The 458832-nt window shown below is 56.8% G+C and carries 418 protein-coding genes, 9 tRNA genes, 1 other RNA gene, 13 pseudogenes and 1 riboswitch (2 of these 442 running past the window's edge); of the genes and pseudogenes, 171 read left to right on the top strand and 270 right to left on the bottom strand.

Translation table 11 applies throughout. The features are described from left to right. Both prfA and hemA read right to left on the bottom strand, forming a co-directional pair. Positions 1 to 877: the 5' portion of a peptide chain release factor 1 gene (prfA, locus tag ACLHDD_RS05040; RefSeq protein ID WP_427103193.1), read on the bottom strand. 206 nt of this gene lie to the left of the window's left edge; 877 of the gene's 1083 nt are visible here — the first part of the coding sequence; it begins with the start codon at positions 875 to 877; the stop codon falls past the left edge of the window. Between the two features lie 42 nt (positions 878 to 919). Further along, positions 920 to 2176, bottom strand: a complete 1257-nt coding sequence (gene hemA, locus ACLHDD_RS05035; protein WP_427103192.1) for a glutamyl-tRNA reductase — start codon at positions 2174 to 2176, stop codon at positions 920 to 922. Positions 2177 to 2392: 216 nt separating this feature from the next. Here hemA and lolB point away from each other — a divergent pair, with 216 nt between their 5' ends. From lolB to ACLHDD_RS05015, 4 genes are all read left to right on the top strand, one after another. After that, a complete protein-coding gene (gene lolB / locus ACLHDD_RS05030) occupies positions 2393 to 3016 on the top strand; it encodes a lipoprotein insertase outer membrane protein LolB (RefSeq protein WP_427103191.1) in 624 nt (207 codons plus the stop codon). Next, entirely contained in the window at positions 3013 to 3870 is an 858-nt protein-coding gene (gene ispE, locus ACLHDD_RS05025; protein WP_427103190.1) for a 4-(cytidine 5'-diphospho)-2-C-methyl-D-erythritol kinase, read from the top strand. Before lolB ends, ispE begins: the two co-directional genes overlap by 4 nt. Before the next feature lie 136 nt (positions 3871 to 4006). After that, positions 4007 to 4954: a ribose-phosphate diphosphokinase gene (prs, locus tag ACLHDD_RS05020; protein WP_111140256.1), complete on the top strand. Its 948-nt coding sequence runs from the start codon at positions 4007 to 4009 to the stop codon at positions 4952 to 4954. A 208-nt stretch (positions 4955 to 5162) separates the two neighbouring features. Next, entirely contained in the window at positions 5163 to 6314 is a 1152-nt protein-coding gene (locus tag ACLHDD_RS05015; protein ID WP_427103189.1) for a GGDEF domain-containing protein, read from the top strand. Here ACLHDD_RS05015 and ychH read toward each other — a convergent pair. Then, the gene (gene ychH / locus ACLHDD_RS05010; protein ID WP_427103188.1) at positions 6311 to 6586 is read right to left on the bottom strand and encodes a stress-induced protein YchH; all 276 of its coding nucleotides are present in this window, start codon (positions 6584 to 6586) and stop codon (positions 6311 to 6313) included. The genes ACLHDD_RS05015 and ychH overlap by 4 nt on opposite strands. A 255-nt stretch (positions 6587 to 6841) precedes the next feature. Between ychH and pth the strand changes: the two genes are divergently transcribed. The 5 genes and pseudogenes from pth (at position 6842) to ACLHDD_RS04985 (ending at position 11380) form a co-directional block, all read left to right on the top strand. After that, on the top strand, positions 6842 to 7429 hold the full coding sequence (pth, locus tag ACLHDD_RS05005; RefSeq protein WP_111140259.1) for an aminoacyl-tRNA hydrolase: 588 nt from the start codon (positions 6842 to 6844) through the stop codon (positions 7427 to 7429). Positions 7430 to 7535: 106 nt separating this feature from the next. Beyond that, complete coding sequence (gene ychF / locus ACLHDD_RS05000) at positions 7536 to 8627, top strand: redox-regulated ATPase YchF (protein ID WP_427103187.1); 1092 nt, start codon at positions 7536 to 7538, stop codon at positions 8625 to 8627. A 202-nt stretch (positions 8628 to 8829) separates the two neighbouring features. After that, positions 8830 to 9243: pseudogene (locus tag ACLHDD_RS04995) on the top strand (tyrosine-type recombinase/integrase); the annotation flags it as partial. A gap of 323 nt (positions 9244 to 9566) precedes the next feature. Next, positions 9567 to 10715, top strand: a complete 1149-nt coding sequence (locus ACLHDD_RS04990) for an AAA family ATPase (protein WP_427103186.1) — start codon at positions 9567 to 9569, stop codon at positions 10713 to 10715. Further along, positions 10697 to 11380, top strand: a complete 684-nt coding sequence (locus ACLHDD_RS04985) for a hypothetical protein (RefSeq protein ID WP_427103185.1) — start codon at positions 10697 to 10699, stop codon at positions 11378 to 11380. The genes ACLHDD_RS04990 and ACLHDD_RS04985 overlap by 19 nt, the downstream gene beginning before the upstream one ends. Before the next feature lie 88 nt (positions 11381 to 11468). On the opposite strand, the pseudogene ACLHDD_RS04980 reads toward ACLHDD_RS04985, so the two are convergent. From ACLHDD_RS04980 to exaC, 4 genes and pseudogenes are all read right to left on the bottom strand, one after another. After that, a pseudogene (locus ACLHDD_RS04980) lies at positions 11469 to 12445 on the bottom strand (tyrosine-type recombinase/integrase); the annotation flags it as partial. Positions 12446 to 13156: 711 nt separating this feature from the next. After that, positions 13157 to 16525 (bottom strand): invasin domain 3-containing protein, encoded by a 3369-nt coding sequence (locus tag ACLHDD_RS04975; protein ID WP_427103184.1) that lies wholly within the window; start codon positions 16523 to 16525, stop codon positions 13157 to 13159. Between the two features lie 8 nt (positions 16526 to 16533). Next, positions 16534 to 17925, bottom strand: a complete 1392-nt coding sequence (locus ACLHDD_RS04970) for an inverse autotransporter beta domain-containing protein (RefSeq protein ID WP_427103183.1) — start codon at positions 17923 to 17925, stop codon at positions 16534 to 16536. Between the two features lie 2006 nt (positions 17926 to 19931). Beyond that, a complete protein-coding gene (gene exaC / locus ACLHDD_RS04965) occupies positions 19932 to 21452 on the bottom strand; it encodes an acetaldehyde dehydrogenase ExaC (protein ID WP_427103182.1) in 1521 nt (506 codons plus the stop codon). A 232-nt stretch (positions 21453 to 21684) separates the two neighbouring features. Here exaC and ACLHDD_RS04960 point away from each other — a divergent pair, with 232 nt between their 5' ends. Beyond that, positions 21685 to 22248: a class I SAM-dependent methyltransferase gene (locus ACLHDD_RS04960; protein ID WP_427103181.1), complete on the top strand. Its 564-nt coding sequence runs from the start codon at positions 21685 to 21687 to the stop codon at positions 22246 to 22248. Here the strand turns inward: ACLHDD_RS04960 and ACLHDD_RS04955 are convergent. Beyond that, complete coding sequence (locus ACLHDD_RS04955; RefSeq protein WP_427103180.1) at positions 22236 to 22964, bottom strand: glutamine amidotransferase; 729 nt, start codon at positions 22962 to 22964, stop codon at positions 22236 to 22238. The two genes, ACLHDD_RS04960 and ACLHDD_RS04955, sit on opposite strands and share 13 nt — an antisense overlap. 171 nt (positions 22965 to 23135) lie before the next feature. Between ACLHDD_RS04955 and ACLHDD_RS04950 the strand changes: the two genes are divergently transcribed. Next, entirely contained in the window at positions 23136 to 24020 is an 885-nt protein-coding gene (locus ACLHDD_RS04950; protein ID WP_427103179.1) for a DMT family transporter, read from the top strand. Between the two features lie 46 nt (positions 24021 to 24066). Next, entirely contained in the window at positions 24067 to 25446 is a 1380-nt protein-coding gene (locus ACLHDD_RS04945; protein ID WP_427103178.1) for a CoA transferase, read from the top strand. Position 25447: 1 nt separating this feature from the next. Here the strand turns inward: ACLHDD_RS04945 and ACLHDD_RS04940 are convergent, their stop codons facing one another. From ACLHDD_RS04940 to ghrA, 3 genes are read right to left on the bottom strand one after another with little or no spacing between them, the layout of a single operon-like run. Then, positions 25448 to 26014, bottom strand: coding sequence for a TorD/DmsD family molecular chaperone (locus ACLHDD_RS04940; RefSeq protein WP_427103177.1), 567 nt, complete (start codon positions 26012 to 26014; stop codon positions 25448 to 25450). A 28-nt stretch (positions 26015 to 26042) separates the two neighbouring features. Then, positions 26043 to 26780 carry a phosphatase gene (locus tag ACLHDD_RS04935; protein ID WP_427103176.1) on the bottom strand — a complete coding sequence of 246 codons (738 nt, stop codon included), beginning with the start codon at positions 26778 to 26780 and terminating at the stop codon, positions 26043 to 26045. Positions 26781 to 26819: 39 nt separating this feature from the next. Continuing rightward, the gene (gene ghrA, locus ACLHDD_RS04930) at positions 26820 to 27761 is read right to left on the bottom strand and encodes a glyoxylate/hydroxypyruvate reductase GhrA (protein WP_427103175.1); all 942 of its coding nucleotides are present in this window, start codon (positions 27759 to 27761) and stop codon (positions 26820 to 26822) included. A 209-nt stretch (positions 27762 to 27970) separates the two neighbouring features. Between ghrA and treA the strand changes: the two genes are divergently transcribed. Next, on the top strand, positions 27971 to 29656 hold the full coding sequence (treA, locus tag ACLHDD_RS04925; protein ID WP_427103174.1) for an alpha,alpha-trehalase TreA: 1686 nt from the start codon (positions 27971 to 27973) through the stop codon (positions 29654 to 29656). Between the two features lie 192 nt (positions 29657 to 29848). Beyond that, positions 29849 to 31948 (top strand): TonB-dependent siderophore receptor, encoded by a 2100-nt coding sequence (locus tag ACLHDD_RS04920; RefSeq protein ID WP_427103173.1) that lies wholly within the window; start codon positions 29849 to 29851, stop codon positions 31946 to 31948. 66 nt (positions 31949 to 32014) lie between these two features. Here ACLHDD_RS04920 and ACLHDD_RS04915 read toward each other — a convergent pair whose 3' ends face one another. Next, positions 32015 to 32263 (bottom strand): GlsB/YeaQ/YmgE family stress response membrane protein, encoded by a 249-nt coding sequence (locus tag ACLHDD_RS04915; protein WP_009090782.1) that lies wholly within the window; start codon positions 32261 to 32263, stop codon positions 32015 to 32017. A gap of 207 nt (positions 32264 to 32470) precedes the next feature. On the opposite strand from ACLHDD_RS04915, the gene ACLHDD_RS04910 reads away from it, so the two are divergent. Then, positions 32471 to 33205 carry a flagellar brake protein gene (locus tag ACLHDD_RS04910; RefSeq protein ID WP_427103172.1) on the top strand — a complete coding sequence of 245 codons (735 nt, stop codon included), beginning with the start codon at positions 32471 to 32473 and terminating at the stop codon, positions 33203 to 33205. Positions 33206 to 33300: 95 nt separating this feature from the next. After that, positions 33301 to 34431 carry a mechanosensitive ion channel family protein gene (locus tag ACLHDD_RS04905; RefSeq protein WP_427103171.1) on the top strand — a complete coding sequence of 377 codons (1131 nt, stop codon included), beginning with the start codon at positions 33301 to 33303 and terminating at the stop codon, positions 34429 to 34431. A gap of 164 nt (positions 34432 to 34595) precedes the next feature. On the opposite strand, the gene ACLHDD_RS04900 is transcribed toward ACLHDD_RS04905, so the two are convergent. The 3 genes from ACLHDD_RS04900 to ACLHDD_RS04890 are packed head-to-tail and all read right to left on the bottom strand — an operon-like array spanning position 34596 to position 37853. Then, positions 34596 to 36083, bottom strand: coding sequence for an FGGY family carbohydrate kinase (locus ACLHDD_RS04900; RefSeq protein WP_427103170.1), 1488 nt, complete (start codon positions 36081 to 36083; stop codon positions 34596 to 34598). Next, a complete protein-coding gene (locus tag ACLHDD_RS04895; protein WP_427103169.1) occupies positions 36083 to 37030 on the bottom strand; it encodes a transketolase family protein in 948 nt (315 codons plus the stop codon). Before ACLHDD_RS04895 ends, ACLHDD_RS04900 begins: the two co-directional genes overlap by 1 nt. Next, complete coding sequence (locus ACLHDD_RS04890; RefSeq protein WP_427103168.1) at positions 37023 to 37853, bottom strand: transketolase; 831 nt, start codon at positions 37851 to 37853, stop codon at positions 37023 to 37025. Before ACLHDD_RS04890 ends, ACLHDD_RS04895 begins: the two co-directional genes overlap by 8 nt. Before the next feature lie 557 nt (positions 37854 to 38410). On the opposite strand from ACLHDD_RS04890, the pseudogene ACLHDD_RS04885 reads away from it, so the two are divergent. Continuing rightward, positions 38411 to 39366, top strand: a pseudogene (locus ACLHDD_RS04885) (sugar-binding transcriptional regulator). Between the two features lie 9 nt (positions 39367 to 39375). On the opposite strand, the gene emtA reads toward ACLHDD_RS04885, so the two are convergent. After that, entirely contained in the window at positions 39376 to 40005 is a 630-nt protein-coding gene (emtA, locus tag ACLHDD_RS04880; RefSeq protein ID WP_111138705.1) for a membrane-bound lytic murein transglycosylase EmtA, read from the bottom strand. A 164-nt stretch (positions 40006 to 40169) separates the two neighbouring features. Between emtA and ldcA the strand changes: the two genes are divergently transcribed. Continuing rightward, positions 40170 to 41093, top strand: a complete 924-nt coding sequence (gene ldcA / locus ACLHDD_RS04875) for a muramoyltetrapeptide carboxypeptidase (RefSeq protein WP_427103167.1) — start codon at positions 40170 to 40172, stop codon at positions 41091 to 41093. A 22-nt stretch (positions 41094 to 41115) separates the two neighbouring features. Further along, positions 41116 to 41778, top strand: coding sequence for an MBL fold metallo-hydrolase (locus tag ACLHDD_RS04870; RefSeq protein WP_427103166.1), 663 nt, complete (start codon positions 41116 to 41118; stop codon positions 41776 to 41778). On the opposite strand, the gene ACLHDD_RS04865 is transcribed toward ACLHDD_RS04870, so the two are convergent. The 3 genes from ACLHDD_RS04865 to ACLHDD_RS04855 form a co-directional block, all read right to left on the bottom strand. Next, complete coding sequence (locus ACLHDD_RS04865) at positions 41779 to 42192, bottom strand: GNAT family N-acetyltransferase (protein WP_427103165.1); 414 nt, start codon at positions 42190 to 42192, stop codon at positions 41779 to 41781. Positions 42193 to 42204: 12 nt separating this feature from the next. Beyond that, positions 42205 to 42588, bottom strand: coding sequence for a hypothetical protein (locus ACLHDD_RS04860; RefSeq protein ID WP_427103164.1), 384 nt, complete (start codon positions 42586 to 42588; stop codon positions 42205 to 42207). Between the two features lie 185 nt (positions 42589 to 42773). Continuing rightward, positions 42774 to 42953 (bottom strand): hypothetical protein, encoded by a 180-nt coding sequence (locus ACLHDD_RS04855; RefSeq protein WP_427105171.1) that lies wholly within the window; start codon positions 42951 to 42953, stop codon positions 42774 to 42776. 212 nt (positions 42954 to 43165) lie between these two features. Here ACLHDD_RS04855 and ACLHDD_RS04850 point away from each other — a divergent pair, with 212 nt between their 5' ends. The 7 genes from ACLHDD_RS04850 (at position 43166) to ACLHDD_RS04820 (ending at position 47838) form a co-directional block, all read left to right on the top strand. After that, positions 43166 to 43495 (top strand): hypothetical protein, encoded by a 330-nt coding sequence (locus ACLHDD_RS04850; RefSeq protein ID WP_427103163.1) that lies wholly within the window; start codon positions 43166 to 43168, stop codon positions 43493 to 43495. Between the two features lie 61 nt (positions 43496 to 43556). Next, a complete protein-coding gene (locus ACLHDD_RS04845; RefSeq protein ID WP_427103162.1) occupies positions 43557 to 44114 on the top strand; it encodes a hypothetical protein in 558 nt (185 codons plus the stop codon). A gap of 23 nt (positions 44115 to 44137) precedes the next feature. After that, the gene (locus tag ACLHDD_RS04840) at positions 44138 to 45148 is read left to right on the top strand and encodes a Ppx/GppA phosphatase family protein (RefSeq protein ID WP_427103161.1); all 1011 of its coding nucleotides are present in this window, start codon (positions 44138 to 44140) and stop codon (positions 45146 to 45148) included. Positions 45149 to 45500: 352 nt separating this feature from the next. Then, positions 45501 to 45749, top strand: a complete 249-nt coding sequence (locus ACLHDD_RS04835; protein WP_111138696.1) for a DUF883 family protein — start codon at positions 45501 to 45503, stop codon at positions 45747 to 45749. Positions 45750 to 45909: 160 nt separating this feature from the next. After that, positions 45910 to 46080, top strand: a complete 171-nt coding sequence (locus ACLHDD_RS04830; RefSeq protein WP_167498249.1) for a hypothetical protein — start codon at positions 45910 to 45912, stop codon at positions 46078 to 46080. A gap of 358 nt (positions 46081 to 46438) precedes the next feature. Beyond that, positions 46439 to 47500 carry a glycosyltransferase family 9 protein gene (locus ACLHDD_RS04825; protein ID WP_427103160.1) on the top strand — a complete coding sequence of 354 codons (1062 nt, stop codon included), beginning with the start codon at positions 46439 to 46441 and terminating at the stop codon, positions 47498 to 47500. Next, positions 47500 to 47838, top strand: coding sequence for a DUF1493 family protein (locus tag ACLHDD_RS04820; RefSeq protein WP_427103159.1), 339 nt, complete (start codon positions 47500 to 47502; stop codon positions 47836 to 47838). Before ACLHDD_RS04825 ends, ACLHDD_RS04820 begins: the two co-directional genes overlap by 1 nt. Here the strand turns inward: ACLHDD_RS04820 and ACLHDD_RS04815 are convergent. Next, positions 47769 to 48839 carry a glycosyltransferase family 9 protein gene (locus ACLHDD_RS04815; protein ID WP_427103158.1) on the bottom strand — a complete coding sequence of 357 codons (1071 nt, stop codon included), beginning with the start codon at positions 48837 to 48839 and terminating at the stop codon, positions 47769 to 47771. The genes ACLHDD_RS04820 and ACLHDD_RS04815 overlap by 70 nt on opposite strands. A gap of 532 nt (positions 48840 to 49371) precedes the next feature. Between ACLHDD_RS04815 and ACLHDD_RS04810 the strand changes: the two genes are divergently transcribed. Together ACLHDD_RS04810 and ACLHDD_RS04805 are read left to right on the top strand one after the other, a co-directional pair. Beyond that, complete coding sequence (locus tag ACLHDD_RS04810) at positions 49372 to 49701, top strand: hypothetical protein (protein WP_427103157.1); 330 nt, start codon at positions 49372 to 49374, stop codon at positions 49699 to 49701. A 205-nt stretch (positions 49702 to 49906) separates the two neighbouring features. After that, positions 49907 to 50251, top strand: a complete 345-nt coding sequence (locus ACLHDD_RS04805; protein ID WP_427103156.1) for a helix-turn-helix domain-containing protein — start codon at positions 49907 to 49909, stop codon at positions 50249 to 50251. Here the strand turns inward: ACLHDD_RS04805 and ACLHDD_RS04800 are convergent. The 3 genes from ACLHDD_RS04800 to icd form a co-directional block, all read right to left on the bottom strand. Next, positions 50241 to 51293: a LacI family DNA-binding transcriptional regulator gene (locus ACLHDD_RS04800; protein WP_427103155.1), complete on the bottom strand. Its 1053-nt coding sequence runs from the start codon at positions 51291 to 51293 to the stop codon at positions 50241 to 50243. The genes ACLHDD_RS04805 and ACLHDD_RS04800 overlap by 11 nt on opposite strands. Positions 51294 to 51332: 39 nt before the next feature. Beyond that, a complete protein-coding gene (locus tag ACLHDD_RS04795) occupies positions 51333 to 52028 on the bottom strand; it encodes a TetR/AcrR family transcriptional regulator (RefSeq protein WP_427103154.1) in 696 nt (231 codons plus the stop codon). Between the two features lie 1868 nt (positions 52029 to 53896). Continuing rightward, positions 53897 to 55147, bottom strand: coding sequence for an NADP-dependent isocitrate dehydrogenase (gene icd / locus ACLHDD_RS04790; RefSeq protein ID WP_427103153.1), 1251 nt, complete (start codon positions 55145 to 55147; stop codon positions 53897 to 53899). Between the two features lie 104 nt (positions 55148 to 55251). Between icd and rluE the strand changes: the two genes are divergently transcribed. The 8 genes from rluE (at position 55252) to ACLHDD_RS04750 (ending at position 63101) form a co-directional block, all read left to right on the top strand. Beyond that, positions 55252 to 55914 carry a 23S rRNA pseudouridine(2457) synthase RluE gene (gene rluE, locus ACLHDD_RS04785; RefSeq protein ID WP_313652217.1) on the top strand — a complete coding sequence of 221 codons (663 nt, stop codon included), beginning with the start codon at positions 55252 to 55254 and terminating at the stop codon, positions 55912 to 55914. 41 nt (positions 55915 to 55955) lie between these two features. Further along, the gene (locus tag ACLHDD_RS04780) at positions 55956 to 56429 is read left to right on the top strand and encodes an NUDIX domain-containing protein (protein WP_427103152.1); all 474 of its coding nucleotides are present in this window, start codon (positions 55956 to 55958) and stop codon (positions 56427 to 56429) included. Positions 56430 to 56471: 42 nt separating this feature from the next. Then, a complete protein-coding gene (gene mnmA, locus ACLHDD_RS04775) occupies positions 56472 to 57584 on the top strand; it encodes a tRNA 2-thiouridine(34) synthase MnmA (protein ID WP_427103151.1) in 1113 nt (370 codons plus the stop codon). A gap of 42 nt (positions 57585 to 57626) precedes the next feature. Beyond that, the gene (gene hflD, locus ACLHDD_RS04770) at positions 57627 to 58268 is read left to right on the top strand and encodes a high frequency lysogenization protein HflD (RefSeq protein WP_293769549.1); all 642 of its coding nucleotides are present in this window, start codon (positions 57627 to 57629) and stop codon (positions 58266 to 58268) included. 44 nt (positions 58269 to 58312) lie between these two features. Continuing rightward, positions 58313 to 59683 carry an adenylosuccinate lyase gene (gene purB / locus ACLHDD_RS04765; protein ID WP_427103150.1) on the top strand — a complete coding sequence of 457 codons (1371 nt, stop codon included), beginning with the start codon at positions 58313 to 58315 and terminating at the stop codon, positions 59681 to 59683. A gap of 104 nt (positions 59684 to 59787) precedes the next feature. Beyond that, entirely contained in the window at positions 59788 to 60456 is a 669-nt protein-coding gene (phoP, locus tag ACLHDD_RS04760) for a two-component system response regulator PhoP (RefSeq protein ID WP_313652229.1), read from the top strand. 2 nt (positions 60457 to 60458) lie between these two features. After that, complete coding sequence (gene phoQ, locus ACLHDD_RS04755; protein ID WP_427103149.1) at positions 60459 to 61919, top strand: two-component system sensor histidine kinase PhoQ; 1461 nt, start codon at positions 60459 to 60461, stop codon at positions 61917 to 61919. Positions 61920 to 61976: 57 nt separating this feature from the next. After that, entirely contained in the window at positions 61977 to 63101 is a 1125-nt protein-coding gene (locus ACLHDD_RS04750; protein ID WP_427103148.1) for a JmjC domain-containing protein, read from the top strand. A gap of 66 nt (positions 63102 to 63167) precedes the next feature. Here the strand turns inward: ACLHDD_RS04750 and pepT are convergent, their stop codons facing one another. Next, a complete protein-coding gene (pepT, locus tag ACLHDD_RS04745; protein WP_427103147.1) occupies positions 63168 to 64397 on the bottom strand; it encodes a peptidase T in 1230 nt (409 codons plus the stop codon). 313 nt (positions 64398 to 64710) lie between these two features. Here pepT and potA point away from each other — a divergent pair, with 313 nt between their 5' ends. From potA to potD, 4 genes are read left to right on the top strand one after another with little or no spacing between them, the layout of a single operon-like run. Next, positions 64711 to 65826, top strand: a complete 1116-nt coding sequence (gene potA / locus ACLHDD_RS04740; protein ID WP_427103146.1) for a spermidine/putrescine ABC transporter ATP-binding protein PotA — start codon at positions 64711 to 64713, stop codon at positions 65824 to 65826. Further along, entirely contained in the window at positions 65819 to 66670 is an 852-nt protein-coding gene (gene potB / locus ACLHDD_RS04735) for a spermidine/putrescine ABC transporter permease PotB (RefSeq protein WP_427105170.1), read from the top strand. Before potA ends, potB begins: the two co-directional genes overlap by 8 nt. Continuing rightward, positions 66667 to 67440 carry a spermidine/putrescine ABC transporter permease PotC gene (gene potC / locus ACLHDD_RS04730; protein WP_427103145.1) on the top strand — a complete coding sequence of 258 codons (774 nt, stop codon included), beginning with the start codon at positions 66667 to 66669 and terminating at the stop codon, positions 67438 to 67440. The genes potB and potC overlap by 4 nt, the downstream gene beginning before the upstream one ends. Before the next feature lie 11 nt (positions 67441 to 67451). Beyond that, positions 67452 to 68495: a spermidine/putrescine ABC transporter substrate-binding protein PotD gene (gene potD / locus ACLHDD_RS04725; protein WP_427103144.1), complete on the top strand. Its 1044-nt coding sequence runs from the start codon at positions 67452 to 67454 to the stop codon at positions 68493 to 68495. A 137-nt stretch (positions 68496 to 68632) separates the two neighbouring features. Here the strand turns inward: potD and cobB are convergent, their stop codons facing one another. From cobB to lolC, 4 genes are all read right to left on the bottom strand, one after another. Beyond that, a complete protein-coding gene (gene cobB, locus ACLHDD_RS04720; protein ID WP_427103143.1) occupies positions 68633 to 69466 on the bottom strand; it encodes a Sir2 family NAD+-dependent deacetylase in 834 nt (277 codons plus the stop codon). Between the two features lie 146 nt (positions 69467 to 69612). Further along, positions 69613 to 70857 (bottom strand): lipoprotein-releasing ABC transporter permease subunit LolE, encoded by a 1245-nt coding sequence (gene lolE / locus ACLHDD_RS04715; protein WP_427103142.1) that lies wholly within the window; start codon positions 70855 to 70857, stop codon positions 69613 to 69615. Next, the gene (gene lolD / locus ACLHDD_RS04710; protein ID WP_427103141.1) at positions 70857 to 71561 is read right to left on the bottom strand and encodes a lipoprotein-releasing ABC transporter ATP-binding protein LolD; all 705 of its coding nucleotides are present in this window, start codon (positions 71559 to 71561) and stop codon (positions 70857 to 70859) included. Before lolD ends, lolE begins: the two co-directional genes overlap by 1 nt. After that, positions 71554 to 72753: a lipoprotein-releasing ABC transporter permease subunit LolC gene (lolC, locus tag ACLHDD_RS04705; RefSeq protein WP_427103140.1), complete on the bottom strand. Its 1200-nt coding sequence runs from the start codon at positions 72751 to 72753 to the stop codon at positions 71554 to 71556. Before lolC ends, lolD begins: the two co-directional genes overlap by 8 nt. Positions 72754 to 73001: 248 nt before the next feature. On the opposite strand from lolC, the gene ACLHDD_RS04700 reads away from it, so the two are divergent. Then, entirely contained in the window at positions 73002 to 73211 is a 210-nt protein-coding gene (locus ACLHDD_RS04700; RefSeq protein ID WP_427103139.1) for a hypothetical protein, read from the top strand. 225 nt (positions 73212 to 73436) lie between these two features. Then, positions 73437 to 76880, top strand: a complete 3444-nt coding sequence (gene mfd / locus ACLHDD_RS04695; protein WP_427103138.1) for a transcription-repair coupling factor — start codon at positions 73437 to 73439, stop codon at positions 76878 to 76880. Positions 76881 to 77005: 125 nt separating this feature from the next. On the opposite strand, the gene ACLHDD_RS04690 is transcribed toward mfd, so the two are convergent. From ACLHDD_RS04690 to hinT, 12 genes and pseudogenes are all read right to left on the bottom strand, one after another. After that, complete coding sequence (locus tag ACLHDD_RS04690; protein WP_313652257.1) at positions 77006 to 77548, bottom strand: glycine zipper 2TM domain-containing protein; 543 nt, start codon at positions 77546 to 77548, stop codon at positions 77006 to 77008. A gap of 407 nt (positions 77549 to 77955) precedes the next feature. Then, positions 77956 to 78495 (bottom strand): hypothetical protein, encoded by a 540-nt coding sequence (locus ACLHDD_RS04685; protein WP_427103137.1) that lies wholly within the window; start codon positions 78493 to 78495, stop codon positions 77956 to 77958. A 114-nt stretch (positions 78496 to 78609) separates the two neighbouring features. Continuing rightward, positions 78610 to 79104 carry a DUF2569 domain-containing protein gene (locus tag ACLHDD_RS04680; protein WP_427103136.1) on the bottom strand — a complete coding sequence of 165 codons (495 nt, stop codon included), beginning with the start codon at positions 79102 to 79104 and terminating at the stop codon, positions 78610 to 78612. Positions 79105 to 79312: 208 nt separating this feature from the next. Beyond that, positions 79313 to 79879 (bottom strand): Ail/Lom family outer membrane beta-barrel protein, encoded by a 567-nt coding sequence (locus tag ACLHDD_RS04675; RefSeq protein WP_427103135.1) that lies wholly within the window; start codon positions 79877 to 79879, stop codon positions 79313 to 79315. Positions 79880 to 80509: 630 nt separating this feature from the next. Beyond that, a pseudogene (locus ACLHDD_RS04670) lies at positions 80510 to 80866 on the bottom strand (hemagglutinin repeat-containing protein); the annotation flags it as partial. Between the two features lie 137 nt (positions 80867 to 81003). Then, positions 81004 to 82308 carry an NAD(P)/FAD-dependent oxidoreductase gene (locus ACLHDD_RS04665; RefSeq protein WP_427103134.1) on the bottom strand — a complete coding sequence of 435 codons (1305 nt, stop codon included), beginning with the start codon at positions 82306 to 82308 and terminating at the stop codon, positions 81004 to 81006. A 212-nt stretch (positions 82309 to 82520) separates the two neighbouring features. Then, positions 82521 to 83060, bottom strand: a pseudogene (locus tag ACLHDD_RS04660) (YqiA/YcfP family alpha/beta fold hydrolase). A gap of 40 nt (positions 83061 to 83100) precedes the next feature. Continuing rightward, on the bottom strand, positions 83101 to 84141 hold the full coding sequence (nagZ, locus tag ACLHDD_RS04655; protein WP_427103133.1) for a beta-N-acetylhexosaminidase: 1041 nt from the start codon (positions 84139 to 84141) through the stop codon (positions 83101 to 83103). A gap of 38 nt (positions 84142 to 84179) precedes the next feature. Continuing rightward, the gene (gene thiK, locus ACLHDD_RS04650; RefSeq protein WP_427105169.1) at positions 84180 to 84962 is read right to left on the bottom strand and encodes a thiamine kinase; all 783 of its coding nucleotides are present in this window, start codon (positions 84960 to 84962) and stop codon (positions 84180 to 84182) included. 16 nt (positions 84963 to 84978) lie between these two features. Continuing rightward, complete coding sequence (gene lpoB, locus ACLHDD_RS04645; RefSeq protein WP_427103132.1) at positions 84979 to 85578, bottom strand: penicillin-binding protein activator LpoB; 600 nt, start codon at positions 85576 to 85578, stop codon at positions 84979 to 84981. An 11-nt stretch (positions 85579 to 85589) separates the two neighbouring features. Next, positions 85590 to 85958 carry a YcfL family protein gene (locus tag ACLHDD_RS04640; RefSeq protein ID WP_313652279.1) on the bottom strand — a complete coding sequence of 123 codons (369 nt, stop codon included), beginning with the start codon at positions 85956 to 85958 and terminating at the stop codon, positions 85590 to 85592. Positions 85959 to 85976: 18 nt separating this feature from the next. Continuing rightward, positions 85977 to 86327 (bottom strand): purine nucleoside phosphoramidase, encoded by a 351-nt coding sequence (hinT, locus tag ACLHDD_RS04635; protein ID WP_313652281.1) that lies wholly within the window; start codon positions 86325 to 86327, stop codon positions 85977 to 85979. Between the two features lie 350 nt (positions 86328 to 86677). On the opposite strand from hinT, the pseudogene ACLHDD_RS04630 reads away from it, so the two are divergent. Further along, positions 86678 to 86864, top strand: a pseudogene (locus ACLHDD_RS04630) (MFS transporter); the annotation flags it as partial. A 110-nt stretch (positions 86865 to 86974) separates the two neighbouring features. On the opposite strand, the gene ptsG reads toward ACLHDD_RS04630, so the two are convergent. The 14 genes from ptsG to yceD form a co-directional block, all read right to left on the bottom strand. Continuing rightward, positions 86975 to 88411: a PTS glucose transporter subunit IIBC gene (gene ptsG, locus ACLHDD_RS04625; RefSeq protein ID WP_427103131.1), complete on the bottom strand. Its 1437-nt coding sequence runs from the start codon at positions 88409 to 88411 to the stop codon at positions 86975 to 86977. 288 nt (positions 88412 to 88699) lie between these two features. Beyond that, the gene (locus ACLHDD_RS04620) at positions 88700 to 89491 is read right to left on the bottom strand and encodes a metal-dependent hydrolase (protein WP_427103130.1); all 792 of its coding nucleotides are present in this window, start codon (positions 89489 to 89491) and stop codon (positions 88700 to 88702) included. A gap of 18 nt (positions 89492 to 89509) precedes the next feature. Further along, entirely contained in the window at positions 89510 to 90499 is a 990-nt protein-coding gene (gene holB, locus ACLHDD_RS04615) for a DNA polymerase III subunit delta' (RefSeq protein ID WP_427103129.1), read from the bottom strand. Beyond that, complete coding sequence (gene tmk, locus ACLHDD_RS04610; RefSeq protein WP_427103128.1) at positions 90499 to 91131, bottom strand: dTMP kinase; 633 nt, start codon at positions 91129 to 91131, stop codon at positions 90499 to 90501. The genes holB and tmk overlap by 1 nt, the downstream gene beginning before the upstream one ends. Further along, positions 91121 to 92140, bottom strand: a complete 1020-nt coding sequence (yceG, locus tag ACLHDD_RS04605) for a cell division protein YceG (protein WP_427103127.1) — start codon at positions 92138 to 92140, stop codon at positions 91121 to 91123. Before yceG ends, tmk begins: the two co-directional genes overlap by 11 nt. Further along, positions 92137 to 92952, bottom strand: coding sequence for an aminodeoxychorismate lyase (gene pabC / locus ACLHDD_RS04600; RefSeq protein ID WP_427103126.1), 816 nt, complete (start codon positions 92950 to 92952; stop codon positions 92137 to 92139). The genes yceG and pabC overlap by 4 nt, the downstream gene beginning before the upstream one ends. Before the next feature lie 91 nt (positions 92953 to 93043). Beyond that, positions 93044 to 94285: a beta-ketoacyl-ACP synthase II gene (gene fabF / locus ACLHDD_RS04595; protein ID WP_427103125.1), complete on the bottom strand. Its 1242-nt coding sequence runs from the start codon at positions 94283 to 94285 to the stop codon at positions 93044 to 93046. An 86-nt stretch (positions 94286 to 94371) separates the two neighbouring features. Next, positions 94372 to 94608, bottom strand: coding sequence for an acyl carrier protein (gene acpP / locus ACLHDD_RS04590; RefSeq protein ID WP_003849865.1), 237 nt, complete (start codon positions 94606 to 94608; stop codon positions 94372 to 94374). A gap of 154 nt (positions 94609 to 94762) precedes the next feature. Then, on the bottom strand, positions 94763 to 95497 hold the full coding sequence (gene fabG / locus ACLHDD_RS04585; protein ID WP_313652303.1) for a 3-oxoacyl-ACP reductase FabG: 735 nt from the start codon (positions 95495 to 95497) through the stop codon (positions 94763 to 94765). Between the two features lie 10 nt (positions 95498 to 95507). Continuing rightward, positions 95508 to 96440, bottom strand: coding sequence for an ACP S-malonyltransferase (gene fabD, locus ACLHDD_RS04580; RefSeq protein ID WP_427103124.1), 933 nt, complete (start codon positions 96438 to 96440; stop codon positions 95508 to 95510). A gap of 16 nt (positions 96441 to 96456) precedes the next feature. After that, positions 96457 to 97410 (bottom strand): beta-ketoacyl-ACP synthase III, encoded by a 954-nt coding sequence (locus tag ACLHDD_RS04575; protein ID WP_427103123.1) that lies wholly within the window; start codon positions 97408 to 97410, stop codon positions 96457 to 96459. After that, positions 97411 to 98451: a phosphate acyltransferase PlsX gene (gene plsX / locus ACLHDD_RS04570; RefSeq protein ID WP_427103122.1), complete on the bottom strand. Its 1041-nt coding sequence runs from the start codon at positions 98449 to 98451 to the stop codon at positions 97411 to 97413. It abuts the gene before it with no gap. Between the two features lie 25 nt (positions 98452 to 98476). Then, positions 98477 to 98647, bottom strand: a complete 171-nt coding sequence (gene rpmF / locus ACLHDD_RS04565) for a 50S ribosomal protein L32 (RefSeq protein WP_003849870.1) — start codon at positions 98645 to 98647, stop codon at positions 98477 to 98479. 14 nt (positions 98648 to 98661) lie between these two features. Then, the gene (gene yceD, locus ACLHDD_RS04560) at positions 98662 to 99183 is read right to left on the bottom strand and encodes a 23S rRNA accumulation protein YceD (protein WP_313652311.1); all 522 of its coding nucleotides are present in this window, start codon (positions 99181 to 99183) and stop codon (positions 98662 to 98664) included. Between the two features lie 140 nt (positions 99184 to 99323). Here yceD and ACLHDD_RS04555 point away from each other — a divergent pair, with 140 nt between their 5' ends. Further along, the gene (locus ACLHDD_RS04555) at positions 99324 to 99911 is read left to right on the top strand and encodes a Maf family protein (RefSeq protein ID WP_427103121.1); all 588 of its coding nucleotides are present in this window, start codon (positions 99324 to 99326) and stop codon (positions 99909 to 99911) included. Positions 99912 to 99922: 11 nt separating this feature from the next. On the opposite strand, the gene rluC is transcribed toward ACLHDD_RS04555, so the two are convergent. Further along, complete coding sequence (gene rluC, locus ACLHDD_RS04550) at positions 99923 to 100879, bottom strand: 23S rRNA pseudouridine(955/2504/2580) synthase RluC (RefSeq protein WP_427103120.1); 957 nt, start codon at positions 100877 to 100879, stop codon at positions 99923 to 99925. Positions 100880 to 101452: 573 nt separating this feature from the next. Here rluC and rne point away from each other — a divergent pair. Beyond that, on the top strand, positions 101453 to 104851 hold the full coding sequence (gene rne, locus ACLHDD_RS04545; protein ID WP_427103119.1) for a ribonuclease E: 3399 nt from the start codon (positions 101453 to 101455) through the stop codon (positions 104849 to 104851). Between the two features lie 294 nt (positions 104852 to 105145). Here rne and flgL read toward each other — a convergent pair whose 3' ends face one another. The 11 genes and pseudogenes from flgL to flgB all read right to left on the bottom strand — a co-directional run bounded on the left by flgL (position 105146) and on the right by flgB (position 115113). After that, positions 105146 to 106111 carry a flagellar hook-associated protein FlgL gene (gene flgL, locus ACLHDD_RS04540; RefSeq protein WP_427103118.1) on the bottom strand — a complete coding sequence of 322 codons (966 nt, stop codon included), beginning with the start codon at positions 106109 to 106111 and terminating at the stop codon, positions 105146 to 105148. 14 nt (positions 106112 to 106125) lie between these two features. Further along, a pseudogene (gene flgK, locus ACLHDD_RS04535) lies at positions 106126 to 107774 on the bottom strand (flagellar hook-associated protein FlgK). A gap of 123 nt (positions 107775 to 107897) precedes the next feature. Further along, positions 107898 to 108857, bottom strand: coding sequence for a flagellar assembly peptidoglycan hydrolase FlgJ (gene flgJ, locus ACLHDD_RS04530; RefSeq protein WP_427103117.1), 960 nt, complete (start codon positions 108855 to 108857; stop codon positions 107898 to 107900). Next, positions 108857 to 109966 carry a flagellar basal body P-ring protein FlgI gene (locus ACLHDD_RS04525; protein WP_427103116.1) on the bottom strand — a complete coding sequence of 370 codons (1110 nt, stop codon included), beginning with the start codon at positions 109964 to 109966 and terminating at the stop codon, positions 108857 to 108859. Before ACLHDD_RS04525 ends, flgJ begins: the two co-directional genes overlap by 1 nt. Positions 109967 to 109975: 9 nt before the next feature. Next, entirely contained in the window at positions 109976 to 110686 is a 711-nt protein-coding gene (locus tag ACLHDD_RS04520; protein ID WP_111138635.1) for a flagellar basal body L-ring protein FlgH, read from the bottom strand. A 60-nt stretch (positions 110687 to 110746) separates the two neighbouring features. Next, positions 110747 to 111529 (bottom strand): flagellar basal-body rod protein FlgG, encoded by a 783-nt coding sequence (flgG, locus tag ACLHDD_RS04515; RefSeq protein ID WP_313652331.1) that lies wholly within the window; start codon positions 111527 to 111529, stop codon positions 110747 to 110749. Between the two features lie 17 nt (positions 111530 to 111546). Continuing rightward, on the bottom strand, positions 111547 to 112302 hold the full coding sequence (locus ACLHDD_RS04510; RefSeq protein ID WP_427103115.1) for a flagellar basal body rod protein FlgF: 756 nt from the start codon (positions 112300 to 112302) through the stop codon (positions 111547 to 111549). 20 nt (positions 112303 to 112322) lie between these two features. Then, entirely contained in the window at positions 112323 to 113579 is a 1257-nt protein-coding gene (flgE, locus tag ACLHDD_RS04505; protein ID WP_427103114.1) for a flagellar hook protein FlgE, read from the bottom strand. 26 nt (positions 113580 to 113605) lie between these two features. Continuing rightward, entirely contained in the window at positions 113606 to 114280 is a 675-nt protein-coding gene (flgD, locus tag ACLHDD_RS04500) for a flagellar hook assembly protein FlgD (RefSeq protein WP_427103113.1), read from the bottom strand. Between the two features lie 12 nt (positions 114281 to 114292). Next, positions 114293 to 114697, bottom strand: a complete 405-nt coding sequence (gene flgC / locus ACLHDD_RS04495; protein ID WP_427103112.1) for a flagellar basal body rod protein FlgC — start codon at positions 114695 to 114697, stop codon at positions 114293 to 114295. A gap of 2 nt (positions 114698 to 114699) precedes the next feature. After that, positions 114700 to 115113, bottom strand: coding sequence for a flagellar basal body rod protein FlgB (gene flgB, locus ACLHDD_RS04490; RefSeq protein ID WP_427103111.1), 414 nt, complete (start codon positions 115111 to 115113; stop codon positions 114700 to 114702). Positions 115114 to 115267: 154 nt separating this feature from the next. On the opposite strand from flgB, the gene flgA reads away from it, so the two are divergent. The 3 genes from flgA to flgN all read left to right on the top strand — a co-directional run bounded on the left by flgA (position 115268) and on the right by flgN (position 116771). Then, positions 115268 to 115927, top strand: a complete 660-nt coding sequence (flgA, locus tag ACLHDD_RS04485; RefSeq protein ID WP_427103110.1) for a flagellar basal body P-ring formation chaperone FlgA — start codon at positions 115268 to 115270, stop codon at positions 115925 to 115927. Positions 115928 to 116031: 104 nt separating this feature from the next. Next, a complete protein-coding gene (gene flgM, locus ACLHDD_RS04480; protein ID WP_427103109.1) occupies positions 116032 to 116334 on the top strand; it encodes a flagellar biosynthesis anti-sigma factor FlgM in 303 nt (100 codons plus the stop codon). Positions 116335 to 116339: 5 nt separating this feature from the next. Beyond that, on the top strand, positions 116340 to 116771 hold the full coding sequence (gene flgN / locus ACLHDD_RS04475; protein WP_427103108.1) for a flagellar export chaperone FlgN: 432 nt from the start codon (positions 116340 to 116342) through the stop codon (positions 116769 to 116771). A 62-nt stretch (positions 116772 to 116833) separates the two neighbouring features. Here flgN and murJ read toward each other — a convergent pair whose 3' ends face one another. The 4 genes from murJ to rimJ form a co-directional block, all read right to left on the bottom strand. Then, positions 116834 to 118372, bottom strand: a complete 1539-nt coding sequence (murJ, locus tag ACLHDD_RS04470) for a murein biosynthesis integral membrane protein MurJ (RefSeq protein WP_427103107.1) — start codon at positions 118370 to 118372, stop codon at positions 116834 to 116836. A gap of 121 nt (positions 118373 to 118493) precedes the next feature. After that, entirely contained in the window at positions 118494 to 119414 is a 921-nt protein-coding gene (locus ACLHDD_RS04465; RefSeq protein ID WP_427103106.1) for a Gfo/Idh/MocA family protein, read from the bottom strand. A 1-nt stretch (position 119415) separates the two neighbouring features. After that, positions 119416 to 120054: a YceH family protein gene (locus tag ACLHDD_RS04460; RefSeq protein ID WP_427103105.1), complete on the bottom strand. Its 639-nt coding sequence runs from the start codon at positions 120052 to 120054 to the stop codon at positions 119416 to 119418. A gap of 13 nt (positions 120055 to 120067) precedes the next feature. Next, positions 120068 to 120661 (bottom strand): ribosomal protein S5-alanine N-acetyltransferase, encoded by a 594-nt coding sequence (rimJ, locus tag ACLHDD_RS04455; protein WP_427103104.1) that lies wholly within the window; start codon positions 120659 to 120661, stop codon positions 120068 to 120070. 276 nt (positions 120662 to 120937) lie between these two features. Here rimJ and grxB point away from each other — a divergent pair, with 276 nt between their 5' ends. The 9 genes from grxB (at position 120938) to ACLHDD_RS04410 (ending at position 127312) form a co-directional block, all read left to right on the top strand. Then, positions 120938 to 121585 (top strand): glutaredoxin 2, encoded by a 648-nt coding sequence (gene grxB, locus ACLHDD_RS04450; protein WP_427103103.1) that lies wholly within the window; start codon positions 120938 to 120940, stop codon positions 121583 to 121585. A 113-nt stretch (positions 121586 to 121698) separates the two neighbouring features. Beyond that, the gene (locus ACLHDD_RS04445; protein ID WP_427103102.1) at positions 121699 to 122262 is read left to right on the top strand and encodes a lipoprotein; all 564 of its coding nucleotides are present in this window, start codon (positions 121699 to 121701) and stop codon (positions 122260 to 122262) included. A gap of 134 nt (positions 122263 to 122396) precedes the next feature. Further along, positions 122397 to 123440, top strand: a complete 1044-nt coding sequence (gene pyrC / locus ACLHDD_RS04440; protein WP_427103101.1) for a dihydroorotase — start codon at positions 122397 to 122399, stop codon at positions 123438 to 123440. A 62-nt stretch (positions 123441 to 123502) separates the two neighbouring features. Then, positions 123503 to 123748, top strand: coding sequence for a DNA damage-inducible protein I (gene dinI, locus ACLHDD_RS04435; protein ID WP_111138619.1), 246 nt, complete (start codon positions 123503 to 123505; stop codon positions 123746 to 123748). Positions 123749 to 123893: 145 nt separating this feature from the next. Then, a complete protein-coding gene (locus ACLHDD_RS04430; protein ID WP_427103100.1) occupies positions 123894 to 124166 on the top strand; it encodes a hypothetical protein in 273 nt (90 codons plus the stop codon). Positions 124167 to 124406: 240 nt separating this feature from the next. Further along, positions 124407 to 124658 (top strand): biofilm formation regulator BssS, encoded by a 252-nt coding sequence (gene bssS / locus ACLHDD_RS04425; protein WP_128085674.1) that lies wholly within the window; start codon positions 124407 to 124409, stop codon positions 124656 to 124658. A 94-nt stretch (positions 124659 to 124752) separates the two neighbouring features. Then, complete coding sequence (gene solA, locus ACLHDD_RS04420) at positions 124753 to 125865, top strand: N-methyl-L-tryptophan oxidase (protein ID WP_427103099.1); 1113 nt, start codon at positions 124753 to 124755, stop codon at positions 125863 to 125865. A gap of 294 nt (positions 125866 to 126159) precedes the next feature. Further along, complete coding sequence (locus ACLHDD_RS04415; protein ID WP_427103098.1) at positions 126160 to 126735, top strand: cytochrome b; 576 nt, start codon at positions 126160 to 126162, stop codon at positions 126733 to 126735. A 1-nt stretch (position 126736) separates the two neighbouring features. Continuing rightward, a complete protein-coding gene (locus tag ACLHDD_RS04410) occupies positions 126737 to 127312 on the top strand; it encodes a YceI family protein (protein ID WP_427103097.1) in 576 nt (191 codons plus the stop codon). A 39-nt stretch (positions 127313 to 127351) separates the two neighbouring features. Here the strand turns inward: ACLHDD_RS04410 and ACLHDD_RS04405 are convergent, their stop codons facing one another. After that, entirely contained in the window at positions 127352 to 128401 is a 1050-nt protein-coding gene (locus ACLHDD_RS04405) for a rhodanese-related sulfurtransferase (protein WP_427103096.1), read from the bottom strand. Positions 128402 to 128654: 253 nt separating this feature from the next. Here ACLHDD_RS04405 and ACLHDD_RS04400 point away from each other — a divergent pair, with 253 nt between their 5' ends. The 3 genes from ACLHDD_RS04400 (at position 128655) to ACLHDD_RS04390 (ending at position 130919) form a co-directional block, all read left to right on the top strand. Continuing rightward, positions 128655 to 129578 (top strand): Kdo(2)-lipid IV(A) acyltransferase, encoded by a 924-nt coding sequence (locus tag ACLHDD_RS04400; protein ID WP_427103095.1) that lies wholly within the window; start codon positions 128655 to 128657, stop codon positions 129576 to 129578. Positions 129579 to 130119: 541 nt separating this feature from the next. After that, on the top strand, positions 130120 to 130386 hold the full coding sequence (locus ACLHDD_RS04395; protein ID WP_427103094.1) for a hypothetical protein: 267 nt from the start codon (positions 130120 to 130122) through the stop codon (positions 130384 to 130386). A gap of 131 nt (positions 130387 to 130517) precedes the next feature. Beyond that, complete coding sequence (locus ACLHDD_RS04390; RefSeq protein WP_111138610.1) at positions 130518 to 130919, top strand: MysB family protein; 402 nt, start codon at positions 130518 to 130520, stop codon at positions 130917 to 130919. On the opposite strand, the gene ACLHDD_RS04385 is transcribed toward ACLHDD_RS04390, so the two are convergent. The 3 genes from ACLHDD_RS04385 to ACLHDD_RS04375 all read right to left on the bottom strand — a co-directional run bounded on the left by ACLHDD_RS04385 (position 130910) and on the right by ACLHDD_RS04375 (position 135352). Next, entirely contained in the window at positions 130910 to 131152 is a 243-nt protein-coding gene (locus ACLHDD_RS04385; protein WP_427103093.1) for a YceK/YidQ family lipoprotein, read from the bottom strand. The two genes, ACLHDD_RS04390 and ACLHDD_RS04385, sit on opposite strands and share 10 nt — an antisense overlap. A 122-nt stretch (positions 131153 to 131274) precedes the next feature. Further along, positions 131275 to 133824, bottom strand: a complete 2550-nt coding sequence (mdoH, locus tag ACLHDD_RS04380; protein ID WP_427103092.1) for a glucans biosynthesis glucosyltransferase MdoH — start codon at positions 133822 to 133824, stop codon at positions 131275 to 131277. Then, positions 133817 to 135352, bottom strand: a complete 1536-nt coding sequence (locus ACLHDD_RS04375) for a glucan biosynthesis protein G (protein ID WP_427105168.1) — start codon at positions 135350 to 135352, stop codon at positions 133817 to 133819. The genes mdoH and ACLHDD_RS04375 overlap by 8 nt, the downstream gene beginning before the upstream one ends. A gap of 267 nt (positions 135353 to 135619) precedes the next feature. Between ACLHDD_RS04375 and mdoC the strand changes: the two genes are divergently transcribed. Then, complete coding sequence (gene mdoC, locus ACLHDD_RS04370; RefSeq protein WP_427103091.1) at positions 135620 to 136762, top strand: glucans biosynthesis protein MdoC; 1143 nt, start codon at positions 135620 to 135622, stop codon at positions 136760 to 136762. A 245-nt stretch (positions 136763 to 137007) separates the two neighbouring features. Here the strand turns inward: mdoC and ACLHDD_RS04365 are convergent, their stop codons facing one another. Beyond that, a complete protein-coding gene (locus tag ACLHDD_RS04365; RefSeq protein ID WP_427103090.1) occupies positions 137008 to 138468 on the bottom strand; it encodes a phospholipase D family protein in 1461 nt (486 codons plus the stop codon). A gap of 151 nt (positions 138469 to 138619) precedes the next feature. On the opposite strand from ACLHDD_RS04365, the gene ACLHDD_RS04360 reads away from it, so the two are divergent. Further along, positions 138620 to 139783 (top strand): beta-glucosidase, encoded by a 1164-nt coding sequence (locus ACLHDD_RS04360; protein WP_427103089.1) that lies wholly within the window; start codon positions 138620 to 138622, stop codon positions 139781 to 139783. Here ACLHDD_RS04360 and ACLHDD_RS04355 read toward each other — a convergent pair. From ACLHDD_RS04355 to ACLHDD_RS04245, 23 genes are all read right to left on the bottom strand, one after another. Then, positions 139771 to 139944, bottom strand: coding sequence for a hypothetical protein (locus tag ACLHDD_RS04355; protein WP_427103088.1), 174 nt, complete (start codon positions 139942 to 139944; stop codon positions 139771 to 139773). The genes ACLHDD_RS04360 and ACLHDD_RS04355 overlap by 13 nt on opposite strands. Positions 139945 to 139981: 37 nt before the next feature. Next, positions 139982 to 140125 carry a hypothetical protein gene (locus tag ACLHDD_RS04350; protein WP_313652383.1) on the bottom strand — a complete coding sequence of 48 codons (144 nt, stop codon included), beginning with the start codon at positions 140123 to 140125 and terminating at the stop codon, positions 139982 to 139984. Positions 140126 to 140255: 130 nt separating this feature from the next. Beyond that, positions 140256 to 141488, bottom strand: coding sequence for a beta-ketoacyl-ACP synthase (locus ACLHDD_RS04345; RefSeq protein WP_427105167.1), 1233 nt, complete (start codon positions 141486 to 141488; stop codon positions 140256 to 140258). Further along, positions 141488 to 142219, bottom strand: coding sequence for a 3-ketoacyl-ACP reductase FabG2 (locus ACLHDD_RS04340; RefSeq protein ID WP_427103087.1), 732 nt, complete (start codon positions 142217 to 142219; stop codon positions 141488 to 141490). The genes ACLHDD_RS04345 and ACLHDD_RS04340 overlap by 1 nt, the downstream gene beginning before the upstream one ends. Beyond that, complete coding sequence (locus tag ACLHDD_RS04335; RefSeq protein ID WP_427103086.1) at positions 142216 to 142692, bottom strand: 3-hydroxy-fatty acyl-ACP dehydratase; 477 nt, start codon at positions 142690 to 142692, stop codon at positions 142216 to 142218. Before ACLHDD_RS04335 ends, ACLHDD_RS04340 begins: the two co-directional genes overlap by 4 nt. After that, complete coding sequence (locus tag ACLHDD_RS04330) at positions 142689 to 143843, bottom strand: beta-ketoacyl-[acyl-carrier-protein] synthase family protein (protein ID WP_427103085.1); 1155 nt, start codon at positions 143841 to 143843, stop codon at positions 142689 to 142691. Before ACLHDD_RS04330 ends, ACLHDD_RS04335 begins: the two co-directional genes overlap by 4 nt. Next, complete coding sequence (locus tag ACLHDD_RS04325) at positions 143840 to 144412, bottom strand: DUF3261 domain-containing protein (RefSeq protein WP_427103084.1); 573 nt, start codon at positions 144410 to 144412, stop codon at positions 143840 to 143842. Before ACLHDD_RS04325 ends, ACLHDD_RS04330 begins: the two co-directional genes overlap by 4 nt. After that, positions 144409 to 146715: an MMPL family transporter gene (locus tag ACLHDD_RS04320; RefSeq protein ID WP_427103083.1), complete on the bottom strand. Its 2307-nt coding sequence runs from the start codon at positions 146713 to 146715 to the stop codon at positions 144409 to 144411. Before ACLHDD_RS04320 ends, ACLHDD_RS04325 begins: the two co-directional genes overlap by 4 nt. Next, entirely contained in the window at positions 146702 to 147310 is a 609-nt protein-coding gene (locus ACLHDD_RS04315; RefSeq protein ID WP_427103082.1) for an outer membrane lipoprotein carrier protein LolA, read from the bottom strand. The genes ACLHDD_RS04320 and ACLHDD_RS04315 overlap by 14 nt, the downstream gene beginning before the upstream one ends. After that, complete coding sequence (locus tag ACLHDD_RS04310; protein WP_427103081.1) at positions 147304 to 147717, bottom strand: acyl-CoA thioesterase; 414 nt, start codon at positions 147715 to 147717, stop codon at positions 147304 to 147306. The genes ACLHDD_RS04315 and ACLHDD_RS04310 overlap by 7 nt, the downstream gene beginning before the upstream one ends. Next, complete coding sequence (locus ACLHDD_RS04305) at positions 147710 to 149419, bottom strand: glycosyltransferase family 2 protein (RefSeq protein ID WP_427103080.1); 1710 nt, start codon at positions 149417 to 149419, stop codon at positions 147710 to 147712. Before ACLHDD_RS04305 ends, ACLHDD_RS04310 begins: the two co-directional genes overlap by 8 nt. Continuing rightward, positions 149413 to 149760 carry a hydroxymyristoyl-ACP dehydratase gene (locus ACLHDD_RS04300; protein ID WP_427103079.1) on the bottom strand — a complete coding sequence of 116 codons (348 nt, stop codon included), beginning with the start codon at positions 149758 to 149760 and terminating at the stop codon, positions 149413 to 149415. The genes ACLHDD_RS04305 and ACLHDD_RS04300 overlap by 7 nt, the downstream gene beginning before the upstream one ends. Then, complete coding sequence (locus ACLHDD_RS04295) at positions 149747 to 151066, bottom strand: AMP-binding protein (protein WP_427103078.1); 1320 nt, start codon at positions 151064 to 151066, stop codon at positions 149747 to 149749. The genes ACLHDD_RS04300 and ACLHDD_RS04295 overlap by 14 nt, the downstream gene beginning before the upstream one ends. Further along, positions 151063 to 151626, bottom strand: a complete 564-nt coding sequence (locus ACLHDD_RS04290; protein ID WP_427103077.1) for a hypothetical protein — start codon at positions 151624 to 151626, stop codon at positions 151063 to 151065. The genes ACLHDD_RS04295 and ACLHDD_RS04290 overlap by 4 nt, the downstream gene beginning before the upstream one ends. A 7-nt stretch (positions 151627 to 151633) precedes the next feature. After that, a complete protein-coding gene (locus tag ACLHDD_RS04285; RefSeq protein WP_427103076.1) occupies positions 151634 to 151888 on the bottom strand; it encodes an acyl carrier protein in 255 nt (84 codons plus the stop codon). Between the two features lie 13 nt (positions 151889 to 151901). Then, positions 151902 to 152159, bottom strand: a complete 258-nt coding sequence (locus tag ACLHDD_RS04280) for a phosphopantetheine-binding protein (protein ID WP_427103075.1) — start codon at positions 152157 to 152159, stop codon at positions 151902 to 151904. A 13-nt stretch (positions 152160 to 152172) separates the two neighbouring features. After that, positions 152173 to 152973 (bottom strand): lysophospholipid acyltransferase family protein, encoded by an 801-nt coding sequence (locus ACLHDD_RS04275; RefSeq protein ID WP_427103074.1) that lies wholly within the window; start codon positions 152971 to 152973, stop codon positions 152173 to 152175. After that, a complete protein-coding gene (locus ACLHDD_RS04270; RefSeq protein ID WP_427103073.1) occupies positions 152966 to 153697 on the bottom strand; it encodes a beta-ketoacyl synthase chain length factor in 732 nt (243 codons plus the stop codon). The genes ACLHDD_RS04275 and ACLHDD_RS04270 overlap by 8 nt, the downstream gene beginning before the upstream one ends. Before the next feature lie 228 nt (positions 153698 to 153925). Beyond that, the gene (locus ACLHDD_RS04265; RefSeq protein ID WP_427105166.1) at positions 153926 to 154312 is read right to left on the bottom strand and encodes a hypothetical protein; all 387 of its coding nucleotides are present in this window, start codon (positions 154310 to 154312) and stop codon (positions 153926 to 153928) included. A 268-nt stretch (positions 154313 to 154580) separates the two neighbouring features. Next, positions 154581 to 155963, bottom strand: coding sequence for an efflux transporter outer membrane subunit (locus ACLHDD_RS04260; RefSeq protein ID WP_427103072.1), 1383 nt, complete (start codon positions 155961 to 155963; stop codon positions 154581 to 154583). Further along, positions 155960 to 157054, bottom strand: coding sequence for an HlyD family secretion protein (locus ACLHDD_RS04255; RefSeq protein ID WP_427103071.1), 1095 nt, complete (start codon positions 157052 to 157054; stop codon positions 155960 to 155962). The genes ACLHDD_RS04260 and ACLHDD_RS04255 overlap by 4 nt, the downstream gene beginning before the upstream one ends. Then, the gene (locus ACLHDD_RS04250) at positions 157051 to 158736 is read right to left on the bottom strand and encodes an MFS transporter (protein WP_427103070.1); all 1686 of its coding nucleotides are present in this window, start codon (positions 158734 to 158736) and stop codon (positions 157051 to 157053) included. Before ACLHDD_RS04250 ends, ACLHDD_RS04255 begins: the two co-directional genes overlap by 4 nt. 2 nt (positions 158737 to 158738) lie before the next feature. Further along, complete coding sequence (locus tag ACLHDD_RS04245) at positions 158739 to 159170, bottom strand: MarR family winged helix-turn-helix transcriptional regulator (protein ID WP_427103069.1); 432 nt, start codon at positions 159168 to 159170, stop codon at positions 158739 to 158741. Positions 159171 to 159315: 145 nt separating this feature from the next. On the opposite strand from ACLHDD_RS04245, the gene ACLHDD_RS04240 reads away from it, so the two are divergent. The 4 genes and pseudogenes from ACLHDD_RS04240 to ACLHDD_RS04225 all read left to right on the top strand — a co-directional run bounded on the left by ACLHDD_RS04240 (position 159316) and on the right by ACLHDD_RS04225 (position 162913). Next, positions 159316 to 160164 (top strand): AraC family transcriptional regulator, encoded by an 849-nt coding sequence (locus tag ACLHDD_RS04240; protein ID WP_427103068.1) that lies wholly within the window; start codon positions 159316 to 159318, stop codon positions 160162 to 160164. 42 nt (positions 160165 to 160206) lie between these two features. Continuing rightward, entirely contained in the window at positions 160207 to 160611 is a 405-nt protein-coding gene (locus ACLHDD_RS04235; RefSeq protein ID WP_427103067.1) for a DUF2000 family protein, read from the top strand. 395 nt (positions 160612 to 161006) lie between these two features. Continuing rightward, the gene (locus ACLHDD_RS04230) at positions 161007 to 161267 is read left to right on the top strand and encodes a biofilm/acid-resistance regulator YmgB/AriR (RefSeq protein ID WP_427103066.1); all 261 of its coding nucleotides are present in this window, start codon (positions 161007 to 161009) and stop codon (positions 161265 to 161267) included. Between the two features lie 141 nt (positions 161268 to 161408). Further along, positions 161409 to 162913 (top strand): annotated as a pseudogene (locus tag ACLHDD_RS04225) (SulP family inorganic anion transporter). A 38-nt stretch (positions 162914 to 162951) separates the two neighbouring features. Here ACLHDD_RS04225 and ACLHDD_RS04220 read toward each other — a convergent pair. The 3 genes from ACLHDD_RS04220 to ACLHDD_RS04210 form a co-directional block, all read right to left on the bottom strand. Further along, the gene (locus tag ACLHDD_RS04220; protein ID WP_128084417.1) at positions 162952 to 163149 is read right to left on the bottom strand and encodes a DUF6404 family protein; all 198 of its coding nucleotides are present in this window, start codon (positions 163147 to 163149) and stop codon (positions 162952 to 162954) included. Positions 163150 to 163391: 242 nt separating this feature from the next. Next, positions 163392 to 163586: a hypothetical protein gene (locus ACLHDD_RS04215; RefSeq protein WP_427103065.1), complete on the bottom strand. Its 195-nt coding sequence runs from the start codon at positions 163584 to 163586 to the stop codon at positions 163392 to 163394. Positions 163587 to 163937: 351 nt separating this feature from the next. Then, positions 163938 to 164013: transfer RNA gene (locus ACLHDD_RS04210), tRNA-Leu, on the bottom strand. Between the two features lie 209 nt (positions 164014 to 164222). Here ACLHDD_RS04210 and ACLHDD_RS04205 point away from each other — a divergent pair. Continuing rightward, entirely contained in the window at positions 164223 to 164444 is a 222-nt protein-coding gene (locus tag ACLHDD_RS04205; protein WP_427103064.1) for a hypothetical protein, read from the top strand. 152 nt (positions 164445 to 164596) lie between these two features. On the opposite strand, the gene ACLHDD_RS04200 is transcribed toward ACLHDD_RS04205, so the two are convergent. The 6 genes from ACLHDD_RS04200 to uvrY all read right to left on the bottom strand — a co-directional run bounded on the left by ACLHDD_RS04200 (position 164597) and on the right by uvrY (position 168138). Then, positions 164597 to 164683: transfer RNA gene (locus ACLHDD_RS04200), tRNA-Leu, on the bottom strand. A gap of 10 nt (positions 164684 to 164693) precedes the next feature. Beyond that, positions 164694 to 164767, bottom strand: a tRNA-Cys gene (locus ACLHDD_RS04195). Between the two features lie 40 nt (positions 164768 to 164807). Continuing rightward, positions 164808 to 164883: transfer RNA gene (locus ACLHDD_RS04190), tRNA-Gly, on the bottom strand. Positions 164884 to 165035: 152 nt separating this feature from the next. Beyond that, positions 165036 to 165584: a CDP-diacylglycerol--glycerol-3-phosphate 3-phosphatidyltransferase gene (gene pgsA / locus ACLHDD_RS04185; RefSeq protein ID WP_427103063.1), complete on the bottom strand. Its 549-nt coding sequence runs from the start codon at positions 165582 to 165584 to the stop codon at positions 165036 to 165038. A gap of 69 nt (positions 165585 to 165653) precedes the next feature. Further along, entirely contained in the window at positions 165654 to 167486 is a 1833-nt protein-coding gene (uvrC, locus tag ACLHDD_RS04180) for an excinuclease ABC subunit UvrC (RefSeq protein WP_427103062.1), read from the bottom strand. After that, the gene (gene uvrY / locus ACLHDD_RS04175) at positions 167479 to 168138 is read right to left on the bottom strand and encodes a UvrY/SirA/GacA family response regulator transcription factor (protein ID WP_427103061.1); all 660 of its coding nucleotides are present in this window, start codon (positions 168136 to 168138) and stop codon (positions 167479 to 167481) included. The genes uvrC and uvrY overlap by 8 nt, the downstream gene beginning before the upstream one ends. Positions 168139 to 168568: 430 nt before the next feature. On the opposite strand from uvrY, the gene ACLHDD_RS04170 reads away from it, so the two are divergent. Then, positions 168569 to 168793, top strand: a complete 225-nt coding sequence (locus ACLHDD_RS04170; protein WP_313652416.1) for a DUF2594 family protein — start codon at positions 168569 to 168571, stop codon at positions 168791 to 168793. Between the two features lie 30 nt (positions 168794 to 168823). Here the strand turns inward: ACLHDD_RS04170 and ACLHDD_RS04165 are convergent, their stop codons facing one another. From ACLHDD_RS04165 to ACLHDD_RS04155, 3 genes are all read right to left on the bottom strand, one after another. After that, positions 168824 to 169435: an autoinducer synthase gene (locus tag ACLHDD_RS04165; protein ID WP_427103060.1), complete on the bottom strand. Its 612-nt coding sequence runs from the start codon at positions 169433 to 169435 to the stop codon at positions 168824 to 168826. Positions 169436 to 169555: 120 nt separating this feature from the next. Beyond that, the gene (gene sdiA / locus ACLHDD_RS04160; RefSeq protein WP_427103059.1) at positions 169556 to 170278 is read right to left on the bottom strand and encodes a transcriptional regulator SdiA; all 723 of its coding nucleotides are present in this window, start codon (positions 170276 to 170278) and stop codon (positions 169556 to 169558) included. A 1152-nt stretch (positions 170279 to 171430) separates the two neighbouring features. Continuing rightward, on the bottom strand, positions 171431 to 172126 hold the full coding sequence (locus ACLHDD_RS04155; RefSeq protein WP_427103058.1) for an extensin family protein: 696 nt from the start codon (positions 172124 to 172126) through the stop codon (positions 171431 to 171433). A 284-nt stretch (positions 172127 to 172410) separates the two neighbouring features. Between ACLHDD_RS04155 and cycA the strand changes: the two genes are divergently transcribed. Next, entirely contained in the window at positions 172411 to 173805 is a 1395-nt protein-coding gene (gene cycA, locus ACLHDD_RS04150; protein ID WP_427103057.1) for a D-serine/D-alanine/glycine transporter, read from the top strand. 45 nt (positions 173806 to 173850) lie between these two features. Here the strand turns inward: cycA and ACLHDD_RS04145 are convergent, their stop codons facing one another. Both ACLHDD_RS04145 and rutR read right to left on the bottom strand, forming a co-directional pair. Further along, entirely contained in the window at positions 173851 to 174825 is a 975-nt protein-coding gene (locus ACLHDD_RS04145; protein WP_427103056.1) for a metal-dependent hydrolase, read from the bottom strand. A gap of 39 nt (positions 174826 to 174864) precedes the next feature. Then, a complete protein-coding gene (rutR, locus tag ACLHDD_RS04140) occupies positions 174865 to 175500 on the bottom strand; it encodes an HTH-type transcriptional regulator RutR (RefSeq protein WP_427103055.1) in 636 nt (211 codons plus the stop codon). A 306-nt stretch (positions 175501 to 175806) separates the two neighbouring features. Here rutR and rutA point away from each other — a divergent pair, with 306 nt between their 5' ends. Genes rutA through rutG form a run of 6 tightly spaced genes read left to right on the top strand, consistent with a single transcriptional unit; the run spans position 175807 to position 180743 of the window. Next, the gene (gene rutA, locus ACLHDD_RS04135) at positions 175807 to 176898 is read left to right on the top strand and encodes a pyrimidine utilization protein A (RefSeq protein ID WP_427103054.1); all 1092 of its coding nucleotides are present in this window, start codon (positions 175807 to 175809) and stop codon (positions 176896 to 176898) included. Then, complete coding sequence (rutB, locus tag ACLHDD_RS04130; RefSeq protein ID WP_427105165.1) at positions 176898 to 177611, top strand: pyrimidine utilization protein B; 714 nt, start codon at positions 176898 to 176900, stop codon at positions 177609 to 177611. The genes rutA and rutB overlap by 1 nt, the downstream gene beginning before the upstream one ends. A 20-nt stretch (positions 177612 to 177631) precedes the next feature. Further along, positions 177632 to 178027, top strand: coding sequence for a pyrimidine utilization protein C (gene rutC / locus ACLHDD_RS04125; RefSeq protein WP_427103053.1), 396 nt, complete (start codon positions 177632 to 177634; stop codon positions 178025 to 178027). After that, positions 178027 to 178812 (top strand): pyrimidine utilization protein D, encoded by a 786-nt coding sequence (gene rutD, locus ACLHDD_RS04120; protein WP_427103052.1) that lies wholly within the window; start codon positions 178027 to 178029, stop codon positions 178810 to 178812. The genes rutC and rutD overlap by 1 nt, the downstream gene beginning before the upstream one ends. 40 nt (positions 178813 to 178852) lie before the next feature. After that, on the top strand, positions 178853 to 179368 hold the full coding sequence (gene rutF, locus ACLHDD_RS04115) for an NADH-dependent FMN reductase RutF (RefSeq protein WP_427103051.1): 516 nt from the start codon (positions 178853 to 178855) through the stop codon (positions 179366 to 179368). 46 nt (positions 179369 to 179414) lie between these two features. Next, positions 179415 to 180743 (top strand): pyrimidine utilization transport protein G, encoded by a 1329-nt coding sequence (rutG, locus tag ACLHDD_RS04110; RefSeq protein WP_427103050.1) that lies wholly within the window; start codon positions 179415 to 179417, stop codon positions 180741 to 180743. On the opposite strand, the gene ACLHDD_RS04105 is transcribed toward rutG, so the two are convergent. Both ACLHDD_RS04105 and ACLHDD_RS04100 read right to left on the bottom strand, forming a co-directional pair. Beyond that, positions 180744 to 181658 carry a DMT family transporter gene (locus tag ACLHDD_RS04105; protein ID WP_427103049.1) on the bottom strand — a complete coding sequence of 305 codons (915 nt, stop codon included), beginning with the start codon at positions 181656 to 181658 and terminating at the stop codon, positions 180744 to 180746. A gap of 96 nt (positions 181659 to 181754) precedes the next feature. After that, the gene (locus ACLHDD_RS04100) at positions 181755 to 181928 is read right to left on the bottom strand and encodes a general stress protein (protein ID WP_427103048.1); all 174 of its coding nucleotides are present in this window, start codon (positions 181926 to 181928) and stop codon (positions 181755 to 181757) included. A 299-nt stretch (positions 181929 to 182227) separates the two neighbouring features. Between ACLHDD_RS04100 and wrbA the strand changes: the two genes are divergently transcribed. Genes wrbA through ACLHDD_RS04085 form a run of 3 tightly spaced genes read left to right on the top strand, consistent with a single transcriptional unit; the run spans position 182228 to position 184506 of the window. After that, the gene (gene wrbA / locus ACLHDD_RS04095; RefSeq protein ID WP_427103047.1) at positions 182228 to 182827 is read left to right on the top strand and encodes an NAD(P)H:quinone oxidoreductase; all 600 of its coding nucleotides are present in this window, start codon (positions 182228 to 182230) and stop codon (positions 182825 to 182827) included. A gap of 20 nt (positions 182828 to 182847) precedes the next feature. Beyond that, on the top strand, positions 182848 to 183078 hold the full coding sequence (locus ACLHDD_RS04090) for a YccJ family protein (protein ID WP_427103046.1): 231 nt from the start codon (positions 182848 to 182850) through the stop codon (positions 183076 to 183078). Between the two features lie 54 nt (positions 183079 to 183132). Beyond that, the gene (locus ACLHDD_RS04085; RefSeq protein WP_427103045.1) at positions 183133 to 184506 is read left to right on the top strand and encodes an NAD-dependent succinate-semialdehyde dehydrogenase; all 1374 of its coding nucleotides are present in this window, start codon (positions 183133 to 183135) and stop codon (positions 184504 to 184506) included. Positions 184507 to 184577: 71 nt separating this feature from the next. Here ACLHDD_RS04085 and agp read toward each other — a convergent pair. From agp to ACLHDD_RS04070, 3 genes and pseudogenes are all read right to left on the bottom strand, one after another. Beyond that, a pseudogene (gene agp / locus ACLHDD_RS04080) lies at positions 184578 to 186286 on the bottom strand (bifunctional glucose-1-phosphatase/inositol phosphatase). Positions 186287 to 186554: 268 nt separating this feature from the next. Then, a tRNA-Ser gene (locus tag ACLHDD_RS04075) sits at positions 186555 to 186642 on the bottom strand. A 79-nt stretch (positions 186643 to 186721) separates the two neighbouring features. Then, positions 186722 to 186809 (bottom strand) — tRNA-Ser (locus tag ACLHDD_RS04070). A gap of 220 nt (positions 186810 to 187029) precedes the next feature. Here ACLHDD_RS04070 and yccA point away from each other — a divergent pair. Then, entirely contained in the window at positions 187030 to 187683 is a 654-nt protein-coding gene (gene yccA, locus ACLHDD_RS04065) for an FtsH protease modulator YccA (protein ID WP_003850014.1), read from the top strand. 103 nt (positions 187684 to 187786) lie between these two features. After that, complete coding sequence (locus tag ACLHDD_RS04060) at positions 187787 to 188113, top strand: TusE/DsrC/DsvC family sulfur relay protein (protein WP_427103044.1); 327 nt, start codon at positions 187787 to 187789, stop codon at positions 188111 to 188113. On the opposite strand, the gene yccX is transcribed toward ACLHDD_RS04060, so the two are convergent. Then, the gene (yccX, locus tag ACLHDD_RS04055; RefSeq protein WP_427103043.1) at positions 188114 to 188392 is read right to left on the bottom strand and encodes an acylphosphatase; all 279 of its coding nucleotides are present in this window, start codon (positions 188390 to 188392) and stop codon (positions 188114 to 188116) included. Positions 188393 to 188477: 85 nt separating this feature from the next. Between yccX and rlmI the strand changes: the two genes are divergently transcribed. Further along, the gene (gene rlmI, locus ACLHDD_RS04050) at positions 188478 to 189668 is read left to right on the top strand and encodes a 23S rRNA (cytosine(1962)-C(5))-methyltransferase RlmI (protein WP_427103042.1); all 1191 of its coding nucleotides are present in this window, start codon (positions 188478 to 188480) and stop codon (positions 189666 to 189668) included. A 59-nt stretch (positions 189669 to 189727) separates the two neighbouring features. Beyond that, complete coding sequence (gene hspQ / locus ACLHDD_RS04045; RefSeq protein ID WP_313652437.1) at positions 189728 to 190045, top strand: heat shock protein HspQ; 318 nt, start codon at positions 189728 to 189730, stop codon at positions 190043 to 190045. Between the two features lie 35 nt (positions 190046 to 190080). On the opposite strand, the gene ACLHDD_RS04040 is transcribed toward hspQ, so the two are convergent. Next, positions 190081 to 190494 (bottom strand): CoA-binding protein, encoded by a 414-nt coding sequence (locus ACLHDD_RS04040; RefSeq protein ID WP_427103041.1) that lies wholly within the window; start codon positions 190492 to 190494, stop codon positions 190081 to 190083. A 174-nt stretch (positions 190495 to 190668) separates the two neighbouring features. On the opposite strand from ACLHDD_RS04040, the gene ACLHDD_RS04035 reads away from it, so the two are divergent. Both ACLHDD_RS04035 and mgsA read left to right on the top strand, forming a co-directional pair. Next, on the top strand, positions 190669 to 191310 hold the full coding sequence (locus tag ACLHDD_RS04035) for a YccT family protein (RefSeq protein ID WP_427103040.1): 642 nt from the start codon (positions 190669 to 190671) through the stop codon (positions 191308 to 191310). Positions 191311 to 191377: 67 nt separating this feature from the next. After that, on the top strand, positions 191378 to 191836 hold the full coding sequence (gene mgsA, locus ACLHDD_RS04030) for a methylglyoxal synthase (protein WP_427103039.1): 459 nt from the start codon (positions 191378 to 191380) through the stop codon (positions 191834 to 191836). Position 191837: 1 nt separating this feature from the next. Here the strand turns inward: mgsA and helD are convergent, their stop codons facing one another. Continuing rightward, entirely contained in the window at positions 191838 to 193892 is a 2055-nt protein-coding gene (helD, locus tag ACLHDD_RS04025; protein WP_427103038.1) for a DNA helicase IV, read from the bottom strand. 123 nt (positions 193893 to 194015) lie between these two features. On the opposite strand from helD, the gene ACLHDD_RS04020 reads away from it, so the two are divergent. After that, entirely contained in the window at positions 194016 to 194456 is a 441-nt protein-coding gene (locus ACLHDD_RS04020; RefSeq protein ID WP_111141672.1) for a YccF domain-containing protein, read from the top strand. Continuing rightward, the gene (gene yccS / locus ACLHDD_RS04015) at positions 194440 to 196644 is read left to right on the top strand and encodes a YccS family putative transporter (RefSeq protein ID WP_427105164.1); all 2205 of its coding nucleotides are present in this window, start codon (positions 194440 to 194442) and stop codon (positions 196642 to 196644) included. Before ACLHDD_RS04020 ends, yccS begins: the two co-directional genes overlap by 17 nt. Here the strand turns inward: yccS and ACLHDD_RS04010 are convergent. Then, positions 196596 to 197225 carry a TfoX/Sxy family DNA transformation protein gene (locus ACLHDD_RS04010; RefSeq protein WP_427103037.1) on the bottom strand — a complete coding sequence of 210 codons (630 nt, stop codon included), beginning with the start codon at positions 197223 to 197225 and terminating at the stop codon, positions 196596 to 196598. The genes yccS and ACLHDD_RS04010 overlap by 49 nt on opposite strands. A gap of 211 nt (positions 197226 to 197436) precedes the next feature. Between ACLHDD_RS04010 and sulA the strand changes: the two genes are divergently transcribed. Both sulA and ompA read left to right on the top strand, forming a co-directional pair. Next, a complete protein-coding gene (gene sulA / locus ACLHDD_RS04005) occupies positions 197437 to 197928 on the top strand; it encodes an SOS-induced cell division inhibitor SulA (protein WP_427103036.1) in 492 nt (163 codons plus the stop codon). Between the two features lie 351 nt (positions 197929 to 198279). Then, complete coding sequence (gene ompA / locus ACLHDD_RS04000; RefSeq protein ID WP_111141680.1) at positions 198280 to 199350, top strand: porin OmpA; 1071 nt, start codon at positions 198280 to 198282, stop codon at positions 199348 to 199350. Between the two features lie 90 nt (positions 199351 to 199440). On the opposite strand, the gene matP is transcribed toward ompA, so the two are convergent. After that, a complete protein-coding gene (matP, locus tag ACLHDD_RS03995) occupies positions 199441 to 199908 on the bottom strand; it encodes a macrodomain Ter protein MatP (RefSeq protein ID WP_313652450.1) in 468 nt (155 codons plus the stop codon). 53 nt (positions 199909 to 199961) lie between these two features. Here matP and ACLHDD_RS03990 point away from each other — a divergent pair, with 53 nt between their 5' ends. After that, a complete protein-coding gene (locus ACLHDD_RS03990; RefSeq protein ID WP_427103035.1) occupies positions 199962 to 201830 on the top strand; it encodes an AAA family ATPase in 1869 nt (622 codons plus the stop codon). A 68-nt stretch (positions 201831 to 201898) separates the two neighbouring features. Continuing rightward, entirely contained in the window at positions 201899 to 202417 is a 519-nt protein-coding gene (gene fabA, locus ACLHDD_RS03985) for a bifunctional 3-hydroxydecanoyl-ACP dehydratase/trans-2-decenoyl-ACP isomerase (protein ID WP_009091047.1), read from the top strand. A 67-nt stretch (positions 202418 to 202484) separates the two neighbouring features. Here the strand turns inward: fabA and rmf are convergent, their stop codons facing one another. The 6 genes from rmf to rlmKL all read right to left on the bottom strand — a co-directional run bounded on the left by rmf (position 202485) and on the right by rlmKL (position 210449). Further along, entirely contained in the window at positions 202485 to 202652 is a 168-nt protein-coding gene (rmf, locus tag ACLHDD_RS03980) for a ribosome modulation factor (RefSeq protein ID WP_008925875.1), read from the bottom strand. Between the two features lie 280 nt (positions 202653 to 202932). Continuing rightward, positions 202933 to 203502: a membrane integrity-associated transporter subunit PqiC gene (pqiC, locus tag ACLHDD_RS03975; RefSeq protein WP_427103034.1), complete on the bottom strand. Its 570-nt coding sequence runs from the start codon at positions 203500 to 203502 to the stop codon at positions 202933 to 202935. After that, positions 203499 to 205142 (bottom strand): intermembrane transport protein PqiB, encoded by a 1644-nt coding sequence (gene pqiB, locus ACLHDD_RS03970; RefSeq protein ID WP_427103033.1) that lies wholly within the window; start codon positions 205140 to 205142, stop codon positions 203499 to 203501. Before pqiB ends, pqiC begins: the two co-directional genes overlap by 4 nt. Continuing rightward, a complete protein-coding gene (pqiA, locus tag ACLHDD_RS03965) occupies positions 205129 to 206397 on the bottom strand; it encodes a membrane integrity-associated transporter subunit PqiA (protein ID WP_427103032.1) in 1269 nt (422 codons plus the stop codon). The genes pqiB and pqiA overlap by 14 nt, the downstream gene beginning before the upstream one ends. A 14-nt stretch (positions 206398 to 206411) precedes the next feature. Next, on the bottom strand, positions 206412 to 208328 hold the full coding sequence (locus ACLHDD_RS03960) for an ABC transporter ATP-binding protein (protein ID WP_427103031.1): 1917 nt from the start codon (positions 208326 to 208328) through the stop codon (positions 206412 to 206414). 6 nt (positions 208329 to 208334) lie between these two features. Further along, positions 208335 to 210449, bottom strand: a complete 2115-nt coding sequence (rlmKL, locus tag ACLHDD_RS03955; protein ID WP_427103030.1) for a bifunctional 23S rRNA (guanine(2069)-N(7))-methyltransferase RlmK/23S rRNA (guanine(2445)-N(2))-methyltransferase RlmL — start codon at positions 210447 to 210449, stop codon at positions 208335 to 208337. A gap of 110 nt (positions 210450 to 210559) precedes the next feature. Here rlmKL and ACLHDD_RS03950 point away from each other — a divergent pair, with 110 nt between their 5' ends. Further along, positions 210560 to 211669 (top strand): YcbX family protein, encoded by a 1110-nt coding sequence (locus tag ACLHDD_RS03950; RefSeq protein ID WP_427103029.1) that lies wholly within the window; start codon positions 210560 to 210562, stop codon positions 211667 to 211669. Here ACLHDD_RS03950 and ACLHDD_RS03945 read toward each other — a convergent pair whose 3' ends face one another. The 4 genes from ACLHDD_RS03945 to ACLHDD_RS03930 form a co-directional block, all read right to left on the bottom strand. Continuing rightward, positions 211670 to 212212 (bottom strand): cell division protein ZapC, encoded by a 543-nt coding sequence (locus ACLHDD_RS03945; protein WP_427103028.1) that lies wholly within the window; start codon positions 212210 to 212212, stop codon positions 211670 to 211672. A 149-nt stretch (positions 212213 to 212361) separates the two neighbouring features. Then, positions 212362 to 213372 (bottom strand): quinone-dependent dihydroorotate dehydrogenase, encoded by a 1011-nt coding sequence (gene pyrD, locus ACLHDD_RS03940; protein ID WP_427103027.1) that lies wholly within the window; start codon positions 213370 to 213372, stop codon positions 212362 to 212364. A 134-nt stretch (positions 213373 to 213506) separates the two neighbouring features. Continuing rightward, a complete protein-coding gene (locus ACLHDD_RS03935) occupies positions 213507 to 214808 on the bottom strand; it encodes a flippase (RefSeq protein WP_427103026.1) in 1302 nt (433 codons plus the stop codon). Between the two features lie 101 nt (positions 214809 to 214909). Beyond that, on the bottom strand, positions 214910 to 215890 hold the full coding sequence (locus ACLHDD_RS03930) for a glycosyltransferase family 2 protein (protein ID WP_427103025.1): 981 nt from the start codon (positions 215888 to 215890) through the stop codon (positions 214910 to 214912). A 744-nt stretch (positions 215891 to 216634) separates the two neighbouring features. Here ACLHDD_RS03930 and ssuE point away from each other — a divergent pair. The 5 genes from ssuE to ssuB are packed head-to-tail and all read left to right on the top strand — an operon-like array spanning position 216635 to position 220894. After that, positions 216635 to 217186: an NADPH-dependent FMN reductase gene (gene ssuE, locus ACLHDD_RS03925; protein WP_427103024.1), complete on the top strand. Its 552-nt coding sequence runs from the start codon at positions 216635 to 216637 to the stop codon at positions 217184 to 217186. A gap of 9 nt (positions 217187 to 217195) precedes the next feature. Then, positions 217196 to 218149: a sulfonate ABC transporter substrate-binding protein gene (locus ACLHDD_RS03920; protein WP_427103023.1), complete on the top strand. Its 954-nt coding sequence runs from the start codon at positions 217196 to 217198 to the stop codon at positions 218147 to 218149. A gap of 9 nt (positions 218150 to 218158) precedes the next feature. After that, entirely contained in the window at positions 218159 to 219307 is a 1149-nt protein-coding gene (gene ssuD, locus ACLHDD_RS03915; RefSeq protein ID WP_427103022.1) for an FMNH2-dependent alkanesulfonate monooxygenase, read from the top strand. A gap of 10 nt (positions 219308 to 219317) precedes the next feature. After that, a complete protein-coding gene (ssuC, locus tag ACLHDD_RS03910; RefSeq protein ID WP_427103021.1) occupies positions 219318 to 220109 on the top strand; it encodes an aliphatic sulfonate ABC transporter permease SsuC in 792 nt (263 codons plus the stop codon). Next, positions 220106 to 220894, top strand: a complete 789-nt coding sequence (gene ssuB / locus ACLHDD_RS03905) for an aliphatic sulfonates ABC transporter ATP-binding protein (RefSeq protein WP_427103020.1) — start codon at positions 220106 to 220108, stop codon at positions 220892 to 220894. The genes ssuC and ssuB overlap by 4 nt, the downstream gene beginning before the upstream one ends. A gap of 41 nt (positions 220895 to 220935) precedes the next feature. Here ssuB and pepN read toward each other — a convergent pair whose 3' ends face one another. Beyond that, entirely contained in the window at positions 220936 to 223551 is a 2616-nt protein-coding gene (gene pepN, locus ACLHDD_RS03900) for an aminopeptidase N (protein WP_427103019.1), read from the bottom strand. A 243-nt stretch (positions 223552 to 223794) separates the two neighbouring features. Here pepN and pncB point away from each other — a divergent pair, with 243 nt between their 5' ends. From pncB to ACLHDD_RS03880, 4 genes are all read left to right on the top strand, one after another. After that, the gene (pncB, locus tag ACLHDD_RS03895) at positions 223795 to 225000 is read left to right on the top strand and encodes a nicotinate phosphoribosyltransferase (RefSeq protein WP_427103018.1); all 1206 of its coding nucleotides are present in this window, start codon (positions 223795 to 223797) and stop codon (positions 224998 to 225000) included. A 156-nt stretch (positions 225001 to 225156) separates the two neighbouring features. After that, positions 225157 to 226557 carry an asparagine--tRNA ligase gene (gene asnS / locus ACLHDD_RS03890; RefSeq protein WP_427103017.1) on the top strand — a complete coding sequence of 467 codons (1401 nt, stop codon included), beginning with the start codon at positions 225157 to 225159 and terminating at the stop codon, positions 226555 to 226557. A 300-nt stretch (positions 226558 to 226857) separates the two neighbouring features. Then, positions 226858 to 228018, top strand: a complete 1161-nt coding sequence (gene ompF, locus ACLHDD_RS03885; protein ID WP_427103016.1) for a porin OmpF — start codon at positions 226858 to 226860, stop codon at positions 228016 to 228018. Between the two features lie 231 nt (positions 228019 to 228249). Then, positions 228250 to 229440, top strand: a complete 1191-nt coding sequence (locus ACLHDD_RS03880) for an amino acid aminotransferase (protein ID WP_427103015.1) — start codon at positions 228250 to 228252, stop codon at positions 229438 to 229440. 66 nt (positions 229441 to 229506) lie between these two features. Here the strand turns inward: ACLHDD_RS03880 and ACLHDD_RS03875 are convergent, their stop codons facing one another. From ACLHDD_RS03875 to cmoM, 7 genes are all read right to left on the bottom strand, one after another. Beyond that, on the bottom strand, positions 229507 to 230136 hold the full coding sequence (locus tag ACLHDD_RS03875; RefSeq protein WP_427103014.1) for an MBL fold metallo-hydrolase: 630 nt from the start codon (positions 230134 to 230136) through the stop codon (positions 229507 to 229509). Between the two features lie 39 nt (positions 230137 to 230175). After that, a complete protein-coding gene (locus tag ACLHDD_RS03870) occupies positions 230176 to 230724 on the bottom strand; it encodes a DUF882 domain-containing protein (protein ID WP_427103013.1) in 549 nt (182 codons plus the stop codon). A 176-nt stretch (positions 230725 to 230900) separates the two neighbouring features. Continuing rightward, positions 230901 to 232712 (bottom strand): L,D-transpeptidase, encoded by a 1812-nt coding sequence (gene ldtD, locus ACLHDD_RS03865; protein ID WP_427103012.1) that lies wholly within the window; start codon positions 232710 to 232712, stop codon positions 230901 to 230903. 149 nt (positions 232713 to 232861) lie between these two features. Further along, a complete protein-coding gene (gene mukB, locus ACLHDD_RS03860) occupies positions 232862 to 237349 on the bottom strand; it encodes a chromosome partition protein MukB (protein ID WP_427103011.1) in 4488 nt (1495 codons plus the stop codon). Then, positions 237346 to 238071 carry a chromosome partition protein MukE gene (gene mukE, locus ACLHDD_RS03855; RefSeq protein WP_427103010.1) on the bottom strand — a complete coding sequence of 242 codons (726 nt, stop codon included), beginning with the start codon at positions 238069 to 238071 and terminating at the stop codon, positions 237346 to 237348. The genes mukB and mukE overlap by 4 nt, the downstream gene beginning before the upstream one ends. Next, positions 238052 to 239374 (bottom strand): chromosome partition protein MukF, encoded by a 1323-nt coding sequence (gene mukF, locus ACLHDD_RS03850; protein WP_111138802.1) that lies wholly within the window; start codon positions 239372 to 239374, stop codon positions 238052 to 238054. The genes mukE and mukF overlap by 20 nt, the downstream gene beginning before the upstream one ends. Then, entirely contained in the window at positions 239371 to 240156 is a 786-nt protein-coding gene (gene cmoM / locus ACLHDD_RS03845) for a tRNA uridine 5-oxyacetic acid(34) methyltransferase CmoM (protein WP_427103009.1), read from the bottom strand. The genes mukF and cmoM overlap by 4 nt, the downstream gene beginning before the upstream one ends. A 125-nt stretch (positions 240157 to 240281) precedes the next feature. On the opposite strand from cmoM, the gene elyC reads away from it, so the two are divergent. Beyond that, positions 240282 to 241067 (top strand): envelope biogenesis factor ElyC, encoded by a 786-nt coding sequence (elyC, locus tag ACLHDD_RS03840; RefSeq protein ID WP_427105163.1) that lies wholly within the window; start codon positions 240282 to 240284, stop codon positions 241065 to 241067. Here elyC and ACLHDD_RS03835 read toward each other — a convergent pair. The 12 genes from ACLHDD_RS03835 to serC all read right to left on the bottom strand — a co-directional run bounded on the left by ACLHDD_RS03835 (position 241047) and on the right by serC (position 255045). Then, positions 241047 to 241940, bottom strand: a complete 894-nt coding sequence (locus tag ACLHDD_RS03835; RefSeq protein WP_427103008.1) for a phosphotransferase — start codon at positions 241938 to 241940, stop codon at positions 241047 to 241049. The genes elyC and ACLHDD_RS03835 overlap by 21 nt on opposite strands. A gap of 106 nt (positions 241941 to 242046) precedes the next feature. Further along, on the bottom strand, positions 242047 to 242796 hold the full coding sequence (gene kdsB, locus ACLHDD_RS03830; RefSeq protein ID WP_427103007.1) for a 3-deoxy-manno-octulosonate cytidylyltransferase: 750 nt from the start codon (positions 242794 to 242796) through the stop codon (positions 242047 to 242049). Then, positions 242793 to 242975, bottom strand: coding sequence for a Trm112 family protein (locus ACLHDD_RS03825; RefSeq protein WP_009091101.1), 183 nt, complete (start codon positions 242973 to 242975; stop codon positions 242793 to 242795). The genes kdsB and ACLHDD_RS03825 overlap by 4 nt, the downstream gene beginning before the upstream one ends. Positions 242976 to 243080: 105 nt before the next feature. Continuing rightward, a complete protein-coding gene (locus tag ACLHDD_RS03820; protein WP_427103006.1) occupies positions 243081 to 244295 on the bottom strand; it encodes a winged helix-turn-helix domain-containing protein in 1215 nt (404 codons plus the stop codon). Between the two features lie 44 nt (positions 244296 to 244339). Continuing rightward, a complete protein-coding gene (gene lpxK, locus ACLHDD_RS03815) occupies positions 244340 to 245320 on the bottom strand; it encodes a tetraacyldisaccharide 4'-kinase (protein WP_427103005.1) in 981 nt (326 codons plus the stop codon). Further along, on the bottom strand, positions 245317 to 247065 hold the full coding sequence (gene msbA, locus ACLHDD_RS03810) for a lipid A ABC transporter ATP-binding protein/permease MsbA (protein WP_427103004.1): 1749 nt from the start codon (positions 247063 to 247065) through the stop codon (positions 245317 to 245319). Before msbA ends, lpxK begins: the two co-directional genes overlap by 4 nt. 34 nt (positions 247066 to 247099) lie before the next feature. Beyond that, positions 247100 to 249355, bottom strand: a complete 2256-nt coding sequence (locus tag ACLHDD_RS03805; RefSeq protein WP_427103003.1) for a DNA internalization-related competence protein ComEC/Rec2 — start codon at positions 249353 to 249355, stop codon at positions 247100 to 247102. A 204-nt stretch (positions 249356 to 249559) separates the two neighbouring features. Beyond that, positions 249560 to 249844, bottom strand: coding sequence for an integration host factor subunit beta (ihfB, locus tag ACLHDD_RS03800; RefSeq protein ID WP_003849360.1), 285 nt, complete (start codon positions 249842 to 249844; stop codon positions 249560 to 249562). An 82-nt stretch (positions 249845 to 249926) separates the two neighbouring features. Next, a complete protein-coding gene (rpsA, locus tag ACLHDD_RS03795; RefSeq protein ID WP_003849352.1) occupies positions 249927 to 251600 on the bottom strand; it encodes a 30S ribosomal protein S1 in 1674 nt (557 codons plus the stop codon). A gap of 108 nt (positions 251601 to 251708) precedes the next feature. Continuing rightward, positions 251709 to 252395, bottom strand: a complete 687-nt coding sequence (gene cmk, locus ACLHDD_RS03790) for a (d)CMP kinase (RefSeq protein WP_427103002.1) — start codon at positions 252393 to 252395, stop codon at positions 251709 to 251711. Positions 252396 to 252592: 197 nt separating this feature from the next. Then, positions 252593 to 253879: a 3-phosphoshikimate 1-carboxyvinyltransferase gene (gene aroA / locus ACLHDD_RS03785; protein WP_427103001.1), complete on the bottom strand. Its 1287-nt coding sequence runs from the start codon at positions 253877 to 253879 to the stop codon at positions 252593 to 252595. 80 nt (positions 253880 to 253959) lie between these two features. Continuing rightward, complete coding sequence (serC, locus tag ACLHDD_RS03780) at positions 253960 to 255045, bottom strand: 3-phosphoserine/phosphohydroxythreonine transaminase (protein ID WP_427103000.1); 1086 nt, start codon at positions 255043 to 255045, stop codon at positions 253960 to 253962. Between the two features lie 312 nt (positions 255046 to 255357). Between serC and ycaO the strand changes: the two genes are divergently transcribed. From ycaO to pflA, 4 genes are all read left to right on the top strand, one after another. Beyond that, on the top strand, positions 255358 to 257121 hold the full coding sequence (gene ycaO / locus ACLHDD_RS03775; RefSeq protein ID WP_427102999.1) for a 30S ribosomal protein S12 methylthiotransferase accessory factor YcaO: 1764 nt from the start codon (positions 255358 to 255360) through the stop codon (positions 257119 to 257121). 376 nt (positions 257122 to 257497) lie between these two features. Beyond that, positions 257498 to 258358, top strand: coding sequence for a formate transporter FocA (gene focA, locus ACLHDD_RS03770; RefSeq protein WP_427102998.1), 861 nt, complete (start codon positions 257498 to 257500; stop codon positions 258356 to 258358). 71 nt (positions 258359 to 258429) lie between these two features. Beyond that, a complete protein-coding gene (gene pflB, locus ACLHDD_RS03765; protein ID WP_427102997.1) occupies positions 258430 to 260712 on the top strand; it encodes a formate C-acetyltransferase in 2283 nt (760 codons plus the stop codon). A gap of 164 nt (positions 260713 to 260876) precedes the next feature. Then, positions 260877 to 261617: a pyruvate formate lyase 1-activating protein gene (gene pflA, locus ACLHDD_RS03760; protein WP_427102996.1), complete on the top strand. Its 741-nt coding sequence runs from the start codon at positions 260877 to 260879 to the stop codon at positions 261615 to 261617. A gap of 51 nt (positions 261618 to 261668) precedes the next feature. Here pflA and ACLHDD_RS03755 read toward each other — a convergent pair whose 3' ends face one another. The 6 genes from ACLHDD_RS03755 to lrp form a co-directional block, all read right to left on the bottom strand. Continuing rightward, positions 261669 to 262820, bottom strand: a complete 1152-nt coding sequence (locus tag ACLHDD_RS03755; RefSeq protein WP_427102995.1) for an MFS transporter — start codon at positions 262818 to 262820, stop codon at positions 261669 to 261671. Positions 262821 to 263138: 318 nt separating this feature from the next. Then, positions 263139 to 264431 carry a serine--tRNA ligase gene (gene serS / locus ACLHDD_RS03750; protein WP_427102994.1) on the bottom strand — a complete coding sequence of 431 codons (1293 nt, stop codon included), beginning with the start codon at positions 264429 to 264431 and terminating at the stop codon, positions 263139 to 263141. A gap of 91 nt (positions 264432 to 264522) precedes the next feature. Continuing rightward, entirely contained in the window at positions 264523 to 265866 is a 1344-nt protein-coding gene (locus ACLHDD_RS03745; protein ID WP_427102993.1) for a replication-associated recombination protein A, read from the bottom strand. Between the two features lie 7 nt (positions 265867 to 265873). Continuing rightward, complete coding sequence (gene lolA, locus ACLHDD_RS03740) at positions 265874 to 266485, bottom strand: outer membrane lipoprotein chaperone LolA (protein ID WP_031376650.1); 612 nt, start codon at positions 266483 to 266485, stop codon at positions 265874 to 265876. A 178-nt stretch (positions 266486 to 266663) separates the two neighbouring features. Further along, positions 266664 to 270428 (bottom strand): DNA translocase FtsK 4TM domain-containing protein, encoded by a 3765-nt coding sequence (locus ACLHDD_RS03735; RefSeq protein WP_427102992.1) that lies wholly within the window; start codon positions 270426 to 270428, stop codon positions 266664 to 266666. A gap of 118 nt (positions 270429 to 270546) precedes the next feature. After that, complete coding sequence (gene lrp, locus ACLHDD_RS03730) at positions 270547 to 271041, bottom strand: leucine-responsive transcriptional regulator Lrp (protein WP_006118610.1); 495 nt, start codon at positions 271039 to 271041, stop codon at positions 270547 to 270549. A 520-nt stretch (positions 271042 to 271561) separates the two neighbouring features. Between lrp and trxB the strand changes: the two genes are divergently transcribed. The 5 genes from trxB to infA all read left to right on the top strand — a co-directional run bounded on the left by trxB (position 271562) and on the right by infA (position 277460). Continuing rightward, complete coding sequence (gene trxB / locus ACLHDD_RS03725; protein WP_427102991.1) at positions 271562 to 272530, top strand: thioredoxin-disulfide reductase; 969 nt, start codon at positions 271562 to 271564, stop codon at positions 272528 to 272530. A 142-nt stretch (positions 272531 to 272672) separates the two neighbouring features. After that, the gene (gene cydD / locus ACLHDD_RS03720) at positions 272673 to 274442 is read left to right on the top strand and encodes a heme ABC transporter permease/ATP-binding protein CydD (RefSeq protein ID WP_427102990.1); all 1770 of its coding nucleotides are present in this window, start codon (positions 272673 to 272675) and stop codon (positions 274440 to 274442) included. Then, positions 274442 to 276172: a heme ABC transporter ATP-binding protein/permease CydC gene (cydC, locus tag ACLHDD_RS03715; RefSeq protein ID WP_427102989.1), complete on the top strand. Its 1731-nt coding sequence runs from the start codon at positions 274442 to 274444 to the stop codon at positions 276170 to 276172. Before cydD ends, cydC begins: the two co-directional genes overlap by 1 nt. Before the next feature lie 33 nt (positions 276173 to 276205). Further along, positions 276206 to 276898: a leucyl/phenylalanyl-tRNA--protein transferase gene (gene aat, locus ACLHDD_RS03710; RefSeq protein ID WP_427102988.1), complete on the top strand. Its 693-nt coding sequence runs from the start codon at positions 276206 to 276208 to the stop codon at positions 276896 to 276898. A gap of 343 nt (positions 276899 to 277241) precedes the next feature. After that, positions 277242 to 277460: a translation initiation factor IF-1 gene (infA, locus tag ACLHDD_RS03705; protein ID WP_002211347.1), complete on the top strand. Its 219-nt coding sequence runs from the start codon at positions 277242 to 277244 to the stop codon at positions 277458 to 277460. A gap of 84 nt (positions 277461 to 277544) precedes the next feature. On the opposite strand, the gene clpA is transcribed toward infA, so the two are convergent. Beyond that, on the bottom strand, positions 277545 to 279821 hold the full coding sequence (clpA, locus tag ACLHDD_RS03700; protein WP_427102987.1) for an ATP-dependent Clp protease ATP-binding subunit ClpA: 2277 nt from the start codon (positions 279819 to 279821) through the stop codon (positions 277545 to 277547). A gap of 52 nt (positions 279822 to 279873) precedes the next feature. Then, positions 279874 to 280194, bottom strand: coding sequence for an ATP-dependent Clp protease adapter ClpS (gene clpS, locus ACLHDD_RS03695; protein ID WP_003849318.1), 321 nt, complete (start codon positions 280192 to 280194; stop codon positions 279874 to 279876). A 314-nt stretch (positions 280195 to 280508) separates the two neighbouring features. Here clpS and cspD point away from each other — a divergent pair, with 314 nt between their 5' ends. Beyond that, on the top strand, positions 280509 to 280733 hold the full coding sequence (gene cspD, locus ACLHDD_RS03690; RefSeq protein WP_427102986.1) for a cold shock-like protein CspD: 225 nt from the start codon (positions 280509 to 280511) through the stop codon (positions 280731 to 280733). Positions 280734 to 280795: 62 nt separating this feature from the next. On the opposite strand, the gene ACLHDD_RS03685 is transcribed toward cspD, so the two are convergent. Beyond that, positions 280796 to 282433: a DUF2813 domain-containing protein gene (locus tag ACLHDD_RS03685; RefSeq protein ID WP_427102985.1), complete on the bottom strand. Its 1638-nt coding sequence runs from the start codon at positions 282431 to 282433 to the stop codon at positions 280796 to 280798. A 127-nt stretch (positions 282434 to 282560) separates the two neighbouring features. Between ACLHDD_RS03685 and ACLHDD_RS03680 the strand changes: the two genes are divergently transcribed. The 3 genes and pseudogenes from ACLHDD_RS03680 (at position 282561) to ltaE (ending at position 286529) form a co-directional block, all read left to right on the top strand. After that, positions 282561 to 283460 carry a lysine exporter LysO family protein gene (locus ACLHDD_RS03680; RefSeq protein WP_427102984.1) on the top strand — a complete coding sequence of 300 codons (900 nt, stop codon included), beginning with the start codon at positions 282561 to 282563 and terminating at the stop codon, positions 283458 to 283460. Between the two features lie 278 nt (positions 283461 to 283738). Next, entirely contained in the window at positions 283739 to 285460 is a 1722-nt protein-coding gene (gene poxB, locus ACLHDD_RS03675; protein ID WP_427102983.1) for a ubiquinone-dependent pyruvate dehydrogenase, read from the top strand. Positions 285461 to 285525: 65 nt separating this feature from the next. Next, positions 285526 to 286529: pseudogene (gene ltaE / locus ACLHDD_RS03670) on the top strand (low-specificity L-threonine aldolase). Between the two features lie 5 nt (positions 286530 to 286534). On the opposite strand, the gene ACLHDD_RS03665 reads toward ltaE, so the two are convergent. Continuing rightward, positions 286535 to 287359: an N-acetylmuramoyl-L-alanine amidase gene (locus ACLHDD_RS03665; RefSeq protein WP_427102982.1), complete on the bottom strand. Its 825-nt coding sequence runs from the start codon at positions 287357 to 287359 to the stop codon at positions 286535 to 286537. Next, positions 287356 to 287676 carry a heavy metal-binding domain-containing protein gene (locus tag ACLHDD_RS03660; protein WP_128085259.1) on the bottom strand — a complete coding sequence of 107 codons (321 nt, stop codon included), beginning with the start codon at positions 287674 to 287676 and terminating at the stop codon, positions 287356 to 287358. The genes ACLHDD_RS03665 and ACLHDD_RS03660 overlap by 4 nt, the downstream gene beginning before the upstream one ends. Positions 287677 to 287782: 106 nt before the next feature. Here ACLHDD_RS03660 and ACLHDD_RS03655 point away from each other — a divergent pair, with 106 nt between their 5' ends. The 6 genes from ACLHDD_RS03655 to ACLHDD_RS03630 all read left to right on the top strand — a co-directional run bounded on the left by ACLHDD_RS03655 (position 287783) and on the right by ACLHDD_RS03630 (position 292253). Beyond that, positions 287783 to 288322 (top strand): lipoprotein, encoded by a 540-nt coding sequence (locus tag ACLHDD_RS03655; RefSeq protein WP_427102981.1) that lies wholly within the window; start codon positions 287783 to 287785, stop codon positions 288320 to 288322. A 219-nt stretch (positions 288323 to 288541) separates the two neighbouring features. After that, positions 288542 to 289270: an arginine ABC transporter ATP-binding protein ArtP gene (gene artP, locus ACLHDD_RS03650; RefSeq protein ID WP_313652530.1), complete on the top strand. Its 729-nt coding sequence runs from the start codon at positions 288542 to 288544 to the stop codon at positions 289268 to 289270. Between the two features lie 15 nt (positions 289271 to 289285). Further along, entirely contained in the window at positions 289286 to 290017 is a 732-nt protein-coding gene (gene artJ, locus ACLHDD_RS03645; RefSeq protein ID WP_313652531.1) for an arginine ABC transporter substrate-binding protein, read from the top strand. A gap of 6 nt (positions 290018 to 290023) precedes the next feature. Then, the gene (gene artQ, locus ACLHDD_RS03640) at positions 290024 to 290740 is read left to right on the top strand and encodes an arginine ABC transporter permease ArtQ (protein WP_427102980.1); all 717 of its coding nucleotides are present in this window, start codon (positions 290024 to 290026) and stop codon (positions 290738 to 290740) included. After that, positions 290740 to 291408, top strand: a complete 669-nt coding sequence (gene artM / locus ACLHDD_RS03635; RefSeq protein ID WP_313652533.1) for an arginine ABC transporter permease ArtM — start codon at positions 290740 to 290742, stop codon at positions 291406 to 291408. Before artQ ends, artM begins: the two co-directional genes overlap by 1 nt. Positions 291409 to 291521: 113 nt before the next feature. Then, on the top strand, positions 291522 to 292253 hold the full coding sequence (locus ACLHDD_RS03630; protein WP_427102979.1) for an arginine ABC transporter substrate-binding protein: 732 nt from the start codon (positions 291522 to 291524) through the stop codon (positions 292251 to 292253). Between the two features lie 37 nt (positions 292254 to 292290). On the opposite strand, the gene rlmC is transcribed toward ACLHDD_RS03630, so the two are convergent. The 10 genes from rlmC to ACLHDD_RS03580 form a co-directional block, all read right to left on the bottom strand. Beyond that, complete coding sequence (gene rlmC / locus ACLHDD_RS03625; protein ID WP_427102978.1) at positions 292291 to 293421, bottom strand: 23S rRNA (uracil(747)-C(5))-methyltransferase RlmC; 1131 nt, start codon at positions 293419 to 293421, stop codon at positions 292291 to 292293. A 41-nt stretch (positions 293422 to 293462) separates the two neighbouring features. After that, complete coding sequence (locus ACLHDD_RS03620; protein WP_427102977.1) at positions 293463 to 293930, bottom strand: YbjO family protein; 468 nt, start codon at positions 293928 to 293930, stop codon at positions 293463 to 293465. Between the two features lie 75 nt (positions 293931 to 294005). Then, complete coding sequence (gene potI, locus ACLHDD_RS03615) at positions 294006 to 294851, bottom strand: putrescine ABC transporter permease PotI (protein ID WP_427102976.1); 846 nt, start codon at positions 294849 to 294851, stop codon at positions 294006 to 294008. Next, positions 294848 to 295810, bottom strand: a complete 963-nt coding sequence (potH, locus tag ACLHDD_RS03610) for a putrescine ABC transporter permease PotH (RefSeq protein ID WP_427102975.1) — start codon at positions 295808 to 295810, stop codon at positions 294848 to 294850. Before potH ends, potI begins: the two co-directional genes overlap by 4 nt. 9 nt (positions 295811 to 295819) lie before the next feature. Beyond that, positions 295820 to 296953 (bottom strand): putrescine ABC transporter ATP-binding subunit PotG, encoded by a 1134-nt coding sequence (gene potG, locus ACLHDD_RS03605; RefSeq protein ID WP_288475903.1) that lies wholly within the window; start codon positions 296951 to 296953, stop codon positions 295820 to 295822. Positions 296954 to 297076: 123 nt separating this feature from the next. After that, entirely contained in the window at positions 297077 to 298186 is a 1110-nt protein-coding gene (potF, locus tag ACLHDD_RS03600) for a spermidine/putrescine ABC transporter substrate-binding protein PotF (protein ID WP_427102974.1), read from the bottom strand. A gap of 382 nt (positions 298187 to 298568) precedes the next feature. Next, entirely contained in the window at positions 298569 to 299048 is a 480-nt protein-coding gene (locus ACLHDD_RS03595) for a YbjN domain-containing protein (RefSeq protein ID WP_313652542.1), read from the bottom strand. 87 nt (positions 299049 to 299135) lie between these two features. Then, positions 299136 to 300038 (bottom strand): 30S ribosomal protein S6--L-glutamate ligase, encoded by a 903-nt coding sequence (rimK, locus tag ACLHDD_RS03590; protein ID WP_427102973.1) that lies wholly within the window; start codon positions 300036 to 300038, stop codon positions 299136 to 299138. A 20-nt stretch (positions 300039 to 300058) separates the two neighbouring features. After that, positions 300059 to 300781, bottom strand: a complete 723-nt coding sequence (gene nfsA / locus ACLHDD_RS03585; protein WP_427102972.1) for an oxygen-insensitive NADPH nitroreductase — start codon at positions 300779 to 300781, stop codon at positions 300059 to 300061. A 16-nt stretch (positions 300782 to 300797) separates the two neighbouring features. Continuing rightward, positions 300798 to 301049 (bottom strand): DUF1418 family protein, encoded by a 252-nt coding sequence (locus tag ACLHDD_RS03580; RefSeq protein WP_427102971.1) that lies wholly within the window; start codon positions 301047 to 301049, stop codon positions 300798 to 300800. A 254-nt stretch (positions 301050 to 301303) separates the two neighbouring features. On the opposite strand from ACLHDD_RS03580, the gene ACLHDD_RS03575 reads away from it, so the two are divergent. Then, on the top strand, positions 301304 to 301567 hold the full coding sequence (locus ACLHDD_RS03575) for a GrxA family glutaredoxin (RefSeq protein WP_427102970.1): 264 nt from the start codon (positions 301304 to 301306) through the stop codon (positions 301565 to 301567). A 74-nt stretch (positions 301568 to 301641) separates the two neighbouring features. On the opposite strand, the gene ybjM is transcribed toward ACLHDD_RS03575, so the two are convergent. Continuing rightward, positions 301642 to 302007 (bottom strand): inner membrane protein YbjM, encoded by a 366-nt coding sequence (gene ybjM, locus ACLHDD_RS03570; RefSeq protein ID WP_427102969.1) that lies wholly within the window; start codon positions 302005 to 302007, stop codon positions 301642 to 301644. Positions 302008 to 302265: 258 nt separating this feature from the next. Between ybjM and ACLHDD_RS03565 the strand changes: the two genes are divergently transcribed. Together ACLHDD_RS03565 and ybjG are read left to right on the top strand one after the other, a co-directional pair. Next, positions 302266 to 303954 (top strand): aspartate:alanine antiporter, encoded by a 1689-nt coding sequence (locus ACLHDD_RS03565; RefSeq protein ID WP_427102968.1) that lies wholly within the window; start codon positions 302266 to 302268, stop codon positions 303952 to 303954. 412 nt (positions 303955 to 304366) lie between these two features. Next, positions 304367 to 304972 carry an undecaprenyl-diphosphate phosphatase gene (ybjG, locus tag ACLHDD_RS03560; protein WP_427102967.1) on the top strand — a complete coding sequence of 202 codons (606 nt, stop codon included), beginning with the start codon at positions 304367 to 304369 and terminating at the stop codon, positions 304970 to 304972. 219 nt (positions 304973 to 305191) lie between these two features. On the opposite strand, the gene ACLHDD_RS03555 is transcribed toward ybjG, so the two are convergent. Continuing rightward, on the bottom strand, positions 305192 to 306394 hold the full coding sequence (locus ACLHDD_RS03555; protein WP_427102966.1) for a serine hydrolase: 1203 nt from the start codon (positions 306392 to 306394) through the stop codon (positions 305192 to 305194). Positions 306395 to 306665: 271 nt separating this feature from the next. Between ACLHDD_RS03555 and ACLHDD_RS03550 the strand changes: the two genes are divergently transcribed. Next, a complete protein-coding gene (locus ACLHDD_RS03550) occupies positions 306666 to 307322 on the top strand; it encodes an HAD family hydrolase (RefSeq protein WP_427102965.1) in 657 nt (218 codons plus the stop codon). 122 nt (positions 307323 to 307444) lie between these two features. Here the strand turns inward: ACLHDD_RS03550 and ACLHDD_RS03545 are convergent, their stop codons facing one another. The 8 genes from ACLHDD_RS03545 to ACLHDD_RS03510 form a co-directional block, all read right to left on the bottom strand. Next, positions 307445 to 308581: a PQQ-dependent sugar dehydrogenase gene (locus tag ACLHDD_RS03545; RefSeq protein ID WP_427102964.1), complete on the bottom strand. Its 1137-nt coding sequence runs from the start codon at positions 308579 to 308581 to the stop codon at positions 307445 to 307447. 118 nt (positions 308582 to 308699) lie between these two features. Continuing rightward, positions 308700 to 309335: a carbonic anhydrase gene (locus tag ACLHDD_RS03540; RefSeq protein WP_128085280.1), complete on the bottom strand. Its 636-nt coding sequence runs from the start codon at positions 309333 to 309335 to the stop codon at positions 308700 to 308702. 508 nt (positions 309336 to 309843) lie between these two features. Then, positions 309844 to 310293 (bottom strand): DUF4385 domain-containing protein, encoded by a 450-nt coding sequence (locus ACLHDD_RS03535; protein WP_427105162.1) that lies wholly within the window; start codon positions 310291 to 310293, stop codon positions 309844 to 309846. Between the two features lie 2 nt (positions 310294 to 310295). Further along, positions 310296 to 311201, bottom strand: coding sequence for a glutathione ABC transporter permease GsiD (gene gsiD / locus ACLHDD_RS03530; RefSeq protein WP_427102963.1), 906 nt, complete (start codon positions 311199 to 311201; stop codon positions 310296 to 310298). After that, the gene (gene gsiC / locus ACLHDD_RS03525) at positions 311198 to 312127 is read right to left on the bottom strand and encodes a glutathione ABC transporter permease GsiC (RefSeq protein ID WP_427102962.1); all 930 of its coding nucleotides are present in this window, start codon (positions 312125 to 312127) and stop codon (positions 311198 to 311200) included. Before gsiC ends, gsiD begins: the two co-directional genes overlap by 4 nt. Positions 312128 to 312173: 46 nt before the next feature. Beyond that, positions 312174 to 313706, bottom strand: coding sequence for a glutathione ABC transporter substrate-binding protein GsiB (gsiB, locus tag ACLHDD_RS03520; RefSeq protein WP_427102961.1), 1533 nt, complete (start codon positions 313704 to 313706; stop codon positions 312174 to 312176). A gap of 54 nt (positions 313707 to 313760) precedes the next feature. Further along, entirely contained in the window at positions 313761 to 315617 is a 1857-nt protein-coding gene (locus ACLHDD_RS03515) for a dipeptide ABC transporter ATP-binding protein (protein WP_427102960.1), read from the bottom strand. A gap of 9 nt (positions 315618 to 315626) precedes the next feature. Beyond that, entirely contained in the window at positions 315627 to 316586 is a 960-nt protein-coding gene (locus ACLHDD_RS03510) for an isoaspartyl peptidase/L-asparaginase family protein (RefSeq protein WP_427102959.1), read from the bottom strand. A 254-nt stretch (positions 316587 to 316840) separates the two neighbouring features. Here ACLHDD_RS03510 and moeA point away from each other — a divergent pair, with 254 nt between their 5' ends. Together moeA and moeB are read left to right on the top strand one after the other, a co-directional pair. Beyond that, positions 316841 to 318076: a molybdopterin molybdotransferase MoeA gene (gene moeA / locus ACLHDD_RS03505; RefSeq protein WP_427102958.1), complete on the top strand. Its 1236-nt coding sequence runs from the start codon at positions 316841 to 316843 to the stop codon at positions 318074 to 318076. Next, positions 318077 to 318835: a molybdopterin-synthase adenylyltransferase MoeB gene (gene moeB / locus ACLHDD_RS03500; RefSeq protein ID WP_427102957.1), complete on the top strand. Its 759-nt coding sequence runs from the start codon at positions 318077 to 318079 to the stop codon at positions 318833 to 318835. It abuts the gene before it with no gap. Between the two features lie 396 nt (positions 318836 to 319231). Here the strand turns inward: moeB and ACLHDD_RS03495 are convergent, their stop codons facing one another. From ACLHDD_RS03495 to mntR, 7 genes are all read right to left on the bottom strand, one after another. Continuing rightward, positions 319232 to 320824 (bottom strand): ABC-F family ATPase, encoded by a 1593-nt coding sequence (locus ACLHDD_RS03495; protein ID WP_427102956.1) that lies wholly within the window; start codon positions 320822 to 320824, stop codon positions 319232 to 319234. A 177-nt stretch (positions 320825 to 321001) separates the two neighbouring features. Further along, the gene (locus ACLHDD_RS03490) at positions 321002 to 321403 is read right to left on the bottom strand and encodes an H-NS family nucleoid-associated regulatory protein (RefSeq protein ID WP_427102955.1); all 402 of its coding nucleotides are present in this window, start codon (positions 321401 to 321403) and stop codon (positions 321002 to 321004) included. A gap of 874 nt (positions 321404 to 322277) precedes the next feature. Then, a complete protein-coding gene (locus ACLHDD_RS03485; RefSeq protein WP_427102954.1) occupies positions 322278 to 323807 on the bottom strand; it encodes an efflux transporter outer membrane subunit in 1530 nt (509 codons plus the stop codon). A 1-nt stretch (position 323808) separates the two neighbouring features. Then, positions 323809 to 325377 (bottom strand): DHA2 family efflux MFS transporter permease subunit, encoded by a 1569-nt coding sequence (locus tag ACLHDD_RS03480; protein ID WP_128085864.1) that lies wholly within the window; start codon positions 325375 to 325377, stop codon positions 323809 to 323811. After that, positions 325374 to 326519: an HlyD family secretion protein gene (locus ACLHDD_RS03475; RefSeq protein ID WP_427102953.1), complete on the bottom strand. Its 1146-nt coding sequence runs from the start codon at positions 326517 to 326519 to the stop codon at positions 325374 to 325376. The genes ACLHDD_RS03480 and ACLHDD_RS03475 overlap by 4 nt, the downstream gene beginning before the upstream one ends. 149 nt (positions 326520 to 326668) lie before the next feature. Continuing rightward, complete coding sequence (locus tag ACLHDD_RS03470; RefSeq protein ID WP_427102952.1) at positions 326669 to 327778, bottom strand: SLC13 family permease; 1110 nt, start codon at positions 327776 to 327778, stop codon at positions 326669 to 326671. Between the two features lie 20 nt (positions 327779 to 327798). Continuing rightward, positions 327799 to 328257: a manganese-binding transcriptional regulator MntR gene (gene mntR / locus ACLHDD_RS03465; RefSeq protein WP_003850512.1), complete on the bottom strand. Its 459-nt coding sequence runs from the start codon at positions 328255 to 328257 to the stop codon at positions 327799 to 327801. A 250-nt stretch (positions 328258 to 328507) separates the two neighbouring features. Between mntR and ACLHDD_RS03460 the strand changes: the two genes are divergently transcribed. Continuing rightward, positions 328508 to 328699 carry a hypothetical protein gene (locus tag ACLHDD_RS03460; RefSeq protein WP_427102951.1) on the top strand — a complete coding sequence of 64 codons (192 nt, stop codon included), beginning with the start codon at positions 328508 to 328510 and terminating at the stop codon, positions 328697 to 328699. Between the two features lie 224 nt (positions 328700 to 328923). Here the strand turns inward: ACLHDD_RS03460 and ompX are convergent, their stop codons facing one another. After that, entirely contained in the window at positions 328924 to 329436 is a 513-nt protein-coding gene (ompX, locus tag ACLHDD_RS03455; RefSeq protein ID WP_427102950.1) for an outer membrane protein OmpX, read from the bottom strand. Between the two features lie 236 nt (positions 329437 to 329672). Then, the gene (locus ACLHDD_RS03450; protein WP_427105239.1) at positions 329673 to 329873 is read right to left on the bottom strand and encodes a hypothetical protein; all 201 of its coding nucleotides are present in this window, start codon (positions 329871 to 329873) and stop codon (positions 329673 to 329675) included. Between ACLHDD_RS03450 and rhtA the strand changes: the two genes are divergently transcribed. The 5 genes from rhtA to glnQ all read left to right on the top strand — a co-directional run bounded on the left by rhtA (position 329803) and on the right by glnQ (position 334072). Further along, positions 329803 to 330714, top strand: coding sequence for a threonine/homoserine exporter RhtA (gene rhtA / locus ACLHDD_RS03445; RefSeq protein WP_427102949.1), 912 nt, complete (start codon positions 329803 to 329805; stop codon positions 330712 to 330714). The two genes, ACLHDD_RS03450 and rhtA, sit on opposite strands and share 71 nt — an antisense overlap. Before the next feature lie 327 nt (positions 330715 to 331041). Then, the gene (gene dps, locus ACLHDD_RS03440; RefSeq protein ID WP_427102948.1) at positions 331042 to 331545 is read left to right on the top strand and encodes a DNA starvation/stationary phase protection protein Dps; all 504 of its coding nucleotides are present in this window, start codon (positions 331042 to 331044) and stop codon (positions 331543 to 331545) included. 324 nt (positions 331546 to 331869) lie between these two features. Then, a complete protein-coding gene (gene glnH / locus ACLHDD_RS03435) occupies positions 331870 to 332616 on the top strand; it encodes a glutamine ABC transporter substrate-binding protein GlnH (protein WP_427102947.1) in 747 nt (248 codons plus the stop codon). A 77-nt stretch (positions 332617 to 332693) separates the two neighbouring features. After that, entirely contained in the window at positions 332694 to 333353 is a 660-nt protein-coding gene (gene glnP / locus ACLHDD_RS03430; RefSeq protein ID WP_427102946.1) for a glutamine ABC transporter permease GlnP, read from the top strand. After that, positions 333350 to 334072: a glutamine ABC transporter ATP-binding protein GlnQ gene (gene glnQ / locus ACLHDD_RS03425; RefSeq protein WP_293773823.1), complete on the top strand. Its 723-nt coding sequence runs from the start codon at positions 333350 to 333352 to the stop codon at positions 334070 to 334072. The genes glnP and glnQ overlap by 4 nt, the downstream gene beginning before the upstream one ends. An 87-nt stretch (positions 334073 to 334159) precedes the next feature. On the opposite strand, the gene rlmF is transcribed toward glnQ, so the two are convergent. Then, positions 334160 to 335092, bottom strand: coding sequence for a 23S rRNA (adenine(1618)-N(6))-methyltransferase RlmF (gene rlmF / locus ACLHDD_RS03420; RefSeq protein ID WP_427102945.1), 933 nt, complete (start codon positions 335090 to 335092; stop codon positions 334160 to 334162). A 140-nt stretch (positions 335093 to 335232) separates the two neighbouring features. On the opposite strand from rlmF, the gene ACLHDD_RS03415 reads away from it, so the two are divergent. Then, positions 335233 to 335865, top strand: a complete 633-nt coding sequence (locus tag ACLHDD_RS03415) for a flavin reductase family protein (RefSeq protein ID WP_427102944.1) — start codon at positions 335233 to 335235, stop codon at positions 335863 to 335865. Positions 335866 to 336008: 143 nt separating this feature from the next. On the opposite strand, the gene hutG is transcribed toward ACLHDD_RS03415, so the two are convergent. After that, a complete protein-coding gene (gene hutG, locus ACLHDD_RS03410; protein ID WP_427102943.1) occupies positions 336009 to 336800 on the bottom strand; it encodes an N-formylglutamate deformylase in 792 nt (263 codons plus the stop codon). Continuing rightward, complete coding sequence (hutI, locus tag ACLHDD_RS03405) at positions 336797 to 338014, bottom strand: imidazolonepropionase (RefSeq protein ID WP_427102942.1); 1218 nt, start codon at positions 338012 to 338014, stop codon at positions 336797 to 336799. Before hutI ends, hutG begins: the two co-directional genes overlap by 4 nt. 81 nt (positions 338015 to 338095) lie before the next feature. Between hutI and ACLHDD_RS03400 the strand changes: the two genes are divergently transcribed. Next, on the top strand, positions 338096 to 339451 hold the full coding sequence (locus ACLHDD_RS03400; protein WP_427102941.1) for a formimidoylglutamate deiminase: 1356 nt from the start codon (positions 338096 to 338098) through the stop codon (positions 339449 to 339451). Further along, a complete protein-coding gene (locus ACLHDD_RS03395) occupies positions 339448 to 339990 on the top strand; it encodes a HutD/Ves family protein (protein WP_427102940.1) in 543 nt (180 codons plus the stop codon). The genes ACLHDD_RS03400 and ACLHDD_RS03395 overlap by 4 nt, the downstream gene beginning before the upstream one ends. On the opposite strand, the gene hutC is transcribed toward ACLHDD_RS03395, so the two are convergent. Continuing rightward, on the bottom strand, positions 339974 to 340729 hold the full coding sequence (gene hutC, locus ACLHDD_RS03390; protein WP_128086764.1) for a histidine utilization repressor: 756 nt from the start codon (positions 340727 to 340729) through the stop codon (positions 339974 to 339976). The two genes, ACLHDD_RS03395 and hutC, sit on opposite strands and share 17 nt — an antisense overlap. A gap of 325 nt (positions 340730 to 341054) precedes the next feature. Here hutC and hutH point away from each other — a divergent pair, with 325 nt between their 5' ends. From hutH to ACLHDD_RS03375, 3 genes are all read left to right on the top strand, one after another. Next, positions 341055 to 342605, top strand: a complete 1551-nt coding sequence (gene hutH, locus ACLHDD_RS03385; RefSeq protein ID WP_427102939.1) for a histidine ammonia-lyase — start codon at positions 341055 to 341057, stop codon at positions 342603 to 342605. Positions 342606 to 342619: 14 nt separating this feature from the next. Next, on the top strand, positions 342620 to 344305 hold the full coding sequence (gene hutU / locus ACLHDD_RS03380; RefSeq protein ID WP_427102938.1) for a urocanate hydratase: 1686 nt from the start codon (positions 342620 to 342622) through the stop codon (positions 344303 to 344305). A gap of 194 nt (positions 344306 to 344499) precedes the next feature. After that, entirely contained in the window at positions 344500 to 345657 is a 1158-nt protein-coding gene (locus ACLHDD_RS03375; RefSeq protein WP_427102937.1) for a M20 aminoacylase family protein, read from the top strand. Position 345658: 1 nt separating this feature from the next. On the opposite strand, the gene ybiB is transcribed toward ACLHDD_RS03375, so the two are convergent. The 4 genes and pseudogenes from ybiB to ACLHDD_RS03355 all read right to left on the bottom strand — a co-directional run bounded on the left by ybiB (position 345659) and on the right by ACLHDD_RS03355 (position 350038). Further along, positions 345659 to 346624 carry a DNA-binding protein YbiB gene (gene ybiB / locus ACLHDD_RS03370; protein WP_427102936.1) on the bottom strand — a complete coding sequence of 322 codons (966 nt, stop codon included), beginning with the start codon at positions 346622 to 346624 and terminating at the stop codon, positions 345659 to 345661. 23 nt (positions 346625 to 346647) lie between these two features. Then, positions 346648 to 348816: an ATP-dependent DNA helicase DinG gene (dinG, locus tag ACLHDD_RS03365; RefSeq protein WP_427102935.1), complete on the bottom strand. Its 2169-nt coding sequence runs from the start codon at positions 348814 to 348816 to the stop codon at positions 346648 to 346650. A gap of 139 nt (positions 348817 to 348955) precedes the next feature. Next, positions 348956 to 349478 (bottom strand): annotated as a pseudogene (locus ACLHDD_RS03360) (GNAT family N-acetyltransferase). Next, on the bottom strand, positions 349475 to 350038 hold the full coding sequence (locus tag ACLHDD_RS03355; RefSeq protein WP_427102934.1) for a helix-turn-helix domain-containing protein: 564 nt from the start codon (positions 350036 to 350038) through the stop codon (positions 349475 to 349477). The pseudogene ACLHDD_RS03360 and the gene ACLHDD_RS03355 overlap by 4 nt, the downstream one beginning before the upstream one ends. A gap of 149 nt (positions 350039 to 350187) precedes the next feature. Between ACLHDD_RS03355 and ACLHDD_RS03350 the strand changes: the two genes are divergently transcribed. Further along, positions 350188 to 350922 carry a MerR family transcriptional regulator gene (locus ACLHDD_RS03350; RefSeq protein ID WP_427102933.1) on the top strand — a complete coding sequence of 245 codons (735 nt, stop codon included), beginning with the start codon at positions 350188 to 350190 and terminating at the stop codon, positions 350920 to 350922. Positions 350923 to 351097: 175 nt separating this feature from the next. Here ACLHDD_RS03350 and ACLHDD_RS03345 read toward each other — a convergent pair whose 3' ends face one another. From ACLHDD_RS03345 to osmF, 4 genes are read right to left on the bottom strand one after another with little or no spacing between them, the layout of a single operon-like run. After that, positions 351098 to 351829, bottom strand: a complete 732-nt coding sequence (locus ACLHDD_RS03345; protein ID WP_427102932.1) for an ABC transporter permease — start codon at positions 351827 to 351829, stop codon at positions 351098 to 351100. Further along, positions 351817 to 352764 carry an ABC transporter ATP-binding protein gene (locus ACLHDD_RS03340; protein ID WP_427102931.1) on the bottom strand — a complete coding sequence of 316 codons (948 nt, stop codon included), beginning with the start codon at positions 352762 to 352764 and terminating at the stop codon, positions 351817 to 351819. Before ACLHDD_RS03340 ends, ACLHDD_RS03345 begins: the two co-directional genes overlap by 13 nt. Next, positions 352757 to 353932: an ABC transporter permease gene (locus ACLHDD_RS03335; RefSeq protein WP_427102930.1), complete on the bottom strand. Its 1176-nt coding sequence runs from the start codon at positions 353930 to 353932 to the stop codon at positions 352757 to 352759. The genes ACLHDD_RS03340 and ACLHDD_RS03335 overlap by 8 nt, the downstream gene beginning before the upstream one ends. Positions 353933 to 353935: 3 nt before the next feature. Next, positions 353936 to 354847, bottom strand: a complete 912-nt coding sequence (gene osmF / locus ACLHDD_RS03330; RefSeq protein WP_427102929.1) for a glycine betaine ABC transporter substrate-binding protein OsmF — start codon at positions 354845 to 354847, stop codon at positions 353936 to 353938. Between the two features lie 311 nt (positions 354848 to 355158). Here osmF and ACLHDD_RS03325 point away from each other — a divergent pair, with 311 nt between their 5' ends. Next, positions 355159 to 356631: an MFS transporter gene (locus ACLHDD_RS03325; RefSeq protein WP_427102928.1), complete on the top strand. Its 1473-nt coding sequence runs from the start codon at positions 355159 to 355161 to the stop codon at positions 356629 to 356631. Between the two features lie 104 nt (positions 356632 to 356735). Here ACLHDD_RS03325 and idi read toward each other — a convergent pair whose 3' ends face one another. The 3 genes from idi to ACLHDD_RS03310 all read right to left on the bottom strand — a co-directional run bounded on the left by idi (position 356736) and on the right by ACLHDD_RS03310 (position 360620). Continuing rightward, entirely contained in the window at positions 356736 to 357278 is a 543-nt protein-coding gene (gene idi / locus ACLHDD_RS03320; RefSeq protein ID WP_427102927.1) for an isopentenyl-diphosphate Delta-isomerase, read from the bottom strand. Positions 357279 to 357424: 146 nt separating this feature from the next. Next, on the bottom strand, positions 357425 to 359320 hold the full coding sequence (locus tag ACLHDD_RS03315; RefSeq protein WP_427102926.1) for a methyl-accepting chemotaxis protein: 1896 nt from the start codon (positions 359318 to 359320) through the stop codon (positions 357425 to 357427). A 190-nt stretch (positions 359321 to 359510) separates the two neighbouring features. Beyond that, positions 359511 to 360620, bottom strand: a complete 1110-nt coding sequence (locus ACLHDD_RS03310; protein ID WP_427102925.1) for a suppressor of fused domain protein — start codon at positions 360618 to 360620, stop codon at positions 359511 to 359513. A gap of 910 nt (positions 360621 to 361530) precedes the next feature. On the opposite strand from ACLHDD_RS03310, the gene ACLHDD_RS03305 reads away from it, so the two are divergent. The 3 genes from ACLHDD_RS03305 (at position 361531) to ACLHDD_RS03295 (ending at position 363439) form a co-directional block, all read left to right on the top strand. Then, positions 361531 to 362028, top strand: coding sequence for a hypothetical protein (locus tag ACLHDD_RS03305; protein ID WP_427102924.1), 498 nt, complete (start codon positions 361531 to 361533; stop codon positions 362026 to 362028). A 19-nt stretch (positions 362029 to 362047) separates the two neighbouring features. Then, positions 362048 to 362371: a hypothetical protein gene (locus ACLHDD_RS03300; protein ID WP_427102923.1), complete on the top strand. Its 324-nt coding sequence runs from the start codon at positions 362048 to 362050 to the stop codon at positions 362369 to 362371. Between the two features lie 492 nt (positions 362372 to 362863). Further along, positions 362864 to 363439 carry a helix-turn-helix domain-containing protein gene (locus tag ACLHDD_RS03295; protein WP_427102922.1) on the top strand — a complete coding sequence of 192 codons (576 nt, stop codon included), beginning with the start codon at positions 362864 to 362866 and terminating at the stop codon, positions 363437 to 363439. A 221-nt stretch (positions 363440 to 363660) separates the two neighbouring features. Here ACLHDD_RS03295 and ACLHDD_RS03290 read toward each other — a convergent pair whose 3' ends face one another. Together ACLHDD_RS03290 and bglX are read right to left on the bottom strand one after the other, a co-directional pair. After that, on the bottom strand, positions 363661 to 364536 hold the full coding sequence (locus ACLHDD_RS03290; protein ID WP_427105161.1) for an oxygenase MpaB family protein: 876 nt from the start codon (positions 364534 to 364536) through the stop codon (positions 363661 to 363663). Between the two features lie 96 nt (positions 364537 to 364632). Beyond that, the gene (gene bglX / locus ACLHDD_RS03285) at positions 364633 to 366930 is read right to left on the bottom strand and encodes a beta-glucosidase BglX (RefSeq protein WP_427102921.1); all 2298 of its coding nucleotides are present in this window, start codon (positions 366928 to 366930) and stop codon (positions 364633 to 364635) included. A 155-nt stretch (positions 366931 to 367085) separates the two neighbouring features. Here bglX and dld point away from each other — a divergent pair, with 155 nt between their 5' ends. From dld to ACLHDD_RS03270, 3 genes are all read left to right on the top strand, one after another. Beyond that, positions 367086 to 368789, top strand: a complete 1704-nt coding sequence (gene dld, locus ACLHDD_RS03280; RefSeq protein WP_427102920.1) for a D-lactate dehydrogenase — start codon at positions 367086 to 367088, stop codon at positions 368787 to 368789. A 325-nt stretch (positions 368790 to 369114) separates the two neighbouring features. Then, the gene (gene chiP / locus ACLHDD_RS03275; RefSeq protein ID WP_427105160.1) at positions 369115 to 370482 is read left to right on the top strand and encodes a chitoporin ChiP; all 1368 of its coding nucleotides are present in this window, start codon (positions 369115 to 369117) and stop codon (positions 370480 to 370482) included. Between the two features lie 46 nt (positions 370483 to 370528). Beyond that, the gene (locus tag ACLHDD_RS03270) at positions 370529 to 373219 is read left to right on the top strand and encodes a beta-N-acetylhexosaminidase (RefSeq protein WP_427102919.1); all 2691 of its coding nucleotides are present in this window, start codon (positions 370529 to 370531) and stop codon (positions 373217 to 373219) included. A gap of 35 nt (positions 373220 to 373254) precedes the next feature. Here the strand turns inward: ACLHDD_RS03270 and ACLHDD_RS03265 are convergent, their stop codons facing one another. From ACLHDD_RS03265 to ACLHDD_RS03255, 3 genes are all read right to left on the bottom strand, one after another. After that, positions 373255 to 375690: a DUF3772 domain-containing protein gene (locus tag ACLHDD_RS03265; protein ID WP_427102918.1), complete on the bottom strand. Its 2436-nt coding sequence runs from the start codon at positions 375688 to 375690 to the stop codon at positions 373255 to 373257. Positions 375691 to 375910: 220 nt separating this feature from the next. Then, positions 375911 to 376858 carry a D-alanyl-D-alanine endopeptidase gene (gene pbpG / locus ACLHDD_RS03260; protein WP_427102917.1) on the bottom strand — a complete coding sequence of 316 codons (948 nt, stop codon included), beginning with the start codon at positions 376856 to 376858 and terminating at the stop codon, positions 375911 to 375913. Between the two features lie 178 nt (positions 376859 to 377036). Beyond that, complete coding sequence (locus ACLHDD_RS03255; protein WP_427102916.1) at positions 377037 to 377624, bottom strand: Yip1 family protein; 588 nt, start codon at positions 377622 to 377624, stop codon at positions 377037 to 377039. Between the two features lie 203 nt (positions 377625 to 377827). Between ACLHDD_RS03255 and ACLHDD_RS03250 the strand changes: the two genes are divergently transcribed. The 4 genes from ACLHDD_RS03250 to ACLHDD_RS03235 all read left to right on the top strand — a co-directional run bounded on the left by ACLHDD_RS03250 (position 377828) and on the right by ACLHDD_RS03235 (position 383509). Continuing rightward, complete coding sequence (locus ACLHDD_RS03250) at positions 377828 to 378406, top strand: DedA family protein (RefSeq protein WP_427102915.1); 579 nt, start codon at positions 377828 to 377830, stop codon at positions 378404 to 378406. Positions 378407 to 378585: 179 nt separating this feature from the next. Beyond that, a complete protein-coding gene (locus ACLHDD_RS03245) occupies positions 378586 to 380400 on the top strand; it encodes a glycoside hydrolase family 15 protein (protein WP_427102914.1) in 1815 nt (604 codons plus the stop codon). Between the two features lie 214 nt (positions 380401 to 380614). After that, complete coding sequence (locus ACLHDD_RS03240) at positions 380615 to 381733, top strand: L,D-transpeptidase family protein (RefSeq protein WP_427102913.1); 1119 nt, start codon at positions 380615 to 380617, stop codon at positions 381731 to 381733. 174 nt (positions 381734 to 381907) lie between these two features. Then, a complete protein-coding gene (locus ACLHDD_RS03235; protein ID WP_427102912.1) occupies positions 381908 to 383509 on the top strand; it encodes an inorganic phosphate transporter in 1602 nt (533 codons plus the stop codon). A 19-nt stretch (positions 383510 to 383528) separates the two neighbouring features. On the opposite strand, the pseudogene ACLHDD_RS03230 reads toward ACLHDD_RS03235, so the two are convergent. The 4 genes and pseudogenes from ACLHDD_RS03230 to ACLHDD_RS03215 all read right to left on the bottom strand — a co-directional run bounded on the left by ACLHDD_RS03230 (position 383529) and on the right by ACLHDD_RS03215 (position 387711). Further along, a pseudogene (locus tag ACLHDD_RS03230) lies at positions 383529 to 384718 on the bottom strand (MFS transporter). 70 nt (positions 384719 to 384788) lie between these two features. Then, positions 384789 to 385739 carry a tRNA dihydrouridine(16) synthase DusC gene (dusC, locus tag ACLHDD_RS03225; RefSeq protein ID WP_427102911.1) on the bottom strand — a complete coding sequence of 317 codons (951 nt, stop codon included), beginning with the start codon at positions 385737 to 385739 and terminating at the stop codon, positions 384789 to 384791. A gap of 2 nt (positions 385740 to 385741) precedes the next feature. Next, positions 385742 to 387103, bottom strand: a complete 1362-nt coding sequence (gene rhlE / locus ACLHDD_RS03220; RefSeq protein ID WP_427102910.1) for an ATP-dependent RNA helicase RhlE — start codon at positions 387101 to 387103, stop codon at positions 385742 to 385744. Between the two features lie 215 nt (positions 387104 to 387318). Then, the gene (locus tag ACLHDD_RS03215; RefSeq protein WP_427102909.1) at positions 387319 to 387711 is read right to left on the bottom strand and encodes a YbhQ family protein; all 393 of its coding nucleotides are present in this window, start codon (positions 387709 to 387711) and stop codon (positions 387319 to 387321) included. A 179-nt stretch (positions 387712 to 387890) separates the two neighbouring features. Between ACLHDD_RS03215 and ACLHDD_RS03210 the strand changes: the two genes are divergently transcribed. From ACLHDD_RS03210 to ACLHDD_RS03200, 3 genes and pseudogenes are all read left to right on the top strand, one after another. Further along, positions 387891 to 388652 (top strand): endonuclease/exonuclease/phosphatase family protein, encoded by a 762-nt coding sequence (locus ACLHDD_RS03210; RefSeq protein WP_427102908.1) that lies wholly within the window; start codon positions 387891 to 387893, stop codon positions 388650 to 388652. Beyond that, positions 388649 to 389892 (top strand): annotated as a pseudogene (gene clsB, locus ACLHDD_RS03205) (cardiolipin synthase ClsB). Before ACLHDD_RS03210 ends, clsB begins: the two are co-directional and overlap by 4 nt. Further along, on the top strand, positions 389892 to 390857 hold the full coding sequence (locus tag ACLHDD_RS03200) for a lysylphosphatidylglycerol synthase transmembrane domain-containing protein (RefSeq protein WP_427102907.1): 966 nt from the start codon (positions 389892 to 389894) through the stop codon (positions 390855 to 390857). Before clsB ends, ACLHDD_RS03200 begins: the two are co-directional and overlap by 1 nt. 48 nt (positions 390858 to 390905) lie before the next feature. Here ACLHDD_RS03200 and ACLHDD_RS03195 read toward each other — a convergent pair whose 3' ends face one another. Next, positions 390906 to 391613: a Bax inhibitor-1/YccA family protein gene (locus tag ACLHDD_RS03195; RefSeq protein WP_427102906.1), complete on the bottom strand. Its 708-nt coding sequence runs from the start codon at positions 391611 to 391613 to the stop codon at positions 390906 to 390908. A 195-nt stretch (positions 391614 to 391808) separates the two neighbouring features. Further along, positions 391809 to 392903 (bottom strand): DUF1615 domain-containing protein, encoded by a 1095-nt coding sequence (locus ACLHDD_RS03190; RefSeq protein ID WP_427102905.1) that lies wholly within the window; start codon positions 392901 to 392903, stop codon positions 391809 to 391811. Between the two features lie 106 nt (positions 392904 to 393009). On the opposite strand from ACLHDD_RS03190, the gene ACLHDD_RS03185 reads away from it, so the two are divergent. Continuing rightward, on the top strand, positions 393010 to 393795 hold the full coding sequence (locus ACLHDD_RS03185) for an OBAP family protein (RefSeq protein ID WP_427102904.1): 786 nt from the start codon (positions 393010 to 393012) through the stop codon (positions 393793 to 393795). 64 nt (positions 393796 to 393859) lie between these two features. Here ACLHDD_RS03185 and moaE read toward each other — a convergent pair whose 3' ends face one another. From moaE to moaA, 5 genes are all read right to left on the bottom strand, one after another. Then, entirely contained in the window at positions 393860 to 394312 is a 453-nt protein-coding gene (gene moaE, locus ACLHDD_RS03180; RefSeq protein WP_427102903.1) for a molybdopterin synthase catalytic subunit MoaE, read from the bottom strand. A gap of 1 nt (position 394313) precedes the next feature. Continuing rightward, positions 394314 to 394559: a molybdopterin synthase sulfur carrier subunit gene (gene moaD, locus ACLHDD_RS03175; protein ID WP_427102902.1), complete on the bottom strand. Its 246-nt coding sequence runs from the start codon at positions 394557 to 394559 to the stop codon at positions 394314 to 394316. Then, positions 394552 to 395037: a cyclic pyranopterin monophosphate synthase MoaC gene (gene moaC / locus ACLHDD_RS03170; protein ID WP_427102901.1), complete on the bottom strand. Its 486-nt coding sequence runs from the start codon at positions 395035 to 395037 to the stop codon at positions 394552 to 394554. Before moaC ends, moaD begins: the two co-directional genes overlap by 8 nt. An 11-nt stretch (positions 395038 to 395048) precedes the next feature. Beyond that, a complete protein-coding gene (gene moaB / locus ACLHDD_RS03165; RefSeq protein WP_427102900.1) occupies positions 395049 to 395564 on the bottom strand; it encodes a molybdenum cofactor biosynthesis protein B in 516 nt (171 codons plus the stop codon). A 14-nt stretch (positions 395565 to 395578) separates the two neighbouring features. Further along, positions 395579 to 396568: a GTP 3',8-cyclase MoaA gene (moaA, locus tag ACLHDD_RS03160; protein WP_427105159.1), complete on the bottom strand. Its 990-nt coding sequence runs from the start codon at positions 396566 to 396568 to the stop codon at positions 395579 to 395581. Next, positions 396555 to 396688: riboswitch (molybdenum cofactor riboswitch) on the bottom strand. (Overlaps the previous gene by 14 nt.) 204 nt (positions 396689 to 396892) lie before the next feature. Between moaA and ACLHDD_RS03155 the strand changes: the two genes are divergently transcribed. Beyond that, a complete protein-coding gene (locus tag ACLHDD_RS03155) occupies positions 396893 to 397795 on the top strand; it encodes a gluconeogenesis factor YvcK family protein (protein WP_427102899.1) in 903 nt (300 codons plus the stop codon). A 5-nt stretch (positions 397796 to 397800) separates the two neighbouring features. On the opposite strand, the gene uvrB is transcribed toward ACLHDD_RS03155, so the two are convergent. Together uvrB and ACLHDD_RS03145 are read right to left on the bottom strand one after the other, a co-directional pair. Then, on the bottom strand, positions 397801 to 399822 hold the full coding sequence (gene uvrB / locus ACLHDD_RS03150; RefSeq protein ID WP_427102898.1) for an excinuclease ABC subunit UvrB: 2022 nt from the start codon (positions 399820 to 399822) through the stop codon (positions 397801 to 397803). Between the two features lie 505 nt (positions 399823 to 400327). Then, entirely contained in the window at positions 400328 to 400594 is a 267-nt protein-coding gene (locus tag ACLHDD_RS03145; protein WP_427102897.1) for a hypothetical protein, read from the bottom strand. Between the two features lie 121 nt (positions 400595 to 400715). On the opposite strand from ACLHDD_RS03145, the gene ACLHDD_RS03140 reads away from it, so the two are divergent. Continuing rightward, positions 400716 to 401438, top strand: a complete 723-nt coding sequence (locus ACLHDD_RS03140; RefSeq protein WP_427102896.1) for an ABC transporter ATP-binding protein — start codon at positions 400716 to 400718, stop codon at positions 401436 to 401438. Between the two features lie 122 nt (positions 401439 to 401560). On the opposite strand, the gene bioD is transcribed toward ACLHDD_RS03140, so the two are convergent. The 4 genes from bioD to bioB are packed head-to-tail and all read right to left on the bottom strand — an operon-like array spanning position 401561 to position 405150. Continuing rightward, a complete protein-coding gene (bioD, locus tag ACLHDD_RS03135; protein ID WP_427102895.1) occupies positions 401561 to 402232 on the bottom strand; it encodes a dethiobiotin synthase in 672 nt (223 codons plus the stop codon). Then, positions 402229 to 402984, bottom strand: coding sequence for a malonyl-ACP O-methyltransferase BioC (gene bioC, locus ACLHDD_RS03130; protein WP_427102894.1), 756 nt, complete (start codon positions 402982 to 402984; stop codon positions 402229 to 402231). The genes bioD and bioC overlap by 4 nt, the downstream gene beginning before the upstream one ends. Beyond that, positions 402968 to 404119, bottom strand: a complete 1152-nt coding sequence (gene bioF, locus ACLHDD_RS03125; RefSeq protein ID WP_427102893.1) for an 8-amino-7-oxononanoate synthase — start codon at positions 404117 to 404119, stop codon at positions 402968 to 402970. The genes bioC and bioF overlap by 17 nt, the downstream gene beginning before the upstream one ends. Beyond that, positions 404119 to 405150: a biotin synthase BioB gene (bioB, locus tag ACLHDD_RS03120; RefSeq protein WP_427102892.1), complete on the bottom strand. Its 1032-nt coding sequence runs from the start codon at positions 405148 to 405150 to the stop codon at positions 404119 to 404121. The genes bioF and bioB overlap by 1 nt, the downstream gene beginning before the upstream one ends. An 86-nt stretch (positions 405151 to 405236) precedes the next feature. On the opposite strand from bioB, the gene bioA reads away from it, so the two are divergent. Beyond that, the gene (gene bioA, locus ACLHDD_RS03115; protein ID WP_427102891.1) at positions 405237 to 406541 is read left to right on the top strand and encodes an adenosylmethionine--8-amino-7-oxononanoate transaminase; all 1305 of its coding nucleotides are present in this window, start codon (positions 405237 to 405239) and stop codon (positions 406539 to 406541) included. Positions 406542 to 406616: 75 nt separating this feature from the next. Next, a complete protein-coding gene (locus ACLHDD_RS03110; RefSeq protein WP_427102890.1) occupies positions 406617 to 407093 on the top strand; it encodes a kinase inhibitor in 477 nt (158 codons plus the stop codon). Between the two features lie 151 nt (positions 407094 to 407244). On the opposite strand, the gene pgl is transcribed toward ACLHDD_RS03110, so the two are convergent. Then, on the bottom strand, positions 407245 to 408246 hold the full coding sequence (pgl, locus tag ACLHDD_RS03105; protein ID WP_427102889.1) for a 6-phosphogluconolactonase: 1002 nt from the start codon (positions 408244 to 408246) through the stop codon (positions 407245 to 407247). Positions 408247 to 408401: 155 nt separating this feature from the next. Here pgl and ACLHDD_RS03100 point away from each other — a divergent pair, with 155 nt between their 5' ends. Continuing rightward, positions 408402 to 409220 carry a pyridoxal phosphatase gene (locus tag ACLHDD_RS03100; RefSeq protein WP_427102888.1) on the top strand — a complete coding sequence of 273 codons (819 nt, stop codon included), beginning with the start codon at positions 408402 to 408404 and terminating at the stop codon, positions 409218 to 409220. Here the strand turns inward: ACLHDD_RS03100 and modC are convergent, their stop codons facing one another. The 4 genes from modC to ACLHDD_RS03080 form a co-directional block, all read right to left on the bottom strand. Then, a complete protein-coding gene (gene modC, locus ACLHDD_RS03095; protein WP_427102887.1) occupies positions 409221 to 410279 on the bottom strand; it encodes a molybdenum ABC transporter ATP-binding protein ModC in 1059 nt (352 codons plus the stop codon). It abuts the gene before it with no gap. Next, complete coding sequence (gene modB, locus ACLHDD_RS03090) at positions 410279 to 410968, bottom strand: molybdate ABC transporter permease subunit (RefSeq protein ID WP_427102886.1); 690 nt, start codon at positions 410966 to 410968, stop codon at positions 410279 to 410281. The genes modC and modB overlap by 1 nt, the downstream gene beginning before the upstream one ends. Further along, positions 410965 to 411738 carry a molybdate ABC transporter substrate-binding protein gene (gene modA, locus ACLHDD_RS03085; protein ID WP_427102885.1) on the bottom strand — a complete coding sequence of 258 codons (774 nt, stop codon included), beginning with the start codon at positions 411736 to 411738 and terminating at the stop codon, positions 410965 to 410967. The genes modB and modA overlap by 4 nt, the downstream gene beginning before the upstream one ends. A 146-nt stretch (positions 411739 to 411884) precedes the next feature. Beyond that, a complete protein-coding gene (locus ACLHDD_RS03080; protein WP_098051177.1) occupies positions 411885 to 412040 on the bottom strand; it encodes an AcrZ family multidrug efflux pump-associated protein in 156 nt (51 codons plus the stop codon). A 136-nt stretch (positions 412041 to 412176) separates the two neighbouring features. Between ACLHDD_RS03080 and modE the strand changes: the two genes are divergently transcribed. From modE to gpmA, 6 genes are all read left to right on the top strand, one after another. Beyond that, positions 412177 to 412959, top strand: a complete 783-nt coding sequence (gene modE / locus ACLHDD_RS03075) for a molybdenum-dependent transcriptional regulator (protein WP_427102884.1) — start codon at positions 412177 to 412179, stop codon at positions 412957 to 412959. 69 nt (positions 412960 to 413028) lie between these two features. Continuing rightward, complete coding sequence (gene modF, locus ACLHDD_RS03070) at positions 413029 to 414501, top strand: molybdate ABC transporter ATP-binding protein ModF (RefSeq protein ID WP_427102883.1); 1473 nt, start codon at positions 413029 to 413031, stop codon at positions 414499 to 414501. Positions 414502 to 414732: 231 nt separating this feature from the next. After that, positions 414733 to 415779, top strand: a complete 1047-nt coding sequence (galT, locus tag ACLHDD_RS03065; protein ID WP_427102882.1) for a galactose-1-phosphate uridylyltransferase — start codon at positions 414733 to 414735, stop codon at positions 415777 to 415779. Next, on the top strand, positions 415776 to 416924 hold the full coding sequence (galK, locus tag ACLHDD_RS03060; protein WP_427102881.1) for a galactokinase: 1149 nt from the start codon (positions 415776 to 415778) through the stop codon (positions 416922 to 416924). The genes galT and galK overlap by 4 nt, the downstream gene beginning before the upstream one ends. Continuing rightward, the gene (gene galM, locus ACLHDD_RS03055; RefSeq protein WP_427102880.1) at positions 416918 to 417952 is read left to right on the top strand and encodes a galactose-1-epimerase; all 1035 of its coding nucleotides are present in this window, start codon (positions 416918 to 416920) and stop codon (positions 417950 to 417952) included. Before galK ends, galM begins: the two co-directional genes overlap by 7 nt. 151 nt (positions 417953 to 418103) lie before the next feature. Next, the gene (gene gpmA / locus ACLHDD_RS03050) at positions 418104 to 418856 is read left to right on the top strand and encodes a 2,3-diphosphoglycerate-dependent phosphoglycerate mutase (protein ID WP_009091367.1); all 753 of its coding nucleotides are present in this window, start codon (positions 418104 to 418106) and stop codon (positions 418854 to 418856) included. An 82-nt stretch (positions 418857 to 418938) separates the two neighbouring features. Here gpmA and aroG read toward each other — a convergent pair whose 3' ends face one another. Next, a complete protein-coding gene (aroG, locus tag ACLHDD_RS03045; RefSeq protein ID WP_427102879.1) occupies positions 418939 to 419991 on the bottom strand; it encodes a 3-deoxy-7-phosphoheptulonate synthase AroG in 1053 nt (350 codons plus the stop codon). Positions 419992 to 420278: 287 nt separating this feature from the next. On the opposite strand from aroG, the gene ACLHDD_RS03040 reads away from it, so the two are divergent. The 4 genes from ACLHDD_RS03040 to zitB all read left to right on the top strand — a co-directional run bounded on the left by ACLHDD_RS03040 (position 420279) and on the right by zitB (position 425366). Further along, entirely contained in the window at positions 420279 to 420641 is a 363-nt protein-coding gene (locus tag ACLHDD_RS03040; RefSeq protein WP_427102878.1) for a YbgS-like family protein, read from the top strand. A 99-nt stretch (positions 420642 to 420740) separates the two neighbouring features. Beyond that, on the top strand, positions 420741 to 421325 hold the full coding sequence (locus ACLHDD_RS03035; RefSeq protein WP_427102877.1) for a LuxR C-terminal-related transcriptional regulator: 585 nt from the start codon (positions 420741 to 420743) through the stop codon (positions 421323 to 421325). Then, complete coding sequence (locus ACLHDD_RS03030; protein ID WP_427102876.1) at positions 421307 to 424381, top strand: ATP-binding protein; 3075 nt, start codon at positions 421307 to 421309, stop codon at positions 424379 to 424381. The genes ACLHDD_RS03035 and ACLHDD_RS03030 overlap by 19 nt, the downstream gene beginning before the upstream one ends. Continuing rightward, on the top strand, positions 424359 to 425366 hold the full coding sequence (gene zitB, locus ACLHDD_RS03025) for a CDF family zinc transporter ZitB (protein WP_427102875.1): 1008 nt from the start codon (positions 424359 to 424361) through the stop codon (positions 425364 to 425366). The genes ACLHDD_RS03030 and zitB overlap by 23 nt, the downstream gene beginning before the upstream one ends. Here the strand turns inward: zitB and pnuC are convergent. From pnuC to ACLHDD_RS03010, 3 genes are all read right to left on the bottom strand, one after another. Next, positions 425360 to 426082 (bottom strand): nicotinamide riboside transporter PnuC, encoded by a 723-nt coding sequence (gene pnuC / locus ACLHDD_RS03020; protein WP_427102874.1) that lies wholly within the window; start codon positions 426080 to 426082, stop codon positions 425360 to 425362. The genes zitB and pnuC overlap by 7 nt on opposite strands. A gap of 24 nt (positions 426083 to 426106) precedes the next feature. Beyond that, a complete protein-coding gene (nadA, locus tag ACLHDD_RS03015; protein WP_427102873.1) occupies positions 426107 to 427168 on the bottom strand; it encodes a quinolinate synthase NadA in 1062 nt (353 codons plus the stop codon). A gap of 149 nt (positions 427169 to 427317) precedes the next feature. After that, a complete protein-coding gene (locus ACLHDD_RS03010) occupies positions 427318 to 427836 on the bottom strand; it encodes a methylated-DNA--[protein]-cysteine S-methyltransferase (RefSeq protein ID WP_427102872.1) in 519 nt (172 codons plus the stop codon). A 158-nt stretch (positions 427837 to 427994) separates the two neighbouring features. Between ACLHDD_RS03010 and ACLHDD_RS03005 the strand changes: the two genes are divergently transcribed. Next, positions 427995 to 429470, top strand: a complete 1476-nt coding sequence (locus tag ACLHDD_RS03005; RefSeq protein WP_427102871.1) for an AlkA N-terminal domain-containing protein — start codon at positions 427995 to 427997, stop codon at positions 429468 to 429470. Positions 429471 to 429585: 115 nt separating this feature from the next. Here the strand turns inward: ACLHDD_RS03005 and ACLHDD_RS03000 are convergent. The 23 genes from ACLHDD_RS03000 to sdhC all read right to left on the bottom strand — a co-directional run bounded on the left by ACLHDD_RS03000 (position 429586) and on the right by sdhC (position 449783). Next, a non-coding RNA gene (locus ACLHDD_RS03000) (RtT sRNA) lies at positions 429586 to 429716 on the bottom strand. Between the two features lie 384 nt (positions 429717 to 430100). Then, positions 430101 to 430176, bottom strand: a tRNA-Lys gene (locus ACLHDD_RS02995). A gap of 47 nt (positions 430177 to 430223) precedes the next feature. After that, positions 430224 to 430299 (bottom strand) — tRNA-Lys (locus ACLHDD_RS02990). A gap of 71 nt (positions 430300 to 430370) precedes the next feature. Beyond that, positions 430371 to 430446, bottom strand: a tRNA-Lys gene (locus tag ACLHDD_RS02985). Between the two features lie 165 nt (positions 430447 to 430611). Beyond that, positions 430612 to 431412 (bottom strand): cell division protein CpoB, encoded by an 801-nt coding sequence (gene cpoB / locus ACLHDD_RS02980; RefSeq protein WP_288477865.1) that lies wholly within the window; start codon positions 431410 to 431412, stop codon positions 430612 to 430614. A gap of 9 nt (positions 431413 to 431421) precedes the next feature. Continuing rightward, complete coding sequence (gene pal, locus ACLHDD_RS02975) at positions 431422 to 431949, bottom strand: peptidoglycan-associated lipoprotein Pal (protein ID WP_111141611.1); 528 nt, start codon at positions 431947 to 431949, stop codon at positions 431422 to 431424. 51 nt (positions 431950 to 432000) lie between these two features. After that, the gene (gene tolB / locus ACLHDD_RS02970) at positions 432001 to 433296 is read right to left on the bottom strand and encodes a Tol-Pal system beta propeller repeat protein TolB (protein WP_427102870.1); all 1296 of its coding nucleotides are present in this window, start codon (positions 433294 to 433296) and stop codon (positions 432001 to 432003) included. Between the two features lie 114 nt (positions 433297 to 433410). Continuing rightward, positions 433411 to 434757: a cell envelope integrity protein TolA gene (tolA, locus tag ACLHDD_RS02965; RefSeq protein ID WP_427102869.1), complete on the bottom strand. Its 1347-nt coding sequence runs from the start codon at positions 434755 to 434757 to the stop codon at positions 433411 to 433413. Between the two features lie 27 nt (positions 434758 to 434784). Beyond that, positions 434785 to 435213 (bottom strand): colicin uptake protein TolR, encoded by a 429-nt coding sequence (gene tolR, locus ACLHDD_RS02960; RefSeq protein WP_013357153.1) that lies wholly within the window; start codon positions 435211 to 435213, stop codon positions 434785 to 434787. A gap of 13 nt (positions 435214 to 435226) precedes the next feature. Continuing rightward, positions 435227 to 435913 (bottom strand): Tol-Pal system protein TolQ, encoded by a 687-nt coding sequence (gene tolQ / locus ACLHDD_RS02955; RefSeq protein WP_427102868.1) that lies wholly within the window; start codon positions 435911 to 435913, stop codon positions 435227 to 435229. Continuing rightward, entirely contained in the window at positions 435910 to 436314 is a 405-nt protein-coding gene (gene ybgC / locus ACLHDD_RS02950; protein ID WP_427102867.1) for a tol-pal system-associated acyl-CoA thioesterase, read from the bottom strand. Before ybgC ends, tolQ begins: the two co-directional genes overlap by 4 nt. Before the next feature lie 178 nt (positions 436315 to 436492). Beyond that, entirely contained in the window at positions 436493 to 436786 is a 294-nt protein-coding gene (ybgE, locus tag ACLHDD_RS02945; RefSeq protein WP_427102866.1) for a cyd operon protein YbgE, read from the bottom strand. Next, positions 436786 to 436890 (bottom strand): cytochrome bd-I oxidase subunit CydX, encoded by a 105-nt coding sequence (gene cydX / locus ACLHDD_RS02940; RefSeq protein WP_427102865.1) that lies wholly within the window; start codon positions 436888 to 436890, stop codon positions 436786 to 436788. Before cydX ends, ybgE begins: the two co-directional genes overlap by 1 nt. A 15-nt stretch (positions 436891 to 436905) precedes the next feature. Next, complete coding sequence (cydB, locus tag ACLHDD_RS02935) at positions 436906 to 438045, bottom strand: cytochrome d ubiquinol oxidase subunit II (protein ID WP_427102864.1); 1140 nt, start codon at positions 438043 to 438045, stop codon at positions 436906 to 436908. Between the two features lie 11 nt (positions 438046 to 438056). After that, on the bottom strand, positions 438057 to 439628 hold the full coding sequence (cydA, locus tag ACLHDD_RS02930; protein ID WP_427102863.1) for a cytochrome ubiquinol oxidase subunit I: 1572 nt from the start codon (positions 439626 to 439628) through the stop codon (positions 438057 to 438059). 573 nt (positions 439629 to 440201) lie between these two features. Next, a complete protein-coding gene (gene sucD / locus ACLHDD_RS02925; protein ID WP_111141778.1) occupies positions 440202 to 441077 on the bottom strand; it encodes a succinate--CoA ligase subunit alpha in 876 nt (291 codons plus the stop codon). Then, complete coding sequence (gene sucC / locus ACLHDD_RS02920; RefSeq protein ID WP_003853151.1) at positions 441077 to 442243, bottom strand: ADP-forming succinate--CoA ligase subunit beta; 1167 nt, start codon at positions 442241 to 442243, stop codon at positions 441077 to 441079. Before sucC ends, sucD begins: the two co-directional genes overlap by 1 nt. Positions 442244 to 442310: 67 nt before the next feature. Next, positions 442311 to 443531: a 2-oxoglutarate dehydrogenase complex dihydrolipoyllysine-residue succinyltransferase gene (gene odhB / locus ACLHDD_RS02915; protein ID WP_427102862.1), complete on the bottom strand. Its 1221-nt coding sequence runs from the start codon at positions 443529 to 443531 to the stop codon at positions 442311 to 442313. A 15-nt stretch (positions 443532 to 443546) separates the two neighbouring features. After that, a complete protein-coding gene (gene sucA / locus ACLHDD_RS02910; protein WP_427102861.1) occupies positions 443547 to 446354 on the bottom strand; it encodes a 2-oxoglutarate dehydrogenase E1 component in 2808 nt (935 codons plus the stop codon). A 200-nt stretch (positions 446355 to 446554) separates the two neighbouring features. Continuing rightward, on the bottom strand, positions 446555 to 447271 hold the full coding sequence (locus ACLHDD_RS02905) for a succinate dehydrogenase iron-sulfur subunit (RefSeq protein ID WP_009091413.1): 717 nt from the start codon (positions 447269 to 447271) through the stop codon (positions 446555 to 446557). 14 nt (positions 447272 to 447285) lie between these two features. Continuing rightward, positions 447286 to 449052 carry a succinate dehydrogenase flavoprotein subunit gene (sdhA, locus tag ACLHDD_RS02900; RefSeq protein ID WP_427102860.1) on the bottom strand — a complete coding sequence of 589 codons (1767 nt, stop codon included), beginning with the start codon at positions 449050 to 449052 and terminating at the stop codon, positions 447286 to 447288. Then, entirely contained in the window at positions 449053 to 449400 is a 348-nt protein-coding gene (sdhD, locus tag ACLHDD_RS02895; protein ID WP_427102859.1) for a succinate dehydrogenase membrane anchor subunit, read from the bottom strand. It abuts the gene before it with no gap. Beyond that, positions 449394 to 449783 (bottom strand): succinate dehydrogenase cytochrome b556 subunit, encoded by a 390-nt coding sequence (gene sdhC / locus ACLHDD_RS02890; RefSeq protein ID WP_009091418.1) that lies wholly within the window; start codon positions 449781 to 449783, stop codon positions 449394 to 449396. The genes sdhD and sdhC overlap by 7 nt, the downstream gene beginning before the upstream one ends. Positions 449784 to 450415: 632 nt before the next feature. On the opposite strand from sdhC, the gene ACLHDD_RS02885 reads away from it, so the two are divergent. After that, a complete protein-coding gene (locus ACLHDD_RS02885; protein ID WP_427102858.1) occupies positions 450416 to 451699 on the top strand; it encodes a citrate synthase in 1284 nt (427 codons plus the stop codon). A gap of 243 nt (positions 451700 to 451942) precedes the next feature. Here ACLHDD_RS02885 and nei read toward each other — a convergent pair whose 3' ends face one another. The 9 genes from nei to phrB form a co-directional block, all read right to left on the bottom strand. Next, complete coding sequence (gene nei / locus ACLHDD_RS02880; RefSeq protein WP_427102857.1) at positions 451943 to 452731, bottom strand: endonuclease VIII; 789 nt, start codon at positions 452729 to 452731, stop codon at positions 451943 to 451945. 11 nt (positions 452732 to 452742) lie between these two features. Beyond that, positions 452743 to 453390, bottom strand: coding sequence for a pyroglutamyl-peptidase I (pcp, locus tag ACLHDD_RS02875; protein ID WP_427102856.1), 648 nt, complete (start codon positions 453388 to 453390; stop codon positions 452743 to 452745). Between the two features lie 6 nt (positions 453391 to 453396). Continuing rightward, on the bottom strand, positions 453397 to 454413 hold the full coding sequence (locus tag ACLHDD_RS02870; protein WP_427102855.1) for a DUF979 domain-containing protein: 1017 nt from the start codon (positions 454411 to 454413) through the stop codon (positions 453397 to 453399). Beyond that, positions 454413 to 455141 (bottom strand): DUF969 domain-containing protein, encoded by a 729-nt coding sequence (locus tag ACLHDD_RS02865; RefSeq protein WP_128085634.1) that lies wholly within the window; start codon positions 455139 to 455141, stop codon positions 454413 to 454415. Before ACLHDD_RS02865 ends, ACLHDD_RS02870 begins: the two co-directional genes overlap by 1 nt. A 53-nt stretch (positions 455142 to 455194) precedes the next feature. Then, entirely contained in the window at positions 455195 to 455932 is a 738-nt protein-coding gene (pxpA, locus tag ACLHDD_RS02860; RefSeq protein ID WP_427102854.1) for a 5-oxoprolinase subunit PxpA, read from the bottom strand. After that, positions 455922 to 456851, bottom strand: coding sequence for a 5-oxoprolinase subunit PxpC (pxpC, locus tag ACLHDD_RS02855; protein WP_427102853.1), 930 nt, complete (start codon positions 456849 to 456851; stop codon positions 455922 to 455924). The genes pxpA and pxpC overlap by 11 nt, the downstream gene beginning before the upstream one ends. Then, on the bottom strand, positions 456845 to 457501 hold the full coding sequence (gene pxpB, locus ACLHDD_RS02850; protein ID WP_427102852.1) for a 5-oxoprolinase subunit PxpB: 657 nt from the start codon (positions 457499 to 457501) through the stop codon (positions 456845 to 456847). The genes pxpC and pxpB overlap by 7 nt, the downstream gene beginning before the upstream one ends. Before the next feature lie 159 nt (positions 457502 to 457660). Beyond that, positions 457661 to 458404: a type 2 GTP cyclohydrolase I gene (locus tag ACLHDD_RS02845; protein WP_427102851.1), complete on the bottom strand. Its 744-nt coding sequence runs from the start codon at positions 458402 to 458404 to the stop codon at positions 457661 to 457663. Positions 458405 to 458422: 18 nt separating this feature from the next. Further along, a protein-coding gene (gene phrB / locus ACLHDD_RS02840) for a deoxyribodipyrimidine photo-lyase (protein ID WP_427102850.1) crosses the window boundary here: on the bottom strand, positions 458423 to 458832 show its final stretch. The gene runs 1015 nt beyond the window's last position; the window shows 410 of its 1425 coding nt (coding positions 1016-1425); the start codon falls outside the window, past its right edge; it ends in the stop codon at positions 458423 to 458425.

Here is a 458832-nt window from a genome sequence, read left to right as displayed (position 1 = left end):
TACTGGCTTCGGCGGCCTGACGACGAGCCATCTCTGCAGCATGGATTCGCGAGCCCAGCACCGCCAGTGCTTTGGCTTTGTTTTTATGCTGGGAACGTTCGTCCTGACACTCCACCACAATGCCGGTGGGCAGGTGGGTAATACGGATCGCGGAATCGGTGGTGTTAACGTGCTGACCGCCTGCGCCGGATGAGCGGAAGGTGTCGATTTTCAGATCCCCGGCGTTAATTTCAGGCAGTTCCGCTTCCGGAATCTCTGGCATGACGGCCACGGTACAGGCGGAGGTATGGATGCGGCCCTGAGATTCGGTTTCCGGCACACGCTGCACGCGGTGCCCGCCTGATTCAAATTTCATGCGGCCATAAGCACCGTCGCCAGTGATACGGGCAATGACTTCTTTATAACCGCCGTGCTCGCCTTCGTTGGCGCTGACAATCTCCACGCGCCAGCGCCGCGCTTCCGCGTAGCGGCTGTACATACGGAACAGGTCGCCTGCGAAAATCGCCGCCTCATCGCCGCCGGTGCCGGCGCGCACTTCGACAAAACAGGCGCGCTCGTCATCGGGATCTTTCGGCAGCAGCAGAACCTGCAATTGTTGCTCGAGCGCGTCGCTCTTCTCACGCGCTTCCTGTAACTCTTCCTGCGCCATGTCGCGCATTTCCGGGTCATCCAGCATCTGCTGCGCGGTGTCGATATCGTCCTGCACCTGCTGCCAGTCGCGGAAACAACGGCTCACGTCGGTCAGCTGCGCATATTCGCGTGACAGCGCACGGAAACGCTCCTGATCGGCGATCACGCCAGCATCGCCCAGCATCGCTTCCACTTCTTCGTGGCGCTCCTGCAGCGCTTCCAGTTTGGCAACTATCGAGGTTTTCATTTAAATGTGGGATTCCCGTAACAGGTGGCGACAGCGGGGTGCCTAATCGAGACCCAGGCTGTCGCGTAAAATCTGCAGGCGTTCATTATCGCCGTCGCGGGCGGCCTGCTGAAGTGATTTGGTTGGAGCATGGATTAAACGGTTGGTCAGCTTGTGTGCCAGTTCCTGCATGATTTTCTGCGGATCGCCGCCCTGTTGCAGGGCCTGCAGCGCACGGCCTTCCAGCTCAGCGCGGATCTCATCCGCCTGAGTGCGGTATTCACGGATGGTGTTGACCGCGCCCTGCGAGCGCAGCCATGCCATAAACTCACTGCTTTCCTGCACAACGATGTTTTCTGCCTGCACCGCCGCCGCTTTGCGCTGCGCCAGGTTCTGCTCAATGATCGCCTGCAAATCGTCCACGCTGTAGAGATAGGCATTGGGCAGGTCACCCACTTCCGGTTCCACATCGCGCGGTACGGCAATATCGACCAGCAGCATCGGTTTGTTGCGACGCGCTTTCAGGGCGCGTTCCATCATTCCCTTGCCGATAATGGGTAACGGACTGGCGGTGGAAGAGATAATAATGTCAGCTTCGGCCAGGCGGGCATCGATCTCCGCCAGCGTAATGACCTCAGCGCCCACTTCCGACGCCAGGGTTTCGGCGCGTTCACGGGTCCGGTTGGCGATGATCAGATTTTTGACCTGATGCTCACGCAGATGACGCGCCACCAGTTCAATGGTTTCACCCGCGCCCACCAGCAGGACATTGACCGAAGAGAGAGATTCAAAGATCTGGCGCGCCAGGGTACAGGCGGCGAACGCCACTGACACCGCGTTGGCACCGATATCGGTTTCCGTGCGTACACGCTTAGCGACCGAGAAGGTTTTCTGGAACATGCGTTCCAGTTCGCTGCTCAGCGCCTGGCCGCGTGAGGAGTCTGCAAAGGCTTTCTTAACCTGACCCAGAATTTGCGGTTCGCCGAGCACCAGTGAATCGAGTCCGCTGGCCACACGCATCAGGTGGCTGACCGCCTCGTTATCCTGATGCCAGTAGAGGCTGTTACGCACATCCTCTTCATTCAGCTGATGGTAATTGCACAACCAGTTTACCAGACGCGCCTGTAAATCGGCCTGCTGCTCTACACTCAGGTAGAGCTCGGTCCGGTTACAGGTGGACAGCACCACACCGCTCTGCACCATTGGCTGTGATAACAGGCTGTTGAGTGCCTGCTCAAGCGTCTCCGGCCCGAACGAAACACGTTCGCGCAGAGCAATGGGGGCGGTCTTGTGGTTGATTCCGAGAGCAAGCAGCGTCATGGTAGTTTTGGTTGGGATGTCCCAATAATGTCAGGGTTTTGTGAGGCGCATTCTACAAGATGCGGCAGATCAAGAAAAGCCATACAAAGGCTATGACTGTAATAAGATTAACCTGATCAACCGCATTTTGCTGCATAACAGCATTGACGGTTAAAACCAGGGCGGTTAGCGTTATCCGTTACGAATAATCAATGTGTCCGAGGAGATGACCACCTGATGCTTACTTCACCACGCAATCTGTTGCGCCTTTTGCCCCTTGCCAGCGTCCTGCTGGCGGCCTGTAGCGTCAACAAACCGCAAGGTCCCGGCCCCAGCGTCACCGCGCCACAGTGGCAACAGCATCAGCAGGCGGTCTCAAAGGTCACGCATTACCAGACGCGCGGCGCTTTTGCCTACCTTTCCGATAAACAGAAAGTTTATGCCCGCTTCAACTGGCAGCAGACCGCGCCCGACCGCTATCGCCTCCTGCTGACCAACCCGCTCGGCAGCACCGAACTGCAGCTGGATGCGCAGGGTTCCGTGGTGCAGATTGTCGATAACAAGGGTAAGCGCTACGTCAGCAATGATGCGCAGAAGATGATCTCGCAACTCACCGGTATGAATATTCCGCTTGCGAACCTGCGTCAGTGGATGATGGGCCTGCCGGGCGATGCCACCGACTATCAGCTCAACGAAAACTATCAGCTGCGCAGCCTTAACTACAGCCGCGACGGTCAGACCTGGCAGGTTTCCATTGCCGGGTACGACAGCAAAGTCACTCCGCCGCTGCCGTCCAGCCTGGAGCTGAAAGAAGGTGACCAGCGCATTAAACTGCGTATGGACGGCTGGACCGTTCAATGATCACCCACTGGCCCGCTCCGGCGAAACTGAATCTTTTTCTCTACATCACTGGCCGTCGTCCTGACGGCTATCACAACCTGCAGACGCTGTTTCAGTTCCTGGATTATGGCGATCGATTGCAGATTACCGTTGATGACAGCGATTCAATTAAGCTGTTAACGCCGCTACCCGGCGTTGCCGATGCGGACAACCTGATTGTGCGTGCGGCCAACCGGCTGAAACAGGCGGCGCAGGCGAAAAACAGCCTGCCCGCCCGCGCGGGTGCGCAGATTGCCATCGAAAAGCAGCTGCCGATGGGCGGCGGGCTGGGTGGCGGCTCGTCGGATGCCGCCACTGTGCTGGTCGCGCTGAATCATCTGTGGCAGACCGGTTTTACCCCGGATGAGCTGGCGGCCATCGGTATGACGCTGGGGGCGGATGTCCCGGTTTTCGTGCAGGGCTTCGCGGCCTTCGCGCAGGGCGTAGGCGAAGAGCTGCAGCCTGCTGAGCCGGAAGAGAAATGGTATCTGGTCGCTCATCCCGGCGTACACATCAGTACGCCGCAGGTCTTTAACGATCCTGAACTGACACGGGATACGCCATCGCGCAGTTTATCGACGCTTTTAGCCTTACCTTTCGCCAACGATTGTGAAGCAGTGGTAAGAAAACGTTTTCGTGAGGTTGATGAGCTTGTTTCCTGGCTGCTAGAATACGCGCCGTCACGCCTGACTGGCACAGGCGCTTGTGTGTTTGCTGAATTTGACACCGAGTCTGCTGCCCGCCAGGTGCTGGAGCTTGCCCCGCAGGGGGTACGCGGATTTGTAGCCCGGGGCGTAAACGTTTCGCCGCTACAGCGTACCCTGCAGGGCGATTAGCGAAAGCGTGACAGCGTCACCACGTTCCGGACGCTGCACCTTTCGCATCAACACACCCGTGTGAACGCTCATGATTGTACGCGCCGGTTACAATCATGCCGTTCATTCTCTGGACGCAAAGCCTGAGGTTCTTCTCGTGCCTGATATGAAGCTATTTGCTGGTAACGCCACCCCGGAACTAGCACAACGTATTGCCAACCGCCTTTACACCAGTCTGGGAGACGCCGCTGTCGGTCGTTTCAGTGATGGTGAAGTGAGCGTACAGATCAACGAAAATGTACGCGGTGGTGATATTTTCATCATCCAGTCCACCTGTGCTCCCACCAACGATAATCTGATGGAACTGGTTGTGATGGTCGACGCACTGCGTCGTGCTTCTGCTGGTCGTATTACCGCAGTCATCCCCTACTTTGGCTATGCCCGTCAGGACCGCCGCGTGCGTTCCGCGCGTGTGCCTATCACCGCTAAGGTAGTGGCAGACTTCCTTTCCAGCGTCGGAGTTGACCGTGTTCTTACGGTTGACCTGCACGCCGAGCAGATCCAGGGCTTCTTCGACGTCCCGGTTGATAACGTATTTGGCAGCCCGATCCTGCTGGAAGATATGATGCAGATCGGTCTGGAAAACCCGATTGTTGTTTCTCCTGATATTGGTGGTGTAGTCCGTGCCCGTGCTATTGCCAAACTGCTGAACGACACCGATATGGCCATTATTGATAAACGCCGCCCTCGCGCGAACGTTTCTCAGGTGATGCATATCATTGGTGACGTTGCTGGCCGCGACTGCGTGCTGGTCGACGACATGATCGACACCGGCGGCACGCTGTGTAAAGCGGCTGAAGCGTTGAAAGAGCGTGGTGCGAAACGCGTCTTTGCCTACGCCACTCACCCAATCTTCTCCGGCAACGCCGTTGAAAATCTGCGTAAGTCGGTGCTCGACCAGGTGATCGTCTGCGATACCATCCCGCTTTCTGAAGAGATCCGATCCCTGCCGAATGTCCGCACGCTGACCCTGTCTGGCATGCTGGCCGAAGCGATTCGCCGCATCAGTAACGAAGAGTCTATCTCGGCCATGTTCGAGCATTAATCTTCGCTAAACCGGGCCTGGTGCCCGGTTTTTTTTGCCCGCGCTGGATTAACGCGCTCTCTTTTCGGATATTGTCGCGATAAATTCCCTTAAAACCCCTGGTTTTTGACGCCTCTCACTCTTTTCACAAAACCCTGTGTTCCCCGCTTCTTCCCTGTAGCATTAAATGGTAATTTGCAGCGCCATTTCTCATCAGAAACCCGTCATCATGCGTCTCGATATTTACACTCTGTTTGTTTGCGAGCTCTATGTACTGGGGTTTCTGAGCATCATTATGGTTTTTGCCTGGCTGGGTTCGCAGCGCGATCGCGTGCTGGGTTTTACCAGCCTGTCGCTGATTTTCACCCTGATTTCCGTGTTCCTGAGTAGCCTGCGCAGCAGTGGTTTGCATTTCCTGCCAGTCGCCGTTGGCAATGTTGTCGTGATGCTCGCTTATGGCACATTACTGAATGCATTCCGGCGCTTCTGCGGTAAACCGATCGGCCATCACTGGCTGCTGGGGGCCCTGATCTGGGCGCTTCTCTGCTGTTTTCCGGCATTTTACAACAGCCTGCCCAGGCGGGTAATCGTACTCTGCATCGCCTGCATCCTCTATACCGCGGCCCTGATTCAGCTGATGTGGCAGGCGCGTGAGACGCTGAGAGTCACCTTCTGGCCCGCACAGTTGCTGCTATGGATCCATCTGCTGTTTCATCTGGCGCGCCTGTTTCTGGATAGCGCGATCCCCACTGCGAAGCCGGGCGCGATTGGCGGCTCAGACTTCTCGGTTTACGTCATTCTGGAGTCCATTCTGTTTGTCATCGGCCTGGCGTTTACCATTCTCGCCATGGTCAACGAGCGGATGCAGATCACACTGAGGCAGACTTCGCTGCACGATCCTCTTACCAGCGTGTGGAACCGGCGCGCCCTGTTTAATGAAGCGGAGAAGATTGTGGCACGCTGCCGGCGACTGAACCGGCCTTACAGCGCCATCCTGTTCGACCTGGATCATTTTAAAAGCATCAACGACCAGTATGGCCACCAGCAGGGTGATAAAGTCTTAGTCCACTTTTGCGGGATTGTCAGAACGTTGCTGCCGGCGGAAGGACGCTTTGCGCGCATGGGCGGTGAGGAGTTTGCGGCGATACTGCCCGCGGCGGCAGAAGAAACAGAACGCTGGTGTGAAGCGATTCGCCTGGCAGTCTGTGCGTCGCGGCCCGACACAGTCGCCTATTCGGTCAGCATCGGGTTTGCGACAGCCACGCACTCACAGCAGGGCTTTGAGGACCTACTGGCCCTGGCAGATGCCGCGCTCTATCAGGCTAAGGCCAGTGGGCGGAACCGCACCGAACAGCATCAGCGTCCTGTCGCTATACATTAATGGTGGGAGTCGGGCGATCGGCGACAGCGTTTATCATAGTGACGGAGCCAGTAATAGCGATCTTCTACTTTTTCACGGCCACTGACACGTGCACCCACCAGCCATAATAGTGCACCGATGAAAATGCTTAAAATCGCACCCTGTGCCAGAATCTGCGGCATATTCAGGGTGGGCAACTGGTTAGCAATGGAAACGCCTACGCCCATAACCATCGTGACTAATCCCAGTACCATCAGGCTGTTACCCGCCATACGGCAGTGCTGATGTTTCATACTGAACCTCCATCCATACAGGTTAATAACCGCACACAATGTTAAGTGTCATAAGTTTAGGCAATGGCTGACGTGAACGTTGCGTACTGGATCACACATCAGCCATAAAGGATTGCGTGGCCCTGTCAGCAGCCCGTTGATTCAGATAGAAAATGATTAATCACCGCCCTGAATCATTTCGTGGCTTCTGCTTTGTCATCTCGCGTAGAGCGAAGTAAACTAACGCCCTTTCGCAATAACAGCAGGATACTCATTGTGAGCAGCATTAAACTGATTGTAGGCCTCGCCAATCCGGGCGCTGAATATGCCGCTACGCGTCATAACGCGGGTGCCTGGTATCTGGATCTACTGGCTGAACGTCACAATCAGTCACTCAAAGAAGAAAGCAAATTCTATGGCTACACCGCCCGCCTGGCGATAGCCGGAGAGGATGTGCGCCTGCTGGTGCCGACCACCTTTATGAACCTGAGCGGCAAGGCGGTAGCGGCGATGGCGACCTTTTATCGTATCGCCCCGGAGGAGATTCTGGTGGCGCACGACGAACTCGATCTGCCCCCTGGCGTGGCAAAGTTCAAACAAGGCGGCGGCCACGGCGGCCACAACGGGCTGAAAGACATCATCAGCAAGCTGGGCAATAACAACAATTTTCACCGTCTGCGTATCGGCATCGGCCATCCTGGCGACCGCAACAAGGTGACCGGATTTGTACTGGGCAAGCCGCCCGCCAGTGAGCAGAAGCTGATTGATGATGCGATAGATGAAGCAGCGCGCTGCACTGAACTGTGGCTGAAAGAAGATCGCATCAAGGCGATGAATCGGCTGCATGCCTTCAAACCGGCTTAAACCCCCGAAACGTCGCGTTTCCGTGTATAATGCGCGAAATTTTCATTCGTCTCTGACAGTTCGTCGTCTGGCGCACTGTCCATCCAGTCATAAAGGGTATTAAACCATGGGATTCAAATGCGGTATCGTGGGCCTGCCGAACGTCGGTAAATCCACTCTGTTTAACGCGCTGACCAAAGCGGGTATTGAAGCGGCTAACTTCCCCTTCTGCACCATCGAGCCAAACACGGGCGTTGTGCCAATGCCTGACCTGCGTCTCGATCAGCTCTCTGAGATCGTTAAGCCGCAGCGCGTGGTACCGACGACCATGGAATTTGTCGATATTGCTGGTCTGGTGAAAGGCGCGTCAAAAGGTGAAGGCCTGGGTAACCAGTTTCTGACCAACATTCGTGAAACCGAAGCGATCGGCCATGTGGTTCGCTGCTTCGAGAACGACAACATTATCCACGTCGCGGGTAAAGTAAACCCGGCTGAAGATATTGACGTAATCAATACCGAGCTGGCGCTGTCCGATCTCGACACCTGTGAGCGTGCGATTCAGCGCGTCCAGAAGAAAGCCAAAGGTGGCGATAAAGATGCCAAGGCGGAACTGGCTGCGCTGGAGAAATGTCTGCCGCACCTCTCTGAAGCGGGCATGCTGCGTTCACTGAATCTGGATGCGGATGAAAAAGCCGCCATCCGCTACCTGAGCTTCCTGACCCTGAAACCGACCATGTACATTGCTAACGTCAATGAAGATGGTTTCGAGAATAACCCATACCTGGATCAGGTTCGCGCTATCGCTGAAGCGGAAGGGTCTGTCGTGGTACCTGTGTGCGCTGCGGTTGAGTCAGACATTGCTGAGCTGGAAGATGAAGATCGTGACGAGTTTATGGCTGAACTGGGTCTGGAAGAGCCGGGCCTGAACCGCGTTATCCGCGCCGGTTACGCCCTGCTGAACCTGCAGACCTACTTCACCGCAGGCGTGAAAGAAGTTCGCGCATGGACTATCCCGGTCGGCGCGACGGCGCCACAGGCAGCCGGTAAAATTCATACCGACTTCGAGAAAGGCTTTATCCGCGCCCAGACCATCGCGTTTGAAGACTTTATCGCTTTCAAAGGCGAACAGGGTGCGAAAGAAGCCGGCAAGATGCGTTCAGAAGGAAAAGAGTACATCGTGAAAGATGGCGATGTGATGAACTTCCTGTTTAACGTCTGAATAAAATGTGTTGTCTCATGAGGTTTCATTGAATTTCATGACGACAGAAAAACCCTATAAAATCCACGCGCTTGTGTGGATTTTATATTTCATAGCGTCTTAAATGATTTCGTAGAAGCGCATCAACTATTGAGTACGTCAGACTTCTATATTCATTTAAAGTGAATACAATAACGGTATAATAAATATACAAGGAATCGTTATGCTCACCGATACTCGATGCCGCACTGCAGAAGTGAAAGAAAAGCTCTATCGCCTTGATGATTTAAATGGTCTCAACCTCGAAGTGAAACCCAATGGCAAAAAGGCGTGGCGCTATCGGTTTAAACTTAACGGTAAATCCAGCATGTTTGCTCTGGTTGAGTACCTGCCGGTTAAACTTGCCGAAGCTCGCGAAAAATGCGAGCAGGCGCGTAAACAAGTCGTGAATGGAGTTAGCCCTACTCAGGCTCGCCAGTTAGATAAAATCCGCAAGGTCAAAGACGCATCCAGCACCTTTGAGCTAGTCGCTAAAGAGTAATTGCAGATGAATGACTGGACCGAAATTACCAAAACGCGGCGACTGGATAAGCTTGAACGATTGGCTTTCCCTGCAATCGGTAAGCTCCAAGTCAGAGTCAGTGCCAGCACTGGCGCGTCCTGAGGCCGTTCATGTGCCTACATAAAAAGCGCCTCTTTAAGTTGGCAGGCGGGGTGGAGAAATAATTGCGCTGTGAACGTTCAACATTAATGTGTTTGCAGATGCAATCTGAATACCACTTAAATACATACTTTAATCATGCCAAATCTCTTGAAAAATCATTTCGCAGCAGGAAGATGCTACTCTGACAAAGTCGGCATGTATCTTTTTTTTAGAAAGTCATAGAGCTACGCTATTTTTCTGTTAAAAAGGTATATAATATGCGAAACTCATACAACAAATAAAAGCAGAAGGTCGTTATGTATATTGAAAAATTATTCCTACATGATTCAAGATTGAATATCACTGTAGATAACGTGGAGTTTGGTCGCAAGAACTTTCTCGTAGGCATCTCAGGGTCAGGAAAATCAACAATTCTGAATGCTCTTTATACTTTGGTACAAATAGCTAGTGGAAGTTCTTCTCCAGCCGACACTTGGAGTGTTGTATTTAAAGATAAAGAAAATAGAAAAGTCGAATGGAGTGGAAAATTCTCAAAAAAAGGAGAGTTTGATGAGGACGGCGGTGAGAAAGCCGAGTTAATCGAAGAGAAAATCACTATTAATGGAGCTTCATTTTTACAAAAAAAAGGTGAGGCAATAACATTGGAAAATAAAGAGTTCCCGATCATTGATGCAACTAAGAGCAATTTATATATATTTAGAAACCAAGACTCTTTAAAAAAAATTTATGAATCAATCTCCTCTCTAATTATTTCTGGCGCCCTAGAAGCCAACTCCGGCTCGCTTATGGCTATACCTTATATTTCAAGCGTCTACGAAGATGCAGTTAAAAAGACCTTACTAAACGAAAAGCAATCAATTAAAGATGTGGTTCTAATAAATGACAGGCGATTAGGTGCCAAGGAGAGGATCATATTTTCACACAAATATGATCAAAAAGCCTTTGAGGATTTGGTTTTTGTTTACACTTCGATATTTCCATCTGTCGAGAATATCCTTACCAAACAAATAAGAAATTTAGCGAGCGATTCTAAACATACCAACCATAGAGGCTCTGTAATTCAGCTAAAATTAAAAGACGGCACTTTAGTTGAACAAGGACATATTTCATCAGGAATGTTTAAAACACTACTTGTATTAGCAGATATAATATTATCTCCTGACGAATGTGTTATATTAATGGATGAAATTGAAAATAGTTTAGGCTTGAACTGCTTACAGGAGGTATTGAACGAATTAATCATATCAAACAAACAAGTAATTTTAACAACGCATCATCCTAAAATTATCAACAATGCTCCCAAAAATAGCTGGAAAATAGTAACCAGAAAAGCTAATGAAATTAGTGTTCATGACGCTTCAGTACTAAAATCAAATAATAATAGTCATGATCCTTTCTTTCAATTGATCAATAGCGAAATTTACAAATGTGGGGTATCGCAGTGAAAGCGTATTTTGTTGTCGAGGGGGAGGCTACTGAGCTTTTCGTTTATCCTGAGTGGATTAAAAACTTAAAGCCTGAGTTAACTATATTTAGTGATTATGACGATTTTGCATCCGCAAAAAGTGGGATTTACTTTGTTTCTGGATATGGATATCCAAACATCTTTAAAGAAATCGCAAACGCAGTTAAAAACATAAACAAAATCAAAAATGTGGATTATTTTTGTGTTATCTTAGATGCTGACGAAGATGATGCAAAGATTAGAGAGGAAGCCGTTAAAGAGGTTGTTATTACTGAGAAAATGGTTTCTCATACCAATCTGGAAGTAGTTGTTCAAAACAGATGTTTTGAAACATTTTTGCTCGGAAACCAAAAGTGCTTTTCAAGACAAACAACCAATGAAGAACTTATCAAACTAATTCAATACTATGATGTTTTGAATAATGACCCTGAATTGATGGGGAACTACTCACAAGATTTTACTCACTCTCAATTCCATTTTAAGTATGCAGTGACGATGCTTAGGGAAAAAAGAGTAAGGTATACTAAGAGTAGTTGTGGAGCTGTAGCGGAAAGTTCTTTTTATGAAGCTCTAGTCCAACGAATCAAAAGCACAACGCATTTAGCTAGCTTCAGAAGAATAAATGAAATATTAAACAAGCTTTAATATGAACTTTAGGGTAAGATTTCAAAGCCTTATCCTAAAATCTTAATTAAAAGTGAGATACTGAATCTGCATTGCATTGCAACATCCTTCATTTTTCTCCAATGGATTGGACATAGTATATACACTCCTCTTTTCTTTTATCAACCCGAGCAAACTTCAACTCAACCCAAAAAAAATCTAGGACATTTCACGAAGTATTGTTTATAAAGTATTTCTGAACCCACGCCTCGCAGACCGACAACCATAATAAATCCTTTTTATCAATTTATTTATGTTTAATTTACTCATAGATTTATTAGTATCACCATACCCCTAAAAACATAACGATAATTCCTTTTCATGATTTTAGTTCATTCAGTAAATCTAACACCTGAATAGACAATGGCACAAGATGTGGCCTACGCATTACCCATCCTTTCAGCATAAGCTTTTAAATAGCATTATCTAAATCAATTCCTGACCAGAAGATCTCACATAATTCGATAGCTCCCCCTGTAATCATGAGTAATTTTGTAGCAATCAGAATAAGCCGACTTCTATGGTAACTATTTAAAGCGCGATAAAATTATGTATCTCATTAGCCTATAAGAACGGAAAATGATTAGATTAATGTACTTCAAGAAAAATTCTGAGATTTGCCGCAGAAATAAATACTGCCCTTCATGTAGCTATCGTATAGCGATAAACCTTAAAGTAACGCTGCCGTACTTTACGCATTTTCTCTAACACAGCACAATAAGCAATCCTAAAGGTTTAATTTGCCGACAGGTCTCGCCCTAAATAAGGGAAGATGTTGTTCTGATACGCTTTCATGACGTCAGAGGCATATCCTGCCGACCATTTGGCCGACTTCATCAGGTGCCACTTTGCCGCTATCTTCTCGAACGCGTTTTCAGACTCGGTTTGCAAAGCAATCTTCTGTTCTTTTTAAATTTCAATCGGATTCTTATCTTCGGTGACCAGATTTCAAGCATCGTCACGACGGAAACGGGCATCAGCAAGTGTGATCGTCGGATACACACCCAGCGAGATCATTTTTGGTTTGCCAGCAAAATGATAACCGAATCACTAGCTCTTGCTTCCATTAGATTCTATAAGCAATGGCAACCATTAGTTTTGTGAGCTTCATAAGGTGTCAGAACATCTCATGAAGCTCATAAACCCCCTGCAATCCACGCATCCGCGTGGATTTTTTTCGCCGCCTGTAACAACACAGTGAAGATAATCCTTCACAGCCATTCCGTTCACGGCGTGGCGTCATGAGATGTCAGAATCGTGGAAAACATGCTGAATAACCACAAGCTTTAATGTTGATGAGACATTGCGCGTTTTTTTCGCGCTCAGACAGCACGGGCAGCGTGTACATTACGCCTTGGCTGCCAGTAAGGCCAGCCCGCCCCACTTTACAGCCATCTGTGAGCATCCTGTCAGTCTCAACATGTTTATAGTGAAAAGGTATAGCTGTCCTGCAATATATCATTGCAGGACAGATATTAATAAAAACGCCACGGTATCGCGTGGCGTTTTTATTAACTTAATGTCTTTGCCGGGCGTCATGATCCACGATTGTGCGCGTCATGGCCCTCGCACAATCGTAAATCCCTTCTGGCTGGCGCCCCTACCCTGAGGCTAAACCGGCCCGTTGATCACAGAGAGGCCGGTCACCCGACAGCCTTCTCTGCAAGCCGGTTATTGCCCGTTGCTGCTGGCCTGAATCTGACAGACCTGGAAAGCAGCACCGTTCTCAGGCCGCGTCACCCCCTGTAACGCCGTCACTTAAAGACTCCGGTTACAGGTGACGATATCAGTCACGCTTCCAACGTCGTTATGGATATAGCCTGCACCTAAATCGATATAATAGTGCCCACCACTGCTGTCAGGTTCTGATGACCAGTAGTTGCTGCCGAAGAAACCTGCTCCACTGTAATGCGTCACATTTCCCCATTCATTCCACAACGCGCCGACGCCCCGCGTCTGAGTTGCAACATAGCCTGAGTTCAGCGACATCTGCGCCACCGTTGGCAGGCTGTAACCACTCTGGCTCTGGCAGTAAACATTCGCCTGGTCCCAGGTCATCTGTACTGACTGGTCATTGATGTACCAGCTTTTCAGCGTGAACGCATAACGAATGGTTTTATTTTGCGGGTTTGTGGGTGACCCGGTAATAACAACCTTGTCGCCATTCCCTGTCCCTGTGAAAGTCACGACGCCATTGGTGACGGAGACCCAGCTCACATTTGACGACCAGTTATATTCCGAAGCATCCACGCTGTTTTGAGGAACAATCGTAAAGGTGGCCCCCGCGAAACCGGTTGTAGGGAAAGTGCCTTCCTCACCACTAATACTAAAGGTGTGCGCGTCAGCCTGGGTATTGATAGAGGCAGGCGCTTCTGTTTGCTGCACAATATCATAAGGTGCTGACTCCGCGCTTCCGCTCCAGCTGCTCAGCCTCAGTGACGCCTTCAGGCCGGTGCCCGCCGTAGTCGCTGTATAGGTCGCGGTATAGCTTCCGTCACCGTTATCCCGCCAGCTGCTGCCCGACTTCAGCACCGCATTCCCCACGCTGACCGCGCCCCCCGACAGCAGTGACGCAGCCCCCGTCACCGCGTTGTCCTGTGCATCTTTCAGCGTCACCGTCACCGTCATGTCCGCACCTGCGTTATAGGTCGTCGCATCCGTTCTGATGGCCGACTTCACCTGATCCGGCGCAGCGGCCGTGATGCTGTAGACTGCTGACTCTGCGCCTGCGCTCCAGCTGCTCACCTTCACCGTCGCCTTCAGCCCCGTGCCCGCCGTGGTAGCAATATAGGTCGTCGTGTAGGTGCCGTCACCGTTATCCCGCCAGCTGCTGCCCGACTTCAGCACCGCATTCCCCACGCTGACCGCGCCCCCCGACAGCAGTGACGCAGCCCCCGTCACCGCGTTGTCCTGTGCATCTTTCAGCGTCACCGTCACCGTCATCTCAGTACCGGACACATAGGTGGTGTTATCCACAGCAATCGCCGACTTCGCCTGATCCGCTGCAGCGGCCGTGATGCTGTAGGCGGCTGACTCCGCACTTCCGCTCCAGCTGCTCAGCTTCACCGTCGCTTTCAGTCCGGTGCCCGCTGTGGTGGCCATATAGGTCGCCGTGTAGGTGCCGTCACCGTTATCCCGCCAGCTGCTGCCGGACTTCAGCACCGCATTCGCCACGCTGACCGCGCCGCCCGTCAGCGATGACGCAGCCCCCGTCACCGCATTGTCCTGTGCATCTTTCAGCGTCACCGTCACCGTCATGTCCGCACCTGCGTTGTAGGTCGTCGCATCCGTTCTGATGGCCGACTTCGCCTGATCCGGGGCAGCGGCCGTGATGCTGTAGGCGGCTGACTCCGCGCCTGCGCTCCAGCTGCTCAGCTTCACCGTTGCCTTCAGTCCCGTGCCCGTCGTGGTGGCAATATAGGTCGCCGTGTAGGTGCCATCACCATTGTCACGCCAGCTGCTGCCTGACTTCAGTACAGCGTTGGCAACTGTGACCGCCTCTGACGTCAGCAGCGAAGATGCGCCGGTCACAGCAACATTTTGCTCATCCCTGAGCGTCACGGTCACCGTCATGTCGGCGCCGGCAAGGTAGGTCGCGTTATTCACGGCTATCGCGGATTTTGTCTGCTCCGGCGTTGCTGGCGTGATCGTGTAAGCCGATGACTCCGCGCTTCCGCTCCAGCCACTCAGCTTCAGAAGCGCTTTCAGTCCTGCTCCTGCTCTGCTGGCCCTGTACGTAGCCGTGTAGGTGCCGTCACCGTTATCCCGCCAGCTGCTGCCTGATTTCAGCGTGGCATCCGCCACGGTTACGACCTCTGCCGTCAGCGAGGCGGCGGCACCGGTCACCGCATTTCCCTGTGCATCTCTTAACGTGACGGTTACCGTCATTTCTGCGCCGTCGAGATAGGTGGTCGCGTCCGTTCTGATAGCTGACTTCGCCTGATCCGGCGTGGCCAATGTGATGGCATAGCGTTCCGATTCCGCACTTCCGCTCCAGCCGTTCAGTTTCAGTGTCGCCCGGAGGTTAACGCCCGCCGTGCTGGCCACATAGATCGCCGTATAGGTCCCGTTACCGTTATCCTTCCAGCCGCTGCCGGATTTGAGCACCGCATTAGCGACTATCACGGTGTCTGTTGTCAGAAGTGAAGTGGCACCCGTCACAGCAATATCCTGCGCATCTTTTAGCGTCACCGTCACCGCCATCTCTGCACCGGAAAGGTAGGTGGTCGCGTCAGTGGTTATGGCCGACTGCCCTTGAACTGGCGTGGCTGAGGTGAGCGTCACTGTCGCGCTCAGATTGCCCAGTGCGGTCCCCTTAAAGAGCGGGGTCACGCTGTATCTGCCCGGCACCGTCCCTTTCAGGGTTGCAGTGTAGATCCCCCTGGTGCTGCTTTCTGCTATAGCGCTTTCTGTAATCACCCCACTGGCAGGTGTTTTTCCACTACTGTCGGTGACCAGAAATGTCAGGTTATCCTTCAGACCTGTCAGGGCGTTATCACTGGCATCCTTCGCGACCAGCGTCAGCGTCGAGGTAACCGTGTTATCGGCCGCAATACTCTCCGGATTTGCCGTAAATGTAGACCGCTCTGCATCAGGCAGCGCATCACTGATGGCCACCGTGGCTGAAGAGAGCGTGATGCCACTGACGATCGGCGTCAGCGTGACGTTCTCGACATCATTACCCGCCGTGACGGTCACGGTATAAACGCCCGGTGATTTTTTAGTGATTGCGGATACCAGCGCGCTTTTTAAGACACTTTTAGTCAGGCTGATATCCTGTACATCAACATCCACGACCTGATTGTTTTCATCTCTCAGTGTCAGCGTCAGCACCTGCGTACCCTTTCCGCCCGCCTGCAGTACGCTGCTTGCAGGTGTAAAGGTACTGTACTGTTTGTTAACCTCCGGCGCCTGAACGGTTACCTGAGTTTCACTCCGGTCAGAGCGGTTTCCTTTAACGTCGACGGCGATGCCGCTTATTGAGTAGGTGTTTACCGCCTGTGATGCGAGCTGATAGGCCGGAAGCACCACAGCATACTCTGCGCCATTCTGCACAATCCTGCCGCCAGCGGCGATCAGCGCGGGGGCATCCCAGTCAATCCGGGCCAGCCCGTAGGTTGAGGTCACAGACACCCCTAATGATTTCTGTTCCCCGCTTTACCGGTGATAAGATCCACGGTATGCAGCCTGATGACCTCTTTCTTGCGGTATTCCAGCACAATATTGTTGTTGCGTTCGACCAGATCATACCGGCTGCCCGCCAGACTTCGCATCGCGGCCACGGCCGCCGGGTCCACCTGGCGACGCCACGGCACACCAAGCTGATAATTGATGTTCACAGTAAATCGCGTGTCGTTTTGACCCGACTGCCCCTGCCGCTGCTCTCCTCCCAGCGTAATCAGCGGAACCGGCGTATAGTTAATGCCTGCTGTAATGGCATGCGGATCCTTCTGGCGGTTGTCGATGCCAAACAAGGCGACCTCCCGCCCGTAATATTGCTCGTACGTCAGCTTGATACCCAGTTGCGGCAGTGCAGGCATCCAGGCCTGTGCCCGCACATCCCAGCCGTTTGCCGGTCGCTCCTGATAGTCAGACAGATCAGGTGAGTCTTTCCAGTTGGTCAGGCGCTTATAACCATTGAAACCCAGCTTCAGAAAGTCACGCCAGTACTCAAGACCGGCGCCCGCGCGCGCATGGTCCCGGGAAAGGTCGTAGTCACCAAATAGGTTTCCACCCAGCATATAGGTGGGGGTGAAATAGCGCAGGCCAGTCCCGAGATTAGCCTGGGTCCGGCCATCTGTTCTGTGAAGGCTACCCTGCGCGAAGACCAGGTCACTTCCCTGATCATACAGCGGCATCAACAGGTCAAACTGGGAGTTCTTCAGGGAGAGGTTTTTGTCCGCATCCAGCTGAACCCGGGCGGTACCGAACTGGCTGAGCCACGCCTGAAGCGCGCCACCTGCCTCATTCGTGGCCATGCCGCGCACTCTGGAGGCGGCCGTATCGCTTCTGGCGCTGCCCGCCAGGAAACTCCCTGCCTGAGAAGCATAGCCTGCCACTCTGCGCGCGTGCTCATTGCTGTTGTCATGTCCGGCAGACTTCCCGTCGTGCGTGTCCGGGGGACCCGATGTGTCACCCGCTGAACGCGACGTAAACAAGGGTTTATCCGCTGGTGTGACAGCCGGTACATCCACCTCATCGCCGGGCTTCAGGCCATTCAGTCCGCGTGCAAAAGTGCGGAACTGATTAAGCGCACCAAGCTGTTGTAGTGTAAGGTCATACTTTGCCGCGACAGAGGCTGCCGTTTCATTCTCTTTCAGCGTATAGACACGCGTGCGCTGGGTAAACAGAGAAGCAGGAGGCTGGAGAGAAGCGTGCCCGGCTGTTGCGGCGATGGCAGGCGTGAATGCGATTGCGAGGGGAAAGCTGGCCTGGACAGCAATATTGAGCCAGGCAAGCGGCCGAAAGCAGGTTGAAAAAAAAGTCTGACTGACCGGGTTTGATGCGTATGATTTTATTTTTTTCATTTAAGTCATTACCGAAGAGGGAAAAAACCCGACAAACCCGAGGCCCATAAGCGCAAAGAAAAGCGCAATGGGCTACTGACAATCAGAAAACTTTTTAATAACGGTGAGTAACAAAGCCATACTATATCAGATTAAAACGCGTCATTATAACTGACCACGCAACTTTTCTTCTCATTGAACATCGTAACGTCCTCCCTGCCGCCATCTGCTTTTCATTGATGGACTTTCTGATCGCAGGCTGAAAATCCCTATACCACTAATAATGACAGATTCGGACCCGCCGTTATTCAGTCTATGCCAATCCCGGGGCAGGATTCACCGCCGTCTCTGCTTTATGTCACGCTGACAAATCTGCGACAGTACATCCTGCCGGTAAGTTGATTAAACGGACGGAACAAAGCGCATTTAATTGAAACGCAGTCTGCGGGAGAATCTGCCCAATCACTGATCACCCACACGCGTAACCATTCTTAGTGCTCGCTGGATGAAAAACAGACCGGATACAGAAAATTCATTTCCGGTATGCGACATTCCGGATGGGTCAGACCAGCCTTAGAAAAGCGTTAATTTAACAGAAGCAGTTTAAGGAAGATAACACTAAAAATCATCAGGACGTATGTTCTGTTTAACGACCAGATAGATTTAAAAACCGAGAAGAGATAAATGCATCCTCCCGGTGCAGATGTTCACTGAAAAATCTGACTGGGACAGGCATCAGCTACTGATTTAAATATCGGATGGGAATGTTGCTTTAACAATGCCAGACATCGCACTATTTCCACATCGATATTCTCTGCATCTCTTCTCATTATGAAAGAACGCCCCGTAAAGTCCCTGCATGGCAGTGAAATAGTCTGGCCTGATCTGATGCCCTGCCTGGGCCCGTGTCGTTCGCGGCCTCTGCATTCGGTCGCATACCAACGCGCTATGCCGGTGGTCATGCCTGAAGCGCGTTGCGTTATCTTCCTGACAGGATAAAAATTGCCTCTGCACACCGGGGCAGCACTAAGGAAAAAGATAATCCGGTGACAGGCTGCTATCTGTAGCTGAGGGGAGCCCTGTCCGGATACGCGCTTTCCAGACACCTGCCTGATGAACCCCTGTTACACATACGTCCAGCAGAGGGTGTATATCATCTTCACAGCCGTGCAATTGTTCTGCAGCATGACAAACGCAGAGCCTGCTGTTAACTCTAAAACATTTCCGCCCAAAAAATGATTCAGTGGTTACTCTTCCGCTTAAATGCTGCCGCCAACCGGAGGCTGACTGAGTGCATAATCCCGGTCCTGCAGAATCATGCCCCCCCGCACATGAAAAACGCTCAGAGGGCAATCGTTGTTCAATCTTATCCTGTGAATATCAGGATAAGCATTAATATAAAAGCAATCAGCCTATCCTCTCAACGCGGTCGGGCTTGTGGTAAAAATCACCTTACTGACTGGCTCACCTTTCATTGTCGCTGACATTGCCGACGCCATTTTCATCGGCCCAATGCTTTTATAAAACCAGAGAAAATAGAAACCCTGTTAATACCCCCTTTCTTTTTCATGCGAAATGAGTTTCTGAATATTTTTTTCATGCGTTTAACCTGCGTTTTTTTCGTACTGATATATCCTGCAGGCTCAATAGTTATTTTAGAAAGAAAAATATTTACATTCTGGAAACAAGGATTCTCATATAATACTCGTTCAGTATAGTGAAGCAGAACTGTGAATCAGAAATCTTTATTCTGCCCTCTTAACGTCGGTGAGTAAGTGATGGTGTAAACTGCGCCAGTACGTTTAATGACAATGTCAGAATCCGCTACCGGTTAATTAGCACAAAGCATCTGCCTGACCTTGAGATAAGCGCGAAGATGGCCTTAATATCCTCAGGATTTCATTACGATCACTAACCTTTTCTACTGCGATTTGTCATGCCAACAGCCACTCTGACTGCAAAAAAACCACGCCGGAGCGTGGTTCTGTATAGCAGGTGGCAAGATAACGCCAGGCAGTGTCAGCCGGTCAGAAGAAACCCAGGGGTTCAATGCTGTAGCTGATTAGCAGGTTTTTAGTCTGCTGATAGTGGTCCAGCATCATTTTATGGGTTTCACGACCAATGCCTGACTTCTTATACCCCCCGAAGGCAGCATGTGCCGGATAGAGGTGATAGCAGTTAGTCCAGACGCGCCCCGCTTTAATCGCCCTGCCTACCCGGTATGCGCGATTGATATCGCGGGTCCAGACACCCGCACCCAGACCATAAATGGAGTCGTTGGCGATACTGATGGCCTCCGCTTCATCTTTAAAAGTAGTGATGCCGATGACCGGTCCGAAGATCTCTTCCTGGAAAACCCGCATGCTGTTGTTGCCTTTCAGCAGCGTCGGCTGAATGTAGTAACCGCTGTTGAGCGCATCATCCAGCTTCTCAATGCCACCGCCAGTCAACACTTCCGCCCCTTCCTGACGCGCAACCTCAAGATAAGAGAGTATTTTGTCAAACTGCTGTTGCGAGGCCTGCGCACCGACCATGGTGTCGGTATCCAGCGGATCGCCGCGTTTGATGGTTTTAATCCGTTTCATCACGGCGGCCATAAAGGGTTCATAAATTGACTCCTGCACCAGCGCGCGGGATGGACAGGTACAGACTTCCCCCTGATTCAGGAAGCCCAGCACCACCCCCTCAGCGGCCTTCTCGATAAAGCTTTCTTCCGCCTGCATAATGTCTTCAAAGAAGATGTTAGGGGATTTTCCGCCCAGTTCGACGGTGGACGGAATCAGGCTTTTCGCCGCCAGCTCCAGAATATGGCCGCCGGTGGCCGTAGAACCCGTAAAGGCTACCTTGGCGATGCCGGAATGTGAAGCCAGCGCCTCACCCGCCTCTTTACCAAATCCATGCACGACATTCAGTACGCCGGGCGGCAGCAGATCTTTTATTAAATCCACAAAGACCGTAATCGACAGCGGCGTCTGTTCAGCGGGTTTCAGCACCACACAGTTACCCGCACCCAGCGCCGGAGCCAGTTTCCAGGCTGCCATTAACAGTGGGAAGTTCCACGGAATAATCTGCGCCACTACACCCAGGGGTTCATGGAAATGGTAGGCCGCCGTAAACTCATCGATCTCTGCCGCGCTCCCCTCCTGTGCCCGCAGACAGCCCGCAAAGTAGCGGAAATGATCGACCGCAAGCGGCATATCAGCCGCCAGCGTTTCGCGTACCGGTTTGCCGTTGTCCCAGGTTTCATATACCGCCATCGTTTCCAGATGCTGCTCCAGCCGATCGGCAATTTTCAACAGCAGCAATGAGCGCTGCTGCGGTGAGGTTTTTCCCCAGGCGTCAGCGGCGGCGGTGGCGGCGGCAACTGCGTTATCCACATCGGCTCTGTCCGAGCGCGGGAACTCACCGGCTACTGATCCATTCACCGGCGAGGTATTGGTAAAGTAGTTTCCCCCTACCGGCGCGACGAATTCACCATTAATGAAGTTGCCATAATTCTTTTGTAGCGTAATCAGAGAACCCTGTTCTCCGGGGGCGGCGTAACGCATGGTCATTCTCCTGAAAGATGATTTATGCAACAACAATGAAACTTGTTATTAACATGATGCAACATCAGGAGCGTGTCAGGTCTTTCACGCTGAAACTGTGACCGCTCCGAAGGAATAGGCGTTTCCCTGATAGGCCAGGAATGCTCTGACTTTCCTATGCGAAGCGGCAGCGCGGGAAACTCGTGCAGCAGAGCGAGGTCAACGTGAGGATGATCAGATTACGGAGATGAGTATGCTGGCTTCAGCTATGACGTTAATGCGCACCAAAGCCAATTTCGTGCATCAGTTTATTCGTAACCCGCGCATGATGGGCAGTATCACCCCGTCATCAGAGACCCTCTGTCGTACAATGACCGGGGCAGTCGGGTGGTCTGAAACGTTATGTGTCGCCGAACTCGGCGCTGGCGATGGGGTACTGACGCGGCATATACTGGCGCAGATGTCCCCTGATGCCACGCTGGATGCCTTTGAGATCAGCACCACGCTGGCAGATAATCTTGCCGCCCTCAGCGATCCCCGCATGACCGTGCGCACCTGTTCAGCGGAGTATCTGAATGGCGAGTACGATGCAATCCTCTCCGGCCTGCCGCTGTTATCCTTACCGCCCGAACTGCGCAAAGCCATTCTGCGTGCGGTGTTTAACGCGCTCAGGCCGGACGGCGTTTTTGTACAGTTCCAGTACACATCACTGACCCAACCAGACCTGTCACGTTACTTCACCTGGGAACGTCAGCGGGTGCTGAAGAATGTGCCTCCTGCCTGGGTCTACCGCTGTACGCGTCACTATGCGCCCTGAACCTGCCTGAAAGCTGGGCGTGTCTGTTGCCAGAATGAGACCAGTAACGCACGCGCCCAGTCTTTGCCCTCTATCCTGCATCCGCCGCCCTCTTCAACCGTACCCGACGGCAGACAGGCGTCCATAATCCGCCGGGAGAATTCGGGATGAAACTGCACTGATAAGGCCTGCGGCGAGTAACGCAGAATCTGACACCCATCAAGTTCAGATGTGGCCAGCACCTGAGCGTGAGGCGGCGCGGTGACTACCGACTGGCGATGCGATAGCCAGACGCTGAATCCGGCAGGCAGCTTCTGCAGCAGAGGATCGCGCTGCGCCTGTTCCGTACAGCGAATCGGTAACAGGCCGCGCTCCCAGCCCTGAGGATTGTCCGCTACCGTGCCGCCCAGCGCATAAGCCATCAACTGATGACCGTAACAGACGCCCAGCAATGGCAGGCGATAGTCGATAGCCGCCCGCACCCAGGCGGCGCTGCGTTCACTCCAGTCTGCGTGATCGGTCACCATCGCCCAGGAGCCGCTGAGGATCGCGCCGGAAATCTGGTCAAAATCGGGCAGGGCCTCGCCCAGATGAGGGCGGACAATCAGGTAATCATCCGGCTGCAGATCCAGCGCATCAATGAACCAGCGTGGCTGTTCGCCGATCTGTGCGACAACATCGGCAGGCGGGACTTCAAGCTGAATGATTGCAAGGGGTAAGACGGACGCAGGGTTCATACCGGATCGGATCCTCTCAGAAGTCGTGTGAAATCAGTCTGCCATCAACGGTGTTAAATGTCTTATCGGATGACGGTACAGACGCAGAAAATTTCCGCTGGCGATTAGCGGGATTGCCGGAGTTCGTGCCATCATTAGCAGGCTATGCAAAAACATTGAAAGGAAATTATCGTGGCTGTGCGGCATTTTTTACTGATTCTGATGGTGGTTTCAATCTGGGCCTTTAACAACGTCGCGGTGAAATGGGGCCTGCTTGAGCTGCCGCCGCTGTTTCTGACGTTTATGCGCTTTGTGGTGGTTGCGATCGTGCTGGTGCCCTTCTGCCGCATCACCCGTCAGCAATTGCCCTGGCTGCTGCTGCTGGCCTTCACGTTCGGCTTTATGCACTTCTCGCTTCTGTTCGTCGGCCTGCGCTATACCGATGCCGGCACCGGTGCGATTGTCGTGCAACTGGGCACACCAATTGCGATGCTGCTGGCAATGGCGGTGCTCAAAGAGAATCTGAAGCTGGTGCAGCTGATGGGCATTATGATTTCGCTGAGCGGTGTGGTGGTGTTATCCGGCAGCCCAACGATTCCGTCATGGTGGGTGCTCTGCCTGCTGCTGTGCAGCGCCACCGGCTGGGCGGTCAGTAATCTTATTGTAAAAAAATCACCGCCGATTAAGCCACTGACCATGACCGGATGGATTGCGTTTCTGGCCATACCGATTGTCGGCGGATCAAGTCTGGTGATGGAATCTCACCAGCTTTATGCCCTGCAACATGCCGGCTGGCGCGGCTGGTTCGCCATTCTCTATAGCGCCATCGCATCGTCGATTGTCGCCTATACGCTGTGGTACATGCTGCTGAAGAAGTACAACGTCAATCTGATCATGCCTTACTCACTGCTGACACCGGTTCTGTCCGTACTGATGGGCATTGTGGTACTGGGCGACAGCCTCAACAGCTTTAAGATTATCGGTGCATCGCTGGTGGTGCTGGGTACGGCTATCGCGGTACTGAACCTGCGTAATCTGCGGATGCACGCCCGCTTCCCGCGTCTGCGGCGGCGCTGATACCGCATGCTATGCTTAAAAAAATCCGCCTTTAAGGACATATAGCATGGATCTTACGCTCGCTGGCGCGCTGTGGCAGCAGATGCAGCAGGGATTGCGCGGCCACAACGACATCAGCCCGCTTCCCGCATTTACCGATCTCGCCACCTTCTCTTCTGCCTTTGCCGTCAGTGAGCTGGCGGCCACCAGCACCGGTCTGGCGACACAGGCTGTGGCCGACCTGCTCGCCGCTGCCTGCCCGGATGTCGTCCCTCCGCCCGTTACCGTCAATGTCCGGCTCGCTTCACGCTGGTTTCAGCAGAGCTTCTGTCCACTGAATCGTGCTGCTCCCGCCCTGTGGGACGCCTTCGCAGGTGATTATCAAAGTCACGATGGCTGGATCCGTCTGCACACTAACGCGGCGCATCATCGCCAGGCGATGGAGCGGGTACTGGGCCATCATGCCGATCGCTCCGCGCTGGCACGTCAGGTCCGGCAGTGGCAGGCCAGCGAACTGGAGCAGGCGATTATTGACGCAGGCGGCTGCGCCGCGGAGATGCGCAGTGCCGCCGCGTGGCAACAACATCCGCAGGGTCAGGCGGTACAGCGTGAACCGCTGTTCAGCTGGCAGCGCACGCTTCCGGCACCGGCACCCGCATGGCTGCTGCCACGCGCCCGGCCATTGCTGGGCATCAGAGTCCTGGATCTGACGCGGATTATTGCCGGGCCCGTTGCGACCCGCTTTCTTGCCAGCCTGGGCGCCAGCGTATTACGCATTGATCCTCCCGGCTGGCAGGAGCCGACGCTCGATGAGGAGATGAGCTGTGGCAAACGCCGCGCGGTACTTGATCTGACCCAGCCTGGCGATCGTGAGCAGTTTGTTCGCCTGCTCCGCGAAGCCGACGTACTGGTGCATGGCTACCGGGCCGATGCGCTGGAGCGGCTCGGATTTGATGCAGAAACGCGGCAGGCACTCTCACCGGGTCTGGTCGATGCAGGTCTGAATGCCTGGGGCTGGCAGGGGCCGTGGCGCAATCGTCGCGGCTTTGACAGTCTGGTACAGATGGGCTGCGGGATTGCGGAACGGGGAATGCAGTGGCAGCAGCGCGACAGACCCGTCCCGCTGCCGGTTCAGGCACTGGACCATGCCACGGGCTATCTGCTGGCGGCAGCGGTGCTGGAGGGGTTACGGCGTCGTCTGACAGCAGGACACGGCAGCCAGGTGCGGCTGTCGCTGGCGCGCACCGCCTGGCTGTTGCAGCAGCATTCCACGGAGCAGCGCGCGGGCAGCGACATTGTGCCGCGGATGAAAGATAACCTGCCCTGTTATGAACTCACGCCGTGGGGATTCGGGGTAAGGCTCAAAGCCGCCGCCCGACTGCCCGGCACCCCGCAGCTCTGCGCGACCCCGGGATCGCCGCCGGGCAGGCACCCGGCAGAATGGTGAATCAGGCGTCGTCACCTGATTCGCGGCTTTCCAGCAGTTCGTTATACATCGCCTGAATCGCTTCGCGGCTCAGCATCGCCAGCGTACGGTAAAAGGCGGTACTGGCGTGTGCCTCGACTTTGCCCAGGAACGCGCCGCACCACGGCAGCAGATACGCTTCAAACAGCGCCAGTTGCGCGGCGCTCTCATCTTCTGCGGACTGATCTTCCAGCCAGGAAGCTGCCAGCAACAGCACACCGAAATGGTCAGCCGGCGCATCGCTCAGTGGCATGCCGCGGGAGGTTAAGAATGCACGCACCTCCGGTTCGGTTTTGCCTTCGGGCCATTGTGAGGCGTAAGGCGGCACATTGCAGTCACTGCCCACAAACAGCGCATTGTAATCGGCAGCCAGCGCCTGCGGATCGCTGTTCTGTTGCAGACGCTGGAGCAGCTCGTCCTGCTCCAGCGGCCACTGCGACTGCAGTTTGCCTTCACGCAGCAGCGTGAACAGCGGCACCAGCAGCGGGTCCTGTGGCTGACGATTGAACAGTGAGCCGATTACGCGGCACAGAATGGAAAACTCATTCATGAGTCAGATTTCCTTGAGGCAAAGTAAATTAAAAGTCAGCCAGTTCAGCAATATGTTTGCCGCTACGCATTTCCAGAAAGTCGAGCAGGCGACGCGGCGTGACATTTAACACCCGATCCTCTGGAAAATCTACCTCGCGGGCGATTCGCAGGCAGTGATCGAAATGGCCGAGCGTGAAGGCGGTGTGAGAATCGGAGCCAAACGCCAGCCGTCCACCAGCGTCGCGTACCGCGGCGGCGATAGCCCGGCAGTTGGGTTCGCTGCCCGGCCGCGAATGGGTAAAGGAAGAGTTGTTCAGCTCCAGCGCCACATCGTAACAGGCGGCGGCTTCGGCGATGGCCGGGATATCGACCGGGAATTTGGGGTTGCCCGGATGGCTGATGATATGAACCAGCCCACTCGCCATCGCCGCGATCATAGCGTCAGTGTGATGCTTTCTGTCGCGCGGTGTATAGACCGGCTCGTGAAAACCGGCGACGATTAAATCCAGCGCATCAAGCATCGGCCCGGAACAGTCGATCTCGCCCTGCTGGTTTTTAATATTGGCCTCGATACCCCGCAGGATAGCCACACCGTCAATCACGCGCGGCCAGATACGCATATTTATGAAGTGCCAGTAGTGCGGCGCGTCCGCCATGTCCGGGCCGTGATCGGTAATGGCAAAAAGTTTCAGGCCGTTTTGCTTTGCCTGAGCCACATAGTCATGCAGCGTGCTGTAAGCATGCGTACTGGCGATGGTGTGCATGTGCAGATCTACCGGATACATCCTCTTCTCCTGCTGATTGCCCCTGACAGGGCCGGTTAATTAATAGCCGCGCTCACGATCCACCCTGCCTTTTGGCTGTTCGCCAGCCTGATCCTGCAGAATCGCACGGGCAATAAAGTCGATAGCTTCGTCGATCAAGGTTACCGCCGCATTATGGGGCGTGATCGTGACGCGCGGATGCGACCAGAGCGGATGCGCCTCAGGCAGAGGTTCAACCTGAAAGACATCCAGGGCCGCCGCTTTCAGCTGACCGCTCTCGAGGGCAGCCAGCAGATCGGCTTCCACGACCTGCGCGCCGCGTGCGATATTGAGGAAGAATGCACCATGCGGAAGCTGCTGCAAAAAAGCGTGATCGACCAGATTCACGGTTTCCTGCGTACTCGGCAGCAGGTTGATTAATACCCGCGTCTCCTGAAGAAACGCAGGCAGCGCCTCGCGGCCGGCAAAACTGGTGACGCCGTCAATCTCTTTGGGTGAACGGCTCCAGACACGCAGGGGGAATCCCCAGGTTTTCAGGCTTTCTGCCACGCTCTGCCCCAGCACACCCGCGCCCATAATGCCAACAGTGAACGCGTCACGTCTGTAAGGCGGCAGCGGCTGCCAGCACGCCTGCTGCTGCTGAAGGCGGTAATCGTCAAACCGGCGGAACCAGTTCAGAACGCTCTGCACCGCATACTCCTGCATCTGCCGCGCCATGCCGGTATCCTCCAGCCGATAGAGCGGTACGCTGTCGGGCAGCATCTCTGGCTGCTGCTGCAGTTGTTTCAGGATTTCGTCCACGCCCGCGCCCAGTGCAAAGACACCGCGCAGCGTAGCGCGGCCCTGCAGCATCTCAGCGGGCGGAGAACGGACCAGCGCGTAATCAGCTGGTCGCTCGTCGCCGGGTTGCCAGGCACGTACTTTTGCCTGAGGCAGACGCTGCTGTAAACCGTTAATCCAGGCCGCAGCAGGCTGCGACGGGTGATACCAGATGATCTCCATCCTGCTCTCCTTTTTTCTTTCAGCGTCCAGGAAAAGCGGCAGGAGAGCAAGAAAAAAACCGGTGGTAAACGCGGTTTTTTCCCTGCAAATAATTCCTGCCGCTTCACATTTCCGGCTCGCTTCAGGGTGAAGTGGCCAGATAAGGTCTAAAGTTGGTCGTGTGGTCAATACGTTACACGCGGCCGCATTTCGGACAAGGAGAAAAACCGATGATAAAAACTGAGGTAAACGCCGCTGAACGGCGTCAGCGTTATGCACCTTTTCTGCTCACCTTTCTGCTGAGCGTCCCCGCTTTCACCGTCCAGGCTGACGAAAGCAGCCGCATGCTGAATAATCAGCCGCAGCCGCCGGATATTCGCCTGGGCCCGCTGTTCAATGCCGTGCAGCAGGCAAAATTCTATCCGGACCAGAAAACCTTTGCGGATGCGGTGCCGAAATTTGACCCTTCTTCGATTCTGGCTGACTGGCAGATGCAGAAGAAACAGCGCAATTTCGACCTGAAACGCTTTGTCGATGCCAACTTTACCCTGCCCGCCGCGGGCGACAAATATGTGCCGCCAGCCGGTCAGAATCTGCGTGAGCACATTGATGGCCTGTGGCCGGTGCTGACGCGTACGGCCAGCAGCGCGGGGCAGTATGACTCACTGTTGCCGCTGCCTGAACCTTATGTGGTACCGGGCGGACGCTTCCGTGAGATCTATTACTGGGACAGCTACTTTACCATGCTGGGCCTCGCCGAAAGCGGACACTGGGATAAAGTGCAGGATATGACGGATAACTTCGCCTCCCTGCTCGACCGCTACGGTCACATCCCTAACGGTAACCGGAGCTACTACCTGAGCCGTTCACAGCCCCCGTTCTTCAGCCTGATGGTTGATCTGCTGGCAACACACGATAACGGCCAGGCCTATACCCGTTACCTGCCTCAGCTGCAGAAAGAGTATGACTACTGGATGGCAGACAGCGATAACGTGGCGGCAGGCGCGGCCAGCAAACGGGTGATTAAGCTGGCAGACGGTACACTGCTCAACCGTTACTGGGATGCGCGTGACGTACCGCGAACCGAGTCCTGGATGGATGACATCGCTACCGCGCAGAAAGCGCCTCAACGCAATAAAGCAGAGCTCTACCGGGATCTGCGCGCCGGTGCGGCCTCGGGCTGGGATTTCAGTTCTCGCTGGTTTACCGACGCGCACAATCTCTCCACCATCCGGACCACACAGCTGGCCCCGGTCGATCTCAACAGCCTGCTGTTCCATCTGGAGCAGACGCTGTCAAAAGCCTACCAGATGAACAAACAGACCGATCTGGCGAAGCAGTTCGCCGACCGGGCCGGGAAGCGCCAGGCCGCTATCAACCGCTATCTCTGGGACAGCAAACAGAACTGGTACGCCGATTATGACTGGCAGAAAAAGCAGGTCCATCCCCAGCTGACCGCCGCGGCGCTCTTCCCGCTCTATCTGCAGGTCGCCAGCGATAAACAGGCGGAAAGCACCGCCCGTGCGGTGGAAAAACAGCTGCTGAAGCCGGGTGGGCTGGTCACGACCACGGTGAACAATGGTCAGCAGTGGGACGCTCCAAACGGCTGGGCTCCGCTGCAGTGGGTCGCCGTCGAAGGACTGGAACATTACAACCAGCCCAAACTAGCGAAAGAGGTGGGACTGCGCTTCCTGCAGAACGTCCAGAACACCTACGACCGCGAGCATAAGCTGGTTGAGAAGTATGTCGTTGAGGGTAAAAATCTTGGCGGCGGTGGCGGCGGTGAATATCCGCTGCAGGATGGTTTTGGCTGGACCAACGGTGTCACGCTGAAGCTGCTTGATAAATATTGTCCGAAAGAGAAAACCTGTAACAGCGCCCACGATATTCCTCAGGCGTCAGCCTCTCAGCCCTGATTCTCTCTGAATACCTCTGGCCCGGCTGGAGGTATTCTCACTTCACTTCAGCGAATTTTACTTGACGTTCTCTCATCCACAGGCAAAATTGCAGCGTTTTTACAAAAGGTAATAATTCTCATTATGATAATGAGATTAGCTATCAAGAATATTATCCACCTGCCTGATCGCTTTGTTAAGAAAGGAATTTCGATGAAACTGTCATTGCCGCTGAAAGGTTATGTTCCCCTCTGCACTCTGGCGCTGGCCACGCCTGTTATGAGTTACGCTGCCGATATGGTGGTGACGGCTCAGCCGCAGGAAGATGCGAACTCCCCTACCCGGGGCTATCTGGCGACCACCAGCCAGGGCGCAACCAAGAGCGATCGATCGCTGGTGACCACGCCACAGTCCATCTCAGTTGTGACGCGTCAGCAGATGCAGGACCAGGGTGCCCTGACCCTTAATCAGGCGCTGGGCTACAGCTCGGGCGTCTTCACCAATTTCGGCGGTGCCGCCACCCGTTACGACACTATTTCGCTGCGCGGCTTCCATGGCGGCGATACCGATAATACCTTCCTCGACGGCATGCGGCTGATGAGCGACGGTGGCAGTTACAATATATTCCAGGTGGATAATGCCTTCCTTGAGCGCATCGACGTGATCAAAGGCCCCTCATCGGCGCTTTACGGCCAGACGGTGCCTGGCGGACTGGTCAATCTGGTGACCAAACGCCCTCAGTTCGCGGAGGAGGGCCATATTCAACTGCAGGCGGGAAGCAACGCGACCACCGGCACGATGTTCGACTACACCAATGCGATTAACGACCAGTGGGCGTACCGTCTGACCGGCGTGACCCGCAACAGTGATACCCAGTACGATCATACCCGCGAAGAGAAATATGCGCTGATGCCGCAGCTGATGTGGCAGCCGGATGAAGATACCCATCTGATCCTGAAAGCCTATCTGCAGAAAGATCCTTCTGGCGGCTATCACGGTTCCGTTCCGGGTGATGGCAGCCTCACCGAACACAACGGCTACAAGCTGAGCAAAGGATTCTATGAGGGCAACAGCGACCTCGATCAGTTCAAACGCCGCGAGCAGATCTACAGCTTTGATTTTGCCCATCGCTTCAATGACGTCTGGTCTTTCTCCTCGACCGGCAGCTACAGCCACTCAAATGTCGATCTCGATCAGGTTTATCAGTCTGGCTGGGATGAAAATAATCCCGACCTGCTGAACCGGGCTTACTCCGGTGAGCGCTCATCGCTCTCTGCATGGTCCACCGATAACCGCTTACAGGCGGAGTTCGACACCGGCGAACTGGAGCACCGCGTGACGCTGGGTGCCGAATATCACCGCTACAAGAATGAGATCTCCACCACAGGTGGCTCGGCTTCACAGCTGAATGCCCTGACCGGCGAGCAGGTCGGTGAGATGCCAGCCTATACCTGGGCGGATAAAACCCGTCGCTACTACCAGACCGGCCTCTATCTGCAGGATGAGATGAAGCTGGATCGCTGGCATCTGGATCTCTCTGGCCGGTACGATCGCATCGTCGCGAATAACAGCGGCAGCGATCGCCGTCAGGATGATCATATCAGCGGACGCGCCGCCCTGCTCTATGCCTTCGACAATGGTATCTCACCCTATATCAGCTGGAGTCAGGCAATTACGCCTACCGCGCTCACTGACCGCAGCAATAACCTGCTGAAACCGACCACCGCTGAGCAGTATGAGGCCGGCGTGAAATATCAGCCGGTTGGCACACGCGATCTCTATACCGCTGCGATTTATGATCTGACGCAGAAAGATGTGTCAAACCGCGACGTGCTGACCTCGACGTTCACGCCATCGGGCAAAGTGCATTCCCAGGGCATAGAGCTGGAAGCACGTAATCAGCTGACGCCGCGTCTCAGCACCGTAGCGAGCTACACGCTGAATCATCTGCGCTACAAAGATTCGGTAGATGGTAATGATGGGCACACGCCTTACATCACGCCAAACAGCATGGCGTCTCTCTGGGGCCACTATGAGTTTGATTACGGTCTGAGTGCAGGCGCAGGCGTACGCTACATCGGTAAACAGTGGGCGGACAATGAAAATACCACCCGCGTTCCTTCTGTGACACTGTTTGATGCGTCTGTGAAGGCCAATCTGGGTGTCTGGAACAGCAGTCTGAAAGGTGCCTGGCTGCAGGTTAACGCCAATAACCTGACTGACCGCACGTATGTGGCGGGCTGCTATGGCACAGGCTTCTGCTATCGGGGCGCGGAACGCAGCGTGATGGCGACCGTGGGTTACGACTTCTGATAAGCATGTAACAGATAAAAAAAGGGGACGAATCGCTTCGTCCCCTTTTTATTGAAACTGTACCGGTTAACTGCGTACTTTGCGGTAGATAAACAGCACCACGATGGCACCGATCACTGCCACGACAAAGCTGCCGAAGTTAAACCCGTCAACGCGACCGAAGCCAAACAGTGTACTGATCCAGCCACCTACGACGGCACCGATAATACCCAGAACGACCGTCAGAATGAAACCGCCACCATCTTTACCCGGCATAATCCACTTCGCCAGAATACCCGCGATTAAGCCAAAGACGATCCAGGAAATAATACCCATCTGTTGCTCCTTCCTTTTTATGATTAAATCGTGAACGCCTGATTAATCAAGCGGTTTACTGCGATAAGTATAGACAGCTTTTCAGGATATGCCTGTCTCTGCCCCCCTTTTTTCGGGCTGGCCTGGCTAAAGCTTTTTATACCTGCGCCGATAACCGTGACGAGGCAGAAAACAGTGCAGAATAATGACCCTCTTGTGGAGCAGGATGTGAAAGAAACCGACCAGGAACAATATCTCAAACGTGGCACGCTGGCGGTTCTGGGCGTGATGAAAGATCTGCTTCGTGCGCAGACGCCACTTCTGGTCAGTTTTCCGCGCGGACAGTTTATCAGCCGGATGCTGGCGGCTGATGAAACGCGCCTGGTGTTTGATCTCGGCAGTAACAATCTGGATAACGATTACGCCCTTAACAGCGAAGATCTCAGCATCACCGCCGAAACTTACGGCGCAAAGGTGGAGTTCAGCCTTACCGCATTGGAAAAAGTGGAATTTGATGGCCTGCCCGCTTTCAGCGCGCCGCTGCCTGAGCTCCTGTGGCAGATTCAGCGCCGGGAATTTTTCCGCGTCACCGCCCCGCTTGAGCCGCAGTTCTGGTGTCATACCGTCTGGCCGGATGGCACGAAAACGCGGCTGCGATTGCAGGATCTGTCGCTGGGCGGCATCGGCGTACTGGTGGATGAGGCGCTGCCGGAAGGCTTGCAGAACGGCGACAGCTTCAGCCAGTTTCGGGTTGAACTGGGCGAATATGGCCATTTTGAGGTGCCGGTCAGGCTGCTGCACATCGGCGAACGCAGCGTGGTGACCCGCAAAAACGAAACCCGCACCACACCCCGGCTGAGCTTTCGCTTTGCCACGCTGAATCCCGCGCAGGAGCGGCAGCTGCAGCAGATTATCTTTGCTCTAGAGCGGCTGGCTCGCGATAAATCGACCCGTTTTCAGTAGCGGCTTCAGGGATGCGCCCCGCGAACGGCGCGTATCCAGGCTATGCTTCTTGCTCGTTTCTTTTAAACCGGAACCCAGCAAGGAGATTCTCCCCAATGGAAAACTGGCTCTCTTCACGTCGTTTTCACACCCTCTTTTTTAATCAGGACCTCTGGATCAACAGCGCCATCGTGGTGGTGTCGACCCTGGTGATCTACTGGGTACTGCGTACCCTGATTCGCTTTATCTCCCACCGGATTGCTCTCTACAGCGAACATCGTCACGTTCGCGCTACTGCGATTCTGGTGGAGATACTGCGCAGCACCAGCCAGACCCTGCTACTGATTTTTTCACTGCTTATTGCCCTGAAGTTCGTCGATCTGCCTGCCTCCTGGAGCGTAACCATCTCGCATGGCTGGTTCCTCGCGCTGATTGTGCAGCTCGCGCTGTGGATCGACGGTGGCATCCGGCTCTGGCTCAAGAGTCTGTTACGCGATCCGCTGCATGTGCGTAATCCGGTCACCACGGTGATCCTGGGTATTCTGCTGCGGGTGGTGGTCTGGGTCATGATGCTCCTCGCCATCCTGTCGAATATGGGTATCGACATCACCGCGCTGGTCGCCAGTCTGGGCGTGGGCGGTATCGCAATTGCGCTGGCGATTCAGACCGTGCTGAGCGATGTGTTTGCCTCACTGGCGATAGGCTTTGATAAGCCGTTTGAGCATGGTGACTTTATTGTTTTTGGCGATATTGCCGGTTCCATTGAACATATTGGTCTGAAAACCACCCGCCTGCGCAGCCTGAGTGGTGAGCAGATCGTCTGCTCAAACACCATCCTGTTACAGCAGACGATCCACAACTACAAGCGCATGCAGCAGCGCCGCATCGTCTTTACGTTTGGCATCAGCTACGCGACACCGTCTGAGCGGGTGCGTGAGATCAGCCCGCTGGTGAAATCAATTATTGAGGGCGTGGAAACCACCCGCTTTGACCGTGCCCACTTCCTGGCGTTCGAGGACTCAAAGCTGACCTTTGAAGTGGTCTACTACGTGCTGGACGCCGATTACAACAAATATATGGATATCCAGCAGGAGATTAACCTGCAGCTGATGGCGGCCCTGGAGGAACGTGATATTCGCTTCGCCTTCCCGATTCGTCAGGTAGAGTTCAGCGGTGGTAATCTGCCGCCGGTGGATCTGGTGGCGGTGGAGAATGACGAGGGCGATGTGCGCAGAATGGCGCGCTGATCCCCTGAACCTCTCTCCGGCAACGCGGGAGTGAAGCCGGTGCGGCACAGCGTGAGCCCGCACCGGCTGTTCGCCTGACATCTCACCTCTTTCCTGGCAAGCGTCACGGCTATCCGCACTGCTGCCGGGGCTGACGGCGTGCTGCCCCCCTCTCAGGACGCGGATTAATGCGGTTGAAAACGGCAGCGTGCAACGGCGTCGATCCAGCCCTTGTACGCCCTCTGCACAGACTGCGCATGCGCCTCACGCGGCATGATTACGCTACCGCCCTGCAACGCCTGCATATCACTGCCCTGCTGCCACCATCCCAGTAGTCTGCCTGCCAGCAGTGCGGCCCCCAGCGCGGAAACCTCGGCGGTCGGCACCCGCTGCAGCGGTCGCTGTAGCACATCAGCCTGCAACTGCATCAGCCACTGATTTTCGCTGGCGCTGCCATCTACGCAGAGCGCCGGCAGATGCTGGCCGCTGGCCTGCTCCATCGCGAAAAAGACGTCGGCGATCTGCCAGACGATAGACTCCAGCGCCACCCGCGCCAGTACTTCTGGTGTCGCGGCATCCGTCAGACCACACACCATGCCACGCGCCTGCAAATCCCACCAGGGCGCGCCCAGCCCCGACAGCGCCGGAACGAAATAGACGCCCTGATTGTCGTCACAGCGTTGCGCCATCGCGGTCAGTTCACGCGGGTCCTGCACGCCCAGCATTCTTCCCAGCCAGGCCGCGCCAGACCCGGTATGGGTGATGTTGCCCTCAAAGGCGTAGCGCAGCGTGCCGTCGTGCCAGGCGACGGTGGTGCTGAGACCATTCTCCGTCAGCAGTGGCGTCGCCATCGACATCATCAGTGACGAGCCGGTACCGTAGGTGGCCTTGACCACTTCAGCCTCTCCCCGCCGCTGCGCCTGGAGTGCGGCATGGGAGTCACCGATGCGTGCCAGTATCGGTGTGCCTGGCGCCAGGCCCGGGATATCATTCACTGCCACCACGCCCTGCTGGCTGGCGGACGCGACAATACGTGGTAACGCAGCGCGCGGCAGATGAAACAGCGCCAGCAGTTCGTCGTCCCAGTCGTTCAGGTGCAGGCTATAGAGCTGGGTGCGCGAGGCATTGGCGTGATCGGTCACAAAAACTTCACCGGCACTGAGCTGCCAGCTGAGCCAGCAGTCCACCGTGCCGATGCAGAGTTCCCCGGCCGCCGCCCGCGACGGGCCATCAGGGATAGTGGCCAGCATGTCGCCCAGCTTGGCGGCCGGAAACATCGGGTCAACCGCCAGTCCGGTCAGACCGGTAATGCGTGGTGCTTTGCCTGCCTGGTGCAGTTCGCGACAGCGAGCCTCAGAACGCCGATCCTGCCAGCTCACCAGCGGCGTCAGCGGCTGACCATCATGTCGCTGCCAGATCAGAACCGATTCGCGCTGATTGCTGATCGCTACCGCGGCCACGGGTGCGCCGCCACAGGCCGTCAGGCATTGGGTAATTGCCTCTCTGACCGCCTGCCAGATCGCCAGCGGGTCCTGTTCTGCCAGCCCTGGCTGCGGATGCTGAAGGGTTAAACTCTGGCTGCTCCGGGCCACTACACGTCCCTCACGATCAACCGCAATCGCCTTGGCGTTGGTGGTGCCTTCGTCTATCGCCAGAATCAGAGGGCCCGCCATCACTTTTCTCCTGCGCAGAGACGCGCTGCATGATTTACTACGCTGCTGGCATCAATGCCATGACGGGCGCGGGTGGAGGCGCGATCGCCTGCAATCGCATACTCGCCATCCGCGATGCCCAGCCGTAATAGCCGGATGCCGCAGCCGCCCTCTGCCAGCAATTCGGCCACCAGACTGCCGACACCGCCATTCACGTTATGTTCTTCCACGGTGATCACCGCTGGATAGTGATTTAACAGGTTGCGAAGCTGTTGGGTATCGCAGGGTCGGATTGATGGAACCGCGATCACACCCGCTGAAATCCCCCGTTCAGCCAGTTGCTCTGCGGCGTGAACCACCTCATGCACCGTCGAGCCCATTGCCACCAGCGCGATGTCATGGCCTTCGCGCAGTGTGTCGATAGCACCCGGCCTGAACCGGTAGTTTTCATCATGCAGCTGCGGCAGATCTTTGCCATCCAGACGGATATAGACCGGACCGACATGATCCAGGGCGTAATCGATAATCTGACGACACTCCAGCGGGCAGGAGGGGGCATAGATCTCGATATTGCCAAAGCCGCGCATCACCGCAATATCATCAATACTGTGGTGGGTGCTCGCCAGCGGACCATAGCTGGCACCGGCGTTGAGCCCGAACAGTTTAACATTGGTGTTGTTGTAGCAGACGTCGACTTTCACCTGCTCATTGGCGCGGGAAACCAGAAATGGCGCGGCATTACAGGTCACCGCGACCTTGCCGCCCAGCGCCAGACCCGCTGCGGTGCCGACCAGCGTCTGCTCAGCGATGCCGACGTTAATCAGCCGATCGGGAAAGGCTTTAATAAAGGGCGCGATTTTAGCGGTGGAGGTGGAGTCCGCCACGACCGGCACCAGGTCCACGCCGCGATTCACGGCGTCGATAAATGCCGTGACCATGACGCTGGCTAAATGTTGTGCATTACTCATCTTTCAGTTCCTCCAGTGCCTGTGCAATTTCTTCGCCTTTCGGCACCCGGTGATGCCATTCAGCTTTACTCTGGATAAAGGAGACGCCAAAGCCTTTTTCGGTATGCGCGACGATTACCTGGGGTTTGCCGTTCTGCGGCAGGTTTTCAAGGGTAGTGACCACCTCGGCCATGTCGTTGCCGTTGCATTCCGTCACCTCCAGACCGAAGGCGCGCCATTTTTCCGGCAGTGGATCGGTATTCATGATGTCGCGGGTCGGCCCGGCCAGTTGCAGCTTGTTTTTGTCGTTGATGATGATCAGGTTGTCGAGACCGTAATGGGCGGCGACCAGCGCCGCTTCCCAGTTACTGCCCTCAGCCAGCTCACCGTCGCCGGTGACGACAAAGATGCGACGCGAACTGTTGTCTTTTTTCGCCGCGATAGCGAGGCCCACTGCTACCGGCAGGCCGTGTCCCAGTGCGCCGGTGTTTAACTCAACGCCCGGCGTTTTCTGCCGCACCGGATGGCCCGGCAGAGCCGAGTCAGCATGCTGATAGGTGGCAAGCCAGTCGGTGGGAAAGTAACCTGCTTCAGCCAGTACGCAATAGTAGCCACCAACCGCATGCCCTTTTGACTGAATATAGATGTCGCGCTGGTCGTCCTCGGTACGATCGGCTGCACAGTTCAGAATACGGAAATAGAGTGCGGTGAGGATCTCAACCTGAGAGAGATCGGCACCCGTGTGGCCGCCCGCCGGGCTGCCCGCATTTAGCTGGATAATACGGCGGCGGATAGCGCGTGCCCGGCGCTCCAGGTCCACGACCGGAAGATTGAAAGGATTCATACTCTGCCTCTGAATTTTAAGTCGGTTGTGAATATATATTCAAGACACTGACAAAAATCAGTCGCAGCAGACAGGGCTGGCGACCTTACTCTTTCAGTGTTCAGATGCGTCTGCTGCTAAGCCGTCAGTGGCATACCGGACGTCGCTGTTGTTACTTCCTCAGTTAGTGCTTTCTTTCCATCAGCCTCCCCTCCTGAGGCATTCGATTTGAATCTGAGCATCGTGCCCCCCACTGTGAGACTTCACGTATACCCGTCATGAAACTCGCGGTAACGATATGAGGTGAGTATCCCCCGCTGGCCCACCCTGCCACCTGCTTCAGGCGATTGGGCGAAAAGTAAATCCGACGGGTCAATCCCGTCAGAGCACAGCAAATCGATTTTCCGCTTGAATATATATTCATCATCGATTTTATATGCATAATGACTATGCGCCTGCGCAGTGGCGGCGTCCAATGCGCGATCGTCAAAAAGCGAAAACGATCACAAATTAGCCTGCGTTGTGATTTTGATCATCCTGGTTAACAATACCGTGCAGAGTCAGAGAGGGAAAAACCGATGGCAAAACAGGACGAACAGCGACTGATGGTAAAGATTGCCACCCTTTACTATGTTGAAGGGCTGAAGCAGTCAGAGATTGCGCAGTCGCTCACCCTATCGCAGTCGTTTGTCTCACGCATTCTTAATCGCAGCGTGAAAGAGGGGGTGGTCAAGATCAGCGTGATGCCGCCAGCCAATGTCTATCCGGAGCTGGAAAAAGCGATTGAGCAGACCTATAACCTGCCGCAGGCGATCGTGGTGGATGTGCCCGATCAGGCCTCTCCGCTGCAGATTAAGCAGGCGATTGGGTCGGCCGCCGCCCACTATCTTGAAACCCGGCTACGCCACGACGAACTGATTGGCATCTCCTCATGGAGCGGCACAATCCGGGCGATGGTGGATGCGCTGCATCCGCTGAATGGCGCCTGCAAAGGGGTGATCCAGCTGCTGGGCGGCGTTGGCGCGAACGGCAACGTGCAGGCGACGATTCTGACGCAGAATCTGGCGGCGCTGCTCAACTGCCCCGCCTGGCTGCTGCCGTCGCAGTCGATTGAGCATTCGGTCAGCGATCGCCAGCGGTTGTCGGCGAATGCCGAGGTGGCTGAAGTACTGAGCAAGTTTGATCAGGTCGATCTGGCCATTGTCGGCATTGGCGATCTGGAGCCGTCTGCCCTGCTGCGAAATTCAGGCAACTATTACGACGGCGGGATGCTACAGACGCTGGCGGCGCGTGGCGCAGTGGGCGATATCTGCCTGCACTATTTCGACGCCTGCGGGCAACCGGTGCTGAAAGACGAAGAAGATCCGGTAATCGGAATGGAGCTGGCGCAGGTGAAACGCTGTCCACAGGTTGTCGGGCTGGCAGGTGGACGGAAAAAGCCCAGGCCATCCGCGGGGCACTGCTGGGCGGTTACATCAACGTGCTGATCGTCGATTATCCTACGGCGCGGCTGCTGCTCACGCCGCAGGTCTGATTACGCCGCTCAGATAGTGCGGTACGCGGTAGTGACTTTCCACAGATAGCGCGGTGCCTGCGCCGCCGGATGTTTGTTCTGTACGTGCTGATAGAACTCATCAGGTGACATGGCATTGATCATCGCAATCGCCCGATCGCGGTCGCGGGAAAAGGTCCGCAGCAGCGCACCGGCTCCATTAGCGTAGGAGACGATGGTGGCATAGCGCAGTGTCAGGGGATCGCGGATGCCTGAAAGCGCAGAGTCCTGCAGGATGCGGATATAAGCGGTGCCGATATCAATATTTTTTGCCGGATCGCGCAGCTCTGCATTAGAGGGCTGTCCGCGGCGCCCCAGCGTGCGGTAAACCTCACGTCCGGCGGTTGAGGCTTTGATCTGCATCAGCCCTACGGCGTTGGAGCGGCTGACAACACCCGGATTTCCACCTGATTCGACACTGATAATGGCGCTGATTAACTTCTCATCAACGCCATAATGACTGGCGGCATCTTCGGTAAACATGGCCCAGGTGCCATTGACGCTGGACGGCGGTGCCTGAGTTAACGGCGTGTTGCGCTGTTTGACAATCTGATGCGGTGGCTCGCTGGAACAGCCGGTCAGGAGCAACGCTGAGAGTATAAGGTGTCGGATTTTCAGCAATTTTTCGTCTCTTCGCTGTGGTGGCGAATGCTATCATACCCAGACAGCCCGGGAGCAAAATTACCGTTTATCCTAAATGCACTAAAATCTGGCATGTACCGTGACTTCAGCAACGCTTTTCGCCATCATCGCGGTCAGTCGGGAGCTAACAGCAGGAAAGTATGATGATTTCACGTTCAGTCCGTCTTATTTCCCCCTCCGGTTACTGTCACAATCAGCCTGCGGCGCTGCAGGGCATCGCGCGGCTGCGCGCGGCGGGCCATCTGGTTGAAAACGAGCAGGTGATTACCCGGCGGTTTCAGCGCTTTGCCGGTACAGATGCGGAGAGGCTGGCAGATATTAACCAGCTTGCCCGTCTGGCTATCCTGCCCGACGTGGTGCTGGCCGTGCGTGGCGGTTATGGCGCCAGCCGCCTGCTGCCGTCGATCGACTATACCGGTCTGCAACGCCGTCTGCTGAATCAGCCGCTGGCGTTATGCGGTCACAGCGATTTCACCGTGATCCAGCTGGCGCTGCTGGCACAGGTGGGCCTGATTACCTTTAGTGCACCGATGCTGGCCGGTAATTTTGGTGCCGCGACCTTATCTGAATTTACCCTTCACCACTTCTGGCAGGCATTGACATCCCCGACGGTTGAGGTGAAATGGCAAAGCGAAACGCCGGATGAAGGCGAGTGGCAGGGCACGCTTTGGGGTGGGAATCTGGCCATGATCTGCTCCCTGATTGGCACGCCCTGGATGCCGCAGATCAACAATGGCATCCTGGTGATCGAAGACGTTAATGAGCATCCGTTCCGCATTGAACGCATGTTAATCCAGCTGGAGCAGAGCGGCATTCTGGCGCGTCAGCGGGCGGTCATCACCGGCAGTTTTACCAGCACGGCGCTGTCGGACTATGACAATGGCTTTGACTTCAGCACCGTCTGGCAGCGGCTGCGCGACACCACCGGTCTGCCGGTCATCTCCGATCTCGATTTCGGTCATGATACGGATACCGTAACGCTGCCGCTGGGCGCCCGCGCGCAGTTAGCCGTCCGTCAGGGGCAGGCGCAGTTACAGGTAACCGGGCATCCCGTTCTGCGGGAATAGTGAATGTTTCAGGAGATCGACATTGAAGCCGTTGTATGACGATTTGTGGATCTCAACCCCGGAGTTTCCGGTGGAAGATGCCGTTAACGATCTGATGATGCATGGTTTTATGCTGCGTCACCCGCGCGGCAACCTGCTGATTGGCCGGGTAGAAAACCTGCTTGATCACGAGGTGCTGGCCGATAGTGGCGGCGTGATCCGTCACTATCTGACCCACTGGCACGAGTCGGCGCCAGGAACAGCTGTAATCCAGCAGCGATTCAGCAGCGCACTTTACTGCCACAGCCGATCGCTGGGCCCGATAAGCCGTTTTGCAGAGCCGGACGATACCTTTACTCAGCCGGACACGCACTTCGGGGATTTTCATCTGCTGCCGACACCCGGCCACACGCCAGGCAGCGCCAGCTATCTTTATACTTCGCCCCTGGGTATGACCTATCTGTTTGTGGGCGATACGGTGACACGCGCGCATGACCAGTGGGTCACCGTTCTGGTGCCGGACAGCAATCCGGCTGAACTGAGCAGAACGCTGGATTTTTATCGCTCGCTGCGCCCTGATGTCGTACTGATGAGTACCACGCGCGGGCATCTTTCCTGGAATACGGTCACGCTGCAGAGCTGGCTGGCGGCGATTGATGAAGCCGAGCAGCATCCGCTGGATCTGCGTCAGCAACCACTGTTCTGATCAGAGTTCTCTGGTCAGATAGTGCCGCTGGTAATGCAGGATGTAGTTCCCCAGCGTGAGCCGCAGCGTGTAACCAAGCTTTTCGTAAAAAGGGCGAGCCTGGAAACTGGCCGTATCCACCTGCGCATAGCGGCATCCTCGCCGCACTGCCTCCTCTTCAGCCGCCCGCATCAGCCGGGTGCCCACGCCCTGACCGCGTAGCGTTTCGCTGACCCAGAGCATATCAATCCGCAGCCAGTTGCCGGCCGTCGAGCCGGTCAGCCCGGCCAGTTTCCTGCCCTGCTCATCCCGGATAAAGACGCCGATCGAACGGATTTCGTCCGCGTCAAAGAAGCGGCTGTTGTGCGCTTTCAGGCCCAGCCGGACCTCATCCAGATCCTGTGCGGTGACATTATCGGTAATCTCAGGTTGCATACTGGCTCCCGGTTAAGAATCGGAACGCTGGCGGTCGTCGTAGCGTTCAAGGCTCAGCGCATCCACATCGCGTTTTTCACTGCGACTGCAGGGTAGCAATTTATCGCTGCCGTGATAGACAAAGAAGGTGGCCTGACTGCGCTGATTCACGATCAGCTGGTCGCCATTGCGAAAACGGGTAATGGCTACCCGGTCGCCCGCTTCCAGCCGGGTATGCTGCTGGCCCGCGGCAATCTGAAAATGATTTTCCGGCCACATCAGGGTGGTTAAACCATATTCGGCGCGCGAAACGATCATGGTGGCCCGACCCGGACAGTTGAGCTGGAATTCGGTTTCGCTCCAGGCAGGGGCGATGTGACAGGCCAGCAGGCCCAGGGCAATCAATGCTGCCTTCATGCTGTGTCTCCGCTGATTTTATTACAGATTTTTAGCTTAACACATCAGAGAACAAGGGTGAGCGGCGCAGCTGCGATCGTTAAGGCCACAGAAAAGTGGACTCGGCCTGCGAAAAAGCTGAAAGTTGAGAAAAGGTAAAGTATATCCGGCCAGCGTATCAGACTGTCACACGGGCCGGATAAGGGTTATTCGGCGGCCACTTCTGCGGCCACTAACATCAGGGCCAGCCCGGCATTCTCGCCATCATAAGCCTGCATCGCTGCGCGGATATTGGCAGAACAAGCAATCACCTGTTGCTTCTTATCGGCTTCTAACTGATAAATCGCCTGCCGAATAATCATTAGACTTGCTTCTTCTTCTTTCATCATTTATCTCTGGATTTGCCTAAGCGGTGCGCAAAGACGCCAAGAATACCGTTAATTACCAGGCAAAGTCACCCCTTTACATTCCTGATGCTTAACGATTGAACAAATCACAAACAGGATGCACACCGGAAAATGCTATAATCAGATTAAAAGGGCGCGTAAGAATGACCGTGCGCCGGCAGACCCCCAGGGATTGAAGCAGGTATAAATTCATGATGCGACTCAGCATGTTAATCCTCATTGCGATGCTTACTGGATGTTCATCTGGCCCGAAAGGGGTGGAATGTCCGGGTGAGGTTTCCACAATTTATGGTCAGCCGATGGGAAAGACCCGTGCGGTGATTTTTGACCTGGTAAACGCCTTTACCGTCAGCCGCGACAACGTCATCGTGGAGAGCGGCCCGCTGCAGTCGCTGGACCGGTTTAAATATGTTCCCTCCGCCATCACGCGCGAAGGCTATTATGCCCAGCGCCTGTCCGACAAGCAGTTCCGCCTGATCAACCCCTGGCAGGACACCCAGATTACCTGGACCTGCCCATAAGGGATGAAACCTGCTGCCAGATCGTTTATTGTCAGGAAACGTCAAGCAGCAGGTCTCCCCGATGGAAAAGCGTCTCGATAACAACGGTTATATCGACTTCCCCTTCCCCGCCACCCGTAACGCGGATGGCTCTGTTAATCCCTGTGGTTTCGATCTGACGCTGGAAGCGGGCCGCCTTGAAGAAATTGCCGTGCTGAACCGTTCAGTTAATCTCCGGCGGCTGGTTGAGGAGATCAACCTGCAGGAGGGACTGTTTATGACGCTGGCCTGCGACTGGCAGCAGCAGGCCGATGCAGTCTGTGGCTTTATCGATGTCGCTTTCCGGCCGGATTTACTGCATCACGGTCATGAGGAGGCCTTACAGCTGGAGGCCCGGTTTAACCGCTATCTGGCCGGGCAGGAGAAACAGCATCAGATGCCCGCCGACGCGCTGGTAAATTATGCCCGTTCGGTTCTTGACTGGAGCTGGTCGCCGCTGCGCCAGCGTCAGCGCGACTATGAGAAAATCACTATCCAGTTCTACTGTCCGCAGGCTGAGGATGCCGAATGGTGTTTCGACCACCTGCGTCATTTTCTGGTCAGTGTTTACCCGGCCTGCGTCGCAGCCCGATCACGCTGAACCCTTTTGCCCCTGGAGTTACCATGCGATCTGCTGCGCTGTCTGCCATCATACTCTTCTGCTCATTGCTGTTTGCCACGGCTGCTGAAGCCGATCGCTGCCAGCAGGTCCGCGCGGGTCTGGATATCGGTTCCGGCACCACCAAAATTGCGGTCGCGCGCGTCAACGTCTGCCAGCTGCGCATCGAGAAAATGCTCTATCAGGATCAGCAAGCCGTGGCCTGGAACGACGCCCTGACCCATTCACCCGATAATCAGCTTAGCCCGGCAATCGTGCAGGAAGGGGTGGCCGCGCTCCGCCAGCTGCTGACCCATGCGCAGCGTTTTCATCCCGAGCGGATCAGCGGCGTTGCCACCGCAGTGTTCCGTAACGCCGGTAATGGTGAGGCCGTCATTGCGCAGCTGCAGCGCCAGAGCGGGACGGCGATCCGTCTCATCTCGCAACAACAGGAAGCGAAACTCGGTTTCCTCTCCGCAAAAGCGGCGCTGGGCGATCCCGACGCCCGTGATGAGCAGTTACTGGTCTGGGATATCGGCGGCGGCTCGATGCAGATGACCGCGTGGCGGCAGGAGGCGGGCAAACCGGTTGCCGATATCTATCAGGGCAGACTGGCGTCCGTGACGCTGAAAAACTTTATTCTGACGGTGCTGAAGAATCAACCGGATGCCCGGTCGCCAAATCCAATCGGTTCCTGGCGGCCCTCAGTGCTGCGCTTTGTACAGTTTTATGCGGCGAATGATATCAGTCCGCAGATCAGACAGGATATAGCGGGCCGGCGGGTAATCGGCATCGGCGGCGTTCACGGTTTCTCCATCCGCAATCAGCTCCCGGGAAAACCGGATCGTTATACGCTGGCAGCCCTCCGGCAGTTGTCTGAGCAGCAGGTCTGGAAAGGCGACAGTGAACTTTCGGGCGATTATCGCGCTACTGACGTCAGCAACCTGCTGCTGGTCGAAGGTTTTATGCAGGCGCTGAAGATTAACGAAGTCACCGTTGTTAAGGCCAGTCTGATTGAAGGTGTCCTGCTGCAGTAACGCCCTGCCGCCCGCAGGCTGCGGGTGCGGCGCGCGCGATGCCTTCTGTTCACCCCCTGCGCCACTGGCGGTTCCGTTCAGGGATGGCTGCGTCGTGAGGGGGCCGTGCGCCCTGTTCCGCCTCGCCCGTTACCGGGCCGATTCCGCTCCCTTTACTGCCCTGCCATTCTCCTCCCGCTCAGCGCCATTGCGCCGCGAGAATCGCCTGCCCGGACCGGAAATCTTTGGCCCGCAAACAGGGCGCAGTACACAGTCAGAAATGATTTTTCAGGCTCATGATTCTCTCAGCCAGAGCAGAATTCACTATCTTTGCTACGCTTTTAAGGTCTCACTCAAAACCAAGGAGCAATAAATGTCAGGAAAAATCGAAGATAAAGTAAAAGAAGCGGCTGGCGCAGTTCAGGAACAATGGGGTGCAGCAACCGGTTCATCCGAACATCAGGTAAAAGGCGCCGCACGCCGTTACACTAACCAGGCAAGCTATGCAGCACGCGATGCGGCTGAGTGCATCAAGGATCAGGTTCAGTCTAATCCTGCTGCCGGTCTGGCTATTGCAGCTGGCGTAGGCGTGTTCATCGGCTTCCTGCTGGGCCGCAAGTAATACGACCTGACGTCAACGGAACGGGAGCCTGCGGCTTCCGTTTTTTTTGGCTTTCACGACTGCTGGTTAACAGGTTTATGAAAGAGATCTGTTCAGAGGCGGGAGGAAAGCGGTTATGAAATTCATTCTGTGCTCTTTCTGACAACATCAAGGTGACCTTATGAAAACGATTCCTGCCCTGCTGCTGGTTGCAGCGACTTTCGCCTCGCTTGCAGGCTGTTCACAGAGAAGCGACGCGATTAAAGCCGATGGCCGTCCGCATGCGCCAAGTGGTCAGTCTTCGCCTGGCGGTACACTGGGTTCCGGCCCTGTCGGCCAGCCACAGTCGTAATTCCCCTGCCCCGGCAGATCTGCCGGGGTTTATTACCGCCCTCATATCTCTGCCTGCTGATAAAAATATTCGCACTAATAATTAACCTGCTATTAGTTATGAATAGAATTAAATAAAGGCAACTTTCCTGATAAAGTCAGAATTATCTCGCTTTCTTTCGAAAAAGACTTACTCTCCTTACACAATCCTGTCTATATACCGGAAATAAACAACACAAAAATTATGCAAACAATTTAAACGAACCCTTTAGAAGCTAAAAAAATACCTTCCCGCAATGAACTTAATCCACAGTAATAATCTCTAATCACGCACAACCTCTTTTTGTTTATTGTTACAGCACCGCTAAGAGAATTCAGGCGTGAAGAAAAAAAAGATTTATCTGATCGATCGGCTGTTAACGGCCTACTCCCGTTTTTCCGGCAGAAAGCCCTCTCCGGATCTGCAGACCCTGACGCCGCAAACGGTGGTAGTCTACTCCACGACCGCACTGGGCGATTTTCTGATGAATACGCCGGCTATCTGGAGCCTGAAAAATCGTTTTCCCACCAGCAAATTTGTTCTGGTTTCCAGTGAGAAAAATAAGGATCTGGTCAGCCGCTATAACTGGTTCGATAAGATTTATATCTGGGATAACAAAATTGCCAATTATCTGCCACTGTTTTTCAAATTGCGTCGCCATAAACCCGACCTGTCGGTGATATTACACGCCCATTTTCCCTACGATATTATGAGTTCGGTACTCAGCGGCAGTAAGGCTATTGTGCGCGACCATTACGGCAGCGAGTCGCCGCTGCTGAATAAGTATCTCGACCACTATTCCGGCTATTTCGACGACCACACGATTAAACGCAAGCTGAAACTGATTGAAGCGCTGGGTGCAGAGAGCACGCAGACCCGGATGCATCTGCCGGCGCTGGATCTTCCTGCCACCGCCGCGCCGGGTCATCGCCGCATCGGATTCCAGCTCGGCGCCTCTAAAGATATTCGCCGCTGGCCGCTGGACGCTTTCTGTCAGCTCGCGACCGCACTGCTTGCACGCTGGCCCGACGCGGAGATTATCGTGACCGGCACCGCCGCTGAGCAGCCTCTTGAGCGGGCGTTTATCGAAGGCCTGCCTCACCACTGCCGCAGCAACATCACGCCGATGGCGGGAAAAACCAACCTGAGCGGGCTGATTGGCCTGATTCACACGCTGGATCTGCTGGTCACGGGCGACACCGGGCCTCTGCACATCGCCGTGGCGGCACAGACGCCGACCGTCAGCCTCTTCGCCACCGCCAACCCCCGTTACACCGGTCCCTGCCAGGACAGCGATCGTCACATCATTATTCATCGTCCGGTTAACGCCGCATCGCCGAATCCGATGGCGGCAATCAAAGCCGAAGAGGTCGGGCAGGCCGTGGCGAAACTGGTGGGATAATGCGCGACCTCTCTCAGGCCATCATTGCGCTGATTGAATATCACAATCGGCCCACCGCCCTGGGGCGATTCCGCAGAGTCGACCGGGCCGGATTTTATCTGCAGCAGCTCCCGCTGAACGAGGTGGAGTTTGCGATTCTGATGAGCGACTTTTTCGTCACCTTTGGCGTGAGTTCAGAGCACTACGATGAAGCGCGCTATTTTCCGGCGGAAAAAACGCGGCATTTCGCACCGGCTCGCGGGTTCAGAGCCGGTGCCGCAAAAGCCGGCTATCCGCTGACCGTCGCCATGTTATGTGAAGCGGCCAGCACGGGAGCCTGGCCTGCAGAGGACGCGTAAAGAATGGTATGGAGGAATGCGTCATAGACCTCACAGCTGGTCAGCGCATTAACCTCCCGGGACGCGGGTTGCAGCACCTGATAATTTACCTGCCATGGATGCCAGCAGGCAGGATCGCTGTCACCAAACAGCGCCACCACCGGTAATCCCAGCGCGGCGCCCACATGCATTGCCCCGCCATCACTGCTGACCAGCCCCAGACACAATGACATCGCCGCAATCAGCTCAGGCAGCGTGGTGGTCGGCACTGCTCTGACCGGAAGATGGGGACAGCGCGCCATGATGTCGCGCGCCTTCTCATCATCACCGGGATGCCGCGGATTATCGCGACTGCCGGGTGACCAGAGCAGCATAATCTGGCAGCGTTGACGCGCGGCAATTTTTTCAGCCAGCCCGACAAAGCGGGTAACGTCCCACTGCTGACTCGGCTTACGTGCGCTGATCTGCAACGCATAAACCGGAATGGCGGAATCGATAGCATATTTATCCCGCAGACGGGCCGCGAGGGTCGCATCCGGCCGCAGCGTCAGCCGGCCAGGCATCGTGGCGTCAGGCAGCAGCGGCCCTCCCAGACGGAACAGAGCTTCACTGATATGAGCGGGCGACGGATCAGGCGGTAACAGATCGGTAATCAGCGGATGCGGCTGCTGGCCCAGCGCGATCACCCGACCGGGACGCACCGTTTTCACCCATTTCAGACCATGACGATCCCAGCGGCTTTTTGCCAGAATAACCACATCGTAGTGCTGCTTTTTCAGGGTCCGCATCAGCGTCAGCCGCTGGAGCAGGCAGGCGAGCCGCCCCTGGCCCGCCTCCCGGTGATGCAGCTTGGTGTAACGGAAGAGCTGCCGGATGTCGGGATTATGCTCTAACACGGGCGCGGCATAATGGTTGGTCAGCACATCCACCTGATGCTGACCCGACTGCGCCAGCGCACTGATTAACGGCGTGGTCAGTAAAGTGTCGCCAATGTTATCCCGACAAATAATTAAAACCCGCATATCTGACATCCTCTGCGCACAGGCTAAGCCATGCCGGCTGAATAAGGTGAGACTCGCCCGGTTAACGCTCTGGAAACGATAACGTAACGGTAATAGTCAGCAAATTAGTCAGCGCAGTGCCAGATTGGTTCCATAGTTAATTGTTTGTTAAATACCGGCGCGGCACCTCACAGTAAGGATTCTCTCCGATGAGCGTCCGGATGGCATTCCGGCTGTGATGGTGCCAGCAAGGGATGTCAGGCGCGGAATGGCCACCGGAGTCGGCAACCGGCGACTGACAGAGTGCAGATTGTCAGTCGCTGCTTTTTTTCAGCAGTCTGATAGCCAGCTTCATAACGGGTTCTGAAGGGATGTTTTCTGGATGAATGACGTAATATCTTCATTTTGCCTGACAAAACTCCTTCAGACATTCATAACTGGAGTTATACTTTTCATCTATAGCTTGAACGCCAGAAACAAGACGCAAACGCAGAGCTTATATCTTTTATTTTCTTCTTTATTTCTTTGCCTTTTTGTCAAAAGAATAAACCCAATGATTATCGATAGCGACATCTGGGTATGGCTGGATACGCTAATAATAATCATCGCAGTTCCTTTCCTGATAAAAGACAGACAGCACCTTGTTCGAAGCCTTCACAATTATATGAAAACTTCATCATGGGGATTAATGCTGGCTGGAATATACACAATATTTGTTTTTTCTAATTTTTCTGGCTTGCCCATGTTGTGGGAATTCGCTCTCGACAATGCACATCAACAGGATGCGGTAAACCTGATGACAGAGATGAGCGCCCTTTTTGGATATAATCTTTTACTTTTCAGCACACTGCATCATTTCTCTTTTTCGGGAATCAACGCCTGATTCTCCAGTCAGATACAGGCCGCTTATTATAAATAATCCTTATAACCTCCTGTTTAGTAAACAGCAGGTTATTTTTTTGCGGGAAATCACACAGGCAGAAATTTTAGACGTTCACCTGCGTTTGAAGTTGAAAAAAAGCAGTCGCTACTATACTTTTATCTGACAAATTCTATCAACCGATAACATTTCACACCAGGATAAACCTATGTACCTTAAGCATAATGGGAATTTTTTTTTAGCTTTGCTGGAATGGATCGATGGCAACCTTGAAAAAAAAATTAGCATTGATGAAATTGCAAGAAAGGCGGGTTACAGTAAATGGTATTTACAACGGAGTTTCACAGAATATTATGGCGTCTCTCTGGGAGGTTACATTCGTAAAAGAAGGCTTGATGAAGCTGCGATTAAGCTGAGAAATTCTGATATGAGCACGTTGGATATTGCCTTGCTATACAAGTGGGATAGTCAACAAACCTTTACTCGTTCTTTTAAAAATCAGTTTGGTATCCCACCCGTTCAGTGGAAGAAAAGCAATCAACTCAAAAAATAAACTGACCCTTTTTGATGCCAAGCGATCTGCTCAGGTTGCAAACCGGGGCATAAATAAAGTCTTTTTTCAAATCATCCAGCTCGTTTACACCGATTAATCTCAGAATGATGTCCTCGCTTATTTTTTTTATCGGTGGTGATACAGTGCTCAAGAACTTCTCAGGAAAATAATTATTAGCGCTACTGTCAAGAGCAATCACGGCTAGCTTTTTCCTTAATATATAGCCGATAGTATATAACTGGTAAAGAATTCCATACGCTAAGATATCATTTGTGGCGACAATGCCATCCGGGAAAACGTTTTCTCTCATAAGGACATTAGCCAGATTCCTGCCAAGCTGAAACTGATCTAACTCAATATGGTTCAAAGAACCTTTAATCGATCTCACAATATCGCTTCTTTTAGAACCCCTTGCATCCTGCATAGAGTAGAACCCATGTATTTTTTGACTAAGCTCCTCATTGATATAGTCTTCGGTGACCATAATGATATCTTTATGATTGCGTTCGATTAAGGTTTTGGTTGCAAACCTCGCAGCTTCATAATTGTCCATGCTAAAGCGGTCAAAAAACTTATTCTCGCTTAACAGACGATTAGGATTATAGCTGTCGTAACTAATCACTTTCATACCGCGCTCTGAAGCCTTTATAAAGTGTGTTTTGAAAACATTGCTTTTAACCACAACGAGCATTGTTACGCCAATTTTAAGCATATCATCAATGAATAATGTTTCTCGAACTGACTCCTCATAGCCACTCCCTGATATGACGCTGTAATCAAATTTAGCTGCGGCCTGTTCTAAGCTTTTTATTATTAACGTATATCTTTCACTGGCAGCTGACGGCAGCAGTAGCGCAATGATATTTTTACTCTGTTTAAATTTTTGTTGAGGAATAAGATGAGAGCAACCCATTTCCTCGATTACAGATTTTATTCTGACCCAGGTTTCTGTTCGCATTTTTTCTGGTCGATTATTAATAAAGTTAGATACCGTAGCAGGAGAAACACCTGCAGCCTGAGCGATGATCCTGACACTAGCCATCAGATATCCTATGAGGTATTTTATTTATATTGAAAGCAGTTAAGATTTATAGCTATTTAAAAGAGTACTGCAATGTGTTCTAACAGAAACCTTTAACACTATTAGCTTTTCATCTTCAGCCGTATAGTATTGCCCAAATGGCAGAAAAGCGTTTCTCATGAACTGGAATGGCAATGCAAGCCCCAATGTATAGTGTGTCCTCAAGGCTATTTCTTCATAGGTTACAGAAGGACCTGAAAGTAACCTTATTGTCAGAAACACGGCGCTATGGAGTTTACTTTCCAGCACAGAAAATATTTTACGAGATCTGTCCGGAGTGTTTGTAGTTTGGATCTTTGTTATTAAATTTGCAGTCCCAGGACTACTCATTTCAGAAAAAATAGTTTCAACAATTTTTTCCATTAGTGCACAAACTGAAACATGAGCAGACTCTTTATCATTCACCAGAACAGCCTGTTCAATGTCGGCAATGATAGGATCGTATTGGTTCAGACAAAAATCGACTATCTCCTGTGTGCATTCATTGAATATTCCCTCCTTGCTGCCGAAATAATATTGAAGAACGGGCGTCGTAACACCTGCTCTTGACGCTATGATGCGTGTTGTTGCACCATCAAATCCCATCTCGCCAAATACATCGGTCGCAGCGTTAAGAATCTCTTTTCGGGTTTTCTTGCTTCCGGCATATGACCTTTCGGGACGATACCTGACAACCCCACTTTCCTCGCTTGCCATAAAAACCCTTATTATCATTGACTTATGTGAATGAAAGAACGTAATTTGAAAATTCTATCACTTGATATAAATTATATCAAGTAACTGCCAGTGCAGATTTAAATCGTCGCTTTTTTCAAAAATTCCACCGCTCATGCATAAAGGGGGCATAACAGATGTCGATTTTTTTTCGATTTAAAAAATCAGATTTAATGCTGCCTGCATTATTCTTTGTAAGTATAAACAGCGCTTACGCTTCCTATTCCACACCAGTTGTGAGTGTAATCCGTGCTAAGGGCGCAGATGATTTATGCCGAAGAACAGACGCAACCAATGATACTACTCCACTCTATTGCATCGATATCAAAGAGTTAAAGGATACATGTTTTAAATGTCAGCATGCATCTGATAAAGACCAGATATATAGCGTGCCTTCTCACAGTAACCATACCCGTTTAGTCTGCAAGCGACCTCTGGAAACGATGGCGAGAGTCTGCCTTCACCTGTAGCCAGGCATATAAAATGGAAAGCTCCGCTATGTAAAATTTCTTTATCACAAAATATTTAACACAAAAGGAAATAGCAGCCTCTGATATTTTTTGCTTATAGTGCGATTGTACTAAAGCTTAAATAAATAAAGCATTTTTAATGCAACTTTAAAGGCTTTGATTAATAGAGACTTTTTCTCACCTGCCCGCTTTTCGCATTTTACGTACTTTTTTTAATTCCGTTGAATGGGTTGAAATTATAAAACCCTTGAACATAATCACTGTCGATCCTTGATCCTGGCATTTCTTTTCCTTTGTCACTAAAGGTGGCCCCTTATCCGGGGGCTTTTTTTTTGGCGATGCGTTTTACTCATTGAGGACCTAAACTGACCACACCCACAATATTTCTGATCTTTGATGCTAAAAATCACAAGACATGTGGCTTATACACTTCATCCAGCCAGGCTCTGGTTTACGGTTACCTAAGATAACCAGACCTGATTCTCATTAAGGGAGTGACGATGAATTTGCCTGATTCACAGGATGAGACAGTCTGAGATGGATTTTCAGCCCCTTCCGGCATTGCATCCATAATGCTTCACCAAACATCAAAATCGATTGGGATGCTTTTATAAGATTTTTTCTTTTTAAGATTACGATAAGAGCTGGTCAACGATATTGTCCCTGCCTGTTTGTGTAAGTGCGTTCTCCTCAGCAGTGTCAGAGACAGTTGGCTGCCAGCGTGATTGATTTCTCAGCAGTGAATGACCTGCTCAGGCGCAAGGCTGATCGCGTACTGGTGAAACAAATCAGCTCCTGAAGACACTCTGCGGGACATCATGCTGCTCTATCACCCAGTGCCTGATAGCCTCCTGCTCATGGTGCTTATGAATGAGTCGCAGAATGTTCTTAATGGTGTCCAGTGGCATTACGGCGTGAACTGATTGTTCTGCAGACTCTGCCGATGGGTATACGCAAATTAAAAGACAACGATCTATTCAGGGAGCCAGTCCCAACTCTGCCAGCCCGATCGAGACAGCAAAAATGGCATGATCCGTCACAGCCTGCCCAGGCTCGCTGCGGCTGGCGTATTAATAGAACAGCGCGTGTTATTGGACAGGCAGTCGCGCCAGTTAAGAAAAGAGATTTTTGTCTGACGGCTATAGCGTCTGTAAGCGTGGATTCACAGCACCTGTCAGGTCATCAAAAAACAGACACAGGCGAATCCTGTAATGACGACAGGGGAAAAGGTTGACAGGTGACAGGTGACAGGTGACAGGTGACAGGTGACAGGTGACAGGTTAAAATGCTCTTTTTCGGGGAGTTTTGCAAAAGGATTTAACTGAAAGGAGTCCACTCCAATCCCTTTGAAGCAAATCGGAGTGGACTTAGCACACACTATTACATATTTTCGATGATCGCGTCACCAAACTCTGAACATTTCAGCAGTTTAGCGCCATCCATCAGGCGTTCGAAATCGTAAGTCACGGTCTTGTTAGCGATAGCGCCTTCAACACCTTTAACAATCAGGTCAGCCGCTTCGAACCACTCCAGATGACGCAGCATCATCTCTGCAGACAGGATGACGGAACCTGGGTTCACTTTATCCTGACCGGCATACTTCGGTGCGGTGCCGTGGGTGGCTTCGAACAGGGCACATTCGTCACCGATGTTCGCGCCAGGTGCGATACCGATACCGCCCACCTGCGCAGCCAGGGCGTCAGAGATGTAGTCACCGTTCAGGTTCATACAGGCAATCACGTCATATTCAGCCGGACGCAGCAGGATCTGCTGCAGGAACGCATCCGCGATCACATCTTTCACGATGATCTCTTTGCCGGTGTTCGGGTTTTTGAACTTCATCCACGGGCCACCGTCGATCAGTTCACCGCCGAACTCTTCTTTCACTAACTGGTATCCCCAGTCTTTGAAGGAGCCTTCGGTGAACTTCATGATGTTGCCTTTGTGAACCAGCGTCAGTGAATCACGATCGTTGGTGATGGTGTATTCCACTGCAGCGCGCACCAGACGCTTGGTGCCCTCTTCTGAACACGGCTTGACGCCGATACCACACTGCTCAGGGAAGCGAATTTTCTTCACGCCCATCTCTTCACGCAGGAACTTGATCACTTTGTCCGCTTCGGCAGAGCCCGCTTTCCACTCGATACCCGCATAGATATCTTCGGAGTTCTCACGGAAGATCACCATGTCGGTATCTTCAGGGCGTTTTACCGGGCTTGGGGTGCCTTTGTAGTAACGGACCGGACGCAGGCAGACGTAGAGGTCAAGCTCCTGACGCAGGGCTACGTTCAGTGAACGAATACCGCCGCCGACCGGGGTAGTCAGTGGGCCTTTGATTGCCACGCGATATTCTTTGATTAAATCCAGCGTTTCCTGTGGCAGCCAGACGTCCTGGCCGTAGAGCTCAACTGATTTCTCACCGGTGTAAATCTCCATCCAGGAGATCTTGCGCTCGCCGTTGTAGGCTTTCTTCACCGCCGCGTCGACCACTTTCAGCATGACCGGGGAAACGTCAACACCGATACCGTCACCCTCAATGTAAGGAATGATCGGATTGTTTGGCACTGTCAGTTTGCCCTGATTCAGGGTGATTTTTTGACCTTCCGCCGGAACAACTACTTTGCTTTCCATTAACCTCTCCTGGGCGTTTGTTAATGATTTGTAAGATGCGGGTCAATACTACTTGAATATTTACGCCACGCCAATCATCGCAATTTCACGTTATAATGCGCCGAATGTTTCTGACTGCAAAGCCCATGCGAAAAACTTCTCAACGAATTCACCAGGATAAACGATTCAGCCGCCCGACACGTGATACGCGACGTGCGCCTGACCGCCCGGCGGCCCCACGCCGCGTCATTCTGTTTAATAAACCCTTCGACGTTCTCCCGCAGTTCACCGATGAAGCAGGCCGCCGCACGCTGAAAGATTTTGTCAGCGTAACAGCAGTCTATGCCGCCGGTCGTCTCGACCGTGACAGCGAAGGACTGATGGTTCTGACCAACGACGGCGCCCTGCAGGCCGCGCTGACACAGCCCGGCAAGCGCACGGGCAAGGTTTATTATGTGCAGGTAGAAGGCGAGCCACAGGAGGCGGATCTGCAGCCGCTGCGGGATGGGGTTAATCTGAAAGATGGCCTGACGCTGCCCGCCGGCATCGAAAAAGTAGCCGAACCGGCATGGCTCTGGCCACGCCAGCCGCCAATCCGTGAACGCAAAAATATTCCGACCCAGTGGCTGAAAGTCACGCTTTATGAAGGCCGTAACCGTCAGGTTCGCCGGATGACCGCCCATATCGGCTTTCCTACGCTGCGGCTGATCCGCTTCGCCATGGGGAGTTACACGCTCGACGATCTGGCACCCGGGGCGTGGCGCGACATCAGCGACAAGCCGCGCTGAAGCCTTTTTTATAACCTCAGGTTAACAATTGCGGAGAAAGGATGTTTAAACCTCATGTTACTGTCGCCTGTCTGGTTCAGGCAGAAGGTGAACTGCTGGTGGTGGAGGAAACGATTAACGGTCGCGCCACCTGGAACCAGCCTGCCGGGCATCTCGAAGCCGACGAAACGCTTCAGGAAGCCGCCGCACGCGAGCTTTATGAAGAAACGGGTATCGCCGCGCAGATGCACTATTTCATCGGAATCCATCAGTGGATCGCCCCGGACAGTACACCTTTTGTGCGTTTTCTGTTTGGTGTCGATCTGGCGGAAAAAGCGCCCACGCAGCCGCACGACAGTGACATCGATTGCTGCTGGTGGCTGCCGCCAGCGCGGATTCTCACGGCCTCTAACCTGCGTTCACCGCTGGTGGCGGAGAGCGTACGCCTGTGGCAACAGGGTATCCGTTATCCGTTGCATCTGGTCAGCCCCTTCCAGTGGCCGTTTCATGAGGGTGCGCGCCTGCCTTCAGCATGATAGAATGCGCCGCCTGTTTTTTTATCGTAATGCGAGCGTGTCATGTCTGACAACAGCCAGAAAAAAGTGATCGTCGGTATGTCCGGCGGCGTCGATTCTTCCGTTTCCGCCTGGTTACTGCAGCAGCAGGGTTACCAGGTTGAAGGCCTGTTCATGAAGAACTGGGAGGAGGACGATGGCGAGGAGTATTGTACCGCCGCGGACGATCTGGCGGATGCGCAAGCGGTGTGCGACAAGCTCGGGATTAAGCTGCACAAAGTTAACTTTGCCGCAGAATACTGGGATAACGTCTTTGAGCATTTCCTTGAAGAGTACAAGGCCGGTCGTACGCCTAACCCCGATATCCTCTGCAACAAAGAGATCAAATTCAAAGCGTTCCTTGAGTTCGCCGCAGAAGATCTCGGCGCCGATTTCATCGCGACCGGTCACTACGTGCGTCGCAAAGATGTGGCGGGCCAGAGCCAGCTGTTACGCGGGCTGGATGGCAACAAAGATCAGAGCTACTTCCTCTACACGCTGAGCCATCAGCAGATCGCTCAGAGTCTCTTCCCGGTCGGTGAACTGGAAAAGCCGGAAGTGCGCCGCATCGCGGAGCAGCTGGATCTGATCACCGCGAAGAAGAAAGACTCGACCGGTATCTGCTTTATCGGCGAGCGCAAATTCCGCGACTTTCTCGCGCGCTATCTCCCGGCGCAACCTGGCGAAATCGAAACCACAGACGGCCAGATCGTCGGCGAGCATCAGGGGCTGATGTACCATACGCTGGGACAGCGTAAAGGGCTGGGGATTGGCGGCCTGAAAGAGAGCAAAGATGACCCGTGGTATGTGGTCGATAAGGATGTGGCACGTAACCGCCTGATTGTCGCCCAGGGTGGCGATCATCCGCGCCTGATGTCCGTGGGCCTGATTGCGCAGCAGCTGCACTGGGTTGACCGCACCCCGATCACGACCCCGCTTCGCTGCACTGTGAAAACCCGCTATCGCCAGACCGACATTCCGTGTGAGATCATTCCACAGGGCGATGACCGTATTGAAGTGCGTTTCGACGAGCCGGTGGCCGCCGTTACGCCGGGCCAGTCCGCGGTATTTTATCTTGGCGACATCTGCCTTGGTGGCGGTATTATCGAACAGCGTCTGCCGCTGGTGACAGAGTAAGCAGGCCTGGCCTGCATTGATGACGCGTAAACAGGAGTAACCGTGGCGAAAAATTATCAGGATATCACGCTGGCGCTGGCGGGCATCTGTCAGTCCGCGCACCTGGTGCAGCAGCTCGCTCAGCAGGGCCACTGCCAGCCGGAGGCGCTGACCGTCTCGCTGCGCAGCGTGCTGGATCTCAATCCAGGATCTACGCTGGCGGTATTCGGCAACAGTGAAGCGAACCTGCGCCTCGGGCTCGAAACCCTGATGGCGATGCTGAACAGCACCAGCCGCCAGGGCGCTGGCGCTGAACTGACCCGTTATACGCTGAGCATGATGGTGCTGGAGCGCAAACTCAGCGGCAGCCAGTCTGCTATGAATACGCTGGCGCAGCGTATCAGCCAGCTGGATCGTCAGCTGGCGCACTATGAACTGGAATCGGATACCATTCTCAGCGCGATGGCGGCCATCTATGTGGATGTGATCAGCCCGCTGGGTCCGCGCATCCAGGTGACCGGATCGCCGGCGGTTCTGCAGAATACCCAGGTTCAGAGTAAAGTACGTGCGACGCTGCTGGCCGGCATCCGTGCTGCAGTATTGTGGCAGCAGGTCGGCGGTGGCCGACTGCAACTGATGTTCTCGCGTCAGCGTTTGCTACGTGAAGCGAAAACCCTCTTATCCCGGCTGCCACTGACTTACTAAGTCGGTGCGGCAAAACACTGCTAAATGATTCAGGAGTTGCACTGATGGAATTATCCTCTCTGACCGCCGTCTCACCTGTCGATGGTCGTTACGGCGATAAAGTCAGCCCGCTGCGTGCGATTTTCAGCGAATTTGGTTTGCTGAAATTCCGCGTTGAGGTTGAAGTTCGCTGGTTACAAAAACTGGCCGCGACCGCAGAGATCAAGGAAGTTCCTGCATTTGACGCTGACGCAAACGCTTTCCTTGATGCGATTGTCGCCGGTTTCTCAGAAGAAGATGCCGCGCGTATTAAAACCATTGAGCGCACCACCAACCATGATGTGAAAGCGGTGGAGTATTTTCTGAAAGAGAAAGTCGCTGACCTCCCTGCCCTGCACGCCGTCTCTGAATTCATCCACTTCGCCTGCACCTCCGAAGATATCAATAATCTGTCGCACGCGCTGATGCTGGAAACGGCCCGCCGTGACGTGATCCTGCCTTACTGGCAGCAGCTGATTGGCGCCGTAAAAGGGCTGGCCAGTGAATACCGTGATATTCCGCTGCTCTCCCGTACCCACGGCCAGCCCGCGACCCCGTCCACCATGGGTAAAGAGATGGCGAACGTCGCTTACCGCATGGAGCGTCAGCTGCGTCAGCTGAAACAGATTGAGGTGCTGGGCAAGATCAACGGCGCGGTCGGCAACTACAATGCTCACATTGCCGCCTATCCTGAGGTAGACTGGCACACGCTGAGCGAGGAATTCGTTACCTCGCTGGGCGTCACCTGGAATCCCTACACCACCCAGATCGAACCACACGACTACATCGCTGAGCTGTTCGACTGTATTGCCCGCTTCAACACCATCCTGATCGATTTTGATCGCGATATCTGGGGCTACGTGGCACTGAACCACTTCAGACAGAAAACGATTGCTGGTGAGATTGGCTCCTCAACCATGCCGCACAAGGTCAACCCGATTGACTTTGAAAACTCCGAAGGCAACCTGGGCCTGGCGAACGCCGTGCTGCAGCATCTGGCCAGCAAACTGCCGGTTTCACGCTGGCAGCGTGATCTGACCGACTCCACCGTGCTGCGTAATCTGGGCGTGGGTGTGGGTTACGCACTGATTGCCTATCAGGCTACGCTGAAAGGTATCTCCAAGCTGGAAGTGAACCGCGACCGTCTGCTGGACGAGCTGGATCACAACTGGGAAGTACTGGCCGAGCCGATCCAGACCGTGATGCGTCGTTACGGCATCGAAAAGCCCTATGAAAAGCTGAAGGAACTGACGCGCGGCAAGCGCGTGGATGCCGCCGGTATGCAGGCCTTTATCGACAGCCTGGCGCTGCCGGAAGAGGAAAAAGTGCGTCTGAAGCAGATGACGCCGGCAAACTATCTTGGCCGTGCTATCCAGATGGTTGACGATCTGAAGTAGTGCCCGCCGCAGACCGGGGCTCTCCGGTCTGCGTTAACATCCTGTTTAATACATTTCGCGTATACTTTCTGCAGGTTGACTCAAACAGAGTGTAAGGAATTTCTATGCGTGTTCTGGTTGTTGAAGACAATGCCCTGCTGCGCCATCATCTTGCCGTCCAGTTACGAGACATGGGCCATCAGGTCGATGCCGCCGAAGACGCCAAAGAAGCCGACTATTTTCTTCAGGAACATCTGCCGGATATCGCGCTGGTGGATCTTGGCCTGCCAGATGAAGATGGCATGTCGCTGATTCGCCGCTGGCGCAGCGATGCCGTCCGTCAGCCGATCCTGGTGCTGACCGCCCGCGAAGGCTGGCAGGCGAAAGTCGAAGCGCTGGAGGCGGGCGCGGATGACTATGTGACCAAGCCGTTCCATATTGAAGAAGTGGCCGCACGTCTGCAGGCGCTGATGCGTCGCAACAGCGGGCACGCCTCGCAGATTATCGATATGCCGCCGTTCCAGGTGGATCTCTCCCGCCGTGAACTGACGGTTAACGAAGAGCCGGTGAAACTCACTGCCTTTGAATACACCATTGTCGAGACGCTGATCCGCAACGCTGGCAAAGTGGTCAGTAAAGATTCGCTGATGCTGCAGCTCTATCCGGATGCGGAACTGCGTGAAAGCCACACCATCGACGTTCTGATGGGCCGTCTGCGCAAAAAGATTCTGGCGCTGCATCCGACTGACGTCATCGCCACCGTGCGTGGCCAGGGTTACCGCTTTGATCTCTGATCATGTCCTGGTTTAAACGCTATCGCCCTATCTCGCTGCGGGCCCGCTTTCTGCTGGCCTCAGCAGCCATTGTTCTGTTCCTCTCACTCTCTTACGGTATGGTCGCGGTCATCGGCTATGTGGTGAGTTTCGACAAAAATACTTACCGCGTGATGCGGGGTGAGAGCAACCTGTTCTTTACGCTGGCGCAGTGGCATGACAACACGCTCACCATCGCCCAGCCGGAGCGGATGACGCTTAACTTTCCGACGCTGGTATTTATCTACGATGAGCAGGGCAAGCTGCTGTGGCAACAGCGTAACGTGCCCGATATCCGTAAAAAGATCCGCCGGGAATGGCTGCTGAAGCCGGACTTCTACGAGATTGATACCAGCAACCACACCAGCCTGATGGCGATGGGCAACAATCTGAACGCGCAGCGGCGGCTCAACGACTGGGATACGGACAGCAACGATACCTTTACGCATTCGGTTGCCGTTAACCGTTACGACGCCACCACCAATCTGCCTGCGCTCACCATCGTGGTAGTGGACTCGATCCCGCAGGAGCTGCAGCACTCGGATGTCGTCTGGTCGTGGTTCAGCTATGTGCTGGCGGCAAACCTGATCCTGATTGTGCCGTTGCTGTGGCTGGCGGCGCACTGGAGCCTGCGGCCCATTGGGGCTCTGACCCAGCAGGTGCGTGAACTGGAGACCAGCCAGCGCGAAAATCTGGCGGACAATCCGCCGCAGGAGCTGCGCAGCCTCGTGCGTAACCTCAACCTGCTGCTGACGAATGAGCGGCAGCGCTACACCCGTTATCGCACCACCCTGTCTGACCTGACCCACAGCCTGAAAACGCCGCTGGCCGTATTGCAGAGCACACTGCGTTCGCTGCGCAACGGGAAAGAGCTGACGGTGGAACAGGCTGAGCCGGTGATGCTGGAGCAGATCAGCCGTATCTCGCAGCAGGTCGGGTACTATCTCCATCGCGCCAGTATGCAGGCTGACCACAATCCGCTGCAGCGCGACCTGCACTCCGTTTCCGGTCTGCTTGACAGCCTCTGTTCGGCCCTGAATAAAGTCTATCAGCGCAAAGGCGTGGCGATTACGCTCGATATCTCCCCGGAGCTGACCTTCGTCGGCGACCAGAATGATTTCATGGAAGTGCTGGGCAACGTGCTCGATAACGCCTGCAAATATTGTCTTGAGTTTATCGAGGTCAGCGCCTTTCAGAGTGAAAATGTGCTGCATCTCTACATCGATGACGATGGCCCTGGCATCCCCGAAAGCAAGCGCGATCTGGTGTTTGTTCGCGGCCAGCGCGTGGATACCCTGCGTCCCGGTCAGGGATTAGGCCTGGCGGTGGTGCGCGATATTCTTGAGCAATATGAGGGTAACGTCATCGCCTCCAGCAGCGCACTGGGTGGCGCGCGTATGGAAGTGATCTTTAAGCGTCAGGAAGTCGAACATCGCCGCGAGTAGAAACCTTCCGGGGCTGTTATACTTGCTGGCATTTGCAGCCCTAAGCGGAACCCTTGTATGGACTATCAGCTCGATCTTAACTGGCCCGATTTTATTCAGCGCTACTGGCAGAAACGCCCGGTCGTGCTGAAGCGTGGTTTTAAAAATTTTGTGGATCCTCTTTCACCGGACGAACTCGCCGGTCTGGCTATGGAAAATGAGGTGGATAGCCGCCTCGTCAGCCATCAGGACGGCAAATGGCAGGTCAGCCATGGTCCGTTTGAGAGTTACGATCACCTTGGCGAGAACAACTGGTCGCTGCTGGTTCAGGCGGTTAACCACTGGCATGAGCCATCGGCGGCGCTGATGCGTCCTTTCCGTTTCCTGCCTGACTGGCGTGTTGATGACCTGATGGTGTCGTTTGCCGTGCCTGGCGGCGGTGTCGGCCCCCATTTCGATCAGTATGATGTCTTTATCATTCAGGGGATGGGCCGTCGTCGCTGGCGCGTCGGAGAGAAGATGCCGCTGAAGCAGCACTGCCCGCACCCGGACCTGCTGCAGGTCGAACCTTTTGACGCCATCATTGATGAAGAAATGGAGCCGGGCGATATTCTCTACATTCCGCCAGGATTCCCGCACGAAGGCTACTCGCTGGAGAATGCCCTGAACTACTCCGTCGGCTTCCGCGCCCCCAGCGGCCGCGAGCTGATCAGCGGATTTGCCGACTACGCGCTGGCCAATGAACTGGGCAGCCTGCGTTTCAGCGATCCGGACGTGCCTGCGCGTGACTGCCCGTCGCAGATCCTGCCGCAGGAGATTGAAGGCGTGCGTCAGCTGATGCTGGATGTGGTCAATCAGCCTGAACACTTCGAGCGCTGGTTCGGCGAGTTTATTTCGCAGTCACGTCACGAACTGGATGTTGCGCCGCCGGAACCGCCTTATCAGCCGGATGAAATCTACGATGCGCTGCAGCAGGGCGACGCCCTGAGCCGGTTAGGTGGCCTGCGTGTGCTGACGATTGGTGATGCCGTCTATGTGAACGGGGAGCAGGTCGGGTGTTCGCGTCCTGAGGTGATGGCAGTTCTGGCTCATCACAGTCGTATCACGCTGGCGGATCTGGGTGATGCGCTGGACGATCCGGCGGTTCTGGCGCAGATCGCCGGTCTGGTGAATGCTGGTTACTGGTACTTTGGCGACGAATAAGCCGCGCGGCGCATCCGTGCGCGGCGGCTGAATCAGGCGCTCTGCAATGCTGGCAGAGCGCCTTTTTTATTCCTGCTTCTGCGCTGCCAGCTCTGACAGGCGCACAATTACCTCGACCGATTTCGCCATGATATTCAGCGAGGCGAACTCATGCTTGCCGTGGTAGTTGTAGCCGCCGGTAAAGATGTTCGGACACGGCAACCCCTTCCATGACAGAGCCGATCCATCGGTTCCGCCGCGAATCGGCTTCACCACCGGCTCAATACCGCAGTCGCGCATCGCCTGCAACGCCAGCTCGATGATGTGCGGGAACGGCTCCACCTTTTCACGCATATTACGGTAGCTGTTGGTAATCCCGACCGAGATCGCGCAGTCCGAATGCAGAGTCTTGTTAATCTCCGCAGCAATCTGCAGCAGCGTCTCTTTACGCTGCTCAAAATTCCCGGTGTCAAAATCACGGATGATGTAGAGCATTTCGGCGTGTTCGACCGTGCCCTTAATCTGATGCAGATGATAGAAACCCTGATAGCCATCAGTGAACTGCGGTTTTTCGCTGGCCGGGACCGCCGCGTGGAACTGGTTAGCCAGATCCAGCGCATTCACCATCACCCCTTTTGCCGAGCCAGGATGCACATTGTTGCCCGTGATTTTCACGGTGGCCGAGGCCGCGTTAAAGTTCTCATACTCGAACTCGCCCAGATCGCTGCCGTCAATAGTGTAGGCCCAGTCTGCGGCAAAGGCTTCCACGTCAAAGTGCGAGGTGCCGCGGCCAATCTCCTCATCGGGCGTAAAGGCGACGCGGATGGCACCGTGCGGTTTGTCGCTGGCGGCCAGCTGCGCCATCGCCGTCATGATCTCGGCGATGCCCGCTTTATCATCCGCGCCCAGCAGCGTTTTGCCATCGGTGGTGATCAGCGTATGGCCAATCAGCTTATGCAGCACCGGGAACATGACCGGGGACAGGATCTCATCGCCGTTACCCAGCGCAATATCGCCGCCGCGATAGTTCTCAATGATCTGCGGATTCACATGCTTCGCCGTAAAATCGGGCGAAGTATCCATGTGGGAGATGAAACCGATGACCGGCGTCGGCCAGTCAACGTTGGCGGGCAGCGTGCCCATGACGCAGCAGTGATCGCTTAAGGTGACATCGACAAAGCCCAGGGCCAGCAGCTCCTCCTGCAACTGACGCGCCAGCGTCCACTGCCCTTCACTGCTGGGCACCTGGCGCGCCTGCGGCTTAGCCTGGGTCTCCACTGCCACATAACTCAGAAAGCGCTCAAGTAACTGTTCCATATCCCATCCTTTAAAAGTGCCGTCCGCTATTATTCACAGACCTGCCGAACGCAATGTTGCGTAAAATCATTCGCAGACAGGTTAGCGCTGTCGGGGACCTTTGGGAAAGCAGTAAGCCTGAAAAAAGCGATACACCCGGCGAATGTTGCCCAAAATTCTGCAATTTTTTCCATCATTGCGTCCATTAGCCCCGATCGGGCAGGCAAATCATGGCATTACCGCATTTTTCAGGTATCATCCGCCCTCTTTGCTGGCTGGCTGCGCGATGCAGCTATGCTGAAATCTGTCCGACCTTTAACAGACTGAGACTAAAATGACGCAAACACGCGCACAGCAGGCGCTGGTTACGCTTTCTGGCATCAGTAAAGCTTTCGACGGTAAAACCATCATTGATGATTTTAACCTGACCATTCATCACGGTGAGTTCATCACCCTGCTCGGCCCGTCGGGCTGCGGTAAAACGACGATCCTGCGCCTTATAGCGGGTCTGGAAGCGGCCGACCGCGGCCAGATCACGCTCGATAATCAGGATATTACCAACACACCCGCCGAGCATCGTCACGTCAATACCGTGTTTCAGAGCTATGCGCTGTTCCCGCACATGACGGTGTTTGAGAACGTAGCGTTTGGCCTGCGGATGCAGAAAACGCCGGCGGCGCAGATTCGCGAACGGGTTAACGAGGCGCTGGCAATGGTACAGCTGGAGAGCTTCGCCGACCGGCGTCCGCATCAGCTCTCTGGCGGCCAGCAGCAGCGGGTGGCGATCGCCCGCGCCGTGGTTAACCGGCCTGAAGTGCTGCTGCTGGACGAGTCACTCTCGGCGCTGGACTACAAGCTGCGCCGTCAGATGCAGAATGAACTCAAGGCGCTGCAGCGTAAACTCGGCATCACCTTCGTCTTTGTCACGCACGACCAGGAAGAGGCGCTGACCATGTCCGACCGTATCGTGGTGATGCGCGACGGCAAGGTAGTGCAGGACGGCACGCCACGCGAAATCTACGAAGAGCCTGAAAATCTGTTTGTCGCCCGCTTCATCGGCGAAATTAACCTGTTTGATGCCGAGGTTATCACCGCCGATGACGCGCCTGCGGTGCGTGCGCGGGTCGAGGGACGCGAGTGCCAGATTCACTGCCCCTTCCCGGTCAGCGCCGGTGACCGGCTGCATGTGATGCTGCGGCCGGAAGATCTACGGGTCGATGAGATCCATGATGAACGTCCGGCAGATGGCCTGATTGGCTATGTGCGTGAGCGAAACTATAAAGGCATGACGCTGGAGTCCGTGGTCGCGCTGGAGAACGGCAAGCTGATTACGGTCAGCGAATTCTTTAATGAAGACGACCCGGACTTCGACCATTCGCTGAATCAGAAGATGGTCGTGAACTGGGTGCCAGGCTGGGAGGTGGTACTGCCCTATGAAGCTGATGCGTAATGGTTTTCAGAAGGGCGTTATCGCGCTGATTGTCGGCTGGCTGACGCTGTTCGTCTTTATTCCCGATCTGATGATCTTCGTCACCAGCTTTCTGACGCGCGATGAAGCCCGTTTCGTCAGCACGACGCTAACGCTCAGCAACTATGGTCGCCTGCTCGATCCGCTTTACGCGGAGGTGCTGCTGCACTCCCTGAATATGGCGCTGATCGCCACACTCGGCTGCCTGCTGCTGGGCTATCCTTTCGCCTGGTGTCTGACGAAACTGCCGCCGCGCCTGCGTCCGCTGATGCTGTTCCTGTTAATTGTGCCGTTCTGGACCAATTCGCTCATCCGCATCTATGGCCTGAAAATCTTCCTCAGCACCCGTGGCTGGCTGAACGAAAGCCTGCTGTCGCTGGGGCTGATCGACAAGCCGTTCCGTATTATTTATACGCCCGAAGCGGTGATCCTTGGTCTGATTTACATCCTGCTGCCGTTTATGGTGCTGCCGCTCTACTCCAGCCTGGAAAAGCTGGACAGACCGCTGCTGGAAGCGGCGCGCGACCTGGGCGCCGGTAAACTGCAGACCTTTTTCCGGGTGATTCTGCCGCTGACCATGCCAGGCATTATCGCGGGCTGCCTGCTGGTGTTTATCCCGGCGATGGGGCTGTTTTACGTCGCCGACCTGATGGGCGGCGCCAGGAACCTGCTGATCGGCAATATTATCAAGAGCCAGTTCCTCAATATCCGCGACTGGCCTCTGGGGGCCGCCACCAGCATCATCATGACCCTGCTGATGGGGCTACTGCTGCTGATCTACTGGCGCGTCGCGCGACTGCTGAATAACAGGGTGGATTTAGGATGATGGCTCGCCTGTTACGCGGCGCTTTTATGGCGCTGATTTATGCCTGGTTCTACATACCGATCGTGATTCTGATCGTCAATTCGTTTAACGCCTCCCGGTTCGGTATCAACTGGCAGGGCTTTACGACCACGTGGTACAGCCTGCTGCTGAACAATGACAGCCTGCTTCAGGCAGCGCAGCATTCGTTAATCATGGGCGTGCTCTCTGCCACGTGCGCCACGCTGATCGGTGCTCTCACCGCCGTGGCGCTCTATCGCTACCGTTTCAGCGGTAAGCCGTTTGTCAGCGGCATGCTGTTTGTGGTGATGATGTCGCCGGACATCGTGATGGCCATCTCCCTGCTGGTGCTGTTTATGCTGCTGGGCATTTCACTGGGCTTCTGGTCACTGCTGATCTCCCATATCACTTTCTGCCTGCCATTTGTGGTGATTACGGTCTACTCGCGGCTGAAAGGGTTTGATGTGCGGATGCTGGAGGCGGCTAAAGATCTCGGGGCCAGCGAAACGACCATCCTGCGCCGGATTATCCTGCCGCTGGCGATGCCCGCGGTCGCAGCGGGCTGGCTGCTGAGCTTTACCCTGTCAATGGATGATGTGGTGGTTTCGTCGTTCGTCACCGGCCCGACATTTGAGATCTTACCGCTGAAGATCTACTCCATGGTAAAGGTTGGCGTCTCACCAGAGGTGAATGCGCTGGCCACCATTTTACTGCTGCTGTCGTTGCTGCTGGTGGCGGCCAGCCAGTGGTTACTGCGCGACAGAAACCGATAAGAGGAAAGAAGATGAAAAAGCGATCTCACTGGCTGGCGGCAGGTGCGCTGCTGCTGGGCATGAATGGGGCTCAGGCCGACGACAGCAACACGCTCTACTTCTATAACTGGACGGAGTATGTGCCGCCGGGACTGCTGGAGCAGTTCACCAAAGAGGCCGGGATTAAGGTGATTTACTCCACCTACGAGTCCAACGAGAGCATGTACGCCAAGCTGAAAACCTGGAAAGATGGCGCCTACGATCTGGTGGTGCCCTCAACCTACTTCGTGGCGAAGATGCGCAACGAGGGGATGCTGCAGAAGATCGACAAAAGCCAGCTCAGCAACTTCAGTAACCTCGATCCCGACCTGCTGAATAAGCCGTTCGATCCCAGTAATGACTATTCGATCCCCTATATCTGGGGCGCGACGGCGATCGGCGTAAATACCGACGAGATCGACGCCAGCAAGGTGACCCGCTGGGCTGACTTCTGGAAGCCGGAATATAAGCAGAGCCTGCTGCTGACCGATGATGCGCGCGAAGTATTTCAGATGGCGCTGCGCAAGCTGGGCTACTCCGGCAATACCCGCGATCCGGCACAGATCAATGCGGCGTATCAGGCGCTGAAAAAACTGATGCCCAACGTGCTGGCCTTCAACTCCGATAATCCGGGGAACCCTTATATGGAAGGCGAGGTGAATCTGGGGATGCTCTGGAATGGATCGGCGTGGGTCGCGCGTCAGGCGGGCACGCCGTTAGCCGTGGTCTGGCCTGAAGAGGGCGGCATCTTCTGGATGGATAACCTGGCAATCCCGGCCAATGCGAAAAACAAAGCTGGCGCACTGAAGCTGATTAATTTCCTGCTGCGCCCGGACGTCGCCGCCAGGGTCGCGGAGACTATCGGTTATCCTACGCCAAACCTCGCCGCTAAAGCCCTGCTGCCACCGGCCGTGGCCAACGATCCCTCGCTCTATCCGCCCGCCGACGTGATTAAACATGGCGAATGGCAGGATGACGTGGGTGAGGCCAGCGTTCAGTACGAAACGCTGTTCCAGCAGCTGAAAGCCGGCCACTAACGCTGCCGGTTGCTTTCGGAAGGCGTGACGGAGGCCGCACGCATTCGATCAGGTAGGCCAGGCCTGCGCTACGGCGTCTGAAGGGACTGACCTCAGACGCCGGATCAGCGCGGGTCAGCTTCACTCACCCGCCCCGTTTACCGGAAGCAACCGCGCAGCAAAGTGTGAACAAACTCCGGCACGACTTCGCTTGCGAGACCGTAGTGCCGCTCGGCAAACTCGTTGCCGACCTGGCTCGGTTCAAGATTGAGTTCAACCGTGTGCGCGCCCTGCAGTTTAGCCTCATGCACGAATCCCGCCGCCGGGTAGACGTGGCCGGAGGTACCGATAGCGATAAAGTAATCGGCCTGCTCCAGCGCCTGATAAATCTCCTCCATGCCCAGCGGCATCTCGCCAAACCACACCACATGCGGCCGCAGCGCCGAAGGGAACTGGCAGCAGGTGCAGCGATCGTCCGGAGTAATATCCCCGGTCCACGCGATCACCTGACCGCTGGAGACGCAGCGCACTTTTAACAGCTCGCCGTGCATGTGCAGCACACGGCTGTTGCCGGCCCGTTCATGCAGGTTGTCGATGTTCTGCGTCACCAGCAGGAAATTATCGCCCAGCGCCTGCTCCAGCTCCGCCAGAGCCAGATGCGCCGCGTTGGGCTGGATCTCTGCCTGCTGAAGCTGCTGGCGGCGCGCGTTGTAAAAACGCTGTACCAGGGCTGGATCGCGCTGAAAGCCCTCCGGTGTCGCCACATCTTCAACGTGATGCTCCTCCCACAGGCCGTCAGCAGCGCGGAAGGTCCGGATGCCGGACTCCGCAGAGATGCCCGCGCCGGTCAGCACCACCACATGCGGCAGAGGATGGGCCGCCAGTTCAGCCTGGCGGTCGCGCTCAAAAATGCGCTGACGAAAGCGCTGATGTACCTTTCTCCGGGTTTTCTTCAGGCGGGCAAGTCGCAGACGGCGACGTGGTGTACGCATAAAATCTCCTGGCGTAGCGGCTGCGGCGAGCCGCTATAAACAGTTTCCGGGTCAATTTCACCCGATAGTAACGGTTGCTGCGGGCCTGACCCAACAGCAAAGGTCTTAAAACAGAGGCGGCGCGAAATCACTCGCGCCGCCTTTTATCACTGACCGCTTAATACCCGAGCCGGGTCTATGCGGCTGGCGCGCCTCGCGGGATACCAGCTCGCTAACAGACTCAGCAGAATCGCGGTGATCAGTACTGAGAACACATCAATCCAGTGCAGTTCCGACGGCAGGAAATCGATAAAGTAGATATCGCCTGCCAGCAGATGATGGCCGGTCACCGACTCCAGCCCGCGCACCAGCGAGGTCAGGTTCAGCGCCACCAGCACGCCCACGATCACACCGCTCACGCTGCCCAGCAGCCCCGCCAGCAGACCGTACCAGATGAAAATGGCGCGGATCAGCCGGTCTTTCGCACCGAGCGTGCGCAGCACCGCAATGTCACTGCTCTTATCCTTCACCGCCATGACCAGCGTAGAGACAATGTTAAAGCAGGCCACGCCGATCACCAGCACCATCGCCAGATACATGATGGCGCGGATCATCTGAATATCCCGGTACATGTAGCCGTAAGTGCCAATCCAGCTCTTAATATAGACGTAAGAGCGGGTCGCTTCCCCGGCTTCCCGCACCAGCTTCACCGCCTGGAATGGATCGGTCATTTTCAGCGCGATGCCGGAAACGCTGTCACCCATCTCCAGATAGTGCTGCGCGTCCGCCAGCGGCACCAGCGCCAGGCTGTGATCGAGCATACCGCTGAGTTGCAGGATGCCGCTGACCTGCAACCGGATGCGTTTGGGCTGCAGCAGTTTGTTATCGCCATCATTGTTGGGGATCATGATGGTAATCCAGTCGCCCTGCTTCACATTCAGCGACTTTGCAATACCGCCGCCGAGGATGATCTGCTGCTTACCCGCGGCAAAGGAAGACCAGGCGTTATCGGCCACGAACTGCGGCAGCGCGCTGAGGCGCGGCTCCTGAGCCGGATCGACGCCCTTCACCTGCAGCGCCTCCAGCCGGGCACCGCTCTCAATCAGGCCGGTGAAATTCACATAGGGCGCGGCCGCCGCGATACCGGGTACCTTCTCTATCGGTGCGATCAGAGACTGCCACTGGCGGAACGGCTGATTGACCGCCTCGATCTCACCGTGTGGCACGACAGCCAGAATACGGTTGTTCAGCTCGCGCTCAAATCCGTTCATGGCGCTCAGGCCGATGATCAGCACCGCCACGCCCAGCGCAATACCCACAGTAGAGATGACTGAAATCAGTGACACCATGCCGCCGCGACGGCGTCCGCGGCTAAAGCGCAGGCCCAGCAACAGGGATAACGATGAACCCATTACACCGCTCCTGCCAGAGTGAGCTGGTCGCTTAACTGGCCGTCGCGCATCTCCATCTGACGCGTCATCCGTTTTGCCAGCATCAGATCATGGGTCACCACCAGAAACGCGGTGCCCTGACGGACGTTCAGTTCGCCCAGCAGTTCAAAGATGGCATCGGCGTTGCGCGCATCCAGGTTACCGGTGGGCTCATCCGCCATCACCAGTCGCGGACGGTTTACCAGCGCGCGGGCAATCGCGACACGCTGGCGCTCCCCGCCCGACAGCTCAGACGGACGGTGGGCAGCGCGATGCTCCAGCCCGACCGCAGCCAGCATCTCACGAGCCCTATCCTGCGCTTCCGCTTTCGCAATTTTGCCAATCAGCAGCGGCATCGCCACGTTTTCCAGCGCGCTGAAGTCCGGCAGCAGGTGGTGGAACTGGTAGATAAAGCCCAGCTCGCGGTTGCGAAGTTCCGCTTTAGCCGAGGAGGACATGGCATTCAGGGACTGACCATCAAACACCACATCGCCCGAGGTCGGCGCATCCAGCCCGCCGAGCAGATGCAGCAGCGTACTTTTACCGGAACCGGAGCTGCCGACGATCGCTGTCAGTTCGCCGGGCTGAAGGCTGAAAGCCACATTGCGCAGCACATCGGTCTGCACGCTGCCTTCCTGATAGCGTTTGCACAGGTCGCGGCACTGCAACAAAGGAGAGTTACTCATAACGTAAAGCCTCAGCAGGTTGAACGGCGGCAGCGCGCCACGAAGGATAAAGCGTAGACAACAGCGCAACGATCATCGCGCTGAGGGCGATAGTGATCACCTGCCACAGATTAATATCGACCGGCAGCGCGGCACCATCAAGGAACAGGCCAATTACCGGCATTAAGTTGTTGAGCTGGCTGGCCAGCAGCACGCCAAGCAGGGTGCCGAGCAGCGTGCCGATAATCCCGGCACTGGCGCCCTGCACCATAAAGACGGCGACAATCTGCCGGCGCGTCAGACCCTGCGTCTGCAGAATCGCTACTTCGCCCTGCTTTTCCATGATCAGCAAGCCCAGCGAGGTGATAATGTTAAACGCCGCTACCGCGATAATCAGGCTCAGCAGCAGGCCCATCATATTCTTCTCCATGCGCACTGCCTGGAAGAGATCGCCTTTGCGCTCACGCCAGTCTTTCCAGGCCAGCCCGGCGGGCAGGGTCTGCTGACTCAGGCTGTCAACCGACAGCGGCTTGTCCAGCCAGAGACGCCAGCCGGTGATGTTGCCGGCCGGATAGCGCATCACGCGTGACGCATCCTGAAGATTGACCAGGATCTGATAACCATCGACTTCACTGTTGGCTGCGTAGGTGCCCGCCACGGTAAACAGACGCTGGCTCGGCACACGCCCCATCGGCGTAAACTGGCTGACCGACGGCACCATCAGACGCAGCTGGTCGCCCCGTTTCACGCCCAGCTGCGACGCGAGCTGTTCGCCGAGGATCACGTTGTACTGTCCGGGCTGCAACACGTTCTGTTGGGTGTTTACCAGGAATGGCGTCAGCGGATCGTTTTCATCAGGATTAATCCCCAGCATGACGCCCACGGCGACGCTGTGCGGACTTTGCAGCACCACGCTGGCGGTCGTCAGTGGTGCCGTGCGGCTGACGCCCTGCAGGTTCAGCGAGGCTGCGGGTTGCTGCTGCGGATTAAGACTGCCTTTATCGCTGGTGATCAGCGCCTGAGGCATCAGGCCAAGAATGTTGCCTTCGAGTTCACGCTCAAAACCGTTCATCACCGAGAGTACAGTCACCATCGCCAGCACGCCGAGCGTAATGCCAATCGTGGAGAGCCAGGAGACAAAGCGACCGAAGCGATCCGATGCTCGTCCGCGCATGTAACGCAGACCGATAAATAGCGCGACAGGTTGATACATGGAATTCAGTAAGCCGTTGCCTGTAAATAGGTAGTGGGATGATAAAGGAGCGGCTGGCTTTATGAAACCTCTAACCCTCTGAGTCGGCAGCAAAGTTGCATCAGAATGCGTCACCTCCAGCGCCAAAGCAGCGGAATAGCCGATAAAGCCATCGCTTATTGGCGGATTATCCCGCGCCCCGGCGGGTAGACTACACTCAGTAACAGAGTAAAGGGTAAACCATCACCGGGATGGAGAGGGGTGCGATTATGTCGAAATTTTCCAAAGGCAGCATCGTAAAACATCAGTCCGGCGAGATCAGAGGCGAGATTATCAACGTCTTTGAACTGCGGGATGCCCCCGTCGGCTACTACGTAAAGTGGGACGACGGCAATCTCAGCTATCACCCCGAGCAGGAGTTATCCTGGGCCAGTATCGACTGGCCACGTATGCATTACACACAGCAATCCATAAAATAATCTGCCCGTTTAACCCCGTCGCTGCATGGCGACGGTGGTTTTTTCTGTTTCCTTTCCAGTCTGCGTCTATCCTCTTCTTATCCGCTTCGTTACCGCCGACACCCGGTAAGAGCTGAACGCCCGGCTTCAGTGCGGTACGGCAGGAAAATTGTGCCGCAAAGGTGATCCCCCTGACATAATATGGAATGATTACGTCCTGGAAAAATGGAGCAACCCCGAGATCCCATGTCCGAACAGACTCGTTATACCCTGCCCGTTAAATCCGGCGATCTCCGCCAGCTTGGCCAGCTTACAGGCGCGGCACATGCAGTAGAGTGTGCCAGCATTACCGAACGCCACACCGGTCCGGTCCTGATGATTACCCCCGATACCCAGACTGCGCTGCGACTGCTGGATGAGATCCGCCAGTTTACCGATCTGCCGGTCGCCTATCTCGCCGACTGGGAAACGCTGCCCTATGACAGTTTTTCTCCGCATCAGGATATTATTTCTGCCCGTCTGTCGACCCTCTACCAGCTGCCCGTGATGCAGAACGGTATGCTGATTATGCCGGTCAATACGCTGATGCAGCGCGTCTGCCCGCACAGTTTCCTGCATGGCCATGCGCTGGTCATGAAGCAGGGACAGAAACTGTCACGCGACCGGCTGCGCGACCAGCTGGAGCAGGCGGGCTATCGCCATGTGGATCAGGTGATGGAGCACGGGGAATATGCTACCCGCGGCGCCCTGCTCGACCTCTTCCCGATGGGCAGCGATCAGCCCTACCGTATCGACTTCTTTGATGATGAAATTGACAGTCTGCGACTGTTTGACGTCGACTCGCAGCGCACGCTGGAAGCGGTCGCCGAAATCAACCTGCTGCCTGCGCATGAGTTTCCCAGCGACAAAGCGGCCATTGAGCTATTCCGCAGCCGCTGGCGTGAAATATTTGATGTGCGCCGCGAGTCGGAGCATGTCTATCAGCAGGTCAGCAAAGGCACGCTGCCCGCAGGCATCGAATACTGGCAGCCACTCTTTTTTGAACAGCCATTACCCAGCCTGTTCAGCTACCTGCCTGACAATACCCTGATTGTAAACTGCGGCGACCTGGAAGGCAGCGCCAGCCGCTTCTGGCAGGATGCCGAAGCGCGCTATGAAAACCGGCGCGTCGACCCGATGCGTCCGCTGCTGGAGCCGGTAACCCTGTGGCTGCGCCCGGATGCGTTAATGGGCGAACTGAAAGCCTGGCCACGCATTCAGATGACCAGCGAGGCGCTGCCGGCAAAGGCGGCGAATACCAACCTCGGCTACACCCCGCTGCCGGATCTCGCCATTCAGGCGCAGGCCAAAGCGCCGCTCGACCATCTGCGTCAGTTTATTGAAACCTTCAGCGGTGCCGTCGTTTTCTCGGTGGAGAGCGAAGGTCGTCGTGAGAGCCTGCAGGAGCTGCTGGCGCGGATTAAGCTGCGTCCTCAGCCGGTACATCGCTTCGATGAAAACGGCGACGATCGCTTCACACTGATGATCGGCGCCAGTGAACGCGGTTTTATTGACACTCAGGGCAACCGGGCGCTGATTTGTGAGAGCGATCTGCTGGGTGAGCGTGTCAGCCGTCGCCGTCAGGATACCCGCCACACCATCAATCCGGACATTCTGATCCGCAACCTGGCGGAGCTGCACCCCGGTCAGCCGGTGGTGCACCTGGAGCACGGCGTAGGCCGATACATCGGCCTGACCACGCTGGAGGCAGGCGGCATCGAGGCGGAATACCTGATGCTCTCTTACGCCAATGACGCCAAGCTCTATGTGCCGGTTTCCTCGCTGCACCTGATCAGCCGCTATGCGGGCGGCGCAGACGATAACGCGCCCCTGCATAAGCTGGGTAGCGATGCCTGGTCACGCGCGCGGCAGAAAGCGGCGGAGAAAGTCCGCGATGTAGCGGCTGAGCTGCTGGATATCTACGCCCAGCGCGCTGCCAAAGCGGGCTTTGCCTTTAAGCACGACCGTGAGCAGTATCAGCTGTTCTGTGAGAGTTTCCCGTTTGAAACCACCCCGGATCAGGCGCAGGCGATCAATGCGGTACTGAGCGATATGTGTCAGCCGCTGGCGATGGACCGTCTGGTGTGCGGTGACGTCGGTTTTGGTAAAACCGAAGTAGCCATGCGCGCGGCGTTTCTGGCGATCGAGAACCATAAGCAGGTCGCGGTGCTGGTGCCGACCACCCTGCTGGCCCAGCAACATTACGATAACTTCCGCGATCGCTTCGCCAACTGGCCGGTTCGCATTGAGATGCTTTCCCGTTTCCGCACCGCAAAAGAGCAGTCGCAGGTGCTGGAACAGGCCAGCGAGGGCAAGATCGATATCCTGATCGGCACCCACAAGCTGCTGATGAGCGATCTGAAATGGCACGATCTCGGTCTGCTGATTGTTGATGAGGAGCACCGCTTCGGGGTGCGTCACAAAGAGCGGATCAAGGCGATGCGGGCCGATGTGGATATTCTGACGCTCACCGCCACGCCGATTCCGCGCACCCTGAATATGGCCATGAGCGGCATGCGCGATCTCTCCATTATCGCCACGCCGCCGGCCCGTCGTTTAGCGGTAAAAACCTTCGTCCGTGAATATGATGACCTGGTGATCCGCGAAGCGATCCTGCGTGAGGTGCTGCGTGGCGGTCAGGTTTACTACCTCTATAACGACGTTGAAAATATTGAGAAAGCGGCGCAGCGCCTGAGCGAGCTGGTGCCGGAAGCGCGGGTGGCGATCGGTCACGGCCAGATGCGTGAGCGCGAGCTGGAGCGGGTGATGAACGATTTCCATCATCAGCGTTTCAACGTGCTGGTCTGTACCACCATTATCGAAACCGGGATCGACATTCCGACCGCCAATACCATCATCATCGAGCGGGCCGACCACTTTGGTCTGGCCCAGCTGCACCAGCTGCGCGGGCGCGTCGGGCGTTCGCATCATCAGGCCTACGCCTGGCTGTTAACGCCGCATCCGAAAGCGATGACCGCCGATGCGCATAAACGTCTGGAAGCGATCGCCTCGCTGGAAGATCTGGGGGCCGGTTTTGCGCTGGCGACCCATGACCTTGAGATTCGCGGTGCGGGCGAGCTGCTGGGCGATGAACAAAGCGGTCAGATGGAGACGCTGGGCTTCACGCTCTACATGGAGCTGCTGGAGAACGCGGTTGAGGCACTGAAGGCGGGACGCGAGCCGTCGCTGGAAGATCTCACCAGCAATCAGACCGAGGTGGAGCTGCGGATGCCTGCGCTGCTGCCGGAGAGTTTTATCCCGGATGTCAGCACCCGCCTGTCACTCTATAAACGCATCGCCAGCGCGGAGAGTGAAGAGGAGCTGCAGGAACTGAAGGTTGAGATGATCGACCGCTTCGGCCTGCTGCCAGATGCGGCGCGTAACCTGCTGGATGTGGCGATTATCCGCCTGCAGGCACAAACCGTGGGGCTGCGTAAGATTGAAGCCAGCGACAAAGGTGGCTATTTCGATTTTGCACCGCAGAATAAGGTGGATCCGGCATGGCTTATCAGCCTGCTACAGAAGGAACCGCAGCAGTGGAAGCTGGATGGGCCGACGCGACTGCGTTTCACCCGTGAACTGTCGGAACGAAAGCTGCGGATGGAGTGGGTGCAGGGCTTTGTCTCACAGCTGGCTGAGCATCAGGTCTGACTCCCTGCCCGTCCGGTGCTGAGCGCCGGGCGGGTCGGACACCATGAAAAAAGGCGCATCCGGAAGATGCGCCTTTTTCATTACGTCGTGCTGTGTGGCCGCGAGTGCGGCAAAGCTTTGCCCAGTTACGCCTGGTCGCTATTAAGAATCAGCTGACCATTGCGGTCCAGAGGAATACGCGTGCCGGGATCGTTTTCCATGCGGATTTTGCCCTGCTGGTCGCCTATTTTATAGGTCACGTCATATCCCAGTTTTTTCTCTTGTTTGTCATAAACGGTTTTGCAGCGCTGTTCGGTCGTGGTGTAAGTATCCCGATCCTGCAGTCCGGCCTGGACCTGATTACCGGCATAACCACCCGCTACCGCCCCCGCTACCGTCGCCACATCCCTGCCGCGACCGCCGCCAAACTGGTGACCCAGCACACCACCTGCCACTGCACCTAACACCGAGCCAGCAAGACGGTTTTCATCCTGCACGGCCCGACGATGCGTCAGGGTGACATTACGGCACTCCTGGCGTGGCTGCCTGATGCTCTCTTTAATAGGCGTCGCAGAGAGTACCTGAGCGTATTGCGGGCCACGGTCAAACACGTTCATGCCTGCCACGGCGGCAACACCCAGTGCTGCTGCCACACCAATACCGATACCCGCTAACATTGATTTATTCACAGGACGTTCCTCCTGAAAAGTGTTACCGCGCATTCCTGCTGTTAAAGCATCCTCGTTGATGGAGGTATAACCGGCGTGCGCGACGCGCCGTGTTTGTTGAAGTGAAGTTTTGCAGATGGACTAAAATTGCAACATCAGATAAATGGAGGAAATCGGTCACTTTGCTATCAGGACCAGTTTTTAGGAGAGTTCTGAAGAGAAGAGAGTTTTCACTGTTATCGCTTTAAGCCGAAACTTTAACCAATTAAATCCATATCATAAACTTTTGCAAAGTGCTTTAAAGAAGCTGATTGCCTGTTCTGGCAACGGCATTTCCATCGCTACCTGTAACCCGGTTACTGGCTATGCCGTAAACATGAAGATTCATTCCTGAAGCAATCAGGCTTCAGGAATGAAGGAAGAGGAAACTAATCAAAAATACTCTCTGACGGGCATTCCTTCACATCGCCCCAGCCCACGACGGCGCCATCTTGAGTAAGATTTTTGATGGACACGCTATCGCCTGAATATTCAGAGCCTCTGACCACAATATCGTAGTCATGGTTAGCCTGAGGAATAAATGCAGCAGTGGCAGATTTTTGCGTGTTCTGAAAGTACCCCGTCTCAGTCCAGTAGTGGATGACCCGGATCATTTGCCCCGGCTTCAGGGTGAACTCATTGATGAAAGCACCATTATTATCAGATGAGGCTGGCATACCTATTCGTTTATTCCCTGTGACAGGGATACCCAGAATGGCAAAGCCAGAAGTAATACGGCGTTCCAGTACTTTTTTATAGCAACCTGAATCCTGCTTCTCAAAGAACTGAAGTGCCGTATTGCCTTCTGAACTGACGCGAATCCGGGCCGCATCCTCTCCTTTATAATCAATCAGAGAAGGTCTGAAACCTGCGGTGCAACCACTCAATAATAATGCTATCAATCCAGAGATGATGATTTTCGCCGCCATTGTTTATTTTCCTTAATTAAAATTCAATAAAAATTGAGTTATTTTAATGATGCCAGGACCAGGTCTCTGTTGCGTTGCACAGCGTTTACTTTGTGACATAAAAACATGTCCATATTAATTTACAAAGACTTTATTAATCCTGCTGGAGAAAATAAAATAAGGCACCCAAATCAGACAACTGATAAAGGCCCTGACCAGGGTATTGATAACAGGCTGTGTAAGGTTTACGTGGAAAACTAAGGCGGGGTAAAACGTACAAAAACTGGCAAAGACAAGACCATATAAATAGTACGTTATCATCACGCATCTGATTTTTGCTTTTTTCTTAAAGAAGAACCAGCAAGCCAGTACTGTTACGGGAAAATCAATAATTGAAAGCATTAAGAGCAAAATACTAAAACTATTAATCACACTATATTTCTGGTATGTATTAGCAATTAACGCAACAACATTAAAAGCATTATATAGCATCGTAAAAAAGCCCACAACCAGGCCTAAAGCAGGCAGATATAACAAACCATTAATTCTGCCTTCTTCTTTTTTTTCACAATTATCACAGTAACCTGAATCTTTGTTTCCTTCCGCTTCCTGACACTTAATACATAACATCCCTGCCCTCCTTCATACAGCAGTTATTTCCATATTTTCAACAAAAACTAAGCCGGTTTATTTCATAAGACTGGCATCTACGACAAGATGGAATAAGTTATTTTTTAAACCTGATTAAGAGTCGCGTAAAACGGCATCTATTAAATACTTCTTTGCATACCGTAAAAAACCCTGACCAGATGGTCAGGGTTGCGGATTCAGGACTAAATCAGAAACGGTAGCCGACACCAATATTGAAGCCGTTGATGGCGTAATGGGCATCATTATAGTTAACGCGCGTGCCTTCATAGCCAATATTAATTGCAAGTGTATCAGTGGGATTAACGGCTACGCCCGCACCATAGGCAAAGGAGGTTTTATTTTCGCCATAACTATCTGAATAATCGCCCAGATAATGCACGCTTTCATCCACTTTAGTATGGGCAACACCAACCAATCCATAGAGACTGACATAGTCATTGATACGATACGCTGGCCCCGCCATCAGTGAATAATATTTTACTTTAGCCTGTCCGTCATAGCCGTAAACGTCACCGTCGTACTCATCCCGCTCTGAAAAATCCTGATCGCCTTTCATGTAACTGAATGAGCCAATGACGCTGATGGGAGCATCCCATTCATAGCGATACTGAACATTGACACCACGGATGTTTTTGTAGTCTTCAACTTTGCTTTGCGCATAGCCAACCGAAACAGTGTGATTGTCAGCAAACGCATTGCTGCCTGCCAGCAGCGTCCCACACAGTAATGCCAGCGTCGTCATTTTGAATTTCATTGGGTTTCCTTTTCATAATTTAACATTATTTCCCTGCATTTCAGGCAGGACTTCGTTCCCTGAATCACCAGTACACAACAGACAGGTTGTCGCTTTTGTCTGTCCGCCTGTACCGGACAGGAATATTTACTTTTGCGCTCTGCTTCTATGGTTCAGAATGAGCCAGAGAGCATCAGTTCATTGCCGGAATTTTAAAAAAACCAGCCTGCGCAACTGTGAAATTGTATTCGTAAGAAAGATGACTCCGGTCATTTAAATCGGATATCAAATTTATTTCGCAGGTGAATTATTAGTATTTAGTCATCGGCTATTCCTGGTGGCGTTATTAGACCAAAAAGAATCAGAGCTATCAAGGCCGTTTCACCCTAAAATCAGGTGTCTGCATCGTTATTGCTGCCTCTCTATTCAGTAAAGAGATACCGTTACAGAATTTATTAACGAAGATTATTTACCTGACTCAGGGTTCCTGATGCATACAGATATTCGGCAATCAATTTATCTAAATCCAGCCTGCATGCAGAGCCAGCATTCAGCAGGTTAACGTCTGTTTTTTCCAGAAAAATGTCCCCCCTCAAGTCTGCCGTCAATACATACGCCTGTGCTCTGTTACTGAGATGCCTGATAAACGTAATTACTGGTGTTGTTCGATTCCAGTTTGTGATGGTCGTGTCGGTTTTTATCCGCGCTGGCCGTTGAGCGGATTACCGCGCCGTTGCGCTGGGTATGCTCACCTGCGGTTACGTCAAAAGCGCCCTTACCGGCAAAGATGCCGGTATGCCCGGCCACGCTCTGCCAGTTGCTGTGCATTTTGTCCTGGCTGATATTTACGCTCGCCGACCCGGTCATCGAGCCGAAGGTGAAGCTGCCGCCCGCGCTGGCGTTCTGCTGCTTACTGTCGTAGCGGTCGCTGTCCTGCTCTGAGGTCAGCGTCAGGTTGCGGCCGGTGTCGACCTTCACGCTCTCGCCGCGCACCTGTGCCCCGGTCAAAATCAAATAAAGCGAATAAAAATGATCTGAAAAGTAAAAGCGATTTCATGAACGGCCATCACCGCTAAGGCAGTTAAGGCAAAAAAAAGCCTCCTCAGCATTGAGGAGGCTCGTTCTGACCCGATACCGCGCAGAGCTTAGTGCAGCTTAAGCCGCGGGCGGATTACCCGGTTGAGGCTGCCCACCAGCATCATCAGGCCGGTTTTGAAGTAACCGTGCAGCGCGATCTGGTGCATACGATAGAGCGAGATGTAGACAAAGCGCGCAATCCGCCCTTCCACCATCATCGAACCGCGCATCAGGTTGCCCATCAGGCTGCCGACCGTACTGAAGCGGGAGAGCGACACCAGCGAGCCGTGATCTTTGTAGACATAGGCTTTCAGCGGCTTACCGGCACGCTGCGCCAGGATATTATCCATTGCGCGTGAGGCCATCTGGTGCGCAGACTGAGCGCGAGGCGGCACGAAGCCACCGCCTGGCAGCGCGCAGGAGGCGCAGTCGCCAATCGCGTAAATATCATCATCCAGCGTGGTCTGCAGCGTCTCTTTAACCACCAGCTGGTTGATGCGGTTGGTTTCCAGTCCGCCAATCTCTTTCATAAAGTCAGGCGCCTTGATCCCGGCAGCCCAGACCATCAGATCGGCTTCAATAAACTCACCGCCTTTGGTATTCAGGCCATTCTGCTCAGCGCTGGTCACCATAGTCTGCGTCAGCACGCGCACGCCCAGTTTGGTCAGCTCCTGATGTGCTGCAGCAGAGATGCGCGGTGGCAATGCAGGCAGAATACGTTCGCCCGCTTCGACCAGCGTTACGTTCAGCGCTTCGCGTCCCAGCCCTTTAAATCCGTAGCTGTGCAGCTGCTTCACAGCATTGTGCAGCTCGGCGGAAAGCTCAACGCCGGTGGCACCGCCGCCGACGATAGCGATGTTCACTTTCTCCAGTTTGCCTTCGCTGGCAGAGAATTTCAGGAACAGGTTGAGCATTTCGTTGTGGAAACGGCGCGCCTGATGAGGGTTATCCAGGAAGATGCAGTGATCTTTAACGCCCGGCGTACCGAAATCGTTCGAGGTACTGCCCAGCGCCATCACCAGCTGGTCATACGCCACTTCCCGCTGCGGCACCAGCACTTCGCCCTGTGCGTTCACCACTTCGGCCAGCCGGATCACTTTCCGGCTGCGGTCAATGTCAGTGAGCGAACCCAGCTGGAACTCAAACCCGTGATTGCGGGCATGCGCCAGATAGCTCAGCGCATCGATGCCCTCATCCATGGAGCCGGTCGCCACTTCATGCAGCAGCGGCTTCCACAGATGGCTGTGGTTACGATCGACCAGGATAATCTCGGCCTTTTTTTTGCGCCCCAGTTTATGACCCAGCTGCGTGGCCATTTCGAGGCCGCCGGCTCCCCCTCCGACGATAACAATTTTCTTAACGGATGTAGTCAACAAAGACCCCCTCAAATTGTGAACCAAAAGTTAACCGAAGGTTAAATTAAACCTTAAGAAACATAGGGTTGGCGAAGTTAAAATCGCAATCTGCTGGCAGAATAGCATGGCGGGAAGAGGAGAACATAAGAATATTGATATACATCAAAGCAGGAAAATAAAACTCGGATAATTACGTAACGAAAACAGGCACCCTGCGATGTCAAATCTGTTTAACCTGCTGTTTTAAATAATTTTATCTGCTGGAGATGGGAAGAGAGGTTTTTAAGTTTATGCCCTTCCGCCTCACCCCGGTCAATCACATAAAAGGGCCGGAGACGATCGGCGCTGCGCTGGCTGCCGAGCGTCTCACCCTGCCGTGAGAGAAAAGTGAGACAGCGGCCACGGTTGCGCTCACGGAAATCGCTGACGCAATGGGTGGCGGTGTCCGGATGCGTCTCAGGCCGGTCAATCTTCCTTTCCATGTTCTCATGCGTAAAGAGGCCGGGATTAAAGATCGCCTGCCGGATGCCGTACAGACAGAAAGCCAATGCGTTCTGACCAGAAACCGTCAGGTCCGATGCCGCAGGTCAGCGGGCAATCGCCGTCAGACTGCATCAGCATTCTGACGGTTTCTGTAGCAGAAACTGCATGGCGGGGATGGCGGGTGCTGTCACTGCGTAACCTGACATCAGGATTGATAAACTGCAGTTGCAGCACTTTTCATAATTACCCGGACTACCGGAATCAAAACCGTGCAGAGCGATGATCATTCAGACCCACAGGGTAATGATAACGCCGGGCAGTCACTGTTTACCACGACGCCTTATGCGCCAGCCAGCGTTCCTGAAGTTCACTCAGTTGCCGGGCGTTGTTTTTCCAGCGAGGCGTTGCCTGCAGCTCATCGCGGGTAAACCGGCCCTGATGATACAACCGGGTAACCCGTTCTGAACTTACCGGGATCAGGTTATCCAGCACACTGATGGCTCCCTGACGCTGATTGCAGACCAGCACCATGTCACATCCCGCATTAAGCGACTGCTGCGCCCGCTCCGCATAGCTGCCCATCACGGCAGCCCCCTCCATTGAGAGATCGTCGGAGAAAATCACGCCATCAAAGCCCAGCTGCTCGCGCAATACGGTTTTAAGCCAGTACGGCGAACCGCTGGCCGGCAGCGGATCGACATCGGTGTAGATGACGTGGGCAGGCATAATGGCATCCAGGGCCTGCTCCGTGATCAGGCTGCTGAAGATCGCCATGTCATGCTCGCGCAGCGTCTTCTCATCGCGGGGATCGCGCGGCGTCTCTTTATGCGAATCGGCGCTGACCGCGCCATGTCCCGGAAAATGTTTGCCGGTGGTTTTCATACCCGCCTCGTGCATCCCCGCAATAAAGCGGCGCGCCACGGCGAGGGCGATTGCCGGATCGGCATGGAAAGATCGATCGCCGATCGCGGCACTGATATGGCCCACGTCCAGCACCGGCGCGAAGCTGATATCAATATCCATCGCGATCATCTCAGCAGCCATCTGCCAGCCCGCCTGCTGTGCCAGCTCGCCGGCAGTCTCTGCGTCGTGCAGCGCTGCAAAAGATTGCATGGCGGGCAGCTTGGTGAAACCGTCGCGGAAACGCTGCACGCGTCCCCCCTCCTGATCCACCGCCACGACCAGTCGGGTGTGGGACGCGGCGCGGATCTGACGCACCAGCTCGGCAAGCTGAGCGGAATCGTGATAGTTGCGGGCAAACAAAATTAACCCGCCGACCAGCGGATGTTGCAGGATTTCGCGATCTTCGCCATCCAGTTCATAACCACCGACGTCAAGCATCAGCGGGCCGGGTAAATGTGATTTCATAGCCTGAATCCTGTAGCGCGACGCAAGGGCGTCACCGATTAAATCTGTTGCCAGCTCTGCTGAGCCAGCTGTTGTAATGTGGCGTCATCGCACTGACTGGCACGCAGCTGATACCAGCTGGCCATCAGCAGACGCAGCCAGGGTTGCCAGCGTCTGACCTGGTGTGCCAGCGCGGCAAGCGGCAGCTGCATCGCATCAGCATAGCCGGCCAGCCAGTCATGCTGATGCTGTGGATCGCAGGCACAAATGGCCGCCAGTTCCAGCGCGACATCGCCATCGGCGGCATATTCCCAGTCGATCAGCCGCAATCCCTCGGGGCTCTCGATGACATTGCCGGCATGCAGGTCCATGTGCAGCGGTGCCAGCCGCAGCGGCTGCGGCTCCCCCTGTTGCGTCAGGCGCCTGAGCGATCGCAGCCAGCGATGATTACGTTGCGGCGTGAGCTGCCAGTAGCGCCATAACAGCGGCAGCAGCAGCAGGCGATAGCCTGTCAGCGGCTGCTGATGGAGCCGCTGCAGCAGCGTCAGAATCTGTGGTCGCTGCTGGCTGAAGCGCGGTTCATCCAGCACCTCGCCCGGACACCAGTTCAGGATAATCCCCTGCGGGTTACCCGCTACGGGCTGCGGCGCAAGGCCGCGGGTACGCAGTTTACGTAACAGGCGGAATTCACGCTGCCGGTCCACAAACGGGATGACCGGCTGCGGCGCTGCCCGCGCGATAAAGATTCCGTGCGGGCTGACAATCTTCTGACTGCATCCGGTCAGACCGGCAAGCGGATACATCGACGTCTTATCAGAGTCGCCGGTGACCTGCCCAATCAGCCGCTGAAGCGCGGCATTAATTCTGGGCAATGCCGTTGCCAGACCAGACGATCTCGCCGGTCTGAACCAGCATCAGCTGCATCTGCAGAGTCGGTGCTTTGACATCGCCGCTGGCGTTGCTGTAAAGCACATACTGCGCGTTAACGTTGCGCGCCAGGCCAATCGCTTTGCTGCGTGAGTTGAGGCTGTCATCCGGCGATAAGCCCAGCGCCTGCTTCGCCTGCGCCAGCTGTTCGGCCGAAACCAGGGTGAATTTGCCGTTATTGTTCAGCGCATTCTGGATAGCCGACGTGGCTTTCTCGCTCTGCAGCGTACCGTTGGTGCTGTTTTTAACCCGATCGACTAATAGCACGCTGCCCGGCTCGGCGCTGGCGGCCTGCAGCATCTTCGCCACCAGCGGCTGAACGCTGGCATCCCAGTTAATGGTGACGAGTTTCGGCGGCTGTGGCACCGGCTGCGGCTGCGGTGCGGGCTGCGGTTCAGGTTGTGGAACGGGCTGCACCGGTTCCACAGGCTGGGTTGGCTCAACCGGTGCAGGCTGCTGCTGTTTCACCACACAACCGGTCAGAATGAGCGCCATCAGAAGCGCTCCGGTACGATTCACACTGCGTATCACGTAGAAGATCCTTAAAGATAGAGATAAAGACGAACCTTGCTGGCTGTCAGGTTACCCAGTTGCGAGGCGGCGACAATACTTCCCTGCGCCGGAACGGTCACGGTCTGCGCCGGTTCCTGCGGGGTAATTTCCAGCCCTTTGTCGTCATACCAGTAATAACGATAGTGGACAACGACCGGGGCTTCGCGCTGATTATAGAGCACGCTGGTCGCGCGTTTCAGTCCGTCGTGCTCATCCAGCGTGGGCTCATCGGTGATGATCCCTGCTGACAGCACAGCGGATTCCATCACCAGTGACTGTGAGGTATTGATCATCGGTTTATCACTGCTGCACGCCGTCAGGCAGAGCAGGATCGGCAGGCCAGTCAGCCAGGATCGCATAGCACGTTTCCGTTATGGTCAGTTTGAAAGCATCGGGCCCAGCGGTTCGCCACCCACCAGATGCATGTGGATGTGATACACCTCCTGACCCCCATGTTGATTGCAGTTCACAATCAGACGATAGCCATCCTGAGCAATCCCTTCCTGCCGGGCGATTTTCGCCGCAGTGGTGAACATCCGTCCCAGCGCATGTTCATGTGCCGCTTCCACCTCGTTCACCGTCGGGATCAGCACATTCGGCACGATTAAAATATGGGTCGGCGCTTTGGGCGAGATGTCGCGGAAGGCAGTGACCAGCTCATCCTGATAAACCACATCAGCGGGGATTTCGCGGCGGATAATTTTACTAAAAATGGTTTCTTCAGCCATGGTGCAATTCCTTTAGCCTGAGTCGTAATCAATGAGTATGCGGGAGAAATTTGTTTTCTTTCAACCTCAGGACCACTTTTCTTGCATTGTTCGCCTGCCTTTGCAGCAGCAACGCCTCCCCGACCCGTCGGCGTTACGCTGGAAGCGCCATACGCAGCCGTTTAAAATGAAACGCTGCTTATAAATTAATCCCGCCCCCCTTTTCTTTCTCTTATTGCCACTTATCTGCCAGCCCTGGCCACATCGCGAAAGTTTAGCGCGTTCGTCAGCTCTGCTTTGCTAACCCGTCCGGGTGAAATGGACGACATCACCAGGGATACATTGCCCTATAGCTTCAGGGAGCATCCGCTATGCGCTCACGTATGGGTATTGGCCACTATCTGGCCTGTGGTTACGGAGATTTTCCGGGAGCAGGTACCACTGCGCTTACCGCCGCCTGGCTGCTCTGTTTTTACACCCCCTTTTTGCGGGCTGGCGCCGGTTCAGGCCACACTGATTTTCGCCGCGGCGCGCGTGCTGAATGCCGTGGTCAGCCCTGCGGCCAGGCGATGGCCCTGCTCTGTCTGACAGAGTATCTGCGCGCCTGGCGCTGAATCGCACCCAAAAAAAAGCCCCGCACGGCGGGGCTTTTTCACTGCGGTGACGCATTACATGCTGCGGATATAGTCATCCATATCTGTTTTCAGGTTATCGGACTTGGTGCCGAAGATAGCCTGGACACCGGAACCGGCCACCACCACGCCACGGGCGCCAAGGTTTTTCAGTTCGGTCTGGTCAACTTTGCCTACATCGGCAACGCTGACGCGCAGACGTGTAATACAGGCGTCCAGGTTGGTGATGTTCTCTTTACCACCAAACGCGGCGACCAGTTTGCCCGCCATCTCAGAGCCGGTCGCAGCAGACTGCTCGCTGCCAGTGCTCTCTTCGCGGCCAGGGGTTTTCAGGTCCAGCTTCGCGATCAGAACACGGAAGATGGTGTAATAAACCAGGCCGTAGATGATACCGATAACCGGGAACAGCCAGATTTTGCTGCTGTTACCACTCAGCACGATAAAGTCGATCAGACCGTGAGAGAAGCTGGTGCCATCACGCATGCCAAGCAGAATACAGATAGGGAATGCCAGACCCGCCAGCAGCGCATGGATGACATACAGGATCGGCGCAACGAACATGAATGAGAATTCAATAGGTTCGGTGATACCGGTCAGGAATGAGGTCAGCGCAGCGGAGATCATGATACCGCCCACTTTGGCACGGTTTTCTGGTTTTGCTGAGTGCCAGATCGCAATCGCAGCAGCCGGCAGACCGTACATTTTGAACAGGAAGCCGCCAGAGAGTTTGCCTGCGGTCGGGTCACCCGCCATGTAGCGTGGAATGTCGCCGTGGAAGACCTGGCCTGCCGCGTTAGTGTATTCACCAATCTGCATCTGGAAAGGAACGTTCCAGATGTGATGCAGACCAAATGGCACCAGCGCACGTTCAACGACGCCATAGATACCGAAGGCTACAACCGGGTTCTGATACGCCGCCCACTGTGAGAACTCCTGAATCGCGGCACCCACAGGTGGCCAGATGAAGGAGAGCAGTACGCCCAGCACAATCGCTGCCAGACCCGAAATGATCGGCACAAAGCGTTTACCGGCGAAGAAGCCCAGATATTCAGGTAGCTTGATGCGGTAGAAGCGGTTGAACATATAAGCCGCGATGGAACCGGCGATAATCCCGCCCAGCACCCCGGTGTCGGCGAGGTGTTTCGCCTCGATCTCCGCCGCAGAGAGATGCAGCACCAGCGGAGCCACGACCGCCATGGTTTTCACCATGATGCCATAGGCGACAACGGCGGCCAGCGCCGACACACCGTCGTTGTTGGTAAAGCCCAGCGCCACACCGATCGCGAAGATCAGCGGCATGTTGGCGAACACCGATCCACCCGCTTCTGCCATTACATGCGAAACCACTGCAGGCAACCAGCTGAAATTGGCTGAACCGACCCCTAATAAAATACCGGCAATCGGCAGAACCGAAACCGGCAGCATCAGCGATTTACCGACCTTTTGAAGGTTGGCAAAAGCATTTTTGAACATAGCGTGAAGCTCCTGAGTATGAGTGCATATTTGCGCAGTGCGCGTGGCAAAGAGGGAGGATTCCTTGCCGGGGTGGCGGTGACCGCCTTTTGATTTATTACGAAGGGTAAAATAAATACCGACCTGTTACTTTGACGGCTATCACGTTTCAACAATCCCGGACGCGCACTTTACGAAATTTCTCACTGACCTGCACGATTAATCGGCGATAAAAAGCTGACCCTGTCTTTAAAAACAGGGTCATAGGCGCAGATGACAGATTAATTACAGAGACTGAAATAAAACGCTTCAGGCTCCCAGCTGGCTCATCGGGATATGAAACAGCGTAGAGAAGTTCTGGGTGGTGGCGGTAGCCAGGGTTTCTATATCCACCCCTTTCAGGACGGCCAGATATTCAGCCACGTCACGGGTATAGGCGGGCTGGTTCTCTTTCCCCCGATAAGGCACCGGCGCCAGATAAGGCGAATCCGTTTCCACCAGCATCCGATCCAGCGGCACATAGCGAGCGGCTTCGCGTAACTGTTCGGCATTACGGAACGTAACGATACCGGAAAAGGAGATATAAAAGCCCATATCCAGCAGCTTCGCGGCTGTAGGCTGATCCTCGGTGAAACAGTGCAGCACGCCGCCGCAGCGCTCAACCTGCTCTTCGCGCAGAATCGCCAGCGTGTCGTCACGCGCATCGCGGGTGTGAACGATAATCGGCTTATTCAGCGCAATACCGGTGCGGATATGTTCGCGGAATGAGCGCTGCTGCTGCTCACGGGTCTCAGGCTGATAATGGTAATCCAGTCCGGTTTCACCCAGCGCCACCACGCGGGGATCGGCGGAGAGCCGGCGAAACTCCTCAACATCATAGGCCTCCTCCTGATTGAGTGGATGGACGCCGCAGGAGAGCGCAATATTCTGCCGATCGCCGACCAGCTTTTTCAGGGTATGGAAGCCCGGTAGCGTCGTGGCAATGGCCAGCATGAATTTCACATCCCGGGCCGCCGCTTTAGCAATCACCTCATCGAGGTCACGATGGTTCTTTTCATAATCCAGGCCATCAAGATGGCAGTGGGAATCAACAATAAACATAACGAGTCTCAGCCAGGTTTAGCGGATCAGTGCAGGCTTTTCAGTTTCTGCCCAGCTCAGAAGCTGATCCGTCAGTAAGAGTTCACGATTTACGGCGGCGACATGCAGCAGTTGCTCGCGACAGCGCATCCACGCGCGGGTGCTGCTGTCGAGCGCGCTGCCCGAAAAGTGGGCGGCCAGCAGCTGCACCACATCCTGGCGATCGCCATTACTCAGCCACTGTGCCGCATTCTGCTGCCATTTCATCGCGTCCAGAAGCAGGGAGAGCAGCCAGCCGATTCGGGTGGCCGCATCCTCCGCATTCAGCACCGGCAATAGTTGCAGGATGTCGTGCTGCAGCGCCCCGGGCAACGCATCACATAGCTTCTGCCGCGCCTGCCATGGCCCGGTTTCCAGCAGGCTTAATGCTGCACCAGGCGCACCGGCACTCAGCCGCAGTGCCGCCAGCAGCATCTGTTCATCGTGTGACACGTGTTTTTTCAGCCAGAGCAGGCTCTGACCTTCGTCCGGTGGCGTCAGCGGCAGCGTCATACAACGACTGCGCAGCGTCGCCAGCAGACGTGAAGGATCGCGGCTGCTGAGAAAGAACCAGCTATTGGCAGGCGGCTCTTCCAGCGTCTTCAGCAGGGCGTTGGCAGCGGCTTCCGTCAGCTGCGCGGCATCGGGCAGCCAGACCACTTTCGCGCCACCCTGTTGACCAAAGTGATACAGCTTTTCCGTTACCTGCCGCACCGCATCGATGCCCAGGGTACTTTTGCCCTTCTCCGCTTCAAGCCGGTACCAGTCCGGATGGGTATTCGCCTGCATCAGCTGGCAACCATGACAGGTGCCGCAACTTTTCAGACCATCCGGCTGCTGGCACATCAGCCAGCGACTTATTCCCCAGACCAGCGCCTCATCACCCATGCCGGCCATCGCCTGGATCAACAGCGCATGATGCGCGCGATTCTCCTGATGCTGGCTAATCACATGGCGATAAGGCGGGTTCAGCCACGGGTACCAGTTCATTACGCCTGCTCCGACAACCACTGCGTCAGAGCAGCCTGAAGTGACGCTGTCACGTCTTTCAGCGATTGCGTTGCGTCAATGGTCAGAATTGTGGGGTCGTTTTCCGCCAGTGCCAGGTAGCGCGCGCGGGTACGCTCAAAGAAGCGCAGCGACTCCTGCTCAATGCGGTCCAGCTCCCCGCGCACCCGTGCCCGCTGCAGGCCGATTTCCGGCGTGACATCCAGATACAGGGTCAGATCAGGGCGGAAGTCGCCCAGCACGGTGTCGCGCAGCGTCTGCATCAGCGTGCTATCGAGCCCGCGTCCGCCCCCCTGGTAGGCCTGAGAGGAGAGATCGTGACGGTCGCCGATCACCCATGCACCGCGAGCCAGCGCCGGTTTGATCACGGTTTCCACCAGTTGCACCCGCGCTGCATAGAGCATCAGCAGTTCCGCTTTATCCGTCACCTGCTCGCCTTCAATACCCTGCTTCACCAAAACGCGTAGCTGTTCGGCTAGCGGCGTACCGCCCGGCTCACGGGTAAAGACCAGATCGGTGATGCCGCGGGCGTGCAGTGTGGCAACGATGGCGTCGCGCGCGGTGGTCTTTCCGGCGCCTTCCAGGCCTTCGATGACGATAAACTTACTGTTCATTTTTTTCCTTGAGCATCTGCCGGTATACCTGCACCGCCTGATTATGACTGGCCAGATTGGTGGTAAAGGTATGACCGCCCTTGCCGTCAGCCACAAAATAGAGATAGTTCGTTTTCTCAGGATGGGCGGCCGCCAGCAGGGAAGCCTTACCCGGCATGGCGATTGGACCAGGCGGCAGACCATTAATCATATAGGTATTGTAATCGCTGGCGGTTTCAAGATCTTTACGGGTGAGTGACCCGTTGTAGCGGTCGCCCATGCCGTAGATCACGGTAGGGTCGGTCTGCAGACGCATCCCGGTCCGCAGCCGGTTGATAAAGACCGAAGCAACACGCGCGCGCTCCTGACTGACCCCCGTCTCTTTTTCGATAATAGACGCCATCGTCACCAGATCCTGCGGCGTTTTATAGGGCAGATTATCCGCCCGTCCCTGCCAGACCTCATCAATGGTTTTCTTCATCCGCTCATGCGCGCGTTCCAGCAGGGCAATATCTGTGGTATTCGCCGTGTAGAGATAGGTGTCGGGAAAGAAGTTACCTTCCAGCCGGGCAGGCTCAACCTTGAGGGCGCTGGCCAGTGTGGCGAACTGATCGTCTTTGAGCGTATGGCGGATATAGGGCGCTTTACGCAGCTCACTCAGCCACTCGTTGAGCCGCTGACCCTCCACAAACCGCACCGGGAACTGAGCCTCTTTACCGCTGGCCAGCAGCTGTAACAGCTCACGAACCGTCATCGCCGGCGCCAGGCGGTAGGTTCCCGCCTTGAAGGTGGCCAGTTCCGGCTCCAGACGCAACAGCGCACCAAACCAGATGCTGCGCGGAATGATCTTCTGATCCTCCAGCTGCGCCTCCAGCGCCACCCGGCCCGTACCGGCGGGCAGTGTGTAGATCGTCTCCTGCTGCAGCGTCAGCGGGGTCGCCGCAAACTGCTTAATCTGCCAGTAGCTCACTACCGCCGCGAGCCCTGCTATCACCAGCAGGGTCACGAGAACTTTTTTGCTTCGAGTCATGATGCTTCCATTATCTTTTCACAGCCTGCCTGTAGCTGATTAAACAGCAGGCGCTCAGTAAACTGTACCGCCTCGATCTGTCGCACCGGCAGAACCGGCATCAGCGCATTACAGATGACGACTTCATCCGCCGCCAGCAGCTGCGCCGGTTCGCTTTGTACGACCTGGCAAGTCTGGCCCGTGACCGCGAGTTGCGCCATCAGACGCCGCCGCATAATGCCATCCACCCCCGAAGCTGAGAGATCGGGGGTAAAAATCTGGCTGCCCTGGCGCCAGAATAAATTGGCCGCACAGCATTCCACCACCCAGCCTTCAGTGTCAAGCACCAGTGCCTCGTCGGCGTCCGTCTGGTCAAGATGAGCGCGGATCAGCACCTGCTCCAGGCGGTTGAGATGTTTAATACCGGCAAACTGTGTGTTTCGCGCCAGACGGACTGGACTGATACGGAGCGAGGCGCCCCGCTGCTGTAAACCGGCATAGTGCTCTGGCCAGGGAGCCAGTGAAACGATCCGGGTTGGTTCACTGCAACCGCGCCGGCTGTAGCCGCGTCCGCCGCTGCCTGCGCTGATAATCACCTTCAGCACCGCCTGGGCCTGCAGATGCGCGGTGGCGCTCATCTCTGTTTCGAGCCGATGCCAGTCAACCCCGTCAATCCACAACCGCTCACAGCCCTCTCTGAGTCGCTGAAGATGGCTTTCCAGCAGCATGATTTTGCCCTGCCGCACGGCGGCGGTGGTAAAGCAGCCATCGCCGAACTGCATGCCCCGATCGGTGGCAGCCAGCGTCGGTTGTCTGATCCCGTTAATCCACATGGTTCTCTCCTGCGCCTGATCCAGCCTGTCAGCGCCCGCTGCGGGATAAAAAAAGGCCCGCATCGCGGGCCTTGTCAGCTATCTGCAACGATTACACCTTACGGAAGATCAGGGAACCGTTGGTACCGCCGAAGCCAAAGGAGTTACACAGCGTGTACTCCAGGCCGGAAACCTGACGCGCGGTGTGCGGCACGAAATCGAGATCGCAGCCTTCATCCGGATTGTCGAGGTTAATGGTCGGTGGAACAGCCTGGTCGCGCAGTGCCAGAATCGAATAGATGGATTCAACCGCACCCGCTGCACCCAACAGATGCCCGGTCATGGATTTGGTTGAGCTCACCATCACTTTGCTGGCGGCTGCCCCAAATACGGATTGCACCGCCTGCGCTTCAGCCTTGTCACCCGCTGGCGTAGAAGTGCCGTGGGCGTTGACATAGCCGATCTGCTCAGGCGTAAGCTGCGCATCGCGCAGTGCGTTGACCATTGCCGCCGCAGCACCTGAACCATCTTCGGGCGGTGACGTCATGTGGTAAGCATCGCTGCTCATGCCAAAACCAACGATTTCCGCGTAGATTTTCGCACCACGTTTCTTCGCATGTTCGTACTCTTCAAGTACCACGATGCCCGCGCCGTCACCCAGCACGAAACCGTCACGATCTTTATCCCACGGGCGGCTGGCCGCTTGCGGGTTGTCGTTACGCGTTGAGAGAGCACGTGCCGCACCAAAACCACCCACGCCTAATGGCGTACTGGCTTTCTCGGTGCCACCAGCCAGCATCACGTCAGCATCGTTATAGGCGATGATACGTGCCGCATGACCGATGTTATGCACACCAGAGGTACAGGCTGTCGCGATAGAGATGCTTGGACCTTTCAGGCCATACATAATGGTGAGATGACCCGCCACCATGTTGACGATGGTTGAAGGCACAAAGAACGGACTGATTTTGCGTGGGCCGCCGTTGACCAGTGAAGAGTGGTTCTCTTCAATCAGGCCCAGGCCGCCGATGCCGGAACCAATTGCTGCACCCATACGGCTTGCATTTTCTTCGGTCACAACCAGACCGCTGTCCTGCATAGCCTGAATACCGGCCACAATGCCGTACTGGATGAATTCATCCATCTTGCGCTGATCTTTGCGCGAGATGAACTCATCACAATTGAAATCTCTTACCAGACCTGCAAAACGCGTTGCATAAGCACTGGTATCAAAATGGTCGATCAGGTTAATGCCGCTCTGACCGGCAAGGAGAGCACTCCAGGTAGACTCTACGGTATTGCCGACAGGAGACAACATGCCAAGACCAGTCACAACTACACGACGCTTAGACACGTTCGTCCTCCAGGGAGGGAAAATAGGGAACTATGTGGGACAAATAAAAAAAATCAGGCGGTCGAGCGACCGCCTGAAGATATTCATTAGCCTTTATGGCTATTGATGTAGTCGATCGCTGCCTGAACGGTAGTGATTTTCTCAGCTTCTTCGTCTGGAATCTCAGTATCAAACTCTTCTTCCAGAGCCATCACCAGCTCAACGGTATCAAGAGAATCGGCACCCAGGTCTTCTACGAAAGATGCAGAGTTGGTGACTTCTTCCTCTTTCACACCCAGCTGCTCACTGATGATTTTCTTAACGCGTTGTTCGATATCGCTCATACTATTTAATTTCCTATCAAAACTCGCTTACGCGATGGTTTTCGTAGTGTATAAAATGGTGAAAAAGATGCAACAAAATCCCGGCTGGTCGAACCACGATTTTGCGCTATTTTGCGGTTTTAACCGCAAATAATGCAAATGTTTTCGTGATTTATCAGACCATGTACATTCCGCCATTGACGTGCAGCGTTTCACCTGTGATGTAGGCTGCTTCGTCAGAGGCTAAAAATGCCACAGCATTGGCGATTTCCTGTGCATCGCCTAAGCGACCCGCAGGGACTTCCGCCAAAATACCGGAACGTTGATCTTCGTTCAGTGCCCGCGTCATGTCAGTCTCAATGAAGCCTGGAGCCACGACGTTGACGGTAATGCCACGTGACGCGATTTCGCGCGCCAGTGATTTGCTAAAGCCAATCAAACCCGCTTTTGCTGCCGCATAGTTTGCCTGGCCCGCATTACCCATGGTGCCGACAACGGAACCAATGGTGATGATACGGCCCACGCGCTTTTTCATCATGGCACGCAGAACCGCCTTAGAAAGGCGGAATACCGATGTGAGGTTAGTATCCAGGATATCCTGCCACTCATCGTCCTTCATGCGCATGAGAAGATTATCACGCGTAATGCCTGCATTATTGACTAAGATATCCACTTCGCCAAATTCCGCGCGAATATTCTCTAAAACGCTGTCAATTGAGCCCGTGTCAGTTACATTCAGTAACAGACCTTTTCCCTTGTCGCCAAGGTAAGCACTGATGGCGTCGGCGCCACTCTGGCTGGTTGCAGTCCCGACCACTTTGGCACCGCGTGCCGCCAGGGTTTCTGCAATCGCACGACCAATGCCGCGACTCGCGCCGGTTACCAGCGCAACTTTACCTTCAAAGCTCATAATTTTCCTCTTATTCCTTACCGAGTGCCGCTGACAGGGATGCCGTATCGTTTACGGCAGCCGCAGTCAGACTATCGACAATGCGTTTTGTCAGACCGGTCAGGACTTTGCCTGGGCCCATCTCCAGCAGCTGCGTGACGCCCTGGGCCGCCATCGCTTCCACGCTCTCGGTCCAGCGGACCGGGCTGTAGAGCTGGCGAACCAGCGCATGACGGATAGCTGCCGCGTCGGTTTCAGCTTTTACATCAACGTTGTTGATTACCGGCACCGCAGGGGCATTAAAGATAATGCTCTCCAGCGCCACGGCCAGTTTATCGGCCGCCGGCTTCATCAGTGCACAGTGAGACGGCACGCTGACCGGCAGTGACAGAGCACGCTTCGCCCCCGCCGCTTTACAGGCTGCACCGGCACGCTCAACGGCGTCTTTGTTACCCGCGATGACCACCTGGCCTGGCGAGTTAAAGTTCACCGGTGAAACGACCTGACCCTGCGCGCTCTCTTCGCACGCCTTACGGATCGCCGCATCATCCAGGCCGATAATCGCCTGCATGGCGCCCGTGCCTTCCGGCACCGCTTCCTGCATCAGTTTGCCGCGCAGTTCAACCAGCTTCACCGCATCGGCAAAGTTGATAACACCCGCACAGACCAGCGCCGAGTACTCACCCAGGCTGTGACCCGCCATCAGGCGAGGCTGCTCACCGCCCTGCTGCTGCCAGATCCGGTAGATAGCCACGGAGGCGGCCAACAGCGCAGGCTGCGTCTGCCAGGTTTTGTTCAGCTCTTCGGCCGGACCCTGACTGACTAACTGCCACAGGTCATAGCCCAGTGCGTCAGAGGCTTCACGGAAGGTCTCTTCCACCAGCGGATAGCTTGCCGCTAATTCAGTCAGCATGCCCACGGTCTGTGAACCCTGACCTGGAAAAACAAATGCAAATTGCGTCATCTTTCGTTCCTGTCAATCAAAAGCGAACCAGCGCAGAACCCCAGGTGAATCCACCCCCAAAGGCTTCCAGCAGAATAAGGTGTCCGGGTTTGATGCGGCCATCGCGCACCGCTTCATCCAGTGCGCTTGGCACGGAGGCAGCTGAGGTGTTGCCGTGACGATCCAGTGTGACGACCACTTTATCCATGGTCATGCCAAGTTTTTTAGCCGTGGCGCTGATAATGCGCAGGTTTGCCTGATGAGGCACCAGCCAGTCCAGCATTTCGCGGTCAAGATTATTGGCCTGCAGCGTTTCATCGACGATGTGTGCCAGTTCGGTCACGGCGACCTTGAAGACTTCGTTACCAGCCATGGTGACATAGGCAGGCTGATCCTGATGGGCACGGTCCTGATAAGGCAGCGTCAGCAACTGCGCATAGCGGCCATCCGCGTGGAGATGGGTAGAAATAATCCCCTGCTCTTCGCTCTGGCCCAGCACCACGGCACCGGCACCATCCCCAAACAGGATAATCGTGCCGCGATCTTCAGGATCCAGCGCGCGCGCCAGCACGTCAGCGCCGATCACCAGCGCATATTTAACCGCGCCATTTTTGATGTATTGATCGGCAACGCTCAGGGCATAGGTGAAACCTGCACAGGCGGCCGCAAGGTCAAACGCCGCACAATCTTTAATCTCCAGCATTTGCTGGATCATGCAGGCGGAGCTGGGGAAGGCATGGCTGGAAGACGTTGTGGCGACAATAATCAGCCCAACGTCGTTCGCATCAATGCCTGCCATTTCGAGGGCGCGTTGCGCGGCGCTGAATCCCATGGTGGCGACGGTTTCATCTGGCGCGGCAATACGACGCTCACGAATGCCGGTACGGGTAACAATCCACTCGTCCGACGTCTCCACCATTTTTTCCAGATCGGCATTGGTGCGAACCTGGCTGGGCAGATAACTGCCCGTACCGATAATTTTGGTATACATCTAGGCTTTGTCACTCCTGGCTAATACAGCATCAAGGCGCGCAGCAATTCGTTCGGGAATGTGCTGCCTCACCGCCTGCTCTGCCTGTTCTATCGCCACGGCGAAGGCGTGTTGATTTGCTGCGCCGTGACTTTTGATCACTGTTCCGCGCAATCCTAACAGACAAGCGCCATTGTACTGGTCAGGGTTAAGTTGCCCGAATCGCTTCGCCAGACGTTTCTGAATCCAGCGTCCCAGCAACTGAAGCCACCATGACCGTTTTTTGCCTTCCCCTGATGACTTCAGCAGAGAAAGAAACATTCTTACCACGCCTTCCATCGTCTTCAGCGTGACGTTTCCGACAAAACCGTCACAGACCATGACATCGGTTTTGCCGGTGAGCAACTCGTTACCTTCGAGGTAACCAATATAGTTGATCTGCGGTGATTCCCGCAGCATTGCCGCAGCATCGCGGATGGTTTCCAGCCCTTTGGTCTCTTCATGACCAATATTGAGCAACGCCACGCGGGGCCGGGGTATGCCCAGCACATGCTCGGCCATTACCGACCCCATCACCGCAAACTGTACCAGCATCGCACTGTCTGAGCCGACATTCGCCCCCAGATCCAGCACCACCGTTTTCCCCTGCTGCTGATGCGGTAAAACGGACATCAGCGCCGGACGTTTGATGCCATCCAGCGGCTTTAATAACAGCGTTGACAACCCCATCAGCGCACCGGTGTTTCCGGCGCTGATGCAGGCCGCTGCACGTCCCTCTCTGACCATCTCCAGAGCCACGCGCATTGAACTGCCGCGACTGTTCCGGATGGCCTGAGCGGGCCGGACATCACTTGCAATAACCGATTCGGCAGGGATCACCTGCAAACGCCCCATCAGGGAGGAATCCGCTTTGGCAAGCAATGGCGTGAGAGTGTCGGGATGACCGACCAGAAGAAGGGATAGCTCCGAATGAGAGGCCAGTGCCTGCAATGCTGCAGGCACTGTCACGCAGGGACCGAAATCCCCGCCCATGGCATCAATCGCCAGGGTCAAACGTGTCAAGGTATCGCCTTGCTAAGCAAGAAACTTACTTAACGATAACCTTGCGACCGCGGTAGTAACCGTCCGCAGTGATGTGGTGACGCAGATGAGTTTCGCCAGAAACTTTATCTACTGACAGAGCAGCAGTGGTCAGCGCATCGTGTGAACGACGCATACCACGCTTAGAACGGGTGGGTTTATTCTGTTGTACGGCCATGGACCTTACTCCTATTACTTACGCTTTAAACTGGCTAATACGGCAAATGGATTTGGTTTCTCCGCCTCTGCAGGCAGTTTGCCAAAGACCATGTCCGCCTCGGACACTTCACAGTGTTCAGAATCGTGCACCGGAACGACCGGCAGCGCGAGAATTAATTCATCCTCAACCACCGCCAGCAGATCGATCTCACCAAACTCATTAACATCGACCGGCTCGTACGCTTCCGGCAATGCCTCGGCCTGCTCTTCAGAAGAGACAGGACTGAAGCAGTAACTTACTTTTACGTGATGGGGAAAGGTCTGGTTGCAGCGCTGGCAGCGCAACGTCACATTGACTTCAGCAGTACCCGTCAGTACCGCCAGACGCTGGCTATCAACCGCAAACGACATGGCACAATCCACATCACTGTCCACACTAACGACCGACTCGGCCACACGCTCCACCTGTGCAGATGTGTAGACACCCTGATAATCAAGGCGCTTCTGAGCGGTGCGGACAGGGTCCAGCGTTAGGGGTAATTTTACCTTTTGCATAGGGCGCGCATATTAACTTTGTAATGTCATAGAGTCAAAGAAAAAGGCCGTTAAACAGCATCTTTCAACCACTATTCGCATCCAGTGCGGCGCACAGTTTAAAATGACTGTCACCAATTCGCTATCACTATCGAAAAAAAATGACACCATCCATTCTTTTAGCTTCCACCTCCCCCTTCCGGCAAACGCTGTTACGCAAGCTGGGGCTGCCTTTTATCACGGCCGCACCTGAGGTTGATGAGTCACCTCATCCCGGAGAAAGCGCAGAGGCGCTGGTAACCCGACTTGCCGTGGCGAAAGCGCAGGCGCTGGCGAAACGCTATCCCGGGCACTGGATTATTGGCTCCGATCAGGTCTGCGTTCTGGAGGGTGCGATTACCGGTAAGCCGCATACTGAGGAAAATGCCTGCGCACAACTGCGCGCTGCCAGCGGCAAGGCGATTACCTTCTATACCGGTCTGGCCCTTTTTCATCCGGCCAGCGACAGGCTGATGCAGTACTGTGAGCCTTTTGTGGTGCATTTCCGTGCGCTGACCGACGCGGAAATCGCAGGCTATGTGAAAAAGGAGCAGCCGCTGCAGTGTGCGGGCAGTTTTAAAAGTGAAGGGCTGGGGATCTGTCTGTTTGACCGGCTGGAGGGACGCGATCCCAATACGCTGGTCGGACTGCCACTGATTGCGCTCAGCGCGATGTTGCAGCAGGCCGGCATCAACCCCTTAACGGTGTGATGCCGGCACGATTAGGCTTTCCGCTGCCGCAGCTTCTGCAGGCACAGCCTGAGGCCATCATCGAGTGGTGCCTCAACCCGCATCACTTCGCCCGTGCCGGGGTGGGTAAAGGTCAGCGCCGCCGCATGCAGGAACAGGCGGTTCAGACCGGTTGAGGCCAGCTGGCTGTCAAAATCGCGTTCTCCATAGCGATCGTCGAACGCAATCGGATGCCCGGCATGCAGCGTATGCACACGGATCTGATGCGTACGTCCGGTCACCGGACTTGCCTTGACCAGCGTAGCGAAGTCGAACCGCTCTTCCACCTTAAAGCGGGTTTCAGAGGGTTTGCCTTCGCTGCTGACGCGCACGACGCGTTCGCCGCTCTGCAGAATGTTTTTCAGCAGCGGCGCCTGCACCACCTTGAGGTGTGACGGCCAGTTGCCGCGCACCAGCGCCAGATAGTCTTTCTGCATCCCTTTTTCCCGCAGCTGCTCATGCAGGGAACGCAGCGCTGAACGTTTTTTAGCAACCAGCAGAATACCGGAAGTATCCCGGTCCAGACGATGCACCAGCTCCAGAAAACGCGCCTCTGGCCGTAATGCACGCAGCCCTTCGATCACGCCGAAGGTCAGCCCGCTGCCGCCGTGGACGGCGGTGCCGGACGGCTTGTTCATCACCAGCAGTGACTCATCCTCATAGAGGATCGCATCGGCCAGCGACGCGACCTTCGCCAGTTTAGGGGAAACAGCGTCTTCATCGCGTTCTGCCACCCGAACCGGCGGAATGCGCACCTCGTCACCCTCTTCCAGTTTGTACTCAGGCTTGATGCGCTTTTTATTCACCCGCACCTCGCCTTTGCGAACAATGCGATAAATCATGCTTTTAGGCACACCCTTTAACTGGGTGCGCAAAAAGTTATCAATACGTTGTCCGGCATTTTCAGCCGTGATGGCGACAAACTGTACGCCGGGATTCTCTGTTTTCATGGCGGCGATTCTAAATAGTGTCCCCTGATAGCGCCACCCCTTTTTCTGTGCTTAACTCTGGGGTTGATGTGACGGGAGGCGGCTTCTCTGCTGGCTTTTTCAGCAATGCGCTGTTTTGTCCGACACATTAGCGCGTTAAATGTAAAGAAACTTCACAAGCTGGCTAAAGTCGCCTTGCTATATGAAGGTTAGCAATGGAATAATGCTTGAGTTTCTTACCTGAAGCATTTCAGGACAGAAAAAGAGCGAAATTGTCATTTTGCCGGATTGAGCAGACACGCAGCAATGGCGTAAGACGTAATGCGAAATCAGGCACTTAGCGGGCTGCGGGTTGCAGCCTGGACAACAGGTTGGAATGCACGGGTTTTCTTTATTCTCTCAGGCATTTCCCCTATCTGGCGCTGTTTTCCCTTATGAAAAACAGGCCACCGACGTTATTTGCGCCCCTCGCGCGGTCGACAGCCGTGAGGCAGACGACACTGCACTAAGTCACGGGGCCATCGGTTGATATTCGTCCAGGGTAACGATGCCCGCAGCTGTAATCACTCATGAAAGAATAACGAGTAAGTCACGATGAAAAGAATGTTAATAAACGCAACTCAGCAGGAGGAGTTGCGCGTTGCCCTGGTTGACGGTCAGCGCCTGTACGATCTGGATATCGAAAGTCCTGGACACGAACAGAAAAAAGCCAACATTTACAAAGGTAAAATCACTCGCATTGAACCCAGTCTTGAAGCTGCGTTTGTTGATTACGGCGCAGAACGTCACGGTTTCCTCCCGTTAAAAGAAATTTCCCGCGAATATTTCCCTGCCAGCTACAACGCGCATGGCCGTCCTAACATCAAAGATGTGCTGCGTGAAGGGCAGGAAGTCATTGTTCAGATCGATAAAGAAGAACGCGGTAACAAAGGCGCCGCGCTGACCACCTTTATCTCACTGGCAGGCAGCTACCTGGTTCTGATGCCAAATAACCCGCGTGCGGGGGGGATTTCCCGTCGCATCGAAGGCGACGATCGCACCGAACTGAAAGAGGCGCTGTCGGCGCTGGAACTGCCAGAAGGCATGGGTCTGATTGTCCGTACGGCGGGCGTCGGTAAATCTGCCGAATCGCTGCAGTGGGATTTAAGTTTCCGTCTCAAGCACTGGGACGCGATCAAGAAAGCTGCTGAAAGCCGCCCTGCTCCCTTCCTGATTCATCAGGAAAGTAACGTGATTGTGCGCGCTTTCCGCGACTATCTGCGTCAGGATATCGGTGAGATCCTTATCGATAACCCAAAAGTGCTGGAGCTGGCGCGCCAGCATATCGCTGCGCTGGGTCGTCCGGACTTCAGCAGCAAAATCAAGCTCTACACCGGTGAGATCCCGCTGTTCAGCCACTATCAGATCGAATCGCAAATTGAATCCGCTTTCCAGCGTGAAGTCCGCCTGCCTTCTGGTGGCTCGATTGTGATTGACAGTACTGAAGCGCTGACCGCCATCGATATCAACTCCGCACGCGCTACTCGCGGCGGCGACATTGAAGAAACCGCCTTCAACACTAACCTGGAAGCGGCCGACGAGATTGCGCGGCAGCTGCGCCTGCGTGACCTGGGCGGCCTGATCGTTATCGACTTCATCGATATGACCCCGGTTCGTCATCAGCGCGCTGTTGAAAACCGGCTGCGTGAAGCCGTCCGTCAGGACCGCGCCCGTATCCAGATTAGCCATATCTCCCGTTTCGGCCTGCTGGAGATGTCCCGCCAGCGTCTGAGCCCGTCATTAGGCGAGTCCAGTCATCACGTTTGCCCACGCTGTAGTGGCACCGGCACCATTCGTGATAACGAGTCACTGGCGCTGTCGATTCTGCGTCTGATTGAAGAAGAAGCGCTGAAAGACAACACCAAAGAAGTCCATGCGATTGTGCCGGTTCAGGTGGCCTCCTACCTGCTGAACGAAAAACGTGAAGCGGTCAACGCTATCGAGAAACGCCAGGGCGGTGTGCGTGCGGTCATCGTACCGGATGACAAGATGCAGACCCCGCATTACTCCGTACTGCGCGTGCGCAAAGGCGAAGAGACACAGACCCTGAGCTATCACCTGCCGAAGCTGCATGAAGCGGAAATGGCGATGCCGTCTGATGAGGAGCACGCTGAGCGCCGTCGTCCTGAGCAGCCTGCGCTTGCCGCATTTGTGATGCCTGACGCCCCTCCGGCTCCGGTCGAAGTCGCGCCTGAAGCGAAGCAGGCTAAAGCCCAGCCAGCGACTAAAACCACGCCGGAAGTGGCCGCACCGGCTACTGTCAGCACCGGTTTCTTCGGGCGTCTGATTGGCGGTCTGAAGAAGATGTTTGCTGGCGAAGAAGCACCGGCTGCCGCACCTGTGGCTGCAGAGGTGGCGGAACCGCAGAAAGCGGCTGAAAGCGAGCAGCAGAACGGCAACAGCCGTGGCGAACGTCGCAGCAACAATAATCGTCGTAATAACAATCGTCGCGAACGCACACCGCGTAACGGCGACAACACGCAGTCGCGTGAAGGCCGCGAACCGCGCGAAAGCCGCGAGCCGCGCGAGAGTCGTGAACCGCGTGAGAGTCGCGAACCGCGTGAAAGCCGTGAACCACGCGATAGCAATGAAAACCGTCGTAACAAGCGTCAGTCTCAGTCCGGCGAAAGTCGTGAAGAGCGGCCGGCACTGAGTGAAGAGGCGCGTCAGCAGCGTGATGCGCAGCAACAGCAGCGTCGTGAACAGCGTGCTGAGCGTCAGCGTCGTCGTCAGGAAGAGAAACGTGCAGGTGAAGAGGCTGCCAAAGCCGCTGAGCAGTCTGCTGCCGTAGCAGAGTCTCAGGACAACACCGAGGCGCAGGATGATGAGCGCGTCCAGGTTATGCCGCGTCGTAAGCCGCGTCAGCTTAATCAGAAAGTGCGCGTGGATGACAATCGTCAGCTTGTGACCGCCGATGCTGCTGAGCAGCCTGCTGAAGCACATCAGCCGCAGCAGAACGACGTGGCTCAGCCTGAGCTTCAGGTTTCGCAGAACGACGAGCAGGATGATAACGACAACCGTGACAACGCCAACATGCCGCGCCGTTCACGCCGTTCACCACGCCATCTGCGCGTCAGCGGTCAGCGTCGTCGTCGTTACCGTGATGAGCGTTACCCGACCCAGTCAGCCATGCCGCTGGTCGCTGCGGCTGCCTCACCTGAAATGGCATCCGGTAAAGTCTGGGTTCGCTATCCGGTAAGTCAGGCCAGCGATGAGCAGGTTCAGAACGTGACGCCTGAAACGCCGGCATACACCCGTGAAGAGCCAGCAGAGGTCGCTGCTGCGCCGGTCGCCGCCGCTGTTGAAGCCGTGGCGCAGGATGCAGCTGTTCAGCAGGCTGAGCCAGAGGCAGAAACCCCGGTGGCGGTCGTGAACACCGACGACACCCGAGCTATCGACGCGCCCGTTGATGAGCAGCCTGCTGTTGTTCCGGCAGCGGAAGAAGCGAAAGCGGAAGCCATTGCGGCCGAAGCCGTGCCTGCTGAACCTGTCTCTGACGCGTCACCGGTTACAAAACCTGCCGCTGAAACTGCAGAGGTCACTGAGTCAGCAGACACTGCCGAGCCAGCAAAAGTGGCAGAACAGACCGCCAGCGATGTCAGTGACGCTATTACCGCAGAAGTCGAGGAAGTGCTGAATGCCCCGGCCGCCGCGGAAGCAGACTCTGCACCCGTGAGCGAGCCACATGCACCCGTTGCCGCCCGCGATGTCGCCCCGGCTGCGCCGGTTGACGTGACCGAACAGCCAGCACCTGATGCGCAAGCAGCAAGTGATGGCAGCCGCTGGAAGCACTTCGCGTCGGCACCGATGACCAAAGCGCCTGCGCCAGCCTGGCAGTCCGAACCTGCGCGGCACAGTGACTGGGTGCGTGCACCGTACCAGTTCGACGGTCGCGGTTCTGCAGGCGGTCACAGCGCCACACACCAGGCTACTGCACCGGCGACCAAGCCGTAACGCAGATAGCGTTGTGAATATAACCCCGGCCTTATCCGCCGGGTTTTTTTTATGCCTGTGCGCCTCAGGCTGCATGACGGATAACGGATGCCGGGCGGCTGTACCCGCGAGAACTCAGCAGGAAACGCCAGTACAGTAAGTCAGAACGGCAGAACAGCTGTTTATATCCCAGAATCTCGCGCTGGGCCTGACGCAGGCTGAACAGAGGGGAAAAAAAACCCCACGCGCCTTTACCAGGCGGGTGGGGAAAAGTAAGCGCATCCGGTTAAAGTACGCTCAAATTTTCAGGTCAGATTACGAATTCATCCTGAACAGCGACATCTTGGACATATCGGTAAAGGTTTTATAGGAAGCCTGCAGAGCCGTCTGCTGCATCGTATAGCTGGACGCTGCCTCGGTGTAGTCGACGTCAACCAGATCGCTCATCTGCGAGTTATAGATCACGCTACGGTCATCACCCTGAGCGTTCAGCGTATCAATCTCAGAGAGTTGAATACCGATTTCAGAACGTACGGCCAGAACATTGTTCAGTGAATTACCCAGCCCCCGGTTGGTTTTATCCATCGCCGCCTGGAAGGTCTGTTTGGTTGCGGCATCCGCATCATCCTGCGGCACTTTCAGCGCCGCGATAGCGCTATCCAGCATCGCGAACACATTGGTTTCACTGGCTGTGCCATCCGGCTCTTTTTTGGCATTACTGGTGATCGACATAAAAATAGCATCGCCGGTATGCGCTACGGTCATGGTCCGGCTGGTGTCGACCTTCTGGGTAATCGCCTCCGTGCCACCGGTGTAGCTCACACCCGTGCCCGTAGTGTCCGCGAATGGCGCGCTGTCTGTCTTATAGCCGGCAAAGATATAACGGCCATTGGCATCTTTGCTGTTCGCCTGGTTCATTAGCTGCGCACGAATTCCCTCAAGCTGGGTCGCGATCGATCCCCGATCATCGTCACTCAGCGTGCCGGTCGAACCATTGACGATCAGCGTCTGCGCATTCTGGATACTCTCGGTAACGCCTTTCAGGGTGTTCTCTTCCAGTGACAGACCCTGCTCGGCAAAGGTACGTGCCAGCGCGTACTGTTTTCCCTGCTGCTGCGTCTGCGACAGGGCTACCGCGCGCGAGGCGGCAATCGGGTCGTCCGACGGATTAGTGACGCGGCGACCGCTGGAGAGCTGCTCGCCGACTTTGAGCCAGGAGGCCTGCGAGTCGGTAATCCCGCGCACCTGCTGGTCAAATATCATATTTGTACTGATTCGCATGTTATCTCCTGCCCTTAGCGAATATTGATCAATGCGTTAAATACGGTGCTGGCAGTCTGCAGCACCTGCGCATTTGCCATGTAATATTGCTGATATTTGGTCAGGTTGGCGTACTCCTCGTCGAGGTTAACACCCGACACTGACTGCTGGCGATCGGTCAGCTGGCTGACCACGCTTTTCTGGGTGGTGCTGGTGGTTTCCAGTGAACTGGTTTTGTTACCCACGGTGCTGACGATACTGGCGTAGGCCTGCGACAGCGTGGCGTTGCCAGCGACCAGCTTCACGTCCTGCAGGTTCAGCAGTTTCTGCGCGTTGCGATTATCACTCTCTCCGCCGACGGCAGACGCCGCCGCGACCTGAGATTCGCTGGTAATCGCCACTGACATATCGTTGATCACGTTCTGCACCGGCTTCACCAGGAAGCTATCTTTCGCGGCAGGCGCGGGCGACGCGCCGACCGTCAGCTTCAGGCCGTCGAAGCTCAGGGTGGTGTTGCCGCTGGCATCGGTTCCTTTCGTCAGCGTAACTGCTGTACCGTCTGCCGCGCGGGTGGCGCTCCAGTTCGTGCCATCATAACTGACGGTGTAGTTGGACGCTTTCAGCGCGCTGGCATCGGTCCACTCCGCAGTGACGGATGCGCCCGTGCTGTTTTTGCTGTTGCTGACCACCAGCGGGCTGCCAATGTTGAAGAAATCGACGCCCTGATTGCCCTGGCTGTCAAAGCCCTGCTTGTGAACATCATTGAAGCTGGTGGTGAAGGCGGCGGCTAACTGACCCAGCTGATTCTGCGCCAGATCCAGATCCTGTGACCGGAACGCCAGCAGACCGCCCAGTGAACCGGTAGTGATCAGTTTTTCCGGGATCTCAACGTTACCCGCCTGCTTATCGGCATAGCCAATGGTGGTCCGGGTCGGATCGCTGCTGGAGGTCATCGCAACCAGGTCGGTTGATTTGTAGCCATTGACCAGCGTCAGGCCGTTCGCCATCGAGACGGTATAGTTCCCCCCTGCTCAGAGACGTTCACGCCGACCATTTTGTTCAGGTCATTGACGAGCTGATCGCGTTTATCCAGCAGATCGTTGGGGGTTGCGCCGTTGCCGGTGGTCAGTTTGCCGATCTGCTTGTTCAGATCGGCAATCTGGCTGGTCAGGGTATTGACCTGTTTAACGTCTGAACTGATATCCGCATTGACGCTGATCTGCATATTGTTCAGATACTGCGCCGTGCTCTGAAACTGGCTGACCAGCCCCTGCGCATTGCTGAGCATCGACTGACGCGCCGAAGGATCGTTGGCGTTACTGACCACGTTCTGCAGGTTAGTGAAAAAGCCCTGCAGCGAGGTCGACAGGCTGGTCGTCGAGGTCGACAGCAGGTCGTCAATGTTTGAAATCTGGCTGTGCTGGGTATCGACTGCGCTGTAGTTAGCGCTCGCACCGCGCAGCTGCGTGGCGATGAACGCGTCATATTCACGCTGTACGCCGGTCACATTGACGCCATTACCGTAATAGCTGTTGCCCTGAAGTGTACTGCTGGCCTGCGCTAACAGGGCGGTCTGACGTGAATAGCCCGCCACGGTGTAGTTGCTAATGTTGCTACTGGTAGTGCTCAGGGCGGCCTGCGCGGCACTCAGTCCGCTCATGGCGGAGTTAATTATGCTGGACATCTCGGTTCCTTACGTTCCCCGTCAACCGGGCTGGCAAACATCAAAGTGGGCGCCAGCAGGCGAAAACGCATCTGGCTATAGGCATGTTATCGGCTTGCTTAAGTGAAACTTGAGGCGCAATGTTCAGAAGAGATCGCCCACATCCTGGGTGTAAGCTTTAACGACTTTTTCACCCATGCTTTTGAATTGCTGAATCATTCCCACCAGCTTTTGCGCATATCTGGGATCGGTGGCGTAGCCTGCTGCCTGCAGTGCCTGCGCGCCCTGCTCTGCGCTGGTGGCGTTCGTTACGGCCGCATAGCGCGGGTTTTTGGTCAGCAGTCTGACGTAGTCGGTCAGTGCTTCGAAATAGGAGTTATAGACCCGGAAGCTGGCACGGACCTTCTTCGCTTCGCCCTGCTCATATTCGGTGGTCATGATATCCGTCGTCTCCCCTTTCCAGTCACCGCTGGCTTTAATCCCGAACACGTTATAGCTCGGCTTGCCGTCGCGGGTCAGGATCTGACGCTGCCCCCAGCCCGACTCCAGCGCGGCCTGCGCCAGAATCAGGTGATGAGGAATACCGCTCTGCTGGCTGGCGGCCTGCGCCGGCTGCATCAGCTGGGCGATAAACTCGCGGCTGTCGCCAGGCAGGCCGGTCGGGGACGCGGCGGGCAGACGCGGCATCGCCTTACGCACAATCTGCTCCAGCTGCTGCGCATGCATTGGTACGGCCCCACTGGTGCTGAGGATGAAGCTGTTATCCAGCTTCATCGGCACCGTCCCGGCAGTTTCATCCGGTGCGGTGGCGGGCTGCATCTGTTTGACGATGGTTTCCGCCAGACCCAGGCCGCGCTTCCCCATCTCCTGAGCAATCTGCTGGTCATACATAGAGGTAAAGAGTTTGGTCTGCTCGTTGCTCATGATGCCGTCCTGCGGCAACGCGTCACGCATACTCTTCAGCATCATCTGTACAAACATCCCTTCGACCTGACGCGCCACCTGCAACGCATGGCCTTTCGGATCGTTGCTGGCCTGGTGTTTCAGTTCATTCAGGGAACGGCTGTCGTAAGCCGCACTCATCACAGATTGCATATCAGCCATCAGATAATTTCCAGTCTGGCACGCAGACAGCCGGCACTCTGCATCGACTGCAGAATCGACATCAGTTCGATAGGCGATGCACCCAGGGCGTTCAGCGCACGCACCACATTGTTCAGGCTGGCGCTGGCATTCACACGCTGCAGCGCGCCGCCGGACTGGCGCAGATCGATCTGGGTCTGCGTCGTTGCCACCGTCTGTCCACCAGCCAGCGGGGTGTCAGGCTGACTGACGTTCTGCTGCTGATTGACCGTAACCGACAGGTTGCCCTGCGCCACCGCACACTGGTTCAGCGTCACTTCACGGTTCATCACCACCGAGCCGGTGCGTGAGTTGATGATCACTTTCGCGTCTTCAACCGGAATTGAGACGTTGATGTTCTGGATATCGGCCAGCAGACGCACCTGCGCGCCATTGTTCGGCGACACGCGGATTTGCACGGTCCGGGCATCCAGCGGCTGCGCCGAACCATAGCCGCCGCGTGCGTTAATCGCATCCGCGATACGTTGCGCCATAGAGAAATCTTCGTTGTTCAGCTGCAGGTTGATGGTGTTCTGCGAGCCAAAGTTGCTCTGCAGTTCACGTTCAACGGTCGCCCCACCCGTGATGCGACCGCCGTTAAGCTGGTTTACCTGCACGCTGCTGCCGCCCGCGGAGGCGCCCGCTCCACCAACCAGGATGTTGCCCTGCGCCAGGGCGTAAACCTGGTTATCGACCCCTTTCAGCGGCGTCATTAACAGCGTGCCGCCACGCAGGCTCTTGGCGTTACCCATGGATGACACCACCACGTCCAGATTCTGACCCTGACGGGCAAATGCAGGCAGTTTTGCCGTCACCATGACGGCCGCCACGTTCTTGAGCTGCATGTTGGTACCCGCCGGAACGGTGATCCCCAGCTGTGACAGCATGTTGCTCACGGTCTGCGTGGTAAAGGGGGTCTGTGTCGTCTGGTCACCGGTGCCATCAAGGCCCACCACCAGACCATAGCCCAGCAGCTGGTTGTCACGCACGCCCTGTACCGTGGTGAGATCGCGAATCAAATCGGCCCTGGCCAGCAGGCTGACACTCAGGAGCAGCGCCAGCCCGGCGCGTAACAGCGTTAACGTTTTCATTGAAGCCTCTTACATCGGAGAGATGTTCAGGAAGAAGCGCTGCAACCAGCCCATGGTCTGCGCCTCATTGATATAGCCATTACCGACGTACTCAATACGTGCATCGGCGACCGCGGTCGATAACACAGCGTTGCTGGCGCTGATGGTGCGTGGGTTGACCACGCCCGAGAAACGAATGAACTCTGTGCCCTGATTAATGGCGATCTGTTTTTCACCGACCACGTGCAGGTTGCCGTTCGACAGCACCTGATCCACGGTAACGGTAATGGTGCCGGTAAAGGTGTTGTTTGCGGATGCGCCGCCTTTACCCGCGAAGTCGTTTTTGCCTTCGGCACTGAGGTTGGCTTTTTCGCCGCCTGCGCCGACCAGCCCCGCAAGTCCGGTTGGAACGGCGCTCAGGCCAAAGCTGTTTTTGCCATCACGGCTGGCATTCGCCGACGAACTTTTGCTGGCGCTGACGTTTTCCTGCAGGGTGATGGTCAGGGTATCGCCAATGTTGCGAGGACGACGATCTTCAAACAGCGGCTGATAGCCGTAGTTAAGCGGCGCAACGCCCTGAAAAATCGATCCATTGACCACCGGTGGCGCGGACGGCAGCGGCTGCGCCGTGGTTGCGCCCTCGACCAGCGGGGTCCGCGGGACCAGCGCACATCCGTTAAGAGTCAGCAGCAATGAAGCGACTAACCAATGTCCAGGCTTGAGAATCTGTTGCTTCGCCACGGTGTCACGACCTTATTTATGTCTCTGTTTCAGGCCAGCAGGCGCTGGCCCTGTTCGGGATTAAATCTGTGTTAATTTCGCCAGCATCTGATCAGAGGTGCTGATCGCCTTGCTATTGATTTCATAGGCGCGCTGCGTCTGGATCATGGTGACCAGCTCTTCCGCCACGTTAACGTTTGAGGTTTCGGTATAGCCCTGATAGAGCAGACCGGCGCCGTTCTGGCCTGGCGTGCTGTCCGTCGGCGCACCCGATGCCTGGGTTTCCTTGTAGAGGTTTTCACCCACGCTATCGAGACCGGCATCATTCATAAAGGTGCTCAGAGTTAACTGACCCACCTGCGCAGCCTGCGCCTGACCCTGCTGGGTCACGCTGACCACACCGTCACGGGATACCGTGATGCTGGTGGCGTTGGCTGGAATGGTAATACCGGGCTGCACCGGGAAACCGGAGTTGGTTACCAGCTGGCCGTTCTGGTCCACCTGAAACGCGCCATCACGGGTATAGGCAGAGGTGCCATCCGGCATCTGAATCTGAAAATAGCCCTGGCCGTTGATGGCGACATCTTTTGAGTTGCTGGTCTGCGACAGGTTGCCCTGGGTGTGCAGACGTTCTGTGGTCACAGGACGCACACCGGTACCAATCTGCAGGCCGGATGGCAGCGTGGTCTGTTCAGATGACTGTGTGCCCGGCTGGCGCATAGTCTGGTACATCAGGTCTTCGAACACGGCACGCGAACGTTTAAAACCGTTGGTGCTGACGTTTGCCAGGTTGTTGGCAATGACGTCCATGTTCATCTGCTGCGCATCAAGACCGGTCTTAGCGATCCATAAAGAACGAATCATGTTGTTATCCTCGCGCCTTAGCTCATGTTCAGGAGCTGATTGGCTTTTTGTTCATTTTCATCGACGTTGGTGATGACTTTCATCTGCATCTCAAAACGTCGGGCGTTGGCGATCATATCGACCATGGTTTCAACCGGTTTGACGTTGCTGCCTTCCAGTACGCCTGGCATCACCTGCATGGTGGCATCAGCCTGCAGCGCCGCGCCACGGGTGGCCTGCGTCGCCGCCGTTGGCCGGAACATGCCATCATCGCTGCGCTGTAACTCCTGGCCGGTCGCCCGCACCAGTTTGAGTTTGCCCAGCTGAACCGTGGCGTTAGGTGAATCACCGGCATTCAGCCCGGTAATGGAGCCATCTGCCGCGATGGTGAGCTCCGTACCCTGAGGGACCACAATCGGGCCGCCGTCGCCCATGACAGGATTGCCCTGAACCGTCAGCGTGCCGTTCGGGCTGATCTGCATATTGCCGTTGCGGGTGTAGGCTTCACTGCCGTCTGCGGTACGTACGGCCAGCCAGCCATCCTGCTGCACTGCCACATCCAGCGGACGCTCGGTGTAATCCATCGCGCCCTGGCTCATGTCCGCGCCCGGTGTTGAGGCGGCCACCAGCGTACGGGTGGGCAGTGACCAGCCACTTACCGGCACGGCGCGCAGCGCGTTGAGCTGCGCACGAAAGCCCGGTGTTGAGGCGTTGGCGAGGTTGCTGGCGGTGACCGCCTGCTGATCCAGCGTCTGGCTGGCCGCGCCCATCGCGGTATATATCGCGTGATCCATAAGGCAATCCTGTTAGCGAATTAACGTAAGTTAACCAGCGTGTTGAGAATCTGGTCCTGAGTTTTGATGGTCTGCGCGTTTGCCTGATAGTTACGCTGCGCCACGATCATGTTCACCAGCTCTTTACTCATGTCGACGTTAGAGGACTCCAGAGCGCCCGCTGTCAGTGAACCAAAGGTACCGGTGTTCGCCAGGCCAACCGCAGCCTGACCGGAGGCGTTTGAAGCCTGCCAGACGTTGTCGCCCTTCGACTGCAGGCCTTCCGGGTTAGAGAAGCTTGCCAGCACGATCTGACCCAGCAGCTGGGTTTTCTGGTTTGAATAGGTTCCGGTGATGGTGCCGTCATCATTGATCGCGTAGCTGGTCAGATCGCCTGGTGCATAGCCATCCTGAGTCGGGTTGCCAAAGGAGGTGGTGCCGGTGTTCTGTTGCAGGCTGCCCAGCATGCTCATGGTGATGGGCTGGTTCGCCGCCGCGCCATTAGCGCCACCCGCGTTCAGCGTCAGGCCGACGGTGCCATCAGTGGTGGTGCTGACCACCGCACCGCTGGCGTTCAGTTTAGAGACGCTGGTCAGCTTACCGCTGGTGTCAAACGCCATGCGAAAGTCACCCGCCGAGCTGCCGGTTTCGCCATCGATGGTGCGCACGGTCCAGCTGTTGCTGGTGGCGTCTTTTGAGAAATACATGTCGAGCGCGTGGTCATTACCCTGCGAGTCGAACACGGTCACGGTGGTTTTTTTGGTATAGCTATCCGCATTCGCCGTTGAGAAGGTCGTCACGGATGGCGTGGTATCCGTAGAGTTCAGGTTGGCAACCAGACCGGCAGTCGTGGTGGCACGCGCGGACATCTGCTCAGTAGGAATACGCAGCGCCACCGGGTTAGCACCCGCCTGAATGGTGGCCGGTGAACCGCTGGCCGGATAGCCGGTCACGTTCAGGCCCTGGGTGTTGACCAGATTACGGTTGTTATCCAGCGTGAACTGGCCGTTACGGGAATAGAAGACGCCACCGCTGCTGTCGGTCATACGGAAGAAACCGTTACCGCTCAGCGCCACATCTAGCCCACGGCTGGTCGTGGTGGTCGCACCGTCGTTGAAGTTCTGAATGACCGCCGCGACTTTGGTGCCGAGGCCGACGTTAGAACCGGCAAACATATCGGCGAACGCGATGGTGCTGGATTTAAAGCCCGCTGTCGCGGAGTTGGCGATGTTGTTACCGATGACATCAAGGTTACTTGAAGCAGCACCAAGGCCGCTGACCGCTTGGGAAAATGACATGTGTGTGTGTCCTGTCTACAGGTTAATCAGAGAATCTGACGTACGTCGTCAAGGGTGGCGGAGCCCATGGTGCCGAGATCCAGTTTTGTGGTGTCGTTGGCCGTACTCACCCCGTTGACGTAGGCGTAGTTAAGCGGTTGTGCCACCAGTTGTGTGCTGCCATTGCTTGCGGCAATCGCAACAGTGTATTTACCATCCGGCGCGGCAGAGCCATCGGTGAGCTTGCCATCCCACGAGAAGGTGTGAACGCCTGCGCTCAGTGCGCCCAGATCGACGGTGTCGATCACGGAACCGCTGGCATCCTTGATCGTGGCGGTGGCTGCAGTCGAGGCGGAGGTCAGCTCAACGCCAAAGGGGGTGGTGGTGCCCTGGCCGACCAGGATCTGCCCGCCGTTGACCATCACGCCATGACCAATCAGCGTGGAGCTCTGCAGCGACTGGCTGGTGTTGATCTGCCCGGAGATCGATCCCAGCGTAGTATTGAGCTTTTCAATGCCGCTCAGGGTATTAATCTGCGCCAGCTGTGTGGTGAGCTGACTGTTATCCATCGGATTGGTGGGATCCTGGTTCTGTAACTGCGTCACCAGCATGGTCAGAAACTGATTCTGCAGATCCTGCGCATTATTACCGGTGCCGCTGGTGCTGGATGAGCTGAGAACCGTGGGGTCCAGCTTTTCGTTAACGCCTACCGCGATAGCCATTATTTTTCTCCGTTATTGCCCAATCGTCAGGGTTTTCATCATCATCGACTTCACGGTGTTGAGCACTTCCACGTTAGCCTGGTAACTGCGTGACGCCGACATGGTGTTAACGCTTTCAGAAACCACATCCACGTTTGGCATCTTCACGTAGCCTTTGGCATCCGCCATCGGATTGCCCGGGTCATAGACCAGCTTCGGTGGCGAAGGGTCATCCACCACTTTTGCCACTTTCACGCCACCGGTTGCAGCGCCGGGTGCCGCATCGGTCTGAAAGACCACCTGTTTAGCCACGTAGGGCTTGCCATCGGGGCCGGTAACGCTGTCGGCGTTAGCCAGGTTACTGGCACTGACGTTTAATCGCTGTGACTGCGCGGTCATCGCAGAGCCGGCAATGTCAAAAATATTCAGCAAGGCCATAATTATTGCCCTTGTAACACGCTCATCATGCCTTTGATCTGGCTGCTGATGAGGGTGAGGTCGGTTTGATATTTCAGGCTGTTATCCGCAAACTGGGTACGTTCACGGTCCATATCTACGGTGTTGCCGTCGGCAGAAGGCTGATCGGGAATCCGATAAAGCATGTCCATCGCAGGCGCACTGTTGGTCTGTGCTTCAATGTGGCGGGCTGACGTAACTTTTAACGCCATGCTGCTGCCTTCCGCACGACCGTTGGACATCACCCGACTCAGCTCGCTGGCAAAGTCGATATCCCGGGCCTGATAACCTGGGGTATCGGCGTTGGCAATGTTTGACGCCAGGATCTCCTGACGCTGAGCACGCAGGTTGAGGGCCTCGGTTCCAAATTTCAGCGCCGCATCCAGTTTGTCGAGCATGTTTCCTCCGCAAATGAGAATTTCGAGCTGGCAGCTTAATTTGAAAAAGCAAGCGGTCATCGTCTGAATAACGCCTCAAATGACCGCTATTTTGACTCTTGAGGATTTTCGGGAAGGGGTACACTCGTCGGCATTAACGGTGAGGAGATGCCAAATGCGTCGATGTCTGACCCTGCTGACCAGTCTGCTGGTCGCAATCGCCCTGCCGGCGTCTGCCGGCGATCTCACGGCACAACTGGATCAGTTTTTTAAAGCGCGTGACGCCACACATGCGGCAGGCATGGTCGTAGTGATTCGTACGCCGCAGGAGCAATGGCCCGCCTGCGAATCGCCGCAGTTCAGCCTGCCCGGCAACAGCCGGCTCTGGGGCAATATGAGCGTAGCGGCTAACTGCGGTGAGAACCGCCGTTACCTGCAGGTGCAGGTGCAGGTGACCGGCACTTATCTGGTGGCGAACCGTCTTCTGAGCCGTGGCAGCAGCGTCAGCGAGAATGATTTCACGCTGCAGACGGGCCGCCTGGATACCCTGCCCGCCCGTGCCCTGCTGAATAGCGACGCGGTCGCCGATGCCGTGGTGCTGCGCGATATTCAGCCTGGCCAGCCGATTACCCCCTCAACGCTGCGTCAGCCGTGGCGGGTCAAGGCCGGTCAGAATGTGATTGTGATTGCCAGCGGCGATGGTTTTGATGCCAGTGGCGAGGGGCAGGCGCTGAACAATGCTGCCCGTTCGCAGTGGGTGCGGGTGAGGATGGGAAATGGCCAGATTGTCAGCGGTAAAGTCCGCGAGGATGGGAATATTCTTATAACGCTGTAAAGTGTTAAAGAAGCCCCTCCTGCTGCCGATAGAAGAATCAACAAAGCGATTACGCTATTATGATTCAGGTGGCAGACTTCCCCTGACCTTACAGGAGCCCGAATATGAGCATTGACAGAACGCAACCTCTGAAACCCGCCAGCACCGTACAGAGCCGCGACAGCAGCGAGCCTGGCAGCAGCAAAGTGCGTCAGAGTGCCAGCCCGGTGGCGAGTACGCCTGCCGCCGCTCAGGTCAGCCTGAGCAGCGCACAGTCACAACTGATGCAGCCAGGCAGCAAAGATATTAACGTTGAGCGCGTTGAACAACTGAAAACCGCCATCCGTAATGGCGAACTGAAGATGGATACCGGCAAAATCGCCGATGCGCTGATTGCCGACACGAAGGCGTATTTAGAGGGTAATTAACTCCCATGAGTAATTTGCAGACCACATTAGATAAGATGCAGGATGTCCTGGTGTCGCTCTCCGCTGTGCTGGAAGAAGAGCAGCAGCAGCTGGCAGCGGGCAGCATTAACAGCCATCTGTTGCAGCGTATCACCGAAGATAAGAGCGCGTTACTTACGACGCTGAATTATCTGGATGAGATGCGCCGGACTGCCGAACAGAGCCAGGCGACGTCCGCACCTTATCGTGGTCAGAACGACATGGCGCGCCGCTGGGAGACAATTCAGCAGCATACCCGTCGTCTGCAGGATGCCAACGTGCATAATGGCTTGCTGCTGCAACATCAGATCCGCTACACCGAACAGGCGCTGGATGTGCTGAAGCCGCATCAGACGCAGGCCTTTTATGGCCCGGATGGCCGGGGAAAAGGTCAGGCGACCCTGAGTCGTAAAGCCTGAAATCCGGACATAAAAAATCCCGCCTGATGCGGGATTTTTTGTTAGCTGCTTTTCGCGGCCGGTTACACCACCGTGCGGCGGGCGTAGTCGCGCAGCCGGAAGCCCAGCAGCCCCAGCGCGAGGAAGTAAGCGCCGCCGCCGACCGCACAGACCGCCGCCAGACGCAGCAGACGCCATAGCATCGCGCCCTGCTCCCAGGCAGGCATCCATTGCAGCATGGCAAACAGCGCCCCGGCCATCGCCACCACCGCGATCAGTAAACGGATAAGGAAGCTGCTCCAGCCGGGCTGTGGTATAAAGATCTTCCGCTTACGCAGCTGCCAGTAGAGCAGTGCCGCATTCAGGCACGCCGCCAGACCAATCGACAGCGACAGGCCCGCATGTTTTAACGGCCCGATAAACGCCAGGTTCATCATCTGTGTCATGACAAGTGTAATAATGGCGATCTTCACCGGGGTTTTGATGTCCTGACGGGAGTAGAAGCCCGGCGCCAGCACTTTCACCACGATCAGCCCCATCAGTCCGACCGAATAGGCGATCAGGGCGCGCTGCGTCATGGCCGCATCAAACGCCGTGAATTTACCGTACTGGAACAGCGCCACGGTCAGCGGACCGGAGAGCATGCCCAGTGCCACCGCACTGGGCAGCGCCAGCAGGAAGCAGAGGCGCAGGCCCCAGTCCATCAGCCGTGAATACTCATCGTGATTGCCGCTGGCAAAACTCTTGGCCAGCGATGGCAGCAGGATGGTGCCCAGCGCCACGCCCAGCACGCCCGACGGGAACTCCATCAGGCGATCCGCGTAGTACATCCAGGAAACCGATCCCGACACCAGAAACGAAGCGAAGATGGTATTGATAATCAGCGAGATCTGGCTGACCGAGACGCCCAGAATGGCAGGGCCCATCTGACGCATGACCCGCCAGACGCCTGCGTCACGCAGATTCAGACGCGGCAGGACCAGCATGCCGAGCTTTTTTAGGTGTGGCAGCTGATAGCCGAGCTGCAGCACGCCACCGGCAACCACCGCCCAGGCGAGCGCCATCACTGGTGGATGAAAATGTGGTGCGGCAAACAGGGCAAACCCAATCATGCTCACGTTCAGCAGGGTCGGTGCAAACGCAGGCACCGAAAAGCGGTTCCAGGTGTTCAGCACCGCCCCCGCCAGTGACGCCAGCGAAATCAGCATGATGTAAGGAAAGGTCACCCGCAGCAGCGAACTGGTCAGAGCAAACTTGTCCGCGCTGTCGGCAAAACCCGGCGCCGTTACCATGATGACCCACGGAGCCGCGATCATGCCCGCTACGGTCACCAGCGCCAGCGCCAGCGTCAGCAGACCGGAGACGTACGCCAGAAACAGTTTTGTCGCTTCATCGCCCTGTTTGCTTTTATATTCGGCCAGAATCGGCACGAAGGCCTGAGAAAAGGCGCCTTCGGCGAAGATTCGCCGCAGCAGGTTGGGCAGTTTAAATGCAACGAAGAAGGCATCGGTCGCCATCCCGGCACCAAAAACCCTTGCCACAATGGCATCACGGGCAAAGCCCAGTACGCGGGAAAACAGGGTCATGGAACTGACCGCTGCCAGCGATTTCAACAGATTCATAATTGACGGCGCATCCTGAAAAGAATCGGCAAAAAAGGAGAATTAGCGCGGACACCAGGAGGTGTCCGGCGACAGTCTACTGCCACAGCCGGAAATGACCAGCACGGAGTGTTACAAGGCGTTATTCACGCGTCGCCTCGCGCCACAGCTTTTCCACCACGCGCTGCGCCAGCAGCGCCTGTTCACCACTGGTTTCAGGCTTCGTCTGATTTTGCACGCAGTCGATAAAATGGCGCGCCGCGCCGGTGAAACCACGCTGCGCCAGATGGCTCTGCCAGGCGGGGGGTGGCACTATCAGCAGGTTACCGCCCTGCTCTTCCTGCCAGTCGCGCATCTCACTGACGTCAATGCACTTTCCATCACACACCGCGCTGACCCGCTCGCGCTGGCTGCCGGCGCGCCGGTGCATGCTGGTGGTGATCGACAATCCTTCCAGCGAGAAGTGATGTTCGGCACAGAGCATCTGCCCCTGTTCGTTGGTGTCGATGCGTCCCTGAACCTCACGCACAGGTTTGCCGCCCAGCCAGAGCGCGGTATCCACCACATGCAGGTAGTCGTCGAGCAGCGTAAAGCGGAGATCCTGCGGCCCGACGCTGTCGCTGCGATGCTTTTCGACCCGCAGTGAGGCCGCACCTGCCATCTCCGCCCGCAGTTGCCGATAACGTGGAGCGAAACGGCGGTTGAACGCCACCATCAGTTTACGCTGCCGTTTCTCCGCCAGCGCCACCAGCGCCTCTGCCTGATCCAGCGTTTCGGCCAGCGGTTTATCGACGCAGACATCCTTTCCGGCCAGCAGCAGCGTCCTGACCACCTCATAGTGGGTGGCGGTGCTGCTGTGGACAAAGACCGCATCGCAGGCGGCTGCTAAGTCATCCAGCGAACCAAAACATTGCAGGCGATAGCTGTCGCAGATCGGGCGGGCTTTGGCCTGATTCGGCGAAAAAGCGCCCACCAGCGTCCAGTCCGTCGCCGCCGACAGCACCGGCAGCCAGGCTTTCTGCGCAATCCCGCCAAGTCCCACTACGCCAATACGTACGCTCATCTCAGCTCTCCGGTGACAGCAGTTGATCAAGCCTGGCCTGAAGCCGCGCGACCTGGATTTCCAGTGTGGCGACGCGCGCCGCCAGCTCGTCCTGCGCATCCAGGGTCCCGGCGGGCTGTGGTGTTTCACTCTCGTCACCCAGCAGGTGCATAAAGCGGCTTTCGCGCTTGCCCGGCTCACGCGCCAGTCGCATGACCTGCGCACTGTCGTCGCGCTGCATCAGCGCCTCCAGTGTCTGTTCAACGTCGCTGACATCGCTGAAGTCGTGCAGCCGCCCGCTGCGGGTGCGCAGCTCACCAGGGGTCTGTGGCCCGCGCAGTAAAAGCAGCGTGATGATGGCGACTTCCGCGCTGTTCAGCTTCAGCGCGCCAAAGGCGGAGTTGCAGAAACGCTGCCCATATTTGACGACCCGCTGTCCGGCGGCGCTGCTGGCGGTGATCAGATGCCGCTTCTCCAGCTGATCGAGCTGATCCTGAACCTCGCTTTCGCTCAGCTCCATCACGGGCTCGCGATTCGATTTCTGGTTGCAGGCCACCACGACCCCATTCAGGGACAGCGGATACTGTTCCGGCGTGGTGACCTGTTTCTCCATCAGGCAGCCCAGCACCCGCAGCGCCTGCGCCGATAACGCCATCTTCATATTCGCATCCTCATTAATGTCCACGCCGGTCAGGCGTCCATTCCCGCTGGGTTAAAGCCGTCAGTACGTGATCCTGCCAGCGTCCGTCTATCAGCAGATAATCTTTCGCATAGCCCTCTTTTTCAAAACCGAGTCGCGCTAGCAGAGCACCACTGCGCTGATTGTGCGGCATGTAGTTGGCCATAATGCGATGGATGTGCTGCTGCCGCTGCATATAGCGGATGGCCGCCTGCAGTGCTTCAAACATCAGCCCCTGGCCCTGCCACTTTTCACCCAGTGAATAGCCGAGATAACAGGCATGAAAGGAGCCGCGCAGCACGTTGCTGAAGTTCGCCACGCCTCTGACTTCAGTTTCTTCGCTGTCCATCAGAATGAAATAGAAGGCCGACCCCTGCTTATGCAGGTCCGTAATCAGGCCGAGTCGCGCCTGCCAGCCAGAGGGATAGCAGTGGCTGTCATCACGTACCGGCTCCCACGGTTTGAGAAAAAGGCGATTTTCCGCATAGTAATCTGCCATTCGCCAGGCATCACGTTCGTGAACCAGACGGACCACCAGCCGATCGGTGGTCAAGCGCACCCTGGGGGCGGCAGAACGATAGCCAAACATTCTGACTCCTGAAATCAATGGCCGATAGAGATGAGCCGTCATTAACCGGCCTTCACTATAACCGCCACCCGGGCTACGGTAAAACGTTACCGCGGTTCTGCCGTAAAGCGGTTGATTTAGCACGCTTATCGTCACCTGCGGCGATGACTCCGCTGGCCGTCGGCTCCCCCCGGTTTGCCCTGCCCGCTGATCTCTTCCATACTTTTTACGGGCCCGAAAAACAGGATGATCTGATTTGTTCTGTTGAACCCTAAACCTGTCACACAGGAGATCAGGATGAAGCTCTATATCTATGACCACTGCCCTTTCTGCGTGAAAGCGCGCATGATTTTTGGTCTTAAAAATGTGCCGGTTGAGCTGGTGGTGATGCTCAACGACGATGAAGAGACCCCGGTCCGTCTGGTCGGCAAGAAAATGGTGCCGATTCTGCAAAAGCAGGACGGCAGCGCCATGCCGGAGAGCATGGATATTGTTCACTATGTCGACGAGCTGGATCACACACCGCTGATAACGGGCGCACTGAATCCGGCCATCGCTGACTGGCTGCGTCACATGAACAGCTACGTTAATAAGCTGCTGCTGCCACGTATTGCAGAGGCGGCGTTTGCCGAGTTTGCCACGCCGGAAGCGCGTAATTATTTCCGCACCAAAAAGCAGGCGAGCGTTGGTGATTTCGCCGCGCTGAAGAGTCATTCGGCCGGACTGATCAAAAATGTCAGCGACGACCTGCGCAAGCTCGACAGGCTCATCGTCCAGTCTAACGCGGTCAACGGCGAGCTGTCGGAAGACGATTTTAACCTCTTCCCCCTGCTGCGCTCGCTGACGCTGGTGGCCGGTATCGACTGGCCCGCCCGGGTCGCCGACTATCGCGATAACATGGCAAAACAGACCCAGGTCAATCTGCTCTCCTCCATCGCCCACTGACCCGCCAGATGAGAGACGCTGCGGCGTTTCTCATCCCTTTCCTGATGACACCCGCGCCACATTCAGGCAGGCTATGGCCTGTTTACTGGCTCTGATATTCAGGATATCGATCGATGAAAAAGGCTTTTTTCGGGCTGACCGCCCTGTTGTTCGCCCTGCTGTTAAGTGGCTGTAATCAGCTGACGCAATACACCATCAGTGAACAGGACGTTAACCAGGCGCTGCAAAAACACAATAATTATGAGAAAGATATTGGCGTTTCCGGGCTGGTTAACGCGCATATCGTGCTGAACAATCTCAGCAGCCAGATCGGCCGCGAAGAGCCCGGCAAGGTGACGCTCTCCGGCAGTGCCAAGATTAACGTTACGTCGCTGTTCGGCCCACAGCAGGCGGATATGCAGCTGAAGATGCGGGCACAGCCAATCTACGATCCGCAGCAGGGTGCCATCTATCTGCGCGATCTGGAAATTACCGACGCGCAGGTGGCACCGGAAAAAATGGCTGCGATCATGAAGACGCTGACCCCCTACCTGAATCAGTCGCTGAAAAGCTATTTTGATCAGAAGCCAGCCTACGTGCTCAGCGCCGACCGCAGCAAGGGCGAGTCGCTGGCGAAGAAGTTCGCCAAAGGGCTGGAAGTGAAGCCCGGCGAGCTGGTGATCCCCTTTACTGAGTAACGTCGAATACCGCGCCTCTGGCGCGGTTTTTCTTTGTCGGCATAAAAAGCAGGTGCAAACGGTTGCCTGAATCCTTATGCTTATACCCCGGCCAAAACATGCCTTTTGTTTTCTCTTCTGCCGGAGCTTCACTGATGACAGCACACCCTCAGCAACTTACCCTGCGTCGCCCTGACGACTGGCATATTCATCTGCGTGATGATGAGATGCTTAAAACGGTTCTGCCCTATACCAGCGCGGTGAATGGTCGTGCCATTGTGATGCCAAACCTGGTGCCACCTGTAACCAGCGTCGCGGCGGGTGAAGCCTATCGCGACCGTATCCTGGCGGTGCTGCCCGCAGGTCACGCGTTTACCCCGCTGATGACCTGTTATCTGACTGACTCGCTCGATCCGGATGAACTTGAGCGCGGCTTCGCCTCCGGTCTGTTCACTGCAGCTAAGCTCTATCCGGCGCACGCCACCACCAACTCCAGCCATGGCGTGACCGATATCGCCTCGATTGCACGGGTGCTGGAGCGGATGCAGGCACTGGGAATGCCGCTGCTGGTGCACGGTGAGGTGACCGCCGCGCATGTCGATATCTTCGACCGCGAAGCGCGCTTTATTGAAACGGTGATGGAGCCGCTGCGCCGCCAGTTTCCGGCGCTGAAAGTGGTGATGGAGCACATTACTACCCAGGATGCCGCCGACTATGTTGCCGCTGCCGATGATAACCTGGGCGCGACCATTACCCCGCAGCATCTGATGTTTAACCGCAACCACATGCTGGTGGGCGGTATCCGCCCGCATCTCTACTGCCTGCCGATCCTGAAGCGCAATGTGCATCAGGAGGCGCTGCGTAAGGTGGTGGCCAGTGGCCATCCGCGCTTCTTTTTGGGCACCGACACCGCGCCGCATCTGCAACATCTCAAAGAGTCCAGCTGCGGCTGTGCTGGCGTATTTAATGCGCCAACGTCACTGCCCGCCTACGCCACCGTTTTTGAAGAACTGGGGGCGCTGGAGCACTTCGAAGCGTTCTGTTCGGAGAATGGTCCGCGTTTTTATGGCCTGCCGCTGAACCAAGGCACGATCACGCTGGTGCGTGAAACCTGGCAGGTGCCGGAAACCCTTGCCCTGGGCAGCCATTCACTGGTGCCATTCCTGGCCGGTGAGACACTGAACTGGCGCGTCGCATAATTTTTCTTGCCTCCGGCCTCCGGATACTGTAAATATATACAGTATCTTAACCGGAGGCTGTTATGCGCGTTGAAATTACCGTATCAAATACCCGACCTCTTCCTGCTGGTGCGATTGAAGCGTTAAGCGACGAACTGTCGCGCCGCATCGATGAACAATTCCCTGACTCGACCAATCACGTCAAGGTACGTTACGCCAGTACCAACAATCTCAGCGTGCTGGGCGGTGGAAAAGAGACGCGCGACCAGATCAGCGAGATCCTGCAGCAGACGTGGGAGAGCGCTGACGACTGGTTCATTACTGATTAACCGCCACTGTGCTTTTTTTCCGGGTGTCGCCACCCGGTTTTTTTATCTTTTCTCCCCTCTCGCACTTCCCCCGCCCAGCATCTAGACTCTGAATGATCAATACCCTATGCTTGCGCTCGTCATGCATAACAGGAGATGCGACACCATGACTACTGATAAACCGGAAGAGGCGATGACCTTTGGTGAGCTGCTGGCACTGATTGGCGACCAGCAGCGTCGTTTAACGGTGCTGGAAAATGCCTTTTCCAGTCTGATGTTCTGTCTTGACGATCGGGCCAGCCAGCTGCTGGCGCACAACCTGTCGCTGGAAGCTCAGAACCAGAATCACGATGAGCAGCTTCAGCAGCACTTTGCCCGACTGGCAGAGAGCGTGCAGAAACGCAGCGGCGGCATCGTACCGGAAACGCCGACGCTCTGATGCGCTCAGGCCGTATCGGCTTTCCTGCCCATTGAATCATGATAAAAATGCCTGCCCGCCAGGCATTTTATTTTTCATCTCCGGCCTGTTAAATACAAATGTTCTGTGAGAAGCTGACTCACGGCACTCTTTAAACAGTCATACCCGGGTTTACTGTTATAATTGTTCTTTCGACCGGAAGAAAAAAGCCGCATTGAACCTCACCATGCACTTCGTTTAACGAGTAATAAGGAGGTTATAATGGACAGAAAAGATGTGATTCAGACTCACCCGCTGGTGGGCTGGGATATCAGTACCGTCGACAGTTATGACGCCATGATGATCCGCCTGCACTCGTTATCGTCGCAGGATCAGAAAGAAGAAGAAGCGGATGTTGGCCCAACCTACTGGCTGACAACGGATGTGGCAAGGCAGTTTATCTCGATCCTCGAAGCGGGGATTGCCAAGATAGAATCAGCCGAACAGATAGAACGACTCCTCAATAAGCATTAACTTCTGCCACATCAGACAGGCACCCTCAGGGGTGCCTTTTTCGTTTCTGTTTCTGGTATGCTTTTGATTATCTGACTCTTAGAGCGTGGTTCTCATGATTTATGATCTTATTGTCGTTGGCAGCGGCTCGGTGGGCGCGGCGGCAGGCTACTATGCCACCCAGGCAGGGTTATCGGTGCTGATGATCGACAGCGCCCATCCCCCCCACCAGCAAGGCACCCATCATGGCGAGAGCCGGCTGATTCGTCACGCCTACGGCGAAGGCGAGCGCTATGTGCCGCTGGTGCTGCGGGCGCAGACGCTGTGGGATGAGCTGGAACAGCAGGCTGGCGAACGCATCATGCATCGCAGCGGCGTGCTGAACCTGGCCCCTCTTGCGTCGCCGTTTATCCGCAACGTCATTGACAGCGCCACCCGCTGGCAGCTCAATATCCAGGTGATGCAGCCCGATGAGGTGCGCAAACGCTGGCCGCAGATTAATGTGCCAGAGGGCTATCTGGGCGTCTTCGAACCGCAGTCCGGTTTTCTGAAATGCGAGCAGGCGGTGCGCAGCTGGATCCAGCTGGCCGAACAGGCGGGCTGTGCGCAGCTGTTCAACTGCCCGGTTTCCTCGCTGGGCCGCGACGGCGACCTGCAGCAGGTCACCACCCTGGATGGCATCTACAGGAGTCGTAAAATGCTGGTCAGCGCGGGCACCTGGGTGGGAAAACTCGTTCCGGATTTGCCGGTCGCGCCGACTCGCAAAGTGTTTGCCTGGTATCAGGCCGACGGCCGCTACAGTGAAAATAATCGGTTCCCCGGCTTTACCGTGGAGATGCGCGACGGCAGCCAGTTCTACGGCTTCCCGGCGGATAACAACGCCCTGAAAGTGGGCCGTCATGATGGCGGGCAGCTGATGCAGCAGCCCGAAGATCGCAAGCCCTTTGGCACCGTCGCCTCCGATGGCAGCGAAGCCTTCAGCTTCCTGCGGCAGTTTTTACCCGGCGTGGGTGTCTGTCTGCATGGTGAAGCGTGCAGCTACGACTTCAGTCCGGATGAGGACTTTATTATTGATACCCTGCCGGGTGAACCCAACCGTCTGGTGATAACCGGCCTCAGCGGACATGGATTTAAATTTGCCAGCGTGTTAGGCGAGCTGGCGACAGAGTTTGCTCAGGAAAAACCCTTCTCCTTTGATTTAACCCCGTTCCGCCTCTCCCGCTTCTGATGCCGATGCCGGAGGGATCGCACTTACCCCCTCCGGCCGACAAAAATTGACGAAACCTGAATATTCCTGACATGCAGGGCGCCATTTTTTTGCCCGAAATGTTAATTCTCCCGTTATTTCGTTGACTGCTTGCCGGATTGGAAAATTCTCATTCAGGAATATTGCGCAATATCCTGACTTTTATTCAATCAATTATTCCGCCCTGCGAAATTTTATAGAAACGTAAGGGCAGTTGCTTTTGTATTTCATAATGCAGATGCTTGTTTCATATTATTTCTTCCTGAACGCATCACTATGATAATACGTAATACCCCTCATCAGTTCGGGCTGATTGCTGTTCTGCTGCACTGGTCAATGGCGCTGGCAATATATGCCATGTTTGCACTGGGATTATGGATGGTCGGCCTCGGCTATTATGATAGCTGGTATCATGACGCCCCGGAGATACATAAAAGCATCGGCGTAATCCTGTTTCTGACGCTGATTGTTCGCCTGCTGTGGCGCGTTATTTCCCCGCCGCCCAGACCGCTGAGCAGTTATTCGCCACGGGTGCGCATCAGCGCCGTGGTAGCGCACCTGCTCCTCTACACCCTGCTGCTGGCGATTCTGATTAGCGGCTATCTGATCTCCACCGCGGACGGAAAGCCTGTCGCCGTTTTTAACCTCTTTACTCTGCCTGCTCTGTTCAGCGGCGCGGGCGAACAGGCCGATCTGGCGGGCGATATTCATCTCTGGCTCGCCTGGACGGTAGTTATTCTTTCGGTTTTGCACGGTCTCGCGGCGCTGAAACACCATTTTATCGACCGCGATAGCACCCTGAAACGGATGTCCGGTTATCCCCTCTCCACTCCCCTTGAAAAGGATAGATAATATGTTCAGGAAAACATTACTGGCGATGGCCAGCGCCAGCCTGCTGCTCGGTTCACTGAGCGTCCATGCAGCGGACTACAAAATCGACAAGGAGGGCCAGCACGCCTTTATTCAGTTCCGTATTCAGCATCTCGGTTACAGCTGGCTGTATGGCACCTTTAAAACGTTCGATGGCCGTTTTACCTTTGATGAGAAAAATCCCGCGGCAGACAAGGTGGAGGTGACGATTGACACCGCCAGTATCGATACCAATCACGCCGAGCGCGATAAACATCTGCGCAGCGCAGATTTCCTGAATAGCAGCAAAAACCCGCAGGCGACTTTTAAATCAACAGCGGTGAAAAAAGAGGGCGATGAATTTGAGATTACCGGCGATCTGACGCTGAACGGCGTGACAAAACCGGTGACGCTGGAAGCAAAAATGCTGGGCGAAGGAAAAGATCCCTGGGGCGGCTACCGCGCTGGCTTTGAAGCAGAGGGAGAAATTGCCCTGAAGGATTTCAATATCAACAAAGATCTGGGCCCGGCTTCACAGAAGGTTCAGCTGATGATCTCGGTGGAAGGCGTACGTCAGTAAAACAGCAAACCGCCTGAAGCGCACTTCAGGCGGCCACGCTTATTTCTTCTGCGGCGCGGGAATGGTCATATTTAACAGGCCACGGGACTTGTTAAAGATCTTATTACCGTTCTCGCGTCCTGCCCGGCGGGCACGCTGCTCTTCCGGCGAGAGTTTTGCCTCTTCCTGGCAGAGCGGGCTGCAGCAGTTTTCAAACTTCTCTGCACAACGCTGACACTGAATAAACAGCAGGTGACAGCCGTCATTCACGCAGTTGACGTGGGTATCGCAGGGCTCACCGCACTGATGGCAGTTCGACAGCACATCATCGGAGATCCGCTCACCCATACGCTCATCAAAGACGAAGTTTTTGCCTTTGAAGCGAACCGGTAATCCCTGCTCACGGGCACGGCGGGCATACTCAATAATACCGCCTTCGACGTGGTAGACATCCTCAAAACCGTTATGACGCATCCAGGCACTCGCCTTTTCACAGCGGATCCCGCCCGTGCAGTACATCACGATTTTTTTGTCTTTCTTATCCTTCAGCATATCAACCGCCATTGGCAGCTGATCGCGGAAGGTGTCGGCAGGCACTTCCAGCGCGTTGTCGAAGCGTCCCACTTCATATTCGTAGTGGTTGCGCATATCCACAAACAGCGCGTCGGGATCGTCCAGCATGGCGTTAACGTCGGCCGCTTTCAGGTAGTGCCCCACATTGCTGGCATCGAACGTCTTATCCTCAATCCCATCGGCGACGATGCGATCGCGCACTTTCAGACGCAGTACCCAGAACGATTTCCCATCATCATCCAGGGCGATGTTCATCCGCAGATTGTTCAGCGCCGGATCGAACTCATAGAGCCACGCTTTCATCTTTTCATACTGACTGGCGGGCACGCTAATCTGCGCGTTGATGCCTTCGTGCGCCACATAGACGCGGCCAAAGACCTTGAGCGCGGTCAGGCCAACATAGAGCGCGTCGCGGAAAGCTTTCGGATCGGCAATCTGGAAATACTTGTAAAAAGAGACTGTGGTGCGCGGCTCGGTTTCAGCCAGCATGCGCGCTTTCAGCTCTTTATTGGAAACGAGGTTATGTAACACTGGCATGGTGTTCTTTCCTGTTATCAATAGGTGAAATTTAGCGGCAACATGATACCTGATTTCAGCGGGATGCAAAGGCCAGTGTCAGTAATGATCGTCAGTTGCTGTTTTTATCACCACTCCTGTCTGAGCGGTATTCGTCACGCAACCGTCTGTGCTGTCACCGATATTTATGCGCACGATAAAAACTGGCACAATGGCATAAATTAACGAAATATCAGCACCGCACGGTGCGCGACGCAGGAAAATTAACCTTTATATGACTCAGTTGCCTCAGTTTTCACGAGAACTGCTTCACCCGCGCTATTGGCTGGCCTGGCTGGGTGTCGCTTCTCTTTATCTTTTGGTGCTACTTCCTTATCCCCTGCTCTATGTTCTCGGCTGCAATATTGGTCGTATCGGGATGCGGTTTATGAAGCGCCGCGTCAGCATCGCCCGACGGAATCTGGAATTAACCTTCCCGGATATGCCGGTTAATGAGCGCGAAGCGATGATTAAGCACAATTTTGAATCCGTCGGCATGGGCCTGATCGAAACCGGCATGGCATGGTTCTGGCCTGACTGGCGTATCAATAAATGGCACAAACCTTCAGGTCTGGAGCATATTCAGCAGGCACATGACAGCCAGCGCGGCATACTGCTTATTGGTATGCACTTTCTGACGCTGGAAATTGGTGCGCGCATGTTTGGTATTCACAATCCCGGGATTGGCGTCTACCGTCCGAATGACAATAAGCTGATTGACTGGCTGCAGGTGAAAGGCAGGATGCGATCGAACAAGAGCATGATCGATCGTAAAGATCTCAAGGGAATGATTCGTGCCCTGAAACAGGGCGAAATTATCTGGTACGCGCCTGACCACGACTATGGCCCGCGCAGCAGTGTCTTTGTTCCCTTTTTCGCTGTAGACAAGGCCGCTACGACAGTGGGCACGCATCTGCTGATCCGTACCGGTAAACCTGCCGTCATCCCGTTTGTGCCCCGTCGTCTGCCGGATGGGCGCGGCTATGAACTGATGATTTTGCCCGACATCAGCAGTGAATTTACGCTGGAAAGCGACGAGGTCACTGCAGCCAGAATGAATAAAGTGGTTGAAGAAGGCGTACTGCTGGCACCGGAACAGTATATGTGGCTCCACCGTCGTTTTAAAACGCGTCCGGAAGGTGAGCCTTCGCGCTACTAGTCTCTTCGCGCTGAATGCCTGACAGGCATTCAGCGCGTTTCTGATCTCCCTGCCTGCTAATTAAATCAGTCGTCCCCTTTTTCATCCTTTTTGCCGCGTAGCAGCAGCGCCAGGCATTAATACAGATCAGGTTTATTTCTCTTCCCGTTGTCCGATTATAATTACAGTCACTTATTAATTCAGAATAGCGCAGGCGGCATACGTGACTTTTAGCTTTTTATTCATTAAGTTTTCTGCAGAATATATCGACTTTATTCTGGCGCTGATTATTCATCGTGCCAGGCCTAATCCTATTTAGCCGCGCTTAATGGTATCTCTCCGCTAATGAATTGATAAAAATTAACTTATTTTACAGGGGATTGCTGGCGGGATTTGACTTATATTCCATTTTACAATTATTTAACAGCCTGATAGACCGTTATGGCATTTGAAGAAAGTTATCGTTCCCGGTAATTTCTGGCTGAACAGTCAGGCGTTTAACGGTTCTGACAGAATTATAAAAAAAGATTACACACAGCAAACCTCTAACGGGACAGATAATATGAACAAAGGTCTCTACTATTACGTGACTATCAGTACCGATCAGGAAAACTATCACTTTCTTCATCGTAAAGGCTGTAAGCGGATGCCGGATAAAGAGGCGGTTATCTTTATCGGTACGCTATATAACCTGAGCCAGGCACTTTCCATCGCCCGCATTAATTTTAAAAAGGTGAAGCCCTGCATCAAATGCTGTATCCGCTACTCGGCACCCGTAATCCATGAGTCTGTTCAGCCGGTTCTGCACTTCCCGCAAAAGATGATCTGATGTCTGCTGACGGGAAATGGCTTATTTCCCGTCAGTTGCACTGGCCGCGCCTTTCCCTCCCCGGAATTTCGTCTATCCTTCACTGAAATCACATCAACCCGCAGTCAATGAACCCGTAAAGGAGAAGCGCAATGAGCATGTACAGTACGTTAGAGGAAGCCATTGATGCTGCACGTGAAGAGTTCCTCGCAAATCACCCGGAGCTTGAGGAAGAAGATGCGTCGATCAGCCAGTTTGGTCTGCAGAAGTATGTGATGCAGGATGGCGATATCATGTGGCAGGCTGAGTTCCTGGAAGATGAAGGCGATACCGGGGAATGCATGCCTTACCGCAGCGGTGAAGCTGCTCAGGCCATTTTTGATGCTGACTTTGACGAAGTGGAACTGCGTCAGGAGTGGTTAGCGGAAAATACCCTGCACGAGTGGGACGACGGCGAGTTTCAGCTTGAGCCACCGCTGGACACCGAAGAGGGTGAAGCCGCGGCCCAGGAGTGGGAAGACGATAACAGCGATTCTGATCGCAGCTACTCGTAAGGACCGTGTTGGGCATCCACAGGCAATAACAGGGTGTCTACTACCAGCGACAGCGGCAGGTCGAGGATTGTCAGGATCCGCCATCCGCTGTCGCGGACATCCCACTGCACACCGGGATAGTATTGATTACCGTGCCCCTGCCCCGCAAAAGTCCGGCTGATAATACTGCCGCATCCGCTCAGGCAAATCACAGCCACGCCGATAACGCCCGCCTTTAAAAACCTGTTTACCACTGATATCCGCCCCAGAGAGCCATTGAGATTGTCACGCGCGCTGCGGTGACGGTCTGTTTCAATCTACCACTGTCCTGCTGTTTTTAAACGAAAAAAAGCGGCATCGCTGCCGCTTTTTCTGATTACGCGTTTTTCAGCGCGTGGGGGTTGAGTGAGAGTTTCTGATAGCTCTCCACCCACTGATGATACTTGTCCGCTTCTTCCCACAGCCGGGTGTGAACGCGGGCCAGCACCACCGGGTCACTGATCAGCTGCAGACGCTGGTCGCGGCTCAGTTTATCCGGCGTATCACTCAGCGCCTGGTCCACACGACGATCGCGGGCATAATCCAGTAACTGACTCTGCTTGTGACGCGAGGTCGCCAGCGCCGTTGCCAGCGCGTTAAACGCAGGGTGGAATACCGCGTGCATAAAGCCATTTTCCAGCGCGCGTTCGCGGTTCAGCTCCAGATAGCGATCGGTGTCCACCAGCTCCTGCGGCGGCGCGTACTCTTCCGGAATCAGGAACAGCTTCGCCCGCTTGCTTTTCAGCCCCAGCGTGGCGCGGCTCGACATCACCGAAACAAACGGCGACAGGATCAGGGAGAAGACAATCGGCGCAAGCCACCACAGGAAATTAAGATCCAGCAGGCCCATACCAATCGCCCACACCAGGCCCAGTGCCATCTGTGAACCGTGACGTTTAAACGCTTCGCTCCACGGCGTCGCATCGTCATCACGCTGTGGCGAGTTCCACACGACTTCCCAGCCCAGGAAGGCGCTGACCACGAACACCGTATGGAACAGCATGCGCACCGGTGCCAGCAGCACCGAGAACAGCGTTTCCAGCACCAGCGACGCCAGCAGGCGCAGCGGGCCGCCATAGGCTTTCGATCCTTTGAACCAGATCAGCACGACGCTCAGCATCTTCGGCAGGAACAGCAGCACCATCGTGGTCGAGAAGAGCGCGATGGCCAGCTCGGGACGCCACTGCGGCCAGACCGGGAACAGCTGCCGCGGTTGCAGGAAGTAGGTCGGTTCCATCAGCGTATGCACCACCTGCAGGGCGGTAGACAGCGCCAGGAACATAAACCAGAGCGGCGCCGACAGATAAGACATCACGCCCGTCAGGAACACCGCACGGTGAACCGGGTGCATCCCTTTCACAAGGAACAGGCGGAAGTTCATCAGGTTACCATGACACCAGCGACGGTCACGCTTCAGCTCATCCAGCAGGTTTGGTGGCAGCTCTTCATAAGAGCCAGGCAGGTCATAGGCAATCCAGACACCCCAGCCGGCACGACGCATCAGCGCAGCTTCCACGAAGTCATGCGACATAATGGAACCGGCAAAAGAGCCCTCACCCGGCAGCGGCGCCAGTGCGCAGTGCTCGATAAAGGGTTTCACACGGATAATGGCGTTGTGGCCCCAGTAGTGCGACTCACCCAGCTGCCAGAAGTGCAGACCGGCGGTAAACAGCGGACCGTAGACGCGGGTCGCAAACTGCTGACAGCGCGCATAGAGCGTGTCCATACCTGAGGCTTTTGGCGACGACTGAATAATCCCGGCATTCGGATTGGCTTCCATCATGCGCACCAGACCGGTGAGACACTCTCCGCTCATGACGCTGTCGGCGTCCAGCACCACCATATAGCTGTAGTTGCTGCCCCAGCGACGGCAGAAGTCATCGATGTTGCCGCTTTTACGCTTCACACGACGACGACGACGGCGATAGAAGATCCGGCCCGCGCCACCCACATCGCGTACCAGCTCCATCCAGGCTTTCTGTTCGGCGATGGCGATATCCGCATCATAGCTGTCGCTTAAAATGTAGACGTCGAAGTGATCGGCGTTACCGGTGCGAACCACGGATTCCCAGGTCGCACGCAGACCCGCATAAACACGCTCCACGTCTTCGTTACAGATAGGCATGATCAGCGCGGTGCGATGCGCCGGATTCAGCGGCTCATCCCCGACGGTCGAGTAGGAGATACTGTATTTATCCCGCCCGATCAGCAGCTGCAGGAAGCCCATCAGAGCTGTCCAGAAGCCCGCAGAGACCCAGCAGAACAGGATCGCAAACAGGAACAGGATACCGGTCTGCAACACATAGGGCAGAATCTGCATCACAGACTGCTGCCAGTTCTGGTTGATCATCTCCATCGGATCCAGCAGCGTCCAGCCCTGATACGGCAGAATACTCTTCATGTACCAGGTGGCGACGACAGTCTGAAAGAGAGTCAGAATCAGCAGGATATAGCGGCGAATCGACCCGACATGACGCCACTTCTCTTCCGCACGCTGCTCTTCCGCATTGGCGTAACGCGGCACCGATTTGTGTCCACGCAGTGAGTCCCAGGCACGGGCGACCGGGTTGGTTCGCCACGCTTCCGGGAACATCAGAGAGCGTTTAACCTTTGGCATCGCCTTCAGCGTGGTGCGGTCAAGATCATCTTTGCCCAGCTGCTGACCGCCGGCTAGGGAATCCGGCCAGGCCATTTCAACCCTCGATGAGACCGATTTTAACGGTGCATCGTCGGGGCGATCGCTGGCAGCAACATCCTTGCCCAGCGCATCATGGATGAAGTGGAACGCCCCGGCATTCTGTAAAGAACCGCTGAGACGTGCCTTCCCTGCCGCATCCAGCGGCAGAGATTCCACATAACGTTGAGGTGTAAAAGTCGATTTATTCATTGGCAGGTAACTGATAGCTCCAGGTTTCCGTCAATGTCTTGTCGCCGCTGACCAGCGCCGCCCGCATTTCGGTAGACTGTTTGGCATCTTTCACTCGCAGACGTAACACCAGACGCCAGCCTTTGGTGACCGGGTTATAACGTACGCTCTGCTCAACCACATCGGCATTTTTGCCAACGCTGACCTGTGGCGCAACCTGACTGTTTTCCGCCATCCTGCTCATGTCTTTACCCACAAAGTCGATGGTAAAGGCCACAGTGCCATCCGGCTGACGCACCAGATTAGACTGCTTCACATCTCCCGCCGAACGCAGGGTATTTTTGACCCACGCGGTATCGTCGGAGTGCAGCTTGTTTTCGTCGCGCGAGAAGTGCAGACGATAAGTGAAGTTCATCTCTTTGCCAGGCTCTGGCAGGTTCTCCGGCGTCCAGAACGCAACGATGTTGTCGTTGGTTTCATCCGCCGTCGGAATTTCGACCAGTTCAACCCGGCCTTTACCCCAGTCGCCTAACGGCTCAACCCAGCCGCTTGGACGCAGGTCGTAACGATCGTCCAGATCCTGATAGTTGCTGAAGTCACGGCCGCGCTGCAGCAGACCAAAGCCTTTTGGATTTTCGATGGTATAGGTACTGACCGCCAGATGACGCGGGTTGTTCAGCGGACGCCAGATCCACTCGCCGTTACCGTTATGGATAGAGAGACCGTCTGAATCGTGCAGTGCCGGACGGAAATTGTTTACCGCAGACGGCTGATTCTGGCCAAACAGGAACATACTGGTCAGCGGAGCGATGCCCAGTTTGCCGACGTTATCACGCAGGTAAACCTTCGACTGTACGTCAACCGTTGAGGCCTCACCCGGACGCAGCACAAAGCGATACGCGCCGGTCGCGCGAGGCGAGTCGAGCAGCGCGTAGATCACCAGCTGTTTGTCCTGCGGCTTCGGCCGCTCAATCCAGAACTCTTTAAAGCGCGGGAACTCTTCACCGGACGGCAGCGCCGTATCGATGGCCAGTCCACGCGCAGACAGGCCATAGACCTGACCGGCACCGATCACGCGGAAATAGCTGGCCCCCAGGAAGCTGGCAATCTCATCGCTTTTACCCTTGTTGTTCAGCGGGTAAAGGACTTTGAAACCGGCAAAGCCGAGGTTTTTTACCGCATCGGCGTCATGTTTTACGTTACCGAAATTGAAATAATCGGGGTTGTATTTAATCTCACGCACCGCGCTGGCGGTCACCTCATTGATCTGCACCGGGGTGTCGAAGTACATCCCCTGGTGATAGAACTCCAGCTTGAACGGCGTGCGCAGTTTGCCCCAGTACGCTTTATCGTGGTTAAACTGGATTTGCTGATAGTCAGCAAATTTCATTTCACGAAATTGAGAGGGTAAATTGCTTTTAGGCGCTTCGAAGCTTTTCCCTGCCAACGCTTTGGCTTGAACTGCAACATCATCAATAGTAAACGCCCAACTGTTGTTGGCATACAATGCCAGCAGAACCGCAGTACCCATCCAGCGTACCTTCATCAGTCCGGCTTTATTTTTTTCTTTAGTCAGCACATCCCCCCCTTTCGTGTGCTTAAATCAAACCCGTTTATCTTAATGGATTATTCGGTTTTCCGACAGCTCATGCGCAAGATTGTTCCTGAATTTCAGCGGACTTAACGCCAGTTTAGGACAATTAGACACTCCGGATTTCACTGATAGTATACGTGCTTTATCACAGCTAGAATTTCATACGATGATAATCCGGTTTCAGGGTGAAACTGGCCAACCGTACTAACGAACTGGAACTTTATGAGTACTGTAAAACCTGAACGTGAATACTTCCTCGACTCTATTCGCGCGTATCTGATGTTACTGGGGGTGCCCTTTCATGTTTCCCTCATCTACTCCGCGCAGAAATGGGCAGTGAACAGCCAGGAGGCTTCGCTGTGGCTGACGCTGCTGAATGATTTTATCCATTCCTTTCGTATGCAGGTCTTTTTTGTCATATCAGGCTACTTCTCCTACATGCTTTATCTGCGCTATCAGCCCCGGCGTTTCCTGAAGGTACGGCTGGAGCGTGTCGGGATCCCGATGCTGACTGCGGTTCCGCTCATCACCCTGCCGCAGTTTTTCATGCTGAAGGCCTGGACCGATAAGCTGGCTGACTGGCCCCGCTTTACCCCCTATCAGAAGTTTAATAACCTGATGTGGGAGCTGATTTCACACCTGTGGTTCCTGCTCGTACTGGTCATGCTGACCACGCTGGGCATGGTAACGTTCCGCTGGCTGCGCGATCAGCATCGCACTATCGACTACTCCCGGGTCGGCTGGGGAGCCCTCGCGGGCGGCGTGCTGGCGTGGGCGCTGGCGTGGTGTCTGTTCCGTCGTCTGGTGTTTATCTTTCAGCCGAACTGGCTGATGGATGGCCTGTTCAACATTGTCGTGATGCAGACGCTCTTTTATCTGCCTTTCTTTATGCTGGGGGCGCTGGCGTGGAAACATCCACCGCTGAAGCAGCTGTTTGTGCGATTCAGTCCGATGATGTGGAGTGGCGCGCTACTGCTGTTTGTCGCCTATTGCACCAATCAGCGTCTGGGCAGTGGCGATGGCTGGTTATATGAGATGGATGCCCTCATCACGACGCTGATGGGACTCTGTATGCTGAACGTCTGCTTCTGCGTGGGTCACAAACTGCTTAACTCGCATTCCCCGCGCATCATGTATCTGGTCAATGCGTCGCTGTTTATCTATCTGGTGCACCATCCGCTGACGCTGCTGTATGGCATTTATGTCACGCCACGGATCGAAAACAACACGCTGGGCTTTTTCACAGGGCTGCTGATGGTGTTTGGCATCGCGTTTCTGCTCTATGAGATTCACCTGCGGATTCCGCTGCTGCGCTTCCTGTTCTCAGGAAAGTTTGAGCGTAAACAAGCCGGTTCTGACCAGTAAGGGTGTGATCCAGAGACAGCGCTCACACTTAACGGGATGAGAGCACTGGCCTGTAGCAACGTATAACGGGCCCCGGACAAAAACGCCGGGCGCGTTGTTGAACGACGCAACGCGCGGGTCCGGCAACGGGCGTACCTCAGGGATGAGGTGCATAATCGCCCGTGCTGCCCCCGCCCTGGAGGGCGGGTTTAGCGTCTGTGCGGAAAGCTAAGATTCCCAGAGCCTGTGGAGGCGCAGGTGCAGGTTTACAGCAGCCACTCAATGGGCAGCCGCCAGACCAGTCGCACCTGCAGCCGCTGCCACCAGGAGCAGCCCGGTTCATGCTTATGCACAATCTGCTGCGTTTCGCCAGGGTACTCCAGCCAGTTAACCCGCCCCCACTTATCCAGCCGCAGCGTCCAGGCCCGGTCGCGCATCGACTGGCTGAAACGCTGATGCGTCTCTCCGGCCAACGCCGTACTTTCAATCACCAGCCCCATTTCAGTATTCAGCACGGCAGAACGGGGGTCAAAGTTAAACGAGCCAATAAAGAGCGTCTGCTGATCAACCGAGAACGTTTTGGCATGCAGGCTGGAGCCGGAGTTGCCGGTTAATCCCCGGTCGTGCGGCGCATCCTGCAGGGTCGCCTGAGGTTTCAGCTCATACAGCGCAATCCCGTGGCGCAGCAGTTTTTTACGCCATTTGGCGTAACCGGCGTGGACAATCGACACATCGTTGGCCGCCAGCGAATTGGTCAGAATGGCAATTTTAACCCCTTTACGCTTTAGCGCCAGCAGCTGGGCCACGCCTGCGCGGGTCGGCACAAAATAGGCAGAAATGATGTCGAACTGGTGTTGTGGCGTGCCTATCACCTCCAGCATCCGCTGCGGCAGCAGCGTCCGGGCGCGTGCTTTACCCAGCCCCTTGCGCGGGTCGTCGCTCAGCAGGCGCGCCCGGGCCCAGGTCAGAGGTAGCGTGCCTGTCTCCAGTGCCTGCAGAAGCGTGGCATTTTCCAGACGCTTAAGATAGCGTTGCACCGATTCACTGTGACGCCACTCAGCAGGCAGACTGACGCTGTCCTCTTCCGGATCCTCTGCATCCAGCACCTGCTGCAGCGGCGACACCGGCTTGCTGTGCCAGTAACGTTCAAAATCGTCAGCCACTTCGCTGACCACCGGGCCAATCGCCATTACGTCGAGATCGGCAAACAGCGGTTCACTGCCGGTGCCGAAATATTCATCGCCAATATTACGGCCACCGACCACAGTCGTGACGCCATCGACGGTAAAGCTTTTATTGTGCATCCGGCGATTCAGCCGGGCAAAATCGGTGAGATAACCCAGCGCACGCAGGGTGCGGAAAGAAAAGGGATTAAACAGCCGCACCTCTATTCCCGGATGACGGTTTAGCTGTGCCAGCGTGTCATCCAGACCCGGCGTATTGTTATCATCCAGCAGCAGTCGCACCTTCACGCCGCGCCGGGCGGCCTCCAGCACGGCGCTGAACAGCAACCGTCCCGACAGGTCGTTCTGCCAGATGTAATACTGAATATCGAGTGACCGCTCTGCTTTCTGTATCAGCAGATAGCGTGCGGCAAAGGCATCCAGCCCGTCGCTAAGTTGATGAATACCGCTCAGCCCCGGATGGCGCTGACACTCGGGTTCCAGCCGGCTTTGCAGCCAGCTGGCACGTTCCGATGACTGGGAGAGCTCTAACGCTTCGGTCATGACAATTCCCTGTAAGAGGCTGTTATTTTATTATTCCCCGGCCCGGTCGCTGGCGCTATACCGCTGTTCCGAATGCATGAAAGGTGCGGGCGTTTTTAGTCTAGACTTAACCGGACGATCTGTGACCGGCAATGGCCGGCAGGAGAGGAATATGTCTTACTACCCCCTTACAGATACCGGCCCGCGTTACCATCCCAGCCTGTTCCGCAGCTTTTTTCAAGGCAGTTTCCCCTGTTCTGCTGCCTGTCGCACACCGGGAAAACGGCTCGACATGGTGATCAGCAGTGGACACGACATGCTACTGGAAAAAGATTACGCTGCCCTGGCCGCACAACATTTGCTGACCGCCCGCGACGGCGCGCGCTGGCATCTGATCGAAAAGATCCCAGGCCAGTATGACTGGCAGAGCTTTCTGCCGATGGTGGATGCCGCACAGCGTCAGCAGATTGAGATCATCTGGGAACTGGCCCATTTCGGCTACCCCGATCACCTGAATATCTGGAAAGCGGAGTTCGTTGATCACTTTCGCCGCTTTGCCCGCGCTATGGCCCTGCTGATGCGCGATCGGGGGATTGAGCGCCCCTTCTTTACCCCGGTTAATCAGATTTCGTTCTGGTCATGGGCCGGGGCGGAGGTCGCCTGGTTCAACCCTCATGTCGCCCGGCGGGGTAAGGAGCTGAAACGCCAGCTGGTGCGGGCTTCGCTGGCCGCGATTCATGCCATTCGCGAGGTCTATCCCGACGCACGTTTTGTTCTGACCGATCCACTGGTGCAGATCGCCCATCACCCCGACAACCCGGACAGCAAGCCCTGCGCCGATGCGCAGCACCAGGCGCAGTTTGAAGCCTGGGACATGCTGGCTGGCCGGGTGGATAAGGAGCTGGGTGGCAGTGAAGATTGCCTGGATATCCTTGGTCTGAACTACTATCCCGATAACCACTGGTTTTTTCCCGATCAGCCGATGTCCCTGACGGATCCCGAGCGGGAACCGCTGCATATTCTGCTGGCCCGGTGCTGGCAGCGCTATCAGCGTCCGATGGTGATCGCCGAAACGGGTGCAGAGGGTGATGCGCGCGCCGCCTGGCTGCAGGAGATTGCGGAAAATGTGGCGGTGGCGCTGGATCAGGGCATCGCCGTGGAGGGCATTTCGCTCTATCCGGTGGTCGGGTATCCTGCCTGGGCCGACGATCGGCGTTCGCCCGGTCCGCTGCTGGGGTTAGCCGATCCTAACGGCAATCGTAATCTGCACGAGGCGTTAGCACTGGTGTTGCGCAGTCAGCAGATTAAGTTTGCCACCCGCAATCAGGCGTGCTGAATGCGGTTCTTTTTAGGGGTACAGGTGTGAACGTCCAGGGAGGGATCGACAGGATGGCGAATGTCGGTCAGCCAGACCATCGTCACCAGGAATGTCACCCCGATAAGACAGGCCGCCAGTAAACCAATAATTGCGATCACTTTATCATCGCCGGAGTCCATTGCCTTCTCCTCATCCCGTCCGTTGACGCTGAGCGTGTCAGCTCATCCAGAGTGTCACCATGAGCACAAAGATTATAAGCGTTACCGAGGTCACCGCAAGCACCACAATGGCAAAGTGCGCATCGTCAAGTGACTGGCGAATCGGCTCGTCCTGATCGTCGGGCGGCAAGGGTAACGACATAACTTTCCTGTGCAAATAGGGGCCGCCGGGGCTGTCGCGGTGAAGAAGAGTGTAAAGGAAAGGGCGGTAACCGTCAGTTTCTTTTGTCCGGAAAAGAAACCGGCCCGTGTCGGGTGACACGGGCCGGCGATCAGAGGCCGCGCCAGCGTCTGAAAATCAGCGACGTGTTAATCCCGCCAAAGGCAAAATTATTGCTCTGAATATAGTCCGTCTCAATCTCGCGAGGCGCGCCCATGATGTAGTCGAGCGCCCCACCGTCGGCGGCTGGCTGGGTCAGGTTAAGCGTCGGTGCAAACCACCCTTCACGCATCATTTCGATGCTCATCCAGGCTTCCAGCGCTCCGCAGGCGCCCAGCGTATGCCCGAAGTAAGATTTCAGCGAGGAGAGGGGCGTGGCGTTCCCGAACACCGCGGCCGTCGCCAGACTTTCCGCCATATCACCCCGCTCAGTCGCCGTGCCATGTGCGTTCACATAACCGATCTCGGCCGCCGTGATCCCGGCGCTCTGCAGCGCCCGCTCAATGCAGATTTGCATGGTTTCCCGCTGCGGCTGGGTAATATGTGCGGCGTCGCAGTTAGTGTGAAAGCCGGTCAGTTCGGCGTAGATCGTCGCGCCGCGAGCCTGCGCATGTTCCAGCGACTCCAGAATCAGCGTCCCCGCCCCTTCGCCAATCACCAGGCCATCGCGCTGCTGGTCAAACGGGGCCGGGGTGGTGTGCGGTGCGTCATTACGCTGGCTGGTGGCAAACAGCGTATCGAACACCGCCGCTTCTGACGGACAGAGCTCTTCCGCTCCCCCCGCCACCATCACTGTCTGATAACCGTGACGAATTGCCTCCCAGGCGTAGCCAATGGCCTGGCTGCCGGAGGTACAGGCGCTGGAGGTGGGGATGACCCGTCCGCGCAGGCCAAAAAAGAGCCCGGCGTTGACAGCAGTGGTGTGTGGCATCATCTGCACGTAGGTGGTGCCGGTGATGTTGTTGGTGTGCTTCTCGGTCAGCATGGTGGCGAACTCGCTCACCGGCCCGGTGCTGCCGGTTGAGGAGCCGTAGGCAATACCCGTTTCACCACTGGTCAGCACCGGATGGTCAATCAGGCCCGCCTGGGTCAGCGCCAGTTCGGTCGCACGGGTCGCCAGTAATGACACACGGCCCATTGCCCGGATACGCTTGCGGGTGTAGTGCGCAGGCAGCGTGAACGCATCCACCGGCGCACCCAGCAGGGTGTGCAGTCCGTCATAGACCTGCCACTCTGGCATAAAGCGTACCGCGTTGCGGCCCGCACGGATGCGGGCGGAAATCTCCGCCCAAGATTCACCAAAGGCGGTCACGCCGCCCATTCCGGTTACGACAACGCGCTGCATCACAACATGCCTCCATTAATCGAAATGACCTGGCGCGTGACGTAGCCTGCGATATCGGACATCAGATAGCTTGCCAGGCCGGCAACCTCTTCGGCTGCACCCATGCGCTTCATCGGCACGAGTTTCATCGCTTCATCAACCACCTGCGGTGCCAGCCCTTCCATGCCGGTATCGATCAGGCCAGGTGCGATGCAGTTAACGGTGATCTTACGTTTGGCCAGCTCAATCGCCAGCGCTTTGGTGGCACCGATAATGCCCGCCTTGGCCGCGCTGTAGTTGACCTGCCCGCGATTCCCCATTATTCCGGAAACCGAAGAGAGCGTAATGATGCGGCCACCGCGTCGCAGGCCGATCATCGGCATCACGCAGGGCTGAATCACGTTGTAGAAGCTGTCGAGATTGGTGTGGATGACGCTGTCCCACTCCTGATCCGTCAGGGCCGGAAAGGCCGCATCACGGGTGATGCCCGCATTGCTGACCACGCCGTAATAGGCGCCATGCTCTGCAATGTCCGCCTCAAGCGCAGCGCGGGTCGCCGTCCGATCGGCGACATCAAAGCTCAGCAGACGGCCGCTGCCGCCAGCGGTCTCGATCTGCTGCAGGCACTGCTCAGCGCCAGCGCGATCGCGATTAAAATGCACGATAACCTGATAGCCATCCTGAGCAAGACGCAGCGCAATTGCGCGGCCGATGCCTTTACTGGCGCCCGTGACTAATACCGACTCTGTCATGGCTGTTTTCCTTGTAACATTAATTGCTGTAATTCTTCTTCATTGGGTTGATAGGTATTCAGGCGACCGCTGGCCAGCAGCTGCGTGCCAGCACGGATTTCACCTTCAAAACTGCCCATGCGATCGTCGCGCATCAGCAACGTCATGTGGATATCCAGCGTGACCGCCGCAGGAAACAGTGGCTGCTCTGCCCGCCAGCCGCGTCCGCCCAGCAGCATGCCGGGCGGAATCCGTGTCGCGCCGCCCTGCCGGGCGTGCCAGCCCGACCAGACGCCCACGGTCTGCGCCATAATCTCGACGCCAAACCATGCGGGCAGTTCACCCTCTGGCGTCAGAAACGGCGCCAGTACGCCCTCTGCCGCGGTCGAGACCTGGCAGTGAACCTGCACATCATCGACGGCAATCAGCTGATCAAGCAGCAGCATCGGTGCAGCGTGCGGCAGCCAGTGTGCCGCAGGAGAAGGTAAAATCATGAAACACGTCCCAGAATCAGACAGGTATTATTACCGCCAAAGGCGAAAGAGTTAGAGGCGATGACAGGCCGCTGCAGCGCCTGCGGCCGTAACAGCAGGCCGAAGTCCGGCAGCGTTTCATCCTGCGCTGCCTCGCTGAAATCCTGCGCGGGCAGCGGCAGATTTTCCTGGAGAATCAGCGCGCTGAGGGCCGCTTCGCAGACGCCCGCCGCGCCGAGCGTATGGCCGGTCAGATGTTTAGTCGAGCTGCATGGCACGCGGTTGCTGAACAGGCGCTGGATCACTCCGGCTTCCATCTGGTCGTTAAGCGGTGTGGCGGTACCGTGCAGATTGATGTAGCCGATTTGCGCTGGCTGCAGGCTGGCCCGCTGCAGCGCCATCCGCATCGCCCGCTCAGCGCCCTCGCCTTCGGGATGCGGCGCGGACATGTGCCAGGCATCAGAAGACTCGCCCGCGCCCAGCAGCGCCAGCGGCTGCGGCTCGCGCGTCAGCAGCATCAGTGCGGCCCCTTCCCCAATCGAGATGCCGTCGCGCTCGCGGCTGAAAGGCGCACAGCGTCGTTCAGAGAGCGAGGCCAGGCTGTCAAAACCGTTAATTGGCATCCGGCTCAGCGAGTCCGCTCCCCCCACCAGCGCCACATCGGCCAGCCCCGCCGCGATCAGCCGCTCGCCACTGATAATTGCGCGGGCGCTGGAGGAGCAGGCGGTCGAAATCGTGTAGGCCGGGCCATCCAGACGCAGATAGTGCGCCAGAAAACGGGACGGGTCGCCCAGTTCCTGCATCTGGTAGTGATAATCGGGCTGTCTGCCGCAGATCTGCTCGTCACCCTCATCCACGCCTGAGGTGCTGGTGCCCAGCACGATCGCAATCCGGCTGGCGCCATAGCGGGCAATCGCTGCGTCGAGCGCCGGGCGGATTTGGGCCAGCGCGGCCAGCAGCAGCTGATTATTACGGGTGTTGTGCGCGCGCAGGTCGACCGGGATTGGCGGTAACGCGCCTTCAACCTGCCCCAGCCAGCAGGCCCGGCCGCTGCTCAGCCAGCCCTGACAGCGCTGCATCCCAGGCGCCTTCCCTTGTTTCAGGTTCGTCGCAATCTGCTGGCTGTCGTTCCCCAGGGCATTCAGCATGCCGGTAGCAGCGATATAGATCATGAGGCGTCCAGCTGTTGAATATGGATCTGATAGCCGAAAGCATACTGCCGGATGCCGATCGGCTGGCGTTGCTGACCGCGTTGCAGATAGTCAATTTCGGTCACCAGATGGTTATCGGTATCGAACAGTTTTCGCTTTAATCCCTGATCCTGCAGCGTCCATCCCGCTGGCAGCACGGCCTGCCAGTGGGCCACGGGCCAGTAGCTGAGCATGATATCCGCCAGAACCTGGCTGGCGGGCGGCATCTGCGGCAGTGGCATCAGCTGCTCAGTGTGGATACCGCTGGCGTCGTAGCGCAGGCTGAACAGCCGGATACCCACCGACGAGAGTCCCGCCAGATCGATCTGCTGCTTATCGGCGCTGAGCAGCACCAGTAGCGACTGGCTGCGCCCCTTTACCTGCCCGGTGAGCAACTGCTGCTGCTGAAAAGCCGGTTCAATACCCGGTGACGGCAGCGTGACTTTCACACCCGGCTTCAGCCAGGCGGTGGGACGACGGCTGTCGGGGGCCGGTCCGGCGCAGGCGCTGAGCAGCAGAGCCGTCAGCAGAATGGAGGCGGCACGGATCATCGTTTACTCCTTGATCGGGTAGGTCGCATCGCCAACGGCGACAGCAGGAACGCGCTGAAGATGCCGCTGCATAAAACGGTGCCAAAACTGGCAATCGCGCTGGTGCTGCTGAAAACCAGCATCCCCAGCGTCAGTAAGGTGGTGATCATCGCCAGCGACACCGCCAGCAGCGAGGTCAGCGGTGTCCCCTGCGGGTTGCTGAAAAAGAGCGTGTAATTGATGCCGATGCCCAGCACCAGAATCAGCGCCAGCAGGGCAAACAGGTTCAGCGAGGCACCTGTCCAGCCCAGGGTCGCCAGCGCCATCGCCAGCGACAACACCGACGGCAGCGCGCTGCGCAGACCCGCGCTGACGCCCAGCCGCAGCACAAAGCTCAGCGTGATCAACGCCAGCGCCAGCGCCAGTAATCCGCTGAGCAGAGTGCGCCAGAAGCTGAACAGCGCATCGTAGCTTGCCTTGCGATCGATCCAGCTGACGCCCGGGTGCTGTGCCGCCAGCGCCGTGAGAGCGGCACTATTCCGGACACCGCTGGCGGGCACCAGCACTCCACTGCGCCCGTCAGGCAGCGTCAGCCAGAGCAGCCGCCAGCCTTCACTCAGCGGGCTCGCCAGCCAGGCTGCTGGCGTAACCGGCATCGGCTTCAGGTCCGGTTCGGCCAGCGCCATTCCGGCCTGCTGCAGGTGGGCCCGGATATGCGGTGCGGCCTGGTTCAGTAGCCGGAGATCCTGCTGCTGACGGGCCAGCGACGACAGCGGCAACAGGCGAAAGTGTTGCAGCCAGCCCTGCTGCTGCGCCCGCTGCAGGTCCGGGGCCAGAGTCTCCAGCCGCTGCAGCGTCTGCTGCGCATCCTGGCCCCAGACAACAAACCAGGTCTGATCGGCGCGCTGTCCGGTCAGGCTGGCCAGCTGGCGATCCTGCTCCAGCAGAGGGGCCGGGGCGCTTTGCAGATGCGCGATGTCATCATCTACCTTCAGCTGGGCGATCCCGGCCAGAGCAAAAATCGCCATCGCCAGCGGCAGTCCCACGCGCAGCCCGCGCTGGCGACGCCAGGCGGCCAGCCAGCGTGCCAGCGTCACCATCAGTGGCACCGGGCGTACAGGCAGACCACGAACCAGCCATGGATAAATCAGAATTACCGTCAGGCAGGAGGCGGTTAATCCGCTGGCGGCAAACACCGCCAGCTGACGCAGTCCCGGAAACGGTGCCAGTAGCATCAGCAGCCAGGCGATGGCGGTGGTCGCGAGCGCCAGCAGCAGCGTGCCGCGCACTTTACGCAGGCTCTGCCACGGCGTCTGCTGATCGCCGTGCACCATCCGCTCGGTGAGATAGTAGAGCGCATAATCCGCCGAGATACCGACAATACTCAGGCTCATCACCAGCGTCATCAGATGCAGTTCCCCGAAGCAGAGCAGCGTCACTACCGTGCCTGCCAGCGCGCCGACCGCCACGGACGTCACCGTCAGCAGCAGCGGCCGCAGCGAGCGAAAGACCAGCAGCACCAGCAGCACGACACCGCCCAGCGTCACGCTGCCCAGGGTTTTCACATCCCGCTGTGCCCGCTGGCTGGCGCTATCGCTGAAGAGCACCGTGCCGCGCGTCAGCAGTGTCGCCTGCGGCCAGCGCTTTTTCAGCTGTTGCTCCAGCGCACTGAGCCGGGTCACCAGCGCATGGCTCTGCTCAATGCTGAAGGCATTACTGGCCAGCTCGCCATGCAGAAAATACCACTGCTTTCCCTGCGCATCCCTGACCGTCAGCCAGCCATCATGCAGCGACATACGCCCTGCGTTCCCGGCCAGCGCCAGCTGCGAACCCCGCACCAGCATCAGCGGATCGCCCTGCAGTTCCTGACTGCTGACGCCAGAAAAGGCCGAAAAGAGCTGTCCCAGCAGCCAGACCGCCTGCGCCTCGCCGCCATTCTGCAACCGGCTGCGGGTCGCCGCATCGATTAATCCATTGCGGTGCTGCCAGGCAAACCGGCCCCACTGCTGCTGCTGCTGTGCATCAATATCGCCCCCGACCTGTTTCAGCTCAGGCAGCGAACGCAGCTGCGCGAGCCACCAGGCCGCAATCTGAGGATCGTCCTGTTGACCGGGCGAAACCAGCCAGACCAGCTGGCGATCCAGCCGCTGCATAAAGCCCTGCTGCAGCGCCGATGGCGCTGCGCCAAGATTCTGCTGCGGCAGCAGCGCCAGCACGCTGCTGTTAAGCTGGCTGCGCGGCAGCAGAAAGGCGAGCGCTGCCGCCAGCAGCAGGCAGAGCAGCAGCCATAGAAGCGCCAGCCTGCGATCGTTACGGCCCGGCAAAACGCGCCTTCTCTTCGTCGCTCAGCTGCGACGGTTCGGTTCGGGTATGGGTCAGCTCAATCCAGGTTTTATCCCCCTGGCGGTCATCCAGGTTGATACTCTCCAGAAAGCTGCTGCCCGCCAGCGAGATGCGGTTAAAGATTTTATTCAGTGGCGCCGTCTTCGGCGTCAGATCCAGCGTCCAGGCGCCGTTGCCGCGGTCGCTAAAGGCCACGCTGAAGTTTTCATTAAGGACTTTTCGATCGGCCTGAAACAGCGCACGCAGCAGATGGTTGAACTGAAACATCTGCGGATTACTTTCGGCTGTGATCACCTGCGGTTTCTGGCCGCTCAGGCTCTGCACCATGCGTTTATCATCCAGCAGCAGCGTCATGACAAACGGCGTCTGCTGATGCCACCATAATCCCTGTTCGCGGGCGATCAGCATTTGTCCGTGTGACACCAGCGGCTGGCGCATCCCGGCGATGGTGCGCGTCTGGGTAAAGTCAGCCCGGATCACTGGCTGGCTGGCAAAACGCTGCTGCAGCTGGTCCAGCGTGACCGCGCTGGCGGCACTGGCCCACAGTAGCAGCCCGGTAAGCACGATTTTCAGCATCCTTTCACTCCTAAACGTTGCAGTAAAATATCGGGCGACACAAAGCACAACGCCTGCGTCGCCTGCTCGACCGCCACCTGCAGCGTATGTGCTTTAGTGGTGATCTCCCCGGCAGCGTTGCGAATCGCATACTCGATGCGCAGACGATTTTCATATTCTGTAATCCGGGCGCTGACGCGAATTGTCTCTTCACAACGCAGCGGCTGGCGATACTTTACCCGCGTGTCGACTACCGGCCAGACGTAACCGCTAGCGGCCATCTCGGCATAGCTATAGTTAATGCTGCGCAGCAGGGCCTCACGCGCCACTTCAAAAAAGCGGAAATAGTTGCCGTGCCAGACCACACCCATAGGGTCGCAGTCGTGGAATGAGACAGTCAGCACAACCTCAGCATGATGTTCAGTCATGGTCAGTCCCCTTGTGATGTGCCTGTGGATCAGGCAGCGTCCAGAAATCGAAAAAGTTAAACCAGTCGAGCGGCGCCAGCAGGGCATAATGGGCCAGCCGCGCCGCGTAGCGATCGACCGCCTGCTGCAGCGCCTGCTGACGCGCGGCGCGCGGCAGCAACAGCGGGTCGGCGAAGGGTTCACAGTGCACCCGCAGTTTACCCTGTTGCCGCAGCGCGAACATCAGCAGTACCGGGCAGCGTAATGCGGCCGCCAGCACAAAAGGCCCCTGCGGAAAAGGTGCAGCGCGGCCCAGAAACTCGCTCCAGATCACCCGGCGTTCACCGCCACGCTGCGGATTCACCGCGGTGCGATCGCCGACGATCGCCACCCATTCGCCCGCCTCCAGCTTCTGCTGCAGCAGGATCGCCGTTTCCGGACCGATATCGCTGACCGGCATCAGGTTGATGCCCGCCTGCGGCGCGATCGTTTCCAGTACCGATCGGAAACGCCGGGCATTGTCGGTAAAGACCAGGGCATTGATCACCAGTCCGCTGACCTGCTGCGCCATGGCCCGGCAGGCTTCGATGTCGCCGAGATGGGAGGCGAGAATCAGCTTACCCTGTGGCGAGGGCGCGCGGATCACCGCTTCCGCGCCTGGCGCAAAATCGATATCCCGGCCCCAGCGCAGATCGCCGCGCCAGCTGGCGACTTTGTCCAGCATCGCCCCGGCAAAGCGCAGAAAATGGCGATAGCTGTTGAGGCGTGGCGGTAACGTAACCTGTTGCTGCTGCGCGGCCGTGGTAACCTGCGCCAGCCATTGCCGGGAGGCGCGTCGAGCACGCTGCCCGCTGAGCCAGTAGATTGCCACGACCGGCCAGAGCAACAGCGTAAAGGGCAGCCGACCGCCGTAGCGATAAACGGCCAGCATAAAGCGTAATCCCCACTGGCCACGGCGTTCACTTTCCACTGACCAGTGCGCGGACGGCTTATGCATCGCCAGCAGACGCGGAATGCGCGGCAGCATGCCGAAAAAAAGCCGGGTATGCATCCAGGAAATCCGCAGATTGTCGTAGAGTGCATCGAAGTGCGACAGGCCGGTCGCCGGATAGGTAACGCGGGTCGGAATAAAGCGGCTGCGGGTGCCCTGCCAGTAGAGCCGCACCATGATCTCGGTGTCAAAATCCATACGCTGGCCGATGGCCCGCTGGTCACACAGCGCCAGCGTCGCCGTCAGCGGATAGACCCGGAAGCCACACATACTGTCGCGAATCGACAGTGACAGCGTTTCGATCCAGACCCAGAAGTGGGTGATATAGCGACCATACAGGCGCGATTTGGGGATCGAATCATCGTAGAGCGGCTGGCCGGAGATCAGCGCGTCGGGATAGCGTGCCGCCTCCGCCAGCATCAGCGGCAGATCCTCCGCCTGATGCTGGCCGTCGGCATCCAGCTGCACCGCATGGGTGAAGCCGCGCGCCGCGGCCGCCCGCAGACCGTGGATCACGGCGGCACCCTTGCCCTGGTTACGCTCCAGCCGCAGCAGGCTGAGCTGCGGTGCGTGCAGCGTCGCCAGCTGAAGCTGAGTGGCGGCATCGCTGCCATCATCCACGATGATCACCGGCAGATTAAACGGGGCCAGCCGCGCCAGCACCGACGCCATCATCGCGCCGTGGTTGTAGCAGGGGATCACCACGCAAGGCGAGAAAGTTGTGTTTAACACAGCGTGATCTTCCCGCTACTGGCGATCTGCTCACCCTCCTCTTTCAGCAGGGTGTAACAAAAGCTCAGTCGCGATTTTTCGGCATCCCAGTCGAGATACAGTTGCAGTAGCGAGTCGGGCAACACCGGTTGCTGAAATTTGATGTTATCCATCACGGCAAACTGTTTTCCGGGTGCCAGCAGCGACACTCCATAGTGCATCACCCAGTTGAGCTGGGCCACGCCGGGCAGAATCGGCAGGTCCGTGAAGTGCCCCCGGAACCAGAACAGTCCGGCCTCCACCTGCAGGGTCAGCGTTACGCTCTTATCCTGCTGCTGTCGGCTGCGTTCAATCGGTAACATGAAAAAGTTCCTCTATTTGCGGCCAGGCACGTTTGCTCTGCGCCGTAACCGGAATGGCCGGGACAACCCGCCAGTAGCGCGGCATCGCCAGCGGCTCCAGCCAGCGCTGAAGCTGCCGTTTCCACTGCTGCCTGCGCCGGAGCAGTGTCGCTTCATCCAGCGGTGTGTGCAGCGACAGCACCACGCCTATCGCCTGACGTTCGTGGCGGGTGACAACCAGCGCCGCCGCATCCGCGATCTCTGGCAGGCTGAGCAGGCGGCGCTCTATCTCACTCAGTGACAGGCGCTTATCGCCGATTTTTACGATGCGGTCGTGCCGGCCCGCCAGCCGGAAGCCGCCGTCCGGCTGCATCATGATCCGATCGTCCAGCGGCAGCCCGCTCGGCTGGCCGATCAGTGGCGACCAGACCTGCCAGCGTTCAGGCGCAGTCTGCGCCAGTCTGACCTCAGGAAAAGCGTGCCAGTCAGGCTCTGGCCGATTGCAGACGCGCCAGGCCAGGACGCCGGTTTCGGTACTGCCGTAGATCTCACTGACCGGGCAGCCAAAGCGCTGCCAGGCCTGCTTCGCGTCGGCATCGTGCAGCACACCGCCGGCAGAGACAATCCGTTCACAGACAGGGGCCACGAGTGTGCTGTCCAGTCGCGACAAAAAGGCCGGGCTGCTGACGAAAAGATAGCGCTCGTTTCGCGGCAGCTGGGCCAGCTGTTCGCCATAGAAGATCGGCTGGGCGGCAAACGGCAGCCTGAGCATCATGGGCAGGAAGATCCGGAAGGATAACCCGTAGAGATGCTGATGGCTGACCGAGGCAATAACCCGGCAGCCCGGCAACCGCGCACCCCACAGCGTGCTGATCCAGCGACTCTCCTGCTCCATCGCCGCCAGCGTCCTGACGACCCGGCGCGGCGTACCGGTCGATCCCGAGGTAAACAGCACCAGTCCGGCGTTCTCAGACAGCGGCGGCAGTGGCCCTGGCGCTTCGGCATCGTCCCACGCCAGCTGGGGCAGCGTCACCGCCAGCACCATGTCGCACACGACCCCATCCAGTCTCTCCTGCATCTCATCCAGCAGGGCGGCGCGACAGTGGCCCGGCATCACCGGTGTTTTACCGGCATACCAGCAGGCCAGCAGGGCCACGCAAAAGCGGTAACTGTCATCAAAACAGAGCGCCCAGTGCGTGCCGGGCCGGGCCGCCAGCCGCTGGCTCAGCGCCACGACCTGACGATGCATACTGCTCAGCATCAGAGCTCGATCGCCGCGCCAGGCGACTTCACGATCGGGGCCGGTCAGCCATGTCGCCACCCTCACCCTTTACGCCTCACGCGCTGACGGACCCACCATTCCGCGCCCATCAGCAGCCCGATTAGCAGGTAGCTGATGCCGCCGTTCCACAGCGTCCAGAGCCGCAGATCGCCCCACAGGCAGGTGAACAGCGCCACGCTGCCATTAGCCATAAAAAACAGACACCAGATCCAGGTTACGCGTCGGGTGTAGCGCACGGCCGCTGCGGGCAGATCGGGCTCGCGCAGCCGGGCGATGCGCTCTACCAGCGGCATGCCGCGCCAGAGGGAGCCGCCAAAGACCAGCAGCAGCGCCAGATTAACGGCGACCGGATACCAGAGCAGCAGATGCTGCGCGCGCAGGAGCTGGCTGCTGGCGCAGAGCAGCGCGCCGAGCAGTGCCAGCCAGCCCATTACGGCGCCCATGGCATGGTGCTGACGCCGCAGCTGCAGCCAGCGCAGACTAAACAGCAGCCCCAGCAGCCAGAAGAGACCCTGCCAGCGCGGCTGCGTCACGTCCAGCCAGACCAGCAGAGGCCAGACCAGCAGCGTAAGCAGATTCAGCAGGCGAAGTGTGGCAGCAGGCACGACAGGATCAGGCTTCGTCGCGCATCAGTTGTTCAACCGCATCCACCACGTCCTGCACGGTGCGCACCGCACGGAAGGTTTCCGGCTTGATTTTACGGCCGGTGCGTTTTTGCAGGTGAACGACCATATCAACGGCATCAATGCTGTCGAGCTCCAGATCTTCGTAGAGACGTGCCTCAGGCTGGATATCCTCAGGCGCAATTTCAAACAGGCTGGTCAGCAGCGAGGACACTTCCTGATAGATTTCATCTTTATTCATCATGTTATCTCCGCTTTCAGCCTCGCTGTTGGTTGACGAACGCGGCCAGCGTTGCAACAGAGAAGAAGTGAGCACGCAGGGTTTCACTCTCCGCAGAGAGCGCCACGCCGTAGCGGTTTTTCACGGCCAGGCCAAGTTCCAGTGCATCAATCGAGTCGAGTCCCAGCCCGTCACCAAAGAGCGCCGCGTCGGTCTCAATATCGTCGGGGCCGAGATCCTCAAGATTCAGCGTGTCGATAATCATCTGTTTGATATCGTTAATTAATACATCCATACCGGTTTTCGTCTTACCTGTTCTCGGGGACCAGCGCCTGCTGTAAATGGCGGGTCAGGCGACGCGCGGCCAGCGGCTGCGCATCGGGGTTACTTTCAAAAAATAGCTGGCTGTCAATCTTGTGCCGGACCCGCACGGTAAACAGCGGTTTAACTGGCGGGATCTGAAACCAGCGGCTCTGTTTGTCGAGCATACGCTGGCTGCAGGTAATGTGTACCACGCGCAGATCGCATCCGGCGCGCACCGCAATATTGGCGGCTCCGCGCTGCAGCGCCAGCGGCTGGCCATAGCGGGTGCGGGTGCCTTCCGGAAAGATCAGGATGGTGTCACCGCGTGCCAGCCGACGCTGACTGTCCGGCAGTAGCGTCTCTGCCTCGCTGTTAATGAGGTAGTCTGCGGCGCGAATCACCCCGCGGACAAACGGATTCCTCTGCAGATCCGCTTTAACCAGACAATCCATCTCCGGCAACACTGAGGCGATCATCACATAGTCGATCAGGGACGGATGATTGGCGACGATCAGGCAGCCGCGATCCCGCTGCAGCGCTTCGGCTCCTTCGATGCGGTAGTCAAAGACGCCGGTCATCCGGCAGAAACGCAGAAAGCAGCGGAAGCTGACGGCAATGGCACGCCGCGCCAGCAGGCGGCGACGCAGCGAATTGCGCTGGACCAGCAGCAGAAGGTTGAAACCCAGCAGCGACAGCACCAGCCCGCCAAGGCCGAACAGCGTAAAACTGACCGCCGTCATCACCAGTCGCCAGATGTAGTTCAGGCGGCTGCCGCTGCGCTGTGTGGAGGATAAATCCTCAGGCATCGCGTCTCCTCCAGTGCCACGTCAGGCGCTCGCCCGATAGCGAAAAGGCGGGCGACCCCACCAGCCACTGCTGCAGAAACCCCAGGCTCTGCGGCAATCCAGGCGACGGCGCTGGCTCAGGTGCCGCCTGACCTGTGCAGTGCAACGCGTCTCCCGCACGCAGCAGCAGCGCCACCGCATAGGGCACATTGACAGGCTGCTCCGCCAGCCACGGCAGATAGTAGTCAGGCACGATGCCGTCAAAATCAACCAGCAGCACCTGCTGATAGTCCGCCTGATGCAGGGCGCTGACTTCGATTAGTCCCTGCTGAAAGGAGTCGATGCCCGCCGCGATGGAGGTCGAAACCAGCGGCGCTTTCGCGGCAATGGTCAGGCTGCCAACCGCGGAATTGTGGACCGACATCGCAAAATCCGTAGGTGACATCGGCTGCTGTTCGGCCAGGGTGGTGAGGATGCGCAGATTACGCTCCAGTTCCCCGTGACGACTGGTAAAGACGATTGCGTCAACCTGCTGGCGGGCCAGCAGCGCCAGCCCGCACTCTACCGCCGCACGGCTGCCGCCGCTCAGACGACGCGCCGTCATCATCGGTAAAAACTGCGGCTTCGCCATCGCCCCTGCGGGATCGATCGCTGTGCCCTGTTTCGCCCAGTCCTGCCAGGCCTGGCTTCCGTGTAAGCCGGGTGCCAGCGCCTGCCAGTCGACCAGCGAGTAAGTGAGTTTCATCTCAGCACTCTTTTCGTCATACATGTAGTGTCAGCATTCATCAGCGGTTCGCCCTCTGCCCGGTCAGCCAGGTCTGCTTCACCCTGTCCTACCCGAAGCGGCTTTACGCTGCACGGTAGAAGATTGTCCAGCGGCTCCGCAATAGCAGCGCATCTGATTTATCGGTCGGTGCGCGGCGAACGTTATACGCCAGGAGCCTGACGGCAACACAGTGTGACGATAACGCGATTACCGGGCGGCCAGGGCTGACAGCCGCAGCTGAATATCCTGATCAAGATTCGCGATCCAGCGATTGTAATTGTTATGAATCTGACCCTGTCCGGCTTTCAGGTTTTCGCTGCTGACATAATCGATGCGGTAGTTCTGGCTGGTATACGAGATACGAATCGTCGCCACGAAATCACGCTGGGCCAGTCGGCCATTGATAACGCCGGGGGCAACCGGTGTCATGACCCATTTGCGGCCTACACCTGCTTCAATAATGGCCGTTTTCATCTGGTTGTCGCTGTAGCGCTGTGTCAGGCTCTGATTCACGTTATGAATCGGCGCAGTACGTGCGCACCCTGTGAGTAACGCCGCGACCATAGCCAGCGTCAGAAACGTTTTTTTGTTCATCATGATTCCCTTCTTTTATTAAACATATCAGTTAGTTAAACGGACAGCTTGCCGCGCGCAGCATTAACTTTTCGTGCGCTTTTCCGTCTGGCTGGTAAAAAACCCGCGCATGATACCATCGAATGTAAAGACAGGTAAGCAGAAGTCTGCGTGGGTTTTTGGGGGTTATTTGGGGAATAGAAATCGGGGAAGGTGCGTCAGCGTCGCGAAAGCGCAGAGGCCAATCCCGCCTCCGGTACTCTGGTTGCGGCTGGATCGGCCTGAGATGTCAGGATGACGGGCTGGCTCTCCAGCCACCGCCCAGCGCGCGGTAGAGGTCAATCTGCGCCAGCAGCAGGTTGCTTTTCACCGTCACCAGATTCAGCTGGGTCGAAAACAGGGTACGCTGCGCGTCCAGTTCATCCAGATAAGAGGCGTAGCCGTTCTGGTAGCGGTTACGGGCGATGCGCAGTGCCTCCCTGACGTAGCTCTCCTGCTGTTGCAGCGCCTTCAGCTGCGCTTCACGCTGCCTGATGGCGTCGACGGCATCGCTGACTTCTGAGAAGGCGTTACGCACCACTTTTTCATAGCTATAGAGCGCCTGATTTCGCGTCGCCATCGACATATCGACCTGCGCCGTCAGCGCTTCCCGGTTCAGCAGCGGCGCAAGGATACTGCCTCCTACGCTCCAGAGTCGGAACGGATTGTCCGCGAGCTGATGCAGCACCGAACTCTGCAGGGTGCCGGTGGCGGTGAGATTCAGGCCCGGCAGCAGTTTCGCCTGCGATGAGGCGAGGCTGGCGTCCGCCGCCAGCAGCTGGCGCTGCGCCTGGACGATATCCGGACGACGATTAAGCAGCGCCGAGGGCAGCAGCGACGGCATCGTCTGTGGTGAAATCTGATCAAACTGCTGACGGCGGGCGATGCTGCGCGGATTCATACCGGCCAGAATGCTGAGGGCATTCTCCTGCCGGGCAATCTGATGCTGCAGCAACGGCAGCTGAGCGCTGGCCGACTGATATTCCGATGCCGCCTGCATCCACTCCAGCCGGGAGGTGTAGCCGGTTTCAAACTGACGCTGAGCCAGCTTCAGCGAACGACTGCGGCTCGCCAGCGTCGCCTCGGTGACCCGCAGTTGCTCATCCAGTGCGCAGAGGTTGAAGTAGCCGGACGCGACCGAACTCGCGATCGTCAGCTCGGCCGCAGAGGCGGCAGCCTGTTGTGCTGCTAAGGTCGCCTGCGCCGCCGTAATGCTGCTGCTGCGTGCGCCCCAGAGATCCACATCGTAGTTTGCCTTCAGCAGCCACTGAAAAATATCGGTTTCATAGGGCTGGCCCGTGACCGACGAAAGCGTACGCTCACGGGTTGCGGCCACCCCGGCGTTCAGGCTGGGAAAGTTATCGCCCTCTGCGGCGCGCAGCCCGGCGCGGTACTGATCCACACGGGATCGCGCCGTGAGAATATCCGGATTATTGCGCAGCGCCTGGCTGACCAGCCGGTTGAGATTTTCATCATGAAAGGCGCGCCACCACGCCGTCTCGGGCGCGGCCGACGGCCCGACCTGGCCGCGCCAGGCGTCCGGGATCAGCAGCGAGGCGGGTGCCTTCTCAACCTGGGTTGCGCAGCCTGACAGCAGCAGTGTCAGCGCGGCGATCAGAATGCGCGGCCTCATGGCGTCCCCTCTGCGGCGGGCTGCGCGGCAGTGTCGATGTCCACCTCAACCGACATCCCCGGGCGCAACTGTGCCATATCCTGCTCATTGATACGGATACGCACCGGGATCCGCTGGGCGATTTTGACGAAGTTACCGGTGGCGTTATCGGGCGAGATGGCGCTGAACTCCGATCCCGCTGCTGGCGAGATAAATTCCACCTGACCGTTAAAGCGCTTGCCATCCAGCGCATCGACCCGAATGCTCACCGGCAGCCCAGGGCGGATATGCGCCAGCTGGGTCTCTTTCAGGTTAGCGATAATCCATTTGCGATTCGGCACCACGGAGGTCAGACGCGTTCCGGCGGTGACATAGGCGCCGGTGCGCACCGAGAGCTGGCCAAGCTGCCCGTCATCGGGCGCGGTAATCCGGGTGTTCGCCAGATCGATCTCCGCCAGCTCCAGTGCAGCACGGGCGCTGGCGACGTCGCCCGCGAGCGCGTCACGATTGACAATAACAGTCTGCAGATTCTGCTCAGCCACGGCAATCTGGGCGGCAGCCTGACGCACCTGCGCCTGCGCCTGGGCGCTGGCAGCGCGGGCAGCATCGCGCTCACGCACCGACAGCGATCCATCCGCCGTGAGGTTTTCGACGCGCTTCAGGTCAAAGCCGCTCTTCAGGGCCTGGGCTCTGGCATTTTCCAGCGCCGCCCTGTTGCTCTGAATCGTGGCTTCTGCGCTGCGCCGCTGCTGCAGGTTATTGTTCAGCGCCGCCTGCTTCATCGCCAGCTGCGCCTGCGCCTGATGCACCCGCTGGCGATAGATACGGTCATCAATCGTCATCAGCAGCTGCCCTTTTTTCACCGGCTGCAGATCGATCACCTCTACCGAGGTGAGATAGCCATTGACCTGCGGACTGATAAAGGTCACCTGACCGCGCACATAGGCGTTCTCGGTGCTCTGTATGGCGCTGGTAAAGGGCCAGAGCTGCCAGGCATAGAGAATGACCAGTACGCCAAGGACGACGATGCCGCTGCCCGCGGCGATGGAAAGGATACGGCGACGATTTGCGCGTTCGCGTTCGGCCGCCTGAAGCTCATCCTGCTGACTCATTGTTTCTCCGTTGATTCCTGTAGTGCGGCCATCTGTTGCTGCTCACGCAGGTTAAATTGCGCCTGACGCCAGTCGAGATACCGACGCCGGGTTAAGCGCCAGATCACCCACATCAGGGTAATGAGTGCCAGCGCGGCGGTTAACAGGTAGGTGTCGTTATAGGCGAGGACGTTGGCCTGCAGCGTGGCAACCGTCTGCAACTGGCTGGTGCTCTGCGCGCCGCGCAGCACGTCGTCGCCCACCAGCGAATTAAACAGGGCATTGTACTGGCTGAGCCGTTCGGTGACGTTGGGGTCGAGCAGTGAGAGTTGATCGCCCAGCAGACTGGAGTGATACTTCTCCCGCCAGACCTGAAACGTGCCGAGAATCGCCGAGCCGATCAATCCGCCGAGGTTCTGGCTCATGCCAAACAGCACAACAAAGCTCACCAGATTTTTGGGCTGCGTCACCACGCTGCCGATGCCCATCAGCATGGCGGGAGCCATAAAGAAGGCGCTGCTGAACCCCAACAGAAACTGGCTTAAATACATCTCGGTGGCGCGGGTCAGTGGGCTGGACTGCGCATCCATCAGCGACGCAATAATCATCACCATCAGTGAGGCGACAATCGGCCAGCTGAGATGGTTGGGTTTGATGGTCAGCGCACTGGCGGCGATGCCCACGATTACCCCGGCAATGATCGCCAGCGCCAGGCCGCGCATCTGATCGTTCTGCAGGCCGATCTGCTGCAGAAAACCGACCGCACCGGTGTTCTGCTCGGCCAGCACGATTCGGATCATAATCATCACGATGCCGAGCCTCACCATCATGCCGCTGCTGAGCCAGCGGGTATTAATCAGCGGGTTGCGCCGGTTGTGTTCAATAACAATCGCCGCAACGATTAGCGTCAGGGCGATGGCGGTACAGATCCCGAGCCACGGCGTGGTAAACCACCATTCAATGCGCCCCAGCGTCAGGACACCGCACAGCAGCGCCATGCCGGGCGCCAGCAGAATAAAGGTGACAAAATCCATCTTTTCAAAGGTTTTGATGCGGTCGCCGGGCGGCAGCTTGACGAGCAATACGCCGCCCAGCGCAATCAGCGCCAGACCGAGTTCAAACAGATAGAGACCGCGCCACTCATTGAGCTGCAGAAGTTCGGAGGAGAACAGGCGGGCCAGCGGGATCGCCAGCTGCGACACCGTCAGGCCAATGACCAGCGCTTTGAGACGATGTTTTGCGGGCCAGGCCTGTACCTGATAGTAGATACCCAGCGAACTGAGCGCCGCCGCCACCATGCCGTGCGCGGTGCGCACGATAATGGCGGAGCTCAGGTCGTTGGCGAACAGATGGAAAAACGCCACCAGCACATAGAGCACCAGAAACGCTTCGGTAAAAACCCGCAGGCCAAACTGCTGACGGAACTTCACCAGCAGCAGGTTGATAGAGATATTGCCCATCACGTAGACCGCGGGCAGCCAGGCAATTTCGTTTGACCAGGCCGCGAACGTTCCCTGCAGATTGACCAGATTCGCCGTAACCAGTGCGTTACTCAGCGCACCGGTCAGCGAAATCAGTAAACCAATCAGCCCAAACGCCAGTCGTTTTGGCGTCGGATGCAGCGGGGTCGAGGGTGAACCCGGCAGCATCGGTTTTTCATGCGGCAACCACTCGCGTGCAGCGTAGGGATTTCGCTTTGCCACCGTTACATGCTTCCCATGCGGCTCAGCAGTTGTTGCAGGACGCGCTCGGTGACGGCCAGATCCTGCGGGGCGATATCTGCCAGCATCTGGGTACGCAGGGCATCCGCTTCTGTTTTCACCCTGGCGAACGCTTCATTACCCTTTTCAGTCAGCACCAGGTGGCGTTTGCGGCGATCCTCGGGTGGCTGTACCCGCATCAGCAATGACTGTTTCACCAGCCGGTCCACCAGCGGCACCATGCTGGCATCTTCCAGCCCCAGCATCTGCGCCAGTTCGGTCTGTGTCATGCGTTGCGGCTCGCTGGCAATCAGTCCGATAGCCATCCAGCTGCTCATGCTTAAGCCGCTATCTTTAAGGTGACGATCAACTGCCAGACGCCAGGCGTGCGCAGTCAGATGCAGTAAATGGGTAAATGTACGTGTATGCTGAGACAAATGTTAGCAGCCTAATAATATGGTATCTAATTGATAGAGGACGTTATTATACGCAAAGCGAATCGCGAATGAAAAGCGTCCGGCCTGTTAATAATTAGTGGATCGCGGCAGAATGTCCAGACGCCGTCACCGGGAGTCCGATACCATGCCAAAGCCTTCAGACAACTGGGTTGACCTGCGCCGTGATGCCGTAAGCGGTATCGAGGCGTTGCGCGCCCATTTCACGGGTCATGCCTATGACCCTCACTGGCACGACAGCTACCTGGTTGGCGTGACTGAACAAGGTGTACAGCAGTTTCATTCGCGGCGCAAACAGCATCAGAGCCGGCCTGGCACGGTATTTATGCTGGAGCCGGAGGAGCTGCATGATGGCGATGCCATCAACGACAGCGGTTTCACCTACCGGATGCTTTACCTCTCACCGCAGCAGATAGCACAGCACCTTCCTCCGACCTCGTCCGACAGTGCTTCCACGCGTGAACTGCATTTTGCCGCCACACTGCGTGATGACCGTCCGCTGGCGTACGCGGTCTGGCATGCGTTCGATGCCCTGTGGCATAACCACCCTGCCCTGATCAAAGAGGCGGCGCTCGATCGGCTCGCTGTTCAGCTCTCTCCGCACCGCCAGGCATCTTCCTCCTTTCACGCGGCGGATCAGGATAGCCTGCTGGCGCTAAAGGCGCGTGACTGGCTGATTGCTTACCACGCGGACAACCCAGGCCTGGCGCAGATGGCGCATCATCTGCAGGTCGACCGTTTCCGGCTGTCACGCCTGTTCCGGGCACACTGGGGATTGCCTCCGCACGCCTGGCTGGTGCAGTGGCGGCTGAGTCAGGCACGCCGTCGGCTGGCACAGGGCGAGCCCGTTGCCGACGTGGCCGCCGCGCTGGGCTTTGCCGACCAGAGTCACCTGGGACGCTGGTTTAAGCGTGCCTGCCAGCTGTCGCCCGCGCGCTACCAGCACGCCTGCACAAATCTTCCAGACCCTGGTTGACCCCCCTGCCACAATGCGTTCTTTTCATTCAGGAGAGACGCAATGCAGGACCTCAGATGTGTGATGATACTCAATAGCATGCTGACACCCGGTAAAGCCGCCAATGCGGCTGCCGTGATGGCATTAACCCTGGGGCAGCGACATCCGTCACTGGTTGGCCCGCCTCTGGAGGATGCAGCGATTCATCCTTCACCCGGTCTGATCACCACCGGCATCCCGGTGCTGGTGGCGTCAGACCCGCAGCTTGATGCGCTGCGGGACGCGTGTGAACAGGTATGTGATCTGGTGCTGTTTCCGGAGGCGGGTCAGGCCACCACCAATTATCAGGCGCTGCGTGACGTTCTGCGAAAGCAGCCCCGGGCAGAATGGCGTCTGCTGGGCATTGCGCTTGTCGGTGAGAAAAAGACCCTGCGAAAGCTGACGGCAAAGCTGGCGCTTTTCAGCTGATTTCCGGGCGGAAAACAGGCCTGTGTTTCCCGTTTTTTCTGTTTTTTCTGTTCCGCCTCAGACCGCGCCCCTTTGTATAGGTTATTTGTACAGGTTTTGTTTCAGAATAATCCTTATAAACTACTGAAAAGCTGAAAATAGCACGTTTAGTCAAAGAATTAGGTTGTACAGATTAGTGTTCATTGTATAACTTTACTGCCACGAGTTGTGATACGACTCTGTAACGAATGATGCACTTGCGTCGCCTCTGAAGGTGTCAGTGGATTTCCACCTTCAGAGGTTATTTTCTCTGTTCACGTTTTGAGCCGGTACTATCGCATCTGTCCATGCGATGGTTTTGATCGACTTTGTCCTGACATCCGAACCGGAAGCGGGCTGTTATAAAGGGCTTACACATGCAAGAAAGTCTTCCCCGGACCGATAAAGAAATTTCAGACTATTTTAATGCTGCTGCCAACAGGCCAGCCAGTGAGATGGAAACGTTGGGTATTGTGATTGCTGAAATCCTGCAGTCCGGCATGCCCGTCAACAATAAAGCCATTATCTCAAAGCTGATTCACCGGCTGGAGCTGGAAAGCGACCGGGCGTCGCTGGATATCTACCGGCAGTTGCTTGAACTGGTGGTCTACAAAACACCAGACGATTTTTCACTGTAACATCATCGATTCCACGGAGGGAGTCATCTGCCTTTCTCTGGTATCTTTTCTGCACGCCCGGTAATATCTGCCCCTCACCTGCTATGCCAATTTTCCCGCCCCTCGCGCGGGAGCAAAATAACTCAAGAGCCTGCAATCTTTATGACTCAATCTAATGATAAGGCTGCAACCGAGGTTGTGGCTGCTGATATCAGCGTGGGACGCGTGCTGCGATCGCCTGCCCTGCTGACCCGTGAATGCCTGGCCGGAGTCATTACCGCGCTGGCACTCATCCCTGAAGTGATCTCTTTTTCCGTCATCGCGGGCGTTGACCCGAAAGTCAGCCTGATCGCCTCTGTCGTTCTTTGCCTGACACTGTCGATTCTGGGTGGCCGGCCAGCGATGGTAACGGCAGCCGCCGGCTCGGTGGCGCTGGTAATTGGCCCGATGGTTCATCAGCATGGTGTGGAATATATACTGCCTGCCGTAGTACTGGGCGGCGTGATCCAGATTCTGTTTGGCGTGGCGGGCCTGGCGCGCATGATGCGCTATATCCCCCGTTCCGTGATGCTGGGATTTGTGAATGCGCTTGGCGTGCTGATTTTCTTTGCGCAGGTGCCACATGTCTGGGGGCAATCCTCACTGGTCTGGATCTTCTTTGCCGCGACCCTGGCCATCGTGCTGTTGCTGCCACGGCTGATGAAGAGCATTCCCTCTCCGCTGGTCGCCATTGTGGTAGTAACGGCCGTTGCGCTGCTGATGGGCTATCGCATGCCGAACGTGGGTGATGAGGGGTCAATGAGTCCGGGTCTGCCCGGCTTTAACAGTCTGCTGGTACCCCTGAATCTTCAGACGCTGCTGATTATCTGGCCTACCGCACTAAGTATTGCCTTTGTCGGCCTGATGGAGTCTCTGCTGACCGCCAAACTGGTTGATGACCTGACCGATACCCCTTCCAGCAAGCGGCGCGAATCCTGGGGCTTGGGTGTCGCTAACATTCTGGCGGGCTTCTATGGCGGGATCGCTGGCTGCGCGATGATCGGTCAGACCATCGTCAACGTGGAACTTGGCCGGGCGCGCAGCCGGGTTTCGACAGTTGCGGCCGGTCTGGTGCTGCTGCTGCTGGTGACCGGGCTGAGCCGGATTATGGCGCAGATCCCGATGGTGGTGCTGGCCGGAATCATGATGGTTGTGGCCGTGAAAACCGTCAACTGGCACAGCCTGCAGCCTGCGACGCTGAAGCGTATGCCGTGGTCCGAAACGCTCATTATGGTACTGACGGTCGCGGTCACGGTCTGGACTGGCAATCTGGCGCTGGGCGTATTGGCCGGGGTGATTCTGGCTATGCTGCTGTTTGCCCGCCGTATCGCCCATGTTATTCATGCGGAACGCGAGCTAAGCGCGGATGGCGAAGCCGTACGCTACGTAGTGCGCGGCCCCCTCTTTTTGCCAGCAGCAACGATCTGTTCGAACACTTCGATTATGCCCACGATCCAAAAAAAGTGACGATCGATCTGACCCATGCGCAGATCTGGGATGCCTCCAGCGTCGCGGCGCTGGATGGCATTGAGTATCGCTATCAGCGTTATGGGACAGAAGTGGTCATTGAAGGTCTGGACCCGCGCAGTACCGACTTCCATCAGCGCCTCACCGGGAACTTTGGTTAACTGAGGGTGTTCTGCTGCCTGCCCGGCAGCAGAACCGATTACGCCTGTTGCCGCCGTGCCCGGTAGCGGCCGACCATCGTGATCAACGCCTGATAAATTAAACCCGCGTAGAGACTGGTCAGAACCGCCAGACCGGGCTCTTTGCCCTGCGCCTGCCATGACATAAACCACATGAATACGCCCCACAGAACAGAGAACACCAGCCAGCCGCGGACGAACTTCATCATGCCATTCATAACGTCTCCTCTAAAATGATGCGCTACCTTAGCGCGGGCCAGCGTGAAACGCATGGGTAACGTGCGCGAGTTGCGAGGCGTCTCAAACTATTCGTGACTGATTTTCCTGATTGCCGGCCAGCGCATCTGCTTCGGGCGATTTTATGGCGCTTATCTATACTTAACGCTCCGCTTAACCGATCAGGGAAATACAATGAAACGTACGGCTTATCTGTTGTCCACTCTGGCCATTCTCGCGACACTTACTGCCTGCGCGCCACCTCCGCCAGCGAGAGAGGCGCCTCCGCCACCGCCGCCAGGTAAGGATGCGCCACCGCCACCGCCGGGAGCACCCGGTGCCATGACCCCATCAGGACAACCGCATGCCTGACAGGCTTCAGCCAGCCTGCTGCGTAGCAGGCTGGCTGATACCCCATATCCACCATTTGCAGTCTCATCTTTTGCCATCCTGATAATCGCGACGCGCCAGCCACCTTACTCCGTTTTTTTCTGTCTGCCAGTGGCAATTAACACGTGGCCCGGGGTCGGGTCGTCAGTAAGGCAGAGCAATCCCGTCCTCGCCCCTTTTCTCTTAACTGACTCAGACAGCGGACCGGCGGCCTAAGGCGGTGGCACTGCGCACTCAGGATATAGGCGCTCAGCGAAATATGTGTTCTGTGGCAGCAGCCGAAAGCCTGACAACCAGAGAAAACAGAGATTACAGAACAGTTTCTGGGCGCAGAAATAAGAAAACCGCAGCAAATTTGCGGTCAGTAGGGAGACGTGCGCTCCGGAACCGGGAGCGAAAGTGGACCGGGCAGCAGGAATTGAACCCGCATCGTCAACTCATTCTGAGTTGCAGTAATACCTTTATACCATGCCCGAGCAGTGTGCCTGAAAAGGCCGTTGTTACAGATAAGGGTAGCGCCACTTTCTGAACTGGCAAGCGCAAGCGGCACCTATTTTTTTCGCCTGTCCCGGATGCAAAAATCAGGAATCGGTAGCCGTGCAGGGCAATTATTCAGCTAATCTTACCTGTCAGGGCAACCCGTTCCGGCCACCACGCCGGACCATTTCATCGAGAGGTCCTTACTATGCCTTCAGGACAGTTTTATGTCGTCGATCAGCCTGAGCTGAATTTTACCGCCAGCTACCATATCGATAAGGTGAACGAGCCCTCCGCTGACTCTGCATCACGGATGGTGCTGGAGATTCAGAAGCGAATACAGTCTACGGAGGCGTTCGACGCGCTCAGCATCGGCAATGAAGTGACGTTTGTCTCCTCAGCGGCGAGGCGCAAAAGATGGTTCTGGTGAGTGACACTGAGGAACAGCTGGTATTCAGCTCGCGTGGCTGAACCGTAGAGTGACAAGAGAGGTGAGCGTGTCAGTCAGCAGGCACAAAAAAACCGCCTCTTATGGGGCGGCTTACGACACTGCTTATCATTGATTTTATTGGTAAATCGATATGGTGCCCGGGGCGGGACTTGAACCCGCACGACCTTACGATCGAGGGATTTTAAATCCCTTGTGTCTACCGATTTCACCACCCGGGCAGGGTGTAACTGGAGGCGCGTCCCGGAGTCGAACCGAGGTACACGGATTTGCAATCCGCTGCATAGCCACTCTGCCAACGCGCCTTAAACTGATGTGCCGTCAGGTTAACCTGACCTGCGAATCTGGAGCGGGAAACGAGACTCGAACTCGCGACCCCGACCTTGGCAAGGTCGTGCTCTACCAACTGAGCTATTCCCGCAAATTTCAGCAATTTTGTCGAACCTGCTGATTTTACTTATCTTCTGGCAGACTCGCTGCCTTTCGATGCGTTGCATTCTACTGACCTGACGGATTGAGTCAATAAAATTATCCTCACAACCCGTCCGTTTGCTGCTTTTTAAATCGTATCGATCACGGTTCGAGCAAATCGCCGCGCGCAGCGCTCAGATACTGGAACATTGACCAGAAAGTCAGCACAGCAGCAATGTATAATGCGACAACACCGACGGCGATGACGGTAGCATCCGGACGCCATAACAGCGCAAACAGGGAGAACATCTGCGCGGTGGTTTTGACTTTGCCAATCCACGAAACCGACACGCTGCTGCGTTTGCCAATCTCCGCCATCCACTCACGCAGCGCAGAGATGATGATTTCACGCGCAATCATGGTCGCTGCGGGCAGGGTGATCCACCAGGCATGGAAATATTCAGCCACCAGCACCAGCGCAATGGCCACCATCACTTTGTCAGCAACCGGATCGAGAAAAGCACCAAAGCGCGTCGTCTGCTTCCAGCGGCGCGCCAGGAATCCATCAAACCAGTCAGTGATGGCTGCAAAAACAAAGATTAAGGCGGTCGCAAGCGGTGCCCAGTAAAACGGCAGATAGAAAGCCAGCACAAAGAACGGAATGAGCACGACTCGAAACAGGGTGAGACACGTCGGGATGTTTAATTGCATATGCCGGTAACTGTCTGGATATAGATAGAATTTATCCTATGTTCCTACATTGCCCCCCCTGTTTCAATGCTAGTGTTTCAGGGAGTAGTATATTTTTTCTGCCAGCGCGTGCGAGATACCGGGCACATTGGCGATCTCTTCCACCGACGCATTCAGCAGCGGTTGCAGGCCCCCCATGTACTTGAGCAGTTGCTGACGGCGTTTTGGCCCTACCCCTTCGATGCTTTCCAGCGCACTGGTGTTCTTTACTTTGGCTCGTTTTTTACGGTGGCCCGAAATCGCATGATTGTGAGCATCGTCACGAATATGCTGAATCACATGCAGCGCCGGGGCATCGGGCGGCAGCGAAACGCCCTCACCTTCCGCTTCAAAGAACAGCGTCTCCAGGCCCGCTTTACGATCGCTGCCTTTAGCAACGCCCAGCAGAACAGGCCGGCTCTTGTCCCAGGGCACATCCAGTTCAGCAAAAACCTGTAGTGCCTGGGCCAGCTGGCCTTTACCGCCATCAATCAGAATGACATCCGGGATCTTATCTTCTTCGATCGCCTTACCATAACGGCGTCGCAGCACCTGGTTCATAGCGGCGTAGTCATCGCCCGGCGTGATGCCGGTGATATTGTAGCGACGATAATCGGCGCGCAGCGGCCCGTTCTGGTCAAACACCACGCAGGAGGCGATGGTCTGCTCACCCATGGTGTGACTGATGTCGAAACACTCCATACGCTTGATTTTGTCGATCTCAAGAAACTCCGCCAGCGCCATCAGCCGCTGATGGATAGTCGAGTGCTGTGACAGGCGGGTCGTCAGCGCCGTCGCGGCATTGGTGCGTGCCAGCTTCAGGTAACGAGCGCGATCGCCGCGTGGCTTACTCTGGATATTGACCCGCCGCCCCGCCAGTTCACTGAGCGACTCAGCCAGCAGCTCGCGCTCCGGCAGAGTGAAGTCCAGCAGGATATCGCCCGGCAGCGTGCGTGCCTCGCTGCCCTGCAGGTAGAACTGCCCGACAAAAGTCTGCACGACCTCTGCCAGGTCGGTATCCACCGGCACCTTCGGAAAGTAGCTGCGACTGCCCAGCACTTTGCCCTGGCGGATGAACAGCACATGCAGACAGGCCATCCCTGCGTCATACGCAACACCCATGACATCCAGGTCGTCGCCCTGATTCGAGACAAACTGCTTTTCGGTGATGCGGCGCACGGCCTGAATCTGGTCGCGTAGCCGTGCTGCTTCTTCGAAGCGCAGGCCAACGCTGGCCTCTTCCATGCGTTTCACCAGCTGATTCAGGACCTGATCGTCCTTACCGGCCAGGAACAGCCGCACGTAATCGGTTTGCTGCGCATACTCCTCTTCGCTGACCAGCCCCGCCACGCAGGGCCCCAGGCATCGGCCAATCTGATACTGCAGACAGGGCCGGGAGCGATTGCGGTAGACGCTGTTTTCGCACTGACGAATAGGAAAGACTTTCTGCAGTAAGCCCAGGGTTTCCCGCACCGCATAGCCATTAGGGAACGGGCCAAAATACTCCCCTTTAGCATGCTTTGCGCCACGGTGTATCGCCAGCCGTGGATGCGTATCGCCGCTCAGAAAGATGTAGGGATAAGATTTATCGTCGCGCAGCAGCACGTTATAGCGCGGCTGATAAAGCTTGATGTAGTTATGCTCAAGCAGCAGCGCTTCGGTTTCGGTGTGGGTAACGGTGACATCGATGTGCTGGATATTGCTGACCAGCGCTTCGGTTTTGCGGCTGCCGACCTGGGTGCGGAAGTAGCTGGTCAGACGCTTCTTCAGGTCTTTGGCTTTACCCACATAGATGACAGTGCCTGAGGCGTCATACATGCGGTAAACACCGGGCTTGCTGGTTACCGTACTCAGAAAAGCTTTAGAATCAAAAACGTCATTCACTACTGATTAACGGCTCCGCATTGAAGAGGCCATGTCGGATGGCCAGATGCGTTAACTCGACGTCGCCACTGATGTTCAGCTTGCTGAACATCCGGTAGCGGTAACTGTTAACGGTTTTAGGACTGAGATTTAACTGCTCGGAAATTTCCGTCACCTTTTGTCCTCGGGTGATCATCAGCATAATCTGCAATTCCCTTTCCGACAAACAGCTGAAGGGGGATTCCGCTTTTTGCGGTTCAATCTGACTCAGTGCCATCTGCTGAGCGATGTCCGAGGCGATATAGCGCTGCCCGGCATTCACTGAGCGAATAGCATTGACCACCTCCTGCGGCGCAGCCCCTTTACTCAGGTAACCTGCAGCCCCTGCCTGCATCACTTTAGCAGGCAGAGGGTTTTCCGTATGGATGGTCAGCATAATAATTTTGATATCGGGGTTGTAGCGCACGATTTTACGCGTCGCTTCCAGTCCACCGATGCCGGGCATATTCATATCCATCAGGATGACATCAACCGGATTGGCCCGGCACCACTTCACCGCATCCTCGCCACAGTTCACTTCTCCGACCACGGCCAGACCCTTAACATCTTCGAGGATGCGACGGATACCGGCACGGACAAGTTCATGGTCATCAACAAGAAGTACACTGATCAACGGGGAAACTCCGGAGGCTAGAAAAGAGGAGGTCATTCACGATCCAGGGGGTAATCATACCCGCTTTTACCTCAAAAGCACATCAACAAAGTAAAACAGTGTATGCTTTACATAATTCGTAACGGATACGTGTAACGTGCATAAACAGCGTTTTCAGAGAACGAGCCGTGCCGCTTAATAATCTGATAAACCGCTGTATATCAGCATATTAAAATCGTGGCACGCTACAATTCTGCCGGCTGATTCTGTTCAGTGACTCAGTCTGGCATGGCAGTAATTACTTGCATAGATTGATTAGTTTCACTGGACAAACCAGCTATTTATGGCAAAGCGAAGCCATTGCAACGGCAACCCCCTTCCCCTGTGATATACTCACGCATTGCTGTGCGGACAGAGAGCCGGCACGTTGTCATTCACCAAGGAGAAAATCATGAGCGATGAAGATTTTGCAACTTCGCAGGAAGCCCAGAAATTAGCGGATGAGATCGCGGGTCTTAAGATGATGATCACCCTTATCCTTAAAGGTATGGGTCAGGCTGATGCTGGAAAAGTCATCATCAACATGGAGCGCTATGTGCAGACTTTGGGCGATAAGCCACAGGCCGAAGTGTTCAGCAATACCATCAAACAGATTAAGACGGCCTACCGCCAGTAAGTCTTTCGCCCCCGCCTGGGGGCAAATTCGTCAGTTATGAGCCTGCCAGTTCACTGACACACCCAGCGTCGGCAGAACCTCTTCCGGGCTGAAACGCCGCGTTCCACGATACTTCTCGGCCAGCGCAGGCTGAACCACCGGAATCCGGATCGCAAACAGGTTATCTTCTGACAGAATGAGTCCTGGCGTCAGCGGTTCATAGATCACCTGATGCTGCTCAAACATCTTCTCCAGCATCGGCGTGGCCGAGCTGATGATATATTCCATTCCATTCAGTTCAGCCAGCTGCACTGCGTGCCACAGAATATTCAGCGGCAACTCAGCATCTACTTCCAGCCGGGCTGAGAAGCGCGACATCTCCCATACTTTCTCATGACTGAAAGGCAATACGATGCCCTCGCTCTGCTCAGGCTCGAACCAGGGCATCAGACGCGCGCAGCCGCTTATCCCGGATCGGGCATTCCAGGCGATTAGCCAGGTGACGTCTGAACGATCGTAGCGATCATACTCCTGTCCTGGCGTACTAAGGCGGGGAGGAATAGACCACCCTTCGCCGCGCGCAAAGACGCTGTACCGATAGCTGCCCAGTTCGGCAAGTAATGAGGATGGCATATCCTTCAACTGCGTTTGCACTATTTTCATTATGCGCCTCTGACATCCTCATGTTGCTGTGATTGCTTTGCGCCAGCCTGGCAAAGTTCCGGCGCAGAGTAGACAACTGCCCTGAACAAAGGAACTGCTAAAAGTGGCAGTTGTTTATGTTCAAATCAGTCCGATTGCCGCTGCATAGCAGGCAATTTGCGTTTTATTGGAAACACTGAAACGCTTTTGCATATTTTTCTGATGAAAATTAACGGTATGTTCAGAGATAGATAAAATCAGGGAAATCTCTGCTGCTGTTTTTCCTTCAGCTGTCCATTTCAGAATTTCCAGCTCACGCTGGCTAAACGCATTTTTCAGCACGATCATGGCATCATCGCGAAGACGCTCCAGCGTATCCAGGCTTAGTTCCGCTAAAAGGTGTAGTTTTACCTCCAGCTCAGCATGGCAGAGCTGGACTGGAAGGGTCTGTTTCGATGATATAGATAATATACCAATGACGCGATTTGGTGCCATTGCGGAGCATGAAAAACCACTCATCAGTCCATATTCCCTTGCCTCATCCCACAGACCAGGGGCATCAGCGAACTGCTCCTGTGACCATGCCATACCCCGACCCGGTTGCTGACAATACGTGAGCACCGGGTCGACAGCGTAATAATTCTGCTTCTCATAACGCTTTACCCAGAGTCGGGGGTAGGTGCTATGCAAATGTATCCGTGGCCGGGTAAAAGGCACCGGGTGCTGAATCAGAAAGGCAAAGTAGTCAAAACCTAATGATTCAGTAAAATGTTGCAGTAACATCTTCAGTTCAGACGAAAGCGTTAATGCCTGAAATTGTTTTTTCACCTTACTCCGCCAGGCGAAATAATTTTCAGTGCTCATATTGCCTCAGCGTTTTTTCACTCACCTTTGCGGTGTTATTCAGTCGGATTCAACCGTTAAAATAAATTAGCAGAAAAAAGATTAATTTATTCCTGGCATAAAGCCGTCGCATTCTGCAGCGCATTTAATCTTTCACCACGATCAGGGAGTAAAAACCTGTCTCCGTCAATACAATGTGAGGCCTATCACGGAAATTTCAATTACCCATCAAGAATAAGATTTTTCTGATGGAATTTCAATCCCTGTAAATGACTTAAAAATTTCGTGCCCGATAAAGGATGCTGAAAATAGTCAGCAGGAATGCGTCAGTGGTGTATTTAATGCGTAAACAAAGCGTTAATAATGGTGCCGTGTACAAAACAGAAAGAGACGCAACCGACATATTTTTCAGCAGGAAATAAGCGATAAGCCAAATAACAGTATGCTCATCTCATTTTTCTGTTAAGAGCACGATTCACCGGGCAGAAAGGCTGCCTGTCCGCGCGCTGTCCCGACGGCTTCAACCGACAAAGCTCACGCCGTACAGGCGATGTCCCAAAGGCATAACGGGCAGCTAATTTCACAAACTATTCTGCATCTTATTCTTTGTGTTTATCGCGCCTCTCGCAGTTTCTCTGCACCTTTCTGCTTTTTTACAGCGCGGATAATCTGACTGGCAAAAAAGTGCCGAACGCACTCTGATTTGACTTAATTCATCTCTCTGCCCGTACCCGATGCGGATGATTACTATTGCTCACCTCTGCATGCCATTCTTTGACTCTATTTTAGTCATGAAAATCACTTTATCGATAGTCACGCGACTGACGTATCTGAAGATAAATTTTATCACAAACGCCATTAGGTATTTATCAGCAATCCCGGCCACAGGAACAATTAATTTCTCTTAATACAGGCTCACGTTATCCTGAAATAATTTCATTCGGCCGGTCAGCGTGACAATCCAAAAATGCAGAAAATCTGATCAATTTGTTTAGCGCGACAATACAGTTATGTTGAATTAACTGGTACTAAAAAAACAATAATGCGTTTCCCGCTTTCCCGGGTTCAGAAACGCGCGACGTGAGGCAGGAGGCACGACACGCATTCAGTCATTTTATTTCTGCTGGTCCGGTCGGCGCCTGAACGGTGACGGTCTTCATCTTTTCTGATGATTCAGCGGCAGTAGCCTGTACCACGCATACCCAGATGAAAATGGGTGGCGTGCGCGGCGTTGTAGTCTGGTCCGAGCGCATTGCCAAAGACCGCACAGCCCCCGCGCCAGAGCGTATGCAACATGGCTGCTTTCTCTGCCGGCTGTTGCCAGTGACGACTGACCTGCAGCTGCTGGCCATCCGCCAGCTGAAAGCCCGTAATATCCAGAGCATCGGCGGTTGCATGTTCGCTGCGCCGTCCCTGCGCGCGATGGTAGATGTTACGGCAGGCATAGCTGCCTACATGGTTAATCCGGACCAGTGGACTGTGCATATCGCGAAGCGTCTGCTGACGGCTTTGTAACGCATACATGGTGCTGGCCACAGCCATCGGACAGCTTGCCAGAAAACTGCTGCTCAGGCTGACCGGACCCAGTTTCTGAATTCGCAGCGGCTGACCGATCGGACACTCTCCCGTGATCGGGGGACGCTCGCTGAAGCTGACCCAGCCCGCCTGTTGCGCCCGGCGCATAACATCCATACAGGCGCTGGCATTACCGGCAAGTCGTTTCATCTTCATCTGTGTCATCCATCCGGGCGGATCGGTAACAGAGAGCGGTGTAAAGGGATTGAACTGCGGCGGCAGATGCTGCTTAAGCCAGGGTAAGCTGCCCCATCCCAGTGCAATTAACAGCAAAAACAGGATAAGCGTGCGCATAAATTTTTCGCAGCATTATGATTAACAAACAAAAAGTATAGAAGCAGATCCCTTTTTCCGCCCTGCGCCTGACAGAACGTGATGAATAATTACTCAGACTGACGCAGGAGTGACCGAAACTGTGCGTTATTACCGCTTACGGGGCCAGAGGCGTCACAATTGATAAAAAAGCGTTACCCGATTCAGGCTCTCTTCCTCTATCTTATGCCGACTTGCCTCCGGGCAGACGCGTTTTCTAACAGCCAGCAGAGCTGACACAACATCAAGACAGGAAAGACAATTCTATGGTTGATCAATCTAAAGAAACCACGCGCGCACTTGAGGCGCCCGATAAGCTCCAGCGTAATCTGCATAACCGGCACATTCAGCTCATCGCCATTGGGGGGGCGATCGGCACCGGCCTGTTTATGGGCTCGGGGAAGACGATCAGCCTGGCTGGTCCCTCGATCATCTTCGTTTATATGATCATCGGTTTTATGCTGTTCTTCGTCATGCGCGCCATGGGAGAACTGCTGCTCTCTGACCTCGAATATAAATCCTTCAGCGATTTTGCCGCTGACCTGCTTGGTCCGTGGGCTGGCTATTTTACGGGCTGGACCTACTGGTTCTGCTGGGTCGTGACCGGGATTGCGGACGTGGTCGCGATCAGCGCCTATTTTCAGCTCTGGTTCCCGGGCTTTTCGATCTGGATGAGCGCCCTGCTCTGCGTCGTGGTGTTTCTGGCACTGAACATTGCCACCGTCAGACTCTTTGGCGAAATGGAGTTCTGGTTCGCGATCATTAAAATCGTCGCTATTGTGGCGCTGATCGTGACCGGCGTCGTGCTGGTCTGGCTTCACTACCCTTCGCCTGGCGGCGGTACGGCGGCACTGAGCAACATCTGGGAGCATGGCGGTCTGTTCCCGAAAGGCATCAGCGGATTCTTTGCCGGATTCCAGATTGCAGTGTTTGCGTTTGTCGGTATTGAACTGGTGGGTACGGCTGCGGCAGAGACGCACGACCCGCATAAAGTCTTGCCGCGGGCGATCAATGCAATTCCGCTGCGCGTCATTATGTTCTACGTGCTGGCGCTGATGGTCATTATGGCGGTGACGCCGTGGACCCAGGTGATGGCCGATCGCAGTCCGTTTGTGGAGATGTTCGTCCTGATTGGCCTGCCCGCAGCGGCGAGTATCGTTAACTTTGTGGTGCTGACTTCGGCAGCCTCTTCCGCCAACAGCGGCATCTTCTCCACCAGCCGCATGCTCTATGGTCTGTCACAGCAGGGGGTGGCGAGCCGTGCCTTTGGCCGGCTTTCGGCACGTTCGGTGCCCACGACCGGCCTCTTCTTCTCCTGCCTCTGCCTGCTGGTGGGCGTGGCGCTGATCTACCTGATCCCGGATGTGATGAAAGTCTTTACCCTGGTAACGACCGTGTCGGCCATTCTGTTTATGTTCGTCTGGACCATCATCCTCTGCAGCTATCTGGCCTACCGGAACAAGCACCCGCAGCGCCACGCGGCGTCGGCGTTTAAAATGCCGCTGGGCAAATTCATGTGCTGGGTCTGCATGGCCTTCTTCGCCTTTGTACTGGTGCTGCTGACGCTGCAGGACGATACGCGTCAGGCGCTGATGGTGACGCCGCTCTGGTTTGCTCTGCTGGGTGCAGGCTGGATGCTGCGCCGTCGTCGCAGCCGCTGATCCGCAGCACGGTGAAAAAAGCCCGGTCAGATGACCGGGCTTTTTTTACAGCCGTTCAGCCAGCGATGAGAAAAGGGCCGGGAGGGCCGGGCGCGAGTACGGCAGACGCTGCGGCCGCGGATCGGGCTGCTCCGGCGTGCCGAGCCCAAAGGTAAAGGTATAGGCTTCCCCTTCCCCCATGCGCAGATCGGCTATCGTCGTCTGCCCATGCTGCTCGCGCAGGGCGTAGAAGCCGTGGCTGAACCAGGCAACGCGTTCTGCGTGCCAGTTGCCCCGAAAACGGTCGAACAGTTCGGGATGCCGCGGATACCACTTCACCTGCAGCGGGCGCGACGGCGATAACAGCGACCAGTAGGCTTCACCATAGCGGTCGGGGGTTAGCACCACGCTGCGCCAGACCAGGGTGTTAAAGGGAGTCGGCGTGACCAGCACCCGGTCAGCCGGGATCCCCTGCTGCGTCAGCGAATCGTTAATCTGCCCGCCTGCAACGCCCTGAATGACCCCACTCCATGCCAGATAGAGGGTGCTCAGCGCGAGTCCGATCCGGTTTGCGCGCAGCCCGCTGTCGCTGCGCCGCCAGAGCGCCACACCCAGACCAGCCAGCAGCGGCAGCGTATAGAGCGGATCGACGATATAGATACTGCCGACCGCATAGGGGTAATCGGTTAGCGGAAGCCCCAGCTGGGTGCCATAGACTGTCATCAGATCCAGCAGCGGATGCGTAATCAGCGCCAGCCAGATGGCGGGCCACCACTGTGGCCATCGTACCCCGCGACGAAACAGCCCCGCCACCAGCCAGGCAATCACGGGTGAGACGAGAGTAAGCCAGAGCAGCGCATGGCTGTCGGTGCGATGCAGGGTCATATTGCGAATCGCGTCACCATGATCGAGAAAGACATCCAGATCCGGCAGGGTGCCGCAGATCCCGCCTGTCAGGGCGGCCTGCCAGACCGGCACCCGACGCCCCATCACCGCGACGCTGACTGCGGAACCCAGTAAAAACTGCGACACAGAATCCATGACTTTCCCCCATTACCCTGTCGGCGAACGCCTTCTGTTTCAGCGCACGCGAATACCTTCGATGATCATGCGCTGCACATTCTCTACAGTCTGATCGAAAAACGCCGGATCGCTGAGCGTCTGGCCGGTTACTGCCTCAACCTGAGTGGCAAAATCGGCGTAGTGCTGTGTGGTGGCCCACAGCATAAAGATCAGATGCTGCGGCTGAACGCCCGCCAGACGCCCTTCGGCTATCCAGCGTTCAATAATGGCCGCTTTGTCATCCACCAGCTGCTTGAGATCGCCTGCCAGTTCGCCTTTCAGCAGCGGCGCGCCCTGCAGCATCTCCAGACAGAAAAGCCGGGATGCCTGCGGATGGTCGCGCGAGACCTCCAGCTTCAGCCGGATGTAGTGCCGGATCGCCATCAGCGGATCCTGGTCATGTGCCAGGGCGCGCAGCGGAGCCAGCCAGACATCCAGAATCTCTTTCAGCACCGCCACATAAAGTGCTTCTTTAGAGGGAAAATAGTAGAGCAGATTGGTCTTGGAGACATCGGCCAGCTCGGCCACCTTGTCAAGACTGGTGCCGTGAATGCCAAACTGAGAGAAGAAGGTCAGCGCCGCGTCCAGTATGGCGGCCCGCTTCGCCGCAACGGCTCGCGAACGGCGTGTTGGCTTTTTTTCATCGTTTTTCACAGGTTTACCTCATCCATCTGGTGTCAGCGCATCATAGCAAAGGCCGGAAGGTGTGCCTAACGGCTCGCCTGCACCTTTTTTGCTCAGTCTGCATGCAAAACGTGCAGCGATTTTTGACCAAACGGTCTGAAATGGACCCGACGGTCTGCTTAACCCTTTCGGGTTAATTTTAACTCATTGTTATTTATCAGAATAAAAAATGTGGCACACAGTTTGCAAAATTGTGACTGAGCGCAGCCCACAGGGATGTAGCAGGATGCAGTGCCGCGCGTGAAACACCTTTCCCCCATCGCAACGAGGTTTCACATGAAGATAGGCGTCTTTATTCCGATTGGTAACAATGGCTGGCTGATTTCATCCAACGCGCCGCAGTACATGCCAACCTTTGAACTGAACAAAGCGATCGTGCTGAAAGCAGAGCATTACCATTTTGATTTTGCGCTCTCGATGATCAAACTGCGCGGCTTCGGTGGAAAAACCGAATTCTGGGATCACAACCTGGAGTCATTCACCCTGATGGCTGGCCTGGCGGCCGTCACCTCGCGCATTGAGATTTATGCTACCGCTGCCACCCTGACGCTGCCCCCGGCGATCGTGGCACGCATGGCCTCCACCATCGACTCTATTTCGGGCGGGCGTTTCGGCGTCAATCTGGTGACCGGCTGGCAGAAGCCGGAATATGAGCAGATGGGTATGTGGCCCGGCGATGAGTACTTCAGCAGCCGCTACGCCTATCTCACCGAATATGTGACAGTGCTGCGTGACCTGTGGGGAACCGGTCGCTCAGACTTTAAAGGTGAATTCTTTACCATGAACGACTGCCGCGTCAGTCCACAACCACAGCGCCCGATGAAGGTGATCTGCGCCGGACAAAGTGATGCCGGCATGGCCTTCTCGGCGCAGCACGCAGACTATAACTTCTGCTTCGGCAAAGGCGTCAACACGCCAGCAGCATTCAGCTCAACGTCGGTGCGCATGAAGCAGGCGGCAGAGAAAGCAGGCCGCGATGTGGGGTCTTACGTACTGTTTATGATCATCGCGGCGGAAACCGACGAAGAGGCGCGGGCGAAGTGGGAACATTACAAAGCGGGTGCGGACGAAGAGGCGCTCTCATGGCTCACGACACAAAGCCAGCAGGACACCAAATCAGGCAGCGATACCAATGTGCGCCAGATGGCGGATCCGACCTCGGCCGTCAATATCAATATGGGTACGCTGGTCGGCTCCTGGGCCAGCGTGGCGAAGATGCTGGATGAGGTGGCGCAGGTGGAAGGCACCCATGGCGTACTGCTGACGTTTGATGATTTCCTGCAGGGGATCGAGGATTTTGGCCAGCATATTCAGCCGCTGATGGCCTGTCGCAGCGCCCTGCTGGATGCACAGAAGGAGGTGGCATGATGAAAACCGTTTACTGCGCTCATATCAGGGATACTCCCCAGGTTGAACTGCCGGCACGTCCCGAACCCATCGCCTTTCCCCCCGCGCAGTCTGCGCTGATTGTGGTGGATATGCAGAATGCCTATGCCACTGAAGGCGGCTATCTCGATCTGGCGGGCTTCGATGTTTCTGCCACAAAGCCGGTCATTGCAAAAATCCATCAGGCGGTGACGGCTGCACGCGCAGCAGGTGTCCAGATTATCTGGTTCCAGAATGGCTGGGACAGGGATTATGTGGAGGCGGGCGACGCCGGCTCGCCCAACTTCCATAAATCCAATGCGCTGAAAACCATGCGTAAACGGCCCGAGCTGCAGGGCTCGCTGCTGTCGAAAGGCGGCTGGGATTATGCGCTGGTCGATGAACTGGTGCCGCAGCCAGGTGATATCGTACTGCCAAAATCGCGCTACAGCGGCTTTTACAACACCCCGCTCGACAGCATGCTGCGCAGTCGGGGCATCCGTCATCTGATCTTTACCGGCATTGCCACCAATGTTTGCGTGGAGTCGACCCTGCGCGACGGCTTCTTCCTTGAGTATTTCGGCGTGGTGCTGGAAGACGCCACGTATCAGGCTGGGCCGCCGTCGGCTCAGCAGGCCGCTCTGTTCAACATCGAAACCTTTTTTGGCTGGGTTTCGGATGTCGAAACGTTCTGCGAAAGCCTGAATGCCCGCTAATTCAACCCGAGGATAACGCTATGCCGAAAACGATTATTGTGCCGCCAGGTACCACGACCCCTATCGCGCCGTTTGTGCCGGGCACCCTGGCGGACGGGGTGGTCTATGTCTCCGGCACCCTGCCGTTTGATGCAGAGAACAACGTAGTGCATGTCGGGGATGCCGCCGCGCAGACCCGCCATGTGCTGGAAACCATCAAAAAAGTCATTGAAACCGCGGGTGGCAGCATGGCGGACGTAACCTTTAACTCGATCTTCATCACCGACTGGGCCAACTATGCGGCGGTTAACCAGGTCTACGCTGACTATTTTCCCGACGATAAGCCCGCCCGCTTCTGTATTCAGTGCGGACTGGTTAAGCCGGATGCGCTGATTGAAATCGCCTCCGTGGCGCACATCGGCCGCGCGGAGGTCTGATGCAGCTGGATATTCTGGGTCTGCAGGATCCCGATGCGCCGACGCTGGTGCTCGCCTCCGGTCTGGGCGGTGTGGCGGGATTCTGGCAGCCACAACTGGCGGCCCTGGCCGCGCGCTATCGGGTGGTGCTCTATGACCAGCGCGGCACCGGGCGCAGCAGTGACCAGCTGCCGGAAGATTACAGTATGGCGATGATGGCGGCTGAGCTGGCCGACGCGCTGGCGCAGCATAACATCCTGCGCTTCAGCCTGGTCGGTCATGCGCTGGGCGGTCTGATTGGGCTGCAGCTGGCGCTGGATTTTCCGACGCGCATCCAGCGGATCGTGGTCATTAACGGCTGGCTGGCGCTGCATCCTCATACCCAGCGCTGCTTTGAGGCACGACAGGCGCTGCTGCTCAACAGCGGTGTGGCGGCCTTTGTCCGCGCGCAACCGCTGTTTCTCTATCCCGCAGAGTGGATGGCACAGCATCAGGCGCGGATGGCGCAGGAGGATCATCATCACGTCGCCCATTTTCAGGGTCAGCATAACCTGATGCGACGGCTGCAGGCGCTTATGCATGCCGACTTCCGCGCTCAGGCAGAGGCCATCACCCAGCCGGTGCTGGTGATGGCCAGTCAGGACGACCTGCTGGTGCCCTGGAGCTGCTCGGCCACGCTGGCCCGGGCACTGCCCGCCGCCACCGAAGAGAGAATGGCCTGGGGCGGACATGCCATGAGCGTTACCGACGCCGAAAACTTCAATGCCCTGCTGCTGCAGTGGCTGGATCAGACGGATGACGTGTAGCCGCTGCGGCGCGTCGACCTCACCTTTTACGGAGAAGATTATGAGCCTGGATACCCTTACCCCCGCCGTTGAGAAGCTGGCGTTCCGCAATGCGATGTCGCGGCTGGGTGCCGCGGTCAACATCATTACGACCGAAGGACCGGCCGGACGCGCGGGCTTTACCGCCTCCGCCGTGTGCAGCGTGACGGACTCGCCGCCGACGCTGCTGGTCTGTCTGAATCGCGCCGCCTCGGTTTACCCAGTGTTTCGCGAAAATAGGCAGCTCTGCGTCAACACGCTGGCGGCGGGTCATGAAAGCCTCTCTGGCCTGTTCGGCGGAAAGACACCGATGGCTGAGCGTTTCAGCGCCGCAGAGTGGTCAGCGGCCGTAACCGGCTCACCGGTGCTGCACGGCGCGGTTGCCTCTTTCGACTGCCGCATTACCCAGATTGTCAGCGTCGGCACGCATGACACGCTGTTCTGCGAAGTCGTGGACGTGGTTCACAGTGAGGACAACCACGGACTGGCATGGTTTGACCGGGGATACCATCCCCTGAAGCGGCAGGAGGCCCGTTAACGTTTTTTCCGCACCCACCGGCAGTCATGATGCTCTGGAGTAGACGATGGCACAATCCTGGTTTCCACAATGGCAGAAGAAGTCGGCTTTAACTGAAAACGGTATTATCGCACCGGATGAAACGCTGCCGCTGGGGCAGACGCTGGTGCTGGGGTTACAGCATGCGGTCGCGATGTTTGGTGCAACGGTGCTGATGCCGCTGCTGATGGGGCTGGACCCGAATCTGGCCATTCTGGTTTCGGGTACAGGCACGCTGCTGTTCTTTTTTATTACCGGCGGCCGGGTGCCCAGCTATCTGGGTTCAAGCGCCGCCTTTGTCGGTGTGGTGATTGCGGTCACCGGCTTCAGCGGTCAGGGGCTCAACCCTCACCTCAGCGTCGCGCTGGGCGGTGTCATCGCCTGCGGCCTGCTCTACGCCCTGATCGGGCTGGTAGTGATGAAGTCCGGTACGCGCTGGATCGAAAACCTGATGCCGCCAGTGGTGACCGGCGCGGTGGTGATGGCGATAGGCCTGAATCTGGCGCCGATTGCGGTGCACAGCGTCTCCGCCTCGGCGTTCGACAGCTGGGTCGCGGTAATGACTGTGCTCTGCATCGGGCTGGTGGCGGTGTTTACCCGCGGGATGGTTCAGCGTCTGCTGATTCTGGTCGGGCTGATTCTGGCCTGGGCGCTCTATGCGCTGCTGACCAATGTTCTGGGGCTGGGCAAGCCGGTCGACTTTACCCTGCTGTCACAGGCCGCGTGGTTTGGTCTGCCTCACACCACCGCTCCGACTTTTGATCTGCAGGCGATGGTGCTAATTGCGCCGGTGGCGATTATTCTGGTGGCCGAAAATCTTGGCCATCTGAAAGCGGTGGCGGGCATGACCGGCCGGAATCTCGATCCCTGGATGGGCCGCGCCTTTGTGGGTGACGGTCTGGCGACGCTGCTTTCCGGATCGGTTGGTGGCAGCGGCGTCACTACCTATGCCGAAAATATCGGGGTAATGGCCGTCACCAAAGTCTACTCGACGCTGGCGTTTGTCGCTGCCGCCGTCATCGCCATTCTGGCCGGTTTTTCGCCTAAGTTTGGTGCGCTGATCCACACCATTCCGGCGCCGGTCATTGGTGGCGCCTCTATTGTGGTATTCGGACTGATTGCGGTGGCAGGAGCACGCATCTGGGTGCAGAACCATGTCGATCTGGGTCAGAACAGTAATCTGATTATGGTGGCGACGACGCTGGTGCTTGGCGCAGGCGACTTCGCGCTGAAAATCGGCTCTTTCACCCTGGGCGGCATCGGTACGGCCACCTTTGGCGCGATTATCCTTAACGCGCTGCTGCGCCGTCGCACCGCGCAGCAGCAGGATAAGCCGCTGGCACGACAGCAGGGCTAGCTACTCCAGCGGTGTGGCCGCAGGCTGCACCGCCTTTTTTCGTTTCAGACGTAGTTCACTGACGATCACTCCGCAGACAATCAGCGCCCCGCCCAGCAACGCCAGCCCGGGCAGACGCTCACCCGCTATACGTCCCACCACGCCCGCCCAGACCGGTTCTCCGGCATAGATCACCGTTGCGCGGGTCGGTGATACGCTGCGCTGCGCCCAGTTCATGGTGACCTGAATCAGCGCGCTGGCGGCGCCCAGCCCCAGTGCGCTCAGCAGCAGTGGCGTAGAAAGGTCAGGGATTTCTTCACCATTGGGGATCATCAATCCAAACGCGCACAGTGAAGCCACCGCCAGCTGGATCAGCGTCACACGGCGCACATCCACCTTGCCGGCGTAGCGGCTGATTAAGATGATTTCGGCGGCGATCGCCAGGGTACTGAGCAGCGTCGCCAGTTCCCCCCTGTTCAGGCTGATGCGCCCATCCTGCGGCCCCGCCACCAGCAGCAGGCCGGTAAAGGCCAGCGCGATCCCCAGCCACGACATCAGCCCGGGCGGACGACGCAGAAACAGCCACTGCAAAAGCGGTACTACCGGCACATACAGCGCCGTGAGAAAGGCAGACTGACTACTGGAAATAGTCTGCATTCCCCAGGTCTGCAGCCCATAGCCCCCGGCGATCGACAGGCCAATCAGCACACCCGCTTTCACCTCCAGCCAGGTGATGCTGGCCAGATAGCGCCGGAAAAAGAGGGCCAGCAGCAGTGCGGCGGTGGCGAAACGGAGGCCGACAAAGAAGAACGGACCCGAATGTTGCATCGCGCGATGCACCACCAGAAAGGTTCCGCCCCAGATCATCGTGATAAAAAGTAGCACCAGCTCCTGCCGCGTCAGGCGCAGGGTTAAGGCGCGGGATGTGTCCGACATAATTCACCTGATAGGGTATCCGGACAGTATTGTGAGGAGAGCGAGGGGTAAAAGCAATGACGTTCACCGCCGGTCTCACCCGGCGGCGTAGTGAGGTCAGGCGTCCGCTTTTTTAGGACTGCTGCGACCGCCCTTCTCCCCGGCACGCGCGGCGCGCTCCGGATCGTTTTTAAAATTGCCGCCGCTGTTTTTTCCGCCTTTACGTCCTGCTTCTGCGGCCCGTTCACGGTTTCCGGCAAAATTGCCTGAACCTCCACGATGTGTGGCCATGATCTGCTCCTGTCGCGTAGGGCGATAAATAAGAATAAAACGCAGAGGGCTGAAGCGCCGATCATAAGCTCAACCCATGCTTAAAGAATAGCCAGCTTCTCCTTTTACTCTGCTGACAGTCACATTTAGCAACTAACTAATCACCATAAATTTGATTAAACCGCGCAGATTCTGCCGGAAAACAACCGATTAGTTGCTGAATTATTGTCCGTGTATGCTCTCTCCGTGCCCGCATTACCCCCACATGTCAAAAGCTCTTCTATACTTTTTCTGCACGTTAAAACCACCTGGAGAGCTTTATGGCCAAGATTCTGGTGCTTTACTACTCAATGTACGGACATGTAGAAACGATGGCGAACGCGGTTGCTGAAGGCGCTCGTCGGGTTCCCGGTGCGGAAGTGGATATCCTGCGGGTACCAGAAACGATGGAGGCCGATCGCTTTGCACAGGTGGGCGGCAAAATCGATCAGCAGGCCGCTGAAGCGAGGCCTGACGTTCTGCCGCACTATGACGCAATTATCGTTGGTACCCCGACCCGCTTTGGCAATATGTCCGGCCAGATGCGCACGTTCTGGGATCGCACAGGCGGTCTCTGGGCTTCAGGTGCGCTTTACGGCAAGGTGGCCAGCGTCTTTACCTCAACCGGTACCGGCGGTGGCCAGGAACAGACTATTACGTCGGTCTGGACCACTCTGGCGCATCACGGCATGGTGATTGTGCCTATCGGCTATGGCACCCAAGAGTTGTTTGACATCTCTGAAGTGCGTGGTGGCACACCTTATGGCGCCACGACGCTGGCGGGCGGCGATGGTTCGCGTCAGCCAACCGAAGCGGAACTCAACATTGCCCGTTTCCAGGGTGAGCACGTTGCCGGACTGACTGTCAAACTTAAGGGCTGATTTCATTAAAGGAGAAAAGTATGTCTAGCGAACAATCAAAAGCACATCACGTCGGCGAATGGGCCAGTCTGCGTCATACCTCCCCGGAAATTGCTGAAGCCATTTTCGAAGTGGCTGATTACGACGAACGGCTGGCGGAAGAAATCTGGCGTCAGCAGGGCAGCGATGACGTTCTGATTCGCGCCTTTAAGAAAACCGATAAAGATCTGCTGACCTGGGATGATAAGCCCGTCGAGCGTAAAAACGTCTGATTCCAGGGCGGGACTTTCCCGCCCTTCCCTTTTTAGCGCACCAAGGAGTATGCGATGTCTTCCTATCAGAGCATTAATCCCGCAAATAACCAGTTGCTGAAAAGCTGGCCTTCACAAGACGCTGGTGCCGTCAGCCATGCGCTGGAGGTAGCCGACCGCCTGTTTCACTCCTCCTGGAGTAAAGGCGATATTCAGCCGCGTCTGCAGGTTCTGAAAAAACTGGCTGACCTGATTGATAGCCGCGCGGAAGAACTGGCGACGATTGCCAGTAAAGAGATGGGCAAGCTGATTGGTCAGAGCCGGGGTGAAGTGAAGATCTGTTCGCAGATTGCCCGCTACTACGCCGAAAACGCCGAACGCATTCTGCAGCCGGAAACCTATCCCAGCGCACTGGGCGAAGCCTGGGTCGAATATCATCCCATTGGTGTGCTGGTGGCCGTCGAGCCATGGAACTTCCCTTACTATCAGCTGATGCGCGTGCTGGCACCAAACCTGGCACTGGGTAACCCGGTGCTGGCCAAACATGCCAACATCGTGCCGCACTGCGCCGATGTTTTTGAGAAACTGGTTCGCGAAGCCGGTGCGCCGGAAGGCGCCTGGACAAATCTTTTCATCTCTAATGAGCAGGTTGCCGATCTGATCGCCGACGATCGTGTGCAGGGTGTGGCTCTGACCGGTTCCGAACGTGCCGGTAGCGCCGTCGCGGAGCAGGCAGGCAAGCACCTTAAGAAATCGACGCTGGAACTGGGCGGCAACGATGTGTTTGTGGTGCTGGATGATGCGGATCTGGATGAAGCGGTGCGTCAGGGGGTGCAGGCGCGCCTCAGCAACTGCGGTCAGGTCTGTACTGCCGCCAAGCGCTTTATCCTGCATGAGAAAATTGCCGACCAGTTTATCAGCCAGTTCAGCGATGCGCTAAGCGCTGCCACGCTGGGCGATCCACTGGATGAAAAAACCACGCTGGGGCCACTCTCCTCTGCTGATGCGCGTGACCGTCTGGTAAAACAGGTCGATGACGCGGTCGCCAGCGGCGCAAAACTGCTGATCGGCGGCAAAGCCGTTGAAGGAGAAGGCTGCTTCTATCAGCCGACGATCCTCACCGGCATTACCCCGGATAACCCGGCCTACTATCAGGAGTTCTTTGGCCCGGTTGCCCAGGTGTATGTGGTGGGTGACGATCAGGCTGCTGTCGCGCTGGCAAATGACTCCCACTACGGTCTGGGTGGTTCAGTCTGGACCCGCGACATTGCACGCGGACGCCAGCTGGCCTCCGCCATCGAAACCGGCATGGTCTTTATCAACTCGCAGAGCGATACCTCTGCGGAGCTGCCCTTCGGTGGGGTGAAACGTTCAGGCTATGGTCGTGAGCTGTCCGACCTGGGCATCAAAGAGTTTGCCAACCAGAAATTGGTGGTCGTGGCGGGATAACCGTTCCGGCGCCATAAAAAAACCCCGTCCTGACGGGGTTTTTTGTTATCAGCATCAGCAGGCACAGGGGATTACTGTGTCGCCCCGGCCGCCGGTTTAGTGTCGTCCTTGTTCGCGGTGGCAGGCGCGTTCGCGGTGGCAGGCGCGTTCGCGGTGTTAGTGCTGTCCGCTTTATCGCTGCCCGCGGCTTCCGCCGGGGACTTGTCTGTTTTTGCTTTTTCAGCAGACGCGTTATCGGCGGCATTCGCCTTGTCAGCCTTTTCCTTCTCAGCTGCCGCTTTCGCTTTTTCAGCCGCTGCTTTGTCCGCTCTGGCTTTCTCCGCCGCCGCTTTCTCCGCCGCCGCTTTTTCCGCTGCCGCTTTGTCGGCTTTGGTTTTCTCCGCCGCGGCTTTATCGGCATCAGCCTTCGCTTTGGCCGCTTCGGCGTCAGTCTGCGCCTTATCCGCCGCCGCATCCTGGGTCGCTGCCGCCTCTGCGCTGTCATCAGACTGCGCAGCTGCTGCCGGTTGTGGCGCAGCCGCAGGCTGCATTGGGGTTCCCTGCAACGCACTGTTCAGCACCTGCGAGAACTTATCCCAGCTGCAATAGCCGTTTGCATCGGTTTCACAACCCGCCAGCTGCAGCGTGACGCGCTTTGGCGGATTCTTCAGGCTCAGCACATCAGCATTACGCAACTGGTCGGCGCTCTGATAGACATACTCCACCTTAAGCAGATCTTTGTCGTTTTTCGCATCATGCCAGCGCTCAAACACCACCTGACCGCCAATTGGCGTTTTTTCGTAGGTATCCGGCAGATCATAAGGTTTGACCTGTAACGCACTCAGCAGCGAGGCGATATTGGAATCATGCCCGACCATCAGTGTCACTTTCGGCGCGTTGGCTTTGTCCTGATCCACTAACTGACTGCGGATATAATCCACCAGCGGCGCGGCAACTTCACGGGATACATCCGGGCTGGTGAACAGTGCATCCTGATAGCCATTCTTGATGGCCGACAGCTCTTTCCACTGTTCAGGCGTCTTGATCTGACCCCACGCCACCTGTTCCAGCGGGAAGCCTTCGTAATATTGCAGTGTGAACGCATCCATCAGTGAGTTACCCACTTTTAGCGGGCCACTGACGTTCGGCTCTTTGCCATTTTCTGCACTGAAGGTGTTCTGACCGCTGCTCAGGTCGCACTGCTTTTTGTTATTGCAGGCCGGTGAGGCTTTGTAATCAACAATCTTTTCCAGGCGCTGGAAGGCAGGCTTCAGCGACAGTTTCTCATTCGCGGCAGTCATCGCAGCCAGCGCTTTTTTGTTGAATGCTTCACTGCCGTCGGTGATGACCGGATTAAAGATAGGATCCATAGTGCCCATTTCATCCTGATGGGTGACGGCGACGTCACAGCCAGGGAAAGCACCATTAACAAAGAACTGGGCGGTCGCCACGGTACGCTGCAGGCTGTTGGCATACACAAAAACGTTATTGCTGTCCGGGCAGCTGCCGTTTTTCACCAGACCCTGCTGTGCCAGCCACTGACGGGTGTAGTTACCCATGTAGACTTCCAGCACGCCACCTTTCGTGGTCAGTTGTCCGCCAGGAACGTCCCACTGCGGCCAGCTTTTTTCGTCGACTGTTCCAGAACGCTGCCATTATCAGCCAGCGGCGCGCGCAGATTGTGGCGACTTAACATCAGCACCTGCTGGAGCTGAATATCACTGTCAGCCGCCAGGGCTACCGTACCGACCGGCAATGCAGCGAGTACTGACAATGCGCAAAGACTCAGTTTATTGATCATTGTGCCTATTCCATTCATTCAGTAAAGAAACACTCTGGCTATCAACCGATTAGCTCGCTTCAGAGCGATGTAGTCAACAGTGTAACTCAGCTCGCCTCAGAAAAGCGCCAGATGTTTGCAAAAACAGTGAGTGGACTATAGCAGAGATGGAACGGAGAAAGGCGTGCGCGGTGGCGCATCCGGGAAACCAGCCCGGTTTTTAACGCAGAATAAATCCGGGAAGGACAGAAACGAAACAGGCCAGCACTGCGTGCTGGCCTGTAAAATCTGGCGGAGGAGGAGAGATTCGAACTCTCGGATGGTTTCCCATCGGCGGTTTTCAAGACCGCTGCCTTAAGCCACTCGGCCACCCCTCCGTTTTAAAACTTTACTGCATTGGCAAAATCGTCAGATTCTGCCACTTTACGGTCCACTGATAACACAGGGAAGATAAAGTGGCGGAGGAGGAGAGATTCGAACTCTCGGATGGTTTCCCATCGGCGGTTTTCAAGACCGCTGCCTTAAGCCACTCGGCCACCCCTCCGCAATGACGCGCACTATAAACACCTCGATCCGCGATGTAAAGCATGATCCTGTCTGTTCGCCTGAAAAACAGTCAGATGGTGATTTTTCGCTGCGAAAATCGCCACTCTGCTCAAACAATTAGCAGTTTAACGCGTAAAGAAGGGTAAAACGCCTTTTCCCGCTTTTAGGGCCTGCGTATTCTCAGCGCATATCTGCTGTTCTGCTTAAAGGAGCGCAACATGGAAAGAATTGTCACCTCATCACAGTCCTCACTGCTGTCAACGCATCGGGTTTTGCGCAACACCTATTTTCTGCTTGGCCTGACGCTGGCCTTTTCGGCGGTGACGGCAACTGCCAGCACCCTTCTTGCCCTGCCTGCGCCGGGTCTGATCCTGATGCTGGTCGGCTTTTATGGACTGATGTTTTTAACTTATCGTCTGGCTAACAGCCCGATGGGGATTCTGGCGGCCTTTGCATTCACCGGCTTTCTGGGATACTGCCTGGGGCCGATTCTCAGCTCATTCTTAACCGCGGGCATGGGTGATGTTATCGCGCTGGCGCTGGGCGGAACCGCTCTGGTCTTCTTCTGCTGTTCAGCCTATGTGCTGACGACCCGTCGTGATATGTCCTTCCTGGGCGGCATGATGATGGCGGGTTTTGTAGTGCTGCTGGTCGCGGTAGTCGCAAATATCTTCCTGCAGCTGCCTGCGTTACATCTGGCGATCAGCGCGCTGTTTATTCTCTTTTCAGCCGGTGCGATTCTGTGGGAAACCAGCAATATCATTCATGGTGGTGAAACCAACTATATCCGTGCAACGGTCAGCCTCTATGTTTCGCTCTACAATATCTTTGTCAGCCTGCTCAGCCTGCTGGGATTCGCCCGCAGTAACTAAGGTGTTCTGTGCAATACGATAAAACCCCGCTCCGGCGGGGTTTTTGCTTTTTCTGACCGCCAGGTTTGATAAACTGCGCCGTCATCAATAAAGAGGATGTCACGTGAATTTTAACGGTAACGAAATCGCCGTCGATGCCGAAGGCTATCTGAAGCATCCCGACGACTGGAGTGAGGCGCTGGCGGCACACATTGCCGGGCAGGAAGGTCTCACCATGACGGAAGCGCACTGGGAAGTGGTTCATTTTGTGCGCGGGTTTTATCTTGAATACAACACCTCTCCGGCCGTGCGGATGCTGGTGAAAGCGATGGCACAGAAATATGGCGAAGAGAAAGGCAACAGCCGCTATCTGTTCCGGCTGTTTCCAGAAGGACCGGCTAAGCAGGCCACCAAAATTGCCGGCCTGCCTAAACCGGCTAAATGCCTGTAGTTAACTGATGCGGAAATCGCGTGGCGGCTCCGCAGGCTGATGCGGCTCCACCAGCACCTGCTCGACCCGTGCAGTGTGGGGCCCGCCCGCTTTAAGCCAGGCGAGCAGCGCATCAACCTGCTCCGCCTCACCCCAGGCCACGACCTCCACGCTGCCGTCGTCCAGATTCCGCGCATAACCCAGCACTCCGAGCGTTCTCGCTTCCGCCTGGGTGCTGTAACGGAATCCAACACCCTGCACGCGGCCATGCACCCAGGCCTTAAAACCGGTTGCTGACATAACTCTCTCCTGCTGCTGTTCGTTGCAATTTCCCGTTATCCACCGGACAATGGCGCCTCATTTTTTCAGGTAAGCATAGCAAACTATGACAGTCAGATTGATTCTCGCAAAGGGACGTGAAAAGTCCCTGCTCCGTCGCCATCCATGGGTCTTTTCCGGCGCCGTTGCGCGTCTGGAAGGCAAAGCGCAACTGGGTGAAACCATCGACGTCTGTGACAGCAACGGTAAGTTTCTGGCACGCGCCGCGTATTCACCCGCGTCGCAGATTCGCGCCCGCGTCTGGAGCTGGCAGGCTGATGAATCCATCGATATCGCCTTCTTTGTCCGCCGTTTTGAACAGGCACAGCAGTGGCGTCAATGGCTGGCGGCCCGCGATGGGCTGGACAGTTATCGCCTGATCGCCGGGGAGTCTGACGGTTTACCGGGCGTCACGATCGACCGCTTTGGCAACTTTTTAGTGCTGCAGCTGCTCTCCGCAGGCGCTGAATATCAGCGAGCGGCTATTATCACCGCCCTGCAGCAGTGTTTCCCGGGCTGCGCCATCTATGACCGTTCTGACGTCGCCGTGCGTAAGAAAGAGGGTCTGGCGCTGGCGCAGGGTACGGTAACGGGTGAATTGCCGCCGCCGCTGCTACCGATTACCGAACATGGTATGAAGCTGCTGGTTGATATCCAGGGCGGACATAAAACCGGTTATTACCTGGATCAGCGTGACAGCCGTCTGGCCACGCGTCGCTATGCGCAGGATGCCCGCGTGCTGAACTGCTTCTCTTATACCGGTGGATTCGCTGTTTCTGCCCTGATGGGCGGCTGCAAAGAGGTTATCAGCGTCGACACCTCACAGGAGGCGCTGGACGTGGCACGCCAGAACGTTGAGCTGAACGAGCTGGATCTCTCCCGCGCGCGCTTTGAGCGTGATGATGTCTTCAAGCTGCTGCGCCGTTATCGGGACAGCGGTGAGAAATTTGATCTGATCATTATGGATCCGCCTAAGTTCGTCGAAAATAAAAGCCAGCTGATGGGTGCCTGTCGTGGCTATAAAGATATCAACATGCTGGCCATTCAGTTGCTGAATCCGGGCGGGATTTTGATGACGTTCTCCTGCTCTGGCCTGATGGCAACCGAACTGTTCCAGAAAATTATCGCCGATGCTGCGCTTGATGCTGGTCGTGACGTCCAGTTCATCGAACAGTTCCGTCAGGCCGCCGATCACCCGGTGATCGCCAGCTATCCGGAAGGTCTCTACCTGAAAGGTTTCGCCTGTCGTGTGATGTGACTTGAAAATTCTGCTCCTGCCCCCATATTGAAAGGAGTATGTTTTTTTCGGAGGTCACTATGATTGCCAGTAAATTTGGTATTGGTCAGCAGGTTCGTCATCGTCTGTCCGGCGTACTGGGCGTTATCGTCGATGTCGATGCTGAATACTCACTGGATGAGCCTAAAATCGAAGACGTGGGTGCGGAAGAGAAGATGCGTACCGCGCCCTGGTATCACGTCGTGATGGAAGATGAAGAAGGCGATCAGGTGCATACCTACGTGGCTGAAATTCAGCTTTCAGGCGAAACCAGCGTGGAACATCCTGAGCAGCCTTCGATGGATGAGCTGGCCGCATCAGTGCGTCAGCAGCTTCAGGCGCCGCATCTGCGGCACTAATCTGTGGCGGCACCCTCTGCCGCCACGTTTTACTTTTAGCGAGAGATCCCCAGTCGCGGGATTTCAATTTTCGGACAGCGGTCCATAATAACCGTCAGTCCGGCATCCTGAGCCAGCACCGCCGCCTGCTCATTGATCACACCCAGCTGCAGCCATAATGTTTTTGCCCCGGCCGCAATTGCGTCCTGTGCCACTCCCCACGCGGCTTCAGCGTTGCGAAACACGTCCACAATATCAATCTCACCTGGCACTTCCGCCAGCGTGGCGTAAGCCTGCTGACCCAGCAAGGTTTTGCCTGCCAGTTTTGGACTGACCGGAATGACCTCATAGCCCTGATCGAGCAGATATTTCATTACACCAAAGCTGGGACGCTCGGGGCGATCGCTTGCCCCAACTAAGGCGATACGTTGGGTACGCGTCAGCACATCACGAATTGTCTGGTCGTTCATGTTTATCTCCTTTCAGGCCAGAATTGAGTGTAGATGCGTGCGCCCCCTGGCGGGTAAGGCGCTCACATAATTTATTGAGCCCGCGCACGAATAAATATGTTTAAATGTAAATTAACTGCCATAATGTAAAAATTTGCTACACATATTCTTTCTGTCACTGGTACCGGAGTTGAAATGAAGCTGTCGCTGGCTGTCACGGGGTTACTGGCTCTCCTCGTGTCGGCGTCCTGTTCTGCCATCACATTAAAGCTTGATCCTCAGATTGATCTGCTGGTGCTGGATGGTCGAAAGATTTCAGGTTCACTGCTTAAAGGAGCAGACAGCCTGGAGCTGGAACGCGGCCAGCATCAGTTTCTGTTTCGGGTAGAGCAGCAGTATAAAGGCCATAAAGATCACCTGACCGCCTGGCAGTCGCTGCCGATGATTGTCACCTTTACCGCCGCCGCCAAAACCCTGACTATCCGGCTACCGGCTCTGGAAACAAAGCGTGAGCGTGTTCATTTCGACCGCAACATGAATTTTCAGCTAGTGGATGAAAAAGGCGTCGAGATTAGCAGTGCGCGCGACCATCTGCCCGCAATGGCCCTCCCGGATATGGAAAAGGCGATGCTGAACTACAATCGTACCCGTCAGATCGCCTCGGTGCCCCGCTTTGCGCACGTCGCCGCTGACACTCCCTCTTCCGTGCAGTTAACCGCCGATCTGGACTGGACAACCCAGGCAGAACTGCCTTCGCTGCACCGCTGGTTCCAGCGCTTTGACGAAGCTACCCGTCAGCAGTTCCTGGCGCTGGTCAAAATGTTACGTACAAGTTGATAGTGCTGAAAAACCAGAGGTAAACTCATGATTTTCCGCCTGCTGACAGGCGTATGAGGAAGCTTCGATGGAACAGACGATTCGCACTCTTGGCATCAAAAAACATATTGCACTGGTCGCCCATGACCACTGCAAAGCCGCTCTGCTGGACTGGGTAAAACAGAATCAGCCCGCGCTGGAACCTCATCACCTCTATGCCACCGGCACCACAGGAAATCTGATCAACCGCGATACCGGCCTGAATGTGACCGCAATGCTGAGCGGACCAATGGGCGGCGACCAGCAGGTCGGCGCGCTGATTTCAGAAGGAAAGATCGATGCACTGATTTTTTTCTGGGACCCGCTCAACGCGGTGCCCCACGATCCGGATGTAAAGGCACTGCTGCGTCTGGCAACGGTCTGGAATATACCTGTCGCCACGAACCGCTCCACGGCTGACTTTATTATCCGGTCCCCCCTGTTTGCACAATCCGTCGCTATTCAGATCCCGGACTATGCGCGTTATCTGGCCGATCGTCTGAAGTAACTCAGGCTTTACGCAGCACCGGCACGCCCAGCTCGCGGAAATGGTCAACGAAGGGTGACGGCGCGGCCTTGTCGAACATCAGAAAAACCTGCTGGCGCGCGCGCGTCAGCGCCACATAAGCCAGACGGCGCTCTTCCGCATCCGGAAACGCCTCAGGCTGCGGCAACAGTCCCTGTTCGATCACGGACTCGCGGACTTCTGCCGGAAAACCCTCTCTACCCTGTCTCAGTCCCAGCAGAATGACGTAGTCCGCCTGCTGACCTTTGCTGGCATGTATTGTCATAAAGGTCAGATTAAGTTTTGGCCAGCGGGTCCGGGCTTTATCCAGTAAGTCAGGACGCAGGTAGTGATAACGTGCCAGCAGCAGGATCCGTTCATCCGGCTTCGCGTAGCCGCTGAGTTTATTCAGTAAAGCTTCAAGCTGGTCCTCTGCCAGCAGGGCAATCGACTTCTTATTGCCTTGAGTGATGCTGTTGAGTGGTTTTGCCAGCTGCTGGGGGTTCTGCTGGATAAACCGGTTGGCAATGTCGCCGATGCGATCGTTAAACCGGTAGGTTGTATCCAGCACACAACGGTCGCCCTCACCGAAGTAGTGATGAAACGCTGTGGTCAGCGTCATTTCTGCCCCGCTGAAGCGGTAGATCGCCTGCCAGTCATCGCCCACCGCAAACAGCGCAGTGCGCTTATTCTGCTGGCGCAGGGCGCTGAGCAGGGCGGCACGCTGAGGCGAGATATCCTGAAATTCGTCCACCAGAATGTGTTTCCACGGGCTGATGAATCGGCCTTTTTCCAGAATGGCGATCGCCTGGTGGATCAGACCGGAAAAATCAACGGCCCCCTCCTCTTTCAGGGCGCTCTTCCAGGCTTTCAGCAACGGCGCCATCAGTTTAATCCGTTTGCTGAATTGCTCCCGGATCGCCTCCGGCACCTCTGCAATCATGGCGGCCTGGGCACCGCCATGCATGCGCATCAGGCCAAGCCAGCGTTCCAGCCGCGTTGACAGGCGTTTTGCCAGTCTGTCATCTTCCCAGAAAGGTCCCTCCGGCACCTCCCACGCCAGTTCGTCGCGCAACCACTGACGCCAGCCGTTAGCCTGCGACTTTTTCTCGTGGCACTGTTGTCGCCACGTCTGAATCAGTAGCGTGCGACGCGCCTCGGCATCACTCTCCAGCTGGCTGACGACCGGCTGTTTGCTGCTGCCTTCGCGAATAATGTGCAATGCCAGCGAATGAAAGGTTCGCGCCTGAATCTCACTGGCCGACAGCCGCGACTGAATACGTGCATTCATCTCTTCGGCGGCTTCCCGGCCAAAGGCCAGCAGCAGGATCTGTCCGGCGCTGGCCAGATTACGCTGCATCAACCAGCCCGCCCGCGCGACCAGCACGGATGTTTTTCCGCTGCCTGCGCCTGCCAGCACCAGCAGAGAATCCTCGCCATTCACCACCGCCTCACACTGCGAAGGATTGAGCGGCGTACTTTCAACGCTGGCGAAGAAGGTCTGATAACGGGTCAGCATGGCCGCCGTCCAGTCGCGATTGCGCTGCCGCAGGGCCGCTTCGCCCTGCTCCAGCCACTGCTGACAGAACGTCAGGTTATCACGGCAGTCAGCAAACGCGTTCAGGCGGGCAAGCGGCAGGGGCAAAGCATCGAACTGATCGAGAATGCGGCTTTTCAGCCCCTGCAGCTCGTGGCGATTGAGCCAGCGGTCCTGTGCGCTGAAGGCCCGGATCTCATCGCTCAGGGCCTGCAGCACTTCGCAGCACACTGCACTCATCTCCAGGCTCCAGCGCTGCCAGGCCTGCATCAGATAGTGGTGAAAGCGCTGCGTCTCCTGCCATTCCGTTCCGTGCAGCCGCACCACTTTTTCATCTGCCAGTAAAAACTCCAGCTCGCCCCATACCAGCCCGCGCTTGCAGGCGATGTCCAGTAACTGGTTAAACGGGATCAGATACTCGTGCTTATCACCACTGACTTCGACGCCCGCCGCCAGCAGACGGACACGATTATAAGGATGCTGGGCAAGCCGTTTGCCCATCGAAGTTGCTTTCAGTTCCACGCCGACACCAACGTCAGAGAATAGGATTAGGGGGAGTTTACCTGTCAGACCCTTGGCGCTCCAGCCTTAAAACAAGCTAAACTTGGCGTCACATCTTGCGGAATGCAAAAGGAAAAGAAGATCATGCGCACTGTTTTAAATATTCTGAATTTTGTTCTGGGCGGCTTTTTCACCACCCTGAGCTGGCTGTTTGCCACGCTTGTCAGCATTGTGCTGATTTTTACCCTGCCGCTGACGCGATCATGCTGGGAAATCACCAAAATCTCGCTGTTGCCGTTTGGCAATGAGGCCGTGCATGTCGATGTGCTGCGGCCCGAAAGTAAGAGCGCCATCATGAACACCGGCGGCACCTTCCTGAATATTTTCTGGCTGATTTTCTTCGGCTGGTGGCTCTGTCTTTCTCATATTTCCGTGGGTATTGTGCAGTGTCTCAGCATCATCGGCATTCCGGTGGGGATTGCTAACTTTAAGATCGCCGCGATCGCGCTCTGGCCGGTGGGCCGTCGTGTCGTGTCGGTGGAAGAGGCGCGTGCCGCGCGCGAAGCCAATGCCCGCCGCTATTAATATGTTGTCACCGACACTGCCGGGCTGGCGCAAATATCTCTTTAACAGCACCTGGCGATATCTGCTGCGGATTTTGTTCGCGCTGAGCGGCTGTGCAGCAATCCCCTGGTGGCTGCAGCAGATTGAATGGACGATTCCGCTGACGCTGGGGGTCGTAGCGGCGGCGCTGGCCGATCTCGACGATCGGCTAACTGGCCGCCTGAAAAATCTGCTGATTACGCTGCTCTGCTTCTGCATCGCCTCAGTGTCTGTCGAATTGCTTTTTCCCTATCCGCTGGCGTTTATGGCCGGGCTGGCGATCTCCACCTGGGGTTTTATTCTGCTGGGTGCGCTTGGCCAGCGCTATGCCACCATCGCCTTCGGTGCGCTGCTGATTGCGGTTTATACCATGCTTGGAATCGGCCTGTTCAGCCAGTGGTATATGCAGCCGATACTGCTGCTGGTGGGCGCGCTGTGGTACAACCTGCTGACGTTGCTGGGTCATCTGATGTTTCCTGTCCGGCCGGTCCAGGAGCAACTGGCGGGCAGTTTTTCACAACTGGCCCGTTATCTGGATGCCAAGGCAAACCTGTTCGATCCGGATGCCGGCGACCAGGATGATGCTGCGTTTATAGATGCGGCGATGGTTAACAGTCAGCTGGTGGCCCAGCTTAACCTGACCAAAACCACATTGCAGAGCCGTCTGCGCGGCGATCGCGGTTCGCGCGGCACCCGCCGCAGCCTGCACTACTACTTTGTCGCGCAGGATATTCACGAGCGGGCCAGCTCATCTCATCTGCAATATCATCTGCTGCGCGGCGACTGGCGCTATAACGAAATTCTGTTTCGCTTTCAGCGTCTCCTTAATATGCAGGCTCAGGCCTGCCGTCAGCTGTCGCACTGTATTCTGATGCGCGAACGATGGGTCCATGACAGCCGGTTTGAGCGCGCCTTTGAGCGTCTGCAAAAGGCAATTGAACGTCTGGCACAGCATGAACCTGAAGCCGCCCATACGGGTGCGCTGTTCTGGCTATTACGCAATCTGCGCGCCATTGATGCACAACTGGCGTCAATTGAATCAGAACAGACGCTGGCCGGTGACGATCCTCAGCATAGTGATAATCTGCTTTCCCGGGAGGGATTGAGCGGCTGGAGTGACATCCGGCTGCGCTTCAGCCGCCATCTCTCCCCCGCCTCTGCGCTATTCCGGCATGCGGTGCGTATGTCAGTGGTGCTCTGCATCGGCTATGGTTTTATTCAAATCACCGGTCTGGAACGGGGATACTGGATTCTGCTGACCAGCCTGTTTGTCTGTCAGCCCAACTACAATGCCACGCAGCGACGGCTGGCATTGCGTATTGGCGGAACGCTGGCCGGAATTGCGATTGGCCTGCCCGTGCTATGGCTGGTCCCCTCCATTGAAGGCCAATTAATTCTGGTGGTGATTTCCGGCGTACTCTTTTTCGCCTTTCGTCAGGTCCAGTATGCCCAGGCCACCCTGTTTATTACCCTGCTGGTCCTGCTCTGCTTTAACCTTCTGGGTGAAGGATTTGAAGTCGCGCTGCCCCGGGTCGTGGATACATTGCTCGGCTGTGGTCTGGCCTGGCTGGCTGTCGCGTTCATCTGGCCAGACTGGCGATTTCGTCAGCTACCGGCAGTGGCAGAACGGACGCTGAAAGCCAACTGCCGCTATCTGGACGCGATCATGGAGCAATACCATCAGGGCAAAGATAACCGGCTGGCCTACCGCATCGCCCGTCGCGACGCCCATAATGCAGATGCTGAACTAGCCTCGGTGGTATCGAATATGAGCAGCGAGAGTCGCACCAGCCAGAAGCTGCGCGAATCCGCTTTTCAGCTGCTCTGCTCCAATCACTCTTTTTTAAGTTACATCTCGGCGCTGGGCGCACACCGCGATAAAATTACTGCGCCGGAGCTGCTGGCGTTACTGGATGACACCGTCTGCTATGTGGAAGATGTTCTTCAGACGGATGTGGTCAGTGATGAACAGGCTGAAACGATGCGTCATCAGCTGGCTCAGCGAATCAGCCAGCTGGCCGCACATGCAGATATGCGTGCGCCGCTGGTGCTGCAGCAACTCGGTTTGCTGGTGGCATTGATGCCTGAAATCGCTCGCCTGCGCCGCACGCTGATTACCGATCAGCCTTCGCCGCTTCTGGGATCGGCGCTGGATAACAGTGTGCGCTGAAACCAGGCGTCAAGCTCGGTCCGGGTAGCCTGCGGTAGCGCAGCGGCGTGATGACCCGTAATCGCCCCCTGCAGCGCCAGCAGGGTCTGAAAACCAACGTGCTGGTTGATCGCTTTAAGCTTCAGCCAGCAGCGTTTGGCGCCCATCTGATAAAGTTGATTAACACTCAGAACACCCGCCTCATAGAGCATCATCTCCATACGCACGCTGAGATTAGGCAGATCTTTTAATCGTGGCGAAGCCTGCCGATCTTCCAGCTCCAGTTGGGCCGTTTCTAATGAGGCAGCCGAGAGTGCCAGCAGATGTTCTGCATCGTGCCACAACGTTTCATCGACCCGAAAATAGTTAAGACTGACCAGCTTACCCCGCTTGCGAAAGATCAGGGGCTGAAGGGGACGCTCAGTGAGATATTGACGCAGAGGCTCACTGGCACGCAGGTAAAGATCATCTTTGTTGATCAGGGCGAAGACCACACTTTCAACCGCCAGCGCATAGCCACCAAACTGCGTACGGGACTCTATCGGGCCTAAGGGTGCCAGGCGCGCACAGGAGCGCTCTACAACCGGATTTACCTTTTTCATTACACCACCTCCATGTCAGAAATATCTTGTAAATTGCCTTGGGTATCAGGCAATTAGAAGATAGAAAAAAGCGACTACAGGTTCAATGAATAAATAGGGCTTCAACGCAGGTTGTCGCGTTTTTTGCGAGACGTTTTCAGAAATTTGGGTTGATCTTTATCCAGGATGACAGTACTGTATATTCATACAGTCCACTGCTGGTGATTACCTTATGCGAACACAACATCCTGATAATGCACGCTATGCACATCATTATGCCTCCTCATCTCTGTCGGCTTCTCAGCCCGGTGGCATTACTGAGCTACGTTACAGCGAGCAGCCTGGAATGATGCAGATGTTACTGCTGCCGCTGTTACAGCAACTGAGTCAGCAATCACGCTGGCAGCTCTGGTTAACACCGGCACACAAGCTGAATCGCAGCTGGCTTCAGGCATCGGGACTGCCGCTCGATAAAAGTATGCATATTGCTGATTCTGAACGCCTGAATGCGGTAGAAGCGATGGTTAAGGCGCTGCGAACAGGAAATTACAGTGTCGTTCTGGCCTGGATTCCTTACGAGCTTGATGAAGATGAGCGTCGTCAACTCGAAAATGCGGCGGCAGAAGGTGAAGCGATGGGGCTGATTTTGCGGGCAAGTGGAACGCATGAAGCGCCACTCAGACCGCAAACGGCCATAAAAATTCAGTCGGATTTGTTTCATTAAGTAAAAATCAGAAGTTTCCCAAGCTATTTTTCTTATCTGTCGTCGCTAAGCCACTGATTCTGTTAGTTCGAGTATTGACAATGGTTTAGCATGTTTTCAGGGCTTTTTGCCGCGACAATACTGCCAGGCTAATTGTTAGAATTTGTGTATAAACCGCTGTTTTTTTACAGTCGTGCCTCACATCATACTTGTAAGTTTCCAATCTCGTTGTAGACTTTATCTCGCCAGGGTGCTCAATAACCTCCGTTTTTTTGCGGTAGAGTCATAAGCGAGCGTTTGGACCCGGCGAAGGATTTAAACCAAGAGCAACCTTTTTGCTCATTGCCTATTTGGATGATAACGAGGCGCAAAATGAAAAAGACAGCTATCGCAATTGCAGTGGCACTGGCTGGCTTCGCTACCGTAGCGCAGGCCGCTCCTAAAGATGATACCTGGTACACCGGTGCTAAACTGGGCTGGTCTCAGTATCACGACACTGGCTACTACGGTCACGGTTACGAAAACAACAACGGTCCAACTCATGAAAGCCAGCTGGGCGCAGGTGCGTTCGTTGGTTATCAGGCAAACCCATACCTGGGCTTCGAGATGGGCTATGACTGGCTGGGCCGCATGCCGAACAAAGGCACTGTGACTAACGGCGCGTTCAAAGCACAGGGCATCCAGCTGGCTGCTAAACTGAGCTACCCAATTTATGACGACCTGGACGTTTACACCCGTCTGGGCGGCATGGTATGGCGTGCAGATTCCACACAGACTAACCCAACTACTGGCCGCATCAGCGACCACGACACCGGCGTTTCTCCGCTGGCAGCAGTTGGTGTTGAATATGCGCTGACTAAGAACTGGGCTACCCGTCTGGATTACCAGTGGGTTAACAACATCGGTGATGCACAGACCGTTGGTGCACGTCCAGACAACGGCATGCTGAGCGTAGGCGTTTCATACCGCTTCGGTCAGGATGACGTCGCTGCTCCGGCTCCGGCTCCGGCTCCGGCACCAGCTCCAGTTGTTGAAACCAAGCGTTTCACTCTGAAGTCTGACGTTCTGTTCACCTTCAACAAATCTACCCTGAAGCCAGAAGGCCAGCAGGCTCTGGATCAGCTGTACAGCCAGCTGAGCTCAATGGATCCTAAAGATGGTTCCGTTGTCGTACTGGGCTTCACCGACCGCATCGGTTCAGAGCAGTACAACCAGAAACTGTCTGAGAAACGTGCTCAGTCAGTCGTAGATTACCTGGTTTCTAAAGGTATTCCTTCTAACAAGATCTCTGCACGTGGCATGGGTAAATCTAACCCAGTTACCGGCAACACCTGTGACAGCGTGAAAGGCCGTAACGCCCTGATCGACTGCCTGTCTCCGGACCGTCGCGTAGAAATCGATGTTAAAGGCATCAAAGACGTTGTAACTCAGCCACAGGCTTAAGTTTTAACGTAATGAAAAACCCCGCCACGGCGGGGTTTTTTTATGTCTGTGGCCAACGCCAGTCAGCGCTCAGGCTGCTGCCCTGCCCGGTCAGTCGTTTTCCGTGCCCGACTTACCCAGGATGGCCTGCAAATCCTGCTTCAGACTCGACATCTGCGTCGCATATTTCTCTTTACGTTCGGCATCTTCAATCAGCTGAACGATCGTTTCCGACAGGGTACAGCCGCGCCGTTGCGCCAGTCCCGCGAGTCGCTGCCAGACCAGGTACTCCAGGTCGATCGACTTTTTACGGGTATGCTGATGTTCAGCGTTAAAATGGCGTTTACGCCGGGCACGAATAGTCTGCTTGAGCCGGTTATCGAGATCGGCGTGAATATGTTCCGCAATCCAGTCGTTCACCGACACCGGATTGTTCTCCATTGCCAGCAGTTTATCGACCGCTGCCTGCGCCGCACTCAATTCAAGGTGACGCGTGATCAGTTCACCTTCCCGATGTTTTTTCACCAGGTATTTCCACTTCCATCCACTTTCAAGATTTTCGAGTTGCTGGTATTTCATCGGAATCTCATCGTGATCACGTAACGAGCTAAGAATAACAGCTTTTTTCCCGGATGCAGCAACGAAAAACATGCTGTCGTCATCACATCTTCGACGGGAAGTCTGCAGTGCTTAACAAAGGTGAATCCTGTATAATCCCGCTTTTCTTCAAACAGACAAATGCGATTATTTTGACCAGCACCCAACTTACGTGGCAGACCTTACAGCCTGATAGCGCGCAATACCAATCCGTTTTCTCCCGAATTGCTGATGAAGAAACTGATGCTCTGGCAACGGTACAGCCCCGGTTGCTGAATGCGCTGGCGCATTTACATCACCAGACACAGGGATTCCCGTTACTGCTGGTCCGTAGCCAGGAGAATCGCGATTATCTGGCACTGATTGCTCAGGCCGCGCAGCGGGTCATCGCCGACAGCAGCTCGCTGTGGGGGGGTGATTACCATATCATGGCGGACAACGTCACGCTTCAGCCCCCTTCCGATCCTCAGCGTCCCTTCACCAGTCAGGGTGGCATTCACTTTGCCGAGTGGGTAGAAATGGAGCAACTGTTCGGCTGCGTGCGCCAGTATAAAGACCGGATTCAGCTGGAGCCGGGACTCATTCATCAGGCGAATGGCGGCACGCTGCTGCTGTCACTGCAAAGCCTGATCGCGCAGCCGATTCTCTGGTTACGCCTGAAAAAGTGTGTTGAGCAGGGCTATGTGGAGTGGATCTCTCAGGATGAGCGGAGGCCACTGCCCGTGTCGATTCCGCCTTTGCCCCTCAGACTGAATCTGGTCCTGTGCGGCGAACGTGAGACGCTGGCCGCGTTTCAGGAGCTCGATCCTGAAGCACATGAGATGGCTATCTATACTGAATTTGAGGAGAATCTTCAGATTCTGGATGAGGATGACATGTTAGCGTGGTGTCGCTGGAATGGTGATCTGGCGCAACAGGCGGGTCTGCCTCAGCCAGAAGCGGACTTCTGGCCGGAGCTGATCAAAGAAGGTGTACGCTACAGCGGCGACCAGGAAACGCTGCCGCTCTGCCCCCGCTGGCTGCAGCGGCAGATGCGTGAGTCAGCACTGATGGGCGATACGCTGAATGGTGAAGCACTGCGGGATGCGCTGGAAGCACGTCTGTGGCGCGAGAACTACCTTAACGAGCGGATGCGTGACGAGATCCTGCTGCGCCAGATCCTGATTGAAACCGAAGGGGAAGTGGTCGGCCAGATTAATGGTCTGTCGGTTGTCGAATATCCTGGCCATCCCCGTGCATGGGGCGATCCTTCACGGATTACCTGCGTGGTCCATCCCGGCGATGGTGAGTTCATGGATATTGAGCGAAAGGCGGAACTGGGCGGCAATATTCATGCGAAAGGCATGATGATTATGCAGGCTTACCTGATCGCTGAACTGGAACTCGATCAGCAACTCCCCTTCTCCGCCTCAATGGTTTTTGAACAGTCCTATTCTGAAGTAGATGGTGACAGTGCTTCACTGGCCGAACTCTGTGCCCTGATCAGCGCGCTGGCTAACCAGCCGATCAATCAGCAGATTGCCGTGACCGGATCGGTCGATCAGTTTGGCAATGTCCAGCCGGTCGGCGGCCTGAACGAGAAGATAGAGGGTTTCTTCGATATCTGCCACCAGCGGGAACTGACGGGCCAGCAGGGTGTGATTATTCCCGCGTGCAATGTGCGCCATCTTAGCCTGAACCAGGCGGTGGTTAGTGCGGTGGAACAGGGTCGTTTCCATATCTGGGCGATCGATCGCGCCGATGAGGCGCTGCCGCTGCTCACCGGTAAAATGTGGAGTACCGAAGATGGTCTGGGCGATTGCCTGCTGAATACCATTCAGGAACGCATCAGCCAGTTCAATCAGCCGGATGTTCCGCCACGTCCCTGGGCGCTGCGCTGGCTTAACTGGTTCAACCACCGTTAATCCGATTTGCTCAGCGTACAACTGTTCGCTAATATTCGTGATTCACTAAAACAAGGCTTATTGAAAACATGGTAGATAAACGCGAATCCTATACCAAAGAAGATCTGATCCTGTCAGGTCGTGGTGAACTGTTTGGCGAAAATGGTCCGCCGCTTCCATCTGGCAACATGCTGATGATGGACCGCGTGGTCAAAATGACCGAAGACGGCGGCAAATATGACAAAGGCTTTGTTGAAGCGGAGCTGGATATCAATCCTGATCTCTGGTTCTTCGGCTGTCACTTTATTGGCGACCCGGTGATGCCAGGCTGTCTGGGCCTCGATGCGATGTGGCAGCTGGTCGGTTTCTATCTCGGCTGGCTGGGCGGTGAAGGTAAAGGCCGTGCGCTGGGCGTGGGCGAAGTAAAATTCACCGGTCAGGTTCTGCCTGACGCGAAGAAAGTGACCTATCGCATTCATTTCAAACGCGTTATCAATCGTAAACTGGTGATGGGCGTGGCAGATGGTGAAGTACTGGTTGATGGCAATCTGATCTACACTGCCAGCGATCTTAAAGTCGGCCTGTTCAAAGACACAGCGGCTTTCTAAGCGTTTCCCCCGGAAACAAAAACCTCCGCGCATGGCGGAGGTTATTTCCCTTTTCAGTGACAGCCGGTTATGCAGCGACCGACCTGTCCTCCATGGCCTGTCGCCAACCTCCCAACCAGTGAGACTTAGCGTCAATCAACTGATACGGACACATCTCTTTTGAGCGTCCAGTAATGCCTGCCTGATAACCACGTGAATGGGCGCGTTCGAGGCGGTCTCGTTTCTGTCTCTTCATACTCCGTGTCCCTCATGTAAGGTCTGTGGAATCTGGTGGAAAGAAAAGTGGTGAATTAATGTTCAACCACCTTTAATGTTCTACCCCCTGCGCCCGCAAAGATCAATGCCCAATCTTCATACACGTGTCATAAATGTGACCTTATCCGGTAAAATTATTGCTGAACTGTGATGTGAACGACAACACTATCCTTCTGATTCAGCTAATAAAAAAGCCCCTGAGCCCGGTCGGTATATCGCGACCATCGCTCAGGGGCTTAGCTTATTTATTCATATTAATCTTAATTTAACGCAACCACACTATTGGCGATTTTCTGTGCCGTCTGCTGCCAGCCGACAGCCAGCGTTCTGACCATCGCGTCATAACCATCTTCGGTCTGCGGCAGTACCACGTTAAAGGCCTGTTTGGTCAGCCTGCCCTGATGTTCCAGCGTCCATTCGCCGCTGACGATCGCTTTGCCATCATAGCGTCCCTGGAAGCCGGTCACGGTCACGTTCAGCGTATCGTGCTGCGCACCTAACGGCGCTCCTGCCACCAGCCGGCCCGGCAGCGCCTTACTGAGGTTGGTGATCAGCGTCTGCTGCAGCTGCTGGTCGAGCGGGCTGGCCCAGAGATTGTTGGCAGCGATAACATATTTGACGTCGCTGGTCTGATAAACCAGGCCATTACCCGCCAGATAGTCCGGCACTGTAACCTGCTGCACCCATAGCATCGGCTCTGCTTCGGTCAGCTGACTGCTGCTGACCTGCATGGATGCTGCCCCGGAGGGCAGCTGATACCAGGTATCTTTAACGCTGCTACTGCACGCGCTCAACACCAGCGCGGCAGAAAGTATCAATCCTTTCTTCACTGTTTCGCCCTCTTCGGCTGGGGATCCTGTCCCGGTTTCGCCTCGAATACCAGCGCGTTGCTCTTGTTGTTAAGCGTTCTCAACACCGGCTGCAGCTCACGCAGTACCTGATCCAGTCGCTGCATATCGCCGACCAGCTTCGTGTAAGCCGGTGAACCGGGTTGCAGACCTTTCATGCTGCGATTCAGTTCACGCAGCGTCTGCTGCAGATCCTCAGGCAACGTTTTCATGGCCGGGCTCCCGGTCACTTTGTTGATGTTGTCGATGGTGCGCTGCAGGTCGCGCATCGTTTTCTGACTCTCTTTCAGCGTGCCCGTAGCTTCGTTGACCATGCCGTTCAGCGGCAGGCTGTTGATCTTATCCAGCGCCGCCATCAGTTTCTGCTGAATCTGGCTCAGGCCACCGCTGACCGTTGGGATCACTTCATAGCCTGACACTTTCTGCGGCCCTTTATAGGCTGGCGCATTGTCATAGAAGTCGAGGTCAACATAGAGCGCACCTGAGAGCAGGTTGCCGGTTTTCAGCGTGCCACGCAGGCCGCGCTTCTTACCATCCTGCAGATGCTGTTCCAGATCGAAGTTTTCACCCAGCCGGTTGATAAAGCGATCCGGCTCGATACGGATCAATACCGGTACGCGATAGTCGTTGTTCAGCGCCTGGTCCAGCCCCGCTTTTCTCAGCGGCGCCTGTGCGACCGTACCCAGACGAATGCCGCGGAACTCGACCGGCGCGCCAGCCTGCAGGCCACGAATGGAGTCTGAGAAGAACATCACGTAGTCGACATGATTGGTATAGAGTGAATCCTGGATGCTGCGCTGATCGTCAAACAGGTGATAGTCCGACTTATTCTGCGCAGGCTCACCCAGCTCCCAGCCATCCGGCACGTCAAAGCTGACGCCGCCGCTGAACAGCGTCGTCAGCGAGCCCATCTCCACCCGCATACCGGACGCGGACATATCTACGGCGATACCGCTGTCCTTCCAGAAACGTACGTTGGTGGTGATCAGACGATCGTAGGGCGCGGCCACAAACAACTGATAGGTCATCATGCGTTTATCGGTATCGAAAACGCTGGTTTCGACCGTGCCGACGCGATAGCCGCGAAACAGTACCGGATCACCTGGATTGAGCTGACCGGCCTTCTTGCTGTCGAGCACGATGCGGATCCCTTTGGCATCCGGCGGCGCCAACGGCGGTGCATCCAGTAGCTTAAACTGCTCCGGTGCCTGCGCTTTGCTGCCGGGCTGAAGTTCGATATAGGCACCCGATAACAGGGTACCCAGACCGCTGATGCCTTCACGTCCCACCTGCGGTTTAACCACCCAGAAAACGCTGTCGCTGTGCAGCAGTTTTTCCATGCCCGCATTCAGGCGCGCTTTGATTTCCACATGGTGAAGATCGTCGCTTAACACCGCGCTCTCCACCACACCGACATCCACACTGCGGCTTTTGATCGTAGTTTTGCCCGCTACGATGCCCTCGGCGTTTTCAGTAATTAAGGTGACTTCCGGGCCCTGATGGCTGAAGTGATAGAAGAGGATCCATCCGCCAATCAATAAGGTAACGATGGGGATAATCCAGACAGGCGACCAGCGCTTGATCTGCTCCACCTTTGCATGGCCGTGATTAGTTTCCGTCAAAACGCGACTCCTTCCTGTTATTTTCGCGTACACGATCCCAGGTTAACCGCGGGTCAAAGGTCATGGCCGCGATCATGGTGATAATCACCACCATCGCAAACAGCACCGCTCCCCACGCGGGATAAACATTCATTAACTGCCCCATGCGCACCAGCGCAGAGAGCACGGCAATCACAAACACGTCGATCATTGACCAGCGGCCAACAAACTCTACCACCTCATAAATTTTGTGCATCCGGTGGCTGTCGCGCCGGCCACGGCCACTGGCATCCCAGCAGAGCCAGCCAATCGCTACCATTTTCAGCGAAGGCACCATAATGCTGGCGATAAAGATAACCAGTGCCACAGGATACGAGCCCTCTCCCCACAGCAGAATGACACCCGCCATGATATTGGAAGGATAGGCGGTGCCGAGCGTTTCCGTCACCATGATCGGCATCAGGTTAGCCGGAATATAGATCAATACGGAGGTCATCAGCAGCGCCAGCGTCCACTGCAGGCTGTGCTTGCGGCGGGCATGAGCAGTCACCCCGCAGCGCGAACAGACAGGCTCTTCGGCGGGCAGGATGGCGGTACAGCAGGGACAGGATCGCAGCCCCTGCTCTAACCCGCTGATGCCCGCTTCAGGCAGATGGGGTAAGGCGGGCTGGGGTAACAGCCTGTCCCACAACTCGCGGCGGTCAACGCACTGGAAAGCCCGCAGCTGCAGCAGGCAGAACAGCACCCAGGGCCAGAAACTGGTTTCCAGGCCGATCTCGCCGTAGGCCATCAGCTTGACAAAGCTGACCAGCACGCCAGCCATAAAAATTTCTGCCATGCCCCAGTTTCGCAACCGGAAAAGTATGCGTGCCAGACCAACCCGGAGGGAGAGAGGCAGCGGGACCGGGTTGACCAGCAGAATAATGGTGATCAGACAGAAGGCCGGAACCGCCTGCACAAACAGCAGGAACAGCGTCGCCAGGCTGCTGTAATCCTCTGACACCATGACTTTCGGAATCTGGGCCAGCGTAATCTGGCTGGTCAGCCCCGCCACTTTCATGGAGACAAAAGGAAACAGATTCGCCAGCACCAGCATAAACAGCGCCGCCAGCGCATAGCCCGTGGGCCGTTTACGCGGTTCGTGCCAGCTGGCCGTCAGCGTGGTGTGGCAGCGCGGGCAGGAGGCACGGCTGCCGACGGGAATATCCGGCAGCTTAATCATTAAATCGCACTGTGGACAGAGCATCCACGCGTTACTTTTCACTGCTGAACACATCCGTTCACCCCGCCTTACGCGCCGTTTTTCAGCGATTCCAGCTCTTCCCAGCGCGCAAAAGCGGTTTCCAGCTCCTGCTCGGTCTGAGCCAGCTCATCCAGCACCGGTTGTGTCTGATCGTGTGCCTGACTGAAGAAGTCCGGATGACTCATTTTCGTCTGCAACTCACCGATGCGGGCTTCCAGCTGCTCCAGTTTCTGCGGCAACTGTTCCAGCTCACGCGTCAGATTGTAGCTGAGTTTATTCACGCTACGCTTAACGTCGTTTTTTTCTGCGGCGGGCTTAGCCGGCGGTGCAACGGCTTTCGCGGGTGCCGCAGAACGGTGCTGCCGATAGGCCGCACGCTGCTGCTGGGCATCATGATAGCCGCCAACAAAGGCGCCGATCTCGCCGTTACCTTCAAAGATCCAGCATTCAGTGACGGTATTGTCGACAAACTGACGGTCGTGGCTGACCAGCAACACGGTGCCCTGATAGCCGGCGATCAGCTCTTCCAGCAGCTCCAGCGTTTCAACGTCGAGGTCGTTGGTCGGTTCATCCAGAATCATCAGGTTGCTGGGACGCAGGAACAGACGCGCCAGCAGCAGGCGGTTACGCTCCCCTCCCGAAAGGGCTCGCACTGGTGTCATGGCACGCTTCGGATGGAACAGAAAGTCCTGCAGATAGCCCAGCACATGGCGCGGCTTACCGTTAACCATCACCTCCTGCTTGCCTTCTGCCAGATTATCCATCACGGTGCGATCCGGGTCCAGCTCGGCACGATGCTGGTCAAAGTAGGCTACTTCCAGCTTGGTGCCAGCGTGCACGCGGCCATGATCGGCTTTCAGCTTCTGCAGCATCAGCCGCAGCAGCGTGGTTTTACCACAACCGTTCGGGCCGATCAGCGCGATCTTGTCGCCACGCAGCACCTGCGCAGAGAAATCTTTCACCAGCGTTTTGCCGTCTACCGCGTAGTCGACATTTTCCAGCTCAAAGACGATCTTACCGGAGCGGGAGGCTTCGCCCACCTGCATGTTAGCTTTACCCATCACTTCACGACGTTCAGAGTGCTCACGACGTAACGCTTTCAGCGCGCGTACACGGCCTTCATTACGGGTACGACGCGCCTTGATGCCCTGGCGGATCCAGACCTCTTCCTGCGCCAGCTTGCGGTCAAATTCCGCGTTCTGCATCTCTTCGACGCGCAGCGCTTCCTCTTTGCCTTCCAGGTAGAGATCATAATTCCCTGGCCAGGAAACCAGCTTGCCACGGTCGAGATCGACGATGCGGGTCGCCATATTGCGAATGAATGAACGGTCATGCGAAATAAAGACGATGCTGCCGCTGAAGTTCTTCAGGAACGTCTCCAGCCAGTCGATAGTTTCGATATCCAGGTGGTTAGTCGGTTCATCCAGCATCAGAACGCGCGGATTACTGACCAGCGCACGGCCCAGCGCCGCTTTACGCAGCCAGCCGCCAGAAAGCGACGACAGCTCGGTATCGGGCTTCAGGCCAATCTGCTCCAGCACATCATGGATGCGGCTCTCCAGCTGCCACAGGTTCTGATGGTCGAGAATGCTCTGCAGGCGCGCCATCTCATTGAGATTTTTATCGCTGGGATCTTCCATCACCACATGGGAAATAGCGTGATAGGCTTTGAGATGCTCAGCCTGCTCTTCCACGCCCTCGGCCACGAAGTCATAGACCGAACCGGTAATATTGCGCGGCGGATCCTGCTGCAGACGCGCCACCACCAGATCGGTTTCATAAATAATGCGGCCATCATCCAGTGGCTGTTCGCCGTTGATGATTTTCATCAGTGTGGATTTACCCGCACCGTTGCGGCCAACCAGACAGACGCGCTCGTTCTCTTCGATATGCAGTTCGGTATTGTCTAACAGCGGTGCATCACTGAACGAGAGATAGGCACCGTGGATACTGATTAATGACATGTAATCTTATTCCTTACCGGCATGGGTGATGAGCCAGCAGTTGTGAATCTGACGGTTACGTGCGAAGTCCTGCGACTGTGTTTTCTGGGTAATATCCTGCGCCTGCAGGCCCAGTGCTCTCAGGCCATCCATGTCCATTTTAAAACCGCGTTTGTTGTTGGAGAACATGATGGTGCCGCCGCGACGCAGCAGACGCTTCAGGTTACGCATCAGCATCATGTGATCGCGCTGGACGTCGAAGCTTTCTTCCATACGTTTTGAGTTGGAGAAGGTTGGCGGATCGATAAAGATCAGGTCAAAGTTCTCATCACTTTCGTTCAGCCAGCTCAGACAGTCTGCCTGCATCAGACGGTGCTGACGTCCGGTCAGGCCGTTGAGGCGCAGGTTGCGCTCTGCCCACTCAAGATAGGTGCGCGACATATCCACAGTCGTGGTTGACCGCGCGCCACCCAGACCGGCGTGTACGCTGGCGGAGCCGGTGTAAGCAAACAGGTTGAGGAAATCTTTGCCCTGGCTCATCTGCCCAAGCATCTTACGGGCGATGCGGTGGTCGAGGAACAGACCGGTGTCGAGATAGTCGGTCAGGTTCACCCAGAAGCGCGCGTTAAACTCTTTAACTTCGAAGTAGTCGCCTTTCTCGTTGAGCTTCTGATACTGCGCTTTGCCTTTCTGACGTTCGCGCGTTTTCATAATCAGACGATCGGCAGGCAGTTGCAGCACGCTCAGCGTCGCGCTGATCACGTCGAACAGGCGCTGACGGGCTTTGTTGGGATCGATGGTCTTCGGTGGCGCGTACTCCTGAATCACCACCCAGTCCGCATAGCGGTCAACCGCAACGTTGTAGTCTGGCAGATCGGCATCGTAAATACGGTAACACTCAATGCCTTCCTGACGCGCCCACTTCTCCAGCTTCTTAACATTTTTACGCAGACGGTTAGCGTAGTCTTCCGCAATCTGTCCGGCATTTTCGCTGCTGTTAACCGCCAGCTGATAATTTTTCTGTACGCAATCCAGCGGGCCGTTCTTCGCTTTAAACTGGCGATCGGCACGCAGTTGCAGGCAGCTCAGCAGCTCCGGCGAGGCGCTGAACAGCGAGAGATTCCAGCCGCCGAAGTGCTGCTTCATCAGACGGCCAAGCTGGCTGTGCAGGGCAATCAGGGCAGGCTCACTCTCCAGACGTTCACCGTAAGGCGGGTTGCTCAGCACGGTGCCGTGAACGGTCGCATCGACCGGGTTGGTCAGCTTCAGCAGATCCTGCTGTGCAAACGTAAACAGCTCAAAGACACCGGCACGGCGGGCGTTCGCCTGCGCCCATTCCAGCACCCGGCCATTGTTATCATAGCCAAAGAAGCGCGCCTGCGTAGCGGCGGTGCCGGCCCGTGCACGGCTCTGCGCCTCGGTTTTCACCTCCTGCCACAGCGCCGCATCAAAGCGATTCCAGGCCGTGAAGCCCCAGTGTTTGCGCAGCAGGCCTGGTGCGCGGTCGCTGGCGATCAGCGCGGCCTCAATCAGCAGCGTACCCGAACCACACATCGGGTCGATCAGCGGCGTGGAGGGTTCCCAGCCGGAACGCAGGACGATCGCCGCCGCCAGGTTCTCTTTCAGCGGTGCCTGGCCGGTCTGCTGACGATAGCCACGCTGATGCAGCGAATTGCCGCTGAGGTCCAGCGCAAGGCTGGCGCGGTCGCCGTTCAGCCAGACGTTGATTCGGATATCGGCCTGCTCGCGGTCAACATCCGGGCGTTCAAGATTCTGGCGGGTAAAGCTGTCCACAATCGCATCTTTTACTTTCAGCGCACCGAACTGGCTGTTACGGATGGATTCGTTGGTGCCGCTGAAATGCACGACAAAAGTTTTGTCGTTGCTGAACAGCGACGGCCAGTCCACGCTCTGCACACCCAGATAGAGATCGAGATCGCTGTAGACGCCGAACTCTCCCAGCGGCAACAGGATGCGTGATGCTAAACGGCTCCACATCAGGCTCTGGTACATGACGCGATCGTCGGCTTCGTAGTGAACGCCGCCCTGCACCACGTGCAAATCCTGCGCGCCCAGCGCGTCCAGCTCACTTTTTAACAGCTCTTCGAGCCCACGCGCCGTGCTGGCAAACAGAGAATTCATATCGTCACTTTTTAACTCTTGAGAAAATTGTCGCGCATTATAGCGAATCGGAGACCTATGTCATAAAGTTAGCTTCTTTTGTATTGCGCGTCGGGTTTAAGGAGAACACCATGATCACGCTTTCCCGCTTATTTATTCATCCGGTAAAGTCGATGCGAGGGCTGGCGCTGTCGCATGCGCAGGTCTCTGACAGCGGGCTGGCCTTTGATCGGCTGTTTATGGTGACAGAAACCGACGGCACCTTTATTACCGCGCGACAGTATCCGGAGATGGTGCGCTTTACGCCCGCGCTGTTGCCGGATGGCCTGTCGCTGACCGCCCCCGATGGCAGCCACGCCCTAATCCGCTTCAGCGATTTCGCCGACCAGCCGCACCCCACCGAAGTCTGGGGCAACCGTTTCACCGCCCGCATCGCCCCGGCGGCGATCAATCAGTGGCTGAGTCAGTTCTTTCCGCGCGCGGTCGAGCTGCGCTGGATCGGCCCGCAACCCACCCGCCGGGTCAAAGCCTGGGATCACATTCCGCTCAGCTTCGCCGATGGCTTCCCGTTTTTGCTGGTTAACAGTGCCTCGCTGCACGATCTGCAGCAGCGCTGCCCGGCCAGCGTTCGCATCGAGCAGTTCCGGCCGAATCTGGTCGTCAGCGGCGCAACCGCCTGGGAGGAAGATAGCTGGGCAGAGATGCAGATTGGCGACGTGATCTTCGAGGTAACCAAGCCCTGCAGCCGCTGCGTACTGACGACGGTGAGCCCTGAGAGCGGGCGCAAGCATCACGACGGTCATCCGCTGGCCACGCTCCAGACGTTCCGCACGGCGCAGGATGAGAGCGGGGATATCGATTTTGGTCTGAACCTGATTGCGCGTAACAGCGGTGTAGTGCGAGCCGGTGATGAGATGCAGATCCTGAAACGTCATACACCGCGCGCGTATGGCGCAGGCAACGTGGCAGAAAGGTTACAACCTGAACGTCAGGCACCTGACGCCGTCACCATCACCTTTCAGGGTCAGTCGTTTACCGGGGATAATCAGCAGGTGTTGCTGGATCAGCTGGAGATGCAGGGCTTCCGCATCCCCTACTCCTGTCGGGCGGGACTCTGCGGCAGTTGCCGGCTGAATCTGGTGACCGGTGAGGTTAAAGCCCTGAAAAAGGGCGTCGTGCGTCCGGACGGCACGCTGCTGAGCTGTAGCTGCATTCCGGCGGGCGACGTCGAACTGCGATAATCAGACCGCCCGGGCGTAACGCGGCGCGGCCTCCTCATACCAGGGCTGCAGGCGATCGTTCATTACTTTGATGGCGTCGCCGAGCACCATGCTTTTACCCGCCAGCGTTAATCCCGGCTGCGCCAGCAGACAGAGCGCGGCGTTATGACCACTCTCCACCACCAGCAACCGGGCCTGCTCGCCCTCGTCGGCCAGCGTGACCAGCACCATCTCACCGGCGCGCGGCTGCATCGCCGGGGCATAGGCGGCAAAGTGCCAGCTTTTTGGCATCAGCGGTTTCAGGAAGCGGGCGGCAACCAGCGCATTCAGCACCAGCTCCGCGCGATGGCTGCCGCTGAGTCTGCACTGCCGGCAGGTTTCGTCAAACGTGTAATAAAGGGCGGCATCGTCGACACAAAAACCGGTGTCGCTGAAGGCATCCGGCGTCAGCATCTTGCGCGAATAGCGGGAACGAAACAGCATCCCGTCTGCCAGATCGAGCATCATTCGGTCGTGACTGCTGTCGAAATACCAGCGCCAGTTATCGTCGGGTTTAATGTTCATCCTGTGCCCTGTATTTACGGCTGCGCCAGACATCGCGCAGAATTCAGCGAAAACAAATATAAGGAAAAAGCTGAAAAAGCATGCAGGACAAAATATAAACGAGCCAGGGAGATAAATAAACCCCCCGGCCAGTCATTGTGAGAATTGTCTTAGAGATGGGTGACGATGTCTTTAATTAATCCTGGCCCCTGATAAATAAAGCCGGAATAAATCTGAACCAGCGTGGCGCCAGCGGCAATTTTTTCCCGCGCGGCGGTCAGCGAGTCGATGCCACCTACACCGATAATCGGCAGACGGCCATGCAGTTCCTGAGAGAGGCGCTGGATGACCGCCGTGCTGCGCGACTGAACGGGTCGCCCGCTCAGCCCACCCTCTTCCTGCGCGTGTCTGAGACCGCTCACCAGCGAACGATCCAGGGTGGTGTTGCAGGCAATCACGCCGTCGATCTGATGACGGACTAAGCTGTCCGCCACCTGAATTAACTCCTCTTCCGACAGATCGGGCGCGATTTTTACGGCCACCGGCACATATTTAAGATGACGCTGCTCCAGCGCCTTTTGTTTTTGTTTAATGGCGGCAAGCAGATCGTCGAGTGCCTCACCATATTGCAGTGAACGCAGGCCGGGCGTGTTGGGCGAGGAGATATTGATGGCGATATACCCGGCGTGGGCATATACCTTCTCCATGCAGATAAGGTAATCCTCTTTTCCCTGCTCAACCGGCGTATCTTTATTTTTACCAATGTTAATACCCAGCACACCGTTGAAACGCGCTTTTTTCACATTTTCAACCAGATGATCGACGCCGAGATTATTAAACCCCATCCGGTTGATAATGCCGCCCGCTTCGACCAGCCGAAACATTCGTGGCTTGTCATTTCCCGCCTGCGCGCGTGGCGTAACGGTGCCGACTTCAACAAAACCAAAGCCCATCGCCGCAAAGGCATCAATGCATTCGGCATTTTTATCCAGACCTGCGGCCAGGCCAAGCGCATTTTTAAAGGTCAGACCCATGCAGGTGACGGGACGCGATGGAAGATTCTGGCGATAGAACAGATCCAGCGGGGTGCCGTTCATGAAACGCAGCTGCTGAAAGGTAAGTTCGTGCGCGCGCTCGGGGTCGAGTCTGAACAGCGCCGGTCGGACGATAGGATAAAACATGCACTCTCCTGAAAGACGGAAGCAATCGTTTAAGTCGGTGCACGGGAAATTGTGCGCCAGAATGGTAAAGTGCTCTGGCGCAAAAGTAAATCGAACTGCGGGAAGAGTGAAACTTAACGTAAATTACGTTGATCTCACGCGGCGGAATCGTTTACCGGCTGGCTTTTAACCTCAGAGGGAAACAGGTATTCCCGCAGGATGCCATGACGATGCATGATGGCAAAGATACCGAAGCAGACAAAGGCTTCCGCACCAACCATCGACCATGCCGCACCAATCGCCCCGAACTTCCACGCCAGGAAACAGCATAGCGGCACGTTAATCACACCTGCGGCCATCATCACCCACATACGCTGGCGAGCCAGCCCATGAGGGATCAGGATCTGTAAGCCAGCCGGATAAGCGACGTTACCGAACAGGAAGCAGAGTACAAAGACGCGCAGTACATCGGCCGACGGAATAAAGTCTTTCCCCAGCAGAATGGAAACGACGAGGTCAGCAAAAAACCAGGTAAAGATGACGATTGACAGACTCAGCCCGAATGAGAGCAACAAACTTTTGCGCGTCGCCGCTATCGCGGCACGTTTATCCCGGCCAAAAAGATGGCTGACACGCGGGAAGAAGGCGCTGCCAATTTGCTCAGGTACGGAATTTGCCGCCTTACGCAGGCGGTCTGCACCGTTGTAGATCCCGACCATGTAGGTCGACGTGAAGGATGCAAGAATCACCACGTTGACGCTGTTAAACAGGTTAGCACCGGCAATCGCGATAAAAACGTCCAGGCTGTCGGTGATGCGCTGTTTAATTTCGCGCGGTTCAAAGCGATAACGGCCAATAACCTTCATCTCCAGCACGAATTTCAGGGTAATTGCCGCGCTGATGATTGAAACCGTACCCGGAATCAGGGCGGCCAGCCAGGTATCCTGCGGAGATTTAACCAGCAGAAAGGTCAGCGGAATCGCGCAGAAGTTACCAAAGGTGGCAATCATTGCCGTCTTACCCAGCTTTTCAAAACCCTGCATCAGCCAGCCGAAGGAGAAGAGTGAACCAATCAGCGTGGTGCAGTTCGCCAGGATGATAAAGAACAGCGGATGCCAGGCAGGATTGAACCAGGTCGCCGTCAGTAATGTGCCGCTGGTGAGCACCAGCAGCATCAGCTTGGCGTTGAACGTTGACCAGAAGAGCTGACTGACACGCTCTTTGTCATCACGATGGTGAGCAATATCTTTGGTCGTAAAGACATTGAACCCCCAGTCTGAAATGGTACTGCAATAGAGGACGCAGGCGATAGCCAGCGCCAGCGTACCCATCTGCTCTACCCCCAGAACACGGGCAAGATAAGGCAGCGTGGCCAGTGGAAACAGAAACGACGCACCGCGATATGCCAGCAGTGAGAAAATATTAATTACCAGACTTCTATCAAGAACTTTTGCCATGACGCAACAACCTTATACACATTGCATGTCTCACCTTCTCATTTCGCAAAGGCATAAACAATATTGCTTCACACTTTTCAGAATCAGGCTGATTTTCAGATTCAGGCGGCGCGCTTCAGCTCTTTTTTAACCTTATAGTGCTGCAGCGTAATAAACAGCTCAGGCCTGTTAAACAGTAGCCACTCTTTGAAATTCTCTGTTTTCACGTTCTGCCCCATAAAGCGGATGGCATTGATCACATATTCTGGTACCGGCGTGCCGTTATAGAGCGATAAATAGATCATCAGGCGAAACGAATGCACTAAATAGGCTTTTTCCAGCTGACTGCGCCACGCAGATTTGACCTGCGAACCGGTTAAGGTATTCCAGGCATGCATAAAGGCGTCGTAGCGCTGGTAAAAAAACTCGTTACTCTTGGTACTGTTGGTCAGTGAGCCGTGACGAATGCGCTGCTTATAATAGACATGGCGGCTGACCCAGGCCTGCTGACTTTTGATAAACGCGGAGAGGGTAAAGTTATGATCTTCATGAACGCGTTTAACAAACCGCAATTTGTGCTGCTCAACAACCCGTTTGCTGACAATATAACTCCAGGCCGCCGAGGTATATCTGCCATTTCGCAGCAGGTGTAACAGGACCTCCTGCGGCTTTTGCTGTCCAAAGATGTCATGACGCACTTTTGGCGAGGTGACATCGATCTGACCATCGCGATAGACAGAGGAGTTAAAGCAGAACAGGTCCGTTTCCGGATGCTTTTCCGCGACAATCGCCAGTTCAGTGACCAGCCCGTCCGTCACCACATCATCCGGGTCGCAGAAGAACAGGAACTGGCCGCGGGCCGCCTCGATACCCACATCGCGGGCATGACCAGCACCGGCGTTTTCCGTCGTAATTATTTTCACCTGCGGCAGATGGGCATAATTCTGTTCAAGCAAAGCCAGCGTTCTGTCGGTTGAACCATCATTCACAATGAGGATTTCATTGGGCGCTTTAACCTGACGTAATAAAGAATCCACGCACTCAACAATATATTTCTCAACATTGTAAGTGGGAATAATAACGGATAACAGGATGTCAGACATGTGAAATTCTCTGCTGTTAGAAAATGACAATACGATTCACCTGCCAGATGCAGGACCTGACCCGAGGCGAAACGTCGAAAAGAGTACGGCTCTGTTATTATGATTGACTGAGTTGAGCCTGATTATCTTAAACCGGTTATCCAGAAAAACCAGCCGTAAAAAACATCTTAACGTTTCATGGACCAGTCACAGTTAATCAAAGTGCATCTATAACTGAAAATAATGTTAAAAATGTTGAGGTTCGATTTAAAATTCTTTGACTAAAGAGATGTAACCAGATGGAGAAAAGCGTAAGTGGACCTCTGAAAGAGTGAAAAAATTTCTCATTCCTTCATTTTTATTACACTATCTACCCTGAGATTAATCTTAATAATCTGCCATTCTCTTCACGCCCGCGCTGATTTCTGTCTGGCTTAACGGCCTGTAATCGCCTCTGCTTTATTTTGTTTAAGTTCTGATTAGAAAAAAAACATTAAGCAATCAGACAAAAACGCGTTTTTTTTTGCCAGCGGCCGATTTTGCACTTCTCATATCATCTCTTTTAATGAATCGTTCACCTGCCTGTGCCTGATTTAAGAATAATCGGAAGCACTGACCGACTTGCAGCCCTTGCCGCTTCTATTTGCAGATTTCACCCTTGCTTTGCCGGATAAATCATTTAAGCCCATTCCCCTGCTCTGACAGTATGAGGACATTAGTTCTCAATTTTCGCCAATCAATAACTTTTGGTTATAAGGAGTGATCATGCGCGTCATTACGCTGGCAGGCAGCCCACGCTTCCCCTCCCGCTCAACCTCACTGCTGACGATCTGTCAGCACAAGCTTGAGGCCCGTGGCGCCGAAGTCATTCCCTGGAATATTCACAACTTCCAGCCAGACGATCTGATCAATGCACGGTTCGACGCGCCTGCGCTGCTGGCACTGCGTGAAGACCTGGCGTCGGCTGATGGCCTGATCGTGGCAACCCCGATTTACAAAGCCTCCTTTTCAGGCGCGCTGAAGACGCTGCTTGACCTGCTGCCTGAGCGAGCCCTGGAACATAAAGTGGTATTACCGCTGGCCAGCGGTGGCAGTGCCGGTCATCTGCTGGCAATGGACTACGCCCTGAAACCGGTGCTGAACGCCTTAAAGGCGCAGGAGATCCTGCATGGCGTTTACGCCGAGGATCATCAGATTAATCATTATGACCGTCAGCCCGAGCTGCAGGATGCCCTGTCCCAGCGTCTGGATGAAGCCGTCGCCGCCTTCTGGCTGGCACTGACCCGTCACCACCACCCCGTCGCACTGGCGGTATAAGGAAGCGTTATGAAACTGAGATCAGGAATGTGGCTGGTCGCGGGTCTGCTGCTGGCCAGCCTTCAGGTTAAAGCAGCCGAACCCGACCCGGCAGAGATTCGCATCGGCTATCAGAAAGGTTCGGTGAGCATGGTGCTGGCAAAGTCGCACCATCTGCTGGAGACACGTTTCCCCGATACGAAGATTAAATGGATAGAGTTCCCGGCGGGGCCGCAAATGCTGGAAGCACTGAACGTCAACAGCATCGATCTCGGCAGTACCGGCGATCTGCCACCGCTGTTTGCCCAGGCCGCAGGCGCGGATCTGCTCTATGTCGGCGCGGAGCCGCCAAAACCCAAAGCGGAAGTGATTCTGGTGCCCAAAAGCAGCCCTCTGAAACAGGTCGCCGATCTGAAAGGAAAAAAAGTGGCGTTCCAGAAGGGCTCCAGCTCTCATAATTTACTGCTGCGTGCCCTGCAGCAGGCAGGTCTGAGCTTTAAAGACATCACGCCGGTCTATCTGACGCCGGCCGATGCCCGCGCCGCCTTCCAGCAGGGTAATGTAGATGCCTGGGCGATCTGGGACCCCTACTACTCTTCGGTTCTGCTGCAGGGCAATTCGCGCCTGCTGACGGATGGCAGTTCACTTAACCTGACCGGCTCCTTCTATCTGGCGACCCGCAGCTATGCCGAGGCGCACGGTGCGTTTATTCAGAAGGTGCTCAACACCTTCAGCGAGGCCGATGCACTAACAATCAGCCAGCCGCAGCAGAGCATTACGCTGCTGGCGCAGGCGATGGGCCTGCCCGAGCCGGTCATCGCCAGCTACCTCAGCCACCGGCCCCCGACCCGGATTTCGCCGGTCAGTGCCGAAACCGCTGCGGCTCAGCAGCGTACCGCTGACCTCTTCTATGCCAATCATCTGTTGCCCGTAAAAGTGACGATCCAAAATCGACTCTGGCAACCGCATACCCTGACGCAATAAGGAGCAACAATGAGCGTATCTGTTTTCTGGTTTCTGCCGACACATGGCGACGGCCACTATCTTGGCACCGCTGAAGGCGCCCGTCCGGTTGACCACGCCTATCTGCAACAGGTCGCGCAGGCCGCTGACCGTCTTGGTTTTGGTGGCGTCCTGATCCCCACCGGCCGCTCCTGCGAAGATGCGTGGCTGGTTGCCGCCTCGCTGATTCCTGTGACGCAGCGTCTGCGATTCCTGGTGGCCCTGCGTCCCGGCGTGATTTCACCGACTCAGGCGGCGCGCCAGGCCGCGACTCTGGATCGTCTCTCGAACGGCCGGGCGCTCTTCAACCTGGTCACCGGCGGCGATCCGGAAGAGCTGGCGGGCGATGGGGTGTTTCTCGATCACCGCGAACGTTATGCGGAATCGGCCGAGTTTACCCGCGTATGGCGCCGGGTGCTGGAAGGCGAAACCGTGGATTACGAAGGCAAACATGTGAAGGTCCGGGGCGCGCGTCTGATGTTCAAACCGGTGCAACAACCTCGCCCGCCGCTCTGGTTCGGCGGATCGTCTGAACCGGCACAGGCGCTGGCGGCGGAACAGGTCGACGTTTACCTCACCTGGGGCGAACCCCCTGCTCAGGTCAAAGAGAAGATTGAACAGGTGCGCGCTAAAGCGGCGGCGCAGGGCCGGACGGTGCGCTTCGGTATCCGGCTGCATGTGATTGTGCGGGAAACGAATGAAGAAGCCTGGCAGGCCGCCGACCGGCTGATTGCCAATGTCGATGACGCCACGATCGCGAAAGCACAGGCAGCATTCCAGCGCGCAGACTCTGTGGGCCAGCGCCGGATGGCCGCGCTGCATGGCGGTCGCCGTGACAAACTGGAGATCAGCCCGAACCTCTGGGCTGGCGTGGGACTGGTGCGCAGCGGCGCCGGGACAGCACTGGTTGGCGATGGCCCGACCGTTGCCGCCCGCATTAAAGAGTATGAAGCGCTGGGCATCGAGACCTTTATCCTGTCCGGCTATCCGCACCTGGAAGAGGCTTATCGCGTCGGCGAACTGCTGTTCCCGCATCTTGATCTGCAGGTTCCGCTGGTGCCCCAGCCGCGCGTAGTGCAGGCACATGGTGAAGCGGTCGCCAACGATTTTACCCCTGAGAAGAAAGTCGCTCGCGGCTAAGGAGAGGAGCATGGCCAGAACCCGAAAACGCCTTGCTGATATGCTGGTGCCGTGGCTGCTGCCGATTGTACTGGTCGTGGTATGGCAGATCGCCTCACAAACCGGCTGGTTGTCCAACCGTATTCTGCCCGCGCCGGAGAAGATCATGACTACCTTCTGGCAACTCACCGCCAGCGGCGAACTCTGGCAGCATCTGGCGATCAGCAGCTGGCGGGCGTTAATCGGTTTCAGCATCGGCGGTTCTATCGGTCTGGTGCTCGGCCTGATTACCGGCATCTCCAGAACCGGTGAACGCCTGCTGGATACCTCGGTACAGATGCTGCGCAACGTGCCCCATCTGGCCCTGATCCCGCTGGTGATCCTCTGGTTCGGCATTGATGAGTCGGCCAAAATCTTTCTGGTGGCGCTGGGTACCCTGTTTCCTGTCTACCTCAACACCTATCACGGCATCCGCAATATTGATCGCGGGCTGGTCGAGATGGCGCGCAGCTATGGGCTTTCCGGCTGGAGCCTGTTTATTCAGGTAATTCTTCCCGGTGCGTTGCCCAACATCATGGTCGGGGTACGTTTCGCACTGGGGCTGATGTGGCTGACGCTGATTGTCGCCGAAACAATCTCCGCCAATTCGGGCATCGGCTATCTGGCCATGAACGCCCGTGAGTTTCTGCAGACCGACGTGGTAGTGGTTGCCATTATTCTGTATGCCCTGCTCGGCAAACTGGCGGATGTTGCTGCACTGCTGCTGGAACGTGTCTGGCTGCGCTGGCATCCCGCTTATCAACTGAAGGAGGAGAACGCATGAGCCAGACTTTTTCACCGGCCCGCCTGAACAGCGGTACGCCGGTTGGCGTAAACAGCGTCAGTAAACACTATGGCAATCGCACGATTCTCAACGGCATCGACCTGCATATTCCCGCCGGTCAGTTTGTGGCCGTGGTGGGTCGCAGTGGCTGTGGCAAAAGTACCCTGCTACGTCTGCTGGCCGGACTGGAGCAGAGCACCAGCGGTGAACTGCTGGCGGGGAATGCGCCACTGGCGTCGGCGCAGGACGATACTCGCCTGATGTTTCAGGATGCGCGACTGCTGCCGTGGAAAAAGGTGATCGACAACGTCGGGCTTGGCCTGCGCGGACGTGAATGGCGCAGCGCGGCGAGAGAGGCGCTGTCGGCAGTGGGACTGGCCGATCGGGCTGACGAATGGCCCGCAGCCCTCTCCGGCGGCCAGAAACAGCGCGTGGCGCTGGCCAGAGCACTGATCCACCGGCCTGGTCTTCTGCTGCTGGATGAACCACTGGGCGCCCTGGATGCCGTCACCCGCATTGAAATGCAGGACCTGATAGCGTCGCTGTGGCAGCAGCACCATTTTACCGTGCTGCTGGTCACGCACGATGTCAGCGAGGCCGTTGTGATGGCGGATCGTGTCCTGTTGATCGAAGAGGGTAAAATCGGGCTGGACCTGCTGATCGATCTGCCACGTCCGCGACGGCGGGGATCGGCACGGTTGGCCGAACTGGAAGCGGAGGTGCTGGAACGGGTGATGCAGCGTACGGCACCGGTACCACCGGTACATTACGCGCAGCAGCGTTAAAAAAAGGCGGAGGCCGTCTCAGACGCTCCGCCTTTTTGCTATCAGGCGTTCAGGGCGCGACTGATTTTCTCGTAGAGGTCACCCGAAAGATTATCCAGCGCCAGCAGCTGCTCAAGCGCCTGACGCATCAGCGCCTGACGCTCTTCGTCGTAACGTTTCAGACGAATCAGCGGCTCCACCATCCGTGCCGCGACCTGCGGGTTGCGGCTGTTCAAATCGGTGAGCATCTCGACCAGGAATTTATAGCCGCTACCGTCCCGGGCGTGGAACGCGGCCGGGTTAGCGGAGGCAAATGCGCCAATCAGCGAACGAACGCGGTTCGGATTGCTCAGAGTGAAAGAGCGATGGTTCAGCAGATTACGCACATTGCGCATCACGTTCGCGGCCGGGCTGGTCGCCTGCAGCACAAACCACTTATCCATCACCAGACCATCCTGATGCCAGCGCTCATCATACGCCGCCAGCAGCGCATCACGACACGGCAGCTGTGCCGCCACAGCAGCAGAAAGTGCCGCCAGCGCATCGGTCATGTTAGTCGCCTGCTCATACTGCGTCTGCACCAGCTTATCCGCCAGCTGCGCATCGCTGAAGGCAAGATAGGTCAGGCAGACATTTTTCAGGCTGCGCTGGCCGATCGCGTGATGTTCCACGCGGTATTCAGGCTGCTGACTGGCGTTGTAGATGGCAAAAAACTCATCGGCCAGTTCGCGGGCCAGCGTGCGCTGCAGCGCATCGCGCACCAGCGCAATCGCCTGCGGATCGATGGTATCGAACAGTTCGGCAATCTCGTTCTCTGACGGCAGCGTCAGGATCAGCGCGGTCAGCGCCGGGTCGCTGTCGGTATCGAGCAGCACCGCACGGAAAGCGTCGGCCACATGCAGCGGCAGTGACAGATGCTGGCCCTGCTGATAGCGGGCGACGTTCAGCCGGATATAAGTTGCCAGCAGGCTCTGCGCCGCATCCCAGCGGGAAAAGTCGTTACGGGCGTGACGCATCAGGAAGGTCAGCTGTCCATCACTCCATTTATAGTCGAGCTTCACCGGCGCAGAGAATTCGCGCAGCAGCGACGGCACCGGCTGGAAGTAGACGTTGTCGAAGATAAAGGTCTGGAACTCCTCGGTGACATTCAGCACCGAAGAGACCGGATGACCGTTATTCTGCAGCGGGATCACCTTGCCTTCGCCGTCATAGAGCTCGATATCCAGCGGAATATGCAGCGGCAGCTTCTCTTTCTGATCGGCGGTCGCCGGGGTGTGCTGCGTGACGTGCAGCGTATATTGCTCCAGCTCCGGATTATAATCGTCGCGCACCGTCAGCACAGGTGTACCCGACTGACTGTACCAGCGGCGGAACTGCGAGAGATCCACGTTTGAGGCATCTTCCATCGCCTGTACGAAATCGTCACAGGTGGCGGCGCTGCCGTCGTGACGATCAAAATAGAGCTTCATGCCCTTCTGGAAATTCTCTTCACCTAGCAGGGTGTGCATCATGCGGATCACTTCTGATCCTTTCTCATACACCGTCAGGGTGTAGAAGTTGTTCATCTCCATGACCTGATCCGGACGGATCGGGTGCGCCATCGGGCTGGCATCTTCGGCGAACTGCGCACCGCGCACGATGCGCACGTTGTCGATGCGGTTTACCGCGCGCGAGCCCAGATCGGAACTGAACTCCTGATCGCGGAACACCGTCAGCCCCTCTTTCAGGCTGAGCTGGAACCAGTCGCGGCAGGTGACGCGGTTGCCGGTCCAGTTGTGGAAATATTCGTGGCCAATAACCGCTTCAATCCCCAGATAATCTTTATCCGTCGCCGTTTCCGCTTTCGCCAGCACATATTTGGCGTTGAAGACGTTCAGCCCTTTGTTCTCCATCGCGCCCATATTGAAGAAGTCGACCGCCACGATCATAAAGATATCGAGGTCATACTCCAGTCCGAAACGCTCCTCATCCCACTTCATGCTGCTTTTCAGCGAGGTCATCGCCCAGTCAGCCCGATCCAGATTGCCGCGATCGACAAAGATCTCCAGGGCCACATCACGGCCTGAACGGGTGGTGAAGCTGTCGCGCAGAACGTCGAAGTCACCCGCCACCAGCGCAAACAGGTAGCAGGGTTTCGGGAACGGATCTTCCCACTTCACCCAGCTGCGGCCCTGCTCATCGCGGCCGCTGTCGATACGGTTCCCGTTGGAGAGCAGAAACGGATAGCGCTCACCGTCGGCATAAAGTGTGGTGGTAAAGCGGGCCAGGACGTCCGGCCGATCGAGATACCAGGTAATATGACGGAAGCCTTCCGCCTCGCACTGGGTGCAAAGCGCCTCGCCCGATTTATAAAGCCCTTCCAGCGCGGTGTTCTGGTCCGGATGAATGTCGTTGACGATTTTCAGGGTGAAGCTGTCCGGCAACTGGCTGATAATCAGCGCGCCCTCTTCTTCCCGGTAGGCGGTCCAGGGCTGCCCGTCGATCTCCAGCGCAATCAGCGTTAAATCTTCGCCGTCCAGACGCAGCTCAGCCTGGCTGTCGCCCAGTCGTTTAACCTGGCTGATGGCTGTGACCTGCGTGGTCGACGCATCCAGCTCAAAGGTTAAATCAATGTCAGTAATGGTGTAATCAGGCGCACGATAGTCGTGGCGATACTTGATTTGGGGCTGTTGCGTCATATTGCGTCTCGCGTTGTTATAAGTTTACCGGCAAAGTCTAAGCTTGTTACTACAAGCTTGCCACGCACAAAGCACCGGAATGATTAAATGGATACAGTTTGTTAACAAAGGCACAGATTGGCCTCGACCCGCCCGACTGAAATATGCTGTGATCGGCTTCAGATAGTGAATTATACTTTTGCGTCTTTATGACTGTGTACAACACCGGGCTCTGCGCCACCGAACAGGATGCTGAAACGCGCCATGACAGGACATGCTTCTCCGATACTGACCTCGCTGCTGGATACGGATGCCTATAAGCTCCATATGCAGCAGGCCGTTTTCCACCGTTATTATGATGTTACGGTGAAGGCGGAGTTTCGCTGCCGCGGCGATGAACAGCTGGGTCTCTACGCTGACGAAATTCGTGACGCGATCACCACCATGCAAAACCTGGCGCTGACTGATGACGAAGCGACATGGTTGTCTCGCCTTCCCTTTTTCCGCCAGGACTATCTTCACTGGCTGCGCCAGTTTCGTTATAACCCGCGCCAGGTTGAAGTCCGTAATCATCACGGCGTGCTGGATATCCGCATCCAGGGGCCGTGGCGTGAAGTGATTATGTGGGAGGTGCCGTTACTGGCGCTGATCAGCGAGATCGTGCACCGTCATCGCACGCCGCAGGTCACCACCCAGCAGGCGGTCGACCATCTGCAACAGAAACTCAGCGCCTTTAAAACGGAGGTTGCTGACCTTGATATGTCACGCTTCCGCCTGATGGATTTTGGCACCCGTCGCCGCTATTCACAGGATGTGCAGGAGGCCATTGTCTCTACGCTGAAGCAGGATTTTCCGTGGCTGATTGGTACCAGTAACTATGATCTGGCCCGTCGTCTGTCACTGACGCCGGTGGGCACCCAGGCGCATGAGTGGTTCCAGGCGTTTCAGCAAATCAGTCCGGTGCTGGCCAACAGCCAGCGTGCGGCGCTGCAGGCGTGGCTGGATGAGTATGATGACCAGCTGGGCATTGCCCTGACGGACTGTATTGCAATGGATGCATTCCTGCGTGATTTCGGGCCGGTCTTTGCCAATCGCTATCAGGGATTGCGCCACGACTCCGGCGATCCGGTTGAATGGGGAGAGAAAGCGCTCGCCCACTATCAGAAACTGGGTATTGATCCCCTCAGCAAAAACCTGGTTTTTTCAGACAACCTGAACCTCGACAAAGCGCTGACGCTTTATCGCCATTTTGGTCAGCGAACCAACGTGGTGTTTGGCATCGGAACCCGCCTGACCTGCGACATTCCGGGCGTGACGCCGCTGAATATCGTCATCAAACTGGTGCAGTGCAACGGCAAGCCGGTAGCGAAGCTCTCAGACAGCCCGGGTAAAACAATCTGTCAGGATAAGGCCTTTGTCCGCGCCCTGCGTAAAGCCTTCGATCTGCCTCTGGTGAAAAAAGCGAGCTGAATCCTGCTTAATCGGGGCGTTGATGCGCCCCGCCTCTGCTGTAATAAATCCGCTTTCCCCCTGAATTTTGCTTGTTTCCTGAAGACTCGCAAGTAACATAGCAAAACCCCGGATGGGGCAACTTTTTACTCACTTCTTCTATATAGAGAGATATTTATGAGCGTAGTGCCTGTAGCGGATGTACTGCACGGTCGCGTCGCGGTTGACAGTGAAGTCACCGTACGTGGTTGGGTGCGTACCCGAAGAGATTCAAAAGCCGGTCTTTCCTTCATCGCCGTCTACGATGGCTCCTGCTTTAATCCCGTTCAGGCTGTCGTCAATAATTCTCTGAATAATTATCAGGATGAAGTGCTGCGTCTGACCACAGGCTGTTCCGTTATCGTCACCGGTAAAGTGGTGGCCTCGCCGGGTCAGGGCCAGGCTTTTGAGATTCAGGCGACCGGTCTGGAAGTGGTTGGCTGGGTCGAAGATCCCGACAGCTACCCGATGGCGGCGAAACGCCACAGCATCGAGTATCTGCGTGAAGTGGCGCACCTGCGTCCGCGCACTAATCTGATCGGTGCGGTCGCCCGCGTCCGTCATACGCTGGCGCAGGCGCTGCACCGCTTCTTCCATGAGAACGGCTATTTCTGGGTCTCTACCCCGCTGATTACCGCCTCCGATACCGAAGGTGCCGGGGAAATGTTCCGTGTTTCCACGCTGGATCTGGAAAACCTGCCGCGTAACGATCAGGGCAACGTTGACTTCAGCGAAGATTTCTTTGGTAAAGAGGCCTTCCTGACCGTCTCGGGTCAGCTGAATGGCGAAACCTACGCCAGCGCCCTGTCGAAAATCTACACCTTCGGCCCGACGTTCCGCGCAGAAAACTCTAACACCAGCCGTCATCTGGCGGAATTCTGGATGCTGGAGCCGGAAATTGCGTTTGCCTCGCTGGATGATGCGGCCGACCTGGCGGAAGCCATGCTGAAGTATGTCTTTAACGCGGTACTGGAAGAGCGCGCCGATGATATGGCCTTCTTTGCCGAGCGCGTAGACAAAGAAGCGGTAGAACGCCTGCAGCGCTTCATTACCACCGATTTCGCGCAGGTCAACTATACCGATGCGGTCGAGATCCTGATGAACTGCGGTCAGAGCTTCGAAAACCCGGTTTCCTGGGGCATCGACCTCTCTTCTGAGCATGAACGCTATCTGGCTGAGAAACACTTCAAAGCGCCAGTCGTGGTGAAAAACTATCCGAAAGACATCAAGGCATTTTATATGCGCCTGAACGACGATGGTAAAACCGTAGCGGCAATGGACGTTCTGGCGCCGGGCATCGGTGAAATCATTGGCGGTTCACAGCGTGAAGAACGTCTGGATGTGCTGGATGCGCGACTGGAAGAGATGGGCCTGAACAAAGAAGATTACTGGTGGTATCGTGACCTGCGTCGCTACGGTACCGTGCCACATTCTGGCTTCGGTCTGGGCTTTGAACGTTTAATCGCCTATGTCACCGGCGTACAGAATGTCAGGGACGTTATTCCCTTCCCACGTACGCCACGCAACGCGAGTTTCTAAGATTAAGCATTAAATATAAGAAATTCATATATATAAGGAGGTCGGCACTGCCGGCCTTTTTTTATTTTTATAAATTTTGAGTTGTCTCACAAAGTTCCGTATTTTTTACATTTTGTAATACATATTTTCCTTTGGAAACCAGATTACGAGTTTAGTAGCATTTTCGCGCTAGAATTACGGCGGGGGGGATGGAAAGATGCGTGCAGACACAGGAAGACACCAAACTTCGCTCAGGGTTCCGTAAAGATTTCCTGACGGCAGTGGCAGGTGTACAAATAACTCCAATGAGGGTAATGAATAATGATGAAGCGCAATATTCTTGCAGTGGTTATCCCTGCTCTGTTAGCCGCCGGCGCAGCAAACGCTGCAGAAATCTATAACAAAGACGGCAACAAACTGGACCTGTACGGTAAAGCTGTTGGTCTGCATTACTTCTCAGATGACGACGGCAACAACGGTGACAACTCTTATGTTCGCTTCGGCTTCAAAGGCGAAACCCAGATCAACGATCAGCTGACCGGTTACGGCCAGTGGGAATACAACATTCAGGCGAACAACTCTGAAGGTTCTGACGCACAGGACGGCAACAAAACCCGTCTGGGCTTTGCCGGTCTGAAATTCGGCGATGCTGGCTCAATCGACTACGGCCGTAACTACGGTGTGGTCTACGATGCAATCGGCTGGACCGATATGCTGCCAGAGTTCGGTGGCGATTCAGGATATTCAGATAACTTCATGAACGGCCGCAGCACCGGCCTGCTGACCTACCGTAACACCAACTTCTTCGGCCTGGTTGATGGCTGGGACTTTGCCCTTCAGTATCAAGGTAAAAACGAACGTGACTCTATTCGTCGTTCCAATGGCGACGGCTATGGTGTATCTACCACCTACGTTTCTCCAATCGGTGTAGGCTTCGCAGCGGCATATAGCAGCAGCGACCGTACTGATGCGCAGGCAGCCGGTGCACAGACTACCATCACGCCTAGCGCCGCAAATGGCGGTGGTGCTGCATTTACCAACGTGACCGGTCAGGGCGCAGGCAAACGTGCTGAAAACTGGGCAACTGCTCTGAAATACGATGCGAACAACGTGTACCTGGCTGCAATGTACGGCGAAACCCGTAACTCAACACCAATTACCACTACCGGTACACTGGCTAACGGTAACGCTTTCTCAACAACTGGCTTTGCTAACAAAGCGCAGAACATTGAGCTGGTTGCACAGTATCAGTTCGACTTCGGTCTGCGTCCATCCCTGGCCTACGTACAGTCTAAAGGCAAGGATATCGAAGGCGTGGGCGATGCTGACCTGGTCAAATACTTCGACGTTGGCGCGACTTACTACTTCAACAAAAACATGTCTACCTACGTTGATTACAAAATCAACCAGCTGGATGACAACAACCGTCTGAATCTGAATACAGATGACGTTGTGGGTGTTGGCCTGGTTTACCAGTTCTAATCCTGCTTCAGCATGTTAAAAAACGGGGCTCTGGCCCCGTTTTTTTATGGCTGCGATTCCCGATATCAGCCTTTTACGCCACCTTTCCCACTGCATTCTCACGCTGACCTCCCCGTCACGTTATATGTCGCGCAAAATGCAGGAATTTGTCTCGCAAACGGTTGGCATTTGCCCGGTCGGGCGCTAACCTGAGAGTCCTCTTGCTTACGTTCACGCTAATGGACCTGACACATGTTTGAATCGATCTCTGCGGCACCCGCCGATCCTATTCTTGGGCTGGCCGATCTGTTTCGTGCCGATGACCGCCCTGAAAAAATCAATCTGGGTATCGGCGTTTATAAAGACGAAACCGGCAAGACTCCGGTGCTGACCAGTGTTAAAAAGGCTGAGCAATACCTGCTGGAAAACGAAACCACAAAAAACTATCTCAGCATTGACGGTCTGGCGGATTTCGCCCGCTGCACCCAGGCCCTGCTGTTCGGCAATCAGAGCCCGCTTATCGCTGCCAGCCGCGCACGCACCGCGCAGACGCCGGGCGGTACAGGCGCACTGCGTGTTGCAGCCGATTTCCTTGCTACGCAGACCACGGTGAAGCGGGTCTGGATCAGCAATCCAACCTGGCCGAATCATCACAACGTGTTTAACGCTGCCGGTCTTGAAGTCTGTGACTATCACTATTACGACGCAGAAAGCCATTCGCTGGACTTTGAAGGAATGATCGCGTCGCTGCAGCAGGTTCAGCCGGGTGATGTGGTGCTGTTCCACGGCTGCTGCCATAACCCGACCGGGATTGACCCGACCGCAGAGCAGTGGCAACAGCTGGCGCAGCTCTCTCAGGCCAATGGCTGGCTGCCGTTATTCGATTTCGCCTACCAGGGCTTTGCCCGCGGTCTGGAGGAAGACGCAGAGGGTCTGCGCATCTTTGCCGCCTCACATCAGGAGCTGATCGTTGCCAGCTCTTACTCCAAGAACTTTGGTCTTTACAACGAGCGCGTGGGTGCCATCACGCTGGTGGCAGCGGATGCTAACGTAGCCGATACCGCGTTCAGCCAGGTGAAATATACTATCCGCTCCAACTATTCCAACCCACCGGCTCACGGTGCGGCGGTGGTCGCCACGATCCTGGGCAATGACACGCTGCGCACGATCTGGGAACAGGAGCTGTCGGATATGCGTCAGCGCATCCAGCGCATGCGTCAGCTGTTTGTAAACACCCTGGCGGAAAAAGGCGCACAGCGCGATTTCAGCTTTATTATTAAACAGAACGGTATGTTCTCGTTCAGCGGCTTAACCAAAGAACAGGTGATTCGCCTGCGGGAAGAGTTTGGCGTCTATGCCGTCAACTCAGGCCGCGTGAACGTGGCGGGCATGACGCCAGACAATATGTCGGCGCTGTGTGAAGCGATTGTCGCCGTGCTGTAACGCAGACGACGAAACAAAAAATGGGCCGGATGGCCCATTTTTTTATGGCAGGAAAAAGGCGTTTTTTTACTGCAGGAAAGGGTTGCTGATGCGTTCATGACCCAGCGTGGAGATCGGGCCGTGACCGGGCAGAAACGTCACATCATCGCCCAGCGGCAGCAGTTTGCTGCGGATAGCCGCGATTAACTGCTGGTGATCGCCCTGCGGGAAGTCAGTGCGCCCGATGCCGCCATTGAAAATGACGTCACCGGAGATCAGCAAGCGCCCCGGACGATCAAAGAACACAACATGTCCGGGCGAGTGTCCCGGACAGTGCAGCACCTCCAGCGTGGTCAGACCGACCTGCACGCTCTCGCCCTCTTCCAGCCAGCGATCGGGGGTAAAAGGCGCGCACTCTTCCAGTCCGAACATCCGGCTCTGCGTGGGCAACGCCTCCAGCCAGAAAGCATCGCGCTTTTGCGGCCCCACAATCTGAATATCATAGAAGGCAGCCAGCTCCACGGCGGCCCCGACATGATCCAGATGGCCATGCGTCAGCAGGATCTGAGCGGGTTTGAGACTAAGCTGTTCCAGCGTTTGCTTAATCAGTTCAGCATCGCCGCCAGGGTCGACCAGCGCGGCTTCACGCGTGGTCTCGCACCAGATAACGGAACAGTTCTGAGCAAACGCTGTAACAGGAATAATGTGATAATTCATAACGCTCCATGACCGGCTCACGCAGCGTTGCCGGTGTCGTTACCAGTGCCTGACCGGCCCGGTGTCAATGTGCACAAAGTTACTGCGGGGGTAATATCCTACACCACCGGCGCGCAGAGATAACGCCGCTTTGCGTACATTCGCTAACGAAACCCCTTCAATATGAAAATCCATCGCCTGACCTTTGGTGTGATAGCTGTGCTTTGCTACCCCAGGGCCGCTCTCGCGCAGCATGTTATTGGTGGCCAGAGAGCGATAGCCCGACACCAGCTGGATCGGCTTGCGCATGCCCAGCAGGGCCTGCAGACGGAAAATCTGGTCAAACAGATGGGGGTCGATGCTTTTGACTTTGTTGGCGCGATAGTCCCGGAAAAAGTGATTTAATCGTGACAACTCATCCTTGTCGTAACTCTTACCATTAAAAAACTCAGTTTTAAGGGTTTCACCGGTGTGAAGGTTATTGAGCATCAGCACACGCGGACGAGACGTTGAAAGCGAGGCCCTGGCAGAAGCTGGCAGGAGTGCCAGTCCGGCGGCGGCGCTACTGCAGAGCAGTAGTTTGCGACGAAGAGAATCAATAGTAGACATGTAGCGGATTACCTGAGAGTCAAGCCATAGTCATGTGCAAAAAGCGCACAGGCCGAACCATAACTTTCTCTCAGTGGAGCGTCAACCCACCTGCCCGCAGTTTGCGAGGCGACCCGCACCGGGATCGCCTCTGGCTGCCTCTTCTCCCTGCACCGCTAACGATGCAAAATCAATCACTAGAGCAGCAATTGCTCTGCGCGGCTCAGCGCCTGGCTGCCCGAACGCGCCGTATCATCATAATTGTAAATATCTGTGCGGAACTGCGGTTTGCCATCATCCGCGACCCATGCCGTCAGATAGTAAAGATTGACCGGTATGCGGTGGCGAATCGGCACATAGCGCGTATCGCCCTCTTTCAGGGTGCTGGAGATGCGGGAGTCATTCCAGCCTGCATCCTGCAGCAGCAGACCCGCCAGTTCGGAGGCCTTGTTCACCCGCACACAGCCTGAGCTGAGCGCACGGATATCGCGCTGGAACAGGTTATGGTTGGGCGTGTCATGCAGATAGATCGCATCCGAGCTGGGCATATTGAATTTATAACGTCCCAGCGCGTTGGCCTCACCCGGTGCCTGAATCAGCCGGTAAGGAAATGAAGAGGCGGTCACCATACGCCAGTCGATCATGCTGGGATCGATCACTTCGGCGTCCGCGCTCCAGCCCGACAGCAGGGTGTAACCATGCTTGTAGAGATAGGTCGGATCCTGCTTCACTTTGGGAATGATATCCTTGCGCACCAGCGTCGTCGGCACGTTCCACGGCGGATTCAGCACCACATTATTCAGCGCGCTGCGCATCAACGGCGTTTTACGATCGGGACGCCCGACGATAACCCGCGAGGAGAGAATCTTATTGCCGTTGTTGTAGTAGATCAGCGAGTAGTTGGCGATGTTGACCATGATGCCGTTGTGCATATCGTCCGGCAGCAGACGTAGTCGCTGAATATTCAGCGCCAGCAGCGAGGCGCGCATCTGCGGGGAGACGTTGAGCCACTGCCGCGTTCTGGCCCCGATAGCGCCATCGCCATCCAGTCCCTGCCACTGCTGGAAACGCTTCACCGCCGCCACCAGCGTCTCATCGTAAATATTGGCCGTGTTGCCGTCCAGCGTCTGACTCTGGACGTTGCCGGGCGACTGCGGCGCAGGGGAAATCAGATTGCTGATCGGCGCGGCAGACGGGCTGACCGCCACCGGCTGGTCGCTGTGCGTCACCGGCGAAGAGGCGACCGGCACCGCATCGTCATCGGGTGCCGGTGCATTCACCTGCGCCGTTAACATGCCGCTGCGCTGCAATATTTCCCGCAGCGCCGGTACATCAGCGCTGACCTGACCCGGACGCAGCGTTTCACTGCTTTTCAGCTGTGGCCAGGGCTCCCGGTCGCTGAGCAGCGTCTTCAGCGCGGCGTGCATCAGCTTATACTGGGGATGCTGCGGCTGCAGTGAGGCGATAAAGTGGCTGGCCGCTCCGGCATTGACCGCATTCTGCCACTGATTGACCACCGCAACCGACGGCTGCGTCAGTCGGTAGGGAACGTTGCTATAGAGCCAGGTCTCCCCCTGGGTCGGGACGCTGGAGACGAACTGCAGATAACCCAGCATCGCATCAGAGAGCGTGACATCCCGCGCAAACCCGGTAATCGCCGGGTTAGTCAGACGCTCAATCCAGCGGGTGAACTGCGGTTGAACGCCGGACAGCGCCACCTCGGCCAGCTGCTGCTGAAACTTCTCCACCGCCTGAGTATCCTGCCAGAGCGGCTGCATATTGCGTGAGGCGTAGAGCGCCGCCAGCGGCGCCTGATAAAACGGCTGATCGGCGCTGGAAAAAGCCTGGCGGATACGTTGCTGACTTTCAGAGACGGAGAGTGCCGCATGCGTTTTGCCGGGCAGCGCAGCGATAATCGCAGCCTGTGGTAGCGTAAATGGAACAGCTGTTAGCGCCAGCGCTAACAATGATATAACGCGATGATGATTAACCTTTTTTACCAGCAACATCCCTGCCCCCTTATCTTCTCAACTCCGCAGCGTTCCCTGTAACGACTGCGTTCGGGCTCCTACTCATAATGTTGAGTATACAAACAAAAACGGCATTTGCCTCCTGTGACAAATGCCGTGACCAGATTAACCAATGGTTCAGTTTTTGACTACGTTTCTGCCCCGGAATTTTCAGCGGTTAAATCGGGTAACGCATCCACGTCGCTTCCCGGCCGTACCGGTGAGGGATCGGCGGCAAAACCACGCAGCCCAACCACATGAACGTGCTCAGTGTTATTGAACACTTTACGCACCAGTTTGTAGGTCGTGCCTTTCTCCGGGCTGATGTTTTCTGGTGCGGCAATGACCAGCTGCATCTCCAGTCGCTCACACAGCTCAAACAGCGTAGCGATGGAACGGGCATCCAGTCGCGCCGCCTCGTCGAGGAACAGCAGACGGCAGGGCGAAATGTCTTTGCCGCGCAGACGGCGTGACTCCTCTTCCCAGCTCTGCACCACCATTACCAGAATGGACATACCGGTACCGATCGCCTCACCGGTTGACAGCGCGCCACTCTCTGCGCGCAGCCAGCCATCCGATCCACGGTTAACTTCCACTTCCATCTCCAGATAGTTGCGGTAGTCCAGCAGCTCTTCACCGATGGTCTGCGGCGTGCGCTGCCCCATGTCGATATGCGGGTTCAGGCGCTGATAAAGTTTCGCCAGCGCCTCCGAGAAGGTCAGGCGGTTGCTGTTAAACAGATCCTGATGCTGTTCATGCTCTTCCGACAGGGTATCCAGCAGCATCGCGTGGGTTTCACGCACGTTCACGTTGAGCCGCACGCTGCGGACCTGACCGAAGCTGACGGTCTGCAGGCCCTGGTTAAGCTGGCGAATACGGTTCTGCTCGCGCTGAATGGTTTTGCGAATGATATTCGCCGCACTGCGGGAGCTGATCGCCAGCGTCTGCTCACGCGCAGTCAGCTCTTCGGTCAGCCGGTTCAGCTCGATTTCCATCTGCTCGATCGCTTCTACCGGATCGTCCGTGCGGATAATATCCTGACGGATACGCTCGCGCAGATGCTGGTAGACCGCAATAAAGAACTGAATTTTCCGTTCCGGACGTTTCGGATCTTCCGACAGCCGCAGCACATCGCGCAGATGTTCGTTGTCCGCCACCGCCAGACGCAGCGCACCCAGCGCTTTATCAGACATCGAGCGCAGCTCATCGCCGCTCAGGTAGGCCAGCTCGCGTCGATGCAGACGACGCTCCACGCCATTCTCTTTCACCAGACGCAGCACGGTACACCAGCCCGCTTTCGCACTGACGACCTGTTCACGCACCTGATGATAATTTCGCTCCAGCTGGCGCAGTCGCTTCTGCAGGTTTTCCATCTCCGCTTCACAGAAGGTCAGCTGTTTCTCCAGCTGGTTACGGCGGGCGCGGTTGTGGCTCAGAGCCGTGTAAAGCTCATCGCGACGCACGCGTGCGCGCGCTTCTGCGCTGCTATCGGCCTGAACGCCGATAGCCTGCATCTCCTGCTGCAACTCTTTCAGCATGTCGCGTTTAGCATCCCAGGCGCTCTTCAGCGAGGCGAGCACCTGGTTGTACTGCGTGAGCTGGGCCTGATGCTCACGCAGGCGATCGCGACAGCGGCTGCGTTCGCTTTCCGCCTGCTCCAGACGCTGGCGCAGCTTATCGCTGAGATCATTGTTGCCGTTGAGCATGCCCGCAGAGTCTTCATAGCTGAAGTGTGCGCGGCGCTGTACCACTTCGGTCAGGGCAAAAGCCTGCTGACGTGCGCTGCGCTGCTGCTGCTGCGCCTGCTGATAATCGGCCTGAAGCTGCTCATGCTGCTCCGGATCGCTCTGCAACACCGCGAGGATCGGTTCGAGCTTCGCCAGTTTAGCGCCATGCTGATGCAGGAAGCGCGCTGCGTCCTGCGCGGCATCGACCTGCTCACGAATCTCTTCGCAGCGATCGGCCAGGGTATCGTCCAGCAGCAGATTAACGCGAGGCAGCAAACGGTTTAACTGCGACACGCCCTCTTTCGCCAGCTCATACTGCTGACGCTGCTGCTGATTGTTGCTTTCATGCTGATTCAGTGCCCGCTCCAGCTCTCCCCGGCGTGCGCCCAGCTGACGGATCTGCGCCTCTGGATCGTCATCAAAGGCGACGGCCAGATGTGAACCGATAAAACGGCTGAAAGATTGATGCAGACGCTGGGTTTTTTGCACATCGAACGACAGCGTTGCGTAGCGTTCCGCCAGTTTGTCGCGCTCAAGGTGCAGCTGCTCAAGCTGATTCTCACGCGCGGCACGGCCAAACAGCGGGATTTTCGGAAAGCGCGAGTAGCGCCACTGACGATCCGCGACCTTCACGACAACGGCATTCTGCAGCTCATCGACGCTGAAGACGCTGTCATCAAAGGATTGTGGATCCCCTTCGATCAGATAGAGATCTTCCGGGCACTCTTCCAGCCCGTCCAGCATCTCGCGCACCTGCGCAAGATCGGGTACCACAATCGCATGACGTGACGGACCGTAGAGCGCCGAGAAGTAAGGCGCATCATCCAGGGTCACATCATCATAAATTTCAGAGAGCAGGACGCCGCCAAAACGTTCGGCCAGCTGGGTCAGACGCGCATCTTCTGCACCGCCAGGCTGGCTCAGCCGCTCGATTTGCTGCTCGACATCGCGCTTGCTGGCAGCCACTTCGTCGCGCTCGACGGTCGTTTCGCGTTCACGCTCCAGCAGCTGCTGCATATATTCAGTGACATCCTGGCTGCTGTTGAGCGCCTGGCCGGTCTGCTCGCTGAGCTGCGTCAGGATCTCCTGCGCCGCCAGCCAGTGAGGTGCCCGGGCGGTCAGGCTGGTGATGCGCTCACGCAGCTGCTCCAGCTCCTGACGCATCTTCATGCGCTGCTCACCGGCGTCTGATACGCTGCTGTTCAGCTGCTCAATCTGCGCTTCCAGCGCCTGCTGCAGGCCCGCCAGCGCATCGGGTTCGTAGTGCTGCCCCTGACGCTTGCAGAACTCGGCCAGCAGACGCTCCGCCTCATGCTGCTCGCGCAGACGCTGCTCCAGCTCGTTAAGACGCAGACGCAGCGACGAGAGCTGCTCGGCGTGATGACGCTGATTGCTGGCATCGCGCAGCAGTTCGCGGCCGGTCTGCCACGCATCCTGCCGCGTCACGTCACCGGCGATGCTGGTGACCAGCGCCAGCGCCTGCTCAAACTGACTGTGCGCCGCTTCCGCCACGCTCAGCTTCTGTTCCAGATGCAGCAGACGTTCCGTCGCCTCTTCCTCTTTCGCCTGGAAGCTCTCCTGCCAGGCCGCCGCATTATCAATGTTCAGATCGGGCAGCTGGCAGAGCGTCCGGGCACGCTCCAGTGCCTGAAGCGCCTGCTGATACTGGATGGCGCGGGTTTGCTGCACATCAAGCGCCTGCTGGAAATCGGCCAGCTGGCTCTTCAGCTCATCCACTTCCAGTTCGGCCGCTTCGGCGCGGGCTTCGTTCTCTTCCTGAATTTCGCGCGCTTCGGCGACCACTTCAGTCTGCTCTTCCAGCCTCAGCGTCAGATCTTCGATATCCGCGTCGTAGCGTTCAATCTTCTCCTGCTGACGCATCGCGGTCTGCACCAGGTTCAGGTGGTCGCTGGCGGCCTGATAATCGACTTCGAGATCGTTTTCGGCGCCGCTGTGCTCAGCCAGTTCGCGCGCCATTTCGACGTGACGATACTGTTCGGTCGCCAGCTGCTTACGGCTGCTGAACAGCTCGTTGCGCAGCTGCAGCGCGCTGTCGAGGTGCCCCCGGCGCTCGTTGGCGTGACGCATGTAGTCCGCAGAAACATAGCTGGTCGCTTCAGAGATCAGGTGTTTGAAGAGATCGCGGTCAGACTGGGTTACGCGAATCGCTTCCAGCGTCATGCGGTTCTCGCGCAGCGCGGCTTCCATATCCTGGAACGCTTTGCGCACCCCGCTGTTTTCAGGCAGCAGGTAGTCACGCAGTGAGCGGGTAATGGCGCTGGAGATCCCACCATACAGCGAGGCTTCAATCAGGCGATAAAACTTGCTGCGGTCGCTGGCTGAGCGCAGACGACGTGGCACCACGCCGAGGTCAAACATCATGGCGTGATAGTCGGTGACCGAGTTATAGGCGCGGAACTGCACGCCCTCCAGCGCCTCGACACGCTCTTTGACCTCATTCAGCGGCAGTACGCGCGCCTGACGGCTGTTCAGGACTTCCGTCAGCATGTCCGTCGGATTCGTGTCGGTGGGCAGTCCGTGAATACTGAAGGGCTTGATATCGACCTTTTTATCGCGTCCCGCGACCTGCTGCAGACGAACGCCAACCACCACGCGCTGATGACGTGAGTTCACCACATCCAGCATTGAGTAGCAGACCCCGGCGCGCAGTTTACCGTGCAGACCTTTGTCACGGGAGCCGGAGGTGGCACCCGCTTCGGTGGTATTACGGAAGTGCAGCAGCGTTAAATCAGGGATCAGCGCCGTGACGAAGGCCGCCATCGTAGTGGACTTCCCTGCGCCGTTACCGCCTGACAGCGTGGTGACTAACTCATCAAGATCAAAGGTGCGGGCAAAAAAGCCGTTCCAGTTGATCAGCGTAAGCGAACGAAATTTTCCGCGCTCAATCATGCCTGTTCTTCCTCTGCGTTCTCACTCGCGTCGCCTTCCTGCCCTTCACCTTCGTCGGTGTCGACCGGCGCTGTCGCATTTTCCAGTAGCATGGCTTCGCCATCCCGAATCAGGCGAAGCTGCGCTTCACGCGCGTCATCACCGCCGCGCACGTCGGCACCAAAACGGAACACCGATTCAGTGATGCGGAATTTGCTGCTGTCGTTGCCGAAAAACCATACCATGCCGAGGCGACGCAGACGGCTCAGTGAGGCGCGCACTTTCTCCTGCAGTTTGGTGCGATCCAGATCGGAGCCGGTTGAACGCTGGTTAACCAGTTTCAGCAGACGGTTCTCATCCGCCAGGGAGAGCAGCTCGTCATACAGCTCCTGCTGGGTAAAGATCCCTTCATTGGCCAGCCTTTCCGGGCTGAGATAGAGATAGCAGAGGATCTTGCCGACCATCATATCCAGCTCAGACAGGACCGAACGCGGGATCAGCGTGGTTGAACGCGGACGCAGATAGAAAAACCCTTCCGGCGCACGAATTAACTCCACGTGATAGCGGGTGTAAAACTCTTCGAGGAAAGACTGGTAGTCCATCAGAAAAGCGTGGTTATCCAGCTCTTCAATACCGATATGTCGTCCGGCGCGTAACTGGCTGTCCAGCGCAGGAAAAATCGGGTTGGCCAGTGCCTGTGCCAGCTTAACCGGCATCACTTGTTCAATATTTGTCGATGACATGTGCCTGCACCTTGGCTCCGTAATCATTGATGGCTTGCCATTCCACAGGCAAACCGGCTAAATCAGCTTCCGCTACGCCGAGGCGTACCGCCTGGTCGACCACAATGCGCGCCAGATCGAAATGACGGGCGCGTGGATACTGAGCCAGATAGTCGCGCATGACTGACGCAAGGTTGAGCGGTTTCTGTTGCGCTTTATAGACCTGCAGCGCCTCTTCAATCATCGCTGCCAGCTGTTCGCGGATTTCATTGATCTCTTCGTACTCCATCTCCGGAGGCAGTTCGCCCATCACTTCGTCATTCCGCAGCGTCAGCGCCTCGTCGCGCATGTCATACAGGCGGTCGGCGTTGGCGTAGGTCAGTGCCCAGGGAGAATCAAAGTAGTTCTGCACCGACACCCGCAAACGCTGCGCAAAGACGCGGTTTTTATCCATGTCGATGGCGGTACGGATAAATTTGTGGACGTGGCGGTCATAGCCGATCCACAGGTCAATGGCCTGCTGGCCCCAGCTGGTGATTCGGTCGAGCTTGCTTTGCAGATCAAACACCAGCTTATCGACGAAGCCCAGATCGGGACTGTCCAGCGTGGCATCCTGAATGCGCAGCAGGTTTTCCTGAAGTTTGTCTCCTGCGGCTTCCAGCGTATCCTGCAGTTCACGCAGCGTGCCGGACGTTTCAGAGAGCAGCATTTCACAGCTGGAGATCGCCGCGCGCCAGTCTTTGTTCAGCAGTTCGGCGATATCGTTTTTCACCGCCTGCTGCTGTTCATCCATCAGACGTTGGGTCATATCGATGCTGTCGAAGATCTCCGCCACCGAATATTTCAGCGGCGCAAAAACATTGCGGTGCCAGTGAAACTCATCGCCATTTTCCTGAGCAGCATCGGCGGCCCGTTTCAGCTCGCTGGCGACAATTGAAAGCTGCATGGACAAACGCAGCGTCGAAAACTCACGCTGACGGATGTAGTAGTCGGTGATGCCGATCGCCAGCGGCGTCAGACGATAGATGGCGTTGCCTTCGGTCAGCTCGCTGGTAAAACGGTTAAGCAGGCGCTGTCGCACCATATCGTTGATGGCGTTGTTGGCACGAACCAGTACAGTTTCATGGGTTTGTTCGAAAGCTTTACTGACATGGCGAAAAGCATCAATCAGATCGCCCTCGCTCATTTCGCCATCCATCCGCTCACCGTTAAGGGTGGCGATAGCCAGCAAAAAGGCCAGACGTTCCACTGGCAGCGCAAGAGAAAAATCATTTTTGCGTGCCCAGGAGACCAGTTCAGGTACCGTCTGGGAAAATTCACTCATAATTCATCCTTCTGCCCGGGTTTACGCGCGGTTACGTGAATGTAACGCCCTAAGCTCAAAAAGGGTTCCTGACGGCAGTAACGCCGCTCCATCTCAATAATTTCATCGTCACTTTTAGGCTCGCCCTTGGGCGGCTTCATATAGTCGCTGAACACCCGGATACCGGCACGCTGCTCAATCACAAAGCCACACGCTTCAAGCCAGCGATAGACCTGTTCGGGGTCGCGCGGATAGTCAGGCGACAGCGTGCGCTTTTTGCGTTTGGTCAGATTTGTGCGCAGATAGCCGAAGTTTCCCAGCGTCAGGGTGCGCAGTGTCAGGCCGTGCAGATTGTAAAACATCAGCGACATGACGCCGCCCGGCCGCAGCAAATCGAACAACGCCTGCAGCACCGTCTCCGGTTCAGCGACCCACTCAAGCACAGCGTGGAACAATACCAGATCCACCGGCTTATCCAAATGTTCGCCCACCTGCTGAGCGCTAATTTGTCTGAACTGCATGTTGTGGCTCACACCCTGTGCCACCGCATTTTCTTCGGCCCGACGTAGCATTTCACCCGACAGGTCACACAGCAAAACCTGATGGCCCTGCGCAGCGAGTCCGCTGGAGATCTGCCCCACGCCACCGCCGGCATCCAGCACGGAGAGCGGGGATGATGACAGGCTGGGTACGATCTTTTCCAGCTCATCCCAGAGAATGGCCTGGCGTATTTGCCCTTTCGTGGTGCCGTAAATATTTTGCGAAAATTTATCCGCGAGATCGTCAAAGTTACGATCCTGCATGGCATGCGCTCCGGTATGCTGCGGTGAGACTTGTGCTATTTTGTCACAGGCACCAGAAGAATGAACCTTTCATCCCCATCTTCCCTTCCGGGTGCTCTATTTTCGGACAACAGGACGCATTTTTGATGTTATTTACCCTGAAAAAAGTCATTGGCGGGCTGCTTTTACCCCTGCCGCTACTGCTTTCCATGATGGCGCTGGGCATTTTACTGATTTGGTTTACTGAATGGCAGAAAAGCGGCAAAACCGTGATCTCTGTCAGCTGGCTGCTTCTGCTGCTGCTAAGCCTGCAACCGCTGGCCGATCGTCTGCTGCTGCCGCTGGACAGCCGCTATCCGACCTGGAACGGCACGGAGAAAGTGGATTACATTGTGGTGCTGGGCGGCGGCTATACGTTTAATCCAGCCTGGGCGCCCAGTTCAAACCTGCTGAATAACAGCCTGCCGCGCGTGGCGGAGGGCATCCGCCAGTGGCAGCGAAATCCACAGGCCACGCTGATCTTCACCGGCGCGGCCGGAGGCACCAATCCCAGGAGCAGCGCCTGGGTGGCCGCGCAGGTGGCGGAGAGTCTGGGCGTCGCCCATGAACATATTCAGATTCTTGATCGGCCCCGCGATACGGCGGATGAAGCCCTGGCGGTGAAAGCGGTTGTGGGTGGACGTCCCTTCCTGCTGGTCACCTCCGCAAACCATTTGCCGCGCGCCATTCGCTTTTTCCACGCGGTTGGGCTGAAACCGATCGCTGCGCCTGCCAATCAGCTGGCGATCACTTCTCCCCTGAATGGATGGGAACGGGCTATTCCTTCTTCAATCTGGCTGAGTCACAGTGAACGGGCCATCTATGAAACGCTGGGGACACTGCTGCAGCGGCTCAGGGGCGAAAACGTCAGCTCAGCCGAGCCAGGGCAGTAGCTGCGAACGCGCGTAATCGAAACGGGCACGATTGAAGAGGCCGCTCTGAACCATCTGATCGATGCAGTCCCAGAGCTGGTAAACCCATCGCCGCCAGAGAAAGCCTTCGGAAACCGGTGCCCGCTGCAGATAAGTGTGCAGCAGCGCCGTTTCGGCGGGCGAGCCGTCCAGGTGAATCAGATCATATTCACGCGGAGCCCAGAGGATGGTGCCCGGCTGGGTCATCGCGATTAACTGATCGCTGCGGCTGTTTTTCAGCATACTCTGCAGCCGCACATTGCCGTGCACCATCACGCAGGGATCGTCGAAGTCGCGAAACAGCTGCGCCAGCCGCGCCCGGCAGCGAAACAGCACCTGCCGATCGTCCAGCGTAAAGGCGGGCGGCCGCAGATAGCCCAGCGTGGCCCATAATACTTCTACCCGCTGCGCATACCAGGCGGGCCAGCGGTTCTGCTGGGTGCTGTCAACCGTTCCCACCAGGCCGTGACTGTCAAGCCGGTGCCAGGCCAGCAGTCCTTCAACCACCTGTTCACAGAACTGACTCCAGCGTCCGGCATCCCGTGCGGGTGCCTCCGCCGTCACGCCATCCAGGCGTGCCAGTAACAGCATTTCATGCGCGGGAGGCTGCTGGCTCATCACCAGACCATAAACAGCGGGCACGGGGATCAGCCCGGCCTGCCCCAGCAACGCCAGCTTTCTGGCTTCCATCGCGGCCCTACCCTGATGACGAAAATAGCGCGCCACCACGGGCATCGGACGCCCTGCCCGATCGTAGAGCGCATAAAGCCGGGTTGGCGGATGTTCGCTGATGATTTCGAGGCGGCTGATGGTTTCACCCAGCGCCAGCGTGAGTTCCGATTTGAGCTGTTCCATACGGCATCCTCTTCAGATGAAGATCACATTATCCTGAAGGACGTCCGGGCGTTTAGCGGCGGATCAAAATTTACTCTGAAGCGGGGAGACGGACTCCCCGTTTTTTTCAGGCGTGCATCGCCTCGCGGACGCGTTGCAAATCCTCTGGCGTATCGACGCCCACGCTGGGAATCGCTTTCGCAACGGCAACGTGAATTTTCTCGCCGTACCACAGCACGCGCAACTGCTCCAGCAGCTCAATCTGCTCCAGAGGACAGGGCGCCCAGGCGACGTAGCGCCGGATAAAACCGGCACGATAGGCGTAGATGCCAATGTGACGCAGCAGGGTATCGCCGATCACATCGCGCGACGTGGCGTAACGCTCACGATCCCAGGGAATGGTTGCCCGTGAGAAGTAGAGCGCGTAACCTTTCTCATCCATCACGACTTTTACCGCATTAGGATTAAAGGCCTCGTCGGCATCGGTGATAGGTACAGCCAGCGTCGCCATTCCGGCTGACGATCCTGCCAGATTAGTAGCCACCTGACGCACAATCTCAGCCGGGATCATGGGCTCATCGCCCTGCACGTTAACGATGATTTCATCATCGGCAAACTGATATTTTTCGACCACTTCTGCCAGCCGCTCTGTACCGGACTGGTGATCGGCGCGCGTCATGCAGACTTCGCCGCCTGCCGCTTCTACTGCCAGCGCCACGTCAGGATGATCGGTGGCAACAATGACCCGGCTGGCACCCGATTCGCGGGCGCGCTCCATCACATGCACGACCATCGGCTTACCATGAATATCGAGCAGCGGCTTTCCAGGCAGGCGGGTTGAGGCATAACGCGCCGGGATGATGGCGGTAAAACTCATGGATGAATCTCTTCAACAGAGAGCGTGCGCGCTTCCGTTTCCAGCAGCACCGGGATGCCCTCTCTGACCGGGAAAGCCAGGCCGTCAGGTTTGCAGATTAGCTCCTGCTGAGCATTGTTGAAGTAGAGTTTGCCATTACAAACCGGGCAGGCCACGATTTCGAGTAAACGATGATCCATATATCCTCCATCAGGAAGCGAATGCTTGAGGGGTCAAGCATACCATAGCGTGACGCAGGCGGGATGGGGGAAAACATCTTATGCGCCGGCGGCCGTAAAAATCGATCACGTCAGCGTCCAGTGCGCAGGCCATTGATCCCGCAGTGAATCGGGCATTTGCAGAAGAGTAACGCTCTCCGCCCCCTGCCAAGCCGCAAAGCGTTCGATGGCGTACCGGATGTCGGTAACAAATCGCGCCGTGACACGCGTCTCTTCTTCAAGCCAGATGTTTTTAATCTCCAGCTGCCTGGCCTGACGCAGCATACGGGCATCAAGCCGCCCTTTTATCTGCCCGCGATGCAGGATGGGCAAAACAAAATAGCCAAACCTGCGTTTTTCCGCCGGAGTGTAACATTCAATACGGTAGTCAAAGCCGAACAGCTCCCGCGCGCGTTTGCGATCCCACACCACCGGATCAAACGGTGACAGCAGCGCGCTGTGCGTGGCACGAAGAGACGTATCCAGCAGCGGCAAAAGATCACGATGCAGCCACATCGCACCCAGCTCTTTAGCGTTAACGGCGATCAGATCGCCCGCCGCTTCGGCCTCCGCAATAAAAGCGTCCACGGGCGCCCGCTTCAGACGATAGTAATCGGCCAGCCAGGCCGCACGGAAAACGCCTAAGCTGCGGGCGCTGTTCAGCAGCATCTGATGGGTTGCTTCCGCCTCACTGAGGCCATGCTGCGCATCCTGCCACTCTGGCATTACGCGGCTGCGCAGATCGTAGACGCGCTGAAAATTACGCCGTTCAGCGACCATCAGCTCACCCGCGCTGAACAGATTTTCCAGATGGCGTTTATGGGGTTTCCATGCCCACCAGCCCGCTGGCGTCTTAACCGAGGGGGTAAAATCGGCAGCACGCACCGGGCCGTTTTCCCGTATCAGCTGCAGTAATTCCGCTATCTCCTGCTGATGTTCAGCGACCCACTGCGCATTATATTTCCAGCCCAGCCGTTCCGGCGACAGCATGCGATGTCGGAGCAGCCTGTAATCCGATCGGGGAATAAAGCAGGCTTCATGTGCCCAGTACTCAAAAATCTCGCCCCGGGCCAGCGCCTGTTCGAGCCAGACCTGGGGATAGTGACCCAGACGACTGAACAGGACCAGATAAGGGCTGCGGGCCACTACGTGAATGGTGTCGATTTGCAGCAGCGACATGCGGGAGATGCAGTCAATCAGATCCTGATAAACCGCGCGTTTTGCCGGGGCTCGCAGCAGGCCCTGCGCGGCGAGATGAAGGTGGCGTGCCTGTTGTAACGAAAGTGAATGCGGGGTGTTCATCCTCTTCCTTATCAGGCTCTGCCTGAAGGGGGCCGCCGTCAGGACTAGCGGCGGCAGAGTTGTTCGATATCGTCCAGCAGCGGGGTAACAGCGTGACCGGTTAAATGGGCATCCACCGGCAGATACCACCATGCTGGCTGGGCAAAGTCGCGGCACTTCACCGCATCCTTTTCAGTCATCAGTAACTGCTGACTGGTTTGAAGCAGTCGGGTCAGCTCTTCTTTACTGTAGGCGTGATGATCGGCAAAGGCGATCTCTGCCACTGGCGTGATGCCCTGCTGTTTCAGCGTAGTGAAAAAACGGGGAGGATGACCGATGCCGGCCATCGCCACTACCTCACCCAGCTGTTGAGGCAGGCAGGTTTCACCAGTCAGCAGATTAGTCGCCAGGCCGGGCTGAAGCTGCATGGCAATCTCGTCAGGCCCTGCTTCGCCTCCGTTGACGATAACGGCATCCACCTGACGCAGCCGGTCTGCACGTTCCCGCATCGGACCGGCAGGCAACCACCAGCCATTGCCGAAGCGACGCACACCGTCCACTACCACAATTTCCCGGTCGCGCTGCAGCGCATAATGCTGCAGGCCATCGTCCGTAATAATCACATCCAGCGGGCCCTGCGCCAGTAAGGCTTCTATCGCCTGCCGCCGTTTTGGGGCGACCGCAACCGGGGCTGCAGTGCGCTGGGCGATCAGCACCGGTTCATCACCGGCCTGTTCCGTGCTGGTCTGCGCGGTAACCCGCAAAGGATAGCGTTCCGCCTTGCCGCCATAGCCTCGCGAGACGACACCCACCCGCAGACCACGCTGTTGCAATGCAGTGACCAGCCAGATCACGACCGGTGTTTTACCATTGCCGCCCGCCGTTAAGTTTCCGACCACCACCACCGGCAGCGGCGCGCGCCAGCTTTTACGCCAGCCGCGCCGGTAACTCAGACGTATCAGCGCCGTAATCGCCCCATACAGCAGGCTGAAGGGCCACAGCAGCAGCCACAGTGGTGAGCGACCGCTCCAGATACGTTCAATCATTGGCCAAATTGCATCTTATGCAGCTGGGCATAAGCACCGCGCTCTTCCAGCAGCGCCTGATGCGTTCCGCGTTCCACAATCTGACCATCTTCAATCACGACAATCTCATCCGCTTTTTCAATCGTGGAAAGTCGGTGCGCAATGACCAGCGAGGTGCGGTTCTTCTGCAACTCGTCCAGCGCTGACTGAATAGCGCGCTCTGACTCGGTATCCAGTGCAGAGGTGGCCTCATCGAGGATCAGGATAGGGCAATCGCGCAGCAGCGCACGGGCAATCGCAATACGCTGACGCTGACCACCGGACAACAGCACGCCATTCTCACCAATCACGGTGTCCAGGCCTTTGTCCATCTTATTGATGAAGTCCATCGCATGTGCCATGGTAGCCGCCCGTTCGATCTCTTCACGACTGTATTGCTCACTGCGCGCATACGCGATGTTATTGGCGATGGTATCGTTGAAGAGATGCACATTCTGCGATACCAGCGCAACCTGATTACGCAGCGAACGCAGGCTGTACTCACGCAGATCGTGACCGTCCAGAAGGATTTCCCCCTGCTGAATGTCGTAAAAACGGGTGAGCAGGCTTGCCATGGTCGATTTACCGGAGCCGGAACGACCCACCAGCGCCACCGTCTTGCCGGCCGGCAGCGACAGGTTGATATGACGCAGCGCCGGGATATCACGCCCCGGATAGGTAAAGGTCACATCGCGGAATTCGATATCCCCTTTTGCGCGGGTAATTTCACGTGTGCCATTATCCGCCTCCTGCTCGCTGTCCAGAATAGAAAACAGCGTCTGACAGGCCGCCATACCACGCTGGAACTGAGCATTGACATTGGTCAGGGATTTCAGCGGTCGCATCAGCGCGATCATCGAGGAGAAGACGACGGTGATCGTACCGGCGGTCAGGGTATCCATGACGCTTGGGAAGCTGGCGGCATAGAGGACAAACGCCAGGGCCAGCGAAGCGATCAGCTGAATAACCGGATCGGAAATAGAAGATGCCGAAACCAGCTTCATCCCCTGCTGACGCATACGGTTACTGACGCGGGAAAAACGTTCCGTCTCAATTTCCTGCCCGCCAAAGATCAGCACCTCTTTATGCCCTTTCAACATCTGCTCGGCGCTGGTCGTGACCTGCCCCATGGTGTTCTGCATGCTTTTGCTGATTGAGCGGAAGCGTTTAGAGACGGTGCGGATCGCAAAGGAGACGATGGGGGCCAGTACAATCAGGATCAACGACAGCTGCCAGCTGTAGTAGAACATCATGATAAACAGACCAATGATAGAGGCCCCTTCGCGCACCACAGTGACCAGTGCACCGGAAGAGGACGAGGCGACCTGCTCAGAGTCATAAGTAATGCGGGACAGCAGGGTCCCGGTCGACTGCTGATCAAAAAACGACACCGGCATGCCCATCATGTGGCTGAACAGCCGACGGCGAATGTTCATCACGACATTGCCAGAAACCCAGGAGATGCAGTAGCTGGAGACATAGCTGGTTACGCCGCGCACCAGCATCAGGCCGATGACGACTAACGGCATCCACAGCATCACCGAACGGTCAGCTTTACCAAAACCATCGTCCAGTAACGGTTTCAACAGGGAGAGCATTAAGGCGTCGCCCGCAGCATTAATAATCAGGGCGACTGAGGCCACAATCAATCCCGCTTTATTAGGCGCGATCATTGGCCAGAGTCGGCGAAACGTCTGCCACGTAGAGAGATCTTTATCTTGATGCATTATTTATTCACGCTGTTGGAAATAGCCGGCCATTCTACCTGGATTCGCGTTTGACGCCAAACCACTGATGATACCAGCGGGGCATTAATTGCTCACGCAGGCCAGAAACCTGCACCCTGCCCTGCGTAATCCGGAGCGTGATTTGTCCGGACTGCCCCGTATCCAGCCAGCGAAAACCCGCCATCCGGTAGTTTTCCAGCACGCTTTTCGCCGGCATTCGCCAGGCATTATAACGTGCCAGAGAGGCAATAGCGGTGTGGCCTGCGGTCTTGCGCAGCAGCAACGGGGTTGATGAAGTACGACTGCCATGGTGTGGGACCTGCAGGATATCGATGTTTAACGCCTGCTTCTCCAGCGCCACCAGCTGACGTTCCGCCTTCGCTTCGATATCCCCGGTCAGCATCAGCCGGACATGACCATCATCGACGATGATGACACAGGAGTCATTGTTATCTCCCGGCACGGGAGCCGTCAGCGGCCAGACTACCCGGAAGTTAAGCTGCTGCCAGCGCCACTGAGTTCCGCGTACACAGGGCAGATGCGCCTTTTCTCCCAGCGCGCTTCTGATTTGTACGGCTGGCCAGCGTTGCGTGATTGCCGCCAGTCCACCGGTATGATCCAGATGTTTATGACTCAGGATGATCTGTTTTAACTGTAACTGCCTGCGCTCCAGCCATGGAATGATAATCCGGCTACCTGCATCATCGTGCTGCCAGCGTGGTCCGGTATCATACATTATCGCCTCGTTACCCTGACTGATCACCAGGCTGAGACCGTGACCGATATCCAGCATATCAATTCGCCAGCCCTGTCGTGGCGAGGGCTGGCGGCTCAGTATCATCGCCAGCGCCAGCGCACAACTGCTGAACGGCAAAGCGAAGAAGAGCTGCGTACGCCAGAGAATCAGACCGCCCCATACCATGACGGTAAACCAGGCCGTGCCATTCAGTGGCCACCATCCGGCGGGCAGCAGCGTCAGACAATAAAATAGCGCGCGCAGCGAGAGATCGGCTGCCTGCCAGAAGAAGGCCGACAGCGCGGTGCTGGGCAATAACATGGCGAGCGTCACCAGCGGCATGGTGAGAAATGAGACGACAGGAATTGCGACAACATTTGCCAGCAGTGCGGTGAGACTGATGCCGTTAAAAATCGCCACCTGTAACGGCACCATTAAAATCATCATGCCTGCCTGCAGGTGCAGCAGTTGTAAGAGGATCCAGCGTCGCTGATAACGGAACGTCATCGGTAGTGGAAACCAGTGGTACCAGACCAGCAACATGCCGACAGCCAGGAAGGATAGCCAGAAGCTGTCAGAGAGCACGGTTAATGGATCTGTCACCAGCAGCAGCGCACCACAGAATGTCCAGACCTGCCAGCTGTTCAGCTGAACGCCGGCAAACCGGGTGGTCGCCCAGAGCGTCAGTGCCAGTAGCGAACGTGCAGCGGGAGGCTGTGCACCGGAAAGCCAGGTGTAGAGGGCCGCAAAAAGCCAGCTGACGATAAGAGGAAAAAGGTAGCTGATCGCGCGGGCAGGCAGAATAAACTGCACGCCGCGCGCCATCAGCCAGCCGGTGCTGGCGGCCAGTGCGATGTGCATGCCGGATATCGCCATCAGATGTGCAGTGCCGGTATCCCGCAGTAGCTGACGTATCTGTGGACGCATTTCATCCCTGATGCCAAACGCCAGCGCTTCGAGCGTGGCATGGGTAGATGTGGCGCGGTTTCTCTCACGCTGTTTCAGAATAAAATGCCAGCGGGCATCGCAACGTCTGTCCTCCGCAATCTGGCTGAGGATTCGGCCCTGTAGCGGCGTATTATTCGCCAGCGCAAAACGCTGTGCATCGAAATCGCCCTCATTGAGACGGGCATGAACCGGCCGGAGACGAAGCTGCATCGTCCAGCGCTGACCAGGGCAGTAGATTTCCGGGTCAGCGTCGAACCCAATCCAGGCAAAGCGAGGCGGAAAGATCATCCTGCCCTGCTCTGTTAACAGACGAACCCGAATCTGTTTTCGCGCCGTGCGAACCTCGCTGATCTGAACCGTGAAGGCTGCCGGGCGCGCAGAGAGTTGTTCAATATCCCGCACCATCATGCGGGCATCGTTGCAGGCCCACGCCAGCAACAACAGCGCGATAGCAATCAGACGGACGCACGGATATGAGCAGTACTGCAGTAGCAGGCCTGCAAGCATTAGCGCCCCTATCACCTCGCCCGAAGGCAGGTGAGGCATCAGCAGTAAAGGCAGTATGGCGATGATTGCCAGTCGCGCCAGAACGGTCCATGTCAGCATAATCGTGCCCCATCATTCACCCCAGCTATTCTGCGTAAAGACGGGGAAAGAGACAGGAGATGATCGGGGGGATTCGGGATGTCTCGCAAAAAAGGTGTGGCATTACCGTGCAGATGACAGCGCGATGGAAATCAGCCCGACAGGTACATTTCAGGCAAAAAAAAACGACATCCTGAGATGTCGTTTATCTGGTTCGGTATCAGCTTAGCCGTAGATGTTTGCGCGATCACGCAGCTCTTTGCCTGGCTTAAAGTGGGGAACGTATTTCCCTTCCAGATCCACTTTGTCACCCGTTTTCGGGTTACGTCCAGTGCGCGGAGCGCGATAGTGCAAAGAAAAACTGCCGAATCCCCGGATTTCGATACGTTCGCCCTGTGCCAGCGTCGTGGCCATGTGCTCAAGCATCTCTTTTACTGCATCCTCAACGACTTTCGCCGGTATATGAGTATGCTGTCCCGCCAGTCTTTCAATCAGTTCTGACTTGGTCATGTAACCTCCGGTTTATCCCTGTTGGAATGAATGACAGCTTTTACCGAAACCGGGTAGTTTCCTACCCGGTGCTTCAGGTCGATTACTCGCCTTTAGCCGCTTTGAACGCTTCAGCCATGGCGCTGGAGAAATTGCCTTCTTCCTGTTTGGTGTTAACAGTGTTGATGGCTTCTTTCTCATCAGCCTGGTCTTTCGCACGGACAGACAGGCTTACGACACGGTTTTTACGATCAACGCCGGTGAACTTAGCTTCAACGTCGTCGCCAACGTTCAGAACCAGAGTTGCATCTTCAATGCGGTCCAGTGAAGCTTCAGAAGCGCGCAGGTAACCCTCAACGCCGTCTGCTAATTCAACTGTAGCACCTTTAGCGTCAACTGCAGTCACTTTACCGGTGACGATGGCACCTTTCTTGTTCAGAGTGATGTAGTTGTTGAACGGATCTTCTGCCAGCTGTTTAACGCCCAGAGAGATACGCTCACGCTCTGCATCGACCTGCAGTACAACGGCAGCGATTTCGTCGCCTTTTTTGTACTCACGAACGGCTTCTTCGCCAGTCGCGTTCCAGGAGATGTCAGACAGGTGAACCAGACCGTCGATGCCGCCGTCCAGGCCGATGAAGATACCGAAGTCAGTGATTGACTTGATTTTACCTTCAACACGATCGCCTTTGTTGTGCGTCTCAGCGAACAGCTGCCATGGGTTAGATTTGCACTGCTTCAGACCCAGGGAGATACGACGACGCTCTTCGTCGATGTCCAGAACCATAACTTCAACCACGTCGCCTACGTTAACAACTTTAGACGGATGAATGTTTTTGTTGGTCCAGTCCATTTCAGAAACGTGTACCAGACCTTCAACGCCTTCTTCGATTTCTACGAAGCAGCCGTAATCAGTCAGGTTGGTTACACGACCGGTCAGGCGGGTGCCTTCCGGATAGCGTTTAGCGATAGCAACCCATGGATCTTCGCCCAGCTGCTTCAGACCCAGAGAAACACGGGTACGCTCGCGGTCGAACTTCAGCACCTTAACGGTGATTTCGTCGCCCACGTTAACGATTTCGCTAGGATGCTTAACGCGCTTCCACGCCATATCAGTGATGTGCAGCAGGCCATCAACGCCGCCCAGATCAACGAATGCACCGTAGTCAGTGAGGTTTTTAACGATACCTTTAACTTCCATGCCTTCCTGCAGGTTTTCCAGCAGCTGATCGCGCTCTGCGCTGTTTTCGGATTCGATAACCGCACGACGTGAAACCACGACGTTGTTGCGTTTCTGATCCAGCTTGATCACTTTGAACTCAAGCTCTTTGCCTTCCAGGTGCAGCGTGTCGCGCACCGGGCGCACATCTACCAGTGAACCTGGCAGGAACGCACGGATACCGTTGAGCTCAACTGTGAAGCCGCCTTTAACTTTGCCGTTGATAACACCGGTAACAGTTTCAGCGTCTTCGTAAGCTTTCTCCAGCGTGATCCATGCTTCATGGCGCTTAGCTTTCTCACGGGACAGCAGGGTTTCACCAAAGCCGTCTTCCACTGCATCCAGAGCAACATCAACTTCGTCGCCAACCTGGATTTCCAGTTCGCCGGCTGCGTTCTTGAACTGCTCTGCAGGAATTGCAGATTCAGATTTCAGACCCGCATCAACCAGAACGACATCTTTGTCGATAGACACGACGATGCCACGAACGATAGAACCCGGGCGGGTTTCGATTGTTTTTAAGGATTCTTCAAATAGTTGAGCAAAAGATTCAGTCATATTGATAATCTTCAGGATTCTTCAATTTAACGTCCATCTGACTTCATGTCGGATGGGGTTGTTTCACATGCCCTGCACCGGATCCGTGGTACGGGGTGATAAATTCGGTTAAGCCGGAATGCCCAGCTTTTCGCGGGCATAATGTAGTGCTTTTTCAATGACCTGGTCGATAGACATCTCAGTAGAGTCCAGCACCAGTGCATCAGCAGCAGCCACTAAAGGCGCAATGGCGCGATTGCGATCGCGGTCGTCGCGTTCTTTTATCTCGGCTAAAAGGCGGTCAAAGTTAACATTAAAGCCATTATCCTGCAACTGTAGCATACGGCGCTGAGCACGCTCTTCCGGGCTGGCATCAAGGAAAATTTTTACCGGTGCATCCGGAAAAACGACGGTGCCCATGTCACGACCGTCCGCAATCAGGCCTGGCATTTCGCGGAAACCGCGCTGGCGGCGTAATAGCGCTTCACGTACCCGTGGAAAAGCGGCTACGCGGGAAGCCGTATTACTGACCTCCTGCGTGCGGATTTCACTGGTTACATCTTCACCTTCAAGGATGACCTGCATTTCACCGTTTCGTGATACGAAACGCACATCAAGATGTGCTGCAATCGGCACCAGTGCTTCTTCAGACTCCATATCCACCTGATGATGCAGTGCGGCTAACGCCAGCACGCGATAAATCGCACCGGAGTCCAGCAGATGCCACTGCAGCGATTCCGCCATGGCTTTGCACAGGGTTCCTTTTCCCGCTCCACTTGGCCCATCAATAGTTATGACCGGGGCAGTTACTGTCATTATTCCCTCCTGTTGCTGCGTGCCTTATGACCATCTGGTCACCAATAATGCATAGCATTATACGCTGCATAGCACGGCTTGGTTACCCTTTCGCACTGACCAGGTTCGAAATCCTGGTTAAATCAGAGGATCTCTGCGTGATTACAGCCAGATTAAACCGGGGATATCCGGTGCAAAATCGCACCGGAAAGGAGGGATCAGGCAGGCTGGCTGATTTTAGCCAGTTGAACAAAATAATCCGGGAAGGTTTTGGCGGTACAACCCGGATCCAGAATTGTCACCGGCGTATCGGAGAGTGCAACCAGAGAAAAACACATCGCCATACGGTGATCGTTGTAGGTGCCGATATCAGCATGGATCAGCGAAGCGGGCGGTGTGATACGAATGTAGTCATGTCCCTCTTCAACCTCTGCCCCGACTTTGCGCAGCTCAGTGGCCATGGCGCTCAGTCGGTCGGTCTCTTTTACCCGCCAGTTATAAATGTTACGGAGCTGGGTCGTTCCCTCGGCAAACAGAGCCGTGGTAGCAATAGTCATGGCGGCATCCGGAATATGGTTCATGTCCATATCAATTGCCTGCAGTTTTCCTGCTGTGCAGGCAATGTAATCATCGCCCCACTCGACGGTTGCGCCCATCTTTTCCAGCACGTCTGCAAACCGGATATCGCCCTGCACACTCTGGCGACCAATCCCGGTGACCCGAACCGTGCCGCCTTTGATAGCGGCAGCCGCCAGAAAATAGGAGGCAGAAGAGGCATCGCCCTCAACCAGGTAGTCACCCGGCGACTGATACTGCTGCTGTCCTTTGATCAGGAAGCGCTGGTAGTTCTGATTCTCCACAGCGACGCCGAAGCACTGCATCAGGTTCAGGGTAATATCAATGTAAGGTTTGGAAACCAGATCCCCTGTGATCGTGATGCAGGTATCCTGCTGCGCCAGCGGTGCCGTCATCAGCAGGGCGGTCAGGAACTGGCTGGAGACACTGCCATCCACGCTGACGTCACCACCAGTGAACCCACCCCGCAAACGCAGCGGCGGATAGTTTTCGTTTTCCAGGTACTCAACGGTTGCGCCACCCTGACGCAGTGCATCAACCAGATGTCCAATGGGACGCTCTTTCATGCGCGGTTCGCCGGTCAGTTCCAGGTCATGCTCGCCCAGACATAGCGCCGCTGCCAGCGGACGCATTGCGGTGCCGGCGTTGCCCAGGAACAGTGACAGCGGCTGCGCGGCATGCAGTGGCCCGGCATTGCCGGTGACTTCACACACCGTGCGATCGCTGGAAAGCGTATAGCTCACGCCCAGCGCGGTCAGCGCATTCAGCATGTGCCGGACATCATCGCTGTCGAGTAAGTTGGTAAGACGCGTAGTGCCTTTAGCGAGCGCAGCCAGCAGCAAAGCACGATTGGAAACGCTCTTTGAGCCTGGCAGATTTACGGTGCCATTGACGCGGGCAATGGGCTGGAGAGTCAGGGAGTCCTGCATGTGAAACAAAATCCTCAAAATACAGAGACCTCGTCCTGAAACGAGGTCTGGCATCAGCATGATTGCTGAGATCGTAATAATCAGCCGTGACGGCGTTCGAAATCGACCATGAAATCAGTCAGCGCTTTTACACCTTCAAGCGGCATTGCATTATAAATAGAAGCACGCATTCCGCCTACGACACGGTGCCCTTTCAGCGCATGCAGACCCGCCTTAAATGACTCTTCAAGGAAGAGCGCATCCAGAGAGGCATCAGCCAGCTGGAAAGGAATATTCATGCGGGAACGGTTTTCCGTCGCCACATCGTTACGGTAGAAGCCGCTCTGGTCAATCAGGCCATACAGCAGGTCCGATTTTGCCTGGTTAATGCGATCAATTTCTGCCACGCCCCCCTTCTCTTTCAGCCATTTAAACACCAGGCCAGAGAGGTACCAGGCGAAGGTTGGCGGGGTATTAAACATCGAGTCGTTATCGGCCAGCACTTTATAGTCGAGAATGGAAGGCACAGAGGCGTGCGCCTGGCCCAGCAGGTCTTCACGTACAATCACCAGCGTTAAGCCAGCTGGCCCTACGTTTTTCTGCGCACCCGCGTAGATGACTCCATAGCGGCTGACGTCGACAGGCCGTGACAGAATGGTCGAGGAGAAATCAGCGACCACCGTTTTGCTGCCAAAATCGGGCTGCTCGTCAATGGCGATGCCATCAATGGTTTCGTTCGGACAGAAATGCAGGTAAGCGGAGTCTTCACTGACCGCCCACTCGCGCATCGGCAGAATGGCACGTTTGCCATCGCGGGTAGTTTTGACATCCAGCGTGCGTGGCGTGCAATATTTTTCCGCTTCTTTTATTGCACTATGCGCCCAGTAACCGCCGTCAACGTAGTCGGCGCTGGTTGCACTTCCCAGCAGATTACCTGGCACGGCGGCAAACTGCGCGCGCGCCCCGCCATGACAGAATAAAACTTTGTAATTCGACGGTATTTTTAGCAGATCACGGAAGTCCTGCTCGGCTTCTTCAGCCACCTGAATAAACTCTTTGCTGCGGTGACTGATCTCCATTACAGAGGTACCCAGACCACGCCAGTTCGTCAGTTCCTGTTCTGCACGACGAAGGACTTCAACCGGTAGCATCGCCGGGCCAGAGCTAAAATTATAAACTTGCGTCATTTCCCCTCACCACTGTCATATCGAACGGTTATGAATAATCATCCGGTTTTATCACTGCATTCTGATAGCTGCAATCATAAATCCGGGCGCGGTCACATTTTCTGAATCCGGCCAGCCGGAGGTTATGTCACTAATGCAAATCAGTACGGAATTTTGTGAGGTTGCATCCGGCTTCAGAAATCTGCATTTGGCTGGCGAGCCGCGCGGATAAAAACTAAGCCGGTAAAATTATCTGCCCTGATAGCGGTCGGTCAGCAAAGTCCGTATCATGGCGCGCTTTACGCACCCTATGACAACTGAGAGAGCGCCACAATGACGCAAACATTTATCCCGGGCAAAGATGCCGCACTGGAAGACTCCATTGCGCGTTTCCAGAACAAGCTGCAGGATCTTGGCTTTAATATTGAAGAGGCTTCCTGGCTTAATCCTGTTCCCCATGTCTGGTCAGTACATATCCGCGACCGCGATTGCCCGCTCTGTTTTACCAACGGTAAAGGGGCCAGCAAAAAAGCGGCGCTGGCGTCTGCGCTGGGCGAATACTTTGAGCGTCTCTCAACGAACTACTTTTTTGCTGACTTCTGGCTGGGCAAAGAGATCGCTAACGGCGATTTCGTACACTACCCCAATGAAAAATGGTTTGCCGTACCTGACGATGAGTCACTGCCGGAAGGTATTCTGGACCCGCGCCTGCGTGCGTTTTACGATCCTGACCAGGCGCTGACGGCGTCCGGCTTGATCGATCTGCAGTCCGGTCATACCGAGCGGGGGATCTGCGCGCTGCCCTTTACCCGTCAGTCCGACCAGCAGACGGTTTACATCCCGATGAACATCATCGGCAATCTCTATGTTTCAAACGGCATGTCGGCAGGTAACACGGCGAATGAAGCACGTGTTCAGGGCCTGTCTGAAGTGTTCGAACGTTATATTAAAAATCGCATTATTGCTGAGGCTATCAGCCTGCCTGCGATTCCTGATGCCGTCATGCAACGCTATCCTGATGTGACAGAAGCGATTGCGCGTCTGGAAGCAGAAGGCTTCCCGATTTTTGCCTATGACGCCTCACTCGGCGGTAAATACCCGGTTATCTGTGTGGTGCTGTTCAATCCTGCCAATGGCACCTGCTTTGCCTCCTTTGGTGCGCACCCGGATTTCGGCGTGGCACTGGAGCGTACCGTGACTGAACTGCTGCAGGGCCGCAGCCTCAAAGATCTGGATGTATTTACGCCACCGACCTTTGACGACGAAGAAGTCGCTGAACATGCCAATCTCGAAACGCATTTCATCGATTCAAGCGGTCTGATCTCCTGGGATCTGTTTAAAGAGACAGCCGATTATGACTTTGTTGACTGGTCATTTGCGGGCAGCACCGAACAGGAATTTGCCACTCTGATGGCAATCTTTGCTGCTGAAGATCAGGAAGTCTACATTGCCGATTACGAGCATCTGGGTGTATACGCCTGCCGTATTATCGTTCCAGGCATGTCAGACATCTATCCGGCGGAAGATCTCATCCTGGCGAACAACAGCATGGGCGCGGGCATCCGTGAAACCCTGCTCTCCCTGCCTGACAGCAACTGGAATCCTGAAGAGTATCTGGATCTGATCGGCCAGCTCGATGACGAAGGGTTTGATGACTTCACGCGTGTACGTGAGCTGCTCGGTCTGGCTACCGGAAAAGACAATGGCTGGTATACGCTGCGCGTGGGCGAGTTAAAAGCAATGCTGGCGCTGGCGGGCGGCGATCTGGATCAGGCACTGACCTGGACTGAATGGACCATGGAATTCAACAGCTCAATCTTTACGCCAGAGCGGGCAAACTACTATCGTTGCCTGCAGACACTGTTGCTACTGGCAATGGAAGATGAGCGCGATCCACTGCAGTATCATCATGCGTTCCTGCGGATGTATGGCGAGCATGCGATGGAGGCGGCTTCAGCTGCTATCAGTGGTGAGCGTCCATTCTATGGCCTCCAGCCCGTCGATGAAATGCTGCAGGCATTCCCGGCGCATCAGTCCCTGCTTGCTGCGTACGAAAAACTGCAAGCGGCTAAGCGTCAGTTCTGGAAAAACGTGTAATATCCGGCGGGATAATTTCACACCATCTGTACTTTATGGCACTGGATTTTCTGGTGCCATCATTCCTGCCCCGCTTTTTGATGAAACATCAGCTGTATTAAAATCCATTTTTATTACATTGCATCCTTTAATTTAACATTCAGTCAATTTACTCCTGACGCTCTTCATTGAAATACATCCATCCCCTGGAGCAATTAAAATAATTTTTGCATCTTTAAAATTTATTTAAATCATAAATTTCAATAGATTATATTCAAACCACCTCTTTATCACCCGATATCCGCTGCCGATTGCTCTGGCAAACATGATCTATATCAACCCCCACCACCTGTGCCTTTGTTAGTATTTTTTCAGACAAATTCAGGAGTAAGTTAGTGTGAAAACTGACAACCCTTTTAATCTTTTATTACCTGCCGCAATGGCGAAAGTAGCCGAAGAGGCCGGTATTTATAAAGCCACCAAGTCCCCCTTTACCACCTTCTTTCTGGCGATTAACGCTGGCGTCTTTATCTCAATCGCGTTCGTTTTTTACATTACAGCCACCACCGGCAGCAGTGCGATGCCCTATGGCCTGTCCAGACTGATTGGGGGTGTCTGTTTTTCCCTCGGCCTGATGCTGGTGGTGGTCTGCGGTGCCGATCTCTTTACTTCCACAGTGCTGATCGTCGTTGCTAAAGCCAGCGGGCGCATCAGCTGGGGTCAGCTGGCCCGCAACTGGATCAACGTCTACGCCGGTAATCTTGCAGGCGCCCTTTTCTTTGTCGCCCTGATGTGGTTCGCCGGTCAGCATTCAGTGGCAAAGGGCGCATGGGGTCTGAACGTGCTGGAAACCGCAGATCACAAAATGCATCACACGTTTCTGGAAGCAGTGTGTTTAGGCACGCTGGCTAATTTGCTGGTCTGTCTCGCCGTCTGGATGAGTTATTCAGGCCGTACCCTGACCGATAAGCTGGTCGTGATGATTCTGCCTGTTGGGATGTTTGTCGCCAGTGGGTTCGAACACAGCATTGCCAATATGTTTCTTATCCCTTACGCCATTACTATCCGCGACTTCGCCACACCGGAGTTCTGGCAGAGTGCGGGCTCGTCGGCAGCACAGTTTCCATCGCTTACCGTCAGTCACTTTATTCTCGACAACCTCATTCCCGTGACGCTCGGTAACATCATCGGCGGCGGCGTGCTGGTTGGGCTGACCTACTGGGTTATCTATCTCCGTAAGGGAAGCCAGACACACTGATTCTGAATCTGACGGCACAGAATCGGAGCTGTGCCTGACCGTAAAGTCTCCTCATATAAGGCAGGTATATTATGACCGAACTTAATGCAAAACTGGCTTCAGCATGGGAAGGATTTGCTGAAGGCGAATGGCAGAATAGCGTGAACGTGCGCGACTTCATTCAGAAAAACTACACCCCTTATGAAGGTGATGAATCATTCCTGGCGGGTGCGACTGAAGCGACCACCCGACTGTGGGAAAGCGTGCTGGAAGGCATCAAAATTGAGAACCGCACCCACGCTCCTGTCGACTTTGACACCGACCTCGCCTCGACCATCACTTCCCACGACGCCGGTTATATCGATAAGTCACTGGAGAAAATCGTTGGTCTGCAGACTGAAGCACCACTCAAACGTGCCATCATTCCTTTCGGTGGCATCAAGATGGTTGAAGGTTCCTGCAAAGTCTATGGCCGCGAACTTGACCCTTCACTGAAAAAAATCTTCACTGAATACCGCAAAACCCATAACCAGGGCGTGTTTGATGTTTATACCCCTGACATTCTGCGCTGCCGCAAATCAGGTATTCTGACCGGTCTGCCTGACGCCTATGGCCGGGGTCGCATTATCGGCGACTATCGTCGAGTGGCGTTATACGGCATCGACTTCCTGATGGCCGATAAACTCGCGCAGTTCACTTCACTGCAGCAGGATTTAGAGAATGGGGTGAATCTGGAAGCCACTATCCGTCTGCGTGAAGAGATCGCCGATCAGCATCGTGCACTGGCCCAGATCAAAGAGATGGCGGCAAAATATGGCCACGATATTTCCGGCCCGGCGACCAATGCGATGGAAGCGGTGCAGTGGACTTACTATGGCTATCTGGCCGCTGTGAAATCACAGAACGGTGCGGCGATGTCCTTTGGCCGCGTCTCTACCTTCCTTGATGTCTACATCGAACGTGACCTTAAAGCCGGTAAGCTGACCGAAGAGCAGGCACAGGAACTGATTGACCATCTGGTCATGAAACTGCGCATGGTGCGTTTCCTGCGTACGCCGGAATATGATGAGCTTTTCTCAGGCGACCCTATCTGGGCGACAGAATCCCTGGCCGGTATGGGCGTCGATGGCCGTACTCTGGTATCGAAAAGTACGTTCCGCTTCCTGAACACCCTCTACACCATGGGGCCTTCACCGGAGCCGAACATGACCATTCTGTGGTCAGAAAAACTGCCGGTTAATTTTAAAAAATATGCCGCTAAGGTCTCCATCGACACCTCATCCCTGCAGTATGAGAACGATGACCTGATGCGCCCTGATTTTGATAACGATGACTACGCCATCGCCTGCTGCGTAAGCCCGATGGTCGTCGGCAAACAGATGCAGTTCTTTGGCGCCCGTGCCAACCTGGCGAAAACGCTGCTTTATGCAATCAACGGCGGCGTGGATGAGAAGTTGAAAATGCAGGTTGGACCGAAAGGTGACAAAATCAGTGACGACGTGCTGGATTTCGACACCGTCATGGCGCGTATGGACCACTTCATGGACTGGCTGGCCAGACAGTACGTGACCTCACTGAATATCATCCACTACATGCATGATAAATACAGCTATGAAGCCGCACTGATGGCCTTACACGATCGCGATGTTTACCGCACCATGGCCTGTGGTATCGCCGGTCTTTCCGTCGCTGCCGACTCACTTTCTGCCATTAAATATGCCCGGGTGAAACCGGTACGTGATGAAGATGGCCTGGCTATCGACTTCGATATTGAAGGCGACTATCCGCAGTTCGGTAACAACGATCCTCGGGTGGACGACCTGGCCTGCGATCTGGTTGAACGCTTCATGAAGAAAATTCAGCAGCTGACCACCTATCGCAATGCCGTCCCCACGCAGTCTGTTCTGACCATCACCTCTAACGTGGTTTACGGTAAGAAAACCGGTAACACACCGGATGGACGCCGCGCGGGTGCGCCATTTGGTCCGGGTGCCAACCCGATGCATGGTCGCGACCAGAAAGGTGCCGTTGCCTCGCTGACATCCGTTGCCAGACTGCCGTTTGCTTATGCGAAAGATGGTATCTCCTATACCTTCTCCATCGTGCCAAACGCGCTGGGTAAAGATGATAACGTGCGTAAAACTAACCTTGCGGGTCTGATGGATGGTTATTTCCATCACGAAACCAGCATCGAAGGCGGTCAGCACCTTAATGTCAACGTTATGAACCGTGACATGCTGCTGGACGCGATGGAGCATCCGGAAAAATATCCGCAGCTGACCATTCGCGTCTCCGGTTACGCGGTACGCTTTAATTCGCTGACCAAAGAGCAGCAGCAGGATGTGATTACCCGCACCTTTACACAATCCCTGTAATTGCCGTTCTGAGTGATAAAAAAGGCTCCCTGCGGAGCCTTTTACTCAAAAAGTCTGTTCTGGTCGTCATCCTGTCAGGGTGCCTGCCAGAACCGATTTCCTGCCCTGAGCGCAACAGAGATTGCGCCGTCTGTCCCGGCAAACTTACTGGAGAAAACATCGCAATGTCAGTTAACGGTCGTATCCACTCATTTGAATCCTGCGGAACCGTCGATGGTCCCGGCATCCGTTTCATCACCTTCTTTCAGGGCTGCCTGATGCGCTGCCTCTATTGCCACAATCGCGATACCTGGGATACCCACGGCGGCAAAGAGATCAGCGTCGACGCATTGATGACCGACGTGCTCTCCTATCGCCACTTTATGAACGCTTCGGGCGGCGGCGTAACGGCATCAGGAGGAGAAGCGATCCTTCAGGCTGAATTCGTCCGCGACTGGTTTCGCGCCTGCAAGGCAGAAGGTATTCATACCTGCCTCGACACAAACGGATTCGTTCGCCGTTACGATCCGGTGATTGATGAGCTTCTCGACGTAACAGACCTGGTGATGCTTGACCTGAAACAGATGAATGATGAGGTCCATCAGATTCTGGTTGGCGTATCCAACCACAGGACGCTGGACTTTGCCCGTTACCTGCAGAAGAAGGGAAAACGCACCTGGATTCGTTTTGTCGTGGTGCCAGGCTACTCCGACGATGATGACACGGCGCACCGGCTGGGTGAGTTCACCCGGGACATGGAGAACGTGGAGAAGATTGAGCTGCTGCCCTACCATGAGCTGGGCAAACACAAATGGATCGCGATGGGTGAAGCGTACAAACTGGAGGGCGTCAAACCGCCAACTAAAGAGACCATGGAACGGGTGAAAAACATTCTCGCCAGTTATGGCCATGAAGTGATGTATTAAGCGCCATAACAGCAAAGAGAGAGCGTCTGCTCTCTTTTTGCGTTTCAGTTTTCAGGCATGCGCCACTGGTGTGGCATGCTGATCGGCTTTGCGCAGCAGCATTACCAGATAGATCAGCGACACGGCGGCGATCATCACAAACAGCAGGCGGTCAGAATAGTTCTGCATCAGTACCGACGTCATGGCCGGGCCAAGCAGGCTGCCAACGGTATAACTCATCAGTAACGCCTGGTTCATCGCAACCAGCTCGTGATGTGCGACGGTCTCACATGCCCAGGACATCGCCACCGGATAAAGCGTAAAGCCCGCCAGTCCCAGAACAAACAGTGCCGGTGCCATGGCGGCATTGCTTAACATCGCCATAGCGCCGAGAATGACGACAAAGACCTGCACACGCAGCACCAGCATCCGGCCAAAGCGATCGGCCAGACGACCCACCGGCCACTGCCCGACAATTCCGGCGCTCACCAGCAATGCCATCCAGTAACCGACACTGGCATCGCTCATGCCCTGATGTGACAGATAGAGCGGCATCAGGCCATAGAGCGAGCCGAGAACGATGCCGGAAATAATGCAGCCATTGATACCCAGGCGTGAACTCCGGCGACGGAGCATCGGCCAGATGCGCGTCGGGGCCGCTTCCGCCGCTTCACCACTGGCGGAAACGCGGGTGAAGACCAGCGGTAACACCGCGCACAGCACCAGCGAGGTCACCCAGGGGATCACGCTCAGCAGCTCGGTAGACAGCCTGCTGACCAGCAGCTGCCCGGCAACGGTGCCCAGATAGTAGACAATCATATAGGCTGCCAGCAGCCGACCGCGATTACGCACGGTACCGCTGCAGAGCAGTGCGCTCTCGACCACCACCCACATCAGCGCACAGCCTGCGCCTGCCATAAAACGTAGTGCGCTCCATAGCCAGAATCCCTGCATCATCGCCAGGCACACCGTCGCCAGCGCAAAGAGTCCGGTCGCCAGGTAGTAGCTGCGATTGAAACCATACTGGCCGATTAGCCAGCCTGCCAGCAGTGTGCCGGCAAGATTCCCGGTGTAATAAGCGGAGCTGACGATGCCAACCTGCCACGTGGTGAGGAGATCATGAGTCAGCCACAGGGGAACCAGTGTATTCAGCACGGCGATGGCAACAGTCATTAACATCAGGCCGCAAAGCAGCAATATCACAGGGCGTGACCAGGTGGACATAGGGGATAAAAACCAGAACAGAAGAAGGAAATTGCGCGCAGTTTGCCATCCGCTAATTTAAAGTCAATGGGCGACATTTGGCCGCAGCACATTTTGCTGCCCGACAATTTAATTTACTAATCTTCAGTAGGTTACAAACGTTATAACTGGCAAGTAATGAATGGCTATCTCTATGAAAAATGAGCTTTTTAGGCGCTTCGGCGGGTCTGGCATCGATAACGTTTATTTGTGATAAATTCAGCTCTGTCCGGACGGGTCACGAAGAACGGGCCGCATAAAAAAACCCGGCCGGAGCCGGGTTTAGCGTATCGGTATCAGTCAGCCGATCATGTCGACGCCGTTCATATAAGGGCGTAAAACGTCCGGCACCGCGATGCGGCCATCTTCCTGCTGGTAGTTTTCCAGCACCGCAACCAGGGTACGGCCGACAGCCAGTCCTGAACCGTTCAGGGTATGCACCAGACGTGGCTTCTTATCCTGTTTGCTGCGGCAGCGCGCCTGCATGCGGCGCGCCTGGAAGTCCCCCATATTGGAGCAGGATGAGATTTCACGATAGGTATTCTGCGCCGGGAGCCAGACTTCCAGATCGTAAGTTTTAGTTGCTCCAAAGCCCATGTCGCCGGTACAAAGCAGTACCTTGCGATACGGCAGGTTCAGCAGCTGCAGCACCTTCTCAGCGTGACCGGTCAGCTCTTCCAGCGCCTCCATAGAGTGCTCCGGGCTGACAATCTGCACCATTTCCACTTTGTCGAACTGATGCATACGGATCAGACCGCGCGTGTCACGGCCGTAGGATCCCGCTTCAGAACGGAAGCATGGCGTATGTGCGGTCAGCTTAACCGGCAGACTCTCCTCTTCGAGGATTTCGTCACGCGCCAGGTTGGTCAGCGGTACTTCCGCAGTAGGGATGAGCGCATAGTGGCTGCTGTCTGACTCTTCTTCCAGCGGACGGGTATGGAACAGGTCTTCGCCAAACTTCGGCAGCTGACCGGTGCCATAGAGCGTTTCATGGTTAACCAGATAGGGCACGTAAGTTTCGAGGTAGCCATGCTGCTCGGTGTGCAGATCGATCATGAACTGGCTCAGTGCACGATGCAGACGAGCAATCTGGCCCTGCATCACCACAAAGCGCGAGCCGGTCAGCTTCACAGCGGCTGCAAAATCCAGACCTTTAGCCGCTTCACCGAGTTCAACATGATCTTTCACCGGGAAGCTGAACTCACGTGGGGTGCCCCAGCGGCTCACTTCCTGGTTTTCACTGTCATCTTTGCCCAGTGGCACTTCGTCTGCCGGAATGTTTGGCAGTGCCAGCGCGAAGTCACGGATTTGATTCTGCAGTTCGTCCAGTTCTGCTTTTGCGCTATCCAGGCGTTCGCCCAGTGCATTCACTTCCTGACGCAGCGGCTCGATGTCTTCCCCACGTGCTTTGGCCTGACCGATGGATTTGGATCGGGCATTACGCTCAGCCTGCAGATTTTCTGTTTCCACCTGCAACACCTTGCGACGCTCTTCGAGCGAACGCAGCGTGTCCACATCCAGTTTATATCCCCGGCGTGCCAGTTTTTCTGCGACTGCGTCTGGCTCATTACGCAGCAGATTGGGATCGAGCATGCTTATCCTGTGTATTAAAAGTTGGTTAAAAGAAGGGACGCACTCCGTGGAATGCGTTGAAAACATTGCTCACATTACCGTAACGTCTGTTTCAGCGGTAGCGTTTTGTCGGGCTATTTTGATCCTGCTCAGCCAGCCAGCTTAGCTTTTCGCCAATCTTACCCTCCAGTCCGCGCGTGGTCGGGGTGTAATAGCACGTACCCGCCAGTTCCTGCGGAAAATAGACTTCGCCCGCAGCATAGGCGTGCGTTTCGTCATGCGCGTAACGGTACTCTTTACCCAGGCCCATCTCTTTCATTAGCTTAGTCGGTGCATTACGCAGATGTTCCGGCACATCGTAATCGGGATGGTCGCGGGCATCGCGCATCGCGGCCTTGAAAGCGGTATAAACAGCGTTACTTTTCGGCGCGCAGGCCAGATAGACGATTGCCTGGGCAATCGCGCGCTCCCCTTCGGCCGGTCCTACGCGCGTGAAGCAATCCCAGGCCGAAATTGCCACCTGCATCCCGCGTGGGTCGGCATTGCCGACATCTTCCGAAGCGATAGCCAGCAGCCGCCGCGCGACGTAGAGCGGGTCACCGCCTGCGGTGATGATACGTGCATACCAGTAGAGCGCCGCGTCGGGTGCGGAGCCGCGCACCGACTTGTGCAGCGCCGAGATCAGATCGTAGAAACGATCGCCTTTATTATCAAAGCGTGCCGACCGCTCACCCGACACTTCATTGAGCAGCTGCGGCGTCAATTGCCGCTGGCCTGATGCGTCGGCTTCAGCCATATCCGCCATCATCTCCAGCGTATTGAGCGCCCGGCGGGCATCCCCATTGACCAGTTCAGCAATCATCCGGCGTGTATTGTCCGGCAGCACGATGTCATTGTCGCCATACCCGCGGATTTTATCCTGCATTGCCTGATCCAGCACGTGCTCAATATCGTCAAGCGTCAGGGATTTCAGCAGGTAGACGCGGGCGCGTGACAGCAACGCCGAGTTAAGTTCAAACGAGGGGTTTTCGGTGGTCGCACCAATAAAAGTGATGGTGCCATCTTCGATGTGAGGTAAAAACGCATCCTGCTGGCTTTTGTTAAAACGATGCACCTCGTCCACAAACAGGATGGTGCGTCGCCCGGCATGTTTGTTCTGTCGGGCACGTTCGATAGCCTCACGGATCTCTTTTACGCCTGAGGTCACCGCTGAGATGCGCTCCACATCAGCGTTACCGTAATGCGCGATGATCTCGGCCAGCGTGGTCTTGCCGGTCCCGGGAGGTCCCCACAGGATCATTGAGTGCAGGTGCCCTGCTTCAATCGCGCGTGGCAGAGGTTTGCCCGCGCCCAGCAGATGCTGCTGACCAATGTACTGTTTCAATGTTTCTGGCCGCATACGCGCGGCCAGAGGTTTGAAATTTTCGGTGGAAAAATCCAGGGACAGGTTACTCACCATGACCTCACTGACGTTGGTCGTCCACCGTGACGCCTTTAGGCGGTGTGAACGTGAATTTATCCGGGCTGATAGCCCCATTCTGCTGGCTCTTCAGCTGATAGTCGCTGCGCTGACCATCCTGTTCAATCGCACTGAAGCGATTGATGGTGCCACCAGGCGTGACCTGGATGGTGAACTGCTTCAGATTGCCGTCGCTGTTTTTCGGCGTCAGCTCGAAGTTGTCACCCTGCTGTTTGATGTTGTACTGCTTCCAGTCGTTTGACTGGTTGCGGGCAATCAGCATAAACGGCGTGTTGCTGGTCGCATTCTGCAACAGGCTGACGGTCGCCTGCTCAACAAAGGGATTGTAGAACCACAGCGATTTGCCGTCGGATATGATGATGCTTTCGTCCGGCGCGGTCATGTGCCAGTTAAACAGGCTGGGGCGTTTTACCCACAGTTCGCCTTCCCCATCCTGAACGTTAGCTCCGCTGCTGTCGGTTACTTTTTGCGTGAAGCTGGCATGGAAGCTGCTGACCTTGTTCAGGCGCTGCTGCAGGTCACTGGAAGCATCAGCCAGAACGCTGGCTGAAGAAAAGGTGGCCAACAGGCCCAGAGCGATTACGCGTAGTTTCATCTGCTGCAATTCCTTATTTAAACGTTCCCATCGATTACTGCATTAAGCCTGGTCGCCGTTCCGCCATCAGAACAGAGGAAAAAACCGAAAGCTGATTAAGATATGGGGGTTAGCTCCCTGAAAACAATGAGCCAGTGAAAACTGGCTCATTGAATCATGTTTCAAAACATATCATTTACTACATATCGTGCGGCGGAGGCGACAGCACTTCACGGTTGCCGTTGTGTCCGGGTGCAGAGACGATGCCCTGTGCTTCCATCTGTTCAATGATACGCGCCGCGCGGTTATAGCCAATGCGGAACTGACGCTGAACGCCTGAAATTGACGCCCGCCGCTTATCGATGACAAAGCTGACGGCCTGATCAAACAGCGGATCCAGCTCCTCATCACTGTCCATTCCGCCCGCGCTTTCGCTCTCTTCGCCTGCAGTGATGCTGTCGATATATTGCGGACGACCACGGGCTTTCCAGTCCTGCACCACCGCATGCACTTCCTGGTCACGAACAAACGCACCGTGTACACGAATTGGCAGCGAGGAGTTCGGCGGCATATAAAGCATGTCACCCATGCCCAGCAGGGACTCTGCACCGCCCTGATCAAGAATGGTGCGGGAGTCGATTTTGCTGGACACGGTAAAGGCGATACGTGTTGGGATGTTGGCCTTGATCAACCCGGTGATAACATCCACAGAAGGACGCTGGGTCGCCAGCACAAGGTGAATACCGGCGGCACGGGCTTTCTGTGCCAGACGCGCAATCAGCTCTTCAACCTTTTTGCCCACGGCCATGATCAGGTCAGCAAACTCATCGACCATTACCACGATGTAAGGCAGTTTTTCCAGAACCGGCGGCGTCATATCCATGCTGTCGCCCGGCTTCCAGAACGGATCGGGAATCGGGCGACCCATCGCCTCGGCCTGCTCCACTTTTTCGTTATAACCCGCCAGGTTACGCACGCCCAGCGCCGACATCAGCTTATAGCGACGCTCCATCTCACCCACACTCCAGCGCAGCGCATTGGCCGCATCCTTCATATCCGTGACGACTTCGGTCAGCAGATGCGGAATGCCTTCATAGACCGACAGCTCCAGCATTTTCGGGTCGATCATAATGAAGCGCACTTCTTCAGGCGTTGCCTTGTAGAGCATGCTGATAATCATGGCGTTCACGCCGACAGACTTACCGGAACCGGTGGTACCGGCGACCAGCAGGTGAGGCATTTTGGCCAGATCGGCGACCACTGGCTGTCCGGCAATATCTTTACCCAGCACGACCGAGAGGGGTGACGGGTTGTCGCGGAATTTCGGGCAGTCCAGTACTTCGCGCAGGTAAACCGTCTGACGATGTTTGTTCGGCAGTTCCAGACCGACATAGGGTTTGCCAGGGATCACTTCGACCACGCGCACCGCAACGGTAGAGAGTGAGCGCGCCAGGTCACGTGACAGATTGGAGATGCGCGCCGCTTTCACGCCAGGTGCCAGATCCAGCTCAAACCGGGTGATGACCGGGCCAGGCGAGATACCGACGACTTCGGCTTTCACGCGATAATCGCCCAGGCGTGCCTCAACCAGACGGGCGGTCTGCTCCAGCGAGAACATATCTACCGGCTCTTCCTCGGCCGGAGGCGCGGTCAGCAGATCCATAGAAGGCAGTGGTGTGGACGGTTTCTCCAGCGGCTGTTCATGTCGCATCAGGAACGGGTGAATCAGGCTGTCATGCAGTGACGGCTTCGCTTCTTCAGCAGGTTCAGGCGCGGCAGCGGGTGTGCCATACGCCGGTGACGAGTAAGCGGGTGCCGCAGGTGCGCCATACGCAGACGACGCGGCAGGCTTTACAGAGGCCGGTTCAGCCGGAGCGGCTGATGCACGGTAAGCGGATTCCGCCGGAGCAGCGTAAACCGGTTCAGCCGGGGCGGCCGGTGCACGGTAAGCGGATTCCGCCGGAGCAGCGTAAGCCGGTTCAGCCGGAGCGGCTGATGCACGGTAAGCGGATTCCGCCGGAGCAGCGTAAACCGGTTCAGCCGGGGCGGCCGGTGCACGGTAAGCGGATTCCGCCGGAGCAGCGTAAGCCGGTTCAGCCGGCGCAAAGCGGGACGGTGCAGGCACCTGCGCCGCCGCCTGAGGTTCTGCAACCTCGCTTACCTGCTGCCAGGGCTCATGTGAAACCGCGGGCACTTCCGGTTCCGGCGCCGCCGCAATGGTAAACAGCGGTTCGGTCGGGCCCTCATCCACCAGATCTTTCATCGGTGAAAAATCAAACGCAGAAGCGGTATCGATATTCAGCACCGGCTCTTTCTTCCCGTCAGGCTGGTAGCGCTGCTGTTGCTGCTCGGCAAACTGACGCGCCAGCGCATCCTGCTGCTGTGCATCCTGTTCCTCTTCCTCATCCTGCTGCCAGCGGGTGCCGTAGCGCTGCTGCTGCTCAGACTGGAAAGCCTGACGCAGCTCAGCCTGCTGCTGCGCCTCTTCGGCCTCAGCCACTGACGCCTGACGCTGCGCCGGTGCCATTTCACGCTCTTCCGCTCGGGCTTTTTCTTCGGCCATGCGCTGAGACGGCAACTTGATACCGTAGGAAGCCAGTTCACGACGGGTCGGCAGTTTGACCGGATTAGGACGTGGTAATGCCGGTCCGATACCCTGTTTAACCTGCGGATTAAGCGAGGTTTCAGGCGCTAAGTCGAACACAGGCGCGGTACGCGTGGCCGATGCTGCGGCTGCTGCGGTCGCAGCAGCTGCGGCAGGCACCGCCGTTGCATCCCGCCAGTTACCCATTCTGGGCTCATCATCGTCATAAGCGCTGAACGATGGCGCGGCTGGTGCCTCGTCCGGCATTTCGAAATGATAAAGCGGCGGGGAGGCCGCCGGAGCAGATGCACTCTGTGCCGCCGGAGTAGCATAAGGCTCAGGTGTATTCTGCGCGGCTGCCGGAGCACTGTAAGCGTCAGGAGCGCTCTGCGCAGCCGCTGGGGTGTTGTAAGGCGCAGGAACGCTCTGCGCAGGGGTAGCCAACGGCTGCGACGCCGGAATGGCCGCCGCCGGTGCAACCGGCGCCGGGGCCGTATGCGCAGCAGCAGACGCAGGGGTACCCGCAGCAGCTGGTGTGGCAACGGCAGGCGTGACGCCGGCCGCTTCGACGGTGGCCGTGACGGCTGCGCTGGTTGCTGCGGCGGCTTTAGCCAGCAGCGGGTCTGGCTGTGACGGCGCGGACGCGGTACGTGGCGCAGAGAGCAGCACATCGTCGTCCTGCTCCGCCCCACTCATCTCAGGCAGATCGGCGAATTCGTGCGCATCACGATCGTCATCCTCTTCCTGCCACGGCTCATCGTGACGTGAGCGATTACTGGCAAACGTCAGCACACCCATTACTACGCCACCAATCCGTTCTGCAATGGTGAGCCATGACCAGCCGGTATAGAGCGTAATACCCGCCGCCCAGACGCAGAGCAGCATCAGCGTGCCGCCCGCCGGACTGAACCAGGGAGCGATTGCGTTACTGACCAGGCTGCCAATTACGCCGCCGGAGGCGAAGTACCAGATATCGTCGGCATTCAGCGCCGCCATACCACAGGTCGTCACCACCAGCGCAAGCACGCCAATTAAGCGCAGCCCGACAGCAAAATAGTCGAAATAGTCCTGATTGTCGCGCTGCCGGAAAGCAATCCAGCACAGCCCCAGGATAACGGGCGGAATGGCATACGCCATCACACCAAAGATGAAGAGTAAGGTGTCGGCCAGCCAGGCACCGGGGCTGCCGCCGAGATTGTGAATGGGTTCATGCCAGGCCGTCTGCGACCAGCTCGGGTCGGAAGGATTAAAACTGACCAGAGAAACCATCAGGTAGATGGCAAACAGCGCCACCAGAATGAGCATCGCTTCCAGCAGACGACGTCCACTGCTCAGCGACTGTAACGAAACGTCTTTGTCTTCTGTGTATTCCTGGCTCAAGAGGACTCTCCAGGTGCCTGTAAAGTAAGAAGCAACAGCGTCGGGCAAACCCGACGCTGATCCTGTATGAATTCACAGGAGTGTACCGAAATCTCACAGGTTTTGCACCTGCGCCGCATCAGCGGGTTTTGATCACCAGCCGGTTACTCTGTTTGACCTCTTCCATCACCACATAGGTTCGCGTGTCGTTTACGCCCGGCAGGCGCAGCAGGGTTTCACCGAGCAGCTTACGATAGGCAGACATATCAGGAACGCGGGTTTTCAGCAGGTAGTCAAAATCACCAGAAACGAGGTGACACTCTTGAGTTTCCTCAAGTTTTTGTACGGCGGCGTTAAATTGTTCAAACACATCCGGCGCACCACGATTCAGAGTAATCTCAACAAATACCAGCAGAGAGGCATCGAGATAGTGCGGGTTCAGTTGTGCGGTATAGCCAAGGATGAATCCCTGACGTTCGAGGCGGCGCACGCGCTCAAGACATGGCGTAGGCGATAAGCCTACGCGTTTGGAAAGCTCTACGTTTGAAATGCGACCATCTTTCTGAAGTTCGTTCAGAATATTCCTGTCAATTCTGTCGAGGTCTTTCCCGGGGCGTTTCTTATTGTCTACCATTATTATTGTCTCTCTTCATTCCTTCCCTTTACCTGCCACGCCCTGAAAACGCTCATTGTTCGGGGCATTTCTGAAGTGAGCTAACAGAGCCTGAGTAATAAGACTTATCGATATGACGCATGCTGTCTGTCCACATCATGCGTCATTATCCATATCAGGCTGCTTTTATCCGGCGTTACATGCAAAACAGGCGATGAAAACCTGTTTTGTGCCGATAAATGTTATTCACTTCTGATAATGTTTTCGCAAATGCGCAGGCGATTGTCAAAGTAAAATCACCAAATTCAGGACAAGATGCCAGACAGACCGCTGGGTATCTGTTTTTAAATGAATATTTTTCCGCTCATGCACCGGTTTAACCCGAGTTTTGCCCCCTTTTAGCGCATCACGCAGGCAAAACTGCCACTCATCGTCTACGCCGTTTGCAGCTATCGTTAACAAAATTGGCTAAGCCTTGTCATTGCCGCCAGATATTCCCTACAATCGCAGGCTATGTCAGCCGAATGAAACTGAGGAACGCATGAGTACGGCCAAACACAGTAAGTTACTCATTCTGGGCTCCGGCCCAGCGGGTTATACCGCAGCCGTTTATGCTGCACGCGCCAACCTGAATCCGGTGCTGATCACCGGTCTGGAAAAAGGCGGACAGCTGACCACCACTACCGAGGTAGAAAACTGGCCGGGCGACCCGCACGATCTGACAGGTCCATCGCTGATGGAACGTATGCATGAGCATGCCGAAAAATTTAATACTGAGATCATTTTTGATCATATTCATACCGTGGATCTGCAGAACCGTCCGTTCCGCCTGACGGGCGACAGCGGTGAATACACCTCGGATGCGCTGATCATCGCGACCGGTGCATCAGCGCGCTATCTGGGTCTGCCCTCTGAAGAGGCGTTTAAAGGCAAAGGCGTTTCCGCCTGTGCGACCTGCGACGGTTTCTTCTACCGTAATCAGAAAGTGGCGGTCATCGGTGGCGGCAACACGGCGGTTGAAGAGGCGCTTTACCTGGCGAACATTGCCGCCGAAGTGCATCTTATTCACCGTCGCGACAGCTTCCGCGCTGAGAAGATCCTGATTGACCGTCTGATGGAAAAAGTGCGTAACGGCAATATCGTGCTGCACACCCATCGTACGCTGGAAGAGGTGACTGGCGATCAGATGGGCGTAACCGGTCTGACGCTGCGCTCTACCCAGAACAGCGATGAGACGGAAACGCTGGATGTCGCGGGCCTCTTTGTCGCTATCGGGCACAGCCCGAACACGGCCATCTTTGAGGGCCAGCTGGCGCTGGAGAACGGGTACATCAAAGTGCAGTCAGGTCTGCACGGCAATGCCACCCAGACCAGCATTCCTGGCGTCTTCGCGGCAGGCGATGTGATGGACCATATTTACCGCCAGGCGATCACATCAGCAGGCACCGGTTGTATGGCTGCGTTAGACGCTGAGCGTTTTCTTGACGGACTGGTTAAAAACGATCAGTAAGTTGTTAACCCTCTGATCTCAAATGTTCGAGGCGACGGTTTTTCAGTCGCCTTTTTTATTGCCCTCATGCTAGATTCTTGCCTCGGAAGCGCGCGAAACGCCCTTCTCATTATCCCGTCATCGACATTTAGCATGGTCTCGCATGGACAAATCGCGGCAGCAGCACCTTACCCGCTGGCTTCGTCAGCAACGTCGTTTCGCCGGTCGCTGGTTGCGGCTCAATACGCTGCTGGGCATGGCAGGTGCCCTGCTGATTATCGCCCAGTCGGCCCTGCTGGCCTCACTCCTTCAGGCCCTGATTATCGACCGGCAACCGCGTGAAAACCTGACGTTCAGCATCATGTTGCTGCTGCTCTGCTTTGGGCTGCGCGCCCTGATTCACTATGCCCGTGAACTGACCGGATTCCGGGCCGGCCAGGCCATCCGTCAGGCGTTACGCCAGCAGGTACTGGACCGGTTAGCTCAGCTGGGCCCGGCGTGGATTCAGGGAAAGCCTGCCGGAAGCTGGGCGACGCTGCTGCTGGAGCAGATCGAAGAGATGCAGGAGTATTACGCGCGCTATCTGCCGCAGATGACCCTGGCGGCGCTGATCCCGTGCAGCATTCTTCTGACCATTTTTCCGCTCAACTGGACAGCCGGGCTGATCCTCTTTGCCACTGCCCCGCTGATTCCGCTATTCATGGCGCTGGTCGGGATGGGCGCAGCTGAAGCTAACCGCCGCAACTTTCTGGTGCTGGCCCGGCTGAGTGGTAACTTTCTCGATCGCCTGCGTGGCCGGGAAACGCTGCGACTCTTCAATCGCGCTGCAGCCGAGCAGCAGGCCGTGGCCGCGGCTACCCTCGATTTTCGTCAGCGGACGATGGAGGTGCTGCGCCTCGCCTTTCTCTCCTCTGCGGTGCTGGAGTTCTTTGCCTCACTCGCGATTGCGGTAGTGGCCGTCTACTTTGGCTTCTCCTATCTGGGCGAACTTCATTTCGGCGATTACGGCCAGGGCGTAACACTGTTTGCCGGTTTTCTGGTGCTGATCCTTGCCCCCGAATTTTTCCAGCCATTGCGCGATCTTGGCGCGTTTTATCATGCCAAAGCGCAGGCGGTCGGCGGCGCAGATGCGCTTGAAGCGTTTATGCAGGCTACGCCCGACACCGCGCCGCAGGAAGGCCAGCAACCTTTTACCGCCAGTGGCGCTGTTTCGGTGATCGCCACGGATCTCTGTGTCTGCGCCCCCGATGGCCAGGTGCTGTGCGGGCCCCTCACTTTCACTATCGCCCCGGGTGAACAGATTGCGCTGGTCGGCCAGAGCGGGGCCGGTAAAACCGCCCTGATGAACGCTCTGCTGGGTTTCCTGCCCTATCAGGGATCCCTGACGGTCAACGGCACAGAGCTGCGCGAGATACGGCGAACGGACTGGCATCAGCAGATTAGCTGGGTAGGACAGAATCCTCAGTTACCGGCCGCCACCCTGCGCGACAACATTCTGATGGGCGCCACCTGTGAGGCCGACCGTTTTGACGCGCTGCTCGACGCGTGCGGCATTACCGAGTTTCTGTCCCGTCTGCCGCAGGGCATCGACACGCCGCCAGGCGAAGGGGGCAGTCTGCTCTCCGTGGGCCAGGCGCAGCGCATCGCGGTCGCGCGCGCACTCTGTAAACCTGCCCATCTTTTACTGCTCGATGAACCTGCCGCCAGCCTCGATGCGCTGAGTGAACGTCATGTGATGGTGGCGCTGAACCAGGCCGCGACCCGTCAGACCACGCTGATGATTACCCATCAGATCGACACGCTGAGCCGCTGGCCGATCCTGTGGGTGATGGATGCGGGTAAACTGGTGCAGCAGGGAAGCTGGGCGCAACTCTCGCAACAGCCGGGTGCCTTCAGTGAGATGCTGAAGCATCGTCAACAGGAGATCCACTGATGTCCGCCCTGCATCCTTTTCTTCGTCTCTGGCAGCGGCACCCTTTTCGCCTGGCGCTGGGGCTCGTACTGGCAATTGTGACCCTGCTGGCCAGTATCAGCCTGCTGACCCTGTCCGGCTGGTTCCTTGCCGCCTCGTCCGTGGCAGGCGTCGCCGGACTTTATACTTTCAACTATATGCTGCCTGCGGCGGGCGTACGCGGAGCCGCGATCATTCGCACGGCCGCACGCTATGCCGAACGCCTGGTCAGTCATGACGCGACGTTCAGAGTCCTGCAGCATCTGCGTGTTCATACGTTTGGTCGTCTGATGGCGCTCTCACCGGGGCAGCTCTCGCTGTTCCGCCAGGCAGACCTGCTTAACCGCTTTGTGGCCGATGTCGATACGCTGGATCATCTTTATCTGCGTGTTATCTCGCCGCTGACGGGCGCTTTTTTGGTCATTGTGGTGGTAACACTCGGGCTGAGCCTGATCGCTGTTCCGCTGGCACTGACGCTGGGCGGGATCATGCTGGCCACCCTGGTGCTGATGCCTGCGCTGTTTTATCGCCTTGGCTCGCCTGCCGGTATTACCATTGCCCGTGGCCGCGCCCGCTGGCGCTTACAGCTGACGCAGTGGCTGTCGGCGCAGGCGGAACTCACGCTGTATGGCGCGTCGCAGCAGTGGCGTCGGCAGCTTGATGCGGATGAACAGCGCTGGCAGCAGGCTCAGCGCCAGCAACAGCATCTGCAGGCGACGGCGCAGAGCCTGCTGCTGCTGATCAGCGGCGTGACGGTCACCCTGCTGCTCTGGCTCAGCGCCGCCACCATCAGCGACCAGCAGCTGCCCGGTTCGCTGATTGCGCTGGTCGTATTTTGTTCACTGGCGGCCTTTGAAGCGCTGGCCCCGATCGCCGGAGCCTTTCTGCCCATGTCGCAGGTGATAGCGGCCGCTCAGCGGGTCAGTGAGGTGATTGACCAGCCTCCCGCGATCGTTTTTCCGGCAGCGTCGGCGGCGCGGCCTGGCAGCCTGACCGTCCGCATCGACCAGCTTGATTTCAGTTACCCTGGCCGTGCGGAGAAAGTGCTGAAAGGCTGTTGTCTTGAGGTGGCCGCGGGCGAGCGCATAGCCCTTCTGGGGCCAACCGGCTGCGGAAAATCTACACTGCTGGCCCTGTTAACCCGCAGCTGGGAGAGCCAGCATGGGGCGATCAGCCTTAACGACCGACCCATTGCTGACTGGTCAGAGCCTGAACTGCGCCAGCGCATCAGCGTGGTCACGCAGCGTGTTCATCTTTTCAGTCAGAGCTTGCGCGATAACCTCCTGCTGGCCTGTCCCGACGCCAGTGACGAGCGGCTTATCCGCGCCCTGAACGATGTCGGTCTGCAGCGGCTGCCTGAAAACCCCGAAGGGCTGAACGCCTGGCTGGGTGAAGGCGGCCGTCCGCTTTCAGGTGGCGAACTGCGCCGACTCGCCCTGGCGCGCGCGCTGTTGCATGATGGCGATCTCTGGCTGCTGGATGAACCAACAGAAGGTCTGGATGCCACAACCGAGCAGCATATTCTCGCGCTGCTGCAGCAGCTAACCGCAGGTAAGACCGTAATAATGGTTACCCATCGGCTCAGCGGTCTCGAACAGATGGATCGCATCTGCGTGATGGATAATGGCGACATTATTGAACAGGGCAGCCATGCCGAATTAATCTCAAAATCAGGCCGCTACTGGCGTTTCCGGCAGCGTATTGCGTTATAGTCATAGCGAAACGCTGATGAGTAACATAACGCAATGAGACTGGTACAACTGTCACGGGACTCTCTGAACTTTCCGCCACCTGAAATGGCCCTGCGCGAACCTAATGGTCTGCTGGCCATGGGGGGCGATCTCTCTCCTGCCCGGTTACTTAACGCGTATCAGCACGGCATCTTTCCCTGGTTTTCGTCCGGCGACCCGATTCTCTGGTGGTCGCCCGATCCCCGCGCGGTGCTGCTGCCTGAGCAGTTTCATCTCAGCCGCAGCATGAAACGTTTCCACCGTCAATCGCCCTATCGCGTCACGATGAATCAGTCGTTTGCCGCGGTGATCGAAGGCTGTGCCAGCGGTCGCGATGAAGGCACCTGGATCACCTTTGAGATGAAACGGGCCTGGCTGCGACTCTATGAGCTGGGCCATGCGCACTCTGTCGAGGTGTGGAATGAACAGCAGCTGGTCGGTGGCCTGTATGGACTTGCGCTGGGACAAATCTTCTGTGGCGAGTCGATGTTCAGCCGCCAGCAGAATGCCTCAAAAACCGCACTCTGGGTATTCTGCCAGCACTTCATCCGGCATCAGGGACAATTGATTGACTGCCAGGTCCTTAATTCCCATACCGCTTCACTGGGTGCACAGGAGATTTCGCGGGCTGACTATCTGCAGTATGTGCAACGCCTGGTGAACCAGCCGGTCAGCGAAGGCTGCTGGCAGACACAAACCCTTTTTTAGCCATGTTGAGATGTTTTGCACACATAAAGGCGGTTAAGTGGTATAATAGCCGGGTTTGGTATGTCGTCCGCGCTTCGCAATCCTGAGCCGGAATTGCCAGGCTGGGAATCTCAACGCACTCCCGGAACTGTTTTCAATCGTGCGCGTGTAACCGGTTGATACAGATTCTTAGCCCGCCAGTCCCCTGCAGACGCCACATAAACACCCTAATTTCACCGGATGCGCGCCATGGCGTGCACCCCAGCAAAGCGTTGGCGAAATCGCCGACGGTTCTTTACATAAATCGTTGAATTGGGCATTATCTTGCCGGTTCAACTGAAAGGTAGTACACCCAGAGGATTCGATGGCCAAAGAAGACAATATTGAAATGCAAGGTACCGTACTGGATACGTTACCTAACACCATGTTCCGCGTAGAACTTGAGAACGGACACGTGGTTACTGCTCACATCTCCGGTAAAATGCGCAAAAACTACATCCGTATCCTGACGGGTGACAAAGTGACCGTTGAGCTGACCCCGTACGACCTGAGCAAAGGCCGCATTGTCTTCCGTAGTCGCTAAACTGCAGTAATTTTATCGCCTTGCATTACGCAGCGAAAAAAAGGCCGGATAATAATCCGGCCTTTTTCATTTCTGCAGCAGGGCTTAGTGCACCGTGCCTTCCGTTTTGCGTTTTTCTGCGCTCAGGAAGTGATAGGTAAGTTCACCCTTCTCACGATCCAGTGCCACCGACACTGAGCCACCATCCACCAGCGAACCAAACAGCAGTTCATTGGCTAACGGTTTTTTCAGGCTATCCTGCACGGTGCGCGCCATCGGACGGGCACCCATCGCTTTGTCATAGCCCTTCTCAGCCAGCCAGTCACGCGCTTCATCGCTGACTTCCAGCGACACGCCTTTGGCATCCAGCTGCGCCTGCAGTTCGACAATAAACTTGTCGACCACCTGATGGATCACCTCTGGTGACAGGTGACTGAACCAGATGATGTTGTCGAGACGGTTGCGGAACTCTGGCGTAAAGATCTTTTTGATCTCTTCCATCGCGTCGCTGCTGTTGTCCTGATGAATCAGACCAATTGATTTACGTTCGGTCTCGCGCACACCGGCGTTAGTGGTCATGACCAGCACCACGTTGCGGAAGTCCGCTTTGCGACCGTTATTATCGGTCAGCATACCGTTATCCATCACCTGCAGCAGCAGGTTAAAGACATCCGGATGCGCTTTCTCGATCTCATCCAGCAGAACGACCGCGTGAGGATGCTTAATCACGGCATCGGTCAGCAGACCGCCCTGATCAAAGCCGACGTAGCCAGGAGGCGCACCAATCAGACGGCTGACGGTGTGACGCTCCATGTACTCAGACATATCGAAACGCAGCAGCTCAATACCCAGCGCTTTCGCCAGCTGCACGGTGACTTCCGTTTTACCGACACCGGTCGGACCGGCGAACAGGAAGGAACCGACCGGCTTACGATCCTGGCCCAGACCGGCGCGGCTCATCTTAATCGCTTCGGTCAGCGCCTCGATAGCATTGTCCTGACCAAACACCAGCATTTTCAGGCGATCGCCCAGATTTTTCAGCGTATCGCGGTCGGTTGCCGACACGCTCTGCTCCGGAATGCGGGCAATACGCGCCACGACCGTTTCAATGTCAGAGACGTTGATGGTTTTCTTACGCTTGCTGGCTGGCATCAGGCGCGCACGGGCACCCGCCTCATCAATCACGTCAATCGCCTTGTCGGGCAGATGACGATCGTTGATATATTTCACCGCCAGCTCAACGGCAGCACGCACTGCTTTCGCGGTGTAACGCACATCGTGATGCGCTTCGTACTTGGTTTTGAGGCCGTTCAGGATCTGTACGGTCTCTTCGACAGAAGGTTCCGTGATGTCGATCTTCTGGAAACGACGGGCCAGCGCACGATCTTTTTCGAAGATGTTGCTGAACTCCTGATAGGTGGTGGAGCCCATCACCCGGATCTTGCCCGATGAGAGCAGCGGTTTGATCAGGTTAGCCGCATCGACCTGGCCGCCTGACGCCGCACCGGCACCGATGATGGTATGGATCTCATCGATAAACAGGATGCTGTGTTCGTCCTGCTCCAGCTGCTTCAGCAGCGCTTTGAAACGTTTTTCAAAATCACCACGGTACTTGGTGCCCGCCAGCAGCGAACCGATATCCAGCGAGTAGATGGTGCACTCTTTCATCACTTCCGGAACGTCGCCCTGCTCGATACGCCAGGCGAGACCTTCTGCAATGGCAGTTTTACCTACACCTGATTCACCCACCAGCAGCGGGTTGTTTTTACGACGACGGCACAGAACCTGAATGGTACGTTCCAGCTCTTTATCGCGACCAATCAGTGGATCGATCCCACCGACGCGAGCAAGCTGATTAAGATTGGTGGTGAAGTTTTCCATACGCTCCTCCCCGCCTGCTTGCTCTTCGTTAACCGGATTTTCAGCGCCTGGCGCCTGGCCCGGCTCATCTTTGCGTGTACCGTGAGAGATAAAGTTCACCACATCAAGGCGGCTCACTTCATGTTTACGTAACAGATAAGCCGCTTGCGACTCCTGCTCGCTAAAGATGGCGACCAGCACATTCGCCCCGGTCACTTCGCTGCGACCGGATGACTGGACATGGAAAACCGCACGCTGCAGGACGCGCTGGAAGCTGAGCGTCGGTTGTGTATCGCGCTCCTCTTCACTGGCGGGCAGCACCGGTGTGGTCTGTTCGATGAAGGCTTCGAGTTCCTGCCGCAGAGCCACCATGTCCACCGTACAGGCTTCCAGTGCCTCTCTGGCCGACGGGTTACTGAGCAATGCCAGTAACAGATGCTCGACGGTCATAAACTCATGACGGTGCTCACGCGCTCTGGCGAAAGCCATATTTAAACTGAGTTCCAGTTCTTGATTGAGCATTAGGCACCTCCCCCAATTATCGCCCTTACCAGCTTCCTATATGGAGACGGGTTCAGGCTTTTTCCAGCGTACACAGCAACGGATGATGGTTTTCCCGCGCATAGTTGTTCACCTGGGCCGCTTTTGTTTCCGCGACTTCTGCAGTAAATACACCACAGATCGCTTTGCCGTGATAGTGAACTTTCAACATCAGTTGCGTTGCACGTTCAACATCATAAGAAAAGAACTTTTGTACGACGTCAATAACAAATTCCATAGGTGTATAATCGTCATTATTCAGAATGACTTTATACATTGAAGGTGGCTTTAACCCTTCACGTACTTTGTCTTCGGCCAGATGTTCAAAGTTAAGCCAGTCGTTTGTGTTTGCCATAGTGTTCCGTTGAGATTGTGCTTTAGCCTTTCTGAGGCTTCATGTTGAAAGTTTAACATGCCTGTCAAGCGGCTGATCGCTGCTGAAAATTTATTCAGAAATTTCCCTGCGCGACCTGCATCACAAAATTCGTAATAGCGTTAACCACCTCAAATTTTGATGAATTTTCCCCCACCTGGCCCGGTGGTTTGCTTGACGCCAGCGGCGCTTTCTCTACATTCTACCTGCACAGGCTGATTGAGTTTTAATCAAATGCGACTCACAGCGCTAAGACCTCACCTACTTATAAAATGTCTAGCGAGGGAAGTAAAAGCATGGAAACGGGCACAGTTAAATGGTTCAACAATTCCAAAGGCTTTGGCTTTATCTGTCCGATCGGCGGTGGCGAAGATATTTTTGCGCACTACTCCACCATCCAGATGGAGGGCTACCGAACGCTGAAGGCAGGCCAGCAGGTTCAGTTTGATGTGCATGAAGGCCCGAAAGGCAATCACGCCAGCCTCATCGTTCCGGTCGGGACGCCGCAGGCCGTTGCCTGACCGCCTGAACCCGCTCCAGACATGCCAGCCAGTGCCGCTGGCATTTTCCTGGGCGCAAGACGTTAATCTGCCTGTCCCTGCGCCAGCCCCACAACCCGATCAAACATCTGCCGCAGCAGTGCAGGAATAGCCTGCGTACCCCGTTCTGCAGCGGCGCTGGCGACGGCGATTGCCAGCTCTGGTTTCGAACTCTGATGGATGGCTTTAGTAATAATACGCCTGGAACTCATCGGTACGTTTAACGGCAGGTGCGCCATCTCATGATAGACAGCCTGAAACCCCTGATGGTAGAGAAAGTTTTCCATATCCAGAGCAGGTAGCTGCGTAAGAAAACGGGATTCAGGTTCACCCGGCTGCAGCTGCGCGCGCGCCGTACTGGCATATTTATTACCTGCCTGATCGCCATCCGTCAGGACATGCCAGGCTATGCCCATCCGCCGGGCAAATTTCAGCAGCGGCTTTAAGCCCGACTGCGCAAACTCAATCACTTTCACCCCTTCAGCCGCGAAATTGTAGCCGCACTGCTGTGCCAGCTCATGCATGATCCAGACCTCCGTTTCGCCCTCCACCAGCAACCAGCAGCGGGCAAACAGGGCGGCCGGCCGGTTTACCCGGATATGAAAGCCGATGCGACGGCTCTCTTCTGCACTCAGCCCTTCCGGCCCGATGCGCCAGGCTGCGACACGCGACGGCCCGCGCACCAGCCGGCAGACGTGCTCCACCGGTACCTGTGACAGCAGCTCGGCGGAATTGGTCGTGGCGATTTTCTGTAGCGGTAACAGTTTCAGCAGGTTCCAGGCCACTGACAGCATTATTGGATGCAGCCGGGTTTCCGGATCTTCAATCAGCAGCAGCGGCCGGGCATCGGCGGCCAGCGGCACCTCTCCCCGCGCCTCTATCAGCAGGGTAAACATCTGCAGCAGTATCAACCGGCGGCTGCGGGAATCGGTGCCGGCAATTAACTGATTCAGGTGATCCAGCGCGCGCCAGCCGTGCATGCCGTCGCGCGTGTGCGATTCCCGGTCGCGCGGCGCGTTAACGGCCTCCGGCGGCTGCACCAGAAAGTAGTGCTGCATTAGCTGCTGCATGGTTTTCAGCCCCTGCCGCAGAACGTCGTCGCTGAGCTGTTGCGGATGACGCTCCAAATCACGTGCCAGACTCTCCATGCCCGCCAGCAGTTCCGGATGCGCGGTGGTGACAGGCGGACGATTTCGCGGTCGTTTACTGAAGCGGGCGTCGCGCAGGCGCAGCACCGGATAGCGTTTCAGCAACAGCGCAATCGCCGCCGCGCAGTTCTGCTCCGTTAAGCGCTGACCCTGCGCGTCTACGAAACGGCGACGGGATTCGATGCCGCTCTCCCGCCAGGTCGCACTGACGCTGTAACAGATCCAGCGCTGGCCCTGCGCATCCTGCTGCCAGAAGGGGGAGAAGATCGCGTCCGGGTCGCGGCCATCATCCCGATAGTGAAACACCACCGACAGACGGCGCATGGCGTCGGTGATGTCACCCGGCGTGAAGTGAAAATCGTCCTGAGTAAAAACGTAGGCCGGTTCATGGGGCGAAAGCAGCAGGCTCAGGGCATCCAGCAGGCTGGATTTTCCCCAGGCGTTTTCACCAATCAGCAGAGTGGTCCGCGTTAAGGGCAGTGAGAGCTTATTGATGCCGCGAAAACCGCGAATGTCGATATGTTCCAGAATCATAGGCGTCCTTCCTCCGGTTATAAAGAGCATGGTTGCCGTCAGCCAGCCGGTCAAGCCGCAACGGGGTTTACTCCGTCACGCTTTTTCGCTAGCGTGTGGCCTCTTTCCTCCATGGATGGCCTCTGCTATGTATTCCGGACTCCTGATTATTCTGCTGCCCCTGATCGCGGGCTGGCTGTTACCCTTTCGTCAGACGGCCATGCTGCGCCGCGTCAATCAGCTGCTGGGGTGGATGGTCTATGTGATCCTGTTCTTTATGGGGATCAGCCTGGCGTTCCTCGACAACCTCGGCAGCAATCTGCTGGCGATATTTCACACTGCGCTGGTGGCGGCCTTCTGCATTCTGCTTTGTAACCTGCTGGCGCTGCGCGGTCTGGAAAAATTTGCCCCCTGGCAGCATCGTCACCGGCAGGAGAAACTGCCCTCGCGGCTCAATATGGCGCTGGACTCCCTGAAGCTCTGCGGCGTCGTGGTGATCGGTTTTCTGCTTGGCCTGACCCAGTGGCCCCTCCTGCACCATGCCGCCACAGCCAGCGAATATGCGCTGATTTTTCTGCTGTTCCTGGTGGGGATTCAGCTGCGCGGCAGCGGCATGACGCTGCGTCAGATCATCCTCAACCGCCGGGGCATGCTGGTCGCCAGCGTCGTGCTGATTAGTGCGCTTATCGGCGGCGTGATGGCGGCGCTGCTGCTGGGCATGCCGGTGAAAACCGGTCTGGCCTTATCCAGCGGCTTTGGCTGGTACTCGCTCTCCGGGATCCTGATGACCGAGGCCTTTGGCCCCGTCACCGGCAGCGCCGCCTTCTTTAACGATCTGATTCGTGAACTGGTGGCGATCATGCTGATTCCGGCGCTGATTGGCCGTCATCGCTCCAGCGCGCTGGGCCTGTGCGGTGCCACCTCCATGGACTTTACCCTGCCCGTGCTGCAGCGGGCAGGCGGCAATGAGATTGTCCCGGCCGCCATCGTACATGGCTTTGTGATGAGCCTGCTGGCACCGATTCTTATCGCCCTCTTTTCTGCCTGACCCAGGACGCGCCCGTCCGTGGCGGCCGGCCCCACTCCGGACGCCGCGTGAAAATAAGGCGCGTTATCGTGCGGTCAGGATCAGCCGTTCCGCGCTGATCCGCCTCCCTTCGCCGTCAAATGGCGGACCGCCAGCCGCGCCTGTGGCTATCCGCCCTCTTCACGCCGTGGCCCTGCCAGCGCATTTTTTCACGCCTGCTTTTCTGCCGTGTCGTCTACGCTTCTTTTTTCAGTTCTGGTCACGTCACGTTGCCGGACGGATCGATAAAGGAGAAGCGCATGAAACAAACCGTGGCGGCACTGGTCGCTAAAACGCTGGAAAGCGCAGGCGTAAAACGCATCTGGGGCGTCACCGGAGACTCCCTGAACGGCCTGAGCGACAGCCTGAATCGCATGGGTACCATCGAGTGGATGCCCACCCGTCATGAAGAGGTCGCTGCCTTTGCAGCCGGTGCGGAAGCGCACATCAGCGGAGAACTGGCGGTCTGTGCCGGTTCCTGCGGACCGGGTAACCTGCATCTGATCAACGGTTTGTTCGACTGCCACCGTAACCGCGTGCCGGTTCTGGCGATTGCGGCACACATTCCCTCCAGCGAAATCGGCAGCGGCTATTTCCAGGAAACGCATCCGCAGGAGCTGTTCCGCGAATGCAGCCACTACTGCGAACTGGTGTCTAATCCGGAGCAGCTACCGCAGGTACTGGGCATTGCGATGCGAAAGGCGATCCTGAATCGCGGGGTCTCTGTGGTGGTATTGCCGGGGGATATCGCCCTGCAGCCAGCACCGGAAAGCGCCCGCGCAGAATGGTATCCACCGCAGTTGCCGCAGGTCCTGCCCCAGCCCGCCGAACTGGCGCAGCTGGCGCAAACGCTGAATGAAGCCTCAGAGATTACACTTCTGTGCGGCAGCGGCTGTGCCGGGGCGCATCAGGAAGTTGTCGCTCTTGCGGAGGCGCTGAAGGCACCGATAGTTCATGCGTTGCGCGGGAAAGAGCATATTGAATATGACAATCCGTATGACGTTGGCATGACCGGCCTGATCGGTTTCTCATCTGGCTTCCACGCTATGATGAACGCTGGCACGCTGGTGTTGCTGGGCACCCAGTTTCCCTATCGCGCCTTCTACCCGGAAAAAGCCCGGATTATCCAGATCGATATTAATCCCGGCAGCCTGGGCTCTCACTGCCACGTCGACCAGGCCTATGTGGGCGATGTAAAAAGCACGCTGCAGGCGCTGCTCCCTCAATTAACGCCGAAAAGCGACAGCCGCCATCTCGACAGCGCGGTGAAGCACTATGGCGAGGCGCGTAAGAGTCTGGACGAGCTGGCGCAGCCTAACGATAAGCAGGCGATTCATCCGCAATATCTGGCCCAGCAGATCAGCCGCTACGCCAGCGACGATGCTATTTTTACCTGCGATGTCGGCACCCCGACCGTCTGGGCGGCGCGCTATCTGAAGATGAACGGCAGACGTCGCCTGCTGGGTTCGTTTAATCACGGTTCGATGGCGAATGCGATGCCGCAGGCACTGGGCGCGCAGTCGATTGATCGCCATCGTCAGGTCGTCGCACTGTGCGGTGATGGCGGCTTCAGCATGCTGATGGGCGATTTTATCTCGCTGGCGCAGCTGAAAATGCCGGTGAAAATCGTGATCTTCAACAACAGCGTGCTGGGATTCGTGGCGATGGAGATGAAGGCGGGCGGCTATCTGACCGACGGCACGGCGCTGAATAATCCCGATTTCGCCGCTATTGCTGAAGCCTGTGGCATCCGCGGGATCCGTGTGGAAAAGGCCTCAGATCTCAATGGCGCGCTGGAAGCAGCCTTTGCTCATGACGGCCCGGTGCTGGTGGATGTGATCACCGCCAAAGAGGAGCTGGCGATGCCGCCGCAGATCAAGCTGGAGCAGGCTAAAGGCTTCAGCCTCTATATGCTGCGCGCCATTATGAATGGTCGCGGTGACGAGGTGGTAGAACTGGCGAAAACCAACTGGCTGCGGTAAAACAGAAAGGCCATCAGGGCGGGCGCGAGGCCCGCCTTTTTTTCCGCCACGTTCAGGAGCATAAGGTGATCGATTTACGCAGTGATACCGTGACCCGGCCAAGCGCCGCCATGTTAAGCGCGATGATGTCTGCCGAAACCGGGGATGACGTCTATCGTGACGACCCTACCGTGAATGCCCTCGAAGCGGAAGCGGCGCGGCTGAGCGGCAAAGCTGCCGCACTCTTTTTCCGACCGGCACCCAGGCCAACCTGGTGGCGCTGCTGAGTCACTGCGAACGTGGCGATGAATATATCGTGGGCCAGCAGGCGCACAACTACAAATATGAGGCGGGCGGTGCGGCGGTGCTGGGCAGCATTCAGCCACAGCCTGTGCTGGCCGCGGAGGATGGCACACTGCCGCTTGACGTGGTGGCGGCCGCCATCAAGCCGGACGATATTCACTTTGCCCGCACCCGTCTGCTGAGCCTCGAAAACACCCATCACGGCAAAGTCCTGCCGCTGGACTATCTGGAGCAGGCCTGGGCCTTCACCCGCCAGCATCAGCTGGCATTGCATATCGATGGCGCCCGCATTTTCAACGCGGTGGTTGCCCAGCAGACCACGCTGGCGGCGATCGCACGCTACTGTGACACCCTCACCATCTGTCTCTCAAAGGGGCTCGGCACGCCGGTGGGCTCCCTGCTGTGTGGCGACGCGGCGCTGATCGCACGCGCCCGTCGCTGGCGCAAAATGACCGGCGGCGGCATGCGCCAGGTGGGTATTTTAGCGGCGGCCGGTCTCTACGCGTTAAAGCATAACGTGGCGCGCCTGCAGGAGGATCATGACAATGCCGCCTGGCTGGGCGAGCAGTTACAGACGCTGGGCGTCAGCGTTGTTGATCAGCAGACCAATATGCTGTTTGTGGCGGTGCCGGAAGAGCAGGTCAGCGCCCTGGGAGACTGGATGAGGGCGCACGGCGTATTAATCAGTGTCGGCACCCGTACCCGGCTGGTCACCCATCTGGATGCGGACCGGGCGGCGCTGACACAGGTTGTCGCCCACTGGAAGGCTTTCCTGCAACAGCGCTAACCGCGCTACTCCGCCGCGCCATACTTCTCCAGCAGCGCGGCGGCGATCGCGGCGGTTTCAGCGTCCGGCAGACCGCGATAATCTGCAGGCCGGAAATGCATCTGAAACGCGGCGATCACCTTCTGCGCTTCCCGGGCGCTCATCCCTGCGGAAACCGGATAGCCATAGCGTTGCAGACGCGCCAGTACGGATTCAGCAGGCACCGCGGCATGCGGATCCTGTCCGGCCAGATAAAAGGCGACCCGACTGGCGTCGGGCCAGGCACCGATGCCTTGCTGCGCCAGCTGCTGCCAGGGAAACAGCGGACCGGGATCCTGCTTACGCTGCGGCGCAATATCACTGTGACCGACAATGTTTTCCGCTGTGATGCCGTAGCGCTGCGTAATGTCGCGCAGCAGCGCCTCCAGCACGGCGATCTGCGCGTCAGTAAACGGCTGCCATTTGAGGCCTGTCAGGGTCCGGCGATAGCCCCGGTTAACCAGCTCAATGCCAATCGAGGTGTCATTGATGCGTGTGGCCCCGCGCCAGAAGCTGGGACCCGCATGCCATGCGAGCTGCTGCTCCGGTACCAGCTGCCACAGGATCCCCTTTCCGGCGCGTTGCGGCGGCTGACGCGGAATCAGATAGTGGGCGCTGACCTCACGATCGGTGAGAGTCGCCAGCGATGAGGAAAAATCCTCGGCGGTGTAGTGAACCACAATCACTTTCACCCGCGGCCGCGCGCCCTGGGCCGGATGACGCTTGTCGGCCCAGTAGCCCTCACGGGGTTCAATTCCGGCATGGCATCCCGCCAGCAGCAGTGCCAGCACCAGCAGCAGGCCACGTTTCACCGGATAATGACCGCCGTTCCGGTGACGCTGACCATCAGCATGCTGCTCTCTTTGCCAACCGTTTCGTAGTCAATATCGATACCGACTACTGCGTTTGCGCCCAGCGATTTAGCCTGCTGCTCCAGCTCCTCAAAAGCGATCTCCCGCGCTTTGCGCAGCTCTTTCTCATAGGCGCCGGAACGGCCGCCGACCACGTCGCGGATGCCCGCGAAGAAATCGCGGAAGATGTTGGCTCCCAGAATCGCTTCACCGGTGACCACACCGCAGTATTCGCTGATGCTGTGACCTTCCAGTGTGGGGGTTGTTGAAAATTTCATCGTATTCTCCTCGTTGAAAACCGGACCAGGGCTCTTTCGACTAAAAAGCACAACTATACTCTATGCTAAAAAGGGCACCTTGCCAGAGAACCATAAGGAAATCGAGATGAGAAACAATGCGTTTGCGCTCCTGCTCCCAGCGGCGCTGCTGCTCAGCGCCTGTACCACCGTTGAGCCCGTGACAAAGGATAATGGCCCGCGTACCGCACCCTGTATCGAAGGCGGTCCTGACCAGGTGGCCCAGCAATTTTACGATTTGCGTATCGCGCAGCCTGTTCAGGGGCTGCCCGACAGCAACACGCTGGCAAAATATCGCCCTTACCTGAGTGATGCGCTTTATCACTCGTTGCAGGCGGCCAGCAGCAGCGGTGCAGGCACTCAGTGGCGTAGCAACGATCTCTTTTCCAGTCTCTCTCAGGGTCCGACGGCGGCCAGCGTTGCTGACGCTTCCACCATCCCAAACCGCGACGCGCGCAATATTCCGTTGCGGGTCGATCTGAGCCGCGGCGATAAAAAGTGGCAGGATGAGGTCCTGATGATCCATCAGGGCAGCTGCTGGGTCGTGAATGACGTGCGCTACATGGCAAACCCTGCGCATACGCCCGGTGGCAGCCTGAGCCAGGTCCTTGAGCAGGCAAAAAAATAATCCTGTTATTGTAAAGCAGAGAAGCGCAGTTGCCGCCCGGCACTGCGCTTTTTTGTTTCTGTCCTCCCCCTGTGCCCCGTCACAGCGCCAGACGGCGCACGATATTGTGCTAAACTTTGCGTGCTCAGGCCTGTTTTACAAAATTTAACCCACCTTATTTGCATAACTATTCTGGTGACGTTAAAATCCGCGATACTAATAGCTATTCAAATCTGGCGCATGAGTATTCAACTAAACGCAATAAACTGCTTCTACGGTGCTCATCAGGCGCTGTTCGACATCAATCTTGAATGTCCGCAAGGCGAAACCCTTGTGCTGCTGGGTCCCAGCGGTGCCGGGAAAAGCTCTCTGCTGCGGGTGCTTAACCTGCTGGAGCAGCCCCGTTCAGGTCAGTTGCAGATTGCCGGCAATCAGTTTGATTTCAGCCAGAAGCCTTCTGACGCCGCGATCCGCGAACTGCGGCAGAATGTCGGTATGGTGTTTCAGCAATACAATCTCTGGCCGCATCTCACCGTGCTGCAGAATCTGATGGAAGCGCCCTGCCGGGTATTAGGTCTCAGTAAAAGTGAGGCCCGCGCCCGTGCCGACAAGCTGCTCGATCGTCTGCGCCTGACCCCTTACAGCGACCGGTTTCCGCTGCACCTTTCAGGTGGTCAGCAACAGCGTGTGGCCATTGCCCGCGCGCTGATGATGGAGCCACAGGTGTTGCTTTTCGATGAGCCAACCGCCGCGCTGGATCCGGAAATTACCGCACAGATTGTCAGTATCATTCGCGAGCTGGCACAGACCCGTATTACCCAGGTGATTGTGACCCATGAAGTGGAAGTGGCCCGTAAAACGGCCAGCCGCGTCGTCTATATGGAGAATGGTCATATTGTGGAACAGGGCGATGCCAGCCGTTTTACACAGCCGCAAACCGAAGCGTTTGCTCACTATCTTTCGCACTAAGTCAGGATGCTAAAAATGAAAAAAATGGTACTTGCTGCACTGCTTGCTGGTTTTAGCCTGAGCGCCACGGCGGCGCAGACGATTCGTTTTGCGACCGAAGCCTCTTACCCGCCTTTTGAGTTCGTGGACGCTGACAACAAGATTCAGGGGTTTGATGTCGATCTGGCCAATGCGCTCTGTAAAGAGATCGATGCCACCTGTACCTTTACTAACCAGGCGTTCGACAGCCTGATCCCGAGCCTGAAATTCCGTCGCTTCGATGCGGTGATGGCAGGCATGGATATCACGCCGGATCGTGAAAAGCAGGTGCTGTTCACCAAACCTTATTATGACAATTCGGCACTGTTCGTGGCGCAGAAAGGCAAAGTCGCCAGCGTTGACGCGCTGAAAGGCAAGCGCGTTGGCGTCCAGAACGGCACCACCCATCAGAAATACCTGACGGATAAACACAGCGAGATCACTGTCGTGCCTTACGACAGCTATCAGAATGCCGTGCTGGACCTGAAAAATGGCCGTATTGACGCGGTATTTGGTGACACCGCTGTGGTCAACGAGTGGCTGAAGAAGAATCCTGCGCTGGCAGCCGTCGGCGACAAAGTGACAGATAAAGCTTACTTTGGCACCGGCCTGGGCATTGCGGTTCGTACCGGTAACACCGATCTGCAGACGAAATTCAATGGTGCCCTGGATAAGATCAAAGCCGACGGGACCTACAAAACCATCTACAGCAAATGGTTCCAGCAGTAATTTCTGATGAATGAAATGATGACCCTCGCAAGTGCCGCCGGTATGACCGTCGGCCTTGCTGTTTGTGCTCTCGTCGCTGGCCTGGTGCTGGCGATGATTTTCGCTGGCTGGGAGTCGCTGCGCCTGAAACCGCTGGCGTGGGCAGGCACCGGCCTGGTCACGTTGATCCGCGGCCTGCCGGAAATTCTGGTGGTGCTGTTTATCTATTTTGGCGCCTCGCAGCTCCTGCTCACTCTCTCCGACGGCTTTACGCTTAACGTCGGGCTGTTTCAGCTGCCTGTTCAGATGCAGATCGAAAACTTCGATGTCAGTCCCTTCCTGTGTGGTGTGATTGCGCTGGCGCTGCTTTACGCGGCCTATGCTTCGCAGACGCTGCGCGGCGCCCTGAAAGCGGTACCGGTGGGTCAGTGGGAATCGGGTCAGGCGCTGGGCATGAAGAAGTCGGCCATCTTCCTGCGACTGATCATGCCGCAGATGTGGCGTCATGCTCTACCCGGTCTGGGGAATCAGTGGCTGGTGCTGCTCAAGGATACCGCACTGGTGTCGCTGATCAGCGTAAATGACCTGATGCTGCAGACAAAAAGTATCGCAACCCGCACCCAGGAGCCCTTTACCTGGTTCCTGGTGGCCGCCGCGATCTATTTAGTGATTACCCTGTTAAGCCAGGCAGTGCTGCGTCGCATCGAACTGCGCACGACACGCTTTGAACGGGGGAACAGCTGATGCTCGCCTACTTACCTGAACTTCTGAAAGGGCTGCACACCAGTCTGACGCTGACGGCCGCTTCCCTGATCGTCGCCCTGCTGCTTGCGCTGCTCTTCACCGTCGTGCTGTCGCTGAAAACGCCGCTGTTTTCGCCGCTGGTCAAAGGCTTTATCACGCTGTTTACCGGCACCCCACTGCTGGTACAGATCTTCCTGATCTACTACGGGCCGGGACAGTTTCCTTCGCTGCAGCAGGTGCCATGGCTGTGGCACTTACTGTCGCAGCCGTGGCTCTGTGCGATGCTGGCACTGTCGCTCAACAGCGCCGCCTACACCACGCAGCTCTTTTACGGGGCCGTGCGCGCTATTCCGGCCGGACAGTGGCAGTCGTGCGCGGCGCTCGGCATGAGCCGCAAAGATACGCTGCGCATTCTGCTGCCCTATGCATTTAAACGCGCGCTCTCCTCCTACTCTAATGAGGTCGTGCTGGTGTTCAAAGGCACTTCGCTGGCCTATACCATCACCCTGATGGAGGTCATGGGCCACGGTCAGCTGCTTTATGGCCGCACTTATGACATTACGGTCTATGCCGCAGCAGGGCTGATCTACCTCTGCGTTAACGGCCTGCTGACGCTGATGATGCGACTGATCGAGAAGCGCGCCCTGGCGTTTGAACGACGTTCCTGACAGACGGGCGGCCCCCCGCCCGTTTCGCCTGAAAAATCACACCAATTGCATAAAAATTCAATTTATGGCAGGGTATCGCCTTCTCTGGCTGACCACATCACAGGACTCATAAAATGAAAAAATGGATTATCGCCGCCGCGCTGGTTTCGCTTGCTATGAGCGCCCAGGCCGCCGAAAAGATTCGCTTTGCCGCTTCAGCGACCTATCCGCCGTTTGAATCACTGGACCCGGAAAACAACCTGGTCGGATTCGACATCGATCTGGCCAAAGCGCTGTGTCAGCAGATGAAAGCGGAGTGCACCTTTACTAACAACGCGTTCGACAGTCTGATCCCGTCACTGAAGTTTCGTCGTTATGACGCGGTGATCTCCGGCATGGATATCACCGCCGAGCGCAGTAAGCAGGTTGATTTTACCCAACCCTATTACGCGAACTCCGCTATCGTGATTGCGCCCAAAGACAAATTCAGCAGCTTTAACGACCTGAAAGGCAAGCGTATTGGCGTTGAGAACGGCACCACCCACCAGAAGTATCTGCAGGATAAGCATCCGGAAGTGAAAGTGGTGGCGTATGACAGCTATCAGAATGCGATTCTGGATATAAAAAGTGGCCGGCTGGATGGCGTATTTGGCGACAGCGCAGTCGTAAACCAGTGGCTGAAGAGCAATCCGCAGCTCGCCACGGTCGGCGACCATGTCACCGACACCGACTATTTCGGCACAGGCCTGGGCATTGCCGTGCGTAAAGGCAACACCGCGCTGCTAAATGAGTTTAATCAGGCGCTGGCTGAGCTGAAAACCAGCGGCCGCTGGCAGCAGCTTAATCAGAAGTGGTTCCCGGAGTAATGTCAGGCTGCGCCCTGTGGCGGGGCGCATATCCGGCTCAGTGCTGACGGCGGGTTAACAGCGTCAGCACCTCAAAATGGGCGGTATGCGGAAACATATCGAACAGCTGCACCTGCGTAATCTCATAATCGTCCAGCCGGGCAATGTCCTGCGCCATCGTCTGCGGATTGCAGCTCGAATAGAGCAGATAATCCGGGGCCATCTGGCTGAGATAGTCACACAGTGCCTCGCCAATCCCGCGACGGGGTGGGTTTACCAGTACCAGCTCAGGCACCGCGTCACGCGTGGTCGCAAACGCCGTGGAGTCCAGCGCCGCAAACTGCACCTTTTCCAGCCCCAGCATCCCGGCGGAACGCCGGGCGCATTTAATCGCTTCGGCACTGATTTCAATGCCGGTCAGCGTCATTTCCGGTGTCGCACAGTGCAGGCCAAAACCGCCCACGCCGCAGAAAAGATCCCACATGCTGTTGACCGGCAGCGCCCTGACCCAGTCGCGCGCGGTAGCATAGAGGGCGCTCGCGACCTGCGGGTTGGTCTGAAAGAAGCTCTGCGGCCGGATCCAGAGTGGTACGCCGTTAAAACTCTCCGGCAGCGCCTGAGCGGGCGTCAGCGCAATCTCCTCATCCCCTTCCAGAATCGCCATGTGCACGGGCTGAATGTTGGCAGAGATCACCTCCAGCTGCGGCAACTGCTGCTGCAGCCACGGCAGCGCAGCACGCAGCTGTTCTACTTTGGCGTCTGAACGCAGAACGAAGCGCAGCATCACGCCCCCCTGCTGACTTTCCGTTATCAGCAGGAACTTCAGTTCGCCGCGTCTGCGCGCCACGTTATAGGGTGTCAGCCCGGCCCGGGCGATGAACGGCTTCAGTGCCGCAAAAAGCGGCTGGAAGGAGGCAGGATAGAGCGGACATTCGCAGAGATCGACAGCCTCACCATCCGGCCGGACCAGACCCAGCACCGGACGTTCGACGCTACCGCTGACCACCATCTTGGCTTTATTGCGAAATGCCTGCTGCGGGGAGGCCACCGGCGGCAGCCACTGCGTTACCGGCCGATCGGCCAGTAACTGCGCCAGTCTCGCCTGTTTGTCGTCCAGCTGCATGGAATAGGGTTTTTCGAGCCACTGACAGGAGCGGCAACGGTCAGCGTCATAGAGCGCGCAGTGCATGGTAAAGCCTTAAAGATCGGGTCGGGCGGAGCGCGATTGTATCATCGCTTCCTGAAAAATGCGCGACTGCTGGCGGGCACAAACAGCAGCATCAGCACCAGCAGATCGGGAATTTTCTGCGCCAGCGTGTGGTGGATGATCTGGACATTATTGTCGCCATCAATACTGAAAATTTCCGGATAGATCCCGCCGAGCGAGGCGAACAGCATGTAGATCAGCACAACAATTTGTGTTGCCACATAGCCCCAGCGTCCCCGGTTACTGCCGCGCATCAGGGTAAAGGCGCAGCGCAGCTCAAACAGGAAGATCAGCTGGCTGGCAATGAAAATCAGTGTCGCGTCCCAGGACTGGGCGCTGCGATGAACAAAGTTAGCGAGTTCGCTGTAACCCAGCTCGTTTGCCAGCATCAGAACGCTCAGACAGCGGGTCGCAATAATCGCAATACCTGCCACCGTTACCGGAACGGGTGCACTGTCCAGCGTAATGCTGCTTTTAGAGATGTCTGACATAGTCCCTGACTCCACCGGATCAAAAAACGGGCCGGATAAACCGGCCCGTTCATATAGTGGCAAAGGATAGCGATTTCAGCCACGTTTAGCTTTCTGAATATCACTCAAACGCTGTTTTTCTTCGTGTGCCATAAACCGCCAGGCGATAAAACCGACAAGGCCGACTACAAACAGAATCAGGGAAGCCAGCGCATTGATTTCCGGGTTAACGCCGCGTCGCACGGTAGCGAAAATAGCCATAGGCAGTGTGGTTGCGCCTGGTCCGGTGACAAAGCTGGCAATCACCAGATCGTCGAGTGACAGGGTAAAGGCCAGCAGCCAGCCGGTGACAATCGCCGGCGCAATCATGGGCACGGTTATCACAAAAAAGACCTTTAAAGGGGTGGCACCCAGATCCATCGCCGCCTCTTCAATTGAGCGGTCCAGTTCACGCAGACGCGAGTTGATGACTACCGCCACATACGCCGTACAGAAGGTGACATGCGCCAGCCAGATAGTCAGCATACCGCGCTCAGATGGCCAGCCAAAGGCATTGCCCATCGCCACAAACAGCAGCAGCAGCGACAGGCCGGTGATCACGTCAGGCATCACCAGCGGGGCTGTCAGCATAAAGGCAAAGCCGTTGTGCCCGCGAAAGCGCCCGAAGCGCACGATGATCACCGCCGCCAGCGTGCCCAGCACCACCGCCATTGTGGCAGAAAGCCCGGCAATGCTCAGACTCAGCAGCACCGCATCTATCATCGCGCTGTCCTGGAACAGCACCTTATACCAGTGGAACGAGAAGCTCTCCCATACGGTTACCAGCGGGGAGCTGTTGAAGGAGTAAACCACCAGCAGCAGCATCGGCGCATAGAGAAACAGAAAACAGCACACCAGAATGGCGGTCCGCCAGGGTGAGCGGATGGTGGGCAGATTATTCATGCCTTCTCTCCCATTTCACGGTTTTGATGCTTGTGGAACCAGATAATCGGCAGAATCAGGATCAGCAGAATAATCACCGCCAGCGCCGAGGCCACCGGCCAGTCACGGTTGTTAAAGAACTCCTGCCACAGGATACGGCCAATCATAATGCTGTCCGGCCCGCCCAGCAGTTCCGGGATCACGTACTCTCCGACCGCCGGAATAAACACCAGCATCGATCCGGCAATAATGCCGCCTTTGGTCAACGGCACGATCACGCTGAAGAAGGTTTTCAGCGGACGCGCCCCCAGGTCCAGCGACGCCTCAACGAGCGAGTAGTCAATGCGCGTCAGCGCGGTGTAGATCGGCAGCACCATAAACGGCAGATAGCAGTAGACGATACCGATGTAGACCGCGGTATTGGTGTAGAGGATCACCAACGGATGATCGATCACGCCAAGCCACATCAGGAAGCGATTCAGGATCCCGTTGTTGTTCAGCAGTCCCATCCAGGCGTAGACGCGCACCAGGAAGGAGGTCCATGACGGCAGGATCACCAGCAGCAGCAGGATGGAACGCATCGACGGCTTGCTGTGCGCCACCGCCCAGGCCAGCGGATAACCAATCAGCAGGCAGATTACCGTGGAGATCGCCGCCACTTTCAGCGACTGCAGATAGGCGTCGATATAAAGCGGATCGTCAGTCAGCGTCAGGTAGTTGCCGAAATTCAGCACGATGCTGAACTGGTCGTCGGCCCAGCTCACCAGTTCGGTGTACGGGGGAATCGCGCGCGCAATGTCGGCGAAGCTGATTTTCAGTACTGTCAGAAACGGCAGCAGGAACAGCAGCACCAGCCAGACATAAGGCAGGGCGATGACCAGTTTGCGGCCATGCTGCATTTTAACCCGCGTGGCCCAGCGCTGCAGCGGCGTACCGACCAGTCGGGCAGGCGCTTTGGCGCGTTGAAAAATCTGGCTCATCGTCGCTCCTTAAACCGTCAACACCACGCAGCTGTCGCTTTCCCAGCAGAGACGCACTTCATCTCCCCAGGTCGGCAACCCTTTGCGATAGCGATGCGCGTTCTGCAACTGTGCGCTAATCATCTGTCCGCTGTGCAGACGGACATGGAAGATGGAGAGGTCGCCGAGATAGGCGATATGTACCACTTCACCCACTGCAAAGTTACAGCCGTCGGCCGGCACCTCATCGCAAAGCATCACTTTTTCCGGCCGCAGCGCGACGTGCACCGGCACGTTATCCACTACCGAAACATCGGAGTCGACCTTCAGCGGATGCATCAGACCAGGACTGTCGATCACCAGGCCATCCGCCTGACGTTCACGCAGTAAGCCTTCAAAAACGTTCACAGAGCCAATAAATTCCGCACTGTAGCGACTGGTCGGATGCTCGTAGATCTCCTCCGGCTCGCCAATCTGCACGAACTTGCCGCGATTCATAATCGCGATGCGGCCTGCCATGGTCATCGCCTCTTCCTGGTCGTGAGTCACCATCACGCAGGTGGCGCCGACGCGCTCCAGAATATCGACCACTTCCAGCTGCATCCGGTCGCGCAGTTTTTTATCCAGCGCGCCCATCGGCTCATCCAGCAGCAGCAGCTTAGGGCGTTTTGCCAGGCTGCGGGCCAGCGCCACGCGCTGACGCTGACCGCCGGAGAGCTGATGCGGTTTGCGTTTCGCAAACTCCTGCATGTGCACCAGCGCCAGCATCTCGGCGACCCGGCTGGCGATCTCCCCTTTCGGTAGCCGATCCTGCTTCAGACCAAAGGCGATGTTCTGCTCCACCGTCATGTGGGGAAACAGCGCGTAGGACTGAAACATCATGTTAATCGGGCGCTGATAGGGCGCTACGTGCGACAGATCCTGACCATCCAGCACAATCTGACCGCTGGTGGGCGGTTCAAAACCGGCCAGCATGCGCAGCAGCGTCGACTTGCCGCAGCCTGAGGCGCCCAGCAGCGCGAAAATTTCACCTTTGTAGATGGTCAGGCTGACATCATCCACAGCGTGCTGGCCGTCAAAGGATTTGGTCAGGTTGCGAATTTCCAGCAGGGGCGTTAATGCCTTTGCGGTTTTATGTTGAGGACGGGGAATAGCATCGTTCACAAAGGGTTCTCTCCGGAGCCAGGCGGAACATGGCGGCAATATCCGCCGCTAAAAATGGCACAACAGAGGCCGACACTGCGCCTCTGTTGCTGATGCGTGACAGGTCAATCCGCTCGGGACGAACTACTTACCACTTTTTACTTTAGTCCATGCACGCGTACGCACACGATCCAGTTTTGGATCCTGGACTTTCAGCACAAACAATTTCGACATCGCTTCCGGCGTCGGGAAGATCCCCGGATTGTTGCGGATGTCGGCGTTGATCAGCGGCAGTGACGCTTTGTTGCCGTTGGCATAGTTCATTTTGTTAGAGACATCAGCGATCACTTTCGGATCCATGATGTAGTTGAGCCAGGCGTAGGCACCGTCCAGATTTTTTGCATCTTTCGGGATCGCCATCATGTCGAAGAAGGCCAGCGCCCCCTCTTTCGGCACGCTGTAACCCAGATGCACGCCGTTTTTCGCGGCATCAGCACGGTTCTTCGCCTGCAGGATATCGCCTGACCAGCCGATCGCCACGCAGGTATTGCCGTTCGCCAGATCGTTGATGTACTGCGACGAATGGAAATAGCGGATGTTCGGACGCAGCTTCAGCAGCAGATCCGTGGCCGCACCCGAGTACTCTTTCGCATCGGCGCTGTTCGGATCTTTGCCAAGATAGTTGAGCACCGTGGCGAAGATCTCCTCTGGCGCATCCAGGAAGGAGACGCCGCAGCTTTTCAGCTTCTCCAGGTTTTCCGGCTTCAGCACCAGATCCCAGCTGTTGACCGGTGCATCCGTACCCAGCGCGGCTTTCACCTTGTCGATGTTATAGCCGATGCCGGTGGTGCCCCACAGATAAGGGATGGCATATTTGTTACCCGGATCGTGCTGCGCCACTTTTTCCATCAGTGCCGGATCGAGATTTTTATAGTTGGGCAGTTTGCTCTTATCCAGCGGCTGGAAGACGCCGGACTGCAGCTGACGCGCCAGGAAGCTGGAGGATGGCACCACCACATCGTAGCCGGTGCTGCCCGCCATGAGTTTGCCTTCCAGCACTTCGTTGGAGTCAAACACATCGTAGACCACTTTAATACCGGACTGCTTTTCGAAGTTCGGCACCGTGTCTGGCGAGATATAGTCGGACCAGTTGTAGACATGCAGCGTTTTGTCTTCCGCCATGCTGCTGGCCGAGGTGGCCATCAGCGCAGCAGCTACCACAGCTGACAGCCATTTCTGACGTGAGTTGAACATATTTTCCATCCTCCTGAGCGGGTCATTACAACGCTGCAAATCAGAGATCCCTGCATTGCGTTCTGTACAAGACGTCAGTGACACAATGAATCATTATTCAGCGGGAGTTTAATAGCAAAAACCTATAGCCGGGGCGAAGTTACGCGCCTGTTACAGCCCCGCAAGCATAGCCCCCCGGTCAGGCTGCACCAGACCCCAGCGTAAAAAACGCCTGAAACCGATATTTTATGCATGTTTGAGCTATGAGGTTCGGCTTTGATGGCATAAAGCACGACAAATATCTGGCATTAAAGGGCAAAATGCAGAATAAAAAAAGGCGATGGCAGAGGGCGGGAATAAAAAAGCCGTCTCATGGACGGCTTAATCAATGACAGTGTCGGGCTTAGTGCAGCACGGAATGAACACTGGTCACCGGAACGTGCTCTTCTTCTTCGCCGACAATCAGCAGATTATTGGCGAAGGCTTCCAGGATCACCATAGAGATCTGCTCCTCGCTCTGCTTCATAAAGTGCGAGAACTGACCGAAGGTTAATCCGGCGGTGGTGACCATAGACTGACAGACAATGAGCTTCGGCAGATTATCATCCTGAATGTCGACAAATGCTTTCACCGTCAGTGAACTCGCATTGATTTGCGACAAATCGCCGACCAGCGGAATCAGTGCCGTCGGCTTCACTTCAGCCAGCGCTGAAAAGAGAATGACGTTGTCGACCAGATCGATTTTGGCGTCAAACACCCCATCGAAGTTTTGCATGTGTGGCAGATGAAGTGCCTGACAGGCATCGCATTCGAACCAGGTGATATTTTGCTGATCCAGCCAGCGACGCAACAGGTCGATATCCGGAACGACAAGAGAATCCATCGTAAAATCTCAGTGGGGTGATAAACAGGCGACTTAGCTTACGGAAAAATGCGCGACGATGCCACGAAAACTACTGAAAAGCGCGTATCAGCCAGCGGTTTTAGGACGGAGCCCGGGGATAGCCTGCTGCTCGATATGCGCGATCATCAGGCCGGCAATGTTCAGCTCGCAGCAGCGCTCGATACCTTCCAGACCGGGTGAGGCGTTGACTTCCATGACCAGCGGACCACGGTGGGCGCGCAGAATATCGACGCCCGCTACGTCCAGTCCCAGCGTCGCCGCCGCCTGCACGGCGATCTGCCGCTCCTGCTGCGTAATCGCCACCGGATACGCTTTACCACCACGGTGCAGATTAGAGCGAAAATCGCCCTCTTTCGCCACCCGTTCGATGGCGGCCACCACCTGGTTGCCGATCACCAGGCAGCGGATATCGCGCCCTTCAGCTTCTTTAATAAATTCCTGCACCAGAATGTGCGCATTCAGGCCGCGAAAGGCATCGATGACACTCTCTGCCGCCTGACGGGTTTCCGCCAGCACCACGCCAATGCCCTGCGTGCCCTCGACCAGCTTAACCACCAGCGGCGCCCCACCCACCATCGCGATCAGATCCTGAGTGTCGTCGGGTGAAGAGGCAAAGCCGGTGACCGGCATGTCGATTCCCTCCCGTGCCAGTAGCTGAAGCGAGCGCAGCTTGTCACGGGTGCGGGTAATAGCGGCGGACTCATTGAGCGGATAGCTGCCGCACATCTCAAACTGCCGCAGCACCGCCGTGCCATAAAAGGTAATGGCATTACCAATACGCGGGATCACGGCATCAAAATGCGCCAGCGGTTCACCCCGATAGTGAACCGCCGGAGAGGCCGGGTTGATGTTCATATAACAGGAGAGCGGATCGATGATCTGCACAGCATGGCCGCGTACAGCTGCCTCGTCACGCAGTCGCTGACTGGAGTAGAGCGTTTCATCGCGTGACAGAATGGCTATCTTCATCTCCGCTCTCCGTTTCTGATTTAACGCGTGGCCCAGCCCTGCTGATGCAGATAATCCAGCATGAACGGACGTGTCTCTTTGATGATCAGGCGCTGAATCAGTTCGCTCCAGGTTTCGCTACGCTGGTTACTGTCGCGCTGCTGATAATAGAGTTCTGTGCGGCTATCGTATTCTGCCAGCACCGCCGGATCCAGCGGATGGTAGCGGTTCTCATGCACCAGCATCGCGTGTGGCATACGCGGTTTTACGTCTGGTTTTGACTCCGGATGACCCAGGCAGAAACCGAACAGCGGCAGAACAAATTTTGGCAGTCCCAGCAGTTCGGTCACCTCCGCAATACTGTTACGGATTCCACCGATAAAGACGCCCCCCAGCTCAAGGGATTCGGCTGCAACCATCGCATTCTGCGCCATCAGCGCGGTGTCCACACAGCCCAGCAACAGCTGCTCGGCACGGCCCAGCTGCGCATCCGGACAAATCTGCAGATGGCGATTGAAGTCAGCGCAGAAGATCCAGAATTCCGCCGCATCTGCCACCCAGGTCTGCCCGCCTGTCAGAGGGACCAGCTTGTCACGCAATGCCTTATCGGTGATACGCACGATGGATGAGCACTGTAAAAAGCTGGAGGTGGAGGCCGATTGCGCCGCAGTAATAATCGCCTCACGTTGCGCCTCGCTGACGGGCTGGTCAGTAAACGCGCGAATGGAACGGTGGCTACACAGTAAATCAATGGTCGGTGTCATAAAGTCTCCAGCAATTTTATCTTTTTTTATCAATCTGATTAAACAGCTGTGGCGCGATCGCTTTCGCGGTACGCCACATTAACAGCCAGGCTGCAGGCAGCATCAGGAGCACACCCGTGATAAACAGTACGGTGGCCGGTGTGCTGGCGTCCCTCTGACCGGGCAGCGGCAGCCAGTGATTAATCAGCAACAGCGCGCCCAGAATAAGCAGGCCACCCGCCGCTTCAAGCAGCAGCACAACTCGTGGTAATCGGGCCAGACTCTGCATCACATCCTCCTGCCTTTGCGGATGACTGAGCGTCAATTATGGTCAACAACCCCAAAATTGCGCGGGATACGCCCGCCCACGGGCGAAAAAACATCGGATTCAGACGCTTCCTGCTCACGCAGTTATAGCGAGCGGGCATCAGACTAACAGGCAAATCCTGCTTTCCTTAAGCGATACGAGCGGGCATCATGGATCCCATTCTCTGTTTTGTTGTGTGATATCCGTCACATAATAGTCGCTGTAAGGAGTTCTCAATGATTGCTGTAATTTTTGGTCGCCCGGGCTGTCCCTATTGTGTCCGTGCTCATGAACTGGCCGACAAACTGACTGCTGAGCGCGATGACTTTAGCTACCAGTATGTTGATATCCAGGCAGAAGGCATTACCAAAGCCGATCTGGAAGCCAGCGCTGGCAAACCGGTCAGCACCGTACCGCAGATTTTTGTGGATGAGAAACATATCGGTGGCTATACCGAATTTGCTGCATGGACCAAAGAAAATCTGGGTTTTACTGCGTAAGCAGTCATGTCAGAAACAGCAAAGGCGAGACAGGAACACCCTGTCTCGCCTTTTTATTTCCTGCCCGTGAGCCGTTACTGAAGTGACGCCAGCACAATCTGCATCAACCGTACCAGCAGCGCACCGCAGCCCGCCCAGAAAAGTGCGCTCAGGCACCAGGCAAGCACAAAGAGTGTGCTGCTGTAATCAAACAGGCTGTTATTTAACAGGACAGTGCCCACTAATGTTCCCCACAATCCCATCATCAGCGTACTTTTTAACGGGCTTTCCACCTGCAACAGGGCTATCACGATGCCGGGCAACATAAACAGCAAGAGTTCAGGCTGGCCACGAAGCGGACCGGGACCGACCTGCCAGAAATGACAGGTAAAGACAAACACCAGACTGTACAGAACCACGCCGCACAGGCGGGAACTCCAGAGATAAGAACGCTGCGGCATATCACCCCACTGATGAAAAGTAATTCTGACAATAACCTGCTGTTAACCCTGATGCGTTCAGATGGAAATAAAAAGAAACAGTTCACCGTGGCAACGAAAACAACGTGCCAATGGCTGAGGATGATATTTGTGATTAGAATAGCGCCGCACTAAAGGTTCCATTGGCAGTGTTGATACAACGGTTTTTCAACGGCCCGTTCACGATAGCGAAAAACAGGCCACTCTTCAACAGGTTACATGTAAACAAGAAGTTAAACAGTGAATATTAACGTCGCAGGGTTGTTAAGCGGAAATGACATTTTGTTATTATTTGTCGTTTTAGCGCTTGGCCTCTGTCTGGGTAAATTACGCCTTGGTTCGGTTCAGCTGGGAAATTCAATTGGCGTATTGGTTGTTTCTCTCCTGTTAGGCCAGCAGCACTTCACGATTAATACGGATGCCCTGAGTCTGGGCTTTATGCTGTTTATTTTTTGTGTGGGTGTGGAAGCCGGTCCCAACTTTTTTTCGATTTTCTTTCGCGACGGCAAAAACTATTTCATGCTCGCCATCGTCATGGTGGTTAGCGCGCTGGCACTGGCGCTCGGGCTGGGCAAACTCTTTGGCTGGGATATCGGTCTCACTGCAGGGATGCTGGCTGGATCAATGACCTCCACGCCAGTTCTGGTCGGGGCAGGCGACACGCTGCGACAAAGCATCGCCGATCCAAAGCAGCTTGGCATGATGCAGGACCAGCTGAGCCTCGGCTATGCCGTGACTTATCTGATCGGGCTGGTCAGCCTGATATTCGGTGCGCGTTATTTGCCCCGCCTGCAACATCAGGATCTCCCGACCTGCGCCCAGCAGATTGCCCGTGAGCGCGGGCTGGATGCCGACAGCCAGCGCAAAGTCTTCCTGCCGGTGATCCGTGCCTACCGTGTCGGTCCGGAGCTGGTCGCGTGGAGCGGCGGTAAAAACCTGCGCGAACTGGGTATCTACCGTCAGACCGGCTGCTACATTGAACGCATCCGCCGCAACGGTATTCTTGCCAGTCCCGATGGTGATGCGGTGTTGCAGCTTGGCGATGACATTTCACTGGTCGGTTATCCTGATGCTCACGCCCGGCTCGACCCCAGCTTCCGCAACGGTAAAGAGGTGTTCGATCGCGACCTGCTGGATATGCGTATCGTCACCGAAGAGATCGTGGTGAAGAACCATAATGCGGTTAACAAACGCCTGAGCAAGTTAAACCTTACCGATCACGGCTGCTTCCTGAACCGGGTTATCCGCAGTCAGATTGAGATGCCGATTGACGACAGCATTATGCTCAATAAAGGGGATGTGCTGCAGGTCAGCGGCGAGGCGCGACGGGTAAAAAGCGTGGCGGATCGCATTGGCTTTATCGCCATTCACAGTCAGATGACCGATCTGCTGGCATTCTGTGCTTTCTTTATTGTGGGGCTGATGATTGGGCTGATCACATTCCAGTTCAGCAACTTCAGTTTCGGTATCGGTAATGCGGCGGGTCTGCTGTTCGCCGGGATTATGCTCGGCTTCCTGCGAGCCAACCATCCCACCTTTGGCTATATTCCGCAGGGCGCCCTGACGATGGTCAAAGAGTTCGGCCTGATGGTGTTTATGGCGGGCGTGGGTTTAAGTGCCGGCAGCGGCATCAATCACGGCATCAGCAGCGACGGTGTGATGATGCTGCTGTGCGGCCTGCTGGTCAGCCTGGTGCCGGTGATCATCTGCTATCTGTTTGGTGCCTACGTGCTGCGGATGAACCGCGCCCTGCTGTTTGGCGCCATTATGGGCGCACGCACCTGCGCGCCGGCCATGGAGATTATCAGCGACACGGCACGCAGCAATATTCCGGCGCTGGGCTATGCCGGCACCTATGCCATTGCCAACGTTTTACTGACGCTGGCTGGCACGCTGATTGTGATTATCTGGCCGATATTGCCCTTATAAAATTTTTTTAACGACGTCCAGAACTTTATTGTTAAGCCGTAGTCATAATAAGTGCCACTGCTTTTCTTTGAAAATCCCCAAATTGTGGAGCCCGCTGGTCTTTTTCCCGGCGGGTTTTTTTATCCCTTTTTTCGCCGTCCTTCCGCCCTGACGCCGCTGAATCATCATCTTACCGTCTCTGCATTGTCATAAAACTTAAACCATTCCACAACTCGCCCCCAGATTAAGAGCCTTTCTATGGACGAACAGCACTGTAAAAAGCAGGATGGAACGCTGTTTGATTAGCAATTTGTGCTGATTAATTGGGGGAGCGCGCCGTCGCCGATCGTTTTTTGCCGCAGTTAGCTGACGGCCTGACGCTATGTCATCCGCTGTTGTTAACCGCACTGCCTGCTGAGGAATTTATCCCGAAATGGAAGAGCTGAATCACGCCCTGTTTACTGCCATCAACGCCACACCGGCGTCACCTGCCTGGTTACTGCAACTGGCAACCTTTATTGCCAAAGATCTGATTGCTATTGTGCCGCTGTTAATTGTGGCTATGTGGCTCTGGGGACCACGCGATCAGGTTTCTTCGCAGCGGGTACTGGTTCTGAAAACCGGTATGGCGCTGATTTATGCGCTGGCGATCTCCTGGTGTGTCGGCCAGCTGTTACCGCATCCCCGCCCTTTCGCCATCGGTTTCGGTTATCAGTTCCTGCATCATGCTGCCGATGACTCCTATCCCAGCGATCACGGCACCACCATATTTACCTTTGCGCTGGCCTTTATCTTCTGGCATCGCCTCTGGTCGGGCGTGGTGCTGATGATGGTGGGTTGCGCTATCGCCTGGTCACGGGTCTATCTGGGTGTGCACTGGCCAATGGATATGCTGGGCGGCTTCCTGGTAGGTCTGTTGAGCTGTCTGGCTTCGCATCTGGCATGGCAGTTTTATGGCGAACGACTGCTGGCGGTCATTAATCCGCTCTATCGCGCGCTGTTTGCCGTGCCGATTCGCAAAGGCTGGACGCAGAATTAAAAAAGGGAGTGTGGGTCAGGAGCTCATCGCAAAGGACAAGCTAACACAAGGGACAGGGGAAGAAAGCCTCCCGCATCATCAATCGTGCGGGAGGCCCCTCTCAGGGATGAACACTTTGCGTCTTTTCAGGCTGACCGTTTTCCCTTGACAGGCGCTGTACGCCCCCTCAGGGCCCTCCTGAGTCAACGCTGTCAGGGACGCCTCAGCGTCCCTGATAACTCATGAGAACCACTTCCCGAACCAGCCGTTGAATTTCATCATCACGAAGTCAAACATCCGGCTGAAGAAGCCGCCTTCCTGCACATCCTGCATCACCACCAGCGGCCGCTGTTCGATAGTCTTCCCATCCAGCTGGAAATCGATGGTGCCCACCACCTGATTTTTCTTCAGTGGCGCTTCAAGGTGCGGCGTAGTGAGTTTGTAGCTTGCTTTGAGGTTCTTCATCTGTCCTTTCGGGATGGTCAGCGCAGCATCTTTTGCCACGCCCAGATTGACCTGACTGCGATCGCCAAACCAGACCCGCTGCTGCGCAAAGGGAGCATCGGCCTTAATCGGCGTGACAGTTTCAAAGAAACGGAAGCCCCACGTCAGCAGCTTTTCGCTCTCGCGGAAACGGATCGCATCGCTGCCGGTGCCCAGTACCACCGAGATCAGGCGCATGTCACCTTCGGTCGCCGACGCCACCAGATTATTGCCCGCGCCGGAGGTATGGCCGGTTTTGACACCATCCACATTGAGGTTGGTGCTCCACAGCAGACGGTTACGGTTAATCTGCCGGATTTTGTTGAAGGTGAACTCTTTCTCTTTGTTCAGCGCATACTCTTCGGGTACATCGCGGATCAGCGCCTGAGCAATCAGTGCCATGTCGCGCGCAGTACTGTATTGCCCTTCGGCATCCAGACCATGTACCGTCATAAAGTGCGTATTCTGCAGCCCCATCGCCTTCACGTAATTGTTCATCAGACCGATAAAGGCGTCCTGGCTTCCCGCCACATAATCCGCCAGCGCGATGCAGGCATCATTGCCGGACTGGATCACGATGCCTTTATTCAGCTCGTGCACCGGGATGCGATCGCCCGGTTTAAGGAACATGAGTGAAGAGCCGCGCAGCTTAGGATTACCGGTTGCCCAGGCGTCCTGGCCGACAGTAACCCTATCATCCGGTTTGATTTTGCCCGCCTTGATCGCCTGACCCACAACATAGCTGGTCATCATTTTTGTCAGGCTGGCGGGGTCGAGGCGCTGATCGGCACTCGATTCGGCTAACACTTTGCCGCTGGCGTAGTCCATCAGGATCCACGCTTTTGCGTCGATGCCGGGCGCGGCAGGAGCCTGCTCAGCAAACACGCTGACGGGGGCAAGAATCAGTAATGAGGTGGCAGCGAGGTGCCGGAGGCGAGATGTAAAGCGAGTGTTTGTCATGGGCTTGGCCGGATTGTCCTTGTTGAAACGAAATTCCCGAGGCAGAAAATTCTCACTCAAACGCTAACCGTTGATGGCGGCGAAAAAAACCGTCGAATCGTAAAGTTTTTTAAAGTTTGGTCGAATCCGCCCGGAAGGGTCGCCGCTGCGGGGCATTCAGCCATCATAGTAGCGCCATCACAACTGCGTGAAATTCCGATTTTTCGCAGAAGAGTTAAGCCCGTCACAATTTTCGGCTAACCTGAAAGCCACTCAGCCGAGGAGACCGACCATGGACTTAGCCCTTTTTGATCTCGATGAAACACTGATTTGTGAAGACAGCACCAGCCTGTGGTTGCGCTGGCTGGTCTCACAGGGATTCGCCCCCCGCGAACTGATCGAGCAGGAACAGGCATTAATGAGTCAGTATTATGCCGGCACGCTTTCGATTGAAGAGTACATGAACAAAACGCTCTCCCCCCTGATCGGTATGGCGACGCTGACCGTCGAGGGCTGGGTGCGGCGTTTTATTCATCGTGACATCCTGCCCCGCGTCTACCCTGCCGCCCGCGAACGAATTGAGTGGCATCGGGCCCGCGGTGACAGAGTGATGGTCATCTCCGCCAGCGGCGAACATCTGGTGGTGCCGATTGCGGAAAAACTGGGGGCCTGCGGCGCGCTGGCGATCGGCGTAGAGATCGTAGACGAACGCTACAGCGGCAACACCTACGGCACGATGACCTATAAACAGGGTAAAGTGACCCGACTGGGTGACTGGAAAGCCCTGCAGCAGGATGAAACCTTTGAGCGCACCTGGGCCTACAGCGATTCGCTGAACGACCTGCCGCTGCTGGAGCAGGCCGATCATGCCCATGTCATTAACCCGGATGAACAGCTGCATCGGGAAGCGGTTAACCGCGGATGGCAGGTCTGCCACTGGGCGCGCTGACTCAGCACCTGCGCCCAGAGGCGGCAGACCTGCAGGCAGTCCGGCCCGGAGAGTGTGGAACACCCCGTTTCACTCAGCGAGGGGCGCACTGCCCGGCCCGGACTGACAGAGTAACCCGACCTTTAGCCGCGGGATGCGCCAGCATCCTGCGCTAAACCCACCTTCAGCAGCTTACCGTTAGCCTCATCCGTCAGCACATAGAGATAACCATCCGGCCCCTGGCGCACATCGCGGATCCTCGCTTTCTGATCGTCCAGCAGACGCTGCTCCTCCACCACTTTCTCGCCGTTGAGCGTCAGCCTGATCAAATTTTTCTCTTTTAACGCGCCGATAAACAGTGAGTTTTTCCACTGCGGAAAACGGGCGCTGTTGTAGAAGGCCATGCCGCTGATGGCGGGCGACACCTTCCAGTGCCAGAGAGGCTGTTCGGTGCCTGCTACATGGGTGCCCTGAGATTCCGGCACTTTGTCACCATTGTAATCGATACCGTACGTTGCCAGCGGCCAGCCATAATTTTTCCCGCGGCTCATGATATTCACTTCATCGCCGCCGCGCGGGCCGTGCTCACTTTCCCATATCATGCCGGTCCAGGGATTAAGCGCCAGGCCCTGCGGATTACGCAGGCCATAGGCCCAGATCTCAGGTCGTGCGCCGCGCTGTTTTACAAACGGGTTATCGTCTGGCACGCTGCCATCCGCATTGAGCCGCAGCAGTTTACCCTGCAGCTTATCGGGATCCTGCGCCGCGCTGCTGACGAAGTTATCGCCGAAGGCAATCCAGAGGTAACCCTGGGTATCAAACGCCAGCCGGGTGCCGATGTTATTGCCGCTGGAGAGCTGTGGCGTCTGACGGATCACCTCACGGAAATCGCTAAGCCTGCGGTTATCCTGGCTCAGCGTGCCCACGCCCACCACGGCGCCCGCTTTGCCTTTGCTGTTCGCTTTGGTATAGCTGAGCCAGACATGACGGCTGGTGGCGAAATCGGGCGCCAGCACCACATCCAGCAGGCCGCTCTGCCGCTCTGCCCAGACGGCTGGCACGCCCGCGATCGGCTGCGACAGCCCACCCTGAGGGCTCCAGCTGCGAAGCTGGCCGCTGCGTTCGGTAATCAGCAGGGTCTTGTTGTCCGGCAGAAACGCAACCGACCATGGATGTTGTAACTTATCCTGTAAGACCTCCACTTTGACGTCGGCGGCAAACAGCGGCGAGGCACAGAACAGTGTACTGCTCAGCAGCAGGACAGTTGAAAGACGGGACATAGTGTTCTCCTGACGGGGTAACGTGCCCTTAAGGGTAGTCACGCGCCGCGCAGTGAACCTGAGGATTTACAAAAGATTAAACAGGAAGCCCGCTACCGGCTGCAGCGGGCGAAAGGCATTATTCGAAACAGGTATCAGGATTATCAGACAGGGTGATGAACTGCTTACCGCCCTGGGTCAGCGCCATAATGGTGCCGCTTTCAATATCATAAACCCAGCCGTGCAGACGCAGCTTGCCGTTACGCAGTGCGACGGAAACTGAAGGATGGGTTTTCATGTTGTTCAGCTGAGCGATAACGTTCTCTTTTACCATCTCGTTCAGTTTCTTCTCTGGCGAGTCATACTCACGCTGCTCGACCACGGCTTTCGCCGCATCAGCGTAGCGCAGCCAGTGCTCAACAGCCGGCATGGTATCCATGCAGGCGCAGGAGGCAATCGCGTTCATTGCACCACAGTTGGAGTGCCCGCAGATGATGATGTCAGATACGCCCAGCGCAACCACGGCATATTCGATTGTGGCCGAGACACCACCTGGCTCCGGACCAAAAGAAGGCACGATGTTGCCCGCATTGCGGATAACGAACAGCTCTCCTGGCTCCTGCTGCGTGACCAGTTCAGGCACCAGACGGCTGTCTGAACAGGAGATGAACAGCGCTTTTGGATTTTGATTTGACGCCAGGCTTTTGAAAAGATCCTTCCTTTCAGGAAACACATTCTGCTGGAAATTCAGAAATCCGTTGATGATCTCTTTCATTATTTAGCTCTCACATTATCCATTTCATTACCTGAGGGGCATAGCCCCCTCAGTGGGGTTAGCGGGTTTATTATTAATGAAAACAAGTGAATATCAACCCACGTTTTTTACTCTGTAGTAAAACCTTGCCCTGCGCAGCGTTTCGCTTATCCGTGATTCGACATCTTCAGCGCCAATTTCTTTTTACAGCACCGCAGGTTACTGGAAATGGAGAGAGATGGCTCCGCTGCGTTTTTGCATCAGACAGGTGACGGGCTTTTACGCGTTTTTTCACTACTTTACGCCGGGGAGGGTCATAAAATGCTGTTTTGTGCGCAGCCCTGCCCTGACCGCGCGATTGCGCCAGGTGCCCCTGCCAGGCATCTGAAACGTCGGGCATTGCACAAGGGGGCGCAGAAAGAGAGAGGGTTCAGAAATAGAGGATAGACTGATGATAAGGGATGGTCGCGCCAGACCGGCTCGCGCAATACTCCCCTGGTCTGCGCAGTCGTGCCCGACGGTTCAGCCGCTAGCCATACTGTTGCTGATGCGCTTTCTTACGTTGTAAATAGTCCTCATCTTCACGCAATCGGTCCCAGTAGCCTTTGAAAACTGCTGCGGCTGCAGCCTTTTCTTCGTTGATGCCGCGTGGCAGCTCCTTGCCGTCGGCATCATATTTTCGTCCCCCTTTATGATTGCTGTAACGGCGCGCACGGGTGTAACCCATCTGAATAAATTTGCGTGCCATATCCATGCCGACGAAATCATCCTGACGCCGGTATTCCTCAAACAGCGCCATGATTTTTTCTGCCGACTCCTCAGCAATGGGGACCGTGCGAAATCGCCAGTACGGCAGAATTTCGCTCTTATAGGGCTCGACCATCAGCACGCCCTGCTCGCCGCGCCCCACCTGATAACGTTCGGGATGCTGGCGGAAGTCGATGGTGCTGAAGTCCTGGTCATAATCGAAAGGTTTTATCGTCATTGTTTCAGTTTAGGATCAAGCGCGTCGCGTAGCCCGTCGCCGAGTAAATTAAATGCCAGAACAGTGAGGAAGATCGCCAGGCTGGGGAAAATGGCGACGTGCGGGGCGATCACCATGTCAGCCCGCGCCTCGTTGAGCATCGCGCCCCACTCCGGCACAGGCGGCTGTGCCCCCAGTCCGAGAAACGACAGGCTGGCCGCCGTGATGATCGAGGTGCCCACCCGCATGGTGAAGTAAACCACAATCGGTGAGACGGTGCCGGGCAGGATATGGCGCATCAGAATCGTCCAGTCTGAGGCCCCGATGCTGCGGGCCGACTCGATATAGGTCTGATGCTTCAGTACCAGTGTGTTACCGCGTACCAGGCGGGCAAAGGCCGGGATGCTGAAGATCGCGACCGCCACAATCACATTACTCATGCCGCTGCCCATAATCGCCACGACTGCAATCGCCAGCAGAATGCCGGGAAAGGCAAACAGCACGTCGCAGATTCGCATGGTGATACGGTCCCACCAGCCTTCGTAATAGCCTGCCAGCAGCCCGAACAGCGTACCAATCAGTGCGCCGATCACGACTGAGAAGAAGCCGGCAATCAGGGAGATGCGCGTGCCGACCAGCACCCGGCTGAAAATATCGCGGCCCAGCGAATCGACGCCAAACAGATGCATCAGCGACGGACCGTCATTGAGCCGGTCATAATCGAAGTAGTTTTCTGCATCGAACGGTGCAATCCACGGCGCGACCACCGCCAGCACAATCAGCAGCAGCACAAACATCCCGGCCAGCATTGCTACCGGCTGACGCCGGAAGCGTCGCCAGAACTCACGCCACGGCGTGCGTACCCGATTTTCCGCGATGAGCGGCATCGTTTTCAGTGCCGCTTCACGTCGCCAGTTTTTCATCGCGACTCCTTAAAGCGAATAGCGGGATTGATCACCGCATAGAGCATGTCGACAAACAGATTGATCAGAATAAACTCCAGCGAGAACAGCAGCACTTCAGCCTGAATAACCGGATAGTCGCGCATCGCCACCGAGTCCACCAGCAGGCGCCCCAGCCCCGGCCAGTTGAACACCACTTCGACGACGATCGAGCCACCCAGCAGAAAACCAAACTGCAGCCCCATCATCGTCACTACCGGGATCATGGCGTTGCGCAGGCCATGTTTCACGACCACCAGCGATTCCCGCACGCCTTTAGCCCGGGCAGTACGCATATAATCTTCCTGCATCACCTCGACAAAGGCGGCGCGGGTAAAGCGTGCCATGACCGCCGCCACCGCTGCGCCTAACGTCAGAGAGGGCAGAATGTAATGCTGCCAGCTTTCTGCCCCGACGGTGGGCAGCCAGCCCAGCTCAACTGAGAAGACCTGCATCAGGAGCATGCCCAGCGCAAAGGCGGGAAAAGAAATCCCCGATACTGCCAGCGTCATGCCCAGCCGATCAGGCCAGCGGTTACGCCAGACGGCGGAGACGATGCCGATCGCCATGCCCAGCATCACGGCCCAGATCATACTGGCCAGCGTCAGCCACAGGGTCGGCATAAAGCGTGTCGCGATCTCTTCGGCGACCGGGCGCTTTGACACCATCGACTGACCAAAATCGCCCTGCAGCGCATTCAGTATAAAGTGCCCGAACTGCTGCGGCAGCGGCAGATCCAGCCCCAGCTCCTGACGCACCAGCGCCACCACCGACGCATCGGCTTCTGGTCCGGCAATCAGCCGTGCCGGATCGCCCGGCAGCAGATGAACAAACAGGAACACCAGCACCGCCACAATCAGTAGCGTGGGGATGAGCCCTAAGAGCCGTTTAAGAAAATAGTTAAGCATGTAACATCCTGCAGCTGCGGCCAGCCACGGGGGCTGGCCGGCTCCGTTACTTCAGAGTGGCCTCATCGAAGTTGAATGAGGTATCGGGCATCACATAAAAACCGCTGAGGTTTTTGCTGTTGGCAGAAACCAGCTGTTCGACCACCAGCGGGATCCACGGATGATCCTGCCAGATGATGTCCTGTGCATCTTTATAGAGGCGCGCTTTCTCTGCACGATCGGTGGTTTTCAGCGCATCGGCCAGATCTTTGTCGACCTTTGGATTGCTGTAAAACGCGGTGTTGAAGATCGCCGGTGGCCATGCCGCCGTCGCAAACAGTGGCGTCAGTGCCCAGTCCGCTTCACCGGTGGATGCAGACCAGCCGGTGTAGAACATCCGTACCCCGCTCTCTTTCTGGCCTTTGCCCTCTACTTCGGCAGCACGCTGACCCGCATCCATCGCCGTGACCTTCACCTTCACACCAATTTGCGCCAGCTGCTGCTGCGTGAACTGCAACACCTTCTGCGCGGTACTGTGGTTGTGGGACGACCAGAGCGTGGTTTCAAAGCCGTTCGGGTAGCCTGCCTCTTTCAGCAGTGCCCGGGCTTTAGCCGGATCGTAGCTGATCGCCGGATAGGTCTGTGCAAAATCGATGGCGGGCGGCACAATGCCGGTGGCCGGCGTGGCATAACCGGCGAAGGCCACTTTCGCCAGCGCCTGACGGTTGATGGCGTACTCCAGTGCTTCACGCACTTTCGGGTTGTCGAACGGCTTCTGCGTCACGTTCAGGCTGATGTAGCGCTGCATAATGGACGGCGTGGTCACCACATCAAGCTTGCTGTTTTTCTCCAGTCGTTTCGCCTGCTCATAGGGCACAGGGAAAGCGAAGTTTGCCTCGCCGGTCTGCAGCATCGCAGCGCGGGTGTTGTTGTCCACCACTGGACGCCAGGTAATGCTGTCCAGCTTCGGATAGCCCTGCTTCCAGTAGCCATCCCACTTCTTCACCTTGACGAAATCGGTCTGATTCCAGGTGTCGAAAATAAACGGGCCGGTGCCCACCGGGTGGAAACCGATCTCTTTGCCATATTTCTTCAGCGCGGTGGGCGAAATCATCGCCGCCGCCGGATGCGCCAGGTTATTAATAAAGGCCGAGAACGGTGTCTTCAGCGTTACCTTCACCGTCGTCGGATCCACCACTTCCGTGCTGGCAATATATTTGAACAGGTTATAGCGTTTGAGATGATTATCCGGATTGCTGGCGCGATCGAGGTTGACCTTCACCGCCTCCGCGTTGAAGTCGGTGCCATCCTGAAATTTCACGCCCGGCCGCAGTTTGATGGTGTAGGTCAGACCATCAGGGCTCGCCTGATAGCTTTCTGCCAGCACATTGGTCAGCTTCATCGCTTTATCGAAGCCAAACAGCCCCTGATAGAAAGATTTCGCTACCGCCTGCGACAGCGTGTCGTTGGCATCATAGGGATCGAGGGTGGTAAAACTGGAGGCGACGGCAATCACCGCATCCTGTGCTGCCCAGGCGGGCAAGGTCATCGCGCTCAGCACGCCAGCCGCCAGTACCCCTTTACGCATCGTCATCTGCATCTTGTTCTCCTGTAATCCCTGTCGGGTTGGTCGCCGGAGCGACATCGTCACTGTTCAGGTCGCACTGATAACATGGCGGGCGACGAAATGGCCCGGGGCCACCTCCATCAGCGGCGCCACTTCAGGTTCATCCCCTAATGCATGAATCGGGCTGGGGATCTCATCGACCAGTAAGGCTCGTTCACGACGCCGGTGAGCCGGATCGGCTACCGGCACTGCCGCCATGAGTTTTCGGGTATAGGGGTGCTGAGGCCGCTCAAACACCGCCTGACGCGGCCCCATCTCGACAATCTGACCGAGATACATGACCGCCACGCGATGGCTGATGCGCTCCACCACCGCCATATCGTGAGAAATAAACAGAAAAGCGATGCCCAGCTCGCGCTGTAAATCGAGCATCAGATTGATGATCTGCGCCTGAATCGAAACGTCCAGTGCAGAAACCGACTCATCGGCAATCACCACTTTAGGATTCAGCGCCAGCGCGCGGGCAATACAGATGCGCTGACGCTGTCCGCCAGAGAATTCATGCGGATAACGCTGCGCGTGCTCCGGCAGCAGTCCGACTTTCTCCAGCAGCGCGGCGACGCGCTGTTCAGCCTCGCGGCGCGGCATCACGTTATGTACCAGCAGCGGCTCCATAATCGAGAAGCCCACCGTCAGCCGGGGGTCGAGTGAGGCGTAGGGATCCTGAAAGATAATCTGAATGTCGCGTCGCAGATGCGCCAGCACCGCGCCCGAGAGATCATCTATCCGCTGTCCATCAAACGTCAGGGTGCCGCCCTGGCTGGCCACCAGTTTCAGCAACGAACGTCCGGTGGTCGATTTGCCACAGCCTGACTCCCCCACCAGCGCCAGTGTTTCACCGGCATAGAGATCAAAACTGACTTTTTCCACGGCGTGAACCCGGCTCTTGACGCGGTTCAGCAGGCCGCCACGGATATCGAAGCGGGTCACCAGATCGCGCACCTGCAAAATGGGCGGCTGCTGGCGACGGACCGTGTCCTGAGGGGCATCATCCGGCGCGTCGCTGTGCAGCAGCGGGAATCTGGCTGGCAGAGGCTGGCCCTGCATTGCGCCAAGTTTTGGTACTGCTGCCAGTAGCGCCCGGGTATAGGGCTGCTGCGGGGCGCTGAACAGCTCGGCGACCGGGGCACTCTCGACCACGTCGCCGCGATACATCACCTGCACCCGGTCGGCCATTTCGGCCACTACGCCCATGTCGTGCGTGATGAAAATTACGCCCATCTGCATCTCTTTCTGCAGCACGCGGATAAGCTGCAGGATCTGCGCCTGAATCGTGACGTCGAGCGCGGTGGTCGGCTCATCGGCAATCAGCAGCGCCGGTTTGCAGCAGAGCGCCATCGCGATCATGACGCGCTGACGCATTCCGCCCGACAGCTGATGCGGAAAACGGGATAAAACATTTTGCGCGTCGGGAATGCGTACCAGATCCAGCATCCGGCGCGCCTCGGCCAGCGCCCCGGCGTGGCCCAGCCCCTGGTGCAGCCGGATTGATTCGGCGATCTGCTCACCCACAGAGAAGACCGGATTCAGCGAGGTCATCGGCTCCTGAAAGATCATCGCCATGTCTGCGCCGCGCACCCGCCGCATCTGAGCACGGGAGGCCCGCATCAGATCCAGCACTTCACCGTTACGACGACGCAGCTGTACATCGCCGCTGACGCTTCCGCCCGCCTGTTCAATCAGCCGCATCAGCGCCAGCGATGTCACTGATTTTCCGGAACCGGACTCCCCCACCAGCGCCAGCGTTTCTCCGCGAAACAGATTGAGTGACAGATGACGCACGGCATCCGTCACGGTGCCCTCATGCCGGAAACGCACACTGAGATCGCGCACTGCCAGCACCTGATCCGGAGCCAGCGGCGGTAACGTTTGCCTGTCGCTCATATCAGCTCCTTAATTTTCGCGATAGATAGCGACGTCCGCTGCTTCACCGACCCGCGCCACGGCCCGGTACATGCCTTCACTGTTAAACGGCAGCGCCACATTGCCTGCGCGATCCACCGCGATCAGCCCGCCGCTGCCGCCCAGTTCCAGCACGCTGTCATGAATGACATTCACGCAGGCCTGTTGCAGCGAGCGCCCGGCGTAACGCATCTGCGCAGCGACATCGTAGGCGGCCAGCGTACGTATAAAAACTTCGCCCGTGCCGGTGCAGGAGACGGCTACGCTGTCGTTGCTGGCATAGCAGCCAGCACCCGGCAGTGGCGAATCACCGACTCGTCCGGCCTGCTTATTGGTCATGCCACCCGTTGAGGTGGCGGCGGCGAGATTACCCGCCTGATCCAGCGCCACCGCGCCGACGGTGCCAAACTTATGGTCCGGATCGAGCGGCTCATCGCTGTGCGCAGCACCATCATGGTCCAGTACCGCAGCATCACTGTTCAGGGCACGCTGCAACTGCTCCCGGCGCGCCGGCGTCGAGAAATAGTCAGCGGCCACCGGCGCCAGTCCCTGTGCCAGGGCGAACTGCTCAGCGCCTTCGCCGATAAACAGCACATGCTCGCTGTGTTCCAGTACCGCACGCGCCGCCAGCACCGGATTACGCACCCGCGTCACGCCCGCGACTGCGCCCGCGTTCTGCGTCCGGCCATCCATCACGCAGGCATCCAGTTCATGCGTCCCCTGATGCGTAAACACCGCGCCTTTTCCGGCATTAAATAGCGGACACTCTTCAAGCAGACGCACCGTCTCGGTCACCGCATCGAGTGCGCTGCCGCCCTGCGCCAGAATCTGCTGACCCTGCGTGACGATATCGTGTAACGCCTGGCGAAACGCCAGCTCCTTTTCGGCGCTCATTGCTGAGCGCGTAATGGCGCCTGCGCCCCCATGAATGGCGATCACTGCATTGACCATAAGGCTCTGTCCTGTGGTTGCATCCGGACGAAAATCACTGATTTGAAATGAGTTTCATCTTTTTTGGGTGGATTTTGACTATAGGAAGCCTGCTAAGTGTTGTAAAGCGGAAACTGTTCCTGTGGTTATAACCTTTTCTTACCACACAGATTACTTTTGCCATAACACGGCGCAGCCAGACTGACAGCGATGTGACTCAGCGGCTAATTCCCACCATAATAGGCAGCATCTGACATAACCAGGCTGGACTGTTCATGGAAAGTTTTACTGCAGGTTTAATCTCCCTTGAGGAGGCGCAACAAAAAATGCTGTCACAGCTGACGCCCATCACCGACTCGCTCAGCGTGACGCTGGCCGGGGCGGCTGGTCGTATTACGGCCAGCGCCGTGACCTCTCCGATTGCGGTACCGCCTTTTGATAACTCTGCGATGGATGGCTATGCCGTCCGGCTGGCCGACGCCAGCAGCGGCCAGCCGTTACCCGTAGCAGGAAAAGCCTTTGCCGGCGCCCCCTTCAGCGGCGAATGGCCAGCGGGCAGCGTAATCCGCATCATGACCGGCGCGCCGGTTCCGGCAGGCTGTGAAGCGGTGGTGATGCAGGAGCAGACCGAAACTCAGGGTGACGCGATTGTGATTACCGCCCCGGTGCGTCCGGGACAAAATATTCGTCTGACGGGCGACGATATAAAACCGGGCAACGTGGTGCTGGCGGCAGGAACCCGTCTGGGCGCGGCAGAGCTTCCTCTGCTTGCCTCACTCGGTATTGCGCAGGTCAGCGTGTTGCGAAAACTGCGGGTTGCGATTTTCTCCACTGGCGATGAGCTCCGGCCGGTCGGCGAGCCGCTGGCTGAAGGGGAGATCTACGACACCAATCGTTTTGCGGTGTCACTGATGCTGCAAAAGCTGGGTTGTGAGGTCATCGACATGGGCATCATCAAAGACGATCCCGCCGCGCTACGTACTGCATTTACAGAGGCGGATCGGCAGGCGGATGTGGTGATTAGTACAGGCGGCGTCTCCGTCGGCGAAGCGGATTTCACCAAAAGTATGCTGGAGGAGCTGGGTGCCATCAGCTTCTGGAAGCTGGCGATCAAACCCGGCAAGCCTTTTGCCTTTGGCCGTCTCAGCAGCAGCTGGTTCTGCGGACTGCCGGGCAATCCGGTTTCTGCCGCCGTCACCTTCTATCAGCTGGTGCAGCCGCTGCTTGCCACCCTCACCGGCCAGCAGAAACCGGCGCTGCCGCCACGTCAGAAAGTGCGCTGTGCCTCGCGCCTGAAAAAGTCACCGGGCCGGCTCGACTTCCAGCGCGGTATCCTGCGGCAGAATGCCCAGGGTGAACGGGAGGTGGTCACTACCGGGATGCAGGGGTCCCATGTCTTCAGCTCTTTCGCTCAGGCTAACTGCTTTATTGTGCTGGAACGGGATCGCGGCAATGTGGAGCCGGGCGAGTGGGTGGACGTGGAACCTTTCAATACTCTGCTGGAGGCGTAAATGCTGCCCGAATTAAGCGATGAGGAGATGCTGCGCTACAACCGGCAGATTGTCCTGCGTGGCTTCGATTTTGACGGTCAGGAGCGGCTGAAAGCGAGTCATGCGCTTATTGTCGGGCTGGGCGGACTGGGCTGTGCCGCTGCGCCCTGGCTGGCGGCGGCCGGTATTGGCAGCCTGACGCTACTCGACTTTGACACCGTGTCGCACTCTAACCTGCAACGGCAGATTCTGCATCACGATGCCGATATTGGCCGTGCCAAAGTGGATTCAGCCGCGCAGAGTCTGTCTGTGATTAATCCCCACTGCCAGTTACACGCGATCAACGGGAAGCTGGACGATGCGGCACTGCTGGCGCTGATTGCCCGGCAGCAGGTGGTACTGGATTGTACCGACAACGTTGCAGTGCGTGAACAACTTAACCGGCTCTGTCGTCAGCAGCGGGTTCCGCTGGTTTCCGGCGCGGCAATCCGGATGGAAGGCCAGATCAGCGTATTTAACTGGCAGCCCGGCACCCCCTGCTATCGCTGTATCAGCCGCCTGTTTGGTGAACAGACCCTGAGCTGCGTGGAAGCGGGCGTGATGGGGCCGCTGGTTGGCGTCATCGGCGCAATGCAGGCGATGGAGGCGATTAAGGTTCTGACCGCATTTGGCGAACCCGCTGCCAGCCGATTGCTGATGTACGATGCGATGAGCGCGGAATTCCGCAGCATGAAAGTGGCGCAGGACGCGCACTGTGAAGTGTGTGGTGATGGAGCTTAACGTCAGCGTGAAACACGCTGTTCAACGCAATAAGAGCAGCTAAAAAGCATTGCGGGCAAGGCATGGCGTGACTGCGTCTTTGCGGAAAGCGCAGGCTTCCTGAAGCCTGCGCAGACTATTCAGACCCGGCCAGACTACCTGTCCTGAACCACAGCCCGCACGCCCTCTTTCAGTCAGTTTATCCTGCCAGCTCAATCTTCAAAGCAGAGGAAGCCTGCGCCTGGAGCAAAGCATCGCGGGCCAGGAATAGCGTTCCCGCGTCTTTGCGGAAAGCGCAGGCTTCCTGAAGCCTGCGCCTGAGACTTCGACTGCTCACTGTCTCTCAGCGAAACTGCGAAAAGCCTGCAACCCGCTCATCAGGCCAAAAAAAGGGTGGCTTTCGCCACCCCGTTTTCATCAGACGATGCCCTGACTTCGCAGGTAATCCTCATAATTACCGGTGAAGTCAATCACGCGGTCCTCTTTCAGCTCAATCACGCGGGTTGCCAGCGAGCTGACAAACTCACGGTCGTGTGAAACAAAGATCAGCGTGCCTTCATACATCTCCAGCGCCATATTGAGCGATTCAATGGACTCCATATCAAGGTGGTTGGTCGGCTCATCCATAATTAAGATGTTCGGTTTTTCCATCATCAGCTTACCGAACAGCATACGACCCTTTTCACCCCCCGACAGCACTTTTGCCGGCTTCTTAATATCGTCCTGAGAGAAGAGCAGCCGGCCCAGAATACCGCGAATAGTCTGCTCATCATCGCCAGGCTGCTTCCACTGACTCATCCAGTCAAATACGGTCAAATCATTGGCAAAATCGTCAGCGTGATCCTGTGCGTAATAACCGATACGCGCATTCTCTGACCATTTAACGCTGCCGTTCTCTGGCGTAAGCTGACCTACCAGCGTTTTCAGCAGCGTCGATTTACCAATACCGTTTGCCCCGATGACCGCCAGCTTTTCACCCACTTCCAGTAGCAGATTTAAATTCTTAAACAGCGGACCGTTATCAAACCCTTTGGTTAATCCTTCCACTTCAAGCGCATTACGGAACAACTTCTTGTCCTGTTCGAAACGGATAAACGGGTTCTGACGACTGGAGGCTTTTACTTCATCCAGCTTAATTTTATCCATCTGTTTAGCGCGTGATGTCGCCTGGCGCGATTTAGAGGCGTTGGCGCTGAAGCGACTGACAAACGATTGCAGGTCGGCAATCTGTGCTTTTTTCTTAGCGTTATCGGCCAACAGGCGTTCACGTGCCTGGGTCGCAGCGGTCATATATTCGTCATAATTACCGGAATAGACCCGCAGCTCGCCATAATCCAAATCGGCCATGTGCGTACAGACCATATTAAGGAAGTGGCGGTCATGCGAAATGATAATCATAGTGCTGTCACGCTCGTTCAGCACCTGCTCCAGCCAGCGGATGGTATCAATATCCAGGTTGTTTGTCGGTTCGTCGAGTAACAAAATATCGGGATTCGAAAACAGCGCCTGGGCCAGAAGTACGCGTAATTTAAAACCCGGCGCAATTTCGCTCATCGGGCCATAATGTTGCTCGACCGGAATGCCCACGCCCAGTAATAACTCACCCGCACGCGACTCGGCGCTGTAGCCATCCATCTCACCGTAAAGCGCCTCAAGGTCGCCGACCTTATATCCCTCTTCTTCGCTCATCTCCGGCAAAGAATAGATCCGGTCACGTTCCTGCTTTACTTCCCATAATTCATGGTGACCCATGATAACAGTGTCGAGAACGCTGAATGTTTCAAAGGCGAACTGATCCTGACGCAGCTTACCAATGCGCTCATTAGGATCGTAAGAGACGTTGCCGCCTGTTGGCACCAGATCGCCACCCAAAATCTTCATGAAGGTGGATTTTCCGCTGCCGTTCGCACCGATTAAACCGTAACGATTACCGCCGCCAAATTTAACGGAGATATTTTCGAACAGTGGCTTGCTGCCAAACTGCATGGTGATATTGCTGCTAACTAACACGGCATTGACCTTTGTGAAGAAATGGATGAAAAAACGGCGGCTATTATGCCAGATGTGACGCAGCGCACGCCAGCGTCAGGCACGGATTCCTCGCGCAGTGATTGATATCCCGACAGAAATAAAAAAGCCGGCAGGCCATCATGGCCCCCCGGCTCCCACTTACAAGGATTGTGTCGATCAATCGATCAGGAAACTGTCCAGCGTTTTACCGGCGTCCAGCGCTTTTTTAATCGCTGCCGGAGTACGGCCCTGGCCAGTCCAGGATTTCTGTTCACCGTTTTCGTCGGTGTAAGAATATTTAGCCGGGCGCGGCGCACGCTTGGTGCGTTTTTTTCCGCTTTCCAGCGCGCCTAATAATTCATTAGGATCGATGCCGTCAGCCAGCAGCATTTCGCGATATTTTGACAGCTTCTCTTCTTTTTCGCGATTCTGCGTCTCTTCCGCTTCCGCTTCTTCACGGCGTTCAGTAACAACGACAGTTAATTTTTCCAGGATCTCTTCAAGATCGGTCAGTGGAAGTTCACGAGCCTGGGCACGTAATGTGCGAATATTGTTCAGAACCTTAAATGCGTCACTCATCACAATGTCCTTGATTAAGGGGGGTTAATAAAACTGTAGCGCCAAGACTACCTAATTCAAATAAAAAAATAAATTATTTTTACGCTACAGATAATTCTTAAGTATTAATTGAGCTGAAACAGCACTTTTAAAATCACGCTGGGCTGACGTTTTATTAACGGCGAATTAACAACAAACTGTGTCTCCGATCCCGGATTGAAAACGATTTCAACATTTTAATCCCGCCAGCGGTTCATAAACCGTTGCGACAAAAAACGGGCAGAACAGCCACATTATTCCGCGCAGCGGGCCCGGCGGGTACCGATTAAAAAGTTTTCTAATCGCGATCTCAGTCACAATACCTTACAGATTCTGTTTAAAAAACCTTCTTCACTGCGGGTAAATAGTGCAAAAGATCGCAGCTGCGCCGCACTTTTAATTAAACCCCTTACTGGCTGCTGACTTTTTTTTTGCCGCTGCGGTTACCGGCAGGATCGGATTATTCGCAGTTTACTAAGCAAAAGAATAAACGTTGTGTCAGGTGCCGCAGAACCAATAGCAACAGGTGACGCCTCTGTGAAGTGTTAAGTCGCTCTGAACAAATCACCCGGTAAATAAAATCAGATTAGTGACAGGGTCCAGAATCCCGAATCGCCACAGGCCGGTGCCAGAAATAAACGCAGGTTGAGCAGAGGGATAATAATCGGGTGGCGAGCGCGGCATTATTAAGCCGCTTCCCACAGACGCCGTTGCGCGGGGATAGCTCTCTATTCAACAGGTTAGAACAACACCTGTCCACATTTAGCCCTGCGCGTTACGCTGAATATGACCGGGCAACGTGAAGAAAAGAGGCGTATCAGGCGGTCACCGATTTACAGCCGCGACCGCCGGAAGATTAATTTACCTGCGTGGCCGGACCAAAAACGGGAAATTGCGGCATATTAACGTTCTGATACGTTTCCCAGCCGCCGCCCAGCGCCTTATAAAGCGCCACAAGGTCAAGCGCGCTTTGCATCCGTGCCTGTGTGGCCTGCTCCTGTGCCTGAGCGAGCTGCCTCTGCGCATCCAGCACTTCCAGGAACGTAGAAAGTCCCTGACGGTAACTGTCGCTGGCGAGATCGAAGGTACGTTGCAGGGCGCCAGTGGTCTCATCCAGCGCGGTAACGCGCTGCTGGTCGGCACGGTAGCTGACCAGCGCATTCTCCACATCCTGCAACGCCGTCAGCACCGTCTGACGATAATCCAGTGCAGCGCTGGCCTGCTGCGCCCGTGCCAGCCTGACGCTCGACACCAGCTGCCCTCCCTGGAAAATCGGTATCGATAACGAGGGGCCGTAACTGTAGAAATGGCTGCTCCAGTTGTCGAGATAGCTGACATCTGTGTTGCGCACTCCAAGTTGCCCGGTCAGCGACAGGCTTGGGAAAAGCTGCGCCACGGAAACGCCAATCTCTGCGGTTTGTGCATGTAACGTTGCTTCAGCCTGACGAATATCGGGCCGGCGACGTGCCAGCGTGGCGGGAATGCCAACAGGCACAAACTGCGGCAGCGTCGGCAGGGCTTTTGGCGTTGCGAGTTCAGCATCCAGCGCACCTGGCGTTTTGCCGAGCAGTACCGCTAATCCATTCATCGCCTGCCGCGCCTGTGACTGATACTGAGGCAGCTGTGCCTGCAGCGAACTGAGCTGCGCACGTGCATTCTCCACATCAGTCAGCGGCGCCAGACCATTCTGCTGCTGGCTCCGGGTCAGTTCGGTCGTCTGTTGCGCCACATCAATCTGCTGCTGAAGCGTCTGGATAGTGCTCTGCGCGCCACGCAGCTGCAGCCAGGCCCGCGCCACTTCAGCCTCCAGTGAAACCAGCGCATCGTTGCGCTGCTCAATTGCCGCCTGCTGTTGCGCATTGGCGGCTTCAACCTGGCGGCGTACTTTGCCCCACAGGTCGAGCTCCCAGCTGGCATCGAAACTGCCCTGATAGAGGTTAACAGGCTGAGTTAAGCCGTTGAGCTGGCTGGCCACGCTGCTGTCGAGCTGGTCGTTAGCACCATTAGCCTCCAGCAGCCCTTTCAGCCCGAGCTGCTGACGCGTTACCTTCGCTGAGGCGCCCAGACTGGGGAACAGACTGCCCTGAGCCTGTGTCAGCTGTTCACGCGCGCCGGCAATGCGCAGAACCGTCTGTTGCAGGCTGAGATTACCCGCTATGGCCCGGTCGATCAGGCTGTCGAGTTGCGGATCGTTAAAACTACGCCACCAGCGGGCGTTGATCGCACTGTTCTGCGGCTTTGAGCCCTCCTGCGAATCCAGGCCGTGATAACCGCCAGGTAACACCGGTTTCGGCGCCTGGTAGTCTGGCCCGACGGCGCAACCTGCCAGCACCAGGGCCAGCAGGACGTTCAGGGATTTCAGGCGATGAGAGTAAAAAACCTTCATGTTAGTGTGCTCCTGCACTGCCTTCGCTCTTGATCGGCGACAGCAGCCAACAAAATGGAATCAAAATCAGGGCGACAATACTCAGGCCTGAGAAAACATCGATATAAGCAAGGATGCGTGACTGAACGATCATTTCTTTATAAAGCTGACCAGTGGCCAGCGTGAGCGGATCGCCCACCGCCGAGGTAAAGTCGCGGATCGCCTGTGCCCAGTGCTGCAGTGTGATGTTGAACGGCTCGTTCAGCGGCGTCATGTTGTGCACCATGTGGGCCGACCGCACCTGTTCGCGCTCGGTAATCGCCGCCGTTGAAAGCGAGATGCCGATCGAACCTGCCACGTTACGAAACATGGTGAACAGCGCCGAGGCGTCAGCGTTGAGCCGCTGCGGGATGGTGATAAAGGCGATGGTCGTCAGCGGCACAAACAGGAAACCCAGTCCGATAGACTGCGCGCTGCGCATCATCACCAGCGTTTTGAAATCGACATCCGGCGTCAGAGTCGAGGAGTAGAAAAACGCCATAGCCAGACAGCTGAAACCAAACGCGATGATGTAGCGTGTCTGCACGATCGGCATCAGTTTCAGTACCAGCGGAATGGTCAGGACGATCAGCACCGCACCCGGTGAGAGCACCAGACCTGACCAGGTGGCGGTATACCCCAGGTCCTGCTGCGCCAGCTGTGGCAGAACCACGGAGCTGCCGTAAAGAATCATCGCCATGCCTGCCATCAGCAGCCCGGCGACCCAGAAGTTGCGGTCCTTCATCACCAGAATGTCCACTACCGGTTTACGGGCGTACATCAGCCAGTAGACCGCGCCGACGATACCCACCAGCGCCAGCACGGCGAACAGGACGATAAAGTGAGAGGCGAACCAGTCCTCATCCTCGCCACGGTCCAGCATCACCTGCAGACAGCCCAGCCCTAAGGTAATCAGGCCGATACCGATGTAATCAATATTCAGTTTGCCTTTGGCCCATTTACGCTCCCACGGCGGATCTTCCAGCAGCTGGTAGATCGCCAGCACCGTCAGCACGCCCACCGGAATGTTAATAAAGAACACCCAGCGCCAGCTGTAATTGTCGGTAATCCAGCCGCCTAACGTCGGGCCGATAACCGGCGCAACAATAATGGCGATAGAGGAGAGTCCAAAGGCCTTGCCGCGATCCTCCGCCTTGAAGTAGTCCAGCAGCACGGACTGCTGAACCGGCTGCAGACCGCCGCCGAAGAAGCCCTGCAGCACGCGGAACAGAATGATCTGCCACAGTTCGGTGGCGATACCGCACAGGAAAGAGCAGATGGTGAACATCACGATGCAGATCAGGAAAAACTGTTTGCGGCCAAACAGCCGGCTGAAGAACGCAGAGATAGGCAGGACGATGCCGTTCGCCACCAGATAGGAGGTCAGCACCCAGGTTGACTCGTCGTAACTGGAGGAGAGCGAACCGGCGATGTGCGGCAGCGCCACGTTAACGATGGTGGTGTCGAGGATCTCCATAAACACCGCCAGCGTCACCGTGATCGCGACCAGCCACGGATTGCTGGCCGGTTTCCAGCTCTGCGCCGTACTCATTCCACAGTGACCTTAGGTTCGACGGAGAGGCCCAGCGGCAGCGGATGGTTCGGGTCCAGACCTTTGTCGATGACGATCTTCACCGGTACGCGCTGCACGATCTTTACGTAGTTGCCGGTGGCGTTTTCAGACGGGAAAGTGGAGAAACGTGAACCGGAGCCCATCTGGATGCTGTCCACATGCCCTTCCAGTTTCATGTCCGGCCAGGCATCCACGCTGATTTCCACTTTGTCGCCCGGATTCATGCGTTCCAGCTGCGACTCTTTGAAATTCGCGGTGATCCAGATATCGGGGGAAACCAGTGAGAAGAGCGAGGAGCCGGCCTGCACCAGCGTGCCCAGCTGGACGTTACGTTTGGTGATAAACCCGTCATAGGGCGCGCGCACCTGGGTGTAAGAGAGATTCAGATCGGCGGTGCTCAGCTGGGCTTTCGCCTGCTCAACCTGCTGCTGACGCGCTTCTACATTGGTCTCCTGCTGACGGATCTGCAGGGCAACCTGAGAGGCGACTTCGACCTGCGCTTTGGCGCTCTGAAGCTGCGCCTGCGCCGAACGTAACTGTGCAGAGGCGCTGTCAATATTGCGCTGACTTGTGGCGCGCGGGTCGACGCCGCGCTGGCGACGGTAGTCCGCCTGCGCATTAAGCAGGCTGGCCTCGGCTTTCGCCTGATCAGCCAGCGCCTGATCGCGCTGCGCCGGATACTGAACCCGAGACAGGGCCAGTTGCGCCTGCGCCTGATGCAGCTGCGCTATGGCCAGGCCAAGCTGCGCCTGCGCCTGTTCACGCTGGGCGCGGTTATCACTGGGGTCTATCTCAACCAGCAGATCGCCCTTCTTCACCCGCTGGTTATCTTTCACCAGTAGCTTCACGACATAGCCAGAGGCTTTAGGCGCAATAGTAACCGCATCACCCTCCGTGAACGCATCGTCGGTGGTTTCCAGATTCCGGTTAGCAAACCAGAACCAGAAACCGACAATCAGCATAATCACCACCACTATCGCCAGAATAATCAGCGGCTTTTTACCGGGGCGTTTACGCTCCGGCTGCGAGTCGTTGTCCTGATTATCGTCTGACTGAGAGCTGTTCTCCGTCTCGTTATCTGCGTCCTGCTGGTGTGGATCGCGTTGCTTGTTCTCGCTCATAGTTTCCATCACTGGCTAAGGCCCTGATTCCGGGCATAAAGGTCCTGTTAACCTTATATCGGAAACTGACAAAATCCAGTGCAACTTTACGAAACTTGAGAAATGGCGCACATCCTGCCACCTGTTCACAGTGGCGGGATGTGTCAGGACTAGTGGAGCAAATTCAGCAGCAGCCAGCCAGTGGCCATTGACCAGGCCAGCAGAGGAAGGGAAAAGAGATGGAAACGCCACCAGACGGCCCGGTCTTTCGCCATACGTAAGGCGATCAGATTCGCAAGTGAACCCGGCAGCAGACCGAATCCACCTATGTTAACTGCCCAGGCAAGCACATCCGTTGGCGGCACTTTTTGCAGCAGCAGAATGGTCGCGGGCACATTACTGATCACCTGCGACAGGCCAATCGCCAGCAGGTAGAGCTGCCCCTGACCAAAGTGTGACACCGCATCAAAATGCGCCTGCATCACCGGCAGACGCGTCAGCAGGAAGACGTCAATAAACATGGCGATAAATACGACCAGCAGACTCCAGTCGATGCGCATCAGCACCGGACGGGCCATCACAAGAAAGGTGGCCAGAATCAGCAGCAGGATCCAGCCGGTGATCTCCAGTTCCAGACCGGCAATGAAGAGCAGATAGAGCACCACGCTGACGATAAACAACGGTTTCTGCCACTGAGGCTGTTCCGGGTTGTCATGTTTATCAATTGAACGCTTTGAAAAGCTGAACCAGGTCAGCACCACCAGACTCAGCAGCAGCCAGGCGGCCAGCGGCAGCATCTGCAGGATAAACGCGACGACACTGAGTTTCCCGTGGCTCCATAACAGAATGTTTTGCGGATTGCCGACCGGTGTCAGCAGCGATCCGGCGTTCACCGCCAGCGCTTCGAAGATGATCAGGCGCGAAATCGGCAGATGCGAGAACTTACGCAGCGTCAGCGTTAATGGCACCAGAATAAACAGCGCCACATCGTTGGTCAGGAAGGTAGAGAGCAGCGCCGCCGCCAGCACCATAAACAGTGCCAGCGCCCGTTCGTGGCGGAAACGCGCAATCAGCCGGCTTCCCAGCACGTCAAAGTAGCCACTGGTTTCCAGCCCTTTGGTCAGAATTAACAACCCCGTGAGCGTAATAATCGTATGCCAGTCTACGGCACCCGGCAGGTCGGCCCAGCGGAAATCCGCCAGACATGCCAGAACAACACCAATCACGATTAATAAATGCAAAATTGAGTCATGCAAAAAAGATCGAAGCAGTTGAGGCATGATGAGGGTACGCCTTAGCGTTAGCGGGTTTCGGAGAACTTCTTAAATACAGCCAGCGTTTCATCACTGACGTGATGTTCAATACCTTCTGAGTCGCGTCGGGCCGTTTCGGGGCTGATGCCCAGCGCCAGCAGAAAACTTTCCACAATATGATGACGGGCGCGGCTCTCTTCCGCCAGCTTCTCGCCTTCGCTGGTCAGAAAAACGCCACGATATGGCACCTGCTCAACCAGCCCGGCACTGCCGAGCCGCTTCAGCATTTTCGCCACGGTAGGCTGCGACACGCCCAGACGGGCCGCCATATCGACCTGACGCGCTTCACCAAATTCACCAATTAAATCAGAGATTAACTCAACGTAGTCATCAATTAACTCGCGACGATGCGCTTCGCGCACCTGCCGAAAACCTTCGACATGCTCTTCAATATCTTTCAGTGGCCCTTTCGGCGCAGAAACCACGCTTTTAGCACGACGACTCATTAAGTTTCCTCATTATTATGTTCCGTACGATTACGGCTATACGGATTTAGCTGCGCTTATTGTAAACCAGCCGCAAAGAAGCTCAAATTTTTCGTCATTAGCCTTGGCTAAGGGATATAGCCAGTGCTATATTTGATGATAATGTAAGCAGCACCATGATGATCCTGTGCGATCCTCTTACGATGGTGTAGAGCCTGGCTCTCACCCCGGCTGCAGACGACCGCGTCGACAATGATTGGGAGGTGATTCTATGAGCACCCTGAAATGTTGCTTAGATTGCAGCAAATGCTTCCAGGCAGAGAAAAAATCAACCATGGAGATGAAATCCTGGCTGTGCCTGCTGACACGTTCCCCGTTTACACTGCGTCTGATGTTGATTGAAAAATTGCTGGGCCATAAGCCTGCTGACCGTCGCTGTCAGAACCTGATCTGGCGCGGCTAATCCCGATTCAATGCCTTTCAGCTTCTGGCTGAAAGGCCCCTCATCTTTTCCACTCTCTGCTTTCTTTCACCGCAACAAAACATCATCCCTGAATGGCCCGGTCACGCCGGAAGGCGTACGTACGTCTGGCAAGAGGGAAAAGGAATACGCGGCAGAGACAGACATAAAATGCAGGCAATAAAAAACGGCCCACAAGGGGCCGTTTTCTGGCAGGTCAGCTAAGCTTAGAAGCTGTAACCTACGCCAGCAATCCAGGTACCCACATCGACGCTGCGGATACGGCTCTGCTCGTAGCCCACATCCAGTGCAACGTTTTCGATTGGGTTGAACTGCAGGCCTGCGCCGTAAGAGAAGCCTACGTCGCTTGAATCATTTTTAGCGCGTGAATCAGTATCGTTCTGCTGGAATTTACCGTAGCCGATACCTACAACGCCGTAGATGCTTGCCCAGTCGTTCAGACGGTAAGCAGGACCACCGGTCACACCGTAGTACTGAGCTTTGTTGTACACGCCAGCGTCGGTACGATCTTTTTCGGTGTAAGTGAATGAACCGATCCAGCCCAGTGGGTTAGAACCGTCTTCGTAGCGGTATTTCAGGTTGAAGCCGTTAGCTTTGTTAGCCACGCCCTGATAGTCGCTCTGAGCATAGCCACCAGTTACGGTGCTCTGTGCCATTGCTGAACCTGCAGATACTGCCAGTACACAGGCTAATGCTGAAAGACATGCAATTTTTTTCATAACCACCTCAAATGTGAAAATACTTCTCTCCTGACAACGCTAAAAATATAACAAAAAATAGCGAGAAACTCTGCCCGGATTTTGTTGTCTAAGAGAATGTTTGGTGTAACAGGAAGTTAATGCGATATCCTATGTCATTCATTTTACTTATAAAATCTGTCATCTTCCTGACATAATCTTTTTGTGCTCATTTTGTGCTTTAAGTAAATTCCTAAAAAAACCTGACATTTCTTTACCTAAATGGCCCTGATTCTGGCTAAAAAACACGCAGCCCGCATAAGGTTAAAACGTGAAACGGTGATTTTTTTGCCTGCTTTTCCTTTACACTGGCTCGTACAACGCTGATGAACAGGAAAAGTACACAGGATGTCTGCCTCTCCCGCTTCTAAAAACCTAACACCTATAGTTTTGCCCATTGCCGTATTGCTGGTTGCCATGCTGTCGCTCCAGGGGGGTGCTTCGCTGGCAAAAAGCCTCTTCCCTTCTGTGGGTGCGACCGGCATAACCGCACTGCGTCTGACCTTTGGCACCCTGATACTCTGCGTCATCTTTAAGCCCTGGCGTTTGCACTTCCGGCGGGAGCAGCGCCTGCCGCTGCTGATGTATGGACTGGCATTAGGTGGCATGAACTTTATGTTCTATCTGGCAATTCGCACCGTGCCGCTGGGCGTCGCTGTCGGACTGGAATTTACCGGTCCGCTGGCGCTGGCGCTGTTTGGCTCACGCCGGCCGCTGGATTTTATATGGGTATTGCTCGCCGTAGCGGGCTTGTGGTTTCTGCTGCCTTTCGGCTCGGATATGACGGCCATTGATCCGACTGGCGCGGCATTGGCCGTCGGTGCAGGGGCCTGCTGGGCAGTGTATATTCTGGCAGGGCAGCGGGCGGGTGCAGAGCACGGTCCGGCCACCGTCGCCATCGGTTCACTGATCGCCTCAGTGATTTTTGTGCCGCTGGGACTGACCTTCGCAGAAAGCGGTCTCTGGCAGTGGGGCGTAATGCCGCTCGCTTTCCTTATTGCCCTGCTCTCCAGCGCCATCCCCTATTCCCTCGAAATGATTGCGCTGACCCGCTTACCGGCACGTATCTTTGGCACGCTGATGAGCCTGGAGCCTGCGATGGCCGCCTTTTCAGGCATGCTCTTTTTAGGAGAGACGCTTACCGCGCTGCAATGGCTGGCCCTGCTGGCCATCATCGTTGCGTCGGCCGGCTCAACCCTGACGATGCGTCCCAGGAAGAACCAGTTAAACAGCGTTGAATTATCAGATGACAGGCATTAATTAATGCTTTCAGCCCATCGAGCTGATGGGCTGAATAAAAATCATGATCTTCCTGAGAATTATTCCCACGTTTACATTCTTAACAATCTTTCTTTGTTTAAACCGTCATTTACCCTTTAAACACCATCTTATTTAAGTTGATGATTTTAATGATTAAATCGTAAAGTTATATTTTAACATGTTATTAACTCATCGATTTCCACCAGACTTTTAATAAAGCATTACGCTATTTCTGTCATCGTTAAAGCCGTTCCTGCAAAGCTGAAAAGTGCTGCTATACTTATCCGGTACTTGATTAGGACAACCATCAAAGAGAGGACTGAAACGATGAGTACCGCTAAATTGGTTAAAACTAAATCTTCCGACCTGATTTATACCCGCAATGACGTGAGCGATGACGAAAAGAAAGCCACCATTGCGGTGCTGAACCGTCTGGTCGTTGAGTTTATTGATTTGTCACTGATTACCAAGCAGGCGCACTGGAACATGCGCGGTGCTAACTTTATCGGTGTGCATGAGATGCTGGATGGTTTCCGCACGACGATCACCGATCACCAGGATACTATCGCTGAGCGTGTTGTTCAGCTGGGCGGCGTGGCACTGGGCACCACGCAGGTAGTTAATGACCAGACCCCGCTGAAAAGCTATCCGCTGAACATTCATAGCGTGCAGGATCACCTGAAGGCGCTGGCCGACCGCTACAGCGTTGTCGCTAACGACACCCGCAAAGCGATCGATGAAGTCAAAGATGAAGATACTGCGGACATCTTCACAGCGGCATCCCGTGACCTGGATAAATTCCTGTGGTTCATCGAAGCCAACATTGAATAAGCGTAAGCGTAAGCAGAAGCTATCAGGCGGGGAAACCCGCCTTTTTTACGTCTGCGTTATCCCCTTTTTATGACCCTGTTAACAGTTCTCTTCTCCTCCTCTTCACAGCTTTAACATCTCAGGCAAACTACCGATTGCACCAAAATAGCCGCATGCACCAAAAGTGATCACCATAATGGTGCAAAGGCAGAATTAACTGCAAAATCGTGTCAGCTATATTTCTCAACTCACTGATTTCGAAGATTTTGCAAAGTTGGCATAATTCTTTCATACGACAAGCCGCAAACGCAGGCCCTGCCGCCTGATCCTTATAAGGAAAAAATGATGAAGTCACTGTTAAAAGTTTCTGCAGCCGCGCTGGCGCTGGCCTTAGCCTTCTCGTCGTCTGCAGCAGAAAAGAAGCTGGTTGTCGCGACAGATACCGCCTTTGTTCCGTTTGAATTTAAACAGGGTGACAAGTATGTCGGTTTTGATGTGGATCTCTGGGATGCCATTGCGAAAGAACTGAAGCTCGATTACACCCTGAAGCCGATGGATTTCAGCGGCATCATCCCTGCACTGCAGACGCGCAATGTCGATCTGGCGCTGGCGGGCATCACCATTACTGAAGAACGTAAAAAGGCAATCGCGTTCTCTGACGGCTACTACAAAAGTGGTCTGCAGGTGATGGTGCGTAACAATGAAAACGACATCAAAGGCATCAGCGATCTCAACGGCAAAGTGGTGGCAGTGAAAAGCGGCACCGGCTCGGTGGAATACGCAAAAGCTAACATCAAATCTAAAGATCTGCGTCAGTTCCCGAACATCGACAGCGCCTATATGGAGCTGGGTACAAACCGTGCCGACGCCGTGCTGCACGACACGCCAAACATCCTTTACTTCATCCACACCGCCGGTAAAGGTCGCTTTAAAGCGGTAGGCGAGTCGATCGAAGCGCAGCAGTACGGTATCGCCTTCCCGAAAGGCAGCGACGATTTGCGTGAAAAGGTTAACGGCGCGCTGAAAACCCTGAAAGAGAACGGCACCTACAACACGCTGTATAAAAAATGGTTCGGCACCGAACCTAAATAATAAATTTCTGTATCCGACTTTCGGCAGGGAAAATTTTTCCCTGCTTTTTTCCATTGCAACCTATCTGGAGTGACACCATGGAGTTTGACTGGAGCGTCATCTGGCCCGCCATGCCAGCGCTGCTTGAAGGCGCCAAACTGACCTTAATTATCTCTGTTATGGGCCTGATTGGTGGCCTGATCATCGGACTGATCGCCGGTTTTGCCCGCGCTTACGGTGGCTGGATCGCCAATAATATCGCCCTGGTCTTTATCGAAATTATCCGTGGTACCCCTATCGTAGTGCAGGTGATGTTCATCTATTTTGCACTGCCGATGGCGTTCCCCGACCTGCGTATCGATCCCTTCACTGCGGCCGTCGTGACCATCATGATTAACTCCGGCGCCTATATTGCCGAAATTACCCGTGGTGCGGTGCTGTCGATCAACAAGGGCTTCCGTGAAGCCGGACTGGCGCTGGGCCTGTCGGGCCGTGAGACGCTGCGCTACGTGATCATGCCGTTGGCGCTGCGCCGTATGCTTCCGCCGCTGGGCAACCAGTGGATTGTCAGCATCAAAGATACATCGCTGTTTATCGTTATCGGTGTGGCTGAACTGACACGTCAGGGTCAGGAGATTATTGCCGGTAATTTTCGCGCGCTGGAAATCTGGAGCGCCGTGGCAATTATCTATCTGGTCATTACGCTGGTGCTGAGCTTTGTGCTGCGCCGCATTGAGAAAAGGGTGAAAATCCTGTGATTGAATTTAAAAATGTTTCCAAGCACTTTGGCCAGACCCAGGTGTTACACAATATCGATCTGAAGATTAACCAGGGCGAAGTGGTGGTGATTATCGGCCCCTCCGGTTCCGGTAAATCGACCCTGCTGCGCTGCATCAACAAGCTGGAAGAGATCACCAGCGGCGACCTGATTGTTGATGGCCTGCACGTCAACGATCCAAAAGTGGACGATCGCCTGATCCGTCAGGAAGCGGGCATGGTATTCCAGCAGTTTCACCTGTTCCCTCAGATGAGCGCACTCGATAACGTGGCGTTTGGTCCGATTCGGGTGCGCGGCGCCAGCAAAGAGGCGGCACGCCAGCTGGCGCGTGAGCTGCTGGGCAAAGTGGGCCTGGCCGAGCGGGCGCATCACTTCCCGTCTGAACTCTCTGGCGGCCAGCAGCAGCGTGTGGCGATCGCCCGCGCGCTGGCGGTGAAGCCGAAAATGATGCTGTTCGATGAGCCGACCTCTGCGCTGGACCCGGAGCTGCGTCATGAAGTGCTGAAAGTGATGCAGGATCTGGCGGAAGAAGGCATGACGATGGTGATTGTGACGCACGAAGTGGGCTTTGCCCAAAAAGTGGCTTCGCGTCTGATCTTCATCGACAAGGGACGGATTGCGGAAGATGGCGATCCTGACAGCCTGATCAGTAACCCGCCCAGCGAGCGTCTGCGCGAATTCCTGCAACACGTCTCCTGATCACAACGGGCCGCTTAGCGGCCCGTTTCATTTGGGGACTGAATGCGCGCGGTGCGGCAGCTATGCCGGGACTGCACCGGGAATACTTTAGCTTCCCAGGCGACTCAGCAGTTTGCTGAGCGCGGCGGCGGGCATAAAACTCCACGCCAGGAAGCGGCTCTGCTTCTGTCCCTGCGCCATGTTTACCACCCGCAGTTCAGCGACGTCGAGCGCCTGCAGCTGCTTTTCCAGGGCCGGCAAATTCTCTTTGCGCGACACCAGCGAGGTAAACCAGCCGATCTGGCGACCCAGCGCGACGCTTTCGGCAATCATCTTACCGATAAACGCCTTTTCGCCACCGGGATACCACAGCTCATTGTGCTGGCCACCAAAGTTCAGCGGCGCACGCTTATCCAGGCCGAGATTGCGAACCTTACGCTGGGTGCCCATCGCCGCCTCTTCGGCCGACGCATGGAACGGCGGGTTACACATCACCGCGCTGAAACATTCATTCTTACTGACCACTCCGGCCAGAATCGCATCGCTGTTTTTCTGCCGGCGCAGGCGGATCTGGCGCGTCAGACGCGGATTGGCCGCGACAATGCGGTTCGCGGCTTTAATGGCGGTCTCATCAATATCGGTGCCGGTAAAGCGCCAGCCATATTCTGCCGCGCCAATCAGCGGATAGATGCAGTTAGCCCCGCAGCCGATATCCAGCACGTCTGCCGCCGGGATTGTCCCGTTGTTGTCCAGCGCCAGCAGATCGGCGAGATAGTGCAGATAGTCGGCACGCCCCGGCACCGGCGGACAGAGTGAGCCGGGCGCGAGCTGCCAGTCGATATCGTAAAACAGCTTAATCAGCGCCTGGTTCAGCAGCATCACCGCGTCCGGATCCGCAAAATCCACGGACTGCACGCCGTAACCGTTTGGCCGCACTTTCGCCGCCAGCGGCGGATGGGCAGCGGTTAACGCGGCAAAATCGTATTCGCCCTGATGGCGATTGCGGGCGTGGAAAGGCGACGTGCTGGCTGACTTTTTCATACGTTCTCTCAGTTATTCAGGCGCGCGTACAATACGCTGTAGACGGCGGAAAATAAACCCGCACCATCCGCTAACCGCTTTCTGTTTTCGTGGGCGATGCTGTCGGGCTAAGATAACTAAAATCAACTGCCGGAGACGTTATGACCACCAAGCGCTATTCCTATCAACCCCGTGCCGGTCACGGTCTGCCGCACGACCCCCTGAACGCGATTATCGGCCCACGACCGATAGGCTGGATCAGTTCGGTCAGCGCCAGCGGCCAGCGGAATCTGGCCCCCTACAGCTTCTTCAACTGCTTTAATTATCAGCCGCCGATTATCGGTTTCGCCAGCAGCGGCTGGAAAGATAGCGTCCGCAATATCGCAGAGACGAAAGCGTTCGTCTGGAACCTGGCGACCCGCTCGCTGGCCGAAGCGATGAATGAAACCTCAGCATCGCTGCCTGCCGATCAGGATGAGTTCGCCTTTGCCGGCTTAACGCCGCTGGCGGCTTCTCAGGTTGCTGCCAGCCTGGTGGCAGAAAGTCCGGTCAACTTTGAGTGCCGCCTGACGCAGCTGATTCAGCTGCAGGATGCCAGCGGCAACCCAATCGACAGCTGGCTGGTGCTGGGTGAAGCGGTGGCGATCCACATCGATGAGTCGCTGCTGGAAGAGGGCATCTATCAGACAGCCAGAGCCGAGCCGGTTCTGCGGGCGGGCGGCCCCAGCGCCTATTACGGCATCAGCGAGTCACAGCGCTTTGATCTGGTCCGCCCGGACGCGCGCGCGAAGTAACCCTCACCCCACGCGCATCGGCCTGGTGCGCGTTTTTCCCGCCGCGCTTCTGACGGGTATGTCTGACCTTACTACCTCGTTTCCGGCTGACGGCCGCACGCGTCTGTCTGACGAATCCCTGACGCGTGGAGTCCGTCCGCGACCTAACGGGATTCAGCCTGTGCCAGCATGGCGTGAATCAGCGCCTTCAGCACTTTCTGCAGTTGCGCAGCCCGCGCCTGCTGCCAGGCGTAAGGCGGCGTCTCATCCATGTAGTTAAGCTGCGCCAGTTCCAGCTGCACGGCGTCGATCTGCTGCTGCGGCTGGCCGGAAGCACGGGTGATATAGCCGCCCTTAAAGCGCCCATTGATTACCCAGCTATAGTCCTGCTGCGCTGCGCACACAGCCTCAATGGCCGCGCTCAGGGCAGGCGTGCAGCTGGCGCCGTCGTTGGTGCCGATATTGAGATCGGGCAGACGGCCCTTGAACAGGCGGGGAATCTCACTGGCAATGGAGTGCGCGTCAAACAGCAGCGCGTAGCCGTGCTGCGCCTTAAGCCGCGCCAGTTCCCGCTGAATCTGCTGATGATAAGGCTGCCAGATTGCATCGATGTAACCCTGTCGCGTCGTGGCATCCGGCGTTTTGCCGGGTGCAAAGGTCGGCGTGCCGTCGAACAGCGTCTCGGGAAACAGGCCGGTGGTGGCGCTGCTGTAGAGCGGCTGATTGTCGGGCGGCCGGTTAAGATCGACCACAAAACGGGAGTAGTGGCCGATTAACACGCTGGCGCCCAGGTCGCGAACAAAATCGTAGAGCAGCGGAATATGCCAGTCGGTATCAGGTAAGCCGCGTGCGGCCACACTTAATCCGGCCTCCACCTCTGGCGTCAGACGGGTTCCGGCATGGGGGATACTGACCAGCAGCGGCAGCGTGCCCTGGGTAAAATCAAAGGGATTCATTGGGGTTCTCCACGATAGATAACGGTACAGGGCAGTTCACCGCCCAGCCAGTAAACCAGTTCCGCCGGACGGGCCAGCGGCCAGTGAACAAAGTTTGCTACTTTGCCCGTCTCCAGCGAGCCGTGACTTTCAGCCAGTCCCAGCGCCTTTGCGCCCCACAGGGTCACGCTCGCCAGCGCCTCCTCTGGCGTCATGCCAAACAGGGTGCAGCCCATATTCAGCATCAGACGCAGCGACAGCGCAGGTGAGGTTCCGGGGTTAGCATCGCTGGCCAGCGCCATCGGCACGCCGTGACGCCGGAAGAGATCGACCGGCGGACACTGTGTCTCGCGCAGCAGATAAAACGCACCGGGCAGCAGCACCGCGACGGTGCCATGCTGCGCCATCGCCCGGGCATCCTCTTCCGTGGCATATTCAAGATGGTCCGCCGAGAGCGCGCCATAGCGGGCCGCCAGCGCCGCCCCGCCCAGTGCGGAGAGCTGCTCCGCATGAAGCTTCACCGGCATCCCCAGCGCCACCGCCCGATCAAACACCCGTGCCACCTGCTGCGGCGAAAAAGCGAGATGTTCGCAGAACGCATCTACCGCGTCCGCCAGCCCCAGCGCCTGCACGCGCGGCAGCAGCCTGTCACAGATCATATCGACCCAGCCATCCGGATTCTGTCTGAACTCTGGCGGAAAGGCGTGGGCCGCCAGACAGGTGGCCCGGACATCGGCGGGGACACTTTCCCCGAGCTGGCGAATCGCCCGCAGCATCCGCAGTTCGCTCTCCTCATCCAGCCCATAGCCGGACTTGATCTCTACGGTGGTGACCCCTTCTGCCAGCAGGCGATCGAGACGCCAGCGGGCCGATGCCACCAGTTCCTCTTCGGTGGCGGCGCGGGTGGCGCGTACAGTAGAAAGAATGCCCCCGCCCTGTGCGGCAATCTCCGCATAGCTGACGCCATTCAGGCGCTGCTCAAACTCCTGGCTGCGGTCACCGCCAAACACCAGGTGGGTGTGGCAATCCACCAGCCCCGGCGTCACAATGCCGCCCGGCAGACGATGGTGTCGGTCGGCGACGAAAGCGGGCATCTCCGCCTCTGGCCCGACCCACACCAGCCTGCCCGCCCGCACCGCCAGCGCCCCCGCCGGTATCAGATGGTACTTCCCGTCACGCATGGTGACCAGGTCAGCCCCGGTCCACACCGTCTCTACCTGCATCTCATTTCCCATCGCGCTCTCCCGCCTCCGTCGTTTACAGGCTGCCTCAAAGTATGTATATGTATATACAACCACATCCAGTGAGGATCAACCATGGCGACTTTTTTTGCTCCCCGCGCACTGCTGGCGACGGGATGGCAGCAGCAGGTGCGGATCACGGTCAGTGAAACCGGTTTTATCGACGCGATTACGCCGGACAGCCACGCGGATCAGGCGATCCGGCTTGACGGCGAGGTCATCCCGGCGATTGCCAATCTGCACTCTCATGCCTTCCAGCGCGCCATGGCAGGCCTGGCGGAAGTCGCAGGGGATCCGCAGGACAGCTTCTGGACCTGGCGGGATAGGATGTACCGCATGGTGCAGCGCCTGTCACCACAGCAGGTGGGGGACATCGCCGCCCTGCTCTACATCGAGATGCTGAAGGGCGGCTACACCCAGGTGGCAGAGTTTCACTATCTACATCATGACCCTGAGGGTGCGCCTTACCGCGACGACAGGATGCTGCAACAACTCATCGACGCGGCAGAGATGGCCGGAATCGGCCAGACGCTGCTGCCGGTGCTCTACAGTTACAGCGGTTTTGGCAGCCAGCCCGCGACGGCCGGTCAGAAGCGTTTTGTCCAGCAGACCGACCGCTATCTGGAACAGCAGGCGCGGCTGGAGAAGTGGCAGCAGCAGCGGCCGCTGCTGAACCGCGGCCTCTGTTTCCATTCGCTGCGGGCGGTAAGCGAAAACCAGATGCGGGAAGTGCTGGCGGCCAGCGACCCGACGCTTCCGGTGCATATTCATGTGGCTGAGCAGCAGAAAGAGGTCAGTGATTCGCTGGCGTGGAGCGGCGAGCGTCCCGTCGCCTGGCTGCTGAACCGCTTTGCGGTGGATGCGCGCTGGTGCCTGATCCACGCCACCCATCTGGATGAGGACGAACGCACCCGCCTCGCCCGCAGCGGCGCGGTAGCGGGTCTCTGTCCCACCACCGAGGCCAACCTCGGTGACGGCATCTTTCCGGCGGTGGAGTATATCGCGCAGGGCGGACGCTGGGGCATCGGCTCCGACAGCCACGTCTCGCTGAGTGCGCAGGAGGAGCTGCGCTGGCTGGAGTATGCCCAGCGGCTGCGCGACCAGCGCCGTAACCGGATTACCCTGCCCGGCCAGCCGTCGGTAGGTGATCTGCTGTGGCAGCAGGCGGCCGCAGGCGGTGCGCAGGCGTGCGGGATCTGGCAGGGCATGCTGGCGGTGGGACAGCGCGCCGACTGGCTGGTGCTGCGGGATGAGGCCTGGCTTGGCAGCGTGGATTCACAGGCGGTGCTGAACCGCTGGCTCTTCGGCGGGCAGCGCGACCAGATTCGCGATGTCTATGTGGCGGGCAAGGCGGTGATTAAAGAGGGTGTCCATCCGCAGCAGGCCGCGTGTGCGGGGCGCTTTGCTCAGGCGATGGCGGTGCTGCAATGATCGCCCGCTTCGCCTACCCGGCGCTGACGGTCAGCCGCTGGCGCAACGGCGGCGGCGAGACCCGCGAAATTGTTACGTTTCCGCCGGGTGAGGAACGCTTCGGCTGGCGCGCCAGCATCGCGACCCTCGCGCAGGATGGCCCCTTCTCTGCCTTTCCGGGCATCGATCGGGTCATTACCCTGCTGCACGGCGACCCGGTGTTACTGACTGCACCCGGCGTGCAGCAGCGGCTGACCCCTCACCAGCCCTGGGCGTTTGACGGTGAACTGGCCGTAATGGCTCAGCTGCAGGGCGGCGTCAGTGAAGATTTTAACATCATGACGCGGCGGGATGCGTGGCAGGCCAGCGTGGAGGTGGTCACCAGCTCCACAGGCAGTCTGCACGGGGTCGCCTGGGTGCTGGCGGGCACATGGCAGATGGCGGACGGGGAAAAACTGACCGCGCAGCAGGGCGTATGGTGGGTAGACGAAGAGACCCGCCTCAGCCCGTGCGAAGCGGATGCCAGACTGCTGTTTACCCGTCTCAGCCGTGTCCCCTGAAGCGCCCCAGCAGCTTGTAGCGTGAGCCGGGATAGAGCAGCCGCGCATAGGTCACGATGCGGGTGTCGCTCCACGTCTGACGCCGGATCAGCAGGCAGGGTTCGTGTTCATCCAGCGACAGATGTTTACGCTGACGCGCATCGGGCAGTACGGCTTCCACTATGTGCTCGCCTGCGGTCAGCGGTGCGACCCGCATCAGATAGGTGTAAGGGGTCATCTGCTGATAATCCTGCGTCAGGTAGTCGGGCGCGACCAGCGGATTGACCAGACGGTCCTCCAGCTGCACCGGCAGCTCGTTTTCATAGTGCACAATCAGCGAGTGATAGAGCATCTGCCCGGTGGTCATGCCCAGCACGGCGGCCTGCTCCGGATCGGCTTTGGTCTGGCCGATGGCAAGGATTTTACAGCTGTGCTGATGACCGCGCTGGGCAATCTCATCGGCGATGTTGTGCACCTCCAGCATCGCGGTATACCCCTTCATCTCCGCCACAAAGGTTCCCACGCCCTGCATCCGCACCAGAAAGCCTTCGCTGGTGAGTTCCCGCAGCGCGCGGTTAATGGTCATCCGGCTGACGCCCAGTTCATTCACCAGTTCGCTCTCGGACGGCACGCGCTGATTGGCCTTCCATAATCCTTCGCGGATCTGACTGATGATAGCCTGCTTGACCCGCTGATAGATCGGCGCGGGCTCATCGCTCATCGCCGCCGCCAGTTGTGCCAGTGCCGTGTGCTCAACCATGTGCTGTTCCTTATGCTGATAATACGCTCAGTTTACTGTCTCACGGTATGAATGTATATACATCCAGTAGCAGGCGCTGAGCCTTTTCAGGGCAGCTTCTGCCCGCTTTTCGTGCAGCGCCAGCAAGGCGATCTTCCCCTTTCCCACTGCCGCCGGGCGATCCATTTTTGTGATCGATCTGGCATGGCTCTTGCTCCGTTCTTTTAATTGTATAGACAAGCATAGACAGGAATGACAGCTTATGATTCACTCGCATTATCCCGCTGGTCAGGGCAAGGAGAGCAGCTCAGCCACGCCAGCACACTCGTACAGACAGGAGCAGACTATGTCAGGTTCGATTCAGGCATTACGCCTGGTGCCAGGCGAGGTGGATCTCGCCACATTACGCGCTATCTATCAGGGTCAGGTCACGCTGACGCTGGATGAGGGAGCACGTCAGGCGATTGCCGCGGCCCAGCAGACCGTAGATACGATTGTTGCCTCCGGCAACGTGGTGTATGGCATCAATACGGGGTTTGGCAAACTGGCGCAGACGCCAATCCCGGCCAGCCGGCTGGCGGATCTGCAGCGTAATCTGGTGCTGTCGCACAGCGTCGGCCTGGGCGACCTGCTGCCTGATAATGTCACCCGTCTGGTGGTGGCCACCAAAATCATCAGCCTGGCGCGCGGCCATTCCGGCGTGCGCATTGAGCTGGTCGAGGCGCTGCTGGCGCTGTTCAACGCGGGCGTGATGCCCTGCATCCCGGAAAAGGGATCGGTGGGTGCGTCCGGCGATCTGGCGCCGCTGGCGCACATGTCGCTGATGCTGCTGGGCGAAGGTCAGGTCCGCCATAACGGTGACCTGATCCCGGCAACCCAGGGGCTGGCCAGCGTCGGGCTGTCGCCGTTTGTGCTCGGCCCGAAAGAGGGGCTGGCATTGCTCAACGGCACCCAGGTCTCAACCGCGCTGGCGCTGCGTGGCCTGTTTGAGGGCGAAAATCTGTTTGCTGCCGGTCTGATGGCCGGTGCGTTATCGCTGGAAGCGATTAAAGGCTCGCTGAAACCGTTCGACGCCCGTATCCATCAGGCGCGCGGTCAGCAGGGACAGATTGACGTGGCGGCAGCAGTCAGCGCCCTGATCGAAGGCAGCGAGATTCTCTCTTCACACACCCATTGCGGCCGGGTTCAGGACCCCTACTCTATCCGCTGCGTGCCACAGGTGATGGGTGCCTGCCTGGATAATATGCGTCACGCGGCGCGGATTCTGGAAATCGAGGCCAATGCCGCCTCTGATAATCCCCTGGTCTTCAGCGACAGTGGCGATGTGATCTCCGGCGGCAACTTCCATGCCGAGCCAGTGGCCTTCGCTGCGGATATCCTGGCGCTGGCCATTGCCGAAGTGGGCGCTATCTCCGAGCGGCGACTGGCGCTGCTGCTGGACAGTGGCCTGTCGGGTCTGCCGCCTTTTCTGGTGCGCGACGGCGGCGTCAACTCGGGCTTTATGATCGCGCAGGTGACCGCTGCCGCACTGGCCTCTGAAAACAAATCGCTGGCCCATCCCGGCAGCGTCGACAGCCTGCCCACCTCCGCGAACCAGGAGGACCACGTCTCTATGGCTACCTACGCTGCGCGTCGTCTCGGCAGCATGTGCTTTAACAGTGCTGCGGTCGTCGGCATTGAGGCGATGGCTGCCGCACAGGGCATCGAATTTAACCGGCCGCTGCAAAGCTCCTCGCTGATTGAGCAGACGCTGGCCACTCTCCGCGAGCAGGTCGCCTTTCTTGAAACAGACCGCCTGATGGCACCCGACATTGAGGAAATGCGTCAGTGGGCAAGCCGCGCTGACTGGCCTCAGGCACTGACCGCGCTGCTGCCGAGCATGCGCACGACTTCATAAATAAGGAATCTTTCATGAGCGAAACCCTTTCTCAGGCTGTAGCGCGCGAGATTCGTGCGCCGCACGGCACCACGCTGCACTGCGCCAACTGGCTGATTGAAGCGGCTTACCGCATGATTCAGAACAACCTCGATCCCGACGTCGCTGAGCGGCCGGAAGATCTGGTGGTTTATGGCGGCATCGGTAAGGCCGCGCGTAACCAGGCCTGTTTCGAACAGATTCTGCGCTCGCTGCAGGTTCTGCAGCCCGATGAGACGCTGCTGATCCAGAGCGGCAAGCCGGTTGGCATCTTCCGTACCCACGCGGACGCCCCGCGCGTACTGCTGGCCAACTCCAACCTGGTGCCCCACTGGGCGACCTGGGATCACTTCCACGAACTCGATAAAGCGGGCCTGATGATGTATGGCCAGATGACGGCCGGTTCCTGGATCTACATCGGCGCGCAGGGCATTGTGCAGGGCACCTATGAAACCTTCGTCGAGGCGGGGCGTCAGCACTACAACAACGACCTCAGCGGACGCTGGATCCTCACCGCCGGGCTGGGCGGCATGGGCGGGGCGCAGCCGCTGGCGGGCGTGCTGGCCGGCGCCTGTGTGCTGGCGATCGAATGTCAGGAGTCGCGCATCGATTTCCGCCTGCGAACCCGCTATGTGGACTACAAAGCCACGACGCTGGACGAGGCGCTGGCGATGATCGGCGAGGCGACCGCAGCGAAGAAAGCCATCTCGGTCGGCCTGCTGGGGAACGCGGCGGAGATCCTGCCGGAGCTGGTAAAACGCGCGCAGGCGGGCGGGCCGAAGCCGGACATCGTGACCGACCAGACCTCGGCGCACGACCCGATCAACGGCTATCTGCCGATTGGCTGGGATCTGGCGCGCTGGCAGCAGGCGCGCGTTTCTCAGCCGAAAGCGGTCGAAAAGGCGGCGCGCGCCTCGATGGCGGTTCACGTTCAGGCGATGCTCGACTTCTGTCACATGGGCATCCCGACCGTAGATTACGGCAACAATATCCGTCAGGTGGCGCTGGATGAGGGTGTCAGCAACGCTTTCGATTTCCCGGGCTTCGTTCCGGCCTATATCCGTCCGCTGTTCTGTGAAGGTAAAGGTCCGTTCCGCTGGGTGGCGCTGTCGGGCGACCCGGAAGATATCTATAAGACTGATGCAAAACTCAAAGCGCTGTTCCCGCACCACAAAACGCTGCATCGCTGGCTCGATATGGCGCAGGAGCGCATCGCTTTTCAGGGGCTGCCTGCCCGTATCTGCTGGCTGGGGCTGGGCGAGCGGCATCTGGCCGGTCTGGCCTTCAACGAAATGGTGCGCAACGGCGAACTTAAAGCGCCGGTGGTGATTGGCCGCGACCATCTCGACTGTGGTTCCGTCGCCTCACCGAACCGCGAAACCGAGGCGATGAAAGATGGCTCGGATGCGGTCTCTGACTGGCCGCTGCTGAATGCGCTGCTGAACACCGCCGGTGGCGCGACCTGGGTCAGCCTGCATCATGGCGGCGGGGTCGGCATGGGCTTCTCGCAGCATTCCGGCGTGGTCATCGTCTGTGACGGCAGCCAGGAGGCGGATGCGCGTCTGGGCCGCGTGCTGTGGAACGACCCGGCTACCGGGGTAATGCGTCACGCCGATGCCGGCTATGCGCTGGCGCAGCAGTGCGCGTCAGAGCATGGCCTGAACCTGCCGATGCTGAAATAGCGGTTTACGGGGTAAGCAGCCACTTACCCCGCTTTTGATTCCCGCTCCCGCTCCACCCACCTCTGACATCGCTTTCTTATTACTTATTCCATTTTGGTTTAGCCTGTAGCCCGATTTCGTCCTGACGGCGATAGACGTTGCGCCACCCGATCACTAAAGTGAAATCTTCTCATTCTGATGGAGCGCGACTCTGCATGACCCTTTCCCCTGCCCTGCTTGAAGATGCCCTGCGCTGGCGCCGTGATTTTCATCGCCAGCCTGAACTCGGTTACCAGGAACATGCAACCAGCCAGTTTATTGCGGAAGAGCTGGCCCGGGCCGGATTGCAGGTATTTCGCGGTCTGGCGGGCACCGGGGTAATCGGCACGCTGGAAAACGGTGCCGGCCCGGTTATCGGGCTGCGTGCGGATATGGATGCGCTGCCGATTACGGAGAAAGGCGACGCCGAATGGCGCTCTGCGACGCCGGGCGTGATGCACGCCTGCGGACACGACGGCCACAGCGCCACCCTGCTGGCCGCCGCCCGGCAGCTGGCCGCCACACGCCAGTTCAGCGGCACAGTGCATTTCATTTTTCAGCCGGCCGAAGAAAATCTGGGTGGCGCACGCAAAATGGTGGAAGAGGGTCTGTTTGAGCGCTTCCCGATGGATGCTATCTATGCAATGCACAACTGGCCGGGGCTGCCGCTGGGATCGCTGGCGGTTAATCCCGGCGCGATGATGGCGTCGCTGGATTCATTTGAGATTACCCTGCACGGCAAAAGCTGCCATGCGGCGATGCCGGAGAGTGGAGCCGATCCGATGGTGGTGGCGGCCGAGCTGATTCTGGCGCTGCAGACCATCCCGTCACGCCGCCTGTCGCCGCTCGCCTCGGCGGTGGTCAGCGTGACGCAGATCCACGGCGGTGAAGCGATTAACGTGATCCCGGAACAGATTGTGCTGCGCGGCACGGTGCGCTGTCTGCAGACCAGCGTGCGTGAAAAGGTGCGTGGGCTGATTGATGAGTTCGTAGCAACCCTGCCCCGGCCGTTTGGCGTCAATGGTGACATTCACTGGCTGCCAGGTTATCCGGTCACCGCCAACCACGTCGCCCCGGCTGAACAGGTGCGCGACGTGGCGCTGGCGACGCTGGGCGCGGAACAGGTTCACTGGCAGGTCAACCCGTCGATGGCATCTGAAGATTTTGCCTGCATGATAGAAGCCTGTCCCGGCGCCTACTTCTGGCTGGGTGCGGACGGCGACACGCCCTCCGCACCGCTGCACAACGCCCGCTATGACTTTAACGATGCGCTGCTGCCGATCGGCATCCGTTTCTGGCAGAACCTGGTCGAGCAGGCGCTGCCCGTTGCCTGATTCAGTAACCGGCGGCGCGGATCCGCTGCTCTGCCGCGTCCAGCGAGTCACACTCACCGCTGGCGCGCAGACAGCAGGCGAGCTGCAGTCGCAGCGATGCAGGCACCGGACGCTGCTGATTCAGCACCTCTTCAATCCAGCGCGCGGTCACCGCCGCCGTTTTATCTGCCGGTAGCTCAACGGCCATTTCCGGCTGACGCTCCACCCACACTTCCGCTTCTGCGCCTGCGCCCTGAATCATGCTGATCGCCGGGCAGCGCAGCGGATTCGCATAGACTTCCCCTTCGGTGCCGTTGAGTAACAACGCGGGGGCGTCGATATCGCTGAAGAATTTCGCCACGCGCGGCACATACTCCGGATGCGAGACGCTCGACAGACGCAGCGCCGCACGCTCTGCAAACGGGGTCGCCAGTTTTGCCAGCGTATGCGCGCTGTTGCGCACCCCCATCCGCCAGCGCAGCGAGAGCTGTTTCGCCATTGGCGGGCAGAGATGATCGATGGTGATAAAGGCCAGTCCCTGCTCCAGTTTTGCCTGCGCCGCTTCCGCTGTGGTCACCGGGGCGATCCCCAGAGCCGCAAAAACCGCTTCGCTGGTGATGCGCGTTGCGTCGTCGCTGACGCCGTGCACCAGTACCGGAAACCCGAGTTTCGCCAGCAGCAGCGCCAGCAGCGGCGTCAGGTTACCCTGCCGACGCGCGCCATTGTAACTGGGAATGACAATCGGCATTGGCCGGTTTTCCGGCGCCCGCAGCGACATCATCTGCGCCTGCATCGCCTGATAAAAACCGCGCATCTCCGCTTCACCCTCGCCTTTGATGCGCAGTGCAATCAGAATAGCGCCCAGCTCCAGGTCCGGCACCTCGCCCGCCAGCATCGCGCTGTAGAGCGCCACGGCGGTATCAGCGTCGATATCGCGGGCATGATTTTTACCGCGCCCCACCTCTTTAATGATTTTATTCAGTTCCATCTTTCGCTTCCGGTTAAAGGCGCTTAACGCCGCGCAGGACGTCGTTTACGCACGGTATTTTTTGGCACCACGCTAGCCGGTATCGCAGCCGGCTCCGGCGTGGCTGGCTGCGCAATCGGAAAGACCGGCAGCGCGGCTAACAACCGGCTGCCATAAGGTTTGCTCAGCAACCGGCGGTCATAAATCACAATTTCGCCATAGCACTGATGGCTGCGAATCAGGCGTCCGACCTGCTGGATCAGGGTAAATGAGGCGCTGGGTAAGCTCTGTACCTCAAACGGATAACGCTTCAGGCTTTTCAGCCACTCGCCTTCGGTCAAAATTACCGGACTGTCTACCGGTGGAAAAGCGATTTTATGGATGTGCACCTGACTCAGCAGATCGCCTTTCAGATCGAGCCCTTCCGCAAAGGACTGCAGGCCAATCAGAATGCTGGTCTGTCCGCTGGCGACGCGCTGGCGGTGCAGATCGACCAGACGGCTGCGCGGCTGATCGCCCTGAACCAGCATTGAGAGCCGCAGATCGGTCAGGCAGGCGACAAACTGCTGCATCGCCCGGTTACTGGCGAATAGCACCAGCACCCCCTTATGCTTTTTCTCTGCCATCTGCTGGCGGAAAAAGGCAGCCATTTCGGCAATATGCTCCGCTTCATGGCTCATCAGCGGCTCATAGCGCATCTGCGGGATCACCAGTCTGCCCTGCTCTACGTGATTAAACGGAGAGTCCAGAGCGACAAAACGGTCGCCCGCCTTTTCACTAAGTCCCGACATCTCCTGCAGCCGGTTAAAACTGTTGAGCGAACGTAGCGTGGCGGAGGTCACCACAACGTGTGCGATTTTTCGCCACAGCAGCTTCTCCAGCTGATCGCTGACGCGGATACCGGCACAGTGAAACAGCAGATGTGCCTGCCCTTCACGCAGTTCGCGGGTAATCCATTTCGACACCGGCGCACCGGAGGCTTTCTCCATGGACGCCAGCCGCCATAACTTGCTGACAGATTCGAACCAGCCAAACTGACGGTTAAGCTGCAGCAGATTGCGATGCAGTCGCACCACATCCACCTTACCTGTCTGCTCGCTCAGCGCGTTGATCAGCCCTTCGCTCAGGCCACGCAGCGCGTCGCTGAGTTTGAACAGCCGGGCGCAGAGATCGAGCAGCTCCTGCGGCAGCGCACCCAGCACGAAGCGAAACTCTCCCGGCTGGTTATGCGGCGGCAGCAACGGGTTCAGTGCCTGGGCGGTGAGCGTCATCAGTTCGCGCAGCTCATCGCAATGGGCTTTCAGCCGCTCCGGGTTAGCCAGCGGCGGAGGCGATTTGGGCCGCATCTGCGTCATGATGCCCTCCACCAGTTTGACGAAGAGGTCGAGCTGCAGGCTGCTCCAGCCGGGCGTGATATCAGCGCTCATCTCCAGCGCATCGCGTGCCACCTCGGGCAGATGATGCCCTTCATCCAGCACCAGCATCAGATTCTTAGCAGGTGGCAGCACTGACTCGTTCTCCATCGCCGCCATCACCAGCGCATGGTTCGCTACGACCACATCCACCTGTTCTATTTCGCGCCGCGCCACGAAAAACGGGCATTCACGATACCAGCGGCAGTGTGAACCCAGGCAGCTCGCTTTGTCGGTCGAGAGCCGTTGCCACAGGCTGTCGCTGACGTTCTCGTCACTGTGATCGCGCAAACCATCCCACTGATAGCGGTCCAGCGATTTCTGCAGCCGGCCACACTGGGTCTGCTCCTCTTTGGTGCTGCTGACGGCCTCATCGTCCAGCCAGAGCAGCAAATCACCCTGCTGGTCATCATCTGCCGTCAGTGCAGCCAGATTACGCGGGCAGACGTAGCGCCGGCGCCCGAAGGCGGCGGTAAAGGTCAGGTCGGGAATGATTTTTTTCAGCAGTGGCAGATCTTTGGTAAAAATCTGGTCCTGCAGCGCCACGTTCGCGGTGCTGATGACCAGCTGCTTCTCCTGCGCGCGGCTGGCCGCAATGCCCGGAATCAGATAAGAAAGGGTTTTTCCCACGCCGGTCGGCGCTTCAACCGCCAGATGGCGCGTGTCATCACCTGACAGACATTTTGCCACTTCGGCAATCATCTGCCGCTGCGGCGCGCGCGGAATGAAGTCAGGCACCTGCTGCTGAAGGGCTTTATACCACTCCGCTATCTGGCTTTTTATTGCGGCTGTCAGGGCCATGATAAGCGTTACCACACTGGAAAAAATGGCCTGTATTTTTACACAGTATCCTGGCGGCGTCAGCTTTCAGGCCAGATTTTTCATCCGGCATCGGTAATATCCGTGGCGTCAGGAAGCAGCAGAGCCATTCTGTTACGCATTACGCCAGCACTTTGTACATCAGCGTGGTGGCGTCCAGCACGCCAGCGATGGATTCCGCATAAAATGGAATCAATCCTGCCACCTGCCACCTGCCAGCCCAGCGAACGGTAGAGGCTGGTGGCAATGTCGCCGCTGCGGGTATCCAGCACCAGCAGCGATTTGCCCTCTGCGCGCGCCTGCTGTTCGGCACGCTGCATCAGCGTCCGGCCAATGCCCAGACGCCGTGCCTGAGGATGCACCAGCAGTTTGCTGATCTCCGCCCGGTGACGGCCATTTGGCATGGCACTGCGATTTAGCATCACCGTGCCCACGAGCGCCTCCTGCTGACGGGCAATGAATAACTGACAGTCACCCGCGGCCAGGCCGGGGATACGCTGCTGCCAGAAGTGCCTGATGGCTTCACGATCGGCGGCGTCCGTAAAACCCACGCTGGCGCCCTCCGCCACGCAGTCCTGTAACAGCATACTCAGTGCGTCCAGCTGGTGCTGCGCCTCAATGGCGCTCAGGGAGGTATAGATCATGGTTTTGCCACCACCAGCAGATAGCGGGCACCGTCGGTCAGGTGCGCCTCAAATGCAGATTTTCCCGTCAGATGAAAGCGCAGGCAATCACCGGGTTGTAATGTCCAGTGCTGCATCCCCATCATGATGGTCAGGCCGCCCGCCTGCAACCAGATATGCTGCTCCAGTCCCTGGACGGGAGGGATATCATAATCGATGCGCGCGCCAGGCTGTAACTTGCCCTCTACCACTTCACACCTGAAATGAAGAGCGGGTGGTGAAACATTACGGCGGATAAATCCGCTGGCGGTGTCCTGCCACACCGGCTGCTGATCCGCTCTGACCAGCAGAGCGGAGTCCTCTTCAACTTCGCTCAGCAGGCGTGACATGGTGAGTCCATAAGCCGCGCACAGACGATTAAGCAGTGCCGCCGTGGGGCTGGTCTCGCTTCTCTCAATGCGCGATAATGACGCACGGCTGATGCCCGTGGCGACAGCAAGATCATCTAATGACCAGCCACGTTGCAATCGTAATTCTGACAGTCTTACTGCCAGGCGCTGCTCTGTATTCAGCTCGGACATGGGCATTTCTCAAATGTGGGAAATTTTCTCATATTTGAGATGTAGCCTGAAAATGCCGTATCAGTCAAGTTGTACATAGCGAAATGTATTGTACAACTTAAATTGCTTCGTTATGGTAATTGCACTCAGACCAATCGAAAGAGGATTTTATGACCTTATACAGTATCGGTGACGTCGCCGAGCGCTGTGGCATAAACCCAGTCACTTTACGCGCCTGGCAGCGACGTTATGGCTTACTGAAGCCGCAACGGACCGAAGGCGGACATCGTCAGTTTGATGAAGAAGATGTTCAGCGCATTGAAGAGATCATGCGCTGGATTGAAAGCGGCGTGCCGGTCGGAAAGGTTAAGGCACTGCTGGAAGGGGGTGATGTCGATACGCATGATGGCTGGACGACATTACAGGATGAGCTTATCAGCGTCCTGCGTCACGTCAGGCCTGCTAAACTTCGCAATAAAATTGCGGCAATTGGCCGCGAACACCCGATTGATGCGCTAATCGATCACGTTTTTATGCCTGTGCGTCAGAAGCTGAGCCTGGACCAGAATACTGCCCGCACCATGTGCAGTCTGCTGGATGGATTGCTGATTGACTATGTGGCCTTCTGCCTGACCGGCAGCCGGAAAAAGTCAGGCAAAGATGCGCTGATTATCGGCTGGGGTATTGAAGATCGCACCCGCATCTGGCTGGAAGGGTGGCGTCTGTCTCAGCATGGCTGGCGGATCGATGTGCTGGCTGAGCCGCTGGATGTACCGCGTCCTGAACTCTTTCCCGGCATGAATATGTTTGTCTTTACCGGTAAAAAACTGACCCGCCGCCAGCAGGAGCAGCTGACCCACTGGCAGGAACAGGGTTATTCCGTACGCCTGCACGAACCTGCCTGATAACAAAAACGCACGCCGGGCGCTTTGCCTGCTGCCTTGCGCGCGCTATTATCCCCGCCTTACTGTTAACAAGCTCAGGTTTTACCCATGAATGTCAAAAAAGCCTTTTTCGCCACGCTGTTTTTTATCATGGCTGTCGGCGGCACCAGCGGTCTGATGCTGGTGGGATACTCTCTTATCGTTCACTCACGCTAAGCCAGCGTTGCAGGCGTTCAAACAGCCGATCGCTGACGATAGCCAGCAGCGCCACCAGTAACGCCCCCTGAATCACATAGGCTGTGTTGAACCCGCTTAAACCAATAATCACCGGTGAGCCGAGACTTTTCGCCCCCACCGTTGAAGCGATGGCCGCAGTCCCGATGTTAATGATGACTGATGTGCGGATGCCAGCGATGATAACCGGCGCAGCCAGCGCCAGCTCAACCTGCCACAGCTGCTGCCAGGGCGTCATGCCGACCCCTGTCGCGATCTCCCGGCTGCTTTCAGGAACACTGTCGATACCCGCCAGCGTTCCCTGTAAAATCGGCAGCAGGCCATAAAGCAGGAGTGCCACCACCGCAGGCCATGCGCCAAAGCCCATCACCGGTACCGCTATCGCCAGCACCGCTACCGGCGGGATCGTCTGTCCGGCGGCCACAATTGTTTCTGCCAGCGGCCTGAAGGCGCGCCCCGCCCGTCGCGTTACCAGTATGCCGCTGCCGACACCTGTCACTATCGCCAGCAGGCTGGCGGCGATCACCAGAAACAGATGCGCCAGGGTGAGCTGCCAGAAGCTCTCCTGCTGATAGAGCGGCCGCGCCAGGTCGGGAAACCAGTGGTGAAACAGTGGCCCGCTCCATGGCATCAGGCTCAGCAGTGCGACATAGAACAGCACCAGCCACAGTAGTGGATCCTTTAACCTGCGCACGGGGCTGTCTCGCGCCGTTGCAGCAGGTCACTGAAATGGAGCACGCCCAGCGGTTTCTGCTGCGCATCGACTACCGGCAGTTTGTCGGTTCGCCGGGCGATAAACTGAGAAAGGGCCTCCCGCAGTGTCAGCCCGGCGTTGATCGGGTCACCCGCCAGCCACTCGCCGCGTCGCACGGCCTGGCTCACCTGCTCCAGCGACAGCAGCCTCACCCCGATTTCACTCCGGCCAAAGAAGTCGCGCACAAACGCATTTTTTGGCTGCATCAGCAGCTCCACCGGCCTGCCCTGCTGAACGATCTCGCCGTTATCCATCAATACCAGACGGTCGGCCAGCGTCAGTGCCTCGTCGATATCATGGGTAACCAGTACAATCGTGCGGCCCGAGAGCCGGTGAATACGCAGCATCTCCTGCTGCAGCATACCGCGCGTAACCGGATCGAGCGCCCCAAACGGCTCATCCATCAGCAGGACTTCCGGATTTGCTGCCAGCGCGCGCGCCACGCCAACCCGCTGCTGTTGCCCGCCGGAGAGCTGATGCGGATAGCGTTCAAGCAGCTGCGCGTCGAGATTCAGCAGGGCCAGTAGCGCCGCAATGCGCTCATCAACCTGCGTGTCCGGCCAGCCCAGCAGAACCGGCACCGTGGCGATATTTTTCCGCACCGTCCAGTGCGGAAAAAGACCGATTGACTGGATGGCGTAGCCTGTACGGCGACGCAGTGCACGGGCATCAAGCTGACGAATCGACTCACCGGCAAAGCGGATATCCCCGCTGTCAAACTCCACCAGTCGGTTAATCATCTTCAGGGTGGTGGATTTGCCGGAACCCGAGGTGCCAAGCAGCACGCAGAATTCGCCAGCGGCTATCTGCAACGACAGATCTTTCACCGCCGCTTTGCCGTTGAACGCACGAGACACACCATCAAATTCAATCATCTTTTCTCTCCAGCAGTGAGATCAGCAGGCGGAACAGCGCATCGATCGTCACCGCCAGCGCAATCACCGGGATTACCCCCAGTAACACCAGATCAAGTGCACTGCTTAACAGTCCCTGAAAAATAATCGCGCCGAAGCCGCCCGCACCAATCAGCGCCGCCACCACGGCCATCCCCAGCGTCTGCACCACCACCACCCGCAGCCCCGCCAGCCAGACCGGCAGCGCCAGCGGCACATCCACCGCCCAGAACTGTTGCCAGCCGCTCATCCCCATCCCACGCGCACTCTCGCGCACCTGGTGCGGCACCTGCTGCAGGCCGACGACCACGCTGCGCACCAGCGGCAACAGCGCGTAGAGCACCAGCGCGATCAGCGCCGGCGCCATGCCGATGCCGCTGATGCCCCACGCGGCCAGCCAGGGAAGGTGCTGAGCCAGTCCGGCCAGTGGCGCAATCAGCAGACCAAACAGGGCGACGGAGGGGACCGTCTGAATCACATTCAGCACACCGAAGACGCTGCCCTGCCATCCCGGACGCCGGAACAGCAGCATGCCCAGCGGCAGCGCGATCATCAGCGCAGGCAGCACCGTTCCAGCCAGCAGAATGAGATGACGACTGAGCGCCGCATCAAACACGGCCTGACGATTGGCATACTCTTTCAGCAGCGAAAGATCGTCCAGCTGCCCGCTGAGCAGCAGCAGCAGCGGCAGCAGCCAGACCTGCAGGTTAAGCAGTAGCTGCGCCAGCCGGTGATGGGTCAGCTGCCGCACCCAATCGGTGATCAGCAGCAGTATGACAGCGGCGCTACACCAGAGGCCGCTGGCGAAGCTGGTGCGCGCCAGACGGCTGCCCTGCTGACTCAGCAGCGTCGCCTGATGACCGCCCAGCCAGAGGATAAGCGCCAGCATCAGCTCCGCCGTCAGCAGCGCCAGAATCAGCGTGCGGCGGCCGGGCCGACGCCACAGCAGCAGCCAGAGCGCCACCAGCGGCATCAGCAACAGTCCGGCATAGCGGATCTGCCAGAGCATCCGTGGTTCGCCCGCGACCAGCCGGTTCGGCGCAAAATTCAGAAACGGCAGAACAAGCAGCGCCAGGCTCAGCAGAGTCAGCAGCAGCCAGGCCACCGGCTGCTGCACCGGACGGCTTATCGCTTCCCGCGATATCGGCATGGATTACAGCAGCTTCTGCTGCTGCAGCCACTCGGTCGCAACACTGCTGGCATCCTGACCATCAACCGCAATTTTTGCGTTGAGCTGTTGCAGCGTCTTCTCGTCCAGCGCGCTGAACACCGGCTTCAGCCACGCCTCAATGCCGGGATAGGCTTTCAGGACCGATTCACGGATAACCGGTGTCGGCGCATAGATGGGCTGAACGCCTTTGGGATCGCTGAGCGTCTGCAGGCCCAGCGCCGCCACCGGACCGTCCGTGCCGTAGGCCATCGCCGCGTTAACACCGGATGTCTGCTGCGCCGCTGCGCTGATGGTGACGGCGGTGTCACCGCCCGCCAGCGACAGCAGCTGATCCTGTTTCAGGTTAAAACCGTACGCTTTCTCAAAGGCGGGTAGCGCATCGCTGCGTTCGATAAATTCTGCCGACGCCGCCAGCTTGAAGGTGCCGCCTTTTTTCAGCCAGGCACTGAGATCGGCCAGCGAGGTGAGCTGATTTTTCTCCGCCAGATCTTTGCGCACGGCGATGGTCCAGGTGTTATTCGCTGGCGCGGGCGTCAGCCACACCAGGTGATTCTTCTCAGCGTCGAGCTTCTTCACTTTCTCATAGCCTGCGGTGGCATTTTTCCAGGCGCTGTCTTTCTCATCATTGAAGAAAAATGCGCCGTTGCCGGTATATTCAGGATAGATATCAAGTTCACCCGCTGTGATGGCGCCGCGCACCACCTGCGTTGTTCCCAGCTGAATTTTATTGACGGTTTTGACTCCATGCTTCTCCAGCACCTGCAGGATGACATTGCCCAGCAGTGACCCTTCAGTGTCAATTTTTGAGCCGACCCGTACAGGATCTGCCGCCTGTGCCATTCCTATGCTGAGCAGCAAAGCGCTGACGCCGATCCAGCCCCGAGTTCTGATCATGACCTTTTCCTTATCGCGTTTTCGCGTGTTGTTTTTGCGCGTTGTCTGGATGCAATGCCTGACAGTGTGTGATGCGCTCTGGCGCGCTGACTGCTCGCCTGCCGCGCAGCATCAGGCTGACAGGCGAGGCCGTGGCGATACACTGCCTTAAAAGCGTAGCCTGGCATGGCAGCGATGCCGCTGACTTTCTTTGCGCAGAACGTAATCTGAGATGAGAATCTTATTTCATATAGCTGAAATGAATTTACGCCCGGACGTCTGAACGGCTATCCTTCCAGACCTGTCATAAACAATGAAAGATATAAATCATCATGTCCGACCTGACCTCTTGTGCCCATGTGGCAACCGCAGGCCGTACGCCTGCGGGTGAAACGCAGTGGATCCGCAATGCGGCGGATGTCTCCCGTTTGGTGAACCGAGGTGACAGTGCCCGCAACAACGCCCGCATCGTAATCGCGATTGCGCTGGGAGGCGTGTTTCTTGATGCCTATGATCTGGGCGCGCTGGCCTTTGGCATGAAAGACATTACGCGCGAATTTAATCTCACCCCATCCGGCACCGGCATGGTCGCCTCGGCCATTACCTTCGGCGCCATTATTGGCGCACTGATCGGGGGCTATCTCACGGATAAAATCGGCCGCTATCGGGTGTTTATGGCCGATATGTTCTTTTTTGTCGTGGCGGCGCTCGCCTGTGCGTTCGCGCCCAATGAGTATGTGCTGGCGGGCGCGCGTTTTGTGATGGGGCTGGGCGTCGGCATTGATCTGCCCGTGGCGATGGCTTTTCTGGCGGAATTTTCAAAGCTGCGCGGTAAGGGGAATAAAGCGGCCAGCGTGGCGATGTGGTGTCCGACCTGGTATGCGGCGATCAGTATCTCCTACCTGCTGGTGCTGCTGCTCTATGCCGTGCTGCCGGAAAGTCATACCGACTGGCTCTGGCGGCTGATCCTGGGCTTTGGTGCCGTACCGGCGATAATCATCATCGCTATCCGCAGTCGTTATATGAGTGAATCACCGGTCTGGGCCGCGAACCAGGGTGATCTCAGCAGTGCCGCAGCCATTTTGCGCAGTGCCTGGAGCATCAACGCGCAGGTGGCCTCTGACGCCTGCCCTGCACCCGTCGTGGCGGTGCGCAAGGCAGGCTGGCGCAACTATGGCGCACTTCTGAAGGGGGGTTATCGCCGCCGGACCCTGCTGGCGACCCTCATCTCCATCGCCTCCTCGTTTGCCTATAACGCTGTCGCGTTTGGCCTGCCGGTGATCATCTCCAGCTTCCTTGCGCAGTCGATGCTGAACACAATTCTGGTGTCGCTGGCGCTGAACCTGCTGTTTGCCTTTGTCGGCGGCATTCTGGCCGTGCGTCTGGTACCGCGTCTGGGGGCGTGGAAAATGTCGGTGGCAGGATATAGCTGTCAGTGTGTGGCGCTGCTCGGGCTGGCGCTGACGGGCCGCCCGGAGGGGGGACAGGAAGCCGCGCTGGCTATCGTAATGCTGGCACTGTTCCTGTTTGGTCAGGGGTTCGGACCGGGTTCGCACACCATGACCTTTGCGTCACTGAGCTACCCGACCTCACTGCGCGGCGTGGGCGTAGGCTTCAATCAGACGCTGATGCGCGGCAGCTCGACCGTTTCACTGTTTCTGTTTCCCGTGCTGGTTGCGGCACTGGGTACCGGCGTCTTCTGGGTAATCTTCCTGGCGCCACTGACCGGTCTGCTGGCGCTGCTGGCGATTCGCTGGGAGCCCTCGGGTTATGATGTGGACGCGGAGGATTTTGAGCAGCCGTAAAAAGCAGGCGCCGGCGGGCGCCATCTGTACCGGGCGTTTTTTTTGCGAAGAATGCAGGCTTCCGGCGCCTGCAGGCCGACACACCGCACCGCAGTGCGGTTTAGTTATGCGGTCATGGCCGGAAAAGGAAACTCCGCCAGATAGTCCGGGATGCGCGGAAACGTATGGATAAACCACGGCGTGAACTGCTCTGGCTGCAGCTGCATCTGCTGTTCAATCAGTGCCAGTGGGCGATAATCCCAGGCATCCGCTTCCTGCGGATTCAGCTCAGGCAGGCTGTCGCAAATGGCAAAAAAGACGTGGCCATATTCATGCTCGGTCAGGCCATTGCTCAGCTTCAGGTTGTAGCTCAGTTCAAATACCGGCGTCAGCGTCAGCACCATCCCCATCTCCTCCCGCAGTCGGCGCTCGGCGGCGTCACGGGTCGATTCATGCGGATAGGGATGGCCGCAACAGGTATTACTCCACAGGCCACCACAGTGATATTTATCGCTGGCGCGCCGCTGCAGTAAGAGCTCCTGCCGGGAATTGAAGACGTAGACCGTCACCGCACGGTGCAGTAATCCTTTTTCATGCACTTCCAGCTTTTCCATTTTGCCGGTGGGACGATCGAGGTGGTCAACGAGGATAACTTCAATAGCAGACATGGCGTTTCCTTGAGATTATTCCCATCTATTCTGGCACAAGATTAGACATTTGGGCGCGCTGCAGAGGAATTTTTGCCAGGTCCGGGCGAAGGGGAGCAGATGAAGCAAAGAGGAAATCAGGCCAGCGAGGCTGGCCTGAAGAGGGATTATAACCGGAAGCTCTGAACAACCCGCTCCAGCTGGGTGCTCTGCACTTCCATCGCCTGCGCGGCGGCGGAAACCTGCTCGACCAGCACGGCGTTCTGCTGGGTGGTGCCGTCAAGCTGCGTGATCGCCACGTTAACCTGTTCAATGCCCATGCTCTGCTCGCGGCTGGCGGACATGATTTCGCTCATCAGGGTCGTAACGCTGCTCACGCCCTGCATCAGCTCATCCATGGTCTGGCCCGCCTGCTCAACCAGCGCGCTGCCGGTGTCGATGTTGGCCACGGACTCCTCGATCAACTTTTTAATCTCACGCGCCGAATTGGCTGAGCGCTGCGCCAGGTTGCGTACTTCCGATGCCACGACGGCAAAACCGCGTCCCTGTTCGCCAGCCCGTGCAGCTTCGACGGCGGCGTTCAGCGCCAGAATGTTGGTCTGGAACGCGATGCTGTCGATGACGCTGATGATATCGACCACTTTGCGTGACGAGTGATGGATTTCGCCCATCGTAGTGACCACCTGACGAACGACCTCGGTACCACGTGCCGCCACCTGTGAGGCATCACCTGCCAGCTGGTTAGCGTGCGTAGCGTTGTCGGCGTTCTGACGTACGGTGCCGGTGAGCTGCTCCATCGAGGCCGCCGTTTCCACAATCGAACTGGCCTGGTCTTCTGTCCGGGAAGAGAGATTGGCATTGCCGCTGGCAATTTCACGCGAGGCGGCGGTGATCGCCAGCGCGCTGTCACCCACCTGCTGAATCAGCCCCTGCAGATAGCTGATAAACTGGTTAAAGCTCTGCGCCACGGCGTTAAATTCCGGGCTGTTACTGGCGGGCAGACGCTGCGTCAGATCGGCCCCGCCGCTCGACAGCGCTTCGATGTTGCGGTGCAGCACGCCAAGACGTTTCATCATTGCACGGACGAAGCCCAGCGACACCAGCAGCAGGATCACCGCCAGCGGGATCTGCACCAGACCCAGCCGGGTCAGCATGTTATGCGACTGCGCTTTCAGCAGGCTGGTTGGCAGACTACTGGCGAGATACCACGGACTGCCAGGGATAGCCTGTACAAACAGCGTCTGTTCGCCTTCGCTGCTGTCAAAGGTGGTTTCCAGCGGCTGGCCGCCAACGCCATTCAGCAGGGTTTTCAGCGGCCCCGCCATAGGCATCTGCACGTCAGCCAGATTCTCCAGTTTTGGTGTGGCATTGACCAGCGCGCCGTTCCCGACCACTTTGCCATCCGCCTCAACGATCAGCACGTTGCCATGAATCGTTTCGCCCATCTGTTTTGCCAGCTGATTGAAGAAGCCCAGGGTCACGTCAATGGTTGCTACACCCCAGGCCGTCCCGTTGCGGTAGATAGCCATGGCACAGTTGGTGCGGGGCTGCGGGCTGGCGGCATCCTGATAGGCTTTTGCCCAGGCGCACTGCCCTTTGGCCGCGGCCAGACCATCTTTATACCAGGGCTGCTCCCAGTATTTGTCGGCGGCGTCGGAGTTCCAGTAGGTATTAACCTGCAGTTCATTGCTGGCATTACGGGCAAAGAAGCTGCTGTCTTTTTCTTTGGCCGGATCGCGACGGTTCGGCAGCGGCCAGATACCGCCCCCAAACACATTGCTATCCTGATACTGGTTTACCAGCGTCGGTAACAGGGTGTCGATAGTAGCACTGTCCATAACCGATGCGGCTTCGGTGATGGCACGCTGCTGCGCCTGAACACGGTTCATCTGTTCAACGATGCCAGACGCGAGGGAATCAACCTGATAACGAACCAGTCGGCTTTCGCTGTCGACCAATTGCGGCGCGACGAACTGGTTGATGACCCAAACTGTAACGAGTAAAAGCGCAACAAAGAATGCGATCATTGTTGCGGTGAAGCGGGATTGTGTTGTTTTGAACATCTATGTTCCCCTGAACCTGGTGTGGCGCGATTGCCTGATCCGGGTTAACGGCTTGTTAAAGAGGAACTTGAGATGAGCGGGATCACAGATTGAAGAAATGCCTGAATTCTTTGGAAATTTAGTTTCTCTGCGCGACTATCACTGGCGTAGCGGGCACCACAAACAGGTGAAATGTCGCGCAGTAACGGGCTTACTCTTCCGGATTAACCACCTGATGGCGTGAGCGGAAAACATGATTGCTGCCCTCTGCGGTTAACCGTTCCCGTAACTTATGGCCGCCCTGTTCTTCCGTCTGGGCAAACTGTCTTTCCGCTTCGGTAATTGGTGTGGTCCAGAGTAAGGTGGGCCGATCGCCATCGCGCTTGGGCAGGGCAAACTGTGCCTGTTCGCTGGCCAGTTCATTCGCCAGCAGGAAGCTTTCGAAACCGACGGGCGCAACTTCCGAGGCCAGCGTGTGGCCCTCGCCAAGCCATGTCAGCCGCGCCCATGGCAGATGCACAAACTCCGCCAGCGCACTCGCCATCTGCACCGCGTTGCTTTCGGTCATGACCTCGCCGTCCACCGCCATGCCCAGCTCAATACGGCGGTACTGCGGTGCCAGCTCATCAAACAGGTAGTCCACCTGCGGCATGGGCCGGATACTCATGCCGATCGTCAGAAAATACCAGACGCCCTGATGCCAGTGCTGAGAGATCGCCATCGGCGGCCAGCTCCCCTGATCGATCGCGTAATACTTCACCGACTCGCCGAAGCGGGCCTGATAGCAGATCATCAGATCCTGCTGAACCCTGTCCCACTCGCTGCCGTCGTGCCATTCGCGCCAGAACTGGCGCTGATGCTCCGCACGAGCGTAATAGTCATTCGTAGAGGCCGACCCCAGCGGCGCCGTGAGGCGGTTTTTTTTAATGCAGCCTGCGGAGAAGCTTACCTGCTTCTCCTGATAGAGGCTCCAGCCCGGGATCACCGCCAGCAGCTGGCCGTAATACCATAGTGCTGCGCCATCATCGCTGGGCTCCCACAGCACCTGCAGACCGGCCGGATCCAGCTCGGGCTCCGCTTCCAGATTACGGCAATACTCGGCGCTGAGCAGTGGCGCAATGCCCTGCTCCATCGCCTCGCGATCTTCCTGCACCGGAGCCGGCAGCAGATTGCGCAGCCAGCAGCCGCGCACCGCATACTGACTGCGGAACAGGTCAGTTGGCCAGATGTAAAAATAGGCCGTGCGCGCATCCTGCTCAACAATAGCGGTCAGGGTGCGCTGCTGATTGTGGACTTCAGCAATCAGGGATTTGTACGTCATAGTGCCTCGACAAAGCCTGGAGGAATCCATTTTCCCCGAGAGTAGAGCAGGATCCTGACTGACGCTATCTGAGACAAGGGTAAAAATCTCAAAGTGTGGGCGACAAGAGGTAACAGGCGGGGATCGGTCAGAAAAAAGCCGCATTCCTGGATGCCGTAACCTTCTTCATCCCGGAGACGGTCTCTTCTGTCATCAGGAATCAGGTGAATATCCCAGACACACGTCAGGCGGCGATCAGCGCAGGGAGGCCTGTATTCATTTATTGCCGCAGGATCAGATTAAGATAGAGACCGTGGCATTATCAGGAAAAGAAGATGAGGATAAAGAGGCAAGCATCATGGCCACTCACTTTTGATCTTTATTGAGCGGAACAACGCACGTGACCGTCAGCCATTAAATCGGCACGATTCAGGAAAGCCAGGCTTGTGCCGTTTTATCTTCCGCGTGCGCAAACACAGACAATTGCCAGGAGACTTCGGAAAGCAGGTTTCTATAATAAGTTCATTGATTCAATAAAAAGGAACCGTAATGCTTTTATTATTCATTCTGATACTGATTATCGTAATTTTATTTTCTCTGAAAAAGCACGCTGCCTTTAAGAAAAGCAGAGCACTCCCCTCGAGAAACAAAAGATAATGCAGATAACAGAGATTACCGTTCCCTGCAGAGCATAATTACTATAAAAACAGTAAAATCAGCATATTGGAAAGCAAAGTGCGTTCTGTTATCACGCAAAAAATATCCTCACCTGCGCAATGAGAAAGAGAAATTTATCGGGAAATTTTATTTAATTAAAATAAATAAAAAGTAATAGCGATTTTATTTACAACCAGAATCGATGAACCTATGTTGGAAGCTGACAGGAAGACCTGTTTAATTTGATCACTCCCCCGCTGGCATGGAGCCTTAAATGAAAATTCACGCTTACCCGCCTGAAAACTGTTTCCTTGAAGAGGGTATCAGATCATACCTGAATAACCTTCCCGTTCGGGCAAATCGGTTAGATGAGTGTCTTTTTTTACTGCTCAATAAAAATAGCATCAGTGAAATCATCATCGACAGAGTCATTGAAAATACGCCCTACTACAGGGTGTTTATCCTGACCTGTGAAAAATTTATGCCGCTGGCGCTCTATTATCTGAATGCCTATCCGGGCAAGGTTTCGATTTTAAGCCGGGATGACAGCCCGTCGGAGGATCTCTCTTCGGCGGGTTTTACCACGTCCATCACTCATCTCAAAGAAGTCAGCTCTATCACGCCGGGTGAATACCGCGCACTGGCGCTGACGCTGAGCAGGAAAAGCCTGTGCAGGCAGGTCGAAAGCGCGCGAAAAAAGGTGTTTTATTACCACCGTTCGAGTGCCCTGCAGAAAATGGGATTAAAAAGAATCAATGCTCTTTTCATCTGAGTGGCGGAAGACTGAATAGATGAATGAACGCTATCCCGGCAGTGCAAAAGCGTTAGCCTGCGACTATATTCTCTCTGTTAAGAAAATTGCCTTGTCTCATCAGCGGGATTCTGATGTTAATGCCGGAAAGAAGGAGATCGATCTGCTACTGAAAAAACTCAGAAAAGCGATAAATATCTCCTCTCCTCTGAGCCTTTATGTCTGGACAAAGATGGAGGCTGAATTCAGAAAGATGATTGTCATCACCTGCGATCCCTGTTATTTGTCGATCATACGACACGCAAGATACCGTTCGAGGATATACAGAGATTATGCAATGAAAAAATTTCAGGGTTCAATCTGAGTAGATCTTATTATTGACACAATCAGCCGGAAACGTTTACGAAAAAATTCAGATCGCTCCGGCATCCATCCACGGGTTGTGACATTTTATACCTCTTCCGGGGTCGTTATCGGCCGCCGGTCGGGCATCATCCCTGCCTTTTTTAACCAGTGAATACTGTCCCGTGCGTACGGACGGATAACGTCCTTATTATACTCACCCAGAGTACAGCCAGCTAACACTATGAATATTAATAGCTTATTAATTTCATCCAGCCTGAATCCGTTTAACTTTCTCAGCACTGATGCCAGTTAAATAAAATTTAAGATACATAATTATCCGTTACCCAGCCCGTTAGCATTCGCGTTTTTTATCCACAATGAAATTTAATTTAACTTAATAATAACCTGCTCGATTTCATGAATTCTCCGTTTTAGTTTTGAAAACAGCGTCAATGGCGACGCTATAAGGAGAAACTCATGAAGAACCTCAATCCTTTAAAAAAAAATCCTGTTGATTTGCGACGATCTCTATTTTGCTCTAGGCTTTACTGCAATCGCAGAACGGGAAGGCATAGCGTGTCAGCAGGTAACTACTGAACATTACGCATCGATCGTCGGTTTTAAAGGAACCGTGCTTATCGACCTTGTTTCGTGGTGTAAGTCCGGCAGCATTGAATATACTTCGCAGGCCTGGCCCGGTAAGTATCCTCCCGACGCCGGTTTCATCATCTCCTGTACGGGCCAGAAAAACATATTGGATTTGATCTGCGATGGGTGTTTTAAAATAGAGAGGAAAAGCACACCGGGTGAGATCAGCCGATTATTTTCCGCAGATTCGCTGCCTCAGTCGCAATATCAGTATAAGCCTCTGACCTTACGCGAGAACGAAATCCTGGCCATGCGGCTTTCAGGTATGAGCACCCGAAAAATCGCCCTGACACTCAGAATACATGTGAAGACGGTTTATGCGCATCTCTACAACATTCTGATGAAGTCGGGCTGTAAAAGTTTGATCGGTTTCTATGCACTCGCCCTGCCGCTCAGCGAAATGATCTGCCGGTTCAACGCCGGGCAGAATGGGGAATAAGCAGCATTGAAAAACGTCGGTAAATTTTGCCTGACGGGATTGCTGTATGTACCGATCGCCCTGCGCAGCACTGGCAGGGCGATACGCTTCAGCGACACCGCTGCGCATGTTAATCCGCCAAAGCGCCGCGACGCGCAGTGAACGGGCAGGCTCAGGCTGATGCGGCCACACAGAGCGGGCCGGAGAAAAGCCGTACCTGACACGCCAGACGCCCGGCGCAGTTATTCAGGGTTTCGCCCCATCCTCACCATCGCACGATACCAGGCCCCGCGCTGAATCGACCAGCGTAATCCCACCGCAATCGCATTAATCTTCTGATCGATGATCGTCTGCTGCAGGCGGCCAATCTCGCGACCGGACATCGCCTGCGCCCAGGCGGGCATCAGCCCGAACCCCGACTTCAGCATGATTTTCATCACCGGTTTCGCCTGCCAGCTTGGTGCAGGGGCATTCATCAGCAACCGCGTCACCTCAGCGGTGCGCCCGTCGAAGCGCAGCTCAGGCCGCATCTGTTGCAGATAGTCCGCCACATCGGCGACGCTTTTGGGTACCCGCTCCGCCCCCAGCGCTTCGGCGATCAGCGCCGCTTCCTGGTAATAGCGATCCTGCTCGGCGCGGGTGAGATGCGGATTCTTATAGCGCAGATGGGCCGCCAGAAAACGGCTGGTTTCCGCGACATGCACCCAGGTCAGCAGATGGGGGTCGCTGGCCGCATAGGGTTTTCCCTGGCTGTCCACACCGCTGACTTTCAGATGGATGCGTTTTACCCGCTCAATGAGTGTTTGTGCATCCTGCTGGTTGCCATAGGTCGTCACAGCAATAAACTGACTGGTGCGGCGCAGGCGGCCCAGCATATCTTCGCGGAAGTTGGAGTGATCCCAGACGCCCGCCAGCGCCGCCGGATGCAGCATCTGCAGCAGCAGCGCGCTGATGCCGCCGCACATCATGGAAGTAAAGTCGCCATGGACGCGCCAGATCACGCTGTCCGGGCCAAACAGGCCGGGATCGCCCGGTGGCTGAGAAAGGTCAAATTCATTCATCGACAGGCCATTAAGGCGGAAGACCTGTTGCTGAATGCGGTCACGCAGATTCATGATGGTGGCTCTGATAGTGAATATGATGCGGCGCGCCGTAGCAGGACGCTGACGGCACGCCGCACCACCTTCCCCCGGCGTCAGGAGAAGGGTTGACGGTTATAAATAGTTAAACTGCGCATTTTCAGTACGAACGGAATCGAGTCCAATCATTACGTTAAATTTGCCGGGCTCTGCGACGTGCTGCATCTGCTGATTCCAGAACTTCAGCGCATCGACATCGATCTTAAAGGTGACCGTCTGCGATTCACCCGCTTTCAGCATGATGCGCTTAAAGCCCCGCAACTCCTGCACCGGACGGCTGATCGAGGCGACCGGATCGTTGAGGTACATCTGCACCACCGTGGCTCCGTCACGCTGACCGCTGTTGGTCACCGTCACGCTGGCCTCGACAGTGCCGTTGCGCGCCATTGTCGGAGAGGACATCTTAACCGGCGACACGGTGAAAGTGGTGTAGCTCAGGCCGTAACCAAACGGATAGAGCGGGCCGTTGACCGCGTCATAGTAGTGCGACGTATATTTGTTCGGTTTCGCAAAGTTATATGGGCGGCCAGTTGGCAGATGGTTGTAATAGATCGGGATCTGACCCACCGAACGCGGGAAGGAGACCGGCAGTTTGCCCGACGGGTTGTAGTCGCCGAACAGTACGTCGGCGATGGCGTTACCGCCTTCAGTGCCGCTGAACCAGGTTTCCAGCACGGCATCGGCCATCCGATCCTCATTGACTATCGCCAGCGGACGTCCGTTCATCAGCACAATCACCAGGGGTTTGCCGGTCGCTTTCAGCGCGGCTAACAGCCGCTGTTGATTCGGCGGAATGATCAGATCGCTGCGGCTGGAGGCTTCATGCGCCATACCCTGCGCTTCGCCCACGGCAGCCACGACGACGTCGGCCTGCTTCGCTTTGGCCACCGCATCATCAATCATCTGCTGTGGTGAACGGGTGTCAATCGACACCGCCGGTTCATAGAGGTTCAGGAAATCCTGAATCCCTTTATTGTCAGAGACGTTGGCGCCTTTCTCGTAGAGCAGCGTCGCTTTGCCTTCCGTCGCGTTGCGCATCCCCTGCAGCAGCGAAACGGACTGCTTCGCTACGCCCGCGGCGGACCAGCTGCCCATAATGTCGCGCTGGCTATCTGCCAGTGGACCAATCAGCGCAATGGTACCCGATTTTTTCAGCGGCAGCGTTTCCAGCCGGTTTTTCAGCAGTACGATGCTTTTACGCGCGACGTCGCGCGCTTCAGCCCGGTGCAGGCGACTTTCCGCATTGGTATCCTGTGGGTCGCTTTCTTTCGGCCCCAGATGGCTGTAGGGATCGTTGAACAGCCCCATGTCATATTTGACGTTGAGCACATGACGCGCTGCATCATCAATTTCCGCCATGCTGACGTCGCCGCGCTTCACCAGATCCGGCAGATATTTGCTGTAATATTCGTCGCTCATGCTCATATCGACGCCCGATTTCAGCGCAATACGCACCGCGTCCTGCGGATCGCTGGCGACACCATGCTTAATCAGCTCTTTAATGGCGCCGTGATCGCTGATGGTAATGCCTTTAAATTTCCACTTATCGCGCAGCAGATCTTTCAGTAACCAGCTATCCGCCGTGGCCGGCACCCCATTAATAGAGTTCAGCGCCACCATTACCCCACCGCTGCCTGCATCCAGCGAGGCTTTGTAAGGTGGCAGATAATCCTGGAACATGCGCTGCGGACTCATATCCACGGTGTTGTAGTCGCGGCCACCTTCAACCGCACCATAGAGCGCGAAGTGCTTCACGCTGGTCATCACATTGTAGCGATCGGCGGCGCTTTTACCCTGCATGGCCTGCACCATGCTGCGGCCCATTTCGCTGGTGAGCCAGGTATCCTCCCCAAAACCTTCGGAGCCACGACCCCAGCGCGGTTCACGGCTGACATCCACCATCGGCGCCCAGGTCATGTTCAGACCATCATCGGCCGCCTCATAAGCTGACACGCGACCTACCTCTTTTACCGCATCCAGATCCCAGCTGGCGGCCAGGGCTAACGGAATCGGAAAAATGGTGCGCTGACCATGAATGACATCGAAAGCGAAGAAGAGCGGGATTTTCAGGCGGCTGAGCTGCATTGCCTGATCCTGCATGGCGCGGATATCCTGACGGGTCACGGTATTAAAAATTGCGCCAACCTGACTCTTCTGAATCATGTCGCGAATCGCTTCTTTCGGATTATCAGGTCCGACGCTGATTAAACGCAGCTGACCGATCTTTTCGTCCAGCGTCATTTTTTTAAGCAGTTGATTGACGAAGGCATCCCGTGCCTGTTCAGTCATTGGGTGGTGGCCTGGCACTGTCTCAGCCAGTGCGGGTTGCATCGCGAGGGCGACAGCGAGACTAACAGAGTAAATCCATTTCATCAGGTTGGGTTCTCTTAAGTAACTGCGCAATATCGAATAAACAGACGGCAGTGTGCCACAAGATGAGAATAGCAGGTAGCTGCCGCTGTCACACTGCGTTGAGGGGAGTTGCCGTGCTACAGTTAAGACGCACTGATAAGACAAGGGAATTGCTCATGACATCAACCTCTGCCCTGCTTTCTGACCTGCGTCGTCTGGTCGGCCCTGCCCATCTGCTGACGGAACCTGAACAGACCGCCCGCTATCGCAAAGGCTTTCGCTCCGGTGACGGTGACGCGCTGGCCGTGGTGTTCCCTGGCACCCTGCTGGAGCTCTGGCGGGTACTGCAAACGCTGGTGAAAGCCGATGTAATTATTCTGATGCAGGCGGCAAACACCGGCCTGACCGAGGGCTCCACGCCGCACGGCAACGACTACGATCGTCCGCTGGTGATTATCAGCACCCTGCGGCTCGACAAACTTCAGCTGATCGACAATGGCCAGCAGGTGCTGGCGTTTCCCGGCAGCACGCTCTATCAGCTGGAAAAAGTGCTGAAGCCACTGGGGCGTGAACCGCACTCGGTTATTGGCTCCTCCTGCATTGGTGCCTCGGTACTGGGTGGCATCTGCAATAACTCCGGCGGCTCGCTGATTAAGCGCGGCCCGGCCTACAGCGAAATGGCGCTGTTTGCGCAGATCGACGCCAGCGGAAAACTGAAGCTGGTGAATCATCTCGGCATCGATCTGGGCAGCTCGCCGGAGGAGATTCTGGGACGGCTGGATGACGATCGCTGGCAGCCTGGCGACGTACAGCATGATGGCCGTCATGCTTCCGATCACGACTACGCCGATCGGGTCCGGGAGGTCGATGCTGATACCCCCGCTCGCTACAATGCGGATACGCGACGTCTGTTCGAGGCGTCCGGCTGTGCCGGAAAGCTGGCGGTCTTTGCCGTGCGACTGGATACCTTTGCCAGCGAACCCCAGCAGCAGGTCTTTTACATCGGCACCAATGACCCCGGCGTCCTCACCGATCTCCGCCGTCATATCCTGGCCCACTTTACCCATCTGCCCGTGGCCGGTGAATATATGCATCGGGACTGCTACGACATTGCAGAAGTCTACGGCAAAGATACCTTCCTGATGATTGACACGCTGGGCACCGACAAAATGCCGCTGTTTTTCACGCTGAAGGGACGGGTTGATGCCTGGCTGAACAAACTCGCTTTCGTTAAACCACACTTCACCGACCGGGTGCTGCAGCGCCTGAGCCGACTGTTCCCGGCGCATCTGCCCAAACGCATGAAGCAGTATCGTGACAAATATGAACATCATCTGATGCTGAAGATGTCCGGCGAGGGGGTGGCGGAAGCGCGAAACTATCTGCGCGACTACTTCCGCGAGGGTGGCGGCGAGTTCTTTGAGTGTGAAGGGAAAGAGGGGGCGCATGCCTTTCTGCATCGCTTCGCGGCGGCGGGCGCGGCTGTGCGCTATCACGCTGTGCATGCCGATGAGGTAGAGGACATTCTGGCGCTGGACATTGCCCTGCGCCGGAACGACGCTGACTGGTTTGAAAACCTGCCTGACGGGATCCGTTCTTCACTCAGCCATCGCCTCTACTACGGCCACTTCTTCTGTCACGTCTTCCATCAGGACTACATCGTCAGAAAAGGGGTTGATGTGCATGCGCTGAAAGCGCAGATGCTGGACATTCTTCAGGCGCGCGGCGCGGAATACCCTGCCGAACATAACGTCGGTCATCTTTATCAGGCAAAACCGCAGCTGGCAGCCTTCTATCGTCAGCTCGATCCGACTAACAGCTTCAACCCCGGCATCGGCAAAACCAGTAAGCAAAAAGGATGGGCGGTTAAACAGGTTTAACCGCATCATCAGGCAGCCTGCTTATCTGAGCAGGCTGTCCGCAATACACCCGGATGCCCCGACCGGGCCTTTTGATTTCCCCTCCCTGAAAGTGTTATTCATTAATAACAACTTCACCAAATAGTTAACCCCTTTTCCCAGATTACACCTGCTTTATTTCCTCTTATCAGATTCTGCTTAGCCCTTCACAAAACGTCATTTCCATAATTGATAATTCGCGTCGCGAAAAATACGTTATCGGCAGTCGGATATTCGTTTAATGATAAGTTTTTATTTCATTCAGGGAGGAATAGTGATGCGAAACATTCATTACGGGTTCGCGTTAATGGAAATAATGGCGGCAACCTTCGCGCTGACTGCAATAAGTTCGTTACCGGTTTGCGCGTCCGGATTTATTGAAGACGCGTCGCTGAAAGGAAATCTCTTTTACTGGCAGCGGCAGCGGGACCGTAAAGAGATCGCTCCCGCCAGCGATGCGCACGGGGAATATCGGGCGAATTTACATCACGCCTCGCTCAACACTAATCTGGACTATACGTCCGGCTACGCCGCTGGGTTAATCGGCCTGGACGTTGCCCTGTACGGTGCCGCAGAGCTCACCAACAGCGGCCCCGCTGCACCCAACGAAATTGGCTTCAGTAAGGCACGGACCCGCTGGGATGAAAAGTGGAATGGCGACAGCAGCGGTGCATCTTTTTACAAAGCTGCGCTGAAAGCTAACTATAAAAACTACTGGTTACGCGCCGGTTATATTCAGCCAACCGGCCAGTCACTGATTGCGTCGCACTGGAGTTTTTTACCCGGCACTTATCGCGGCGTGGAAACCGGCGCACGATATGACTTTCAGGAAGCGGGAGAATTATCGTTCTCCTGGATGTGGAGCGATAAATATAAAGCCCCCTGGTATCGTGATTTATACGATTTCCGCGAGGCAGACAGCAAAACGCCTGTCCGTTATCTGCATTCATTCGGCATGAAATATGATTTCAAAAATAATCTGGTGCTGGAAGGCGCATTTGGCCAGGCCGCAGATTACATGGATCAATATTTTGCCAAAGCCTCCTGGTCAGCCACGCCAGGCGGCAATGCCTTTAACACCAGCTATCAGTTCTATGGCGCACACGACAAAGTTTCGGGCGGGGCGGCCAATCCTCGTGATGTCTATGATGGGCTGGCCTGGTTGCAGGCGATTACTCTGGGTTACAACGTCGGGCCGGTTGACCTGCGCCTTGAAGGCACCTGGGTCAAAGCCGAAGGCAATCAGGGTTTCTTTCTTCAGCGTATGACACCGGGCTACGCCAGCTCCAACGGACGACTGGATATCTGGTGGGATGCCCGCTCAGACTGGAACGCCAACAACGAGAAGGCCATCTTTGCCGGTGCGATGCTCGACCTGGCTCCGTGGCAGCTGGCGGGCTGGAAAGTGGGCACCTCTTACGTCTGGGGCTGGGATGCCAGACCCGCTGCGCTGCCTGCGGTTGACCAGCGTCAGCGGCTGAAAGAGTCCGCCTGGAACCTGGACCTGATTTATCAGATTCAGCAGGGCCGCGCGAAAGATACGCAGTTCAGGCTCCACTACACCCGTTACGACAATCACAGCAATCTGCCCAGCTACAGCGGGGGCTACGGCAATATTTTCCAGGACGAAAAAGACATCAAATTTATGGTTATCGCGCCTTTTACGCTGTTCTGACGCCTGGAACAGACGGATTCTTTTACAGCAGCAAGGATAAATCACTATGTTTAAGTTAAGCCTCATCGCGCTGACTCTGCTTGGCGTGGCCGCCACAGGCCATGCCAGCCTGTCCGATCAACAGGTGGTGAATCAGATCAGCGACTTTGGCGTGACCTATCAGGTCAATGATAATCAGGCCGCTCTGCATGGCACCGACTGCGCCGCGCTGGGGGCCGACTATGCCGCCTGTAACCGTGCCACGATTACCCTGACGAATCACGGTTCCGCACTGAACAGCAGACACTGGGCAATCTACATGAGCAACGTCCATCAGACGCTGCGGGTCGACAACGATCAGTTTAAAATGACGCATCTGACTGGCGACCTGACCCGGCTCGAACCCACAGATAAGTTCACCGGCATTGGCGCTGGCCAGTCGGTACAGATCCCTGTCGTTAATGAGTACTGGCAGCTTTTCATCACCGATGTGATGCCGCGCTGGTATGTCACGGCTGGCGAGGCCACCCCAAAAATTATTACCAGTACCGATCATGAGGATCTCAGTCGTTTTGTGTTGCCGCTGGGCGACCACTGGCGACGCAGTGCCGACGATCACAACATCCTGATGCAGCCTGCCAGCCGCTTTATGCAAAACAGTGATGTTGTTACCCTTCCCGCTTCTGCACTGCGGGGTCAGATTACCCCGACGCCACTGGAGGTAAAGCTGCGCCCGCACGATGCCGATCTCAGCCGGGGAGTCAGCCTGACGCTGAATGGGCTCAGCGCTGAAACCGTGGAGGCGGTAAAACAGCGTCTGACCCTGCTCGGCCTGAAAGAAACGCCTGATGGATTCGCCATCACGACGCAGACCAAACCGGGTCACTTCAGCGGCATTCAGGCGAAATCAGGTGCCTATGAACTGGATATCACCCCGCGCCGCGCCAGTATCACGGGCTACGATGCAGCCGGAGCTTTCTACGGCCTGATGTCACTTCTTTCGCTGGTTCCCGGTGAGGGTGCGCCGCAGATAGCCAGTCTTGAAGCGCATGATGCCCCCCGCTTTGCCTGGCGTGGCGCACTGCTGGATGTCGCACGTAATTTTCACAGTAAAGAAGCCGTGTTACGGCTGCTCGACCAGATGGCGGCGTGGAAGATGAACCGCTTTCATTTCCATCTGAGTGATGATGAGGGCTGGCGAATTGCCATTCCCGGTTTACCGGAGCTCACTGACGTCGGCGCGAAACGCTGTCATGATCTGACTGAGCAGCGCTGTCTGCTACCGCAGCTTGGCTCTGGCCCGTTCAGCGACAACAACGGCAGCGGCTATTTCAGTCGTGACGATTACATAGCGATAGTGAAATATGCGCAGGCCCGGCATATTCAGGTGATCCCGGAAATCGATATGCCCGCTCATGCCCGCGCCGCCGTCATCGCTATGGAGGCCCGCTACCGGCGACTGATGGCGGAAGGCAAACCTGAAGAAGCGACACGCTATCGTCTGATCGACCCTACGGATGACTCGCAGACGACCTCTGTCCAGTTCTATGACCGCACCAGCTATCTGAATCCCTGCATTGAAAGCACGCAACGCTTCGTTGATAAAGTGATCGGTGACATCCAGGCCATGCACCAGGAAGCCGGGCAGCCCCTCACCGTCTGGCATTTCGGCGGCGATGAAGCGAAAAATATCCGGCTGGGTGCGGGCTATTCGGACAGGCGCGATCCGAAACCGGGCACCGGTCTGCGCGACCAGCGCTACGAAAATCTGCCGTGGCAGAAATCCGCGGTCTGTCAGGCTCTGGTGAAAAGCGGCAAAGTGGAAAATCTGGCCCATCTGCCGGGCTATTTTGCCCTGGCCGTCAGCGATATAGTGAACCGGCACGGCATTGGCAAAATGCAGGCATGGCAGGATGGCTTGAAAGATGTCAGCCATGCCAGCGCCTTTGCCACACCGCGAGTGGGGGTCAATTTCTGGGATACGCTCTACTGGGGCGGTTATGACAGTGCCAGTGACTGGGCTCAGAAAGGTTATGACGTGGTGATCTCCAGCCCTGACTATCTCTATCTGGATTTTCCGTATGAAGTGAATCCACTGGAGCGCGGCTACTACTGGGGCACCCGTTTTAACGATGAGCGTAAAATTTTTGGTTTCGCGCCTGATAACCTGCCACAGAATGCAGAAACGTCCGTCGATCGGGACGGGAACGCATTCAGTGCTAAATCTGTGAAGCCCTGGAGCGGAGCCTATGGGATGTCGGCACAGTTGTGGAGCGAAACCGTACGCACGGATGCGCAAATGGAGTATATGCTCTACCCCCGCCTTTTAGCTGTCGCGGAACGCAGCTGGCATCGTGCCAGCTGGGAGCGGGATTATCAGGTGGGACAGGAGTACGCGGGCGGCAGTACACATCTTGTCGATCAGCAGGCACGTTTGCATGACTGGCAGCGATTTGCCAATCTGCTGGGGCAGCGCGAATTGATGAAGCTGGATAAAGCCGGTATCGACTATCGCCTGCCGTTGCCGGGGGCAAAAATCGCCAATGGGGTTTTAATGATGAACGTGGCCTTACCGGGTGTCGCGCTGGAGTACAGCGTGGACAACGGCGCGACCTGGCAGCGGTACGATGTACGCCGACCACCGCAGGTCAGTGGCGGCGTGTCAGTCCGTTCAGTGAGCCGCGACGGCCAGCGGAGCAGTCGCATCGAAACGCTGCAGAGCGCCGGAGAGGCACTGGCCGAAGTGCCAGCGCCTTAACATAAATAAGGCCGACAGATGTCGGCCTTATTTCCTTAAACCCGCTTCTCTTCGGGTTCCCCATCTGGCTGCTGACGACGCTCGATAATCATGGTCTGCGGCGTCGAGAGCAGAATGCCCTCTTTACGCAACCGCGTCAGAATGTCGAACAGCAGGTCGCTTTTGGCACCTGAAATCTGCCGCTGTCCCGCTACGTTTCCGGTAACGCTCAGCACAATCCCCTGCTGCGTCAGATCCTTAAACGACACTGAGGGTTCTGGCGTATCCAGAATACGTTCGTTTTCGTTATAAACATCCAGCAGGATTTCGCGCACTTTCACCGGATCGATGTTAAGCGGGAAAGTTAAAGTGATCGTTACTACACCCTGCGCATTACCCATCGTCGCGTTACGCACGTTCTGCGAGATAAACTGCGAGTTTGGTACGATGACCGTGGATTTATCGCCCAGCTGGATTTCCGTGGCGCGCACGTTAATCCGCCGGATATCGCCTTCAATGCCGCTGATACTGACCAGATCACCCACTTTTACCGGCCGCTCGGTGAGCAGGATCAGACCCGAGATAAAGTTCTTCACGATTTCCTGCAAGCCGAAACCGATACCGACGGATAACGCACTGACGATCCAGGCCAGCTTATTCCACTGCAGTCCCATAATCGACAGGGTCAGCAGGATAATCAGCACATAGCCGATGTTGCTGAACAGCGTCACCAGCGACACCCGCATCCCCACATCCATCGTGGTTTTCGGCAGGAAATCGGTATCGAGCCAGCGGCGCACCGAACGCAGCACATAGATGCCGACGATCAGGCAGATCAGCGCATTAACCATGTGTGCCGGGACAATATTCATTGACTCCAGGCCTTTACCGCCCCAGAACTCAATTACCTTCTGCAGCAGTTCAATCGGCGTGGAAGAGGCAAAGGTGCCGTTGACCAGCGCCAGCGCCACCACCAGCACCAGAAACGTTTTCCCGATGGCTGTCAGCAGCGTGGCCGCCTGCTGCAGGTGACGTTCATTGATGTTCAGCGAGTTCTGGATGCGACGACCGGTCGCATTGCTGGTCGAGAAAAAGCTCTCACAGCCATCATTCAGCAGGTGGCTGAGGAAGTAGAACGAGCCAAACAGCAGGCCGCACCAGATCACCTCGTAACTCAGGAAGCGCGCCAGCGTCACGTAACCAATCAGCAGCGACACCAGGATGGCCACGGCGGTCAGCGTCAGCCCCATCTGAATCAGTCCGACCAGCGTGGAGCGCGCCTCTGGCGGGGTGCCAGCCAGCGTCATACGACGACGAACACGATTAATCCGCACGCTGATCGCCAGCGCGGTGGTGCCGATCAGCAGTGCAGTCAGACCGTTGGCAAAAATCGTCGTATTAAGACTGGTGCCAACACTGTAGTTAAAGGCTTCCACCGTCTGAAAAATAAAAACCAGCACAGCGGTAATGGGAGGGAAAGGCTTTAATGCCGTCGCCACCTCATTGGAGATGGTCGGCAATCGCCAGCTGGGGCGACGGGTCGAGAGAAAAGCGCGCCCCAGTCCGGCTATCAGGCCACAGAAGACGCTGAGCTGCACCAGCCGATCAACAAAGTCCTGCACGTTTTCAGAAACCTCATCGCGACGCGTAAAGGCCAGCGCGATAAAGTTGAAGGTCAGCACCACCGCCACCAGCGTGGTCAGGGCTATCGCCGCCGCCAGGAAGCTGCGGCGCAGTTTCCCCTCCGGCAGTTTGTGAATGCTGACCCAGGCGAGAAACTCCTCGCCGTAACGGCGACCCGCCGTCATCACCAGCACCGCTGCCAGCAGCCACATTATGCTGCCCGCGCGCCAGCCCGGCTCCCAGGAGAGCGCGGCGGTGTCCTGCAGCTCCTGCAGGAATTCACCGATTTTTTCGCCGTCGAGATCCTGACTGTTGAGCAGCGGCGACCAGAAGCGCGCGCCCAGAATGGTGCCGGAGTTAAGCGCCAGCTGGCTTTTCAGCTGATCACGACGCAGGTTAACGATCTGCGAAGAGAGCGTCAGCGCGCCATTTTTGATGCCTTCAGCCTGCTTAATCTGGTCGTCAAGCTTGCTTTTCTGACTTTCCAGCGCATTACGCTTACGCGTCACTTCCGGCGTCTCTTTGACGCCGCTGTCGGCTTTCGGCGCGGGGCCCAGCACCTGCAACTGTGCATCCACCTGTTGGCGGTCCGGCACCAGCGCCTGACCCAGCGTATCGGCATTACCCGACAGCTCCAGTGCCATTTCATTGAGCTGAGTCAGTTTGTTCTCACCGGCATCGCCCGACACCTGGCTTTTGATTTTATCCAGGATTTTCTGCATTTTCGGCAGTTCAACGGCGGCATTCAGCTTTGGCGCCGCATCCTGTTCCTGAGCAGCAGTGGCCGTATCATCCGCGGCCAGCGTCAGCGCCGGGGTGAACGCCACCAGCGCCAGCATTAACAATGCAAAAAAGGATCGTATAGACATGAGTAAGATTCCGGCAGCTTAATTCAGGCGATCGTCCCTCGCCATTCGCGCGTAGTGTAGGGCGTTACAAGGGATGGCAAAATAGGAATAACGGGTATTTTTCAGGCCAATTCCGGCCAGGGAGCGGTCTTAAACGGATGACTGACCCCTGCCCGTCCGGCTCCATAGTCTGATCTGTTCAACCAGCCACAGCGGCGCGCGTGGCGCCGCTGTCCGGCGATTATTCAACGTCGGGCGTGCCGCCACCGTTGCTGGCCACCTGGCCAGACTTCTGTTTTTTATACGCCAGCGCAGCGGCGGGCACCGGTGCCGCTTTGCCGGTTTCCAGCCAGCTGCGCAGACGGCTGGCGTCGGCAAAGTGGGTATACTTACCAAACGCATCCAGCACCACCAGCGCCACCGGACGATTGTTGATCATTGTGCGCATGACAAGGCAGTGGCCCGCCTGATCGGTGTAGCCGGTTTTGGTCAGCTGAATATGCCAGTCATTTTTATAGACCAGATGGTTGGTGTTGCGGAACGGCAGCGCATAGTTCGGATGGGCAAAGACCGCCGTCTCTTCTTTAGTGGTGCTGAGCGCGCCGAGCAGCGGATACTCCCGCGTCGCCTTAAGCAGTTTAACCAGATCCTGTGCGCTGGAGACGTTCTGCGTCGACAGACCGGTCGGCTCGACATAACGGGTCTGCTTCATGCCCAGCGCGCGCGCCTTGGCGTTCATCGCCCGGATAAAGGCGTTGTAGCCCCCCGGATAGGCATGCGCCAGACTGGCGGCGGCGCGGTTTTCGGAGGACATCAGTGCCAGCAGCAGCATGTTGCGGCGGCTGATCTGGCTGTTGAGCTTCACGCGCGAAAAGATGCCCCGCATTTCCGGCGTCTGGCTGATATCGACGGTTAACATCTCATTCATTGGCAAATGCGCATCCAGCACCACCATCGCCGTCATCAGTTTGGTGATCGACGCAATGGGCCTGACCCGGTCCGGGTGGCTGGAAAAGAGCACTTTATTGGTGGTGAGGTCGACAATCATCGCACTGCCAGAAGCAATCTGCGGCTGAGCAACAGGCGCAAGTTGCGACAGCGACGTGGTCGCCTGCGCCGGAAGTGACACAATCTGCCCGGAAGCGAGCAGCGCCAGCGAAAGCAGGGTGGAACGAATTTTTGCAGGCATCGTAGAAAAAAACCCGGTTATGATTATGTACTGTGTCAGGCCGACACAGGCCGCCCGCTCCCGTCACGTCAGTGCGCGGGCTGGCTGCGGTATCATACGCTTAAGGTTAAGAAATTTCCTGGCGAGATTGTTTCCGGGCGTAAAAAGCGCGCTGCCGCCGGAAGGCGGCAGCAGCTGGTCAGAAAAGATGCGGTCCATATCCCCACAGCACCACGGTCAGCGCCAGCAGAACCTCAAACACCAGCACACCAATCGCCAGCGTGGATCCGGAAAAACGCAGGCTCTCTTCGCGGTCGATATTCAGGAACAGTGGGATACCCACATAGAGCAGATAGCCGGTATAGAGCAGCGCCAGCGCACCGGCAAGCACACAGAGCCACACCAGCGGGTAAAGTGCCACCAGCCCGCTGAGAAACAGGGGCGTCGCCACATAGCCTGCAAACACCGTACAGCGTGGAATACCTGGCCGCTGCGGGAAGTCACGCGCCATCCAGTGGATTACGCGCCCCATTACAGCAACGCCACCCAGTATAAGAAGATAGAACAGGATGCCCAGCCCAATCCCGGTGGCCAGATTCAGTTGCACATACTGGCCATCACCCAGATTCCAGCCCAGCTGCGTGGTTCCGATAAAGGCGCAGATCACCGGGATCGCCGCCATCAGCAGGACATGGTGAGTGTAATGGTGCGAAACGCTCTCGTTCTCTTGCTTGATTTGACGCATTTCCAGATTCGGATGCGCCAGAAGTCCCCAGACATGATTCATACAGTCACTCCTCTGATGCAGTGGGCCGCCCGATGAAGCATGCGTCTTAGGGGCAGCGTCTTCTCAAGTATAATCGGCAGTAAAATTTTCGTGGTGAACGGACAAAAAATCAGCATAAATAAACGCAGCCGCAGGTGCGGGCGGAAGCGAAACAAAATCGCGTATAGACTTGAACAAACAGTCACTGAACAGGGAGTGTCATTTTGCATCTGGACATCAACGCATTAATTACGCAGTACGGTTATCTGGCACTTTTGATTGGCTGTATCGCCGAGGGGGAGACATTTACGTTGCTGGGCGGCGTTGCCGCCCATGAGGGACTGCTGCACTACACGGGCGTTGTGCTGGCGGCAATGGGCGGTGGGATTATCGGCGATCAGCTGCTCTACTGGGTCGGCCGTCGCTGGGGCACCCGGATCCTGCGCCGGTTTAAAAAGCATCAGGATAAAGTGGTAAAGGCTAACCGCCTGATAAAACGCCGCCCGAGCCTGTTTGTGATTGGCGTGCGCTTTATGTATGGCTTCCGGCTGATCGGGCCGATCATCATCGGTGCCAGCCGACTCAAACCGATGAAATTTTTTATTCTTAACGTCATCGGCGCGGCGATCTGGGCGCTGATTTTTGTGACGCTGGGCTATTTCGCGGGCGGCATTATCGCGCCGTGGTTGCACAAGCTCGACCAACACTTCAAGCATCTGCTCTGGCTGGTTGCAGCAGTGGTGTTTGCCTTTGTGCTGCGCTGGGTGATCCGCCGCTGGCATACCCGTCGCGCCGACCAGTAAAGCGACTGCGGCTTACCCGCCGCATCTCACCGTATCTGGTGCGGGGCCGGACGCATCAGGCGTCCGCCCTGCCCTCTCCCCTCACGTTTTGCCGCCTGTGCCGTTAACCATCTGTGCCCGGACGAAGCCGCATCAGCCGTCTCGGCTATAGTTAAAGGAACACTGACAGGGAGATAAGGATGAGTAAGGTAAAACGTAAGATTGAAGAGCACGGCGTGATCGGCGATTTGCGCACCTGTGCGCTGGTCGCCAGTGACGGCACCATTGACTATCTCTGCTGGCCGGAACTGGACAGCCCCTCAGTCTTCGCTGCGCTGCTTGACGGCGATGATGCCGGACTTTTCTCCCTGGCGCCCGACTGGCCCGATGCGCGACGTCAGCAGCTCTACCTGCCCGATACCAATATTCTGCAGACCCGCTGGCTTGATGAGAAAGGCGTGGCTGAGATCACCGACTACATGCCGATTTGCGACGATAAAAGCAAGCTGCCGCGCCTGATCCGCCGGGTGAAGATGGTTCGCGGCAGTGCGACCTTTAGCCTGCGCTGTTCACCCCGCCACGATTACGCCCGTGCAGAGACGCATGCGGAAGCGCACAACGGCTGTATCGATTTTCATGCCGAAGGCCAGCCGTCGCTGCGGCTGGCGGCCAGCGTGGTGATGACGCTGGAGGATGACGGCGCGTCAGCCCTGTTCACGCTGCAGGCGGGCGAGCATGCGCAGTTTGAGTTTGGCAGTGTAGACGATGCGCATATTGAAGCGCTGGCCACCGAACACTGTTTTGAAGAGACCCTCAGCTACTGGCGACGCTGGAGTGGACAGAGTACTTATCAGGGCCGCTGGCGCGAGATGGTACAGCGTTCGGCGCTGGTGCTGAAACTTCTGACCTCACATCAGCATGGTTCTATTGCGGCGGCCGCGACTTTTGGTCTGCCGGAAGAGCTGGGCGGTGAGCGTAACTGGGATTATCGTGCCTCCTGGATCCGTGACGCCTCCTTCAGCATGTATGCCCTGATGCGTCTGGGCTACGTCGATGAAGCCAAACATTTTACCGAATGGGTGGGCCGCTGCGTCGCTAACAGCCATCATGATGAGATGCGTCTGCAGGTGATGTACCGGCTGGACAGCGGCACGGAGCTGCATGAGATGGAGCTGCTCAATCTCTCTGGCTATGCCGACTCACGGCCGGTGCGCATCGGCAATGACGCCTGGCAGCAGACCCAGCTGGATATCTATGGCGAGCTGATGGATGCGGTCTATCTGGCGAACAAATATGGCGAGGCGATCTCCCAGCGCGGCTGGGAGTATGTCGTCAGCATGATCGACTGGCTGAGCGAAAACTGGGATCAGCCCGATGCCGGGATCTGGGAGATGCGCGGCGAGCCGCAGCATTTCCTTCATTCACGCCTGATGTGCTGGGTGGCGATGGACCGCGCGCTGCGCCTGGGCATGAAGCGATCGCTGCCGATGCCTTATGAGCGCTGGGATCGGGCCCGCCGGGCGATCCGGGAAGATATCTGGGCGAACTTCTGGAACGCCGAACGCGGCCACTTCGTTTCGACCCGGCACGGGGACTACCTCGACGCCTCGATGCTGCTGATGCCGCTGGTGCGCTTCGTCGGCGCCACCGATCCGGACTGGATTGCTACCCTGGATGCGATCAAAACCCAGCTGGTCAGCGACGGCATGGTGCGACGCTACAATATCCATGAGACGCCCGCCGATGGCCTGAATGGCACCGAAGGCTCTTTTGGTGCCTGCTCCTTCTGGTATGTCGAGTGCCTGGCACGTGCAGGCCGGGTGCAGGAAGCGCATTTTGAATTTGAGAAGCTGCTGAGCTACGCCAATCCGCTGGGCCTCTACGCGGAGGAGTTCGACAGTCACGGTCATGCACTGGGTAATACGCCGCAGGCGCTGACCCATCTGGCGTTAATCAGTGCCGCCTTTTTCCTTAATCGTAAACTCAGCGGTGAACAGACACAGTGGCAACCTTAGCCGTCAGTCACGCCGGAAAGCCCCATTTTATGCATGCTGTTTTCCGGAAATGGGCTAACATCCGCGGTGAATTTACGTAAAGTATTACAGGCAGGTTAAAATCCTGATTCACAACGTCAGATTAATGAACATATAATGCGCAGCAGGTCACATTGGCCGGCATAGAGTCGATACACTGAACAGCCTGAAATATGGCGATAAAGAATTGTAAAATATGAAAATCATTCGCGCTTTCGCTTCAATCGCACTGGCTCTGGCGGCGTTCAGCCAGTCCGCCTTTGCTGTGGTTTACCCGTTACCGCCGGCTAACAGCCGTCTGATCGGGGAAAATATTGAAATCACTGTCCCTGAAGACAGCAAACTGCCGCTGGAAGCTTTTGCGGCGCAATACCAGATGGGCCTCAGCAACATGCTGGAAGCCAATCCGGGCGTTGACGTTTATCTGCCTAAGGCTGGCAGCAAAATGATCATTCCACAGCAGCTGATCCTGCCTGACGCGCCGCGTGAAGGTATCGTGATTAACAGCGCGGAGATGCGTCTCTATTACTATCCGAAAGGCAGCAAAACCGTTGTGGTTCTGCCGATTGGTATCGGTGAGCTGGGTAAAGATACCCCAATCAACTGGACCACGACCGTAGAACGCAAGAAAGATGGCCCGACCTGGACGCCAACCAAAGGCATGCATGCGGACTACGCGGCACGCGGTGAAACGCTGCCAGCGGTCTTCCCGGCTGGCCCGGATAACCCGATGGGCCTTTACGCGCTCTACATCGGCCGCCTCTATGCGATTCACGGCACCAACGCTAACTTCGGTATCGGCCTGCGCGTCAGCCACGGCTGTGTGCGTCTGCGCGCCGACGACATCAAGTGGCTGTTCCAGAACGTACCGGTCGGGACGCGCGTTCAGTTCGTCGACCAGCCGGTGAAAGCGACGGTAGAGCCAGACGGTTCACGTTATCTTGAAGTGCATAACCCGCTCTCGACCACCGAAGAGCAGTTTAACTCCCGTGAGCTGGTGCCGATTACGCTGACCCAGGCCGTGAGCAAAGTGCTGGTTGATACCAGCGTCAATCAGGATCAGGTCAACGGCGCGATCCAGAGCCGTACCGGTATGCCTGTGAAAGTGAACGGTGTGGAAAACAACATCCAGACCGCGCCTGTTCAGGTACCGGAAAACTCACAGGCCCAGCCACAGGAAGAGCCGATGACCCCGGTAATGCCGCAGGGTGCGAACAGCGATGCGGCGCAGCCGCAGCAGCCAGCCGACACCGCGGCACCGGCTGCCCCGGTCACGCAGGCCGCGCCTGCCACACCGGCGAACAGCAGCTCGTAATCACCTCTTTGTTCCCGGAAGCCAGCGCCCGTCGCTGGCTTTTTTTTGCCTGAGTTAAGGCAATTTCTGCGCATTTTCTCCGCCCGCCCATCATTTTTCTGTCATATAAAGCGCGTATCACACTGCTTTGACCTGATGCAATCGGCATCCGGCATCAGTGACCTGAGGTACACCATGAGCGAAAACAGTCTCTCCTCCTCATCTGCCCGGGGCCGACCCGACTTCAGCGGCAAAAACAGCCGCTTCAGCAAACCGCTGTTTTTTCTTCTGCTGATCGCTGGCCTCGCCTTTGCCGGACTGAACCTGGTGAATGACGTGGAAGAAACCAATATGCCGGTGACCAGCTACCTGCCCTTTTTTCTGCTGGGGCTGGCGCTGCTGATTGCGCTCGGTTTTGAGTTCGTCAACGGTTTTCACGACACCGCTAACGCGGTCGCCACGGTGATTTATACCCATTCGCTGACGCCGGGCGCGGCGGTGGTCTGGTCCGGTTTCTGCAACTTTATGGGGGTGCTGCTCTCCAGCGGCGTGGTGGCGTTCGGCATTATCTCGCTGCTGCCGGTTGAGCTGATCCTGCAGGCCAGCAGCGGCAACGGCTTCGCGATGGTTTATGCGTTGCTCTTTTCCGCCATTATCTGGAATCTCGGCACCTGGTATTTCGGCCTGCCCTCGTCCTCTTCCCATACGCTGATTGGCTCGATTATCGGCGTCGGGGTTGCCAACGCGATGCTGCACGGGCGCAGCGGACTGAGCGGCGTGGACTGGGATCAGGCGCTCAAGGTCGGCTATGCCCTGCTGCTGTCGCCGGTGGTCGGTTTTGTCTGCGCCGGGCTGCTGCTCTGGGTCATGAAGCTCTTTATCCGCAATCGCCAGCTCTATCAGGCACCGCAAAGCGATCAGCCACCGCCGGTCTGGATCCGCGGGCTGCTGATCCTGACCTGTACCGGAGTATCATTCGCGCACGGCTCCAACGACGGGCAGAAAGGGATGGGGCTGATCATGCTGATCCTGGTGGGTACCATGCCGATCGCCTACGCCCTGAACCGATCGCTGCCCGCCGATCAGATCCCGCGCGTGGCCGCGCTGACGGAGGTCACTGCCCATCAGCTACTGCAGCTGCAACCGGCTGCCACGCCGTCGCCAGTGGCCCGCGACGTGCTGACCGGTTTTGTCGGCAGTAACCGGATGAATGCCAGCGTGCTACCGGCGCTGGCGGAGACGCTCAGCGAAGTGGGCGATCAGATCCGTCGCTACGGCTCCATGGATAACATTCCGGCGCAGGCGGTGACCAACACCCGCAACCAGATGTATCTCGCCTCGGAGTCGATCAAACATCTGCAGACGGCGAAGGTGGCCTTGCCGCCGGAGACGGCGCGGAACCTCAACGCGGTAAAAACGGAACTCGACAGTGCCACCCGCTTTATCCCGATGTGGGTAAAAGTGGTGGTGGCGATTGCGCTGGGACTGGGTACGATGGTGGGCTGGCGCCGGATTGTCGTAACGGTGGGCGAACGGATCGGGAAAACCCATCTGAGCTATGCCCAGGGCGCCAGCGCCGAGCTGGTGGCGATGGCCACCATCGGGGCAGCCGATGGCTTTGGCCTGCCGGTCTCCACCACCCATGTGCTGTCGTCCGGCGTGGCGGGAACGATGGCGGCGAACCGCTCCGGCCTGCAGTTCTCAACGCTGCGCAATCTGGCCGTCGCCTGGATCTTAACGCTGCCGGTCTCTGTGCTGCTCTCCGCCCTGCTCTACTGGCTCTTTACCCATTTCTGACCGGCCACAGGCTCGCCGCTTAGCTGGTGGCGAGCCGCTGCTGCTGCCAGAGCCGCAGCGTGATCAGCAGCGCGCCCAGCACCATTATGGCGGCGGCCAGATAAACCGACTGCATTCCCCAGTGCCCGATCAGCAGGCCCGCCACGGGGCCGGTTAATCCCAGCCCCAGATCGAGAAAGGCGGAATAGGTGCCCAGCGCCGAGCCCTGATCCTGCTGTTCGACCCGCTTAACCGCCTCCACGCCCAGCGCAGGAAAGACCAGCGAAAACCCGCTGCCGGTGAGAAACGCGCCTGCGCCCACCAGCCAGGCGCTGTCCGCCTGCCAGATCATCATCAGCCCCAGCGCCTCCAGCAGGAAAGAGCAGAGCGAGACGCGCAGGCCGCCAAAGCGGGTAATAAAGCGACCAAACCCCAGCCGCACCAGCACAAACCCCAGACTGAAGAGCGTCAGCGCATAGGCAGCCCCCTGCCAGCCCCGACTGGCGAAATAGAGCGTGATAAAAGTCGCGATCACACCAAAACCAATGGTGCCAAACCCCAGCGCCAGGCCGTAAAGCCAGACACGGGAAAAGACGCGATGAAACGGGATGCGCTCACCGACGCTGACCGTGACCGCCGGTTTGCGGCTGGCCATCAGATAGCCACCTATGCCCATCAGCGTAATCAGTCCGGCGAAGCCACTCATGCCTGCCACACTGTTCAGCAGCACGCCCAGCGGCGCGCCAACGGCCATCGCCAGATAGGTTGCGACGCCATTCCAGGAGATAACACGCGCCGTCTGCAGCGGCCCGACAATATTCATGCCCCACAGCGTGGAGCCGGTGCTGCTGAAGCTTTCCCCACGCCGAGAAACAGCCGGCCAGTGGCCAGCAGCGCCAGACTCAGCCACGGCCAGCTGCTCATCAGCGCGGCCAGAATCGTCAGAACCCCACTCATGCCACAGCAGAGCAATCCCAGCATCACCACCCGCTTTGGGCCCAGACGGTCGGCCAGGCGGCCCGACTGCGGGCGGCTGAGCAGCGTGGCAAAATACTGAATGCTGATAATCAGTCCGGCGGTAAAGGAGCTGAAACCCAGGTGATTTTTGACGAAGCCTGGCAGCACCGCCAGCGGCAGTCCGACAGAGAGATAGCAGAAAAAGGTGAAAATGACGACAGAAAGGATACGTTTGTTGAGCTGGCTGTTGCTCAGCCCGGCGGTGTCAGACATAGCAGGTTTGGCGGGTCAGGAAGTTTGGCTCACTATACCGTCAGCCCATCGGCAGGTCGCCTGATTTTTATCACAAACCGTGAACGCTCGCGTGACGATCGATTGCCTGCGCGATGTCGCCTGAGTTTTTTAACGCCCGGATTTCACTGAACAAGCCGTCGGCATCACCATAGGCTTTGCGCAGATAGCCGAGCCATTGCTTGATGCGTGCTACATGATAGAGGCCGGTGTCGCCCTGCTTCTCCAGGCGGCTGTATTTCTGCAATAGACGCACCACGTCAGGCCAGGCCATCGGCGGCTCGTTATATTTCACCACCCGGCTCAGGTTCGGGATGTTCAGTGCGCCACGGCCAATCATCACCGCATCGCAGCCGGTCACCGCCATACAGTTTTGCGCGCTTTGCCAGTCCCCTATCTCGCCGTTGGCAATCACCGGAATACGCAGCCGCTGACGAATCTCGCCAATCGCCTGCCAGTTGATCGCCTCTGCGCGATAGCCCTCTTCTTTGGTTCGCCCGTGCACCGTCAGTTCGCTGGCACCCGCCTGCTGAACCGCATCGGCAATCTCCAGGCTGCGCGCGCTGGAGTCCCAGCCGAGCCGCACTTTCACCGTCACCGGTAAATCCGCAGGCACCGCTTCACGCATCGCTTTCGCACCGCGATAAATCAGATCGGGATCTTTCAGCAGCGTTGCGCCGCCTCCGCTGCCGTTGACCAGCTTAGAGGGACAGCCGCAGTTGAGATCGACACCCCAGGAGCCCAGCGCCACCGCACGTGCGGCGTTCTCGGCCAGCCATTCGGGATGCTGCCCCAGCAGCTGCATACGCACCCGCGTGCCGGAGGGCGTGCGGCTGGCGTGATGCAGTTCGGGGCAGAGGCGATAAAAGGATTTTACCGGCAGCAGCTGGTCGACCACGCGCAGAAACTCTGTGATACAGAGGTCGTAGTCGTTTACTTCCGACAACAGCTGGCGCACCAGTGAATCCAGTACGCCCTCCATCGGTGCCAGTAAAACCCGCATTATCAGACGTTCCCGGTGCGCTTCGGAGCAGGACGACGCGGACGGGACGCGGGCTTATCGCCCTGCGGCGCAGGCTGCCCCTGACGACGCGCCTGAGGACGGCGTTCGCCGGATGAGCGTGGTGCGCCTGCACCCTGCCCGCCCTGACCGCGACCACGGCCGCCACCTGCACCACCGCGAGACTGCTGCTGACGACCGTTGATAATCGGTTCCGCTTTGATACTCGGATCCGGCTCATAACCGGCAATCGCCAGGCGCGGGATCTCGCGCTTCAGCAGACGCTCAATATCACGCAGCAGTTTGTGCTCATCCACACAGACCAGCGACAGTGCTGAACCCGTGGCCGCTGCACGGCCAGTACGGCCAATACGGTGAACGTAATCTTCGGCGACGTTCGGCAGCTCGTAGTTCACAACGTGCGGCAGCTCTTCGATATCCAGGCCGCGCGCGGCGATATCGGTCGCGACCAGGACGCGGATCGCGCCTGACTTAAAGTCGGCCAGCGCACGGGTACGGGCACCCTGACTCTTGTTGCCGTGGATGGCGGCGGCGGTAATACCATCTTTGCCCAGCTGCTCGGCAAGATGGTTAGCACCATGTTTGGTACGGGTAAAGACCAGCACCTGTTGCCAGTTGCCTTCGCCGATGAGTTGCGACAGCAGTTCCCGCTTACGCTTCTTATCCACGAAATGCACCTGCTGGGCCACCTGCTCAGAAGCGGTGTTACGGCGGGCGACTTCCACCATCTCCGGGTTGGTCAGCAGTTTTTCCGCCAGGCCTTTGATCTCGTCAGAGAAGGTAGCAGAGAACAGCAGATTCTGACGTTTGGCCGGCAGGCGCGCCAGCACGCGACGGATATCGTGGATGAAGCCCATATCGAGCATCCGGTCCGCTTCATCCAGCACCAGTACTTCGACCTGCGACAGGTCAACCGCATTCTGATGCGCCAGATCCAGCAGACGGCCAGGGGTCGCCACCAGCACATCAACGCCACCGCGCAGTTTTACCATCTGCGGGTTGATGCTGACGCCACCAAACACCACCATCGAGCGCAGGCTCAGGTATTTGCTGTAGTCGCTAACGTTTTCGCCGACCTGCGCCGCCAGCTCACGGGTCGGGGTCAGAATCAGGGCGCGCACCGGGCGACGGCCACGCACGGGTTTCGTGCTGGCAGAGAGTTTCTGTAGTAACGGTAAGGTAAAACCGGCTGTTTTACCGGTGCCGGTCTGGGCACTCGCCAGCAGATCGCGGCCAGCCAGCACCACAGGAATCGCCTGGCGCTGGATAGGTGTCGGTTCGCTGTAGCCTTGTTCGGCAACCGCGCGCAAAATATCGGCACTCAGGCCGAGAGAGTCAAAAGACATTACGTGGTTTACTCCGGTCCGCTCTGACCGTGATTCACGGTGTAGTTTTCAGAGGGATAATGACGACAGCTGGGGCTGACGCGTGAAAAGGGCACAAACTACGATGCGTAAGCGGGCGAGTGTAGCAGCTTTATATGAAGTGTGCGAGATAGCTCACATTTACTGACAACTTAACGCGCTGAAAACAGGAAGGCCACCTCGCGGTGGCCTTCAGCTTAGCTACGTTTGTTTTCGATTCGCCGCGCGGGTTCTTTCGCCAGCAGCGAAACCAGCGCCGGCCCCAGCAACATCACTACGCCGAGAGACGCCAGCAGCAGGTTGTTGTGGTAGATCCGTGACACCAGAAACAGTGTCATCATAGCGGCGCCAAAGTAGTAAGTGGTGGTCGCTTCTTCAAGATAATCACCCAGCGTCCGTAAACGTGCGATGCGCTGTGTTACCAGCATGGCAACAAACACCAGCGCATACATCGCCACCAGCACGCTACAGACATCCACCAGTGCCTTATGCTTCCAGCCCCAGATGAGTGCAGCAATGACCAGCAGATGCATCACACTATGCATCAACGTCTGACCCGTCATGATTTGAATACGATTAGACCATTTCATTCATTTCTCCTGGCAGACCCAACAGGTCGCCCAAGTGCTACCGGCACAAGCCGGAAACGGTTTCCTCAATGTAAAACAATTTTCGGATAACGCCCTAATTATCGCGCGCCTTCACCATCCGTTTGTGACAAAGACTACACTTTGATTCTGTTGATGATGAAAAGGAGCGCGTCGCGAGTATGCCACAAAACCAGCAAGGATTTTCAATAAAAGTCCTGACGATCAATACACACAAGGGTTTCGCCCCGTTTAATCGCCGCTTCATCCTGCCGGAATTACGCGAAGCCGTTCGTGCAACGGCGGCGGATGTGGTCTTTCTGCAGGAGGTGATGGGCACCCACGCCATTCATTCGCTTAACCATGAAGCGTGGCCTGCCTCCTCCCATTACGAGTTTCTGGCTGACACCATGTGGAATGATTATGCCTACGGGCGCAATGCCGTCTATCCGGAGGGCCATCACGGCAATGCGGTGCTGTCACGCTTCCCGATTACCAACTATGAGAACCGCGATATCTCGGTCGCGGGCAGTGAGAATCGCGGCATGCTGCACTGTCAGATCGCCCTGCCCGAGCCGCACGGTACACTGCATGTTATCTGCGTACATCTGGGTCTGAAGGAAGCCCACCGTGATGCGCAGATGAAAAAACTATGCGAAATGGTGACCTCTCTGCCGCCTGATGCCCCTGTTGTGGTGGCCGGTGATTTTAACGACTGGCAGCGACGTGCCAACGCCATTCTAAAACAGGGCGCAGGTCTGAAAGAGGTATTCAGCATGAAAACCGGACGCCCGGCGCGCACCTTTCCGGCACGCTTCCCTCTCCTGCGGCTCGACCGCATTTATGTGCGCAACGCCACCGTCAGTCATCCGTGGGCACTGCCGCGTAAACCCTGGTCACATCTTTCCGATCACGCGCCGCTGGCGGTGGAGATTCACCTATGAATTTTAACTGGCAGGACGGCAACCGGCTGCTGTTGCTGGAAAATGGCGAAGCGTTTTTCCCCGGGTTTTTGGCGCAATCCAGCGGGCAGAACGCACCGTGCTGATCGAAACCTTTATCCTCTTTGAGGATGAGGTGGGAAATGCCCTGCACCGGGAGCTGCTGGCGGCAGCCCAGCGGGGTGTCCGGGTAGAGATCATGGTCGATGGTTACGGCTCCGCCGAACTCTCTGATCAGTTCGTCAGCAGCCTGACCACTGCAGGGGTTCGCTTCATCTATTACGATCCCCGGCCGCTGGTGATGGGGATGCGTACCAACGTGTTTCGCCGTCTGCACCGCAAAACCGTGGTGGTGGATGACGTTGTGGCCTTTGTCGGCGGCATTAACTTCTCAGCTGAGCACAACACCGATTACGGCCCGGAGGCGAAGCAGGATTATGCGGTACAGGTCAAAGGGCCGGTGGTGGGCGATATCGCCCGCTATCTGCAGCAGGCGATCGGCAGCGAACAGCCTACCCGCCGCTGGTGGGGCGGGCGCTCTCATCGTCCGGCGGTAAACGCCACGCCCGGCGATGCGCAGGTGCTCTACGTCTACCGCGACAACGATGAGCATCGCGATGACATCGAAAAGCATTACATGGAGATGCTGCGCAAGGCGAAACGGGAAGTGATTATCGCCAACGCCTACTTTTTCCCCGGCTACCGGCTGCTGCGTGAGATGCGCAATGCCGCGCAGCGCGGCGTTCGCGTGAAGCTGATCGTTCAGGGCGAGCCGGATATGCCGATTGTGAAGGTGGGCGCAGAGCTGCTCTACAACTATCTGGTGGATGGCGGCGTCGAAGTCTATGAATATATCCGTCGTCCGCTGCATGGCAAAGTGGCGGTCTGTGACGACTACTGGGCCACCGTCGGCTCCAGCAACCTCGATCCGCTCAGCCTGTCGCTGAATCTGGAGGCTAACCTGATCATCCACGATCGCCCCTTCAACCAGACGCTGCGTGAAAATCTGGCGGCGCTGATAACCCACGACTGTCAGCGCGTGCAGGAGGATCGCCTGCCACCACGCAACTGGTGGCAGTTGAGTAAAAGTGTGGTGGTATTCCACTTTCTGCGTCATTTCCCGGCCATCGCGGGCTGGCTGCCCGCCCATACCCCGCGTCTGGCGCAGGTCGCCGCGCCGGTTCAGCCTGAAATAGAAACTCAGGATCGCATTGAAGCTGATAACCCGGGAGCGAAATCCTGATGGCAAAAAAACATCCACGCTGGCAACTCGCCAAAAAAATCCTCACCGTGCTGTTCTTCGTCGCGGTCGTGGTGCTGCTGGTGGTCTATGCCCGCAAAGTGAACTGGGAAGATGTTTATAACGTTATCGTCAACTACAACCGCTTTGTGGTGCTGACTGCCGCCGGCCTGGTGGTGGTGAGTTACCTGGTTTATGGCTGCTATGACCTGATAGGCCGCGCCTACTGCGGCCACAAGCTGGCGAAGCGACAGGTGATGCTGGTGTCGTTTATCTGTTACGCCTTTAACCTGACGCTGAGTACCTGGGTGGGCGGCGTCGCCATGCGCTATCGGCTCTACTCCCGGCTGGGGCTCGACAGCGGCACAATCACCCGCATCTTCTCCCTGAGCATCGCCACCAACTGGCTGGGCTATATCCTGCTGGCAGGCGTGGTATTCAGTGCGGGCATGGTGTCGATCCCCGGCGGCTGGTTTATCGGTGAAACCACGCTACGGCTGACTGGCGTCGTCCTGCTGGTGCTGGTGGCGGTCTATCTCTGGGCCTGTGCTTTCTCGAAGCAGCGCCGCTGGACGATAAAAGGTCAGACGCTGCAGCTGCCTTCACTGCGTATGGCGCTGCTGCAGTTCGCCGTTTCCTGTGCCAACTGGATGGTGATGGGTGCAATTATCTGGTTGCTGCTGGGACGTGACGTCGGATATCCGATGGTGCTGGGCGTACTGCTGATCAGCAGTATTGCGGGCGTCATTATTCATATTCCGGCCGGCATTGGTGTACTGGAAGCGGTATTCCTTGCCCTGCTCAGCGGTCAGCACGCTTCGCACGGCACCATTATTGCGGCGTTGCTGGCCTATCGCGTGCTCTACTTTATTCTGCCGCTGCTGCTGGCGCTGGTGCTCTATCTGGGGCTGGAGAGTCGGGCAAAGCATCTGCGTCAGAAGAACGAACAGAAGCTGCAGAAGTCGTAATAAAAAAGGGAGGCGCAGCCGGTGCGCCTCCCTTTTTGCATGACCACCTTAGCGGCGGTTGCCGAAGATTCGCAGCAGCATCAGGAACAGGTTGATGAAGTCGAGATAGAGCGTCAGCGCGCCCATAATCGAATAGCGACGCAGGTTTTCCGTGTCGCGGGCATCGATCTGCTCACCGATGTTTTTCAGCTTCTGCGTGTCATAGGCGGTCAGGCCGACAAACACCACCACCCCAATATAGGTAATTGCCCACATCAGCGCCGGGCTTTTCAGCCAGAAGTTCACCAGCGACGCCAGCAGAATACCAATCAGCGCCATAAACAGCAGGCTGCCCAGGCGGGTCAGATCGCGTTTAGTGGTGTAGCCGTAAAAGGTCATCGCCCCAAACATCCCCGCCGTGACGAAGAAAGTGCTGGCGATAGAGGAGTAGGTATAGACGAGGAAGATGCTGGCCATCGTCAGGCCGGTCAGCGCTGAATAGAGCATAAACAGCCCGGTTGCCAGCGCCCCGCTCAGACGATGAACCATGCCGGAAAGGACAAACACCAGCGCCAGCTGCGCGATAATCAGCCCGAAGAAGGTGATGCGGTTAGCAAACACCAGCTCCATCACCGCTGGCGTACGGGCCGCAAACCAGGAGACAAACGCCGTCAGTAACAGACCACAGGTCATCCAGCCATAGACCTGCGCCATATAGGCCTGCAGCCCGCGCGAGGCGGGTTGAACGATAGAATCATTTCGTGGATATCGGTCCATGATGCACCTCTTGTTAAGATAAGAACGCGCTTCCCGCAGGAAGCCGGTTTACTGCGGGGCCGCCAGGGTCAGCCTCCACGGTCTGGACGACCGGAAGCGGCTGAGCGCGGAACAGAACGGCGGCCATCTGCCGCGCCTGCCGGCACCGTCTCTAAGTGTGGCACAGCTCAGCTCAACTGCGCCACAACCTGCCGCTTAGCGCCGCGACAGACACTGCTGATAACGACTGTCGACGCGCTGCGCAAACCACGCCGTGGTGAGGTTACGGGTGATTTTCGGGCTTTCGAGCTTAATGCCCGGCAGCATTTCGCGCGGTAACCGGCGGCCGGCCATCTTATCCGCCAGGGTAAAGACCTGTTTCCAGAGCGTACTGTCGCTGAAACTTTCCTTATCCCCCTTTTCCAGATCGCGACGAATCGCGCTGTTGCTCATATCAATCTGCTTCGACAGCGTCCGCACCGCCAGCTCCGTGCTGCCCGCCGCATCCGATCCATAGAGGATCAGATCGCCATCCAGCGCCAGCTTCATCCCGGTCGCGCGCGCCACCGCCGCCTGGAACGCCGCGTTGCGGCTTGCATACCAGCCCGCATTGAAATCGGCGAAGCGATAGAGCGGCTGGGTATAGTCCGCCGGGTAACCGAGCAGATGCATCGTACCGAAGTAGATCCCGCCGTGACGGGTAAAGACTTCGCGCCGGATGGTGCCATCGACGGGCCACGGATAGCCTTTGGCATGCGCTTCGGCAAAGGCAATGCTGACCTGCATCGGTCCGCCGGTGTGGATCGGGTTGAGATGACCAAACAGCGTCTGGCCCATCGGCACTATATCGATCAGGTCGTCAAAAATCGCGCTCAGCTCTTTTTCACTGCGCACTTTATCCAGCCGGGCGGCGTAGCTCTCGCCGGTCGGCGATTTAATCTGCAGCGCGGTGCGCACCAGGAAGGCGGGGACGTGTACTTTTGCCGCCCGGCGGTCGATCTCACCCCAGGCGATCTTTGACAGGCCCGGCACGGCGGCTTCGGCGCTGAAGTTGCTCTCCTGATCCGCGACGGCGATCACCGCACAGAGATTGCTGACGCTGGGATCGATCTGCTGCGTGCGGAAGGTGGTGTAGATGTCGTCGCGCCACGCCGCTTTATTGCTGACGTGCGGTGGCAGCAGCCGCTGGATCTGCGCTTTGACATCGTCGGGCTGCCGGACCGGGGCCTCAGGCGTTTTTTTGCTGCTACAGCCTGCCAGCACCAGTGCGGCGACCAGCGTCAGACGTTGCAGAATCGGAGTGAATGACATACCTGTCCTCAGAATTGACGAAAGCCCTACTCTATCATCGCCCGCGCTGCGCAGGCAGGAGAGAACTGAACTAAGGTTAGCTTTTTTAACGGTAAAGGAACTGACGATGTTTAAACTCTGGCCAGCTGCGGCGTTCAGCCTGTTATTAACCGGCTGTGGCGCCAGTAATACGCCCGCGCAGGTGCACTCACCGGGTGCACCCACCTCCTCCTCACTTAAAGTGCTGGAAACCGGTGCCAGCGTACTGCAGTCGCGTCCGCCGATTGAGGCCATTAACACTTACCTTGATGGCTTCCATTTTTACAACGGTGATAAAAACGGCCAGATGGAGGCGCACCATTATGTCACCGTGCTGAATGATGACGTGATGCAGGCGGTGATTTACGACGGCAACACGCGTGACGCGCGGCTGATGGGGGTTGAATACATTATCAGCGAGCGGCTGTTTAAAACGCTTCCGCCGGAAGAGAAGAAGCTCTGGCACAGCCACCAGTATGAGGTGAAATCGGGCACGCTGATTGCGCCCGGCTTACCGCAGGCCGCCGATCACGCTCTGATGACGCGCATCGTCAACACCTATGGCAAAACCTGGCACACCTGGCACACCGATCGCGATAAAACGCTGCCGATCGGCATTCCGGCGCTGATGATGGGTTTTACCGCGGATGGGCAGATGGATTCACGCCTGCTGGCCGATCGCGATCGCCGCTTTGACGTGGATACTAAAGCGATCCGGGCAGGACGTGCAGATATCGTCGCGCATCCGGCGGCCGCGGGGGCCAATGCCTGGCAGCAGGGTCAGGTGATTCAGCTAAAACGCACAGAGGGCGGCGGTGAGCACAGCCATGGTCAGACCGGTTTTGGCCCGGCAGAGCAGCTCAGACAGCCTTAAAATACTAAGCAGGCTGGCGTGACCGCTCAGCGGGCAGCTCACGCGTCCCGCGGAATCCGACGGCTTACTCCCAGCGCTGGGCGGCCTGATGGTCGCTGTCGCGGGCGTCCACCCAGCGGTCACCCTGCTCAGTGGCTTCGCGTTTCCAGAACGGCGCGCGGGTCTTCAGGTAATCCATGATGAACTCTGCGGCAGAAAAGGCGCTGCCGCGATGGGCACTGGTGACGCCCACCAGCACGATCTCATCGCCAGGAAACAGCTCACCGACACGGTGGATCACCATGACGCGCTGCAGCGGCCAGCGTTCACGCGCTGCCCCGACGATCTCCTGCAGCGCCTTCTCGGTCATGCCGGGATAGTGCTCCAGCGTGAGCGCGGCGACATCATCGCCCAGATTATGGTTGCGGACTTTGCCGGTAAAGGTCACAACCGCCCCATCCTCATCACAGGCCGCCAGCCAGCGGTAGGCCTCCGCCATATCGAAAGGCGCAGGGCCAACCCGAATCTGCGTTTCCATCTCAGCCTCCGGTCACAGGCGGGAAAAAGGCGACTTCATCCCCGTCATGCAGAGGATGGCTCATCGGCACCAGCGTCTGATTCACGGCAGCCAGCAGCTTGCCCGACGCCAGCGCCAGCGCCCAGCGGTCATCCCGATCGGCCAGCGCAGCGCGCAGCGAGGCCACATCCGGATAGTCCGCAGCCACCTCAAGCGACGCCGTGCCGGTCAGTTCGCGCACCTGGGCAAAAAACAGCACGTTAATCATGCGTCACCGCCTGAAAATCGCCACTCTTGCCGCCGCTTTTACTAATCAGACGCAGCTGGTCGATGACGATGTCCTTCTGCACCGCTTTGCACATGTCGTAGATGGTCAGCGCGGCCACCGAGGCGGCCGTCAGCGCTTCCATTTCCACGCCGGTCTTGCCGGTCAGACGGCAGAGGGAAGTGATGCGCACCCGGCTGTGTGCCGGTTCCGCCTCCAGATTAACTTCCACCTTGCTCAGCATCAGTGGGTGACAGAGCGGGATCAGCTCCCAGGTGCGTTTTGCGGCCTGGATACCGGCAATGCGCGCAGTAGCAAAGACATCCCCTTTGTGGTGACTGCCTTCCATAATCATCTGCAGCGTCTCCGGCTGCATCAGCACCCGTACTTCGGCCCGGGCTTCGCGCACGGTGTCCGCTTTGGCGGAGACATCCACCATGTGCGCTTCGCCCGCCGCGTTAATGTGTGTGAGTTGAGACATACGTTCCGTTCTTATCGATTCTTCAGATGTGAGACAAAATTGCAGGGCGCGGTCCGCGCGTCGAGCTGATCCGCGATAATCCGCTCCCAGGCGGTGCGGCAGGCGCTGGTGGAGCCTGGCACGGCCAGAATCAGCGTCCCGTTAGCCAGACCGGCAACGGCACGCGACTGCAGCGTCGAACCCCCGATCTCCTCATAGGAGATCATCCGGAACAGCTCGCCAAACCCCTCAATTTCGCGATCAAACAGTGGCAGCAGCGCTTCCGGCGTACTGTTTTTCAGGTTAAAGCCGGTTCCGCCATTGATGATCACCACCTGCACATCGTCACTGGCGATCCAGCGCGACACCGTGGCGCGAATACGATAAAGATTTTCCGGCACGATGGCGTGATCGACCACGTCATGGCCCGCTTCCGCAGCGGCGGCGCGCAGATAGTCGCCGGAGGTATCGTTAGTGGCATCGCGACGATCGGAGACCGTCATCACCGCAATCTGCACGGCCTGAAATTCGCTGGCGGATTTACCCATACTTCCTCCTGAAATTAGCCACCAATGTAAGAGAGATTCTGTGTGATGCCGGTGTTGCCCTGATGCAGGAAATGCGTCTGCTTTTTCTGCCCCAGGCTGCTGGCAATCCGCGCCTGCAGTTCAGCCTGCTGATCGTCCGATGCCAGCAGATCGCGCAGCGGCACGCCGCCGTCGCCAAACAGGCAAAGGTGCAGATTGCCCTGCGCTGACACACGCAGGCGATTACAGCTGGCACAGAAATCTTTGGCGTAAGGCATAATCAGGCCAATTTCGCCGACATAGTCGGGATGATAAAAGACCTGCGCCGGGCCATCACTGCGCCCGCTTTCGCGACGCTGCCAGCCCTGAGCGATCAGCTGATCGCGGATCACAGTGCCGGAAACGTGCTGATCGCGGAACAGCGTGCCGCCGTCGCCGGTCTCCATCAGTTCGATAAAGCGCAGCTGGATCGGTCGGGTGCGGATCCACGCCAGAAAGGTGGCAAGATTACGGCTGTTAAGGTCGCGCATCAGCACGCTGTTGACTTTGACCTGGCGGAAGCCGGCGTCCAGCGCCGCATCGATGCCGCTCATCACCTGATGGAATTTATCCTGACCGGTGATGGCGTGAAACTGACGGGCATCCAGGCTGTCGACACTGACGTTGAGCGCGGTGAGCCCCGCCTCGCGCCACTGCTTCACATCACGCGCCAGCCGGTAACCGTTGGTGGTCACCGCAATCTGACGAATCGCGGCGTTTTCACGAACGGCCGCAATGATATCGGTGAAGTCGCGGCGCAGCGACGGTTCGCCACCGGTCAGCCGCACTTTTTCCGTCCCGGCGGCGGCAAAAGCGCGCGTGACGCGACGGATTTCATCTAATGAGAGAAAGCTTTTGTTACGAATTCCCTGCGGTTTGTAGCCGTCAGGAAGACAGTAGGTACAGCGGAAATTACAGACATCCGTGACCGACAGGCGCAGGTAATAGAACTTACGCGCGTATGCATCAGTAAATTGTGACACCAGAACACCTTTCCAGATTGGGAGATGCAGTCATTTCTTCCTGCACCCTGGCAGCTCAGAGGCTACGGCCTGAACCCCCTATCCGCAGACGTAGGCATTCAGGCTTGAGTGTACGCTGACCCGTTGATCAGCGCGGTAACCATGATGGTAGCGTGATTTACGCCACTCTTCCATGTGCTGTTTTCGCTATATAATCTTATACATACCGAATTTTCACCGCATTTTCGCGACAGGATACGTTAAAATAACCGCCAGATTTTGACGCAAGTCATCCACGCGGGCTTAGCGATTAGAGCCTCGCCACGCGAACGGATTTTAAGGAGAAGTATGAATCGCACACTGGCCGATCTTGATCGCGTTGTGGCACTGGGTGGCGGGCACGGTTTAGGCCGCGTCATGTCTGCCCTCTCCCCGCTGGGCTCGCGTCTGACCGGGATCGTCACCACCACCGATAACGGCGGGTCAACCGGCCGTATTCGCCGCTCCGAAGGCGGTATCGCCTGGGGCGACATGCGCAACTGTCTTAATCAGCTGATTGCCGAGCCCAGCGTCGCGTCGGCGATGTTTGAATACCGTTTCTCCGGCAATGGCGAACTGGCCGGACATAACCTCGGCAACCTGATGCTGCGGGCGCTGGATCAGCTGAGCGTGCGTCCGCTGGAAGCGATAAACATTATCCGCAATCTGCTGAAGGTGGATGCCTTTTTAATCCCGATGTCCGAGCAGCCTGTGGACCTGGTGGCGATGGACGCCGAAGGCAACATGGTTTACGGCGAAACCGCGATCGACGAGATGAAGCAGCCGCCGCAGGAGCTGATGCTGCATCCCAATGTGCAGCCCACTCGCGAGGCGCTGCAGGCCATCGCTGAGGCAGATCTGATACTCATCGGGCCTGGCAGCTTTTACACCAGCCTGATGCCGATCCTGCTGATGGAGGAGATGGCACAGGCGCTGCGTCGCACGCCTGCGACCATGGTATTTATCGGCAATCTGGGCCGTGAACTGAGCCCGGCCGCCGCCAGCCTGACGGTCGCCGATAAGCTGCAGATGATGGAGCGTTATATCGGCAAGCGGGTGATTGATGCCGTGGTAGTCGGTCCCGCGGTAGCGACCCATGGCATTGAGAACCGCCTGATTGTTCGTGAACCGCTGGAGGCCGCCGACATCCGCTATCGTCACGACCGCCAGCTGTTACGGGTGGCGCTGGAACACGCCATTCAGGGCGTTTAACCGCGTTACGAGGCCGCAATAAACAGCGTGCGCAGCTCATGCAGCTGATCGCGCACGCTGGCCGCCTGCTCGAACTCCAGGTTCTGCGCATGCTGCTGCATCTGCCCTTCCAGTTCGTGGATCTTCTTCTGCAACGCCTGCGGCGTTAACGTCAGCAGATCGGCCTGCGCCTGTGCTTCGCCAGGACGGGCCGGCTTGGCTTTGCCGCGTGTTTTCACCACGTTGTTGCCGAGTTCCAGAATATCGGTGATCTTCTTGTTCAGGCCCTGCGGTACGATGCCATTCTTCTCGTTGTGCAGTTGCTGCTTCTCACGGCGGCGTTCAGTTTCTTCGATGGCACGCGCCATCGATGGCGTGATTTTATCGCCGTAGAGAATCGCCTTGCCGTTGACGTTTCGCGCCGCACGACCAATGGTCTGGATCAGCGAGCGTTCAGAGCGCAGGAAGCCCTCTTTGTCCGCATCCAGAATCGCCACCAGCGACACCTCCGGCATATCCAGCCCCTCACGCAGTAAGTTGATGCCCACCAGCACATCAAACTCCCCCAGACGCAGGTCGCGGATAATCTCCATACGCTCAACGGTGTCGATATCCGAGTGCAGATAGCGCACCTTCTCGCCGTGCTCAGTCAAATATTCGGTGAGATCTTCCGCCATGCGTTTGGTCAGCACCGTCACCAGAATACGCTCGTTGATCGCGACGCGCTGACGGATCTCTGACAGCAGATCGTCGACCTGCGTGCCCACCGGACGCACTTCGATAATCGGATCCAGCAGGCCGGTCGGACGTACCACCTGATCCACCACCTCGTTGCCCGATTTCTCCAGCTCATATTTGCCCGGCGTCGCCGAGACATAGATGGTCTGCGGGGCCAGCGCCTCAAACTCTTCAAACTTCATCGGACGGTTATCGAGCGCCGACGGCAGGCGGAAACCATATTCCACCAGCGTCTCTTTACGCGCCCGGTCGCCTTTATACATGCCGCCAATCTGCGGGATCGTGACGTGGGACTCATCCACCACCAGCAGGCCATCGGCGGGCAGGTAGTCAAACAGCGTCGGCGGCGCTTCACCCGGTCCGCGCGCGGACAGGTAGCGCGAATAGTTTTCGATGCCCGAGCAGTACCCCAGCTCACTCATCATCTCCAGGTCAAACTGGGTTCGCTGGGTAATGCGCTGCTCTTCCAGCAGTTTGTTGTTCTCCAGCAGCACCCGGCGGCGGTCCGCCAGCTCCACTTTGATCTCCTCCATCGCCTGCAGGATGCGTTCGCGCGGCGTCACATAGTGCGTTTTGGGGTAGATCGTGAAGCGCGGCACCACCGAATCAACCTGGCCGGTCAACGGGTCAAACAGTGACAGCCGCTCCACCTCTTCGTCGAACAGCTCGACCCGCAGGGCGATATCGTCCGATTCCGCCGGGAAAATGTCGATCACCTCGCCGCGCACCCGGAAAGTACCGCGCTGGAATGCCTGGTCGTTGCGGGTGTACTGCAGCTCGGAGAGGCGACGCAGGATGCTGCGCTGATCGATGATCATGCCACGGGTCAGGTGCAGCATCATTTTCAGATAGAGATCGGGATCGCCCAGACCATAAATCGCCGAAACCGAGGCCACCACGATGACATCGCGCCGCTCCAGCAGCGCCTTGGTTGCCGAGAGACGCATCTGCTCGATGTGTTCGTTCACCGACGCATCTTTTTCGATGAAGGTATCGGAGCTGGGCACGTAAGCTTCCGGCTGATAATAGTCGTAGTAGGAAACGAAAAACTCCACGGCGTTATCCGGGAAAAACTCTTTCATCTCGCCGTAGAGCTGGGCCGCCAGCGTCTTGTTCGGCGCCAGCACCATGGTCGGACGATTAAGGTCGGCAATCACGTTGGCGACGGTGAAGGTCTTACCGGAACCGGTCACCCCCAGCAGCGTCTGATGGGCCAGTCCATCCTCCAGCCCCTCTTCCAGGCGACGGATCGCCTCAGGCTGATCGCCCGAAGGTTTAAAGGCGGAGTTTAATTTAAAGGCTTTACTCATGAATGCAGTTCCTGCTGGAGAAATCGGCGGGCAGGCACTTATTTTACTCTGCTATGGTGATTTTGCCAGAAAAAAATACTGGATATAAAAACAGTAATGGTGCAATGTGGAGGCGAAAGGCGCGATCATCGCCGCCCCGGCAAAGACGCTGACACGATGCAAAGTTTGTTGCGCAAGGTTATCCCCAGGTGAGGATCGGATTTAACATTTGTCAATAGAGCGTCATAAAATTACAGTCTGGTTACCTGACAGAGAATTCTCAGGCTTGTTTTTTGATAAATAATTGATTTTATTAGCTTAAGGCTATGAGGCCAGATTCTCATCATTATGTTACCAGGCCCCGTATTTCCTCGCTTCCAACTGGTTTTCATGACCTAATGCACAAGGTTATCCACAGGAATGGTGGATAAGTGACGGCAGCCCCGCCGCCATCAGCTGTGTATAATTTTTCCCTGCCCGCCCGCGGCCCCGAAAATAATTTTTTTTGCGTTAAATTTCGCGCGGGTCAGTGACGGATAATTCTGCAATTTTGCGCTGTCGCCTGGCCCGTCACGCAAAATTTCGCCAATCCACTAAGATTCTTAATCGGATGTCCTGCTTCTTCACCGCCCGCCTGCACCAGAAACAGTGCTTCGCAGCACTGCAAAAGTGCAGGCGCGTGGTTGCCGTGGGAAATTGATAAGTTTTTCTCACCTTTCTTCTCTGAAGCAGGCCGCCGCTGCCGCAAAACAGGGCCATTTTCAGATCTGGCCTGGTAATTGCAGTATCTCATCGCGTCACCGGAACCTGTGCGCGCGAAGCGGCAATGGCAAGACGACCGTTGCTAATGACTGGGTTGCCAGACGACAGAGAGCGGAAGCAATCAGGCTAATGATCGGGAAGGAGAGTGTCAGATGCTGAGTTTACGTTCGGTCAACCAATTTTACGGTCAGAACCATATTCTGTGGGATGTGGACCTGGATCTGTCGCCTGGCACCTGCACCGGCATTCTGGGTCGGCCTGGCATGGGCAAGACCACGCTGGTGAACTGCATCATGGGCAGGCTGCCGATTAACAGCGGCTCCATCTCCTGGAAAGAGGATGGCTCACCGCCGGAAGATCTGCTGCTGCAACCTGCTGAACAGCGGGCGCAGATGGGCATCGGCTATGTCCCGCAGGGGCGTCATATTTTTACCCAGATGAGCGTGGAAGATAACCTCCTGATTGCCTTGCTGGCGGGTGCCAGTCAGCAGGAACGCCATCGCGCTATCCCTGAAATGGTTTTCGACCTTTTTCCTGCGCTCTATTCACTGCGCCAGCAACGCAGTGGCGATCTGCCCATCGATCAACAGCAGCAACTGGCCCTGGCGCGGGCGCTGGTGTTGCAGCCAAAGCTGCTGATTCTGGATGAGCCGACCGACGGCATGTCGCCGTGGCTGGAAGAGGAGATGGGCAACCTGATCCGCCGGCTTAACCTCGACTATGGGCTGACTATCCTGCTGCTGGAGCAGCGTCTGTCACTGATCCGCCGGGTGGCTGACTACTTTTTGCTGCTGCACCGTGGCCGCAACGTGGCGCAGGGCAGCATGGCGCAGCTTGACGACCATACCGTCGATAAATGGCTGACCGTGGCCTGACGCTGAGTCCCTGTCACGGCAGGCGTCAGGATTATAGGCAGCGCGCAACAACCTGACGTTCAGGCTGGTGAGCATTGCACAGGCTCAGACTGATTGAGCAAAAGCCTGTGTGGCCAGTTTTTTTACGCCGGCAGCGTCAGGTAGTGTCCACAGGATGCCTGCTGCGCCGCATCGGTGAGATACGGAATGGTGCCCAGACAGGGCGCAGGCAGTCGCTGCTTCAGGCTGCTGAGATATTCCTGATAGCGTTTGCCCGGCGGCTCGACGGTGTTGGCGATCCAGCCCACCAGCGGCAGGCCGCGCGCCCGTATCGCCTCGGCGGTGAGCAGGGCGTGGTTAATGCAGCCCAGCTTAATTCCCACCACCAGAATCACCGGCAGCTGTTCGCTGACCACCCAGTCCGCATAGGTGTGCGTTTCGGACAGCGGTGTGTACCAGCCACCCGCGCCCTCCACCAGAATCCAGTCCGCCAGCGGCTCCAGCGCCGCCAGTCCCGCCGACAGGGCCAGATGGGTGATCGGCCTGCCCTCTTCGGCGCTGACGATGTGCGGCGAGGTGGGCTCCATAAACGCCATCGGATTGACCTGCTGATAGGTCAGCGACACATTACTGTAGCGCTGCAGCGCCAGCGCATCGCTGTTACGGATGCCGTCCGGCGTCAGCTCACAACCGGAGGCCACCGGCTTGTAGCCCGCGCAGCGGTAGCCTGCCGCGGCGGCGGCCTGCAGCAGCGCGCCGCTGGCGACCGTTTTACCGACTTCGGTGTCAGTTCCGGTGATAAACAGGCGTTTCATGATGTACTCACTCCATAAATTAAATGGTAACTCAGGCGATAACCGTGCCGATCGCGCGGCCAGTGCGCCTCGAGCTGGCTGAGCCGTTGTCGGGTTAAGATCTGGCCGTCGCGCCCCTGATGCAGATGGGTTGCCCCAATCCCCTTCAGGGAGCGCATCGCGCTGAGCGCGTCAGGAAAGTGCAGCGTCACCCGGCCGGAGGAACAGCAGAGTTGCTGAGCGTGACAGGCTGCGGCAATCTGCGGCTCGCTAAGAAAGCGGTTGGCGTGCGGCATGGCATCCAGATGCGACCAGGCCTCATGCACTTCCTGCAGCGACCCATCGCCCAGGGTAGAGAACAGCAGCGTGCCGCCGGGCCGGAGTACCCGCCGGAACTGACTCAGTGCGCCGGGCAGATCGTCACTCCACTGCACCGCCAGATTGCTCCACACCACATCCATCGAGTTCTCCGCCAGTGGCAGCGCATCGATGTCCCCGACCAGATAGTGCTGTGCGGCATCATTGTCCCGCGCCTGTTGCAGCATCTGTACAGAGAGGTCCAGCGCCGTGACCTGTTTGCCGCGTTCACGCCACAGCCGGCTGTACCAGCCGGTACCGCAGCCGGCATCCAGCAGGTGCAGGCCGCTCTGCGCGGGCGCACGCGTCAGCAGCGCCTCCCCGCTGAGGCGCTGGAGCGCGGCGTGCGCATCGTATCCTGCCGCCGCCCGGCCAAAGGCGCGTGCCACTGCCTGCTTATCAACCCGCAGCGTCATGCAGCGCCTCCAGTAAGCGATCGATATCGTCCGGGCGATGCGCCGCCGTCAGGGTGATACGAAGCCGCGCCGTGCCAGGTGGCACGGTAGGCGGCCGGATGGCACTGACCCAGCAGCCCGCCTCCGCCAGTCGCCGGGAGAGCGCCAGCGCGGCGCTGTTTTCGCCCACCCGCAGCGGCTGAATCGCGCTGGCTGAGGGCATCAGTTGCCACGGCAGCGACGCCGCCCCACGCCGGAAATGCGCAATGTTCTGCTGCAGCTGCTGACGCAGTGCGTCGCCCTGCTGAATTTCGCGCAGCGCCGCCTGCAGCGCGACCGCCTGGGCTGCGGGCATCGCCGTTGAGTAGATGAGATGACGGCTGAACTGTAAAAAATAGTCGGCGGTGTCGGCATCGCAGAGCAGCGCGGCTCCGCTGACGCCAAACGCCTTGCCAAAGGTGACCACCAGCAGCTCCGGTTTAACGCCCTGCTGCCAGCAGCTGCCGCGCCCCTGTTCGCCCACCACGCCGATGCCGTGCGCATCATCCACCAGCAGCCAGCCACTGGCCTGCTGCGTCTGCTGCGCCAGGGCGGCCAGCGGCGCGCTGTCGCCATCCATGCTGAAGATGCCTTCCGTCACCACCAGCGTCTCGCCAGCACAGGGAGCGGCGAGCCGTGCCGCCAGGCTCTCCGGCGCGTTATGGGTGAAACGTCGCAGCTGAGCCGGGCTGTGGCTGGCGGCGTCGAGCAGCGACGCGTGGCTGAGCCTGTCCGCCAGGATGCGGTCATCCTTTTCGCCCAGCAGATGAATCACCGCCTGATTCGCCGCAAAACCGGAGATAAACAGCAGCGCCCGGTCGTAGCCGAGCCACGACGCCAGCTCCGCCTCCAGATCGGCATGCTGGTGGTGATACCCGGTGACATGCCCCGAGGCGCCCGCGCCCGCGCCTGCCAGCGCCGCGCCCTGCTGCCAGGCGGCGATCACCGATGGATGCCGGGTTAAGCCAAGGTAGTCATTGCTGGAGAAGTGAAGATAGTCACGGCCACCGCTCCGCAGCGTGCGGGTCGACTGCTGCTCGATGACCCGACGCTGCCGCCAGCCGTCCGCCGCACGGCGCTGCGCCAGCGCCTGCCGGACTCGTTGCTGCCAGCTCATTACAGCGCCGCGTTGTAGAACTGTTCAGTGTCGGCATGGAAGAGCTGCTCACTGAGCGCCTGCGCCTGCTGCTCATCACCGTGAGAGGTATGCGTATGCTCCGGGTTCAGCCCCAGTTTGCGGAACAGTACGCGGTCTTTATCCTCTTCCGGGTTCGGCGTAGTCAGCAGTTTGCAGCCGTAGAAAATTGAGTTAGCCCCGGCCATAAAGCACATCGCCTGGGTCTGCTCGCTCATCTGTTCACGGCCCGCCGACAGACGGACGTGTGAGGTCGGCATCATGATGCGCGCCACCGCGATGGTGCGGATAAAATCGAACGGCTCCACATCCTCGTTATCGGCCAGCGGTGTCCCTTTGACCTTGACCAGCATGTTAATCGGCACGCTCTCCGGCGGCGTTGGCAGATTGGCTAACTGCACCAGCAGCCCGGCGCGGTCGTTTACGGTTTCGCCCAGGCCGACGATGCCGCCTGAACAGACTTTAATGCCGGCATCGCGCACTTTACCCAGCGTGTCCAGACGCTCCTGATAGCTGCGGGTGGTGATGATAGAGCCATAAAATTCCGGCGAGGTGTCGAGGTTATGGTTGTAGAAATCCAGGCCTGCGCCCGCCAGACGCTGCGCCTGCTGCTCGCTGAGGGTGCCCAGCGTCATACAGGTTTCCATCCCCATCGCTTTCACGCCTTCCACCATCTTTTCCAGATAGGGCATGTCGCGCTCGTGCGGGTTTTTCCACGCTGCGCCCATGCAGAAACGGGTCGACCCGGCAGCTTTGGCCTGACGGGCTGAGGTCAGGACCTCCTCGACTTCCATCAGACGTTCCGACTCCAGGCCGGTCTTGTAGCGCGCGCTCTGCGGGCAATATTTGCAATCTTCCGGACAGGCACCGGTTTTGATCGATAAAAGGGTGCTGACCTGCACCTGGCGCGGATCGAAGTGCTCACGATGCACCTGCTGTGCTTTAAACATCAGTTCAAGGAAAGGTGCGTCAAACAGGGCTTGCGCCTGTGCAATTGTCCAGCGTTGAGCCATTACTTACTCCAGAAAAGGGTGTCATCCCGACGAAAAGCAGGGTTATACTTGTAAACTATATTTTTTTATTTTGGTTTACAACTCCGATGACTACCCCCGTTTTTTCCGCAGACGATGCCCGCTTTGACCGCCAGCATATCTGGCATCCCTACACCTCGATGCAGGATCCGCTGCCCTGCTTTCCGGTGGTCGCCGCCCAGGGTTTTCAGCTGCAGCTGGCCGACGGGCGCGAGCTGGTGGACGGCATGTCCTCGTGGTGGGCGGCCATCCACGGCTACAACCATCCGCGTCTGAACCGGGCGCTGACGGCGCAGGCTTCGCAGATGTCGCACGTCATGTTTGGCGGCATTACCCATCCGGCGGCGGTGGCGCTCTGCCGCCAGCTGGTGGCGATGACACCCGATCCGCTGGAATGCGTCTTCCTGGCCGATTCCGGTTCGGTGGCGGTTGAAGTCTCGATGAAGATGGCGCTGCAATACTGGCTGGGACGGGGCGAAACCCGCCAGCAGTTCCTGACGCTGAAACGCGGCTATCACGGTGATACCTTTGCCGCGATGTCGGTGTGCGATCCTGAAAACTCAATGCACAGTCTGTGGCGCGGGTATCTGCCCGAACATCACTTTGCCACGGCCCCGGCCTGCGGCTTTGATGAGGCGTGGAACCCGGCCGATTTCGACGATTTCGCCCGGCTTATCGACACGCATCACCAGCAGCTGGCGGCGGTTATCCTGGAGCCGATTGTGCAGGGCGCAGGCGGCATGCGTCTCTATCATCCGCGCTACCTTCAGCAGGTGCGGGAGGCGTGCGACCGCTACGGCGTGCTGCTGATTGCCGATGAAATCGCCACCGGTTTTGGCCGCACCGGCAAACTGTTTGCCTGTGAACATGCGGATATCACGCCGGATATTCTCTGCCTCGGCAAAGCCCTGACCGGTGGCATGATGACACTCTCCGCCACGCTGACAACCCGCGAGGTGGCCGACACCATCAGCCGCAGCGCCGCTGGCTGCTTTATGCATGGTCCGACCTTTATGGGCAATCCGCTGGCCTGCGCGGTAGCCGCAGAGAGCCTGACCATGCTGGCGGAGGGGCACTGGCAGCAGCAGGTGGCGCGTATCGAACAGCAGCTGCGGGCTGAACTGCTGCCGCTGCGCAGCTCACCGCAGGTGGCGGATGTGCGCGTACTGGGTGCCATTGGCGTGGTGGAGACGCATCAGCCGGTCAATATGGCGGCGCTGCAGCAGTTCTTTGTAGAACAGGGTGTCTGGATCCGGCCTTTTGGCCGGCTTATTTACCTGATGCCGCCCTATATCATTACCCCGCAGGCGCTGAGTCAGCTGGTGCAGGCCATTGGCGGCGCACTGGAACATGCGCACCATTTTAGCGGCTGAGGCGGGTGGCCCCCTGGCACAGATGGCGCTTTTGGTTATGATGAAAGACTATTCATCGACAATCGAGGAGATGTGATGCGCATTGTGAGTCAGGATTTTAATGACGGCGAGAAGATGCCTGAAAAGCATGTTTTCAACGGTATGGGGTATCAGGGCGAGAATATCTCTCCTCATCTGGCCTGGGAAGGGGCACCCGAAGGCACCAAAAGTTTTGTTGTCACCTGCTACGATCCTGATGCGCCGACCGGCTCCGGCTGGTGGCACTGGGTGGTAGCCAACATTCCGGCCAGCACCACGTCGCTGCCGCAGGGCACCGGTTCAGGCAAGGCTTCACTGCCTGCAGGCGCGATCCAGACCCGTACCGATTTCGGTCAGGCGGGCTACGGTGGCGCCGCGCCGCCGCAGGGCGAAACCCATCGCTATATCTTCACCGTCCATGCACTGGATGTGGAGACGATTGAGGTGGATGAGGGTGCCAGCGGCGCGATGGTTGGCTTTAATGTGCATTTCCACGCGCTGGCGAGCGCCTCGCTGACCGTAAACTATCAGTAATTCAGCCGGGAACAGGGCTGGAGGAGGAAGGTACCGCGAGCCAGAAATGGCGATTTGGGCGTCTGAATCTGCCGTTATTCGCCGTGTCTGCACACCTGTGGCAGACTTTCACGCCACCCCCGACCGGGAGTGGCGTTTTTTTCGTCGCGGGTTACGCCTGCAGCGCGTGGATGACCACCCACATCGGCCCCTGCCCTACCGCATAGCGTCCCAGCGGCTGCAGCAACCCTTTGGGTTCGCTAATCGCATAGACTTCGATGTGATGGGATTTCTGACCTGCGGCCACCAGAAAACGTCCGCTGTGGTCAATATTAAAGCCGCGCGGCTGGGTTTCGGTTGGCTGGAAACCTTCCAGGGTCAGCTCATCGCCCACTTCGCTGACGCTGAAGATCGCCAGCGTGCTGCTGGTGCGATCGCAGGCGTAGAGGAAGCGGCCATCAGGCGTCAGATGAATATCGGCGGCCCAGCGCGTGCCGCTAAAGTCCGGCGGCATCATATCCAGTGTCTGCACACTTTCGGCTTCACCTTCACCATTATTTAACGCCCAGACCTCAACCGTGCTGTCGAGTTCGTTCACGCAATAGGCATACTGACCGCCCGGATGAAACTGCATGTGACGCGGGCCTGCGCCTTCGACCGTCGTTACCTGTGCCTGCGGGCGCGGCGTCAGCTGACCTGCTTCACTCAGGGCAAACAGGCAGATGCGATCCTGCTTCAGTGCCGGAACATAGAGCGTCGTGTTGTCATTATCGATATTGGCGGAGTGACACCCGTCAAGTCCATTGATGACCTGCAGCGGTGCCTGCGGAATGCCCGCTTCATCAATCGGGCTGACGCTGACGCAGGCATCATTGTAAGAGCCGCAGAACAGGAACCGGCCCTGATGATCGGTGGAGATGTGGGTCGGGCTGCCGGGCAGCGGCGCCTGGCCTGCCTCGGTCAGCGTGCCATCGGCAGCGATACGGAACGCCAGCACGCGGAAATTGGGACGCACACCAACATAAAGAAAATCGCCTTTCGGACTCACCACCATCGGCTGAACCTGGCCGGCGACATCCGTCACCTGAAGCAACGTCAGTCCGCCCTCCTCATTCATCTGCCAGACGTGAATCTGCTGGCTCTCGGGACTGGCGGTGTAAACAACCTGTTTCATGCATTCTCCTTTTTTGCTGCCTGATCATGAACTGTGAATCACTGTAGCGTGTTTTACTACCCTGCGCTGAAATGATTTGTGTCCGTTTTTTTGTCTCCGGGCCGCAGTCAGGTGTAGACTTTGCCTCCTGCAAACCTGGAAAAATGGAAGGATTAATGCGCTACCGTGTCATTGCCCTCGACCTTGACGGCACCCTGCTGACCCCCGCTAAAACGATTCTGCCGCAGTCTGTTGAAGCCCTGAATCAGGCACGCCAGGCGGGCGTGCATGTGGCTATCGTTACCGGACGCCATCACTGCGCCATTCACCCTTTTTATCAGGCATTACAACTGGATACACCCGCAATCTGCTGTAATGGCACCTACCTGTATGATTACCAGGCGAAAAAGGTGCTGGCCGCCGACCCGCTGGAACCAGCGCGGGCCTTACAGGTGATTGAGATGCTGGACCATCAGCAGATCCACGGACTGCTCTATGTGGATGATGCGATGCTCTATCAGACGCCCACCGGCCATGTGACGCGCACGCTGAAGTGGGCCGAATCCCTGCCGCCGCACCAGCGACCGCTGTTCCGTCAGGTGCCCGACCTGGCGCAGGCTGCGCGAGACGCCGGTGCGATCTGGAAGTTTGCTCTGTCGCACGAAAACATTCCCGAACTGCAGCAGTTCGCCCGCACGGTTGAGGCGGAGCTGGGCCTGGCGTGTGAGTGGTCCTGGCATGATCAGGTGGATATCGCCAAAGGCGGCAACAGCAAAGGTAAACGGCTGGCGCAGTGGGTCGAATCACTGGGCCTTACCATGAAGGATGTGATTGCGTTCGGCGATAACTATAACGATCTCAGCATGCTGGAAACGGCCGGACTCGGCGTGGCGATGGGCAATGCGGATGAGGCGATCCGGGCGCGGGCGAAAATGGTTATCGGCACTAACCTGGAACCGGGTATTGCCGACACCCTCTACCAGTACGTGCTGTAATCAGGGCGTCACCGAGACGCTCTTTATCTGGGCATACAGCCACTGATCGGGCCGGATGCCCAGCTCATCACGCGCCCACGGCGTGATGCGCGCCCAGAGTTCGCTGATGCCGATGCGCAGCTTCACTTCGACCTGATCCCCGACCTCCAGCAGCTCCACCACCTGTGCCGGTAAGATATTGCGGATAGAGCTGTGCTGCGGCGGCTGCAGCGCCAGCGACACATCGGCTGAAGCGATGCGGATACGCAGCGGGGTTTTGATCGGCTGATTTACCCGGCTGACCCAGATGTGCTGATCGCCCAGCGACAACGCAGTCATTGGATAGTCGGGATGCTGTTCCAGCACCTGCACCCGCAGCACGCTGGTCAGCTCGCTTACCGGCAGCCACGGCCGCATCGCGCTGCTGCTCCAGACCCGTTCCAGCGGACCAAAGGCTTTGACTTTGCCCGCATCCAGAACCAGTACGTTATCGGCCAGCTGCAGGATCTCTTCCAGACTGTGCGACACATAGAGCATGGGAATATCGACCTGCTTAGCCAGCTTCTGCAGATAGGGCATCAGTTCCCGTTTGCGCGGCAGATCCAGCGACGCCAGCGGCTCATCCAGCAGCAGCATATCCGGTGCGGTCAGCAGCGCACGGCCAATCGCCACCCGCTGTTTTTCACCACCCGACAGCGACAGCGGAAAGCGTGTCAGCAGCGCCTCCAGGCCCAGCAGCGACACCAGACTATCGAACTGCCTTTTCATCGCAGGCGCCATACCATATTGCAGGTTGCCCCGCACACGATAGTGCGGGAACAGACGCGCATCCTGAAACACATAGCCAATGCGCCGCTTCTCCGGCGGTAGCGACACCTGCTGATCAGCGTCAAACAGCAGACGGTCGTTAAGCTGAATGCGTCCATGCTGCGGCTGCGTCAGGCCGCTGATGGCGTTGATCAGGGAGGTTTTTCCGGCACCGGAGACGCCAAAAATGGCCGTTATTCCTCTGGCCGGGATCTGCAGATCGACCTCCAGCCGGTGGTCGCCCTGCTGCTGAGTAAAATTAAGTGATAGCATCAGTTTCCCATCCGCTTACGGCCCTGCCGTGCCAGCCATTCTGATGCCAGCAGCGAGGCCAGCGCCAGTACGATAGCGATAACGCAAAGCCGTGCCGCTGCCCCTTCTGCGCCAGGCGTTTCGATCAGGGTATACATCGCCAGCGGCAGCGTGCGCGTCTCGCCGGGAATATTCGAGACAAACGTGATGGTGGCGCCAAACTCACCCAGCGATCGGGCAAAGGCCAGCACCGTGCCGACGATCACGCCCGGCAAAGTCAGCGGTAGCGTAATGGTCAAAAAGACCCGCCAGCGCCCAGCGCCCAGCGTCCGTGCCGCCTGCTCCAGCCGGCTATCCACCGTCTCCAGCGCCAGACGGATGGCACGCACCATCAGCGGAAACGCAATTACGGCCGACGCCAGTGCAGCCCCGCGCCAGCTGAACGCGAAGCTGAATCCGAACCAGTCAAACAGCTTTTCCCCGATGATGCCGCGGCGACCCAGGGTGACCAGCAGCAGATAGCCCACCACCACTGGCGGCAGCACCAGCGGCAGATGAATCACACTGTCGAGCAGCGATTTGCCGGGAAAACGGCAGCGCACCAGAATCCACGCCATCAGGATGCCAAACGGCAGGCTGCCAAGCACGGCTATGCCAGAGACTTTAAGGCTAAGCACTATCGCCTGCCATTCGGGATCGCTGAGTATCATTTCGTCGGTGTGAATCCGTAATGTTTGAAGATCGCCGCAGCCTGCGGGCCTTTCAGGTAATCATAAAACGCTTTTACGCTGGCCGTGTCGCGATCGTTCACAATCGCCAGCGGATATTCCACGGGCTTGTGGCTGGTAGCCGGAAAACGCCCCACCACCGCAACCTTATCACTGGCGACCGCGTCGGAGCCGTAGACAATGCCGTAAGGCGTTTCGTTACGCTCGACCAGCGCCAGCGCCGCCCGCACGTTACTGGCGGGCGCTAACAACGGCGACACCACCGGCCAGGCCCCCAGCGTCTGCAGCGCCTCTTTCGCATAGATCCCCGCCGGAACGTGATCCGGATCGCCAACCGCCAGTCGTTCGCCGCGCAGCAGCGTTTTCCAGTCGGTCCTGGCGTCCAGCGTGACCGCGCGGGCTTCAGCACTGCGAGGCGCAACCAGCACCAGATCGTTGCCCAGCAGGGTAACGCGACTGCGGGTGATGATGCTTTTTTTCGCCACTGCATCGTCCATCCACTGCTGATCGGCAGAGATAAAAAGATCGGCAGGCGCGCCCTGCTCAATCTGCCGCGCCAGCGTTGACGAGGAGGCGAACGAGGCAACGACCTTCACCCCGTTTTCCTTCTGATACTGGCTGGCAATATCCTGGATGGCGTTTGTCAGGGAAGCCGCCGCAAACAGAGTAATGTTATCGGCCGCCACGGCCTGCCCGGCCAGCGAAACGGTCACCAGCGCCGCCAGGCCCCAGCGATGAACAGATAATGACATGATATTCTCCGGCTATTCGTTATGTAGCGGATGATACAACGCCGGTTCGGGCAGCGTCATGCAATTATCGGCAGAAGAAAGAGAAGATTGAGCGGAAGCGAGAGGGGAAACGACCACGCCCGCACAGACGGCGGGCGTGGCAGATATTAATTGTGCGAGCGGGCGGAAGATTTTTCGCGATGACCCACTTTCGAGAAGATGTTGAACACTTCACCCAGGCCATAAATCATACCCAGCATCAGTGCCATTACCACAGGGACCATCAGGATCGCCACGGCGAGGCTTTTCAGTAATTCCAGCATGGAGAGTCTCACTCTGCGAACAAAGAAGTGATTGTAACGGGTCATTAAAATTTTGCGCAGCCCTTTTCGTGCTTTTACTTTGGTCACAAAACGCCGCTATCATCGGCCTTCGCTTTAACCCTTTGCCGGAGCCGTCATGGAAGCCGAACTGTCCCTTCACATCCGTTTACACCAGAAACTGTTTGCCGACCCGCGACGTATCGCGCTGCTGAAACAGATTCAGCAGACCGGATCGATCAGTCAGGGCGCGAAGCTGGCTGGCATCAGCTACAAAAGCGCCTGGGATGCGATTAATGAAATGAATCAGATGGCGGATGAAACTTTGGTTGAGCGGGCCACGGGGGGTAAAGGCGGTGGCGGCGCCACGCTGACCCGCTACGGTGAACGCCTGATTCAGCTGTTTCAGCTGATGGAGCAGATTCAGCAGAAAGCGTTCGATGCCCTGCAGCAGGACACGCTGCCGCTCGACAGCATGCTGGCCGCCATCGCCCGTTTCTCGCTGCAGACCAGCGCCCGCAATCAGCTCTTTGGCACCGTGATCAGCAACGATGCCCGCCAGGTGGTGCAGCATCTGACTATTCAGCTGGCCGATGGCGCAACCCAGCTCAGCGTGGCGCTGACGCAGCACAGTGCCGAGCGCCTGCAGCTGACCGCGGGTAAGGAGGTGCTGGTGCTGATCAAGGCCCCGTGGATCCGCGTCAGTCGCGACACCACAGAGCAGGACAATCAGCTGGCGGCCACCCTGACCGCCATTGAACCCGGTGAGCAGAAAAGCGAACTGCTGATGCAGCTCGCCAGCGGCGAAATCCTGTGTGCGACGCTGAGCAACGAGCAGCTTCATCAACTGGCACTGCAACCCGGTGACGCCGTGTCAGCCAGTTTCAATGCCGATGAGGCCATTGTCGCCACCCTGCTCTGATGCCTGATTTGACTTCATTACTGGCAATGGTTACAACTCACTCATACGATGCAAAAAATGGAACATATCATGGATTCATTGCACATTTCGCAAGGCACGTTCCGTCTGAGTGATACCCGGGTGCTGCGTCTTGATACGCTGACCCTCCAGCGAGGAGAGAGCTGGGCGTTTGTCGGCGCTAACGGCAGCGGCAAATCGTCGCTGGCACGCGCCCTTTCCGGTGAGCTTCCGCCGCTGAGCGGTTCTGTCCGCAGCGCGTTCGTCCGGCCGGTACGACTGTCGCTGGAGCAGTTGCAGACGCTGGTGGCGCAGGAGTGGCAGCGCAATAACACCGACATGCTCAGTGAAGGAGAAGAGGATACCGGGCTGACGGTGGCAGAGGTGATCCAGGCGGAGTTCAGCGACCCTGGCCGATGCGGGCAGCTCGCCCGTCAGTTTGGCATTGAACCGCTGTTATCACGTCGCTTCAAATACCTCTCAACCGGCGAAACCCGTAAGACTCTGCTCTGTCAGGCGCTGATGAACCAGCCCGATCTGCTGATCCTTGATGAGCCATTTGACGGTCTGGATGTGGCGTCGCGCGCCAGCCTGACCGATACGCTGCGTAGCCTGCAACAGCCGGACTTTACCCTGGTGCTGGTGCTCAATCGCTTCGATGACATCCCCGACTTCATTCAGCAGGTGGGCGTGCTGGCGGAATGTACGCTGACACACAGCGGGCCGCGTCAGGCCATTCTCAACGAGGCGCTGGTAGCGCAGCTGGCACACAGTGAACAGCTGATGGGGATGGCGTTGCCGGAGGCGGACGCGCCGGATCAGCTGCCCCGGCTGCCAGATGCGTCGCCGCGCGTCATCCTGCGTGACGGCACCGTCTCCTATCATGATACGCCCGTGATCAGGGGACTGAACTGGCAGGTCAGTACAGGCGAACACTGGCAGATCGTCGGGCCAAACGGTGCCGGGAAATCGACCCTGTTAAGCCTGGTCACCGGCGATCATCCGCAGGGTTACAGCAACGATCTCACGCTGTTTGGCCGCCGTCGCGGCAGTGGCGAAACCATCTGGGAAATTAAGCAGCATATCGGCTATGTCAGCAGCAGTCTGCATCTTGATTACCGCGTCAGCACCAATGTGCGAACCGTGATTCTGTCAGGTTTTTTTGACTCGATCGGCCTCTATCAGGCCGCTTCTGATCGCCAGAAGGCGCTGGCGCAGCAGTGGCTGAGGCTGCTGGGGATGGATGACCGGCTGGGCGATGCGCCTTTCCATTCTCTGTCGTGGGGACAGCAGCGGCTGGTGCTGATTGCGCGTGCGCTGGTGAAACATCCGACGCTGCTGATTCTCGATGAACCGCTGCAGGGGCTGGACCCGATTAATCGCCAGCTGGTGCGGCGCTTTGTCGATGTCCTGATTGGCGAAGGACGCACACAGCTGCTGTTTGTTTCCCATCATGCCGAAGATGCACCCGACTGTATTACTCATCGCCTGAGCTTCGTGCCGCACGAAGCGGGCTATCACTACCGGCAGGAGACGCTGCGCTAACGTCCTACCTGATCAGCGCCGCGGCAGCGGCGTTCTGCTGCGCCCGAATGTAAGCGTTACCATCCGGGCTCTCTTTTACTCTGCTTTTACCACACACAATGCCACAAAATAAGAATAGTCAGCTTGTGTAAACGATACCATTTATCCAGACTTGATCACGCTTTCGGGCATGCTGATATGTTATTTTTTTATGAATGCCTTTTTGGCTTTTGACGCTTACCAGGATCTCACATGGACAAATTCAACCCGGTCGATCATCCGCATCGCCGTTACAATCCACTGATTGATCAATGGATTTTAGTTTCACCGCATCGGGCCAAACGTCCGTGGCAAGGCGCGCAGGAAACCCCGGCGGTGAATACATTACCGAGCCACGATCCCGACTGCTTCCTGTGTGCCGGCAACACCCGTATCACCGGCGACAAAAACCCGGATTATCCTGGCACCTACGTTTTCACCAATGATTTTGCGGCGCTGATGACCAATACGCCCGACGCGCCGGACAGCGACGATCTGCTGATGCGTTGTGAAAGCGCCCGCGGCACCAGCCGGGTTATCTGCTTCTCGCCCGATCACAGCAAAACGCTGCCGGAGATGTCGCTGAGCGCGCTGGAAGAGGTGGTGCGCACCTGGCAGGCACAGACCGCCGACCTGGGGCAGCACTATCCGTGGGTGCAGGTTTTCGAAAATAAAGGCGCGGCGATGGGCTGCTCTAACCCGCATCCGCACGGTCAGGTCTGGGCCAACAGTTTCCTGCCGAACGAAGCGCAGCGCGAAGATGACCACCAGCGCGACTACTTCGCTAAAAAAGGCTCACCGATGCTGGTCGATTACCTCGCGCGTGAGCAGCAGGATGGCAGCCGCACCGTGGTGGAAACGGACCACTGGCTGGCCGTGGTGCCATGGTGGGCCGCCTGGCCGTTCGAAACCCTGCTGCTGCCCAAAGCGCACGTCAGACGTCTGACCGACCTCAATGAGGCGCAGCGCACTGACCTGGCTTTAGCGATCAAAAAGCTGACCAGCCGCTATGACAACCTGTTCCAGTGCTCCTTCCCCTACTCCATGGGCTGGCACGGTGCGCCGTTCAATGGCGAAGCCAACGATCACTGGCAGCTGCATGCGCATTTCTATCCGCCGCTGCTGCGCTCAGCAACGGTACGCAAATTTATGGTCGGCTATGAGATGCTGGCCGAAACCCAACGCGATTTAACGGCGGAACAGGCGGCGGAACGTCTGCGTTCTGTCAGCGACGTTCACTTCCGTGAGGCACAACAATGAGCTTAAAAACCATCACGCAGCAGCTTTTCTCTGACACCTTTGGTTACGCCGCCACACATACCGTTCAGGCGCCGGGACGCGTTAACCTGATTGGCGAGCATACCGACTACAACGATGGCTTTGTGCTGCCGTGTGCCATTGACTATCAGACCGTAATTGCCTGCGCCCGTCGTGACGACCGTCAGATCCGCGTTGTCGCCGCAGACTATGAGAATGCGCAGGACACGTTTTCGCTGGATGAGGCCATCGTCAGCGTGCAGGCGCCGATGTGGGCCAACTATGTGCGCGGCGTGGTGAAGCATCTGCAGCAGCGTCATGCCGACTTTGGCGGCATTGATATGGTGATCAGCGGCAATGTGCCGCAGGGTGCGGGCCTCAGCTCCTCCGCCTCGCTGGAAGTGGCGGTCGGCACCGTGGTGCAGCAGCTCTACAATCTGCCGCTGGATGGCGCGGCCATCGCGGTCAACGGCCAGGAAGCGGAGAACCAGTTCGTGGGCTGCAACTGCGGCATCATGGACCAGCTGATCTCGGCGCTGGGCCAGAAAGATCATGCAATGCTGCTGGACTGCCGTACGCTGGGCACCCGTCCGGTCTCAATGCCCGACGATGTCGCCGTGGTGATTATCAACTCTAACTTCCGTCGTACCCTGGTCGGCAGCGAATACAACACCCGCCGTGAGCAGTGTGAAGCGGGCGCGCGTTTCTTTAATAAAAAGGCGCTGCGTGACGTGGAGCTGGCAGAGTTCGAAGCGGCAGAATCGCAGCTCGATCCCCAGGTAGCAAAACGAGTGCGTCACGTTCTGACCGAAAACGCCCGCACCCTGGAAGCAGCCGATGCGCTGACCCGGGGCGATCTGACGCGCATGGGCGAGCTGATGGCTGAATCGCACGCCTCAATGCGTGACGATTTTGAGATCACCGTGTCGCCAATTGATACGCTGGTAGCGATCGTCAAGGCGCAGATCGGCGAGCATGGCGGTGTGCGCATGACCGGCGGCGGCTTCGGCGGCTGTATCGTCGCGCTGATGCCACAGGATCGCGTTGAACAGGTGAAAGCGGCCGTGGCAGAGCAGTATGAAGCCGCGACCGGCATCAAAGAGACCTTCTACGTCTGCAAAGCCTCTGAAGGGGCCGGCCTATGCTGAATGACGTCAACTCCCACGCGCCCGACGGACAGCCGTGGCGTATCACCGTATTGCGCAATGCCAGCGGCATGCTGGTGACCTTTATGGACTGGGGCGCGACCTGGCTCTCCGCCCGCGTGCCGATGCAGGATGGCACGGTGCGTGAGGCGCTGCTCGGCTGCGCCACGCCCTCTGACTATCTGCATCAGGATGCCTATCTGGGCGCGACGGTGGGCCGTTACGCAAACCGTATTGCCGGAGCAACGCTGAATAAACTGAATCGCCAGCTGGTGCCGAATCAGGGGATACATCAGCTGCATGGCGGACCGGAAGGCTTTGATAAGCGCCGCTGGCAGATCGTCAGCCAGAGCGACAGCGAGGTGCACTATCGCCTCGATTCACCGGATGGCGATCAGGGCTATCCGGGCAATCTGATTGCCGATTTGCGTTACCAGCTGGATGATCAGAACTGCCTGAATATCCACTATGAAGCGCGCTGCGATCAGCCCTGCCCGGTCAACCTGACCAACCATGCCTACTTCAACCTTGATGCGCATCATGGCGACGCCCGACAGCATCGCTTACAACTGCACGCCGACCACTATCTGCCAGTCGACAGCGAAGGCATTCCGAATGCGCCGCTGAAAGCCGTTGCCGATACCAGTTTCGATTTCCGTCACGCCAAAGTTGTCGCACAGGATTTCCTGGCGGACGAGGATCAGCGGGCCGTCAGGGGCTACGATCACGCCTTCCTGCTTAACAGCGCAGGCGACGCTACTCAGCCCGCGGCGGAACTCTGGTCGGAAGATGGCAGATTGCAGCTCAGCGTGACCACCTCGGCACCGGCATTGCAGTTCTACTCCGGTAACTATCTGGCCGGAACCCGTGCCCGCGAACAGGGAAGCTATACTGCCTTTCAGGGCATCGCGCTGGAGAGTGAATTTTTACCGGATTCGCCCAACCACGCTGAATGGCCGCAGCCCGATTGCTGGCTGCAGCCGGGAGACCGCTGGGAATCCGTGACGCGTTATCGCTTCACGCCACACTGAGCGGCCGGCTGAAAAACGCGCAGTGCGTCACACACAGGCTTACGCGCTGCCCGCTTTTCCGTTATGGTATGGCGCAATCCGCTCGTGTTTATGGCGGGCAGCTTCAGGTTTCCAATCTCACAGAAACATCACAGTATTAAGGAGTTAAGCTATGGCTGTAACTAAGCTGGTTCTGGTGCGACACGGCGAAAGCCAGTGGAACAACGAAAACCGCTTTACCGGTTGGTATGATGTTGACCTTTCTGAGAAAGGTCGTGGCGAAGCCAAATCAGCGGGCCAGCTGCTGAAGAAAGAGGGCTTTGTCTTTGATTTCGCTTACACCTCGGTACTGAAGCGTGCGATTCATACGCTGTGGAATGTGCTGGATGAGCTGGATCAGGCCTGGCTGCCGGTTGAGAAAACCTGGCGTCTGAACGAGCGTCACTACGGTGCGCTGCAGGGTCTGGACAAAGCGGAAACTGCTGCGAAATATGGCGATGAGCAGGTTAAGCAGTGGCGCCGCGGCTTTGCGGTGACCCCGCCAGAGCTGGACCGTGCCGATGAGCGTTTTCCTGGCCATGACCCGCGTTACGCGAAACTGACGCCGGAACAGCTGCCGACGACCGAAAGCCTGGCGCTGACCATTGACCGCGTTATCCCTTACTGGAACGACACTATTCTGCCGCGCATCAAAAGCGGTGAGAAAGTGATCATCGCCGCACACGGTAACTCCCTGCGCGCGCTGGTAAAATATCTGGATAACCTGAGCGAAGATGAGATCCTCGAACTGAACATTCCAACCGGCGTGCCGCTGGTCTATGAGTTCGACGAAAACTTCAAACCACTAAAACGCTACTACCTGGGCGACCAGGACGAGATTGCCGCGAAAGCCGCAGCCGTTGCGAATCAGGGTAAAGCGAAGTAATCCCGCGCTGAAAGGCATAAAGGCCAGACTGCCGTCTGGCCTTTTTTATTGGGCAGCATTCAGCTGCCTGAACGGCAATGGCTTAGCCGCGACGCTGTTTTACCGCTGCCGCCAGCTGACGCAGGACTTTGTCCGTGTCTTCCCAGCCGATGCAGGCGTCAGTGACGCTTTTGCCATAGACCAGCGGCTCACCGCTCTCCAGGCTCTGGTTGCCTTCCACCAGGTGGCTCTCGATCATCACACCAACAATCGCCTGCTCTCCGCCGCTCAGCTGCTGCGCGACGTCATTTGCGACATCCATCTGACGCTGGAACTGCTTGCTGCTGTTGGCGTGGCTGAAGTCGATCATTACCTGCTGAGGCAGACCCGCTTTCGCCAGCCCCTCTTTTACTTCCGCCACGTGCTTCGCGCTGTAGTTCGGCTCTTTGCCGCCGCGCAGGATGATATGGCAGTCGCCGTTGCCGCTGGTTTCGACAATCGCAGAGTGACCATATTTGGTGACTGACAGGAAACAGTGCGGCGAACCGGCAGCATTGATGGCATCGATCGCCACCTTGATTGTGCCGTCAGTGCCGTTTTTGAAACCGACCGGGCAGGAGAGCCCCGAAGCCAGCTCGCGGTGAACCTGAGATTCAGTCGTCCGCGCGCCAATCGCGCCCCAGCTCATCAGGTCAGCCACATACTGCGGGGTGATCATATCCAGAAACTCGCCTGCTGCCGGTAAGCCGCTGTCGTTGATATCCAGCAGCAGTTTACGCGCCAGGCGCAGGCCGTCGTTGAGCTGATAGCTGTTGTCCATATAGGGATCGTTGATCAGCCCCTTCCAGCCCACGGTAGTGCGTGGCTTTTCGAAATAGACGCGCATCACCACTTCGAGTTCGCCCTTCAGCTCATCGCGCAGCGCCAGCAGGCGACCGGCATACTCTTTCGCCGCGTCAGGATCATGAATGGAGCAGGGTCCAATCACCACCAGCAGGCGATCGTCCCGGCCCTGCAGGATCTGATGAATCGCCTGACGAGCCTGTGAAACGGTCTGTGCAGCACGATCGGTCGCCGGGAATTTTTCGAGCAGCGCAACGGGAGGTAAGAGCTCTTTAATCTCTTTAATGCGTAAGTCATCGTTCTGGTAATTCATACTGATTCCATATTATTTCTGGCCCGGCGCCCGCCGGACACAACCTGCCCAATGTAGCCCGAAGCGCCAGGGGTGTAAATTCCCGCAGCGGTTCAGTGGTGCGGGTGATATTTGCAATAATCAGGTTACCGACTAGACTTTTTATAGGTATGCACTGAGGAACGTCCCGCTTACACAATTTAATCATCCTGTTTAAGCAAACTGGCGGATATTATTTCGTCAGGGATTTTCTTACCCGAAATTGCCCCTCTGGGCTCAACGCCTCTTCGATTATTGATGGGAGTATAATGATGAAAAAGTTTGCCTTACTCTTTTTGACAGCAGCAATGACACTGGGCAGCGGCGCGGCTCTGGCTGAGGGCAGTAATAACGGCACAGCGAATCAGGCAGCGAGCGCAGGTGCCGTTGCACCAGGCGCCAAAGAGAATCTGCCGCCAAATAATGTCGACAATAATAAAATCAACAACACCGGCCAGGACATGAATCCTGCCACGTCAGGCAGCACCACCAGTGCAGGCAATATGTCTGCCGATGAAATTGACCAGAACAGCCAGTGTAAAGATGGCAAGTGTCCGAACATCAATCGTAAGGTTGAAACCAAAGTGGGTGGCGGCGACGTCAATACCAAAACTGACGGCACCACGCAGTAATGCTGTTTTAACCAGGAGAGCGCACGCTCTCCTGGTTTCTCTCCCTTCCGTCCGACTCTTCCGCTATGCTAATCCTGTTAAACAGACAGGAAATCCTTCATGGCCGTTTTGCTTTTGATTGACGATCACCCGCTGGTCGAAGTGGCACTTGAAGCCGCGCTGATTCAGTCACCTGTTCCGATCCAGCTCCTCTCTGCCAGCAGTGAAAAAGCCGCCCGTCCCCTGCTTCAGCTGCCACTGAATATCATTGTGCTGGATATTGGCCTGCCGGATGACGATGGCCTGGAGATCCTGCGCCGCCTGAGGATCCATCGACCCGACTGCCCGGTTCTGATCTACTCCGCACAGCAGACACGGCATTATGTGCGGCGCGCCCAGGCGCTGGGTGCCGCGGGTTATGTGGTAAAGAGTCAGCGCATGGCACAGCTGCTCAGCGCCATCCTGGCGGTGCTGGGCGGGCAGACGGCCTTTCCGCCGGGGGAAGAAGATGAGCCTGAACTGCCGCTGACACAGAAAGAGCAGCAGATTCTGGCGCTGCTGGCCAGCGGCCTGTCTAACCTGCAGATCGCTGACCAGCTACACATCAGTAATAAAACCGTCAGTACGCATAAAAAGAACATTCTGGAAAAGACCGGTGCCCGCTCGGTGGTAGAGCTGGCTGACCTGTGGAAAGCACAGCAGTGAGAACCGTGCTGCTGATCCTGCTGATGCTGTGTGGTCCGGCGCTGGCTGAGGTGCGACCGGTGAGCAGCGTGAATCTGCCGATGATGCTGCCGGTGACCCATGCTGATACCATGCAGGGCAAAATTCTGCGCGTCGGTCTGCTGGAAGAGAACCACGCGCCCTGGACGATGCGTATCGGCAACGATCTTTACGGGATTAACGCCGACTATCTCTCTGCGCTGCGACAGCTGACCGGTGCGCAGTTCACGCTCAGCCTCTACCGCGATCAGCAACAGCTGCTGCAGGCGCTGAACAGCGGCCAGCTCGATTTTGCACTGGGCATGTGGAATGCCCCCCTGCCCGACACGCTGCTGAGCAGCGACAACTGGTACAGCAGCCCGTTGCGTGTCTATCGCAATCAGCAGAACCAGCGTGCCGTAATGTTCAATAGTCACAATGCGACGCTGGCGATCAGCGACAGTACTCTGGCACAGCTTCCGCCTGCGCTGGCAGCTCGCCATAGCTGGCGTCACTACAGCAATGACCTCCAGGCGCTCTATACGCTGCTGAATCAGCAGAATGACTATCTGGTGGCCGATGAAACCAGCGCCGGTTTCCTGCTGAGCCAGCTGCAGCAGGGTCAGATCTATCAGATCGCTTCTCATATCGACGCCGGACAGCTCAATCTGCGCGCGATCGCGCGCGATCCCCAGTTGATCGGCTGGATTAATCAGAGCCTGCGTCAGCTGCCTGCGGAACTGATGAATACGCTGCAGGCCCGCTGGAGCAGCAGCCTGCCACGCTATCAGGATACGCAGACCCTGATGCTCAGCCCGACAGAACGTGCCTGGATAGCCGCGCATCCGCGTATTACTTACACCGCCGAACCCGATAATTATCCCTGGAGTTACCGTGACGCCAGTGGCACCGCCCGGGGCTACAGCGTCGAATTGCTGAAAGCGATTGCCCAGAGCACCGGTTTGCAGTTTGAACCGGTGTGGATCAGCAATCCCCGTCAGGCCAGTACGCTGATGGCGCAGCAGCAGGCGATGCTACAGCTGATGCAGCCACTGAACGGCGAGGCAATGCAGAGCACCTCGCTGCCGGTGTGGCGCGCCCTGTGGGGAATCTACAGCATCCGCCCGGATACGCCTGCGCACTGGCGCGATCTGCGCGGCAGGCGGATTGGTGTGTTGCAGGGTGACCTGGCGCAGCGTCTGTTACCTGCTGATCTGCTCTCCCGGTCCTTTGCCGACCGTAACAGCCTCTATGATGCGCTGGCAAAGGGTGAAATTGATGCGCTGGTCGATAATGTGCTCTCTGCTCGCTGGCGCATCGCCAGCCGCGGTGACGCCCGCATTCACCTCGCCTTTGCCGCCAGCGACATCGCCTGGCCCGTTGCGCTCGGCGTAGCGCCCGACCAGCCGGTGCTGCGCACTCTGCTCGACCGCGCATTGCAGCAGATCCCGACTGACACGCAGAGCCGGATGCGCGACAGCTGGTCCACGCCCCCGCAGCCTGGTAGCGTGATGGCCATGCGTTCGCTGCCGATGATGGTACTGGCGGTGGCGGGGGCGGCGATTGTCCTGCTGCTGCTGCTGCTGGCGCGGCGCTACTGGCAGCAGCGCCGGGAGCGGCAGCAGCGTGAGCAGGCCGAACATGCCAATGCGATGAAAAGTCAGTTTCTGGCGACCGTCAGCCATGAGCTGCGTACGCCGATGCAGGCGATCCTGGGACTGCTGGAACTGGAGAAGCAGCAGCGCAGCAGCCAGAACCTGACGCTACTGCACAGCAGCGCACATGCTTTGCTGACTCTGCTGAATGACCTGCAGGATCATGCGCGTATTGAGAGCAACAGTTTTACCCTGGCACCGCGTCCACTGGCGCTGGCGCAGTGGCTTGATCGGCAGCAGCACTTTTATCATCCTTTGATGCGCGCAGAGGGGCCGCGTCTGATCGTTGAGGCGCTGACACCGCTGCCTGAGAATGTAATGATCGATGCTGACCGCCTGCAGCAGGTGGTCAACAATCTGGTGACCAACGCGCTGAAATTTACCCGTCACGGCACAATCCGACTGACGCTGGCCGCAGAGCAGCAGCTGATCCTGCAGGTCAGCGACTCTGGCAGCGGGATTCCGCCGGATGAACAGCGGAAGCTGTTTGATCCCTGGTATCAGGCCCCGTCCGGAAAAGCGGTTTCGGTGCAGGGCAGCGGGCTGGGGCTGTTTATCTGTCGTGAGATGGTGCTGCGGATGGGGGGCGATATCCGGCTTGTCTCTGAACCCGGTCAGGGAACACAGGTGACCGTCACGCTGCCGCTGGAGCCTGCCATCTCACCCGGTCCTGAAGATGAAACTACCCTGCCCGCTTTCCCTGAACTCCGGGTGGCCATTGTGGACGACCATCCGGCCAATCTGCTGGTGATGCAGCAGCAGCTGACGCGCTTCGCAATTCAGGCCGATATTTTTGAGGAGGGACGTGCGCTTTTGCGGGCCGATGCGCAGCGGCCGTATGACCTGCTGTTTATCGACCAGATGATGCCCCGGCCTGACGGCACGCTGCTGCTGCGCCTGCTGCGGCGTCGTGACCGTCAGCGTGGATGGCAGGCGATGCGGGTGCTCTGCTCGGCTGACGCGCAGCTGCTGACGCGCCCTCTGGAAGCGCGGGAGCGGGTGCTGATTAAACCCGTTCAGCTGGCCGATCTTCGCGCGCTGCTGATGGCGTTTCAGCGCGATCCGCTGGCGGCGCTGGATGACAATCTGTGGCAACTGGCACAGCAGAACAGGACCTTTCTCGCTCGCCTGAGCCGGACACTGTATAGCACACTGACACAGGATCTGGCGGCTATGCATGAGGCGTACGCCCGGGCAGACTGGACCACCTTTGCCGGCGCGGCGCACCGGATGAAGGGAAGCTGGTTGCTGGCGGGCCTGGATCAGGGTGCGCAGCTTAGCCAGCAGCTGATGGAACAGGCAGGCGCGCATCAGGATCCCTCTGAAACGTGGCAATCACTGATATTATTAACCAACAGGTTACTCAAAAAACTGGAATCTTATGGCACACACCCACACTCATAGCGGGCAGGACACTAATCGCACGCGTCTGGCGGCCGCCTTCGGGGTGACCGTTCTTTTTATGGTTGCCGAAGTCATTGGCGGCTGGATCTCCGGTTCGCTGGCGCTGCTGGCGGATGCCGGGCACATGCTGACCGATGCCGCCGCGCTGCTGATGGCGTTACTGGCCGTGCAATTTTCACGGCGCAAACCCAACGCACGCCATACCTTTGGTCTGCTGCGGCTGACTACGCTGGCGGCCTTTGTAAACGCCATTGCGCTGCTGGGCATCACCGCGCTGATTGTCTGGGAGGCGGTGCGCCGCTTCGCCGATCCGCAGCCGGTGACCGGTGGCCTGATGCTGGGGATCGCGATTGGCGGGCTGCTGGCCAATCTCCTGTCATTCTGGCTGCTGCATCACGGCAGCGAAGAGAAAAACCTCAACGTACGTGCGGCTGCGCTGCATGTCATGGGGGATCTGCTGGGGTCGGTGGGGGCCATCGTGGCAGCCGTGATTATTCTGCTGACCGGCTGGATGCCCATCGACCCGATTCTGTCGCTGCTGGTTTCGCTGCTGGTGCTGCGCAGCGCCTGGTCGCTGTTGCGGGAGAGTCTGCAGGAGTTACTGGAAGGTGCACCGCATTCGCTTGATGTGAACCGGCTGATGCGCGATCTCACGCTGAACATCGCCGAAGTGCGCAATGTTCATCATGTACATTTGTGGCAGGTGGGTGAAAAGCCGCTGCTGACGCTGCATGCGCAGGTGATCCCGCCTTACGATCACGATGCGCTGCTGCACCGTATTCACGACTATCTGCGGCAGCACTACCAAATTGAACATGCCACGGTGCAGATGGAATATCAGCCCTGCACCGGTGCCGAATGTGAACTGGGCTTAAGCCGCGCGGCGGCTGGCAGCCATCACCACAGCCATTCGGCGGGTCACGACCATGATCATGACCATAAGCCTGACCCGGCGCACGCCAGAGGCAAGGCGCACACTCACTGAGCCGACAGCGCGCGGGAACCCTGTTGTCGCGCGCTGCGGATCCAGATACGTGAACCATTCAGCGCGATCAGCGTCAGAATCGCATACTCCAGCGACATCGCATAGACGCCCTGACGGGCGAATATCATCACACTGATCACATTGATGATCACCCACAGCAGCCAGTTCTCGACATATTTGCGCGTCATCAGCACCATCGCCGCAATCGACAGCACCATCATGCAGGCATCCCAGAACGGAAAGGCATCCGGCTGCAGTTCGGGCATGGCCACCGCCAGACCGAGTGCGTTCATCAGCGCAACGGCCGCGCGGGTCAGCAGCGCGAACACAGGATCGATATAGCGCGTCATCAGTGCAATCGCGATCACACAGCCCGCCCCCCAGGCCAGCGCCCTGGGCAGCGGCAGCCAGCGGATTTTCAGCGCCGCCTCGTTATCGGCCGTCTGGCGACTCCAGGCGTACCAGCCATAGAGATTGGCGGCAAAGAAGAAGAGCTGAAGAAGCAGGCTGGCGTAAAGCTGGATCTGGAAGAAAATCACCGCGAACAGCGTGACGTTAATCAGGCCGAAAGGATAGTTGATGATTTTTTCCAGGCTGGCAAACCAGATGCAGAGTAGGCCCGCCAGGGTACCGATAGCCTCAATCCATGAGAGATCGTAGCCGCCTGCCCCAAGAGGAATATGAACCAGAATATTGTGTGTGCTGAAGAAGTCCATGCAGAGCACCTGTCCGGAAAACGCTTACGCGTTGCCCTTCACATTGAGTTTAAGGTCTGCTGCAAAGGATAGCATGCGATTAAGCGGCAGTAACGCCGCCTCACGCAGCGTCTTATCCACCTGAATCTCATGTTCCACCCCGCCCGACTCCAGCGCCTCTGCAATCGCTTTCAGGCCATTCATCGCCATCCACGGACAATGTGCACAGCTGCGGCAGGTCGCCCCCTCACCCGCCGTTGGCGCTTCCAGCAGCTCTTTGTCCGGCACAGCCTGCTGCATTTTGTAGAAGATGCCGCGATCGGTAGCCACAATCATCTGCGGATGTGGTAGCGACTTTGCGGCCTGGATCAGCTGGCTGGTCGAGCCGACCGCGTCCGCCAGATCGACAATCGCCTGCGGCGACTCCGGATGCACCAGCACCGCCGCGTCGGGGCAGAGCGCCTTCATCCGCTGCAGGGCCTGGGTTTTGAATTCGTCATGCACGATACAGGCACCCTGCCAGCACAGCACATCTGCGCCCGATTTTTGGGTGACGTAACGGCCAAGATGGCGATCCGGTGCCCAGATGATCTTTTCGCCCAGGCTGTCGAGGTGCTCAATCAGCTCGACCGCAATGCTGGAGGTGACGACCCAGTCGGCCCGCGCTTTTACAGCGGCGGACGTATTGGCATAAACCACGACGGTACGATCGGGATGGGCATCGCAGAACGCATTGAACTCCTCAATCGGGCAGCCAAGATCCAGCGAGCACTCTGCCTGAAGAGTGGGCATCAGCACGGTTTTTTCCGGGCTAAGGATTTTGGCGGTTTCCCCCATAAAGCGCACACCCGCCACCAGCAGCGTGGTCGCAGCGTGGTTGCTGCCAAAGCGCGCCATCTCCAGAGAATCGGAGACGCAGCCGCCCGTTTCCTCTGCCAGCGCCTGAATCTCCGGATCGGTGTAGTAATGGGCCACCATCACCGCGTTGCGCGCTTTCAGCAGCGCTTTGATTTTCTCACGATAGAACGTCTTCTCATCGTCGCTCAGGCGGGCAGGTTTGGGCGGAAAGGGATAAACGGCGCTTTCAGGATCGAACATCACACTCATGGCACTGCTCTCGTTTTATCTGGTTAACGAAAAATTGCCTTTTCAGGCAAATTACGCGATTACCGCGTCATCGTGTTTTATATGCTAAACACGATAACGAAAAAAACGGGCCCTGTCGTGCGCTTTTTATGCCGGACTGGTCATCGTGCTTATCCCGCCGGCGGCGTTTCCCCGGCCAGCGCTAGCGATTGCTGTGGTCTTTCCAGCGACAGCAGGAAAGCTTTGCTATCCAGCCCGCCTGCAAAGCCGGTGAGCTTGCCGTTGGCTCCGATGACACGATGACACGGCGCAACAATCGAGAGCGGATTACGCCCGTTGGCCGCGCCAACTGCACGCACGGCCAGCGGATGGCCGATCTCTCGCGCAATCTGACTGTAGCTTCGCGTTTCGCCAAACGGGATCGCCACCAGCGCCTGCCAGACCTTTTTCTGGAAATCCGTGCCGACAAAATCGAGCGGCAGGTTGAATTCGCGCCGCTCACCGGCAAAGTACTCGTTAAGCTGACGCTCGGTTTCACGCAGAACAGGATGGTCGTCATCCCGCACCTGCGGCAAAAACCGGGTGCGTTTCGGATCGTCATTTTCCCACAGGATACCTGCCAGGCCGCTGTCGCTGGCGACCAGTTTAAGCTCGCCCACCGGGGTGGCTATTGCGCTGAAGTAATACATGGTGATTCTCCCGTCATGGTTCCGTCGCCCATTATCGCACTTTTCCGGGCCCTGACTGGCTGTTTCCGGTCATGTGGCTAAACTAATGTGCTGTCCGAAAACAGCCAGTCTGACGGAGTATGCCGGTATAGACTGCAGCTCTTTACCGGAGAAATGCCATGCTCAGTCCCGAAATTGCCTACCAGGCGCTGACCTCTCGTGATACCCGCTTCGACGGCGTTTTCTTTGTGGGCGTTACCTCCACCGGCATTTACTGCCGTCCGGTCTGTCCGGTGAAAGCGCCGATGCTTAAAAACTGTCTGTTCTTCAGCAGCGCCGAGGCGGCGGAGAAAGCCCGCTTTCGGCCCTGCCTGCGCTGTCGCCCTGAGCTGGCCCCGGGAAACGCGCCGGTCGATCAGCCTCATCGCGTGGCGGAGCGGCTGGTTCAGCGTATTGAGGAGGGCATGCTGGAGGAGCGCGACGGGCTGGAAGCGATTGCTGAAGAGTTCGGGCTCAGTCTGCGTCAGTTGCGGCGTATCGTGCAGCAGGAGCTGGGGGTGTCACCACTGGAGCTTAAACAGACGCGCCGCATGTTACTGGCGAAGCAGCTGCTGACGGAAACCCGGCTGCCGATCACGGAAGTCGCCTACGCCAGCGGCTTTCGCAGCCTGCGGCGTTTTAACGATGTGTTTCAGACACGCTACCGGATGACGCCCAGCGCGCTGCGCCGGGATGAGAGCACCGTTCAGGCCACAGAGTCGGGTGACCGCATTACGCTGCAGCTGGCTTATCGCCCGCCCTACGACTGGGCAGCAATGCTCTGGTTTTTGCAGACGCACCTGATGAAAGAGGTCGAGGCGGTGGAGGATGGCAGCTGGCGACGCACTGTGGCATTAGGGCACTGCCGGGGCTGGGTCAGCGTGTCGCATCTGCCGCAGAAAAATGCGCTGCAGGTGACGCTCGCTGCCTCACTGACGCCGGTGCTGCCGCTTCTGCTGCGTCGTCTGCGCGATCTGTTCGATCTGGATGCTCAGCCGCAGCGTATCGCGGCCTGTCTGTCACAGGATCCCCTGCTGGCTCCCAGCCTGCTGGCACATCCCGGTCTGCGCGTACCTGGCGCGTTCGACGCCTTTGAACTGGGCGTACGTGCGATTATCGGCCAGCAGGTGACGGTCAAAGCGGCCACTACCGTCAGTAGCCGTTTTGCCGCCGCGTTCGGCGAGCCTTGTGAAACACCTTTTCCCGATCTGACCCGCTACACCGCGCTGCCTGAACGTATTGCCGCATCGACGGTAGATGACGTGGCGCCGCTCGGCATCGTCAGCGCCGCGCGCTCTCGTGCCATTATTGCCTTTGCCACTGCCTGTGCCAGCGGCGACCTGCGGCTCAGTGCTGCTCAGTCGCCAGACGAGGTGATAAAGAAGCTGGTTAGTTTGCCTGGCATTGGCCCCTGGACTGCACACTATATTGCGATGCGCGCCCTGCGCTGGCCGGATGCTTTTCCCAAAGAGGATATCGCCATCCGCAATAATCTGGGCGGCATGACGGCCTCACAGGCCGAGGCGCGATCACTCGCCTGGCGGCCCTGGCGCAGCTATGCGGTGATGCATATCTGGGAGAGCCTGGCGGTGGCGAAAGTGAAGAAAAAGCCGTGACGGTGGCGGTGAAGAGGCAGGCTGGCGGCTCAGCCTGAATCACAGCGTCACTAAGTCGAAGCTGTTTGCCAGACGCTGAAAACGAAAAAAGCGCCTGAGGCGCTTTTTCCTTAATGGGTGGGTCGTGCAGGATTGCCCCGGCCCGATGGGCCTCGCCTTCTGGGTGATGCTGACGCATCAGCCTGAATCGCAGGCGATTCAGTCGAACCTGCTGCAGGTTCTCATCCTGCACATCTGATCACGTGCCCTGAAAACGAAAAAAGCGCCCGAGGCGCTTTTTCCTTAATGGGTGGGTCGTGCAGGATGGCCCCGGCCCGATGGGCCTCGCCCTGGGGTGATGCTGGCGCATCAGCCTGAATCGCAGGCGATTCAGTCGAACCTGCTGCAGGTTCTCACCCTGCAAATCTGATCACGTGCCCTGAAAACGAAAAAAGCGCCCGAGGCGCTTTTTCCTTAATGGATGGGTCGTGCAGGATGGCCCCGGCCCGATGGGCCTCGCCCTCTGGGTGATGCTGGCGCATCAGCCTGAATCGCAGGCGATTCAGTCGAACCTGCTGCAGGTTCTCACCCTGCACATCTGATCACGTGCCCTGAAAACGAAAAAAGCGCCCGAGGCGCTTTTTCCTTAATTGGTGGGTCGTGCAGGATTCGAACCTGCGACCAATTGATTAAAAGTCAACTGCTCTACCAACTGAGCTAACGACCCGCTGGGGGGCTTACAATCGTTCAGCACGCCGGGCGGCTGAGATAAGATGGTGGGTCGTGCAGGATTCGAACCTGCGACCAATTGATTAAAAGTCAACTGCTCTACCAACTGAGCTAACGACCCATCTTATGACTGTGAAGCAATGCTGAAGGCCTCTTCTGAACACGACGCAATTAACACGCGTCTGAAGAAGATGGTGGGTCGTGCAGGATTCGAACCTGCGACCAATTGATTAAAAGTCAACTGCTCTACCAACTGAGCTAACGACCCATCTTCAGGCTTACCAGACACATCTGCAATGTGTCCCGGCAACGGCGGCATATATTACTGATTTACCGAGGTAGCGCAACTCTTATTTCTGCCAGAAGTGCCAACTGCCTACCTTTCATACGGCAAGACCAGAAATCACACGATATCTGGCCATAACCGGTCAAATTACAGGCTTGCCAGACGTTTCTGAGCCTGTTTCGCAGAATCGGTATCCGGATAAAGTTTAATCACCTGCTGGAAGACCGCTTTGGCTTTCGCCGTGTCTTTTTTCTCCTGCATGATAACGCCCACTTTAAACAGCGCTTCTGCGGCTTTCGGCGACTTTGGATAGTTCTTCACTACCGTGGCGTAATAGTAAGCCGCGTCGTCCTTTTTGCCTTTGTTGTAGTTCAGCTGACCGAGCCAGTAATTCGCATTCGGCTGATAGGTCGAATCCGGATAACGTTTTACCCACGCCTGAAGCGCGCTGATCGCCTGGTCATACTGTTTCTTCTCCAGAATGAGCGCCACAGCCGCATTGTAATCGCTGTTCGCGTCACCGGTTTGCGCCGGCGCACTCTGCGCCGATGCGGCCGCGCCTGCGCCTGCGGTGGCCGCTGCACCGGTATCTGCTGCGGCATCGCCGCCGGCTGCCTGCTGCCCGCCGCTGCTGCTGGCGCTGCTCAGGCTGTCGATCTGCTGGTAAAGCTGCTTCTGCCGCTCGACCACCTGATTCAGCTGATACGTATTTTGCTGGATTTGCCCACGCAACGCATCGATATCACGCTGGTTATCGCTCATCTGCTGCTGCAGTTGTTGCATCAGCTGAGCCTGGGCATTGGAGATTCGTTCAAGAGTGGTGACACGGTCTTCGACCGAGCCGGAGCCAACGCTACTGATTGACGCTTGGGCATTAGCGGCCCAGGGGGCCGCTACGCCAATCAGTAACGACAGACTCAGGAGATGACGTCTGAAGTTACTAACCATGTGATTCTCTTAGTAGACCAGTACGGCACGACGGTTTTTAGAGTACGCTGCTTCGTCATGACCCAGAACGGCTGGCTTCTCTTTACCGTAAGAAACGATAGACATCTGATCAGCTGACACGCCTTTACCCTGCAGGTACATTTTAACGGCGTTAGCACGACGCTCGCCCAGGGCGATGTTGTATTCCGGCGTACCGCGCTCATCCGCGTGACCTTCGATAGTCACTTTGTAAGACGGGTTGCTGCGCAGGAAGCTTGCGTGCTGATCCAGCATCTGTGCGTAATCAGACTGAACGTCATATTTGTCCAGGCCGAAGTACACGATGTTGTTCTGCTGCAGCTGCTGCATCTGCAGACGCGCCTGCTCGTCTGAAGACATGTTGCCGCCGTTGCCGTTCATGCCAGAGTTTGCACCGTAAGCGCCATCAGCGCCCATGCCAGTCTGGTCATTGTTGTTGTTTTTGTGTGAGCTACAAGCTGCTACTGCCAGAACCGGCAGAGCCAGCATCAAACCCTTCAGCACTTTGTTCAGTTGCATTTCAAAAATCCCATTATTGTTTATTGTTTGCGATGTCTGACAAATCAGACATTACAGATACGGCGACCAGGCAGGAAATTTTACCTGTCCATCAGTTGCCGGAAGACGCGCTTTGAAACGGCCGTCGGTTGAAACCAGATGCAGCACGGAACCCATACCCTGAGTAGAGCTGTAGATTACCATTGTGCCGTTTGGTGCCAGGCTCGGCGTTTCATCCAGGAACGTGTCCGTTAACGTTTGAACGGCTCCCGTTTCCAGATCCTGTTTGGCGACGTGTTGCGCACCACCGCTGGTGCTAATCATCACCATTGATTTACCGTCTGTTGCGACATCTGCGTCCTGGTTCTGACCCCCTTCCCAGGTAATACGCTGTGGTGTGCCGCCATTAACGCCAATTTTGTAGATCTGAGGTGCACCAGCCTGATCGGAAGTATAAGCCAGTGTCTGGCTATCCGGGAACCAGGTCGGTTCAGTGCTGTTATAGCGACCGTCGGTCACCTGACGTGTCTGACCGGAGGCGAGATCCATCACATAGAGGTTCAGGCTGCCGGTTTTAGAGAGCGCGAACGCCAGCTTAGAACCATCTGGTGAGAACGCGGGCGCACCATTGTGACGTGGATAAGACGCCACCTGACGAATCGCACCGTTAGAGAGGGTCTGAACTACCAGCGCAGACTTGCCACTTTCAAAGGTCACGTAGGCGACTTTGCTGCCGTCCGGAGACCAGGCTGGTGACATCAGCGGCTGCGGTGAACGATGTACAACAAACTGGTTGTAACCGTCATAATCGGCAACGCGCAGTTCATACGGGAACTGGCCGCCGTTAGTCTGTACGACGTAGGCGATACGGGTGCGGAAAGCGCCCTTGATACCGGTCAGTTTCTGGAAGGTTTCATCGCTGGCAGTATGCGCAGCATAACGCAGCCACTGTTTGGTCACTTTGTAGGAGTTCTGAGCCAGCACAGTGCCTGGCGCACCGCCGGTATCCACCAGCTGATAAGAGACCTGGTAGCTGCCATCCGGGTTAGACGCAACCTGGCCTACCACGACCGCATCGATGCCCAGCGCACTCCAGGCGGCAGGCTGAACTTCCTGCGCACTGGTTGGCTGCTGTGGCAGACGTGAACGATCAAGCGGATTGAATTTACCACTGTTGCGCAGGTCAGCGGCAACGATTCCGCCCACATCTTCCGGTGCGGCACCTGAGCCAGCCCATTTAAACGGCACCACGCCAATCGGACGCGCGGTGTTCACGCCCTGGGTGATTTCAATCCGGACCTCTGCATGCAGCACGGCTGCCCACAGCAGGATAAAAAAGCCTAACGTAACGCGAAGAGCTTGCTTCATTTTATCTCCCTTATCTGAACCTCAGTCCACGATAATTGGCACTGTTCCTGGAAACCACGAGTAAGACTTAGTACGGCAAGCTAACCATAGATCAACTTGCCGCCCGTTACTGCATTATTGCGGTTTAAAACGCATCGGCGCGTTTTTAAACACTTCGTAGACCGCCTGCGAAGGCGGCTTCGGAATTCGTGCCTGTTTGGCGGCTGCAATCGCGGCCTGGCAGAGCGCAGGATCGCCCCCTTCTGCCTTAACATCAATCAACAATCCATCAGGCGCAAGTTTAATCCGCAAATCACAGGTTTTTCCGCGATAGAGATCCGCATCATAGAACCGGCTCTGAATCGCACTGACCACCTGTCCCAGGTAGGAGTTGATTTCCGCGCCTGTTGCACCGGCTTTCTTCTGGTTTCCCTGCCCTGCTGCGCCACCTGAAGCACCGCTTTTCGGCGCATTCTTACCGGACGTGAGGCCGCCCAGTAAATCATCGACGTCGCTGTCATTGGCCGCCTCGGCGGCCGCTTTGGCTTTGGCGTCAGCTTTCGCTTTCGCCGCGGCATCGGCTTTAGCTTTGGCTGCGGCGTCGGCTTTCGCTTTCGCTGCGGCTTCTGCCTTCTCTTTTGCGGCCTCTTTTGCCGCTTCAGCCTTAGCTTTGGCTGCCTCGGCAGCTTTTTCTTTAGCTTCTTCTGCAGCTTTGGCTTTGGCGTCTTCCGCAGCTTTCGCTTTCGCTTCGGCTGCTTTCGCTTTAGCTTCTTCTGCAGCTTTCGCTTTCGCTTCGGCGGCTTTCGCTTTAGCTTCTTCAGCCGCTTTTGCTTTGGCTTCGGCGGCTGCTTTCGCATCCGCTTCCGATTTGGCCTTCGCTTCCGCTACCGCTTTCTCTTTTGCCGCCGCCGCAGCAGCAGCCTTAGCCTGCTGGTCAGCCTGTTTTTTTGCCTCAGCGGCGGCCTGCTTCGCCTCTTCAGCGGCAGCTTTAGCCTGAGCATCAGCCTGCGCTTTTGCCTCTGCTTTAGCTTTCGCCGCCGCGGCTTCAGCCGTTTTCTGCTGCTCCTGCGCCTGCTTCGCCGCCTCTTCAGCTGCTTTCTGCTGCGCAGCCTGCTGCTTCGCTTCTTCTTTCGCCGTTTCCTGCGCCGCTAAGCGCTCTTTTTCCAGCGCTTTCAGTCGCTGCTGCTCAGCCGCCTGTTTTTCCTGCAGCTCTTCAGCCTGTTGCTGTGCCTGCTTTTTACGCTGCTGCTCAGCACGCTGACTGTCGCTCTGCTGGTTCTGCTGGCGATTGTATTGGCTGACAACGGCACCGGGATCGACCATGACCGCATCAATATCACCGCCGCCGCCCCCTGCACTGCTGGGGTCAATGTGCTCATTGAACGAGCTCCATATCAGCAGCGCGATCAGCACGATATGCAGAATCACCGAAATGATTATCGCGCGCTTTAACTTCTCGTTTTGCTCGGTTGCCTTCGACACACTCGGTTCCCAAAAAACGGTTCGATTTTAAATCGGCTGCGTCATCAAACCGACAGATTTAACACCCGCCTGGTGCAGCAGGTTCAGCGCTTTAATAATTTCATCGTAAGGCACCTCTTTCGCGCCCCCGATTAAAAAGACTGTCTTAGGATTTGCTTCCAGCCGACGCTGCGCTTCGCTGATCACTTGCTCGGGCGGAAGCTGGTCCATGCGGTCATGATCCACGACCAGACTGTATTGCCCCACACCCGCGACTTCAACGATGACCGGCGGATTATCATCGCTGGAAACGGTTTTTGAGTCGGTGGCATCGGGCAGATCCACTTCCACGCTCTGGGTAATAATGGGCGCCGTCGCCATGAAGATCAGCAACAGCACCAACAGGACGTCCAGGAGCGGAACGATGTTGATTTCCGACTTCAGGTCGCGGCTTTTGCGACCACGTACTCTGGCCATCATTAACCTCTATTTACTTAGCGCTATCGCTGGAGAAAGCCTGGCGATGCAGAATGGCAGTGAACTCTTCCATAAAGTTGTCGTAGCCCTGCTCCAGTTTGTTGACGCGCTGGTTCAGACGGTTGTACGCCATAACTGCCGGAATCGCGGCAAACAGACCGATTGCCGTTGCAATCAGCGCTTCAGCAATACCTGGCGCGACCATCTGCAGCGTCGCCTGCTTCACCGCACCCAGCGCAATAAAGGCGTGCATAATTCCCCAGACCGTACCGAACAGGCCGATATAGGGGCTGATAGACCCCACGGTGCCGAGGAAAGGAATATGGTTTTCCAGCGCTTCCAGCTCGCGGTTCATGGAGATGCGCATTGCACGGCTGGCGCCTTCAATGACCGCCTCCGGCGCATGATTGTTGGCGCGATGCAGACGGGCAAACTCTTTAAAGCCGGCGTAGAAGATCTGCTCCGAACCCGCCAGCTCGTCCCGACGTTCCTGACTCTCATGATAAAGACGGGACAGCTCAATGCCGGACCAGAATTTGTCTTCAAACGCCTCCGCTTCTCTGCCCGCCGCATTCAGAATACGTGTGCGCTGAATAATGATGGCCCAGGAAGCAATAGAAAAGCCGATCAAAATCAACATGATAAGTTTGACCAGAAGGCTCGCCTTCAGGAACAAATCAAGAATGTTCATGTCAGTCACTGCTTGAACTCCGCGACAATAGACTTGGGAAGCGCAATCGGCTTCATCAGATGTGGGTTAATGCAGGCAATCAGGACTTCTGCCTCATTGAGCACTTTGCCTTCAGTATTCACGATACGTTGTGTGAACGTCATGGTAGCGCGTGTCATCGATGTCACTTCGCTCTGGATCTCCAGAAGCTCATCAAGACGCGCCGCCGCCAGATAGTCCACCGTCATACGCCGCACCACAAAAGCGACCTGCTGCTCTAACAGCGTCTGCTGACTGAAATGGTGCTGGCGCAACATTTCGGTACGTGCTCGTTCATAAAAAGCGATATAGCTGGCGTGATAAACCACACCACCGGCATCAGTATCTTCGTAATAGACCCGAACCGGCCAGCGAAACAGCGTTGTACTCACTCTACATCCCGGCCTCGTTTTAAACGTTGCTACTATACGCAAGAGAATTGGGGTTGGGAATGGGTCGCCAGAGCCAGGCGAAAATAATTATCGCTCCGTAACAACTGGAACGATTTCAGGGAGATTTATTGACCAGACGCTGACAAAAATTCACTGTCAGCGCCAGTGAAACGGGGATTCAGAGGTAAAAACGGTAAAGCGCCAGGCATAATACCAGCACGGCGGGTAACGGTGTGAAAAGCGCCTGCCATCGGCGCTTTTGTGGCTGAAAACCTACGCCGTGGATAACGCCCGTGCAGACTGCCCAGATCAGCACCAGCCCCTGCACGGCGGGTAACGTGCTTGCCTGGTCAGTCAGGCGCGTCGGGTCCCACATTACCGCTTCGGCCATCACCAGCGCCAGCAGCAGTGAAAGGACCCGCAGCGGGCCCTTATCCATCAGATCACAGAGCATCCGAATACGTCTGCGCATCAGCGCGACGTTTCCTGCGCGTCAGCCTGCTCAATCGCCAGCGCAGTCACGATACCAAAAGCACAGGCCAGCAAGGTGCCGAGAATCCAGGCAAAATACCACATGCGACATCTCCTTAATTAATAGAGTGAGTGACTGTTGCTTTCTATCTGCTCTTTGGTAATACGGCCAAACATTTTCCAGTAGCACCAGCTGGTATACGCCAGAATGATCGGCACGAAAATCACGGCCGCCACGGTCATAGTCTGTAGCGTCAGCAGGCTGGAGGTGGCGTCCCACATCGTCAGGCTGACGTCCGGCACGGTGCTGGAAGGCATGATGAAGGGAAACATCGCAATGCCCGCGGTCATGATGACGCAGGCCAGCGTCAGCGAGGAGAACAGGAACGCCCAGGCGCCCTTCTCTGTCCGCGAGCAGAAGATGGTCAGCAGCGGCAGCACTACGCCCAGTAGCGGGAACAGCCACAGTACAGGATGCTGCCGGAAGTTGACCATCCAGGCTCCCGCCTCGCGCACAACGGTTTTACCCAGCGGGTTAGAGGCGGCAAGGTGATCCATCGCGCTGGTGACGACATAGCCCGGAATGCCATAGTTAACCCAAACGCCCGCCAGGATAAAACAGACCATCATCACCAGCGCGGCCAGCTGCGCGGCGGTGCGCGAGCGCAGATGCAGCTCACCCGTGGTACGCATCTGCAGATACGTTGCGCCCTGCACCAGAATCATCGCCACACTGACCACACCCGCCAGCAGTCCGAACGGATTCAGCAGCTGGAAGAAGTTGCCCGTGTAGAACAGACGCAGGTACTCATCGGCATGGAATGGCACCCCCTGCAGCAGGTTGCCGAACGCTACGCCGATCACCAGTGGCGGCACGAAGCTGCCAACGAAGATGCCCCAGTCCCAGGCACCGCGCCAGCGGGTGTCTTCGATTTTTGAACGATAATCGAAGCCGACCGGGCGGAAGAACAGCGATGCCAGCACCAGAATCATCGCCATGTAGAACCCGGAAAAGGCCGCCGCGTAAACCATCGGCCAGGCCGCAAACAGCGCCCCGCCCGCGGTGATCAGCCAGACCTGGTTACCGTCCCAGTGCGGGGCAATGCTGTTAATCATGATGCGACGTTCGGTGTCGGTCCGTCCCAGAATGCGCGTCAGCATCCCGACACCCATATCAAAACCATCGGCGACGGCGAAACCGATTAGCAGCACGCCAATCAACAGCCACCAGACAAAGCGCAGAACTTCATAATCAAACATGGTCGCTCTCCTTATCCCTGCACCGGCTGAGGGGTAGTTGTGATCTGCTCATGGTGATAACGTCCGGTTTTCAGGCTGCTCGGCCCCAGACGGGCAAATTTAAACATCAGGTACATCTCAGCCACCAGGAACAGCGTGTAAAGCCCGCAGATCAGAATCATCGAGAACAGCAGATCGCCGGTAGTGAGAGAGGAGTTAGCCACTGCGGTCGGCAGAATCTCACCGATAGCCCAGGGCTGACGGCCATATTCCGCCACGAACCAGCCCGACTCGACGGCAATCCAGGGAAGCGGGATGCCGAACAGCGCGGCTTTCAGTAACATCCGGTTTTTGCCTACACGATTACGTATCACGCTCCAGAAAGAGAGGGTGATAATGCCCAGCAGCAGCACGCCACACAGCACCATGATGCGGAACGCGAAGTAGAGCGGCGCCACGCGCGGAATAGAGTCCTGCGTCGCCTGTTTAATCTGCGCTTCTGTCGCATCTGCCACATTGTCGGTATAGCGTTTCAGCAGCAGACCGTAACCCAGATCCTGTTTATGCTGATTAAAGGCGTCACGCACTGCCGGATCCTGGTTGCCACTGCGCAGCGCATTCAGCAGGGCGTACGCTTTCATGCCGTTGCGGATGCGGAGTTCATGCTGTGTCATCAGATCTTTCAGGCCGGTGACCGGCTTGTCGACGGAACGGGTGGCGATCAGGCCCAGCAGCCAGGGGATCTGCACGGCATAGCGGTTCTCCTGTGTCGCCTGATCAGGCAGGCCAAAGAGGGTAAAAGAGGCAGGTGCCGGCTGGGTATCCCACTCCGCTTCAATCGCGGCCAGCTTGGTTTTCTGCACATCCCCCATTTCATAGCCTGATTCGTCACCCAGCAGAATCACAGAAAGTACCGCCGCCATCCCAAAACTGGCCGCGATAGCAAACGAGCGTTTTGCGAAAGCGAGGTCGCGACCTTTCAGCATGTACCAGGCGCTGATGCCGAGAATAAACATCGCCCCGGTGGTGTAACCTGCCGCCACGGTGTGAACGAATTTCACCTGCGCCACCGGATTCAGTACCAGCTGGGAGAAGCTCACCATCTCCATACGCATGGTTTCGAAATTGAATTCAGAGGCGATGGGGTTTTGCATCCAGCCGTTGGCGACCAGAATCCACAGGGCAGACATGTTTGAACCCAGTGCGACCAGCCAGGTAACGGCCAGATGCTGCACTTTACCCAGGCGATCCCAGCCAAAGAAAAACAGGCCAACAAAGGTGGATTCCAGAAAGAACGCCATCAGCCCTTCAATAGCGAGCGGCGCGCCGAAGATATCACCGACATAGTGAGAGTAATATGACCAGTTTGTCCCGAACTGAAATTCCATGGTCAGGCCGGTGGCCACACCCAGCGCAAAGTTAATGCCGAATAACTTGCCCCAGAATTTGGTCATATCTTTATAAATCTGTTTGCCGCTCAGGACATAAACCGTTTCCATAATCGCCAGTAAAAACGCCATGCCGAGCGTTAAAGGGACGAACAGAAAATGGTACATCGCCGTTAAGGCAAACTGTAACCGCGACAGCTCGACGATATCTAACATAAAGACTCCTTGCTCCTCGCTTTGTCTCCATCACGCACGCGATGAAATCGGACGTAATCAGAGTCAGGAACGACTGTTTATTAATTCCGGTTTTTATGACCCGCAGAACAGGACTATGAGCTGCCTGACCAGGCAAGTCGTGAATAAGGCAGCTCTGAGAATTGTCAATCCGCGCTTTCATGAACGCGTGCTTAAACAGGAGAAAAGCGGGTGTCATCCCGGGCTGAGCAGACGTTTGAAAATCTGTGTAAAAGGCTGGATTGATGCAGCGCAATTTACGCCTTTAACGCTGCGCTTTGCCAGCACTATAGTTGGATATAAATCGTGATTAATTGATCTGGATTAACGCAATAAGTTTCCAGATCGAGTCAGGTCGGTTTCTTGTTAATAAGATGTCATTAATGAAATCTGAAATGAGTAAATAGTTTACTCACGCCACTATCTGTTAACGTAATAGATGACACCATGGTCATCTGACAGCCCCGCTTCTCGCTGCCAGTGCCCGTCTGTTTGTCCGTTCCGCCCATAAAAAAAGCCACCCGAAGGTGGCTTCTTAACATCCGTCAATCAGATTCAGCGAGCAGGTAAAACGGCTTTCACCGCGTCACCGATGTCCGCCAGGCTGCGAACGGTTTTCACGCCTGCGGCTTCCAGTGCAGCAAACTTCTCATCTGCGGTGCCTTTGCCCCCGGCGATGATCGCACCGGCATGACCCATACGCTTGCCTTTCGGCGCGGTCACACCCGCGATATAGCCGACGACGGGCTTAGTCACGTGCTCTTTGATGAAGGCTGCGGCTTCTTCTTCTGCGCTGCCGCCGATCTCACCGATCATGACGATCGCTTCCGTCTGCGGATCGTCCTGGAACATTTTCAGGATGTCGATGAAGTTAGAACCTGGGATCGGGTCACCGCCGATGCCGACGCAGGTGGACTGACCGTAACCGATATCCGTGGTCTGTTTCACCGCTTCATACGTCAGGGTACCGGAACGGGAAACGATACCCACGCGGCCCGGCTGGTGAATGTGGCCAGGCATGATGCCGATTTTACATTCGCCAGGGGTAATGACGCCCGGACAGTTTGGACCGATCATCCGCACGCCAGCTTCATCCAGTTTCATTTTCACGGTCAGCATATCCAGCGTCGGGATACCTTCGGTGATGGTAATGATCAGTTTGATGCCCGCTTCGATCGCTTCCAGGATGCCATCTTTGCAGAACGGCGCCGGAACGTAGATCACGGTGGCAGTAGCGCCAGTCGCTTCTACCGCCTCGCGCACGGTGTTAAACACCGGCAGGCCAAGATGGGTGGTGCCGCCTTTACCCGGGGTCACGCCGCCAACCAGCTGCGTACCATAGGCCAGCGCCTGCTCAGAGTGGAAAGTCCCCTGGCCGCCAGTGAAACCCTGGCAGATGACTTTGGTGTTTTTGTCGATCAGAATGGACATTATTTACCCTCCGCGGCAGCAACAACACGCTGTGCGGCGTCTGTCAGGCTGGTTGCTGCAATGATGTTCAGACCGCTGTCCGCCAGTTTCTGGGCGCCCAGCTCGGCGTTGTTACCTTCCAGACGTACCACTACCGGCACGTTCACACCCACTTCAGCGACGGCGCCGATGATGCCGTCAGCAATCAGGTCGCAGCGTACAATACCGCCGAAGATGTTCACGAAGACGGCTTTCACCGCATCGTCAGACAGGATGATTTTGAAGGCTTCGGTTACGCGCTCTTTGGTTGCGCCGCCGCCGACATCCAGGAAGTTGGCTGGCTGACCGCCGTGGTGCTTAACGATATCCATGGTACCCATCGCCAGGCCTGCGCCGTTAACCATACAACCGATGTTGCCTTCCAGCGCAACATAGTTCAGTTCCCACTGTGTTGCATGAGCTTCACGCGGATCTTCCTGGCTTGGATCGCGCATTTCGCGCAGCTCTGGCTGACGGAACAGGGCATTGCCATCGGCACCCAGTTTGCCATCCAGACAGATCAGATCGCCCTGTTTGGTGATGACCAGCGGGTTGATTTCAACCATCGCCAGATCGCGCTCCAGGAACAGGGTCGCCAGACCCATGAAGATCTTAGTGAACTGGCCTACCAGCTTACCGGTCAGGCCCAGTTTAAAGGCCAGTTCGCGACCCTGATAAGGCTGCGGGCCGGTCAGCGGATCCAGTGCCATTTTGTGGATCAGGTGCGGGGTTTCTTCCGCAACTTTCTCGATTTCCACGCCGCCTTCGGTCGAGGCCATGAAAATCACGCGACGCGTCGCACGATCGACTACGGCACCCAGGTAGAGCTCCTGATCGATATCTGTCGCCGCTTCAACCAGAATCTGGTTAACCGGCTGACCGTTTGCATCTGTCTGGTAGGTCACCAGACGCTTGCCCAGCCAGTTTTCAGCAAAAGCACGGATCTCTTCTTTGCTGTTAACCACTTTCACACCGCCCGCTTTACCGCGGCCACCGGCATGAACCTGACATTTAACTACCCACGGGCCTGCGCCAATTTTAGAGGCTGCTTCTTCCGCTTCACGTGGTGTAGTACAGGCGTAACCCGTTGGTGCCGGCATGCCATACCGTGCAAACAGCTGTTTCGCCTGGTATTCGTGTAAGTTCATGATGTTCTATCCATTCAGGTCTGAAAAGAGTAATGAGGTTGGGCGCGCAGGGCGCGCCCGGTAAAAATCAGACATCCAGCAGCAGGCGCGCCGGATCTTCCAGCATCTCTTTCACTGCAACCAGATAACCTACTGATTCGCGGCCATCGATCAGACGGTGGTCATAAGAGAGTGCCAGGTACATCATAGGCAGCACCACAACCTGACCATTGACCGCCATCGGGCGATCTTTGATAGCGTGCATACCCAGGATGGCGCTCTGCGGTGGGTTGATGATCGGGGTGGACATCAGCGAACCAAAGACGCCGCCATTGGTAATGGTGAAGTTACCGCCGGTCAGGTCTTCCACGGTCAGCTTGCCATCACGGCCTTTCACCGCCAGCTCTTTAATTTTCTTCTCGATGTCCGCCATGCTCAGCGCATCCACATCACGCAGAACCGGTGTGACCAGGCCACGCGGCGTGGAGACAGCGATGCTGACATCGAAGTAGTTGTGGTAAACCACATCTTCACCATCGATAGACGCATTCACTTCCGGATAGCGTTTCAGCGCTTCAACGACCGCTTTCAGGTAGAAAGACATAAAGCCCAGACGCACGCCGTGACGCTTCTCGAACGCCTCACCATACTGCTTGCGCAGATCCATGATCGGCTTCATGTTGATTTCGTTGAAGGTCGTCAGCATCGCGGTGCTGTTTTTCGCTTCCAGCAGACGCTCGGCCACGCGCTTGCGCAGACGGGTCATCGGCACGCGTTTTTCGCTGCGATTGGCAACAGGCTGCTGTACCGCCGCAGTGTCCGCTGCCGGCGCGGCAGCGCTGGCCTTCGGTGCATTCGCCAGATGTTTTTCAACATCTTCGCGGGTCAGACGTCCGCCCACACCGCTGCCTTTAATCTGCGAAGCATCCAGGTTGTGTTCGGCAATCAGGCGGCGAATCGCCGGGCTGAGTGCATCGTTGCTCTCTTCTTCCAGAGACGCAGTCTGACGCTGAGCCGGAGTCGACTCTTTGCTTTCAGATTTTGCGCTGGTCTCTTTACCGGCACTGTTGCCCTCTTTCAGGCGACCCAGGATCTGGCGGGATGTGACGGTGGCGCCCTCTTCTTCCAGAACGGCTTCCAGGATACCGTCCGCAGCGGCTGGCACTTCCAGCACCACTTTATCGGTTTCGATTTCAACCAGCACTTCATCGCGAGTGACGGCATCGCCTGGTTTTTTGTGCCAGGTTGCCACTGAGGCATCGGCAACCGATTCAGGCAGGTCGGGAACGAGAATATCTACGCTACTCATTATCTTTCCTTTTAATTAATTAACGTTCAGCGCGTCATTAACCAGGTCTTGCTGCTGTTGTTGGTGTACGGACATGTAACCCACGGCCGGTGAAGCCGAGGCCGGGCGGCCGGCATAACGTAAAGTGGCGCCAAACGGCACAACTTCACGGAAGTGATGCTGACTGCAATACCAGGCGCCCTGATTCAGCGGCTCTTCCTGGCACCAGACAAAGTCCTGTACGTGAGAATACGCTTTTAATGCTTCCTGCACCGCCGGATGCGGGAATGGATAAAGCTGCTCGATGCGCACGATAGCCACATCGGTCTGCTCGTTTTTACGACGCTGCTCCAGCAGGTCGTAATAGACTTTACCGGAACAGAGCACGACACGTTTAACGCCCTGCGGATCCAGATCGTCGATTTCACCAATGGCGGGCTGGAAGCTGCCATTTGCCAGCTCATCCAGCGTGGAGATCGCCAGCGGGTGACGCAGCAGCGATTTCGGTGACATCACAATCAGTGGACGACGCATACCGCGCAGCGCCTGACGACGCAGCATGTGGTAAACCTGCGCTGGCGTGGACGGCACGCAGACCTGCATGTTCTGCTCAGCGCAAAGTTGCAGATAGCGTTCCAGACGCGCCGAGGAGTGCTCCGGGCCCTGTCCTTCATAGCCGTGTGGCAGCAGCATGACCAGACCACACATCCGGCCCCACTTCTGCTCGCCAGAGCTGATGAACTGGTCAATAACAACCTGAGCGCCGTTGGCGAAGTCACCAAACTGCGCTTCCCAGATGGTCAGGATGCGCGGCTCTGCGGTGGCGTAGCCATATTCGAATGCCAGCACCGCCTCTTCAGAAAGCACGGAGTCCCACACTTTGAACTGACCCTGACCGCTATGCACATGGTGCAGAGGGGTATAGGTTGAACCGTTTGACTGGTTGTGGATCACCGCATGACGATGGAAGAAGGTGCCGCGACCACTATCTTCGCCCGACAGACGCACCGGAATGCCCTCATCCACCAGCGTGGCGTAGGCCAGGTTTTCCGCGCCGCCCCAGTCAAAAGCTTTCTCGCCTTCGGCCATCAGACGACGGTCGTTGTAAATTTTGGCAACACGCGACTGCACTTCGACTTCTTCAGGCACCTGGCTGATACGCAGCGCCAGCTCCTTAAGACGTTTCATCTCGACCTGGGCCGGATAAGGCTCGTCCCACTCATGGTTCAGGTAAGGCGACCAGGTAAAGGAGTGCAGGCTCATCGGACGCCATTCCGGCACCACACACTCGCCCGCATCCAGCGCGTCGCGATAAAGATTGACCATCTCGGTCGCATCTTCCTGGGTGGCGATGGCTTCGCCTTCCAGACGGTCGGCGTAAATTTTACGTGGCGTCGGGTGTTTTTTGATTTTCTGGTACATCAGCGGCTGAGTCGCACTTGGCTCATCCGCCTCGTTGTGACCATGACGGCGATAGCAGACCAGATCGATAAACACATCACGCTTAAAGGTGTTGCGGTAGTCGAGCGCCAGACGGGTCACAAACGCGACAGCTTCCGGATCGTCCGCGTTGACGTGGAAAATCGGAGCCAGCACCATCTTGCCGATGTCGGTGCAGTAAGGGGTTGAACGCGCATCTTTCGGGTTGGAGGTAGTGAAGCCAACCTGGTTGTTGATCACAATGCGAACGGTACCGCCCACTTCATAGCCACGCGCCTGAGACATGTTCAGGGTTTCCTGCACCACGCCCTGGCCGATGACGGCCGCATCACCGTGAATGGTGATCGGTAATACTTTATTGCTGGCAGGTTCATCCAGACGATCCAGACGGGCGCGAACAGATCCCATGACTACCGGGCTGACGATTTCCAGATGTGACGGGTTAAACGCCAGCGCCAGGTGAACCAGGCCGCCTTCCGTTTCCACGTCTGAGGAGAAGCCCATGTGGTACTTCACGTCACCCGTGCCAAGATGCTCTTTATGCTTGCCCGCGAACTCGTCGAACAGATCCTGAGGCTTTTTACCCAGCACGTTAATCAGCACGTTGAGACGACCACGGTGCGCCATTCCCAGTACCACTTCACGGGTGCCGCTTTTACCAGCGTGACGAATCATCTCGCGCAGCATGGGCACCAGCGCATCGCCGCCTTCCAGCGAGAAGCGTTTAGCACCCGGGAATTTCGCGCCCAGGTATTTTTCCAGCCCTTCTGCTGCGGTCAGCTCTTTCAGGAAACCTTTTTTCTCGTCGTTGCTGAAGGTTGCACGGCCCGCGACAGACTCCAGACGCTGCTGAATCCAGCGTTTTTCGTCCGTGTTGTTGATGTGCATATACTCCGCACCAATTGAGCCGCAGTACGTCTGGGTCAGCGCCTCAAAGAGATCGGCCAGCTTCATGGTCTCTTTGCCGATGGCGAAAGAGCCGACGTTAAAGCTTTCCTGAAAATCGGCCTCAGTCAGATCGTGAAAAGCGGGGTCAAGATCGGCAACCCGGTCCTGTTTCCACAGGCCGAGCGGATCAAGATTGGCATGCTGATGGCCGCGGAAACGAAACGCGTTGATCAGCTGCAGCACTTTCACTTGCTTGGAGTTAGTTTCCGGATCGGAGAGAGATGAGGTGTAACGAGATGCGTCTTTCGCCAGGCGACGGAAGTACTCACGTGTGGTGGAGTGAAACTGCTCAGGTTTCATTCCGGTGCCCGGTAACTGTTGGAACATCGAGCGCCACACTGCATCGACAGAGTCAGGATCGGTCAGGAAATCCTCATAGAGCTGCTCTATGTAAGACTGATTCGCGCCGGCCAGCCAGGAAGAGTCCAGCCAGGGCTTCATCGCGCTGTTCTGCATTGTGATCCCTTAAGCATTGCTATGCTTTTTTGAGGTTTCATTTGTTGCCGCTTTCGCGGTTTGCCGTAGTGAGTTCAGCGATACGAGCACTTTGCGCAGCGCGCGTGGCCCGTAAGGGAACCTTTGTAAACGTGGTCATCACCGCGCTTACAGAGGTTTCCGTAAAACACCGGGAACCTGAGGTTCCCGGCAGTGTGTCACTATGCGCCGCGCTGCAGCAGCATCGACTTGATATGGCCGATGGCGCGTGTCGGGTTCAGCCCTTTCGGACAGACGCTCACACAGTTCATGATGCTGTGGCAGCGGAATACGCTGAATGCATCATTCAGATTATCGAGGCGCGACTCGGTTTCGGTGTCGCGGCTGTCAATCAGGAAGCGGTACGCAGCCAGCAGACCGGCAGGGCCAATGAATTTCTCAGGATTCCACCAGAATGACGGGCATGAGGTAGAGCAGCAGGCACAAAGAATACATTCATACAGGCCATCCAGGTGCTCGCGCTCATCCGGTGACTGCAGATGCTCACGTGCTGGCGGATTTTCCCCATTATTCAACAGGAAAGGCTTAATTTTCTCATATTGCGCATAAAACTGGCTCATGTCTACGACCAAGTCACGCACCACCGGCAGACCGGGTAACGGACGGATAACAATTTTCTGTTTGCCGTTGCCCAGGGCTGAAACCGGCGTAATGCAGGCCAGGCCGTTTTTGCCGTTCATGTTCAGGCCATCGGAGCCGCAGACGCCTTCGCGGCAGGAGCGACGAAACGCCAGCGTCGGATCTTTCTCTTTCAGGCGAATCAGCGCGTCCAGCAGCATCATGTCGCGGCCATCTTCCGATTCCAGGGTGTAATCCTGCATCCGTGGCTTGTCGTCAACGTCCGGATTGTAGCGATAAATGGAAAACTCGAGTCTCATGATCGTCTCCGAAATTAGTAGGTACGCACTTTCGGCGGGAAGGCCGCGCGCAGTTTCGGCTGCATGTTCACCTCACGGCGCGTCATGCTTTCGGTTTCCGGGACATAAAGACTGTGGCACAGCCAGTTTTCATCATCACGATCCGGGAAGTCGAAGCGACTGTGGGCACCGCGGCTTTCGGTGCGATAGTTCGCTGCCACCGCCGTGGCATACGCCGTCTCCATCAGGTTATCCAGCTCCAGACACTCAATACGCTGCGTGTTGAAATCCGGTGAACGGTCATCCAGACGGGCTGATTTCAGACGCTGGCGAATTTCTTTCAGCTCTTCCAGTCCCTGCGCCATTGCTTCACCTTCGCGGAACACAGAGAAGTTATTCTGCATACAGCGCTGCAGCGCTTTACGAATCTCAACCGGGTCTTCACCGGTGGTGTTGTTTTCCCAGCGGTTGAAGCGCGCCATCGCCACGGCGATTTCATCTTCGGTGGCATCGCGCAGTTCACCCTGCTCCTGAATACTCTCCAGCAGATGCAGGCCAGCCGCACGGCCAAAGACGACCAGGTCGAGCAGAGAGTTGCCGCCCAGACGGTTAGCGCCGTGCACCGAAACGCAGGCGATTTCGCCGACGGCGAACAGGCCCGGGATGACCACATCTTCGCCCTGCTCATTCACGCGCAGTGCCTGACCGGTTACTTTGGTCGGGATACCGCCCATCATGTAGTGGCAGGTCGGGATCACCGGAATCGGCTCTTTAATCGGATCGGCGTGTGCAAAGGTGCGCGACAGCTCAAGGATACCCGGCAGACGGGATTCCAGCACCTCTTTACCCAGATGGTCGAGTTTCAGTTTAATGTGCGGGCCCCACGGACCGTCACAGCCGCGACCTTCACGGATTTCAATCATCATCGAGCGCGCAACCACGTCACGGCCCGCCAGATCTTTGGCGTTTGGCGCATAGCGCTCCATGAAGCGTTCGCCATGTTTGTTCAGCAGATAGCCACCCTCACCACGGCAGCCTTCGGTGACCAGCACGCCCGCACCTGCGATACCGGTCGGATGGAACTGCCACATTTCCATATCCTGCACCGGTACGCCCGCACGCAGTGCCATACCGACGCCGTCACCGGTATTGATATGGGCATTGGTGGTTGACTGATAGATACGGCCCGCACCACCTGTCGCCAGAATAGTCGCTTTCGCTTTGAAGTAGACCGTTTCGCCCGTTTCGATGCAGATAGCCGTACAGCCGACAACTGCGCCATCGGCGTTTTTCACCAGATCCAGCGCGTACCACTCTGAGAAAATCGTGGTTTTGTTTTTCAGGTTCTGCTGATAAAGGGTGTGCAGTAAGGCGTGACCGGTACGGTCAGCAGCGGCCGCCGTACGTGCCGCCTGCTCACCACCGAAATTCTTCGACTGGCCGCCAAACGGACGCTGATAGACGCGACCATCTTCCAGACGGGAAAATGGCAGGCCCATGTGCTCCAGCTCCAGGATCGCTTCCGGGCCGGTTTTACACATATATTCAATCGCGTCCTGGTCACCGATATAGTCGGAACCTTTGACGGTGTCATACATGTGCCATTCCCAGTTATCTTCATGGGTATTACCCAGCGCAACGGTGATACCGCCCTGCGCAGAAACAGTGTGGGAACGGGTCGGGAAAACTTTAGACAGCAGCGCACAGCTCTGGCCACCCTGGGAGATTTGCAGTGCGGCACGCATGCCTGCGCCACCTGCGCCGATCACCACGGCATCAAACTCTCTGATTGGCAAACTCATTTACACACCCCACACCACAACAAAGCCATAAATCGCATACCACAACAGCGCCACGACAATCACAAACTGCAACAACAGGCGGGTTGGCAGCGATTTAACGTAGTCTGTTAATACCTGCCACATCCCAATCCAGCCGTGGATCAGAATAGAGAACAGCGTCAGCAGCGTGAACACTTTGGTGAAGGCAGAAGCGAAGAAGCCACGCCACAGGTCATAGGTCAGCGTGTCTCTCATCACTACGAAACCGAGGATGTAAACGATGTAAAGAGTAATGAGAATTGCAGTTGCCCGCAGCAGCAGCCAGTCCTGAATGCCGTTGCGACCCAACGCGGATGCATTGCTTACCATACGAGGACTCCCGCCAGAATTGCCAGCACGACAGTGATCACAAAAGTGATATGAGCTGAGCGCTTACCAACCTGCAGCGTTTCAGCCAGATAACCAAAATCCATCAACATATGACGAATCCCGCTCACCGCGTGATAGGCCAGCGCAGTCAGGATGCCCCACATGATGAACTTCGCGAAGAAGCCATCCATAATGGACGCAGCATGCTGGAAACCTTCAGGAGAGGAGAGAGAGAGACCGAGCAGCCACAGCAGGATGCCTATGGCAACCAGGGTGATTACGCCGGAGACGCGGTGAAGAATGGACGATATTGCAGTAACGGGAAACCGGATCGTCGAGAGATCCAAGTTGACAGGTCTTTGTTTTTTCACGGTTTTGCCCACACAGCCTTTTTTATTTTGCTTCCTCCGGACCTGAGGCGGAGTCTAATCACAACGCGTGGCAGACTTTAACCGTCACCAAAAAAGCAACATCCAGTGTTAAGTGACGCGGTAATAAACGCTGGGTGGCTCCTGGTGTCAGGGTGTTCCGGAGACCTGGCGGAAGTATAAGAGGATCACATTCTGATTACAATTCCCCTACAAACTCTTTGGTATATTTTGGGTAGAACAGTGATCGGACTCACGATTTTCACAATTGATACAATTTTAATTATCTGATTTGACAATAGTTCAACAATTCAGTTACAAACTAAGCCTGTAAATTCCTATGATGCACAAAAGTTATGGGGATACACTTTCCCCTAAGCGCAAGTTATGTAACATTGCGATAATGAGCATTAAAAAGCATCAGGTTATTGGTTACCAAGAAGTTATATCCTGACCGGATCTTTAACAACCGCGATATGCAGCATGTCCATGGCTCACCGGTTCCTTCCTGGAACGCGCCGCTCACTCTGTACCCTGCACCCGCTTCACCCCTGCAGAGTGACATTGTGCAGTTTTGCCAACCGCAACATGAACGCGTTTCAGGTGTCTAAAGATCCTTACCTACATAAGGCGCTATGGAGACGAAAATGACAGATAAAAAAGTAACGCTAACCCTGCAAGATGGAACATCTGTAGAGCTGGACGTGCTGAAGGGCACGCTGGGCCAGGATGTGGTTGATGTCCGCGCTCTGGGTTCAAGTGGCCTGTTCACCTTCGATCCCGGTTTCACTTCTACAGCGTCCTGCGAATCTAAAATCACCTTCATCGATGGTGATGAAGGCATCCTGCTGCATCGTGGTTTCCCGATTTCTGAGCTGGCCACCCACTCTAACTATCTGGAAGTCTGTTACATCCTGCTGAATGGTGAAGCGCCCGATCAGAAGCAGTTCGAGGAGTTCCGTACCACCGTTACCCGCCACACGATGATTCATGAGCAGATTACCCGTCTGTTCCACGGCTTCCGTCGTGACTCTCACCCGATGGCAGTAATGTGCGGTGTGACCGGCGCACTGGCAGCGTTTTACCACGATTCACTGGATGTAAACATTGAGCGCCATCGTGAAATCGCGGCATTCCGTCTGCTTTCGAAGATGCCGACCATGGCGGCAATGTGTTACAAATATTCTATTGGCCAGCCTTTTGTCTATCCGCGCAATGATCTCTCTTATGCGGGTAACTTCCTGCACATGATGTTCGCCACGCCGTGCGAAGAGTACAAAGTTAATCCGGTACTGGAACGCGCAATGGACCGCATTCTGATCCTGCATGCGGACCATGAGCAGAACGCCTCAACTTCGACCGTCCGTACCGCGGGTTCAAGCGGCGCGAATCCGTTTGCCTGTATCGCGGCGGGTATCGCCTCCCTGTGGGGACCGGCGCACGGTGGTGCCAACGAAGCGACTCTGCGTATGCTGGAAGAGATCAGCACCGTTGAGCACATTCCGGAGTTTGTGAAACGCGCCAAAGACAAGAATGACTCTTTCCGTCTGATGGGCTTTGGTCACCGCGTTTACAAAAACTACGATCCACGTGCGACCGTGATGCGTGATACCTGCCATGAAGTCCTGAACGAGCTGGGTATGAAGGATGACCTGCTGGAAGTGGCGATGGAGCTGGAACACATTGCGCTGAACGACCCCTACTTCATCGAGCGTAAACTCTATCCAAACGTGGACTTCTACTCCGGTATTATCCTGAAAGCGATGGGGATTCCTTCCTCCATGTTTACGGTGATCTTCGCGATGGCCCGTACCGTTGGCTGGATCGCACACTGGAAAGAAATGCACGACGAAGGCATGAAGATTGCCCGTCCGCGCCAGCTTTACACCGGTTATACCGAGCGCGAATTCAGCTCTCAGCTGAAGAAGTAAGATTCGGTCGATAGCGGAGAGAAATTTCCGCTCAGACAATTGGCCTGTATAGGGGTGAAGCTGGCCGCAACGAATAAGTTCAACGCGCAGGAAACACGGTCAGAAGAGGAAAGCGTCTCGCGCCAGGGATGGCGCGGGCCGACCATGTCATGGATGACGGCTTTAGCGTCTTTCCGATCTGACCGTGTTTCCTGAGCAGGCTCGGTCTTACAGCTGCCTGTTTCTACCCTCACCCGCTCCTTTCTATCTCTGGCAACCCGGACACCAGTAAAACGGCCGTGACGACAGCGTACCTTTCTCAACCAGCGTGCCACAGCGCCGGCACTTCTTACCCTGCCGATGAAAAACTTCAAACTGAAACGCCGCTTCCTCATGATATTTTTTCATGGTGCCCCGCATCCGGTAGGCGTGACGCGGCACCGAAAGCAGCGCCTCGCTGAATGCCGTCAGCTGATCCTCACTCAGGTCCTGTGCCCGATGGTATGGCAGCAGCTGCGCCAGCCAGAGAATTTCAGCGCGCAGGTAGTTACCCAGCCCGGCCAGAAACGCCTGATCCAGCAGCAGACCGCTGAACTGCCGACGACGGAAACGAGGCGACAGCAGCCGCTCGCGCACCTCTTCCACAGTCAGCGCACTGCTCAGCACATCCGGGCCGATACGATTCAGAAATGGGTGCGCCGCCAGGGTATCGGCATTGAGCAGTTCAATATCGGAGGCGCTGTAGAGCAGAATCGCTTTACCTGCCGTCGCCAGCCGCACCCGCAGCTGGCGGGTAGTGTTGAGTTCGGTATCGGGTTTCACAATCCGCCAGATGCCATAGAGCTGGTTATGGCTGTAAAGTGTCAGGCCATTGCTGAAATGTGTCAGCAGCGCCTTGCCTCGCGTTTCAATCGCCTGCACCTGCTCACCAATCAACGCCGGCTCATAGGTCTTGAGCTGCGGAAATGCGAACCACGCTTCTGTTAACGGCTGCCCCACAATGGCGGCTTCGAGCTTATCCGCCACGCGGCGGATTTCCGGTCCTTCAGGCATCGTTCATCCTCTTAGTGGGTGGCACCGCCAGCCTGTTTAATGTCGTCACCGGTTTCCAGCGTGACCCGTACGGCGATTTCCAGCGCCTGAATAATGGTCGCCAGCGCCATGCTCGGCGCGCCGGGGTGCTGCGCCGCCTGTTCAGGCAGATAAGGAATATGGATAAAGCCGCCCCGCGCCGGGCTCTCCTGCTGCTGAAGCCAGTGCAGCAGGCCGTACATCACCCGGTTACAGGTAAAGGTGCCCGCCGTCTGCGACACTGACGCCGGAATGCCCGCCTCCCGTAAAGCAGAGACGACCGCTTTAATCGGCAGCCGCGAAAAATAGGCGGCCGGACCGCCAGCCACCACCGGTTCATCGACTGGCTGATGCCCGCTGTTATCCGGGATACGGGCGTCATCAACATTGATACCGATACGCTCGACGGTAATGTCGCTGCGACCGCCCGCCTGCCCCACGGAGAGCACCGCATCCGGATTGATTTCCGTCAGCGCCTGATTCAGCACGCCAAGGACCTCACGGAAGACCACGGGCAACTGGCGGATGACGATCTTCGCTCCGCCAATCTCTTTGCCCTCCAGCCTCTGCACCGCTTCCCAGGATGGATTAATCGTTTCACCGCCAAAAGGCTCAAAGGCCGTTATCAGGACCGTTTTCATGCTGCCTCACAGAAACATCAGGAAATAGAGCAGAAAAATATTAACGATTAACAGTAGCACACCGGTTGGGATCTGAGCCCTGATCACCGCGTTTCGGTCAGGCAACTCCAGCAGCGCCGCCGGGACAATATTAAAATTGGCCGCCATCGGCGTCATCAGCGTGCCACAGTAGCCGGAGAACATCCCAATCGCCGCCATCACCGCCGGGTTGCCGCCGTGCTGCAACACCAGAATCGGGATACCGACGCCTGCGGTAATAATCGGAAATGCGGCGAAGGCGTTGCCCATGATCATCGTTAACAGCGCCATGCCCACGGCATAAACGATGACCGCAATCAGTCGATTGTCTACCGCCAGCCAGGTCTGGGTCAGATGCGAAATCGCGCTGCCGACACCGGCGCTGGTAAACAGCAGCCCCAGCGTGGCGAGGATCTGCGGCAGGATAAAGGCCCAGCCTATCGAATCCAGCAAGCGGCGGGTCTCCTGCATCGACTGCACCGGTTTTTCGTGGGTCAGTTTCAGAGCCACCAGCCAGCCCGCCACACAGCCGACCATCATCGAAAAGAGCGTCACCAGCGTCGCGTGATTGCCCGGTCCGAATACCGAATCCTGCAAGCCGGGAATGTGGTTAAACGCCAGCACGCCAACCACGGTGACCACCGGAATCGCCAGCGCGGGCAGGAAGAGTTTATTGCGCAGACGCTGCGCACTGGCCTGCTTCTCCTCTTCGCTGCGCTGATGATAGCGGCCCAGCCGGACGCCACCCAGGCCCGCAATCAGCGCCATAATCACCACGACGACCCCGACCGCGATGTGCAGCGTGCGGGTGCCTGCCGCCGCCGAGCCCATCCCCAGGCTCAGCAGATCCGCCGTCCAGTCACCGATAAGAAATATCAGGCCATACAATGCCCAGAACAGGCCGGTCGTCAGACGGCGCGGATTCGCGCTGTCACGCCAGGAGAGTATCGCCACCACCAGCAGCAGGATGCCTGCCAGCCACATCAGATACTGTTGCTGGAACATTATGCACCTCCTTTGGCTTTCAGCGCCTGACCGTTGAGCCGCTGCAGCTCACGCGCCAGCTGGCGGTCCAGCCGGACCAGGCGGGCCGAGTGGATCAGGAACGCGGCCACGGCGGTCGGGATGCCCCACAGCGCGATGTGCAGCGGTTCGGTCTGAATACCAGCGGACTCCTGCATGAAGTTATGCATGAAGATAATCGCGCCAAAGGCGACGAAGATATCCTCGCCAAAGAACAGGCCCACGTTGTCGGTTGCCGCCGACATCGCGCGCAGCCGATGGCGCAATTCAGGCGTAATCTCGCCGTAGCGGTTTTCTGTCGCGCCTTCTGCCATCGGCGCCAGCAGCGGGCGCACCATCTGCGGATGGCCGCCAAGGCTGGTCAGGCCCAGCGCGGCGGTGATTTCGCGCACAAACAGATAGACGATCAGCAGACGGCCAGCAGTGGCTGTTTTAATCTGCGCAATCCATGCCTGAGCCCGCTCTTTCAGCCCGTGACGCTCCAGCAGGCCAATCACCGCCAGCGGCAGCAGCAGGATCAGCGGCAGGTTACGGGTGTTAAGAAAACCCGCGCCCAGCTTTTCCAGAATGTCTGCCAGCGGCATCATGGCGGCCAGCCCGGTGACAAATCCGGCAATAATCACCACCAGCACCGGATTAAAACGTAATACGAAGCCGATTACGATGGCGGCAATGCCCAGTAACGGCCAGAGATTGACTGCACTCTCCATGCTTTTCCCCTCAGAGTGAAAAACCCGGCATAAGCCGGGTTAAAGATGATTATTCAGTCACTGGTGACGCGAATCTGCTGACGGGTAAACGCCTCACATAACTGCTGCGCAAACTGCAGCGCATGCGCGCCGTCGCCATGCAGGCAGACGGTCTGTGCGTTCACTGCCACCCATTCTCCCGTGATACTTTTTACCCTGCCCTGCTGCACCATCGTCAGCGTCTGATCGATCGCCTGCTGCTCATCTTCAATCAGCGCGCCGGGTTCACTACGCGGCACCAGCGCGCCGGAACGGAGATAGCCACGATCGGCAAAAACCTCTTCCCGCGTGCGCAAGCCGTAGTGGGCTGCGGCACGAATCGATTCGCTACTAGCCAGCCCTACCAGGATCAGCTGATTATCGACCGCACGGATGGCACGGGCGATCGCGTCAGCCAGCACCGGATCCGCTGCGGCCTGGTTGTACAGCATCCCGTGCGGCTTAACATGAACCAGCCGCGCACCTTCGCTTTCTGCCAGCGCCTTCAGCGCCCCGACCTGGTAGATCATCTGGGCGTAGACCGTTTCCGGCGGAAGCTGCATGGCGCTGCGGCCAAAGTTCTCCCGGTCGGGAAAGGCGGGATGCGCCCCAATCGCGACACCGGCAGCCTGCGCCCAGCGCACCGACTGCAGCATGGTCTGTGCATCACCGGCGTGAAAACCACAGGCGATATTGGCCGAACTCACCCGTTGCAGTAGCGCCTGGTCGCTGGCGCAGCCCTCGCCCAGGTCGGCATTTAAATCAATCTTCATTGAGTCCCCACATCATCTGATCCAGTGCGCGCTGCTGATGCTGACGCGCCAGCATCGCGTCCGGCAGGGTGCAGTGAATAAAGTGAATTGGCTCACCCAGCCGGATTTGCGCCAGGTGATAGAGATCGGCTTCGATGACCGACGCGATACGCGGATAGCCGCCGGTGGTCTGTGCATCGGCCATCAGCACAATAGGCTGTCCGTTGGGCGGCACCTGAATCACGCCCGGCATCACCCCGTGTGACAGCAGTTCACGCGGGCTTTCACGCTCAAGTTTGCGGCCCTCCAGCCGGTAGCCCATACGGTTGCTCTGCGGGCTGAGCTTCCACCCCGTACGCCAGAAAGCCTGCTGCGCTTCGCGGCTGAATTCGTGATACTCAGGGCCAGGCAGTGCGCGAATGCGGTTGCCCCAGAGCAGTTGCCGCACGCCAGCCTGACGGTCGAACTGGCGCGTCGGTTTACCCAGCGGCAGATGATCGCCATCCCGCAGGATGCGTCCATGAAATCCGCCAAACTGCGCTTTAAGGTCGGTGCTGGCAGACCCCAGCATGGCAGGGATAGCAAAACCGCCCTGCACCGCCAGATAGCTGCGCATGCCGCGCAGCGGCATCGCCAGCGACAGGACCTGGCCCCGCTTCACCGGGGTACGCCAGCCCGTCCAGACCGGCTTATCGTCAAGCTGCGCCTGACACCCTGCCCCCGTCAGTGCAAACCAGCCGTCGCGGGTAAACTCGGCTCTGAACTGGCCAAGCACGATCTCCAGCACAGCGCTGTCCGGGGCATTGCCCACCAGCATGTTAGCGGTCAGCATCGCGGGCTGATCCAGAACGCCGCCCGGACTGATCCCGAACTGACGCCAGCCGTAGCGTCCCGCATCCTGAAGAGTGGCGGCCAGACCGGCGCGCAGAATGTTTAACATACGCCCTCCTGCTGTGGCACAAAGCGCACGCGGTCGCCGGGACGGAGCAGAACGGGCGGTTGCCGTTGCGGATCAAACAGCGCCGTGCGCGTCTGGCCAATCAGCTGCCAGCCACCTGGTGAGGCGAGCGGGTAGACGCCGGTCTGGCTGCCGCCAATACCTACCGATCCGGCAGGCACACTGACTCTGGGTTCCGCCCGGCGCGGCGTGTGCAGACGCGGATCCAGCCCGCCAAGGTAGGGAAATCCAGGCTGGAAGCCGATAAAGAAGACGACATATTCGCTGCTGCTGTGCAGCTCCACGACCTGACGGGGCGTCAGCCCGGCCTGGTCTGCCACAACCGCGAGATCGGGCCCCGCCTCGCCGCCGTAAATCACCGGAATCGCGACCTGACGTGACTCTGGCAGCTGCGCGTCGCTCTCTTCCCACCAGCGTTGCAGCCGTTCGATGGCGTCCAGCGCATTCTGCTGGGGGTCGCGCAGGATCAGCGTGATGTTGTTCATGCCGGGGATCACCTCCAGCACGCTATCATACGATTGCAGCCGCTGGTTCAGTCCCCAGATACGCTGCTGACTCTCCAGCGAAACCGGCGGTTCCAGCTCCAGCACGACAGCGCGTTCTCCCAATAAATAACATCGTGCTCGTTGCAACAGCTACCTCCCGCGTGGTTGAAATCGCGCCAGGCCGATCGGGTACATAGCCCGGATCCGCCCCTTGCTTATCGACTTAAAGCAAATAGTTATGCGAAAGTGACAGAGATGTGTCAACCGATTTCAGTCCTGCGCAGGCGCGCAGGACCGGGAGGAGGGTCAGGCGGGATTGGGGATATCGATGAAGGTAACGTCCAGATCGTGATGCTGCGCCAGCCACTCGCCCAGTGCTTTTACGCCGCCCCGTTCGGTGGCGTGGTGGCCCGCAGCAAAGAAATGTATACCCTGCTCGCGCGCGCTGTGGATGGTCTGCTCAGAGACTTCGCCGGTAATATAGGCATCGACACCCGCAGCGGCAGCCTGGTCGATAAAGCCCTGTCCGCCACCGCTGCACCAGGCGATGCGACGGATTAGCGCAGGCGCGTTGTCACCACAATGCAGTGGCTCACGACCGAGCCGCTCAGCGATACGGCGGGCCAGCTGCTCGCCAGCGATCGGCTCGGCCAGTTCACCGTGGAACACCAGCGGCATCACTTCGCCCCGTACCTCAATGTCCAGCAGCCTGGCCAGCTGAGCGTTGTTGCCCAGTTCAGGATGCGCGTCGAGCGGCAGATGCCAGCCGTAGAGGTTGATATCGTTAGCCAGCAGGGTGCGCAGTCGACGGCGCTTCATGCCTTTTATCACGGCAGGCTCGCTTTTCCAGAAATAGCCGTGATGCACGATGATCGCATCGGCCTGACGGGCTGCCGCCTCATCCAGCAGCGCCTGACAGGCAGTGACGCCGGTGACGATGGTTTTAATCTCACTGCGTCCCTCGACCTGCAGCCCGTTGGGGGCATAATCGCTGAAGCTGCGGCTGTCGAGGTGCTGATTAATCAGCCTCTCAAGTTCGTAATGGTTCATACAGGCTCCTTCGAAGCCTCAGGCGTCGCTTTTTGCGCGCTCAAAGGCGTCTAATGTCTTTTTACGTGCTGCCTTATGATCCACGATTGGTGACGGATAATCGAGTTTCTTCTTATGCTTCTCCGCCCACTGATGCGGCTCATGAATATCACTGTCGGGAACATCAGCCAGCTCTGGCAGATAGTGGCGAATAAATTCCCCCTGCGGATCGAAACGCTCGCCCTGAGTGGTCGGATTAAAAATACGAAAATAGGGGGCCGCGTCTGTGCCGGTCGAAGCGGCCCACTGCCAGCCGCCATTATTTGCGGCCAGATCGCCATCAATCAACTGCTGCATGAAGTAGCGTTCGCCTTCACGCCAGTCAACCAGCAGATCTTTAACCAGGAAACTGGCCGTGATCATTCGCAGACGATTGTGCATCCAGCCCA

It is taken from the genome of Pantoea sp. NSTU24 (genome assembly GCF_050157905.1).
GTDB lineage: Bacteria > Pseudomonadota > Gammaproteobacteria > Enterobacterales > Enterobacteriaceae > Pantoea.
The sequence above is the reverse complement of the archived record's forward strand: the minus strand, read 5'-3'. Positions and strand labels throughout refer to the sequence as shown.

Coding starts and splice junctions, on each gene's coding strand:
- hemA (WP_427103192.1), bottom strand. CDS start 2,176: ATGACGCTGCTTGCTCTCGGAATCAACCACAAGACCGCCCCCATTGCT.
- lolB (WP_427103191.1), top strand. CDS start 2,393: ATGCTTACTTCACCACGCAATCTGTTGCGCCTTTTGCCCCTTGCCAGC.
- ispE (WP_427103190.1), top strand. CDS start 3,013: ATGATCACCCACTGGCCCGCTCCGGCGAAACTGAATCTTTTTCTCTAC.
- ACLHDD_RS05015 (WP_427103189.1), top strand. CDS start 5,163: ATGCGTCTCGATATTTACACTCTGTTTGTTTGCGAGCTCTATGTACTG.
- ychH (WP_427103188.1), bottom strand. CDS start 6,586: ATGAAACATCAGCACTGCCGTATGGCGGGTAACAGCCTGATGGTACTG.
- ychF (WP_427103187.1), top strand. CDS start 7,536: ATGGGATTCAAATGCGGTATCGTGGGCCTGCCGAACGTCGGTAAATCC.
- ACLHDD_RS04990 (WP_427103186.1), top strand. CDS start 9,567: ATGTATATTGAAAAATTATTCCTACATGATTCAAGATTGAATATCACT.
- ACLHDD_RS04985 (WP_427103185.1), top strand. CDS start 10,697: ATGTGGGGTATCGCAGTGAAAGCGTATTTTGTTGTCGAGGGGGAGGCT.
- ACLHDD_RS04970 (WP_427103183.1), bottom strand. CDS start 17,925: ATGAAAAAAATAAAATCATACGCATCAAACCCGGTCAGTCAGACTTTT.
- exaC (WP_427103182.1), bottom strand. CDS start 21,452: ATGCGTTACGCCGCCCCCGGAGAACAGGGTTCTCTGATTACGCTACAA.
- ACLHDD_RS04960 (WP_427103181.1), top strand. CDS start 21,685: ATGCTGGCTTCAGCTATGACGTTAATGCGCACCAAAGCCAATTTCGTG.
- ACLHDD_RS04955 (WP_427103180.1), bottom strand. CDS start 22,964: ATGAACCCTGCGTCCGTCTTACCCCTTGCAATCATTCAGCTTGAAGTC.
- ACLHDD_RS04945 (WP_427103178.1), top strand. CDS start 24,067: ATGGATCTTACGCTCGCTGGCGCGCTGTGGCAGCAGATGCAGCAGGGA.
- ACLHDD_RS04940 (WP_427103177.1), bottom strand. CDS start 26,014: ATGAATGAGTTTTCCATTCTGTGCCGCGTAATCGGCTCACTGTTCAAT.
- ACLHDD_RS04935 (WP_427103176.1), bottom strand. CDS start 26,780: ATGTATCCGGTAGATCTGCACATGCACACCATCGCCAGTACGCATGCT.
- ghrA (WP_427103175.1), bottom strand. CDS start 27,761: ATGGAGATCATCTGGTATCACCCGTCGCAGCCTGCTGCGGCCTGGATT.
- treA (WP_427103174.1), top strand. CDS start 27,971: ATGATAAAAACTGAGGTAAACGCCGCTGAACGGCGTCAGCGTTATGCA.
- ACLHDD_RS04920 (WP_427103173.1), top strand. CDS start 29,849: ATGAAACTGTCATTGCCGCTGAAAGGTTATGTTCCCCTCTGCACTCTG.
- ACLHDD_RS04915 (WP_009090782.1), bottom strand. CDS start 32,263: ATGGGTATTATTTCCTGGATCGTCTTTGGCTTAATCGCGGGTATTCTG.
- ACLHDD_RS04905 (WP_427103171.1), top strand. CDS start 33,301: ATGGAAAACTGGCTCTCTTCACGTCGTTTTCACACCCTCTTTTTTAAT.
- ACLHDD_RS04900 (WP_427103170.1), bottom strand. CDS start 36,083: ATGGCGGGCCCTCTGATTCTGGCGATAGACGAAGGCACCACCAACGCC.
- ACLHDD_RS04895 (WP_427103169.1), bottom strand. CDS start 37,030: ATGAGTAATGCACAACATTTAGCCAGCGTCATGGTCACGGCATTTATC.
- ACLHDD_RS04890 (WP_427103168.1), bottom strand. CDS start 37,853: ATGAATCCTTTCAATCTTCCGGTCGTGGACCTGGAGCGCCGGGCACGC.
- ldcA (WP_427103167.1), top strand. CDS start 40,170: ATGATTTCACGTTCAGTCCGTCTTATTTCCCCCTCCGGTTACTGTCAC.
- ACLHDD_RS04865 (WP_427103165.1), bottom strand. CDS start 42,192: ATGCAACCTGAGATTACCGATAATGTCACCGCACAGGATCTGGATGAG.
- ACLHDD_RS04860 (WP_427103164.1), bottom strand. CDS start 42,588: ATGAAGGCAGCATTGATTGCCCTGGGCCTGCTGGCCTGTCACATCGCC.
- ACLHDD_RS04855 (WP_427105171.1), bottom strand. CDS start 42,953: ATGAAAGAAGAAGAAGCAAGTCTAATGATTATTCGGCAGGCGATTTAT.
- ACLHDD_RS04850 (WP_427103163.1), top strand. CDS start 43,166: ATGATGCGACTCAGCATGTTAATCCTCATTGCGATGCTTACTGGATGT.
- ACLHDD_RS04845 (WP_427103162.1), top strand. CDS start 43,557: ATGGAAAAGCGTCTCGATAACAACGGTTATATCGACTTCCCCTTCCCC.
- ACLHDD_RS04840 (WP_427103161.1), top strand. CDS start 44,138: ATGCGATCTGCTGCGCTGTCTGCCATCATACTCTTCTGCTCATTGCTG.
- ACLHDD_RS04835 (WP_111138696.1), top strand. CDS start 45,501: ATGTCAGGAAAAATCGAAGATAAAGTAAAAGAAGCGGCTGGCGCAGTT.
- ACLHDD_RS04830 (WP_167498249.1), top strand. CDS start 45,910: ATGAAAACGATTCCTGCCCTGCTGCTGGTTGCAGCGACTTTCGCCTCG.
- ACLHDD_RS04820 (WP_427103159.1), top strand. CDS start 47,500: ATGCGCGACCTCTCTCAGGCCATCATTGCGCTGATTGAATATCACAAT.
- ACLHDD_RS04815 (WP_427103158.1), bottom strand. CDS start 48,839: ATGCGGGTTTTAATTATTTGTCGGGATAACATTGGCGACACTTTACTG.
- ACLHDD_RS04810 (WP_427103157.1), top strand. CDS start 49,372: ATGATTATCGATAGCGACATCTGGGTATGGCTGGATACGCTAATAATA.
- ACLHDD_RS04805 (WP_427103156.1), top strand. CDS start 49,907: ATGTACCTTAAGCATAATGGGAATTTTTTTTTAGCTTTGCTGGAATGG.
- ACLHDD_RS04800 (WP_427103155.1), bottom strand. CDS start 51,293: ATGGCTAGTGTCAGGATCATCGCTCAGGCTGCAGGTGTTTCTCCTGCT.
- ACLHDD_RS04795 (WP_427103154.1), bottom strand. CDS start 52,028: ATGGCAAGCGAGGAAAGTGGGGTTGTCAGGTATCGTCCCGAAAGGTCA.
- icd (WP_427103153.1), bottom strand. CDS start 55,147: ATGGAAAGCAAAGTAGTTGTTCCGGCGGAAGGTCAAAAAATCACCCTG.
- rluE (WP_313652217.1), top strand. CDS start 55,252: ATGTTTCTGACTGCAAAGCCCATGCGAAAAACTTCTCAACGAATTCAC.
- ACLHDD_RS04780 (WP_427103152.1), top strand. CDS start 55,956: ATGTTTAAACCTCATGTTACTGTCGCCTGTCTGGTTCAGGCAGAAGGT.
- mnmA (WP_427103151.1), top strand. CDS start 56,472: ATGTCTGACAACAGCCAGAAAAAAGTGATCGTCGGTATGTCCGGCGGC.
- purB (WP_427103150.1), top strand. CDS start 58,313: ATGGAATTATCCTCTCTGACCGCCGTCTCACCTGTCGATGGTCGTTAC.
- phoP (WP_313652229.1), top strand. CDS start 59,788: ATGCGTGTTCTGGTTGTTGAAGACAATGCCCTGCTGCGCCATCATCTT.
- phoQ (WP_427103149.1), top strand. CDS start 60,459: ATGTCCTGGTTTAAACGCTATCGCCCTATCTCGCTGCGGGCCCGCTTT.
- ACLHDD_RS04750 (WP_427103148.1), top strand. CDS start 61,977: ATGGACTATCAGCTCGATCTTAACTGGCCCGATTTTATTCAGCGCTAC.
- pepT (WP_427103147.1), bottom strand. CDS start 64,397: ATGGAACAGTTACTTGAGCGCTTTCTGAGTTATGTGGCAGTGGAGACC.
- potA (WP_427103146.1), top strand. CDS start 64,711: ATGACGCAAACACGCGCACAGCAGGCGCTGGTTACGCTTTCTGGCATC.
- potB (WP_427105170.1), top strand. CDS start 65,819: ATGCGTAATGGTTTTCAGAAGGGCGTTATCGCGCTGATTGTCGGCTGG.
- potC (WP_427103145.1), top strand. CDS start 66,667: ATGATGGCTCGCCTGTTACGCGGCGCTTTTATGGCGCTGATTTATGCC.
- potD (WP_427103144.1), top strand. CDS start 67,452: ATGAAAAAGCGATCTCACTGGCTGGCGGCAGGTGCGCTGCTGCTGGGC.
- cobB (WP_427103143.1), bottom strand. CDS start 69,466: ATGCGTACACCACGTCGCCGTCTGCGACTTGCCCGCCTGAAGAAAACC.
- lolE (WP_427103142.1), bottom strand. CDS start 70,857: ATGGGTTCATCGTTATCCCTGTTGCTGGGCCTGCGCTTTAGCCGCGGA.
- lolD (WP_427103141.1), bottom strand. CDS start 71,561: ATGAGTAACTCTCCTTTGTTGCAGTGCCGCGACCTGTGCAAACGCTAT.
- lolC (WP_427103140.1), bottom strand. CDS start 72,753: ATGTATCAACCTGTCGCGCTATTTATCGGTCTGCGTTACATGCGCGGA.
- ACLHDD_RS04700 (WP_427103139.1), top strand. CDS start 73,002: ATGTCGAAATTTTCCAAAGGCAGCATCGTAAAACATCAGTCCGGCGAG.
- mfd (WP_427103138.1), top strand. CDS start 73,437: ATGTCCGAACAGACTCGTTATACCCTGCCCGTTAAATCCGGCGATCTC.
- ACLHDD_RS04685 (WP_427103137.1), bottom strand. CDS start 78,495: ATGGCGGCGAAAATCATCATCTCTGGATTGATAGCATTATTATTGAGT.
- ACLHDD_RS04680 (WP_427103136.1), bottom strand. CDS start 79,104: ATGTTATGTATTAAGTGTCAGGAAGCGGAAGGAAACAAAGATTCAGGT.
- ACLHDD_RS04675 (WP_427103135.1), bottom strand. CDS start 79,879: ATGAAATTCAAAATGACGACGCTGGCATTACTGTGTGGGACGCTGCTG.
- nagZ (WP_427103133.1), bottom strand. CDS start 84,141: ATGAAATCACATTTACCCGGCCCGCTGATGCTTGACGTCGGTGGTTAT.
- ACLHDD_RS04640 (WP_313652279.1), bottom strand. CDS start 85,958: ATGCGATCCTGGCTGACTGGCCTGCCGATCCTGCTCTGCCTGACGGCG.
- hinT (WP_313652281.1), bottom strand. CDS start 86,327: ATGGCTGAAGAAACCATTTTTAGTAAAATTATCCGCCGCGAAATCCCC.
- ptsG (WP_427103131.1), bottom strand. CDS start 88,411: ATGTTCAAAAATGCTTTTGCCAACCTTCAAAAGGTCGGTAAATCGCTG.
- ACLHDD_RS04620 (WP_427103130.1), bottom strand. CDS start 89,491: ATGTTTATTGTTGATTCCCACTGCCATCTTGATGGCCTGGATTATGAA.
- holB (WP_427103129.1), bottom strand. CDS start 90,499: ATGAACTGGTACCCGTGGCTGAACCCGCCTTATCGCCATGTGATTAGC.
- tmk (WP_427103128.1), bottom strand. CDS start 91,131: ATGAACAGTAAGTTTATCGTCATCGAAGGCCTGGAAGGCGCCGGAAAG.
- yceG (WP_427103127.1), bottom strand. CDS start 92,140: ATGACTCGAAGCAAAAAAGTTCTCGTGACCCTGCTGGTGATAGCAGGG.
- pabC (WP_427103126.1), bottom strand. CDS start 92,952: ATGTGGATTAACGGGATCAGACAACCGACGCTGGCTGCCACCGATCGG.
- acpP (WP_003849865.1), bottom strand. CDS start 94,608: ATGAGCGATATCGAACAACGCGTTAAGAAAATCATCAGTGAGCAGCTG.
- fabG (WP_313652303.1), bottom strand. CDS start 95,497: ATGAGCTTTGAAGGTAAAGTTGCGCTGGTAACCGGCGCGAGTCGCGGC.
- fabD (WP_427103124.1), bottom strand. CDS start 96,440: ATGACGCAATTTGCATTTGTTTTTCCAGGTCAGGGTTCACAGACCGTG.
- ACLHDD_RS04575 (WP_427103123.1), bottom strand. CDS start 97,410: ATGTATACCAAAATTATCGGTACGGGCAGTTATCTGCCCAGCCAGGTT.
- rpmF (WP_003849870.1), bottom strand. CDS start 98,647: ATGGCCGTACAACAGAATAAACCCACCCGTTCTAAGCGTGGTATGCGT.
- yceD (WP_313652311.1), bottom strand. CDS start 99,183: ATGCAAAAGGTAAAATTACCCCTAACGCTGGACCCTGTCCGCACCGCT.
- ACLHDD_RS04555 (WP_427103121.1), top strand. CDS start 99,324: ATGACACCATCCATTCTTTTAGCTTCCACCTCCCCCTTCCGGCAAACG.
- rluC (WP_427103120.1), bottom strand. CDS start 100,879: ATGAAAACAGAGAATCCCGGCGTACAGTTTGTCGCCATCACGGCTGAA.
- rne (WP_427103119.1), top strand. CDS start 101,453: ATGAAAAGAATGTTAATAAACGCAACTCAGCAGGAGGAGTTGCGCGTT.
- flgL (WP_427103118.1), bottom strand. CDS start 106,111: ATGCGAATCAGTACAAATATGATATTTGACCAGCAGGTGCGCGGGATT.
- flgJ (WP_427103117.1), bottom strand. CDS start 108,857: ATGGCTGATATGCAATCTGTGATGAGTGCGGCTTACGACAGCCGTTCC.
- ACLHDD_RS04525 (WP_427103116.1), bottom strand. CDS start 109,966: ATGAAAACGTTAACGCTGTTACGCGCCGGGCTGGCGCTGCTCCTGAGT.
- flgG (WP_313652331.1), bottom strand. CDS start 111,529: ATGATTCGTTCTTTATGGATCGCTAAGACCGGTCTTGATGCGCAGCAG.
- ACLHDD_RS04510 (WP_427103115.1), bottom strand. CDS start 112,302: ATGGATCACGCGATATATACCGCGATGGGCGCGGCCAGCCAGACGCTG.
- flgE (WP_427103114.1), bottom strand. CDS start 113,579: ATGTCATTTTCCCAAGCGGTCAGCGGCCTTGGTGCTGCTTCAAGTAAC.
- flgD (WP_427103113.1), bottom strand. CDS start 114,280: ATGGCTATCGCGGTAGGCGTTAACGAAAAGCTGGACCCCACGGTTCTC.
- flgC (WP_427103112.1), bottom strand. CDS start 114,697: ATGGCCTTGCTGAATATTTTTGACATTGCCGGCTCTGCGATGACCGCG.
- flgB (WP_427103111.1), bottom strand. CDS start 115,113: ATGCTCGACAAACTGGATGCGGCGCTGAAATTTGGAACCGAGGCCCTC.
- flgA (WP_427103110.1), top strand. CDS start 115,268: ATGCGTCGATGTCTGACCCTGCTGACCAGTCTGCTGGTCGCAATCGCC.
- flgM (WP_427103109.1), top strand. CDS start 116,032: ATGAGCATTGACAGAACGCAACCTCTGAAACCCGCCAGCACCGTACAG.
- flgN (WP_427103108.1), top strand. CDS start 116,340: ATGAGTAATTTGCAGACCACATTAGATAAGATGCAGGATGTCCTGGTG.
- murJ (WP_427103107.1), bottom strand. CDS start 118,372: ATGAATCTGTTGAAATCGCTGGCAGCGGTCAGTTCCATGACCCTGTTT.
- ACLHDD_RS04465 (WP_427103106.1), bottom strand. CDS start 119,414: ATGAGCGTACGTATTGGCGTAGTGGGACTTGGCGGGATTGCGCAGAAA.
- ACLHDD_RS04460 (WP_427103105.1), bottom strand. CDS start 120,054: ATGAAGATGGCGTTATCGGCGCAGGCGCTGCGGGTGCTGGGCTGCCTG.
- rimJ (WP_427103104.1), bottom strand. CDS start 120,661: ATGTTTGGCTATCGTTCTGCCGCCCCCAGGGTGCGCTTGACCACCGAT.
- grxB (WP_427103103.1), top strand. CDS start 120,938: ATGAAGCTCTATATCTATGACCACTGCCCTTTCTGCGTGAAAGCGCGC.
- ACLHDD_RS04445 (WP_427103102.1), top strand. CDS start 121,699: ATGAAAAAGGCTTTTTTCGGGCTGACCGCCCTGTTGTTCGCCCTGCTG.
- pyrC (WP_427103101.1), top strand. CDS start 122,397: ATGACAGCACACCCTCAGCAACTTACCCTGCGTCGCCCTGACGACTGG.
- dinI (WP_111138619.1), top strand. CDS start 123,503: ATGCGCGTTGAAATTACCGTATCAAATACCCGACCTCTTCCTGCTGGT.
- ACLHDD_RS04430 (WP_427103100.1), top strand. CDS start 123,894: ATGACTACTGATAAACCGGAAGAGGCGATGACCTTTGGTGAGCTGCTG.
- bssS (WP_128085674.1), top strand. CDS start 124,407: ATGGACAGAAAAGATGTGATTCAGACTCACCCGCTGGTGGGCTGGGAT.
- solA (WP_427103099.1), top strand. CDS start 124,753: ATGATTTATGATCTTATTGTCGTTGGCAGCGGCTCGGTGGGCGCGGCG.
- ACLHDD_RS04415 (WP_427103098.1), top strand. CDS start 126,160: ATGATAATACGTAATACCCCTCATCAGTTCGGGCTGATTGCTGTTCTG.
- ACLHDD_RS04410 (WP_427103097.1), top strand. CDS start 126,737: ATGTTCAGGAAAACATTACTGGCGATGGCCAGCGCCAGCCTGCTGCTC.
- ACLHDD_RS04405 (WP_427103096.1), bottom strand. CDS start 128,401: ATGCCAGTGTTACATAACCTCGTTTCCAATAAAGAGCTGAAAGCGCGC.
- ACLHDD_RS04400 (WP_427103095.1), top strand. CDS start 128,655: ATGACTCAGTTGCCTCAGTTTTCACGAGAACTGCTTCACCCGCGCTAT.
- ACLHDD_RS04395 (WP_427103094.1), top strand. CDS start 130,120: ATGAACAAAGGTCTCTACTATTACGTGACTATCAGTACCGATCAGGAA.
- ACLHDD_RS04390 (WP_111138610.1), top strand. CDS start 130,518: ATGAGCATGTACAGTACGTTAGAGGAAGCCATTGATGCTGCACGTGAA.
- mdoH (WP_427103092.1), bottom strand. CDS start 133,824: ATGAATAAATCGACTTTTACACCTCAACGTTATGTGGAATCTCTGCCG.
- mdoC (WP_427103091.1), top strand. CDS start 135,620: ATGAGTACTGTAAAACCTGAACGTGAATACTTCCTCGACTCTATTCGC.
- ACLHDD_RS04365 (WP_427103090.1), bottom strand. CDS start 138,468: ATGACCGAAGCGTTAGAGCTCTCCCAGTCATCGGAACGTGCCAGCTGG.
- ACLHDD_RS04360 (WP_427103089.1), top strand. CDS start 138,620: ATGTCTTACTACCCCCTTACAGATACCGGCCCGCGTTACCATCCCAGC.
- ACLHDD_RS04355 (WP_427103088.1), bottom strand. CDS start 139,944: ATGGACTCCGGCGATGATAAAGTGATCGCAATTATTGGTTTACTGGCG.
- ACLHDD_RS04350 (WP_313652383.1), bottom strand. CDS start 140,125: ATGTCGTTACCCTTGCCGCCCGACGATCAGGACGAGCCGATTCGCCAG.
- ACLHDD_RS04345 (WP_427105167.1), bottom strand. CDS start 141,488: ATGCAGCGCGTTGTCGTAACCGGAATGGGCGGCGTGACCGCCTTTGGT.
- ACLHDD_RS04340 (WP_427103087.1), bottom strand. CDS start 142,219: ATGACAGAGTCGGTATTAGTCACGGGCGCCAGTAAAGGCATCGGCCGC.
- ACLHDD_RS04335 (WP_427103086.1), bottom strand. CDS start 142,692: ATGATTTTACCTTCTCCTGCGGCACACTGGCTGCCGCACGCTGCACCG.
- ACLHDD_RS04330 (WP_427103085.1), bottom strand. CDS start 143,843: ATGATCTATATCGCTGCTACCGGCATGCTGAATGCCCTGGGGAACGAC.
- ACLHDD_RS04325 (WP_427103084.1), bottom strand. CDS start 144,412: ATGATCCGTGCCGCCTCCATTCTGCTGACGGCTCTGCTGCTCAGCGCC.
- ACLHDD_RS04315 (WP_427103082.1), bottom strand. CDS start 147,310: ATGCTGAAAATCGTGCTTACCGGGCTGCTACTGTGGGCCAGTGCCGCC.
- ACLHDD_RS04310 (WP_427103081.1), bottom strand. CDS start 147,717: ATGACTGAACATCATGCTGAGGTTGTGCTGACTGTCTCATTCCACGAC.
- ACLHDD_RS04300 (WP_427103079.1), bottom strand. CDS start 149,760: ATGTTACCGATTGAACGCAGCCGACAGCAGCAGGATAAGAGCGTAACG.
- ACLHDD_RS04285 (WP_427103076.1), bottom strand. CDS start 151,888: ATGATGAATAAAGATGAAATCTATCAGGAAGTGTCCTCGCTGCTGACC.
- ACLHDD_RS04280 (WP_427103075.1), bottom strand. CDS start 152,159: ATGGATGTATTAATTAACGATATCAAACAGATGATTATCGACACGCTG.
- ACLHDD_RS04275 (WP_427103074.1), bottom strand. CDS start 152,973: ATGCCTGAGGATTTATCCTCCACACAGCGCAGCGGCAGCCGCCTGAAC.
- ACLHDD_RS04270 (WP_427103073.1), bottom strand. CDS start 153,697: ATGAAACTCACTTACTCGCTGGTCGACTGGCAGGCGCTGGCACCCGGC.
- ACLHDD_RS04265 (WP_427105166.1), bottom strand. CDS start 154,312: ATGAACAAAAAAACGTTTCTGACGCTGGCTATGGTCGCGGCGTTACTC.
- ACLHDD_RS04260 (WP_427103072.1), bottom strand. CDS start 155,963: ATGAGGCCGCGCATTCTGATCGCCGCGCTGACACTGCTGCTGTCAGGC.
- ACLHDD_RS04255 (WP_427103071.1), bottom strand. CDS start 157,054: ATGAGTCAGCAGGATGAGCTTCAGGCGGCCGAACGCGAACGCGCAAAT.
- ACLHDD_RS04240 (WP_427103068.1), top strand. CDS start 159,316: ATGCCAAAGCCTTCAGACAACTGGGTTGACCTGCGCCGTGATGCCGTA.
- ACLHDD_RS04235 (WP_427103067.1), top strand. CDS start 160,207: ATGCAGGACCTCAGATGTGTGATGATACTCAATAGCATGCTGACACCC.
- ACLHDD_RS04230 (WP_427103066.1), top strand. CDS start 161,007: ATGCAAGAAAGTCTTCCCCGGACCGATAAAGAAATTTCAGACTATTTT.
- ACLHDD_RS04220 (WP_128084417.1), bottom strand. CDS start 163,149: ATGAATGGCATGATGAAGTTCGTCCGCGGCTGGCTGGTGTTCTCTGTT.
- ACLHDD_RS04215 (WP_427103065.1), bottom strand. CDS start 163,586: ATGAGACTGCAAATGGTGGATATGGGGTATCAGCCAGCCTGCTACGCA.
- ACLHDD_RS04205 (WP_427103064.1), top strand. CDS start 164,223: ATGCCTTCAGGACAGTTTTATGTCGTCGATCAGCCTGAGCTGAATTTT.
- pgsA (WP_427103063.1), bottom strand. CDS start 165,584: ATGCAATTAAACATCCCGACGTGTCTCACCCTGTTTCGAGTCGTGCTC.
- ACLHDD_RS04170 (WP_313652416.1), top strand. CDS start 168,569: ATGAGCGATGAAGATTTTGCAACTTCGCAGGAAGCCCAGAAATTAGCG.
- ACLHDD_RS04165 (WP_427103060.1), bottom strand. CDS start 169,435: ATGAAAATAGTGCAAACGCAGTTGAAGGATATGCCATCCTCATTACTT.
- sdiA (WP_427103059.1), bottom strand. CDS start 170,278: ATGAGCACTGAAAATTATTTCGCCTGGCGGAGTAAGGTGAAAAAACAA.
- ACLHDD_RS04155 (WP_427103058.1), bottom strand. CDS start 172,126: ATGCGCACGCTTATCCTGTTTTTGCTGTTAATTGCACTGGGATGGGGC.
- cycA (WP_427103057.1), top strand. CDS start 172,411: ATGGTTGATCAATCTAAAGAAACCACGCGCGCACTTGAGGCGCCCGAT.
- ACLHDD_RS04145 (WP_427103056.1), bottom strand. CDS start 174,825: ATGGATTCTGTGTCGCAGTTTTTACTGGGTTCCGCAGTCAGCGTCGCG.
- rutA (WP_427103054.1), top strand. CDS start 175,807: ATGAAGATAGGCGTCTTTATTCCGATTGGTAACAATGGCTGGCTGATT.
- rutB (WP_427105165.1), top strand. CDS start 176,898: ATGAAAACCGTTTACTGCGCTCATATCAGGGATACTCCCCAGGTTGAA.
- rutC (WP_427103053.1), top strand. CDS start 177,632: ATGCCGAAAACGATTATTGTGCCGCCAGGTACCACGACCCCTATCGCG.
- rutD (WP_427103052.1), top strand. CDS start 178,027: ATGCAGCTGGATATTCTGGGTCTGCAGGATCCCGATGCGCCGACGCTG.
- rutF (WP_427103051.1), top strand. CDS start 178,853: ATGAGCCTGGATACCCTTACCCCCGCCGTTGAGAAGCTGGCGTTCCGC.
- rutG (WP_427103050.1), top strand. CDS start 179,415: ATGGCACAATCCTGGTTTCCACAATGGCAGAAGAAGTCGGCTTTAACT.
- ACLHDD_RS04105 (WP_427103049.1), bottom strand. CDS start 181,658: ATGTCGGACACATCCCGCGCCTTAACCCTGCGCCTGACGCGGCAGGAG.
- ACLHDD_RS04100 (WP_427103048.1), bottom strand. CDS start 181,928: ATGGCCACACATCGTGGAGGTTCAGGCAATTTTGCCGGAAACCGTGAA.
- wrbA (WP_427103047.1), top strand. CDS start 182,228: ATGGCCAAGATTCTGGTGCTTTACTACTCAATGTACGGACATGTAGAA.
- ACLHDD_RS04090 (WP_427103046.1), top strand. CDS start 182,848: ATGTCTAGCGAACAATCAAAAGCACATCACGTCGGCGAATGGGCCAGT.
- ACLHDD_RS04085 (WP_427103045.1), top strand. CDS start 183,133: ATGTCTTCCTATCAGAGCATTAATCCCGCAAATAACCAGTTGCTGAAA.
- yccA (WP_003850014.1), top strand. CDS start 187,030: ATGGAAAGAATTGTCACCTCATCACAGTCCTCACTGCTGTCAACGCAT.
- yccX (WP_427103043.1), bottom strand. CDS start 188,392: ATGTCAGCAACCGGTTTTAAGGCCTGGGTGCATGGCCGCGTGCAGGGT.
- rlmI (WP_427103042.1), top strand. CDS start 188,478: ATGACAGTCAGATTGATTCTCGCAAAGGGACGTGAAAAGTCCCTGCTC.
- hspQ (WP_313652437.1), top strand. CDS start 189,728: ATGATTGCCAGTAAATTTGGTATTGGTCAGCAGGTTCGTCATCGTCTG.
- ACLHDD_RS04040 (WP_427103041.1), bottom strand. CDS start 190,494: ATGAACGACCAGACAATTCGTGATGTGCTGACGCGTACCCAACGTATC.
- ACLHDD_RS04035 (WP_427103040.1), top strand. CDS start 190,669: ATGAAGCTGTCGCTGGCTGTCACGGGGTTACTGGCTCTCCTCGTGTCG.
- mgsA (WP_427103039.1), top strand. CDS start 191,378: ATGGAACAGACGATTCGCACTCTTGGCATCAAAAAACATATTGCACTG.
- ACLHDD_RS04020 (WP_111141672.1), top strand. CDS start 194,016: ATGCGCACTGTTTTAAATATTCTGAATTTTGTTCTGGGCGGCTTTTTC.
- yccS (WP_427105164.1), top strand. CDS start 194,440: ATGCCCGCCGCTATTAATATGTTGTCACCGACACTGCCGGGCTGGCGC.
- ACLHDD_RS04010 (WP_427103037.1), bottom strand. CDS start 197,225: ATGAAAAAGGTAAATCCGGTTGTAGAGCGCTCCTGTGCGCGCCTGGCA.
- sulA (WP_427103036.1), top strand. CDS start 197,437: ATGCGAACACAACATCCTGATAATGCACGCTATGCACATCATTATGCC.
- ompA (WP_111141680.1), top strand. CDS start 198,280: ATGAAAAAGACAGCTATCGCAATTGCAGTGGCACTGGCTGGCTTCGCT.
- matP (WP_313652450.1), bottom strand. CDS start 199,908: ATGAAATACCAGCAACTCGAAAATCTTGAAAGTGGATGGAAGTGGAAA.
- ACLHDD_RS03990 (WP_427103035.1), top strand. CDS start 199,962: ATGCAGCAACGAAAAACATGCTGTCGTCATCACATCTTCGACGGGAAG.
- fabA (WP_009091047.1), top strand. CDS start 201,899: ATGGTAGATAAACGCGAATCCTATACCAAAGAAGATCTGATCCTGTCA.
- rmf (WP_008925875.1), bottom strand. CDS start 202,652: ATGAAGAGACAGAAACGAGACCGCCTCGAACGCGCCCATTCACGTGGT.
- pqiA (WP_427103032.1), bottom strand. CDS start 206,397: ATGTGTTCAGCAGTGAAAAGTAACGCGTGGATGCTCTGTCCACAGTGC.
- ACLHDD_RS03960 (WP_427103031.1), bottom strand. CDS start 208,328: ATGTCATTAATCAGTATCCACGGTGCCTATCTCTCGTTCAGTGATGCA.
- rlmKL (WP_427103030.1), bottom strand. CDS start 210,449: ATGAATTCTCTGTTTGCCAGCACGGCGCGTGGGCTCGAAGAGCTGTTA.
- ACLHDD_RS03950 (WP_427103029.1), top strand. CDS start 210,560: ATGATCACGCTTTCCCGCTTATTTATTCATCCGGTAAAGTCGATGCGA.
- ACLHDD_RS03945 (WP_427103028.1), bottom strand. CDS start 212,212: ATGAACATTAAACCCGACGATAACTGGCGCTGGTATTTCGACAGCAGT.
- pyrD (WP_427103027.1), bottom strand. CDS start 213,372: ATGTTTTATCCTATCGTCCGACCGGCGCTGTTCAGACTCGACCCCGAG.
- ACLHDD_RS03935 (WP_427103026.1), bottom strand. CDS start 214,808: ATGGCAAAAGTTCTTGATAGAAGTCTGGTAATTAATATTTTCTCACTG.
- ACLHDD_RS03930 (WP_427103025.1), bottom strand. CDS start 215,890: ATGTCTGACATCCTGTTATCCGTTATTATTCCCACTTACAATGTTGAG.
- ssuE (WP_427103024.1), top strand. CDS start 216,635: ATGCGCGTCATTACGCTGGCAGGCAGCCCACGCTTCCCCTCCCGCTCA.
- ACLHDD_RS03920 (WP_427103023.1), top strand. CDS start 217,196: ATGAAACTGAGATCAGGAATGTGGCTGGTCGCGGGTCTGCTGCTGGCC.
- ssuD (WP_427103022.1), top strand. CDS start 218,159: ATGAGCGTATCTGTTTTCTGGTTTCTGCCGACACATGGCGACGGCCAC.
- ssuC (WP_427103021.1), top strand. CDS start 219,318: ATGGCCAGAACCCGAAAACGCCTTGCTGATATGCTGGTGCCGTGGCTG.
- ssuB (WP_427103020.1), top strand. CDS start 220,106: ATGAGCCAGACTTTTTCACCGGCCCGCCTGAACAGCGGTACGCCGGTT.
- pepN (WP_427103019.1), bottom strand. CDS start 223,551: ATGACGCAACAGCCCCAAATCAAGTATCGCCACGACTATCGTGCGCCT.
- pncB (WP_427103018.1), top strand. CDS start 223,795: ATGACAGGACATGCTTCTCCGATACTGACCTCGCTGCTGGATACGGAT.
- asnS (WP_427103017.1), top strand. CDS start 225,157: ATGAGCGTAGTGCCTGTAGCGGATGTACTGCACGGTCGCGTCGCGGTT.
- ompF (WP_427103016.1), top strand. CDS start 226,858: ATGATGAAGCGCAATATTCTTGCAGTGGTTATCCCTGCTCTGTTAGCC.
- ACLHDD_RS03880 (WP_427103015.1), top strand. CDS start 228,250: ATGTTTGAATCGATCTCTGCGGCACCCGCCGATCCTATTCTTGGGCTG.
- ACLHDD_RS03875 (WP_427103014.1), bottom strand. CDS start 230,136: ATGAATTATCACATTATTCCTGTTACAGCGTTTGCTCAGAACTGTTCC.
- ACLHDD_RS03870 (WP_427103013.1), bottom strand. CDS start 230,724: ATGTCTACTATTGATTCTCTTCGTCGCAAACTACTGCTCTGCAGTAGC.
- ldtD (WP_427103012.1), bottom strand. CDS start 232,712: ATGTTGCTGGTAAAAAAGGTTAATCATCATCGCGTTATATCATTGTTA.
- mukB (WP_427103011.1), bottom strand. CDS start 237,349: ATGATTGAGCGCGGAAAATTTCGTTCGCTTACGCTGATCAACTGGAAC.
- mukE (WP_427103010.1), bottom strand. CDS start 238,071: ATGTCATCGACAAATATTGAACAAGTGATGCCGGTTAAGCTGGCACAG.
- mukF (WP_111138802.1), bottom strand. CDS start 239,374: ATGAGTGAATTTTCCCAGACGGTACCTGAACTGGTCTCCTGGGCACGC.
- cmoM (WP_427103009.1), bottom strand. CDS start 240,156: ATGCAGGATCGTAACTTTGACGATCTCGCGGATAAATTTTCGCAAAAT.
- elyC (WP_427105163.1), top strand. CDS start 240,282: ATGTTATTTACCCTGAAAAAAGTCATTGGCGGGCTGCTTTTACCCCTG.
- ACLHDD_RS03835 (WP_427103008.1), bottom strand. CDS start 241,940: ATGGAACAGCTCAAATCGGAACTCACGCTGGCGCTGGGTGAAACCATC.
- kdsB (WP_427103007.1), bottom strand. CDS start 242,796: ATGAGTTTTACCGCCATCATCCCGGCGCGTTATGCCTCAACCCGCCTG.
- ACLHDD_RS03825 (WP_009091101.1), bottom strand. CDS start 242,975: ATGGATCATCGTTTACTCGAAATCGTGGCCTGCCCGGTTTGTAATGGC.
- ACLHDD_RS03820 (WP_427103006.1), bottom strand. CDS start 244,295: ATGAACACCCCGCATTCACTTTCGTTACAACAGGCACGCCACCTTCAT.
- lpxK (WP_427103005.1), bottom strand. CDS start 245,320: ATGATTGAACGTATCTGGAGCGGTCGCTCACCACTGTGGCTGCTGCTG.
- msbA (WP_427103004.1), bottom strand. CDS start 247,065: ATGCATCAAGATAAAGATCTCTCTACGTGGCAGACGTTTCGCCGACTC.
- ACLHDD_RS03805 (WP_427103003.1), bottom strand. CDS start 249,355: ATGCTGACATGGACCGTTCTGGCGCGACTGGCAATCATCGCCATACTG.
- ihfB (WP_003849360.1), bottom strand. CDS start 249,844: ATGACCAAGTCAGAACTGATTGAAAGACTGGCGGGACAGCATACTCAT.
- rpsA (WP_003849352.1), bottom strand. CDS start 251,600: ATGACTGAATCTTTTGCTCAACTATTTGAAGAATCCTTAAAAACAATC.
- cmk (WP_427103002.1), bottom strand. CDS start 252,395: ATGACAGTAACTGCCCCGGTCATAACTATTGATGGGCCAAGTGGAGCG.
- aroA (WP_427103001.1), bottom strand. CDS start 253,879: ATGCAGGACTCCCTGACTCTCCAGCCCATTGCCCGCGTCAATGGCACC.
- serC (WP_427103000.1), bottom strand. CDS start 255,045: ATGACGCAAGTTTATAATTTTAGCTCTGGCCCGGCGATGCTACCGGTT.
- ycaO (WP_427102999.1), top strand. CDS start 255,358: ATGACGCAAACATTTATCCCGGGCAAAGATGCCGCACTGGAAGACTCC.
- pflB (WP_427102997.1), top strand. CDS start 258,430: ATGACCGAACTTAATGCAAAACTGGCTTCAGCATGGGAAGGATTTGCT.
- pflA (WP_427102996.1), top strand. CDS start 260,877: ATGTCAGTTAACGGTCGTATCCACTCATTTGAATCCTGCGGAACCGTC.
- ACLHDD_RS03755 (WP_427102995.1), bottom strand. CDS start 262,820: ATGTCCACCTGGTCACGCCCTGTGATATTGCTGCTTTGCGGCCTGATG.
- serS (WP_427102994.1), bottom strand. CDS start 264,431: ATGCTCGATCCCAATCTGCTGCGTAATGAGCCAGACGCAGTCGCAGAA.
- lolA (WP_031376650.1), bottom strand. CDS start 266,485: ATGAAACTACGCGTAATCGCTCTGGGCCTGTTGGCCACCTTTTCTTCA.
- lrp (WP_006118610.1), bottom strand. CDS start 271,041: ATGGTAGACAATAAGAAACGCCCCGGGAAAGACCTCGACAGAATTGAC.
- trxB (WP_427102991.1), top strand. CDS start 271,562: ATGAGTACGGCCAAACACAGTAAGTTACTCATTCTGGGCTCCGGCCCA.
- cydD (WP_427102990.1), top strand. CDS start 272,673: ATGGACAAATCGCGGCAGCAGCACCTTACCCGCTGGCTTCGTCAGCAA.
- cydC (WP_427102989.1), top strand. CDS start 274,442: ATGTCCGCCCTGCATCCTTTTCTTCGTCTCTGGCAGCGGCACCCTTTT.
- aat (WP_427102988.1), top strand. CDS start 276,206: ATGAGACTGGTACAACTGTCACGGGACTCTCTGAACTTTCCGCCACCT.
- infA (WP_002211347.1), top strand. CDS start 277,242: ATGGCCAAAGAAGACAATATTGAAATGCAAGGTACCGTACTGGATACG.
- clpA (WP_427102987.1), bottom strand. CDS start 279,821: ATGCTCAATCAAGAACTGGAACTCAGTTTAAATATGGCTTTCGCCAGA.
- clpS (WP_003849318.1), bottom strand. CDS start 280,194: ATGGCAAACACAAACGACTGGCTTAACTTTGAACATCTGGCCGAAGAC.
- cspD (WP_427102986.1), top strand. CDS start 280,509: ATGGAAACGGGCACAGTTAAATGGTTCAACAATTCCAAAGGCTTTGGC.
- ACLHDD_RS03685 (WP_427102985.1), bottom strand. CDS start 282,433: ATGATTCTGGAACATATCGACATTCGCGGTTTTCGCGGCATCAATAAG.
- ACLHDD_RS03680 (WP_427102984.1), top strand. CDS start 282,561: ATGTATTCCGGACTCCTGATTATTCTGCTGCCCCTGATCGCGGGCTGG.
- poxB (WP_427102983.1), top strand. CDS start 283,739: ATGAAACAAACCGTGGCGGCACTGGTCGCTAAAACGCTGGAAAGCGCA.
- ACLHDD_RS03660 (WP_128085259.1), bottom strand. CDS start 287,676: ATGAAATTTTCAACAACCCCCACACTGGAAGGTCACAGCATCAGCGAA.
- ACLHDD_RS03655 (WP_427102981.1), top strand. CDS start 287,783: ATGAGAAACAATGCGTTTGCGCTCCTGCTCCCAGCGGCGCTGCTGCTC.
- artP (WP_313652530.1), top strand. CDS start 288,542: ATGAGTATTCAACTAAACGCAATAAACTGCTTCTACGGTGCTCATCAG.
- artJ (WP_313652531.1), top strand. CDS start 289,286: ATGAAAAAAATGGTACTTGCTGCACTGCTTGCTGGTTTTAGCCTGAGC.
- artQ (WP_427102980.1), top strand. CDS start 290,024: ATGAATGAAATGATGACCCTCGCAAGTGCCGCCGGTATGACCGTCGGC.
- artM (WP_313652533.1), top strand. CDS start 290,740: ATGCTCGCCTACTTACCTGAACTTCTGAAAGGGCTGCACACCAGTCTG.
- ACLHDD_RS03630 (WP_427102979.1), top strand. CDS start 291,522: ATGAAAAAATGGATTATCGCCGCCGCGCTGGTTTCGCTTGCTATGAGC.
- rlmC (WP_427102978.1), bottom strand. CDS start 293,421: ATGCACTGCGCGCTCTATGACGCTGACCGTTGCCGCTCCTGTCAGTGG.
- ACLHDD_RS03620 (WP_427102977.1), bottom strand. CDS start 293,930: ATGTCAGACATCTCTAAAAGCAGCATTACGCTGGACAGTGCACCCGTT.
- potI (WP_427102976.1), bottom strand. CDS start 294,851: ATGAATAATCTGCCCACCATCCGCTCACCCTGGCGGACCGCCATTCTG.
- potH (WP_427102975.1), bottom strand. CDS start 295,810: ATGAGCCAGATTTTTCAACGCGCCAAAGCGCCTGCCCGACTGGTCGGT.
- potF (WP_427102974.1), bottom strand. CDS start 298,186: ATGTTCAACTCACGTCAGAAATGGCTGTCAGCTGTGGTAGCTGCTGCG.
- ACLHDD_RS03595 (WP_313652542.1), bottom strand. CDS start 299,048: ATGGATTCTCTTGTCGTTCCGGATATCGACCTGTTGCGTCGCTGGCTG.
- rimK (WP_427102973.1), bottom strand. CDS start 300,038: ATGAAGATAGCCATTCTGTCACGCGATGAAACGCTCTACTCCAGTCAG.
- nfsA (WP_427102972.1), bottom strand. CDS start 300,781: ATGACACCGACCATTGATTTACTGTGTAGCCACCGTTCCATTCGCGCG.
- ACLHDD_RS03580 (WP_427102971.1), bottom strand. CDS start 301,049: ATGCAGAGTCTGGCCCGATTACCACGAGTTGTGCTGCTGCTTGAAGCG.
- ACLHDD_RS03575 (WP_427102970.1), top strand. CDS start 301,304: ATGATTGCTGTAATTTTTGGTCGCCCGGGCTGTCCCTATTGTGTCCGT.
- ybjM (WP_427102969.1), bottom strand. CDS start 302,007: ATGCCGCAGCGTTCTTATCTCTGGAGTTCCCGCCTGTGCGGCGTGGTT.
- ybjG (WP_427102967.1), top strand. CDS start 304,367: ATGGAAGAGCTGAATCACGCCCTGTTTACTGCCATCAACGCCACACCG.
- ACLHDD_RS03555 (WP_427102966.1), bottom strand. CDS start 306,394: ATGACAAACACTCGCTTTACATCTCGCCTCCGGCACCTCGCTGCCACC.
- ACLHDD_RS03550 (WP_427102965.1), top strand. CDS start 306,666: ATGGACTTAGCCCTTTTTGATCTCGATGAAACACTGATTTGTGAAGAC.
- ACLHDD_RS03545 (WP_427102964.1), bottom strand. CDS start 308,581: ATGTCCCGTCTTTCAACTGTCCTGCTGCTGAGCAGTACACTGTTCTGT.
- ACLHDD_RS03540 (WP_128085280.1), bottom strand. CDS start 309,335: ATGAAAGAGATCATCAACGGATTTCTGAATTTCCAGCAGAATGTGTTT.
- gsiD (WP_427102963.1), bottom strand. CDS start 311,201: ATGAAAAACTGGCGACGTGAAGCGGCACTGAAAACGATGCCGCTCATC.
- gsiC (WP_427102962.1), bottom strand. CDS start 312,127: ATGCTTAACTATTTTCTTAAACGGCTCTTAGGGCTCATCCCCACGCTA.
- gsiB (WP_427102961.1), bottom strand. CDS start 313,706: ATGCAGATGACGATGCGTAAAGGGGTACTGGCGGCTGGCGTGCTGAGC.
- ACLHDD_RS03515 (WP_427102960.1), bottom strand. CDS start 315,617: ATGAGCGACAGGCAAACGTTACCGCCGCTGGCTCCGGATCAGGTGCTG.
- ACLHDD_RS03510 (WP_427102959.1), bottom strand. CDS start 316,586: ATGGTCAATGCAGTGATCGCCATTCATGGGGGCGCAGGCGCCATTACG.
- moeA (WP_427102958.1), top strand. CDS start 316,841: ATGGAAAGTTTTACTGCAGGTTTAATCTCCCTTGAGGAGGCGCAACAA.
- moeB (WP_427102957.1), top strand. CDS start 318,077: ATGCTGCCCGAATTAAGCGATGAGGAGATGCTGCGCTACAACCGGCAG.
- ACLHDD_RS03490 (WP_427102955.1), bottom strand. CDS start 321,403: ATGAGTGACGCATTTAAGGTTCTGAACAATATTCGCACATTACGTGCC.
- ACLHDD_RS03485 (WP_427102954.1), bottom strand. CDS start 323,807: ATGAAGGTTTTTTACTCTCATCGCCTGAAATCCCTGAACGTCCTGCTG.
- ACLHDD_RS03480 (WP_128085864.1), bottom strand. CDS start 325,377: ATGAGTACGGCGCAGAGCTGGAAACCGGCCAGCAATCCGTGGCTGGTC.
- ACLHDD_RS03475 (WP_427102953.1), bottom strand. CDS start 326,519: ATGAGCGAGAACAAGCAACGCGATCCACACCAGCAGGACGCAGATAAC.
- ACLHDD_RS03470 (WP_427102952.1), bottom strand. CDS start 327,778: ATGCCTCAACTGCTTCGATCTTTTTTGCATGACTCAATTTTGCATTTA.
- mntR (WP_003850512.1), bottom strand. CDS start 328,257: ATGAGTCGTCGTGCTAAAAGCGTGGTTTCTGCGCCGAAAGGGCCACTG.
- ACLHDD_RS03460 (WP_427102951.1), top strand. CDS start 328,508: ATGAGCACCCTGAAATGTTGCTTAGATTGCAGCAAATGCTTCCAGGCA.
- ompX (WP_427102950.1), bottom strand. CDS start 329,436: ATGAAAAAAATTGCATGTCTTTCAGCATTAGCCTGTGTACTGGCAGTA.
- rhtA (WP_427102949.1), top strand. CDS start 329,803: ATGTCTGCCTCTCCCGCTTCTAAAAACCTAACACCTATAGTTTTGCCC.
- ACLHDD_RS03450 (WP_427105239.1), bottom strand. CDS start 329,873: ATGGCAACCAGCAATACGGCAATGGGCAAAACTATAGGTGTTAGGTTT.
- dps (WP_427102948.1), top strand. CDS start 331,042: ATGAGTACCGCTAAATTGGTTAAAACTAAATCTTCCGACCTGATTTAT.
- glnH (WP_427102947.1), top strand. CDS start 331,870: ATGAAGTCACTGTTAAAAGTTTCTGCAGCCGCGCTGGCGCTGGCCTTA.
- glnP (WP_427102946.1), top strand. CDS start 332,694: ATGGAGTTTGACTGGAGCGTCATCTGGCCCGCCATGCCAGCGCTGCTT.
- rlmF (WP_427102945.1), bottom strand. CDS start 335,092: ATGAAAAAGTCAGCCAGCACGTCGCCTTTCCACGCCCGCAATCGCCAT.
- ACLHDD_RS03415 (WP_427102944.1), top strand. CDS start 335,233: ATGACCACCAAGCGCTATTCCTATCAACCCCGTGCCGGTCACGGTCTG.
- hutG (WP_427102943.1), bottom strand. CDS start 336,800: ATGAATCCCTTTGATTTTACCCAGGGCACGCTGCCGCTGCTGGTCAGT.
- hutI (WP_427102942.1), bottom strand. CDS start 338,014: ATGGGAAATGAGATGCAGGTAGAGACGGTGTGGACCGGGGCTGACCTG.
- ACLHDD_RS03400 (WP_427102941.1), top strand. CDS start 338,096: ATGGCGACTTTTTTTGCTCCCCGCGCACTGCTGGCGACGGGATGGCAG.
- ACLHDD_RS03395 (WP_427102940.1), top strand. CDS start 339,448: ATGATCGCCCGCTTCGCCTACCCGGCGCTGACGGTCAGCCGCTGGCGC.
- hutC (WP_128086764.1), bottom strand. CDS start 340,729: ATGGTTGAGCACACGGCACTGGCACAACTGGCGGCGGCGATGAGCGAT.
- hutH (WP_427102939.1), top strand. CDS start 341,055: ATGTCAGGTTCGATTCAGGCATTACGCCTGGTGCCAGGCGAGGTGGAT.
- hutU (WP_427102938.1), top strand. CDS start 342,620: ATGAGCGAAACCCTTTCTCAGGCTGTAGCGCGCGAGATTCGTGCGCCG.
- ACLHDD_RS03375 (WP_427102937.1), top strand. CDS start 344,500: ATGACCCTTTCCCCTGCCCTGCTTGAAGATGCCCTGCGCTGGCGCCGT.
- ybiB (WP_427102936.1), bottom strand. CDS start 346,624: ATGGAACTGAATAAAATCATTAAAGAGGTGGGGCGCGGTAAAAATCAT.
- dinG (WP_427102935.1), bottom strand. CDS start 348,816: ATGGCCCTGACAGCCGCAATAAAAAGCCAGATAGCGGAGTGGTATAAA.
- ACLHDD_RS03355 (WP_427102934.1), bottom strand. CDS start 350,038: ATGTCCGAGCTGAATACAGAGCAGCGCCTGGCAGTAAGACTGTCAGAA.
- ACLHDD_RS03350 (WP_427102933.1), top strand. CDS start 350,188: ATGACCTTATACAGTATCGGTGACGTCGCCGAGCGCTGTGGCATAAAC.
- ACLHDD_RS03340 (WP_427102931.1), bottom strand. CDS start 352,764: ATGATTGAATTTGATGGTGTGTCTCGTGCGTTCAACGGCAAAGCGGCG.
- ACLHDD_RS03335 (WP_427102930.1), bottom strand. CDS start 353,932: ATGCCGATATCGCGGGAAGCGATAAGCCGTCCGGTGCAGCAGCCGGTG.
- osmF (WP_427102929.1), bottom strand. CDS start 354,847: ATGATCAGAACTCGGGGCTGGATCGGCGTCAGCGCTTTGCTGCTCAGC.
- ACLHDD_RS03325 (WP_427102928.1), top strand. CDS start 355,159: ATGTCCGACCTGACCTCTTGTGCCCATGTGGCAACCGCAGGCCGTACG.
- idi (WP_427102927.1), bottom strand. CDS start 357,278: ATGTCTGCTATTGAAGTTATCCTCGTTGACCACCTCGATCGTCCCACC.
- ACLHDD_RS03315 (WP_427102926.1), bottom strand. CDS start 359,320: ATGTTCAAAACAACACAATCCCGCTTCACCGCAACAATGATCGCATTC.
- ACLHDD_RS03310 (WP_427102925.1), bottom strand. CDS start 360,620: ATGACGTACAAATCCCTGATTGCTGAAGTCCACAATCAGCAGCGCACC.
- ACLHDD_RS03305 (WP_427102924.1), top strand. CDS start 361,531: ATGAAAATTCACGCTTACCCGCCTGAAAACTGTTTCCTTGAAGAGGGT.
- ACLHDD_RS03300 (WP_427102923.1), top strand. CDS start 362,048: ATGAATGAACGCTATCCCGGCAGTGCAAAAGCGTTAGCCTGCGACTAT.
- bglX (WP_427102921.1), bottom strand. CDS start 366,930: ATGAAATGGATTTACTCTGTTAGTCTCGCTGTCGCCCTCGCGATGCAA.
- dld (WP_427102920.1), top strand. CDS start 367,086: ATGACATCAACCTCTGCCCTGCTTTCTGACCTGCGTCGTCTGGTCGGC.
- chiP (WP_427105160.1), top strand. CDS start 369,115: ATGGAAATAATGGCGGCAACCTTCGCGCTGACTGCAATAAGTTCGTTA.
- ACLHDD_RS03270 (WP_427102919.1), top strand. CDS start 370,529: ATGTTTAAGTTAAGCCTCATCGCGCTGACTCTGCTTGGCGTGGCCGCC.
- ACLHDD_RS03265 (WP_427102918.1), bottom strand. CDS start 375,690: ATGTCTATACGATCCTTTTTTGCATTGTTAATGCTGGCGCTGGTGGCG.
- pbpG (WP_427102917.1), bottom strand. CDS start 376,858: ATGCCTGCAAAAATTCGTTCCACCCTGCTTTCGCTGGCGCTGCTCGCT.
- ACLHDD_RS03255 (WP_427102916.1), bottom strand. CDS start 377,624: ATGAATCATGTCTGGGGACTTCTGGCGCATCCGAATCTGGAAATGCGT.
- ACLHDD_RS03245 (WP_427102914.1), top strand. CDS start 378,586: ATGAGTAAGGTAAAACGTAAGATTGAAGAGCACGGCGTGATCGGCGAT.
- ACLHDD_RS03240 (WP_427102913.1), top strand. CDS start 380,615: ATGAAAATCATTCGCGCTTTCGCTTCAATCGCACTGGCTCTGGCGGCG.
- ACLHDD_RS03235 (WP_427102912.1), top strand. CDS start 381,908: ATGAGCGAAAACAGTCTCTCCTCCTCATCTGCCCGGGGCCGACCCGAC.
- dusC (WP_427102911.1), bottom strand. CDS start 385,739: ATGCGGGTTTTACTGGCACCGATGGAGGGCGTACTGGATTCACTGGTG.
- rhlE (WP_427102910.1), bottom strand. CDS start 387,103: ATGTCTTTTGACTCTCTCGGCCTGAGTGCCGATATTTTGCGCGCGGTT.
- ACLHDD_RS03215 (WP_427102909.1), bottom strand. CDS start 387,711: ATGAAATGGTCTAATCGTATTCAAATCATGACGGGTCAGACGTTGATG.
- ACLHDD_RS03210 (WP_427102908.1), top strand. CDS start 387,891: ATGCCACAAAACCAGCAAGGATTTTCAATAAAAGTCCTGACGATCAAT.
- ACLHDD_RS03200 (WP_427102907.1), top strand. CDS start 389,892: ATGGCAAAAAAACATCCACGCTGGCAACTCGCCAAAAAAATCCTCACC.
- ACLHDD_RS03195 (WP_427102906.1), bottom strand. CDS start 391,613: ATGGACCGATATCCACGAAATGATTCTATCGTTCAACCCGCCTCGCGC.
- ACLHDD_RS03190 (WP_427102905.1), bottom strand. CDS start 392,903: ATGTCATTCACTCCGATTCTGCAACGTCTGACGCTGGTCGCCGCACTG.
- ACLHDD_RS03185 (WP_427102904.1), top strand. CDS start 393,010: ATGTTTAAACTCTGGCCAGCTGCGGCGTTCAGCCTGTTATTAACCGGC.
- moaE (WP_427102903.1), bottom strand. CDS start 394,312: ATGGAAACGCAGATTCGGGTTGGCCCTGCGCCTTTCGATATGGCGGAG.
- moaD (WP_427102902.1), bottom strand. CDS start 394,559: ATGATTAACGTGCTGTTTTTTGCCCAGGTGCGCGAACTGACCGGCACG.
- moaC (WP_427102901.1), bottom strand. CDS start 395,037: ATGTCTCAACTCACACACATTAACGCGGCGGGCGAAGCGCACATGGTG.
- moaB (WP_427102900.1), bottom strand. CDS start 395,564: ATGGGTAAATCCGCCAGCGAATTTCAGGCCGTGCAGATTGCGGTGATG.
- ACLHDD_RS03155 (WP_427102899.1), top strand. CDS start 396,893: ATGAATCGCACACTGGCCGATCTTGATCGCGTTGTGGCACTGGGTGGC.
- uvrB (WP_427102898.1), bottom strand. CDS start 399,822: ATGAGTAAAGCCTTTAAATTAAACTCCGCCTTTAAACCTTCGGGCGAT.
- ACLHDD_RS03145 (WP_427102897.1), bottom strand. CDS start 400,594: ATGAGATACTGCAATTACCAGGCCAGATCTGAAAATGGCCCTGTTTTG.
- ACLHDD_RS03140 (WP_427102896.1), top strand. CDS start 400,716: ATGCTGAGTTTACGTTCGGTCAACCAATTTTACGGTCAGAACCATATT.
- bioD (WP_427102895.1), bottom strand. CDS start 402,232: ATGAAACGCCTGTTTATCACCGGAACTGACACCGAAGTCGGTAAAACG.
- bioC (WP_427102894.1), bottom strand. CDS start 402,984: ATGACGCTGCGGGTTGATAAGCAGGCAGTGGCACGCGCCTTTGGCCGG.
- bioF (WP_427102893.1), bottom strand. CDS start 404,119: ATGAGCTGGCAGCAACGAGTCCGGCAGGCGCTGGCGCAGCGCCGTGCG.
- bioB (WP_427102892.1), bottom strand. CDS start 405,150: ATGGCTCAACGCTGGACAATTGCACAGGCGCAAGCCCTGTTTGACGCA.
- bioA (WP_427102891.1), top strand. CDS start 405,237: ATGACTACCCCCGTTTTTTCCGCAGACGATGCCCGCTTTGACCGCCAG.
- ACLHDD_RS03110 (WP_427102890.1), top strand. CDS start 406,617: ATGCGCATTGTGAGTCAGGATTTTAATGACGGCGAGAAGATGCCTGAA.
- pgl (WP_427102889.1), bottom strand. CDS start 408,246: ATGAAACAGGTTGTTTACACCGCCAGTCCCGAGAGCCAGCAGATTCAC.
- ACLHDD_RS03100 (WP_427102888.1), top strand. CDS start 408,402: ATGCGCTACCGTGTCATTGCCCTCGACCTTGACGGCACCCTGCTGACC.
- modC (WP_427102887.1), bottom strand. CDS start 410,279: ATGCTATCACTTAATTTTACTCAGCAGCAGGGCGACCACCGGCTGGAG.
- modB (WP_427102886.1), bottom strand. CDS start 410,968: ATGATACTCAGCGATCCCGAATGGCAGGCGATAGTGCTTAGCCTTAAA.
- modA (WP_427102885.1), bottom strand. CDS start 411,738: ATGTCATTATCTGTTCATCGCTGGGGCCTGGCGGCGCTGGTGACCGTT.
- ACLHDD_RS03080 (WP_098051177.1), bottom strand. CDS start 412,040: ATGCTGGAATTACTGAAAAGCCTCGCCGTGGCGATCCTGATGGTCCCT.
- modE (WP_427102884.1), top strand. CDS start 412,177: ATGGAAGCCGAACTGTCCCTTCACATCCGTTTACACCAGAAACTGTTT.
- modF (WP_427102883.1), top strand. CDS start 413,029: ATGGATTCATTGCACATTTCGCAAGGCACGTTCCGTCTGAGTGATACC.
- galT (WP_427102882.1), top strand. CDS start 414,733: ATGGACAAATTCAACCCGGTCGATCATCCGCATCGCCGTTACAATCCA.
- galK (WP_427102881.1), top strand. CDS start 415,776: ATGAGCTTAAAAACCATCACGCAGCAGCTTTTCTCTGACACCTTTGGT.
- galM (WP_427102880.1), top strand. CDS start 416,918: ATGCTGAATGACGTCAACTCCCACGCGCCCGACGGACAGCCGTGGCGT.
- gpmA (WP_009091367.1), top strand. CDS start 418,104: ATGGCTGTAACTAAGCTGGTTCTGGTGCGACACGGCGAAAGCCAGTGG.
- aroG (WP_427102879.1), bottom strand. CDS start 419,991: ATGAATTACCAGAACGATGACTTACGCATTAAAGAGATTAAAGAGCTC.
- ACLHDD_RS03040 (WP_427102878.1), top strand. CDS start 420,279: ATGATGAAAAAGTTTGCCTTACTCTTTTTGACAGCAGCAATGACACTG.
- ACLHDD_RS03035 (WP_427102877.1), top strand. CDS start 420,741: ATGGCCGTTTTGCTTTTGATTGACGATCACCCGCTGGTCGAAGTGGCA.
- zitB (WP_427102875.1), top strand. CDS start 424,359: ATGGCACACACCCACACTCATAGCGGGCAGGACACTAATCGCACGCGT.
- pnuC (WP_427102874.1), bottom strand. CDS start 426,082: ATGGACTTCTTCAGCACACACAATATTCTGGTTCATATTCCTCTTGGG.
- nadA (WP_427102873.1), bottom strand. CDS start 427,168: ATGAGTGTGATGTTCGATCCTGAAAGCGCCGTTTATCCCTTTCCGCCC.
- ACLHDD_RS03010 (WP_427102872.1), bottom strand. CDS start 427,836: ATGTATTACTTCAGCGCAATAGCCACCCCGGTGGGCGAGCTTAAACTG.
- ACLHDD_RS03005 (WP_427102871.1), top strand. CDS start 427,995: ATGCTCAGTCCCGAAATTGCCTACCAGGCGCTGACCTCTCGTGATACC.
- cpoB (WP_288477865.1), bottom strand. CDS start 431,412: ATGGTTAGTAACTTCAGACGTCATCTCCTGAGTCTGTCGTTACTGATT.
- pal (WP_111141611.1), bottom strand. CDS start 431,949: ATGCAACTGAACAAAGTGCTGAAGGGTTTGATGCTGGCTCTGCCGGTT.
- tolB (WP_427102870.1), bottom strand. CDS start 433,296: ATGAAGCAAGCTCTTCGCGTTACGTTAGGCTTTTTTATCCTGCTGTGG.
- tolR (WP_013357153.1), bottom strand. CDS start 435,213: ATGGCCAGAGTACGTGGTCGCAAAAGCCGCGACCTGAAGTCGGAAATC.
- ybgE (WP_427102866.1), bottom strand. CDS start 436,786: ATGCGCAGACGTATTCGGATGCTCTGTGATCTGATGGATAAGGGCCCG.
- cydX (WP_427102865.1), bottom strand. CDS start 436,890: ATGTGGTATTTTGCCTGGATTCTCGGCACCTTGCTGGCCTGTGCTTTT.
- cydB (WP_427102864.1), bottom strand. CDS start 438,045: ATGTTTGATTATGAAGTTCTGCGCTTTGTCTGGTGGCTGTTGATTGGC.
- cydA (WP_427102863.1), bottom strand. CDS start 439,628: ATGTTAGATATCGTCGAGCTGTCGCGGTTACAGTTTGCCTTAACGGCG.
- sucD (WP_111141778.1), bottom strand. CDS start 441,077: ATGTCCATTCTGATCGACAAAAACACCAAAGTCATCTGCCAGGGTTTC.
- sucC (WP_003853151.1), bottom strand. CDS start 442,243: ATGAACTTACACGAATACCAGGCGAAACAGCTGTTTGCACGGTATGGC.
- odhB (WP_427102862.1), bottom strand. CDS start 443,531: ATGAGTAGCGTAGATATTCTCGTTCCCGACCTGCCTGAATCGGTTGCC.
- sucA (WP_427102861.1), bottom strand. CDS start 446,354: ATGCAGAACAGCGCGATGAAGCCCTGGCTGGACTCTTCCTGGCTGGCC.
- ACLHDD_RS02905 (WP_009091413.1), bottom strand. CDS start 447,271: ATGAGACTCGAGTTTTCCATTTATCGCTACAATCCGGACGTTGACGAC.
- sdhA (WP_427102860.1), bottom strand. CDS start 449,052: ATGAGTTTGCCAATCAGAGAGTTTGATGCCGTGGTGATCGGCGCAGGT.
- sdhD (WP_427102859.1), bottom strand. CDS start 449,400: ATGGTAAGCAATGCATCCGCGTTGGGTCGCAACGGCATTCAGGACTGG.
- ACLHDD_RS02885 (WP_427102858.1), top strand. CDS start 450,416: ATGACAGATAAAAAAGTAACGCTAACCCTGCAAGATGGAACATCTGTA.
- nei (WP_427102857.1), bottom strand. CDS start 452,731: ATGCCTGAAGGACCGGAAATCCGCCGCGTGGCGGATAAGCTCGAAGCC.
- pcp (WP_427102856.1), bottom strand. CDS start 453,390: ATGAAAACGGTCCTGATAACGGCCTTTGAGCCTTTTGGCGGTGAAACG.
- ACLHDD_RS02870 (WP_427102855.1), bottom strand. CDS start 454,413: ATGTTCCAGCAACAGTATCTGATGTGGCTGGCAGGCATCCTGCTGCTG.
- ACLHDD_RS02865 (WP_128085634.1), bottom strand. CDS start 455,141: ATGGAGAGTGCAGTCAATCTCTGGCCGTTACTGGGCATTGCCGCCATC.
- pxpA (WP_427102854.1), bottom strand. CDS start 455,932: ATGAAGATTGATTTAAATGCCGACCTGGGCGAGGGCTGCGCCAGCGAC.
- pxpC (WP_427102853.1), bottom strand. CDS start 456,851: ATGTTAAACATTCTGCGCGCCGGTCTGGCCGCCACTCTTCAGGATGCG.
- ACLHDD_RS02845 (WP_427102851.1), bottom strand. CDS start 458,404: ATGAACCATTACGAACTTGAGAGGCTGATTAATCAGCACCTCGACAGC.